Below are 455,683 nucleotides of genomic sequence, written 5' to 3'. Positions count from 1 at the left end.
CCACATCCTGATCGGTGTCTCGTCGCTGGTGATCCCGGACGGCAACCCGATCCGGCCGTACGTGCTGCTGTTCCTGATCTGCGCGTTCGTGCTGTCCATGCAGTCCTGCCTGAACATCGCCGTGTGGGTCTGGCTCGCCGAGATCTTCCCGTTGAACATGCGTGGACTCGGGACCGGCATCGCGGCGTTCGCCGGCTGGCTGATGAACGGCGTGCTGGCGCTCTACGTGCCGTCGCTCATCGAGGGCATCGGCATCACCGGGACGTTCTTCCTCTTCGCCGTCATCGGCGGCATCGCGCTCCTGTTCATCGTCACCCAGGTCCCCGAGACCCGCGGCTGGTCGCTCGAGAAGCTCGAGGAGGAGGTCACGACCGGCGCGATCTACATCGACACGATCAAGGGCAAGGCGAAGCGGGCCGGTCGCGACGATCACTGACCGTGCTGCAAGATGTGGAGCATGGCTGACGACGGGTCCACAGGAACGGCGCGGCGCGCGACCATGCGCGACGTCGCCGTCCGCGCGGCCGTGTCGAAGTCGCTGGTGTCGCTCGCGTTCAGTTCGCCGGAGTCGGTCAGTCAGGAGCGGCTCCGGCGGATCCTGGACGCGGCGGACGCGCTCGGGTTCCGCCCGAACCGGGTCGCCCGGTCGCTGAACGGGGCGCGGGACGACTTCGTCGGGATCCTCGTCGCCGATTCCCGGAACCCGGTGTTCGCCGAGGTGGTGGATGCGGCCAGGCTCTCGTTGTCGGCCGGTGGCCGCCTCGGGCTGATGACGAGCGCGGTGCTCCCCGGCGCGGGTGCCCGCCTGGACCTCGAGGCGGTCGCCATGCTCGGCGACCTGCAGCCTTCTGGGCTCATCGTCGTGGGGTCGGTGCCGAGCATGGACCGCGTGGTGGAGGCCATGGGGTCCGCCCGGATCGTCATCGCCAGTGCCAGGCCGGAGCGGCTCGCCGGCGCCGCGACCGTGCGCGGGGATGACGAGGTCGGAGTCCGGCTCGTCGTGGACCACCTCGCCGCTCTGGGCCACCGTCGGATCGGGCACGTCGGGGGCGCCGGCGGTCGGGTGGCATCAGGGCGCGCCGATGCGTTCGTCGCGGCGATGCGGGAGCGTGGCCTCGACGCCGGTCTCGTCGCGGAGAGCGACTTCTCCGAGGCGGCCGGGTTCCGCGCGGCGCAGGCGCTTCTGGACCTCGACGAGCCGCCGTCCGCGATCACGGCGGTGAACGACCTGGCCGCGATCGGGGTGACGGCCGCGCTGCGGCAGCGCGGCCTGACGGACTCGGTCGCCGTCACCGGGTACGACAACACCTACCTGGCCGCACTGGGGGCCGTCGAGCTGACCTCGGTCGACCCCGACAACGCCACGATCGGCCACCGTGCGGCCGAACTCCTGCTCTCGGAGGAGAACCCCGGCGAGGTGCTCGTCGCACCCACCCTGCGGATCCGGGCGTCGTCCGTGCCCGTGCGCGGCTGACGTCGACCAGCAGTTGACACCGCTCGATCGCCGGTCGTAGATTGAACCGGTCCAAGATTTTGGACCGGTTCAAAATCAGGAAGCAAAGGAGCCCCTGTGGCAGAGAACAGCGCGCCCCGCACCGTTGGTGTCGGACTCATCAGCGTCGGGTGGATGGGGCGACTGCACTCCCGCTCCTACGCCCTCCTCCCGCTCCTCTACCCGGAGCTCGGCATCCGCCCGCGCCTCGTCGCCGCCGCGGACGTCGCACCAGCCGGCCGGGACTACGCCGCGGACGTCCTCGGGTACGAGAAGGTCGTCTCCGACTACCGCGAGGTCCTGAACGACCCCGAGGTCGAGGTCGTCTCGATCTGCGCCCCGAACTCCCTGCACGCGGAGATCGGCATCGCCGCCGCCGAGGCCGGCAAGCCGTTCTGGATCGAGAAGCCCGTCGGCCGTGGCGCATCCGAGACCGAGGCCGTCGCCGCCGCCGCGGACGCGGCCGGGGTCGCCACCACGATCGGCTTCAACTACCGGCACGTGCCCGCCGTACAGCACGCCCGCCAGCTCGTCCTCGACGGCGCGCTCGGCCGGATCACGAACGTACGGGGACGGTTCTTCGGCGGCTTCTCCTCGAACCCCGAGGACCCGCTGACCTGGCGCTTCGTCCGTGCCACCTCGGGCAGCGGCGTCCTCGGCGACCTGATGGGGCACCTCGTCGACCTGATGCACTACGTCCTCGGCCCGATCGGATCGATCTCCGCCGCCACGGGCACCTATCTCACCGAGCGACCCGGGCTCCCCGGCACGCCCGACGCCGGCAAGCTGCTCCCCGTCGAGAACGAGGACTACGCCACGATGCTCGTCCGCTTCGACGAGTCCGCGGTCGGGGCCGGTGCGATCGGCAACCTCGAGGCGTCACGCATCGCGGTCGGTCCGCGCTCCGAGTACGCGTTCGAGGTCTTCGGCACCGAGGGGTCGGTCCGGTGGGATTTCGAGCGGCTCAACGAGCTCGAGGTGGCCCTCGCCCGGACCGGGCAGCACGTCGGCTACACCCGCGCGTTCGCCGACGGGTACTTCCCGGACTACTCCCGCTTCCAGCCGAGTTCCGGCACGAGCATGGGCTACGACGACCTCAAGGTGATCGAGGCCGCCAAGTTCCTCACCGCCGCGACCGAAGGGGAGGCCGCCGGGTCCAACATCCACGACGCCGTCGCCTCGGCCCGCGTGCTGAGCGCCGCCGAGGAGTCCGCGGAGTCCGGCCGCTGGGTCGACCTGCCCGTCGAACCCGGTGCCACCGCCAACGTCCGTGCGACCGCCGTGCACGGCGCAGAAGGGACACGCGCATGAGCCTCTGCATCGCCACCGCACCGATCTCCTGGGGAGTCAGCGAGGTGGACGGCTGGGGCTACCAGCTGCCGCCGGAGCGCGTCCTGGCCGAGATGACCTCCCTCGGGTTCGAGGCCACCGAGCTCGGCGCCCAGGGCTTCCTGCCCCCGGCACCCGAGGACAAGGCAGCCCGCCTGGCCGAGTTCGGCATGAGCGCGATCGGCAGCTTCGTGCCGGTCATCGCACACCAGCCCGGCATCGACCCGCTGCCGCGCATCGAGCAGGAGCTCGCGGACTACGCGGCTTCGGGGGCGACCGTGCTCGTGGTCTGCGCCGACAGCGAGCAGACCGGGTACGACGCCCAGCGCGAGCCGCTCACCGACGAGCAGTGGGCCACCCTGTTCGCGAACCTCGACCGCATCACCGAGGCCGCGGCGGCCGTCGGCGTCACCGCGACGCTGCACCCACACGTCGGCACGGTCGTCGAGACCAAGGAGGACGTCGACGCCGTCCTCGCCGGCTCCACGATCCCGTTCTGCTTCGACACCGGGCACCTGTTCCTCGGCGGGACGGACCCCGTCCGCTTCGCCGCCGAGCACACCGACCGCATCGCCTACATGCACCTCAAGGACGTGTCGCTCGACGGCATGCGCCGGGTCGCGGACGGCGAGATCAGCTACTTCGACGCGATCAAGGCCGACCTGCTCTACCGCCCGGTCGGCCAGGGCGACGTGGACATCCGCGCGATCCTGACGAGCATGGTCCAGGCCGGCTTCGACGGCTGGATCGTCCTGGAGCAGGACAAGGTCGTGCTCGAGGAGCCGGCCGCCGGTACGGGCCCGATCGCGGACGCCCGTGCAAGCGTCGAGTACGTCCGCGCCCTCGTCGCCGAGCTCGAGGCCGCCGAGGTCGCACGGTGAGGATCGGCGTCGCCGGGCTCGGCCGCATCGGCACGATGCATGCGCGAAACCTCGCGCGGACCGCGGGCGTCGACGAGGTCGTCCTCGTCGGCCGCGACCCCGGCAGGACCGAGGCGGTGCGGAAGCGTCTCGACGAGCAGCGCGGGGACGAGCAGGGCTGGGCGGCGCTCTCCACCACGGTCGACCCGCTCGCCGACGTGCTCCCGTCGCTCGACGGTGTGCTCGTCGCATCCGCGACCGACACGCACGCCGAGCTCGCCCGTGTCGTCGCGGACTCGCGCACCCCGCTGCTCATCGAGAAGCCCCTGGCACTCGGCGTCGACGAGCTGACCGAGCTCTCCCGCGACCTCGACGCGACGGGGACGCCGATCATGGTCGCGTTCCACCGTCGCTACGACCCGGGCTACCAGCGGCTCCGGCAGCACGTCCTCGACGGCGACGTCGGGACGCTCCGACTCGTCCAGGCGACGGAGAACGACCACTACGCCCTGCCGATCGACTACATCCCGCAGTCGCACGGCATGTGGCTCGACCTGCTCGTCCACGACTTCGACATCATCCCGTGGACGGTCGGCGACCCGATCGTCGAGGTCTCGATGATCGGGTCCGTGCTCGACGAGCCGGTCTACGGCGAGCACGAGGACACCGACACCGCGATGGTGACGCTGCGCTTCGCTTCCGGCGCGGTCGGCAGCATCGGCGCACTCCGCCGCAGCGACGCCGGCCAGGACGTCCGGCTCGAGGTCACCGGCTCGAAGGGCGCGTTCGGCGCCGGCTACGGCCCGCGCACCCCGATCACCTCGACGGAGCCGGGCGGGACCGCGCCGTCTGACCCGTACGACACGTTCGGCGACCGCTTCGTCCCCGCGTTCGAGGAAGAGATCGCCCACTTCGTCCGGATGGTCCGCGGAGCGTCGGAGAGCCTCACGCCGCCCGCAGCCGGACTCGTCGCCACCGCGCTCGCCGAGGCCGCCGCGGAGTCGTTCCACACCGGGCGTCCCGTCCGGCCCCGCACCACCGCGTAGACGCGGCACAACCCACCACCCAGGAGATTGCAATGACGCAACAGACCCGGATCGGCCTCTTCGGCACCGGTCGCATCGGACAGGTCCACGCCATGAGCGTCGCCGCCATCGACGACGCGGAGCTCGCGTGGGTCTGTGACCCGTTCGTCGAGGGCGCCGAGCGCACGGCAGCCGAGTACGGCGGCAGGGTCAGCACGGACCCGGCCGAGGTGTTCGCCTCAGGGGAGGTCGACGCCGTCATCATCGCGGCTCCGACCGCGACGCACGTCGACCTCATCGACGCTGCGATCGACGCCGGTGTCCCGGTGCTCTGCGAGAAGCCGATCGACCTCGACCTGGCCCGCGTCGACCGGCTGCGCGAGAAGGCAGCGGCGGCGACCGTGCCGATCGTGCTCGGGTTCAACCGCCGGTTCGACCGCCACTTCGCCGAACTGCACCGCCGGGTGACGGCGGGGGAGATCGGCACGCTCGAGCAGCTGCTCATCACGAGCCGGGACCCCGCCGAGCCGCCGGCGGCGTACCTCGCCGCATCGGGCGGGATCTTCCGGGACATGACCATCCACGACCTCGACATGGCGCGGTTCTTCGTGCCGGAGATCGTCGAGGTCACCGCCCGCGGTGCGAACACCTTCAGTGCGTCTGCCAGGGAGTTCGGGGACTTCGACTCGGCGGTCGTCACCCTGCGCGGGGCGAACGACGAGCTGGTCGCCATCACGAACTCGCGGCATGCCTCGTACGGGTACGACCAACGGTTCGAGGTCTTCGGCTCGGAGGGGCTGCTCCAGGTCGGCAACCAGACGGACACGCTCGTGCGGCACTGGGGAGCGGGTGCGGTCGAGTCGCTCGAGCCGTACCAGAACTTCTTCCTGCAGCGGTACGCCGAGGCGTACCGGCTCGAGGTCGTCGAATTCCTCAAGGCGGTCAGGGGCGAGCCGTCGCGCAGCCCCGGCTTCGAAGACGGTCGCGCGGCGCTCGTGCTCGCCGACGCCGCCGACCGGTCAGCGCGGACGGGTGCGTCCGTCGCGGTGGACCTGTCACGATGAGCCGGGTCAGCCAGGACCTCGTCGCGACGTGCTGGACGACGGCCGGGACCGCGGTGCCGGACGGTCCGTCGGAGCGGAGCTCGTTCTCGGCGCGCGAACGGGTCAGCGCCGCGGCCGATGCCGGGTTCGTCGGTCTCGGGTTCGTCGTCGACGACCTGGAGGTCGTCCGCGACTCGATCGGGTTCGAGGCGCTCCGCGAACACGCCGACCGGGTCGGCATCCGGCATCTCGAGGTGGAGCTGGTGAAGGACTGGTGGCGTGACCCGAACGAGCGTCCGTGGCGTGCCCGGTGGGAGCTGCTGGCCGAGGCCGCACGGGTGTTCGGCAGCCCGATGGTGAAGATCGCACCGCCGCCCGCGCCCACGGTGGACTCGCTCGAACCGTACGTCGGACCGTTCCGGCGCCTGGCCGACGAGGCTGCGGGGATCGGCACCCGTCTCGCGCTCGAGCCGCTGCCGTTCGCCGGGATCTCCTCGATGCCGCAGGGATCGGAGCTCGTCCGTGCGGTCGACCACCCGCACGCCGGGTTGGTCGTCGATTCGTGGCACGTCTTCCGGGCGGGGACGTCCCTCGACGAACTCCGTCACACGCTCGATCCGGCGACCGTGGTCGGGGTCGAGGTGAACGACGCCGACGCACTGCCGCAGCCGGGTCTGAGCCTGTTCGAGGACACCCGCGACAACCGGCGGTACCCAGGAGAGGGCGCGCAGGACGTCGTCGGGTTCCTCCGCACGATGGCCGAGGTCGGGTGGTCGGGGCCGTGGGGTGTCGAGATGCTCTCCACCGAGCATCGTGCGAAGTCGCTCGCCGATGCGCTCGACGCCGCACGGGACACGACGCTGCGGTGCCTCCGGCTCGCCGGGGCCGACCGCCAACCGGCCTGAGACGCTTTTCTCACAGCGGACGGTTCGTCCAGCAAGCGATAAAAGCGCTATGCTCGTCCTGTCCGAACGCAACGACGCAGAGAGGATCACAACATGGTCGACCCGCAGGTGCTCAAGCACGGCGCATGGGACGTCATCACCCCGGAGATCGCCGGATGGGAGTACGTCACCTTCCAGGTGAAGACGTTCGGCGACGGCGAGACCGTCGAACTGGCAGCCGACGGCAACGAGCGGGCGTTCGTGAACCTGCACGGTGACCTCGTCCTCACCGTGGGTGGGGTCGAGTACCGCATCGGCGGCCGGGACACGGTCTTCGACGGACTCGGGCACACCCTCTACGTCCCCCGTGACACCGCCGTGACGGTCACCGCGACACCGGGTGCCGAACTCGCGATCGCGAGCGCACCGGCCACCGAGCAGCACGAGGTCGTCCTCGTCACGCCGGACGACGTCGGCTCCGCGACCCGCGGCGCCGGGAACGCGACGCGGCAGGTCTCGACGCCGATGTCGCCCGACTTCCCGGCCGACCGTCTGCACGTCGTCGAGGTGTGGACTCCCGGCGGCAACTGGTCGAGCTTCCCGCCGCACAAGCACGAGCACGACGTCGACGGCGAGGCGCAGCTCGAAGAGGTCTACTACTACCGCACCCGTGACCCGGAGAACGGATGGGCACTCCAGCGGGTGTACAGCCCGGAGCGCGACTTCGACCTCGACGTCCCCGTCCGCGACGGTGACATCTGCCTGATCCCCTGGGGTTACCACACCACCGTGGCGGCGCACGACCAGGACCTCTACTACCTCAACGTCCTCGCCGGACCCGCGCCGAAGCGCACGCTGCAGGCCGCCGAGGACCCTGCCCTCGCTCCGGCCCGCGCCAAGTGGGACGACCTCGGCACCGACCCCCGCGTGCCGTTCGTCCCGGTCCGCCCCTGACCCACCACAGAAGGAAGTCCGCAATGGCGCAACATCCTCAGCCGACCCGCCGCCTCACGGTGGGCCAGGCGATCGTCGAGTTCATGCAGGCCCAGCACGTCGAGCGCGACGGCGTCACGACGCCGTTCTTCGGGGGTGCGTTCGGCATCTTCGGCCACGGCAACGTCGCGGGTCTCGGCCAGGCGCTCCTGCAGTACCAGGACGTCTTCCCCTACTACCAGGGGCGCAACGAGCAAGGCATGGTCCACATCGCGACCGGCTACGCGAAGATGCGGAACCGCCTCGGCGCGCTCGCCGTCTCCACGTCGATCGGTCCGGGCGCGACCAACATGGTCACGGGTGCCGGCACCGCGACGGTGAACCACATCCCGGTCCTGCTCTTCCCGTCCGACGCGTTCGCGACCCGGTCGACCGGCGCCGTCCTGCAGCAGCAGGAGCACCCGTACGCGATGGACGTCACCGCGAACGACTCCTTCCGCGCGGTCTCGCGCTACTTCGACCGGATCAACCGGCCGGAGCAGCTCGCGTCGGCACTCCTCGAGGCGATGCGGGTCCTGACCAGCCCCGCCGACACCGGTGCCGTGACCATCGCGGTCCCGCAGGACGTCCAGGCCGAGGCGTACGACTTCCCGGAGGCGCTGTTCTCGCACCGCGTCTGGCACGTCGCCCGCAACCGCCCGGACCGTGCGGCGATCCAGCGCGCCGCCGAGCTGATCAGGAGCGCCGACAACGCGGTGGTGATCGCCGGTGGCGGTGTCGTGTACTCCGACGCGACGGACGAGCTCGTCCGCTTCGCCGAGTCGACCGGCATCGGCGTCGGTGTCACGCAGGCGGGCAAGGCGGGCATGCCGTGGGAGCACCGCCTGGCGCTCGGCGCGCTCGGCTCGTCCGGGTCGGCGTACGCGAACGCCATCGCGAACGGTGCGGACGTCGTGATCGGCATCGGCACGCGCTACACCGACTTCACGACGGCCTCGAACACGATGTTCCAGAACCCCGACGTAGCGTTCGTCAACATCAACGTCGCCGAGGTCGACGCGTTCAAGGAGTCCGGCATCCCCCTCGTCGGCGACGCCCGTGAGACGCTCGCCGAGCTCCGCGCCGCGCTCGACGGCTTCGCGCTCGACGCCGACGTCGTCGCGTCGAACGAGCGGGCCGCGAGCGACTGGCGTGCCGAGGTCGACCGCATCATCGAGGTGCAGGACGGCCCGACGCTGTCGCAGGCCGAGATGCTCGGACTGCTCAACACCTCGGCCGAGGCCGACGACGTCGTCATCAACGCCGCCGGTTCGATGCCGGGGGACCTGCACCGGCTCTGGCGACCGGGCAGCACGAAGGGCTACGACATCGAGTACGGCAACTCGTGCATGGGCTACGAGGTCGCAGGTGGCGTCGGCGCGCAGCTCGCCGCCCCGGACCGCCGTGTCCACGTGCTCGTCGGCGACGGCTCGTACCTGATGATGTCGCAGGAGATCATGACCGCGGTGCAGGAACACCTGCGCATGACCATCGTGATCGTCGACAACTTCGGGTACGGATCGATCGCAGCACTGTCGGAGACGCTCGGCTCGCAGACGTTCGGCACCCGCTTCAACGAGCGCGGTGAGGCCCTGCGTCACGACGGCCGGCGCCTCGAGGTCGACTTCGTCGCGAACGCCGCGAGCTACGGCGCCGAGGTGTTCTCCGCCGACACCGCAGACACCTTCCGGAACGCACTCGACGACGCCCGTGCGTACGACGGCACCAGCGTCGTCTACGTCCGCGTCGACGCCCAGGGCCGCTTCGGCGGCTCCGGCGCCTGGTGGGACGTCCCCGTCGCCGAGGTCTCGACCCTCGACAGCACGAAGGACGCCCGCGCCGCCTACGACGAGCACAAGCGGGACCAGCGGCTCTACCTGACGCAGTCCGCCCCGCATGTCCGAGAACTGGAGCACTCATGACCGACGCGACCGACGTCCTGGACTCGACCACGGACTCGGCGACCATCGTGGCCGGGGTCCCCACGGGCCTCCTGATCGGTGGGGTCGAGCGAGCCGCGTCGGACGGCGCCACGTTCGACGTCCACAACCCCGTCGACGGCAGCGTGATCGCGACCGTCTCGAGCGGGACCCGGAACGACGCGCAGGCGGCGGTCGACGCCGCCGCCGACGCGGCGGCCGACTGGGCGGCGACCCCGCCCCGGAAGCGTTCCGAGATCCTGTCCCGCGCGTACGACCTGATGATCGAGCGCGCCGACTGGTTCGCCAGGCTCATCACGGCGGAGAACGGCAAGGTGTTCGTGGACGCCCGCGGCGAGGTCGTCTACGCGGCCGAGTTCCTCCGGTGGTACGCGGAGGAGGCCGTCCGGATCCCCGGTGCGCTGCAGACGGCACCAGGGGGTGCGAACAAGATCCTCGTCGAGCACCGCCCGATCGGGATCGCGATCCTCGTCACCCCGTGGAACTTCCCCGCGGCGATGGCGACCCGAAAGATCGGACCCGCACTCGCCGCAGGGTGCACGACGGTCCTGAAGCCGGCCAGCGACACCCCGTTGACCGCCCTCGCGATCGGTGCACTCTTCACCGAGGCCGGACTGCCGGCCGGGGTGCTCAACGTGCTGCCGAGCCGGTCCTCCGGCACCGTGGTCGAGCAGATGGTGCGCGACCCGCGAGCTCGGAAGCTGTCGTTCACCGGCTCCACCGAGGTCGGCGTCAAGCTCATGAAGCTCGCGGCGGAGTCCGTCGTGAACACGTCGATGGAGCTCGGTGGCAACGCGCCGTTCGTGGTCTTCGACGACGCGGACCTCGACGAGGCAGTGGCCGGCGCGATGATCGCGAAGATGCGCAACGGTGGCGAGGCCTGCACCGCCGCGAACCGCTTCTACGTGCAGGAGGGCATCGCGGCCGCGTTCTCGGAACGGCTGGCCGAGGCAATGGGGGCACTGCGCACCGGCGACGGTCTGGCCCCCGACGTCCAGCTCGGTCCGATGGTGAACGAGGGCGCCCGTGACGACATCGCCCGTCTGGTGGACGGTGCGAAGGAGGACGGCGCGACGGTGCTCACCGGCGGCGCGTCGCCCGCCGGGCCCGGCTGGTTCTACCCGGCGACGGTGCTGAGCGACGTCCCCGAGCATGCTCGCATCCTCAAGGAGGAGATCTTCGGGCCGGTCGCGCCGATCGTGACGTTCCGCACCGAGGACGATGCGGTGCGGCTCGCCAACGGCACCCCGTTCGGGCTCGTCTCGTACGTCTACACGCAGGACCTCGCGAGGGGCCTGCGCGTCAGCGGCAGGATCGAGTCCGGCATGGTCGGTCTGAACCGTGGACTGGTGTCCGACCCGGCGGCGCCGTTCGGGGGCATGAAGGAGTCCGGTATCGGCCGCGAGGGCGGTGCCGAAGGGCTCCTGGAGTACATGGAGTCGCAGTACATCGCGGTGAGCTGGTAGCCGGAAGCCGGCAGGTGCGCTACTGCAGCGGGGTCGTCAGTTCGCTGGCGACCCCGCGCTCCAGTGCTGCCACGGCCCCGAGTGCCGCGTCCACGAACTCGTCCGCACGCTCCCGGATGTCCACCGACCGACCGGCGATCGACAGGCACCCGATGAGTTCGCCGGCCGAGCCGAGCACGGGGAACGCGAGGGCACCGATCCCGATGGTCGCGTCGTCGAGTGAGAGCGTGTGGCCCTGGGCGCGGGTGCGGCGGACATCCTCGCGGAGCGCGTCGGCGTCCACCATCGTCTTGCTGGTCAGCGGACGACGATCCGGGCCGTCCGACAGGTACTCCTCGACGTCGCGGGTGTAGGCGAGGACGAGCCGGCCGGCACCCCCGGCGTACAGCGGGAGCGACCGACCAGGGGCGAGCGTCAGGACGCCGATGCCACGACCGGGTGCCCAGTCGATGCAGACCACCTCGTCGCCACGGGGCACCGTCAGGAACGCGGTCTGCTCCGTGCGCTCGGCCAGGTCGTCGAGGACCCGGCGTGCCGACGCCCACTCGATCATGGCGTCACGCGCGGCATCCGCCAGGTGCAGCCACTTCACGCTGAGCCGCGCCCGGTTCTCGTCCGTCGTCGTGGCCATGCCGACTGCCTTCAGTCCGTCGATGAACCGGTACACGCTGGGTCGCGGGAGACCGGTGGCCTCGGCGAGTTCGGCGGGGGAGAGGTCGCCGCGCTCGGCGAGTGCTTCGACGACCGCCATCGAGTTGGCGAGGACGCGCATCGGTTTCCGGTCAGCCACGTCGTCCTCCGTCGTACCCGAGATCGGCGCTGATCGCCGCGGCGGTGGACACCACGAGTGCCCCGAGTTCCGGTTCGCGGTCGATGAGACGCTCGCGGAGCCCGCTGATGGACACCGCCGCGACGAGCTCGCCGCGGTGGTTGAACACGGGGCTGCCGAACGCCGCGATCCCGATCGTGACGTCCTGGTCCGAGCGGGCGTACCCCCGTCGCCTGGTCGTCTCGAGCTCGGCCTGCAGGTCACCGCGGGACGGCACCGGGTAGGCCGGGTCCGGCGCGGCGACGAGCTCGTCGACGACGGCGTGCTGTTCGCCGGCGGCCAGGAACGCCAGGAGCGCCCGGGGTGCTCCGCCGACGTGCAGCGGGAGCGCGTCACCGACCTGCATCGCCACGGAGCGGACGTCGTGCCCCTCGAGGCGTTCGACGCAGACGGCCCGGGTCCCGCGGCGGTAGCACAGCAGCGCGGCGACGCCCGCGGTGGAGCGGAGTTCCCGCATCCTCGGCAAAGCCAGTCCGCGCACGTCGAGGGAGTCCTCGAGAACGCCGCCGATCTGCATGCACGCGAGTCCGAGCCGGTACGTCCCGCGTACCGGAGCCGGGTCGACCCAGCCCATCGCGATGAGACTCTGCAGCAGCCGGTAGGTGGAGCTCGTGGGCTCGTCGACCGCGTCCGCGAGGGCACTCACGGTCAGTGCCTCGGCGTCCGCCAACGCGTCGATGATCGCGCCGGCCTTGCTGAGGATCTCGATCCCGCCGTCGTCGGAGGCGCCGTCTGCCATGTCGTCATCTTCCCATGACCGATGCGCTCGTTGAATCTCACTCAGTAGACATGTCGTTCACGGAGTGATAGTTTTGGCGCACCACCGCAGAGCAAAGGAGTCGCCGTGACACGCAACGACGCGAGAGACGTCGAACACCTCGAGACCGTCGCCCGAGAAGGGCGATGGCGCGTCCTCGAGACGGTGGCTGCGAGCAAGGCCGGCCACGTCGGCGGGCCCATGTCGGCCATGGACCTGATGGTGGCCCTCTACTTCCACCAGCTCCGGATCGACCCCGAGCGGCCGCACGACCCCGATCGCGACCGGTTCATCCTGTCCAAGGGGCACTCCGCGATCGGCCTGTACTCGGTCCTGGCGCTCCGCGGGTACTTCCCCGTCGAGGAGCTGGCCACGTTCGACCACGGCGACTCGCGCCTGCAGGGTCACCCGGACATGAAGCTCACCCCGGGGGTGGACTCCTCCACCGGTTCGCTCGGCCAGGGACTCTCCGCCGGCTCGGGCATGGCGATCGCCGCCAAGATGCAGGGCAAGGACTTCCACACCTGGGTCGTGCTCGGCGACGGCGAGATCGAGGAGGGCATGGTCTGGGAGACCGTGATCCACGCCCCCCGGTACGGCCTCGACAACCTCACCGCGATCGTCGACCTGAACGGCCTGCAGCAGTACGGCTGGCCGGCGGGCGACCACGACCGGTACGACCGCAGCGAGCCGATGGGGCACGTCAACCTGCCAGCGGTGTTCCGCGGGTTCGGGTGGAACGTCATCGAGATCAACGGGCACGACTTCGAGGAGATCCTCGATGCCTACGCCGAGGTCGACGCCGCCCGCGGCACGACCGGCAAGCCGACCGCGATCATCGCCCACACGGTGAAGGGCAACGGCGTCTCGTTCACCCGCGCGACGTTCAAGTGGCACAACGGCGTCCCGACCGCGGAACAGCTCGACACCGCTCGCGCGGAACTGCTCATCGACCAGAAGACGGAGGCCCTCGCATGAAGGCGCAGCGCGCAGTGTGGGGCGACACCCTCACCGAACTCGCCGAGACGGACGACCGCATCGTCGTCGTCGACGGCGACCTCGCCACCTCGACCATGGCCGTCACGTTCGCGAACGCGCACCCGGAGCGGTTCATCCAAGCCGGCATCGCCGAGCAGAACATGGTCGGGATCGCCTTCGGCATGTCCACCCTCGGGTACCGCCCGTGGCTGTCGTCGTTCGGCGTCTTCCTGACGAACCGGGCCCTCGACCAGGTGCGCATGCTCGTCTCGCAGACCAAGGCCCCGGTCCGTCTGGCCGCCGCCTACACCGGGCTGCTCAACGGCGCGAGCGGCAAGACCCACCAGGACATCGAGGACCTGTCCGTGATGCGGGCGCTCCCGAACATGACGGTCCTCGCGCCCGCCGACGAGACGGAGGCGGCAGCGATCATCCGGTGGGCAGCGGAGCACGACGGCCCCGTCTACCTCCGACTCGCCCGCGACGCCGTCGCCGACGTCTTCGACAGCGGCTACGAGTTCCGGATCGGCCAGCCCGTCCTGTTGCGGGACGGCGGCGACGGTGCCGCCGCGGAGGTCACGGTGGTGTCGACAGGGGTGCAGACGTCCCGGACCGTCGAGGCGGTCTCGGCGGTCGAGACCTCCGGCCGCAGCGTGCGGCACGTGCACCTGCCGACGATCAAGCCCCTCGACGACGACGCGCTCTGGGCGCTGCTGGACGGTGCGCGCACCGTCGTCACGGTCGAGGAGCACTCGGTGGTCGGTGGCCTTGGCGACGTCGTCGCCGCCGTCCTCGCCGGACACGCCAGCGGCGCTCGACTGACGAAGGTGGGGCTCGCCGACTCATGGGCCGAGTCGGGACCGAACGACTTCCTCCTGGACAAGTACGGTCTGTCGGCCGACCGGGTCGCCGCGCGCATCCACCACGCGGTCGGCGAGCGGGTGCCGTCATGAGCGTCGTCGACGCGACGGCCGCCGGCACGACCATCGAGCCGGGTCCCGGACGGGAGGCCCTGCATCGTTGGGTGGACCAGGTCGCGTCCCTGACGGAGCCCGACCAGGTCGTCTGGTGCTCCGGCAGCGACGCCGAGAACCGCGCGTTGCTCGACGCGATGGTCACGTCCGGTTCGCTGATCGCCTTGGACCCCGGCCTCCGGCCGGACAGCTACCTCGCCAGGAGCGACCCCGCGGACGTGGCCAGGGTCGAGGACCGCACGTTCATCTGCTCCGTCGACGAGGCGGACGCCGGCCCGACGAACAACTGGCGGGATCCCGCCGCGATGCGCGCAGACCTCACCGACCGGTTCCGTGGCTCGATGCGCGGCCGGACGATGTACGTGGTGCCGTTCTCGATGGGCCCGATCGGGGGCGCCATCTCCCAGGTCGGCGTCCAGGTCACCGACTCGCCGTACGTCGTCGTCTCGACCCGCATCATGACCCGGATGGGGGACGACGCCCTCACACAGATCGACGAGGACACGGTCTGGGTGCCGGCAATGCACAGCGTCGGCATGCCCCTGGTCACGGACGACGGCGACCGGATCACCGACGTCCCGTGGCCGTCCAACGAGACGAAGACCATCGCGCACTTCCCGGAGACCCGGGAGATCTGGTCGTACGGCTCCGGGTACGGCGGCAACGCGCTGCTGGCGAAGAAGTGCTTCGCACTCCGGATCGCGTCGTCGATGGCGCGTGACGACGGGTGGCTCGCCGAACACATGCTCCTCATCCGCGTCACGACACCGGCGGGCAAGGTCCTGCACGTCGCGGCCGCTTTTCCGTCCGCGTGCGGCAAGACGAACTTCGCGATGATGACCCCGACGGTGCCCGGGTGGAAGGTCGAGACGATCGGGGACGACATCGCGTGGCTCCGGCCGGGTGCCGACGGACGACTCTGGGCGATCAACCCGGAAGCCGGCTTCTTCGGTGTCGCTCCGGGAACCGGCCCGGACACGAACCCGGCGGCCATGTCGACCGTCCGGTCCGGCACGGTCTTCACCAACGTCGCGATGACGCTCGAGGGCGACGTGTGGTGGGAGGGCGCATCCGAGACCCCGCCGCGGCACCTGATCGACTGGCGTGGCCAGCCGTGGGAGCCGGGGAGCGCGACACCGGCAGCGCATCCGAACGCGCGCTTCACGGTCGCCGCGGAACGGTGCCCGACGATCTCCGACGACTGGGACAGCCCGGACGGGGTCCCGATCGACGCCATCGTGTTCGGCGGGCGGCGCGCGACGAACGTGCCGCTCGTCGCAGAGGCCGAGGACTGGGAACACGGCGTGTTCTTCGGCTCGACGATCTCCAGCGAGCAGACCGCTGCCGCCGAGGGCCCGGTCGGCGAGCTCCGCCTCGACCCCTTCGCGATGCAGCCGTTCTGCGGCTACAACATGGCGGACCACTGGGCGCACTGGCTCAGGGTCGGCGACCGTCTCGGGACGAAGGCGCCCCGCGTCTTCCGTGTCAACTGGTTCCGCAAGTCCACCGACGGCGACTACCTCTGGCCGGGCTTCGGCGAGAACGTCCGCGTCCTCGAGTGGATCGCCGGTCGGCTCGACGGGAGCGCCGACGTCCGCTGGAGCCCCGTCGGCGGGCTCCCCGGCGTGGGCGACCTCGACCTCGACGGACTCGACCTCGACGGCTTCGCACTCGACGCCCTGTTCGCCGTCGACCCCGCAGCGTGGACCGACGAGGCCGAACAGCTCCGCGAGCACTTCGACCGGTTCGGTACCCGTGTCCCGGCGCGACTCCGTGCGCGACTCGACCAGCTCGTCCGCCGGCTCGAGGAGGCGGCGTGAGCACCGACGGCGAGCTCTGGGACGACTGGGACGCGCAGCTCGGGCTCGCCGAGCAGATGATCCCCTTGATCGGTCGCCTGCACCGACGCGACGGTGTGGTCGCCGGGGTGCACGGACGGCGCCTCGTGAACCGATCGGCGATCGACATCGTCAGGGCGCACCGGTTCGCCCGACACGTCGACGGCGCACCGCTGCCACTCGCCGAGTCGCTGCGGATCCTGCGCGCGGCCGTCGACACCGGTGCCCCCGGCCCCGCGTCGCTCGACGTCGGCGCGCTCGCCGCACGGCTCAGGGCCACGGAGGACGACGACGTGCACCACGCGACCGCGATCGCGGAGCTCCTGCGGGACGCTGCCGCCGGCGGTGCGCTCCCGACCACCGACGTCGTGCTCTACGGATTCGGGCGGATCGGTCGCCTCCTCGCTCGCATCCTCATCTCCCACCAGTCCGGCGGGTCAGGACTCCGTCTCCGCGCGATCGTCCTCCGAGCGTCGTCGGGCCCGGACGACCTCGTGAAGCGCGCCAGTCTGCTCCGCCGCGATTCCGTGCACGGCCCGTTCGACGGCACGATCACCGTCGACGAGCACGCCGAGACGATCACCGCGAACGGCACGCGCGTCCAGGTCATCCGCGCGTCGGACCCCGCCGCGGTCGACTACGCCGCCTTCGGGATCGAGGACGCGATCGTCGTCGACAACACCGGGAAGTGGCGCACCGAAGCAGAGCTCCGTCGACACCTGCTCGCCCCTGGTGCCGGGCGGGTGCTGCTCACCGCTCCGGGCAAGGGCGATGTCCCGAACGTCGTGCACGGCATCAACAGCGAGCAGGCCGAGCGCGCCGACGTGGTCGCGGCGGCGTCCTGCACGACCAACGCCGTCGCTCCGGTCCTCGCGGCGCTGCACGCGGAGTTCGGCGTCGTGCGCGGGCACGTCGAGACGGTGCACTCCTTCACGAACGACCAGAACCTCACCGACAACTTCCACAAGGCCGATCGCCGTGGTCGGGCCGCGCCGCTCAACATGGTCATCACGGAGACGGGTGCGGCGCAGGCGGTGGCGAAGGCCGTTCCAGGACTCGCTGGTCGCCTCACGGGCAACGCGATCCGGGTCCCGACCCCCGACGTGTCGCTCGCGATCCTGCACGTGACGACCGAGCGCCGAGTCACTCGGGACACGGTGAACACGTTCCTTCGCCGGACGTCCCTGGAGTCGGACCTCCGGTCGCAGGTCGACTACGTGGAATCGCCCGAGTTCGTGTCGTCCGATGTGCTCGGCTCGCGGTTCGCCGGCGTGGTCGACGGGCTTGCGACGCAGACGAACGGTGACCACGACGTCGTCGTCTACGTCTGGTACGACAACGAGTTCGGGTACTCCTACCAGGTGATCAGGGTGGTCGAGACGATGAGTCGCGCGCAGGCGGTCTCCCGGGTCGCCGTGGCGTGACCGACCGAGCGTCCGGCCGCGATCTCCTGCGTGCGCCGGGCTGCCGGGAGGGGGCCGCCGCCCCGTACGGTCCCCTCCCTTCCAGCGGTCACCTCGTGAGCACCGCCGCGACCTCCGGGATGCGGTCCACGTAGCCGCGGACCAGGTCGCGCGCCACGGAGACGCTGTCGACGAGCGGGTGCAGTGCGAACGCCTTGAGCGCCTCGTCCTTCGACCCGGTGAGCGCCGCCTGGATGGTGTGCCGTTCGACGGCCTTCACCTGCGACATCAGTCCGATCTGGTGCAGGTCGGGCTGGTCGGTCGTCATCGGGTGCACGCCGTTGGCATCCACCATCGTCGGGACCTCGACGACGGCGTCGCGCGGCAGGCCGGCGATGGTGCCGTTGTTCCGGACGTTGAGGATCATCGTCTGGCGCTCGTTCCGGCTGATCGCGGCCATCACACCCAGGGCGACGCCCGCGTAGCCCTGGTGCGACGGGTCGGTCTCGCGTTCCTTCGGGTCGAGCGGCTCGTCCTGCGTGCCGCCCTTCGCCTCGGCCATGTAGGAGGCACTCCGACGCTCGACCGTCTCCCGCCAGAGTTCCGCGACGCCGTTCCCCGCGGCGCTCGCCCGGTCGTAGAACGCGGACTGGCTCTCGGCGAGGAAGTCCCCACGGGTCTTGCCGGAGCCGACGATGGAGCGCACGGCGTCCCGGTTGAAGTAGTAGTAGAAGAGGTACTCGTTCGGGATCGCGCCGAGGGAGCGGATCCAGTCGAGGCCGAAGACGTGCCCCTCTTCCATGGAACCGAGTCGGTCGTCGTCGGCCATGAGCTCGGGCAGGACGTCGCGGCCGTCGTACATGACGCGGCGCATCCAGCCGAGGTGGTTCAGGCCGACGTAGTCCATCTGCACGCGGGTGTGGTCGAGGCCGAGCATGCCGGCGACGCGGCGGCCGAGCCCGGACGGGGTGTCGCAGATGCCGAGGACACGGTCGCCGAGGACGCTCTGCATCGCCTCGGTGATGATGCCCGCCGGGTTCGTGAAGTTCATCACGTAGGCGTTCGGGGCGAGGTCGCGGATGACCTTCGCCGCCTCGACCATCACGGGCACGGTGCGGATCGCGTAGGCCAGCCCGCCGGGACCGGTGGTCTCCTGCCCGAGGACGTTCAGGTCGAGCGCGACGTGCTCGTCGCAACGGCGCCCTTCGAGTCCGCCGACGCGGAGCGCGGCGAAGACGTAGTCGCTGCCCTCGACCGCGCGGTGCAGGTCCGTCGTGGGCTTGAGGACGGGCGCATCGGGGAAGTCGGCGGCGAGCTCGGTCAGGATCGCGACCATCGCGTGCAGCCGGACCTCGTCGACGTCGTACAGGGCGACCTCGTCGACGCGCGGTGAGCCGGTGTCGCGGAGCAGCGCCTGGTACACGTACGGCGTGCGGAACCCGCCGCCTCCGAGGATGCAGAGCTTCATGTGATGATGACCTCTCCGCCGGCGTTCCGGCTGTGTGCGAGTGTTTCGTCGGGGGCGCCGGTCGTCGTGATCAGCGTGTCGACGTCGGTGAGGGAACAGAGGCGGAGCGCCCCCGTCCCGGGGAACTTGGTCTCGGATGCGAGCAGGACGACGCGCTCGGCGGCGGCGATCATCGACTGCTTGATCGGGGCCTCGACGGCCATGTTGTCGACGACGTGGCCGTTCGCGCGGACACCGGTGCACGACAGGAAGACAACGTCTGCGCTGACGTGCTCGAGCGCGGCCTCTGCCAGCGACCCGACGAGCGTGCGGTAGTTCCGGCGGACCACGCCACCGAGGAGCACCAGACGTACGGCTTCGTCGTCGCGGAGGACGTCGAACACCGCCAGGTTCGTCGTGATGACGGTGATGTCGCGCCCGCGGAGGAGCTCGGCGATCTGTGGCGTGGTCGTGCCGATGTCGAGGATGACCACCTGGCCGTCGGTGACCATCGCGGCGGCGGCAGCGGCCATGCGGCGCTTGAGGTCGATGTCGCCGGCTTCCTCGAACGGGGTCTCGACGGGTTCGCCGTCGTCGCCGTCCTGCGCGGTCTGCCGGGGCGCGAGGACGGCGCCGCCCCACGTGCGGACGAGTTCGCCGTTGCGGTCGAGCATCTCGAGGTCACGGCGGATCGTCGCCGGACTCACGGACAGGGCGTCGGCGAGTTCCTGGACCGAGGCCGCCCCGTCGAGCCGGAGCGCCTTGATGATGCGGTTCTGCCGCTCTCGCAGGATCATGCCGTCACCCTATCCGAAATCGCGCACGATCACGCAAGATCAATCATGCAAACATCGATTCAGATCAGACTTAACAAATCTGGAGCAATCAGGTAACGTCCTCGCAACACGAACCACGCAGGCTTGAGCACCATCAGCGGATCGGAATCCCGAGTCGCGCAGACCTGCGCAGGGATGATCCGCAATGACGAGGAGAAGCCGTGCCCGAGGCGAGCCCGACCACCGATCCCGGCACCCTGCTGTTCGCCGGCGATGTGTTCTGTGACCTGGTGTTCTCCGGCGTCACGGCCCCGGAGCAGGGCGCCGAGGTGTACGCCGACGCGTTCGCCGTCACCCCGGGCGGCGTCGCGAACCGCGCGGTCGCCGCGGCCCGGGCCGGCGCGCCGACCCGTGTGCTCAGCCGCCTCGGCGACGACGTCCTCGGGCGGCACGTGCACGGGCTGCTGACCGCGGAGCCCCTGCTGGACACGAGCCTGCTCGCACTCGTGCCCGGTCACCAGAGCTCGGTCTCCGTCGCGCTGACGGGGCCGGAGGACCGGAGCTTCATCACGTACGAGGAGCAGCTCGAGCCCCTGACGATCCCCGACGACATCGGCCGGGTTGCCGCCACGCACGTCGGCATCGCCCGTCCGCTGCCGGCGTGGGTCGCGACGCTCCGCGCATCGGGGACCACGGTCGTCGGCGGCGTCGGGTGGGACCACACCGGCGAGTGGTCCGGCGAGGTGCTCGGTCGGCTCGCCGAGGTCGACGTCTTCGTGCCGAACGACGTCGAGGCGATGCGCTACACCAGGACCGACACCGCGCTGGAGGCCGCGAAGGTCCTGGCCGAGCGGGTCCCGCTCGCCGTCGTCACCCGCGGCCGGGACGGCGTCGTCGCGGTGGACTCGGCGAACGGCGTCGTCGCCACCGCCGAGACGATCCCCGTCGACGTGGTCGATCCGACCGGCGCCGGTGACGTGTTCGTGGCCTCGTTCATGGCCGGCACGCACCACGGCTGGGACCTCGACACCCGTCTCCGGTTCGCCGCTGCGAGTGCCGCCTACGCCGTCACCGGACTCGGTGGCGCCGCGAGCGCCCCGCACCCGGCCGAACTCGTCGCCTTCCTCCGCCGTACCGCCGCACGCGGTGATTGGTCGTTCCTCGACGCGTCCGTGCCCACCGGCGCCTGACCCCACCCGACCCTCCCCAGCACCATCCACCCACTCGCAGAACTGGATGACCATGAAGCACATCAGCAAGACGACGATGCTCATCGGCGTCGCCGCCGCGGTCGCGCTCGGCCTGACCGCGTGCACCCCCGGCGGATCCGCGGCACCCGCGGCGTCGCAGAGCCTCGGACCGGTGTCGAAGGACGTCGGCTCGGGGAAGACGACGCTGACCGTCTGGGACCAGAACACCGACACCGGCATCGACGACGCGCAGCAGGTCCTCAACGACGAGTTCGAGAAGGCGCACCCGAACATCACGATCAAGCGGGTCTCGCGGTCCTTCGCCGACCTGAAGACGACGCTCAAGCTCGCGCTCTCCGGGGACAACCCGCCGGACGTCGTGCAGGCGAACCAGGGGTACCCGGACATGGGTGCCTTCGTGAAGGCCGGGTTCCTCCGTCCCGTCGACGACTACGCGAAGCTCTACGGCTGGGACGACTACTACCCGTCGAGCCTGCTCAAGCTCAACTCGTTCTCCTCCGACGGGAAGACCTGGCAGGGCGACGACCTCTACGGCGTCTCGCAGACCGGCGAGCTCGTCGGGCTGTACTACAACAAGGCCGTCCTGAAGGCCGCCGGCATCGACTCGCCGCCCACGACCGTTGCCGAGCTGACCGAGGACATGCAGAAGGTCAAGGCCGCCGGCACGCTCCCGCTGAGCTACGGCGACGTCGAGAAGAGCCCTGGCATCCACCTCTACGGCCTGGTGCTCTCCGCTCTCGCCGGGCGTGACGCCGTGAACGACCTGGTCGCCGGCAAATCAGGCAGCTGGACGGGCGACGACGAGGTCACCGCAGCGAAGACCATCAGCGACTGGGTCAAGGACGGCTACGTGACCGAGGGCGCGAACGGCGTCTCGCGCGACGACGCCGTCGCGGCGTTCGGCAAGGGCGAATCAGCGTTCCTCATCACGGGCACCTGGTACCAGGCGACGCTCGAGGCCGCGGCGAAGGCGGACGACATCGGCTTCACGGCGCTGACCCCGCCCGACGCGTCGAAGCCCGTCACGATGGGCGGCGAGGGGCTGGCGTGGGCCATCACCTCGAAGACGAAGAACGCGAACGCGGCCGCCGCGTACATCGACTTCGTCACGAACGCGAAGGCCTCCGAGACCCTCGTCCAGAAGGGCAACCTGCCGACGGTGGTCCCGGACGACGACACCCCGGCATCCGGCACGATCGCGGGCGACATCACGAGCAACTACAAGTCGATCTCGTCGTCGAACAGCATCACGCCGTACCTCGACTACGCCACCCCGACGTTCTACGACACGATCACGGCCGCGATGCAGGACCTGGTCGCCGGCAAGGCCAGCCCGGAGCAGTACACGAAGACGCTCCAGGACGACTACGCCGGCTTCGTGAAGAAGTAGCGAGGACCCCCGTGACCCAGTTCACCGGAACCACGGCGGGTGCTGCCGACCGCAGCGCCCGCCGCGGGCGGACCCGCCGGACGGCCGGCGCCGTCCGGAAGCGGCGGCGGAGCCTCGTCGCGTACCTCTACATCCTCCCCGCGTTCGTCGTGTTCGCGGTGTTCCTCGGGGTGCCGTTCCTGCAGAGCATCCAGTACTCGTTCTACGACTGGGACGGGCTCTCGGCCGCGACCTGGGCAGGGTTCGCCAACTACGCGGGCGTCTTCACCGACGCCCAGCTCCGAGCGTCGTTCGGGCACGCGCTCGTGCTGATGGTGTTCTACGCGGCGGTGCCCGTCGTGGTGGCGCTGTTCCTGACCGCGCTGATCTCGCGGGCGAACGGCCTCCGTGGGATGTCGTTCTTCCGAACCGTGCTCTTCCTCCCGCAGGTCATCGCCTCGGTCGTCGTCGCGACCATCTGGGTCTCGATCTACTCGTCCGACGGCCTGTTGAACGACGGGCTCCGGCTGGTGGGCCTCGGGCAGTTCGCGCAGGTCTGGCTCGGCGGATACGACACCGCCCTGCCCGCGATCGGCTTCGTCGGCACCTGGCTCAACGTCGGTCTCTGCCTGGTGCTCTTCCTGTCCGGCGTCGGCAACATCCACCCGAGCCTGTTCGAGGCCGCGCGCATCGACGGCGCCGGGGCCGCTCGGGAGTTCTTCTCGATCACGCTGCCGTCCCTCCGCGGGCAGATCGCCGCAGCGCTCACCGTCACGGTGGTGTCCGCGCTGAAGACGTTCGACCTGGTCTACGTCACGACGAGCGGTGGGCCGGGCAACTCGACGTCCGTGCCCGCGTTCGAGGCGTACAACCGGGCGTTCCAGACCGGGCAGGTCGGGTCGGCCGCCGCGGTCGCCGTCTCGCTCACCGTCGTCATCATGATCGTCACGGCCCTGATCGGCCGTCTCCAGCCGAAGGACGTCGCATGAGGATCTCCGTCCGCGAGAAGACCGTGAACTACGTCATCCTGACGCTGTTCGCGCTCTTCGCGATCATCCCGCTCATCGGCGTGCTGCTCTCCTCGGTCACCCCGTCGGCGCAGAACTCCGGCGGCTTCAGCGTGCCGACGTCGATCGACCTCGGGAACTTCGGAGCCGCGTGGAACCAGGGACACTTCGCGAGCTACATGCTCTCCAGCGTGCTCGTCACGGTGTCGGTCGTCGTCCTCACGACCGTCCTGGCGGTGTTCGCCGGGTTCGCGTTCGCACGGCTCGACTTCTTCGGCTCGAACGTGCTCTTCTTCGTGATGCTCGCCGGCCTGATGCTCCCCGCCGAGGCGTTCATCATCCCGCTCTACTTCAACCTGCGGAGCGTCGGGCTGACCGACACCTACACGAGCCTGATCCTGCCGCAGACCGCGCAGTCGTTGGCGTTCGGGATCTTCTGGATGCGCAGCCAGTTCCGGAGCTTCCCCGGGGAGGTCATCGAGGCTGCCCGGCTCGACGGTGCCCGGGACGTGCGGCTGCTCTGGCAGGTCATCGTCCCCGCGGCCGTCGCCCCGATCATGACGATGGCGCTCCTCATCACGATGTGGACCTGGAACGAGTTCCTGCTGCCCCTGGTGCTCATCACGAGCGAGGACCACCGGACCGCACCGCTCGGCCTCGCCTTCTTCAAGGGCGCCCACCTGACCGACTACTCGCTGTTGTCCGCCGCGGGGGTGATCGTCGCGCTGCCGATCGTGGTCCTGTACTTCTTCCTGCAGAAGCGGTTCATCTCCGGGATGCTCGGCGGCTTCGCGGACCGCTGAGGAGCGCCGACGTGGAGATCGTCATCCTGCCCACGCCTGCTGAGGTCGGTCGCGTCGCTGCGGCGAAGATCGCCTCGGTCGTGGCGAAGAAGCCGTCAGCCGTCATCGGTCTCGCGACCGGGTCCAGCCCCCAGGGCATCTACACCGACCTGCAACGCCGCGTGGACGCGGGAGAGATCTCCTTCGCCGAAGCGCGCGGGTTCGCCCTGGACGAGTACGTCGGGATCCCGCTGGAGCACCCCGAGTCGTACGCGTCGGTGATCGCGCGTGACGTGGTGGCGCCGCTGGGCTTCGACGCGTCGCGGGTCCGGGTGCCGGACGGTCGTGCTGCGGACATCGAGTTCGCGGCGAAGGAGTACGACGCCGCGATCCGTGCCGCCGGTGGGATCGACGTGCAGATCCTCGGGATCGGGGCGAACGGGCACATCGGCTTCAACGAGCCGACGTCCTCGTTCGCGTCACGGACCCGCATCAAGACGTTGGCGCCGTCCACGCGGGAGGCCAACGCCCGGTTCTTCGACAGTCTGGACCAGGTGCCGACGCACTGCATGACGCAGGGGCTCGGCACGATCCTCGAAGCGCAGCAGCTGGTGCTCGTGGCGCAGGGGTCGGCGAAGGCCGACGCGGTCGCTGCCGCGGTCGAGGGGCCGCTCAGTTCCTTCGTGCCCGGCAGTGCGCTGCAGCTCCACGAGCACGCGACCGTCGTGGTCGACGAGGAAGCAGCAGCCGGACTGCAACTCGCGGACTACTACCGGTACACGTACCGCAGCAAGCCAGCCTGACGGTCCGACGACCGGCCGGCCGGCCCGTCGCGGTGCGGGGGACTCGTAGGCTTGCCGGGTGATTGCTCGCGTCCTCGGTGCTGGTCGTCCGCTCGTCGCCCTCCACGGGTTCGGTGTGGACCACCGGATCATGCTGCCTCTGGCAGGAGCGGTGCAGGACCTGCCCTGGCGACTCGTGTTCCTCGACCTCCCGTGGACCGAGGCCGCCGCGGGCACCTCGACCGCGACGAGCGCGGGCGAGGTGGCCGACGGTGTCCTCGCGGAGATCGACGAGCACCTCGGCGACGAGCCGTTCGCCGTCATCGGGAACTCCTTCGGCGGCATGATCGCCCGCCATGTCGCCCACGAACGCCGACGCCAAGTCCTCGGCGTGGCGACCCTGGCGGGTGTCGTGCAACCAGCACACGCGGACCGCGCCGTCCCCGAGCGCACCGTGCTCCAGACCGACCCGTCCGTGCTCGAGGCCGCCGGTGACGCGCGGGAAGCGTTCGAGGAGGTCAGCGTCATCCAGGACGCGGCCGCGTTCGCAGCGTTCGAGCGGTACGTGCTGCCCGGTCTCCGTGGCGCCGACCTTGCGGTGATGGACCGCATCGCCGCCGACTACGCGTTGGACGCCGTGCCGGAGGAGCGCCACCCGGAACCGTTCACCGGTCCGGCCCTGCACCTGTTCGGTCGGCAGGACGATGTCGTCGGGTACGAGGACGGGCTCGCACTCCGGGACCACTACCCACGAGGGAGCTTCGTCGTCCTCGACGCCGCCGGACACAACGTGCACCTCGAGCAACCCGAGGTCACCACCGCCCTGGTCCGCGACTGGCTCGCACGCATCGACCGGTAGCCCGTCCGTTGCCGGGGCGTCGATCAGGGTCGGAAGACGGCCCTGACGCATCCGTCGGTCTTCTCCTTGAACATGGCGTAGCCGCCGGGTCCGTCGTCGAGTGGCATGACGTGCGTGGCGAGGTGCTCTGTGACGATCTCGTCCCGCGCCATCCGCTCGAGGAGCATCGGGATGTACCGGTGTCCGTGCTGCTGAGCGGACCGGAGCGTCAGGCCCTTGTTCATCACCGCCCCGAGGGGGAACTTGTCGACGAAGCCCCCGAAGACGCCCAGCACGAAGATGCTGCCGCCCTTGCGCGCAGCGAAGACCGCCTCACGGACGGCAGTCGGTCTGTCCGTCTGCAGCCGCAGCTGCTGCTTCAGCTGGTCGAAGGCGAAGTCGGGCCCGTCGCGGTGTGCCTCCATGCCGACAGCCTCGATGCACACGTCGGGGCCGCGGCCACCCGTGCGTTCTCGGAGCTCGGCCGTCACCTCGGCCGTCTCGTAGTTCATGGTCTCCGCACCGATGACCTGCTCGACCTGCGCGAGCCGTTCCTGGAAGCGGTCGATCACGATGACGCGTTCCGCGCCGAGCAGCATCGCACTGCGCGCAGCCATCTGGCCGACACCACCAGCGCCCCAGACGGCGACGGTGTCGCCGGGCCGCACGCCCCCGAGGTCCGCTCCCATCCACCCCGTCGGGGCGGCGTCGGACGCGAAGAGCGCCCGCTCGTCGCTGACCCCGTCCGGGACGGGGAAGGCGCCCTGGTCCGCGTACGGCACCCGGATGTACTCCGCGTGACTCCCGGCCCATCCGCCCAGTGCGTGCGAGTAGCCGTAGCAGCCGCCGGGTGCCTGGCCCCAGAGCATCTCGGGGATGCCCGCGTTGGGGTTGCCGTTGTCGCAGAGCGAGAACAGTTCGTTGCGGCAGTACCAGCACTTCCCGCAGCTGATGAACGAGCACACCACGACCCGGTCACCGACCTTGTGCTCGGTGACGGCCGATCCGACGTCGACGACCTCGCCGATGAACTCGTGTCCGAGCACGTCGCCTGCCCGCATGGTGGGGACGTACCCGCCGAGCAGGTGGAGGTCGGACCCGCAGGTCGTGCTCAACGTCACCTTGACGATGGCGTCCTGGGCGTTGAGGATCTCCGGGTCATCGACGTTCTCCACCGAGAGTTCGTTCACCCCGGTCCAGCACAGGGCCTTCACAGCGCACCCCCGCCCTTCGCATCGTCTTCTGCTTCGTCGACCGCGTGGCCGAGCAGCGTGCGTGGACGGTCGCCGTGCGGTCTCGGGGTCGCGCGCAGGACCTCGCCTGTCTCGAAGACCTGCTTGGCATCGCGCAGCGCTGCCCGCAGGGCCCTGTTCGGATCGCCGTCGGTGCTGACATCGGTCCCCTCCCGGATTCGGGCGTGTACCTCGAAGCCCTTGTCCCCGGGGGCCGGATCGATCCGGATCTCCAGCGATCCAGCCAGACGCTCCAACGGCTCGGGGTACCCGCCGTCCTCGAAGTCCCGGGCCTCGCCCAGGACGGTGACGGCTTTCCACCCGTCCGGGTGCGCCCCGTCGCCGTCGGACCCCCGTTCCTTCTTGACGAGGGAGCGGGCGACGAGTCCAGCCGCGAGTCCTGCGACGCCGATCGCTGCAGCCGCCTTGCCAGCCACGGTCACGCCGCCTTCCCGGGCTTGAGGACGACCTTGGTCCACCCGTCGTCCCGGTTGTCGAAGTGCTCGTAGGCGTCGGGAGCACCATCGAGCGGCAGCTCGTGGCTGACGATGAACGACGGTGTCGCCTTGCCGGCAGCGATCAGGTCGCGGAGCGGCCGGTTGTACTTCTTGACCGGCGCCTGTCCGGTGCCCATGGTCTGGCCCTTGAACCAGTGCAGTCCGATGTCGAATGCGATCTGTCCCTGCTTCGCCAAGTCGTCGGGGCCGCCAGGGTCCTGCGGCACGAACACGCCGACGGTTCCGATCCGTCCGGTGAACCGCACCGACTGCACCAGACGGTTGAGCGTGAGGTTCGGCTGCTCGTCACCACCGGCGTCGTGCGCCTGGTAGCCGACGCATTCGCAGCCGTTGTCGGCGCCGAGCCCCATCGTCTGCTCGAGGACGGCCTGTACGGGGTCGACCTTCGAATCGTCGATGGCGATCGCGCCGATGGACTCCGCAAGTCGGAGGCGGTCCGGATGCCGGTCGACGACCATCACCTTGCTCGCTCCCCGGATGGTGGCCGACAGGGCGGCCATCAGGCCGACCGGGCCGGCGCCGTAGATGACGGTCTGGTCGCCCGGCTGCACTCCCGCCATCTCGGTGGCGTGGTAGCCGGTCGGGAAGATGTCGGCGAGCATCACGTAGTCGGTTGCCTTCTCCTCAGCGTCCTTGCCCAGTCGGAGGCAGTTGAAGTCCCCCCAGGGCACCCGCAGCAGTTCGGCTTGTCCGCCGGCCCACGGACCCATGTCCGCGAATCCGTAGGCCGCGCCCGCCCACTCGGGAACGGGCTGAGCGGTGAGGCAGTAGTTGGTCAGCCCGAGCTCGCAGTTCTTGCAGTGACCGCACGCCACGTTGAACGGCAGGACGACGTGGTCCCCGACCTTGACCTTGTCCACACCGCCGCCGACCTCGATCACCTCGCCCATGTTCTCGTGACCGAACCAGCGGCCGGTCTCGAAGCTGGTGCGTCCCTCGTACATGTGGAGGTCGGATCCGCAGATGTTGGTCGTGGTGACGCGCACCAGCACGTCGGTCGGGCGCTCGATGCGCGCATCGGGGACGTCCTGCACCGTGACCTTGCGCGGCCCCTCGTAGACAACGGCTTTCATGTTCGTCTCCTCTCGTGTGAGACGTGGTCCGGCTTGCGCCGCGGGCCGATTTGCCGCGCGACACCCTCATGGCACGCCACCCGGAGCGGGAGCACCATCGGCAGACATGCCCATCCGACTTCGCGCGGTGTGGGCACGCGTACCGCATCACCGTGCTAGACCGGCGACAGACGGTTTTCGGATAACTCCTTCGATTACCGCCGCCGATGGTCATGAGGTGGTCGAACCGTGACACGCACTGCTGCACTGCTGCTGCTCGCTGAGGTCGCGGCGCGCCCGGATCCCGTTCACGATCGAGCGCAGGCGCTGCTCGATGAACTGCACCACCACACCCCGTTCGACGGCGCGTGGACGGCGCTGGCCGAACGGGGGAGGACGGGGTGCGGCGCGGTCGCGAGCACGGACCTCGACGAGTCGAGCGTCCGCTCCCTGAGCGGTCCTGAGGTGGCACGCCACATCGAGCGGACCGGTGCCGATCGCGCACGGCCCCCCAAGCGCCTGCGCCCTACGGGATTCCACGAGGCGTTGTCCGTCGCACTGTCGACATCGGCAGCCTTCGTCAGCGGAGCCCGGTCGGGCGTGGTGCTGCTTCCCGACTCCGGGGTCACCCGCATCCCGGGCTTGTCCGATGACGTGCTCCTCGCCGCCGACTCCGCGCTCGTCGATGCGGCCAGGGACGCCATCGGCGAGGGGCAGCGCTACGCCACGTTCCTGTGGCCGCGCGGGAGCCGACAGCTGCCGGACGGTTACACGCGGGCGACGGTGCTCGCCTGCGATCGAGATCTCCAGACAGCGGCTCGAGGGGTCGTCGTGCTCTCACCCGCCGGGCACCTGCGGGGCCTGACGCCGCGCGAACTCGAGGTGCTGGGCCACGTGATCGAGGGGTGCTCGAACCTCGAGATCGCCCGAGCGCTGATGATCGCCCCCCGCACGGTCGCTGCGCACATCGAGCACATCCTGTTCAAGCTCGACGCCACGTCCCGCACGCTCGCCGCCGTGCGGGCCGAGCGCGCTGGTCTCTACGTGCCGCTCTCGCGAGCCCGGCAGGGGTGAGCGCCGCGTGGTGGCCGCTCAGATGTGTGCGCCACAGGACGAAGAACGACCGTTCAGGAAGGAACGACCATGTCCCACCTGTCGGTGAAGGCTGGCGTCGGCGCGATCGTCGGGGCAGTGGTCGCGGTGATCGCCGCACTCCTCGGTGTCCCCGATCTGTCGCCGCTGTTGGGCTGGGCGATCGCCGCAGGAGTGTTCCTCGTCTGGGCATGGTCCGCGGCCTGGCCAGCGGGCCCTGAGCGGACCCGTGACCTCGCTCGCCACGAGGACCGGTCGCGGAAGCTGGTCGACGTGCTCGTCATCGCAGCCACGTTCCTCAGCCTCGTCCTGGTGCTCTTCGCGCTCGTCCGCAGCCAGCAGAAGGACCCGGTCGGGTCCGCCGCTGCGATCCTCGCGGTCGTCGGCGTCGTGGCGGCCTGGGCGGTCGTGAACACCGTGTACGCCTTCAAGTACGCGCGCATGTACTACATCGACGACAGCCACCGTTTCGACTTCGACCAGGACGAGGACCCGTCCTACAGCGACTTCGCCTACACGGCCTTCTCGATCGGGATGGCCTACAACGCGGGCAACATCACCCAGTCGTCCACCCCGTCACGCCGGATCGCCCTGGGTCACGCGCTGCTGTCCTACTTCTTCGGCACCTTCGTGGTCGCGGTCGCCATCAACCTGATCACCGGCCTGGCCCAGGGAGGATGAGGACGAAGTCAGCAAGATGGACGAGCGGCACAGCACAACGCCCCGTCGCGGATACGACGGGGCGTTGGCTTCTCCGGTCTGTCATGCGCAGACGGAAACCTGCGCCGGGCGTGCTTACTTGATCTTGGCGGTGATGGTTGCGGTGCCGACGAGGAGGCCGCTCTTGACGGCGTCGGTCTTGAAGGTGCTGTTGAGCAGCTTCGCGGCGTCCGCGGAGACGTGGACGGTGGTGCCGGTGAGGATCGCGTTGTCACCCTCGAGCTGCAGCGGCTTGAGGGTCCCACCGTGCAGGCTGAACAGGTACGCGTTCGCTGCGGCGACCTGCCCGTTGACCAGGACGTCACCGTAGAGCTTGGACGAGCCCGGGTTCACCACGAAGTTCTCCAGCGTCACGGTCGTGTCCCCGGCCTTCAGGGTCAGACCCGAGTCGTCGTGGTTCAGCAGGCCCTGCACGTACGGACGGTACTTCCCGTCCGGGCTCCAGTAGGTGACCGAGCCGGAGGTGATCGGGAACGACACGGCACCGTCGGCGAGCTTGGCGTTGCCGGACACACCCGGGGTCAGCTTCAGCGCGGTGAGGGCGTCGGTGAAGCCGGAGTCCAGCGCGACGGAGGTGTCGCCACCGAGGACCTCGGGAACCGACGCGACCGGTGCGGGGATCTTCGACGACGACGACGCGACCGTGTGGATCGCCGGGGTCGACGCGTTCGCGGCGGAGACACCGAACGCGGCACCGCCGAGGACGAGGGCACCCGTCGTGGCGAGGGTGATGGTGGTCTTGAAGGACTTGCGCATGATGGTCATTCCTTTGCTGTGTCGCGCTCGGCGCGGCGTACTGAAAGCGCGCCGAACACACTCCGAAAAGGAGTGGAGAACCAGCTATCTGCGGCTGGTGAGCGCTCCGGGTGTTTCCCGGTCTGTGCATGGGATTCGGCACCGTCCCGGAAAGGGTTTGGACCGGTTCCCCCTCGTTACCGTTCCGTTATGCAACAGGATTCGACCGCCATGTGCCCCGGACGTGCGGTAGCGATGGTCCGATCGCTCTGCGAGGATCGGGCGACGCAAGGGGGAGCAGGTGCAGACGAGATGGGTCATCGTCGTCGCGGTCGTGGCGGCCCTGGTGGGTGGCGGGACGTGGGTCGGGGTCGCTGCGTCGGATGACGGAGGTGTCCGTCGCATCGCCGACCGGGTCGCGGTGCCGTCGGGGTGGGAGCTCGAGGACGAGCAACTGACCCGCGGGGCCGGACTCTGCCTGCAGCTGTCCGGGTTCGGGCATCCGTGTCCGTCGGTGACGAGGACGTACTCGGCTCCGCCGACGCTCGACGACGCCGCCTTCCGTGGCATCCTCGATCGCTCCGATCTGGGACTCCGACAGACCGGCTCGTGCACCCCTGCGGACGGCGCCGGTCTCGAGTTGACATGCGGCGCGGAGGGCTCCGACGAGCGCTTCACCGTGCGGGTGTCGTACACGACCCCGTACTCGGGGTCGAAAGACGGATCGCTGCGGGTCTCGGTGACCCCTTCGGCCCGGCCGCGGTGAGCAGGGTGGACAGCTCAATTGCAACGTTGTAGCGTCGAGGCGACCCCCGGTACCGACTCAAGGAAGAGCCATGACCACGACCTCCCAGACGCCCCGCCCCGAGTACCCCCGGCCGCAGTGCACCCGCGAGCGGTGGATGAACCTCAACGGCCGGTGGGGCTTCGACTTCGATCCGGGTGACTCGGGCTTCGAGCGCGGCCTGTCGTCCCCTGATGCCGAACTGTCGCGGGAGATCACGGTGCCCTTCGCGCCGGAGTCGACGCTCTCGGGCATCGGCGACGTCGACTTCCACCACGCCGTCTGGTACCGCCGACAGGTCTCGGTGCCGACGGACTGGGACGGGCGGATCCTGCTGCACTTCGGCGCGGTGGACCACGACACGACCGTCTGGGTCGACGGGCGAGAGGTCGGTCGGCACCGCGGCGGGTTCACGAGCTTCACGTTCGACCTCACCGCCCGCGCCGGGGTCCGCGCCGGCGACATGGTCACCCTGACAGTCCGCGCCCGTGACTCGAAGGACGCACCGCAGGCACGGGGGAAGCAGTCCACCGAGTACGCGAACCACGATGCCGACTACACCCGCACGACGGGCATCTGGCAGACGGTCTGGCTCGAGCCGGTCCCAGAGGTCGCGATCGGCCGTCCGCGGATCACGCCGGACCTCGAGGGCGAGCACTTCGCCGTCGAGGTCCCGCTCAGCACCGGGCTGCCGGGTGGTCGCGTCCGCGTGACCGTCTCCGACGAGCACGGCGTGGTGGGGGAGCGCGAGGTCCGTGCCGACCTCACGCTGACGCCGCGGCTCACGGTCGCGATCGCAGAAGGCCGCGTCCGGCCGTGGTCGATCGCCGACCCGTTCCTCTACGACGTCCGCGTCGAGCTGCTGGACGCAGACGGTGCCGTGGTCGACCAGATCGGCAGCTACGCCGGGCTCCGCAGCGTCGCGATCGTCGGCCGGTCGGTGCTGCTCAACGGCGAGACCGTCTTCCAGCGCCTCGTGCTCGACCAGGGCCTCTCCGCCGACGGGCTCCTCACCGCGCCGTCCGACGCGGCGCTCGTGCACGACATCGAGCTGGCCATGCAGGCCGGGTTCAACGGTGCGCGCCTGCACCAGAAGGTCTTCGAGGAGCGGTTCCTGTACCACGCCGACCGTCTGGGCTACCTCGTGTGGGGCGAGTTCGGGGACTGGGGCTGCAAGACGACCGGTCCGAGCGACGACCGGCAGCAGCCCGACGCCAGCTACGTCGCCGAGTGGCTCGAAGCGCTCGAGCGCGACTACTCGCACCCGGCGATCATCGGGTGGTGCCCGCTCAACGAGACGCGCCAGCACATCTCCGATCGGATCACCGCGCTCGACGACGTCACCCGTGCGATGTTCCTCGCCACCAAGGCGATGGACACGACCCGTCCGGTGCTCGACGCGTCGGGCTACGCGCACCGCGTGTTCGAGACCGACGTCTACGACTCGCACAACTACGACCAGGACCCGGCCACGTTCGGCGCGACGCTCGGGATGCTCGACCCCACGACGCGGACGGCGTTCATCAACACCGAGGACGACGGCGACCGACACGTGGAGGGTGCTCGCCCGTGGAGCCTGCCGTACAACGGCCAGCCCTACTTCTGCAGCGAGTTCGGCGGCATCTGGTGGAACGCCGAGGCCGCTGCCGCCGCTGATGCCCCGGAACAGTCAGGCACGACCTCGTGGGGGTACGGGGAACGGGTCCGCTCGCTCGACGACTTCTACGAGCGCTTCGAGGGGCTCGTGACCGCGCTCCTCGGCAACGAGCACATGTTCGGGTACTGCTACACGCAGCTCACCGACGTGTTCCAGGAGCAGAACGGCGTGTACGACTTCGCCCGCGGACAGAAGTTCGACATCGAACGCATCCGCGAGATCCAGACCCGGGTCGCCGCGATCGAGGCAGCTGCTCGTCCCTGAACGGCCCCGACCGGCAGGCGCGTGCAGCCACGTCTGTCACTACAACGATGTACCACTTCACGAAGGAGTGAACCCGAATGTCCCCCCTCTCCCGCCGGCAGTTGCTGGTCGGCGGCGCATCGATCCTCGGCGGCGCGGTGCTCGCCGGCGGCCTCACCGGCTGCGCGACCGGATCGACCGCCGCCTCCGGCGCCGACCGACTCCAGTTCTGGCACCTGCTGACCGGCGGTGACGGGGCGAAGATGGCCGACCTCGTCAAGCGTGCCGACGCGGCGACCGGTGTCGCCGCGCAGCAGACCGTCCTCGCATGGGGAACGCCGTACTACACGAAGCTCGCGATGGCGAGCGTCGGGGGGCGTGCACCGGACCTCGCGATCATGCACGCGAGCCGCCTCGAGGGCTACGCGCCCGGCGGCCTGCTCGACACGTGGGACGACGACCTGCTCGCCGAGTTCGGCGTCCGTGAGTCGGACTACCCGGCGGCGGTGTGGAAGAAGACCTTCGTCGACGGCAAGCACTACGCAGTGGCGCTCGATGCCCACCCGTTCGTGCAGTTCTACAACACCGACATCCTCGACAAGGCCGGTGCGCTCGGCAGCGACGGGCGCATCGTCGACATCTCGAGCCCCGACCAGCTGCTCGAGGTCGGCCGAGCGGTCAAGGGCGTCACGAAGACCCACGGCATCTCGTACGGGTACCTCAACGACGGCGCGAACCTGTGGCGGATGCTCTACACGCTCTACCGGCAGCAGGGCGCCACGATGGTGTTCACGCCGGGCAAGAAGGCCGAGGTCGAGAAGGACGCGGCGATGGCCGCGCTCGACTTCATGAAGACGATGCTCGACGGCGACATCGCGGCGAACGCCGCCGACGGCGGCACCGCCCTCGCCGAGTTCGTCACGCAGAAGTCCGGGATCATGTTCACCGGCGTCTGGGACACCCCGTCGATGAAGGACGCGAAGATCCCGTTCGACGCCCAGCCGATCCCGACGATGTACTCGGAGCCCGCTGCGTACGCCGACTCGCACACCTTCGTGCTCCCGCACCAGAACGTCGTCGACGAGCAGAAGCGCCGTGACGCGCACGAGTTCGTCGCCGCGATCGTCAAGCGGTCCCTCAGTTGGGCGCAGGCGGGACACATCCCGGCGTACAACCCGGTCACCGACAGCGCCGAGTACAAGAAGCTGCTGCCCCAGGCGCACTACGCGGGCGCCGCGGACATCGCGAACTACGACCCGCAGGCGTGGTTCACCGGCGCCGGCAGCGACTTCCAGACCGCGGTCGGGAACGCACTGCAGGGCGTGCTGCTCGGTCAGACCAAGCCCGAAGCCGGTTGGGACCAGCTGATGGGCGTCGTGAACAAGAAGCTCTCCGAGCCGAACCCGGCCGGCTGACGGACGAAGGAGTCCAGAACATCGTGGCATCAGCAACCGCAGGTCCGACACCGCACGCAGTCAGTGCCGGGGAGCGCGACGCGTCCCGCGCCAGGGGCCGGACCGTCAAGCGCAGGCGCGACAACCGCGCGGGGTGGGCGTTCGTCGCCCCCTTCGTCGTGTTCTTCGTCGCGTTCCTCGTCGTCCCCATCGTCTGGGGCCTCTACCTCAGCTTCACCGCGACCAGCCTCACCGGGGCTGGCAACCACCTCGTCGGGTTCGCGAACTACTTCGAGGCCTTCGGCGACGCCGACATGTGGCGCTCGATGGGCAACACCGTCTGGTTCACCGTCCTGTCGACGATCCCGCTCGTGGTCGTCGCCCTCGCGATGGCGCTCCTGGTGAACACCGGCCTGCCGGGACAGTGGCTCTGGCGACTGTCCTTCTTCATGCCCTACCTGCTCGCGTCGACCGTCGTCTCGCAGATCTTCCTGTGGCTGTTCAACCCGCAGCTCGGGCTGTTCAACCACCTGTTGACCTCGATCGGACTCCCGCCGAGCAACTGGCTCAACGACCAGGACATCGCGATGTACGCCGTCGTCGGCACCACGGTCTGGTGGACCGTCGGGTTCAACTTCCTGCTGTACCTGGCCGCCCTGCAGAACATCCCGGAGTCGCAGTACGAAGCGGCGTCCCTCGACGGAGCCGGCACCTGGCGGAAGCTCTGGTCGATCACGCTCCCGCAGCTCCGCGGCACGACCGGACTCATCGTCGTCCTGCAGATCCTGGCGTCCCTGAAGGTGTTCGACCAGATCTACCAGATGACGACCGGCGGACCGAACGGCTCCACCCGGCCGATCGTCGAGTACATCTTCGAGTCGGGGTTCACCGGGTACCGCTTCGGCTACTCGTCCGCGATCTCGTACATCTTCTTCGCGATGATCGTCATCATCTCGATCGCACAGTTCACCGCCGGGCGTCGTGGTGACGCCATCGCCCGTGCCGATCGGGCCGACGCGCGTCGCAGGCGCGCCGCCGTCCGTGCCGCCACGAAGGGACAGGCAGCATGAGCACCGCCACCATCGACCCGCAGTCGCTGCAGACGAGCACGCCCACCACGACCGTCCGGGTCCGGACCACGAAGCGCCACGGGCCGAAGTGGGGCCCCGCGCGCATCGGGGCGCTCGTCGTCCTGATCGTGCTGGCGGTCAGCTGGCTGCTGCCGATCCTCTGGGCGATCGACACCTCGCTGAAGTCCGAGACCGACGCCGCGGCCGCGCAGCAGTCCTGGATCCCTGCCGGCGGCTTCACGATCGATGCCTACGTCAAGGTGCTGACCCAGGGGCAGATCCCGGTCTGGATCTGGAACTCGCTGTTCACGTCCGTCGTCGTCACCCTGGTCACCGTGATCCTGTCGACGCTGGCGGCGTACGCGTTCAGCCGCCTCGACTTCTCCGGTCGGAAGTGGCTCTACGCCGCGATCATCGGCTCGATCATGGTGCCGCCGCAGGTGCTGATCATCCCGCTGTTCTACGAGATGCTGGCGATGAACCTCGTCGACACGTACCTCGGCATCATCCTGCCGCAGGTGATCGCGCCGGCCATGGTGTTCATCCTCAAGCAGTTCTTCGACCAGATCCCGGTCGAGCTCGAGGAAGCGGCGCGTGTCGACGGAGCCGGGCGCCTCCGGGTGTTCTTCACGATCGTGCTGCCCCTGTCGCGACCGATCCTGGCCGCCGTGGCGATCTTCGTGTTCATCGGGGCGTGGAACAACTTCCTCTGGCCGTTCCTCGTGACGAACCAGGCGAACCTGATGACGCTCCCAGTGGGGCTGCAGACCGTGAAGAGCGCCTTCGGCATCCAGTACGCACAGAACATGGCGACGGCGATGCTCGCGGCTGCGCCGCTCATCATCGTGTTCCTGTTCTTCCAGCGACAGATCATCAAGGGCATCGCGACCACCGGGTTCGGTGGGCAGTGACGTTCTGAACCGGGTCCGTCGCGCTCAGCGCGCCGTCAGCACGATCCGACCGAAGACGCTCCCGGCGTCCATCCGTCGATGTGCCTCGACGGCGTCGTCGAGCGGCAGGACCGCCTCGACGACCGGGGTCAGACCGCCGGCAGCGGCCGCGGCGAGGAGTGCGGCGCGGGCGTCGTTGCGCTCGGCGCGAGGGACGGTGTCGAGACTGAACGTCGCGAACGAGAGCGACCGCTGGAACAGCCGCATGAGCGTCATGCCGAAGTCGGCCGGCGGGTAGCCGCCCACCACCCCGATCGAGACCGCGCGCCCGTTCGGGGCGAGCATCTCGAGGAACGACGGCAGCTCGGGGCCGCCGGCGACGTCGACCAGGACGTCGAAGTCCGACCGAGCCGGGCCGTCGTCGAGGGGGTGACCGGAGCGATCGAGGACGTGGGTGGCACCGAGGTCCAGCAGTCGTCGGCCCCGTTCGGACGACGACGTCGTGACCGCGATGGTCGTGGCGCCGGCCTGCGCTGCGAGCTGGACGGCTGCGATCCCGAGACTGCCGGCCGCGCCACGCACGAGGACCGATCCGCCTGCCGTCAAGTGTGCGTGCCGGAGCGCGAAGTGCGCGACCGTGGCGGCGCTGCCGACCGCGACCGCGTCGACGGCGGACAGGTCGTCCGGGAGCACCGTGACGTCCTCGAGCCGGGCCACGGCCAGCTCGGCGTACGCCCCGCTGGTGCCCGTGAAGCCCCACACCCGCCGGCCGACCCATGCGCCGTCGACGCCGTCGCCGACCGCGGTGACGGTTCCCGCGACCTCGCTCCCCGGGACCATCCCGACGGGGAACGAACTCCCGAGGGTCCCGCGGCGGATCACCGCGTCGACCCCGCCGACCCCGATCGCGTCGACCTCGATCAGCACCGAGTCGGGGCCGGCGACGGGGTCAGGGCGCTCCGAGACGACGAGCCCCTCCGCTGGGCCGTACTCCTCGATCGACACTGCGCGCACGACGTCCTCCTCTGGTCCTGCCGGCACCGATCGGCCGGCGCGATCGACGGTAGTGGACGCGGGCGTCCACTTCCGTAGAGTGAGAGACGTGCCTGCCCCGATGCCTCACTTGCGCTCCGACGCGCTCGACAACCGTGACCGCCTGCTCGACGCGGCTAGGACGCTGTTCGACGAGGTCGGCCTCGGGGTGACGATGCGCGAGGTCGCACGGCGCGCCGGTGTGGGACCGGCGACGCTCTACCGGCGGTTCCCGACGAAGCAGGACCTGGTCGGCGCGGCGTTCGCGGAGGAGCTCCGGGAGTGCCGTGCGATCGTCGAACGCGGGGCGGTCGATCCGGATCCGTGGCGTGGGCTCCGGAGGGTGGTCATCGACTCGAGCGAGCTGAACGCCAGGAACCACGCGCTCGTCGAGGCCTTCACGAACGACTTCCCCGATGCCGTCGACTTCGCGCGCCACCGCGCCGAGCTGCTGCGGATCCTCGCCGGCCTCGCGCGACGGGCACAGGCAGCTGGTGCACTCCGCGCGGACTTCGTCCTCGACGATCTCGTGCTGGTGCTGCTCGCCGGACGGGGCGTCTCCCGCGCGCCCGCCGCGCAGCGGCTCGCGGCCGCGCGGCGCTTCGCGGTCATCGCCGTCGACGGCCTCCGCGCGGACCGGCGGACGGACGACCGCGCGGGCCGGCTGGCAGCGCGTCGCGCGGTGACCAGCTGACGGACGGGAGGCTCGTGACCAGCCCGCCACGAGCCTCCCGTCCGTCAGTGCGCGGTCTGGTGCCGCGGACCGCGCAGCCGGCCGATGCCGGTCACGACCGCGACCACGACCAGACCGAGCGCCAGGCCGGCCACGGCCGACAGCGCGGTGTCGACGATCCAGGTGACGACGGGGCCGGCGGTCTCGATCGCGTGCTCGACGACGTGCAGCAGGTCCAGTGGGCCGTGCCAGAACGTCTCGGCGAGGTTCGCGATCACCAGGTGACCGCCCACCCACAGCATCGCGACGGTGCCGACGATGCTGATCACGCGGAAGACGGCCGGCATCGCGGCGACGATCCTGGCGCCGAGTCGCCGGGTGCGGCGGACGGGGTTCTTCATCATCTGGAGGCCGACGTCGTCGACCTTCACGAGCAGTGCGACGGCACCGTAGACGACCCCCGTCATCGCGAGGGCGATCACCGCGAGTGCGCCGAGCGTCGCCCAGAACCCGAGGCCGGTGTCGAGGCTCGCCAGCGCGATGAGCATGATCTCGGTGCTCAGGATGAGGTCGGTCCGGATCGCGCCGAACACCAGCTTCGGTTCGGTCGTCGTCTCCGCGGCACCGCTCTCGTGGTGGAAGCCGAACCACTCCATGACCTTCTCGGCGCCCTCGAAGCACAGGTACGTGCCGCCGAGGACGAGCAGCCACGGCAGCACCCACGGGGCGAACGCCGTGAGCAGGAGTGCCAGGGGGATGATGATGACGAACTTGTTGAAGAGGCTGCCGAGGGCGATGCGCCCGACGACCGGCAGTTCGCGCGCTGGTTCGAGGCCCTGCACGTACTGCGGGGTCACCGCGGCGTCGTCGATCACGACGCCTGCGGTCTTCGCGCTGGCCTTGAGGGCGGCCGACAGGATGTCGTCGACGACGGCGAGCAGGCCGACTGACATGTGTGGTCCTCCTGGGGATCGTGGCTGTCGGGACGCTCAGACTACTGGCGTTCGTGTACTCCCAGCGACCGCACGGGATCAGCACTGTCGGAGTCCCGGTTCAACAGTGTTGAACGCGAGTGCCACCCAGCAACGACGCTCGTCGACCGGCACGGCCGGACCCGCGGTGGTGACGAAGGGAAACGCACATGTCCGCACCGCTCACCGGCTCCTCCACCGTCGGCACGTGGCTCGACGACCCCACCGGGGGAGCCCTGCTCCGCGACCTGCTCGCGCCGGCGGGCCTCGACCCGGAGGTCCTTGCGCCCGCCCGTGGCATGGCGTTGCACCAGCTCGTCGTGATGTCCGGCGGGCAGCTGCCCCAGTCGGCCGTCGATGACCTCGTCCGGGCTGCCAACGGCGGCGAGATCCCCGAATCCACCGAGGACACGGGCTGGACCGAGCAGGTCACGGCAGGCCGGTTCGCGGGCAAGACCGTCGTCGTCACCGGCGCCGCGTCCGGGATCGGGCGGGCGACCGCGTCGCGGATCGTCCGCGAAGGGGGCCGGGTCGTCGCCGTCGACGTCTCCGCCGACCGGCTCGCCGACTTCGCAGCCGGCTTCGGCGGCGGTGCGTCGGCCGCCGGCGGCGAGGTCGTCACCGTCACCGGGGACATCACGAAGCAGGAGGACATCGATGCGATCGTCGCCGCCGCCGGTGACCGCATCGACGCCCTCGCCAACGTCGCCGGCATCAACGACGACTTCTCCCCGCTCCACGAGACCTCCGACGCCACGTGGGACCGGGTCATCGGCATCAACCTCACCGGCGGGTTCAAGCTCTCGCGGGCGGTCCTGCCCGTGATGCTCGACGCCGGCAAGGGTGCGATCGTGAACGTCGCCTCCGAGGCCGGCCTCCGCGGGAACGCGTCCGGCAACGCCTACACGGTGTCGAAGCACGGCGTGATCGGGCTGACCAGGAGTGCCGCGTTCATGTACGCGCAGCAGGGCGTCCGGGTGAACGCGGTCGCCCCCGGTGGTGTCGCCACCGGCATCCCGATGCCCGCGCACGTCTCCGAGGTCGGCGCAGCCCGCCTCGGCCCGTTCCAGGCGGCGATCCCGTCCCTCGCCACCGCGGAGCAGCTGGCCGCGTCGATCACGTTCCTGCTCAGCGACGACGCCGTGAACATCAACGGCGCGGTCCTGGCCTCCGATGGCGGCTGGTCCGTGCAGTAGCCCCGTCGGAAGGCACGCGGGGTCGATCAGCTGTGGTCGATCAGCTGGGGTCGATCAGTTCCTGCAGGAGCCGGCCGTACTTGGCGACGACCTGGTCGTGGTCGGCGGCGAGCAGCGTCTCGTCGCCGACCACCCAGAGCGCGTAGAGCAGCCCGCCGACCAGACCGGCGGCGAGCGACGCGCGCAGGTCGGCGTCGGCGCCGGTCAGCCGCGCACGGAGCGGGTGGACGAAGGCGAGCTCGTGCTGTCGTCGGAGTTCCTCGTTGATGCTGTCCGAGTCCGCCGCGCGCAACATCGCGAGGAAGGTCGAGCGCACTTGCGGCTCAGCGTCGAGCACGAACCGGATGAAGCGTTCGCCGAGCGAGTCGAGTGGACCCTCCGAGATCGGGTGTTGCGGCCCGACGGACTCCAGGACGGCCAGGAACAAGCCGTCCTTCGAGCCGAAGTGGTGGATCACGAGTGCCGCGTCCGCGTCGGCCGCGCGGCCGATGTCGCGGAGCGATGTCCCCGCGTAGCCCCGGTCGACGAACAGCGTCGAGGCCGCGGCCAGGATGGCCGCCCGCTTGGTGGTCCGCGCATCCGTCACGTCGCGAGCATAGCCAGCCACGTCGCGGACGGGAGGTTCGGTGCGGGCCGGCACCGTGCCCCCCGTCCGGAGCGTGCTCACGTTCCCCGCTGCTGGTCGCGTTCCTGCTCGCGCTCCGCGATGCGTTCGGCCGCGCGCTCGAGGCGACGGGCCTCGGTCCGGCGGTCCTCGCGACGGACCCAGCGGATCGCCGCCGTCAGGAGCGGGACGAACACGGCCGCCCCGACGACGAGGACGATCGTCCACGTCCGCGCGTCGTCGACGAGCGCGTCGCGGATCCGGTCGCTGCGGACGCGGGGCTCGTCGGGGTGCGCCGGGTCGATCATCAACTGGACGCGCTGCCCGACCCGGTAGACGCCGGCCTGGTCCGCGGAGTCGTCGTCCAGCCGCGTCGACATGGTCGCGCCGCCGATGCGGGTGCGGACGGTCGGCGTGTACTCGGTCCAGTCCGGGTCGCCGACGTGCCGCGTCTCGCGGATGTCGGTGACCAGACCGGAGACGGTGCGGCCCTCGTTGCGCAGCTGCGTGTCGTGGTGCAGCGCGACGTACTTCCCGGGGGTCGCGAACAGTCCGCAGAGGACCATCAGTCCGCTCCCCATGATGAGCAGCCCGGCCAGCAGGAACCAGGCGACGAGCGCGAGGCCCCTGCGGTCGTCCCGAGGCATCGTCCTGAGCCACGTCCAGGCGTGGCGGGTGCGGTCGAAGGGGCGTCGCTTGGCGCGCGGCCCCACATGCGTCATCGGTGTTCCCCCACTCTGCGAGGATATCGGTGACCACGAGGGGGGACGGTGGCCGGACGACACGGGTACTCGAAGACGGGCCTGGAGAACCGCCGACGGGAGTGGGCGCGTCAGCACCCGCGTCGTGCGTGGGTGCGGTGGTGGCTCACGCTCCTGCTGGTCTTCGTGCCGCTGCTGTCCGTGCCGGTCTTCGTCTTCGGTCTGCCGGTCTACGACCGCACCCACCCGGTCACGCTCGACTGCGCGGTCGACGGGGTGGCCGTCGGCATCACGACCGGCCGGTACTCGCACTCGCCGTTCGTGCGGTTCTCCTCGCCGGACTGCGGTGAGCTCACCCTGTTCCGCGGGGTCACACGGGAGAACCAGGACGACATCGCGGCCGAGGTCGAGCGGGGGGACCGCTACCGGGTCACGGTGGGTGGCGGGTCGTACCAGCTGCGCTCGTTCATCCGCGTGCTGAAGCTCCGGCCGGAGATCGTGCGGTACGAGCGGATCGGCTGAGCGTCCAGCGCGCTCACGGCAGCAGCACGACCTTGCCGTGCGGGGTGCCGGACAGGCTGCGCTCGGCGGCGTCGCGCCAGTCCTCGAGCGGGAAGGTCGCCGCGACCGGCAGCCGGAACGCACCGGATGCGGTGCGGGCGGCCTCTTCGGCGAGGAAGTCCGACGACGGCAGGACCCCGGCGGCAATCAGCTCGTCGACGTTCACGCGGGCACCCTGCGCTCGGGCCTCGTCGTGGTTGCTGATGGTGACGACGCGCTCGGGGGCGCCCGCGATCTCCACGAGTGCTGCGATCGCTCCCGCGTTCGGGCGGGACGCGTCGAACACGTGGTGGACGGGTCCGGCGGCGATCGTCCTGACCCGCTCGACCATGCCGTCGCCGTACGGGGTCACCGATGCGCCGAAGGACTCGAGGTCGGCGGCGAAGGTCGGACCGGCCGTGGCGATCACCCGCGCGCCCCGCCGGCGCGCGACCTGCACCGCGGCGTACCCGACCATGCCGCCGGCGCCGTGGACGAGCAGTGTCTCGCCCGGCTGCACGTCCAGCAGGTCGAGCGTCCAGGTCGCGGTCTGCAGCACCATCGGCAGCGTGGCGGCCTGCACGGCGTCGAGCCCGGCTGGGACTGCGAACCACCGGTCCATGATCGCGACGTCGGCGGCCCCGGCGCTCGGCTGCGACGCGAAGTCCGACGTCCCGAAGACCAGGTCGCCGATCCGGACGTCGGTGACGCCCGGACCGACCGCATCGACCGTCCCGGCGACGTCGCAGCCGATGCCGCGGGGGAGGGTGCCGGGCATGAAGCCGCGGCAGAGCTCCCAGTCGGCGGGGTTGAGGCCGCTCGCCACGACGCGGACGCGGATCCTGCCTGCGTCCGGGTCGGCGACGAGGGCCTCCTCGAGCCGGAGGACGTCGAGGGGCTCGCCCACCTCGTGGAAACGGAGGACTCGGGACTGGACTGCGCTCATGGCGTGCTCCTTCGTAGTGACAGTCACTGACGCTAGCACGTTTCGACAGTGACTGTCGCTACCTGCGCTACGATGGGTGCATGCCGAGGAGTGGGAAGGAATCGCGCGAGCGCCTGGAGACCGCGGCGCTCGGGCTGTTCCTCGCGCGCGGGTTCGACGAGGTCACCACCGCGGAGATCGCCGCTGCGGCCGGGGTCACCGAGCGCACGTACTTCCGGCACTTCCCCGACAAGCGGGAGGTGCTCTTCGACGGCGAGCGTCGGCTCGCGGAGTGGGTGACCGATGCTCTCGCGGCCGTGCCGTTCGACGTGCCGGCCTGGGGCGCGATGCGGCGGGTGGCGGACGCCATCGTGCCGCCGATCGAGGCGAACCGGGCCGCTGCCGATCAGCTCGCGTCGATCGTCGCCGTCACGCCGGCGCTGCAGGAACGGGCTGCTGCGAAGGAGGTGCACCTCGTCGCGCTGATCACGCGGCAGCTGATCGATCGGGGTGCGACCGCGGAGCAGGCGTCGCTCGTCGCGCGCACCACGTGGGGCGTCCTGGCGCACGCGATCGGCGCGTGGCGTGACGAGCCCGGCTCGGCCCTGCAGGCGCACGTCGATCGGGCGTTCGCCGTGTTCGGGGACCTCGTCCGCGCCTGAGGGTCAGTCGCGGACGAGTGCCGCGACCGCCTCGACGACGACCGTGCGGCGCCGTTCAACGTCGACGTCCCGCATCAGGGCGCCGTACTCGGGGGTGCTGCCGCTCCAGAACGCGGCGGTGTGGATCACGAGGCCGAGCAGCTCCGTGGCGGTGAAGCGGGTCGGGAGCCTGCCGTCCCGCTGTGCTCCTTCGATCGCCGCGACCTTCCCGGCGTTGCTCCTGGCGACCGCCTCGATGACGCTGTCCTCGCCCCGCTCGAGCCGGTACCACGTCGCGAGACGCTGCACCCACGGGCGTCGGAGGTAGGAGTCGTGCAGCCGTCCCGCGTACTCGGGGAGGTCGTCCGCGTCGATCTGCACCTCGTCGAGCGTCGCGGCGACCATGTCGTCGAACACCGCGTCGAACAGCAGTTCCTTGCTGCCGAAGTAGTGGTAGATCTGCGCCTTGTTGCTCGATGCGACCGCGGCGATGCGGTCGACGCGGGCGCCGGCGATGCCGACCGCGGCGAACTCGTCCCGAGCGGCGAGCAGCAGCCGGGAGCGGGTCGCCTCGGCGTCGCGGGGCATGGGCGGTGTCATGTGCGCAGCGTATCAACCAGGTGGTTGACAACGCGGTGCTCACCGTGTTCGATATTGCTAACCAAACAGTTAGTCAGGAGAACATCATGTCCGTCTTCCTCATCACGGGAGCATCTCGAGGGCTCGGCCGCGCCGTCGTCATCGCCGCGCTCGCCGCAGGGCACCAGGTCGTGGCTGGCGTCCGGGACGCGGCCGCACTCGACGACCTCGCCGACCCGCGGCTCGTCCCCGTCGCACTGGACGTCACCGACCCGGCGGCAGCGGATCGTGCCGTCGCGGTCGCCGCCGAGCGGTTCGGGCGACTCGACGTCGTCGTGAACAACGCCGGGTACGCCAACATGGGCAGCATCGAGGACGTCGCCCTCGACGACTTCCGTGCCCAGGTCGAGACGAACCTGTTCGGTGTGGTGAACGTGACCCGCGCGGCCCTGCCGGTGATGCGCGAGCAGGGGAGCGGACACGTCGTCCAGGTGTCCTCGGTCGGCGGTCGACTCGCGACGCCGGGGCTCGCCGCCTACCAGTCGGCGAAGTGGGCGGTCGGCGGGTTCTCGTCGGTCCTCGCGGCCGAAGTGGCAACCCTCGGCATCCACGTCACGGTGCTGGAACCGGGTGGCATGCGCACCGACTGGGCCGGGTCGTCGATGCGGGTCGACCCCGTGCGACCGGCGTACGAACCCACCGTCGGAGCCGTCATCCGCGCGCACGGGTCCGGGCTGATCGGCGCGAGCGACCCGGCGAAGGTGGCCGACCTGGTGCTGCGCGTGGCAGCGATGGACGAGCCGCCGCTCCGGTTGCTCGTCGGGCCGGACGCCTGGCCCCTCGCGACCGCGGCCGGCAGAGCGCTGCTCGCCGAGGACGAGCGGTGGCGCGACCTCAGCCTGTCGACGGCAGCCGACGACGTGCACGAGGGCCAGCTCGACCCGCTCGCGAACGCCTGACGGTGCGGCCGCCGAGTGTCACCAGCCGAGGGTGCCCGGTTCGCCCTTGAACGGCCCGACGACCCTGGACGTGATCCAGCCGCCGTAGAAGTCGCCGGCCTGCGCCTGCACCCGCTCGCCGGCGACCTCGCAGGAGTCCATCTCGGCCGGGTAGATCGCGACGCGGTCGAGGAGCTCGCCGAAGCCCGGCTCGGGGGTCGGGTAGGTCCAGCCGGCGCGGGGCACGGTCGTGTCCCCGCCGTGTACGTCGAAGTAGGCCGCCCGGCCCTTGTACTCGCACATGCTCGAGCCGGTCGTCCGGGTCAGTGCACCGGGGGCGAAGTCCGACGCGGGCAGGTAGTAGACCGGCGGGTGGCTCGTCTCGAGCACCCGCACGGCGGACGTCGTGTCGGCGATGACCTCGCCGCCGAGTCGGACGACGACCCGGTCGGAGGTGGGCTCGACGCGGGGTGGTCGGGGGTAGTCCCAGACGGACTCCTGGCCGGGACCCGGGGTGATCGGCGCGGGGTGTCTCATGCGGCCGGTCTACTCGCCGTCCGCTGTGTTCCCGGTCCCGGCCGCGGGCCCGGCCCCGGTCCCGCTCCCGGTCGCGGTCGTGGGCCCGTCCGCCAGGAACGCGAGCAGCACCTCGTTGAAGGCGTCCGGCTGGTCGAGGTTCGTGGCGTGGCCGGCGTCCTCGATGACGACGACGTGGCCGTTCGGGTTCGTCCCGACGGCTGCCTCGGCGTGGGAGCACGGCCAGAGCTGGCTGTCCCGCCCGGCGACCATCGTGAACGGCACGTCGAGCCGCTCGATCACGTCCCGCCAGTCCTGCTGCCCGTGGTCACGGAGCAGCCGGGTGGTCTCGGGCGCGTTCGGCACCCGGAAGTCGGGCATCCCGCCGATCCGCTCGACGAGCCGCATCATGCCGGCCCTGCCCGCGTCGACCCGGGCGCCGCGGCCGGTGTCCGGGATGCCGTCGTCGAAGAAGGTCCCGCTGTTCTCCGGGGTCATCCCGTAGAACCCGTGCGGCCAGTCGTCGGTGTTGACGAGCTTCGGCGTCTGGTCGATCGTCAGGACGCCGGCGATCCGGTCCGTGCCGAACAGGTCGACCGTCGCCCAGATCGTCGACGCGCCCATCGATTGGCCGACGAGCACCGCGTCGTGCAGGTCGAGTGCGACGAGGAGTTCGTGCAGGTCGGCACCGTGCCGGGCGACCCGCTGCCCCCAGAGCGTGTCCTCGCTGGCACCGTGCGACCTGCGGTCGAACGCGATCACCCGGTGACCGGCCGCGACGAGGGCGTCCGCTTGCAACGCCCACCCGGTCGCGGGCATGGCGTACCCGGCGACGAGGACGACCGTCCGGCCGTCCGCACCGGCGCCGGAGTCCGTGTACGCCAGGGTCGCGCCGTCGGTCGTGGTGAACGTCTCGGGCATCAGAACGCCTTCCCGGGGTTGAGCGTGCCCGCAGGGTCGAGGGCGTCCTTGACCGAGCGGTGCATCGCGATGACGCGTTCGCCGAGCTCCTCGCGGAGTCCGGGGAGCTTCAGGAGTCCCACGCCGTGCTCGCCGGTGACGGTGCCGCCGAGCGCCAGGCAGTCCGCGACGATCGCGTCGAACGCGGCCTTCGCGCGGTCCTTCGCGGCGGCGTCGCCCTCGGGAGCGATGATGAGCGGGTGCAGGTTGCCATCGCCGGCGTGTGCGATGTTCGCGATGGTGACGTCGTTCGCCGCCGCGGTCGCCTGGATCCGACGGAGCATCTCGGGGACCGCGCCCCGCGGGACGCAGATGTCCTCGGTCAGCACCGGTCCGAGCCGCTCGAGTGCCGGGTACGCGAGACGTCGCGCCTGGAAGAGCCGGTCGATGTCCTCGGGGTCGGTCGCACGTTCGACGTCGGTGCCACCCGCGTCCGCGAAGACGGCGGCGACCTGGTCCGCGAGTTCGTCGCCGGCGGCACCCCGTTCGTCGACACGGGCGAGCAGCAGCGTGTCGACGTCGGACGGCAGGCCGAGCTGCATCCACTCGTCCACGGCGCGCAGGCACGTCCGGTCGACGATCTCGAGCGCCGCGGGGATGATCCCCGCTCGCGAGATCGCGGCGACGGCGTCCCCGGCTGCGGTCAGCGACGGGAAGTACCCGATGACCGCCCGTTCGTCGCGTCCGGCGAGGGGGAGGAGCTTCACGGTGACCGACGTGACGATGCCGAGCGTGCCCTCCGACCCCACCACCAGCCCCGCGAGGTCGTAGCCGGCGACGCCCTTCGCGGTCTTGCGGCCGAGCTCCACGACGGACCCGTCGGCGAGCACGACGGTGAGGCCGAGGACGTAGTCCCGCGTCACGCCGTACTTCACGCAGCAGATGCCGCCCGCGTTCGTCGCGACGTTGCCACCGATCGTCGAGATCGCGGAGCTGGCGGGGTCCGGCGGGTACCAGAGGCCGTGTGTCGCCACCGTGGCACGGAGTGCGTCGTTGATCACCCCCGGCTGGACGACGGCGTACCGCTCGTCGACGTTCACCTCGACGACGGCGTCCATCAGCTCGAGCGACAGGACGATGCAGTTCGCCACCGCGTTCGCCCCACCGGACAACCCGGTCCCGGCACCGCGCGGGACGACCCGCACGCCGGCGGAGGCCGCCCAGCGGACGGCCGCCACGACGTCGTCGGTGCTCCGGGCGAGGACGACGGCCAGCGGCGGCACGAAGTCGGCCCACTCGGCATCGTCGTGGCTGTAGCGCGCGAGCGCGGCGTCGTCCCGGAGCACCTGGTCGGCACCCAGCAGGTCGTCGAGCGCGGCGGTGTCGACTACGGAGCTGACGGTCATGGAGCAGGGTCCTTCCGGGACTCGGCGGTGAGACCCGACCGACGATACCCGTCGGGCGGACGCTGCCGGCCGCCGTTCCAGTTCTGCCTGTCCCGGCAGGTCGCAGACCGAGTCTCGCGCTCAGCGACAGATCACGGCGCGGACCGCGCGAAGACTGTCGCTCAGCGCGAAAGTCGGTCGGTGGCGCCGGCGCCGCCGACCAGGCCGCTGCGGACCCGCCCCGTGGCCGGGATGCGGCCCGTCAGCCGCCCGTCATGTGCGCGACGGTCCGCATGGCGGTGGCGAAGATCGTGAGCACCGGGTTGACGCCGCCGTTCGTCACGTGCACGGAGCCGTCCGCGACGCGCAGGTTGTCGTGTCCCCACACGCGTCCGAACTCGTCGACGACCGAGCTCGTCGGGTCGGACCCCATGCGGAGCGTGCCGGCCTGGTGCTGCCCGCCGGACGGCCCGACCGGCGTGCCGCCCACCTCGACGGTCGCCCGCGCCCCCGCCGCGCGGAGCCACGACGCGGCCAGCGCGCTCGTCGCGTCACGGGCGCGGAGGTCCTCGGCGAGCACGGAACCACTCAGCCGGGCGACCGGGATCCCGTGCCGGTCGACGAGCCGGTCGTCCACGCGGACGCGCGAGTCGGCTGACGTGACCTCCTGGATGGGGCCCATCAGCCGCATGGTCCGGCGGACCAGGTGTCGCATGCCGTCCGTCGACGCCCGGCCGGTCCGCGGCAGGAGCCCCGCGCCGACGAGGTACCGGTAGGTGTTCGACGGGGTGGCGACGAACTCGTTCGCGATCATCCCGCCGCCGACGATGCCGTCGTTACCGTGCCGCCGGTCGGTGGTCGCGATCGAGGGTCCCGGCCCGACGAGGTCCTCGACGACGTCGTCGAACACCCCCGTCGCACCGCCGTACACGTGTCCCTGCAGGTGTCGCCCGACGAGGTCGTTGCCGTTGCCGATGCCGTCCGGCTCCCGGTCGCTCCGACTGTTCAGCAGCAGGCGCGCCGATTCGATCGCGCCGGCGGCGACGACGACCTCGGCGGCGTCGACGTCCTGCTGCCAGGGCCGACCGTCGACCTCGCCGACGAGGGTGACACCGACGACACGTCCCGCCGCGTCGGTGCGGAGCCGGGCCGCCCGGGTCTCGAGGACGATCTGCGCCCGGCCGGTCGCGAACGCCCGTGGCAGCATCGTGTTCTGCGAGCCGTTCTTCGCGTCGACGGGGCAGGCGAACCCGACGCACATCCCGCAGTTCGCGCACGCCCCACGTCCGAGCCACGGGGTGCTGTTCACCAGGAGCGGGACGTGCACCGTCCCCAGACCGAGGTCCGTCGCGGCCGCTGCGAGTCGTTCGCGCGCCGGGCCGGACGGCACGGGCGGCATCGGGAGCGGCCGGGAGCGGTGGCCGGACCAGCGGCCGTCATCGGGCCCGCCGCTGACGCCGAGCTCCCACTCGGCGCGCGTGTAGAACGGCTCGAGGTCGTCGTAGCCGATCGGCCAGTCTGCCAGGGCGCTGCCGTCCGGGACGCCGTACGTCGTCGCCATCCGGAAGTCGAGCGGCGCGAACCGCCAGGCCTGTGCGCCGTAGACGCGGGTGCCGCCGCCGGCGGTGGACGCGTTGTTGTTCCACCCGGGGTCGGCTGGCCGGATCGGCAGGCGGGTGCGCCCGTCGTCCGTGACGCGGAGGTCGAGCGGGTCGATCGGGCCGGACAACGGCGCGAGACCCCAGTCGGAGCGCGGGTTCCGCAGGTGGTCGTGGGCGAGCGTCGCGGTGTCCGGCCACGCGCCCGCCTCGACCACGAGGACGCGCCGACCGGCCTCCGCCAGGCCGCATGCCGCGACGCCTCCGCCGGCGCCCGAGCCGATGACGACGGCGTCGTACCGGGGCGCCAGCTCGGACGGGTGCACCGTCACCGGCCGGTCCGTCGGGACGGGGACGGGCACGGGCCAGCCGTCGAGGGGCTCCGGCTGCCAGTCCACCGCGGGCCACGACGCCGGGTCGGCCCAGTGCCCGCCCGCGACGAGCTCGGCGAACCAGTCCCAGTCGGTGCTCTCCGACCCGCGCTCCGCGACGTCGCGGAACCGCGCTGCCCACTCGGGGCGTTCGGGGAGGAGCGATCGGAGGAAGTCGACGCCGGCGTCCGAGGAACCGGGGACCACCTCGTCCACGCGCTCCCGGAGCCGCATCGCGGTCGCGTCGTCGAGGTGGGGATCCGGCACCGGGACTCCTTCGTCGTGGCGGTGGTCGCCCTGTACGTCTACCACGGACGTGGCGCGAGGTGTACTTTTTGAACGTGTTCGAAAATGATGACGCGCCGCGCCCCAAGCGTGAGCGCACCCGTGCGACCATCCGCGCGGTCGCGATCCGGTCGCTGCGCGAGAAGGGCTACGACGCGACGACGATGCGGGGGATCGCCGAGGAGGCCGGGCTGTCGGTCGGCAACGCCTACTACCACTTCCCGACGAAGGACCACCTGGTCCAGGAGCTCTACGTGGACGTGCAGCACGAGCACCGAGAGGCCGCGCTCCCGCTGCTCGACACGACGGACGACCTGACAGCGCGCGTCGGCATCGTCCTGCGCACCGGGCTCACGAACCTCGCCGGGTACCACGCCATCGCGCCGCAGTTCCTCGCCGCGGCGGTCGCACCGAACTCGCCGATCAACCCGCTGGCGGCGGAGTCGTCCGAGGCGCGCGACCTGGTCCTCGACCTCTTCACGCGGGCCGTCGGAGGCGCCAGGCAGCAGCTGCCGGGGCGCCTCGCCGAGGACCTCCCCTCGGCGCTGTGGATGGGCTACCTCCTCCTCGCGCTGTTCTGGACGTACGACACCTCCACGGCGCAGGGCAGGACGCACCGGCTCGTGGACGCCATGCTCCGCGTGCTCCGCTTCGCGCTCCCGATGCTCCGGATCCGGCCGTTCCGCGCCACCGTGACCGAGATCGTCGGCATCGTCGCGGGACGTGCGGCATGACCGAGGCGATGAGCCCGCGGCCGTCGACGCCCACGTGGTCGGACAGCTGGTGGCTCGTGCTCCGCGCGCTCGGGTGGCTGCTCGGGGTGACCCTCCCCGCCACCGTCGTGCTCGCGATGTTCCTCCCCGGTGCGATCGAGGGGTGGGGGATGCAGCCGGAGCCGTGGTGGCTGGGGATCGTCAACGTGCTGCTGTGGATGCTCATGGTCGTCGCGCTGTCGTCGTTGCCCGCCGTGCTCGCAGCCGTCGTCGCGTGGCCGCTCACGATGCTGCTCGGACGAGCGATGCGCTCGGTGCGGTCCCGGACGCTGCACGTCGTCGCGACGTCGGCGCTCGCCGGGGTCCTCGCCGCGCTCCCGCTCGCGCTCTTGCCGGTGTACGTCCTCTTCGTCCCGATGTCGATCGCGGCCGGTGCTGCCGCCGCCCTCGCGCGGAACGGCGAGTTCCGACGCGCCGACCGCCTGGCCGCCGCAGCCGCGCACGAGACCGACGAGACCGACGAGACCGACGAGACCGACGAGACCGAGAGTGCGCCTGCTGGCTCATCCTGACCAGCGCCGTGCACCGCGGCGAGGAGCGTGAGGGCTGCACGGCGACGACGTCGTGCACGAAGGAGGACCCATGTACTTCCACGCTCAGACCTGGATCAACGAGATCCCCGCCGGAGACCCGGACCCCGCCGCCGCGAACGCACTGCAGGAGGGCCTCGGCGGCCAGTTCGGCGAGATGCGCACGATGATGCAGTACCTCTTCCAGGCGATGAACTTCCGCGGCCCGGCCGCGAAGCCGTTCCGCGACCTCATCCAGGGGGTCGGGACCGAGGAGATCAGCCACGTCGAACTCATCGGGACGACGATCTCCCGGCTGCTCGACGGCGCACCCGGCTACTCGGGCAAGCTGACCGACCCGCTGGACACCCCGGGAGCGAAGGGCGCGACGCCGCTGAACATCGCCCTCGACACCGGGAACATCCACCACTACCTCGTCGGCGCCCAGGGCGCGCTGCCGGTGGACGCCGCCGGCAACCCATGGAGCGGCAGCTACGTCTACAACTCCGGCAACCTGCCGCTCGACCTGCTCTACAACCTCATGCTCGAGTCGACGGGGCGCCTGCAGAAGTGCCGCATCTACGAGATGACGGACAACCCGACGGCCCGGGCCACGCTCGCGTACCTGATCGTCCGCGACCAGGCCCACGAGAACGCCTACGCGAAGGCGCTCGAGTCGCTCGGCGTCGCGTGGAACACCCTGCTGCCGATCCCGAAGACGAACGCCGAGCGGTTCCCGGAGGTCAAGACACTCGTCGACCTGGGCCTGCAGAGCAAGCAGTACAGCTTCGACCTCGACGGGGCGTCGGAGGCGGCGAAGATCTTCCGCGGGGCGTCGCCGTCCGGCGACGGCACCGACCTGGTGGCGGACGAGCAGGCGCCGAAGGGCGTGCCGTCCTTCATCGCCGACGAGCGGCTCGAGGAGTTCGCGCCCGGACTCGACGCCGATCTGCTGGCCCTCATCCAGCAGACGGCGGAGCTGGAACTCGACCAGGCCGAGACCAGCCTGTACGGCCCGGTGCGCTGACCGGAGACGGACGGGAGGCTCGTGGCGACCCCGCCACGGGCCTCGACTCCGTCATCCCGGTCGATACCGGAGCCGCGGACCGGGTACCGTACCAGGATGAGCTCCGAGACGACCAGCACCACCGAACCCACCGACGAGGGGCCCGTGGTGACGTTCGCCGACCTGGGGCTCAGCGACAACGTCCTCAAGGCCGTCAAGGAGATCGGGTACGAGACCCCCTCCGCGATCCAGGCCGCCACCATCCCGACGCTGCTCGAGGGGCGCGACGTCGTCGGCCTCGCGCAGACCGGTACCGGCAAGACCGCGGCCTTCGCGCTGCCCGTCCTGTCCCGCATGGAGTCCGGCTCGAAGCTGCCGCAGGCACTCGTGCTGTCCCCGACGCGCGAGCTCGCCCTGCAGGTCTGCGAGGCGTTCGAGCAGTACGCGTCGCACATGCGCGGCGTGCACGTCCTCCCCGTCTACGGCGGCCAGGCGTACGGCGTCCAGCTGTCCGCGCTCCGCCGTGGCGTCGACGTGGTCGTCGGCACGCCCGGGCGCATCATGGACCACATCGCCAAGGGCACGCTCGACCTGTCCGAGCTGAAGTACCTGGTGCTCGACGAGGCCGACGAGATGCTGAAGATGGGCTTCGCGGAGGACGTCGAGACGATCCTCGCCGAGACCCCGGACACCAAGCAGGTCGCACTGTTCTCGGCGACCATGCCCGCGCAGATCCGTCGCATCTCGAAGCAGTACCTCAACGACCCGGCCGAGATCACCGTCAAGGCGAAGACGACCACGTCCGCCAACACGACGCAGCGCTACCTCATCGTGTCGTACGCGCAGAAGGTCGACGCCCTGACCCGCATCCTCGAGGTCGAGGACTTCGAGGGCCTCATCATCTTCGTCCGCACGAAGAGCGAGACCGAGAACCTCGCCGAGAAGCTCCGTGCCCGCGGGTACGCCGCGGCCGCGATCAGCGGTGACGTCGCGCAGGCCCAGCGCGAGCGCACCGTGAACCAGCTGAAGTCCGGCAAGCTCGACATCCTGGTCGCGACCGACGTCGCCGCCCGTGGCCTCGACGTCGACCGCATCACGCACGTGGTGAACTTCGACATCCCCGTCGACACCGAGTCCTACGTGCACCGCATCGGCCGCACCGGTCGTGCCGGCCGCAGCGGTGCCGCGATCAGCTTCGTCACGCCGCGTGAGCGCCGCCTGCTCACCGCGATCGAGAAGGCCACGCGCCAGCCGCTGACCGAGATGACGCTCCCGAGCATCGAGGACGTCAACGTCACCCGCCTGACGCGCTTCGACGACGCCATCACGGCGGCGCTCGAGTCCCGCGACCGCATCGAGGCGTTCCGCGACATCATCGCCCACTACGTCGAGCACCACGACGTGCCGGAGCAGGACGTCGCTGCAGCACTCGCCGTCGTCGCGCAGGGGGACACCCCGCTGCTGCTCGACCCGGCCGAGGACGCCCTCCGCCGCCAGGTCGAGCGCGACCAGCGTCGCGACGAGCGCAAGGGCCGCGAGCGCGAGGTGGACGGCGGTGACCGTCGCCGTCGCTCGGTCCCGATGACCCCGTACCGCATCGAGGTCGGCCGTCGTCACCGCGTCGAGCCGCGCCAGATCGTCGGTGCGCTCGCGAACGAGGGCGGCCTCCGCCGCGACGACTTCGGTGCGATCCGCATCCAGCCGGACTTCTCCATCGTCGAGCTCCCGACGGACATGCCAGGCGACGTGATCGACAAGCTCAGCGACACCCGCATCAGCGGCCGGCTCATCGAGATCAAGCCGGACCGCCGTGGCGGCGGTGGCGGGTACCGCCGCGGACCGCGCGACGACCGTGACGACCGCCGCGATCGTGACGACCGTCCGGCGCGCAAGCCCCGGTACTAGACCCCACCGACGACGGACTGGAGGCACTGCGCACGACGCGCGCGGTGCCTCCAGTCCGTCTCGTGGTTGCGGGAGACCGCAGATCGCACCGCACAACGTCTTGCGGCGGTTCCGCACGGCCCCGCGCGGTGCTTCGCTGGCCGCGTGCGCGACGCAGGGAGCCGCGCGGACAGGGGATCGATCGTGTACAGAGCAGTGTTCACCGCCGCAGCAGCGGCCGTGCTCGTCGTCGCCGGGGCACTCCCGGCGCAGGCGGCACCACGTTCCAGCACCCCGGGGACGCCGACCTCGGTGTCCGTGACCGGTACGGCGACCGACGCCGACGTCACGTGGGGTCCGCCACGGTCCGGCGCGAAGGTGCTCGGGTGGGCGGTCACCGTCCGTCCGGCCGAGCACCAGCCGCGGCACGGGGTCGACCTGCTGCGCGCATCGGCGCGGTCCGACCACTTCGGCGACCTGACGGCCGGGACGACGTACTCCTTCACCGTGCGGGCGGTCGGCACCAGGGGTCCAGGCCCGGCCGCGACCGTGCGGTACCAGCCGGTCGCGCCCGCTCCGGTGGGGCAGTCGCTGTTCGCGCTCGACGCGGCGGGGAACGTCGTCCGCTACCCGACGACGGGCACCGGCACACCGACCACCATCGCGCCGAACGGTGCCGGCTACACGGCGGACGCGGAAGGCGACGTGTTCGTGCCGTCGGCCGACCGGACCGCCATCGTGATGTACCCGGAGGGCGGGGGCGCTGCGCAGACCATCGCGACGGGCCTGCACCTCACCGCTGATCTCCGGACGGACCTCACAGGCAACCTGTACTGGGTCGACAGCGTCACCGGCGGGGTGGTGAAGCTCGCCAGGGCTGGTGGGCCGGCGATGCCGTGGGTGTCCTTCGGGCCGGTGCCGAACTCCGGCACCACGACCCTCTGGGCCGTCGGACGGGACGGCACCGTGTCGACCTGGACGAGCACGACGACGACGGCCTCGGTCGTGACGAGGACCCCGGCGGGGACGACCACCACCAGGACCATCAGCTCCGGCGCGACGGGGGTGTTCGGCTACGTGCGGGCACTCCTCGCCGACGCCCACGGCGGGCTGTACATCGACTGGAGCTCGCCCGGTGGAGCTGGCTCGTACATCTGGGCCGCGCTGCCCGCCGGAGCGACCACGTGGGTCTCGGCCGAGCCCCGGCTGGCGTTCGAGTACGGCGCGACGAACTCGTCGTCGTTCCGGCTGCTGCAGTCGAAGGAGTGGTGCACCTCGCCCGCCGAGAACTCCGGGCAGTGCTCCGTCGACCGGTCGATCCCGTCGCTGCTCGTCCGGGCGCTCGACGGCACGACGTCGTCGGTCCCCGTGTCCGGGCTGACCGCCGGGTCACGCGGATCGAACGTCGGCGCCGCTGACGAGGCCGGCGACGTGTTCATCGACGTCGACCAGGCTCCGACCGCCGGGCTGTGGCGGGTCCCGGCTGCCGGGGGTGCAGCGCAGCAACTGTCCACCGCGCAGTTCTCCCGCTTGCTGGTGATCTAGCCACGCTGCCGCCGGGTTCGGTCGGGCCGGGCCGGGCCGGCTGCCGAATAGCGCGTAGGAGGTCGAATCGTGCCTAGGAGGTCCGGATTTCCGACCCCCTACGCGCGATTCCGCCTGCTACGCGCGGTTCGGCCCAAGTGCCCGCGGGCAGTGCGCCCCGCGTCAGGCGAGGCCGGCCGTCCGGCGGCAGACCTCGTCCCACGGCGTCGGCTCGATGCCGAAGTACTCGCGGGACGCCGTGTCGTCGAGGACGTACGGCGCGGTCCACTGGTAGCTCATCTCGGCGACCTCCTTCATCATCGGCGACACGAGCCCGATCGCCCGGAGCGCACCAGCGGGCAGCCGCCGCACCCGCACCGGGGGCTTCCCGGCGGCGGCCAGCACGTCGGTCAGCGCCTCGACCTGCGACCTCGGCGGGTTCGACGGGACGTGCCAGGTCTTGCCGAGCGCCTGCTCGTCGGCCGCCGCGGCGACGATCGTCCTGGCGACGTCCAGCACGTCCGTGAAGGTGTGCGGCAGGTCGGTGCGGCCGATCATCGTCACCGCCCTGCCCTGCAGCGCCGCGGGCAGCACACGGGTGACGTGCCCGTTCTCGCCGATGCCCGGGCCGACGTAGTCCGAGCCGCGGACCTCGACGGTGCGGATCCGTCCGGCCCGGTGCAGCTCGAGCGCGTCGTGCCACATCCGCGCCCGGAGCATGCCCTTGTGGTCGGTGGCGGCATCCGGCATGCCCTCGCGCATCGGGGAGTCGACCGGCCCGTACGGGTAGAGGTTGCCGGTGATCGCGTACACGGCCCCGGTCCGCTCGGCTGCCGTCAGCAGCGAGGCCGCGAGTGGGGGCCAGTTCGCCTCCCACTGCGTGTAGTTCCCCGGGTTCGCGCAGTTGTACAGGACCGCCGCACCGTCGGCGGCCCGGGTGAGCGCCTCGGGATCCGAGGCGTCCAGGGCGACGTGACCGACAGCCTCCAGGCCGGTGTCCCGACCCGAGCGGGTGGCGACCGTGACGCGCTCGCCGCGGGCCGCGAGCAGTTCCGCGACGTGCCGGCCGACGGGTCCGGCGCCGATGACCAGGTGGAGCTCCGACATGGTGTGTCCCTTCGGATCGATTGGGAGAGCAGTGCTCTCGTCCCCCCGAGCATGACATCGCTCCGTGGCAAAAGCAAGAGCAGTGCTCTCTCTTGTGTGCAGTGCTCTCCCGTGGCAGGGTTGGGGCATGGCAGACCGGGCTCCGACCGCACGTGACCTCGCTCGCGAGACGATCCGGACGCGCATCCTCGACGCGGCCCGGGCGCGACTCACCGAGGAGGGACCGGCCCAGCTGAGCCTGCGTGCGGTGGCGCGCGACGTCGGCATGGTCTCGTCCGCGACCTACCGGTACTTCCCGAGTCGCGACGACCTGCTCACCGCGCTGCTCGTACAGGACTACAACGAGCTCGGCGCGGCCGTCGAGCGCGCGGACACGGCGCACGACCGGACCGACGTCGGCGGCCGGTGGATGGCGGCATGCCGCGCGATCCGGGAGTGGTCGGTCGGGCACCCCGGTGACTTCGCGCTGCTCTACGGCAGCCCGGTCCCCGGGTACGCAGCGCCGCAGGAGACGATCGAGCCAGCCACACGGGCGACGCTCGTGCTGGTCCGGATCGCGCTCGACGCCACGGCCGGGAGGCCCGGGTCGGCTCCGGCAGGCGCGCCGGCACCCGGGGTGGCCAGGTCGGGCCCCGCTGCGGCCGGGCCGTCGGCGGGACCGGTGGTGGCCGATGCGGTGGCGTACATCCGGGCGCTCGGGTACGTGGAGGACGTCGACGACGAAGTGGTCATGCGGACGCTGATGGCGTGGACGTCGCTCTTCGGCACGGTGTCGTTCGAGCTGTTCGGCCACTACGTCGGATCGGTGTCGGACCACGCCGCGTACTTCGACCTCGTCGCGGAGCGGCTCGCGGCGGACATCGGGTTCGTCGCGGTGGCATCAGGAGCTCCCAGTCCCGCTGTGGACGGCGCGGATCATCCCCAGATCGGGGCGGCACGCTGACACGCCGGGCGCTCCTGGGGTAGACAGGTCCCGACGCCGAGACCGACCCGACGGCCGGACCAACCACCCGCAGCCGTGATCAGGAGGCATGTTGCAGCGCAGCACGACGCCCGTCGGGGCCCACCGATGACCTCGCTCGACGTCAGCAGGCAGGACCGCCGTCGACTCGGGCGGGGGACCGCTCGTCGTCGCATCGTGACGGTCCGCACCGTCGCGCTCCTCGCGTCGCTCGCCGGCATCAACTACGTGGCGTGGCGCTGGGCCGCGTCCGTGAACTGGCACTCCTGGTGGATCGCGGTGCCGCTGATCCTCGCCGAGACCTACAGCGTCATCGACTCGCTGCTCTTCGCGTTCGGCGCGTGGCGACTCCGCGAGCGTGGCGAACCGCCGACGACACCGAGCACCGACGTCACCGTCGACGTCTTCATCACGACGTACAACGAGCCGGTCGAGCTCGTCGTGCGGACCGCCACGGCCGCGAAGGCGATCACCTACCCGCACGCCACGTGGATCCTCGACGACGGCAACCGTCCCGAGATGCGCCGGGCGGCCGAGGAGCTCGGCATCGGCGTGATCACGCGCGGACAGGACTGGATCGACCGTCCTCGTCACGCCAAGGCCGGCAACCTCAACAACGCGCTGCTCGCCACCCAGGGCGAGTTCCTGCTCATCCTCGACGCCGACCAGGTCCCCGACCCGGCGATCCTCGACCGCACCCTCGGCTACTTCAAGGACCCGAAGATGGCGCTCGTGCAGACGCCGCAGTGGTTCGAGAACGTACCGGACGCCGACCTGCTCGGCAGCCAGGCGCCCCTGTTCTACGGCCCCATCCAGCAGTCGAAGGACGGCTGGAACGCGGCGTTCTTCTGCGGGTCGAACGCGATCCTCCGTCGTGAGGCGCTGATGCAGCTCGGCATCTCGCGCTACGTCACCGAGGTCGAGGCGTCCGTGCAGCGCACGATCAAGACCTCGCGCAAGCTGCTGTCCCGTGCGCGGGAGAACGAGACCGACGACCGCGTGCTCGGGGCGCTCGACGACGCCGAGGCCGTGGTGCACCGGGCCCGCGACGCGATCACCCGCGGGGAGCCTCTCGGCGACGTCACGTACGAGTTCCAGCGCGGCATCGACGCGATCGCCTTCCGGTTCGCGGCGGCCGACCTCGAATCGGTGCGGAACGACCTGCAGGAACTCGCGGCGATGTCCACCGACGCGGGCACGTTCGCCGGGCTCGACGACGCGGCGCTCGACGTGCTCGGGCAGCGCGGCGCGTCACCGGTCGCCGCCATCGAGTCGATCGCGGTGCTCGCGCGGGCCGTCGACGTCAACCGTGGCGACGAGGCACAGGCGATCATGCCGCTGGCGACGATCTCGGTGACCGAGGACATGGCGACCGCGATGCGGCTGCACGGCCTCGGCTGGAAGTCCGCGTACCACGACGAGATCCTCGCGAAGGGCCTCGCGCCGGAGGACCTGCCGACGATGCTCGTGCAGCGACTCCGGTGGGCGCAGGGCACGATGCAGGTGTTCTTCCGCGAGAACCCGCTCGTGCAGAAGGGGCTGTCGTTCGGGCAGCGCCTCATGTACTTCTCCACGATGTGGAGCTACCTGTCGGGGTTCGCGGCGATCGTCTACATCGCCGCGCCGGTGCTCTGCCTGTCGTTCGGGGTCGTGCCCGTGCAGGCCTACAGCGTGGACTTCTTCGCACGGCTCATCCCCTTCCTGGTCCTCAACCAGCTGCTCTTCTGGGTGGTGGCCGCAGGCAGACCGACCTGGCGTGGGCAGCAGTACTCGCTCGCGCTGTTCCCGGTGTGGATCGAGAGCGTCACCAGTGCGTTCGAGAACGTGTTCCGCGGCAAGCCGCTCGGGTTCCGGGTCACGCCGAAGGTGCGCGACGAGACCGAGCAGAAGCCGCGATGGGACCTGGTCCGACCGCAGCTGTTCGCGATGGGCGCGCTCGTCGCGGCGCTGATCCTGATCGGCATCCGCTACCTCAGCGGGCAGGCCTCCGGGATCGCTCCGCTCGTGAACACCGCGTGGGTGGTGTTCGACCTGTGCATCTTCAGCATCGTGATCCGTGCCGTGCTCTACCGCGGCCCGTCGACCTCGGTGCAGTCCGAGCACGAGTCGAGCACCGCGGGGGGCCCGCTGTGACCGCCGCGTTCGACGTCCCGGCGACCGTGGAGTCGCTCGACACCGTGCAGGACCGCTTCGCTGCGTGGTGGGACGACCTCGGCATCGACGACGTCCGCCTCCGCTTCGCGCTCGAGACCGCCGTGGCGGAGATCGCTGCGAACATCGTCGAGCACACCCGCCGCACCGACCAGGAGGCCGGACGGCGGTACTCGGTCGAGCTCGACGCGACCGAGCACGCCGTGACGGCGGTGCTCCGCGACAACGGTCGGCCGGCGGACGTCGACCTCAGCGCCGTCACGATGGCGGACGTCGACGCCGAGAGCGGGCGTGGCCTGGCGCTCGCGATCGCCGCACTCGACCGGCTCGAGCACCGGCACGAGGACGGCCACAACGTCTGGACCCTGGTGTGCGCACGGTGAGGGGAGCGCTCGTCCGCACGGTCGCCGTCCTGGTCGCCTCGGCGAGCCTGCTCATCGGCGGAGCACTGCCGGCACAGGCCGTCGCGGCGTCGACGCCGGCGCAGCCCGCCACCGGGAAGACCTGGTTCGGACCAGACCTCGACTGGGGCTCCGACGCACCGGACGGGTACGAGGGCCGACTCGGAGCGACCCCTTCCAGCTACGGCGTCGAGATCGACTACCCGATCGACCGGAGCGCCGAACGAGAACTGCTCCGCTCGACCCGGGCTGCTGCGACGCAGGGCGCGACCCTCGTCGTGAGCCTCGAACCGGACGTGTCGCTCCGGTCGCTCACCACGGCAGACGCCCGGCACGCCAACGAGCTGCTGCAGGAGATCCACCGGCAGTACGACACGAAGGTGCTGGTCCGGTTCGCGCCACAGATGAACGGGACGTGGGTGCGGTGGGGGCAGCAGCCGACGCAGTTCGTCGCGGCGTTCCGCACGCTGGCGGCCCAGGTGCACGCGGGGAGCTCCGACGCGGCGATGGTGTGGTCGCCGTCGTACGGTGCCGGGTACCCGTTCGGCGAGTCCGCCGGACGGCTGCAGGACCTCTCCGCGACCGACGTCTCGAAGCTCGACACGAACGGCGACGGACAGCTCACCGCCGCCGATGACCCGTACGAGCCGTACTGGCCTGGCGACGCTTCGGTCGACTGGGTCGGCCTGTCCATGTACTACTTCGGCAAGGGCAAGGCGACGGAAGCCGCTGGCCGCGACGTCCCGCTCACCACGAACGACGTGCCGGAGTCCGGAGAGGTCCAGGCGCGGTTCGACGAGACCTGGGGGTACGAGCAGTCCCAGTCGCGCGGCGATTTCTACGACCGCTTCGCCGTCGGGCACGACCGCCCGATGCTCCTCGACACCGGGGCGCTCTACGACCACTCGCTGAAGGGTGCCGCGGAGCTCGACGTCAAGCAGGGGTGGTGGCGACAGGTCTTCACGGCGCTCGAGGACCGTCCGCTCATCCGGGGTGTGACCTTCCTCGAGACCAACCGTCGGGAGCCGGAGGCCGGCAACCGCGTGGCCGACTGGCGCGACACGGCCGTGCCGGGCATCGCGGGGTCGTTCCGCACGGACCTGCAGGCCACCGACCGGTTCGTGTTCGGTCCGGTCACCGAACGGGTGACCCCGCAGGACGGCAACGCGGCGACGAACCAGCAGCTCGACACCGGCGGTGACCAGATGGCGTGGATCGTCTGGTGCGCCGTCGGACTGGCGATCGTGTTCCTGCTGAGCGGGGTGTTCGGCAGGCTGCTGCCGAGCTGGCGGTACCCCGACGACGGCGGGCCGGGGCGCGACCTGCGGCTCGACCTGTTCCGCGGGTTCATCATCCTGGCGGTCGTGATCACGCACATCGAGATCGGCGGCCCGTACTCGTACATCACCTTGCACGCCGTCGGAGCGATCACGGGCGCGGAGATGTTCGTGTTCCTGTCCGGCATGGTCCTCGGCATGACGTACCCGCTGGCGATCAAGAAGTTCGGCGAGTGGGTGGCCGCGGTCGGCGCGTGGAAGCGTGCGCGCAAGCAGTACCTCGTCACGCTGGTGGTGATCGCGGTCGTCTTCGCGCTGAGCTTCGTGCCGTTCCTGAACACCGACGCGATCACGACGTTCACGGACCGGGGGACCGGCACCGGCGGCGTCGGTGCGGAGGGGCGCGTCTACGACCTCTACCCGAACGCGATGCAGCTGCTCGCCTACCCGCCGCCCTGGTACGCGATCCGGCAGTTCCTGCTGCTCGAGATGGGCCCGTGGCCGTTCAACATCATGGGGCTGTTCGTGGTGCTGAGCCTGTTCATCCCGCCGCTGCTCTGGGTGATCCGCCGCGGCTTCTGGTGGGCGGTGCTCCTCGTCAGCTGGGCGCTGTACGTCTTCCAGGCGCTCGTTCCGGGGTTCCAGCCGCTGAACTCGCAGTTCGAGTCCGTCTTCCCGCTGCTCACCTGGCAGGTCGTGTTCACCCACGGGCTGGTGCTCGGCTACTACCGGCGGCAGATCGTCGGCGCGCTGACCGGTCGGCTCGGCAAGGTCCTCGTCGGGATCGGGATCTGCGGCTACGCCGGGTTCCTGGTCTACGTCTGGGCGGCGAACCACCTCGGGTTCACGCCCGTGCCGTTCCCCGCGTCGATGTACGACGACCTGTACAACACCGCGTACCAGCGCGTCGACCTGCAGTGGGGCCGACTGGTCGACATCGCGTTCTTCGCCATCGTCTCGTACGCGATCCTCACGGTGTTCTGGAAGCCGATCGCGGCGGCCATCGGATGGCTGTGGATCCCGATCGGGCAGGCGAGTCTCTACGTGTTCGTCTGGCAGGTGTTCTTCGCGCTGGCGATCGCGTCGATCCCCGGTGTCGACTGGGGCAACGCCTGGATCGGCTTCGCGACCCACTCGGCGCTGATCCTGCTCGCCTGGTACATGGTGCGGAAGAAGTTCCTGTTCAGCGTGATCCCACGCTGACCGCACGCCCGTGCTGACGTGGGCGGTCGAATCGCGCGTAGTGGGGCGAATCGCGCGTAGGCGGTCGGAACGTTCGACCACCTATGCGCGATTCCGCCTCCCATCGCGCCCGCCATGGGTCGGAACGCACGTGCGTGACGGACGGGAGGCACGGTGCCAGCCGGCACCGTGCCTCCCGTCCGTCGGCGCTCAGCGCTGCCGCGTGGTCTCCGTGAAGAGGTCGTCGAAGAGCCCGGGTTCGTCCGTCTGCTCCTCGCCGAACTTCCACTTGCGGCGCATGCGCCGGAACGTCGTGATGCGGACCGGCTCGATGCCCGGCTCGGTGTCGTAGCTGCTCATGGTCCTTCCGCTCCTCATCCGTTCCCCCGTCTGCATCCCCGCGGCGAGGCTACGTCCCCGCGCTGCGGGCTGACCGGATTTAGGTAGAAGAATTACCTTGTTGCGCTCCGTGGACAATCAGACGAGCCGAGGGCGCTGCTCCCTCTACTCTGCCGTTCAGGGCCTGGGGGCGCCGCCGTCGAGCGCCGTGATCACGCGCTCGATGATGCGCACGAACTTGGCCCTGTCCCGATCCGAGAAGGAGGCCATCAGCTCGTGCAGGTGCTCGTTCGTGCTGTCCATGGCGTCTGCGTAGCGTGCTCGGCTGGTGTCCGTCAGCTCGATGAGCCGACTGCGTCCGTCCTCCGGGTTCGGTCGTCGCTGCAGGTGTCCGGACCGCTCGAGCCGGTCGACCGCCGTGGTCACCGCAGGGCCCGTGATGCCGAGGTGACTCGACAGGTCCTTCACGCGGACGGGGCGCCCCGCCGACTCGGCGCGGGACACGAACTGCACCACCGTGAGGTCGACGCCGGAGACACCCATGTGGTCGCGCAGACGCAACCGCAACGACGTCATCGTCGCCTCGAGTCGCGTCAGGGCCGCGTCGAGGTCCAGGTCGGTCTCGCTGCCCGTCACCTGGGTGCCTCCTCTGCGCCGTGCGGCCACGCGTCGGGATGCGCAGGCGTCGTCGGCACAGCGTATCCAGATCGCGCGGAGCCGCGTGGATGCCGACCCGCGGCGTGGCGATCGGTCGGCTGATGGACCAGATGATCCGCATCGAGATCTGTGCCCGCGATCCCGAGACCGCGGTCCGTGAGCTCGCGGCCGTCGACGTCGGCCGGCAGTGGACTTCGCGGCGCACGGGGGACGAGTACTCGTTCCGGTACTCCGCGGTGGGCGACGACGAGGTCACGATCCGTCGCGCACGGATCCGCGGTCTGCTGCGGGGGCTCGTGCCACCGGGCGACGACCACGTCGTGCGGTGGACCACCGACGGCTCCATCGTCATCGACGCGACGGGGACGCGCTTCGAGCTGCGGCACGACGAACCCGTGCTGTCACCGTCGGACCGGGAGTACCTCTTCGTCGGCACCGACCACGACCAGCGGTTGGTGCACCTCGGACGGGCGTTCGTCGAGAGCGTCGCCGCCGAACGGTACGGCGCCGCTTCCGGTCCGCTCGTGTTCGACCGCGTCCGCGTCGTCGACGACGCGGCGCTCGGCCCCTGGCACGAAGCACTCGGTGCCCTGTCGCGCGCACTGCGTGACGGTGTGGAGTCCGACGCCTGGGCCTCGGCGAAGCACACGGCCGCCGAGGCGTTCCTCGCGATGTTCCCGCCGCGGTTGGACGCACTGCCCGCCGCGCTCTCGAGTCCACGGAACGCACGGCTCAAAGCCGTCGTCGAGTACCTCCACGCCCACGTCCGCGACTCGATCGCGGTGGCGGACCTGGCCGACGTCGCCGGGCTCAGCGTCCGGTCGGTGCAGGAGTCCTTCGCGCGGGTGCTCGGCGTCTCCCCGCTGACGTACCTCCGCGAGATCCGGCTCGACCGGGTCCGCGACGACCTGCTCGCACACGATCCCCAGTCGGTGACGGTGGGGGACGTCGCACGTCGGTGGGGGTTCGCGCACCTCGGGCGGTTCTCCGCCGCGTACGTCGACCGGTTCGGCGAGTACCCGAAGCAGACGCTGCGCCGCTGATCGTCCCGAGCGGTCAGTCGGCTGCCGGCGGCGCGGTGCTCCGTCGCACCTGCAGGGTCGTCGCAAGCCGGACGTGCTCGGGGGTCGGCTCCCCGCGGAGCATGGAGAGCAGCATCTCCACCGCACTCGCGCCGAGTTCCGCGAGCGGCTGTGCGACCGTCGTCAGGGGTGGTGTGGTCATCGACGCCTGCGGGACGTCGTCGAAGCCGATCACGGAGAGGTCCTCGGGGACGCGGAGTCCGAGGTCGGCGGCCGCGTGCAGCACACCGATGGCGGAGGAGTCGTTCGCCGCGAACACCGCGGTGGGGCGGTGCGGGCCGGAGAGGAGTTCCCGGGCGACGGCGGCCGCGTTGCCCTCCTGGTAGTCGCCTGCCCGGAGGAGCGCGTCGTCCACCTGGATGCCCGCGGCGGCGAGGGCGGCGCGGTACCCGGCCTCGCGCAACTGCGCGGACGCGAGGTCGGCGCGGCCGTGGATGTGCGCGATGCGCGTGTGCCCGAGCGCGAGGAGGTGCTCCACGGCGATGCGTGCGCCGCCCTCGTTGTCGGTGTCGACGGTGGCGTGTCCCTCCGGTCCGGTGTGCGGGTCGATGGCGACCACGGGGATCGACGAGCTCGGCAGCGCGGTCGACGGCGTCACGACGATCGCTCCGTCGATGAGGGTGCCGGAGAGCCGGGAGAGCGATCGCCGTTCCCATCCGGGTTGGCTCGCGCCGGTGACGAGTCCGGCGTAGGCGAGGAGTTCGTAGCCGGTGCCGGTCGTCGCCGAGGAGATCCCGCGCAGCAGCTCCGTGGAGAACGGCTCGAACTCGGGGACGAGGATGCCGATCACCCCGGTGCGTGAACTCCGGAGACTCCGCGCGACGAGGGACGTCTCGTACCCGAGGCGTTCCACGACCTCCTGCACGCGCAGCATGGTCGCGGGGGCGACGCCGTCGCGGTGGTTCACGACCTTGGAGACGGTCGGGATCGACACCCCTGCTGCCCGTGCGACGTCCGCGATCGTCGCCCGCCCAGGGCTGCTGTCCACGCCGGGAGCGGTCTCCATGTGCTCACCGTACCGCCGATGCCACGGGTGAACGACCGCGGTCCTCTCGTTAGAAAACGTTATCGATATCGATTGACAAAGCGTCGAGGCACCTGGCACGCTCTCCGCAACGGCAGCGATGCCGGAGCGGCTCCCGGTGCCGCAACGGCACCCGGTGCCGCAGCGGCACCCGGTGCCGCAGCGGCGACCGATGCCGCAGCTGTCAACGACGACACTTCAGGAGCTCCACGATGACGAGGAAGATCCGAGCCACGGCGGCCATCGCGCTGATCGGGGCCACAGCACTGCTGGCGACCGGCTGCTCGAGCGGTGGCAACGCCGCGGGCAGCGACGGCAAGGTCACGATGACCTTCTGGCACAACTCCACGACCGGACCCGGCAAGGCGTTCTGGGAGAAGACCGTCAAGGACTTCGAACAGGACCACCCCGACGTGACGATCAAGATCCAGGCGATCCAGAACGAGGACCTGGACGGCAAGCTCCAGACCGCGCTCAACTCGGGATCCGCCCCCGACGTGTTCCTGCAGCGCGGCGGCGGCAAGATGAACGCGATGGCCCAGGCCGGCCAGCTCATGGACATCACCAGCTCGATCGGGAAGACCGCGAAGTCCGAGGTCAGCGCCGGTGCGTTCAAGGGCTACGAGCTCGACGGCAAGACGTACGCCATGCCGGTCGACGTGAACCCCGAGGGCATCTGGTACAGCCAGGACCTCTTCAAGCAGGCGGGCATCGAGGGCACCCCGACCACGATGGACGAGCTGAACGCGGACATCGCCAAGCTCAAGGACGCCGGCATCCAGCCGGTCGCCGTCGGCGCGAAGGACGCCTGGCCCGCCGCGCACTGGTACTACAACTTCGCACTCCGCGCATGCAGCGAGAAGACGCTGAACGGCGCCGCGAAGGACCTGAAGTTCACGGACAGCTGCTGGAAGGCCGCCGGTCAGGACACGAAGGACTTCTTCGACACGAAGCCGTTCAACGACGGTTACCTCACCACCGCCGCGCAGCAGGGCGCCGGCAGCTCGGCAGGCCTCATCGCCAACCACAAGGCCGCGATGGAGCTGATGGGCGCGTGGGACCCTGGAGTGATCTCGTCGCTCACCCCGGACGGCAAGCCGCTGCCCGACCTCGGCTTCTTCCCGTTCCCCGAGGTCTCCGGCGGCAAGGGCGCACCCGGCTCGATGATGGGTGCTGTCGACGGCTACTCGTGCTCGGCGAAGGCCCCGAAGAAGCAGTGCACCGAGTTCCTCAACTACATGACCGAGAAGCCCGTGCAGGAGGCGTACTACAAGGCCTTCAACGCGATCCCGGCGAACGAGTCCGCCCAGGCGGTCGTCACCGAGCCCTACCTGAAGACGGTGCTCGAGGCGTACAACAAGGCCCCCTTCGTGTCGAACTACCTCGACACCCTCTACGGCCAGAACGTCGGCAACGCGCTCAACACCAGCGTGGTGGACCTGCTCGCCGGCAAGGGCGACGTCGACGACATCGTCAAGACGGTCAACCAGGCCGCGGCGAAGGGCTGACCCGACCCATGGCCACATCAGTCGCCCCCCGTCCGTCCGGCTCGAGCGAGCTGACGGGCGCGGGGAAGGACCTGACCGGGGCCGGCGGCACCACGCCGTCGGCCCTGGCCGGCCGGGGCCGGAAGAAGCCGGTCGCCGACGTCCGCAAGCGGGTCGAGATCGCCCTGCTGGCCGGACCCGCGACGATCATGTTCGTCGGGTTCGTGATCCTCCCCGTGGCGCTCGCCGCCTACTACGGCTTCTACAAGTGGCAGGGCTACGGGGCGCCGACGGACTTCGTCGGCCTCGACAACTACAAGATCATCTTCACCGACCCGGACTTCCGGGGCGTGCTGACCCACAACGCGTTCATCGTGATCGGCTCGCTGCTCGTGCAGGGTCCCATCGCGATCATCCTCGCGCTGCTGCTCAACCAGCGGATCCGCGGCCGTGGCCTCATCCGGGTGCTCATCTTCGTGCCGTACGTCATCTCCGAGGTGATCGTCGGCACCGGGTGGAGCCTGATGCTCTCGACGAGCGGCGCGGTCAACGACCTGCTCCAGGCGATCGGCCTCGGTGCGCTGCGGAACGACTGGCTGTCGAACCCGGACATCGCGATCTGGACCCTCCTCGCGATCATCTCGTGGAAGTACATCGGCTTCGCGGTGATCCTGTTCCTGGCCGGCCTGCAGAGCATCCCCGAGGAACTGTTCGAGGCCGCCCAGCTCGACGGCGCCGGCTACTGGCAGATCCAGCGGCGGATCACGCTGCCGCTGCTCGGACCGACCATCCGCATCTGGGCGTTCCTGTCGATCATCGGCTCGCTCCAGCTGTTCGACCTGGTCTACATCATCTGGGGGCAGTACATCGCCTCGACGGCCGGGACCTCGACCATGGCGACGTACATGGTCGCGAACGGCCGGAACTCCGGCAACTACGGGTACGGCAACGCCGTCGCCGTGGTGATCTTCCTCATCTCGCTGGCGATCGCACTCGTCTACCAGCGGTTCGTCCTGCGTCGCGACACCGCCGGCGCCCTCACGGAGAAGGCAACACGATGACCGCCACCGCATCGATCATCGCGCCCCGACGACGCCGGGACCGTGACACCGGACCGGTCCGCCGCGAGCGCAACCTCGGCACGTACTTCATCGCGCTGCTGTTCATCGCGGTCTGCATCGGCCCCGTCGCGTACATCGTCCTCGGCGGCTTCCGCACCAACGCGCAGATCACCGCGAGCCCCGCTGGGCTCCCGGCACCGTGGAACTTCGGCAACTACGCCGAGGTCCTGTCCAGCGGGGTGTTCTGGCAGCAGCTCGGCAACTCGCTCATCGCCGGCGTCACCACCACGGTCGGCGTCGTCGTGCTCGGGCTGATGGTCAGCTTCGTGCTCGCCCGCTACCGGTTCCGCGGCCGCGGCGCGCTGTACTCGCTGTTCGCCGCCGGGCTGATGTTCCCGATCACCGTCGCGATCACGCCGCTCTACCTGCTGGTGAAGGACCTCGGACTGACGAACAGCCTGGCCGGCGTCATCCTGCCGCAGATCGCGTTCGCGCTGCCGACGACGGTCATCATCCTGGTGCCGTTCCTGCGGGCGATCCCGGACGAGCTCGAGGAAGCAGCCTCCATCGACGGGGCCAGCCGCCTGGGCTTCTTCTTCCGGATGGTCGTGCCGCTGTCCCTGCCCGGCGTCGTCACGACGGGCATCCTGGCCTTCATCGGCAGCTGGAACAGCTACATCCTGCCGCTGTTCATCCTCAACGACGCGTCGGCGTACACGCTGCCGCTCGGGGTGCAGGCGTTCTCGTCGCAGTACTCCGTCGACACCGCAAGGGTGCTCGCGTTCACGTCGCTGTCGATGATCCCCGCGCTGGCGTTCTTCGCGGTGTTCCAGCGTCGCATCGTCGGCGGGCTGACCGGGGCGGTGAAGGGATGACCGCGACCGACGCGACAGCGTCGGCCACGGGCGGCCGGGAGGCTCGTCCCGCGTCGACGACGCCGGTCACCGCGACCGACGGCCGGCCCGCGGCGCGTGGCGGGGCCGACCCGAGCCTCCCGTCCGCCCCGGCTCGACCGTCGGACCGGACGGCCGCGCCGGACCGCGCAGCCGCCCTGCTGGCGGCCATGACCCTCGAGGAGAAGACGGCGCAGCTCGTCGGCTACTGGCTCGACCAGAACGGCGTGGTCGCGCCCATGCAGGGCGAGATGACCACCCGGTCGGACGGCCGCACGCTGGCGGACATCACCCGTGACGGCATCGGCCAGTTCACCCGCGTCTACGGCACCCGCCCCGTCGAGCCCGACGAGCGCGCCGCCTGGCTGTGGGACGAGCAGCGGCGCCTGAAGCGGGAGACCCGGCTGGGCATCCCGGCGCTCGTGCACGAGGAGTGCCTGACCGGCCTGGCCGCGTGGAAGGCCGCGACGTTCCCGACGCCGCTGGCCTGGGGTGCCGCCTTCGACCCGGAGCTCGTCGAACGGGTCGGTGCCGTGATCGGCGACTCGATGCGACGGCTCGGGGTCCACCAGGGCCTCGCTCCAGTGCTCGACGTCGTCCGCGACCCCCGTTGGGGCCGGGCCGACGAGTGCATCGGCGAGGACCCCTACCTGGTCGGCACCGTCGGCACCGCCTACGTCCGTGGGCTGCAGCGCGCCGGGGTCGACGCGACGCTCAAGCACTTCCTGGGGTACTCCGCGTCGCAGGCGGGCCGCAACCACGCACCCGTGCACGCCGGAGCGCGCGAGATCGCGGACGTGTTCCTGCCGCCGTTCGAGATGGCGCTGCTCGACGGTGGCGCTCGGAGCGTGATGAACTCCTACGCGGAGATCGACGGCGTGCCCGTCGCGGCGAACGCCGACCTGCTGACCGGGCTGCTGCGCGATCGCCTGGGCTTCGACGGCACCGTCGTGGCCGACTACTTCTCGGTGGCGTTCCTCGAGGTCATGCACGGCATCGCCGCCGACCGTGGCGAGGCCGCGGCGATGGCGCTCGAGGCCGGGGTCGACGTCGAGCTGCCCACCGGTGACGCGTACCTGGCGCCACTGGTCGAGCGCGTCCGTGCCGGTCTGGTCGACGAGGCGCTCGTCGACCGTGCCGTGCTGCGGGTCCTGCGCCAGAAGGAGCGGCTCGGGCTGCTCGACCCGGACGTGTTCGAGGACGAGCCGCCCACCGGCATCGACCTGGACACCCCGTCGCACCGCGACCTCGCACGGCAGCTCGCGGCGGAGTCGCTCGTCCTGCTGTCCAACGACGGCGTGCTGCCCCTGGACCCCCGGCAGGGGCGCGTCGCGGTGATCGGCCCGAACGCCCACCGTGCCGAGGCCCTGCAGGGGTGCTACTCCTTCGCGAACCACGTGCTGGCCGACCACCCCGACCTGCCGCTCGGCTTCGCGATCCCGACCGTGCTCGAGGCGCTGCGAGCGGCTCTCGGCGGCACGGTGTCGACCGCGGTCGGCTGCGCCGTCGAGGGTGACGACCGCTCCGGCATCGCCGAGGCCGTCGCGGTCGCGCGGGACGCCGAGGTCGCGGTCGTCGTGGTGGGGGACCAGGCGGGGTTGTTCGGCCGCGGCACCGTGGGCGAGGGCAACGACACGGCTTCGCTCGACCTACCCGGTGTGCAGCGCGAGCTGGTCGAGGCCGTCGTCGCGACCGGCACCCCGACGGTGGTGGTCCTGCTCACCGGACGGCCGTACGCGATCGGCTGGGCGCTCGACGGGCCGGGTCCCCGTCCGTCCGCCGTCGTCCAGGCGTTCTTCCCGGGTGAGGGCGGGGGACTGGCGATCGCCGACCTCTTGACCGGTGCCGTTGCGCCGTCGGGGCGCCTGCCGGTCTCGCTGCCCCGTGCTGCGGGTGCGCAGCCGTACACGTACCTGCACCCGCGGCTCGGCGGCCCGTCGGACGTCACGGCCGCCGACTCGACGCCGGTCCGCCCGTTCGGCTTCGGTCTGACGTACACGGCCTTCGCGTACCAGGACCTGGTCGTCGACGACGCCGTCACCACCGACGGCACGTTCACCGCGACGGTCACGGTCCGGAACGCCGGGCAGCGCGACGGCTCGGACGTCGTGCAGCTCTACGGGCACGACGTGCACGCCAGCGTCACCCGTCCGGTCGTCCAGCTGCTGGGGTACGCCCGGGTCGACGTGCCGGCGGGGGAGTCCCGCAGCGTGCGCTTCACCGTGCCGGTGCAGCGCTTCGCCTTCAGCGGTCGCGACCTGCGCAAGGTCGTCGAGCCTGGGGACGTCCAGGTGTGGGTCGCGTCCCACGCTGCGGCGTCCCGGCCGGGAGGCCCGCTCGAGTCCGGCGGGATCGTCGCGCTGTCGGACGGATCGGCCGCAGTGCCCCTGCCGGGCACCGCCACGGAGCGTGCGACCCTGCGGGTCGCCGGGCCGGTGCACGAGGTCCAGCTGACGGATCCCCGCGTCGTCCGCTGGGCGGTGGCCTGACCTCGGTGCACGCGTGCACGCGCCGCGCCGCCGCATCGAGGGAACAGAAGACGTCGGGTCCGCTCAACGGATCCGACGTTTTCTGTTCCCTCGACGGGCGGCAGGCAACAGGGTGCGGTATCCTGGTCGAGGTTAATCGATTAAGCATCGCCGCTCGACGGCGCGGTGCCCAACCCGACGGTCGACCGCATCCCCAAGCAACGACGCTCGGAAGGAACCACACATGCACATCGGGTCGATCTCCAGGCCACGGCGCATCGTCGCCGCGGCACTCGGAGCCCTCGCTCTCGTCACCGGGAGCCTCTTCGCGACGACGGTCGGTGTCGGCAGCGCTGCTGCCGCCACGAACGGTCCGTGCGACACCTACGCCGGCGCCGGCACCTCGTGTGTCGCCGCGTACAGCTCCACCCGGGCGCTGTACTCCTCGTACAACGGGCCGCTCTACCAGGTGCAGCGCGCCTCGGACGGGGCGACCACGAACGTCGGCCTGCTCGCCGCCGGCGGGTACGCCAACGCCCAGACGCAGGACACCTTCTGCTCCGGCACGACGTGCACCATCCCGAAGATCTACGACCAGTCGTCGAACCACAACGACCTGACCGTCGCGCCAGCGGGTGACGCCGGCGGGGCGAACGTCGCCGCGAACGCCACCGCCCTGCCGATCACGGTGGCCGGGCACAAGGCGTACGGCATCTACATGCCACCAGGCGTCGCCTACCGCATCGCGAGCACCCTCGCGAAGGGCACGGCGCGCGGCGCCAGCCCGGAGTCGATGTACGAGGTCGCCAGCGGCACGAACGCGAACCACGGCTGCTGCTCGGACTTCGGCAACGTCGAGACGCAGGAGAAGGACACCGGCAAGGGGCACATGGACGCCCTGAACCTGTCGATGCTCAACGGCACGGGCAGCGCCGGTCGCGGACCGTGGGTGCAGGCCGACCTGGAGAACGGCGTCTACGAGGGCAAGACCGCGATCAACACCGCGAACACCGGCAACACGTCGAAGTTCGTCACCGCGCTCCTCAAGAACGACGGCGTCGCGAACTTCGCGCTGAAGGGCGGGAACGCGCAGTCCGGGTCGCTGTCGAAGTGGTACGAGGGGGCGCTACCGACCGACAAGGACGGCGACGGCCAGGGCTACACGCCGATGAAGCTCGAGGGGTCGATCGTGCTCGGCGCCGGCGGGGACAACTCGAACCGCGGCACGCAGTCGTTCTTCGAGGGCGTCATGACCACCGGGTACTCGACCGATGCTGCCGACAACGCCGTGCAGGCGAACGTCGTCGCGCAGAACTACCAGGGTGTCTCGACCGGTGGTGGCCCCGGCGCCCCGATCACCGGACCCGGTGGCAAGTGCGTCGACGTCGCCGGCGACGACACCGGCGGGAACACCGCCGTCGTGCAGCTGTGGGACTGCCAGACGCTCGCGGCCGACCAGCACTGGCTCGGCAACGTCTACGGCGCACACACCCTCTCGACGCTCGGCCGCTGCCTCGACATCAACGGCAACGGCACCGCGAACGGCACTCACGTCGAGCTCTACGACTGCAACGGCGTCGGCGGGCAGCAGTGGATCGTGCAGCCGGACGGGTCGATCAAGAACCCGCAGTCCGGACGCTGCCTCGACGACCCGTCGGGCAACACCGCGAACGGCACGGCGCTGCAGATCTACGACTGCAACGGCAACCAGGCGCAGAAGTTCGTCGCGGCCGTCCCGATCAAGACGATCGGGTCCAAGTGCGTCGACGTCGCCGGCAACGACCTGCAGCAGAACGGTCAGCAGGTCCAGGTCTACGACTGCCAGACACTCCTGACGGACGAACAGACGACCGACCAGCAGTGGGCGTACAACCAGGCCGACCACACGATCAGGACGCTCGGGCGCTGCCTGGACATCGACGGCAACGCCACCGCGAACGGCTCGCACCTGGAGCTGTACACCTGCAACGGTGTCGGCGGCCAGCAGTGGGTGCCGCAGGCGAACGGCTCCGTGCTGAACCCACAGTCCGGTCGGTGCCTCGACGTGCCGTCGGGCAACACCGCGAACCAGACGCCGCTCCAGCTGTACGACTGCAACAACCAGGCGCCGCAGGTGTTCAGCTTCAACTGAACCGTGTGACGGACGGGAGGCCCGGTGCCAGCTGGCACCGGGCCTCCTGTCCGTCACTGGGCACGTCGTGCGCCGCGCCAGCGTCCGCGCGTCGCGCGCTGCTCACATCGGCCTCACGTCGTGAGCGCGGAAGAAGGAGCCATCCTGTCCCGACGGGTACGGCTCGACCGCGAACCGGACGCGCTGGCCGGGCTGGAGTCGCCTCGACCACCGGCGTGGCTCGGAACGGGGGGCAGGGGTGCGAAGATCGCAGCGTGACCCTCCGTTCCCTCGCGACGCTCGACGACGCGACGTTCGACGTCACCGCCGCCCGGGTGGCCGACGGGCGGCTGGTCCTGCACGGCTGGGTCGAGGACCACGACACGAACGTCGGAACGGCTCGACTGCCGGTCGTGCTGACCGTCCCGGACGCGGTCTCCGTCATGGTCGACGACACCGGAGGGACCGGTGAACTCGTGCTCGAGAGCATCGACGTCACGGCGACGACGGTGACGCTACGAGGCGTCATCCCGTGCGCGGTCGTCGTGACGACATCCGTGCGAAGCCAGGCGCTGGTCGACGTGGGCACGACGCCCATCGCGGTCCGCCGCTGGGGACGATGGCGGCGATGGGACCCAGCGGTGCCGGTGATCCTCGACTACCGCGCCGTGTCGAAGCGGCTCCGGAACACCGCATGTCCGACGTGCGCGCACCCGTGGGAGGAACACCCCGGCGAACTGGACCGAGCGCGGACGCGGTGCGGTGAATGCGAGTACGAGGTCGAGCACGGTGAGCGTTCGCCGATCGAGTCGATCTGCACGGCGCAGATCCCGCACCGCCTCGTGGAGCTCGGCCCGTCACCCCATGACCGTCGCATCACCTGACCGGGGATCCCCGCCTTCCCCACCGTGCGCCGGGCGCGTACGGTCCCACGCAACACACGACCGGCGGGCGGGGAACGCGATGCGACTGATCACCGGGACGACACTGGTCGTGGCGCTGACGGCGGCCAACCCGGAGACCCGGAACACGCACGCGGAGCGCCGGTCTGTGGTCACGAGCGGGGCGTGTATTCCACGTTGTGACGGTGAACGTACAGTGCGTTAATGTCCTGGCTGCCGGCGGCAACGCGGCCACCGGACGACGCATGACAAGGGGCCAAATGATGTCGATGTTCCACACCTCTCTGGTCGGGATCGCCGTTGGTGCCATCGTTGCCGGGAGCCTGTTCCTCGCACCAGCAGCCAACGCCGCCGAGGCAACCACGGTCGTGCCCACTGTGGTCGACATCGCTCAGACGCACCCCGAGATCACGCCGGAGATGGTCAACGACGCGGTCGCCGAAGCCCTTCACGATGGAACTGACTGAAACGAACCCGAGGGAACGCCTCTCGGTCGGGTCCGACAACTACGGTGGCGTCTACGTCGCGTTCAATGCATTCGATCAGAACCTCATCATCAGCGGCGCTGCTGCGGGCTTGACCGCAGGTATCTGTCTCCTCGGCCCCGCTGTGTGCGCGGTTGCCACAGTGGCGATCACCATCGCCACCGTGGCCGTGACGACGAGCGGCGGAGTCCAGTGCGGTACGAAGTCGCTCCGGGTCTACCCCGTCACGAACAAGAAGCCGCGCTGCGCCTAGGAAGCAAGGAGCAACTCATGTCGAAGGTCTTGCGCAGTGTCACGTTCGCCAGCATCGTCACCATGGGTCTCGTCACCGGCGGATCCGCGGTCGCCGCTGCCACGATCGGCACGCCGAGCCAGGTCGCAGGCGCGTTCGCAGTCGCCCTCGCCGCCGCTGCAGGCGGCTGCTACCTCGGGACCACGATCCGGCACCGCCGTCGCGCACGTCAGCGCTGATCCCCCACGGCGAACGCCTCGCATCGTCCCGGTGCGGGGCGTTCGGCATTGTCCCGGGCTGACTCTTTCCGCAGTCACGATCCCCCAACGCTCGATCGAAGATCGGACGTTGCGCGGTGACGATTCCTGCCGGAGGCGCATTCACCCGTGGTTGATGGTGTCGCCAGTCCAGGAGAGGTCGTCATCGGCGCTGACCTCGAACGCTTCGAACCGATGGTCAGCGACGACGTCGGCGATCAGGGTGCGGGTGCCCGCGACGATCGTGGCGTCCCAGTCGATCTCGGTGGCGAGGACCCAGGTGTGGTCTTCTGGCCACAGCATCTGCGGCGTCCGTCCCGACGCCGGGTAGGTCTCGATGCTGGTCGTCTCCATCCAGTCGGGATCCGCGAACAGATCGAGCGTGACCGACATGAGGTGGAACTCGCGACCAGGCCACTCGAACAGCGGGCCGGAGAGCGCGCTCGCGATCGCTGCACGACGGAGTCGTTCGTCGCGAGCCTGTTGCTGGAGTGCCCTGATCTCCTCGGCGGTCGGCTCGCCGACGGAGAACGACGCCGAGGCGGACCCGCCGTTGAGGTCTCCCCAGCCGTTCCAGACGGCAGCGAGGAGGTCGCTCGGTGTCGTCGTGGCCGGTCGAAGGTGTTCGGTCAGGGCAGCGAGCAGAACCGGATCGAGTCGTCCTTCCTCGGGAGGGTGAACAGTCCAGCCGTCGGCGGTCGCGAACCCGCGAGGAGGTTCGTGGCCCGACAGGCGTGTCCACTGCACGAGTGGGTGGATGCGTCGGCCGGTGCGCGCAGCGACGTCCGCCCAGCGCCAGGAGCGTTCCTCGACGATCGATGGCGGGGTCCGTCCATCCGCATCGGAGTCCTCCCGGTGCGCGTGCACCGGGTGCAGGAGCCGTGCGTACGCCTCGAACCCGGTGCCGGCAACACCGCCGGCCGTCCCCCAGGCACCCGCGCGAGGTCGCAGCCAGTCCCCGCGGTGTACTGCAGCGAGCGGCGGCATGGACGCCACAGTATCGATCTGGGACTTGCTTCATCGATTAAGCACGTGCATGATGTGTCTAGTTAATCGATAAAGCGCGTGGTTCCCGAAGGAGGCGACCCCCATGCCGAAGTCCGTCACCCTCAAGGACGTGGCCGCCAAGGTCGGTGTCACGTCCGCCGCCGCGAGCATGGCGCTCGCCGGTCACGAACGCATCAGCGAGCGCACCCGCGCCGCCGTCAAGCAGGCCGCGGACGAACTCGGCTACGTCCCGAGCTCTGCCGGTCGTGCGCTGCGCAGCCAGCGTGCGGACGCCGTCGCGCTGATCGTCCCGAACTCATCGGCCCACGTCTTCGGCCACCTCTACTTCATGCACGTGCTGACGGGGATGTCGACGGCTGCGAACGCCCACGACGCCCAGGTCATCGTGTCCACGAACGCCGACACCGGCTCCGGTGACGTCGCGTACGAGCGGGTCATGCGGTCCCGGACGGCAGACGGCGCGATCGTCACGAGTGCGGCGATCGACGACGACCACGTGCAGACCCTCGTCGCATCCGGCCTCCCAGCGGTCCTGATCGGCAACTACCCGCACCTGTCCGACGCGGTCACGGTCGGCATCGACGACGTCAGCGCGACGGAGCGCCTGGTCGACCACCTCGTCGAGGTGCACGGACGCCGCCGCCTGCTGCACGTCACCGGAACGCTCGACCACCAGACCGGGCTCGATCGACGCGCCGGATTCCTGACGGCTGCGGAGCGCCACGGCATCGACGACGTGACGGTGATCGAAGGGGACCTGTCCGAGACCTCCGGCGCGGCGGCGATGGAGCAGATGCTCGCGGGCGGGCCCCGCCCGGACGGCATCGTCTTCGCGAACGACGACATGGCGGTGGGGGGCCTGCACACCCTGCGGCGTGCAGGAGTCGACGTCCCGGGTGACGTCTCGGTCGTCGGCTTCGACGACTTCGGGCTCGCGCGGGTCACCACCCCCGGCATCACGACCGTGCGCGTCCCCGCCGAGGAGATGGCACGCATCGCGACCGAGCGGCTCTTCGACCTGGTCGACCGCCGCGCGGGGACGCCGACCCGGACAGAACTGCCCGTCGAGCTCGTCATCCGCGCGTCCTGCGGATGCGATCCGGACGCCGAGCGCGTCCGCACCTGATCAGGACGCCGAGCGTGTCCGCACCTGAACAGGACGCCGAGCGCGTCCGCACCTGACCAGCACCACCCGACACCAGCACCACTCCACCCCGCACCACCCGACACCAGCACCACTCCACCCCGCACCACCCCCACAACCCAGCACCACGCAGCAGCAACGCAAAGGAGCGTTCCCCGATGCAGCACACACGCACCACCCTCGCCATCGGCGCCCTCGCCACCGTGGCGGCCCTCACCCTCACCGGGTGCTCTGCCGGCGGCAACGCCAGCACGTCCGGCCCCGTCACCCTGAAGGTCTGGACCGGCTTCACCGGCGGCGACCGCCCCGGCTACTCCACCATCGTCAAGGACTTCGAGAAAGCCCACCCCGACGTCAAGGTCGACATGACCGTGCAGCCGTGGGACACCATCCAGCAGAAGCTCCCGTCCGCATGGCTCACCGGGCAGGGTCCCGACGTCGCGGCGGTCAGCTCCGACCCGAACGCCGTCGCGCAGTACGTCAAGACGAACTCGGTGCTGCCGATCACCGAGACCGGCAGCGGCGACGGCAAGATCAACACGTCCGAGTTCGCTCCAGGCACCGTCAAGGAGTTCACCTACGACGGCAAGCTCTACGGCGTCCCGGCCAACTTCGCCACGCTGAGTCTGTACTACAACAAGAAGCTCTTCGCGGACGCCGGCATCAGCGACCCGCCGACGACCGTGCAGGAGATGGCCACCGACGCCCAGAAGCTCACGACCGGCGGCAAGTACGGCATCGCGCTCGCCGACAACCAGACGATCCAGATGTGGCCCGTCCTGCAGTGGCTCGAGGGCGGCGACATCGTCAACGCGAAGAACTGCAGCGTGGTCCAGACGGACGCCGGGCAGCAGTCCCTGAAGACCTGGGCGGACCTGGTCGCGAACGACAAGGTGAGCCCGGTCGGGCTGACCGGCGCCGAGGCCGACTCGCTGTTCTCGGCTGGCAAGGCCGCGATGGAGATCAACGGTCCGTGGGCGGCCCCCGGCTACAAGTCGGCCGGCATCGACCTCGGCATCGTGAAGGTCCCGGTGGGCGTCGACGGCAAGTCCACCACGCTCGGCTCGATCGCCCCGCTGTCGATCTCCGCGAAGACGAAGTACCCGAAGCAGGCGCAGGAGTTCCTGGCGTACTGGACGTCGAAGACCGCACAGCAGAAGTTCTCGCTGCAGACCGGCTTCCCGCCGCTGCGCACCGACCTGTCCGACGACGCCAAGCTGAAGGCCGACCCCACGGTGAGTGTCTTCGCCAGTCAGGTGCCCGACTCGCGCCTGTACCTGCCGCACGTGCCGGACGCCACCAAGGTCGACTCCGACGGCTACGTCCCGATGATCGGCAAGATCACCAGAGGCACCTCCGTCGCCGACGCGACGAAGGAAGCCGCGCAGACGATCGACGGCCTCACCGGATGCAGCAAGTGACCAGCCAGCTCACCGGGTCCGCCCCGTCGCGCACCAGACGCGACGGGGCGGTGCCCCGCTCCGGCCAGGAGGCTCCACCCACCCGCCGTCGGCCGCGGCGGTTCCAGCCTGCTTGGCTCTTCATGGCCCCCTCCCTGGTCATCCTGGGTGCGTTCGTCGTCTTCCCGATCCTGCGGTCGCTCTGGTACTCGTTCTTCGACTGGACGGTCGGTGCGACCTCGCAGCCGTTCGTCGGGTTCGGGAACTACACGAAGCTGTTCCAGGACCCGCAGTTCTGGAACGCCCTGCGGATCACGCTCGAGTACACGATCGCCTCGGTCGTGCTGCTCGTCGTCCTCGGGTTCGTCGCCGCGCTGCTCCTGCAGGAGGACACCCTGGCGAACCGGATCGTCCGGAGCGTGTTCTTCTTCCCGACCATCGTGTCGCTCGTCACGATCGGTCTGGTCTGGAAGTTCCTGCTCGACCCGGACATCGGGCTCGTCGGTGGCATCACCGCGATGCTCGGGCTGCCGAGCGTCGCCTGGCTGCAGTCCACCTCGCTCGCCCTACCGACGATCATCTTCGTGTCGGTCTGGAAGAGCATCGGCTTCGCGATGATCCTGTTCGTGGCCGGTCTCAAGGGCGTGCCGGCGGAACGGTACGAGGCCGCCGAGCTGGACGGCGCGAACCGCTGGCAGACCGTCTGGCGGATCACCCTGCCGAGCATCCGCCCGACCATGCTCTTCACGTCGATGATCCTGACGATCCAGTCGTTCCAGGTGTTCGACCTGGTGTACGTGATGACCGGCGGTGGGCCGGTCTTCCACACCGACACGCTCGTGAACCTGCTCTACCGCGACGGGTTCGTCAACTACCAGACCGGCTACGCGTCGGCGATCTCCTGGGTCCTCTTCGTGATCATCATGCTCATCTCGCTCGTGCAGCTGCGACTCTTCCGGTACGACGATGTCGACTGAGGCCAGCGTCCGCCGGTCCCTGCGACGCACCGGCCTCGCACGCACCGGGTCCCTCGTGAAGTGGGTGTACCTCGGCATCGGACTCGTGTTCGCGCTCGTGCCGTTCATCTGGATGGTCAGCGGGTCGTTCCGCTCCGAGGCCGACCTCTTCGGCCACCCCGCCAGCCTGTTCCCGACGAGCCTCACCCTGCACGGCTACACCGGCGTCTGGCAGCAGCTGCCGTTCCTCCGGCTCCTGCTCAACTCGTTCGTCTTCACCGTCGTGACCACCGTGCTGACGCTGCTGTTCGACTCGATGTGCGCGTACGCCCTCGCCCGGATGCGGTTCGTCGGGCGGAACGTGGCGTTCGTGCTCGTCATCGCGACGCTCATGGTGCCGTTCCAGGTGACCCTGATCCCCGTGTTCGTGGAGCTGTTCCACCTCGGGTGGCTCAACACGTACCAGGGCCTCATCATCCCGCGGGCCACCAGTGCGTTCGGCATCTTCCTGTTCCGGCAGTTCTTCGTCGACATCCCGACCGAGCTCGACGAGGCCGCCCGCATCGACGGCGCCGGACACTGGCGGATCTACTGGCAGGTCGTCCTGCCGCTCGCGAAGCCCGCCATCGCGACCGTCGCCGTGCTGAACGGGATGGCACTGTGGAACGACCTGCTCTGGCCACTCGTCGTGACGACCTCGAACGACATGCTGACGCTCCCGGCCGGGCTGACGCTGTTCGGGGGAGCGCACGTGACCGACCACGCGGTGCTGCTCGCCGGCGCCGTGATCTCGCTGCTGCCCATCGCCCTCGGGTTCTTCTTCGCACAGAAGTTCTTCGTGGCGGGTGTGGCGACGACGGGGTTGAAGTGACCATCGGGGCGTTCGCGCCGGGGACCCTCACCTTCGTCGCCGGCATCGAGGACACCTGCGTGTACCCGCCCGCGCGGTTCGACATGCTGCCGCTCGACGAGCACGAGCTGACCGGGCACGACGACGCCTGGCGGAGCGACCTGGACCTCGTCGTGTCACTCGGCGCGACGGCGCTCCGCTACGGGGTCGACTGGCCGCGTGTCCACCTCGCACCCGGGGTCTTCGACTGGGCGGTGCTCGACGAGCGGTTGTCGTACGCCGCGTCCCTCGGGCTCACCGTGATCGCCGACCTGGTGCACTACGGGACGCCGACCTGGCTCGAGGACTCGTTCGCCGATCCGGCGTACCCGGCCGCGGTCGCCTCCTTCGCGGGGGCGTTCGCCGCCAGGTACGCCAGGGTCGTCGACCACATGACCCCGCTCAACGAGCCCATCACGACCGCGTCATTCGCCGGGCTGCGCGGCGTGTGGCCACCGGCGCTCACGGGGTGGGACGGATGGACGCGGGTCGTGCTCGGCATCGCGACGGGGTTCCAACAGTCGGTCGCCGCGGTCCGGTCCGCGAACCCGGACGCCGTCATCGTGCACGTCGAGGCGTCCTCGCTCTACACGACGGACTCCTCGGCGCTCGCCGACGAGGCCGATCTGCTCGAGGCGATCGGCTGGATCCCGACCGACCTCGTCACGGGACGGGTGACCCCTGACCACCCGTCCCACGACTGGCTCGTCGAGCACGGCGCATCCAGGGCAGCCCTCGCCGAGCTCGTCGACGGCGCCGTCACGATCGACCTCCTCGGCGTGAACTACTACCCGGACCTCTCGCCGCGACGACTCGTCGACGGGCCGGACGGCACCGTGCAGCAGGCGTACGACCGCTGGTCCGAGGGCCTCGTCGAGTCGCTGACCCGGTTCGGTGATCGGTACGGCCTGCCGATGGTCGTCACCGAGACCTCGATCGAGGGAGACGACGCGGTCCGCGAGGCCTGGGTCCGCGACTCGATCGCCGCGGTCCGGACGCTCGTCGCCGGTGGGGTCGACGTCCGAGGATGGACGTGGTGGCCGGTGTTCGACTTCGTGGACTGGTCGTACGCATCTGGTGGTCGGAACGTCGAGGAGTTCGCCGTCGCACCGGAGGTCGTCGCCGACCGGATCGCCGCCGGGGCGAAGACCCCGTACCTGCGGCGGATGGGGCTCGTCCGACTGGACGAGCAGCCGGACGGGTCGCTCCTCCGGGTCCCGACCGGTGCTGCCGACGTCTACCGGGAGCTCGCCGCCGTCCGCGACACCGCGCCCGTCGATGACGCTCGATGACGCCGGGCGGTCACCATCCGGGTGAGCCTGCTTATGCTCCGTGGAACGGCCGCGTCGGCCGCGCCTGAACCCGGAGGTCCCGAGATGCCAGCACCGTCCATCGCCACGCAGGTCGACACGTTCAACGAGGGGTTCACCGAGCAGATCGGTCCGGAGCTCTCAGCGGTGTTCGACGGTGAGCAGGAGGATCTCCGAGCTGCCGGGGTGCCGGAGGCGGCCATCGGCGAGGGCGATGTCTTCCCGGACGCCGAGCTCCTGACGGCGACTGGAGACGCGCAGGGCCTGCGGGACGCGCGTGGGGACGGCGTGAGCGTCCTCGTGTTCTACCGGGGCGCGTGGTGCCCCTACTGCAACCTGACGCTCCGGACCTACCAGCAGGAGCTGCTGCCGGCCCTGCGCGAGCGCGGTGTCTCCCTGATCGCGATCTCGCCGCAGACGCCGGAGGCGTCCGAGCAGGCGGTCGCGAACGGCGAGCTCGAGTTCGCCGTGCTGTCCGACGTCGGCAACGCGCTCGCCGAACGCATCGGGATCGTCACCGAGCCGAGTGCCGACGCGCGGCGGGCGCACACCGCGCTCGGGTTCGACGTCGCGGACAGCAATGCCGACGCGACCGCTCGGATCCCGTTCCCGTCCGTGTTCGTCCTCGACGCCGACGGAGTGGTGCGGTTCGCCGACGTCAAGGTCGACTACACCACGAGGACCGAGGTCGCCACGATCCTCGACGCCGTCGAGCGCGCGACGAGGTAGTCGCGACGCACCGGTCGGAGCGTGCTGGTCAGGCCTGGGCGACCGGTCCATCCGGTGCGGGTGGACCGGGCACGAGCGGGAGCGCGTCGCTGGTGGAGCGGAGGGACTCCTGTCGGAGTTCGAGCTGCGCGACCGCCAGCGCCGCGAGGTCCCGCAGGTTCGCGAGGTCGGCCTCGGTCGCGGTCCTGGCCCGCGTGTCGAGCACCGCGAGGGTCCCGATCGGGGCTCCGTCGTGCCGCAGCAACGGGACGCTGACGTAGAAGCGGATGCCGAGGGGGCCGGTGACGAGCGGGCTGTCGCGCATCTCAGGGTGGGTCGAACCGTCGGGGATCACCACCGGGACCGCGACCGGGGCGAACCCGTTCCGGAAACTGATGTGCCGGGCGGCGTCGTCGACGCCGTCCGCGATGTACGACTGCGACCACTCCCGGTCCTCGTCGAGCGCCTCGACCAGCGCGATCGGTGCGTCGAAGAGTCGTGCGGCCATGGCGGTGGTGCGGCGGAGCGCTTCCTCCGGCAGGACGTCGAGCGTCGTCGGACGGCCGCTCTCGGCGGGTCGAGGCGGCACGGGTGTCGTCGGCTCGACCACGTGGTCGGCGCTCGAGGAGTCGGCGATCACGACGTCCCGGAGCGACGCCACGAGCGCGGCCCCCGTCGGCCGCGATGCGGGATCCCGCGCGGTCATCGCGGAGAGGAGTCCGCTCCAGTGTGCCGGCAGGGGATCGGGGACCACCGGGTCACGCGACAGCCGGGCGACCGCCGACTCGACGAGCGACCCGGGGAACTCCCGCCGTCGTGTGAAGCACTGGAGCAGGACCAGTCCGAGGGAGTACACGTCGCTCGCGGGTCCGACGTCGGACCCGCTCGCCTGCTCCGGGCTGAGGTAGGCGGCCGTCCCGGTGGTCACGCCGTCGGCCGTCAGCCGTTCGACCCCCTCGGCGAGGGCGATCCCGAAGTCGGTCAGGCTGGCCCTGGCGCGGTCCGAGCCGTTGCCGTAGTCCACGAGCAGGATGTTCGACGGCTTGATGTCGCGGTGGACGACGCCGCGTGCGTGGATGTAGTCGAGCGCTTCCGCCATGTCGAAGCCGATCTCGGCGATGTGCCGGGACGCCAGTGGCCCGACGGCCAGACGCGCCTCGAGGTCCTGTCCGGTCACGAGCGCCATCACGATGAACCGGCGGTGGCGGCCCTCGTGGTCGTCGACGACGCCCGCGTCGAGCAGGCTCACGAGGTTGTGGTGCTGCAGGGACGCCAGGACGCCCTGCTCCGTCTCCTGACGCGCGATGTCGACCGTGCCGGCGTGGAACACCTTCACCGCGACGGGGCGGTGCAGGACCTCGTCCCATGCGCGGTGGACGACGGACATGCCGCCCTGACCGATGACGGACTCCAGGCGGTACCGCCCGGCGAGGAGCGTGGCCTCCTGGCCTTGATCGTCCAGCGGGGGCATCGTTCCTCGTTCTCGTTCCGGTGATCGAGATGCATCATCCCATCCCGGAGCCCGCCGGAGCCGCCGCCTGCGCACACCGGCTGACGGCGGAACCGTCGGTCGGACGGCAGAATCGGTCCCATGCAGCCCACGCCGAAAGCCGACGTCACCGCAGCGCTCATCGCCCTCACCGGGCAGGGTGAGCACCCCATCGTCGTCAGCGCCGAGGGAGACCGCATCACCGGCACCTGGTCGACGAACCTGTCCGGGCAGCCCACCGGCGACGGCGGTGTCACCCTCCTCGGCAACGCCACCTGGAACTGGCACGTCACCCTCCTCGACGAGGGCGTCTACAAGGCGTCGATGAGCTCGAGGAACTGGCCGGACGGCGGCGGGTACTTCAGCTTCAGGTCCTCGTGGGTCGCCGCCCCGATGAAGCGGGTCCTCGCCGACCACGGCTGGCAGCGTCGGAAGAACCCGTTCGTGCGTGCGTGGGCAACGCTCACCGGCAGGCGGTGACGGCCGGTCGGCGCGACCCGACGATCCCCGCAGCGGCGCCGAGTCCCACGACTGCGCCCACGACCCGCACGACGAGCAGGGTGGGCCGCGTCGTCAGAGTGCGTGCGCGCCGAGCAGTGTGCCCGCGAGCCACGTCGCCGCGAGGGCCGCAGCGCCACCGATCACGACGCGCGTGGCAGCACGACCTCGGGGCGCGCCGCCGAGCACCGCGCCCGTCGTGCCCGTCGCGGCGAGTGCCAGGAGCACGGCCACGACGATGACCGCGACGCGCACCGACTCCGGTACGAACACGGTCGCCAGGAACGGCAGCAGGCCGCCGGCGGTGAAGGTTGCCGCGGAGACCCAGGCCGCTCGCCACGGGCTGACGACCTCGTCCTGTGCGGCCCGTTCCTCGGCGGCGATCCAGTTCTCTCGGACCTCCGGGCGGCCGAGCTCGGCGGCGACCGACCGTGCCACGTCGTCGGACACCCCGATCGAGCGGTAGGCGGCGGCGATGTCCGAGGGTCCGACCGCGTCGGTCGCCCGACGGGCCGCACGGGCAGCCTGCCCGGTGCGTTGCGCGTCTCGTGCGCCGCTCACCGAGACGTACTCGCCGAGCGCCATCGAGACGGCACCGCCGACGAGGGCGGCTCCGCCGGCGGCGAGGACCGGGCCGACCGGTGCCCCGGCACCGGCGACACCGACCACGACGGCGGCGACGGAGACGATGCCGTCGTTCGCCCCGAGCAGCCCGGCACGCAGCCAGTTGAGCCGGGCCGCGTTCGTGGGATCCGCGGGCGACGCGGTCGGCAGTGCGGGAACGGTGGTGGTGGCCATGTCGGACAGCAAAGCACTCCGAATTGCCGATGGCTAGGCAGGAAAGGCTGCCCTGACCTGGGGTTTGTCAGGGCAGCCTGTCCTCACTCAGCTGCTCTGGCGATCGACGGCCGTGCGGTACCGCTCGAGCACCTCGGGATGCGGGTCCGCGGCGACGGTCGTGGTGTCGAGCGTCCAGGACGGCAGGGTGCCGCTGAGCGCCCACGCCGCCTGCTTCGCCGCGCCGGCTGCGACGTACTCGCCCGGTTCCGGCAGGTGCACGTCGCGTCCGAACACCTGCGCGGCGATCGTGCGGACGGCCTCGTTGCGGGCGGCGCCGCCGATCAGCAGCAGCCGCTCGACGGTGACACCGGTGGCCTCGACGGCCGCCAGTCCGTCGGCGAGTGCGCAGAGCATGCCCTCGACCGCGGCGCGGGCGAGGTGCTGCCGGTCGGTGGTCGCCGGGGTCATCCCGAGCAGGGACGCGGTGGCGTCCGGACGGTTCGGCGTGCGCTCGCCGACGAAGTACGGCACGAGGACGAGGCCGTCGGCACCGGCCGGGGCCGCCAGTGCCAGGTCGCCGAGCTCGCCGTGGTCGACGCCGAGCAGGCCGCCGATCACCTCGAGCACGCGGGCCGCGTTGAGCGTCGTGACGATCGGGAGGCGCGCCCCCGTCGCGTCGGCGAAGCCCGCCACGGTCCCGCTCGGGTCCGCCACCGCGGTGTCGGTGACGCCGAAGACGGTCCCGCTGGTCCCGAGGGACACCGCGACGTCGCCCGGGCCGAGGCCGAGGCCGAGCGCCGCGCCGGCGTTGTCACCGGTGCCCGCACCGACGACCAGGCCGCCGTGGGCGACCCCGCCACCGGGCAGTGGTACGTCGGTGTCGAGTGTGCCCATCGCCTGGTCGGCCTCGACGACCCGTGGGACGACCACGTCGCCGCCCGACTCGCCGGCGACCCGCATCGACCGTCCGAGGGCGAGCTCGAACAGCTCCGGGTCGTACGCCGTCCGCGCCGGGTCCCAGTACGCGGTGCCGCTGGCGTCCGATCCGTCGGTCGCGAGCGCGTCGAGGTCGGGGCCGAGCGGGCTCTCGTCGGCCGGACCGTAGCCGCGCAGCCGCCACGACAGCCAGTCGTGGGGGAGTGCGACCGCCGCGACGCGGCGTGCGTTGTTCGGCTCGGCGTCGCGGAGCCAGCGCAGCTTCGTACCGGTGAACGAGGCCACCGGGACCAGACCGGTTCTGGTGACCCATGCCTCCCGTCCGAGTTCCTCGACCATCTGCGCTGCCGCGTCGGCGCTGCGGACGTCGTTCCAGAGGAGCGCGTCGCGGATGACGACGCCGTCGGCGTCGAGCACGACCATGCCGTGCTGCTGGCCGGCGACCGCGATCGCCGCCACGTCGTCGAGCCCGCCGGCGTCCGCGATCGCGGTGCCGAGGGCGTCCCACCAGTGGCGGGGATCGACGGACGTGCCGTCCGGGTGGGACGCGCGTCCCTCCCGGACGACGTCGCCGGTGGCGGCGTCGCGGATCGTGACCTTGCAGGACTGGGTCGACGAGTCGACGCCGGCGACGAGCTCAGCCACGAGCGCCCATGAGATGCTCGACGGCCAGCTGCTGCAGGCGCACGAAGCCGAAGCCCTTGCCGCCGAAGTACGCGTCGGCGTCGAAGTCCTCGAACGCGGACCGGTCCGCGAGGAACGCGTCGTACGACTCGCCCTCGTCGAGCGTCGGCGTCGACAGCTCGTCGACCTTCGCCGCGGACAGCGCCGCCTGGACCTCGGGATCGGCGCGGAACGCCTGCGCACGCTCCTTCAGGAGCAGGTACATGCGCATGTTCGCGGCCGCGGAGTCCCAGACGCCGGAGATGTCCTCGGTGCGGCTCGGCTTGTAGTCGAAGTGGCGCGGTCCGTCGTACGCGACGCCGCCCTGGGGTGCGCCGTGCTCGAGCAGGTCGACGAGCGAGAACGCGTTCTGCAGGTCGCCGTGGCCGAAGACGAGGTCCTGGTCGTACTTGATGCCGCGCTGGCCGTTGAGGTCGATGTGGAAGAGCTTGCCTGAGTAGAGCGCCTGGGCGATGCCGGCCGTGAAGTTCAGGCCCGCCATCTGCTCGTGCCCGACCTCGGGGTTCACGCCGAACAGCTCCGGGCGCTCGAGCGTGTCGATGAACGCGATCGCGTGGCCGAGCGTCGGGAGCAGGATGTCGCCGCGGGGCTCGTTCGGCTTCGGCTCGATCGCGAAGCGGATGTCGTAGCCCTTGTCGGTGACGTACTGCGCAAGCAGGTCGACCGACTCCTTGTAGCGGGAGAGCGCGGCCTGCACGTCCTTGGCAGAGTCGTACTCGGCGCCCTCGCGACCGCCCCACATGACGAACGTCTTCGCGCCGAGCTCGGCGGCCAGATCGACGTTCCGCAGCACCTTGCGGAGTGCGAACCGGCGGACCTGGCGGTCGTTCGAGGTGAAGCCGCCGTCCTTGAACACCGGGGCGGAGAAGAGGTTCGTGGTGACCATCGGCACGACGATCCCGGTGGCCTCCAGCGCACCCTTGAGTCGATCGATCTGGGTCTGTCGTTCGGCGTCGGTCGAACCGAACGCGAACAGGTCGTCATCGTGGAAGGTCAGGCCGTAGGCGCCGAGCTCGTCGAGCTTCTCGACCGCCTCGACCACGTCGAGCTGGGGGCGGGTGGGACCGCCGAAGGGATCGGAGCCGTTGTATCCGATGGTCCAGAGGCCGAAGGAGAACTTGTCTGCACGGGTGGGCGTCGTCGCCATGGTGGTCACCGTTCGTCGTCGAAACAAAATGTTGCCGCGCCCAACATAAGCGGTAGTGTTGACTCTCGCAAGGACACGATCGCAAGGGAGCGAACGGATGGCACGCAGACCCCTCCGGGTGGCGATGATCGGTCACGGCTTCATGGGAGCCGCCCACTCTCAGGCGTGGCGGACGGCGCCCAGGTTCTTCGACCTCGACGCCGAACCCGAGATGACCGTGGTCGTCGGCCGTGATCCCGCCCGGACCGAAGCGGCCCGCGTCCAGTACGGCTGGCAGCACGCCTCGACCGACTGGCGCTCCGTGGTCGCCGACCCGGACATCGACGTCGTCGACGTCGTCTCGCCCGGGTCCTCGCACGTCGAGATCGCCATCGCCGCGCTGCAGGCCGGCAAGCACGTCCTGTGCGAGAAGCCCCTCGCCAACACCGTGGCCGAGGCCGAGGCGATGGCCGACGCCGCCCGCGCTGCGCGCGAGCACGGCATCCGCGCGATGGTCGGCTTCAGCTACCGGCGCGTCCCGGCGATCGCGTTCGCCCGGCAGCTGGTGCAGGACGGGAGGCTCGGGACGGTCCGGCAGGTCCGTGCGCTGTACCTGCAGGACTGGTTGACCGACGAGGACGGTCCGATGACGTGGCGCCTGGACAAGGCGCTCGCCGGGTCCGGTTCGCTCGGTGACATCGGCGCGCACGCCATCGACCTCGCCGAGCACGTCACCGGCTCACGGCTGTCGACCGTGTCCGGCACACTCGAGACCTTCGTGCACGAACGCCCGTTGCTGGCCGAGGGCGTGGGGCTCTCCGGCACGGCGTCGTCCGAACGCGGGCAGGTCACCGTCGACGACGCCGCGTTCTTCCTCGGACGCCTGAGCGGCGGCCGCGCGGACGGGGCGATCGGCACCTTCGAGGCCACCCGCTACGCCACCGGCCGGAAGAACGGGCTGACGCTCGAGATCTCCGGGTCGGCCGGCGCGATCCAGTTCGACCTGGAGTCGATGAACGAACTCCGACTGTACGAGTCGTCGGCCCCCGCTGGTGAGCAGGGCTTCCGACGAATCCTCGTCACCGAACCCGAGCACCCCTACATGGCGGCATGGTGGCCCACCGGGCACCTCATCGGGTACGAGCACACCTTCAGCCACCAGGTGAAGGACCTGGTCGACGCGATCACGAGCGGCATCGACCCGTCGCCGTCGTTCGAGGACGGGCTGCACGTGCAGCGCGTGCTCGACGCCGTCGAACGCAGCGCCGCCGGCGGCAGCAGCTGGACCACCATCGAGCGATCGGCAGGCGAATGAGCGACCAGGACGAGACCACAGGACGCCGCGCGCTCGTCGTCCGAGGCGGCTGGGACGGCCACATGCCGGTCGAGACCACCGACGCGATGCTGCCGTTCCTGCGGGACAACGGATTCGACGTGCACGTGTCCGACTCGACCGCCGTCTACGCGGACTCGGCCCTGATGGACGGTGTCGACCTCATCGTGCAGGTCGTCACGATGTCGACGATCGCCGACGACGAGTTCGCCGGACTGCAGCGCGCCGTGCTCGGCGGCACCGGACTGGCCGGGTGGCACGGCGGCATCGCGGACGCCTTCCGGAACACGGCCGACTACCTGCACATGATCGGCGGGCAGTTCGCGCACCACGCGGCGAAGCCGCCGGAGGAGCGCACCGGGGAGCAGTCGGACAACTACATCCCGTACACGGTGCACATCACCGACGCCGGACGCCAACACCCGATCACGCAGGGCATCGAGGACTTCGACCTCGTCACCGAGCAGTACTGGGTGCTGTCCGACGAGTACAACGACGTGCTGGCGACCACGACGCAGGAGGCCCGCGACTTCGACGCGTGGAACCGCCCGGTCACGGCGCCGGCCATCTGGACCAGGCAGTGGGGGCATGGACGCGTGTTCGTGTCCGCTCCTGGGCACCGGCTCGAGGTCGTCGAGTCGCAGCCGCTCCGCACGATCATCGAGCGGGGACTCCTGTGGGCAGCCCGGTGAGCGACCGTCCGCTCCGGGTCGGTGTCATCGGCGTCGGCAACATCAGTCGGCAGTACTTCGAGCACTTCCCGGCACTGCCCGGGCTCGAGCTCACGGCGGTCGCGGACCTCGACGTCGAGCGGGCGCGGGCCGTCGGCGACGAGCAGGGCGTGCGTGGGACGAGCGTCGACGGGCTGCTGGCAGCGGACGACGTCGACGTGGTGCTCAACCTGACGATCCCGGCCGCACATGCCGAGGTCGCCACCCGCGCACTCGAGGCGGGCAAGCACGTCTACGGCGAGAAACCGCTCGCGCTCGCGACGGCCGAGGCGGAACCCGTGCTGGCGCTCGCCGCCGAGCGGGGCCTCCGGGTCGGCAGCGCACCCGACACCGTGCTCGGGACCGGCATCCAGACCGCCCGTGCCGCGATCGACGACGGGCGCATCGGCGACCCCGTCGGCGCCGCCGTGTCGTGGAGCGCACCTGGTCACGAGCTCTGGCACCCGGCTCCGGCGTTCTACTACCAGCCGGGCGGCGGTCCGCTGCTCGACATGGGCCCGTACTACCTGACCAGCCTCGTGCAGTTCTTCGGCCCGGTCGTCCGAGTCAGCGGGAGCGCCTCGCGCTCGACCCGCGAGCGGACGGTCGCCACCGGACCAGCCGCCGGCACCGCGATCCCCGTGGACGTCGACACGCACGTCGTCGCGATCCTGGAGCACGCCTCCGGGGTCGTCTCCACCGTCACCGTGTCGTTCGAGGTCTGGGCGACCCGCAGCCCGCTCTTCGAGGTGCACGGCACATCGGGGAGCCTCGCCGTGGCCGACCCGAACCGGTTCTCCGACCCGGTGTCGATCGCGACTGCCGACGACCGCGAGTGGCGGGAGCTGCCGGTGTCGGCCGGGTACGCCGACGCGGGTCGCGGGTACGGCCTCGCGGACATGGCGCACGCGATCGCCACCGACCGTCCGCACCGCGCGAGCGGCGAGCTCGCGTTCCACGTGCTCGAGGTGATGGAGGCGATCGCCACCTCCGGCCGCGAGCACGCCGTCGTCGAGGTCCGCTCCCGCGTCGACCGTCCGGCGGCGGTGCGCAACGGCACGGAACCGGACACCTGGTGAACCGGCCGCAGGAGGATGGAAGCAGCATGACGGATCCGACACGGCCCACTCGGCCGGTCACGCTCTTCACCGGACAGTGGGCCGACCTGCCCTTCACGGAGGTGGCCAGGCTCGCCGGCGAGTGGGGCTACGACGGACTCGAGATCGCCTGCTGGGGCGACCACCTCGACGTCCGTCGCGCAGCGACGGACGCGGCGTACGTCGCCGAGCTGCGCGCGGTGCTCGACGCGAACGGCCTCGGGGTCTGGGCGATCGCGAACCACCTGGTCGGCCAGGCGGTCTGCGACGACCCGATCGACCAGCGGCACGAGGACATCCTGCCGCCGCACGTCTGGGGGGACGGTGACCCGGAGGGCGTCCGGCAGCGGGCTGCCGAGGAGCTCCGCTGGACAGCCCGCGCGGCCGCGGCACTCGGCGTGGACACCGTCACGGGGTTCTCCGGGTCGTCGATCTGGAAGACCGTCGCCGGGTTCCCGCCGGTACCGCCCGGCATGATCGACGCCGGCTACCAGGACTTCCACGACCGGTGGGCGCCGATCCTCGACGTGTTCGAGGAGGTCGGGGTCCGGTTCGCCCTCGAGGTGCATCCGTCCGAGATCGCCTACGACTACTGGACCGCTGCGCGGGCCCTGGAGGTGTTCGCGGACCGGCCGACCTTCGGCTTCAACTTCGACCCGTCGCACTTCGTCTGGCAGGACCTCGACCCCGCTGCGTTCCTGCTCGACTTCGCCGACCGGATCTACCACGTGCACTGCAAGGAGTCCGTCAAGCAACTCGACGGGCGGAACGGCCGACTCGGCTCCCACCTGCCGTGGGGCGACCCCCGGCGTGGGTGGGACTTCGTCACCGCGGGACACGGCGACGTCCCGTGGGAGCGGGTGTTCCGCGTGCTCAACCACATCGGGTACGAGGGGCCGACGAGCGTCGAGTGGGAGGACGCCGGCATGGACCGCCTGGTCGGCGGCCGCGAGGCGCTCGCATTCGTCCGGCGCCTCGGCACCATCGCACCGCCGGACGCCTCCTTCGACGCCGCCTTCTCGCAGCGGCGCTGATGTCGCCCGACGTCCCGCGTCGCGACGCGCTCGTCGTCCGCGGCGGCTGGGACGGGCGCCAGCCGGTCGAGACCACGACCTGACGCCTGATGGCCTCGCGATCGTGAGAACGCATTTGTTGCCGAGAACCACAAAAGGCTTGCGGTCGGCACCGCCGCCCTGTTAGCGTCGCCGTCGCAGGTTGTCGAAGCGCTTCGCTTCGACCCGAGAACGACCGGGTCCGGGAACGAACCGGCCGACCGCAGACGACGAGCACGAGGAGGTGCACGATGGTGACGATCAACGAGGTGGCGAAGGCCGCCGGCGTCTCGATCTCGACCGTCTCGTACGCCCTCTCCGGCAAGCGGACGATCTCCGCCACCACCCGCGCCCGCATCGACCGCGCGGTCGCGGAGCTCGACTACCGTCCGAACGCCGGAGCCCGCATGCTCGCCGGCGCACGCACCGACATCCTCGCGCTCTCCGCGCCGATCCGACCGGACGCGCACCTGCCGACCCACATGCGGTTCGTCACCGCGGTCGTCGAGGCCGCTCGGGCGCACGACGACGACGTCCTGCTGCTGGCACGCGACGACGAGGTGACCGGCATCCAGCGGGTCGCGCACTCGTCCCTCGTCGACGGCGTCGTCGTCCTCGGGGTCTCCACCGACGACGAACGCGCCGACGTCGTCCGCGCATCGGGCGTCCCCGCTGCCTTCGTCGGCGTGCCGGGTGACACCACCGGCCTGACCTGCATCGACCTGGACTTCGCCGAGGCCGGCCGGGCATCCGTCCGGCGGCTCGTCGCCGACGGACACCGCAGCATCGGCGTGATCGGGCACCCGGCGACCTACGTCGAGCGGCACACCGGCTTCATCCGTCGCTTCGCGGACGCGTTCGACGACGAGTGCCGTGCGTCCGGGGTCGCCACCGTCGCGCACTACCCCTCCCTCGACCGCGCCGACCAGCGCGCCGCCGCGGATCGACTCCTCGCGGAACTGCCCGACATGACCGCGCTCGTGTTCCACTGCAACGAGCCGGTCGTCGACACGGTCCTCGCCCACCTGGCGTCCCGTGGCATCCGTGTCCCTGACGACCTGTCGGTGCTCGCCGCCTGCGCGAGCTACGACACCACGGTGATGGACACCCCGCTGTCCACCATCCCGCTCCCGCTCGAGGAGATGTGCCGCGGCGCCGTCGAGCGCACCGTCCGCCAGGTCGACGGCGCGCACGAGCCCGGCGTGACCCTCATCCCGCCACGGTTCACCGACCTCGGCAGCATCCGCCGGATCGGTTGACCCCACCCCACCGAACGCGTTCCTCGACGTGCATCGTCGAAGCGCTTCGACAACCACCGAGAACCACCGACCCCTACAAGGAAGTAGCGACATGAAGAAGTCCCGTGTGCTCGGCGCCCTCGCCGGGCTGGCCGCGGCCGCAGTCGTCCTCAGCGGTTGCTCCGCCGGCGGCGGCGACAGCGCCGCCCAAGACGGCAAGACCCTCAAGCTCTGGCACTACGAGTCCGAGGACTCCGCCATGGGCAAGGCCTGGAAGGAGTCCATCAAGGTCTTCGAGCAGGAGACCGGCGCGAAGGTCGAGTTCCAGGAGAAGAGCTTCGAGCAGATCCGCAAGACGGCCAGCCAGTCGCTCAACTCCGACCAGGCCCCTGACCTCATCGAGTACAACAAGGGCAACGCCACGGCCGGGCTCCTCGCCAGCCAGGGCCTCCTCAGCCCGCTCGACGACGCGGTCAAGCAGTACGGCTGGGACGACAAGCTCGCCAAGTCGCTGCAGACCACCGCGCGCTACGACGACAAGGGCGTGATGGGCTCAGGCTCCTGGTACGGCGTGCCCGACTACGGCGAGTACGTCGAGTTCTACTACAACAAGGAGCTCTTCCAGAAGTACGGCGTCGAGGTCCCGAAGACCATGGACGACCTCGAGGCGGCCATGGCGACGTTCCAGGCAGCCGGCGTCACGCCGCTCGCCGAGTCGGCGGCGGAGTACCCGCTCGGCCAGCTCTGGTACCAGCTGGCGCTGCAGAAGGCCGACCGCGACTGGGTCGACGACTACCAGCTGTACAAGAACCCGGTCGACTTCTCCGGCAAGGAGATCAGCACCGCGACGAAGACCGTCCAGGACTGGACCGACAAGGGCTACATCTCGTCCGACTCCACCGGGATGAAGGCCGAGGACGCCGGGACCGCATTCATCAGCGGCAAGTACCCGATGTTCTTCTCCGGCTCGTGGTGGTACGGCCGCTTCACCACCGAGATGCAGCAGGACTGGGGCACGTTCCTGTTCCCGGGTGCCGAGATGTCGCCAGGCTCCTCCGGCAACCTCTGGGTGGTCCCGACCAAGGCGAAGAACAAGAAGCTCGCCGAGCAGTTCATCGACATCACCCTGCGTCCCGAGATCCAGGCGATCATCGGCAACAACGGCGGGGTCCCCGTCGCGGCGGACGAGTCCGACATCACGGACCCGAAGAGCAAGGAACTCATCGCCAACTTCAACACGCTGACCGAGCGTGACGGCCTGGCGTACTACCCGGACTGGCCCACGTCGACGTTCTACGACCAGCTGAACGCGGGGCTCCAGAGCGTGGTCAACGGCAGCAGCTCCCCGTCGAAGGTCGACGACGAGCTCGGCCAGCAGTACGCGGACGGCGTCAAGGCCGTCACGGGCTGACCCGGCCTGGAGGCACGGTGCGGGTCCGCCCCGCACCGTGCCCCCGCCACCCCCACCACCAGAACACCCATCACTTCCGGAAGGGAAGCCCACCATGGCATCCAGTCCTCCCGTCACCGCGCCCCGGCGGCGCGGCCGCCGGCTCGCCGACGTCGGCGCCATCATGCCCTCGAGCGGTCGTGGCAGCTACTGGTTCTACCTGCTGCCCGGGTTCGTCCTGCTCGCAGCGATCATCCTCGTGCCGCTCGGCTGGAACGTGTACCTGTCGTTCACGAACTACCGGGGCATCCTCCCGCCGCAGTGGACGGGCCTCGACAACTGGCGACGGCTGATGGCCGACGGGCAGTTCTGGATCTCGTTCCGGAACAGCATCGCGATGATCCTCGCGATGGTGATCGTGCCGACGAGCCTCGGTCTCGTCCTCGCCGCCGCGCTGTTCGACGTGATCGGCAAGAAGTTCGGCGGGCGGCTCGCGAGCTTCCTCCGCGCGACCTACTACCTGCCGCAGATCCTGCCGGCCGTCATCGCGGCGATCGTCATCGGCTGGATCCTCCGGCCGGAGAACGGCGCCCTCAACGTCATCCTCGACGCGGTCGGGCTCGGCGGCCTCCAGCACAACTGGCTCGGCAGCCCGGACACGGCGCTGCTCTCCGTCGCGGTCGTGCTCGTCTGGGTGCAGATCGGGTACCCGGTCGTGGTGTTCATGGCCGCCCTCCAGCGCGTCGACCCGGAGCTCTACGAGGCGGCAGAACTCGACGGCGCCGGCTGGTTCCAGCGCTTCCGTGCGATCACCGTGCACATCATCCGGCCCGAGATCTTCGTGGTCGTCCTCACCTGCACCATCGCTGCGCTGAAGGTCTTCGGACCGGTGTACGCGCTGACCGGTGGCGGCCCGGGGAACGCGACCATCGTGCCGAGCTACTACTCGTACAGCCAGTTCTTCCAGGCGCAGCAGGTCGGGTACGGCGCGACGATCGCCACCGCGCTCACCGTCGTGATCGTCATCGTCGCCATCGCGTTCATCGCGGCCCAGAACCGGGCCGAGCGGAAGGAAGAAGCCCGATGACCGGGATCGTGTCAGCACCGACGACCGAGGCGGCCTCCGTGACGGACGCGCGCCGAGCCTCCAGGCCGACCGCCGGAGGCCCCACGCGCCGGAAGAGCGCCGGTGAGGGCGGGCGCAAGCGCCCGGCCGACTGGATCGTCCTGGCGGGCGGCATCGTCATCGCCGTCCTGATCGCCGCGCCGTTCCTGCTCATCCTGCTCAACTCGTTCAAGACGCCGGCGGACTACGCGGCCGGTGGGCCGCTCGCGTGGCCGGCGCACATCTCGTTCGACGGCATCACCACGTTCTGGAACCGCGTCGACTTCCCGCTGAAGCTCTGGAACAGCGTCTTCATCAGCGGCTCGGTCGCGATCCTCGCGGTGCTCATCTCGATCCTCAACGCCTTCGCGATCGGGATCGGCCGGGTGCGGTACCGCACCTGGATCGTGGTGCTGTTCATGCTGGCGAACATGCTCCCGCAGGAGGTCCTGCTCTACCCGCTCTACATGATGTTCAAGGGCATCGGGCTGTACGACAACGTGTGGAGCGTGATCATCGTCTTCACCGTGATCCAGTCCGCGTTCGGGACGTACCTGCTCTCGAGCGTGTACGGCACCTTCCCGAAGGAGATCCTCGAAGCGGCCGCGCTCGACGGTGCCGGACGCTGGCGGGTGCTGTGGCGCGTGATCGTGCCGATCAGCCGTCCGACGCTGTCCGTCCTGCTCATCTTCTTCTTCATCTGGACGTGGAACGAGTTCCTCATCCCGCTGACGTTCCTCGTCAGCAACGACAACCAGACGGTCCCCGTCGCGATCTCCCTGCTGCAGGGCGACCGGCTGATGGACGTCACCACCACGAGTGCCTCGGCGCTCCTCGGGCTCATCCCGACACTCGTGTTCTTCCTCATCTTCCAGCGCACCCTCGCGCGCGGCATCACGGCAGGAGCGGTCAAGTAATGAAGTTCACCGACGGGTTCTGGCAGCTCCGACCCGGCGTCCAGCCCCTGTACGCGCAAGAGGCCCACGACATCGACGCGGTGCACGCCCCTTCGGGCGACCGCCTGGTCGTCACCGCGCCGACGAAGGTCATCGAGTCCCGGGGGGACACGCTCAACCGGCCGACGCTCACCGTCACGCTGTCGAGCCCCATGGAGGGCGTCGTCACCGTCCGCGTCGAGCACTTCCGGGCGCCGCGGCCGGAGCTGTCGTTCGACCTGGTCGGGAAGGAGCCGGGGCACGGGACGGCCACGCTGACCGACGGTGTCGGGACGCTGACGTCCGGGGACCTCTCGGCCGTGGTCACCCCGGGGGCGCCGTGGGACCTCCGGTTCCGTTCCGGCGACCGGGAGCTGACCGGCAGCGGCCACAAGTCGCTCGGCCACGTCACCCTGGCGCCCGGGGCCGAGGTCTCCCGCGGGGTCGTCGGCAACGCACGGGTGCAGGGCGCGGACGCGCCGACGTCCTCGACGTTCGTGCACGCTCAGCTCGACCTCGGGGTCGGGGAGCTGGTCTACGGGCTCGGCGAACGGTTCGGTCCGCTCGTCAAGAACGGTCAGACCGTGGACATCTGGAACGCCGACGGTGGCACGTCGAGCGAGCAGGCCTACAAGAACGTGCCGTTCTACCTGACCAACCGCGGGTACGGCGTGCTCGTCGACCACCCGGGACACGTGTCGTTCGAGGTCGGCTCCGAGGCGGTCGAGCGCGTGCAGTTCTCGGTCCCGGGAGAGTCGCTCGTGTTCCACGTCATCGGCGGCGGCACCCCGGCCGGGGTCATCGAGCGCTACACCGCGCTCACCGGCCGGCCGGCGCACGTGCCGGCGTGGTCGTACGGCCTCTGGCTGTCGACCTCGTTCACCACGGACTACGACGAGGCGACCGTCACGTCCTTCGTCGACGAGATGGCCGCGCGCGAGCTGCCGGTGAGCGTGTTCCACTTCGACTGCTTCTGGATGCGCGAGTTCAACTGGTGCGACTTCGAGTGGGACCCCAGGGTCTTCCCGGACCCGACCGGGATGCTCGGCCGGCTGCACGACAAGGACCTGCGCGTCTGCGTGTGGATCAACCCGTACATCGGGCAGCGCTCCCCGCTCTTCGACGAGGCGGCGGCGGCCGGGTACCTCGTGCGGAACCCGGACGGCACCGTCTGGCAGTGGGATCTCTGGCAGGCCGGCATGGGACTCGTCGACTTCACGAACCCGGACGCGAAGGCCTGGTACCAGGGCAAGCTCCGCGCGCTCGTCGACCAGGGCGTCGACTGCTTCAAGACGGACTTCGGCGAGCGGATCCCGCTCGGCGTGACGTGGGCGGACGGCAGCGATCCGGAACGCATGCACAACTGGTACACGCAGCTGTACAACGAGGCCGTGTTCGAGGTCCTGGAAGACGCCCGCGGTGCCGGTGACGCCGTGCTCTTCGCGCGCTCGGCCACCGCAGGCGGTCAGCAGATGCCGGTGCACTGGGGCGGCGACAACACCTCGTCGTTCCCGTCGATGGCGGAGACGCTCCGCGGCGGCCTCTCGCTCGCGCTGTCCGGCTTCGGGTTCTGGTCGCACGACATCGGCGGGTTCGAGGGACGCCCCGACCCCGCGGTCTTCAAGCGCTGGGTCCAGTTCGGGCTGCTCTCCTCGCACAGCCGCTTCCACGGCAGCAGCTCCTACCGCGTCCCGTGGGCGTTCGACGAGGAGGCGGTCGAGGTGACCAGGGCGTTCACCCGCCTGAAGCTCCGCCTGATGCCGTACCTCTACGGGCTCGGGCTGCAGGCGTCGGAACGCGGGCTCCCCGTCATGCGACCGATGCTGCTCGAGTTCCCGGACGACCCGACGGCTGCGTACTGCGACCGGCAGTACATGCTGGGGTCCGACCTGCTCGTCGCGCCCGTGTTCAGCGAGTCCGGCGACGTGCAGTACTACCTGCCGGCCGGTTCGTGGACGAACTGGTTCACCGGTGAGGTCGTCACCGGCGGGGTGTGGCGCACCGAGCGGCACGGGTTCGACACCCTGCCGCTGTGGGTCCGCGGGGGAGCGGTACTGCCGCTCTCGACCCGCACGGACCGGCCGGACCACGACTACCTGGCGGCGCTCGAGCTCCGGGCGTTCCCCGCTGGGACGACCGGCAGCGTGGACGTCCGGGTGACCGCACCCGACGGGCGGTCGGAGGTCTGGACGGTGTCGACCGTGTCGGGGGACGAGTCGTCGGTGTCGGCCACCGGTCCGGTGCCGGACGGGTGGCGGCTGTCGGTCTCCGACGGCCCGACGACCGAGGCGGAGGGTGGTGTGGCGCGGGTTCGGTCCTGATTTGTTGTGCGGCACCACAAAACGCTGGCGGGAACGCCGGCGCCGCGCCATGATGAGGGCAGGGACCTGGAGCAACCGCGGACCGTCGACCGGAAGGGCACCATGCAGCGCGACACACCGGCCGGCGGCAACCGGAACACCGCGCGCGTGCTCCGACTCGTCCACCAAGAGGGGCCGCTCACCCGCGCGGACCTGACGCGCGCGACCGGCCTGAACCGCTCCACGACCCTTGCGCTCGTCGGGGAACTCGTCGAACTCGGCCTGGCCTTCGAGACCGAGGACGGCGCGGCCACCGGGGTCGGGCGACCGAGTCCGGTGGTCCGTGCGTCGGCCGACGTCGTGGCGGCCGCCGTCACGGTGGAGATCGACGCCGTGACGGTGGCCATGGTCGGCCTCGACGGCAGCATCCGGTCCCGGATCACCGAGCACACCGACGACCGACCGACCGCCGACGAGGCCGTGCAGATCGTCGCGAGGCTCCTGGACGACCGCCCCGCGCGCCTGGTGGGGGTCGGCGTCTCGATCCCCGGCACTGTCCGCGTCGAGGACGGTCTCGTGCGGGACGCGCCGCACCTCGGCTGGCGCGACGAGCCGTTCGCCATGCCACTCGCCGGCGCGACCGGCCTGCCCGTACGCGTCGCGAACGACGCGAATCTCGGTGCGTGGGCGGAGCGCCTGTACGGATCCGGCCGCGGGGTGTCCGACCTCGTCTACCTGAACGGTGGCGCGAGCGGCATCGGCGGCGGGGTCATCAGCGCCGGGCAGCCGCTGAGCGGCGCGGACGGGTACGCGGGGGAGCTCGGCCACACCTTCGTCGCGGACAACGGGATCCGCTGCCACTGCGGCGCCATCGGCTGCCTCGAGACCGAGGCGTCGCGTGCGGCGCTCGTCGCCGTGACGGGCGTGCCGGCGGACGACCTGCCGGCGCTCGCCGAGGCCCTCGCGGCCGGCGGCCGGGAGGTCGACCGCGTCGTCGACCGGCAGGTGGCCGCGTTGGCGACCGGCCTCCGCAACGCCATCCACACCGTCAACCCCGAGGTGGTCGTGCTCGGCGGGTTCCTCGGGGTGCTGCTCGGTCACGTCGGGGACCGCGTGCTCGAGGCCGTCCGGGCACAGTCGATGGCCGCGATGGTGGACCGGGTCCGCATCGTGCCGGCCGAACTCGGATCGGACGTGCTGCTCCGCGGCGCCGCCGAGATCGGGTTCCGTGAGCTGCTCGACGACCCGGCGCGCATCCACGCCCTGACGGAGCGGCCGACAGCACGTCCATCCGAACGACAGAAAGCGGGTACCCCGTGACCACGGACCAGCAGACCCAGCGCGTCAGCGTCCTCCTCGGGCAGGACGACCTCACGATCGAGGACCGCCCCGTTCCTGCCGTCGACCCGGGCGACGTCCTCGTCGAGGTCGCCGCCGTCGGCGTCTGCGGCTCAGACGTGCACTACTTCCGACACGGGCGCATCGGGGACTTCGTCGTCTCGTCGCCGCTCGTCCTCGGCCACGAGCTCTCCGGCACGATCGTCGCGGTCGGCGACGGCGTCGACCCCGGCCGCGTGGGGGAGCGCGTCGCCGTCGAACCGCAGCGTCCGTGCCACCGGTGCGCGCAGTGCCTCGCCGGGCGGTACAACCTCTGCCCGGACATGCGCTTCTACGCCACACCCCCGGTCGACGGCGCCTTCGCGGGCTTCGTCACCATCGAGGCCGAGTTCGCGCACACCCTGCCCGACTCGGTGTCGTTCGAGGCCGGTGCCCTGCTCGAGCCGCTCTCGGTCGGGATCGCCGCCGTGCGGAAGGCCGGGATCGTGCCGGGTTCGTCCGTGCTGATCGCCGGTGCCGGCCCGATCGGGATCATCTGCGCGCAGGCGGCCAAGGCCTTCGGCGCGACCCGGATCGTCATCAGCGACCTCGTCCCCGAACGCCGTGAGCGCGCGCTGTCCTACGGCGCCACCGAGGTCGTCGACCCCACCGTGGTCTCCGTCGCCTCGGACATCGCGCCCGTCGACGCCTTCATCGACGCCAGCGGTGCGCCCCGTGCGGTGTCGGACGGCATCAAGGCGGTCGGTCCCGCCGGTGCCGCGGTGCTCGTCGGACTCGGGAACTCCGAGATGACGCTGCCCGTCGAGCACATCCAGAACCTCGAGGTCACCGTCACCGGGATCTTCCGGTACACGGGCACGTGGCCGGTCGCGATCGGGCTCGTCGCATCGGGGCAGGTCGACCTCGACTCGCTCGTCACCGGACGGTTCGGGCTCGACCAGGTCCGCGAGGCGCTGGAGAGCGACACCGACCCGGACTCCCTGAAGTCGGTCGTCTACCCGAACGGCATCCCCGCGGCGTGACGCGCAGCACCCACCCATCGGACGGGAGGCTCGGTGCGAGCCCGCCCCGAGCCTCCCATCCGGAGCGTGACCGGTCACGACACACCGTGTGCGTGCCGCCGTGCGGTCGGTGAGCGTCGCTGGGCGACGCCCTGGCCGACGGTCCTCGACCGGTCGGCGGACCTGAGCGGGGTGTCTCGACCGCTCGCGACCGGTCGTCCGGCGTGACCAGGAACGGGGGCACCGGCGGGACACCAGGACGCGCTACGGTTCGCCCATGACCGTCGTGCCCCCGCCGCAGCGCACCGATCGTCGCGCCCTCGTCTCCTGGGCGCTCTGGGACTGGGGCTCAGCGGCGTTCAACGCCGTCGTCACCACGTTCGTGTTCAGCACGTACCTGGCGAGCCGCGCGTTCGTCGACCCGGCGCTCGTCGCGGCCGCGGACTCCTCGGCCACCGCGGCACGTGCCGTGGAACGCGAGCTCGCCCACAACGCCGCCGTGGTGTCGACGGCCCTCACGATCGCCGGCATCGTCGTCGCGCTGGTCGCACCCGCCGTCGGCCGGCTCGCGGACTCGTCCGGACACCGCCGGCGGTCGGTGCTCATCGCCACGATCGGCGTCGCGCTGTCGATCGGTGCCATGGTGTTCGTCGCACCGAGCCAGCCGTACCTGGTGCTCGGTGCAGCGCTCATCGGCATCGGGACCGTCGCGTACGAGATCGCCTGCGTCGGCTACAACGCCATGCTCGGCCAGGTCGCACCGGGTCCCCGGACCGGCCGGGCGTCGGCGATCGGCTGGGCGGCTGGCTACTTCGGCGGCATCGTCCTGCTCGTGCTGCTGCTCGTGCTCTGCATCCAGGACTTCGGCGGCGGTGACACGGCCGGGCTCCTGAACCTGCCGGCGACCGTCGCGTCCGGGCAGTGGGACGTCCGCGTGGCGATCGGCATCGCCGCGGTGTGGCTCGCGGTGAGCTCGATCCCGCTGTTCCTCGTCGTCCCCGAGGCGGAGCGCGCGCCCGACCAGCGCGGGAGCCTGTTCTCCGCCTACCGCGACCTCGGCCGGGACATCGCGCGGCTCTGGCGCGAGCGCCGGAACGTGCTCGCGTTCCTCATCGCCAGCGCGGTGTTCCGCGACGGCGTCGGCGCGGTCTTCACCTTCGGCGGCATCATCGCCGCGCAGGTGTTCGGGTTCAGCGCGTCCGGGGTCATCATGTTCGCGATCGTCGCCAACGTCGTCGCGGGCATCTCCACGGCACTGTCCGGCCGGCTGGACGACCGCTTCGGCTCCCGGGCGATCATCATGGTGTCGCTCGTCGGGCTGACTGTCTGCGGCCTCGCGGTGCTGTTCGTCGGCACGGCGCAGAGCGGCTTCTGGGTGCTCGGCCTGGCCCTGTGCATGTTCGTCGGGCCCGTGCAGTCGTCGTCGCGGGCGTACCTGGCGCGGCTCGCGACCCCCGGCCGCGAGGGCGAGCTCTTCGGCCTCTACGCCACGACCGGGCGTGCCGCCGCGTTCATCGCCCCGGCGATGTTCGGCATCGCGGTGACGATCGGCGGGTCGACGCGCTTCGGCATCATCGGCATCGTCGTGGTCCTGGTCGCCGGCCTGGTGCTGATGGCCTTCGTCAAGCGCGAGGACCCCGTCGCGCCCGCCGCGTAGGCGGTCGATTCGCGCGTAGGTGGTCCGCTTTTCCGACCCCCCCACGCGCGATTCCGCGCTCCATCGCGCGTGACAGGGGTGCGAACGCGCGCACGGACGGGAGGCACGGTGCGGGTCGGACCCGCACCGCGCCTCCAGGCCTGGTCGCGTGCCGTCCTGTTGTTGCCTTGGTGCGTCGTGGCCGGGTGGGCCAGGATGGGGTGATGACCGACCAGCGGATCGCCGTCGTCGTCCTCGCCGCCGGGCAGGGCACGCGCATGAAGTCCTCGACCCCGAAGGTGCTGCACCGGCTCGCCGGACTGCCCCTCATCGCGCACGTCCTGCGGACGGCGGAGTCCCTCGAGCCGGAGCACATCGCGGTCGTCGTGCGGCACGAGCGCGACCTGGTCGCGGCCGAGGTCGCCGAGCGCATGCCGGACGCCCTCGTGGTGGACCAGGACGAGGTCCCCGGGACCGGACGCGCCGTCGAGGTCGCGGTCGCCGCGCTCCCAGCCGACTTCGACGGCGCCGTGGTCGTGCTCTCCGGCGACGTCCCGCTGCTCGACGCGGTGTCGCTCCGGCAGCTCGCCGACGTGCACGGGCGCGCCGGCAACGCGGTCACGTTCGTCAGCGCCATCGCACCGGACCCCACCGGGCTCGGGCGGATCGTCCGCGACGACGCCGGTGCCTTCGTGGGCGTCGTCGAGCACAAGGACGCCACGGACGCGCAGCGGGAGATCACCGAGACCAACGCCGGTATCTACGCGTTCGACGCCGTGCACCTGCGTGCCGTGCTGCCGTCGCTGACCACGGCGAACGCGCAGGGCGAGAAGTACATCACCGACGCCCCGGCACTCATCGCCGCACGCGGCGGGCACATCGACGTCGTGACGCTCACCGACCCGTGGCTGGTCGCCGGGATCAACGACCGCGCGCAGCTGTCGGACGCCGGACGCGAACTGAACGCCCGCATCGTCCGCGCGCACCAGCGTGCGGGGGTCACCATCCAGGACCCGGCATCGACGTGGATCGACCTCGACGTGTCGATCGAGCCGGACGCCGAGATCCTGCCGGACACGCAGCTCATCGGTGCCACGGCGATCGCCGCCGGTGCAGTCGTCGGACCGGGGACCACGCTCCGCGACACCGAGGTGGGTGCTGGGGCCACGGTGAACCGGGTCGACGCCACCCTCGCGGTGATCGGCGACGGCGCGTCGGTCGGTCCGTTCGCCTACCTCCGGCCGGGCACCATCCTCGGCGACCAGGGCAAGATCGGCACCTTCGTGGAGACCAAGAACGCCAAGATCGGCCGCGGCAGCAAGGTCCCGCACCTGTCCTACATCGGGGACGCCGAGATCGGCGAGGACTCGAACATCGGGGCGAACACGATCACCGCGAACTACGACGGCGTGCACAAGCACCGGACCGAGGTCGGGTCGAACGTCCGCACCGGCTCGCACAACGTGTTCGTCGCCCCGGTTAGGATTGGTGACGGGGCGTACACCGGTGCAGGTACGACGGTCCGCAAGGACGTGCCGGCCGGGTCGCTCGCGATCAGCTACGCCCCACAGCGCAACACCGACGGATGGGTCGACGAACACCGACCCGGTACGCCGGCGGCCGAGGCGGCTCGGCGCGCGCGAGGCGAATGAACCACCGCGACGGCCATCGGTCGTCGGACCCTCGACACACACGGCCCTGCTGGGTCAGGGAGTGAGCACGGCACTTGTCCGGAATCAAGGCAACCGGCCAGAAACGACTCGTCCTCGTCTCGGGACGAGCACACCCGGAGCTCTCGGCGGAGATCGCGGAAGAACTCGGCGTCGACCTGGTCCCCACCGATGCCCGCACCTTCGCGAACGGTGAGCTGTACGTCCGGTTCGACGAGTCCGTCCGCGGCTGCGACGCGTTCGTCATCCAGTCGCACACCGCGCCCATCAACGAGTGGCTCATGGAGCAGCTCATCATCGTCGACGCACTGAAGCGTGCCTCGGCGAAGCGCATCACGGTCGTCGCGCCGTTCTACCCGTACGCCCGCCAGGACAAGAAGGGCCGTGGCCGCGAGCCGATCTCGGCCCGACTCGTCGCCGACCTGTTCAAGGCCGCTGGCGCGCACCGCATCATGAGCGTCGACCTGCACGCCGCGCAGATCCAGGGCTTCTTCGACGGACCCGTCGACCACCTGTTCGCGATGCCGGTGCTGCTCGAGCGCTTCAAGGAGATCCTCGACCCGTCGACGCTGACGGTCGTCTCGCCGGACATGGGCCGCGTCCGCGTCGCCGACATCTGGTCCGAGAAGCTCGGCGCCCCGCTCGCCATCATCCACAAGCGCCGCGACCCGCTCGTCCCGAACCAGGTCACCGTGCACGAGATCGTCGGTGACGTCTCCGGCCGCTGGTGTCTGCTCGTCGACGACCTCATCGACACCGGTCGGACGATCGCGAAGGCCGCAGAGGCGCTCAAGGCCGCTGGGGCGATCGGCGTCGTCGTCGCCGCGACCCACGCCGTGTTCTCGGACCCGGCGACCGAACTCCTGCAGAGCGAGTTCATCGACCGCGTCGTCGTCACGGACACGCTGCCCGTCCCGGTGGAGAAGCGCTGGGACCGCCTCGAGATCCTGCCGATCGCCCCGCTCCTCGCCCGCGCCATCCACGAGGTCTTCGACGACGGGTCGGTCACCTCGATGTTCGACGGAGCCGCCTGATCCACCCCGCGCGGGACGCCCTCGCCGCTCGGCTCCGGGCGGCGGGGAGCGTCTTCGCCGAGGACGAAGCCGACCTGCTGCTCGACGCCGGAGACGGTGACGCCGCCCGACTCCGCACGCTCGTGCAGCGTCGGCTCGCCGGAGAACCGCTCGAGTACGTCCTCGGCTGGGCTGCCTTCGACGGGCACCGGATCCGGGTGACCCCCGGTGTGTTCGTGCCCCGCGCCCGGACGACCGTCGTGGTGTCGCAGGCCGCTGCGCTGCTGCACCGCTACGACCGCGTGGTCGACCTGTGCTGCGGCGCCGGAGCCATCGGCGTCGCGCTGCTCGAACGGGTCGGTGCGCTCGACCTCGTCGCGTCCGACATCGACCCGGACGCGGTCGACGTCGCGGCGGAGAACATCGGCGACCGCGGCATCGTCGTCGCCGGGGACCTGTTCGACGCCCTGCCCGGCCGGTTCCGCGGGGCGGTCGACGTGATCGCGGTGAACGCGCCGTACGTCCCGACCGACGTCATCGCGACCATGCCGTCCGAGGCCCGTGAGCACGAGCACCGCGTGGCGCTCGACGGCGGTCCGGACGGCCTGGACCTGCACCGCCGGATCGCTGCGGGGGCGGGGGAGTGGCTGCGTCCCGGCGGCACCGTTGTCATCGAGGTGTCCGAGCTGCAGTCCGCCGCGTCAGCGGCGGCCTTCGCCGACGCCGGGTTCGCGACGCGCATCGAGCGGGACGACGCGGTGGACGGGACCTGCGTGGTGGCGAGCCGACCCCGCCTGACGTGCACCGAGCCTCCCGGCTGATGCGGTCCGGACCGCGCCGTGTCCGGTCAGCGTGCCGTCAGCGTGATCGAGTCCCAGCCGGTCGCCCCGTTCGGGGCCGGCGGCCGCTGGACGCTCGTCTGCACCTCGCCGTCCGCGCTGACGGCGCGGATCTGCACCCGGTGGTCCCCGGCGGTCGCGGTCCAGCGGTAGACCCACTGCCGCCACGTGTCGGCGGACACCGAGTCGGCGAGCTCGGCGTCCTGCCAGTCGCCGTCGCCGATCTGCACCTGCACGGCCTTGACCCCGGTGTGCGGCTGCCACGCGACGCCGGCGATCGCGACCCGGTCGCCGACCGTGACGGTGCTGCCGTTCGCGGGGGTGTCGATCCGGGACTCGAGTTTGACCGGTCCGCGCTCCGACCACCCACGGGGCGTCCAGTAGCCCTGCGCGTCGGCGAACCGGGTCACCTCCATCTCGACGACCCACTTCGTCGCGGACACGTACCCGAAGAGGCCCGGGACGACCATCCGGACCGGGAACCCGTGCTCGGCGGGCAGCGGCTCGCCGTTCATCCCGACCGCGAGCAGTGCGTCCGTGCCGTCGTCCTGCAGGACGTCGAGCGGGGTGCCGGCGGTGAACCCGTCGATGCTCCGGGAGAGCACCATGTCCGCGTCACCGGTCGGCTTCGCACGCGCGAGCAGCTCGCGGATCGGGTACCCGAGCCACAGGGCGTTGCCGATGAGGTCGCCGCCGACCTCGTTCGAGACACAGCTCATCGTCGCCATGTGCTCCTCGAGCGGCAGTGCGAGCAGTTCGTCCCACGTCAGGGTCACCTCTTCCTCGACGGCGCCGTGGATGCGGAGGCTCCAGCCGGCGGGGTCGATCGAGGGCACGCGGAGCGCGGTGTCGATCCGGTAGAAGTCGGCGTTGGGCGTGACGTAGGGCGTGATCCCCGCGACGTCGAGCGAGGCGCCAGACGGCACCGTCGGCGACGTGTTCACCGGAGCGGGCAGGTGCACCGCACGCCGGATCGCTGCGGCCCGCTGCATCGTTGCGGAACCGATCCGTGCACCGGTCCCGACGACGAGGGCGAGGGCCCCGGCCGTGACCGACCAGACGATGAACGCCCGGCGCTCTGGGAGGGGCGCCTCGGAGCGGGTGGGTGTCGCCGCGGCGAACTCCCACCGCCGGAGCCGGGCCATCACGAGCCGGAGGACGATCACCGCGGCGGCAACACCGAGCACGGTCGGCGCACCGTCCCACATGCCGGAGCCCGACCGGGTCGTCACCGCCAGCAGCGACAGGGCGCCGCCGGCCGCGAACACGAGTGCTCCGAACGGCGGACGCGCGCGTTCGAGGACGCCCGCCGCAGCCGAGATCGCGACCATCAGCACGCCCATCAGCGCGAAGAGCGCGACCTTGTCGCCGGTGCCGAACAGGCTGACCATGAGGTCCTTCGCACCGGCCGGCGCGAGGTCGATGACCGCGGAGCCCACCGCCACGAGCGGACTGCCGGCTCCGCCGAGCACGAGGGCGCCGAGTTCGGCGGCACCGAGGAAGGCGAGCGCGGCGACGACGCCGACGGCCGCGGCCAGCAATCGCGGCCGCATCGGGGATCGGCTGGTGGGCACGACCCGATGCTAGGTCTGCCGGGCTGTGAACGGGCAGGACCGACGAGGTTGCCGTGCGTTCAGCGTCCTCCGGTGGGGTTCCCCGCGCTGCCGTGCGAGGATCGACACGTGCTGAGCCGACCCGACCGCGTCCCGCGGAACGGACGTGCCCGCCGGCCCATGACACCCGGCCGTCGCCTCGCGGCCGTCCGCTGGGTCATCGTCGCCGTCTGGGCCGCGTTGCTCATTGCGCGGATCATCGTCGTCGCACGGAGTCCGGAAGCCGACCTCACCGCGTTCGGCATCGCCGAGATCGCCGTCATCGTCTTCGGGGTCGGGGTGATCCTGGCGGGAGTGCTCAGGATGCAGGGCCTCCGGCGGCGGCGCGAGGACGAGTCGCTCGCACTCGCGATCCGTCGCATCGACCCCACCGTGTGGCTCGTGCCGGCGGCTCCCACCGCTGAACTCCGTGCGATGGTCGAGGGCGATCGGTCCGAGATCACCCTCGGGTCACGCGTGACGTGGGCCTTCGGTGCGACCGAGGCGTCGCTGTGGGAGCTCGACGAGCGACGTGCGACCCGGCTGCTCGTGATCCGCTGGAGCCGGGTGATGCACGTCGGGCTCGAGGACGTGCCGGCGCCGGGCGACCGCGGCGCCTGCGCCGTCGCAATGCACTACGTCCGACCGGACGACACGATCGCGGTCGCGACGTTCCACGTCCGGACGGCACCCGGGTCGCGGCGGTTGCTCGGACGCGGGCCGAAGCTCGAGCGGCTGCTCGCGGAGCTGGCGCGGGAGCGCATCGTCGCCTGAGCGGGCGGGCGGTCGGGCCGCGCCTTGTGCTGCGGCTGCTGGCGGTCCGTGCGCGGCTGCCGGCGGCTCGTTCCGCGAAAGCGACAGCCTGCTGCGGCTGCTGGCCGTTTGTTCTGCGAAAGCGACACCCTGCCGCGGAACGTTCGGCGCAGACTGTCGCTTTCGCGCCCCGCGCCCCGCGACCCGCGCACCGCGACGCCGCGCCCCGCGCACCGCGCACCGCGCCCGCGTCCGGCCCATGCACGCACGAACGGGCCCCGCCGTGTGGCGGGGCCCGTTCGGTGTTCGGTGCCGATCAGTGCGTGGACGGTTCCTGTTCGACCTCGCGGCGGTCGTCGTCGGACCACAGCGTGTGGAAGGTGCCGTCCTTGTCGATGCGCTGGTAGGTGTGCGCCCCGAAGAAGTCGCGCTGTCCCTGGATGAGCGCGGCGGGCAGCCGGTCGGACGCGAGCGAGTCGAAGTACGACAGCGCGGACGAGAACCCCGGCGCCGGGATCCCCGACGCGGCAGCGATCCCGACGATGCGGCGCCAGGCGGCTTCGCCCTCGGCCACGGCGTTCGCGAAGTACGGGTCGACGAGCAGCGACTCGAGCGAGGGGTTCTTGTCGTACGCCTCGACGATGCGGTTGAGGAACTGGGCGCGGATGATGCATCCCCCGCGCCAGATCTTCGCGACGTTGCCGAGGTCGATGTCCCAGCCGTACTCCTTGGCACCGGCGATGATGAGGTCGAAGCCCTGCGCGTACGCGACGACCTTCGACGCGTACAGCGCTGCGCGCACGTCGTCGGCGAACGTGTCAGGCACCTCGGTGATGTCCGGCCGGGACGTCACGGAGGCCTGGACCGCCGCACGCTGCGCCGGCTTCGACGACACCGCGCGGGCGAACACCGCTTCGCCGATGCCGGAGACGGGGATCCCGAGCCCGACGGCGTTCTGCACGGTCCAGACGCCGGTGCCCTTCGAGCCCGCCTCGTCACGGATGACGTCGACGAGCGGCTTGCCGGTGTCGGCGTCGCGCTGCTTGAGGATCTCACCGGTGATCTCGATCAGGTACGACTCGAGGTCGCCCTTGTTCCACTCGTCGAACACCTGCACGAGGTCCTCGACCGAGAGCCCACCGGCGCGGCGGAGCAGGTCGTAGGACTCGGCGATCAGCTGCATGTCGGCGTACTCGATGCCGTTGTGCACCATCTTCACGAAGTGCCCGGCGCCGTCCGTGCCGATGTGCGTCACGCAGGGCTCGCCCTCGGCGACGGCGGCGATCGACTTCAGGATCGGGCCGAGCGTCTCCCAGGCCTCCTTCGAGCCGCCGGGCATGATCGACGGTCCCTTCAGCGCGCCCTCTTCACCGCCCGAGATGCCCGTGCCGACGAAGTTGAGGTCCTTCTCGCGGAGGTCGTGCTCGCGACGGATGGTGTCGTGGAAGTTCGCGTTGCCGCCGTCGACGATGATGTCACCGGGCTCGAAGCGCTCGGCGAGCTGTTCGATGACGGCGTCGGTGCCCTTGCCGGCCTGCACCATGATGATCGCGGTGCGGGGCTTCGAGAGCGACGCGACGAAGCCGTCGATGTCCTCGGACGCGATGAAGCCGGCGTCGCCGTGCTCCTTCAGGAGCTCTTCGGTGCGGGCGTAGGTGCGGTTGTAGACCGCGACGGTGTTCCCTTCGCGCGAAGCGAGGTTGCGCGCGAGGTTCGATCCCATGACCGCGAGGCCGATGACACCGATGTTGGCCTGTGCGTTGCTGTCTGCCACGTGAGTCTCCTTTGTCCTGACGTTCCGGCCCCAACTTACGGACCGGGACCTGGGACCGCACGGGTGTTACGGCAACCTGTGGACAGTGTTCACCGGCACCCGTGCGGTGGAGGAACTCGCTACTTCCGGCTCAGCTCGGAGCGGCGTGCGCGGTACTCCTCAGCGCCGATCTCGCCGCGGGCGAACCGGTCGGCGAGCACCGACCGCGCGTCCGAGAGTGCTCGCCAGCTCCCGCGCCGGAACACCCCGAACACCAGGAAGACGACGAGGAACGCGAGGAAGAAGAACGCGGGGAAGACGAAGAACGGGAATCCGCCGCCGTGCCAGTACGGTGCGGCCGTCGCGAGGGTGGTGAGCATGGGGACCTCCTGGGTCGATTGCGGTGCCGCGGTTGCGACCCTCCAAGGCTCCGGTCGGGAGGCTCGTCACGCGTCCATCCAGCAGCCCCACTTCCGCCTGCTCCCGCAGTCGTAGTGCACCCCCTCCTCACCAGCCGACTACTCCCGGGGGAGTAGTCCACAGGTCCCGCTCCCGCGGGATGCCCGGCTCGGCGACCGACCATAGGCTCGACCACATGACCTCCGAACTCCGCGGCGCCGACACCCGCTGGCCGGGTCGACGACGCTTCGCGCGGGTCGGCCGGGTGATCCCGGTCGCCGTCGTGCAGATCGTGGGCACCCTCGTGGCCTCCCGGTGGTCGGGCGGTCCCGCGGACGGGACCGGCCCGCCATGGGCCCGGCACAGCGCAGGGGGCGCGGCGTTCGACCCGATCGTCCTCGGGCCGCTCGCGGTGGCGCTGCTCGTCGCCGGCGTCGTGGCGCTGCCGTTCCGGTACCGCTGGCCGCTGTCGGTCCTGGCGGTCACCCTCGCCACCACGATCGGGTACGCCCTCGTCGTGAGCCCGAGGGGCCCGTTCGTCGCGGCGCTGACGATGGCGATCGCGAACGCGTGGTTCCGCGGCAACCGGGTCCCGGTCTACCTCGCGGCCGGCATCGCGCAGGTCGTGCTGCCCACTGCCGACACGCTCACCGGTCGTGCGTCGTTCCCGACCGTGACGACGATGACGCTGTGCCTCGCATGGCTCACCGCGACGATCGCGATCACCGAACTCGTGCGCGTCCGTGTCGCCCGCGTGGCAGAGGCCCGCCGTGCCCGAGCAGCCGCGGACCGGGCCCGGGCGGACGACGAACGCGTGCGGATCGCCCGGGAGCTCCACGACTCCGTGGCGCACAGCATGTCGCTCATCAACCTCCAGGCCGGTGTGGCGCTGCACCTCGGGAACGCGCTCCCGGAACAGACCAGGGACTCGCTGACGAACATCCGCGACTCCAGCAGGCAGGCCCTCGTCGAGCTGAGGACGATCCTCGGCGTGCTGCGGTCCGTCGACGGCGAGCCTGGGAGCTCCGAACGGAACCCGACGCCGGGGCTCGATCGCGTCCCCGACCTCGTCGAGCGCGCTCGTGCGGCCGGGATCGACGTCGGCCTCGAGGTCCGCGGTGATCTCGGCAGCGTCGGTGGGATCGTCGACCGCAACGCGTTCCGGATCGTGCAGGAGTCGGTGACCAACGTCATGAAGCACGTCCCGGAGCACACCGCGCGCGTGCTCGTCGAGGTCGGCGCCGAGCTCGTGGAGGTCACCGTGTCCGACGTTCCCGGCGCTCCCGACGCCCACCTCGGCGCGCGGGCGACGAACGGCGGCGTCGGGCACTCCGGCAACGGCATCATCGGGATGCGGGAGCGAGCGACCGCTGTCGGCGGCACCCTCCGTGCCGGGCCGACCCCCGAGGGCGGGTGGACGGTGCTCGCGCGGTTGCCGGTCGGCGATCGGCCGTCCGACATCGACCAGGCAGGAGAGACACCGTGACCGATGCGATCCGGGTGGTGCTCGTCGATGACCAGGTCCTGGTGCGGGCGGGGCTCCGCGCGCTCGTGGACGCTGAGCCGGGCATGACCGTCGTCGGGGAAGCGGGCGACGGCGACAGCGCAGTCGAGGTCGTCGCACACGAGCGGCCCGACGTCGTCCTCATGGACATCCGGATGCCGGGCAGCGACGGGCTCGACGCCACCAGACGCATCTGCGCCGATGCTGCGCTCGCCGACGTGCACGTCGTGATCCTCACAACCTTCGAAGAGGACGACTACGTGTTCGACGCGATCCGTGGCGGCGCGGCCGGGTTCCTCGTCAAGGACACCGAACCCGCCGAGCTCCTGCGCGCGATCCGTACCGTCGTGGCGGGGGAGTCGTTGCTCTCGCCGCGAGCCACACGCTCCCTGGTCGAGGCGTTCGCGACCCATGCGAAGCCCAGCTCCCTGTCACCGGAACTCGACGTCCTGACCGACCGTGAACGCGAGGTGATGCGCCTCGTCGCCACGGGGTGCACGAACACCGAGATCGCCGAGCGGCTGTTCGTGAGCTCCGCCACCGCGAAGACCCACGTCTCCCGGGCGATGATCAAGCTCGGTGCCCGCGACCGTGCGCAGCTCGTCGTCTTCGCCTACGAGACCGGCCTCGCGACCCCGGGCTGGCAGGCCTGATGCTCCTCACCCGCGCTGACGGCAACGGATGGCAACTCCCGGCACCGCGCCGTTCCGGGAGCACGATGGACGCATGGCCTTCAGTGGGATCGGCATCGTCGCCGGCGAACACCTGACCGACGCGGTACGGCGAGCGGGCGCGGATCACGTCGAGCCCTCGATCAGCGGCAACCTCGTCGTGCAGGGCGACGACGGGTGGTACCGCAACGAGGCGTACGCCGGGGAGCGCTTCGGGTCGTTCGCGCTCTTCGTGCCACCGGACCTGCCGCTCCTCACGGGTGAACCCGCGGTCGTCGACGGGTACTTCCAGGCGGTGCTGCCGATCATCGCCTCGGTCGCCGAACCCGGCGCGAAGATCGTGTTCGGCTCGGGCACGGCTCGGACCGCGCCGGAGGGGATGTCGGACGCCGACGCGCGCGCCCGGTTCGCACGCGTCGTCCGGGTCGCACGGGACACCGCACGCGAGCACGATCTGCGCATCGTCCTGGAACCCCTGAACCGGTCCGAGACGAACCTGATCCACACCATCGACCAGGCGGTCCGGTTCCTCGACGAGTTCGCCCTCGACGGGGTCGGCGTGGTGGCAGACCTGTTCCACGTGCAGGCGGAGTCCGAGTCGTTCGACGTCGTCCGCGCGCACGGCGACCGCATCGGGCACGTGCACCTCTCCGACCGCGACCGCGAGGCACCGGGTACCGGGGACTGGCCGTGGCGGGAGTTCCTCCGAGCAGTGCAGGACGGCGGCTACCGCGGCTCGGTGTCGCTCGAGTGCCACTGGCCCGCCGACGCCGAGCCCGCGATGACGACTGCGCTCGCCGAGGTCCGGGCGGCCGTCGTCGCGGGCTGAGGCTGCTCAGAGCTTGAACGTGGCCTTCGGGATGTCGGACACGATCCGGCGGGCGGTGTGGACGGCGTCCTCCTCCGAGATCTGGTGCGTGACGACGAGCGACGCCAGGTAGGCGGCGTCGGCACGACGGGCCATGTCGTGCCGCGCGGGGATGGAGCAGTACGCCCGGGTGTCGTCGATGAACCCGGAGGTCTTCGTGAACGACGCCGAATCGGTGATCGCGGAGCGGTACCGACCGATCGCGGCCGGGGTGTCGATGAACCACCACGGCGCGCCGGCGTAGACCGCGGGGTAGAAGCCGGCGAGCGGCCCGATCTCACGGGAGAACACGGTCTCGTCGACGGTGAACAGCACGAGGTGGAACCCCGCTGCGGTGCCGAACGACTCGAGCAGGGGCCGGAGGGGTTCGGTGAACGAGCCGACCGCGGGCAGGTCGTGCCCGGTGTCCGGTCCGAACCGCTCGAGCGTCGGCGTGTGGTGGTTCCGGATCACGCCGGGGTGGAGCTGCATGACGAGCCCGTCCTCGACGCTCATCTCGGCCCAGCGGTAGAGCATGTCGTGCCGGTACGCGATCGCATCCGCGGCGGACACGTCCCCGCGGAGCGCCGCGGCGTGGATGCGCTCGCGTTCCGGGGCGGACAGCGGCGTCGATCCGGCGTCCAGCACCCCGGTGTCGGTGGCCGTCGCGCCGTGGTCGATGAAGTACTGGCGACGCGCGCGCAATGCTGCCAGAAGCCCGTCGTGGGTTCCCGTGTCGATCCCGGCGGCCTCGCCGATCGACGCGACCACGAGCCTCCAGTCCGACCGGGACGGGTCGAAGACGGCGTCGGCACGGAACGTCGGGACCACCCGGCCGTGGAAGGTCGGGTCGGCGGCGAGCCGCGCGTGCGCGGCGAGGTCGTCGGCCGGGCCGTCGGTGGTGGCGAGCACCTCGATGCCGAACGAGTCGAACAGGGCGCGGGGGCGGAAGCCCGGCTCGAGCAAGGCCGACGCGATGTGGTCGTACTGTGCGTCGGCGTTCGCGGTCGACGGCGCCTCGGTCAGCCCGAAGACGTCGTGCAGCTCGGTCTCGAACCAGTAGCGGACCGGGGTGCCGAGGAAGTCGTCCCAGTGCGTCGCCAACTGGCGCCAGATGTCCCGACCGGCCGGTGTGTGCCCGGGGTCCCGCCCGAGCGCGGACAGGTCGACCCCGTTCGCGTGCAGCAGCCGGAGCACGTAGTGGTCCGGCGTGATGAGGAGCGCTGCCGGATCCGGGAACGGCTCGTCGGCGGCGATCATGGACGCGTCGACGTGGCCGTGCGGCGAGATGATCGGCGCGTCCTTGACGGCGTCGTAGACGGTGCGTGCCACCGAGGTGGCTGCCGGGTCGGCCGGGAACAGCCGGTCGGGGTGCGGCGCGAGCGTGGGCACGGCGGCAGTGGTCATCATCGACTCCTTCGCGAGGACAGCGTGGACAGCGCGGACCGCGCGGACTGCGCGGACTGCGGGGGCGGTGTGGTCGGCGCGGGTCCGGTGGACTCGCGGACGGTCAGGTGGGTGGGCAGCGCGACGGCACCGCGCATGCGCTCGCCGGGGAGCTCCTCGGACGGGATCGCGCCGAGGCGCCCGAGCAGCATCGTGATCGCGACGCGGCCGGCACGTTCGATGGGCGAGGTCATCGTGGTGAGCGGCGGGTTGCAGAAGTCGGCACCGAAGATGTCGTCGCACCCGACGATGCTCATGTCCTCGGGGACGCGGACGCCGCGTTCCCGGAGTCGACCGAGCATGCCGATGGCGATGAGGTCGTTGAAGGCGATGCACGCGGTGGCACCGGCGTTCACCGCGGCGTCGGCTGCGGCTGCGCCGGAGTCCACGAACGGCGCGTGCGGACCGATGCGGGCGACGCGGACGTCGAGCCGCTTCGCGACGCGGACGAGCGCCTTCCAACGACGTTCGTTCGACCACGAACTGTCCGGACCTGCGACGTAGAGGACGTCGCGGTGTCCGAGCGATGCGAGGTGCTGCACGGCCTGCTCGACGCCGCCCGGGGTGTCGATGAGCACGGAGGGGACGCCGTTCGGACGGCGGTTGACGACGACGAGCGGGAAGCGTTCGGCGTAGCGGGCGATCTGCGTGTCGGACAGTCGCGACGCGGTGAGGACCACACCGTCCGCCTTGGCGGAGATGGCGCTCAGCGCGGCCATCTCGGCGTCGGCCGACTCCTCGGTGTCGACGAGCAACTGCGTCCACCCTGCTGCGGCGAGCTGGTGCTGCGTGCCACGGATGACGTCGAAGTAGAAGGGGTTCGTGATGTCGGACACCAGGACGGCGACCGCGCGGGTCCGGCCGGACGTCAGCGCCCTGGCCTGCGAGTTCGGGACGTAGCCGAGCTCCCGCGCGGCCTGCTGGATGCGTTGCTGCGTCGCGCGGTTGACGCGGTCGGGCAGGGACAGTGCGCGGGAGACGGTGGACGGGGCGACCCCGGTGGCATCCGCCACGTCACGGATCGTGACCCGGCGGGACGTGTCGATCTCGGTCACGCAACCTCCAACGGTGAACCCGGTGCGACGGTGCATCGGTGACACGAAGTTATTCGGGTCTGGCAACAAGTGGCAACCGGTTGCCGGATGTTGCCACCAGCGAGACAGTGGTGGACGTCCCGAGCAGCGCCGCTCGGGAGGAGGTCTCGAGGAGGAAACCCCCATGAAGCGACGGACCCTGATCGGTTCCGCGGTCGTGGTCGCCCTCGCCGCACTGTCCCTGCAGGGGTGTGCGGTCGTGAACGGCAGCGGCGACGACCCGAACACCCTCCGCGTGATGATGGGCGCGGACACCACCTACCCCAAGGAACGCAAGCAGTGGCAGCAGGACACCGCCGCTGCGTTCAAGCGGACGACGGGCGCGGACATCCAGTGGGAGACGTACTCGTCTGCACAGGAAGAGCTCACCGCTATCCAGACGAGCGTCATCTCCGGCCAGGGCCCCGACGTGTACGCCATCGGCACGACGTTCACCCCCACCGCGTACGCCACCGGGGCGTTCGTCGAGATGGGCAAGAAGCAGTGGGACGCCGTCGGCGGCAAGGACCGGTTCGACCCGGCGTCGCTCGGCATCTCCGGACCGAGCGCCTCGAAGCAGATCGGCATCCCGCTCGCCAGCCGCCCGTTCGTGATGGCCGTCAACAAGGACCTCCTCGCGCAGGCCGGCATCACGGAGATGCCGACCACCTGGGACCAGCTCACCGAGGACGCCAAGGCCACGACCGGTGACGGGCACTACGGCATGGCGGTCGCGTACGCGGACGGCTTCGACCCGTGGAAGTTCGTGTGGGGGATGGCCCAGAACGCCGGCAACACGATCGTCGACGGGCAGAAGGCCGAGATCGACACCAAGGCCGTGCAGGACGCGTACCGCACCTACTTCGACTGGGTGACGAAGGACGGCGTCGTCGACAAGGCGGGGATCGGATGGAACAACGCCCAGGCCCTCGCGCAGTTCGCCGACGGCAAGGCCGCGTTCTTCCCGATGACCACGACGACCGCCATCAACTCGTTCAAGAACACGAAGGTCGACGGCAAGTACGAGTTCGCGCTGCTGCCGACCGTGCCACCGGGAGCGACCGAGCGTCCCGCAGACGGGATCGACGCCGCGAGCATCCTGTCCGGCGACAACTTCGTCGTCGCCGACTACGGCAAGAAGCAGGACCTGTCGTTCCAGTTCGTCAAGCAGACGACCTCGAAGCAGGCCCAGCTCGAGTACTACCGGCTGTTCGGCCAGCTGCCGACGAACGCCGCCGCCGCGGCCGAGCTCGCCGCGCAGGAACCCACCCTGAAACCGATCATCGACGCCGGGAAGCTCTCGAAGCCCACCGCCTTCACCGGCGCGTGGTCGGACATCCAGCTGTCGCTCGTCGACGTCGTCGTGCAGTCCATCCCGTCGCTGAAGAGCGGCGAGGTCACCGACGACCAGCTCCGGAAGCGCCTGCAGGACGCGCAGAAGGACGCCCAGTCCACGTTGAACCGTCAGAAGAACGGAGGTCTGTGATGACCGCCACACAGACCAAGCCGCCCGCGACGACGGACCGACCGGTCCGCCCGCACGGCAAGACGCCGCTGTACAAGCGGGAACGTCCGCTCTGGATGCTCCTCCCAGGCGGCGTCCTCATGCTCGCCGTCATCGTGGTACCGCTCCTGGTGGGCGTCTTCATCGCGATGCTCGACCTCGACCAGTACACGCTCCGCCAGTGGTTCAGCGCCCCGTTCGTCGGGTTCGCGAACTTCGCCGAGGCGATCACCGACTCGCCGCTCCTGCACTCGATCTGGATCTCGGCGTCCCTGGCGGTGCTCGTGACCGCCGTGACCGTGCCGATCGGGGTCGCTGCGGCGATCTCCACGCAGAACCGGTTCCCCGGCCGCGGCCTCGTCCGCTCGATCTACCTGATCCCGTACGTGCTGCCCGCGTTCGTCGTCGGCACGTTCTTCCGGACGATGCTGCAGCCACAGGGCGTCGTGAACGCGATCTTCCACACCGACGTCCTCTGGCTCAACGGATCGGCGTCCTACTGGGCGCTCGCCGCGGTCATGGTCTGGACGTCGTGGCCGTTCGTGTACCTGCTCAGCCTGGCGGGCCTCCAGGCGGTGGACCTCGAGGTCCACGAAGCCGCGTCGCTCGACGGGGCGACCTGGTGGATCAAGCTGCGCTACGTGATCTTCCCGTACCTGCGCGGGCCGCTCAGCCTCGCGGTGATCATCGCGATCCTGCACAACATCAACAACTTCACGTTGCCGTTCGTCCTGTTCGGCATCCCGCTGCCCTCGAGCGTCGAGGTCATGCCGGTCCTGACGTACATCGCGAGCTTCCAGTCGTTCCGCTTCGGGCTCTCCGCGGCGATGGCGATCTGCTCGCTGGTGATCGTCGCCATCCCGTTGTTCGTCTACCTGCGGGCGGTCCAGCTCGACACCGGTGACGACGCCCGTCCCAGCCGCGGGCAGCGCAGGCTGCAGCGCCAGCAGACAGGAGCAGCAGCATGAGCGCGTTCACGTCCAGCCGGACCCGCCCGACCGCGACGCTCACCGAGAGCATCACCTCACAGGGCGGCGCGAGGCGCCACAAGCGCCCGTACGACACCGACGTCACGCGGCTGCTCCCTCGGTGGCTGCTGATCACCGTGATCGCCGTCATCATCGCGTTCATCGCCGTCCCGGTGCTCTACATCCTCTTCGGATCGGTGAACTCGGACGTCGCGGTCGCTCGCGGCGAGTACGTCCCGACCGAGTTCACCCTGGCGAACTACGTCAACATCTGGTCCACCGTCGCCCTCGGCACCGGACTGCTCAACAGCATCCTCACCGCAGGGGCCGTCGCCGTCGCGAGTGCCGCGCTCGCCGTGTCCACCGCCTACGTGCTCGTCCGGTTCCGGTTCCTCGGACGCCTGACGTTCCTCCGCGGTCTGCTCGCGCTGCAGTCGATCCCGGGCACGCTCCTGCTCCTGCCGGTGTTCGTGGTCTTCTCGAACATCGCGAGCGCCACGGGTGTGCAGATCATCGGCACACGGTGGGGCCTGTTCGTCACGTACCTGACGTTCGCGCTGCCGTTCTCGACGTGGGTGATGGTGACGTACCTCCGCGGGCTGCCGAAGGAACTCGAGGAAGCCGCCCGCATCGACGGTGCCTCGTCGACGAAGATCCTCACGAAGATCGTGCTGCCGCTGTCGTGGCCCGGCATCGTCGTGTCCGCGATCTTCGCCTTCCTGCTCGGCTGGAACGACGTCCTGTTCTCCACGATCATGACGACCCCGAACACCCGCACCGTCGCCGTCGTGCTGCAGGTGCTCGGCACCGCGCAAGAGGGCGGGGCCGTCCCGATCTACGGCCAGATGATGGCCGCCTCGATCGTGTGCGCCGCACCCGTGGTCGCGCTCTACCTGATCTTCCAGCGCTACCTGGTCGGCGGTCTGACCGCCGGCTCGGTGAAGTAGCGCGCGTTGTCCACAGATCTGACTGGAGGCCCGGCGAGCGTCCGCCCCGTCGGTCACCCTGGTCCCCATGAAGGGAACGAAATGACCCAGCCCACGTCCGCACAGCCCAGTTGGGAGCTCAGCGGCTTCGGCGACGAGATCGACGCCGACCCCGCGATCCAGGTCGCCGTCCTCCAGGCGCTCGGTGCGAGCGCGATCGAGGTCCGCAGTGCATGGGGGGTGAACGTCGTCGACCTCGACGAAGACCAGCTCGCCGGGCTGCACCGCCTGTTCGAGGAGCGTGGGCAGACGGTCTCCGCGATCGCCTCGCCGATCGGCAAGGTGTCCGTCGACGAGCCCGTCGAGCACGAGGTCGAGCGGCTCGGCCGCGCGATCCGCGCTGCCCACGCGCTCGGCACGAAGTACATCCGGATCTTCTCGTTCTACTACGAAGGCCGCACCGCGGAGAGCGTCCGTGACGCCGTCCTGACCCGGATGCGGGCGCTCGCCGACCTCGCGTCTCGCGAAGGGGTCGTGCTCCTCCACGAGAACGAGAAGGACATCTACGGCGACATCCCCTCGCGCGTGCTCGACATCGTCGAGAGCGTCGGATCGCCGGCGCTCCGACTGGCCTGGGACAACGCGAACTACGTGCAGTGCGGGGTCAAGCCCTTCACCGACGGCTGGGCGCAGCTCGCGCCGTACGTCGACTACCTGCAGGTCAAGGACGCCGTCGCCGCCGACTCGTCGGTGGTGCCGGCCGGCGAAGGCGACGGGGAACTCCTCGAGACCCTGACGGCCCTGCGCGACGCCGGGTACACCGGGTACGCGTCCCTCGAACCGCACCTCAGCGACTTCACCTCCCTCGGCGGGTTCTCCGGGCCCGCCGCGTTCGGCCGCGCCGGACGAGCCCTCCGGAAGCTCACCGACCAGATCGGAGTCACCCTGCGATGACCACCCCACTGAAGCTGGCAGTCGTCGGCGCCGGCGTGATCGGACGCCACCACGCCCGTGTCGCCCTTGCGAACCCGGACCTCGACGTCGTCGCCCTCGTCGACGCCTTCCCGGCAGCGGCGACGAGCGCCGCCGACGAGATCGAGGCATCTGGCGCGCCCCGGCCGCTCACCACCGAGACCATCGAGGAAGCGATCGCCCAGACCGACATCGACGTCGTCGCGATCTGCTCTCCGTCCGGCATGCACGTCGCGCTCGCCGAAGCAGCGCTGTCGAAGGGCAAGCACGTCGTCATCGAGAAGCCCCTCGACACGACCATGCCCCGCGCCCGCGAGATCGCGCGCCTGGCCGCTGATGCGAAGGGCCGCGGGCTCGTCGTCAGCGTCATCAGCCAGCACCGGTTCGACCCCGCATCGCAGGCCGTCGCGACCGCGGCGCACGGCGGCGGGTTCGGTCGCGTGACCTCCGGTGTGGCGAGCGTCGCCTGGTACCGGTCGCAGGGCTACTACGACTCCGGTGACTGGCGCGGCACCTGGGAGCTCGACGGCGGCGGCGCGGTGATGAACCAGGGCGTGCACACCGTCGACCTCCTCGTGTGGACGCTCGGCCGCCCGGTGGAGATCTCCGCCCAGGTCGGCCTGCTCGCACACGACCGGATCGAGGTGGAGGACACCGCGGTCGCCACCGTGCGCTTCGACAACGGTGCCCTCGGTGTCATCCACTGCACCACGGCGGCCTACCCTGGACTCTCCGCCCGCTACGCGATCTACGGCACGCACGGGTCGGCCATCGTCGACGACGACCGGCTGGCGTACTTCCACGTCGCGCCGGACGCCGCGACGCTGGAGTCGGCGTCCACCACGGCGAACGCCACCGCAGTCGCCGATGCGGTCGACCAGAAGTCCGAGATCGTCGCACCCGAGCACGTGGTCGGCGGCCCGCAAGAGCCCGAGCACTTCCTCGCCGGCCACGGTCGGCAGTACGCGGACATCGTCGCGGCCATCCGTGACGGCCGGGAGCCCGGCGTGACGGTCGACGCCGCCCTGGTGTCGCTCGCCACCGTCCGCGGGCTGTACGTCAGCGCGACGCTCGGGCAGCCCGTGCGGATCGACGACGTGATCGACGGCAAGTACGACCACGTCGTCCCGGTCGTCGCAGCAACCGAAGGAGCCACCCGATGAAGTTCTCCGTGTTCACCGCATCGACACCGGACTGGACGCCCGAGCAGGCGGCGACCACGCTCGCCGAGCAGGGCTGGGACGGCATCGAGTGGCGCATCGTCGACGACCGTCCCGCCGAGGGCACCACGGTGCCGGACGGCCGCTCGTTCTGGGTCGGCAACAAGTCCACGTGGCAGTTCACCGGCATCCGGGACCAGGTCGGCGAGATCGCCCGCATCACCGACCAGGCCGGGCTCGAGTACTCCGGGATCGGCGGTTACCAGCAGGCGTCGAACCGCGACGGCGTCGAGACGATGCTCCGCGTCACGAGCGAACTCGGCGCGCGCCAGGTCCGCGTCAGCATGCCGATGTACCGGCAGGAGAAGGAACGGACGGGGGAGACCTACACGCAGGTCTTCGACCGGACCCGCGCCGATCTGGAGTGGGCCGTGTCCCGCGCGACCGAGCTCGGCGTGAAGGCGCTCGTCGAACTGCACCACATGACGATCACCCCGTCGGCGTCGGCAGCGCTCCGGCTCGTCGACGGCCTCGACCCCGAGCACGTCGGGGTCATCCACGACCTCGGCAACCTCGTCATCGAGGGCCACGAAGACCACCTCGCGGCGTTCGAGCTCCTCGGTCCCTACCTCGCACACGTGCACGTCAAGAACGCCCGCTGGGTCGACACCGGGGACACCCGCGCCGACGGCAGCTCGATCTGGCAGAACGAGTGGGCTCCGCTGCGCACCGGCCAGGCCTCCGTCTCCGAGTACTTCGCCGCCCTCGCCACCCACGGCTACGACGGCTGGGTCACCATCGAGGACTTCTCGACCGACCTGCCCCTCGAGACCCGCACCGCGGACAACCTGGCGTACCTCCGCTCGCTGGCCCCGGTGTCGGCATGACCGACCGCCGCACGGGCGCTGTGCACGCTGGGATCGTGCACGTCGGGGTGGGGGCGTTCGCGCGCGCCCACCTCGCCTGGTACACCCAGCGGGCGGACGGCGCGGCGTGGGGGATCACGGCGTTCACCGGTCGATCGCCGGACGTCGCCGACGCGCTGACCGCGCAGGACTGCCGGTACACGCTCGTCACCCGTGCGGCGGACGGTGACACCGCGTCGGTGGTCGACTCGATCGTCGCCGCACACCCGGGCAGCGACGACGCGGCGTTCCGCGCTGCGATCGCCGCACCGGAGACGACGCTCGTCACCCTGACGGTCACGGAGAACGGCTACCGGGCGGGGTCCGACGTCCCGACCCGTCTCGTCGCCGGACTCGACGCCCGCCGGGCAGCCGATGCCGGCCGCATCGCGCTGATGAGCCTCGACAACCTGACGCACAACGGTTCGGTGCTCCGGGACGCGGTCCTCGGCGCCGTGGACGACGATGCCCTCCGCGACTGGATCGGCGAGCACGTGACGTTCCCGAGCTCGATGGTGGACCGGATCACCCCGGCCACGACCGACGCCGACGTCGAGGAGCTCGGCGGGCTCGACGGAGCACTGCCGGGTGACCGCGTTCCCGTCATCACCGAGCCGTTCGCCGAGTGGGTGATCGAGGACCGCTTCGACGGGATCGAGCGTCCCGCGTGGGAGACCGCAGGCGCGCGCGTCGTGGACGACGTCACCCCCTACGAGCAGCGGAAGCTCTGGCTGCTCAACGGCTCGCACTCCCTGCTCGCCTACCTCGGCCTGCAGCTCGGGCACGAGACCGTCGCCGACGCGATGGACGATCCGACCTGCCGTGCCGCCGTGGAGCAGCTCTGGGACGAGGCCGCCGTGGAGCTCCCGCTGCCGGCCGACGAGATCGACGAGGCACGCGCCGCCCTCGTCGACCGGTTCGCCAACCCCCGCATCCGGCACACGCTGTCGCAGATCGCCTCCGGTGGCTCCGAGAAACTCCCGGTCCGCGTGGTCGACGTGCTCCGGCGCCGCCTCGCCCGCGACCCGTCGGCCGGCACCGGGCCCGGCGCCGCGACGCTGATCGCCGCCTGGTGGTTGCACGTCACCACACAGCCGGAGCTCGTGAACGACCCGGGCGCTCCCGGTGCAGGCTCGGACGTGCACGACGTCCTCGCCGTGATCGCCCCCGACCTCGACACCACCCCCGTCGTCGCCGCGGTGACCGCCGCTGCCGACCGCATCCGCGCGGCCAGTGCCCGCGCTTCCGAAGGAGTACCAGCATGACCACCACCGACCCCGCGACGCCCGTCCCCGGTGCGACGGACGACCGAACCGCCGGTGCCACCGCAGGGCGCCCCGACACCTGGGCATCGGCCGACCGTGGCCAGCTGATCGAGAAGGCGGAGGTCATCGTCACGAGCCCGGACCGGAACTTCGTGACGCTGAAGATCACGACCGCGGACGGTGTGACCGGTCTCGGCGACGCGACCTTGAACGGTCGTGAGCTGGCCGTGTCCGCGTACCTGTCCGAACACGTCGTGCCGCTGCTGATCGGCCGGGATGCCAGCCGCATCGAGGACGCCTGGCAGTTCCTCTACCGGTCCTCGTACTGGCGTCGGGGCCCCGTCACGATGGCCGCGATCGCGTCGGTCGACATGGCGCTGTGGGACATCAAGGCCAAGGTCGCCGGGATGCCGCTCTACCAGCTGCTGGGCGGTGCCTCCCGGACCGGGCTGATGGCGTACGGGCACGCCTCCGGCAAGGAACTCCCGGAGCTGTTCGACTCGATCCGGGAACACCAGGAAGAGGGCTACCGCTCGATCCGCGTGCAGACCGGCGTGCCCGGGCTGGAGTCGATCTACGGCATCGCGTCGAACAAGACCACCGAGGGCAACGCGGGCGTCCGCTACGACTTCGAACCCGCTCAGCGCGGAGCGTTCCCCGCGATGGAGGACTGGGACACCCGCGCCTACCTCCGGCACGTGCCGACCGTGTTCGAAGCCGTCCGGAACGAGTTCGGTCCGGAACTGCCGCTGCTGCACGACGGGCACCACCGGATGACGCCGCTGCAGGCCGCGAAGCTCGGCAAGTCGCTGGAACCGTACGACCTGTTCTGGCTCGAGGACTGCACGCCGGCGGAGAACCAGGAAGCGCTGAAGCTGGTCCGGCAGCACACCACCACGCCGCTGGCGATCGGTGAGGTGTTCAACACGATCTGGGACTTCAAGGACATCATCCGCGACCAGCTCATCGACTACGTCCGCGGTGCCGTGACGCACATGGGCGGGGTGACGCCGTTGAAGAAGACGATGGACTACGCGGCGATGTACCAGATCAAGTCCGGGTTCCACGGGCCGACCGACATCTCCCCGGTGGGCCTCGCGGCGCAGATGCACCTCGGGATGGCGATCCACAACTTCGGCATCCAGGAGTACATGCAGCACGGACCGAAGACGAACCAGGTCTTCGAGCAGACCTTCACCTTCACCGACGGGTACCTCCACCCCGGCGACGAACCCGGCCTCGGGGTCTCGCTCGACGTCGACGAAGCGGGCAAGTACCCATACGAGCAGGCCTACCTGCCGTTCAACCGCCTCGCCGACGGCACCGTCCACGACTGGTGACCGGGCACTGAGCGGGGGAGTGCACGGGTAGCCTCCCGGGCGTGGACATCGACACGCTCGCGGAGGCTGCCCGTGACCTCCTGCGGCGCGCGCCCGCGGACTTCGTCGCCGAGCGCACCGCACGGCAGCGGAGCATCCGGAAGGACGACCGGGACCTCGCCGCAGCGATCGGGAAGCTCCGGAAGCCCGCGCCGGCCGCGTGGGTGATCGACCTCCTGGCGCAGGACGGCTCCCTCGACGAGGCGGTCGACCTCGGACCGGCCATCCGCGACGCGCAGGCTGGTGCTGACCCGAAGGAGATCGCCGCGCTCCGCCGCCGACGTTCGGGTGTCGTCGGAGCCCTCGCACAGGCCGGTGCCGCACTCGCCGAGGACGCCGGGCACCCGGTCACCGCTGCCGTGCTCGACCAGGTCCGCGCGACGATCGAGGCAGCCATGGCCGATCCGCACGCAGGGGCAGCGGTGCGGTCGGGACTCCTCGTGCAGCCGCTCGAGAGCGCCGGGTTCGACGACGTCGACCTCGACGGCGCCCTCGCCGTCCCGGACGCGGTGCCGGATGCCTGGTCCGGCAGCGATGGCCCGCCCATCCCCATCGATGACGCGAGACGCGCACGGAAGGTGCGCCGAGCCTCCAGACCGGAGCCGGAACCGGAACCGGACCCTGAACCGGAGCGCGACCCAGCCGCCGACCGCCGAGCGGCCCGCCAGGCCGAGACGACCGCGCGGACGGAGTCCCGCGACGCCGACGCCGCACTCGACGGCGCCGAGCGTGAGCTCGCAGCCGCCGAGGAGCGCCGGGCCGAGCTCCAGCGCGACCTCGACCGGGCGACCGCGGAGATCGAGCGCCTCGAGCACGCCCGCGACGATGCCGAGGCGGCGAGCGACCAGGCGCGGGAGCTCCTGGCGGCCGCGCAGCAGCACCGTCGCGACCTCGGCCGCTGACCTGGTCGCAGCTGGAGACAGCGGCGTCCGCGCGGGCTCATCACCTCGGATGAAAAGCACCGCGGCGGCTCGCTGACCGCCGGTGCGCCCCCATACGCTCGGCGTCATGACCTCCACCATCCGTCGGTTCCGACACCTCGTGGCACCCGCTGCCGGTGCCGTGTACCTCGTGCTCTGGATCGTCGCCGAGGCCGGACGGTCGGGACTCGCCGACCACGTGATCGTCGTGTCGGCGTTCGCCGTGGCGATCGGCCTCGCGAACTGGATGCCCGCGACCGCCCTCGGGATGATCGTCGTCGTGCCGGTCCTGCAGGCGCTCCACCTGCTGCACCGGCCGACCGACACCACCTGGCCGGAGTACCTCGCGATCGCGATCGTCGTCGGGATCGTCGGAGCCGGACGGTCGGACCTGCTCCGCTACGTCGCGCTGCCGGTGATCGCCGTGGGGTCCGCCGCTGCCGCGTGGGCGATGGCCGTGCCGACGGAGGCGGATCCGGACGTGTGGGCGCAGTGGGTCGGGACGGCGGGCGGGACACGGTCGGACCTCGTCACGATCACGCTCGCGATCATCGGGGTGTGCGGTGTGGGGTGGGCCGTCGGCGTCGCGATCGGGGCCACCTGGCGCATCGGTCTGGCCCGGGTGCGGGTCGTCGAGGCGCAGCGGCAGACCGCGGTCACGACGACCGAGCTCCGGGCGGAGCAGGAGCGTGCACGGATCGCTCGTGACGTGCACGACTCGCTGGCGCACTCGCTGGCGGTCGTGGTGTCGCAGGCGCAGGGAGCAGCCGCCATCTCGGTACGGGACGAGCACGCCGCACGGGCGCTGCGGGACATCGCCGAGGTGAGTCGGTCGGCGCTCGGGGACGTCCGCGCGCTCGTCGAGCGCATCCAGGGTGCTGGTGAGGACGCGCGTCACGGTCTCGAGGACGTACCCGGGCTGGTCGCCGACATGCGAGAGCTCGGCATGGACGCCGTGTTCGAGCAACACGGTGATCCGCGCGCGGTGCTCCCGGACGTCGGGGGAGCAGTACACCGGATCGTGCAGGAGAGCCTGACCAACGTGCTCAAGCACCAGGGGCGGACCGCATCCGCTCGGGTCGACCTCGACTGGCGCGGACCGGGTCTCGGCGTCGTCGTGACGTCGACCGGTGCGGCGCCGCTCGTCGAGCTGGACGGATCCGGCTCTGGTGTCGAGGGCATGCGCGAACGTGCTCGTCTCGCCGACGGGTGGCTGCGTGCCGGGAGCGGCGACGCCGACCACGAGTGGGTCGTGACGGGGTGGCTGCCGACGGTCACCGCCGCGGCACCTGCTGCGGACTTCGAGGCGACACGATGACCGCCATCCGGGTCGCCGTCGTCGACGACCAGCGGCTCTTCGCCTCCGGCATGCAGATGCTCGTCGACGCGCAGGACGACATGACCTGCGTCGGGACGGCCGCCGACGGGGCCGAGGCGCTCGAACTCTGCGCCGCCGAACGCCCGGACGTCCTGCTGCTCGACCTCCGCATGCCCGTGATGAACGGCATCGAGACGCTCGCGCGCCTGGCGGCGAGCCACGCCGCGGCGAGCGACGCCGCGGCGAGGGACCGGCCGCGCGTGATCGCCCTCACGACCATCCGCCGCGACGACGCCGTCCTCGCCGCACTCCGCGCCGGTGCCGCCGCGTTCCTGACGAAGGACGCGCTCCCCGACGTGGTGACCGCCACCATCCGGGACGTCCACGAGGGCCGACCGGCACCGACCGAGGCCGAGGCGCTCGACCTGCTCCGCGCGCAGGGGATCACCGTCGAGGCGAACCGCCGCGACGAGGTCCTCGACGCCCTGACCGCCCGCGAGCGCGAGGTCTTCCTCCTCGTCGCGAAGGGTCTGAGCAACGCGGAGATCGCCGCGAGCGTGTTCCTCAGCGAGGCCACCGTGAAGACCCACGTCCGTTCCGTGCTGATGAAGCTCGGCCTCCGGAACCGCATCCAGGTCGTCATCACCGCACACGAACGCGGCCTCGTCCGCGCCTAGGGGGAACCATGCAGATCACGACCCGCGTCGCCAAGACCGGAACGCTCGCACTCGTCGTCGCGGGACTCGCCACCGCCGTCGTGCACGGTCTGCCCGAGCCGGCGGACGTCGCAGTCGCTCCCACGGTCGAGCGTGACAGCGCCGACTGGACGATGCCCCTCGACGCGTACGCGATGCCCGCGGGCAGCAAGAGCGACTACGCCGAGAACCTGCTCGCCGACCCGTGCCTCCGGAAGGCCGGCATCGACGACCCGCCGCCGTGGGCGACGGTCTCCGGCCTCCAGGCCGACAGCGACGCGTCCGACACCGATGCCCGCGGGAACCCGTCACCGGCCCTCGCGACCACCCGGCCGCTGACGGCGGCACTCGCCGGCACGAGGGGGTACCACGGGCCGTCGACCGCCGGAGCGAACCGCCAGGGCATGACGGCGTGGGGGTTCGACGCGGACCGGAACGCCGCGTTCGCCGCACTGCCGGACGGTGTCGCCGCACGGTGCTGGAACGCCGCACGGAAGACGCTCGGGAACACCGCGACCGGGCACGTGCAGGAGGCGTCGGCGGTGGCGAAACGCCTCACGCGCCTCGCCGCCCTCGACGCACGGCGGGACGAGGCAGTCGTCGCGGCCGCGGAGCGCTGGCGGAGCTGCATGGAGCCGTCCGGGGTCCGTGACCTGCCGGCCGCTCCTGACGGGATGCCGACACCGTCGATGGGTGTCGGGCCGACGGACGTGCCGGTGGAGACGGGCATCGGGTCCGTCGAGATCGCGGTCGCGAAGCGGGACGTCGCCTGCCAGACCTCGTCGGGCTACCGGAAGACCCTGTACGACGCCGAGTGGAACCGGCTGCTGCACGTCACCGCCTCCGACGCCGCCGTCCTCGCCGCTGCGGAGCCGGACCAGCTCGCCGTCGACGCGCGCCTCGACCGGACGATCGAGCGGCTCGCGCCGAAGGCGCCGGCAGGCGTCGACTGAGGAGCCGACGCAACGGGCGCGGGGCGCTGCCATGGGGGGAGCGCCCCCCGCCCGGCGCGTGGACCACGGACTGGAGGCTCGGTGCGGCCCCGCCCCGCGCCTCCCGTCCGCCGTCCACGCGCGTTCCCGCCCATCACACTCGACCTGGGATGACGAATCGCGCGTAGGTGGTCGGGGAAACGGACCCACCACGCGCGAATCGGCCTCCTACGCGCGGAACGACCTCCTACGCGCGGAACGGCCCCCGCGCACACCCCGCGCCCCACATCGTTACCCAACAGTTGTCGTCTTTGACGAACCTTGTTGGAGCGGTCTAATGTCGGACACCATGCTTCGGGCCGGCGATGGTCCGCCGGGGCCGAGCCCCGGGTACAGGACTCGCATCATCGCCGACGAACCCGCAGCCCGCAGCCACAGCGCAGGCGTGGGGGATCGGCGCGCGGCGCACCCCGGAGACATGCCGCGATGCCGGGTCGAGCACTCCGGGGCCCCTCCAGGAGAGACGACGCATGTCGGACGTCAACCGTGACCGCAGCACCACGCTCACACCACCCGGTGGAGTGACCGCACCACCGACCGCACCATCGACCGCAGCACCGAACGCAGCACCAACGCCCCCAGGACCAGCCCGCGAGGGCCTCGTCGCCCGCCTCGGCATCCCGCACCAGCTCCGCTGGGGCTTCCTCGGCGTGCTCGTCTTCATGACGGGTGACGGCATCGAGTCGAACTTCATCTCCCCGCACATCGCCACGGCGCTCGGCTCCGGCGGGACCGACAGTGCCGCGATGGTCATCGGGATCTACGGCGTCGCGGTCCTCGTCGCGTCGTACTTCGCCGGCGTCCTCTCCGAACTCTGGGGGCCGCGCCGGGTGATGACGATCGGCGCCGCGATGTGGGTGGTCTTCCAGATCACGTTCCTCGCCGCGCTCCCCACCGGGTCGGTCGGACTCATCGCGCTGACGTACTTCCTCCGCGGACTCGGCTTCCCGCTGTTCGCGTTCTCGTTCCTCTGCTGGGTGAACCACACCGTCGCCCGCGAGCGGAACGCCACCGCCGTCGGCTGGTTCTACGTCGTGTTCACCGGCGGCCTGCCGACGCTCGGGTCGCTCATCGCGATCGGCACCATCCCCGCGTTCGGCGGCGGACAGCTCGGCGAGACCTGGTCGATGGCACTGTCGCTGGTCTTCGTCGCGGTGGGCTGGGCGATCGTCCGGTTCGGCGTCCACGAGCGCACCGGCCTCGGTCGCATCGCCCCGCGCGAGCACTCCGCCGCCCGGGTCATCGCCAGCGGCATCGAGGTCTGCGTCAAGCGTCCGAAGGTCCTCCTCGCGGTCCTCATCCGCCTCGTGAACACCGCGCCGGAGTTCGGCATGTTCGTGATCATGCCGGCGATCATCGGCACCGAGCTCGGCTGGGGTCAGTCGAAGTGGCTGACCATGACCGTGATCGTCTACGCGGGCAACATCCTGTTCAACGCGTTCTTCGGCGCGCTCGGCGACCGCATCGGGTGGATCAGGACCGTGAAGTGGTTCGGCATCGGCGCCTCGGCGATCGGCCTGCTCGCGTGGTGGTACGTCCCGCACCTGGTGCCGGCCGGCTCCGAGTGGGGCTTCTGGCTCGCGACCGCAGCCGGCACGGTGTTCGGCATCATGCTCGCCGGCTTCACGCCGATGGGTGCGATCGTGCCGGCCTTCGCGGGCGAGGAGCGACGCGGCGCAGCGATGGCGATGTACGCCACCGCCGCGGGAGGCGCCACCTTCCTCGGCAACGCCGTCGTCAGCGTGGTGCTGCCGTGGGGCGGCGCCGGAGGCGTCGTCTGGACCTTCGTGGGGCTCTACGTGGCCGCGTTCGTGGTCCTCAGCTTCCTGAAGGTGCCGTCCGAGGCGGAGGCCGCCGGGCACTAGACCGGGCACCAGGCGGACGGGAGGCTCGCGGCGACCCCGCCACGAGCCTCCTGTCCGCCTGTCCGTGCGTCCACCGCCGTGGCGACACGCCCGGGTCGGTGCTGGTAGAGTTGCTGACGACTTCGGCGAGGGCCGCGCGTGCGCGGCCGTGATCGACGCGGTGGGAGACCCGGCCAAGCTCTGGGAGCGTTCCTCACGCGTGCACGCGTTCGAGTTGCAACACCACAGACCCCACGATGCCGGCACCCCGGCGTCGTCCCCGAGACCAGGAGGCACCATGGCCGACTACACCAAGCTCGCAGCGGAAGTCCGCACCAAGTTCGGCAAGGGCGCTGCGCGCAAGATCCGTGCCAACGACCAGATCCCCGCGGTCGTCTACGGCCACGGCACCGAGCCGCAGCACATCACCCTCCCGGGCCACGAGACCATGCTGCTCGTCCGTCACGCCAACGCGATCGTCGACCTCGACATCGAGGGTGCTGCGCAGCTCGCCCTCGTGAAGGACGTCCAGCGCGACCCGGTGCGCCAGGTCATCGAGCACATCGACCTCGTGGTCGTCCGCCGCGGCGAGAAGGTCACGGTCTCCGTGCCCGTCGTCGTCGAGGGCGAGTCCTTCTCCGGCACGATCCACGTCCAGGACGAGTCGACCCTGTCGCTCCTCGTCGAGGCGACCAACATCCCGGAGCACGTCGTCGTCAACGTCGAGGGCCTCGAGGACGGCGCGCAGATCCGTGCGACCGACATCGAGCTCCCCGAGGGCGCCGAGCTCGAGACCGAGGGTGACACCCTCGTCGTCTCGATCGTCACCCCGCGTGGCACCGCCGACGACGACGCCGCGGACGAGGCAGCCGCCGAGGCCGGCGCCGAAGCCGGTGCCGAGGGCGGCTCCGAGCCCGTCGAGTCCGAGTAACACCCTCCGCGGACACCTGGTCGACGTCGTGACGGATCGCATCCTCGTCGTGGTCGGGCTCGGGAACCCCGGGCCCGGCTACGCGGGGAACCGTCACAACGTCGGCCAGATGGTCCTCGACGAACTCGCTGCCCGCATGGGCGCGACGTTCAAGAAGCACAAGACCCCGAACCAGGTCGCCGAGGGGCGCCTGGTGCCGGGTGGCCCCCGCCTGGTACTCGCCAAGCCGGGGTCGTTCATGAACACCTCCGGCGGCCCCGTCTCGAGCGTGCTCGGGTTCTACAGCGCCACCCCCGCCGACCTCGTCGTCGTGCACGACGAGCTCGACCTGCCGTTCGACACCGTCCGGCTCAAGGGCAACGGCGGGCACGGCGGACACAACGGTCTCCGCGACATCATCAAGGCCACCGGCACGAACGAGTTCTCCCGGGTGCGCGTCGGCATCGGCCGCCCACCAGGTCGACAGGACCCCGCCGACTACGTGCTGCGCGACTTCTCGCCGACCGAGAAGAAGACGCTGCCGAACCTGCTCGCCGACGCCGCGGACGCGGTCGAGGCGATCGCGGACCTCGGCCTCCTCGCCGCCCAGCAGCGGGTGCACGCGCCGTCCTGAGCTCGTCAGTGCGAGGTGCCGCTGTTCGCGCGCCGCTGTTCGCGGGCCGCGCACGTCGCGGTCCTTGTCGGACGTCGCCGGTACCATGTCCTGAGTGACGATCTCGGGCATCATCCCTGCGCTCTCGCGCGCCTCCGCGTTCGATCGCGTCCTCCGCGCCGCACCTCGTGACGCCGACTTCTCCGTCGTCGACGGCCTGCGTGTGCCGCTCCTCGCCGCGCTCATGGCCGAGCGCGGGGAGCCGCAGTGCGTCCTCGTGATCACCGCCACCGGACGCGAAGCCGAGGCGGTCCGCGGTGCCCTGACGAGCTACCTGCCGGATGCGCGGGTCCTCGAGTTCCCGGCGTGGGAGACCCTGCCGCACGAGCGCCTGTCGCCGAGCGCCCAGACCGTCGGCACCCGCATCGCCACGCTCCGTGCGCTGCAGCAGTGGCAGGACGCACCGCCGGTCGAGCGCCAGCCGACCGTGGTGGTCGCGAGTGTCCGCGCGGCGCTCCAGCCGATCGCGAGCAACCTGACCTCGCTCGAACCCGTCGTGCTCCGGACCGACTCGCGCGGCAACGACCTCGGGTCGATCTCCGCACAACTCGTGGACCTCGCCTACGCCCGGGTCGACCTCGTCACCCGTCGCGGTGAGTTCGCCGTCCGCGGTGGGATCCTCGACGTCTTCCCGCCGACCGCCGACCACCCCGTGCGCGTCGACTTCTTCGGCGACGAGATCGAGGCGATCAAGGCCTTCTCCGTCGCCGACCAGCGCACCACCGAGGACGACCTCGGCTCCGTCGAGCTCACCGCGTCGCGCGAACTCCTGCTCAGCGAGGACGTCCGGCAGCGCGCCCGCGAGATGCTGCACGAGTTCCCGAACCTGTCGCAGATGCTCGCCAAGGTGGCAGAGGGCATCCCGGTGGAGGGCATGGAGTCCCTCGCCCCGGCGCTCGTGGAGCGACTCGTCCCGATGACGGACTACCTGCCCGCCGACGCCACCATCGCGGTCTTCTCGCCCGAGCGGGTCAGCGGGCGCGCGCACAGCCTCGCCGAGACCAACCAGGAGTTCCTGCAGGCCGCGTGGAGTGCCGCCGTCGCCGGTGCCCAGGCGCCGATCGACCTCGACGCGGGCAACTTCCTGACGGTCCCGCAGCTCAAGCAGACCCGCGGGCAGCGCACCTGGTGGACGATCTCGCCGTTCGACAGCGGTGCAGACGAGCCCCTGAGCGATGCGGATGCCGCGGCAGAGGCCGGGGAGTACGTCCGCGTCCGCGCCGACGCCGTCCCGAGCTTCGCCGGCAGCGCCGACGGGGCGGTCGCACACGTCAAGGAACTCACCGACGACGGCTGGGCCGTGGTCGTGACCGCGCAGGGGCAGGGTCTCGTCGAGCGCGCCGTGCAGGTCCTCGCCGACGCCGGGGTCGCCGCTCGTGCCGAAGCCGTCACCGCGCCGCCGCAGCCCGGTGTCGCGATCGTCACGACCGCCGCCGTCGAGCACGGCTTCGCCATCCCGGATCCCCGGATCGCGGTGCTGTCGGAAGCCGAGTTCTACGGCCGCAGCGCGCAGCAGGGTGCCCGCACGGTCCGGAAGCTCGCGAGCCGCCGCAAGAACGTCGTCGACCCGCTGCAGCTCAAGCCGGGCGACGTCGTCGTGCACGCCACGCACGGCATCGGCAAGTTCGTCGAACTCGTCTCGCGCGAGGTCAGCTCCGGCGGCCGCAACGCCGTGAAGACCCAGCGCGAGTACCTCGTGCTCGAGTACGCGCCGTCGAAGCGCGGGTTCCCTGGCGACAAGCTGTTCGTCCCGACCGACCAGCTCGACCAGCTGTCGCGCTACGTCGGCGGCGAGTCCCCGACCCTGTCGAAGATGGGCGGCTCGGACTGGGCGTCGGCGAAGTCGAAGGCGCGCAAGGCCGTCCGCGACATCGCCGTCGACCTCGTGAAGCTCTACTCGGCGCGCATGGCGTCGAAGGGGCACGCGTTCGGCCCGGACACCCCGTGGCAGCGCGAGCTGGAGGAAGCGTTCCCGTTCGCCGAGACCGCCGACCAGCTCACCACCATCGACGAGATCAAGCGCGACATGGAGCGCCCGATCCCGATGGACCGTCTGCTGTCGGGTGACGTCGGCTACGGCAAGACCGAGGTGGCGATCCGTGCGGCGTTCAAGGCCGTGCAGGACGGCAAGCAGGTCGCGATGCTCGTCCCGACGACGCTGCTCGTCCGCCAGCACATGGAGACCTTCCAGGAGCGCTTCGCCGGCTTCCCGGTGCACCTCCGCGCGCTCAGCCGGTTCCAGACCGAGAAGGAGTCGAAGGAGACGCTGGCGGGGCTCGCCGACGGCACCGTCGACATCGTCATCGGCACGCACCGCATCCTGTCGCAGGGCGTGCAGTTCAAGGACGTCGGCCTGGTCATCATCGACGAGGAACAGCGCTTCGGTGTGGAGCACAAGGACCAGCTGAAGAAGCTCAAGACCAACGTGGACGTCCTGGCGATGTCCGCGACGCCGATCCCGCGCTCGCTCGAGATGGCGGTCACGGGCATCCGTGAGATGTCGACGCTCGCCACCCCACCAGAGGACCGGCACCCGATCCTGACCTTCGTCGGCCCGCAGTCGGACCTGCAGGTCGCCGCGGCGATCCGGCGCGAGCTCCTCCGCGAGGGGCAGGTGTTCTACGTGCACAACCGCGTCAAGGACATCCAGTCGGTGGCATCGCACCTCGCCGAGATCGTCCCGGACGCCCGCATCGCCGTCGCACACGGGCAGATGTCCGAGCAGACCCTCGAGCAGGTGATGGTCGACTTCTGGGAGCGCCGCTTCGACGTGCTCGTCTCGACGACCATCATCGAGACCGGTCTCGACATCGCGAACGCGAACACGCTCATCATCGACCGGGCCGACAAGTACGGCCTGTCGCAGCTGCACCAGCTCCGCGGGCGTGTCGGTCGTGGTCGGGAACGCGGCTACGCGTACTTCCTCTACGACGCCGACAAGCCGCTCTCCGAGACCGCGCAGGACCGCCTCGAGACGATCGCCGCGAACAACGAGCTCGGCGCGGGCATGCAGGTCGCCATGAAGGACCTCGAGATCCGCGGTGCGGGCAACCTGCTCGGCGGGGAGCAGTCCGGCCACATCGCGGGCGTCGGCTTCGACCTGTACCTCCGCATGATCGGCGAAGCGGTGTCGCAGTTCCGCGGGGACGTCGCAGAGGGGCAGACCGAGCTCCGACTCGAGATCCCCGTCGACGCGCACATCCCCGAGGACTACGTCGAGTCCGAGCGGCTCCGACTCGAGGCGTACCAGAAGCTCTCCGCCGCCTCGGCGCCGACGTCGCAGCACGACGCGATCGACATGGTGCTCGACGAGCTCACCGACCGCTACGGTCAGCCCCCGCAGGCCGTGCAGACCCTGGTCGAGGTGTCCCGGCTCCGCCGCATGGCCCAGCAGGTCGGGCTGTCCGACGTGGTCGTCATGGGATCGAACCTGCGCGTCGCGGGCAAGGAACTCGCGGACTCGTCGCAGGTGCGGCTCAAGCGCATGTTCCCCGGGGCGAAGTGGTTCCCTCAGCAGAACGCGTCGAGCATCCCGATGCCGCGTCCGCACGGCGAGGCCCTCCCCGACGACGCGCTGATCCAGTGGGTCGAGAGCATCCTGACCGCCGTCTACGGCGCGACGGCGGCCGCCGAGGCGCCCGCCGCGTAGCGGGTCGCACGGTGCGTGGCCGGCCCGGCCACGTGCCCTGCGCCGTGCGCATCGTCGGACGGGAGGCTCGGTGCGGGCTGGCACCGCGCCTCCCGTCCGGCGACCGGTCGCGCTACTCGGTGGACTCGGCCTCGGAGAGCTCACGGCGGGCCCGGTGGTGGCGCGCCTTGAGGCTCACGACGATCGCGGAGGCGACCATCGCGATGCCCGAGCCGATCAGCACCGCGAGCGTGCCCTCGTCGACGATCTCCTCGTTGTTCGCGAACGCCAGCTCGTTCATGAGCAGCGACACCGTGAAGCCGATCCCGCCCAGCACACCGACGGTCACGATCGACCAGAACGACAGCGACGGACGACCCGGCCCGCGGAAGACCCTTGTCGCGACGGCACCGAACAGCGTGATGCCGACGACCTTGCCGACCGGCAGCGCGAGGACGACGCCCCAGAACGTCGGGGAGAGCTCACCGATGCCGACCGCGGGGATGACGACCGCCGCCGACGCGAACGCGAAGATCGGCAGGACGACGGCGTTCGACCACGGCTCCACCCGGTCGTACACGGTGTGCCCGGGGCGCCGCGGCAGCACGAGCCCGAGCGCGACGCCGGCGATCGTGGCGTGCACGCCCGAGTGGTAGACGAGCCACCACGTCAGCGCGCCGAGGACGATCATCGCGGCGATGATCCAGCCCTGCCCAGCGCGACCAGGGCGCAGCATCCGGCCCAGCAACCAGAAGAGGACGAGCACGACCGCGGCGCCACCGAGCGCGAGGAAGTCCGTGTCGCTGGCGAAGACGACCGCGATGATGACGATCGCGATGAGGTCGTCGAGGACCGCGAGCGCCAGGAGGAACACGCGGAGTGTCGACGGCAGCCCGCGGCCGAACATCGCGAGGACGCCCAGCGCGAAGGCGATGTCGGTCGCGGTCGGGATCGGCCAGCCGTGGGTGTACTGCGTGCCGGCCGTCACCGCGAGGTAGATCGCGGCGGGCACCAGCACGCCGCCGACCGCCGCGATCGCGGGCACGATCGCGGTCTTCGGGTTCGACAGCTCGCCCGCGACGAGCTCCTGCTTCAACTCGATCGCGACGAGCAGGAAGAACACGGCGAGGAGCCCGTCGCTGATCCAGTGCGCGACGGACAGGTCGAGACCGATCGCGCCCCACGGGGAGTGCAGGTGCAGCACGTGCTCGAGCCCGGGGCCAGCCGGCGTGTTCGCGACGACGAGGCCGAGCACCGCAGCGGTGAGCAGGGCGATGGCGCTGAAACGGGGGGAGCGGACGACAGCAAGCATGGAACTCCGTCAGGGATCGGGAAACGGTCCGTCGACCAGACTTCCCGACACGCCTCGACCATGGTACCGGACGGCCCCCGTGCGAGCATGGCCGTCATGAGTGCCATGGAGGACCTCGCAGCCGTCGTCGACCGCTTGCTCGCCCCGGAGGACGGGTGCGTGTGGAACCGCGTGCAGACGCATGCGTCGCTGTCGCGCTACGCGGTGGAGGAGTCGTACGAGCTCGTCGACGCGATCGAGGACGGCGACGCCGACGACCTCCGCGAAGAGCTCGGCGACGTGCTGTACCAGGTGGTGCTGCACGCGGGGATCGCCGCCAGGGACGGCTCGTTCGACCTGCAGGACGTCGCCGCGACCGCCCGCGACAAGATGGTCCGCCGACACCCGCACGTGTTCGGCGACGAGCACGCCGACACGGTCGAGGACGTCGTCCGGGTCTGGCGCGCTGCGAAGGCTGCCGAGAAGTCGAGCCGGACCAGTGCGTTCGACGGCGTCCCGCGGGCGATGCCGCCGCTGGAGCGTGCGGTGAAGCTGCTGGAACGGCTGGAGGAACGTGGCGACGCCGACGCGGTGGTCGCCGCGGTCGTCGGGTCGGACGGGGACGGGGACGCGGACGGGGTCGGCGACGGCAGGACGGACGACCGTGCGGACGGCGTCGATCCCGGATGGGGCGTCCGCATGCTGGCGGCGGTCGCCGAGGCGCAGCGCGCGGGGATCGACCCGGTCGCGAGTCTGCGGGCGGCGGTCGGTCGGCTCGACGCAGCGGGACGCGCGACCGACGACGCCGGGTGAGTGCGGCTGAGTGCGGGTGACCGCCTTCTGGCGGGAGAAGTGCGGGCGTCCTCCTAACCCGAAAAAGGAGGACGCCCGCTGAGCGGGCACACGGCACCCCAGGGGTGGTGGTGCCGACAGGGAAGCCCGCTCGAACCGCGGGGCACACTGCAGCACGTTGCCCACGCGATCGGACCGATGGGTGGATCAGGCACCCGTCGGTCCGAGGTTCTGGATAGAGAATATCAGTAGGTCGGAGTGCTCGCAACCCACGTGGCGCGATCTGACAGGATTGACTCATGGCGACGACCGTGACGGCACCCCGTGGCATGCGTGACTTCCTCCCCGCGGACAAGGCGCGTCGCGAGCACGTCCTCGGCGTGATCCGGGGGGTGTACTCCCGCCACGGGTTCGACGAGATCGAGACCCCGGTGGTCGAGGACGCAGCACGCCTGCACTCCGGCCTGGGCGGCGACAACGAGAAGCTGGCGTTCGGTGTGATGCGTCGCGGGCTCTCGGTGGAGGACCTCCGCAGTGCCGAGGCTCCACTCGACCTCGCCGACCTCGGGCTCCGCTTCGACCTCACGGTGCCGCTCGCCCGCTTCTACGCCTCGCACCGCGCCGAGCTCCCGACGGTGTTCCGCGCCGTGCAGATCGCACCCGTCTGGCGCGCCGAGCGTCCACAGAAGGGGCGGTACCGGCAGTTCGTGCAGTGCGACATCGACATCCTCGGCGAACCGGGACAGCTCGCCGAGATCGAACTCATCCGGGCGACGACCGCCGCGCTCGACGCACTCGGCGTGACGGGGACCTCGATCCGGATCAACGACCGCCGCATCCTCGTGGCACTGCTGGCGTCGTGGGGCATCACCGACCCGGCCGCCGCCGACCGTGCCCTGATCACGATCGACAAGCTCGACAAGATCGGCGCGGACGGTGTGGCGCGAGAGCTCGGCGAGGTCCTCGGCGTCGACCTGCCCGACCTCGCGGCGACGATCGGCGCGCTCGAGACGGCCGACTGGGAGAGCATCAGCGGTGCCGCGTGGCTCGACGACGACGCCTTCGCCGACCTGCTCCGGCTCCGCGAGGCGCTGCCCGGCGTCGACCTGCGCTTCGACCCGACACTCGTACGTGGCATGGGCTACTACACGGGGACCATCTTCGAGGTCGCCCACCCGGACTTCGGGTACAGCCTCGGCGGCGGCGGGCGGTACGACGGCATGATCGGACGGTTCCTCGGGCAGGACGTCCCCGCCGTCGGGTTCTCGCTCGGCTTCGAGCGGCTCGTCGACCTCGTGACCCTGCCGGAAGCGGCCACCTCCGACGCCGTCGTGCTCGTGTACGACAAGGACGTGGACCCGGTCAGGCTCGCCGCGCTCAAGGGCGAGGCGCTCGAGCAGCACCACCGCGTCCGGCTCGAGAAGCGGACCAAGAACACGAAGAACCTGCTCGCCGGTCTGGCAGCGCAGGGCTTCGGGTCGTTCGCCACCGTCGGCGCGGACACGACGTCGCTCGAGGGTGTCGAGTTCCGCCCGCTCGCCTGACTCGTCCACAGTCGTCACCGAGCGCAGCGAAACCGTTCACCGCGCCTCGGTAGGATCGACACCGCAAGCACCACAACCGCAACGTGTAGGGAGTACCCCGTGGCCGTGATCGATGCCGTAGGAGCACGCGAAGTCCTCGATTCCCGAGGCAACCCGACGGTCGAGGTCGAGGTCCTCCTCGACGACGGCGTCGTCTCGCGCGCGCTCGTCCCGTCCGGCGCCTCCACCGGCGCCTTCGAAGCGTACGAGCTGCGCGACGGCGACAAGGCCCGCTACGGCGGCAAAGGCGTCCTCAAGGCCGTCGAAGCCGTCCTCGACGAGATCGGCCCGGCGCTCGAGGGCTTCGACGCCACCGACCAGCGCCTCGTCGACGCCGCGCTCATCGAGCTCGACGGCACCGAGAACAAGTCCCGTCTCGGCGCGAACGCGATCCTCGGCGCCTCGCTCGCCGTCGCCCGCGCCGCCGCCGACTCGGCCGACCTCCCGCTGTTCCGCTACCTCGGCGGCCCGAACGCGCACACGCTGCCCGTTCCGCTGATGAACGTCGTCAACGGCGGTGCGCACGCCGACACCAACGTCGACATCCAGGAGTTCTTCCTGGTGCCCTACGGCGCCGAGAGCTTCTCCGAGGCCCTCCGCTGGGGTGTCGAGACGTACCACGCCCTCAAGGGCGAGCTGAAGAAGCAGGGTCTGGCGACCGGCCTCGGCGACGAGGGCGGCTTCGCGCCGGAGCTCGCGTCGAACCGTGCGGCGCTCGACTTCCTCGTCGCGGCGATCGAGAAGGCCGGCTTCACCCCCGGCAAGGACATCGCACTCGGCCTCGACGTCGCGTCGACCGAGTTCTTCGCCGACGGCAAGTACAACTTCGAGGGCAAGCAGCTCTCCTCGCAGGAGTTCACGAGCTACTTCTCGGACCTCGTCGCGAACTACCCGCTCGTCACCATCGAGGACCCCCTCGCCGAGGACGACTGGGAAGGCTGGACCCACCTGACCGCCGAGCTCGGCGGCAAGGTGCAGATCGTCGGCGACGACCTCTACGTCACGAACCCGAAGCGTCTGCAGCGGGGCATCGACGAGCAGGCCGGCAACTCGATCCTCGTCAAGGTGAACCAGATCGGCACGCTGACCGAGACCCTCGACGCCGTCTCGCTCGCGCAGCGCCACGGCATGACGGCGATCCTGTCGCACCGTTCCGGCGAGACCGAGGACACCACCATCGCGGACATCTCCGTGGCGGTCGACGGCGGCCAGATCAAGACCGGCGCCCCGGCGCGCTCGGACCGCGTCGCGAAGTACAATCAGCTCCTCCGCATCGAGGAAGAGCTCGGCGACGCCGCGGTCTACGCGGGCCGCACCGCGTTCCCGCGCGCCGCAGCACTGTAGCCAGCGCTCCCCTCGAGACGCCGTCCTCCTGCCGGAGGGCGGCGTCTCGTCGTCGTGGGCCGGCAGGACGGGGTGAGCCGAGCCTCCAGGCTGGGAGGGCACCGGATGGCCGCGTGCCGGACGGACGGACCAGCCACGTCGGGTTATCGTCGTGACGTGCCCAGCGAGAAGCCCCGCGTCCGCCGCGTCCCCGTGGCGATGCCCGACGATGCGCGAGCCGAGCAGCCCTGGTACCGCTCGATCCGGTTCTCCGGCTTCAGCCTGCTGATGCTCGCGATCATCGTGCTCTTCGTCGTGGTGCTCGCGCCGTCGCTCCGCACGCTCATCCAGCAGCAGGAGCAGATCTCGCAGAAGCAGCACGAGGTCGCCGCGCAGAAGTCCGACGTCGCACAGAAGAAGAAGGACGTCGCCCGCTGGGACGACCCCGCCTACATCGAGGCGCAGGCCCGTGACCGCCTGCTCTACGTCTACCCCGGTGAGCAGAGCTTCCTGGTGATGGGGGAGGGCACGACCTCCGCCGACGGCAAGCCGACGACCGACTCCGGCACGCCGGTGAGCTCGACCGTGCAGACCCCGAAGGTGGACTGGGTGCAGGCGATGCTGTCCTCGGTGCTGAAGTCCGGACTGTCCGACGAGACCACGCAGGAACTCGTCGCCCCCGACGTGTCCGGCAGCGGCAACTCCGGCAACTGACGTCACGTCGGTGCGAGGCCGTCCGGAACTCCGGTAGCCTCTTGTACCCGTGACGACCCCTCCGTTCGACCCGCCGTCCGAGCACGACGTCCAGGTGGTCTCGGCCCAGCTCGGCCGGCCCGCCCGTGACGTCGTCGGCATCGCGGCGCGCTGCGTCTGCGGCAACCCGACGGTGGTCGCCACGAAGCCGCGCCTGTCGAACGGCACCCCGTTCCCCACGCTCTACTACCTGTGCCACCCGGCGGCCACCGCTGCCGTCAGCACACTCGAGGCGAACGGCATGATGCCGGAACTCGCCTCGCTCCTCGAGGACCCGGAGACGGCCGAGCGCTACCGCGCTGCCCACGAGGCCTACCTCGCTGACCGCGAATCCATCGAGCACGTCGACGAGATCGACGGCATCAGCGCCGGCGGGATGCCCGTCCGCGTGAAGTGCCTGCACGCCCTCGTCGGTCACACACTCGCTGCCGGCCCCGGCGTGAACCCCATCGGCGACCTCGCGCTCGAGCGCGCGAGCTGGTCGCCCGACCGGTGCGAATGCCGGGCGTATGATGAGGGTGCAGACGCCGGAGTCGGGGCGGGTGGTGGCGAATTCTGACCAGCCGCCCGGCAACCACCCCCACTCCAAGGAGATCATCCCCCGTGCCCAAGATCCTCGTCGTCGGCGGCGGTTACGCCGGCTTCTACACCGCATGGAAGCTCGAGAAGCACCTTCGCCAGGGCGAAGCCGAGGTCGTCATGGTGGACCCGCTGCCGTACATGACGTACCAGCCGTTCCTCCCGGAGGTCGCCGCCGGCTCCATCGAGCCGCGTCACGCCGTCGTCTCGCACCGTCGTCACCTCAAGAAGACCCGTGTCGTCACGGCCAAGGTCACCAAGGTGGACCACGCCTCGAAGACCGCGACGATCACGCCGGCGATCGGCGAGCCGTGGGAGGAGTCCTACGACCAGATCGTCATGACCGCCGGTGCCGTCTCCCGCACCTTCCCGATCCCGGGCGTCGCTGACGAGGCCATCGGCCTGAAGACCATCGAGGAGGCCGCGGCCATCCGCGACAAGATCCTCACGAACTTCGCCAAGGCGTCGAACCTGCCGGCCGGTCCGGAGCGCGACCGCCTGCTCACGGTCGTCGTCGTCGGCGGTGGCTTCGCCGGCATCGAGGTGTTCGCCGAGCTCCGCTCGTTCGTCACCGACCTGCTGAAGAGCTACCCGCAGCTGTCCTTCGACGACACGCACTTCCACCTGGTGGAGGCGATGGGGCGCATCATGCCCGAGGTGTCCCTCGAGACCTCGCACTGGGTGCTCAAGAACCTCGCGGAGCGCGGCGCGAACGTGCACCTCGAGACGCAGCTCGCGTCGGCCGTCGGTGGCGTCTGCCAGCTCAAGGCCAAGGACGAGTCGATCGAGACCATCGAGTCCGACCTCATCATCTGGACCGCCGGCGTCATGGCGAACCCGATGGTCAAGGGCACCGACTTCCCGCTCGAGCCCCGCGGCCGCATCACCGTGCAGCCCGACCTCCGCGTCGTGAACGAGGACGAGGTCATCGCCGACGCGTGGGCCTGTGGCGACGTCGCAGCCGTCCCGGACCTCACGGGTGCCGGCGTCGGCGGCATGTGCGTCCCGAACGCGCAGCACGCCGTCCGTCAGGCCAAGCAGCTCGCGAAGAACCTGGTCGCGGTGCTCCGCGGTGAGGCGACCGTGGACTACAAGCACGACAACCTCGGCGCCGTCGCGGGCCTCGGTCTCGGCATCGGTGTCTTCCAGTCGGGCAAGTTCGCGATGAAGGGCTTCCTCGCATGGGGCGCGCACCGTGGCTACCACGGCATGGCGATGCCGTCGTGGGAGCGCAAGTGGCGCGTCATCGGCGACTGGGTGGGCGGCTTCTTCCTGGGCCGTGACATCGCGTCGCTCGACGACCGCGAGACCCCGCGCGCCGCGTTCGAGGCGTGGGCGTCGCGCCCGAAGCCTGCCGCTGCCGAGGAGCCGAAGGCGGTCGCTCCGTCGCCGGCAGCGGGCACGCCCGCCGGTGCCGCCGGCCCCGCGTACGGCAAGCCCGCCGAGGACGTCTCGAACGAGGCAGCCCCGGTCGACGGCGAGAAGGCCGACGCCGCGAAGGCCGCTGCCGCGAAGGCCGACGCCAAGTAGCGACCACCCGCTCACGCCGAAGGGCGGTCACCCCACACGGGGTGACCGCCCTTCGTCGGTAGGCTGGATCGCCGCGCCCCCGTGGCCCAACTGGCAGAGGCATGCGACTTAAAATCGCCGAGTTGTGGGTTCGAGTCCCACCGGGGGTACGTCAGTGCAGGCGGTACGCCGTCACCATCGGGCAGGTGAACGGGTCGCGTGCGGCGAGCCCGACGCGGTTGAGGTAGGCGACGACGATCGCGTACGACTTCCCGAGGCTGGCCTCGGTGTACGGGATGTCGTGCTTGGCGCAGTGTGCCTTCACCATCGGCTTGGCCTTGCGCAGGTTCGGGCGCGCCATGCTCGGGAAGAGGTGGTGCTCCGCCTGGTGGTTGAGCCCGCCGAAGAGGTGGTCGGCCCAGATCCCGCCGGTGATGTTGCGCGAGGTGCGCACCTGGCGGGACAGGAAGTCGATGCGTGCGCCCTCGGCGATGATCGGCATCCCCTTGTGGTTCGGGGCGAACGAGCCGCCCATCATCACGCCGAAGACGGCGAGCTGCACGCCGAGGAAGGCGGCGGCGACGGGGAACGGCATGAGCGCGAACACGGCCCAGAGGTAGATGCCGAAGCGGGCGACGAGGAGCGATCCCTCGATGACGCGGTCACGGCCGGTGCCCTTGATGTGCTGGCCGGTGACGAGTGCCTTGACGCCGAGGAAGTGCAGGTTCGCGCCCTCCATCGTCAGGAGCGGGAAGAACGCCCAGCCCTGCACGCGGGTGAGTGCACGGAGGAGGCCCTTGCGCTCGGCTGCGTCCTCCTCGATGAAGGACACGGTGTCCTGCGCGATGTCGGGGTCCTTGCCGATGGTGTTCGGGTTGCCGTGGTGGCGGTTGTGCTTGTTCATCCACCACGTGTAGGACAGCCCGACGACGAACGTGCCGACCCAGCGCCCGGCGTGGTCGTTCCACTTGCGTGACGCGAACACCTGACGGTGCGCGGCTTCGTGGGCGAGGAACGCGAACTGGGTGAACAGCGCGCCGAGGACCCCGGCGGGGATGAGGACGAACCACGAACCACCGAGCAGCGCAACGGCGGTGAAGCACGCGGCGACCAGGGCGACGAGCACGCCGAACACGGCCCAGTAGAAGCCGACACGGCGTTCCAGGAGTCCGGCGGCACGGACCTCTTCGAGGAGGTCCTTGTAGGTCGACGTCGCGGTTGCTGCTCCGGCGACGCGAGGAGTGGTGGGGCGGTACAGGGTCGATGAAGCGGGCATCAGGGGGCTGCTTCCATCAGGGACAGCCCTTCGGCCGAACTCAGAGTTCCCGCGAATGCGGTTGCATCGAAATCTAAGGGCTGAACCTGGGCGCGCACCGTGGAGTGCGCGTAGCGTCCGGCCGAGGTCGTCCCCCGTTCTGTGGCGATTCCGGGCACGGAGGTCCCCGACCGTGAAGCACATCATCTACGGCTTGGCGACGGTCCTCACGACGGACGACGCCGCGTACGCGGTGCTCGAGTACGCGGCTGCCCTCGCGCAGGCGGGTCTGGCCGACACGGTGCACGTCCCGACCGTCGACCGCTGGGGGGTGGCCACCACGTCGAGCATCCTGCTGGCGCCCGCGATCGGGCTGCTCGTGCAGTCGGCGCCGGCCGACGAGCTGCAACCCGAGACCGAGGGGTTCACGAAGGAGATCCGGTGGCGGACGCGGGCGGTGCAGACCGCGCACTGACCCCGGTGACCGTTAGCATGCTCCGGTGGTGGGATTCGGCAGCGCGCTCGCGAACCTCCGTGGTGTCCTCCGGCAGCCGGAATCGCACGTCGAGGTCGTCGACGGCGAGACCGTCCCGGTCGGCATGCTCCTCGGCACGCTCGGCACCCTGCTGCTCGACGCCGGCAGCTCCGTCACCGACGTCCGTTCCGCGCTCGAGAAGGCCCGGGACTCCGCCGGCATCGGCCCGGAGCTCGCGGTCGGGGTGCTCCCGGCACTCGTGATCGTCAGCGAGACCGCGACGGGATCGGCGACGATCGTGAACGCCGAGGGCGTCGAGCTGTCGTCCCGGCAGGCGGCGCGTGCGAACCGGCTGGTCCTCGGCCTCGAGAGCGGCTCGATCGCCCTCGCGGAGATCCCGGCGCGGGTCAGGGCGATCCGTGCCGGCACCCGTCCGCCGGCACCGCTGCCGTGGATCGCGGGCAACGCCCTGACCGCCGCGGGACTGGCGGTCGTGTTCCGCTGTCCGTGGTGGGCGATCCTGGTCACGCTCGGCGTCGGTGCACTGGTCGGGGTCATCGGCCTGCTGCTCCGTCGGTTCCGCGAGGCCGTCGCCATCATCCCGTTCCTCGCGGCGTTCATGTCGACGGCGGTGGTCGGGATCGTCGTCGCCCAGACCGGCTTCGGGCACGTCCCGCTCTTCGCCGTGTGCGCCCCCGTCGCGGTGTTCGTCCCCGGGGCGCTCATCACCAACGCGCTGCTCGAACTCACCGCGGCGGACATCGTCACCGGGGCCTCGCGGCTCGTGCAGGGCGTCATCATGCTCGGCTTCATGGCCGCCGGGATCGCCGCCGGGAGTGCCCTCACCGGGCTGCACGTCGACCCCTCGTCCGCGGCCCTCGTCGGCGAGGTCGCCGGGGTCGGGACCGACCGCGGCGGCTGGGAAGCGGTGCCGTCCTACTGGGTGTCGTGGGTCGCGGTGGTCGTCCTGGCGCTCGGTCTCGGCCTGGTCTTCGGCTCCGGCTGGCGTCTCACGCTCGTGTCCGTCGCGGTCATGGTGACCGCGTACGCCGTGCTGAGCGGTACGAGCCCGCTGTGGGGCAGCGTCGTCGCGACCGGTGTGACCGCCGCCCTGCTGTTCGTCGCCACGCGCCTGCTCGAACGGCTCGTCCCGGTGATCCCGGCGACGGTGTCGTTCTTCCCCGCGTTCCTGTTGCTCGTCCCGGGCACGGTCGGGCTCGTCGCGGTGTCGACCCTCGACCCGGTGGCGCTCGCCACCCCGCTCGCGACGTTCGCGAGCCTGTGCATCGGCACGAAGATCGGCGGGCTGCTCCCCGGCTTGTTCGCCCGCACCGCCCCGGCGCACTGAGCGCGACCAGGGCCGGACGGGAGGCTCGTGGCGGACCCGCCACGTGCCTCCTGTCCGCTACGGGGCCAGCAGCAGCCCTGCTGCGTCGTCCTCGGCGGCCGTCGCCTTGGCGAGGTAGTGCACCTTCTTGCCCGTCGCGTTGTACGGCAGCTCGGTGACGAACCGGTACTTCCGCGGGCGCTTGTACCGAGCGAGGCCCGGGTGCGACCCCGTCCACTGCTCGAGCTCGGCGGCCGCGTCGGCGTCACCCGACGGCAGCCCGCGCTCGGCACGGATGACGTACGCCGTCACGACCTCGCCCCAGCGCTCGTCGGGCACCCCGGTCACGATCGAGTCCGCGACGCCTGGGTGCTCCTGCAGGACCGCCTCCACCTGCACGGGGTGCACGTTCTCGCCGCCGGAGATGATCATGTCGTCCTTGCGCCCGACGATCGTCACCCGCTCGTGCTCGTCCCACGTCGCGAGGTCGCCCGGGTAGAACCAGCCGTTCGCGAACTTCTCCGCCTCGAGGCCGGGGTTCCGGTACGAGTACCCGGACTTCACGGTGCGGACCGCGAACTCGCCGATCTCGGTGCCGTCCTTCGCCACGGTGTCGCTCGGCGCCGCGAGCTCGTCGGCGTACACCCGGACGACCGCGACGTCGTCGTCGGTGGATGCCCTGCCCGTGGAGCCGGCACCGTCGGGGAAGTCCTCGGGGCGCAGGAACGTGTTCCAGAACGTCTCCGTCGTGCCGTAGCCGTTGAAGATCCGCGGGGAGAGCAGCTCCTGGTACCGCAGGGCAGCGGCCCGGTCGAGCGGCGCCCCCATCGTCACGATGCCGTGCAGGGAGGACAGGTCGCGCGGTCGCTTCTCCTGCGCGTTCGCGAGCTGGACGAGGTTCGGCGGGGCCCCGATGAGGAACGTCAGCCGTTCCGACTCGACGAGGTCGAGCACGCGGTCGGCGTCGAAGTGCCGGAGCGTGGTGAGCTCGGCCCCGACGTAGAACACCGGGTTCGGACCGCCGGAGTACAGCCCGCCGCGGTGGAACAGCGGCGACATGTTCAGCGTCTTGTCGAAGGGGCTCAGCGGGAAGTGCATGACCACATCGTGCGCGCTGAGCACCTCGACGAGGCTCGGCAGCGGGACGGGCTTCGGCCGGCCCGTCGTCCCGGAGGTGTACAGCCGCGTCGTCTCGTCGTAGGTGCTCCGCGGCTCGGTCGGCGTGAGTTCGTCCGCCGTCACCGGGTCGGCCGCGAGCAGGTCGGCGAAGGGGACGTCCTGCCGGAGCGCATCGCCGACGACCACGACGTGCGCCGGGTCGTGCGAGGCGCTCGCCAGCGCGGCCGTGATGTCCGTGGTCCGGTCGGCGTCGTACACGAGCACGACCGGGGCCGAGTCGTCGACGATGAACGCGACCTCGTCGGCCGCGAGCCGGAAGTTCGTCGGTGAGAACACCGCGCCGATGCGGTGGCACGCCAGGTAGAGCATCGCGAACTCGGGGGAGTTGAAGAGCTCCACCATGACGACCGAGCCCTTGCCGGCGCCGTGCCGGAGGAGCCATCCGCCGATCCGGTCGACCGCGTCGCCGAGTTCCGCGTACGTCCACGACCGGTCCGTGTCCGGGTCTCGGAGCGCTGGCCGTCCGGCGAAGCGGTGCGTGTTCCGCGCGAAGCCGTTGGCGTAGGTGTAGCTGCCCTCGAAGACCTCGCGGAACCGGGTCGGGTCGTAGTCGGATCGGGTCTTCGTCATCGTCGCTCCCATGCGCTCGTCGGTGCTCCGACGCACCGTTCGCCAGCGTAATCCGCGCGCGCAGTGCCGGGCGCGCGGCGCGCGAGACGGTCGAGTGCGCAGTGTCGGCGGGTCGGCCGCGGTCTCCGGCGCCGGACTGGAGGCTCGGTGCGGGTCAGCCGCGGACGTCCGGTTCCAGGACCCGGACCCACAACAAGGTGGCGGCCGCCACCGCGGCGCACCCGCAGGCGACGACACCCATGGCGACGGGGGAGACGTGGGTCCCGGCGGAGCCGGAGTAGACGGCGGCGGCGAGCGCGACGCCGACCGCGGCGATCGACGCGTACCGGCCCCTGGAGTGCGCCCACAGGGCGCTCCCGGCGGAGCCGGCGACCGGCAGCAGCGTCACGACGAGCGACCCGAGACCGCCCACGCAGAGGGTGATCGCGAACTCGGACACGAGCGACGTCCAGAAGCCGGTTCCCGGGGTGAGGCTGTGCAGCAGCCACCCGGCCGCGGCGAGGACGAGCAGCGCGATCGAACGCCACGTCGCGCTCCTGGCGCAGGCCGCGATCCCGGTGCCGAGGCGCATCGCGGCGGTGTCGACGTCGAGGCGTCCGGCCGGGACCAGGAGGACGCCGATGACGATCGCCGGGGAGAGGTCCGCGACACGGGTGATGCCGCACGCCACGAGGGCGGCGAGCACGAGCCACGGCGAGATGCGGTACCCGACCGTGTGCCGGTCGGCGCCGGCGGCCCAGCGGGTCGCCAGCACCACCGCGGCCGCGAGGACGGCCGCACCGAGCAGGACCGCGATCGCGAGGCGGACGTACCGCGCCTCGAGCTCGACACCGACCCCGAGCAGGGTCAGCACGGCGGCGAGCGGGACCGCCACGGCGACGGACGCCCAGGTCGGGAGCGCCTCGTCACCACGGGTGCGCTCCGCGCGGGGCCGGTTGCGCCCGGTGAACGAAGCGAGCCGGACGGGCATGCGACCGCGGAGCGTGCGGGCGACGAGTCGCGCGGGCCCGGCGACGAGGAGCAGGAACCCGGCTGCGACCGATGCGGCGACGAGGAGCGTTCGCCACGAGAAGGACGACTGGATGGTGGGGACGGTCTGGTCGAACGTCGTCGCGATCGACCAGTCGCCGGCGGGGCCGGACCAGTCGTGCCCACCGGTGCCAGGTCCCGCGCTGCCGCCGCCGGTCCCGGCTCCTCCGGTCCCCGTCCCGCCGCCGGCGCCGCTGCCCGGGGTGTGCCCGGAGGTCCCGCCCGAGCCGTCGGCCGAGCCCGGTCCTGCCGTCCCGGTCGGCGTGCCACCGGCTCCGGTGGACCCGCTCGGGGCGCTGCTGGCCGGTGCACTCGAACCGGGTGTGCTGGTGGAGCCCGCCCGGACCGTGACGTCCACGGCCGACGACGACCGCGAGTGGTTCCCCGCGGCGTCGTGCTGCAGCGCGGTGACCTGGTGGCGGCCCGCCGTGAGGGTCGTGCCCTCGGCCGAGCACGCCCAGGAACCGTCCGAGCCGACCGTGGCGCCGCACACCGCGACGCGGTCGACGTAGGCGGTCAGGGTGGCGCCGGGCTCACCCGTGCCGCGGATCGTCAGCGGCTGGGTGCCGATCCGTGCTCCGGTCCGCGGGTCCGTGACACGCGGGGCGTCCGGCGGGGTGCGGTCGATCGTGACCGACACCGGCTGCGACGCGGCGCTGCGGAGGTCGGACCGGAAGCCGTTCGCGGTGCTCGCCGTCTGGGTGGCCGTCATGGTGACGGTGCCGTTCGGGCGCGGCGATGCACCCGTCGCCCAGGAGACGATCCAGCGGCCGTCCGGTCCGACGACCGCGGTGCGGACGGCGGTGCCTCCGTTCGTCGTGGTGGCGGAGAGTGACACCGTGACGGTCATGCCCGCGTCCCCGGTGCCGGAGACGGAGCCCGCGGTCGGTGCCCGCGTGGTGATGGTCGGCGGGACGACGACGTCGGACGCAGGAGCGTCGGCGGTGTGGCGGGAGGGGTCGGTGGTGTCCTGCACGGTGAACACCTGCTGCGGACCGGTCTGGACGGTGCCGTAGCAGGACCACGCGCCACGGGGGTCTGCCGTCGCGGTGCACACCGAACGGGTGGAGACGGCGGGGTCCATCACACGGACGGCGTGTCCGGGCGTCGCCGTGCCGTGGAACCGGCCGGTCGCGCTCGTGACGTCGCCGGGGTCGGCGATCGTGGGGTCGACCGGGGGACGGTCGGTCGGGGGAGCGGTCGGGGACGGGGAACCCGTCGGGGCGGACGACGGCGGGGCCGGCCGGGTGTCGGACTGCGTGGGGGCGGCCGGTGCCGTCGGTGCCGCGGTGCTCGTCGCTGCCGCAGGCGCGATGGTGGTCGCTGCCGGCCGCGACGTGGTGGTCGCTGCTGCTGCCACCGGGGCGGCCGCGAGGGCGAGCAGGCCTGCGGCGAGCGTCGCGGTCAGGGCTGCCAGCACCGTGCCACGGGCGGACTTCCGGGGTCGACGAGCAGGGCCGTCGCCCCCGACTGCCCTGGTGTCCACGTGGTCCCCGCGCGTGTTCATGCCCCTCCATCCCACGTCATGGCGACGCATCGGTCAATACACCTCGCGGATGATGTCCCCGATCCGGGGCGGTCCCGAACGTGGGGTGTGCGTGCCTGGGGAATCAACCGTGAACCCCGGGGCGCGCTCGGAACCGTCACTGAGCGTCGTTAGAATCATCGATGGTCGTCCGGTGTGCACCATCGGCGGCCGCACGCGAGCATCCCGACGCGACAAGGAGCACTCCCGCATGGACACCGGACTCATCACGACACTGATCGTCATCGGCGTGGTGGTCGTGGTCCTCGTGGTCGTCGGGATCTACCTCTGGGTCACGTACAACTCGCTCGTCACGCTGAAGGTCCGCGTCGACGAGGCGTGGAGCGACATCTCCGTGCAGCTGAAGCGCCGTGCGGACCTCATCCCGACCATCGTCGACACGGTGAAGGGGTACGCCACGCACGAGAAGTCCGTCTTCGACGACGTGACGAAGGCCCGCTCCGAGACGTTGAGCGCCGGCGACGCGACAGCGGCATCCGCAGCCGAGGGGCACATGCAGAAGGCCCTGAAGAGCGTGTTCGCCGTCGCCGAGGGGTACCCCCAGCTCCAGTCGAGCCAGAACTTCCTGCAGCTGCAGACCGAACTCGTCGACACCGAGGACAAGATCCAGGCGGCCAGGCGGTTCTACAACGGCGGCGTCCGCGAGCTGAACACCAAGATCAAGGTGTTCCCGAACTCGTCCTTCGCGAAGAGCCGCGGCTTCGACGAGGCATCGTTCTTCGAGACGGCCGAGCCGGCGGCCATCGCCGAGCCGCCGCGGGTCCAGTTCTGACGAACCGGCACGGCCCCCGCGGATGTACAGCGCCATCGCGCGCAACAAGCGCAACACCGTCGTCATCGTCTTCGTCTTCCTGCTGATCATCGGCGCCCTCGGGTTCCTCGGCGGGTACCTCGCGGGCAACGTCTCGATCGGTGTGATCGTGCTCGTCGTCGCCGTCGGGTACGCCGTGCTGCAGTACTTCACCGCCTCGCGCCAGGCGACCGCCATCGCCGGCGGCATCGAGATCGACCGGAACACCGAACCCCGGCTCTGGCGCACGGTCGAGAACCTCGCGATCGCCACCGGGATGCCGATGCCCCGGGTGTACGTCATCCGCGACCCGTCCCCGAACGCCTTCGCCACGGGCCGTGACCCGGAGCACGCCGTCGTCGCCGCCACCACCGGGCTGCTCGAGATCATGGACGACCAGGAGCTGCAGGGCGTGATGGCGCACGAGCTCGGACACGTCAGGAACTACGACATCCGGGTGTCGACGATGGTCTTCGGGCTGGTCGTCGCGGTCGGCCTCATCGCGGACGTCCTGCTGCGCATCTCGATCTTCAGCGGGCTGGCCGGCGGGCGGAACCGGAACAACGACAACGGCGGCGGTGCGAACCCGATCCTGATGATCGCCGGGCTCGTCGCCGTGCTCGTCGCCCCGATCGCGGCGATGGGCGTGCAGGCGGCGGTCTCCCGGCAGCGCGAGTACCTCGCCGACGCGACCGGTGCGCTCACCACCCGGCACCCGGAGGGCCTCGCGCGGGCGCTCGAGAAGCTCGGGGCCCACGGTCGCCCGATGCAGACGCAGAACTCCTCCATGGCGCACCTGTGGATCGCGGACCCGATGCGGCCCGGACTCATGGACCGGTTGTTCTCGACGCACCCGCCGCTGCCGGATCGGATCGCGCGGCTCCGCGCGAACCAGGACCGCTTCTAGACGGTCGCGTCGGCCGCGGCGGGCTCGGGGGCGTCCGCGTCGTCGGCCGCCACGTGCGGGACGAGCGGCACGCCGAGCGCCCCCGCCAGTGCGCGGGCGGCCGTCCCGCGATCGGTGACCTCGATGCCGTCGAGCCCCTGCCACGCCGCTGCCCGGCGCAGGGTGTCTGCCAGGCGATCCGCATCGAGCACGGCGTCGTCTTCCTGCCAGGCCGTCCGCACGCGGAGGACCCCGCGCTGCCGGTCGCTCTTCAGGTCGACCCGGCCGACGAGCGTGTCGTCCTGCAGCATCGGGAGCACGTAGTACCCGAACACCCGCTTCGGCGCCGGCGTGTAGATCTCGATCCGGTAGTGGAACCCGTACATCCGCTCGGCACGTCGCCGGAACCACACCACGGGGTCGAACGGGCTCAGCACCGCACTGGTCGTCATCGTGCGCGGGACCCGGGCGTCGGCGTGCATCCACGCCTGCTCCCGCCAGCCCTCGACCCGCACGGGCAGCAGTTCCCCGGCGTCCTGCAGCTCGGCGATGGCCGCCGCGGTGTCGTCCGACCGCAACCGGTAGTAGTCGGCGATGTCCGCACGCGTGCCGACACCGAGCGCGCGTGATGCCCGGCCGACGAGTTCGCGGATCGCGTCCGCGCGAGCAGGCGCCGTCTCGAGGAACCCGGCCGGCAGCACCTGCGACGGCAGCGCGTACACCCGCTCGAAGCCCGATCGCCCCGCGCTCACCACGTCGCCCCAGCGGAACATCAGCTCGAGCCCGAGCTTGACGTCGCTCCACCCCCACCACGGCCCACGGCGCACGTTCGACTCGTGCTCGACGGCACTCGCGGGCATCGGCCCCTCGGCACGGAGCATCGCGTGCAGCTCGCGACGCACGGACTCGGTCCTGGTGACGTGTTCGACGCGGACCGGGGCGGCGTCCCGCTCGCGCATCGCGTCCATCTTCCAGCGGAACAGCCGGAGGTCGTCCCGGGGGATGAACGCGGCTTCGTGCGCCCAGTACTCCAGGTACGGGCCGCGCTTCGCGAACGTCAGTCGATCGAGCGCGGTGCGGTCGTAGGGGCCGAGCCGGGCGAACAGCGGCAGGTAGTGGCTCCGCTCGAAGACGTTGACCGAGTCGATCTGCAGCAGGCCGAGGCGGTTGATCCCCGCGCTCAGCGACCTGGTGACGACGGTGTCCGCCGGCGGCCGCCCGAAGCCCTGCGCAGCGAGTACGACGCGCCGGGACTCGGCAGCGGAGAGCGTGGTCCTGACCATGTCCTCGACCCTAGTGAGCGCCACCGACGCCCACCCGTCGACGTATATGCCGCATCTGGAACCTGTCAGGCGACACACGGATACACTCGCGGCATGGCATGGGCACGCAAGCAGACTCATCCCGACCCCGTGGTCGAGGATTCGGTACCGGTGGGCATGCGCATCGCCGGGGCGTGGTCCTGGCGGGTGCTCGTCGTGGTCGGGGTGATCGCGCTCTTCATCTGGCTGATGACGATCTTCAGCGAGATCCTCATCCCGTTCCTCATCGGCATTGTGATCTCCGCGCTGCTGGTCCCGTTCTCGAACTGGTTGCAGCGCCACCACGTCCCGAAGTGGATCGCCGTCATCGTCAGCCTGCTGGCGGGCATCGCCGCGCTCGGTGGCCTGATCTGGCTCGTCGTGGACCAGGTGATCGCGTCCTACCCGTCGCTCCGGGACCGGACGCTCTCGCAGTACGCGAACATCCGCGACTTCGTGCTCAACTCCGGCCTCGGCATCACCCAGAAGGACGTCAACGGCTGGCTCGACGACGCCACGAAGTGGTTGCAGGACAACTCCGGATCGATCCTCTCCGGCGTCGCGAGCGCCGGGTCGAGTGCGACCCACGTGTTCGAGGCCCTGTTCATCATCCTGTTCACGACGATCTTCCTGCTCATCGACGGTAAGAACGTCTGGCGCTGGACCGTGCGTCTCTTCCCGAAGAAGGCGCGCGCAGCGGTCGACGGTGCCGGGGTGGCCGGCTGGATCACCCTGACGAGCTTCATCCGCGTGCAGATCTTCGTCGCGTTCGTCGACGCCGTCGGCATCGGCCTCGGTGCCTGGATCGTCGGGCTGTTCTTCGGGGGCATGCCCCTCGTCATCCCGATCGCCGCGTTCGTGTTCCTCGGGGCGTTCATCCCCGTTGTCGGTGCGATCGTCACCGGGTTCCTGGCGGTCTTCGTCGCGCTGATCTTCAACGGACCGATCGCCGCGGTCCTCGTGCTCGCGGTCGTCCTGCTCGTGCAGCAGATCGAGGGGCACATCCTCCAGCCGTTGGTGATGGGCAACGCGGTGAAGGTGCACCCCCTGGCGGTCGTCCTCGGCGTCACCGCGGCCTCCGGTCTCGCTGGTATCGCCGGCGCGTTCTTCGCGGTCCCCCTGATCGCGACCGTGAACGCGATGGTCACCACCATCGCGAGCGGCCGGTGGCGTCGACTCGACTCGGACCACGTGCTCGAGGCCACGCCCAAGCGTGGGCAGCACGGCAAGATCCAGCTCCTCCGCCGTCGCCGGCACACCACGCTGGACGACGTCCCGGCGCCCGGCAGCGACAAGGAGCCCACGGCCGCTGACGGCACCGCCAGCACCAACTGACGTCATCGGTTCGCGGGCGGGGCCCCGCACCGGCGATGATGGGGGAGTGACCGACACCAGCGCTCCTCCACAGGCCCCCACGCTCGCCGACATCGAGGCTGCGCGGGAGACCATCGCGGGCGTGGCGCGCGTGACCCCGATGGAGACGTCGCAGTTCCTCGCGGAGCTCCTCGGGTCGCCCGTGCACCTGAAGTGCGAGAACCTGCAGCGCACCGGTGCGTACAAGGTGCGCGGGGCGTACAACCGCCTCTCAGCGCTGACACCAGAGCAGCGCGCGAAGGGCGTCGTCGCCGCCAGCGCCGGCAACCACGCCCAGGGCGTCGCCCTCGCCGCCCGTGAGCTCGGGATCCCGGCGACGATCTTCACGCCGGTCGGCGTCGCCCTGCCGAAGCTGCAGGCGACCCGGCACTACGGGGCCGAGGTCGTCCTCCGCGGCCACTCCGTGGAAGAAGCACTGTCGGCCGCCAAGGACTTCGGCGCCCGCACGGGTGCCGTGTTCATCCCGCCGTTCGACCACCCCGACGTCATCGCCGGACAGGGCACCCTCGGGCTCGAGATCCTCGACCAGGTCCCAGACGTCGACACGGTCGTGGTCCCGATCGGCGGCGGCGGCGTCATCGCCGGCATCGCCATCGCGGTGAAGGGACTCGCCGAGCGTCTCGGCCGCACGATCCGCGTGATCGGCGTGCAGGCGGCCAACGCCGCGTCCTACCCCGACTCGCTCGACGCCGGGGAGCCGGTGACCATCCAGACCACGCCGACGATCGCGGACGGCATCGCCGTCGCCCGACCCGGCGAGCTCAACTTCCCGATCATCCGCGACCTCGTCGACGAGATCGTCACGGTCTCCGACGACGACGTCGCCCGGGCGCTGCTCGTGCTCCTCGAGCGCGCGAAGCTGGTCGTCGAGGCCGCAGGCGCGGTCGGCGTGGCAGCGATCATGGCCGGCGCCGTCAAGGACACCGGTCGGACCGTCGTGCTCCTGAGCGGCGGGAACATCGACCCGCTCATGATGGAACGCGTGATCACCCGTGGTCTCGTCGCCGCATCGCGCTACATCGGCATCCGGATCATGCTGCCGGACCGCCCGGGGCAGCTCGCACGGGTCTCCCAGGTCATCTCCGACGCCGGCGCGAACGTCGTCGAGGTCCTGCACACCCGGCACGGGCAGGGGCTCGTCATCAACGAGGTCGCCCTCGACCTGTCGATCGAGGCCCGCGGCCCCGAGCACGCCGAAGAGGTCATCCAGCGGCTCCACGAGGCGGGCTTCCGCCCGGAGCAGCTGCTGCACTGAGCCTCCCGTCCGGCCAGCGGCGCGGATCGCGCCCCGCAACGAACAACGCGCCCCGTCAGGACGGGGCGCGTCGTTCGTGAGGGGGCGCGAGCCTACGGCTCGTAGCGCTCGACCTTCGTCACCTCGACGGCGATGTCCTTGCCGTTCGGCGCGGTGTACGTCGTGGCGTCGCCGGCGCGGAGGCCGACGATCGCGGCGCCGACCGGGCTGACCGGGCTGTAGACCGTCAGGTCGGAGCCCTCTGCCACGATCTCGCGGCTGCCGACGAGGAACGTCGAGGAGTCGCCCGCGATGGTCGCCGTCACGACGGTGCCCGGCTCGACGGTGCCGTCGAACTCGGCTTCGCGGACGGTCGCCGTCTTCAGCAGGTTCGTGAGCACGCGGATGCGGGCCTCGATCTTGCCCTGCTCGTCCTTCGCCGCGTGGTAGCCGCCGTTCTCCTTGAGGTCGCCCTCTTCGCGCGCGGCCTCGATGCGGCGGGCGATCTCGGCACGGCCTTCGCCGCTCAGCTCCTCGAGCTCCGCCTGGAGGCGGTCGAACGCCTCCTGCGTCAGCCAGGTGGCCTGCGTGTCGTTGCTCATGAAAGTCAATCCCTTCGGCCATGAAAGAACGAGACCGACCGGAGCGGTCGATCTCGTCAGGCGAATCAGGGCAGTCTAGGGAACCCAGCAGGTGTGGATCAAGCCGGTCACGCCGCGTGTCGTGGTGTTCACCTCGGTCGAGATCGTCCGTGTGCGCTCGGTGGCGGCGGGCAGCGAGACCGTCTTCCAGCCGACGATCGTGTACGACTTGTCGAGCACCTGGACGGCGCACTCGGCCTTCGTGCCCGGATCGACCGACACCTGCGAGTGCACGACGGCCTTGTGTGCCGAGAGGATCTCGTAGCCGACGTCCTCGGTGTCGAGGCCGTGCGAGGTCTGTCCTGGACCCGCCCAGATGACCCAGGCGCCGAACACGACGACGATCGCGGCCGCCGCGGCGACGGCGATCGTGCGGGTGCGACGGGTGCGCCCGGGGGTGCGGCCGTAGCGGTCGTCGAGGGTGGCCGTGGTGGTCGGGCCAGACGCGGTCGGGCCAGACGGGGTCGGGCTAGTCGAGGTCGGGCCCGACGGGGTCGGGTTCAGCTGTTCGGACAGTTCGGGGCTCCCGGGGTGATTATCCTGATCCCAGGGTAGTTCACGCTCTCCGTGCGCCACCCGCACCCCCGATGCGCGCGACGTGCATCCCGATCGCCAGCAGTGAGGAACGTCCGGTGCCCTACCGCCTGATGGCCGTGCACGCCCATCCCGACGACGAGTCGAGCAAGGGAGCGGCCACCTCGGCGAAGTACGTGGCCGACGGCGACCAGGTCCTCGTGGTCTCCTGCACCGGCGGCGAGGCCGGCGACATCCTCAACGACCACCTCGGCGAACCCGCCACGAGCCACGCGCACCGTGACATGGCCGGCTACCGCCGCGGCGAGATGGCGGCTGCGCAGGCGGCACTCGGCATCGACCACGTCTGGCTCGGCTACCACGACTCGGGACTGCCCGACGCCGAGCAGGGCGAGACCGTGCGACCCGGCACGTTCTCCACCGTCCCGCTCGAGTACAGCACCGAGGCCCTCGTCCGCGTGATCCGTCGGTTCCGCCCGCACGTGCTCGTCACGTACGACGAGAACGGCGGGTACCCGCACCCCGACCACATCCGCACGCACGAGGTGTCCGTGGCCGCCTGGCGCGATGCCGCCGACCCGTCGAAGTACCCGGAGGCCGGGGAACCCTGGTCGATCTCGAAGCTCTACTACGAGCGCACCATGAACCCGCGCCGCTTCACCGCGTTCTACGAGGCCCTCAGGGAACGCGAGCCGGAGAGCCCGCTCCTCGAGCAGCTCGGCGAGTGGGTGGAGCGGTTCGCCGACCGACCCGACCTCGCGACGACGCACGTGGACGTGCACGAGTACTTCGACGCCCGCGACGCCGCACTCCGTGCGCACGCCAGCCAGGTGCCGCCGGACAGCCCCTTCTTCTACTGGCCGAACGACCTCCTCGCGACGGTGTGGCCGACCGAGGACTACCAGCTGGTCGAGGCACGCGTGCCCACCGACCTGCCGGAGTCCGACCTCTTCGCGGGGATCCCACCGGAACAGGACGTCAACGCGTGAGCACCATCGCGGCAGTACTCGCCGCCACCCCGAGCCCCAGCCCGACCTCGGCCGTCCCGGACGTGGACGTCACGCCGGGGGTCGCCGGGTTCATCGCGATCGCGGTCATCGCGGTCCTGACGATCCTGCTCGTGGTGGACATGACCCGCCGCATCCGGCGGACCCGCTACCGCGCGGAGATCCGGGAGCGCCTCGAGGCCGAGGCCCGTGGCGAGGACGTCGTCGGCGCCGACGAGCCGGGCCGCACCGACGTCGCGGACGACACCGAACGCGGCTAGCAGGACCGGTCACCGGCCTGGAGGCTCCTGCCGGACCCCGCCACGAGCCTCCCGTCCGCCGTTCCGCGCCTGGTGGGCCGGATCGCGCGCGGTGCCGAGCTCGTCGTGCGCGGTCAGCGGACCGGGTGCAGGGCCACCAGCAGGATGCCCACCCACTGCGCCGCGAACGCGGCGACCGTCAGCGCGTGGAAGACCTCGTGGAACCCGAAGACCGTCGGGGACGGGTTCGGCCGCTTGAACCCGTAGACCAGCGCGCCGACGACGTACGCGAGCCCGCCGGACAGCACGAGCACCGTCATCGGGACGCTCGCCGCGAAGAGCTGCGGCAGGATCCCGAGCGCCGCCATGCCGAGCGCCAGGTAGAGCGGCACGTAGAGCCAACGCGGTGCGCCGATCCAGAACACCCGGAACGCGATGCCGAGGAGCGCGCCGCCCCACATCACCCAGAGCACGACGAGCATGAGCGTGTGCGGCAGGGCGCACACCGCGACGGGCGTGTACGTGCCGGCGATGAGCAGGAAGATGTTCGTGTGGTCGATCCGCTTCAGGACCTTCTTGACCACCGGTCCCCACGGGAAGCGGTGGTAGGTCGCGGAGACGCCGAACATGATCAGCGACGTGGCCATGAACACGGCGGACCCGGCCTTCGCTGCCGGACTCGCGGCGAGTGAGACGAGCACGATGCCCATCGCGATGGCGAACGGGAACGTGCCGAGGTGGATCCAGCCGCGCCAGGCCGGACGCGGCTCGACGGCCGACGCGGCTGCCTGCGACGCTCCCTCCGCGGCCTCGTCCGCCCCTTCCTCCGTGAACGGGACGTGGGGGAGGGTGTCGCTGTCCCGGTCGTGCTGCATCCTCCGACGATATGTCCGGCCGGCACCCGGACGGCTGGGAGTCCGCACCGAGGAGCCGTGCACTACAGTCGTTGCGTGACCGGCAGGCTGGGACGGGAAGGACGCGGGATCCTCTACCGCGCCTACCAGCAGCGCATCCGGAAGCAGATCGACGGTGCGCCGACGCCGAAGCACGTCGCGATGATCGTGGACGGGAACCGCCGGTGGGCGAAGCAGCTCGGCCTCGAGACCGCCGCGCACGGACACCGGGCTGGTGCGGCGAAGATCCCCGAGTTCCTGACCTGGTGCGAAGACCTCGACGTGCAGGTCGTCACGCTCTACCTGCTGTCGGCGGACAACCTCAAGGGCCGCGGCGGCGACGAGCTCCAGGAACTCATCGGCATCATCGCGGCGCTGGCCGATCGCCTGTCGCGGCAGGGCACGTGGCGTGTGCAGCACGTCGGGTCGAACGACGGGCTTCCGGACGAACTCGTCGCGGCGCTGTCGGAAGCGGAAGCCAGGAGCGCCGGCAACACCGGGCTGCACATCAACCTGGCGGTCGGGTACGGCGGCCGGCGGGAGATCGCCGACGCCATGCGCAGCATCGTCCGCGCGCACGGAGAAGGCGGTGGGACGCTCGACACCCTCGCCGAGGTACTGACCCCCGAGCTCATCGGCGACCACCTGTACACGCAGGGGCAGCCGGACCCTGACCTGATGATCCGCACCTCGGGGGAGCAGCGCCTGTCGGACTTCATGCTGTGGCAGAGCGCGCACAGCGAGTTCTACTTCGTCGAGGCGTTCTACCCGGACCTGCGCGAGGTCGACTTCCTCCGGGCCGTGCGTGACTTCGGGCGTCGGTCGCGGCGCTTCGGCGGCTGAGGCGTCAGCGCGCGATCCGGCGTCGATTCGGGTGCTGACCCGGGTCCCAGTACACTCACAGGGTTCTGTTCCTGTGAAAGGTGTCCGCTGTGACCACGATCGACGAGTACGCCGCCGGCTTCGCCGAGGATCCCGGGTACCTCGACCACGCCGCCTTCGGGCCCGTGCAGACCGCCGTGCTCGAGGAGCAGCGCGTCCTCGGGACCATCCAGGAGCACATGCGGTTCGGCGCGATGGAGACGCTCGACGAGCAGGACGCCCGCGTCCGGGCCGTCGCTGCACGGCTGGTCGGCGTCCGCGAGGAGCAGGTCGTGTCGCAGACCGCGACGACGCCCGGGCTGCTCCACACCGCGTTCGGGCTGACCGGCGGCGTGCTCGTCGCCGCGGACGAGTACCCGTCGATGCCGCTGGCGCTGGCGAGTGCCGCCTCGGCCACCGGAGGTCGCGTGCGCCCGGTCGTCATCGAGTCCGGCGCGGGGTGGGTGACGCCGTCGCTCGTCGCGTCCCGACTCGCCGCGGCCGCCGACTCCGGCGCCGATGACATCACCGCCGTCGCCGTGTCGCTCGTGGACTGGCGCACCGGGTACCTCGCCGACCTCGCCGGCATCCGCGAGGTCATCGGCGACCGTCTGCTCATCGTCGACGCGATCCAGGGCTTCGGCGTCGTCGACGCCCCGTACGAGGCCGCCGACGTCGTGGCGACCGGTGGACAGAAGTGGCTGCACGCCGGGTGGGGCACGGGGTTCGTGTCGTTCAGCGACCGCGCGCTCGGCCGCCTGCAGCCGGCGCTGTCCGGTCCGCACGGCACGACCGGGTGGCCGGTCGAGGTGCCGTCGGTGCGTCCTGGTGCCGCCGGCTTCACGATGACGCGGATCGACCCCGTCGCTCAGGCACGGCTCGCGGTCTCCCTCGAGCGGCTCACCGCGGTCGGGGTGTCCGCCGTGCAGGAGCGCGTCGCGGACCGCGTGGAGCGGGTGTTCCAGATCGCGGACGAGTTCGGGCTCGAGGTCGAGTCGAGCCGCGACCCCGCCGAGCGTGCGGGCATCGTCGTGCTCCGGCCCGCCGAGGGACGACTCACCGCGCTGTCGGCGGCGCTGCACAACCACGGCGTCACGGCGAGCACCCGACTCGGCACGGTCCGGGTGTCGGTGTTCGCGTCGACGACGGACGAGACCCTCGACATGTTCCGGGACGCCTGCATCTCCTACGCCACCTCGTTCTGACGCGTGCGCGTGCGCGTGCGCGTCCGCGCCGTCCGTCCGTGCTGCCAGAGCGACACCCGTTCGCCGGGGGGAGCCGTCCGTCCCGCGAAAGCGACAGTTCCCCGCACGCGTGTGGCGGGAAACTGTCGCTTTCGCGGGACCGGCCGGATCGATCGGCCCAGCCTGGGGATCGCATCGCGTCGCTCAGGTCCCGTTCACATGAACGTAACCGAGCAATCCGCGTGTCGCTGGCGCGCTGTCAGAGGCTCGTCGTAGCTTTGCCGCATCGGGCACCGCGCCCGATCGAAGCGGCCACAGATGGTGCTTCGGGACCCGCTCCGTGGCCGTGTCGAGGACAAGGACCGGGTCGCGTGCGGCCCGGGGATGGAGTGGTCGTGACCTCTCAGAACGTCTCCCACGGAACCTCGTCAGCAGCGTCGACCTCGGCTTCCGCCGCGGCGTCGACCGGCACGGACCAGCGCACCTACGTGCTGGACACCTCGGTGCTGCTGAGTGATCCGCGGGCCCTGTTCCGCTTCGACGAGCACGCCGTCGTGCTGCCCGTCGTGGTCGTCAGCGAACTGGAGTCCAAGCGCAACGACCCGGAGATCGGGTACTTCGCCCGGCAGGCCCTCCGGATCCTCGACGAACTCCGCATCGAGCACGAACGCCTGGACTTCCCGGTGGCCGTCGGCGAAGGCGGGTCGCTCCGCGTCGAGCTGAACCACTCGAACCAGTCCGTCCTGCCCTCCGGCCTCCAGCTCGGCGACAACGACTCCCGGATCCTCGCGGTCGCGTCGAACCTCGCGAACGACGGACTCGATGTCGTCGTCGTCTCGAAGGACCTCCCGCTGCGCGTCAAGGCCGCCTCGATCGGCCTCGCGGCAGAGGAGTACCGCGCCGAACTCGCCGTCGACTCCGGGTACACGGGCATCGCCGAGCTGCAGATCTCCGGCGAGCAGATGTCCGACCTGTACGAGAAGGAGGAGATCCGGTCGTCGCAGCTCGACGGTGTCCCGGTCAACACCGGCGTCGTCATCCACTCCGAACGGGGATCCGGCCTCGGCCGCGTGCACACCGCCGGTTCGGTCGCCCTCGTCCGCGGCGACCGGGAGGTCTTCGGGCTCCGCGGCCGCTCCGCCGAGCAGCGGCTCGCGATCGACGCGCTCCTCGACCCGGAGATCGGCATCGTCTCGCTCGGCGGCAGCGCCGGCACCGGGAAGTCGGCGCTCGCGCTCTGCGCCGGACTCGAAGCCGTGCTCGAACGGCAGCAGCACAAGAAGATCATGGTGTTCCGGCCGCTCTACGCGGTCGGCGGGCAGGAGCTCGGCTTCCTCCCCGGCGACGCGAGCGAGAAGATGAACCCGTGGGCGCAGGCCGTCTACGACACGCTCGGCGCGCTGGTGTCCGACAACGTCCTCGACGAGGTCGTGGAACGCGGCATGCTCGAGGTGCTCCCGCTGACCCACATCCGCGGGCGCTCTCTGCACGACGCGTTCGTCATCGTCGACGAGGCCCAGTCGCTCGAACGGAACGTCCTGCTGACGATGCTCTCCCGCATCGGGCAGAACTCCCGCGTCGTGCTCACCCACGACGTCGCGCAGCGCGACAACCTGCGGGTCGGTCGGCACGACGGGGTCGCGTCGGTGATCGAGCGGCTGAAGGGACACCCGCTGTTCGCGCACGTCACGCTGACGCGTTCCGAGCGCTCCGCGATCGCCGCGCTGGTGACGGAGATGCTGGACTCGCCCGACCTGGTGTAGTCGAGTCCTTCGCGAAAGCGACAGATCCCGCGATCGACGCGCCGAGTCCTTCGCCAAAGCGACAGATCACCGCAGGTTGTCTGCGGTGATCTGTCGCTTTCGCGGGTCGAGGACCGGAGGCGCGGCGCACGAACCGATCCGAGCCGAGAAAGACGGGTCGAGGACGCGCGGATCAGTTCGGGTGCGTCATCGACAGGACGTCGAGCGCCTCGTCCAGCTGCGCCTCGGTGACCTCACCGCGCTCGACGAAGCCGAGCGCGACCACGGCTTCCCGCACGGTGATGCCCTCGGCGACGGCGTGCTTGGCGACCTTCGCCGCGGCTTCGTACCCGATGACGCGGTTGAGCGGGGTCACGATCGACGGTGAGGACTCGGCGAAGGCGCGGGCACGCTCGAGGTTCGCCTGCAGCCCGTCGACGGTCTTGTCGGCGAGGACCCGGGAGCTGTTCGCCAGCAGACGGATCGACTCCAGCAGCGCGGTGCCCATCACCGGGATCGCGACGTTGAGCTCGAACGCGCCGGACGCGCCGGCCCATGCGACGGTGGCGTCGTTGCCGATGACCCGTGCCGCGACCATGAGCGTCGCCTCGGGGACGACCGGGTTGACCTTGCCGGGCATGATCGACGACCCCGGCTGCAGGTCCGGGATGTGCAGCTCGCCGAGGCCGGTGTTCGGCCCGGAGCCCATCCAGCGCAGGTCGTTGTTGATCTTCGTCAGGCTGACCGCGAGCACCTTGAGCGCTCCGGATGCCTCGACGAGGGCATCACGGGCGCCCTGGGCCTCGAAGTGGTCGAGGGCCTCGGTGATCGGGAGTCCGGTGTCCTCCGCGAGCTGGGCGATGACCTGCTGCGGGAAGCCCTTCGGCGTGTTGATGCCGGTGCCCACCGCGGTGCCGCCGAGGGGGACCTCGGCGACGCGGGGAAGCGTGGCGTTCACACGCTCGATGCCGAGGCGGATCTGCCGCGCGTACCCGCCGAACTCCTGCCCGAGGGTGACCGGGGTGGCGTCCATCAGGTGGGTGCGGCCCGACTTCACGGCGTCGGCCCACAGCGTGGCCTTCGCTTCGAGGGACTCGGCGAGGTGCTCGAGGGACGGGACGAGCGACCGGATGAGGGCGTCCGTGACGGCGACGTGCACCGAGGTCGGGAAGACGTCGTTCGACGACTGCGAGGCGTTGACGTGGTCGTTCGGGTGCACGGCCGTGCCGCTCCGGGACGCCAGGGTCGCCAGGACCTCGTTCATGTTCATGTTCGACGAGGTGCCGCTGCCGGTCTGGTAGACGTCGACCGGGAACTGGTCGTGGTGCTCGCCCGCGATGATGACGTCCGCGGCACCGACGATGGCGTCGGCCACGGCCCCGTCGACGATGCCGAGCTGCCCGTTGACGATCGCCGCGGCACGCTTGATGCGCGCGAGGGCGACGATCTGCGCCGACTCCAGACCGGTGCCCGAGATCGGGAAGTTCTCCACCGCGCGCTGCGTCTGGGCGCGGTAGAGCGCCGAGACGGGCACACGGACCTCGCCCATGGTGTCGTGCTCGATCCGGAAACCGTCGTCGGTGGTCGGTTCGGTGCCGGTGGAGGCGGTGGGTGTCGTCGCGGTGGTGTCGGTCACGTCGTCGTGGTCCTTCCTGGTGGTGCTGCCGGTCGCGGTCGCGCCCGGGTGTCGTTCGGGCCGCGGTGGATCGCCGCGGCTCGTGTGCCGTGCCGGTGCCCGTCGGACCGGCGGCGGCCCGTCGTCAGGCCTGGCCGACGACGGTGTCGATGCTGACCTCGCCCGTGGTCAGGTCGTAGGTCGCGCCGACGACGGCCAATCTACCCTCGGCGATGGCGTCGGACACGGCGCCGGAGCGCTCGAGGATCGCACCGAGTGTGGACTCGAGGTGTGCGGCGCCGATGGCTTCCTGCGGCAGATCGGCGTCGGTCGCCCTGACCCGCTCGACACTCGGCGAGATCGCGTCCACGAGCGCCTGCAGGTGCGGCGCCGGGACGGGTTCGCCTGAGCGTGCCGCCGCGACCGCACCGCACTTGGTGTGGCGCAGGACGACGACCAGCGGGGTGCCGAGCGCCACGACGGCGAACTCGATCGAGCCGAGCACGACGTCGTCGACGATCTGCCCGGCGTTGCGGATCGCGAACACGTCGCCGATGCCCGCGTCGAAGACGTGCTCGAACGGCACGCGGGAGTCCGAGCACCCGAGGACGGTCGCGAACGGCGCCTGCGAGCCGGCGAGCTCGTTGCGGCGGTCGGGGTCGATGCGGCCGGTACGGCGCTTGTCGGCCGCGAACCGGGCGTTGCCCTCGACGAGGAGTCGGAGGGCGTCGGCTGGGGTGGACGCTGCGCGGTCGGTCATGGGTTCGGCTCCTCGGTGCTGCTTCGGGTGACGGGTTCGGCCTGGATCAGTCGCTCAGCTGCTTCGCGACGCCGGCGGCGATCTTCCGGAACGAGGCGTCGTCGGCGGTGCCGGCCAGGACGACGGTGTTCGGGCCGAAGGTCGCGACGAGGGAGTACGCCTGGTTGCCGGCGTCCTTGCCCTCTGCCCGGCGGTCGTACACGGTCCACTTCGTCCCGCCGATGGACCGTGAACCCGTCGCCGCGTGCTGGTCGAGCTGGTTCGCCACCCAGGTCGGGTTGGCGTCGATGCCCTGCTGCAGGCCGATGTACTGCTTGTCCGGGGTCAGGAAGCCCACGGTCCAGACGTCCACGCCGTCGGCGGCCTTGTCCTTGTAGTCGGCGCGGTTCGCGCTGTACGAGTCGGGGAGCTCCGGCGCAGCGAGCGTGACCCCCGGGACGTCCGCCTGGGCGGCGACCTGCTGGTAGTCGACGCTGCGGTCCACGGCGCCGTCCGGGCGTGCCACGACCGCGACCAGGAACACCACGATGCCGAGCGACGCGATGAGCGCAAGCACGAGGTTGAAGGCCGTCTGGTGCTGCCGGCGTGCACGGCGCGCCGAGTCCTTGCGTGCCCAGGTCTCCTCGGCCGTCTCGGGGCGGCCGAGCTCGGCGACGACCGGGCGGCCGGTCTCCGGATCGGTCACCGGGACGCCTCGGCGGCGTCACCGTCGCTGGCCGCGCGGGCTGCGTCGAGGCGCGCACGGGCGCCGACGAGCCACTCTTCGCAGCGTGCCGCGAGGGCTTCGCCGCGCTCCCAGAGGGACAGCGAGCGCTCGAGCGTCGCGGAGCCCTGTTCGAGCTCGTTGACGACGCGGACGAGTTCGTCGCGCGCGGCCTCGTAGCTCAGGGACCGGACGTCTGTCTGCCCGCTCGGGGCAGTCTCGGGCTGTTCCTCGGATGACACCCCTCGATCCTACCGAGGGTCCACCGACGCGTTCGTCGGGAGGCTGCGCCGGTGGAGAACGCCGTGGATGTCGGCATCCTCGTGTGTGGAGAACGCTCAGCCCTCGCCGTCGGGCCCCGGCCCCTCGGGTTCGAGCGTGCCCGTCGCCGTGCCGGCACCGAGCGTCACGCGGACGCCGGTGCTGCCGTCGAGGTCCGCGGCGGCCCGGACGACGCCACCGTCGGCCGTCTGGACGATCGCGTACCCGCGCCGGAGCGTGTCCCGCGGCGAGAGCGCACGGAGCCGTCCGGTCAGGTGCCCGACGTCCGCGTGCGAGCGCTCGATGCGACGGTCGAGGAGCTCGCGCGCCCGGGAGAGGTCTCGTGCCACCTCCTCGGCACGGGTGTCGACGAGCCACGCCGTGGAGGCGAGTGCCGGACGGGAGCGCAGCGCGGCGATGCGGTCCGCCTCGACGGACAGGGTGTGCGAGAGCCGGAGCCCCAGCCGGGCCCGGGCCTGCCGCACGTTCGCCAGCTCCTCGGCGACGTCGGGCACGACCCGCTTCGCGGCGTCCGTCGGGGTCGAGGCGCGCAGGTCGGCGACCTCGTCCAGGATCGGGCGGTCGGCTTCGTGGCCGATCGCCGAGACGATCGGGGTCGTCGCGGCCGCCGCTGCCCGGACCAGTCCCTCGTCGCTGAAGCCGAGCAGGTTCTGGAAGTCGCCGCCACCGCGGGCGACGATGATGACGTCGACCTCGGGGTCGGCATCGAGTTCCTGGATGGCGGCCGTCACCTCGGTCACGGCACGCTCGCCCTGGACTGCTGCGTGGATCGTGCGGAACTCGACCTGCGGCCACCGGAGCTGCGCGTTCCGCTTGACGTCCTTCTCGGCGTCGGAGTCCTTGCCGGTGACGAGCCCGATGCGGTGCGGCAGGAAGGGGAGCCGCTTCTTGCGGGAGACGTCGAAGAGGCCTTCCTCGGCGAGGGTCCGCCGCAGCCGTTCGAGCCGTTCGAGCAGGTCCCCGAGGCCGACGTGCTTCATCTCGACGACCTGCATCGTCAGCGAGCCACCCTTGACCCAGTAGTTCGGCTTGACCGCGGCGACCACCCGGGCGCCCTGCTTGAGGTCGGCCGGCACCCGGGAGCGCACGCTCGACCAGATGGAGAACGACACGGTGGCGTCGACCTCGACGTCCTTGAGCTTGCCGTACACGTTGCCGCCCGCGACGTTCCACTGCGTGATCTCGCCTTCGACCCACGCGGTGCCGAGCCGGTCGATCCAGTCCCGCATCTTCGCGCCGAGCAGCGCGACGGGCCACGGGTTGTCGGCCGTCGGTGGTCCCTGTTCGATCGCCATGCGCTCCTCCTCGTTGTGCCGTCCCATGGTGGCGGACACCGGTGACACCCGCGCCCAGGCGCCGCCGGACACCGGTGACACCCGCGCCCAGGCCCCGTCGGTCCCGCTCACCTATCATCGGGGACGTGACGATCACCAACGGCCACTCGGTCCCACTCGCCCCGCCGCGCATGCCCGCGCCGCGCGGACGGCTGCGGAACGACCCGGTGACCGGCACCAAGAAGGTCCTGCTCGCCGCCCCGCGCGGGTACTGCGCCGGCGTGGACCGCGCAGTCGTCGCGGTCGAGAAGGCGCTCGAGCAGTACGGCGAACCCGTCTACGTGCGCAAGCAGATCGTCCACAACGTCCACGTCGTGTCGACGCTCGAGCAGCGCGGCGCCGTCTTCGTGGACGACGTCGACGAGGTCCCCCGCGGATCCCACGTCGTCTTCAGCGCGCACGGGGTGTCCCCGGCGGTCGTGGCCGGCGCCGCGGACCGGGACCTGCACGCCATCGACGCCACGTGCCCGCTCGTCACGAAGGTCCACCGCGAAGCCACCCGGTTCGCCAAGGCCGAGCGCACCATCATCCTGATCGGGCACGCCGGCCACGAAGAGGTCGAGGGCACGATGGGGCACGCCCCGGAGCGCACGATCCTGGTCAACGGGCCGGAGGACGTCGCCGCCCTCACCGTGGACGACCCGGACAACCTGGTGTGGCTCTCGCAGACCACGTTGAGCGTCGACGAGACGATGGAGACCGTCCGCCGGCTGCGCGAGAAGTACCCGACGATCCAGGACCCGCCCTCCGACGACATCTGCTACGCCACCCAGAACCGGCAGGTCGCGATCAAGAAGGTCGCCCCGCAGGCGGACCTGGTGATCGTGGTCGGTTCGGCGAACTCCTCGAACAGCGTGCGCCTGGTCGAGGTCGCGCTCGAGCACGGTGCCCGGGCAGCGCACCGGGTCGACTACGCCGAGGAGATCCGGCAGGAGTGGCTCGACGGCGTCCGCACGGTCGGCGTCACGAGCGGAGCGTCCGTCCCCGAAGAGCTCGTCCACGAGGTCCTCGAGCAGCTCGCCGACGCCGGCTTCGGCTCCGTCGAGGAGGTCGTCACCGCGCACGAGGACCTGATGTTCTCGCTGCCGAAGGAACTCCGCACGGACGCGTCGGGCAAGCCGACGCGCGCCCTCGGCGGTCGTACCCGATGAGCGCGGGGGACTGGTCGTCCGTCCCGTCGCGTGGGCACGGCGACGGACAGGAGGCCCGGCTCGATCCGCCCACGTCGGCAGCCGGTACCGCGGACGGTCGCGTCCACGGCCGTCCGGCACCGCAGTACGGCGAGTACGCCCCGGACGGCTGGGTCAACCCGGTGTTCGTCGAACAGGAACGTGCCGAGCGCGAGCGCCAGGCGCACGAGGCCGCCGTCGCCGCGCGCGAGTCGGCTGCGGCCGGCCCCGGCCCCGGAGCGCAGCCGTCGCGCACCTCGTCGGGCGCAGCCGTGCCGACGTCGCGGTTCGGGAAGTCACCAGGCGACTTCCTGCTCACCGTCATGCTGCTGGCGTTCGGGCTCGTGTCCGTCGTCCAGTCGCTGTCCGTCGGCACCGTCGCCTCCGGTGTCCGGCGGGAACTGGAACTCCGCTACACCACGTTGGAGGACCCCGGCGCACTGACCACAGCGGCACTCGTGAGCGCGATCGTCACGGTCGTGCTGTTCGTCCTCGTCGCCTGGTGGTCGATCGTGCGCCTGCGTCGCCGGAAGCGCACGGTGTGGGTGCCGCTCCTCGGTGGTGCCGTCGCGTCCCTGGTCACCTTGGGCGCCTTCGCGACGGTGCTCGCCAACGACGGGCACTTCGTGGCCTGGATGATGCAGAACGCCGGCGGCTGAGTCCGCTCCGGGCGCCCCGGCTCAGCCGGCCAGGAACGCCGCGACGGCGCCGTGCAGTGCCGCCAGGTCGTCGACGTGCACGAGTTCACGGACCGAGTGCATCGAGAGCAGCCCGACACCGATGTCGACGGTGGGGATGCCGAGCCGGGTCGCCGCGATCGGGCCGATCGTCGAGCCGCCGGGGATCGTGTTGTTGTTCACGAACGGCTGGAACGACACCCCGGCCGATGCGCATGCGGCAGCGAAGACGGCCTCGCCCTTCGCCTCGGTCATGTAGCGCTGGTTCGCGCTGATCTTCAGGAGCGGGCCACCACCCGGACGCGGACGGTTCGTCGGGTCGTGCTTCTCGGAGTGGTTCGGGTGCACCAGGTGTCCGGCATCGCTCGACAGCAGCCACGAGGCGCGGAATGCCCGAGCCGCCTCGGAACGGGTGGCGCCGATGCCCTCCTGCACGCGGCCGAGGACGTCCTCGAGGAACGGCCCACCGGCACCGGACGGCGTCGCCGACCCGACCTCTTCGTGGTCGAACGCCGCGAACACCGCGATGTGGTCCGTGTCTCCGGGGGCATCCACGATGCCGCGGAGCCCGGCGTGCACGCTCGTCAGGTTGTCCATCCGCCCGGAGGCCAGGAACGACCCGTCGATCCCGACCCGGGCGGGCGCCTGGGTGTCGGCGAGGAACAGGTCCCACGAGACCGCCGTGTCACCGACCCGTCCGCGGAGCCACTCGAGGGCGTCGACGCCGCCGGACTCGGTGCCGTCCGTGCCGACGACCGGCAGGGTGTGGCGCTGCCGGTCGATCTCGGTGCCGGTGTTCACGCCGCGGTCGAGGTGGATCGCGAGGTTCGGGATCCGTGCGACCGCGCCGGTGTCCAGGAGCGTGATCGATCCGTCGGCGTGCACGACGCGACCGGCGATGCGGAGGTCGCGGTCGAACCAGGTCGAGAGGATCGGGCCGCCGTAGACCTCGACGTTGAGCTGCTCCCAGCCCCCGACGCGCACGGTCGGGTTCGGCTTGATCCGGAAGCCGGGGGAGTCGGTGTGTGCGCCGAGGATCCGGAAGGGCGTCGTCGCGTTCGCACCGGTCGGCGTCCGCCAAGCGATCACCGCGCCGTCGCGGACGACCACGTAGGCACCGGGCTCGGTCGGCCACGCATCGAGCTCCGAGAGCTCCGTGAACCCGGCCGCCACCAGGCGGTCCCGGGTCTCGGCGGCGGCGTGGAACGCCGTCGGCGATGCGGTGACGAACTGGGCGAACTCGGAGGCGATGGCGTCGACGGTCACCCGACCATCGTGGCACGGGACGCGTCCGACGGACGCGCCCCGAGCCTCCAGGCCGATGTCAGCTCTTGCTGTTGCCCGCCGAGCCGAGGACCTTCGCGGCCTCGCCGACGCGGGCGGCCATCGCCGTCTCGGCGACCTTGCCCCATGCGCGCGGGTCGTACTGCTTCTTGTTGCCGACCTCGCCGTCGATCTTCAGGACGCCCTCGTAGTTGGTGAACATCGAGCCGGCGATCGACCGCGTGAACGCGTACTGCGTGTCCGTGTCGATGTTCATCTTGATGACGCCGTTGCGGACGGCCTCGTGGATCTCGTCGTCGGTCGAGCCGGAGCCGCCGTGGAACACGAGGTCGAGGGGGTTCTCGCCGGTGCCGTGCTTGGCGGCGACCGCGGCCTGGATCTCGCCGAGGAGTTCCGGACGGAGCTTCACGTTGCCGGGCTTGTAGACGCCGTGCACGTTGCCGAAGGTCAGGGCGGCGATCCAGCGGCCCTTGTCACCGAGGCCGAGTGCGTCGACGACCCGCTCGACGTCGTTCGGGGTCGTGTAGAGCGCGTCGTTCGTGCCCTCGTGCTGGACGCCGTCCTCTTCGCCGCCGACGACGCCGATCTCGACCTCGAGGATGGCGTTGATGTTGCGGGTCTTCTCGATCATCGTGCGGGCGATCTCGATGTTCTCGTCGAGCGGCACGGCCGAGCCGTCCCACATGTGCGACTGGAAGATCGGGTTGCGGCCGTGGCGCACCTCTTCCTCACTCGCTGCGATGAGCGGCAGGACGAAGCCGTCGAGGGCGTCCTTCGGGCAGTGGTCGGTGTGGAGCGCGACCGTGATCGGGTAGTTCTTGGCGACCTCGTGCGCGAACTTCGCCATCGCGAGCGCACCTGCGGCGCGGTTCTTCACGGTGTGGCCGGCGAAGTAGTCTGCACCGCCCGTGGTCACCTGGAGGATGCCGTCCGACCCTGCCTCGGTCAGGCCCTGGAGGACCGCGTTGATGGTCTGGGACGAGGAGACGTTCACGGCGGGGTACGCGAACTTGCCCGCCTTCGCTCGGTCGATCATCTCGGCGTACTGTTCCGGCGTTGCGATGGGCACTGGGATCTCCTTCGACTTCGGTGGTGGCCGGTCCGATCGTAGTCAGCCGCAGCAGAGTGTGACCTGGTCTGCACATCCGTTCGTCCCGCGGGGTGGGTGTGGTCCCGGTCGGTAGGCTGGCAGTCGTGACTCCCACGACTGAAACTGGATCCCTCTTCCTGCAGCCCGACCGCAACCTCGCGCTGGAACTCGTGCGTGCGACCGAGGCCGCGGCGATCCGTGCGCAGCCGTGGGTCGGTCGTGGTGAGAAGAACCTCGCGGACGGTGCTGCCGTCGACGCGATGCGGAAGTTCCTCGGCACGGTCAACTTCGACGGCGTGGTCGTCATCGGCGAGGGCGAGAAGGACAACGCCCCGATGCTCTACAACGGCGAGCACGTCGGGAACGGGCACGGCCCCGCGTGCGACATCGCGGTCGACCCGATCGACGGCACCTCCCTGACGGCTGCCGGTCGCCAGAACGCCATCTCCGTGATGGCCGTGTCGGACCGCGGCTCGATGTACGACCCGTCCGCCGTGTTCTACATGGACAAGATCGCCGCCGGGCCCGACGGCCGTGGCGTCCTGGACCTCGAGAAGCCGATCGGCGAGAACATCCGCGCGCTCGCGAAGGCGAAGCACAAGGACCTCGAGGACATGCAGATCGCCGTCCTCGACCGTCCCCGCCACGACGAGCTCATCCGCGCGATCCGTGCGACCGGTGCCGGCACGCGACTGCTGCTCGACGGTGACGTCGCCGGTGGGATCGCGGCGGCGCTGCCCGGTTCGCCGATCGACATGTGCGTCGGCGTCGGTGGGACCCCGGAGGGCATCATCACGGCGTGCGCGATCAAGGCGCTCGGTGGTGTGATCCTCGGCAAGCTCCAGCCCAAGGACGACGAGGAGCGTGAGAAGGCGATCGCCGCCGGGCACGACCTCGACAAGGTCCTCGACCAGGACGACCTCGTCACGGGCGACAACACGTTCTTCGTCGCGACGGGTGTCACGGACGGCGTGCTGGTCGACGGTGTCCGTCGCTCGCGCGGCGTCATCCACACGGACTCGCTCGTGCTGCGGTCGCGCTCGAACACGATCCGCCGCATCCAGGCGGACCACCGCGCCGAGAAGTGGTTCTGATCCGTCCCGTCTGCGGGGTCAGTCGCGGTCGGGGGAGCCGACGAGCTCCGGCGCGGTGAGCAGCCGCGGCTCGTCGTCGATCGTGGCGGGTTCGGCGATGACCTTGGACTCGTCGAGGAGTGACAGCCGACGAGCGCTCGGCAGCACCTGGCGTTCGAGCGACCCGACGAAGCGGTTGTAGTCGACGACGGTGCCCCGGATCGACCGGCCGAGCTTGTCGACGTGTGCCGCCATCGTCGAGAGCCGGCCGTGCAGCTCCCGCGAGATCGTGAAGAGCTCGCGGGCTTCCTGCGTGACGACGTCCTGCTGCCAGGAGAACGCCACCGTCTTGAGCACCGACCAGAGCGTCACGGGCGAGGCCAGTGCGACCCGCTTGCGGAAGGCGTGGTCGAGCAGCCCGGGGTCGGCGGCGAGGGCGCTGGCGATGAGCGACTCGGACGGGATGAACGCCACCGTGAGTTCCGGCGAGGCGTCGTACCCGGACCAGTACTCCCGGGCGGCGAGAGCATCCACGTGCGCCCGCAGCGCCTTGACGTGCTGCGCCATCAGCTGCGTGCGGCGTGCACCCTCGGCGCCGGTGGCCGACGCCGGGATCTCCATCGCCTGCAGGTAGGCGCTGAACGGCACCTTCGCGTCGACCGCGATGCTCTTGCCACCGGGCAGGTGCACGATCATGTCGGGTCGGGCCGCTCCGGCTGCGGTCGTCACGGAGGACTGCACGTCGAAGTCGACCCGTTCGAGGAGCCCCGCCGCTTCGACCACGTTGCGCAGCTGCGTCTCGCCCCAGACACCACGCGTGCTGTTGGCCGACAGGGCGCTCGCGAGGGTCTCGGCCGTGGCGCGCAGGCGTTCCTCGGACTCGGCGGCGGAGCGGAGCTGGGTGGAGATCGCACCGTACTGCTCGCTGCGGGAGCGTTCGAGCTCGGCGATCTTGGCGCGCATCACGTCGAGGGTCTCGGCGACGGGGCTGAGCGCCGTGAGCACCTTCGATTCGTCCTGTGCCCGGGCGGTCTCGGCACCGTGCATGCGCTGCACGAGGTGCTCGAGCTCGGCCGCCCGGCGTTCCAGCGAGTCGACCTGCCGCCGGTACTGGGCGTCCTGTGCATCGAGCCGTTCCTCGGCATCACGGCGCACTTCGTCCAGGCGCGCACGGAGCGCGGTGGCGGTGGCCTCGGCCGCGCCGGACCGGGTGCGCGCGACCGACCACGCGATCGCGGCGCCGGCGACGGCGCCGACCAGGAGGCCGATGAGCAGGGCGGTGAAGTCCATGCCCAGACCTTCCCAGGACCCACCGACACCGGTGGTCCCAGGGTGATCCGAGCCTCCAGTCCGACCGCTGGAAGCGGTGTGCAGCCATGTCATGACATTAAGCCAAGGAGGGTGTACAGTCGTGATCGTCCGCCGATGAAGCCGCACGGAAGGTCCCGCACGTCGCATGACGAACGAAGCTCCCCACGCCTACGACGTGATCACCATGGGTCGCGTGAGCGTCGACATCTACCCGCAGCAGACGGGTCCGCTCGAGGACGTCGAGACCTTCTCGAAGTCGGTCGGCGGCAGCGCCACGAACGTCGCCATCGCCGCCGCCCGGCACGGTGCCGACGCCGCGGTCATCACCCGAACCGGCAACGACCCGTTCGGCAGGTACATCGCCAGGACGCTCCCGGAGTTCGGCGTCGCCAACGCCTTCGTCGACACGGTCGACGGGCTGAACACCCCGGTCGCCTTCTGCGAGATCTTCCCGCCGGACGACTTCCCGCTCTACTTCTACCGGGCGCCGAAGGCCCCCGACCTGATGATCACCGCCAAGTCGCTGCCGCTCCACGAGATCGAGCGGGCGAAGGTGTTCTGGACCACCGTGACCGGCCTCAGCGAGGAGCCGAGCCGACAGGCGCACCACACGGCGTTCGCTGCCCGCTCCGCGTCGGAGCACAGCACGAAGGTGCACACCGTGCTGGACCTGGACTACCGGTCGATGTTCTGGTCCTCCCCGGAGTCCGCGACGCGCGAGGTCGCCGTCGCACTCGAGCACGCCACCGTCGCGGTGGGGAACCGCGAGGAGTGCGAGGTCGCGGTGGGGGAGACCGATCCGGTGCGGGCTGCCGACGCGCTGCTCGAACGCGGCGTCGAGATCGCCATCGTGAAGCAGGGCCCCAAGGGCGTGCTCGCGAAGACCCGCGACGAGTTCGTCGAGCTCCGCCCGCACCACATCGACGTCGTGAACGGTCTCGGCTCCGGCGACGGCTTCGGCGGCGCGCTCACCCACGGCCTGCTGCAGGGCTGGGGCCTCGAACGCATCCTCGCGTTCGCCAACGCGGCCGGTGCGATCGTCGCGACGCGGTTCGAGTGCTCCACCGCGATGCCGACGAGCGACGAGATCGAGACGTTCCTGCAGGAGAACCCGACGGAAGAAGCGGTCAATGCCTGAGATCAGCAGTGTCGACTTCCAGCGGCTGCGCGACGTCCGCGCCGGATCGCCGGAGACGATCGCGAGCACGCTCGCAGCACGGACCAAGCGGCCGCTCCTGGCCGACGACGGCAAGCTCTTCATCGTCGCAGCGGACCACCCGGCCCGTGGCGCCCTGGCGGTGCGCGACGACGAGTCCGCGATGGCCGACCGCTACGACCTGCTCGAGCGGCTGGTCACGGCCCTCGGCCGCCCCGGTGTCGACGGCGTGCTCGGCACGCCGGACATCCTCGAGGACCTGGCGCTGCTCGGCGCCCTCGACGGCAAGGTCGTCGTCGGCTCGATGAACCGCGGCGGGCTGCGCGGTGCGACCTTCGAGATGGACGACCGGTACACGGCGTACTCGGCCAGGTCGATCGCGGACGCCGGCCTCGACTTCGCCAAGCTGCTCGTCCGCATCAACCTGTCGGACGCCGGCACCGCACCGACACTCGAGGCGACCGCCCGGGCCGTCACCGAGGCCGCCCAGCACCGCCTGCCGATCATGCTCGAGCCCTTCATGTCGACGTGGCGGGACGACAAGGTCGTGAACGACCTGACCGCGGACGCCGTCATCACCTCGATGGCGATCGCCGCGGGGCTCGGCGAGTCCAGTGCCTACAGCTGGCTGAAGATCCCCGTGGTCGAGGACATGGAGCGCGTGATGGCCGCGACGACGCTGCCCACGCTGCTGCTCGGCGGCGACCCGTCGGCGCGTCCCCTCGAGACCTACGCCAAGTGGGCTGACGCGCTCGCACTGCCCGGTGTCCGCGGGCTCGTCGTCGGACGGACCCTGCTCTACCCGCCGGACGGGGACGTCGCGACGGCCGTGGACGTCGCAGCGGGTCTCGTCCACACCCTGGGCCCCGACGGCCGGTACCGGGCCGACGCGCCAGCGGCGGACCGGCCGAGCCCGTTGGGAGAGGCTCGGGCCGGGTTCTCCACAGATGCTCACGACCCAGCCGCGCGGCTCGCGGGCCCCACCACCATGGACTCGTCCATCTCGGAAGGAACCAACGCATGACCATCTCGGACACCGTCACCACGACGATCGGCCACTGGATCGACGGGGCGCGCGTCGCCTCGACGTCAGGGAACACTGCTCCGGTCTACGACCCGGCGCTCGGCGTCGCGACGAAGCAGGTCGCGCTGGCGAACGAGGACGAGATCCAGGCGGCGATCGCCAGTGCGAAGGCCGCGTTCCCGAAGTGGGGCAACCTCTCGCTGGCCAAGCGTCAGCAGATCCTCTTCGCCTTCCGCGAGATCCTGAACCGTGACAAGGCAGAGCTCGCCGAGATCATCACGAGCGAGCACGGCAAGGTCCTCGACGACGCGCTCGGTGAGATCGCTCGCGGGCAGGAAGTGGTCGAGCTCGCGACGAGCATCCCGCAGCTGCTCAAGGGCGAGTTCAGCGACCAGGTCTCGACGGGCATCGACGTCTACTCGATCCGGCAGCCGCTCGGCGTCGTCGGCATCATCAGCCCGTTCAACTTCCCTGCGATGGTGCCGCTGTGGTTCCTGCCGATCGCCATCGCCGCCGGCAACACCGTCGTGCTCAAGCCGAGTGAGAAGGACCCGAGCGCCGCGATCTGGCTGGCCGAGAAGTTCAAGGAGGCCGGCCTGCCGGACGGCGTCTTCAACGTGCTCAACGGCGACAAGCTGTCCGTCGACGGACTCCTGACGAGCCCCGACGTCGAGTCGATCTCGTTCGTCGGTTCGACGCCGATCGCGCAGTACGTCTACGAGACCGGCACGAAGCACGGCAAGCGCGTGCAGGCCCTCGGCGGCGCGAAGAACCACATGCTCGTGCTGCCGGACGCCGACCTCGACCTCGTCGCGGACAACGCCATCAACGCGGGCTTCGGCTCCGCCGGCGAGCGCTGCATGGCGATCTCGGTCGTCGTCGCGGTCGAGCCCGTCGCGGACGAGCTCATCGAGAAGATCAAGGAACGTGCCGCCACACTGCGCATCGGTGACGGGCGTCGCGGCTGCGACATGGGTCCCCTCGTCACGAAGCAGCACCGTGACAAGGTCGCCTCGTACATCGAGGTCGCTGAGCAGGACGGCGCGGTGGTCGTGGTGGACGGCCGCACCGTCCGACCCGACGGCGACGAGAACGGGTTCTGGCTCGGCCCGACCCTGATCGACAAGGTCCCGACGACGAGCCGCGTCTACACCGAGGAGATCTTCGGGCCGGTGCTGTCGGTCGTGCGCGTCGCCACCTACGAAGAAGGCCTCGAGCTGATCAACTCCGGTGCGTTCGGCAACGGCACCGCCATCTTCACGAACGACGGCGGCGCAGCCCGACGCTTCCAGCGCGACGTGCAGGTCGGCATGATCGGCATCAACGTCCCGATCCCCGTGCCGGTCGCGTACTACTCGTTCGGCGGCTGGAAGAACTCGCTGTTCGGCGACCACAAGGCGTACGGCGCCGACGGCGTCAGCTTCTTCACCCGGCAGAAGGCGATCACGAGCCGGTGGCTGGACCCGTCGCACGGCGGCATCAACCTCGGCTTCCCCTCGAACAACTGACGCGACCGATGGCTGAACAGAACTGGTTCAACCCGCGCGGGAGCCGACCGGAGGCCGGCTGGACCGACGTCGTCGACGGGCGCATCGCGGGGTGGGAGCACACCGGCCTGCGGACCGGCACGGTGTCCGACGGGGCCGAGTTGCGCCTCCCGGCCGCTGCCGTCGAGCGCATGGTCGTGCCGCTCTCGGGGAGCTTCCACGTCGCGTGGTCCGGCGCCGAATCCGGCGAGCAGGGGCTGGAGGGACGTGGCGGGGTCTTCGAGGGGCCCACCGACGTCCTGTACCTCGGGTCCGGGCTGGAGGCTCGGATCACCGGATCGGGACGGGTCGCGGTCGCCGAGGCACCCACCGACGTCGTCAAGCCGGTCGGGTACATCGCGAAGGCCGACGTGCCCGTGGAGCTCCGCGGTGCGGGACAGTCGTCGCGGCAGGTGCACAACTTCGGGACCCCTGCCGGGCTCGACGCGGTGAAGCTCCTGGTGTGCGAGGTCATCACGCCGGCCGGCAACTGGTCGTCGTACCCGCCGCACAAGCACGACACGAACGTCCCGGGCGCCGAGTCGAACCTCGAGGAGATCTACTACTACGAGTCGGCGGTGGCTCGTGGCGTGGATGCCCCTGCAACGGCCGATCCGTTCGCGTTGCACCGGACGTACGCCTCGGACGACCGCGCGATCGACGAGTTCCGTGAAGTCCGGACGGGCGACATCGCGCTCGTGCCCTACGGCTGGCACGGACCGGCCGTCGCGGCTCCCGGCTACGACATGTACTACCTCAACGTGATGGCCGGGCCCGACCCGGAGCGCGTGTGGAACATCACCGACGACCCCGCCCACGGGTGGGTCCGCCAGGTGTGGGAGACCGAGACCATCGACCCGCGCCTGCCCTACGCATCGAAGAAGGAGGACGTGTGACCACCCCCACACGCCGCATGACCGTCGGTCAGGCCCTCGTCGAGTTCCTGGCCAACCAGTGGACCGTCGACGGCGACCACCGCGAACGCACCATCCCGGGGATCTTCGGCATCTTCGGGCACGGCAACGTCGCCGGCGTCGGTCAGGCCATCAAGCAGCTCCACGTCGAGCAGCCCGGCCTGCTGCCCTACCACCAGGCCCGCAACGAGCAGGCCATGGTGCACGAGGCAGTCGGCTTCGCCCGCATGCACCGCCGTCGCGCCACCTTCGCCGCGACCGCATCGGTCGGCCCCGGGGCGGCGAACATGCTGACCGCCGCCGCGCTCGCCACGACGAACCGCCTGCCTGCCCTGCTGCTGCCGTCGGACACCTTCGCGACGCGGACCACCGACCCGGTGCTCCAGCAGATCGAGATGCCGCACGACACCTCGCTGCAGGTCACGGACGCGTTCCGCCCGCTCTCCCGGTTCTTCGACCGGGTCGAGCGTCCCGAGCAGTTGTTCTCGATCGCGCTCGCCGCGATGCGCGTGCTCACCGACCCGGCCGAGACCGGTGCGGTGACGATCGCGCTGCCTGAAGACGTGCAGGCCGAGGAGTTCGACGTCCCGGTCGCGTTCCTGCAGCCGCGCGAGTGGCACATCCGTCGTCCACTGCCCGAGCACGGGCCGCTCGCCCGTGCAGTCGCTGCGATCCGGGCCGCGGAACGCCCGGTGATCGTCGCCGGCGGAGGCGTCCTGTACTCCGCGGCGTCCGAACAGCTGCGGGCCTTCGTGGAAGCCACCGGCATCCCCGTCGGCACGTCGCAAGCCGGAGGCGGCGCGCTCGCGTGGGACCACCCGCAGTACCTCGGCGGCATCGGCGCGACCGGCACCGCCGCCGCGAACGCGATCGCGGCAGGAGCCGACCTCGTCATCGGCATCGGGACCCGCTACAGCGACTTCACGACCGCGTCGCGGACGGCGTTCCAGAACCCGGACGTCACGTTCGTGAACGTCAACGTCGCCGCGTTCGACGCCTACAAGCACGGCACCCAGCTGCCGTTGATCGCGGACGCCCGGGAGGCCCTGGTCGCCCTGACCGAGTCGCTCGCGTCGTTCTCGGTGTCGGACCGGTACGCGTCCGAGATCGCCGAGCAGAAGCGCGCCTGGGACGCGCTGGTCGACGCCGCGTTCGCGCCGTCGGGCAACGCGCTGCCCGGCCAGCCCGAGATCATCGGTGCGGTCCAGTCCGTGTCGGACCCCCGCGACGTCGTGATCCAGGCCGCCGGTTCGCTGCCGGGCGACCTGCACAAGCTCTGGCGCGTGCGTGACGAACTCGGCTACCACGTCGAGTACGCCTTCTCGTGCATGGGCTACGAGATCGCCGGCGGCCTCGGTGTCCGTCGGGGTGCTCCCGACCGCGACGCGATCGTCATGGTCGGCGACGGCTCGTACCTGATGCTGCACACCGAGCTCGTCACCGCGGTGGCAGAGGGCATCAAGATCATCGTCGTGCTCATCCAGAACCACGGGTACGCGTCGATCGGGCACCTCTCCGAGACCGTCGGTTCCGAGCGGTACGGCACCAAGTACCGCTACCTGGACGACACCCAGTCCTTCGAGGACGGCGAGCCCCTGCCCGTCGACCTCGCGGCGAACGCCCGGTCGTACGGTGTCGACGTCATCGAGGTCGAGCCGGGCCCGAACGCGATCGAGGACCTGAAGGCTGCGGTGCGCCAGGCCAAGGCGAACGACCACACGACCCTCGTGCACATCAACTCGGACCCGCTCGTCTACGCCCCGGACGGCGACGGCTGGTGGGACGTCCCGGTCGCGCAGACCTCGACCCTGTCCACCACGCAGGCCGCACGCGCCGACTACGAGCAGCAGGTCGCGGCACAGCGCCCGCTCCTCGGCTGACCCCACCACCACCTCGTGCAGAAAGAAGACGACGACGTCATGACCGACACCGCCACCCCGACCGGCGCCCCGTCCACGGACGCCACCACCGCGTCGATCCGCATCGGCACCGCTCCCGACTCGTGGGGCGTCTGGTTCCCGGACGACCCGAAGCAGGTCCCGTGGCAGCGCTTCCTGGACGAAGCGGCCGCCGCCGGGTACGAGTGGATCGAGCTCGGCCCGTACGGGTACCTGCCGACCGACCCTGCGCAGCTGTCCGACGAGCTCGAGTCGCGCGGGCTGAAGCTGTCCGCGGGGACCGTCTTCACCGGGTTCCACAAGGGCGACGACCAGTTCCAGCGGGCGTGGGACCAGGCCGTCGCGGTGGCCGGACTCGCGGCGAAGCTCGGCGCGGAGCACCTCGTGACGATCCCGGACCTCTGGCGCTCGGACGCCACCGAAGAGGTCCTGGAGCCCCGGACGCTCACGGACGAGCAATGGGAGCGGCTCGGCAAGGGCCACGACCAGCTCGGCAAGGCACTGCTCGAGGAGTTCGGCGTCCACCAGCAGTTCCACACGCACGCCGACAGCCACGTGGGGACCTACAAGGAGACCGTGCGCTTCCTCGAGGTCACGGACCCGCAGTACACGAACCTCTGCCTCGACACCGGGCACTTCGCCTACTACGGCGGCGACAACCTCAAGCTCATCGCGGCGCACCCCGAGCGCATCGGCTACCTCCACCTCAAGCAGGTCGACACCGACCTGCTGTTCGACGTGCTGAAGAACGACGTGCCGTTCGCGACCGCCGTCTCCCAGGGCATCATGACCGAGCCGCCGCACGGCACCCCCGAGCTCGCGCCGATCATCGAGGCAGTGGCCGCGATCAACCCGGACGTCTTCGGCATCGTCGAGCAGGACATGTACGGCTGCTCGGTCGACGCTCCTGGCCCGATCGCGGAGCGCACGTTCCAGCACATCTTCGGTTCGACGTCCGCCGCCCGCGCGTCCTGACGCCGACACCGTCCACGCAGCGCCACCACCTCCAGGAGACATCCAATGAGCACCACTGACAACCTCCGCGTCGCCGTCGTCGGCGCCGGGGCCATGGGCAGCGACCACATCCGCCGCATCACGTCGACCATCGCCGGTGCCGACGTCGTCGCGATCGTGGACCCCGACACCGCGCGGGCCACCGCCGCGGCCGCGAAGGCCCCCGGCGCGATCACCGCCGCGTCGTTCGAGGACGCCCTCGACGCCGCCCCCATCGACGCCGTCATCGTCGCGACCCCGGGCTTCCTGCACGAGCCGGTCCTGGTGCCGGCGATCGAACGCGGACTCGCGGTGCTCTGCGAGAAGCCCCTCACGACGAGTGCGGACGACTCGCTGCGGATCGTCGAGCTCGAGCAGGCGAAGTCGGACCGCCCGAAGATCCAGGTCGGCTTCATGCGTCGCTTCGACAAGGGCTACCAGGAACTCCGGGCGCTCCGCGAGTCGGGGTCGAACGGCGCACTGCTCGCCCTGCACCACGCGCACCGCAACCCGACCACCCCGCCGAACTTCGGCGAGTCGATGCTCATCCACGACTCGGTGATCCACGAGATCGACATCATCCCGTTCATCACGGGCGAGGCGATCACGAGCGTCGAGGTCAAGAAGCCGCGCAAGAACTCGCTGGCGCCGGCCGACCTGCCCGAGCCGCAGTTCGTGCTGTTCACGACCGAGTCGGGGACGATGGCGATCGTCGAGATCAACGTGAACGCGCAGTTCGGGTACCAGGTCACGACCGATGCCGTGTTCGAGTCCGGGGTCGCCTACATCGGGCGTGAGACCTCGCTGAACCTCGTGTCGCAGGGTGTCTCCGGCCAGGGCGTCACGCCGTCGTTCGTGGAGCGCTTCGGTGCCGCCTACGACGAGGAGGTCCAGCGTTGGGTCGACGCCGCCAAGCAGGGCGGGATCGACGGCCCGAGCGCGTGGGACGGCTACACGGCGTCCGTCGTCGCCGAGGTGGCCGTCCGTGCGCAGCAGTCCGGTGCCCTCGAGGCCGTGACGTACGCCACGGCGAAGCCCGCGTTCTACGACGCCGCTCCGAACGAACTCGCGGACGTCTGATGCCGAAGATCGCGCTCGACCCCACCCCGTTCCACCACGACCTGTCGCTGCTGGAGTTCCCGCGCAAGGTCGCTGATCTCGGCTACGAGTACCTGCAGCTCACCCCGCACAAGGACTTCATCCCGTTCTTCCGACACCCGAAGGCGGACGACGACCTCGTCGACGCGTTCGCTGCAGCCTGCGCGGACGCCGGCGTCCAGGTCGCGTCGGTGCTGCCGGTGCTCCGGTGGTCCGGGCCCGACCGGGAGACCCGCGAGACCGCCGTCAAGCAGTGGAAGCGCGTCATCGAGATCACGAAGCGCCTCGGCGTCGACACGATCAACACGGAGTTCTCGGGCCGTCCGGAGCGCGCCGAGGAATCAGAGGCGCAGTTCTACTGGGCGATGGAGGAGCTCCTGCCGATCATCGAGGACGCCGACCTGCGCGTGCTCATCGACCCGCACCCGGACGACTTCGTCGAGGACGGCCTCGAAGCCCTGCGGGTGATCCGTGGGCTCAACTCGAAGAACATCGGTTTCGTCTACGTGGCGTGTCACACCTTCCACTACGGCGGGGACATGGACGCGATCATCGACGCCGCAGGTGACTCGCTCCAGCTGATCCACGTCGCGGACGCCTACGACCACCACCGGTCGCACGGTCTCCGCTACATCACCAACCCGCCCGGCAACGCCGTCCGCGTCCACCAGCACCTGCCGGTCGGGCAGGGCGACGTCGACTTCGACGCGTTCTGGGCCGCGCTCGACCGCGTGGGCTTCTCGGCGAGGCCGGACACCGTCGCGGTGTCGAGCGTCTTCGCCGAGGACGAGAACGCCGACGAGGTCTCACGCTTCCAGCTCGACACGATCACGAAGGGACTGCACCGATGACCGACACCCTGGCGACCCCGGCCTCCTCCGACGTCGACACCCGCCCCGTCACCCTCCAGGCGGCGGAGCAGACGATCACCGCACTCTGGAACGACTCTGCCGATCCGCGCGAGCTCTCGACCGCGATCCACGAGTACGGCGCCGTCGGGGCGACCTGCAACCCGGTGATCGCCTACACGTGCATCAAGCAGGACCCGGACACCTGGGTACCGCGCATCCGCGAGATCGCCGCAGAGCACCCGACCGCGGGGGAGTCCTGGATCGGCTGGAAGGCCGTCGAGGAACTCTCCGTCGCCGCCGCTGCACAGCTCCTCCCGGCGTTCGAGGCGTCGGGCGGCCGCAACGGGCGACTGAGCATGCAGACGGACCCGCGTCTCCACCGGGACCGGGACGCCCTCGTCGAGCAGGCCGTCCGGTTCTCGGCGCTCGCACCGAACATCATCGTGAAGATCCCCGCGACGAAGGTCGGCATCGCCGCGATCGAAGAGGCCGCCTACCGCGGCGTGTCGATCAACGCGACGGTGTCCTTCACGGTGCCGCAGGTCGTCGCCGTCGGAGAGGCGATCGAGCGTGCACTCGACCGTCGCGCCGCCGACGGGCTGCCGGACCAGGAGTTCGGCCACGTCGTCACCCTCATGGCCGGGCGACTCGACGACTGGCTGAAGGCCGTGGTGCAGCGCGACCACGTGATGGTCGACCCGGGCATCCTCGAGTGGGCGGGTGTCGCCGCCGTGAAGAACGCCTACCGGGTGTTCCAAGAGCGCGGCTTCCGCTCCCGCGTGCTCGTCGCGGCGTTCCGCAACGCGCTGCAGTGGTCCGAGTTCCAGGGCGGCGACCTCGTCGTCTCGCCGCCGTTCCAGTGGTCCAAGGACATCAACGCCAACGCGTTCCCGTTCCGGCCGGATGCCATCGACGACGAGGTCCCCGCGCACGTCATCGACGCGCTGCGTGCTGCCACGCCGGAGTTCGCCCGCGCCTACGACGTCGACGGCATGACGATCGACGAGTTCGACCGGTTCGGCGCCACGGTGAAGACCCTGCGGCAGTTCCTCGACGCGGACGCACAGCTGGACGCCCTGGTCCGCGACATCATCGTCCCCGCCGAGTAGCTCACTCCACTACGACCACGAACACGCACCACGCACCACCGCGAACAGAGGAACTCAATGGACACGATCGGCGTCGGCCTCATCTCGGTCGGGTGGATGGGGCGGCTGCACTCCCGTGCCTACCGTGCCCTGCCCGACCACTTCCCGGAACTCGGCATCGCGCCGCGCCTCGTGGTCGCCGCGGACCCGGTCCCGGCCGCCCGTGACCAGGCGATCGAACGACTCGGGTACGAGCGCGCCGTCGCCGACTACCACGAGGTGCTCGCCGATCCCGAGGTCGACGTCGTGTCGATCTGCTCCCCGAACTTCCTGCACCGCGAGATGGCCGTCGCCGCTGCCGCCGCGGGCAAGCCGTTCTGGATCGAGAAGCCGATGGGTCGCTACGCCAGCGACTCCCGCGAGATCCACGAGGCCGTCCAGCGGGCCGGCGTGATCACGAGCGTCGGCTTCAACTACCGCCACGCCCCGGCGATCGAACGCGCCCGCGAGCTGGTTCGGAGCGGACGTCTCGGCCGGATCACGAACGTCCGCGGATCACTCCTCGCGGACTACTCCTCCGATCCGGCAGCGCCGCTGACCTGGCGGTTCGAGCGGGAGCGCGCCGGTTCCGGGGTCCTCGGTGATCTGTTGTCGCACGGCCTCGACCTGGCGCAGTACGTGGTCGGGCGCATCGCGAGCGTGACGGCGTTGGCGGAGACGTTCATCACCGAACGTCCGTTACCCGGTGCCGGGATCGTCGACCGGTCCGCGGCTGCGACCGGCGAACGGAAGCCGGTCGAGAACGAGGACTACGCCGCGCTGCTGTTCCGCTTCGAGGACGGCGCGGTCGGCACGATGGATTCGAGTCGCGTCATGCACGGCCCGCACGCCGAGTACACGATCGAGGTCTACGGCACGAAGGGATCCGTCCGCTGGGACTTCCAGCGCCTCAACGAGCTCGAGGTGTCCCTCGACGGGCAAGAGGTCGACGGGTACGCGACGCACTACGTCGCCGGCGGGGACGGCGAGTTCGCGCGCTTCCAGCCCGGCGCGGGCACGGCCATGGGCTACGACGACCTGAAGACCATCGAGGCCGCGCAGTTCGTCGCGAGCGTCCGTCGCGGGGAGCAGCTCGCGCCGTCGGTCGCCGACGGCCTGGCGGCCGCGTCGATCGTGGAAGCGGCGGAGGCCTCGCTCGCCGACGGAGCCTGGCACGACGTGGCGCGCGTCGACGGACCGCTCACCTACGCAGCGGCGACCCCCGTGATCTAGACCCAACCGGAGACGGACGGGGAGGCTCGGTGCCAGCTGGCACCGAGCCTCCCGTCCGTCTGGTGCTCGGGAGCAAGCCATGTTAGTTTGTTAGGACAAAGTCCCGAACTGCAGGAGGCGCCATGCCGCTCGTCCGTATCGACCTCGCCACCGGGCGCAGCCCGGAAGCCGTCCGCGCCATCGCCGACGCGATCCACACGGCCATCGTCGACGTGTACGGGATCCCGCCGCGCGACCGCTTCCAGATCGTCACGGAACACCCGGCCGGCCAGATCATCGCCGAGGACGCAGGGCTCGGCTTCGAGCGCACCGGCGGCGTCGTGATGATCCAGGTCTTCACGCAGCGCGGTCGAACGGACGAGGCGAAGACGACGCTCTACGCGGCGATCCACGACGCACTCACCGGCGTCGGTGTCGCTTCCGAGGACGTCTTCATCGGCTACGTCGAGAACGGCCCGCAGGACTGGTCGTTCGGGTTCGGTCGGGCGCAGTACGTGACCGGGGAGCTCGGCGTCCCGTCCGCGGCGTGAGGCCTACTTGTCGACGAGCGTGACCTCGAACGAGTAGCGGTCGGGGCGGTAGCAGTGCACGCCGTACTCGACCGCGCGGCCCGAGGCGTCGTACGCGGTCCGGCTCATCGTGAGCACGGGGTCGCCGTCCTCGATCTCGAGGAGGTTCGCCTCTTCGTCGGTCACCGCGCGGGCGCCGATCCGCTGCTTCGCGACACGCATCGTCACGCCTCGGCCGCGGAGCAGCTGGTACAGGCCGTGCTGCTGCAGGTCGGTGTCGGTGATCTCGAGGAACTCCGGCGGCAGGTAGTTCTCGAGGATGGCCATCGGCACGTCCTCGGCGAACCGGACCCGGCGGATGTGGGCGACGGTCGTTCCCGGGGCGACACCGAGGGCCTCGGCGACGACGTCGGACGCGGGGACGTCGTTCCGCTCGAGGAGCTTCGTCGCGGGGGCCTGTGAACCCTGCGCGAGGTCGTCGTACAGACTCGTCAGCTCGACCTTGCGCGTGACCGGGCCGTGCACGACCTGCGTCCCGATGCCACGACGGCGGACCAGGAGGCCCTTGTCGACGAGGTCCTGGATCGCCCGGCGGATCGTCGGACGCGACAACCCGAGCCGTTCACCCAGCGCGATCTCGTTCTCGAGCCGGGCACCCGGTGGCATCGCACCGGAGCGGATCGACTCCTCGATGCGGGATGCCACCTGGAAGTAGAGGGGCATCGGACCCGACCGGTCCAGGTCCATGAACAGGTCGGACGGCAGCTGGCCTTCGTTGGTCATCGCGGTCCTTCGGGGGAGTACGGGTCCGGCGACTGTGCCGGGTGAATGTCGTGACAATACCACCGGGCTCGCGGCCCACCGGGCGACGGGGTCAGTCGGCGAAGATCATCGGGCGGTGGGACAGCCGCGGCTGGTTCGCCGCCTTCGGCTTCTCCGCGCGGATCCGCACCGGGTTGATCGACACCCGGGTCGCGGCACCGAGCGCCTCGACCGTGTCGACGTCGTGCCGGCCGGCGGCGTGGACGACGATCGCCGCACAGGCCTCGGCGTCGGCGGCGGCGTCGTGGTGCTGGAAGCCCTCGAAGCCGGCGGCCATCGCGGCGACGGGCAGGCGGTACGAGTCGAGCGTGTAGGTCTTGCGGGCCACCTGCAGGGAGCACATCGAGTGGTGCTCAGACAGCGCGATGCCCGTTGCGGAGCAGCCGCCGGCGATGACACCCATGTCGAAACGGGCGTTGTGCGCGACGAGGACGTCACCCTCGGCGAAGGCGACGAGGTCCGGGTACTGCTGCTCCCACGTCTTGGCGCGGACGACGTCCTCGGCGACGATGCCGTGGATGCGGGTGTTCCACTCAAGGAAGTCGTCGTGCCCCATCGGCGGGCGGATGAACCACGACGCGCGGTCCACGACCCGGCCGGACCGGACCTTGACGAGTCCGACGGAACACGCGCTGGCGGGCGAGCTGTTCGCAGTCTCGAAGTCGATCGCGGTGAAGTTCAACGGCACGCGTCCGATCGTCGCACGGAGCGCCGACATCCCCGGAAGCCGGGTCGGCGTTGCGCGGGCGCGGTCGGGTCAGCGGCGTTGGGTCAACGTTGCCGTGTCAGCGCCGTCGAGTTCGGCGGGAGCCCCGGCGGCGACGCGCGGTCGTTCGCCACGTCGCGGCCTGTCGCGCACGCTCCGCCGCCCAGTACGGGTCGAGGAGCGTGCCGACCAGCTCGAACGCCACCGCGACGGCATCGAGTCGCCAGCGCGGCGGGAGGCTCTCGACGTGGGTGGTGAAGGCATCGGCGAAGCCCGAAGTCGTCGACGGGAACGCGAACTCGACCGGGAGCGTCGCCAGCCGGAAGCCGTCCTCCTCGTCGTGGTCGATCGTCGCGGCCTCCGGGTCGTAGTCGACGAGGACGTCGGCCTCGAGTTCGGCGAGCGTGTCGTGCAAGGTCTCGAGGTCGCGTGGTGGCGTCGCGGCGAGCGCGTCGATCGTCTCCGGGGTGAAGTACCGCCGTTGCCCTCGGGCGTCGTACCCCATCGAGTGCACACCGAGCTGATCGCGTTCGAACCACATGCAGGCCAGGCTGCCACGTACGGTGAGGTCATGGTGACAGTGCTGATCCTCGCCGGTGCCGGGTACGGGCAACAGGCGCCGCTGCTCTGGTGGTCCCGGCAGATCGCGCTCGAGGCCGGGTGCGATGTGATCGCGCCGAACTGGGTCGTCGACGACGCGGCGGGGGAGACGCCCGTCGCGTTCGTGGAGACCGAGATCGCGACGGCCCTCGGGGGCCGGCTGCCCGACCTCGTCGTCGCGAAGTCCTTCGGCTGCTTCGCACTGCCGTGGGCGGTCCGGAACGGGGTCCGCGGCGTGTGGCTGACGCCGGTGCTCACACACGACGACGTCGCGGCGGCGCTCGCCGCCGCTGCCGATGGGAACGTCGCGATCGGCGGGTCGGACGACTCCATGTGGCGGCCCGAGCGTGTCCCTGGGACGGCTGCGAGCCTCCAGACCGTTGCCGGCGCCGACCACTCGCTCCACGTGACGGGTGACTGGCGGCGATCGCAGCGGCTGCAGGCCGACGTCTTCGAGACCGTCGCGGCGGCCGTCCAGGCGCTCGGCCGTTAGGCTCTACTCCCGTGGCTCTCACCATCGGAATCGTCGGTCTCCCGAACGTCGGCAAGTCGACGCTCTTCAACGCGCTGACCAAGAACCAGGTCCTGGCCGCGAACTACCCCTTCGCGACCATCGAACCGAACGTCGGCGTGGTGAACCTGCCCGACTCGCGGCTCGACGAGCTCGCCGGGCTGTTCCACTCGGAGAAGACCGTGCCCGCGCCGGTGTCGTTCGTCGACATCGCCGGCATCGTCAAGGGCGCGAGCGAAGGCGAGGGGCTCGGCAACAAGTTCCTCGCGAACATCCGCGAAGCCGACGCCATCGCGCAGGTCGTCCGCGGGTTCACCGACGACGACGTCGTGCACGTCGCGAACAAGGTCTCCCCGAAGGACGACCTCGAAGTGATCAACACCGAGCTGATCCTCGCGGACATGGAGACCATCGACAAGGCGCTCCCGCGGTACGAGAAGATGCTCAAGCTGAAGCAGGCCGAGCCGATCGTGCTCGAGACGGCGAAGGAGGCACGGGCGGCGCTCGAGCAGGGCACGCTCCTCTCCGCCACGTCGATCGACCTCGCACCGATCGCCGAACTCGGGCTGCTCAGCGCGAAGCCGTTCATCTTCGTCTTCAACGTCGACGAGGCGATCCTCACCGACGACGCCCGCAAGGCCGAGCTCGCCGCACTCGTCGCTCCCGCGCAGGCAGTGTTCCTGGACGCGCAGGTCGAGTCCGAGCTGATCGAGCTCGACCCCGCTGACGCCCGCGAGCTCCTCGAGTCCACCGGGCAGACGGAATCAGGGCTCGACCAGCTCGCACGCATCGGGTTCGACACCCTCGGGCTGCAGACCTACCTGACGGCCGGGCCGAAGGAAGCGCGTGCGTGGACGATCGGCAAGGGGTGGAAGGCTCCCCAGGCCGCCGGGGTCATCCACACCGACTTCGAGAAGGGCTTCATCAAGGCGGAGGTCATCTCGTTCGCCGACCTGATGGAGGCGGGCTCGATCGCGGAGGCTCGTGCGCACGGCAAGGCCCGGATCGAGGGCAAGGACTACGTGATGCAGGACGGCGACGTGGTGGAGTTCCGCTTTTCGAACTAGCCGCGTGGATCGTGGGGACGAGTAGCGTCACCGTCATGGGCACCGGATTCCAGCTCGTCGTCGGAGCGATCTTCCTTCTATGGGGTGCTTTCGTGGTCACCTTCCCGGGGGTCATCATCAAGATCGCGATGTCGGCAGAGAAGGCCGGTTTGGCCTGGAACCCGCAGGCGAGGTGGGGCACCGCTTGGATCCGGATGCTCGGAACCGTGCTCGGCGTCATCGGTCTCATCATGGTTGTGACCGCGCTCCTCGGAATCCCCTGGCGCTGAGGTCCAACGGTGACGACACCCGGTGGAGTTCCGCTTCAACAACTGGCCCGTGCTAGCGCGTCGGGGTGATCCGGCACGAGCACTTTGGCGTCTCCGGCGAGTGGATGCAGAACGGATGGACTCGGTTCGGCCGTGCCACTGACCCCGGCTGCGCAACGGGCGTGGGCGATGCTCGGCTGACCCGTCAGCGGTACGGTTCCTGCATGACGTACACGGTCGACTTCGTCGATGTCTCCACCACCGGGCTCGAGTCGTCCCCGGTCGCAGAAGCACTCGCCGGGCTGCGCGCGAACGAAGCCCGGTACTACAAGAACAAGTACGACCACGTGTTCGTCACGAGCACGCCGGACGAAGCCCCCGAGGTGCTGGACCTCGTCACGCGCGTGCTGCACGACGAGCGGGGCATCGTGATCGCTTCGCCTCCGCTCGAGGTCAGCGGGTTCGAGGTCGGCGGACTCCGGATGGCGTACGTGTTCTACGAGTCCGGGCTGGCGATCAACGTGATGTACGCGATCGAGGACGGCGGGAAGCGGGCGGTCGGGTTCAAGCTGTCGATGGGCATGGACGTCCCAGCCGAGCTCGATGCATTCAAGTTCGCCCGCCAGCGGTCGAAGCTCGCGGGGGAGATCCGTGGCTCCTACTTCGTCATCAAGGGCACGTACTGATCACCCCCGCAGCGTGAGGACCTCTGCCCCGTCCTCGGTGATCGCGATGGTGTGCTCGCTGTGGGCGGTCCGCGCGCCGGTCGCACTGCGGAGCGTCCAGCCGTCCGGGTCGGTGACCAGCACGTCGGTGTCCGCCATCACCCATGGCTCGAGCGCCAGCAGGAGCCCCGGCCGGAGCACGTAGCCGCGGCCCGGCCGTCCGTCGTTCGAGATGTGCGGGTCCTGGTGCATCGTCGACCCGACGCCGTGCCCGCCGAACTCCATGTTGATCGGGTAGCCGGCCTCGTGCAGGACCGTGCCGATCGCGTGGGACAGATCACCGACGCGTGCTCCTGGGGCGGCAGCGGCGATGCCGGCCGCGAGGGCGCGCTCGGTCGCATCGATCATCGCGAGGTCCTCGGGCCGTGCCGCCGATCCGACGGCGAAGCTCACGGCGGAGTCCGCGACGACGCCGTCGAGCGAGACGGCGAGGTCGAGCGTCAGGAGGTCACCGTCGCGGAGCGCGTAGTCATGGGGGAGCCCGTGCAGCACGGCGTCGTTGACGGCGGTGCAGATGTAGTGCCCGAACGGGCCGCGGCCGAACGACGGCGCGTAGTCGACGTAGCTCGAGACGGCGCCGGCCTCGAGGATCATCGCCTTCGCCCACCGGTCGATGTCCAGGAGGTTCGTACCCACCGTCGCCCGCCCCTGCAGGGTGTGCAGGATCCGTCCGACGAGCGCACCGACGGCCCGTGCGCGGGGGAGTTCGGTCGGGGTGAGGAGCTCGATCATGCAATAACTATACCGGTACTAGTATGGGTGTCATGGTCAGGCTTCCCCTCACCCCCGCAGACGTCGAACGCGGTCAGCGCCTCGGTGCGCTGCTCCGCGAGGCGCGCGGCGACCGGTCGATGCTCCAGACGGCGCTCGATGCCGGGGTGTCCCCGGAGACGTTGCGGAAGATCGAGACCGGGCGGGTGGCGACACCGGCGTTCCCGACGATCGCCGCCATCGCGGACGTCCTCGGGCTGTCGCTCGATGAGGTCTGGGCGGAGATCACCGCCGCCGATTCGTCCCCGAATCGACTGGCGTCCTGACCCGTCCGTTCATCCACCGAACGCACCCACTGGGCTGTCGTGGACCCACGAGTGCCTACCGTGCACTGCGGAGGTGGAACGTGAAGTACATCAACTACGACGGCAGCATCGTCTTGACGGGTGATCGCATCGCCGAAGCGCTCGCCGACTACGCGGCGATCCTCGGTGCCAACGGGCGTACGGACTCGGTCCACGTCCCGACCGTCGCCGAGGATGGTTCGATCGAGACCACGACGCTCCTGGTGGGGCCGGCGAGCGAGCTGGTGCTGACGGCGGCGCCGGACGACGAACTCGAGTACGAGGACCCCGGCTTCATCCGTCGCCTCCGCGATGCGGCGACGCACGCGGGCCCGGACAGCCCGCTGAACGCCGACGGCCGCACACCCTTCGCGGGAGCCGACGACCCGGAACCGCTTTCGGACGCCTGAGGCGCCCCGGGAACGACGAAACGCCGCCGGAATCGGCGGCGTTTCGTGTGTTCGGACCCGTCAGGACGAGCAAGCAAGCAAGCAAGGCGTCCGGACGGGAGGCTCGGCTCAGGCTGCGAGCGCGAGCTCCGACCGGCGGACGGTCGCCGCCTGGAGGATGGTGCGGCTCGACTCGCCGAGCCAGGAGCGCCCGGGGACGGTCCAGCCGGCTTCGCCGTCGACCTCGACACGGGTGCCGGGGGTGACGAACAGGTCGAGCACGTCGACGGGCACGCGCACGACGTACTCGCGCTGGGTGCCGTTGTCGCGCACGGGGAACTCCGCGATGCGGTCGGGGGAGACGACGGGAGCCGCGGTCGCGGTCCCGATGATGGTGATTCGTTCGTTGCTGGTCATGGTGCTGTCTTTCTCGTCTTCTGGCGAGCCCACGCTGCGGTCCGACGGACGACTGAGTCGCATCGGTCGCGTGTGGTGGGCACGCGCACGTCGGCATTCGACGTGCTGTTCGGCCTGGCCTCGATCGGAAGGATCCGGATCGGACGTTCGGGCGAACGGTGGTCTCGGGGGAATGCGACTCGGGTGAGTCGGCTTCGAGACGGTTTGGTGTGCGCGAGTCAGATGGGTTCGCTGCAGTGCACCAGAGAAGAACACTACACGACCGCGCCCCGAATGTCCACCGATCAAGCGCGTAACGCGGTGGAAACCGATCGGGTCCGTCCGCGAAACACCACGTCGTTACCGTTCGAGAGCTGAGCCCCTGCTCAGCAACCACCCGGACGAAGGACCTGCACGGATGCAGCACCGAACACGCCAGCGCCCCCGCGCGGCGATCGCCACCGCGACGGCGGTCATGACGGGAGCCCTCGGGCTCGTCGTCCTGACGGCCGGCCCGGCACAGGCGGCCCCGACAGCGACCACAGCGACCATCGACGCCCCGGCGTCCGTCACGGTCGGCGACGACTTCGACGTCTCCGTCACGATCCCCGCAACCGCCGACGTCTTCGCGTACGAGATCACGCTCGACGCCGACGAGGCGGCCGTCGCCTACCAGGACGGCAGTGTGACCGGTCCGGACGGCGGCTTCGACAGCGTCACCCAGGACGGCGACGAGCTCACCATCGTGCACACCCGACTCGGCACGTCGCCCGCGATCGGGGGCGACCTCGCGAGTTCGATCGGCATGACGGCGACGGGCGCCGGCACGGTGGACCTCGCGGTCACGAGCATCACGCTCCTCGACGAGGACGGTGCAGCGACCACGCTCGACGCCCCCGCGGCGACGGCCATCACGATCGAAGCGGCGGCGACCACCGCGCCGACCGATCCGGCAACGCCGGGCACCCCGGGAGGCGACCCGACGAACGGGGCCGGAGCGGGCGGTGGAACCGGCACCGGCGGCACCGCGACCGACGCGGACGCCGTGAGCGGTGCCTCCCGTCCGGCCGCAGGCCAGCTCGCCTGGACCGGTGCGCAGGTCGCACCGTGGATCGCTGCAAGTCTCGCCCTGCTGCTGGCCGGTGGCGGCGTCCTCGTCGCCCGGGCCCGCGCCCGCGCCCGCCGGAACGGAGCCACCCGATGACCACCCAGCGCACCACCCAGCGCACCACCCAGCGCGCCACCCAGCGCGCCACCCAGCGCACCACGCACCCCCCCAAGCGAGCTGCCGCCGGCGCTGCCCTCATCGCCCTCGTCGGCACCGCCCTCGCCGCGACACCGGCGCTGACGGCACAGGCGGCCGACCCCACCGTCGACGCGAGCCCTGCCGCGATGCTCGCGCCGTACTACACGTCCCTCGACCTGACCGGCGACGACCAGGTCACGACCGAGGACCTGACCGTCCTGACGAAGTCCCTCGGGACGACGAGCACCGACACGAGCTGGTCCGCCGTCGCGAAGGCGGACACCGACGGCGACGGCACCATCACGGTCGCCGACGTCGCCGCGCTGTCCCACCGCATGATCTACGACGACGGCCCGTTCCAGCTCGTCGAGGCCTCGACCCTCGACATGCAGGCCGCGATGAACGCGGGCGTGACGACCTCGGTCGCGATCACCCAGGACTACCTCGACCGCATCGCCGCCTACGACCGCACGACCGTGCAGGCCGGCGGACGTCCGCTGAACTCGATCATCACCACGAACAAGGAAGCACTCGCGGCCGCGAAGACCGCCGACACCGAGCGGGCCGAGCACGGGATGACGAGCATGCTCCTCGGCGTGCCGATCGCTCTGAAGGACAACTACGACACGAAGGACATGCCGACCACCGGTGGCTGCGGCTGCTGGGACGACAACCAGACCGACACCGACGCCGCGATGGTCACCGGCCTCCGCAGCGCCGGTGCCGTGATCCTGGCGAAGGCGAGCCTCGACGAGTTCGCGTACGGCTTCGTGTCGGAGTTCTCCTCGAACCAGCCGGCGGGGTCCTCGCTCCTCGTCGCGAGCCCCTACGTCACGACACAGACAGCAGGCGGGTCCAGCGGTGGAACCGGTGCTGCGATCGCCGCGAACCTGGCGGGCATCGGCTTCGGCACCGACACCGGTGGGTCGATCCGCATCCCGTCCTCGTACAACCAGCTCGTCGGCATCCGCCCGACGGTGGGACTGACGAGCCGAGACGGCATCATCCCGCTCGCGCTGTCGCAGGACACCGGCGGGCCCATCGCCCGCTCGGTGACCGACGCCGCGGTGGCGCTCGATGCCGTCACCGGGGTCGATGCAGCCGATCCGGTGACGAGCGGCCAGACGGGCAAGGTCCCGACGTCCTACACCGCCGCGCTCGACCCGGAGGCGCTCCAGGGCGCGCGGATCGGCTACGTCACGTCGATGGTCGGCACGAACGCCACCACGCTCCGGCTGTTCAACGAGTCCGTCGCGAAGCTCACCGCCGCCGGGGCGACGGTCGTGCCGATCAGCAGCACCGCGGACTTCGCGAAGGTGCTGAACGAGGGCAGCGGATCGACGAACGAGTTCAAGCACGACCTCGACGAGTACGTCCAGAAGCACCTCGACCCCGACGTCACCGCCCGGAGCATCTCGGGCATCCTCGCATCGGGTGAGTACGTGCCGAGCCGGAAGTCCACGTACGAGGCACGCGACAAGATCACGGACGCCCAGTACCAGGCATGGGCCGGTCCGACCGGGACGCACACGACGCAGCTCGCCACCGGCAAGCAGGTCGTCACGTCGATGATGGACGCACAGGACCTCGACGCGCTCGTCTACCCGTCGGGCACGCCGTACGGCACGCAGTCGACGAACATGCGCCTCAGCCCGAACACCGGCATGCCGGCCGTGACGGTCCCGATGGGACAGGCCACCGCGGCCGACAACACGGTCACCGGCGGCGGCGTGAACCTGGAGTTCCTGGGTCGCTCGTACGACGAGAGCACCGTGATCGGGCTCGGCTACGCCTTCGAGCAGGCGACGCACGCGCGCACCACGCCGGCCGCGTACGGCCCGCTCGGGTAGTCCCGCCCAGATCGGACAGGAGGCTCGGTGCCAGCTGGCACCGAGCCTCCGGTTTGTCAGGTGGTCGCGCTGCGGCCGGCGGGCGGACGGCTGCTCGCCTGCGGCTGCCGGCCGGAGTGCGCGCCGAGACGACGAGTGCGCATGCGGGCGCATGCGCACTCGTCGTCAGGGTGATCAGTTCAGGGCGGGGGTGTCCTCCGGCACGACGCCACCGCCGTACAGGTCGGTCGCCAGGTCGCGGAGCGCCCGGAGGGCGACGCGCTGCGTCAGCGGACCGTAGGAGATCCGGGCGACGCCGAGGGCCTCGTACTCCGCCGCGGGCAGCGCACCGGGGAGCCCGATGACGCTGAGCTTCCCACGGCCGAGCCCCTCGACGAGCCGCTCCACGACGTCGCGCTGGATCGCACCCGGGACGAACACGAGCGGTGCGCCGGCGTCGAGGAACGCCTTGCCGCGGGCGATGGCGTCGGCGATGCTCTCGTCGAGCGGGCGGTCGCCGCCGCGGGCGATCGCATCGGTCCGCGCGTTGAGCTGGAACGCCACCCCCTCGGCCTCCGCGGCCTTCGTGATCGCGGCGACGCGGGCGACGGCCTCGTCGAAGGGACGGAGGCGGTCCTCGACGTTCGCGCCGACGACGCCGAAGCCGATCGCGCGACGGATGGTCTCGGCGGGGTCCTCGTACCCGTCGTCGAGGTCGGCCGTCACGGGCAGGTCGACGGCCTCGGCGACGATCTGGGCGCCCTGGAGCGCGAGGTCGAGGGGCATCCCACCGTCGTCGTAGCCGTACGACGCGGCGATCGAGTGCCCGGCGGTCGCGATCGCGTGGGTGTCCGGCAGTGCCGCGACGGTCTTCGCGCTGATCGCGTCCCACACGTTCACGACGCGGAGGATCTCGGGGGCTTCGTGGAGGGTCTTGAGGGTCGACGCCTTGTCGACGGTGCTGCTCGCTGTGCTGCTGGTCATGGCACCGACAGTAGGCCGACGCGTCGGACACCGGCCCGAGGTGACCCGGAGACGACGCGAGATGACGGACGGACTCGCGCCGAGCCTCCAGTCCGGTGCACCATGAGGGGATGGCGAGTGACGAGGAGGACCCGGTCGGCACGATCCGCGGGGTCCGCACGAGCATCAAGTGGACGCGGTACGCGCCAGACGTGCTGCCCCTGTTCGTCGCCGAGATGGACCACGAGGTCGCGCCGGAGATCCGGCAAGCGCTCATCGAACGGGTGCAGCAGTCCGACCTCGGCTACCTCGACGGACCCGGGCCGCTGGCGCCGGCGTTCGCGTCCTTCGCCCGCGAGCGCTGGGGGTGGGAGGTCGACCCGGCCCGCGTGTACCTCGCCACCGACGTCAGCGTCGGGATCGTCGAGACGCTGCGCCTCGCGCTGCCGGACGGCGGTCGCGTCGCGATCACCCCGCCGGTGTACCCGCCGTTCTTCGAACTCGTCGAAGAGGCCCGATGTCAGGTGGAAGAAGTCCCGCTCGCCGAGCAGTGGGGTGTCTACCGACTCGACCTCGACGGGCTCGAGCGTGCCTTCGCATCCGGGGTCCGGGTGTTCCTGCTCTGCAACCCGCACAACCCCATCGGGCTCGTGCACGACCGTGCCGACCTGCTCGCGCTGGCGGAGCTGGCCGCACGGTACGACGTCCTCGTGATCTCGGACGAGATCCACGCGCCGCTGACCCACCCGGGCGTGCAGTTCACGCCGTTCGCCTCGATCGCGTCGTCCGTCGGAGCGCGCAGCGTCTGTGTCACGAGCGCGAGCAAGGGATGGAACCTCGCCGGGGTGAAGTGCTCCGTCATCGTCGCCGGGGACGACCGGACCGCGGCGCTCCTCGACACCCTGTGGGAAGAGGTGGCGTGCCGGACGAGCATCCTCGGGCTGCACGCGAACCTCGCGGCGTTCTCGCTCGCGGTGGGGTGGCTCGACGACGTCATCGACCGGATCGTCGCGAACGACCGCCTGCTCGCGAAGCTCCTCGCCGAGCACCTGCCGGGCGTCGTGTACTCCCGGCCGCGCGCCGGCTACCTGGCGTGGCTCGACTTCCGGGGGATCGGCCTCGGGGACGACCCGGCCGTGCAGCTCCGCGAGCACGCCTTCGTGGCGCTGAACTCCGGCGTGCCCTTCGGGTCCGAGGGACGCGGGTTCGCCCGGATCAACCTGGCGTGTTCGCCGGACACCCTGCGCGAGGCGGTGCTCCGGATCGCGGCGGCGTACCCGTCGAGCGCGCAGGAGGGCGTGGTCTGGCACGTCGCGTGAGCGCGCCTGCGGGCCACAGCGCGACGGGCTACGCGGGCTTGCGTGCCTCGATCAGGTAGCGTGACGAGTACGCGACGAAGGGGCCGTCGGTGGCGATCTGCTCGTGCAGGTCGCGCAGCCGCTCCCGGTACCGCTCGACGGTGAAGTCCGGCACCCACCAGATCACCTTGCGCAGCAGGTAGACCACCGCGGCGACGTCGTGGATCTCGATGCGGGTGCGCGCCGTGCGGAGGTCGACGACCTCGAGTCCGGCGGCACGCGCGGCATCGGCCTCGTCGTCGTGGTGCCGTCCGCGGCGCTCGACGGGCTTCGGTCCGAGGAAGAACTCTATGAGCTCGAAGACGCTGGCAGGACCCACGTGCTGCGCGAGGTAGCTGCCGCCGGGGGCGAGCACGCGGGCGATCTCGTCCCAGTGGATCGTCGCCGGGTGTCGGCTGGTGACGAGGTCGAACGCGCCGTCGGCGAACGGGAGCGGGGGCTCGTCCGGGTCGGCGACGACGACCACGCCGCGCGGGTGGAGGAGCTTCGTGGCGGCGGCGACGTTCGGGGGCCAGGACTCGGTCGCGACGGCCGTTCCCGGGAACGCCGACGCCTCGGCGAGGACCTCCCCGCCGCCGGTCTGGACGTCGAGCGACGCAGTGCCGTCCACCTCGGCGAGTGATGTGAGGCGCTCGCCGAGGAGCCGTGCGTAGCCCCACGGCGGGCGTTCCTCGGTCGCACGGCCGTCGAGCCAGGAGAAGTCCCACCCGGTGACGTCGGCGGCCTCGCCGATCGCGACGAGCTGATCGAACGAGCTGGTGCTCACGCGTCGATGTACTGGTTCCGGCCGACGACGCGGATCGCCAGGTCGACCTCGCTGGAGGGGACCTCCTCGGTCATGGCGACCCATTCCCGAGCGACGAACCCGACCGAGCCCCAGCGGGAGACCTCGGTGACGAGGAACCCGTCGATGAACACCTGCCACATGCCCTTGTCCCGGACCGCCTGGACCTCGTGCGTCGCCATGCCGCGAGCGTAGCAAGCGTGCCCGGCGGCGCTCAGCCGACGCGCTCGCGCTGTTCAGCCGACGCGCTTGGCGTAGTAGCGGAGCATCGGCGTCTCGCCGGAGGGCTTCGACCAGTCGGCTGGCCCGGTGCCGGTGAGGTGCCATCCGCGTCGCTCGTACAGTCGCCATGCCCCTGGTGTCTCCTCGGTGACGTCGAGTCGCACGTGGGTGCCGGGTGTGCCGTGTTCCGCCGCAGCGAGCAGGTCGTCCGCGAGTCCTCGGCAGCGGTGCGCCGGGTCGACGAAGAGCCGCGTGACCGACGGCATGCGAGCTGGCGCGGCGACGGCGATGCCGACGTGCCCGACGACCCGTCCCTCGTCGACGGCGACCCAGGCGGCGAGGAGTCCCTCCGGGGAGAGCCAGGCGCGTGGGTCGTCCGGCCAGGTCGCGGGGTACCCGTCGGCGTGCACGCGCCAGAGCACCTCGACCAACGTGTCGAGGTGGGCGTCGGTGCGTTCGTGGATCCGCATGGCGTCAGGCACTGTCGGCAGCGCCCCGCGATCCGTCAGGAGCACGACGTGATCCGTCACGCGCGTCCCGTGATCCGTCGGGTCGTTCGTCGCGGTCGTCGAAGAACCCCCTGGCCCCGAACGGGGTCTGGAACACGCGACCGCCGAGCCCCGCCACGAAGTGCGGCATGCCGTTGGTCAGCGCGAACCCTGCGATCGCGAACAGCACCACCCCGATGATCCCCATGCGCACACCCTAGGACGTGCGGCGCGTCGGGGTCAGGTCGGGTCTCAGTCCAGGTCGAGCGCCATGTGGACGTTCGCGCGCGTGTAGGGGCTCGGTTCGTGTTCGTCCGCGCCGAGGTGCCGGAACCCGGTGGTCTCGTAGAGGTGCACGGCGCTGGCGAGGTCGGCGTTGCTCTCGAGCACCACGCGTGTCGCGCCGAGCGACCGGGCGCGGTCGATGGCCGTCTCGATGAGTCGTCGACCGGTGCCGTGCCCCTGGTGGTCCGGAGCGACCGCCATCTTGACGAGTTCGAACACCCCGGGGCCCACCGGCGCGATCCCGATGCAGCCGACGACGGTGCCGTCCGCCAGGCGTGCGACGAGCACGGCGCCGCCGGGTTCGACGATGCGTCCCACGGGGTCGCCGAGGTACTTGCGGTCCTCGTCCTCGAGCGCGAAGAAGCGGGTGATCCACGCCTCGTTGAGCACGCGGAACGCCTCGGCGTCCGCGGGGGTGGCGAGGTCGGCGATGGTGATGTCGGCGATGTCGGGCATGGCTCCATCCTCGGGCCGACCCCGAGAAGAGTCCAATACTCGTTCGCGTCGATCGATACGCTGGATGCATGGATCACGATGTCGACCTCCGGCAGCTCAGAGCGTTCCTGGCGGTCGCCGACGAACTGCACTTCGGCCGCGCCGCCGAGACCCTCCACATCGCCCAGCCCGCGCTCTCCCAGCAGATCCGACGGACCGAACGCGCGCTCGGCGTGGACCTCTTCGCCCGGACGTCGCGGAGCGTCGCGCTCACACCGGCCGGTCGGGCCCTGCAGGGGCGTGCGCGGTCGCTCCTCGCCCAGGCAGCGCGGGACCTCGACGAGACGGTCCGCGTCGGACGAGGTGAAGCCGGGCGCCTCGACGTGGGGTTCGTGGTCTCGGCGCTGCCGCTCGGTCCGATCGAACGCGTGCAGCGGTTCCGCGAGCGCTACCCCCTGGTCCGCGTCGAACTCACGGAGGGCTACACGTCGCAGCTGCTCGCGCGCATCGTCCGGGGCGAGCTCGACCTGGCGATCGTGCGCGACCCGGACCCGACGGACGGCGTCCGGACCACGCCGTTCCGGAGTGAGCGGTTCGTCGCGGCCGTCCCACGGGACCACCGGTTCGCCGAGCGTGCGGAGATCGACGGCACCGAGCTCGTCGACGACCCGTTCGTGTTCTTCCCCGCCGAGGCGGGCACCGTCGCCACCGAGCGGAACCTCGCCCCGGTGGTGCGGGGTGCGAAGCGTCCGACGGTCGTGCAGGAGGCGACCACCTGGGCCACGGTGCTGCACCTCGTCGGTGCCGGGCTCGGCGTCACGATCGCGCCGGCGAGTGCGACGCTCGCGGCACCGGACACCGTCGTCCTGCTGCCGCTGACGAGCGACCACCGCAGCGAGTTGCGCTGGGCGGTCCGCGCCGACGACGACCGCGAGATCCTCAGGAACTTCGTCGCAGCGGCCGACTGACCGAGCCGCCTACCCCAGCGGCAGCACCGGTGCCCGCTGGTCGCCGAGCTCGTCCTGTCGCCACGGTCGCGAGCCGCGCAGCCCGAGGCCGAGCTGCACGAGCACGAACGACACGTGCGGCTCGACGTCGGGGTCCCACGGACCCTCGACGCCGAGGCCGAAGGCGCCGAGCTCGTCATCGGCTTCGTCGCGGACCGTCAGCCGCCAGCGTCCGTCGCCGTGTTCCTCGACGACGACCCACCGCGCAGTGGGGAACCGGCTCACGCCGTCTTCATGATGTCGGCCGTGAAGTTCTGCACGCGCTGCAGGAGTGCTTCGCCCCGCATGGCGATGGTCGCCGGCGGGTTCAGGTGCGGGGGAGCGGTCCGGATGAGCATCGAGCACCCGAGGTCCTCGCAGATGTAGGACCCGATGGTGTTGCCGTTGCGACCGGACTCACCGGCGCGCGCCGCCGAGAACAGGCGGACCTGCGTGGCGGGCTGCGGCGAGTGACAGAACGAGCACATCGCGGCGATGCCCGGGCGGAGCGACCCGCCGGCCGAACGCACCACGATCCCGACGGCGACACCGTCGATCCAGGACACGATGTACCCGCGCCGGGCCGCCTGGGGGTCGCGCCAGCCGAGGAACTCGCGCTCGTCCCAGAGCATCTCGTGCAGCCCCGGGATCGGGAGCTGGGCGAGCTCGTCCGGGGTGGCGTTGACGAACGACGATCGGATGTCTGCTTCGGTCAGTGGTTTCACGGTGCGAACACCCTATGCCTCGCCTCCGACAGATGGTCCGTCAGCCCAGCCTGGAGGCCCGGATCACCGCGAGCGCGCTCGTCTCGTCCGCCACCAGGACGGCTCGACGCACCGCGTCGCGTCCGGTACGGCGCGCGGCCGCGTCGTCCGCGGCGAACTCGACGAGGACGCGTGTCGAGCGCGCCATCGCGCGCGCACCGGGGATCCACGGGACCGCACGCTCGATCGATTCGGCGACCGCGACGACGGCCGCGTGGCGCTGCTGCAGGTGGGCGCGTTCGTGGGCGACCACTGCCTCCAGTTCGTCGGTCCGCAACCGGTCTGCGAGACCGGTGCTGACCAGCACCCCGCCGCTCCGGCCGGGGACGGCGCACGCGAGCGCGTGCTCCGCCTCGACGACCGCGACCAGGGTGCCGTCGATCTCGCGGTGCGGGGCGACGCCGGAGCGCATCGCCTCGCGGACGGCCTGGTGCTCGGGGCCCGGCCGGACGCGCACGGCGACGACGAAGGCGAGCACGGCCAGCACGGCGACCCCGATGTTGAGGCCGTGCGTCGGAGAAGCACCGAACGTGATCGGGCGGTTCGCGAGCACGACGAGGGTGATGCCGGCGACGAAGCCGAGCGCGCCGAGGAGGACGGCGACCGACCAGCTCAGGAGCGCGGTGCGGGGGCGGTCGATCGTCCAGGCGGAGCGGGTCAGGATGCGGGGCGCGACGACCACGACGGCCAACGCCAGCACGATGAGCACGATGCCGGTGATCACCACGTCGCTGTCGCCATGCTCGTCGTGTGCTGGCTCGTCGTCAGGATCGGGCGCGGGCGTCGAGCGCCCGGCGGATGACGTCGAGGTCGTCGGAGGCGAGCGAGCCGGTGAACTGCAGCAGCGCCGCTTCGCGGTCGGACGCCGCTGCGAGCGCGGTCGACATGAGCGACGCGGTCTGCTCTTCTCGGCTGTGGGTGGCGCGGAAGGTCAGGGGTGCCTCGGCGTGCTGCTGCCGCTCGACCGTGCCCTTGCGGCCGAGCCGGTCGAGCACGGTGAGGACGGTCGTCAACGCCGGTCGGGGCTCCGGGAAGGCGTCGAGCACCTGTCGTGCGGTGAGGCCCGAGTCGTCGGCGGACCAGAGCGCGTCGAGCACCGCCTGCTCGAGCTGCCCGCGGGGGCGCTGTCTCTGTCCTGCCACCAGGCCACTCTACGAGATGTCGAAGCGGTCGTGGCACGTGTCACATGCCCGTAACGCGATCTCGGTAAGCTTCCCGCGGACAACAGAACATCGAGGCCGACCACCCGCCGCGGGAGACGTCGTGCCGGCCACCGCTCGTCGGTGGTCGTGCGACACCGAAGGAGCATCCTCCCCGCCAATCTCTCAGGTCCAACACCGCAGCGGACAGGCCACTCTGAAAAGCAGGCGCTCCTCCACCCTCCGGGTGCGGAACGACTCGCCCACGGTGAAAGCCGCCGGACCTCACGGGCCGCGGTGAAACTCTCAGGCCCATGACAGAGGGGGAGTTCGCGCCCGGCGATCGTCGTCGGGGGCTGCCCGACCTCGGGAGAACTCCGCATGTCAGATCCTTCTTCGTCGCCGTCGTCGTCGCCGTCGTTGCGCTCGTCGCCGCTGGAGGCCGCGCACGAAGCGGCCGGCGCGACCTTCACCGACTTCGCCGGGTACCGCATGCCCGTGCGCTACTCGTCCGACCTCGCCGAGCACCACGCCGTGCGCCAGGCCGCCGGCGTCTTCGACCTCTCGCACATGGCGGAGATCGGTGTCTCGGGTCCCGACGCCGTGGCGTTCCTCGACCACGCGCTCGCCGGCGCGTTCGGTGCGATGACCGTCGGCCGGGCGAAGTACTCGCTCCTGCTCGAGGACGCCGGCGGCATCCTCGACGACCTCGTCGTGTACCGGACCGACGACGACACCTACCTGGTCGTCGCGAACGCCGCGAACCGCGAGGTCGCCGTGTCCGCGCTGCGATCGCGGGTCGACGGGTTCGACGTCGTCGTCTCAGATGACTCCGACACCACAGCGCTCGTCGCGATCCAGGGGCCGGCCGCCGCGGGGACCCTCGACGCGCTGGTCGTCGAGGACCGGCTGCAGCCCGAGTCCCCGCTCGACGAGCTCCGCTACTACCGGGCACTGCACGCGACCTTCGACGGGTCGTCGGTCCTCGTGGCCCGCACCGGCTACACCGGCGAGGACGGCTTCGAGATCTACAGCGACCCCGAGGTCGCCCCGGCGATCTGGGACGCACTGCTCGACGCGGGGTCCTCGCGCGGTGTCGTCCCCGCCGGACTCGCGGCTCGGGACACCCTGCGGCTCGAGGCCGGCATGCCGCTCTACGGCCACGAGCTCACCGTGTCGACCCGTCCGGCGCAGGCCGGGCTCGGTCGGGTCGTCGCCCCTTCGGGAGACTTCGTCGGTGCTGCCGGCGTCGCGCCAGCCGAGGACGCGCCCGTGCTCGTCGGCCTCGTGATGGAGGGCCGCCGAGCCGCTCGTGCCGGCTACCCGGTGCTGCACGACGGGGACGTCGTCGGCACGGTGACCTCCGGCGCGCTCTCCCCGACGCTCGGCCACCCGGTCGCGATGGCCTTCGTCGCCCCGTCGGCCGCCGCCGAGGGACAAGTCCTCCACATCGACGTCCGCGGCACCGCCATCCCCGCGACCGTCACCCCGTTCCCCTTCTACCGCCGCCCCGCGAAAGGCTGACCGTCATGACCGACCAGAGCGCACTGCAGTACACCAAGGACCACGAGTGGCTGCTCGTCGAGGGTGACGTCGTCACCGTCGGCATCACCGACCACGCCGCCGAGCAGCTCGGCGACGTCGTCTACGTCGAGCTGCCGGCCGTCGGCACCGCCACCACCGCCGGCGAGCAGCTCGGCGAGATCGAGTCGACCAAGAGCGTCGGCGAGCTCTTCGCGCCGATCGAGGGCGAGGTCGTCGAGGTCAACGACGCCGTCGTCGACGCGCCCGACACCGTCAACCAGGACCCGTTCGGTGCCGGCTGGCTCGTGAAGATCAAGGTCGAGGGCACGGACTTCCCAGAGGACCTCATGGACCACGACGCGTACCGGGCGTCCATCGCATGACGGACACCGACCTGAACCTGCAGACGTCGTTCGCCGACCGGCACATCGGGACCACCCCGGCCGACCAGCGGACCATGCTCGACGTCGTCGGGCAGCCGTCCCTCGACGCCCTCGTCCGCGCGGCGATCCCGGAGTCGATCCACGCCGAACCGGTGTCGTCGTCGTCGATCCCGACCGCGGTCGGTGAGACCGAGGCACTCGCCGAACTCCGCGGGATGGCGGCGAAGAACACCGTCCGTCGGGCGATGATCGGCCTCGGCTACTACGGCACCCACACGCCGGCGGTCATCCAGCGCAACGTGCTCGAGAACCCGAGCTGGTACACGGCCTACACGCCGTACCAGCCGGAGATCTCGCAGGGGCGCCTCGAAGCGCTCATCAACTTCCAGACGATGGTCGCCGACCTCACCGGCATGGCCACGGCCGGCGCCTCGATGCTCGACGAGGGCACCGCCGTGGTGGAGGGCATGCTCCTCGCCCGCCGCGCGTCGAAGGTCAAGGGCGACGCGTTCCTCGTCGACGCAGACCTGCTGCCGCAGACGCGGGCGCTGCTCGACCACCGTGCCGACGCCGTCGGGATCACCCTGCGCGCGTTCGACGCCGTGTCCGGGCCCACGGACGAGCAGCTCGACGGCGCGTTCGGTGTGGTGCTGCAGTACCCGGGTGCCTCCGGGCACGTCGTCGACCCGTCGTCGACGATCGAGCGTGTGCACGCGGGCGGCGGGATCGCCGTCGTCGCGGCCGACCTGCTCGCGATGACGCTCCTCGCGTCCCCCGGGGACCTCGGCGCGGACGTCGCCGTCGGCACCTCGCAGCGCTTCGGCGTGCCGCTCGGCTTCGGTGGCCCGCACGCCGGGTACCTCGCCGTCCGCGCCGGGCTCGAACGACAGCTGCCCGGCCGGCTGGTCGGGGTGTCCTTCGACGCAGCAGGGGGCATGGCCTACCGCCTCAGCCTGCAGACCCGCGAGCAGCACATCCGTCGCGAGAAGGCGACGTCGAACATCTGCACCGCGCAGGTGCTCCTCGCCGTCATGGCGTCGATGTACGCGGTCTACCACGGGCCAGAAGGGCTCCGGTTCATCGCGAACCGCGTCGCACGCACGACGTCGGCGCTCGCCGATGCCGCACGGGCCGCCGACGTGGAGGTCGTCCACGACTCGTTCTTCGACACGCTGACACTCCGGGCGCCCGGACGCGCCCGCGAGCTCGTGGACGCCGCGCACGCTGCCGGGTACCTCCTGCACCTCGTCGACGCGGACACGCTCCTGGTCTCCGTCGACGAGACGACCACGCCCGACGACGTCCGCGTGCTGTCCGGGCTGCTGGCCGGGGGCAGTGCACCGGACCAGCACGCGGTCGAGACGGCCGTGGCGGACGCGACCCCGGGCCTCCCGTCCGGCCTGCTGCGGCAGAGCGAGTACCTGACGCACCCCGTGTTCAGCGCGCACCGGAGCGAGACCCGCATGATGCGGTACCTCAAGCACCTCGCCGACAAGGACTACGCGCTCGACCGCGGCATGATCCCGCTCGGCAGCTGCACGATGAAGCTCAACGCGGCGACCGAGATGGCCGCGGTGACGTGGCCGGAGTTCGCGGACATCCACCCGTTCGCGCCGCGCTCCGACGTCGAGGGCTACCTCGGGATGATCAGCGACCTCGAGACCTGGCTCGCCGAGGTCACCGGGTACGACACCGTCTCCGTCCAGCCCAACGCCGGCAGCCAGGGCGAGCTCGCCGGGCTCCTCGCGATCCGCGGGTACCACCGGTCCCGCGGGGACGACGCGCGCACCGTGTGCCTCATCCCGTCGAGCGCGCACGGCACGAACGCCGCGTCCGCCGTGCTCGCCGGCATGAAGGTCGTGGTCGTGGCGTGCGACGAGAACGGGAACGTCGATCTCGACGACCTCCGTGCTCGTGTCGCCGACCACGCCGACACGCTCGCGGCGCTGATGATCACGTACCCCTCCACCCACGGCGTGTACGAGCACGACATCCGTGACATCTGCGACGCCGTGCACGACGCCGGCGGCCAGGTCTACGTGGACGGCGCGAACCTCAACGCGCTCCTCGGGCACGCACGCTTCGGGGACTTCGGCGGGGACGTCTCGCACCTCAACCTGCACAAGACGTTCTGCATCCCGCACGGTGGTGGCGGCCCCGGCGTCGGGCCCGTCGCGGCGAAGGCGCACCTCGCGCCGTTCCTGCCGGGGCACCCGTTCGCGCAGGACGACGACCGTCGACCCGGGTCGACGTCGTCTCCGGACCAGCGGCTCGCGCATGCCGGTGGTCCGGTCTCGGCCGCGCCGTACGGCAGCCCGAGCATCCTGCCGATCACGTGGTCGTACGTCCGCATGATGGGGCTCGAGGGGCTCACCCGTGCGACGGAGACCGCCGTGCTCGGTGCGAACTACATCGCGGCGCGCCTCCGTGACGCGTTCCCGGTGCTCTACACCGGCGAGTCGGGGCTCGTCGCGCACGAGTGCATCCTCGACCTCCGTCCGCTCCGGGACGCCACCGGGATCACCGTGGACGACGTCGCCAAGCGCCTCGTGGACTACGGCTTCCACGCGCCGACCATGTCGTTCCCGGTGGCGGGCACGCTCATGGTGGAGCCGACCGAGAGCGAGGACCTCGCGGAACTCGACCGCTTCGTCGACGCGATGCTCGCCATCCGCGCCGAGGCCGGGGCGGTCGAGCGTGGGGAGTGGCCGGCGGACGACAACCCGCTCGTCGGGGCGCCGCACACGGCTGCGTCAGCGATCTCGGGGGAGTGGACGCACGCCTACACGCGGGAGCAGGCGGTGTACCCGCTGCCCGGCATCGCCGAGCGGAAGTACTGGCCGCCGGTGCGTCGTATCGACCAGGCATACGGCGACCGCAACCTCGTGTGCGCGTGCCCGCCGGTGGAGGCGTTCGCGTAGACCCTGTCCCCACATCGACGGCCCCGGAGCATCTCGCTCCGGGGCCGTCGGCGTGTGCGGGGGTGTCCGTCGGGTTGCGGGGTGCGGGGGTGTCCGTCGCGTTTCCGAGCCGGAACGACACTTTCGCTGTCGTACGACAGCGATCCTGTCGTTCGTTGCGGGCGCTGCCTGTTGTGCGAGCGCAGTAGCGACACCCTCGTCGTCGTACGACAGCGGTGTTGTCGTTCTGAGTCCGCGCCACCACCCCCACCCCGCTGCCCTCGAACCTCCTACCACGCCCCCGACACACGGTGGAGCGGTCCGATTCGTCCAAGCGGTGGATCATTGCGTCCAGACGCCGCACAGCCCACACATGGGGTCGGGCATGTCATGCCCGCCGAAACGCGGACACGAGCTTCCGTGACATGACCCCCGAAGAGGTGGCACACTGCGAAGAACTGTTCCGATGCGCAACGAAGATGATGCAGATGCAACAATCCAGCATGTTGTGCCGTGAAACGCGCATATCTTGCAGCATCTCGCAAGGATCATGCAAGTTGGTTACCAGCGTGTAACCGTTCGTTCCAGGGTTTGGCGGGTTCTCAGCGCACTGCCTACAGTGCAAAGGTCAAACGCGCCTGGCGACACCTCTGTGCCGGGCGCGTCCCATGCACCAGGAGGAACTCTTGATCAAGAAGCGCGCTGGGCTCGCAGCCCTCGCCGTGCTCGGGGCCACAGCAATCGCCCTGGCCGGCTGCTCCAGCAACAGTGGTAGCGGAAGCAACTCGGGCTCCGGCTCGACGAACGCGAACGGCATCGTCACCACCAACGGCAGCGAGCCCCAGAACCCGCTCATCCCCTCGAACACCACCGAGACCGGTGGTGGCAAGATCATCAACTCGATCTTCGAGGGACTCCGCTCCTACGACGCCGACGGCAAGCCGGTGAACGAGGTCGCGAAGAGCATCACCACCGACGACTCCAAGACGTTCGACATCAAGCTCAACACGGGCTGGAAGTTCACGAACGGCGAGAAGATCACCGCGGAGTCCTTCACGAAGGCGTGGAACTGGGCGGCGCAGAAGTCGAACGCCCAGGGCGCGAGCTACTACTTCGAGAACATCGAGGGCTACAGCGCCGACGCTGACTCCGAGCTCACGGGCCTCAAGGTCAAGAGCGACGACGAGTTCACCGTCACCCTGAAGTCCCCGCAGTCGGACTTCCCGCTGTCGCTCGGTTACTCGGCGTTCGTGCCGCTGCCGTCGTCGTTCTACGACGACCCCAAGGCGTTCGGTGAGAACCCGATCGGCAACGGCCCGTACAAGCTGGCCAGCAAGAGCGCGTGGACGCACAACACGGACATCAAGCTCGTCACCAACAAGGACTACGAGGGCAAGCGCAAGCCGAAGAACGGTGGTCTGACGATCACGTTCTACACCTCGCAGGACACCGCGTACTCCGACGCGCAGGGTGGCAACCTCGACATCCTCGACGCCGTGCCGGACAGCGCGTTCGCGAACTACAAGTCGGACTTCCCCGACTCGAACGTGAACCAGCCGGCCGCGATCTTCCAGGGCATCTACCTGCCCTACTACCTCGACCACTGGAAGGGCGAGGAGGGCAAGCTCCGTCGCGAGGCGGTGTCGATGTCCATCAACCGCAAGCAGATCACCTCGAAGATCTTCGACGGCACCCGTACGCCGGCCAGCGACTTCACCTCGCCGGTCATCGACGGCTGGTCGAAGGACCTCAAGGGCTCGGACGTCCTGGACTACAACAAGTCCGAGGCGAAGAAGCTCTGGGCCGAGGCCGACAAGATCTCGCCGTACAACGACACCCTCACCATCTCGTACAACGCCGACGGCGGACACGAGGCGTGGGTGACCGCGGTCGCGAACAGCATCTCCAACACCCTGGGCATCAAGGCCGAGGGTAAGGCGTACCCGACCTTCCAGGAGGCGCTGGACGTCCAGACGAACGACAAGCTGACCGGCGCGAGCCGTACCGGCTGGCAGGCCGACTACCCGTCGCTGTACAACTTCCTCGGCCCGACCATGGGTGAGGGCTCGTCGAACAACTACTCGCGCTACGACTCGGCAGAGTTCAACGACCTGCTCAAGCAGGGTCAGTCGGCCGACAGCGTCGAGGCAGGCAACAAGATCTTCGACCAGGCCCAGGAGCTCCTGCTCAAGGACCTGCCGGAGATCCCCCTCTGGTACTCGAACGTGACCGGTGTGTGGTCCGCTGACAACGTGTCGAACGTCAAGTTCGGCTGGGACTCGGTGCCGCTCTACTACGACGTCGAGGTCAAGAAGTAACGAACTGATCGCAGGTATCCTGCATCAGCAGCAACACCACCGGACGGGGGTTCGGGGACGATCAGTCCTCGGGCCCCCGTACCGCGGCGGCAACACCTCCCCCCCACGACCCAAGCGGGCGCCGCCTCCCGCGCCGGGCAGCCGTGTCAACTCACGCGACGTCCACCCACGACGAAATGACTGTGATCCACATGCTCGCTCCGAACCAGGCGGAGATCTGATGCTCTGGTACCTCGGGAAGCGCCTCCTGCAGCTGATCCCCGTGTTCTTCGGTGCCACGTTCCTCATCTACCTGATGGTGTTCCTCCTCCCCGGAGACCCCATCGCCGCGCTCTTCGGCGACCACCAGCCGTCGCCGCAGGTCATCGAACAGATCCGCGCGCAGTACAACCTCGACAAGCCCTTCATCGTCCAGTACCTGCTGTGGATCGGCGGCGTGTTCCGCGGCGACCTCGGCATGACGTACTCGGGGATCCCGGTCACCGAGCAGCTCGCGCAGGCGTTCCCGATCACGGCACGCCTCGCGATCCTCGCGCTGGTGTTCGAGTCGGTCGCCGGCATCGTCGTCGGTGTCATCGCCGGCCTCCGGAAGGGCAAGCTCTTCGACGCCACCGCGCTCGTCGTCAGCCTGTTCCTCATCTCGATCCCGGTGTTCGTCATCGGCTTCGTCCTGCAGTACGGACTCGGGATCCAGCTCGGACTGTTCCGTGCGACGGTCTCCGGTCAGGCGCCGTGGTCGGAGCTCGTGCTCCCCGCGATCGTCCTCGCGACCGGGTCGTTCGCCTACATCGTGCGACTCACACGGGCCAGCGTCGCCGAGAACATGAGCGCCGACTTCGTGCGCACCGCCACGGCGAAGGGCCTCCCGCGTCGCCGCGTCATCGGTGTGCACATCTTCCGGAACTCGCTGATCCCGGTGGTCACCTACCTCGGCATCGACATCGGCAACCTGATGGTCGGCGCGATCGTGACCGAGGGCATCTTCAACATCCACGGCGTCGGCGGCACGGTCTACCAGGCCGTCAAGCTCGGCCAGGGTCCGACCGTCGTGTCGTTCGTCGCCGTGATGGTCATCATCTTCATGCTCGCCAATCTCCTGGTCGACCTGCTGTACGCCGTCCTGGACCCGAGGATCCGTTATGCCAAGTAACACCGAATCGCGCTCGGCGACGCACTACGTCGCGCCGCTCGAGGAGACGCCGCTCCAGGCGATCGACAACGTCAACGAAGACGAGAAGACCCGGTCGCTCTGGACCGACGCGTGGGACTCCATGCGCGTCCGTCCGATCTTCTGGGTGTCGAGCGTCCTGATCGTCCTGATCATCGCCGTCGCGCTGGTGCCGGGTGTGTTCGCACACGCCGACCCGCGTGCATGCGACCTGTCGAACTCCGGGAAGGGCGGCAGTGCCGGCCACATCCTCGGGTACACCCGTCAGGGCTGCGACGTCTACTCCCGTGTCATCTACGGCACGCAGAACTCGCTGCTCGTCGGCCTCGTCGCGACGATCCTCGTGGTCATCGTCGGCGTGATCGTCGGCTCGCTCGCCGGTTTCTACGGCGGATGGCTCGACTCCGTGGTGTCCCGCATCGGTGACATCTTCTTCTCGATCCCGACCGTCCTCGGCGCGATCGTGATCATGTCGAGCATCCCGCAGCGCAGCCCGTGGACGGTCGCACTCGTCCTCGCGGCGTTCGCGTGGCCACAGATCGCCCGCATCATGCGCGGTGCGGTGCTGTCCGCGAAGAACGCGGACTACGTCACCGCATCGGCGGCACTCGGTGTGAGCCGGTTCAAGACGCTGATCCGCCACGTCATCCCGAACTCGATCGCCCCGGTGATCGTCGTCGCGACCGTCTCGCTCGGCACGTTCATCGTCGCCGAGTCGACCCTGTCGTTCCTCGGGATCGGTCTGCCGCCGTCGTCGCTCAGCTGGGGCTACGACATCAACGCCGCGCAGCCGTCGCTCCGCACCAACCCGTCGACGATCTTCTGGCCGTCGCTCGCCCTGTCCATCACCGTGCTCGCGTTCCTCCTCCTCGGTGACGTGGTCCGCGACGCACTCGACCCGAAGGCGAGGGCCCGCCGATGAGCGAGACGCTGACCGAGCCGACCGCGCGTCGCGCCAACGCGAACGGCGCGCCGCTCCTCGAGATCTCCGGTCTCGAGATCGGCTTCAAGACCCAGAGCGGGTTCGTCCAGGCGGTCCGCGGTGTCGACTTCACCCTCGAGCAGGGTGAGCGACTCGCGATCGTCGGCGAGTCCGGTTCCGGCAAGTCCACGAGCGCCCAGGCGATCATCAAGCTGCTGCCCGGCGCCGGCCAGGTGACCGGCGGCTCGATCAAGTTCAACGGTCGCGAACTCGTCGGCCTCTCCGACAAGGAGATGTCCGAGATCCGCGGCAAGGAGATCGGCTACGTCCCGCAGGACCCGATGTCGAACCTCAACCCGCTGTGGACCATCGGGTTCCAGGTGGAAGAGGCGATCCGTGCGAACGGCATGGCCACCGGCAAGAAGGCCGTGCGCGAGCGTGCGATCGAGGTCCTGAAGGAAGCGGGTCTCGGCGACGCCGCGAACCGTCTCAAGCAGTACCCGCACGAGTTCTCCGGCGGCATGCGGCAGCGCGTGCTCATCGGCATCGGTCTGTCGAGCCACCCGCAGCTGCTCATCGCCGACGAGCCGACGAGCGCGCTCGACGTGACCGTGCAGCGAGTCATCCTCGACCACCTCGAGACCCTGACCCGCGATTACGGCACGAGCGTCCTCTTCATCACGCACGACCTCGGCCTCGCTGCCGAGCGTGCCGAGAAGCTCGTCGTGATGTACAAGGGGCAGGTCGTCGAGGCGGGTCCGTCGCAGGAGATCCTCGGCAACCCGCAGCACCCGTACACGCAGCGACTCGTCGCCGCGGCGCCGTCCCTCGCCAGCCGCCGCATCCAGTCGAAGGTGCAGCACGAGAGCATCGCGATCTCGGACAGCGGCAGCGACGACGCCGAACTGATCGCACGCGCCCAGGAGCGCGAGCACCAGCCGGCCGAGGACCTCATCGTCGTCAAGAACCTGCAGAAGATCTACAAGCTGCGCGGCAAGAACCTCGCGTCGCGTGAGCTGAAGGCCGTCGACGACGTGTCGTTCTCGATCCCGAAGGGCACCACCACGGCGCTCGTCGGTGAGTCCGGCTCGGGCAAGTCGACCGTCGCCAAGCTCGTGCTGCAGCTCGAGGGCATCACGAGCGGCACCGTCCAGTTCGACGGCACCGACATCGGTGCGTTGAAGGGCAAGGAGCTCTTCGACTTCCGCCGCCGTGTGCAGCCGGTGTTCCAGGACCCGTACGGTTCCCTCGACCCGATGTACAACGTCGGGAACACGATCGCGGAGCCGCTCGTCACGCACGGCGTCGGCGACAAGGCATCGCGTCGCGCTCGCGTGCGCGAGCTCCTCGACCAGGTGGCGTTGCCGTCCTCGATGGTGAACCGGTACCCGAACGAGCTCTCGGGCGGTCAGCGGCAGCGCATCGCCGTCGCGCGTGCACTCGCGTTGAAGCCCGAGGTCATCGTGCTCGACGAGGCGGTCTCCGCGCTCGACGTGCTCGTGCAGGGTCAGATCCTCGAGCTCCTCACCGAGCTCCAGTCGGAACTCGGCCTCACGTACCTGTTCATCACGCACGACCTCGCCGTCGTCCGCCTCGTCGCGGACAACGTGTGTGTCATGCGCAAGGGACAAATCGTGGAGAAGGCGACGACCGACGAGGTCTTCGCCAACCCGCGCGAGCAGTACACCCGCGACCTCCTGGCCGCGATCCCGGGCGCCTCGTTCGAGTTCGGACGCTGAGCCCCCGTTCACCGCACACGGAACGCGTCGCCCCGATGGGGCGGCGCGTTCCGCGTTTCCGCCCCACCCGCCCCGTCGAGCGGGCGAAATACCGTGGTCGCCCCGAGCGCCCACCCGGGTGTTCCGCCCGCTCGACGTGCGGGCGTGTTCCCGCGGGCCGCGCCTCCGTCGAGGGGGCGAAATACCGTGGTCGCCCCGAGCGCGCACCCGGGTATTCCGCCCGCTCGACCGTGGACACGGACTGGAGGACCGCCCCTCGTCCGCGCGACTGTCACGCCCGCCTCGTACCCGGATCGACGCCGGGTGAGATCGCAGTCCGTGTCGCCTCGGGTCCACCGAGCCGCCACGGACGGCGACTTCACCGTGGGACGCGCGCCGCGTGCGGCCGAGCGGGCGAAATGCCCGGGTTCGTGTTGGGACCGACACGGGTATTCCGCCCGCTCGAGTCAGGGTCCGCCGCGCACGCACCCACGCCCGTCCGCACGCACGCACGCAGGCAGGCAGGAGCGAGCGCACGCACGAGCACCCGCGCACGCACGCTCGCACGCCCTGATGGCGCCCAGCCCGCGCGTCGGCGGGTGCGGTCAGAGGCGTGCAGCGGCCATCGACGCGGCGATGGCGAGGATCGTGATCGCGAGGATCGTCCATCCGTGGACACGGTGCACGATCGGGTGCGGGGTGACGGTCGCCGGAGGCGGGCCGTCCTGCGGAGCCGCCGCGGGGACGAACGCGAGCACCTCGGCGGCCGCAGCGTCCACGGTCACTGGCACCGAGCCTCCCGGCCGGTCCACGCGCAAACGTGCCGTCGGCCGCGGCGCGATCCAGGTGCGACGGTCGGGTTCGTTCGACTGGATCTCGAGGCCGTACTTCGTCCGCACGCCGGTGACACGGCGCCAGGCGTACGTCGAGGTGCGTCGGACGTCGACGACCACGAGCGCGTCGGGGGTGAGCAGCAGCCGAGGACGCCAGAGCGCAGCCCACGCCACGAACGCGATGAAGATGCTCGGGATCGGCACGAGGAGGACCGACGTGTCACCACGGCTGATGAAGCCGAGGACGAGCAGGACGACGGCGACTGCCCAGAGCACGATGGCCAACGTCCGCATGCCGGGAGCGACGATGCGCGCGGGTTCGGGGCCGGGGGAGTCGCTCACGGCTCCATCGTAGGAGAGGTGCGAGAGTGCCTCCCCGGAACCGTCTGTTGAGCGGGCGTGAAACGCCGTGCGCGTACCAACTGACGACCCGATGTTCCGGGGAGGCAAATCCATGACGGATCTCTCGTACCGTCGATGGTCCCCGACCCCAGTTCGGGTGTCAATACCCCCGACCGAAAGGATCAGGAAACCGACACGCCGATCGAGCGCAAAGTCGATGCGGACGTACCTACCGGACGAGCTGTTCGATCTCCCCGCGGATCACGGAGGCCTTCGGGAACCGAAGCCCGACGAGTCCGATGTGCCGCCAGCGGACGACGCCGTCCGGGCCGACGACGAACACGGACCGTCGGAGTCCGAGCCCCGGCGCGCGGACCCCGTAGTCGCGGATGACGGTGCCCGCGGTGTCGCTGAGGAGCGGGAAGGTGAGCGAGGAGTCGCGGGCGAAGGCCTCGTGCGAGTCGAGCGCCTGCGGGCTGATGCCCCAGACGACGGCACCGAGGTCGTCGAAGTCGTCGAGCTCCTCTTGGTAGCTGCAGAGCTGTGCGGTGCAGACCGGGGTGGCATCGCCCGGGTAGAAGGCGAGGACGATCGTGCGACCGATCTCGGACGACAGGTCGTACTCGTCGTCGGTGCGCACCCCGTCGCGGACGATCATGCCCGGCAGGGTGAAGGTCGGGGCGGGTTCGCCGACCGCGGGGATGCTCATGTGCACAACGTACGGCGCGCGGGGGCAGGGGAGCCCTCGGCGCGCTGCGCGAGGGCTGTGAGTCCTGATGGTTGCTGTCGAAACGGCCAGCGGGGTCGGACGGGTGCTGTCGAAACGGCCAGCGGGGCCGAGCGCTGCTGCGCTCGGCCCCGCTGTGTCGTGTCCGTCGGTGGCTACTTGGTGAAGCCGACCTTCGTCCAGTCGATGTTCTGTGCACCCGCGAACGCGCCGTAGTTGGCGAGCTTCGGGTTCTGTGCGACGAGCGCCGGCTTGGCCGTGATGGGCATCGAGTGCCCGATCGCCCAGACCTGCTTGTCGATCTTGTTCCAGATGACGTTGGCCTTGTCCGAGTCCGGCTCGGAGAGGGCCTGCTTCGTCAGCTTGTCGATCGTGTCGGAGCTGACCCGGCCGTAGTTCTGGCCGACGCTGCCCGACGTGTAGATCGTCGCGCTGCTGGAGTGGAAGCCGGTGCCGCCCCAGACGAAGATCGTCATGTCGTAGTTGCCCGGCGTGACGTACTGCTCGAAGAAGTCGTCCGTCGCGACCGACTTCAGCGTGAGCTTCACACCGACCTCCTTGAGCTGCTGCTGCATGACCTGGGCCAGCTGCTGCGACGTCGGAGCGCCGGAGGGGATGGTGATCGCGATGGAGAGCGTCTTGCCGCCCTTCGATCGGTACGTGCCATCCGTCTTCCAGCCGTCGTCGTCGAGGATCTTCTTCGCCTTCTCGACGTCGAACGTGGCGTTCGGCTTGATGTTCGACTTGTAGCCCTTGTCGGTCGACAGGAACAGGTGGTTGTCGAGGGTGCCGAGCTTGTAGGGCAGCGTGCCACCGATGACCTGCGCCAGCGCGTCGCGGTTCACCGCGTGCTGGATCGCCAGTCGGAGCTGCTTGTCCTTGAGCAGGCCGTTCGTCGAGAAGTCGACGTGCGTGTACTGGGCGGACGTGGACGCGAGGATCTTCGTGTTCTTCGCGTTCTTCACCCGGTCGAAGCGCTCCGACGTCGTCGTGAGGACGGAGTCGATCTCCTTGTTCAGGTAGGCGTCCACGTCGGCGTTGCCGTCGAGCGAGCGGAAGATCACCTGATCGAGCTTCGGCTTGTCACCCCACCAGTTCTCGTCGGGCTTCATCGTGACCGTGCCGGCGGTCTCGTTGAGGTCGGTGATCTTGTACGGGCCGGAGGAGACCGGGACCTTGCCCTTGTAGTTGTTGTTGAACTGGTCCGGCGTGCTCGTCTGGCTGGCCGGGTAGAGCGGGCTGAACAGCGACTTCCAGTCGGAGAACGGTGTGGCGAACTTGACCACGACGTCGCGCTCGGTCGCGCCCTGGGTGACGGAGTCGATGTCCTCGTATCCGGTGGACCCGGCGATCAGGTAGTCCTTGTCCGTGCCGTTGGTGGTCTTCCACTCGTTCTCGAAGTCACGCCAGGTGATCGGCGAGCCGTCGTTCCACTTGGCCTGGTCGTTGATCGTGTACGAGATGGTGAGCGGGTCGTCGCTGGTGACCTCGGCCTTGGACACGTAGTCCGTGTTCAGGGTCGGCGCGCCCTTGTCGTCGATCGTGTAGATGAACGGCATCGTCGCCTGTTCGATCGTCGACGCGTCGACGAGCGGACCGTCGACCTGGTTGTAGTTCCACTGCGACACCCACTGCGAGATCGGCAGACGGAGTGTCCCGCCGTTCTCCAGGTCGGAGACCGGCTGTGCGTTGATCTGTGCCGACGTCGGCAGGGTCTTCTTGCCGGAGTCGCTGGAGCTGTCGTTGCCGGAGCTGCCGGAACCGCCCGAGCAGCCGGTGACGGCGAGTGCGATCCCGGCGAGGGCCGCCGTGACCGCAAGGAATTTCCCGTGCTTCATTCTGTTCCCCTCGTGAAGTTGGGATTCACCTTATGGCCCTCGCGCGGGGGTGGGAGAACATTTCGTGTTCGAACCATCAATCGTTACCCGGCTGGACGGTCCATGTGATCTGCCGGAAACAATCGGGGCCGTAAGGTGGCGGAATGATCCGCTTCCTGGCGCGTCGATTCGTGTACTACGTCGTGCTCGTCTTCATCGCGACCTCGCTGACCTACTTCCTGGCATCGGCGACGTTCAGCCCCCGCTCCGTCTACGCGCAGCGCAACCCGGCGCCGTCGGCGCAGGTCATCGACGCCAAGCTCGACGACATCGGCGTCAACGACAAGACGCCCATCGTCATCCGGTACACGCACTGGCTCGGAGACGTCGTGCACGGCGACCTCGGACAGACGATCCAGGACCGCTCGGTGAACGAGCAGTTCTTCCCGCGGCTGGGCGTCAGCCTCCGTCTGCTGCTGGTCGGGTCGGTCGCCGGCATCGTGCTGGGGGTGCTCGTCGGTGTCTGGAACGCGATCCGGCAGTACCGGTTGTCGGACCGGGTGAGCGCAGCGATATCGATCGTCCTGTTCTCGACGCCCGTGTTCCTGACCGCCGTCTTCCTGAAGATCGGGGCGACGAAGCTGAACCAGGACGCGGGACGCCAGATCATCAACTTCACGGGGGAGGCCACCCCCGGGTTGGACGGGTCCACCTGGACGCTCCTGCTCGACCGCGGTGCGCACCTGCTGCTGCCGACGATCTCGATCGCCGTGGGGCTCATCGCGATCTACAGCCGGTACCAGCGCGCGACGATGCTCGATGTGTTGGGCTCGGACTTCCTCCGCACGGCGCGGGCGAAGGGCCTGACCCGCGGTCGCGCGACGTTCAAGCACGGCCTGCGGACGGCACTGATCCCGATGACGACGTTGTTCGCGTACGGGTTCCTCGGGATCCTGACCGGCGCGACCCTGACCGAGAAGATCTTCGCGTGGAACGGGCTGGGGTCGTGGTTCATCGACGCGGTGAACAACAACGACGTCAACGTGGTGACCGCGTACACCCTGTTCGCGGCGGTGGTCGTCCTGGTCGCAGGGTTCCTGGCCGACGTCGCGACCGCAGCACTCGACCCGCGCGTGCGGAGGAGCTGAGATGACCGACACCCGCATCGAGCCCGTCGACCCGACCCTCGTCGCCCGCAGCGACACCCCGGCACGGGCGACCCGGCAGAACAACCGCCTCGCGCAGACCGTCCGCCGCCTGTTCATGAACCGCGGCGCGGCGATCGGCACCGTCGTGGTGCTGCTGCTCTTCGCCTTCGCGTTCATCGGGCCGCTGGTCAGCCCGTGGCAGTACTCGCAGATCGACTACACCGCGTTCACCCGACCGCCGAGCGCAGCGCACTGGTTCGGCACGAACGGGATCGGTCAGGACGTGTTCGCCCAGACCGCCAGGGGCATGCAGAAGAGCCTGCTCATCGGACTGCTCGTCGCGGTGTTCTCAACGGCCATCGCGGCCATCACCGGGGCCGCCGCCGGGTACTTCGGCGGCTGGGTCGACCGGCTGGTGATGTTCTTCGTGGACATGCTGCTCGTGCTGCCGTCGTTCCTGATCATCGCGATCATCAGCCCGCGCATCCAGAACGCCGGCTGGATCGTCCTGGTGGTCCTCATCACCGTCTTCGGCTGGATGATCACCGCCCGCGTCGTCCGCTCGATGACGCTGTCCGTCAAGGAACGCGAATTCGTCCGCGCCGCCCGCTACATGGGCATCGGACCGTTCCGGATCATCTTCCGGCACGTGCTGCCCAACGTGGCATCGTTCCTGATCATCGACGGCACGATCCAGGTCGCGACCGCGGTGCTCGGGGAGACGACGCTGAGCTACTTCGGCTTCGGTGTGCAGGCGCCCGACGTCTCGCTCGGCACCCTGATCGCCCAGAACCAGGACAACGCGCTGACGAGCCCGTGGCTGTTCTACTTCGCAGCCGGTGCCCTCGTGGTCTTCGCGATCGCCGCGAACCTCATCGGTGACGGGCTGCGGGACGCCCTCGACCCGACGTCGACCACCGGCAAGCGGCAGAAGCGGAACCGTCGTCGCGACCAGAACCAGGCGGCCGTGGACGTCGCCGCGTTGAACACCCAGGCCGGAGCGGGCGCATGAGCACCACCACGACGAACACCGACGAGATCCTCCGCGTCCGCGACCTGCACGTCCGCTTCCCGACCCCTCGGGGCGAGGTGCACGCCGTCCGCGGGGTGGACCTCGAGCTCCGCCGTGGCGAGGTCCTCGGCATCGTCGGCGAGTCCGGCTCGGGCAAGTCGGTCACGAGCATGGCGATCCTCGGCCTGCTCCCGGAGACCACCGTCGTCACCGGCTCGATCGACCTCGACGGGCAGGAGCTCGTCGGTCGCAGCGACCGGCAGATGAGCAAGCTCCGCGGGTCGAAGGTGGCGATGGTCTTCCAGGACCCGCTGTCCGCGTTCACGCCGGTGTACACGATCGGCGAGCAGATCGCCGAGACCGTCCGGATCCACCGCGACGTCACGAAGCAGCAGGCCCGTGAGCGTGCGATCGAGCTCCTGAAGCTCGTGGGCATCCCGCAGGCGGAGAGCCGCGTCGACGCGTTCCCGCACGAGTTCTCCGGCGGCATGCGGCAGCGCGCGATGATCGCGATGGCGATGGCGAACGACCCCGAGGTGATCCTCGCCGACGAGCCCACCACGGCGCTCGACGTGACGATCCAGGCGCAGATCATCGACGTGCTCCGGACCGCGCAGCGGGAGACCGGCGCAGCACTGGTGTTCGTCAGCCACGACCTCGGCGTCATCGCCGGGATCGCCGACCGGATCGCGGTCATGTACGCGGGACGGATCGTGGAGACCGCCAGCGCCGACGAGCTGTTCGCGCGGCCCCGGATGCCGTACACGATCGGCCTCATCGGCGCGCTGCCCAGGCTCGACGAGTCCAGCGGCGGTCCGCTCGTGCCGATCCCCGGATCGCCGCCGTCACTCATCGGGCTGGCCGACGCGTGCCCGTTCGCCGACCGCTGCCCGCTCGCCGCCGAGGCATGTCGGACGTCCGAGCCGGCGCTCGAGGTCCTCGACGTCGCGGCCGGCGTCCCCGGTGAGGCGCCGGTGGACACGAGCGTCCCGCACGCCGCCGCCTGCCACCGCACCGACGAGGTCGCGAAGGCCCACGCCGACGCGGGTGCGATCTTCACGCTGCCGTCGATCGACACCGCCCCGGCCGCGCACGTGCAGCGCGCCGACCGCGACCCCGTCGTCCAGGTCGAGGGGCTCACGAAGACGTTCCCGCTCGTCAAGGGCTCGGTCTTCCGCCGCAAGGTCGGCGAGGTCTACGCCGTCGACGGGGTCGACCTCGACATCCGCCAGGGCGAGACGCTCGGGCTGGTGGGGGAGTCCGGCTCCGGCAAGTCCACGACGCTGCACCAGCTGATGGACCTGGAGCGTCCCGAGGTCGGCACCGTGGAGCTCTTCGGCGCCCCGGTCGACACGAGCAAGTCCGGCACGAAGACCCTCCGCAACCGGATCTCGATGGTGTTCCAGGACCCGGCGGCGAGCCTCGACCCGCGCATGACCGTGTACGACGTCGTGGCAGAACCGCTGCGAGCAGTCGGAGCGAGTGCCGACCGCATCGCCGACCGCGTGCCGGAGCTCATCGAACTCGTCGGACTCCGTTCAGCCGAGGCCGACCGCTACCCGCACGAGTTCTCCGGCGGCCAGCGGCAGCGCATCTCGATCGCCAGGGCGCTCGCCACCGAGCCGGAGCTGATCGTCCTCGACGAGCCGGTCTCCGCACTCGACGTCTCGATCCAGGCCGGCGTGCTGAACCTGCTCGCCGAGCTCAAGGCGCGCCTCGGCCTGTCGTACCTGTTCGTCTCGCACGACCTGTCGGTGATCCGGCACGTCGCGGACCGCGTCAGCGTCATGTACCTCGGCCGAACGGTGGAAGAGGGCGCGGTGGACGAGGTCTTCGAACGCCCGATGCACCCCTACACGGCGGCGCTGATGTCGGCGGTGCCGGTGCCCGACCCGGTGATCGAGCGCAGCCGGACGACGATCCTGCTCCCCGGTGACCCGCCGAGTCCCACCGAGCGTCGGACCGGCTGCCGGTTCCGGTCGCGCTGCCCGCTGTACGCGATGCTCCCGGACGCGCAGAAGTCGCGCTGCGAGGACGAGGTCCCCGAGAAGACGTCGCACCGCGGTGCGTCGGTCGACCACCGCGCGGCGTGCCACTACCCGGACCAGGTGGCGACGCTGACCGCGTAGCCGCCGACACTCGATCGAGTGCGCAGAAGACGGGCTCACGGACGCGCCCGGGTCCCGCCTTCTGCGCACTCGTCCGTCGGCCGCTCCTGACCAGGTGCCGGACGGGAGGCTCGGTGCCGGACGCGCACCGAGCCTCCCGTCCGCCGCGTGGTCGCCGGCGGCGACTACCGGAACAGCGCCGGGAACGCGTGCGCCACCCAGGGGTACCCGACGAAGACGGCTGCGTCGAGGATGCAGTGCGTCACGATGAGGGGCATGAGCCGGCCCCACTTCGTGTAGATCCACCCGAACGCGATGCCCATCACGGCGTTCCCCACGAACGCACCGAAGCCCTGGTACAGGTGGTAGCTGCCGCGCAGCAGTGCGGTGGACAGGATGATCTGCCAGCGCCCCCACCCGATCTCGCCGAGGCGCGCGTACAGGTACCCGATGACGATGACCTCCTCCTGCAGCCCCGAGCGGATCGCGGAGAGGAGCAGGACGGGGATCGTCCACCAGTACGAGTCGAGTGCAGCGGGGTTCACGTTCACCGTGAACCCGAGCGCACGGCCCGTGAAGTACAGCGCGAGCCCCGGGATCCCGATGCCGAGCGCGATGAGGACGGGGACGCCGATGTCGGAGCCGGCCCGGAACCGGTCGATGCCCAGGCGCGACAGGTGTGGTCGGGTGGTGCTCCAGAGCAGGTAGCAGACCAGCGCGACCGGGGCCAGGTCCACCGCGATGCCGACGAGCTGCCTCGCGAGGTCGACGTACTGCACCGTGGTCGTCGACGTGTTGAGCGCCGTGGACTGCTGCCCGAGCGGAGTGGTCTGCGACAGGTCGTCGATGATCTGCAGCACCGAGTAGAGCGCGCTGCCGCCCAACGAGAGCATCAGGACGATCGTGATCTCGACCCACGTTCGCCGTCGGCTCATGTGCTGTACTCCTGCCACTTGCGAACTACCGGTAGACTGGTGTGTCGGGCGTTCTGCCCGCGGGTGCGGTGTCGTGACGACGTCGGCCCGACACTCTCCCAGAAATTGAAGGATGTCCTGTATGGCGCTCGCCACCCGGTCCGACCTGCGCAACGTCGCCATCGTGGCACACGTCGACCACGGCAAGACCACGCTCGTCGACGCGATGCTCACGCAGACCAACTCGTTCGACGCCCACTTCGAGGGCGAAGACCGGATGATGGACTCGAACGACCTCGAGCGCGAGAAGGGCATCACCATCCTCGCGAAGAACACCTCGGTGCTCTACAACGGGAAGCACGCGACCGAGTTCGGCTCCGACGGCCCCATCACCATCAACGTGATCGACACCCCCGGCCACGCCGACTTCGGTGGCGAGGTCGAGCGCGGCCTGTCCATGGTCGACGGTGTCGTGCTGCTCGTCGACGCGTCGGAGGGCCCGCTGCCCCAGACCCGCTTCGTGCTCCGCAAGGCGCTCGCCGCGAAGCTCCCGGTGATCCTGCTCGTCAACAAGACGGACCGCCCCGACTCCCGCATCGACGAGGTCGTCTCCGAGTCGCAGGACCTGCTCCTCGGTCTCGCGTCCGACCTCTCGGACGAGGTCGACGACCTCGACCTCGACGCGATCCTCGACGTCCCCGTGGTCTACGCCTCGGGTCGTGCCGGCGCCGCCAGCCGCAACAAGCCGGCCGACGGCTCGCTGCCCGACAACGACGACCTCGAGCCGCTCTTCGAAGCGATCCTCCAGCACGTCCCGGCCCCGAAGTACGACGACGAGCACCCGCTGCAGGCGCACGTCACGAACCTCGACGCGTCGCCGTTCCTCGGCCGCCTCGCGCTGCTGCGCATCTTCCACGGCACGATGAAGAAGGGCCAGACGGTCGCGTGGGTCAAGCACGACGGCACCGTCCAGAACGCCCGCATCACCGAGCTCCTCATCACCAAGGCGCTCGACCGCTACCCGGCCGAGTCCGCCGGTCCCGGTGACATCGTCGCCGTCGCCGGCTTCGACACGATCACCATCGGTGAGACCCTGACCGACCCCGAGGACGTCCGCCCACTGCCGACCATCACGGTCGACGACCCGGCGATCTCGATGACCATCGGGACCAACACGAGCCCGCTCGTCGGCAAGGTCAAGGGCCACAAGCTCACCGCGCGCATGGTCAAGAACCGGCTCGACAGCGAACTCGTCGGCAACGTCTCGCTCAAGGTGCTCGACATCGGCCGCCCCGACGCGTGGGAGGTCCAGGGTCGCGGCGAGCTCGCACTGGCCATCCTCGTCGAGCAGATGCGTCGAGAGGGCTTCGAGCTCACGGTCGGCAAGCCGCAGGTCGTCACCAAGCGTGACGAGAACGGCAAGCTCCAGGAGCCGTACGAGCACATGACGATCGACACGCCGGAGGAGCACCTCGGCGCGATCACGCAGCTCATGGCCGCGCGCAAGGGTCGCATGGAGAACATGACGAACCACGGCACCGGCTGGATCCGCATGGAGTTCATCGTGCCGTCGCGTGGCCTCATCGGCTTCCGCACGTCGTTCCTCACCGAGACCCGCGGCACCGGCATCGCCAACGCGATCTCGCACGGCTACGCCGAGTGGGCCGGCCCGATCCAGACCCGCATCAACGGCTCGATCGTGTCCGACCGCTCCGGTGTCGTCACGCCGTTCGCCATCACGAACCTCCAGGAGCGGATGACGTTCTTCGTCAACCCCACCGAAGAGGTCTACGAGGGCATGGTCATCGGCGAGAACTCGCGAGCCGACGACATGGACGTGAACATCACGAAGGAGAAGAAGCTGACGAACATGCGTTCGGCGAACGCCGACTCCTTCGAGTCGATGACGCCGTCGCGCCAGCTCTCCCTCGAGGAGTGCCTGGAGTTCGCCCGCGAGGACGAGTGCGTCGAGGTCACCCCCGACGCCGTGCGCATCCGCAAGGTCGAGCTCGACGCACAGGCCCGGCAGCGCGCGTACGCCCGCCTGAAGCGTCAGGACGCCTAAGCACCCGCGCACAGTGCACGAGGAGGTCGAGGGATACGGTTGATGCCGTGACTCTCGACCTCCTCTCGCTGTACCAGGACCTCCACGCCCACCCGGAACTCGGCTTCCAGGAGCACCGCACCGCCGGTGTCGTCTCCGCGAAACTGCACGAGCTGGGCGGTGTCGACGTGACCGAGGGCGTCGGCGGCACCGGCGTCGTCGGGGTCCTGTCGAACGGCGACGGTCCGGTCATCTGGCTCCGTGCCGACATGGACGGCCTGCCGGTGGAGGAGCGCACGGGCCTGCCGTACGCGAGCACCCACCGCGGCACCGACGAGACCGGCGCCGACGTCCCGACGATGCACGCCTGCGGTCACGACATCCACGTCACGTGGCTCCTCGGCACGCTCGAGCGCCTCACCGCGACGAAGGCCGACTGGTCCGGCACCGTCGTCGCCGTGTTCCAGCCCGCCGAAGAGGTCATCTCCGGTGCCCGGGCGATGGTCGACGACGGCCTCGTCGAGCGATTCCCGAAGCCCTCGATCGTGCTCGGCCAGCACTCGGCACCCGCCCCGGTCGGCATGGTCGCCGTCGGTGCCGGCGCGGTGATGGCGTCGAGCGACCGGTTCGCCGTCACCTTCAACGGCCGCGGGGCCCACGGCTCGGCTCCGCAGTCCTCGCTCGACCCCGTCGTCACGGCGGCGTCGGCGGTCGTGCGGCTGCAGACGATCGTCTCCCGCGAGACCTCCCCGAGCGACGCGGGTGTCGTGACCGTCGGGAGCTTCCACGCCGGCAGCCGGGCGAACATCATCCCCGACAAGGCGGTCATCGAGATCTCGACGCGGGCGCGCAACGAGGAGACCCGCGGCCGCATCATCGACTCGATCGAGCGCATCGTCCGTGCCGAGAGCCAGGCCGGTGGCCTGCCCGAGCCGACGATCGAGCGGTTCTCGGGTGCCGACGTCCTCGTGAACGACCCGGAGCAAGCCGCGAAGGTCCTCGATGCCCTCCGTCCGGCGGTCCCGAACGCCGTCGACCTGGACTCCGGCCTCGCGATGGCGTCGGAAGACGTCGGGCAGCTCGCCACGGCTGCTGGCGTGCCGATCGTGTACTGGTTCACGGGCATCACCGACCCGGAGCTGTTCCGTCGCGGCGAGGACATCCCGAGCAACCACTCGCCGTTCTACGCGCCGCAGGCGGAGACCGCGATCCCGGTGGGCGTCGACGCGCTCGTCGCGGCCGCGCGCGCCTACCTGCGCTGACGCGCGTTCCTTCCCACATTGCCCGCATTGGGAAGCGGTTTCGCGCGTAGGGAGTCGAAAGAACTGACCCCCTACGCGCGTTCCGACCTCCTGCGCGTGTTCCGACCCAGCAGCGGACCGGACGGGAGGCTCGGGTCGCGCCCGGCAGGGAGGTGAGACTCCCAGGGAACTCGCGCCGGGCCTCCTGCCTGGTTCGTTACTGTCGCCGCATGCGCAACGCCATCCGCACCCCGCTCGTGGCCGCCGTGGCGGCCGGCATCGCCCTGGCCGGGCTCACCGGCTGCTCCTCGGACACCTTGAAGCAGGCGACGGACCTCGGGTCCTCGGTGGCCTCGGACGTCAGCGAGCACGTGCAGGGCATCGACGGCTCCGCGATCGAGCAGGGCATGTCGAACATCGCCGGCGGCATCGACGGCGCGCTCGACACCGCGCTGAAGGGCGCGAACGTGACCTCGGACGGCAAGGTCCCCGAGGGGTTCCCGACCGCAGCGGTGCCGCTCGTGGACGGGACGGTACTCGGCGGTGGGACCGGTCCGAACGGGTCCGGCTGGGTGGTGCAGGTGCAGGCCGCAGGGGTCGACGACTTCGCCGCGGCCGCGCAGCAGCTCACCGACGCCGGGTTCACCGAGTCGGCGAAGCGGTCGGACACGTCGAGTGCGTTCGGGATCTTCCGGAGCGACGACCACCGGATCGTCCTGACCTTCTCGAAGTCGGACGCCGGGGCGACCGCGACGTACATCGTCACCCCGCGCTAGGCAGGCCTCGTCCGGCCACGGTCCCGTACGCTTGGACCCGATGTCGAAGGCCACCGCGACGCGCCCCGAGCGTGTCCTCATCGTGCACGCCCACCCCGACGACGAGACCCTGTCGTCCGGTGGCACCATCGCGACGCTCCTCGAGCTCGGGTCCGAGGTCACCGTGCTCACGGCGACCAGGGGCGAGCGCGGCGAGATGCTCACGCCGGAGTTGGCGCCGCTCTTCGGTGACGCGCCGCGCGTCGCCGCCCACCGTGAGACCGAGATCGCGGCGGCACTCGCCGCCCTCGGGGGACCTGCACACCTCTGGCTCGGCGGACCCGGTGCCCGACCGACCGACCTGCCCGAGCGCCGCTACACGGACTCCGGCATGCAGTGGGGAGCGGACGGGCGAGCGGTCGCCGCGGACGACGCCCCCGCTGATTCCCTGACGATGGCCGACCTCGGCGAGGTCGTCGACGACGTCCGCGCCGCGATCCGCTCCACGGCGGCGGACGCGGTCATCAGCTACGCCGACGACGGCGGGTACGGACATCCGGACCACGTGCGGGTGCACCACGCGGCGAAGTACGCGGCGAAGGCCGAGGACGTCCCGTTCTCGATGATCGTCGACCCGGGATCCGGTGAAGCGGACCTGACCGTGGACGTGCTCCCGGTCCGGGCGAAGGTCCGTGCGGCGGTCGAGCAGTACCGCTCCCAGGTCACCGTCGACCCCGTCGATCCCGCCGACCCGCTCGCGCTGTCGTGGGTGATGCCGCACGGTGCGCGTCACCAGGCTCCGGCGACCGAGGCCTTCCGGCACGACGCACCTCCGTCGGCGCCCGCCCCCGAGACGTACGCCGAGATGACCCCTGCCGGGAAGGCGACCGCGGTCGTCGTGTCGCTCGTGGTCGGGCTCCTCGCCGGCGGACTCGGCACGATCACCCACCAGCAGACCCTCGCTGCCTTCCCGATCGGCATCGTCCTGACGACGTTGATCGTCGTCGGGCTGACGGTCGGCGTGCGGCTGTTGTACCGGTCGCGGGCGATGGTCGCGGCGATCGGCATCGGGGTCATCGTCGCGACGCAGGTGCTGGTCTCGGTCGGCGGGCAGAGTTCCCCGCTCGTGCTCGCGAACACCGCCGGGTACGTGTGGACGTTCGGGCCGGCGATCGTCGCCATGCTGGCGCTCGCGTGGCCCGACCTGTCCGGTGCGCGCGCCGCCGCCGACGCCCGTGTCGACGCCGACGGCCCGCGGTCAGGGACGCCGGCCGCCCGCGAGTAGACTCGAAGCGCTCAGTTCGAAGGGAGCAACCCGACCGTGACCTACGTGATCGCCCAGCCCTGTGTCGACGTCAAGGACCGCGCGTGCATCGACGAATGCCCCGTCGACTGCATCTACGAGGGCGATCGCTCGCTGTACATCCACCCGGATGAATGCGTGGACTGCGGCGCCTGCGAACCCGTCTGCCCGGTCGAGGCGATCTACTACGAGGACGACCTCCCGGACGAGTGGGCCGACTACTACAAGGCCAACGTCGAGTTCTTCGACGAGGTGGGCTCCCCGGGCGGTGCCGCCAAGGTCGGGGTGATCCACAAGGACCACCCGGTCGTCATGGCCGAACCGCCGCGCGGCTGAACGACACGCACGTGGCACTCGACCTCCCCGACTTCCCCTGGGACCAGCTCGTCCCGTTCAAGCAGCGCGCGGCCGAGTACGAGGGCGGCATCGTCGACCTCAGCGTCGGTTCCCCCGTCGACCCGACCCCCGCGGTCATCCGGAGGGCGCTGTCCGACGCAACGGACGCGCACGCCTACCCGCAGGTGGCCGGGACGCCTGCGCTCCGCCAGGCGATCGCCGACTGGTACGGCCGCCGCCACGGCGTGCAGCTGACCGAGGACCAGACGCTGCCGACGATCGGTTCGAAGGAGTTCATCGCCGGACTCGCGCTCTGGCTCGGCATCGGGCCAGGTGACACCGTCGTGTTCCCCGCCGCCGCGTACCCGACGTACGAGCTCGGCGCGGCGCTCGTCGGTGCCACGGCCCTGGCGTCGGACGACCCCGCCGCGTGGCCGGAGGGCACGAAGCTCGTCTGGTTGAACTCCCCGGGCAACCCAGACGGGCGGGTGCTCTCGATCGAGGAGCTCCGCGTCGCCGTCGCCCGCGCCCGTGCCCTCGGCGCCGTGATCGTCGGGGACGAGTGCTACGCCGAACTCGGCTGGGAAGCCCCCTTCGACCAGCAGCCGACCCCGACGATCCTCGACCCGCGCGTCGTCGGCGACTCCGTCGACGGCGTGCTCAGCGTGTACTCCCTGTCGAAGCAGTCCAACCTGGCCGGCTACCGGGCCGCCTTCGTCGCCGGCGACGCCGCGGTGCTGGCCGAGGTCCTGGCCGTCCGGAAGCACACCGGCATGATGCCGCCACTGCCCGTGCAGCAGGCGATGATCGTCGCGCTCGAGGACCAGACGCACGTGCAGCAGCAGAAGGCGCTGTACCGTGCCCGTCGCGGCATGCTCCGACGTGCGCTCGAGGGCGCCGGCTTCCGCGTCGACCACAGCGAGGCGGGCCTGTACCTCTGGGCGACCAGGGGCGAACCGGCACTCGACACGGTGGCGTGGCTGGCGGAGCGGGGCATCCTCGTCGCCCCGGGGACCTTCTACGGCGCGGCCGGCGGCGAGCACGTCCGTGTCGCCCTCACCGCGACGGACGAGCGGATCGCAGCGGCGGCCCAGCGGCTGACGAGCGGCCGACGCGTGGCTTCGGCGTAGGCGACCGGGGCGGCGACCCGGCCGCAATTCGTGAGTCCCACCAAGTTCCGAGGCTCTGGGTGTGCGCGAGCGACAGACGGCGCGATTAGGCTGTTCTCGTGACTGACACTGCCAATGACGCTCAGAAGACGGCCACACCGCCAACGACGCCCGTCCCCGTGAGTCCCGCCGCCGAGCAGGCGACGGAGACCGCGACGCTGTCGTACCCGGGTGGGACGGCGGAGTTCCCGATCCTGCCGAGCGTCGACGGCGCGTCCACGGTGGACATCTCGACCTTCAAGAAGCAGACCGGGATGAACACGCTCGACTACGGGTTCGTGAACACCGGGTCGACCAAGAGCGCGATCACGTACATCGACGGCGACCAGGGCATCCTGCGGTACCGCGGGTACCCGATCGACCAGGTCGCCTCGAACTGCACGTTCCTCGAGGTCGCCTGGCTGCTCATCTACGGTGAGCTGCCGACCGAGTCCGAGCTCGAGGACTTCGACGCGCGCATCCGCCGGCACACGCTCCTGCACGAGGACCTCCGTCGCCTGTTCGACGCCCTGCCGCACTCGGCGCACCCGATGTCCGTGCTCTCCAGCGCGGTCAGTGCGCTGTCCACGTACTACGAGGACGACATGGACGTCGACGACCCGGAGAAGGTCGAGCTCCAGACCGTCCGGCTCCTCGCGAAGCTCCCGGTCATCGCCGCCTACGCGCACAAGAAGTCCATCGGGCAGGCGTTCCTGTACCCGGACAACTCGCTGTCGTTCGTCGACAACTTCCTGCGCCTGAACTTCGGCACCATGGCCGAGACCTACTCGCCGAACCCGGTGCTGACGAAGGCGCTCGACCGGCTGCTCATCCTGCACGAGGACCACGAGCAGAACGCCTCCACCGCGACGGTCCGCCTGGTCGGCTCGACGAAGGCGAACATGTTCGCGTCGATCTCCGCCGGCATCAACGCCCTGTACGGTCCGCTGCACGGTGGCGCGAACGAGGCCGTCCTCGAGATGCTCCAGCAGATCAAGGACTCCGGGGAGCCGGTGCAGCGATTCGTCGAGCGCGTGAAGAACAAGGAGCGCGGCGTGAAGCTCATGGGCTTCGGACACCGCGTCTACAAGAACTACGATCCCCGCGCGAAGCTCGTGAAGGAGTCGGCGGACGAGGTACTCGAGTCCCTGGGCGTGCAGGACGACCTGCTCGACATCGCCCGCGAGCTCGAGGAGATCGCGCTCAGCGACCAGTACTTCATCGATCGCAAGCTGTACCCGAACGTGGACTTCTACACCGGCATCATCTACAAGGCGATGGGCTTCCCGCCGCGGATGTTCACGGTGCTGTTCGCGATCGGGCGCCTGCCCGGCTGGATCGCCCAGTGGCGCGAGCTCAACAACGACCCCCTCAACAAGATCGGTCGCCCGCAGCAGCTCTACGTGGGTTCCCCGAAGCGGGACCTGCCCGCTCGCTGACGCGGCGCACCCGCACATCGCGCCCCGTACCGACGGGGCGCGATGTGCGTCCGGGGGTGCGGAGCGCGTTCTGTGTGCCGACCGCGACCGCGTCCGCATCCGCGGGGGAGATCGAAGTCGCACGACGCGCCGCTCACGTCCGCCCACTGGTCATGAACGGTCGGCCAAGCGGGCGCGGAGCGACGGTAAGTGACCCCTCGGCAAACCCGAGTGGCGTGTTGTGACCACTCGGTGGGCGGACGACGCGCGGAACGCGCGGAGCGGGCGAAGCGAGCGGAACGCGCGGAGCGAGCGGGACGCGCGGAGCGGGCGAAGCGCGCGGACGGGAGGCGCGGTGCCAGCCGACACCGCGCCTCCCGTCCGTAGGTGGCGCGGCGGGCGCGAGGGCGCGCAACGTGCCGCCCACTCCCGCTGGAGGGTCACGAACGGTCGGCCGAGTGGGCGCGAAGCGACAGTTCGTGACACCTCGGCGAACCCGAGCGGCGTGTCCTGCGACCCGGCGCGACCCAGCGCGACCGCGACCCGCCTGCGAACTCGCTACGCGTGGAGCGCGGTGTTGAGCTGGATGCCCTCGCCCTGGCGCTGCAGCGCCTCCACGGCGCCGGAGACGCTGTTGCGGCGGAACAGGATGTTCGGCGCGCCGGACAGCTCGGCTGCCTTCACGGTCTTCGGGGTGCCGTCGGGGTTCGGCGCCGATCCGACCAGCACGACCTTGGTGCCGGCGGTGACGTAGAGGCCTGCCTCGATGACGGAGTCGTCGCCGAGGGAGATGCCGAGCCCGGCGTTCGCCCCGAGGAGTGCGCGCTCGCCGAGCGAGACGCGGTGCGTGCCGCCGCCGGAGAGCGTGCCCATGATGGACGCTCCGCCGCCGATGTCGGTGCCGTTGCCGACGACGACGCCCTGGGACACGCGGCCCTCGATCATGGCGTCGCCGAGGGTGCCGGCGTTGAAGTTCACGAAGCCCTCGTGCATGACGGTGGTGCCCGGTGCGAGGTGTGCGCCCAGTCGGACACGGTTGGCGTCGCCGATGCGGACCCGGTCCGGCACGACGTAGTCGACCAGGCGGGGGAACTTGTCGATCGCGTGCACGGCGATGCCCGCGCGCTGCAGGGACGGGCGGAGGCGCGTCAGGTCGGCGGGGAGCACGGGCCCGGCGTTCGTCCACGCGACGATCGGCAGGTGGCCGAAGACGCCGTCGAGGTTGATCGTGTTCGGGCGCACGTGCAGGTGGCTGAGGAGGTGCAGGCGCAGGTAGGCGTCCGGGGTGCTGGCCGGGGCCGCGTCGATCTCGATCTCGACCGTGACGGCCTCGATGCGGACCCCACGGCGGTCGTCCTCGCCGATGTGCTCCTGCAGCTCGAGGGGGAACTCGGCGTCCGCGGGGAGCGCGCCGAGGTGCGTCTCGGGGAACCAGGTGTCGAGCTCGGTGCCGTCGGAGGCGACGGTCGCGAGGCCGTGGCCCCAGGCGGAGGTCGGGCGGGCGGTGGTGTCGGTCACGGCTCCAGGGTAGTGGTGCCCGGTAGGGTGACCGCATGCCGGAGCAGCTCGACCTCACCGCCTCGTCCATCGACATCACCCGTGCCATCTGCGACATCGAGTCGGTGTCCGGCAACGAGCGGTCCCTCGCCGACGCGATCGAGGCGGTGCTCGCGCCGCTGCCCCACCTCGAGGTGATCCGCGACGGTGACGCGATCGTCGCGCGCACGGACCTCGGCCGTGACCGCCGCGTGGTGATCGCCGGCCACATCGACACCGTGCCGCTGAACGACAACCTGCCGACGGAGTTCCGGACGGCGGAGGACGGCACCGAGATCCTCTGGGGGCGTGGGACCGTCGACATGAAGGCGGGTTGCGCGGTGCAGTTGAAGCTCGCGTACGACCTGGCGGCACCGTCGGTGGACGTCACGTGGGTCTGGTACGACCACGAGGAGGTGTCCGATGCGCTGAACGGCCTGGGACGCCTCGCCCGCACGCGCCCGGAGCTCTTGGCCGGCGACTTCGCCATCCTGGGTGAGCCGTCCGGCGCCCAGATCGAGGGCGGCTGCAACGGCAACCTCCGCGCCGAGATCCGCGCGTACGGCAAGCGCTCGCACAGCGCCCGCAGCTGGATCGGTGACAACGCCGTCCACAAGGCGGCACCGATCCTGGCGACCCTGGCCGCGTACGAGCCGCGCACGGTCGAGGTCGACGGGCTCGAGTACCGCGAGGGCCTCAACGCCGTGGGGATCACCGGCGGCATCGCCGGCAACGTCATCCCGGACGAGGTGATGGTCCACGTGAACTACCGGTTCGCGCCGTCCCGTTCGGCTGACGAGGCCGTCGCGCACATCCGCGAGCTCTTCGACGGCTACCAGGTGGACATCGTCGACCTCGCCGCAGGTGCCCGCCCGGGTCTCGACGCGCCGCTCGCACAGGACTTCGTCGCCGCGGTCGGCGGCCCCGAGCCCCGCCCGAAGTACGGCTGGACCGACGTCGCCCGTTTCTCGGCCCTCGGCGTCCCCGCCGTGAACTACGGCCCGGGCGAGCCGGTGTTCGCACACCACGACGACGAACAGGTCCCCGTCGCGCAGATCACCGCGGTCGAGGACGGTCTGCGTCGGTGGCTGACGGCGTGACCACCGCGTCGCCGTCCGGCTCCGTGCCGGTCCGGCGTCCACGGCCAGGGGTCGCGCGCTGGCGTGCGCGCTACCGGGTCGTGCCCTGGTGGGCGCGGATCACCGTCGTCTACGTGCTCGCCCGGATCGTCACCGGCGCGATGCTCATGGGGTTCTCGAGCATCCAGACCGCGAACTCGTTCACGTTGTCGCACCCGCCGTACCTCTCGTTCGCGTCGATCTGGGACGGTGCCTGGTACCGGGTGATCGCCTCGTCCGGGTACCCCTCGACGCTGCCGCTCGACACCGCAGGGCACGTCACCGAGAACGCGTGGGCGTTCATGCCGGCGTACCCGTTCCTGGTCCGCGGGCTGATGCTGCTCACGGGGGCGTCCTTCGAGCTCGTCGCGGTCTCGGTGTCGCTCGTCGCCGGCTGGGGTGCTGCGCTGGTCTTCCGCCGGCTGATGGGGCGGTTCCTCGACCCGGCGCGGGCGACGTTCGCGACGGTGCTGTTCTGCGTCGCGCCGGTCTCGGTCATGTTCCAGGTCGCCTACGCCGAGGCGATGGGGCTGTTCCTGCTGGTCGTCGCGCTGCTCCTCCTCGTGCAGCGCCGGTTCTGGACCATGCTGCCCGTCGTGCTGCTGCTCGGCATGACCCGCCCCACCGGGCTGGCGTTCGCGCTGCTGATGGTGCTCTTCATCGGCGTGTGGTGGCTCCGGCCCGCGTGGGTGCGGATGCCGTCGCGCCCGTCGTTCCGGTCGCTCGTCCCGCCGGCGGTCGTGGCGGTCGTCTCCGGTCTGGTCGGGCTCGCGTGGCCGGCGATCGCGTGGGCGGTCACCGGCGTCCCGAAGGCGTACACGGACACGGAGCTCGCCTGGCGGTCGTCCTACATCGGGTGGAAGGAGCTCGTGCCGTTCGCCCCGTGGGTGCAGGGCTTCGGGTGGTGGTTCCGGCAGCCGGCCGGCGGGCTGCTGCTCGCCCTGGTGCTCGTCGGGTTCGCGGCGTTCCTGTTCATGCCGCCCGCTCGGCGGATCGGGCTCGAGCTGCGGCTCTGGGCGGCCGCCTACCTGGTGTACTTGCTCGCGGTGTTCTTCCCGCAGTCCAGCACGTGGCGCATCCTGCTGCCGATCGCACCGCTGCTCGGGATCGTGGCGCTGCCGCGGTCGCGGGTGTACCGCGTGCTGGTCGTCGTGCTGTGCCTCGTGCTGCAGTGGGTGTGGATGTACTACTGCTGGTGGGTCGACGGTTACGACTGGACCCCGCCGTGATCGGTGGGGGCTGCGTCCGCGCTCGCGTCGAGCGCCTCGGCCGCTGATCCGTCCTCTGGCCTCCACGCGGCGGCGGCCGTCACCATCGCGTTGACCGTCGCGATGAACGGCACCGCGAAGAAGGCGCCGACCACCCCGGCGATCGTCGTCCCGGCGGTGACGCCGAGCACGACGCCGAGCGGGTGCACCTTGACGGCGCTGCCCGTGAGGAACGGGTGCAGCACGTGGCTCTCGAGCTGCTGCACGAGCACGACGATGCCGAGCATGATGAGCGCCGGCACCCAGCCGTTGAACACGAGCGCGACGAGCACGGCGACGACGCCGGCGACGATCGCGCCGACGACGGGGACGAAGGCGCCCATGAACACGATCACGCCGATCGGGATCGCGAGCGGCACCTGGAGGATGAGCGCGCCGATCACCACGCCGAGGGCATCGGTGACCGCCACGACGAGCTGCACGCGGATGAAGCTCGTGAGGGTCTTCCACCCGGCGGCACCGGCGACGTCGATGCGCGGCCGTGCCCGTCGCGGGAAGATCCGGACGACCCATGCCCAGATCCGCGGCCCGTCGATGAGCACGAAGATCGTCGTGAAGACGATGATGAACAGACCCTCGAGCGCGTGGACCGCCCCGGTGCCGGCCTCCTGGAAGCCCGAGAGGATCGACGAGGCGTGCGACTGTAGGTACGCGGTGCCCTTCGACACCCATTCGTTGACCTGCTTGACCGTGATGCCGAACGGCTCGCTGTCGAGGAGGGACTGCAGCGAGCGGATCTGCACGTGCAGCCGGTGTTCGAGCGACGGCAGGTCGTACCGGATCTGTGCCGTGACGACGAGGGCCAGGACACCGATCACCACGACGACGAGGATCAGGCTCGACAGCACCGACGCCCACTTCGGCCAGTGGTGACGCTGCAGGAACGACGACATCGGAGCGAGCAGCGCGCACAGGAGCAGCGCGATGAGGAACGGGACGACGATCTCGCTGAGCAGGACGACCAGCGCGATCACGACGGCCAGGAGCGCGCCGACCACGAGCAGTCGCCACGAGAACGCGCCGGCGATGCGCATGCCTGCGGGCACGGCGTCGTCGGCTCCGGGAGCGGGGTCCGGACGGCGCATGGAGGAAATGATCGGCACGCACACAGGGTAGGGAGAAAGGTCGCGAGAACGACGTGATCGATGGCCCCCAACCTGGGCGGTTTCGCAGTTGGCCCCTCCGTACGGGATAATGGGACGGCATGTACTGCACGAAAGGGGACATCTGATGGCAGCCATGAAGCCGAGGACCGGTGACGGGCCGATGGAGGCTGTTAAGGAGGGTCGACTCATCATCGTGCGGGTTCCGCTCGAAGGTGGAGGCCGCCTGGTCGTCTCGGTCAACGACGCCGAGGCCAAGGAACTCCACGACGCACTCGCCGAGGTCGTCTCGGCATAGTTCGTCGACGCTCCACAGCAGAGGGCCCGGAACGCGTACGTTCCGGGCCCTCTGTGGTCCGTGCGCGGTTGTCGTCGGTCGCCGCCATGATGGTCGCGTGCCACGTTCCCGCCGATCCGTCCGCCGTGTCGAGGAGTACGCCGCCGATCCGATGCCGCGCGGCGCGTGGCCCGCGACGCTCGCTCCCGTCCGGCAGGTGCTCGACGACGGGCTCGACCTCGACACCGTCACGGTCTTCGTCGGGGAGAACGGCGCGGGCAAGTCGACCCTGGTGGAGGCGATCGCCCTCGCCTTCGGCATGAGTCCGGAAGGCGGGTCGACGAACTCCGGCCACAGCACGCGCCCGAGCGAATCCGATCTGTGGGAACACATCGCGCTGCACCGGGAGCCGGGGGCACCGAAGGGCGGGTTCTTCCTCCGTGCGGAGACCATGCACGGTTTCTTCACGTACCTCGAAGAACACCCGGGGTCCCGGCCGGAGCCGGTGTTCCACGAGCGGAGCCACGGTGAGTCGTTCCTCGACTTCGTGATCGACCGGTCGCAGTGGCCGGGGTTGTGGATCCTCGACGAACCCGAGTCGGCGCTGTCGTTCCAGGGGTGTCTGGCGCTCATCGGGCTGTTGCAGGCGATCGTCGACGACGGCCTCGGGCAGGTGGTCCTCTCGACGCACTCGCCCGTGCTGGCGGCGTTCCCCGGTGCGACCATCCACGAGGTCGGGGAGTGGGGCCTCCGGCGCAGTGCCTGGGCGGACCTCGACCTGGTGCGGAACCAGCGGGCGTTCCTCGAGTCGCCGGAGCGGTACCTGCGACACCTCGAGTGAGCTAGGCGGTGACCTTCGTCATCTGCAGCAGGCCGTCACCGGCGGGGGACAGCGAGCTGATCACGGCGCCGGAGGTCGACACCTCGGTGAGCAGCAGCCGGAAGTCGGTCGTCGCACGGTCCCGCTTCACCGGGTCGGCGACCCGACCGCGCCACAGTGCGTGCGGCACCAGGACGGTCCCACCGAGTCGCGCGAGCCGCAGTCCGTGCTCGACGTACTCGATGACGTGCTCGGGGTCGGCGTCGACCAGGACGACGTCGTAGGACGCCTCGTTCATGCGGGGGAGCACCTGGTTGGCGCGACCCGGGATCAGCCGGACGCGCGACGGCGCGGTCCCGGCGGCGATGTAGGCGTCGCGCGCGTACTGCTGGTGGTCGACCTCGATGTCGATGGTGGTGAGGGTGGCCTTCGGGGCGCCGCCGAGGAGGTACAGCCCGGAGACCCCGAGGCCGGTGCCGATCTCGATGATGCCGGTCGCTCGGGATGCTGCCGCGATGACGCTCATCTGCGCGCCGATCGACGGGGCGACTGCTTCGACACCGAGCTCGAGCGAGTGCTCGCGGGCACGGGCGATCACCTCGGACTCGGAGACGATGTCCTCCGCGAACTTCCAGTTCGACTCTTTCTCTGACACGCACACTCCTCGAACGACAACTCTAGGGTGCAGTTCGGCCGGTTCGGGTTAGGCTCGCTCGTGTGAACATCCCGCTCGACAAGATCCTGATCATCGGGATCATTGCCGTGCTCTTGCTCGGGCCGCAGCGTCTGCCGATGTACGCGCAGAAGCTCGCCGAGTTCGTCAAGGCGGTCCGACGGTTCGCGGACACCGCCAAGGACCGCATGCGCGAGGAGATGGGGCCGGACTTCGACGACGTCGACTGGCAGAAGCTCGACCCGCGCCAGTACGACCCGCGCCGCATCATCCGCGACGCGCTCCTCGACTCCGGCACCGGCGCTGCTGCTGCCGCCGCGCCGCAGGTGACCGCCACGAAGGTGCGTGCGCCGGCACCGATCGTGCCGCTCGCCGCCGGTGAGAAGGCGCCGTACGACGGCGAAGCGACCTGACGCCCGCTTTCTCGCCAGACACCGTCATCCGGGCCGTGGTGCATTCCGACCCATCCCGCCCGCAATGGAAAGCCGAATCGCGCGTAGGTGGCCCGGATGACCGGCCTCCTACGCGCGATTCGGCTTCCTCCGCGCGGTTCGACCCGCTACTTCAGGTCGGCCAGGAAGCGGTCGGTCCAGGCGAGGGCCGCCGACCCCGTCACGGAGTTGCACGTCGCGGACGCGGTGCTCGTCGGCGTCGCGCAAGGGGTGTCGCGGTCGAGGGACCAGGTGTGCACCCCTGCGAGCCCGTGCGACTTCGCGTACGACGACACCGTGTCGACGTCGGCGAGCGTGAAGACCTCGTCCGAGACGTCGTTCACCCCGAGCATCGGCGTGACCTCGATCTTCGACGATGCGATCCCGTACGTGTGCTGCAGGTTCGTCACGGCCTGGATGGTGGACTGCCCCATCTCGCAGGTCGATCCGACGATGACGCAGTTCGCCGTGGTGGCCCGGCCGAAGTCCATCGTCATGAGGTTGACCGTGTAGTTCGTCAGGCTGGACGCCTTGATCGCCTTCACGGTGGCGTCACCCGTGCTGTTGAGTCCGCCGTACGATCCGTCGGATGCGGCCAGGGTCGCGAGGGTGAACGAGAAGCGCAGGCCCGGGTACTTCGCCTGCGCGAGCGCCGCGGCGTTCACGAGGTTCTGCACGTCGGCTGCTGACTGCCCGCTCTCGATGTCGAAGTCGACGCCGATCATGTGCGGGGACGCGTACCGGGCGATGAAGCTCTGGAGCGCAGTGCCTGAACACTTGAACGACCCGGCCGCTCCACCGGTGCTGACGATGTAGTTCACGCCGGCGGCGTCGAGCTTCGGGATGTTGGCGCTCGCGAACGCGTCGGCGGCGACCCCGCCCCAGTTCTCGCTGCCGCAGGTGCCGGTCGCGAACGCGAGGGTGATCGCCTTGAGGCCGGGCTCCCTGGTCGAGACCAGGCTGTTCGAGCTCCCGACGACCGGGATGCGCGTCCCCGTGACCGCGGTGTTCATCACGTTCGTGTTCCAGTCGAGGTTCACGGTGACGTCCTTGTACGGGCTGAAGACCAGTCCGCTGGCGGTGCCGGTGCTGCCGTTCCCGGGGTTCGTCGTGCCGCCGCCGCCCGTGCCGCCGCCGGGCGTGGTGGTCCCGCCCGTGCAGGCCCCCGTCGAGGTCCACGGCTGCCCGCTGCCCGTCGCGCCCGAGTGGGTCGCGGGGTCGTCGCCCTGCGTCCACCAGTTCGCGGTGTAGTTCGTGCCGTTCTCGCTGACCGTCTGCCCGCCGCTGTAGGCGGTGCCCGACGCCCACGCGGTCGCGCAGGTCGTCGCGGCGGTGGCGGCCGTCGCCGGTACGGCTGCGAGCGTTCCCCCTGCGAGCGCTGCTGCCACGGCGCCGATGACGCCGATCCGGATCCTGGTGGTCCTGTTCACCTGGGTTCTCCAATGCTTCGGCCGACGTCGTCGTCAGCACGGTGGAGCTCCTGCACCCTGAATACGCAGGAGCATTGTGGAATACCCCTGCATATTGCTCTCGGCAACAGGTGTGCGTCCATGAGGAGACGTACAGGAAGCGTGAATCGGAGTGTGGCGCCGGTCAGGAGAGGGACAGCCCGAGCTTCCGGCCGGACAGTCCACGGCCCATCGTGGCGACCCGGTCCGCGATCGCGGTCAAGGCGACCGCGGCGACGTCCTCCGGTGCGCCGAGGACCACCGGGACGCCGGCGTCGCCGCCCTCGCGGAGCGGGACGGAGAGTGGCACGCTGCCGAGCACCGGCACGGCGGAGTCCTGCCCGCGGGACAGGCGGGCGGCGGTCTCGGCGCCACCGCCCTCGCCGAACAGGTGCAGCACGGAGCCGTCGGGCTGGACGAGGCCCGACATGTTCTCGACGACGCCGACCACCCGCTGGCCGGTCTGTCGCGCGACGACGCCGCTGCGTTCGGCGACGTCCGCCGCCGCTGCCTGGGGTGTGGTGACGACGAGGACCTCGGCGTGGGGGAGCAGCTGGCCGACCGAGATCGCGACGTCCCCGGTGCCTGGCGGCATGTCGAGCAGGAGCACGTCGAGGTCACCGAACCACACGTCGGACAGGAACTGGTTCACCGTGCGGTGCAGCATCGGGCCACGCCAGGACACCGCGGTGGAGGGATCGTCGACGAACATGCCGATGGAGATCACCTTCACGTCGTGCGCGACCGGCGGCAGGATCATGCTGTCGACCCGGGTCGGACGGGGTGCGACGCCGCGCTCGTCCGTGAGGCCCATCAGCCCCGGGACGCTGAACCCGTGCACGTCGACGTCGACGATGCCCACCCGGAGGCCGCGACGGGCGAGCGCGACCGCCAGGTTCACCGTGACGGTGGACTTCCCGACGCCGCCCTTGCCGCTCGTCACGGCGATCACCCGCGTCAGCGAGTCCGCGGTGAACTGCACGCCCTGTGGACGTCCCTCGCGGAGGCGGTCGGTGAGTGCCTTCCGGACCGCTGGGTCCATCACCGAGACGTCCACGTCGACGTGCTGCACGCCGTCCACGGAACCGGCGGCCGACCGGACGTCGCGCTCGATCGTGTCGGCGGCCGGGCACCCGACGATCGTGAGCTGCAGGTCGACGCGCACCGAGCCTCCTGGCTGGACGTCGACACCACGGATCATGTCGAGCTCCGTGACGGGCCGTCGGATCTCGGGGTCGATGACGCGGCCGAGCGCAGCGAGGACCGCGGCGCCGAGCTGTTCGTCGGTGGCCTCAGCCACGGGTGGTGCTGCCGGGCTCGTCGGCGAAGCCGGCGTCGTCCGCGTCACGCCGGTCGAGCTCCTCGAGCAGCGATCGGAGCTCGGCGCGGATGAAGTCCTTCGACGCCATGTCCCGCATCGCCAGGCGGAGTGCGACGACCTCGCGGGCGAGGTACTCGGTGTCGGCGAGGTTCCGCTCCGCGCGCTGCCGGTCCTGTTCGAACTGGACGCGGTCGCGGTCGTCCTGCCGGTTCTGCGCGAGCAGGATCAGGGGTGCCGCGTAGGACGCCTGCAGGGAGAGCACCAGGGTCAGCGCGGTGAACCCGATCGCCGCGGAGTCGAACTGCCACGGCTTCGGCGTGAGGGTGTTCCACCCCATCCACACGACGCAGAAGAGCGTCAGGCCGACGAGGAACCAGGGGGTGCCCATCGCTCGTGCGATGCCCTCGGTCGCACGGCCGAACGCGTCTCCGCGGCCGGAGCGGCGCCGGGTCGGCAGGACACTCGTCCGCATGCCCTTCGGGGAGTCGAGTCGGCCGTCCGGACGCTGCTCGCGCCGGTTCTCATCCGTTCGTGCCACGTGCGGTCCTCCTTCCGGTGCTCACGGGGGGCCTGCGGGTCTTCGTCCGGGGGCGGGCGGGTTCGCCGTCCCCCTGACTCCGCCAGTCGTCCGGCAGGACGTGGTCGAGCACGTCGTCGATCGTCACCACCCCGACCAGGCGGTGGGCGTCGTCGACCACGGGGACGGACACGAGGTTGTACGTCGCCATCACGCGCGTCACCTCGGCGGCGCTGGCGTCGACCCGGACCGGCTCGGTCTGCTGGTCGATCAGCGTGCCGAGTCGCTCGTTCGGCGGGTAGCGCAGCATCCGCTGGAAGTGCACGAGCCCGAGGAACCGGCCGGTCGGCGGCTCGTACGGCGGCAGGGTCACGCAGACGCTCGCGCCGAGGGCCGGCGCGAGCTCGTGCCGGCGGATGAGTGCGAGTCCCTCGGCCACGGTGGCGTCGGCTGAGACGATCACGGGCTCGGTGGTCATCAGGCCACCAGCGGTGTCCGGCTCGTACTCGAGGAGCATGCGGACGTCCTGCGCCTCCTCCGGCTCCATGAGCTGCAGGAGTGCCTCGCTCCGCTCGTCGGAGAGCTCGGCGAGGAGGTCGGCCGCGTCGTCCGGCTGCATCTGGTCGAGGACGTCGGCGGCGCGCGCGTCCTGGAGCGAGGACAGGATCTCGACCCGTTCCTGGTCGGGCATCTCCTCGAGCACGTCGGCGAGACGGTCGTCGGGGAGCTCCTCGGCGACCTCGAGGCGCCGCTCGACGGGCAGGTCGAGGAGCGTCGAGGCGAGGTCCGCCGGCACCAGGTCGGAGTACGCGGCGATGACGTGCTCGGCGGACTGCGACTCACCGGGGAGCTCGTCCTCGGTGACCTCGTTCCACGTGGCGAACGTCGTCGGCCCCTTGCCGAACGGGGACGGCGTGGTCTTCGGCTTGCGGAGGAAGAGCTGCGACACCTCCCAGTCGCCCTGACCCCGGTCCTCGATCGCGATGTCCTCGATCGTGGCGCGGATGCGGTCCTTCGTGATGAGGACCTTGCGCCCGAGCATCTCGGCGATCACCCGGACCTCACCGCCGCGCTGTTCGAAGCGGCGCATGTTCACGAGGCCCGTCGTGATGACCTGCCCGGCACCGATCGACGTGATCCGGCCGACCGAGACGAAGATGCGGCGCTTGCCGGGGACCTCGACGATCAACCCGACGACGTGCGGGGGATCGGCCCGGCGGTAGACCACCAGGACGTCCCGGACCTTGCCGACGCGATCGCCGGCGGGGTCGAAGACGGAGCACCCGGCGAGGCGGGCGACGAATACCTTCGAGGCGCTCACCCCGCCAGCGTAGCCGGTCACCCGTCCGTTCCCTGGCCGTCCGTCCTGGTCGTTCCCTGGTGGTTCTCGTGCGATTGCAAGGACGACGGTGGAAGATGACTGTGTGAGCACTCAGAGCCCCTTCCGCGGTCGCACGGCGCAGGCGTTCCCCACGCTGCCCCGCGGGGACGTCCTCGGCACCTTCGACAGCTACCCGGACGCGCAGGCGGTGGTCGCGAAGCTCGCCGAGTCGGAGTTCCCGGTGAACAAGCTCTCGATCGTCGGCAACGACCTCAAGACCGTCGAGCGGGTCACCGGCAAGATGACCTACGGGCGCGCGGCGCTCGCGGGTGCGTTGTCCGGCCTGTGGCTCGGCTTCTTCTTCGGCATCGTGCTGACGCTGTTCTCGCCGACCGCCGGCGGCCTCATCTTCGCCGCCGCGATCATCGGCGCCGCGTTCGGCATGCTCTACGGCATCGTCTCGTTCGCCATCACGAAGCGGCAGCGGGACTTCACGAGCGTGCACCAGGTGCTCGCCACGAACTACCAGATCATCGTCGACCCGCAGCTCGTCGGGCAGGCGCAGCGCATCCTCGGGCAGTTCGGCGCAACGCCGCACGCCGCGTGGAACCCCGGGCAGCCGGGCAGTGGTGCCGGTGCGCCGTTCCAGGGGCAGCCCGGACAGCCTCCTCGCCAGGAGCCGTGGCGTCCCGGTCCGCCGACGGGGTCGCCGTACGGCGGGCAGTCGACGCCGCACAACCAGTCGGGCCAGCCGGGCTCGTCGGGCCAGTCCGGTTCGTCAGGGCAGCCCGGTTCGTCGGGCCAGCCCGGGCAGCCGTTCGGTCAGCCTGGAGGCCCGCGGCAGCCCGGCGCGTCGGCACCGGTCCCCGGTGCGCAGCCGCGCTACGGCACGAACGACGGTCCGCGGTACGGCGAGACCCCGGAGACGGCTCCGCAGCACCCGGCCGCGCCGACCGCCGCTCCGGCACCTCGTGCGGATGAGCCGCCGCGGTACGGGGAGCGCGTCCCCGGTGCGACGCCGCCCGCGCGCGCTGACTCTGCTCCCGAGGAACCGGACGCTCCTGCACCGTCCGGCTCGGCTCCGTCGGCTGACGACGACCGGAGCTGACTCCCGGGCCCCTCACGTCCCGCACCGCACGAGCTCACCCGGATCGCCGGCCGCTGACGCCCGACTGGTCGCAACGCTCCGTTCGAGTTCGTCGACCGGTCACGACCTGTCGTCCGAACGCCTCCGAATCGGCCGATCGTGACCGGTGGGCGTCGTGCCGACGGGGTGTTGTGACCGCTCGCGACCGCGGTGCATCTCCCTGCCCGAACGCCGGCGCGCGTGCGGCCAAGCGCGGATGCGCCGCGCGTGGGCGTGGTCGTGTGCGGTTACAGGACCTTGGAGTAGCAGGCGGAGAGTGGGGCGCCGACGTACGGGCCGAAGTTCGCTATGCGGCTGAAGCCCTCGCGCTCGTAGAACCGGATCGCACGCTTCTGCTCCGTGCCCGTCTCGAGCACGAGTGCGGGGGAGCCGAGGTCGAGCGCTGCCTCTTCGAGGCGTCGGAGGATCCCCGTCGCGGCCCCGGTTCCGCGGGACTCGCGACGGACGTACATGCGCTTGATCTCGGTCACCCCGTCGGCCACGAGCCGGAGCCCGCCGCACCCGATCGGGGTGCCATCGCCGTCGCGCGCCACGAAGAACACCGCGATCGAGTCGGCGGTCGGCTTGTCACCTGGCTCGGTGTCACCGCCGTACGTGCTGTCGATCTCGATGCGTTGGGCAGCACGCAGCCGCTGGGCGTCGGGCGAGTCGAAGTGCTCGACGTCGATCGTGATGCTCTGCGAGGAAGCTTCGGGTGTCGTCACCCGCTCAGGCTAGCGCCCGGTGCGGGCGATCCACCCCTCCACTTCCGAGGGGGTCCTCGGGATGCCGATCGACAGGTTCTCGGCGCCGTCGGCGGTCACGAGGATGTCGTCCTCGATGCGGACACCGATGCCGCGGAACTCCTCCGGCACCGTCAGGTCGTCCTGCTGGAAGTACAGGCCGGGCTCGATCGTGAAGACCATGCCGGGCTCGACGATGCCGTCGATGTACATCTCGCGACGGGCCTTCGCACAGTCGTGCACGTCGAGCCCGAGGTGGTGGCTGGTGCCGTGCACCATGTACCGGCGGTGGAACTGGTTGTCCGGCTGCAGCGATTCCTCGGCCGAGACGGGCAGGAAGCCCCACTCGGCGGTCTTGCGCGCGATGACCTCCATCGCCGTCGCGTGCACCTGACGGAACGTGATGCCTGGCTTCACGATGGCGAACGCAGCGTCAGCGGCCTCGAGCACGGCTTCGTAGACCAGACGCTGCACGGCCGTGAACGTGCCGCTGACCGGCAGCGTGCGCGTGATGTCCGCGGTGTAGAACGAGTCCACCTCGACGCCGGCGTCGATGAGGATGAGGTCACCGGGCTGTACGGCGCCGTCGTTGCGGGTCCAGTGCAGGATGCAGGCGTGGTGGCCGGACGCCGCGATGGTGTCGTACCCGACCGTGTTGCCGTCGGCGCGGGCACGGCGGTTGAACGTGCCCTCGACGATGCGCTCGCCCCTGGGGTGTGCGAGGACCGCGTCGAAGTCGGCGATCACGTCGGCGAACCCGCGCTGGGTGGCGTCGACGGCCTTGCGGAGCTCGTTGACCTCGTACGGGTCCTTGACGAGGCGGAGTTCGGAGAGGTCTCGGGCGAGCACGTCCTCCGTCGCCGCGACGTCGTCGGTCGCGGCAGCGCCACCGACCGCGGAGCCGAGGCGCTCGTCGAGGGAGCGCGTGAACTCGGTGTCGGCGTCGCGGACGACGAGCACCGAGGCGTCGAGGGAGTCCTGCACCCCGGAGAACTCGCCGAGGTCGGCGGTGGCGATGCCCAGGTCGGCGGCGACCTCGTCCAGCGAGGGGCGCGGACCGACCCAGAACTCCCCGATCTCCGGGTTCGCGTAGAACTCCTCGGAGTCGCGTCCAGCGGTCGAGCGGAAGTAGAGCGTGGCGTCGTGCCCGGAGCCGTTCGGCGTCATCACGAGCACCGAGCCGACGACGGTGTCGGTGCCCCAGCCGGTCAGGTGTGCGAACGCAGAGTGCGGGCGGAACGGGTAGTCGCAGTCGTTCGAGCGGACCTTCGCGGTGCCGGCGGGGACCACGATCGTCCGACCGGGGTGGAGCTCGGAGATGCGGGCCCGACGGGCGGCGGCGAAGGCAGCCTGCTCACGTGCTGCTGGCACCGGGCGGTCGCGCTCGGCCCACTGGGACCCGATGAAGTCCTTGAAGGTCGAGGAGCCGGGGGTGGTGGAGCGGTTGCTCGTTGCGCGGGGAGTCGTGTCGGCCATGCCCCCATCATCGCACCGCGCTCGACGCCCGGTCTGTGTGCCTGCTCACCTGTGGATACGATTGGCGCGTGCCCGACCCGTTCATCGACCTGCACGCGCACTCGAGTGTCTCCGACGGCACCGAGCCGCCCGCCGACCTCGTCCGGGCAGCGGCGGCCGCCGGACTGGACGCCGTCGCGCTGACCGACCACGACACCACCGCGGGGTGGGCGGACGCCGCTGAGGCCGCACGGGAGCTCCCGCTGACGCTGGTCCCGGGCCTCGAGCTCAGCACGCGCGTCGGCTACCGGAGCGTGCACGTCCTCGGCTACCTCGTCGACCCCGACGACGCAGCCCTGTCAGCCGAGACGGACCGCATCCGAGACGGCCGGTTGTCCCGAGCGCACCGCATGGTCGACCGCATCGGCGAGGACCACCCGATCACCTGGCGGGACGTCCTCGCACAGGCGAGCCCCGGTGCGACGATCGGCCGGCCGCACATCGCCGACGCCCTCGTCGCGCGCGGGCTCGAACCCGACCGCAGCGCGGCGTTCCGCGGGATCCTGCACCCGGCCTCCGGGTACTACGAACCGCACGACGCCCCGACACCGCTCCGTGGCGTCGAACTCATCCGTGCCGCTGGCGGCGTCCCCGTGATCGCGCACCCGGCAGCGACCTCGCGCGGGATCGTCATCGACGAGGCGGGCCTCCGCGAGCTCGTCGACGCCGGCCTCGGCGGGCTCGAGGTCGACCACCGCGAGAACCTCGCCCACGGCAAGCGCACCCTGCTCGAGTGGGCGGACCGCTACGGCCTGTTCGTCACCGGCTCGAGCGACTACCACGGCACCGGGAAGCCGAACCGTCTCGGCGAGCACCGCACGTCACGCCGCGCCTTCGACGAGATCCTCTCGCAGGCGACGGGTTCGGCCCCGGTGGTCGGCCCGGGTTCGCGCCTGCCCTGACCCGCGAAGGCGACACATCCCGCCTCGGGCGTGCTGTCCCCTCCGCGAAAGCGACTGATCGCCGCGAACGGCTGGACGCACGCTGTCGCTTTCGCGAGGAGGGCCCGGCCGAACAGCGCCCGGACGCCGAAGGGCCCGTCGCGTCAGCGACGGGCCCTTCGGACTGGAGGCGCTACTCGCCGTCCGACGCCGGCTGCGGTGCCGAGGCGGTCGCCTCGCCACCCGTGCCGGCCCCGCGACGACGGCGACGCCGACGGCGCTTCGGTGCCGAACCGTCGCCTTCGGCGGCGTCCGGACCCGTGCTCTCGGCCGCGGGGGCGGACTCCGCAGCCGATGCTGCCGGGCGATCCGAGCCTCCTGTCCGGGTGCGGCGACGCGGACGCGACTCGCTCGAGTCGGAGGAGTCACCGGAACGACGCGGTGGCCGTGACCCGGTGCGCTCCGCGCTGCCCGCTGTGGCGGCGTGGGACGACGAGCCGGGGAGCCGGCCCTTCGTGCCCTGCGGGATGTCGAGGTCCTCGAACAGGTGCGGCGAGGACGAGTAGGTCTCGACGGGCTCGGGGATGCCGAACTCGAGGGCCTTGTCGATGAGCGTCCACTTGTGCAGGTCGTCCCAGTCGACGAACGTGACCGCGATGCCGGTCTTGCCCGCGCGACCGGTGCGGCCGGCGCGGTGCAGGTACGTGTCCGGGTCGTCCGGGATCGTGTGGTTGATCACGTGCGTGACGTCGTCGACGTCGATGCCGCGGGCCGCGACGTCGGTGGCGATGAGCACGTCGCGCTTGCCGGCCTTGAAGGCGGCCATCGCACGCTCGCGCTGCTCCTGGTTGAGGTCGCCGTGCACCGCTGCGGCGTTGAACCCGCGGTCCTTGAGTTCCTCGACCAGCTTCGCCGCCGCACGCTTGGTCCGGGTGAAGATGACGGTCTTGCCGCGGCCGTTCGCCTGCAGGATGCGGGCGATGACCTCGTCCTTGTCGAGCGAGTGCGCGCGGTAGATGACGTGTTTGATGTTGGCCTGCATGAGGCCCTCGTCCGGGTCCGTCGCGCGGATGTGCACCGGACGCGTCATGAACCGACGGGCCAGGGCCACGATCGGCGCCGGCATCGTGGCCGAGAACAGCATCGTGTGGCGCACGGCGGGCACGGCCTGGAAGATCCGCTCGATGTCCGAGAGGAACCCGAGGTCGAGCATGCGGTCGGCTTCGTCGAGCACGACCTCCTGCACGTGGGAGAGGTCGAGCAGGCGCTGCCGGTGCAGGTCGATGAGGCGCCCAGGGGTGCCGACGACGATCTGCGCGCCGGCCTTGAGCTGCTCGACCTGGCCCTCGTACGCCTTGCCGCCGTAGATCGAGACGATCGTGGTCGGGCGGTTCGACGACGCGAGTTCGAGGTCCTCGGTCACCTGCACCGCGAGTTCGCGGGTCGGGACCACGACGAGCGCCTTGACCCCGTGCGCGGGGTCTGCGCCGAGGCGCTGGATGAGCGGCAGGCCGAAGCCGAGGGTCTTGCCGGTACCCGTCTTCGCCTGGCCGATGATGTCCTGGCCGGTGAGGCCGAGGGGGATGGTCTGTTCCTGGATCGGGAAGGGCTCGATGATGCCCTTGCCGGCCAGCGCATCGACGATGTCCTGGTCGATGTTGAGGTCTGAGAAAGTCAAGAAGGTCACCCTGTCCTATCGGGGAGTCCGAGCCAGTCTACCGGGGTGCGAGGTGCGCGCCGTCGCGGCCCCTATGCTGGTCGCGTGGTGTCGTGGTGGAACCGGAAGCGCGCGGCGCAGCTCGCAGCACAGTGGCTCGCGTCGCGGAACCCGAAGAACGCCGCCCAGACGGAACGGCTGCAGCTCGACGACGTCAGTCCCGAGCTCGACGTGTACCTCGGGCAGGCGGCCTACCTCCAGCTCTCGCTGTACGAGACGATGGGTCGTGCCGGGGCCGGCGCTCCCACGCTGTCCGGTCGCCTGGTGACCGGTGTGCTGGCGACGACCGCGCTCGAGCGGCACCGGTCGATCGTGGCCGAGATCGAACGCCTCGGCGAGGACCCCGCCGAGCTGATGGCACCGCACCGCGCCGCGATCGACGTGTTCCTGGAGCGGACGAGCGGCGCCGACTGGTACGAGTCGATGCTCACCGGCTACGTCACCGCCGGCATCCTCAACGACCTGTTCGCGAACCTGCTGCGCTCGCTCCCGAACGACGTCCGGCAGCGGCTCGGCTCGGTGTTCGACGCGCGGGAAGAGCCCGCCGTGGTCGAGGAGCTCAGCGCGCGGATCGACGAGGAGCCGCAGGTGGCCTCGCGGCTCGCGATGTGGGGCCGGCGGCTCGTGGGCGACACGCTCCTGGTCGCGCGGTCAGCGCTCGCATCGCACGCCAGGCAGGACCAGTCCCGGCTCGAGCCGGTGTGGACCGAGCTGATCGCGGCGCACACCAGGCGGATGGACGCGCTCGGCCTGACGGCCTGACGACGGACAGGAGGCTCGTGGCGACGTCGCCACGAGCCTCCTGTCCGATGGTCGGTCGCCTCAGGCGCCGCGCGCCTTGACCTGCTCGTAGAAGGCGGTGTCCTTGGCCGTCCGGTTGCGGCCGAGCAGCCACTCCACGACGAGGGCGACGACACCGGCACCGACGAGGGCGACGACCCAGATCCAGGTGGCGTCGTACTGCCAGCCGGCCCAGGTGAGCGCTTCCCACAGGACGGCGGCCGTGATGCCGCCGATAGCGGGGCCGAGCAGCTGTCCGCGCGTCGAGTGCCAGGGCAGGATCACGTGCGCGATCGCGCCGCAGATGATGCCGCCGAGGACGGCGAAGAGGAGCTCCACGCGTCAGCTCAGGCGACGAAGCCGATGCGTCGGGCCTCTTCGGCACCGAACTCGACGTAGGCGAGGGCGACCGAGGGGACGATGAACTTGCGGCCCTTGTCGTCCTGCAGCGTCAGGTGCGTCGCGTCGGAGGACAGTGCGTCCGCGACGGCCTGCTCGATCTCCTCAGCGGTCTGCTTCGTCTCGAAGGCGATCTCGCGCGGGCTGTTGATGATGCCGATCTTGATGTCCACGTGCTCACCATATCCGAGGGGTCCGCGCCGGTCCGGTGCGTTCGCCGCGGGCGCACGGGGTGGGGACGGGGCGATGTCGGTCGCGGTCGGTACCGTACGAGCGTGCCGCAGACCACGCTGACACCAGCACCCGCTCCCGAGCAGGTGTCGCGCGCGCTCGTGGCGGACCCGGCACAGGCGGCGGTCCTCGCCCTGCCGGACGACGTGCACGCCGCGGTGATCGGCGCACCGGGTACCGGCAAGACCTCGACCCTCGCGCGGCTCGTCGCAGCCCGGCTGCGGCGTCCGGACGCGATCAGCGCCGATGGTCACGCCACCGTGCTCGCCCTGACGTCCTCGCGCACCGCGGCGACCGCGCTCCGCGACCACCTCGCCGTCACCGTCGAACGCGTCACCCCCGGCGCCCTCGCACGGACCGTGAACTCCCTCGCCTTCCAGATCGTCGCGCACGCCGCAGCCGTCCAGGGGCAGCCGGCGCCGACGCTGCTGACCGGTGGGGAGCAGGACCGCATCCTCGGCGACCTCCTCGCCGGGCACGAGTCCGACGGCACCGGGCCGGCGTGGCCGGAGCCCATCACGGCGGTCGTCCGGGAGCGCGCGGGGTTCCGCACGGCGCTCCGTGACGTGATGATGCGCGCCGTCGCCGCCGGAGTCGAACCCGACGACATGCGCGAGCTCGGTGACGACCACGGCCGTCCCGAGTGGCGTGCGGTGGGCGAACTGGTCGACGAGTACCGCGCGGCGGTCACCGCGTTCCGTGCGACGAGTCTCGACGCGGCCGAACTCGTCGCGTTCGCCACCGCTGCGGTGCTCCGCGGGGAGCTCCCACCCGCCGTCGCGGCGCTCCGGCTCCTGGTGGTCGACGACACCCAGGAGCTCGTCGAGGGCGAGATCGCCCTGCTCGGGGCCCTGGCGCGCTCCGGTGTGCAGGTCGTCGCGTTCGGCGATCCCGACATCGCGGCATCGGCGTTCCGCGGCGCCGAGCCCGACGTCCTCGGCCGGCTCGCACCGCGGCTCGGCGTCGACCGCGTCCAGGAGATCGTCCTCGGTACGGTGCACCGTCACCCCGCGCCCATCCGTGCGCTCGTCTCTGCCATCACCGGGCGTGTCGGTGCCGCCGCCGCGGGGCGTCAGCGCACGGCCGTCGCCGCGGACACGGACGCGCGCGCCGACTCCGTGCTGCACCTCGAAGCCGGCAGTCGATCGGCGCTCGTCGTGGCGCTCGCCAGGCGGTTGCGTGAACACCACCTGCTCGACGGCGTCCCGTGGCACCGCATGGTCGTGGTCACGCGGAGCGGCGCGGCGATCCCCGAGCTCGTCCGCGCCCTCTCCGTCGCAGAGGTCCCGGCGACCGCCGGCGCTGCCCCGACGCGCCCGCGGGACGACACCGCCGCGCGGTCCCTCATCGACGCCGCCGGTGTGTCGCTCGGTGTGCTGTCCCTCGACGCCACCCTCGCCACCGCGTTCGCGACCGGGCCGCTCGGTGGGCTCGACACGCTCGCGATGCGTCGGCTCCGGCTCGCGCTGCGCCGTGAAGAGCTCGCTGGTGGCGGCTCCCGGACCGCCGACGAGCTGCTCGTGGACGCGCTGGGGGCTCCTGAGCGCCTCGCAACCGTGGACGCTGCCTTCGCCCGACGCGCGACCCGACTCGCGCGCAGCCTCGTGCAGGCCAGAGCGGACGCCGACGCCGGTGCCAGCATCGAGGAGATCCTCTGGGGGCTCTGGGAGCGCAGCGGTCTCGCCGGGATCTGGGGCGGGCAGTCCCTCGCCGGCGGCGTCGGAGCGGCCGAGGCGGATCGGCACCTGGACGCCGTGGTCGGCCTGTTCACGGCCGCCAAGCGGTTCGTCGAGCGGACGCCGGACGCACCCGCCCGGGTGTTCGTCGACGACGTGCTCGGCGCCGACCTGGCCGAGGACAGCATCGGCCCGGATCGCACGGCCGGCCGGGTGCGCGTGCTGACACCGTCGGCGACGATCGGCCTCGAGACCGACGTCGTCGTGGTCCTCGGACTGCAGGACGGCGTGTGGCCGAACACCCGGGTGCGCGGCAGCCTGCTCGACCCGGACGGCCTGGTCCGCTCCGCCGCCGGGATCGACCACGCCCCCGTCGACGACCGTGCGGCCGTGATCGGGGACGAGCTGCGGCTGTTCGCGCGGGCGGTGTCCCGCGCGACCACCCAGGTCGTCATCGGGACGATCGCCAACGACGACGAAGCGCCGTCGCCGTTCGTCCGGCTCGTCCCCGTGCCGCCCGATCGGCAACCCACCGTGCACCCGCTGTCCCTCCGCGGCCTCGCCGGGTCGCTCCGGCGTCGGGTGGTCTCCACCGGGGACCACGAGGCAGCCTCCGCGTTGGCGCGCCTGGCGGCGGAAGACGTCCCCGGCGCGTCACCGGACGACTGGTACGGCACGGCGGAGGTCACCACCGACGACCCGCTCGTGGACCTCGACGCCGACCCGCAACCGGACCCCGTCAGCGGCGAACCCACCCCGCCGACGGTCAGCGTGTCCCCGTCCAGGATCGGCACCTTCGAGGAGTGCCCCGTGCACTGGTTCGTGCAGACGTTCGGGGGCGGTGCACCGAGCCCGGCGATGGGCATCGGCACCATCGTCCACGAAGCGATGGAGCACGCCACGGAGATCGACGTGGAGTCCCTCTGGCAGCGGGTGGACGCTCGCTGGGGTGAGCTCACCTTCGAGTCGCCGTGGATCGCCGACCGCGAGCGTGCCAGGACCCGCCGCATGATCGAGGGGCTGAGCGACTACCTGCGCACCTTCGCCGCCGCCGGTCGACAGCTGCTCGGTGCGGAGACCTCGTTCGCGCTCGTCACCGGGCCGGCTCGGGTCCGCGGCAGCATCGACCGGATCGAGATCGACCCGGACGGCACCGTGAGCGTCGTCGACCTGAAGACCGGGCGGAGCATGCCGAGCGAGAAGAACGACATGCCGGAGCACCCGCAGCTCGGGGCCTACCAGCTCGCGGTGGAGGACGGCGCGGTCGACGGTGTGCCCGCCGGGTCGCCGATGGCCGATGCCCGACTCGTCTTCGTGCAGAACCCGAAGGGCGGGCACGCCTACTCGGAGCGCACGCAGCACGCCTTCGACGCCGATGACCGTGCCGCGTACCGGGAACGCCTGCACGCGGTGGCCCGCGGCATGGCCGGCCGGACCTTCGTCGCGAACGTGGACGACCACTGCGAGAAGGCGCGCACCGGCGTCGAGTGCCGGATCCACGTGGTGGGAGAGGTGACCTGGTGAGCACGACCGGCACGACCGGCACGCCTGCCGCGACCGGCACGACCGGCACGCCTGCCGCGACCGGCACGACCGGCGCGCCTGCTGCGGCCGGCACGACGGTCCGCCACGGTGCCGACGCCATCGCCGACGCGCTCGGGCGACCACGTCCGACCGAACAACAGCGCGCCGTCATCGAATCGCCGCTCGCCCCCGCCCTCGTCGTCGCGGGAGCAGGCAGCGGCAAGACCGAGACAATGGCGTCGCGCGTCGTCTGGCTGCTGGCGAACGGACACGTGCGGCCGGACGAGGTCCTCGGGTTGACGTTCACGCGCAAGGCCGCCGGCGAGCTGTCGATCCGCATCAACGACCGGATCGCCGCGCTGGAGTCCGCGGGGCTGATCACCCCGGGTGACGCCTTCGAAGCGCCGACCGTGTCCACCTACAACGCCTTCGCGAACAGCGTCTTCCGCGAGAACGCGCTGCTGGTCGGCCGCGACGGCGAGTCCCAGGTCCTCACCGAGCCGTCCGCGTGGCAGCTCGCGCGACGGGTCGTCGTCGCCGCGCGGGACGACCGACTCGCCGGGCTGGACCGGAACGTCGACACGATCACCGCCGCCGTGGTGGCGCTCGCCGGCGCCGCGTCCGAGCACCTCGTCGAACCCGAGCAGCTGCGCCGGTTCGCGATCGAGTTCTCGGAGCTCCTCGAGCTCCCCGGGAACCGCGGCAAGCCGTACGCAGCGATCACCGCCGCGGTCGCGTCGATCGGCGCACTCGAGCCGCTCGCCGACCTGGTCGAGGAGTTCCGTCGGCAGAAGGTCGACCGCGGGTTCGTCGAGTTCTCGGACCAGATCGCGTTGGCGCTCGCCGCAGCCGAGGCCGCACCGCGCGTCGTCACGGACCTCCGGCAGCGGTTCCGCGTCGTGCTGCTCGACGAGTACCAGGACACCTCCGTCGTGCAGACGCGGTTCCTCGCCAGGCTGTTCCGGGAGCACGCCGTCATGGCCGTCGGGGACCCGCACCAGTCGATCTACGGGTTCCGCGGCGCGAGTGCGGCGAACCTCGCCAGGTTCCCTCGTGACTTCGGCGGCGCCGGTGACCTCGCACCGCGGACGTTCGCGCTGTCGACGAGCTGGCGGAACCCGGTGGACGTGCTCGCCGGGGCGAACGCCGTGGTCTCCCCGCTGTCCGAGGCGTCCGACGTCGACGTCGAGCGGCTCTCCCCGCGTCCCGGCGCGGACTCCGGCGACGTCCGTGCCGTCTTCACCGAGACCCTGCCGGAAGAGGCCGACGCCGTCGCCGCCTGGTTCGAGGACCACCGGCGTCGCAACCCCACCGGGTCGATGGCGCTGCTGCTCCGTGCCCGTAAGGACCTCGCCGCCTTCACCGCGGCGCTCGGGCACCGGGGTGTGCCGTACCACGTGCTCGGCACCGGGGGCCTGTTGCAGCGTCCGGAGATCGTCGACCTCGTCGCGTGCCTGCGCGTGCTGCACGACCCGGCTGCCGGCAACGACCTGATCCGGCTGCTCGCCGGTGCCCGGTGGCGGGTGGGTGCTGCGGACATCGCGGCGCTGCACGGGCTGGCGCAGTGGCTGTTCAAGCGGGACCACACCCAGCAGCGCCTCGACGACGACGTCACCGCGGCGTTCCGGGCGTCCGTCGCGGTCGGCGAGCACGGCTCGGTCGTCGACGCACTCGACTTCGTCGCCGTCGCGCCGGACGACCACGGCGCGCTCGAGGGCATCACCGAGGCCGGGCGTGCACGCATGCGTCGGCTCGGACAGCAGCTCGCGATGCTCCGGTCCCGCGCAGGTGGGGACCTCGTCGACTTCGTCACACTCGTCGTGCAGGAGATGCACCTGGACATCGAGGTCGCCGCGCACGAGCAGGGGAGCGGCGCCTTCCTCGACGCCTTCGTGGACGAGCTGTCCGGGTTCGTCGCCACCGACGACCGTGCCGATCTCGGGGCGTTCCTCGGTTGGATCGACGCGGCTGCCCGTCGTGACGACATGGGACCGCGGTCCGAGGAACCCGAGTCCGGCACCGTGCAGATCCTGACGATCCACGGTTCGAAGGGGCTCGAGTGGGACGCCGTCGCGGTGCCCAGGTTGGTCGAGGGCGCACTGCCGGCCCGCCCGCAGGAGGGCTCGTCCGGTTGGATCGGCTTCGGGCGGCTGCCGTACGAGTTCCGGGGCGACGCCGACGAGCTGCCGCGTCTGGCGTGGCGGGGGCACGACTCCCAGAAGGACGTCACGGTCGCGATCGACGCGTTCAAGGACGAGGTGAAGTCGCGCAACGAGGACGAAGAGCGTCGCCTGACCTACGTGGCGCTGACCCGGTCGCGGCACGAACTCCTGGTGTCCGGCTCGTTCTGGGCCGGCGGCGTGAAGCCGATGCAACCCAGCCGGTACCTCGGGGACCTCGTCGAGGCGGGTGTGGTCGACGACGGCGCGATCCCCGAGACGACCGTGCACGACGAGAACCCCCTCGGCGACGCCGGCGCGACCCAGTCCTGGCCACACGTGCCGTTCGGCGCCCGCGCCGTCCGGGTCCAGGCGGCGGCGGACCGCGTCCGGAACGCGAACCCCGGTGCCGCCGGGCGGTTCGCCGCCGACATCGACCTGCTCCTCGCGGAACGTCGCGCGAGCCGCTCCGGCAAGCACCGCGTGGTGGTGCCGCACCGGGTGCCGGCGTCGGGGTTCAAGGACTACCTCACCGAGCCGGACGCGGTGGCCGAGCGGCTGCGCCGACCGATGCCGGAGCGGCCGTACCGTGCGACCCGTCTCGGCACGCTCTTCCACCAGTGGGTCGAACAGCGTGGGCATGCCGGCGGTGCGCTCGAGACGCTCGACGCGTGGGACGACGAACTCGACATCGACCTCGACGAGTCCGCACCGGCAGACGCCGCGGTCAGCGACGACGACGCCCGACGGCTGGGGGAGTTCCAGGAGACGTTCGCCCGCTCACGGTGGGCCGGGCTCACCCCCGTCGAGGTGGAGCGCGAGATCCACATCCCGTTCCTCGGGCACAGCGTCGTCTGCAAGCTCGACGCCGTCTACGAGATCGACGGCCGGATCGAGGTCGTCGACTGGAAGACCGGGAAGGCGCCGGCGGGCGGGACCGACCTCGAACGACGGCAGTTGCAGCTCGCGCTGTACCGCGTGGCGTACGCGGAGTTCACCGGGCGACCGGTGGACGAGATCGACGCGGTGTTCTACTTCGTGGCCGACGACCTCGAGGTCCGGCCGACCGAGCTCCTCGACCGCGCCGGGCTCGAGCGCGCCTGGACCGCGGCCGTCGGCTGACGCGACGGTCGGGGCGGAGCCGCCCCGAGCCTCCCGGCCGCCCACTCGCGCCGACCACTCCCGCCGACCGGTCGGGAATCGTCGTTGGGAGGCGCACCGGACGACGGAACGAGACCGCTCGGCGAACGTGAGCGGTGTGTTGTGACCGGTCAGAGCCTCCCGACCGGAGCCTCCCGGTCGGAGCCTCCCGGTCGGAGCCTCCCGGTGAGCGCCGCGGCCCGACCGGCGTCAGCCGTGCCGACGCTCGGTCGACGACAGCAGCTGCTCGACCTCGCCGATCTCCATCGTCTCCGGGGAGACCGACTGCAGCGGTGTGGACGTCGGCGCGTGCACCGCGTCGACCAGCCGGTGCATCATCGCGACCGCGTCGTCGACCACTTCGGTGCTCTTCGCCTGGACACCGTGCAGCAACCACTGCGCGGTCTCGAGCTCGTGGTACACCCTGGCGCGCTGGGCGAGCTGCCGGTCGCGGCCGCCGCCGTTCGCCTCGTACGCGCTGAGGACCGTGTCGAACGCCTCGCGCCGTCCGGCCAGCACCCACGCCAGGTCCTTCGCCGGGTCGCCGAGCCGGAGCTCGCCCCAGCCGAGGACACCGGAGACGGAGTCGCCCTCGACGAGGATCGCGTCGACCCCGAAGGCGCCGTGCACGACGGTGGGCGTGAACTGCCAGAGCTGCTGGTCGCGGGCAGCGCCCTCCCACCGCTCCTGCAGTGCGGCCGGGACCAGCTTGGTCGCCACCGCACGGTCCATCACGGACACCGCGGAACGGAGGATCTCGAACGGGGTGAGGGACGGCAGACCGGCGTCCGTCACGAAGCTCGTCGGCAGCACGTGCACGGCGGCGATGGACCGGCCGACGCTGGTCGCCAGCTCCGGCCGCTCCGCGAGTGCGCGGAGCGCGGGGTGCGCCCCCGGGACGTAGGTGGTCACGATGGCACGCGTGGACCCGATCGGCGCCTGACCCCGGTACTCGGGGACGGCGAACGGGAGGCGCGACCTGATCCCGGCGCTCAGCGCCCGGATCGCGAGGAGATCGGCCGACTGCCGTGCCTCCGCACGCTGGTTGCGGGGTCGCCGGATGGCCGACTCGGCCCCGTCGGCGTCCCGGAGGACCGCCGACTCGTAGTCCCCGGACGCGATGGAACCGAGGGTGCGCGTGCCCGTGACCACGAGTCCGGGAACGGCCGTCGTCGCCAACGCCGCTAGAGTGAACTGGGATCCCGCCATGCCCCTCAGGGTAGGTCCGCATGCGCCGCGAACGACGTTCGCCACGCTGACCCGGTCCCGACACGACACCGATCTGAGGAGTCCCACGTGACCGTGGAGTTCGCCGCCCGGCTTCCGCTCTCCCGCAACGAACTCGACCGCGACGCGGAGTTCCGGACCACCGACGACCTCGAGCGGTCCCTGCGGGACGATCCGGAGACCCGCTTCCTCCCGGTCCACGGCGGTGCGATGCTGCGGCTGCCGTCCGGCTCGCTGCGCTTCGTGGGCGCGGCCGACGTGCCCGACGACGCGCCGGTGATCTACCTGGGGCGCTCGGTGCGGGACGCTGACGACGCCCCGTCCGGCACGCGCTTCGCGGCCGCGCTGGTCGATGACGACGCCGCCCGACGGATCGAGCCGGACGCCGACGCGTGGGAGAGCCTGCGGATGTTCGGCACCGAGCTCTCGCCGCGCGACCAGGGCCTCGCGGTCGAGGCCGTCGCGATGGCGAACTGGCACGCGGTCCACGGGTTCTCGCCCCGGACCGGTTCGGCGACCGAGGTGGTGACCGGCGGCTGGGTGCGCCGCGACCCCGAGGGACACGAGCACTTCCCGCGCACCGACGCCGCGATCATCGTCGGCGTCACCGACGGCGACGACCGCATCCTGCTCGGCTCCAACGCCGCGTGGGACCAGGACCGCTACTCGCTGCTCGCCGGGTTCGTCGAGCCGGGGGAGTCGCTCGAGGACGCCGTCCGGCGCGAGGTCTGGGAGGAGTCCGGCGTGCGGGTCGACGAGCCGGAGTACCTCGGGTCGCAGCCGTGGCCGTTCCCCGCGTCGTTGATGGTCGGGTTCCGGGCGAAGGCGGTCGACGGCGACCCCTCCACCGCACGTCCGGACGGTGTCGAGATCCTCGACGTCCGGTGGTTCTCGCGCGACGAGATCCGGGAGCGTGCCGGGGACACCCTCCTACTCCCGGGCAGGACGTCGATCGCCCGGGCGATCATCGAGGAGTGGTACGGCGGCCCGCTGGACCTGCCGTGAACCCTGCCTCGTCTCCGGAGGCGCTGCTCGCCGCGCTCGATGCGGAACAGCGCACCGTCGCGACGACGCTCCTCGGCCCCGTCGCCGTCCTCGCCGGCGCGGGCACCGGCAAGACCCGCGCGATCACGCACCGCATCGCGTACGGGGTCGCGACCGGCACCTACTCGCCCGCGCACGTCCTCGCGCTGACCTTCACCACCCGGGCGGCGGGCGAGCTCCGTTCCCGGCTGCGTGCGCTCGGCGCCGGCGCCGTGCAGGCCCGCACGTTCCACGCAGCGGCGATGTCGCAGCTCAGCTACTTCTGGCCGGACACCGTCGGCGGTCACGCGCCGCGGATCGTGGAGTCGAAGGCGCGGATGATCGCGCACGCCGCGGACACGGTCGGGATGAGCGTCGACAAGCCGGTGCTCCGCGACCTCGCCGCCGAGGTCGAGTGGCGGAAGGTGCAGCGGCTCACCCTCGAGGAGTACGAGGCAGCCGCCGCCGAACGGGTCATGCCCCGCGAGACGAGCCCCGCACGGGTGATCGACCTGATGCGCGCGTACGAGCGGCTGAAGGACGACCGTCGGCAGCTCGACTTCGAGGACGTCCTGCTGGCGACGCTCGGCATGGTCGAGACCGAGCCCCGGGTGGCGAGCTACGTCCGGCAGCAGTACCGGTTCTTCGTGGTCGACGAGTACCAGGACGTCTCGCCCGTGCAGCACGACCTGCTCAAGGCCTGGCTCGGCGACCGCCAGGACCTGTGCGTCGTCGGCGACGCCAGCCAGACCATCTACTCGTTCGCCGGGGCGTCGAGTCGCTACCTGCTCGGGTTCGGATCGGAGTTCCCCCGGGGATCGGTGCTGCGGCTCGAGCGGAACTACCGGTCCACGCGCGAGGTCGTGCACGCCGCGAACGCGCTGATGCGCGGCCAGCCGGGTGCCCTCGACCTGGTCGCGCAGACCACGGAACCCGGCCCGGACCCGGTGGTCGTGCCGTGCGTGCACGACGGCGACGAGGCGCAGACCATCGCCAGACGGATCACCGACCTGGTCGCCGGGGGCGCGACGTACGGGGACTGCGCCGTGCTGTTCCGCGTCGGCGCACAGTCGGCCGCGCTCGAGGCGGCGCTCGGCCGCGCGGGGATCCCGTACCGGGTGCAGGGCGGGACGCGCTTCTTCGACCGTCCCGAGGTCAAGCTCGCGGTGCACCACATGCGCGGCGAGGCCATCCGTCAGACCGACGACGAGCTCACCCGCCGGGTCGGGCTCGTGCTGCAGGTCAGCGGGTGGACACCGACCGCACCGGAGGGCACCGGAGCGGTCCGCGAGCAATGGGAGGCGCTGCAGGCGATCATGGGCCTCGCCGAGGACGCCCCGGCCGGCACGACCATGCAGCAGTTCACCCAGGACCTGGTCGACCGCGCGGCGACCCACCACGAGCCAGAGCTCGACGCCGTCACGCTCGCGACCTTGCACTCCTCGAAGGGCCTCGAGTGGCCGAACGTGGTGATCGCCGGCGTCGCCGAGGGGCTGCTGCCGATCTCGCACGCGACGACCGACGACGAGGTGGACGAGGAACGCCGGCTCTTCTACGTCGGACTCACCCGTGCCCGCCGCACCGTGACCGTCACGTGGTCACGACAGGGGTCCACCCGAGGCGGGGCGCGGGCGCCGAGCCGGTTCCTGGCAGCGCTCGACACGCGCAGCGGGGATGCGGCCGCACCTGCCGCCGACTGACCGACAGGTCGTCGCGCTCGAAGACGAGTTGCTCGTCGTCGGGACGCACCGTTGTCCCCGGCAGGTGCTCGAGGACCATGCGGGTGACCGCTGCCGCGACCGCACCGGCACGGTAGGGCGAGAGCGGTGCTGCCGGTCGGCCCCAGACCTGCGGGGCGATCGCCGGCCACGCGGGGTCGTCGTCGACGTGTGCGTACTCGATGCACTGCAGGCACGGTCCGGTACCAGGGACCACGAGCGGTCCGATCCGGATGCGGCCGTCACCGACCACGACGGGGACGTGCGGCGTCCCACGGCGGGTCCACGCCGACCGCAGCGCGGGGTCGACCACGTGCTCGGCGACGACGACGGCCATCGACGGTTCGGGATCCGGCAGCACGACCGGACCGCCGCGCGGGGCGACGGTCCGGACCACGGTCACACCGTCACCCGTGAGGAAGTCGTCGACGATCCCGGCGAGGTCGGCGGCGCCGTGCACCTCGACCCGGGCGAGCGGTTCGGGGAGCATGTCGAGCACGGCGGGTGACGCCGCGCCGAGCACCCGCGCAGCGACCTCCGGTCGGCACCCGACGCTCGCGGCGACGCCGGACAGGGCGTCCCGCCCGGTCTCGCGGCGGAGGGTGCACAGGAACCGTTCTTCCGCCGTGGTGGGGACGGCGACCACGGCGCGTGGCGGATCGACGCCGAGCTGGACGGTCGTCGGGTCGCGCCAGACGAACTCGAGGGTCGGATCGATGCGGATGCCCATGGCCCCACCGTGCCGGACGTGCCGGGACCGGTGGGGGCCGTCGTCAGATCTGTGGAGAACCCGACGAACCCTTCGGCCCGTCGTCACCAGCCTCGTCGTCGTCCTCGATCCCGCCTGACTCGTCCTCGTGCGGGCGGTCGCCGGTCGTGTCGTTGAGCAGGTCCTCGAGCGCCCGGTCGAACTCGTCGTCCGCGGCGCTCTGCCCGGGGTTGCGGAGCCGGGCGACGAGTGCGTCGGGGAAGTCGATGTCGTCGGACACGGGGACCAGGTCGAACGCCGCCCAGAGCGCGTCCCGCTGCTCGGCGCCGAGCTCGTCCGTGACCCGCTGCCACATGGCGGCTGCTTCCCGGAGACGACGGGGACGGAGCTCGAGGCCGACCAGCGTGGCGAACGCGGACTCGGCCGGACCACCGGCTGCGCGGCGACGGCGGACCGTCTCCGCGATCGCGCCGGAACGCGGGAGGCGTGCCGTGGCGGCCGCGGTGACCGTGTCGACCCAGCCCTCGACGAGCGCGAGCATCGTCTCCAGGCGGGCAAGCGCCGCGTCCTGCTCCGGGGTGCGCGGCGGGATCAGCGCACCGGACGCCAGGGCGTCGCGGAGCTGCTCCTGGTCGGTCGGGTCGATGTCCGCTGCGAGTTCCTCGACGCGGTCGAACGGGATGTGGATGCCGCGGGCGTACTCCGTGATCGAGGAGATGATGTGCAGGCGGAGCCACCGCGCGGAGCGGAAGAGCCTGGCGTGTGCGAGCTCGCGGACGGCGAGGTAGATGCGGACCTCGTCCTCCTGCACGTCGAGGCCCTCGGCGAACTCGGCCACGTTCTGGGGGAGGAGGGCCGCGACCTGCTCGTCCAGCAGGGGCACGCCGACGTCGCCGCCGGACACGACCTCCTTCGAGAGCTGCCCGACGACCTGACCGAGCTGGATCGCGAACAGTGCGCCCCCGACGCCGCGCATCGCCTTCGACACGTCGCCGAGCATGGCCTTGAGCTCTTCCGGGGCGCGCTGGTCGATGGCCTCGGTCAGCGCGGTCGCGATGCTGTCCGCGACGGGCTCGGCGATCTGCGTCCACACGGGTGCGGTCGCCTTCGCCCATTGCTCACGGGTGTAGAGACTCGGGGTCGCGGTCAGCTCGGCCACGGTCGTCACCTCGTCGAGCCAGAGCGCGGCGACTTGGAACGCCTGGTCGCTCGCCTGCGACGTTGCCGGGTCGACCCCGTGCTGGCCGTCCTTCGCGATCGCGGTGGCGCGTTCGGCCGTGACCGAGAAGTCGATGCCGTCCCCGCCGTCCTGTGCCGCACGCTGGAGCTGGCTCATCAGGTTGGCGACGAAGGCCGGGTCGTTCGGCAGACCGGCCGCGCCGGCGAGCTGCGACGGGTCGATCTGGCCTTCCCCGGACAGGAGCTTGCGGAGCATCTCCTGGAAGTCGTCGTCCGGCCCCGGCTGCGGTTCATCAGGCATGCCGACTACGCTAATCGCTGCTCGTGGGGCCGGACCTGGGACGGACCCGTGGGATCGCTCCGCGGGCTGCGCCCAGGGCGAACAGCCGAGCAAGAACCACGGCGAACCTCACTCCGGAAGGACCCCGTTGACCCTCTTCGCGCCCGCTCCCCGCCGCCGCTCCCGCACCAGGACCGTCGGGTGGGCGTTCGTCGTCGGGGCCGTCGTGCTGGCGATCATCGCGAGCGTGCTCCCGAGCCCGTACGTCATCGAGCTGCCCGGCCCGGTCTTCAACACGATCGGCACCCAGCGGCAGGGGACCGGCAAGGACGCGAAGGACGTCAAGCTCATCCAGGTCGACGGGCACCAGACGTACCCGACCGCTGGCGCGCTCGACATGCTCACGGTGAGCGTCGAGGGCACGGCCACGCAGCGCCCCGCCTGGACGAGCGTCATCCGGGCCCTGTTCACGAAGTCCCAGGCCGTCGTCCCCGCGTCGGCGATCTACCCCCCTGGGACCACGACCGAGCAGGTGAACAAGCAGGACGCCGCCGACATGTCGAACTCGCAGCAGTCCGCCGTCGCGGCCGCACTCATCCAGCAGGGCTTCGCGATCCCGACGACGCTCGAGGTCGGCACCGTGCAGGACGGCTCCGCCGCCGACGGCACGATCCGGAAGGGCGACGTCATCACCGCGTTCGACGGCACGTCGCTCACGACGAACGCCGACGCGACCACCCTCCGGGAAGCCGTGGCGAAGCACGGGACGTCCAGCCCCGCGACGGTCACGATCACCCGCGACGGCGCGTCGAAGGACGTGACGGTCACCCCGCGCGACGAGAGCGGCACCGCGCTGCTCGGTGTCGGTGTGGTCGAGCACTACGACTTCCCGTTCGACGTGTCGATCAAGCTCCAGGACGTCGGCGGGCCGTCGGCGGGCATGATGTTCGCCCTCGGGATCATCGACGAGATCACGCCGGGCAAGCTCAACGGCGGCAAGCACGTCGCCGGCACCGGCACGATCACCGCCGACGGCGAGGTCGGTCCGATCGGCGGCATCCGCCAGAAGCTCTACGGCGCGAAGGACGCGGGCGCGACCGTCTTCCTCGCCCCGGCGGACAACTGCGACGAGGTCGTCGGACACGTCCCCGACGGACTCGACGTCTACTCCGTGAAGACGCTGGACCAGGCGGTCACCGACCTCGACACCATCGCGAGCGGGAAGAGCACTGCCGGTCTGGCGACCTGCGGGTCCTGACCGCGGCCCTGGGCCCGGCCACGTCCACCACGCGCGCCGCGTGGCGGGGGCTGCCGTGCCTCCAGGCCGGGCCGGGAGGCTCGTGGCGCCTTCCTGAGATCGGGTTTCCTGAGATCGGGTACAGGTTCGCTGTCGGTCCCGTCCCATAGGATCGGTGCACTGACGGCCCGGTGCGCCGGGCCTGCCGGTCCGACACGTCTGGAGCACAATCACGTGACGACAACCTCGTCCAACTCGTCCACCGCGGGACGGCGTTCGCCGCGTGTCCCGATCGTGGTCACGATCATCGTGCTCGCAGCACTGGTGATCGCCTTCTTCATCTTCGCGAGCCTGTACACGGACTACGCATGGTTCGCCCAGCTGGGCTTCCAGAACGTGCTGACCACCAGGTGGCTCGCCGGCGGGCTGATGTTCGTCGCCGGCTTCCTCGGCATGGCCGTGCCGGTGTACGTCAGCATCCTGCTCGCGTTCCGGTTCCGGCCGGTCTACGCGAAGCTCGGCTCGCAGCTCGACCGCTACCAGCAGGTCATCGAACCGCTCCGCCGTGTCGTGATGATCGGCATCCCGGTGGTCCTCGGCGTCTTCGCCGGGCTCGCCACCGCGCCGCGCTGGAGCATGGTCCTCGAGTACTTCAACCGGACGCCGTTCGGCAAGACTGACCCGCAGTTCGGGCTGGACATCGCCTTCTACGTCTTCGAGCTGCCGTTCTGGCGCTCCGTCGTGGCGTACTCGTCCGCCGTCGTGCTCATCGCCGGCCTGGCCGCGCTCGCCGCCAGCTACCTGTACGGCGCGATGCGTTTCGGCGGGCGAGAGGTCCGCATCTCCCGCGCCGCCCGCGTGCAGCTCGCGATCACCGCAGCGGTCTACATCGCGCTGCAGGCCCTCAGCCTGTGGTTCGACCAGTACGCGGCGCTGACCAAGGACAACTCGCTCATCACCGGTGCGCAGTACACCGAGGTGAACGCCACGATCCCGGGTCGCGAGATCATGGCGGGCATCGCGGCGATCGTCGCGATCCTGTTCATCGTCACGGCGATCATCGGCCGCTGGCGGATCTCGATCGTCGGCACCGGGCTGCTGCTCGTGTCGGCGATCGTCATCGGCGGCATCTACCCGTGGATCGTGCAGCGCCTGCAGGTCGCACCGAGCGAGCGCTCGTTCGAGTCGGCGTACATCCAGCGGAACATCGACGCCACCCGTGACGCGTACGGCGTCTCCGGGGTCAAGGAGTCGAACTACGACGCCACGACCGAGACGGCCACCGGTGCCCTCGCCGAGGACGCGCAGACGACCACGAACATCCGGCTCATCGACCCGAAGATCGTCTCGGACACGTTCAGCCAGCTCCAGCAGTCCCGGCAGTACTACCAGTTCCCGGACGAGCTCGACGTCGACCGCTACAACATCAAGGGCCAGACCGAGGACACCGTCATCGCGGTCCGCGACATCGACCTCGACGGACTGAGCAGCGCGGCGAACACGCAGTACAACCGCACGTTCGTGTACACCCACGGGTTCGGTGTGACCGCGGCGTACGGCAACCAGCGCGCGAGCGACGGCAAGCCGGTGTTCCTCGAGTCGGGCATCCCGTCCACCGGGGCACTGGGGGACTACCAGCAGCGCGTGTACTTCGGTGAGACCTCGCCGCCGTACTCCATCGTCGGGGCTCCGAAGGGCTCGAAGAACGTCGAGCTCGACTACCCGTCCGGCTCGGACAGTGCGGACGACAACGGCGGCAACGCGACCACCACGTACCAGGGCAACGGCGGGCCGAGCATCGGCAACTTCTTCAACCGGCTCGTCTACGCGGCGAAGTTCCAGTCGGAGCAGATCCTGCTGTCGAACGCGGTCAACAAGGACTCGCAGATCCTCTACGACCGTGACCCGATCAAGCGCGTCCAGAAGGTCGCGCCGTACCTGACGACCGACACCGACGCCTACCCCGCGATCGTCGACCACCGCCTGCAGTGGATCGTCGACGGCTACACCACCTCGGACGCGTACCCGTACTCGCAGAGCCAGAGCCTCTCCGACAGCATCGCCGGCACCGAGTCGTCGACCTTCCGGACCGATCAGGTCAACTACATCCGGAACTCGGTGAAGGCCACGGTCGACGCGTACACGGGCAAGGTCACGCTGTACGCGTGGGACACCAAGGACCCGGTGTTGAAGACCTGGCAGAAGATCTTCCCGACGTCGATGAAGCCGGTGTCGAGCATGAGCGCCGAGCTCCTCGACCACGTGCGGTACCCGACCGACCTGTTCAAGGTGCAGCGCTCGATCCTCGGGACCTACCACGTCACCAACGCGAACTCGTTCTACTCGGGTGACGACGCCTGGACGACCCCGTCCGACCCGACGACCGGGTCGAGCGACAGCGACACCAGCAGTGACACGAGCACGACGACCACGACGACCGGCCTCGGGACGCAGACGACGGCGACCAGGGCGGATCTGCAGGACCCGTACTACCTCACGATGAAGGTGCCCGGGCAGGGGACCGCCTACTCGCTGTACACGACGTACATCCCGCAGCAGACCGGCTCCAACGCCCGGAACGTGCTGACCGGCTACCTCGCCGTCGACTCCGACGCGGGCGGTGCCGGCAAGGGCAAACGGGCCTCGGGCTACGGCAAGCTGACGCTGTTGACGATCCCCAAGACCGACAACATCCCGGGGCCGCTGCAGGTGCAGAACCTGTTCAACTCGGACACCACGGTGTCGCAGGAGCTGAACATCCTGAAGCGCGGGAACAGCACCGTGAAGCAGGGCAACCTGCTGACGCTCCCGGTGGGCGGCGGATTCCTCTACGTCCAGCCGGTGTACGTGCAGTCGACGTCGAGCGGTTCCTACCCGCTGTTGCAGAAGGTCCTCGTGGCCTTCGGTGACAAGATCGCGTTCGAGGACACCCTCGACGAGGCGCTCAACCAGCTCTTCGGCGGTGACTCCGGCGCTGCCGCGGGTGACCAGGGCGCCGCGAGCGGCTCCGGTTCGTCGAGCGGGTCGGACAACGGCTCGGACAACGGGTCCTCGGACTCGGGGTCGAGCTCGGGATCCGGGTCGACGGGCGGCAGCGGATCGACGTCGACGAACCCGGCCGTGCAGCAGGCCCTCGACGACGCGAACGCCGCACTGCAGGACCGCCAGCAGGCCTACGCGGACAACGACCTCGTTGCCGCTGCGGAGGCGGACAAGCGCCTGCAGGAGGCGATCCAGGCAGCCATCGACGCCGAGGCGAGCAGCAGCTCCGGCAACTGACGACACGGGCGGGGCACTCGATTTGGTGCCCCGCCCGTTGCCGTGTAGGCTGTTCAACGTGCCGCGGGGTGGAGCAGTTCGGTAGCTCGCTGGGCTCATAACCCAGAGGTCGTAGGTTCAAATCCTGCCCCCGCAACCAACGCGACACAAGAAGCCCCGGTCCTTTCGGACCGGGGCTTCTTCGTGTGCCCTGTGGCGGCCGTGGGGTCGCGCCGCGACGGACGGGCGGCTCGGTGCGGACGTGCACCGCGCCTCCCGTCCGTCAGTGGTCGCGGATCAGCCCGCGCGCTTGCCGCGCACCCCGTGACCGAGCGCGTCGATGCGGGCGAGCTCGTCCTCCGTGAAGGTGATCTCGGCGGCTGCGACGTTCTCCGCGACCCGTCCGGGGTTCCGCGATCCCGGGATCGGCACGATGTCCTCCCGCTGCGCGAGGATCCACGCGAGGGCCAGCTGCGACAGTGAGATCCCCTTCGCATCGGCCAGTTCGGTCAGGCCCGCGACGACGGCGGTGTTCGCCTCGTAGTGGCCGGGAGCCCACCAGTCGAGGAACTGCCGGATGTCGTCCTGGGCGTAGCTGCTCCGTGGTCCGACCGAGCCGCTGAGGAACCCGCGGGCGAGGGGGGAGTACGCGACGAGGCCGATCCCGAGTTCGTCGACGACGGGGAAGAGGTCCTCCGACTCCCGCGAGAAGATCGAGTACTCCGTCTGCAACACCGAGATCGGGTGGACGGCGTTCGCACGGCGGATGCTCTCCGCGTCGGTGTTCGAGAGGCCGAGGTACCGCACCTTGCCGGCCTGGACGTACTCCTGCATGACGCCGACGACGTCCTCGATCGGCACGGCGGGGTCGTGGACGTGCTGGTAGAGCAGGTCGATCGAGTCCGTGCCGAGGTTCACGAGGCTGGCGTCCACCACCTCGCGGATGTGGTCGAGCTGCGAGTTCGGCGCGAAGGTCTCCGGCGTGAAGCCGAACTTCGTCGCGATGGTGACCTCGTCGCGGATCGGGGCGAGTGCCGTGCCGAGCAGTCGCTCACCGGTGCCCCACCCGTAGAGCTCCGCGGTGTCGAAGTGGGTGACGCCGAGCTCGTGCGCGCGCCGGATCGCGGCGATCGACTCCGTGTCGTCGCCGGGACCGTAGGCGAACGTCGTGCCCATGGCCCCGTAGCCGACGGCGCCGACGACGAGACCCTGCTGACCGAGGGTGCGGTGTTCCATGTGCTGTCCTTCCGGGACGTGGTGAGTGGTGCTGCACGGCACTGTACGCCATATTTGGCAGAGTCTGCCAAGCGCGGCGGAATCTGCCGACTTGCTAGGATCGACGGATGAGCGACACGAGCACCGACCGGCGCCCGGGCCTGCGGGACATCACCCGCGACGCCGTCCGGGCGCGCATCGCCGCCGTCGCCATCGCCCGGTTCGACGCCGACGGGTTCGACCGCGTGACCGTCGAGCAGGTCGCCGCGGAGGCCGGGATCTCCACACGGAGCTTCCACCGGTACTTCCCCGCGAAGGAGGACGCGGTGATCGGCGAGCCCGCGCGGCACCGCGAGGCGCTGGCTGCTGCGTTCGGTTCCCGTCCGGCCGACGAACCGGTGTGGACCGCCCTGCGGGAGGCGTTCGTCGAGATGGTCGGACGCGGTGGGGACGATCGTGAGACCGACCGTCGCTCCATCCGTGTCATGACGAGTGCCCCGTCGCTCCGCGCCCGCAACCTCGAGAAGCACCAGGCGTGGGCAGAGGTGCTGGTGCCGCTCGTCGTGGACCGTCTCGGCGGGCACGACGTGGACCTCCGTGCGCGGACGATCGTGCAGGCGGCGCTGGGGTGCTTCGACGTCGCGATCACCGCATGGGCGACCGGGCCCGAGCGGGACGTGAGCGGCCTCCTGCGTCGGTCGTTCGACGTGCTCGACGTCCGCTGACCGGAGCCGGTTAGCCTGGCATCGTGACCACTCTGACGATCGCAGCAGCACAGTTCGCCCCGGTCGACGACCCGACGGCGAACCTCGAGACGGTCCGTGCGGCGGCGGTCGACGCCGCGGCCCGCGGAGCCGACCTGCTCGTCACGCCCGAGTACACCTCGTACTTCACCGCCGAGATCGACGACCGGTTCGTCGCCGCAGCGCAGCCGCTCGACGGACCGTTCGTACAGGGCCTGCAGCAGGTCGCCCGCGAGACCGGCGTGGCCGTCGTCGTCGGGGTCGCGGAGCGCTCGGACCGGGTGGACCGGTTCCGGAACACGCTCGTCGCGATCGGCGCGGACGGCGCGGTGCTGCAGGCCTACCGGAAGGTCCACCTCTACGACGCGTTCGGCTCCCGGGAGTCCGACCGCATCGAGCCCGGCGACCCCGCGCAGTTGCCGGTGTTCGAGGTCGCCGGCGTCCGCATCGGTCTGGAGACCTGCTACGACCTGCGGTTCCCCGAGGTGACGCGGCGGCTCGCGGTGGCCCCGGTCGACGTCGTCCTGCTGCCGGCGGAGTGGGTCCGCGGTCCCGGCAAGGAACACCACTGGCGCACGCTGCTGACCGCCCGAGCGATCGAGAACACGGTCTGGGTCGTCGGCGTCGGACAGGCTCCGCCGGTCGGGATCGGTGGCTCGGTCGTGCTCGATCCCGCCGGTGTCGCCACGGCGGCGCTCGGTGCCACACCCGGCCTGCTCGTGGCGACGGTCGACACCGACGTCACGGACGAGGTCCGGCGGGTCAACCCCTCGCTGGCGTTGCGCCGGTACGACGTGACGGCTCGCTGAGGCCCGCGAGCCGTTCGGCCGCGTCCTCGAGCACGCTGCGTCGCTTGCAGAACGCGAACCGCACGAGCGACCGGTAGCCGGCCGAGCGATCGGGCCGCACGAACGCGGACACCGGGACGCCCACGACCCCGGCGAGTGCCGGGAGCTCCATGCAGAACGCGCGCGCGTCGTCGTACCCGAGCGGTGCGGTGTCCGCGATGACGAAGTACCCGCCGTCCGGGCGCATCACGTCGAAGCCGGCGGCCGTGAGCCCGGATGCGAGCACGCCGTGCTTCGCCGAGAGGTCAGCGGCGATCCCGGCGAAGACCGCGTCCGGCAGCCGGAGTCCGGCGGCGACCGCGGGTTGGAACGGGGCGCCGTTGACGAACGTCAGGAACTGCTTGACCGACGTGATCGCGTCGACGAGTGCCGGGGGAGCCGTGAGCCAGCCGATCTTCCAGCCCGTGGTGCTGAAGGTCTTCCCAGCGCTGGAGATCGTCACGGTGCGGTCCCGGGCGCCGGGGAGCGTCGCGATCGGGACGTGCGGGACGTCGAACGTCAGGTGCTCGTAGACCTCGTCCGTGACGATGACGGCGTCGTACCGCTCGGCGAGTTCGACGATGGTCTGCAGCACCTCGGTCGGGAGCACCCGTCCGGTCGGGTTGTGCGGCGTGTTCACCAGGACGGCCCTGGTCCGGTCGGAGAACGCGGCACGGAGCGTGCCCTCGTCCGGCAGGAAGTCCGGTGTGGTCAGGGGGACCGTGACGTGCGTGCCCCCGGCGAGCCCGATGAGCGCCCCGTACGCGTCGTAGAACGGCTCGAAGGTGATCACCTCGTCCCCGGGCTCGACCAGGGCGAGGAGCGTCGCGGCCAGTGCCTCCGTCGCCCCGGCGGTGACCAGGACCGCTCGGTCGGGGTCCACGTCGAGTCCGTACCAGCGCTGCTGGTGCTCGGCGATCGCCTGCCGGAGGTCCGGCGTCCCGCGGCCCGGCGGGTACTGGTTGACGCCGTCGCGGATCGCTCGGACCGCGGCGTCGAGCACCTCGGCCGGACCGTCCTCGTCCGGGAACCCCTGCCCGAGGTTGATCGCTCCGGTGCTGGCGGCGAGGGCGCTCATCTCGGCGAAGACCGTCGGCGCCGGTGTGCCGTCCGAGCCGAGGAGCATGGCGCCCTCCGCTGCTCGCAACCATGGTCCTGAGTGCCGCATGGGGTTCCCTTCGACGCGCGGTGCCGCTGAACGGACCCCAACCTAGTGCCTCCCCGAGGACCGCCCCGGGATCCTGTCCACAGCTGACGCATAAGATCGCCATAGGGCACTCGCAGCCCTGTCAGGATGACCGCCCAGGTGCGTGCGACAGACTGCACGAGCTTGAAAGGAGCACGTCCAGCATGACCGACACCACGCCCAACGGGCACGGCGACGACGACCGTCAGGACGACACGACCCCAGGGGTCGGCGCCGACGACGTCGCGCAGCAGGCGGGCGACGCTGGAGCGTCGACGCCGAGCGAAGCAGAGACCAGCGCGCACCGCGACGCGGACCACACCGACGTGATCGAACCGGCGTCGACGGTGAGCGAGACGGAGCAGTTCCCCGCCTCGGAGCACCCGACGAGCCAGTACACCGCGCCGTACCCGACGGCCCAGGACACCCAGCAGACGTCGGGCGGTTACGGGCAGGACCACTCGGCGTACGCGGCGCCCGCGTCCCGGCAGTCGGACGGTGAGACCGGCCAGCAGCCGACGGCAGCGTACGGCCAGCAGGCTCCGTACGGCCAGGAGGCGCAGTACGGCCAGCAGGCGCAGTACGGCCAGGAGGCGCAGTACGGCCAGGCAGGTCAGTACGGCCAGACGAGCCAGTACGGTCAGGAGGCGCAGTACGGCCAGGCAGGTCAGTACGGCCAGACGAGCCAGTACGGCCAGGCAGGTCAGTACGGCCAGTACGGCCAGCAGCCGCGGTACGGCGAGTACGCGCAGCAGGGCTCCGCCCAGGCGCCGACCTCCGCCTACGGCCAGCCGGCGGCGAACACCTCGGCTCCCGCGCCGACCTCGAGCTCCTTCGGCGACACCGACGGCGCGGAGCAGCGCACGAACGGCTACTACTTCGGCGGCGCTGCCGGCGGTGCAGCAGCGGCCGGTACCGACTCCACCACGAAGCGGAAGTCGGGCCGTTCCAAGCTCGTCCTGCCGGTCGTCGGCGGCCTCATCGTCGGCGCGCTCGTCGGCGGTGCAGCCGGTGGCGGCTGGGTCGCAGCGACGTCGAACGGCGGCAGCACCACCTCCAGCTCGTCGAGCTCGAGCGGCGGCGGCAACCTCACCGTCAACGACTACAACTCCGCGACGGTCGTCACCGCCGTGGCCGCGCAGGCGACGCCCTCCGTCGTGACGATCAACGTGTCGTCCTCCAGCGAGGCCGGCACCGGCTCCGGCGTCGTCCTCAGCAAGGACGGCTACATCGTCACGAACACCCACGTGGTGACCCTCGACGGCGACAGCTCCAGCGGGACCATCCAGGTAACGACGTCGGACGGCAAGATCTACCCCGGCAAGCTCATCGGCACCGACCCGACGGTCGACCTCGCGGTGATCAAGATCGACGCGAGCGACCTCAAGCCGATGTCGTTCGCGGACTCGTCGAAGCTCAACGTGGGCGACACCGCGGTCGCGATCGGTGCGCCGCTCGGCCTGTCGAACACCGTCACGGACGGCATCGTCTCGACGCTGAACCGCAGCATCCAGGTGACCTCGAGCGACCCGAACGCCGGCGGCGACTCCAACGAGGGCCAGGGCAACAACGGCAGCGGCCCGTTCGACTTCTGGGGCAACGGCGACAACGGATCGAGCTCCGGGGCGAGCACCACGGTGTCCCTCCCGGTCATCCAGACCGACGCGTCGATCAACCCCGGGAACTCCGGCGGTGCGCTGCTCGACTCGAAGGGCAAGCTCATCGGGATCAACGTCGCGATCGCCAGCGCGGGCAGCACGGACTCGTCGAGCTCGCAGTCCGGCAGCATCGGCGTCGGGTTCTCGATCCCGTCGAACCTCGTGAAGCGCGTCGCGAACGAGATCATCGACAACGGATCGGCGACCCACGGGCTCCTCGGCGCGACCGTCGGCGACGCGAACGAGGACGCCAAGGCGACCCAGATGGGCGGACTCATCAAGTCCGTCACGTCCGGTGGCGCCGCAGCAGCCGCCGGCCTGCAGAAGGGCGACGTCGTCACGAAGATCGGCGACGCGACCATCTCGGACGCGACCGACCTGACCGCGCAGGTCCGCTACTTCGCGGGTGGCGCGAAGACGACGATCACCTACGTCCGCAACGGGGAGACCCGCACGGCGGACGTGACGCTCGGGACCTACGACAGCAAGAGCTGACGCAGGGACGGACGGACGGGAGGCGCGGTGCCAGCTGGCACCGCGCCTCCCGTCCGTCCGTGGTCCCGCCACCGCTCGGCGCGCGTCGCGGGGGCGCGGAACGTCCGCATCCGGTCGAGCGGGCGAAATACCGGGGTGGGGCGTTCGGCGGGCCCGGGTATTTCGCCCGCTCGGTGTGTGCGCGGTCCGCGTCCGGTCGAGCGGGCGGAATACCGGGGTGGGGCGTTCGGCGGGCCCGGGTATTTCGCCCGCTCGGCGGCGGGGTGGTCCGCAGGTGCGCTGGTTGGGCAGTTGATAGGCTTCAGGTCGCTCACCGCCAGGACCCCGAGGAACGCATGCAGACAGACGGACAGCCCCTGCCGGGCGTCTCGTACGTGATGCCCGTCCTCAACGAGGTCACCGAGGTCCGTGCAGCCGTCGCGAGCCTCCTCGATCAGGACTACGAGGGGCCGTTCGAGGTCGTCCTGGCCCTCGGCCCGTCGATCGACGGCACGAACGAGCTGGTCGCCGAGATGAGCGCAGCCGACCCCCGGATCCGCGCGGTCGAGAACGCCGTCGGGTCCACCCCGGCCGGCCTGAACGTCGCCATCCGCGCCTCGGAGCACCCGATCGTCGTCCGCGTCGACGCGCACTCCGTCCTGCCCCGCGACTACACGCGGATCGCCGTGCGCACGCTGCAGGAGTCCGGCGCGGACAACGTCGGCGGCATCATGCGCGCCGAGGGACGGACACCGTTCGAGAAGGCGGTCGCACTCGCCTACGGCAGCCGCGTCGGTCTCGGCGGGACCCCGCACCACGTCGGCGGCCAGGCGGGTCCGGCCGAGACCGCCTACCTCGGTGTCTTCAAGCGCGACCGGCTGTTCGCGGTGGGGCTCTTCGACGAGGGCATCAAGCGCGGACAGGACTGGGAGCTCAACCGACGGTTGCGCACCACCGGGGGGACCGTCTGGTTCACGCCGGAGCTCGTCGTGACCTACCGTCCGCGGCCGAGCCTCAAGCGCCTGATCCGCCAGTTCGTCGCGACCGGGCTCTGGCGAGGCGAACTCGCACGCCGATTCCCGGCGGGCAACGGCATCCGCTACTTCGTGCCGCCGGCCATGGTCGCCGGCCTCGGGCTCGGCATCGTCGCCGGGATCGTCGGCATCATCGGCGCTGCGGTGCACAGCGGCGCCGCATGGGCACTGCTCGGGTTCGTCGTCCCCGCGGTCTACCTGCTGTTCGTCGTCGTGGGTGCCCTCGTGGTCGCACGACGCTCCGACGCGGCCACCCGGGCATGGCTGCTCGTCGTGCTGCCGTGCATCCACATCGGCTGGGGGGTCGGGTTCATCGTCGGGTTCCTGACGCGGACCTCCGAGCTGACGACCCACACCGGACGGTGACCCCATGACCGACCACCAGCCCGCCGAGCACGGCTACGCGCACCCGACCTCGATCGCGGAACTGCGCGCGGTCGCCCAGCCGGACGAGGTCCGGTCGCGTGCGAACGCCGAGCACTGGACCGCCTCGCTGTACCTGCGCGACGTCTCGCCGTACCTGACCTGGGTGCTCCTCAAGACCCGGATCAGCGCGAACCAGGTCACCGGCCTGATGATCCTGGTCGGGTGGTCGGTCGCGGCCGCCCTGCTCATCCCCGGGATCTGGGGCGCAGCACTCGCGCTCGTGCTCGGTCAGCTGCAGATGCTCGTCGACTGCTCGGACGGCGAGGTCGCACGGTGGCGCGGGACACGCTCGCCCGCCGGGGTGTTCCTCGACAAGGTCGGGCACTACACGACCGAGGGACTCATCCCGATCGCGCTCGGCGTCCGCGCTGCCACGTGGCCGATCCACGGCGCCGACTGGATGTGGACGACGATCGGCTGCGCGCTCGGGCTGGTCATCGTGCTCAACAAGGCGCTCAACGACATGGTGCACGTGGCCCGTGCGAACTCCGGGCTCGAGAAGCTCGTCGACCGCCGGGACGCCTCGACCGCTCCGTCCGGGCGTCGTCTCGCGTCGCTCCGCCGGGTCGCACGGTTCCTGCCGTTCCACCGGCTGTACCACTCGGTCGAGCTGTCCATGCTGGCGTTCGTGTTCGCGCTCATCGGTCTGGCCGTCGGGCACCCGTTCGTCGACCGGATCCTCGTCGGTGCGCTCCTGCCGCTCGCCGTCATCGCGACGTTCGGGCACTTCGTCGCGATCATCTCGTCGAAGCGGGTGCGCGCGTGACGCCCGGCACACTCCGACGCCACGCGGTGGCGCACCGCGAACGGCCGCGGGTCGCAGTGGTCAGTCTGTCGCAGGGCACCCGGCCGGACGATCTGCGCCGTGGGCTGGAGAGCGTGCTCGCCCAGCAGGGGGTGGAGCTCGACGTCGTCTGCGTCGGCAACGGTTGGGAGCCGAACGGTCTCCCGGAGGGCGTCCGCGCGCTGGCGCTCCCGGAGAACGTCGGCATCCCGGCCGGACGCAACGCCGGTGCCGAGGTCGTCGACGGCGACTACGTGTTCTTCCTCGACGACGATGCGTCCATCCCCTCCGAGACCTTCCTGCGCGACGCGATCGGCCTGTTCGAAGGCGACCCGTCGCTCGGCCTCGTGCAACCGCGTGTGGTCGACCCGACCGGGACGGCGAACCCGCGGCGCTGGGTGCCCCGGATCCGGAAGGGCGACCCCGCCGATTCGTCGCCGGTGTTCTCGGTGTGGGAGGGCGCGGTCATCCTGCCGATGGACGTGTACCGCGTCGTCGGCGGATGGGGAGCGCCGTACTTCTACGCGCACGAGGGCATCGAGCTCGCGTGGCGGGTGTGGGACGCCGGCCGACGGACCTGGTACGCCGGGGACCTGATCGCGAACCACCCCGCGATCGACCCGGCGCGGCACACCGAGTACTACCGCCTGAACGCCAGGAACCGCGTCTGGCTGGCCCGCCGCAACCTGCCCGCACCGCTCCGCCCCCTGTACGTCGGGTCGTGGGCGGCGATCCAGGTGGCACGCTGGTGGCGACACCCCGCACGGCTCCGGGTGTGGTTCGGCGGCGTCCGCGAGGGCTGGGCGACCGACTGCGGTCCCGCGCGCCCGATGGGATGGCTGACGATCGGCCGGATGACGCTCGCCGGCCGCCCGCCCGTCGTCTGACCCCGCCCGGTCGACGCGAAGCCCGAGCACCGACGAGACACGACAACCGACTCGACGAGAGAGGCAGCATGCCGATCATCAACGACGCCCGCACGGCCGTCCGACTCGCACGTCGGCTCCTGCGCGCCCGCGGGCACCGGCGGACGCTCGCCCGACGTCTGGCCGCAGCGCCGCCGCTGGCGCCGGGGACCATCGAGATCGCGGTGTACTTCGCCGACGGGCCCGTGAACATGTACCAGGTCCGTCAGTGGTACGCCCCGCTCGAGGAGCTGTCGAAGACGCACCCGGTGGCGATCATCTCCAGGAACCCCGGGACGATGCTCACGTTGCTCGACGAGGCGCCGGTGACCGCTGTCTACGCCCGACAGGTCGTGGACCTGGAACGCTTCGTCGACGAGCAGGCGCCGAAGGTGGTGCTGTACGTCAACCAGAACGCCCGCAACTTCCAGATGATGCGGTACGGGCGGATGTGGCACGTCTTCGTCAACCACGGCGAGAGCGACAAGATGTACATGACGACGAACCAGTTCAAGGCGTACGACTACGCCCTGATCGCCGGGGACGCTGCCCGTGACCGCCTCGCCGAGGCCCTGTGGGACTACGACCTGGACAGCAGGACGATCGCGATCGGCCGTCCTCAGGCCGACCACTTCGCGGGGAAGCCGCCGTACCCGGCCGACGACCGGACCGTCGTGCTCTACGCCCCGACCTGGGAAGGCGATCGTCCGGCAGCCGCGTACGGGTCGATCGCGAGCCACGGCACGACCATCGCCGATCGTGTGCTCGCATCGCCCCGCCACCGTCTGGTCTACCGACCGCACCCGCGGAGCGGCGTCCTGGACGACGACTACCGGGCGGCGCACGAGCGGATCATCGCGGCCATCGCCGCCGCGAACACCGCTGACCCGGGCGCGCACCACGTGTACGACGACGGACCGGAGCTGGGCTGGCAGCTCGCGGACGCCGACGTCGCGATCACCGACATCAGCGCGATGATCTTCGACCGGCTCGCCGTCGGCAAGCCCCTGATCGTCACGCGGCCCCGTTCCGCGGAAGCCGACGTCGACGAGCGCGGGTACCTGGCAGCGGCGAACTGGCTGACCGCGACCGACGCGGAGGACATCGTGGCACGCGTGGACGCCGCGGCACACGACGAATCGGAGCTCGCGGCCCTGCGGCACTGGGTCGCCCGGTACTTCGGCGACACCTCGCCCGGGACCGCGACCGCTCGGTTCCACGACGCGATCGAACGGCTCATCGCTCGTTGGCACCGCGTCGCCGAGGAGCACGGCGAGCGCTGACCCGGTCCGGTTCACGGTGCGAGGCCGGGACCGACCAGCGACATCCGCCACAGGTACTCGCTGTGGTCCGGACGACGCCACCGGACGATCACGACGCCGGTCTCTTCTGGGCCGGCGCCGAACACCGCGATCGCGATGCTGCGACCGGGTTCGAGGCGGCGCACGACGAGCGGCGGGCAGTAGCCGGTGCCGAGGTGGGTGAGGCTCAGTCCGTCGACCGGCTCGTCGGACATGTTCGTGAGGTCGTACCGTCGGGGCGCATGCGTGCGGTCGACGACGAACGGGACAGCGTAGGCGGTTGGTGCGGGGTGCATGGGGGCGAGGTTAGGGGAGGGTCCGACGCTGGGGGCGCCGGAGTGCCCTGTGGGCCCTTGGGTTGTGGAGCGGGGGTGGATCGGCCTGGTTGTTGGGGAGAGGGGGCCGTCGACCGGGCTCAGACGCCGTAGTCGGCGGAGTACTTCGCGAGCGCGTCCTCGATCGGGCCGTCGAGCTGCAGACGACCCTTGTCGAGGTACAGCCCCCGCTTGCAGAAGCGCCGGAGGTCCTTGTCGCTGTGGGACACGAAGAAGAGGGTCCGACCGCCGGCCAGGAGTTCCTCGATCCGCTTGTAGCACTTCTCGCGGAACGCCTTGTCGCCGACCGCCAGGACCTCGTCGACGAGGATCACGGGCTCGTCCAGGCGGGAGATCACCGCGAACGCGATGCGGACCTTCATGCCGCTCGACAGGTGCTTGTACGGGGTGTCGACGAAGTCGCCGATCTCCGCGAAGTCGATGATCTCGTCGAAGCCGTCGCGGATCTCGGCCCGGGACATCCCGTGCAGGCCCGCCGTGAGGTAGACGTTGTCCCGCACGGTCAGGTCACCGACGAACCCGCCGGTGATCTCGATGAGCGGGGCGACCCCGGCGCCGACGTGCACGCGGCCCTCGTCGGGGAGCATCACCTGTGCCACGAGCTTCAGGAGCGTGGACTTGCCCTGGCCGTTCCGCCCGACGACACCGATCGCCTCACCGGGACGGACGTCGAACGAGACGTGGCGCAGCGCCCAGAACTCGTCACCGCGCTTGCGTCGGGTGCTGCCGGCGAAGAGGTCCTTGAAGCTGCGGCTCGCCCGACGGTTCCGCTTGAAACGGATGCCGGCGTCACGGACGGAGATGACCGGCTTCCCGGTCGTGGTCTGGGTCGTGGACTCGGTCGCGGTCATCAGAGCTCCTTGAGGACGCGGTGTTCGCTGCGCCGGAACACGACGAGTCCGACGATGACCACGATCGCGGTGGTCACGACAGACGACAGGACCTCGAACCAGTCGAGCTGCTTCGGGAAGAACGCCGACCGGTAGATGCCGAAGATGCCCGTCAGCGGGTTGATCGCCGCGAGGGGGCGCAGGGCGTCCGGCAGGGCGTTCGTGCCGTAGATGATCGGTGAGGCGTAGAAGGCGAAGCGGAGGACGAGCTTGACGGCACGCTCGAGGTCGCGGAAGAACACCACGAGCGGCGCGACGATGAGCCCCAGGCCGTAGACGAGCGCGCACTGCAGCACGATCGCGAACGGGTAGAGCACGAGCTGCCAGTGCACGTGGGCACCGGTCGCGATGACGAAGATCGCGAGCACCGGGATGCTCAGCAGGAACTCGATGCCCTTCGAGGCATCGATCCGCGCGACCCAGATGCTCCGCGGGATGGTCGTCGACCGGATGAGCTTGGCTTCCTTGATGAACGCCCGGGTGGAGTCGGAGACCGCTCCGGTGAACCACATCCACGGCAACAGGGCGGTGAGCAGGAAGACGATGTACGGCTCTTCACCGACGGAACCGCGGTGGAAGACCTGCGTGAAGACGAACCAGTAGATGCCCGACATCACGAGCGGGTCGAGGATCGACCAGACGTACCCGAGCGCGGACGTCGAGTACCGCACGCGGAGGTCGCGCTTGGTGAGCAACCAGAGCGCCTGACGATAGCGCCGACCGGCACTCCGCGACGCTGCGGTGGCAGCTGTCACGGGCACGGTCGGCGCGCTCGCTGACGTCATGGGGTCCTTCCGGCCGGGATCGCCGAGAGGAGACTACGGCTCAGGCGAACAGGTTGTTCGCGCGCTCGAGGTCCTCGGCGAAGTCGATCTCGACCGCGTAGAGGTCGGAGATGTCGATGGGCGTCCAGCGTAGCCCGTCCTCGCCGATGGCTGCCTCGATGCCGCCCTCGAAGTACTCCTGGTCGTCGACGCGACCGAGGTGGTGGATGAGCGCCTGCTTGTCGGCCGCGGAGACGTAGTTGATGCCGACCGCCTCGCCGAGACCCCCGACGACCTGCTTCGAGAGCTTGTGGATGAAGCCCTCGGCGTCGACGGTGTACTTGACCTCTTCGTCGGACACCTTCTCGGTGTTGACGCTGACGAACGAGCGGTCCTGGTCCATCATGTCCGCGGCACGCACGAGGGCGCGCGGGTCGAAGACGACGTCGCCGTTCATCCACAGGACGCCGCTCTTGCCGGTGGCCTTGAGCGCACGGAGGAGGCTCTTGGAGGTGTTCGTGGAGTCGTACGACTCGTTGTAGACGAAGTTCGCCTCGGGGAACGCCTCGACGATGTACTCCGACTTGTAGCCGACGACGACCGTGATCCTGGCGCTCGAACCGAAGGCCGCACGGATGTTCTCGAACTGCTGCTGCATGATGGTGCGGCCGTCGCTGAGCTCGGTGAGCGGCTTCGGCAGGCTGCGCCCGAGGCGGCTGCCCATCCCTGCGGCGAGGATGACGATCTGCGTGGTCATGGTGGTCCCTTCCGGTGTCCGCCCGCGCGCCCTGGGGCACGGGCGGGCCTCGTCGAGTCTGCTCGCAGTGCATCCGAGAACGCCGAGAGTCGCCGGCGACCGCATCCTTCGATGTGGCCGGGTGACCCGTCAGGTGTTCGGTCCGAGCAGGTTTCCAAGTGGTGAACACTCCGTCGTGCCCTGGTGAATGATACGGAACGTCCCTCCGTCGGGGTACGTGCTGTGCGTGTTCGTAGTCATTTCGTGACACTGCAGGACGCGGCCCGCCGATGTCCGGACCGCATTGGTACGGTGGGGCCGTGACGCCAGCAGCAGGGGACGACGAGGACGTGTACGCGACGTCCGACGCTGCGTGGCTGACCGAGACGACCGCGCTCGACGAGGACGCCGACAGGGCCGACGAGGACGCGGAAGACGACGACGAGACGGCCGGGGACGACGCGGCCGAGGACGACACGGGGGACAGCGATGCGCACCACCGCCCTGGACAGGACGGTATGAGCGACCACACGACGACGTCGGAGGGGGAGACGGCGGCGGACGAGCGCGTCGAGGAGACAGGCGTGCTGCCGGCCGCCGCCCCGACGAGCACGACGAGCACGCCGAAGAAGCCGCGGACGAAGCGCGCTGGCCGCGCGACACGCCCCCAGGGCGCCGCGGCGACGAACGCGGCCGCGAAGACGAATGCGGCCGCGAAGACGGACGCGGCCGCGCCGACGAACGCGGCCGGGGCGCCGCACGCGGCCGGGACGTCTAACGCGGCCGCCGCGCCGCAGGCGGACGCTGCCACTGCCTCCGAACCGACCACGGACGCTCTGCAGGCCGACGACCGGACCGAGGACGAGCCTCCCGTCCGGACCAAGCCAGCACCGAAGAAGCGGACACCCGCTGCCAAGCGGGGAGCGGCCGCGACCGCCCAGCAGCCGGTCGTGCTCCGGGCCAGCGGCCTCGTGAAGCGGTACGGGCAGACGCTCGCCGTGGACGAGGTCGACCTCGAGATCCGCCAGGGCTCCCTGTTCGGCGTCGTCGGCCCGAACGGTGCCGGCAAGACCACCACCCTGTCGATGCTCACCGGACTCCTGCGTCCGGACGCCGGCACGGCGACCGTGCTGGACCACGACGTCTGGGCCGACCCGGCTGCGGCCAAACGCAGCATGGGGGTCCTGCCCGACCGACTGCGCCTGTTCGACCGGCTCACCGGCGCGCAGCTGCTCTTCTACTCGGCGACGCTCCGCGGACTCGACGGCAAGACCGCCCGGTCGAGGAGTGCCGACCTCGCAGAGGCGTTCGGCCTCGGCGACGCGCTCGGCCGGCCCGTCGCGGACTACTCGGTCGGCATGGCGAAGAAGATCGCGCTGGCCGCGACCCTGATCCACTCCCCGCGCGTGCTCGTGCTCGACGAACCGTTCGAGTCCGTCGACCCGGTGAGCGCGACCACCATCACGGAGATCCTCCGGCGCTACACGCAGGGCGGCGGCACCGTCGTGCTGTCGAGCCACTCGATGGAGCTCGTGCAGCGCACGTGCGACTCGGTGGCCATCATCGTCGGCGGAAAGGTGCTCGCATCGGGCACCATGGCGCAGGTCCGTGGGCGCAAGAGCCTCGAGGACAAGTTCGTCGAACTCGCGGGCGGCCGCGTCGTCGCGGAGAGCATGGAATGGTTGCACAGCTTCTCCGGCTGAGGGCCGACCTGCTCGCGGGGGAGATCCGCGGGGGAGCCCGACGCTCCGTGCTCGTCGTCCTCGGGAGCCTCGCCGGCCTCGTCGCTGCCGTCCTCGTCGCCATGGCGATCACCGCGCTGCGCTCCGCCGATGCCGAGGCGGCGCGCGCCGTCATCGTGCCGGTGGGGACCCTCATCACCGTGGGCTTCACGATCATCCCGCTCGCGGTCGGCGGCGCGGACCAGTTCGACCCGCGGCGGTTCGCGGTGTTCGGCGTGACCAGGAAGGACCTGGCGATCGGCCTCGGCGTCGCCGGGCTCGTCGGGGTCCCGGTGGTCGGCGTCGCGATCGTCGCCGTCTCCCAGTCGGTCGCGTGGATGCGGGGCGCCGGCACCGGCGTGCTCGGTGTCCTCACCGCGCTCGTCGTCGTCGCCACGTGCGGGTTGCTCGTCCGCGTCGGCTGCACCGTGGGCTCGTGGCTGCTCGGATCGCACCGCCCGACCCGGGACGCCGGCTGGCTCGTGGCCCTGGTGGTCGTCGTGCTGCTCATCCCGACGGTGTCGCTCCTGGTGGGCGCCGACTGGCTCGACCCGGAGAGCGCCGAGCTGCGGCGCATCGCCGACATCTCGGGGTGGACGCCGTGGGGCGCGGCGTGGGCGGTGCCGGCAGACGTCGCGACCGGCCACGTCGGCGCAGGCATCGCGAAGCTGGTGCTCGCGCTGGTGGTCCTCGGGCTCCTCGCATGGGCCTGGTGGGGACTCGTCGGCCGCATGCTCGTGACCGTCGACGACCGGACGACGGTGCGTCGCTACCGCACGCTCGGCTGGTTCGACCGGCTCGGCGCGACGCCCGCCGGCGCGGTGGCCGCCCGCGCGCTGACGTACTGGGGCCGCGACCCGCGCTACCGGACCTCGTACCTGATCCTCCTGTTCGTGCCGATCGTCGTCGTGCCGCTCGGCGTCGCCGGTGTCCCGTGGCACTGGACCGCGCTGATCCCGCTGCCGCTCATGGCGGTGATCGCCGGGTTCCTGCCGCACAACGACGTCTCGTACGACAACACCGCGGTGTGGTTGCACGTCGCGTCGGGGGCTCCTGGGTGGAGCGACCGACTCGGCCGACTCACCCCGGTGCTGGCGGTCGGCGTGCCGGTGATCGTCGCCGGTTCGGCGGTGTCGGCGTGGTTGTTCGGTGACTGGACGGCGTTCCCGGTGCTCGTCGGGGTCTGCGTGTCCGCGTTGTTCGCGGGACTCGGGATCTCCAGCGTGGTCTCCGTGCTGCTGCCGTACCCGACCGTGCGACCCGGGGACCGTCCGTTCCAGCAGCCCCAGGCCGCCGGCGTCGTGTCGACGGTGTCGCAGTCGTCGACGATCATCGGCATCGTGCTGTGCTCGGTCCCGGCCGGATGGCTCGCGGTGTTCGCGCTGACGGACGGCGCGGAGCCGTGGGCGATGCTGACGCTCGTCGTCGGCGCGGCGGTCGGTGTCGTGGTGCTCGGGGTCGGGGTGCTCCTCGGCGGGCGGTTGTTCGACCGGCACGGTCCGGACCTGCTGGCGGCGGCGCAGCGCAACTAGCGGCCGACGCGACGATGGTCGCCCGGGCGACCATCGTCGCCCGCGCGACCACACGACGGCCTGGAGGCTCGTGGCGGCCCGGCAACGAGCCTCCGGGCCGCCGCGGCGTGAGCCGAACCCGCGGAGTGCGCGGGAGACGTCTCGTGCCGACACGACGTACCCTTGTCCCATGAGCATGACGGAACCGGGCGGCGGCGGACTCGACGTGATGGACCGCGAGCTCGAGAAGCTCCTCGAAGAAGAGGCGATCGAGCCGGGCGACCACGAGCGGTTCTCGCACTACGTCAAGAAGGACAAGATCCTGCAGTCCGCACTGAGCGGCAAGCCGGTCAAGGCGCTCTGCGGCAAGAAGTGGATCCCCGGTCGCGACCCGGAGAAGTTCCCGGTCTGCCCGGACTGCAAGGCCATCTACGAGAAGATGAAGGACGAGTAGTCCTCACACGATCAGCGTCGGGATCGCCGCGTCACCGCGACCGATCCTGGCCGCGTCGGCCGGCAACTCCGCCTTGGCACCTCGGTGGTGCGCTCGCGCCGCCTCGACCCCGCGGACCCCGAGGAAGGCCGGGTCGACCTCGCCGTTGGTGACGACCGGCACCATGAGCGCACGTTCGTCGGCACCGACGGCACCGGAGGTGTGCACGACCTCGGCGGTCGCGATGCCGTTGCGGAGTCGTCGACCGGCTTCCTTCCGGCCGCCGACGGACGCCTTGTCCGCTGACTTCTTCGCGACGGGCACCCATTCCTCGCCGCCGGTGCGGTGTGCGACGAGCTTGAACACCATGCTCGCCGCCGGGTGTCCCGACCCGGAGACGACCGACGTGCCGACGCCGTAGGAGTCGACGGGTGCGGCCCGGAGCGCGGCGATCGTGTACTCGTCGAGGTCGTTCGTCACGGTGATCTTGGTGCTGGTCGCCCCGAGACGGTCGAGCTGTGCGCGGACGCTCGCCACGACCGAGGGCAGGTCGCCGCTGTCGATCCGGACGGCACCGAGGCGACCGTTCGTCAGGCGGACCGCCGTGTCGACCGCGGCCTCGATGTCGTACGTGTCGACGAGCAGCGTGGTGCCGTCGCCGAGCGCGTCGAGCTGCGAGCGGAACGCGGCCTCTTCGGAGTCGTGCAACAGCGTGAACGCGTGCGCCGCGGTGCCCATGGTCGGGATGCCCCAGGTGCGCCCCGCCTCGAGGTTGCTCGTCGCGCCGAACCCGGCGATGTAGGCGGCGCGAGCGGCTGCGACCGCGTTCCACTCGCCGGTCCGGCGGGAGCCCATCTCGGCGAGGGGCCGGTGGTCGGCCGCCGACACCATGCGGGCGGCCGCTGAGGCGATCGCGGAGTCGGCGTTGAACGTCGACAGGGCGAGGGTCTCCAGGACGACCGCCTCGGCGAAGGTGCCCTCGATCTGGAGCACGGGGGAGTTGGGGAAGAAGATCTCGCCCTCGCGGTACGCCCGGATGTCGCCCGTGAACCGGTAGTCGGCGAGCCAGCTCGCGGTGTCGCCGTCGATCACGCCGCGGTCCCGCAGGAACCCGATCTCCTCGTCGCCGAACCGGAAGTCGGCCAGCGCCGTGAGGAACCGCCCGAGCCCCGCCGCGACGCCGTACCGGCGCCCGTCCGGCAGCCGCCTGGTGAAGACCTCGAAGACGCAGCGTCGGTCGGCGGTGCCGTCCTTCAGGGCCGCGTCGACCATGGTGAGTTCGTACTGGTCCGTCAGGAGCGCGCTGGTCACCTCAACGACACTAGTCACCCTGTCGGCCGTGCCGGTCAGGAGGCTCGGATTGCGTCGAGCCGTCGGCTCGCGTCGGTACGCTGGTCCCGTGACGGATGCACCGATCGGAGTCTTCGACAGCGGCGTCGGTGGGCTGACGGTCGCCCGCGCGATCATCGACCAGCTGCCGCGCGAGAGCATCCGCTACGTCGGCGACACCGTGCACTCGCCGTACGGGCCGAAGCCGATCGCTGACGTCCGCCGGTACGCGCTCGAGGTGATGGACGACCTCGTCGAGCAGGGTGTGAAGGCCCTGGTCATCGCGTGCAACACCGCGTCCTCTGCGGTGCTCCGCGACGCCCGCGAGCGGTACGAGCAGGCGTACGGCATCCCCGTCGTCGAGGTGATCCAGCCCGCCGCCCGCGCCGCCGTCAAGCAGACCAGGACCGGTCGCATCGGCGTGATCGGGACGGTCGGCACCATCGCCTCCCGCTCGTACGAGGACGCCTTCGCCGTCGCGTCCGACATCACGCTCACCCTCGCCGCCTGCCCGCGCTTCGTCGAGTTCGTCGAGGCCGGCGACACCTCGTCCCCGGAGCTCCGCGACGTCGCTGCCGGGTACCTCGCGCCGATCCGCGCCGCCGACGTCGACACCCTCGTCCTCGGCTGCACGCACTACCCGCTGATGTCCGCGGCGATCCAGTACGTGATGGGGCCGGAGGTCACCCTGGTGTCGAGCGCCGAGGAGACCGCGAACGACGTCTACCGTCGACTCGTCGAGCACGGACTCGAACGCACCACGACCGCACCGCCGACGTACTCGTTCGAGGCGACGGGCGACGACCAGGCCGGGTTCATCCGGCTCGCACGCCGGTTCCTCGGACCCGAGGTGTCCCGCGTCGGCCACCTCCAGACCGCCAGCATCCCACTGCCGGGCAGCATCACGCTGCCCCGCACCGAAAGGACACCATGACCACCCGCATCGACGGTCGCGCGACGACCGAACACCGCCCCGTCACGATCGAACGCGGCTGGAGCGCCCAGGCCGAGGGCAGCGCGCTCATCTCCTTCGGCAACACGAAGGTGCTGTGCACCGCGTCGTTCACGAACGGCGTCCCGCGGTGGATGGCCGGCAAGGGCACCGGCTGGGTCACCGCCGAGTACTCGATGCTGCCGCGCTCCACGAACGAGCGCATGCAGCGCGAGTCCATCAAGGGCAAGGTCGGCGGTCGCACGCACGAGATCTCCCGGCTCATCGGCCGGTCGCTCCGTGCCGTCGTGGACATGAAGGGCCTCGGCGAGAACACGCTCGTCCTGGACTGCGACGTGCTCCAGGCCGACGGCGGCACGCGCACCGCGTCGATCACGGGCGCCTACGTCGCGATGGCCGACGCGATCGAGTGGGGCCGTGACAAGGGCTTCATCGCGAAGAAGGCCACGCCCCTGACCGACAGCGTGCAGGCCATCTCCGTGGGGATCGTCAAGGGCGAGCCGATGCTCGACCTCGCCTACACCGAGGACTCGAACGCGGACACCGACATGAACATCGTCACGACCGGGTCCGGCAAGTTCATCGAGGTGCAGGGCACCGCCGAGCACGCGCCCTTCGACCGCGACGAGCTGAACGTCCTGCTCGACCTCGGTCTCGCGGGCAACGCGTCGCTCGCGGGCATCCAGCGGTCCGCCCTGGGGCTCGCATGACGGGCACCGTCGTCCTCGCGACCCACAACCAGGGCAAGGTCGTCGAGCTGCGTGAGATCCTCGGCGCGGCCCTCGGCGGCGTCGAGCTCGTCGGGTACGACGGGCCGGAGCCGGTCGAGGACGGCGACACGTACGCCGCGAACGCGCTGATCAAGGCGCGGGCGGCCGTCGCGCACACCGGGCTGCCGGCGCTCGCCGACGACTCGGGCATCGCTGTCGACGTGCTCGACGGCGCCCCCGGCATCCACTCGGCGCGGTACGCCGGAACCCGGGTGGACGCCGACAACATCGCGTTGCTGCTGACGAACCTCGAGGGCGTCGTGGAGCGGACCGCCGCGTTCGTCTGCGCCGCCGCGTTCGTGACGCCCGACGGCCAGGAGCACGTCGTCGAGGCGGTCTGGAACGGGGAGGTGCTGACGTCGCCTCAGGGCTCCGGCGGCCACGGGTACGACCCGATCTTCAAGCCGGACGACGCGGATCGGTCGTCTGCACAGCTCACGCGCGAGGAGAAGAACGCGCTGAGCCACCGGTCGAAGGCGTTCCGCGGGATCGCCCCGATCGTGCGCGAGTACTTCGGCGCGTAGCCCGGGCGGCGGTGCCGTTCGCCCCCGCACAACGAGGAGCACCTCGCACCGCGGAAGTCCGTGGTGCGAGGTGCTTTCGGTTGTGCGAACGGGCAGCGGGCAGCGCCGCAGCGGGCGGCGGGCAGCGCGCGGGGCTACTCCGCGGTCGGCTGCTCCTGCTCGGCCTTCTTCGCCTTGCGGGCGTTGCGGATGTAGGTCAGCGCCATCGGCACCACGGTGACGAGCACCGCCGCGATGAGGATCAGGTCGATGTAGTTCCGCACGAGGTCGGCGACGAACGGGATGTACCCGAGGAAGTACCCGAGGAACGTCACCCCGACGCCCCAGATGACGGCACCGATCGCGTTGTACAGCGAGTACTTCTTGTAGTTCATGCGCCCGACGCCCGCGGCGATCGGCAGGAAGGTCCGGACGACCGGCACGAAGCGCGCCAGGATGACCGCGAGTGGGCCGAAGCGGTGGAAGAACGCGTTGGTGCGGTCGACGTTCTCCTTCGAGAACAGACCGCTCTCCTTGCGCTCGAAGATCGGTGGCCCGGCCTTCTTGCCGATGTAGTAGCCGAGCTCGCCACCGAGGAACGCCGCCGCGCCGATCATCAGCGCCGCCACCCAGATCGGGATGCCGCCGATGGCGCCGCCGCGGTCGAAGGCGAAGAGCCCGGTGATGACGAGCAGGCTGTCGCCGGGGAAGATGAACCCGATCAGCAGGCCGGTCTCGGCGAAGATGATGGCGCACACGACGAGCACGGCGACGGCCCCGAAGTGGTCGAGGATGTACTGCGGATCCAGCCAGGGGATCAGGGCGAGTGCGACGGAGTGCATGCTTCTTCCGGTCGTGCGTGTGCGAGGACGGGAAGGTCACCCGCACGACGAGGGTACCGTGCGGGTGTGACCTGGCCGTCCTCCTGCAGAGGGAGATGCGCGAGCACGCATCCGACGGTGCGGAAGGAGGGACTCGAACCCTCACGCCTGGGGCACAGGAACCTAAATCCTGCGTGTCTACCGATTCCACCACTCCCGCGAGCAACCGACAGCGTACCCGGCCGCGTGCCCACCGGCCCCGTGCGCACCGGCCCCGCTCAGCGCAGACGGCGGGGCAGGTACCGCGGGACGTACCGGAGCAGGATGCCGGCGCCGACGAGTCCGAGCACACCCATCACGCCGCTGGCGATCGCGATCGACGCCGCCGCGGTGATGCCCGAGATGAGGAGCGGTGCCGCCGCCTGCCCGAAGTCGCCGGTGAAGCGCCACGCGCCGAGGAACGGCGCCGGGTGGTCCCGGGGCGCCAGGTCCGCGCCGAGCGTCATCAGGATCCCGGAGCCGACCCCGTTCGCCAGGGACATCGCCATCGCGACCGCGACGAACCAGCCGACCCTCGTGTCGAGATGGTCGCTCCACGCGAGCAGGAAGTAGCAGATGCTCAGGCCGAGCATGCACGGCAGCGCACTCGCGAGCCGACCCCAGCGGTCCATGATCTGACCGCTCGTGTAGAAGAGCGCGAAGTCGACGGCGCCCGCGATGCCGATGACGAGCGCGGCGGTGGAGTCGTCCAACCCGACGCTGACCGCCCAGAGCGGCAGGATGACCTGGCGTCCGGCGCGCATCGCCCCGATCAGCCCGGCGCCACTGCCGAGCCGCAGCAGGACCCGATGGTGCTCGCGGATGGTCCGGAACAGTCCGTGGGATTCCTCCTTGACGAACTCCTCGCCTTCGAGTGTGGCCGGTTCGGCCGGACCGTCGACCGGACTGGAGGCTCGGCTCGGCCCGCGCAGGCCACGCACGCCCGTCGCGGGGTCGCGGAGGACGAGCAGGGTCACCGCCGCCGCGAGGCAGCAGACGATGTGGATCCAGAACGCGCTCTGCGTCGTACCGGTGAGGTGGACGACGCCGGCGGCGATGAACGGCCCGACGAAGTAGCCGAAGCGGAAGACCCCGCCGAGGCTGGACAGCGCTCGTGCCCGGATCGCCAGAGGGATCGCCGTGGTCATGTAGGCGTGCCTGGCCAGGGCGAACACGGCAGTCGAGACCCCGACGAGGAAGACGCCGACGGCCAGCACGACGGGATTCGGCGCGACGACGCACACGGTCAGCCCGAGCATCGAGACGACCGCGGCGCCGATCATCGCGTTCCGCTCACCGATGCGCGCGACGACCACGCCGGACGGCACGTCGCCGATGAGCTCACCGACGAGGATGAGGGACGCGACGAACCCGGCGATCGCCAGGCTCGCACCGAGGGAGTTCGCGGCGATCGGGATGATCGGGATGATCGCGCCCTCACCGATCGCGAAGAGCGCAGCGGGGAGGAACCCGGACAGCAGCACGGCCCGGAAGTCGAAGGGCGGGGGCTCTGGGGTGGTCGTCATCGCGACTCCAACGCTACGCCCGGGGCGGAGTTACCCTTGACGCATGCGTGTTCTGGCGGCGATGAGTGGTGGAGTCGACTCGGCGGTGGCCGCTGCCAGGGCGGTCGACGCCGGGCACGACGTCGTCGGGGTCCACCTGGCGCTGAGCCGGATGCCGGGGACCCTGCGGACCGGGAGTCGCGGCTGCTGCACCATCGAGGACTCGATGGACGCCCAGCGTGCCGCGTCCGCACTCGGGATCCCGTACTACGTGTGGGACTTCTCGGCGCGGTTCAAGGAGGACGTGGTCGACGACTTCGTGGCCGAGTACCAGGCAGGCCGCACGCCGAACCCCTGTATGCGGTGCAACGAGCGGATCAAGTTCGCAGCGCTCCTCGAGAAGGCGCTCGCACTCGGGTTCGACGCCGTCTGCACCGGCCACTACGCGTCGATCGTGACGGGTGCCGACGGCGCGCGTGAGCTGCACCGTTCGGCCGCGTGGGCGAAGGACCAGTCGTACGTGCTCGGCGTCCTCACCGCCGAGCAGCTCCAGCACGCGATGTTCCCGCTCGGGGCGACCCCGTCGAAGGACGAGGTCCGGGCCGAGGCCGCTGCACGCGGACTCACGGTCGCGCAGAAGCCGGACTCGTACGACATCTGCTTCATCCCGGACGGCGACACGCGCGGCTGGCTCGCCGACCGCGTGGGGACCACCCCCGGCGACGTCGTCGAGCGGGACGGCACGGTCGTCGGTGCCCACGACGGAGCGGCCGGGTTCACCGTCGGGCAGCGGCGCGGGCTCGCGCTCGGGCGTCCGGCGCCGGACGGCAAGCCGCGGTTCGTGCTGGAGATCCGTCCGAAGGACAACACCGTCGTGGTCGGGCCGAAGGAGGCGCTCGACGTCACCTCGATGTCGGGCTCCCGCTTCACGTGGGCAGGGACGGCTCCCGCCGACCCGTCCGTGCCGTTCGCGTGCGACGTGCAGATCCGCGCGCACGCCGACCCGGTGCCCGCGACCGCACGGGTCTCCGACGGCGTGCTGGTCATCGACGTCGACGAGCCGCTCTCGGGTGTGGCACCCGGGCAGACCGCTGTGGTCTACGTCGGGACCCGGGTGCTCGGCCAGTGCACGATCGACGAGACGGTCAGTGCCGTCCCCGTCGACGCCTGACGCCTGACTCCGGGGGTCGGTGGTCCACGGTAGAACTGTGGGTATGAGCGAGACCGACGCCACGTTCGAGACCATCGACCCTGCCGCGCTCGACGCCGCCCAGGCGGGGCGAGAGGTGGACCGGCTGCGCTCGACGATCAACGAGCTCCGCCACGGCTACTACGAGGAGAACGGTTCCACCGCCTCGGACGCCGAGTACGACGCACTGGTGCACCGGCTGGACGCGATCGAGCAGCGCTTCCCCGAACTCCTCACCGAGGACAGCCCGACGCAGACCGTCGGCGGCCAGGCGGAGACGACGCAGTTCGCGCCGGTCGAGCACGCCGAGCGGATGCTGAGCCTCGACAACGTCTTCAGCCCGGAAGAACTCACCGACTGGGCGATCAAGGTCCAGCGTGACGCCGGGTCCGAGCGTGTGCGGTTCCTGACCGAGCTGAAGATCGACGGCCTCGCGATCAACCTCCGCTACGAGAACGGGCGGCTCGTGACCGCTGCGACGCGTGGCGACGGCGTCGTCGGGGAAGACGTCACGGGCAACGTCCGCACGATGGGCACCATCCCGGATCGGTTGACGGGGACCGGTCACCCGCCCCTGGTGGAGGTCCGCGGCGAGATCTTCTTCCCCGTGGAGCAGTTCGACGAGCTGAACGCCAAGCAGCGCGATGCGGGCGAGCGCGTCTTCGCCAACCCGCGCAACGCCGCTGCCGGTTCCCTCCGCCAGAAGGAAGAGGGCAAGTCGCCGGCGAAGCGCGAGCTCATGGTGGACCGGCTCCGACGGCTCAGGATGCTCGTGCACGGCATCGGCGCGTGGCCCGTGGGTGAGCTCGAGCGCGACACCGACGTCCGTTCCCAGTCCGAGGTCTACGAGCTGCTGCACTCGTGGGGGCTGCCGACGGGGACGCACCACCGGGTGTTCGACTCCATCGACGAGGTCCTGGGGTTCGTCAAGGACTACGGCGAGCGTCGGGCGTCGGTGGAACACCAGATCGACGGCATCGTCATCAAGGTCGACGACCTCGGCCTGCACGAGGAACTCGGGTCGACGTCCCGCGCGCCGCGGTGGGCCATCGCGTACAAGTACCCGCCCGAAGAAGTGCACACGAAGCTCCTCGACGTGGTCGTCAGCGTCGGACGCACCGGCCGCGCCACGCCCTTCGCGGTGATGGCCCCGGCCGAGGTCGCCGGATCCGTCGTCCGGCAGGCCACGCTGCACAACCAGCAGGTGGTCAAGGCGAAGGGCGTCCTGATCGGCGACACCGTCGTCCTGCGCAAGGCCGGTGACGTCATCCCCGAGGTGCTCGGCCCGGTCGTGGAACTCCGCGACGGCTCCGAGCGCGAGTTCGTGATGCCGACGGCCTGCCCGGAGTGCGGCACCACCCTCGCCCCGGCGAAGGAAGGCGACATCGACCTCAGGTGCCCGAACGCCGAGAGCTGCCCAGCGCAGGTCCGGGGGCGGGTCGAGCACATCGCGTCCCGTGGCTCGCTCGACATCGAGGGCCTCGGCGAGGTCGCGGCGGCAGCCCTGACGCAGCCGCTGGTCCCGGAGACGCCGCCCCTCGTGACCGAGGCCGGTCTGTTCGACCTGACGATGGAGGACATCGTCCCGATCGAGGTGATCGTCCGCGACGCCGAGACCGGCATGGAGAAGACGGACGAAGAAGGCACGCCGAAGCGTGTGACGCCGTTCAGCCGTGCCCGCAAGAAGACCGACCCGCCGTTCGACCCGGATGCCCGCGGCGCGGACTACACGGGCGAGCCCAGTCGGTACCCGTCAAAGAACGCGTTCGAGATGCTCGCGAACATCGACGCCGCCAAGACCAAGCCGCTCTGGCGGATCCTGGTCGGCCTGAGCATCCGGCACGTCGGTCCGGTCGCCGCCCGGGCACTGGCGAACCACTTCGGTTCGCTCGACGCCATCCGGAACGCCTCCCGCGAGGAACTTGCCGCGGTGGACGGCGTCGGCGGCATCATCGCCGACGCGCTGCTCGCCTGGTTCGAGGTCGACTGGCACCGTGAGGTCATCGACCGGTGGACCGCCGCCGGCGTGCAGTTCACGACGCCGGGGCACCCGGGACCGGGTGCCGCCGACACCGAGGGCTGGGTGCTGAGCGGGCTGACCGTGGTCGCGACCGGATCGCTGGAGGGGTACAGCCGGGAAGGTGCGCAGGAAGCGATCATCGCCGCCGGGGGCAAGGCCGCGTCGAGCGTGAGCAAGAAGACGGACTTCGTCGCAGCTGGTCCCGGTGCCGGGTCGAAGCTGACGAAGGCCGAGCAGCTCGGCGTGCGGATCATCGACGCCGAGCAGTTCAAGGTCCTCGTGACCGAGGGGCCCGCGGCGCTCCCGGCACCGCAGGAGGCAGCAGCCGAGGACTGACCCGTGGCACGAGAGCACGTGTGCGGTCCGCGCGCACGGCACGCCGCGCCGTCGGTCTGAACCCAGTTCTGGGGGCAAGTTGCAACGGACACGACCGGTCCCCGGTCGTTTTCCTTACACTCGACAGAGCATCACCTGTCGTCTGCAGGGGGACGATGGGATGGCCTTCCCGGGGGAGACCGGTATTGCTGCTCCTCGCCGCCGCACTGCTCACCGCCTCGATGCACTCCCTCGGAGTGGTCGAGTCGCCCGTCGCGCCCGCGGCCTCGAGTGCCGTCGCCGTCTCGACCGCCGCAGTCGTCCACGACACGGGGCAGACCGCTGCACCGGTCATGACCGGGGGACAGATCGGGATCGGCGACCTGCGCTCGGACCGTGGTCGCGCCTTCCTCGACGACCTCGCCATGGCGTCTCCGGCCGTGCTCGCGACGGCCGATCGTGACGACCGGGTCGTGGCGACCGCGATGGACGCCCCGCCGACGGCCGCTGAGGTCCACACCTGGTGGTCCGGCCTCGACACCGCCGAGCAGGTGCGGCTGCTGCACGGTGCGCCCGTCGTCGTCGGCAACCTCGACGGAGTGCCCTACGCCGTGCGCGACCGGGCGAACCGGGCGGTGCTCGCCGCGGAGAGCGCGGACCGCGGGACCCCGTCAGGCGAAGCGGCGATGCTCGGGCAGGTCCGCGAGTCGCTGGCCCGCGACGCCGACGGACCCCGCAAGTCGCTCATCACGCTCGACACGCGGGGTACCGGACGTGCGGCCATCGCGCTCGGCGACCTCGACACCGCGGCGGACGTCACGGTGGTGGTCCCCGGGATGTTCTTCACCGTCACCGGCCAGCTGGTGGACTTCACCGAGACCGCCGGCGACCTGTACGACGAGCAGGCGACGCTGTCGCCGGTCGCGGCACCGGCGCCGGGGACCGGGATCGCGGTCGTCGCGTGGATGGGCTACCGGACGCCCGACCTGTCGAACATCCTGTCCCTGGACCTCGCCAAGACCGGCGCAGCGCGACTCGAACGGACCGTCGACGGCATCCGTCGGATCCGGGACGGCGCCGAGCCCCGCCTCGGCATCGTCGCCCACTCCTACGGCTCGACGACCGCACTGATCGCACTGTCCTCCGGGCGGATGCACGCCGACAGCCTGACGGTGCTCGGGTCCCCGGGGAGCGGCGTCACGAACGCCTCGGAGCTGGCGGTGGCCGCCGGCGAGGTGTTCGTCGGGGGAGCACACTGGGACCCCATCGCGGGATCCGGGTACTTCGGCACCGACCCGGGCGCTCGGGGCTTCGGTTCGACCGTGCTCGACCTCGCCGGCGGGGTCGACCCGGCCGACGCCGGCGACGTGTTCCGGCGACCGGTCGGGCACAACGACTACCTGAAGCCCGGAACGGCGTCGTTGCACGACGTCGCGCTCATCGCCGTCGGACGCGGTGACCTGGTGCGTGACCAGGTGCAGCGTGGCAACGGCCGCGGGGAGGGCGCCGTGCAGGCGTCGCCTGACCTGTTCCTCGTCCGCCCGCAGGACCTCCAACCCCGCGACTGACGCGAGCGGTCGGTGAAGCGGCCCACGGTGGTGGACGTGACCCGATCGTGACCGGACGTGCGGGGCGGACCCGATCCGAGCCTCTCCCCACCGGCACGGCCGGTCCGCCGCTGGCGCGTCGCACCGGAACCGGCGGTGTGGGCCCAGGCCGGTCCGGGCCGCACCTGCTGGACAACCTGAGCAGCGGTGCAGGTTCTGCGGGGGTCGGAGCAGTCTCGCCCCAGGGCGGGTCCCTACGGTGCAGTGCATGCGTGTGATGCGGTGGCCGGGAGCCCTCCTGATGTTCGTCGTGATGTCGGCACTCGCGGGCATGCTCGTGGCGGTCGCCGTCACCCCGGCCGTCGCCGTGGCGGGGGAAGGCGCTTCCGGCGCCGCCGCGTTCTTCGAGGACCTGCCGAGCTACCTCGACGTGCAGACACCGCAGCAGGTGTCGTCCGTCTACGCGAAGCAGGGTGGCCAGGACGTCAAGATCGCGTCGTTCTACGCCGAGAACCGCACGATCGTGCAGTCCGATGCGATCGCGAAGACCCTCAAGCAGGCCGCGATCGACACCGAAGACCCGCGGTTCTACGACGAAGGCGGCATCGACGTGCTCGGGACCGTCCGCGGTGTCGCCGCGACCGTCGTCGGGGGAGACGTGCAGGGCGGCTCGAGCATCACGCAGCAGTACGTCAAGAACGTGCTCGTGCAGCAGTGCGAGCAGCTGACCGGCAAGGACGCCGCGGACACGAAGCAGAAGATCGACGCGTGCTACGAGGACGCGGCCGGTGTCACCCCGCAGCGCAAGCTGCAGGAGATGCGGTACGCGATCGCCGTGAACAAGAAGTACTCCAAGGACGACATCCTCACCGGGTACCTCAACATCGTGGGGCTCGGCGGCCGCGTGTACGGCGCCGAGGCCGGAGCGCAGTACTACTTCGGCGTCTCCGCGAAGGACCTCTCCCTGGTGCAGTCCGCCACCCTCGTCGCGATCCTGAACAACCCGTCGAACCTGCGCATCGACCAGCCCGACTCGACGGCGAACGGGTCGGCGAACGGGTACAAGGCAACCAAGGCGCGCCGCGACTACGTGCTCCAGCGGATGTACGCGCACCACTCGATCTCGAAGGCCGACGAGCAGGCGGCGATCGCCACGCCCGTCCAGCCGAAGATCACCGCGACCGCGAACGGCTGCTCGTCCGCAGCGACGAACTACGACGCCGGCTACTTCTGCGACTACGTGCGCGACCAGATCCTGCAGGACCCCGCGTTCGGCAAGACCGCCTCAGAGCGCATCGAGACCCTCGACACCAAGGGTCTGCAGATCCACACGTCGCTCGACCTCGACCTGCAGGCACAGTCCCAGAACGCGCTCTCGACCTTCGTCCCCGCGACCATGACGGGTTTCGACGTCGGTGGGTCGAACGTCACGGTCGAGCCAGGGACCGGCCGCATCATGTCGATGGTGCAGAACACCGCGTACACGCAGTCGGACTCGGCAGCGCCGGGGCAGACCGCCGTCAACTACAGCGCCGACCAGGCGTACGGCAACTCCGGCGGGTTCCAGACCGGCTCCACGTTCAAGGTGTTCACGCTCGCGGAGTGGCTCGCGCAGGGGCACACCCTGAACGAGAGCGTCAACACCACGGAGCACACGTACAACGCGTCCGAGTTCACGAACTCGTGCGAGGGCATCGGCGGGACGTGGAACGTCGCCAACGCCGAGAACGTGCCGGCGTCGATGAGCGTGCTCAATGCCACCGCGGAATCGATCAACACCGCATTCGCCGCGATGGGCAAGCAGCTCGACCTCTGCAAGATCGCGAACCTGGCGGAGTCGATGGGCATCCACACGGCCGACGGCGGCAAGCTCAGCTCGGTGCCGTCGATGATCCTCGGCACGAACAACCTGTCGCCGATCGATCTCGCCGAGGCGTACGCGGGCTTCGCGAACGGCGGCGTCGTCTGCACGCCCACCGCGATCGACTCCGTGACCGAGTCGGACGGCACGAAGATCACGCCGACCCCGTCGTCCTGCACGCAGGGCGTCTCCGCCGATGTCGCGGGGACCGTCGACTACGCACTGCAGTCGGTGCTCACCGGAGCCGGGACCGCTGCGAGCGCGAACCCGGGTGACGCGACCCCGAAGTTCGCCAAGACCGGCACGACCGACGGCGATGTGCAGAACTGGCTCGTCGCATCGAGCACGAAGTACACGAACGCGACCTGGGTCGGCAACGTCCAGGGGAACGTACCGCTCGCGAACCGGTCGTTCCTGCAGGGAACGACCGGGTACAGCGCGAAGTTCGGCATCGGGAAGTCGATGATGCAGTACCTCGACGCGCACTACGGCGGGGACGCACTGCCCGCGCCGAGCCAGGCGATGATCGGCGCGGCGAAGGCCCCGGCGAAGTCGGCGCAGTCCTCGCAGTCCTCGCAGTCCTCGCAGTCAGGGGCGCAGTCCTCCCCAGGGGCGTCGAACGGGCAGCCGTCCACCGACGGGACGCCCGATCAGCAGTCGGGCGGGCAGTAGACCAATAGACTGGTTCGCATTCCACGAACCGATCGACGGAGCACCATGCCTGACATCACGAGCGAGCAGGTCGCCCACCTGGCGAACCTCGCACGTATCGCACTCACGCCCGACGAGATCGAGAAGCTGACCGGGGAGCTGTCGCACATCGTCGACAGCGTCGCGAAGGTGACCGAGGTCGCCACGCCGGACGTCCCCGCGACGAGCCACCCGGTCACGCTGCCGAACGTCCTCCGGCCCGACGTGGTCGGCGAGACGCTCACCCAGCAGCAGGCGCTCTCCGGAGCCCCCGACACCGACGGCGAACGGTTCCGCGTGACGGCGATCCTCGGCGAAGAACAGTAGGCGGTAGAACAGTGACCGACGACATCACGAAGCTCAGCGCCGCGGCGCTCGCCGACGCCCTCGTGGCGCGCGACGTCTCCAGCGTCGAGGCGACCCAGGCACACCTCGACCGCATCGCCGCGGTCGACGGGGACGTGCACGCGTTCCTGCACGTCAACGAGAACGCCCTCGGCGTCGCGAAGTCCATCGACTCGCGCCGTGCCGCCGGCGACGACCTCGGTGCCCTCGCGGGTGTGCCGGTGGCCATCAAGGACGTGCTCTGCACCCTCGACATGCCGTCCACCTCCGGGTCGAAGATCCTCGAAGGCTGGGTGCCGCCCTACGACGCCACCCCGGTCGCGAAGCTCCGTCGCGCCGGCCTGGTGCCCCTCGGCAAGACCAACATGGACGAGTTCGCGATGGGCTCGACGACCGAGTTCTCGGCGTACGGCCCGACGCACAACCCGTGGGACCTCGACCGCATCCCCGGCGGCTCCGGCGGCGGTTCGGCCGCTGCGGTCGCCGCCCACGAAGCGCCCCTCGCGCTCGGCTCGGACACCGGTGGGTCGATCCGCCAGCCGGGCGCCGTCACCGGCACCGTCGGCGTGAAGCCCACCTACGGTGGCGTCAGCCGGTACGGCTCGATCGCCCTGGCGTCGAGCCTCGACCAGGTCGGTCCCGTCGCCCGCACCGTCCTCGACGCCGCGCTCCTGCACGACGTCATCGGTGGGCACGACCCGCGCGACTCCACGTCGATCCGTGACGAGTGGCCGTCGTTCGCGGCCGCCGCCCGTGACGGGCTGCAGGCGGACACGCTCAAGGGCCTCCGCGTCGGCGTCGTGAAGGAGCTCGCCGGGGGCGAGGGCTTCCAGGCCGGGGTCACGCAGCGCTTCCAGGAGACCGTCGCGATCCTCGAGGCCGCCGGTGCGGTCGTCGTCGAGATCGACGCACCGAGCTTCGCGTACGCCATCAGCGCCTACTACCTGATCCTGCCGGCGGAAGCGTCGTCGAACCTCGCGAAGTTCGACTCGGTGCGGTTCGGCCTGCGGGTCACGCCGGAGGGCGGCGCAACGGTCGAGGACGTGATGGCGGCCACGCGTGAAGCCGGCTTCGGGCCAGAGGTCAAGCGTCGCATCATCCTCGGGACCTACGCGCTCAGCGCCGGGTACTACGACGCCTACTACGGCAGCGCGCAGAAGGTCCGCACCCTCGTGCAGCGCGACTTCGACAAGGCGTTCGAGCAGGTCGACCTGCTCGTCAGCCCGTCGGCGCCGACGACCGCGTTCCCGCTGGGCGAGCGCCTCGACGACCCGCTGTCGATGTACCTCAACGACCTCACCACGATCCCGGCGAACCTGGCGGGCGTCCCCGGCATGAGCATCCCGAACGGTCTGGCGCCGGAAGACGGCCTGCCGACCGGCGTGCAGCTGATGGCCCCGCAGCGTGAGGACGCCCGGCTGTACCGCTACGGCGCGGCGCTCGAGCGGCTGCTCGAGCAGCAGTGGGGTGCGCCGCTCATCGACCGGATCCCCGACCTCGACTTCAGTCAGCAGTCGGCAGCAGAGGAAGGCGTGGTCTGATGGCCGCCAAGGACGCACTCATGGACTTCGACGAGGCGATCGAGCGCTTCGAGCCGGTGCTGGGCTTCGAGGTGCACGTCGAGCTCGCCACGAAGACCAAGATGTTCTCCGACGCCCCGAACTTCTTCGGCGGCGAACCGAACACCAACGTGACGCCGGTGGACCTCGGGCTCCCCGGCTCGCTCCCCGTCGTGAACGAGCAGGCCGTCCGGTTCTCGATCAACCTCGGGCTCGCGCTCGGGTGTTCGATCGCCGAGTCGTCGCGGTTCTCCCGGAAGAACTACTTCTACCCGGACAACCCGAAGAACTACCAGATCTCGCAGTACGACGAGCCGATCGCCTTCGAGGGCGAGGTCGAGGTCGAACTCGCCGACGGCACGCTCTTCCAGGTGCCGATCGAACGCGCCCACATGGAAGAGGACGCGGGCAAGCTGACGCACGTCGGTGGCGCGACCGGCCGCATCCAGGGCGCCGAGTACTCGCTCGTCGACTACAACCGTGCCGGTGTGCCGCTCGTCGAGATCGTCACGAAGCCGATCTTCGGCGCCGCCCACCGGGCCCCGGAGCTCGGCGCCGCGTACGTGCAGGTCATCCGTGACCTCGTCCGCGCGCTCGGCGTCTCCGAGGCCCGCATGGAGCGCGGAAACCTGCGCTGCGATGCCAACATCTCACTGCGTCCGTGGGGCCAGGAGAAGCTCGGCACCCGGACCGAGACGAAGAACGTCAACTCGTTCCGTGCCGTCGAGCGTGCCATCCGCTACGAGATCCAGCGGCAGGCTGCGATCCTCGCGGACGGCGGCACGATCACGCAGGAGACCCGGCACTGGCACGAGGACACCGGACGCACCTCCGCGGGGCGCCCCAAGTCCGACGCGGACGACTACCGCTACTTCCCGGAGCCCGACCTGCTCCCCGTCGTCCCCGACCCGGCGATGATCGAGGAACTCCGAGCATCCCTGCCGGAGGCACCCGTCGCCCGCCGACGTCGCCTCAAGGGGGAGTGGGGCTTCGCCGACCTCGAGTTCCAGGACGTGGTGAACGGCGGCCTCCTCGACGAGGTCGAAGCCACGGTCGCCGCCGGTGCACCAGCCCAGGCCGCCCGCAAGTGGTGGACCGGTGAGATCAGCCGCGTCGCGAACACGCAGGACGCCGCCCCCGGGGACCTCGTGTCGCCCGCGCACGTCGCCGAGCTCATCACGCTCGTCGAGTCCGGGGACCTGACCGATCGTCTGGCACGCCAGGTGCTCGAGGGCGTCATCGCCGGCGAGGGCTCGCCGTCCGCGGTCGTCGAGTCGCGCGGGCTCAAGGTCGTCTCCGACGACTCGGCGCTCACCGCCGCCGTCGACGAGGCGCTCGCCGCGCAGCCGGACGTCCTCGCCAAGATCAAGGACGGCAAGGTCCAGGCCGCCGGCGCGATCATCGGTGCCGTCATGAAGTCGATGCAGGGCCAGGCCGACGCGGCCCGCGTCCGCGAGCTCGTGCTGGAGCGCGCGCAGGCCTGACGCCGCCGCACCGATCTGCAGAACGGACACAGCACCGCGCATCGGCGTGGTGCTGTGTCCGTTCCGCGGTTCCGGGCCGTCGTGGTCGTACCTGGGGACACGTCCACGACCCGGTGACATGATGAGGAGTGTCCGCAACGATCCGCGCCATCGGTACCGCCGTTCCCGAGACGACACTCGACCAGGTGGCGGTGCGCGAGCTCTTCGCCGCGCAGCCAGGGCTCGGTCGCCTCGGTCGTCGTCTGGTCCCCGCCGCGTTCGACGCATCAGCCGTCGCGCACCGGCACACCGTTCTGCGGGAGCTCGACCTCGCCGGCCGGCCCGGACGCTTCCGAGATGCCGACGGGACGCTGCAGTCGCCGTCGACGGGCACGAGGAACGACCGGTACCGGGAGCTCGCTCCCGCCCTGTTCGTCGCGTCCGCGCGGGACGCCCTGCACCGGTCCGGCATCGGCCCGGCGGACGTCACGCACCTCGTCACGGTGTCGTGCACGGGGTTCACCCAGCCAGGGCCCGACCTGGCGATCGTCGAGGGACTGGGGCTCCGCCGCACGGTCTTCCGGCAGCACATCGGGTTCATGGGGTGCTGCGCGGCGTTCCCGGCGCTCCGGATCGCCGACGCGTTCGTCGCCGCTGATCCGTCCGCCGTCGTGCTCGTCGTGTGCGCCGAGCTCTGCACGCTGCACGTCCGGACATCGGACGACCCGGACCAGATCGTCGCGAACAGCGTCTTCGGGGACGGTGCCGCCGCTGCCGTCGTGACGGCCGACGGTCCCGGGCTGCGGCTCGACGCGTTCGCCACCACGGTCGTACCGGAGGGTGCGTCGGAGATGGCGTGGAACATCGGTGACGAGGGCTTCGAGATGGTCCTCAGCACGGCGGTGCCGAAGCTCGTCGGGGCGACCGTCGCCGAGGCGGTCGCGCCCCTGCTGGACGGACCAGCGGCGGACGTCCCCGTGTGGGCGGTGCACCCCGGCGGCCGGGCGATCCTCGACCGGACGCAGGATGCCCTCGGGTTGTCCGACAATGCCATGGCGAGCAGCAGGGCGGTGCTGCGCGAGCACGGGAACATGTCGAGCGCGACGGTGCTGTTCGTGCTGCGGGACGCGTTCGATGCCGGGATCACGGACGGTGCGTCCGTCATCGCGCTGGCGTTCGGCCCGGGCCTGACCGTCGAGAGTGCACGCCTCACCGCAGTCGGGACCGGCGTGACGGACACGACCCGGACGACGGACGCGGTCGATGCGGTGGCACTCGCCACGGGGCGGGCGTGAGCAGGCGGACCGGAGGTGAGCGGGGCCTCCCGGCAGTGGACCTGCGCCTGCGCGACCTGGAGCTCCGCGAACTCATGGACGACCCGGACTGCGACCCGCGGGCACTGGCGCGGACGTTCCGGCGGTTCGCCGTCGTGAACTCGCTGGTCAGCGGGTGGCGCGCCGCGTGGCGGACCCACGTCGTGCCGGCGTTGCCGGCGAGCGGCCGCGGACGGGTGCTCGATCTCGGGTGCGGCGGCGGCGACCTCGCCAGGGCGCTCGTGCGCTGGGCGGCGAGTGACGGGTTCGACATCGAGGTCGTCGGGGTGGACCCGGATCCACGGGCGATCGCCGCGGCGACGCGCTCCGTCCCCCGTGGCGTGTCCTTCCGCGAACAGTCGAGCGGTGACCTCGTGGCAGCGGGGGAGCGGTTCGACGTCGTGGTGTCGAACCACGTCCTGCACCACCTCGGGGACGAGGAGCGTGCCGGCTTCCTCGGCGACTCGGAGCGGCTCGCGGCGACCAGGAGCCTGCACTCGGACATCCGGCGGTCGGCGTCGGCGTACCGGGCGTACGCGCTCGGCTCGGTGCTCGTCGCTGCCGGGACGTTCGTGCGCGTGGACGGGCTGCGCTCCATCCGTCGGAGCTTCACGCTGCCGGAACTCCGGTCGGCGCTGCCGACGGGCTGGCGGGCGGAGTCGGCGGCTCCGCACCGGGTGCTCGCGATCCACGACGCCTGACGCTCCGCTAGCGTCGCAGCATGGTGCCCGCACGACTCCACCGTGTCGCGGTCCTGGTGCTCGACGGTGCCAAGCCGCTCGATGTCGGGATCCCCGCGCAGGTCTTCTCGAACCGTCCGAGCATGCCGTACGAGGTGCGGGTCTGCGGTCCCCGGGTCGGGCGGATCACCGGCGGTGACGGCCTGGCGTACGCGGTCGACCACGGCCTCGACACGCTCGACTGGGCCGAGACCGTGTTCGTGCCCGGCTACCGGTTCCCCGCCGACACCCCGCCGCCGGCCGACGTCGTGGCGGCTCTCGCCCGAGCGCACGAACGGGGTGTCCGCATCGCCGCGATCTCGACGGGGGCGTTCGCGCTCGGGGCCGCCGGGCTGCTGGACGGGCGACGGGCGACGACGCACTGGCACTACACGCGGGTCCTCCGGGAGCGCTACCCGGCGGTCGAGGTGGACGAGGACGTGCTGTTCGTCGACGCCGGCTCGGTGCTGACGAGTGCCGGCGCGGCGAGCGGGATCGACCTGTGCCTGCACATCGTGCGACAGGACCACGGCGTCGGGTTGTCGAACCACGTCGCCAGGCGGCTCGTCAGCGCGCCGTACCGGAGCGGCGGCCAGGCGCAGTACGTCCCGCGGAGCATGCCGGAGCCGCTCGGGGACGTGTTCGCCGCGACGCGTGAGTGGGCACTCCGACACCTCGCCGAGCCCCTGACACTCGAGGTGCTCGCACGGAACGCCGCCGTGTCGCCGAGGACGTTCTCGCGGCGCTTCGTGGAGGACACCGGGTACACGCCGATGCAGTGGGTGCTCCGGGCGCGGGTCGACCTGGCTCGGGAACTGCTCGAGCGCTCCGACCTCGGCGTCGACCAGGTCGCCGAGCGGGCCGGGCTCGGATCGGACGCGAACCTGCGGACCCACTTCCGCCGGATCCTCGGGACCTCGCCGACCGCGTACCGACGGACGTTCCAGGACTGAGCAGGACGCACGCCGGCGGATCGTCCGGACCGGATCAGCCTTGGCGTGATCCTTTCGGACCGTGGCTTCCCTGCCACTGTTGCCCTGCCTCCAGGCCGGTGAGCATGGTCTGCGGAACGAAAGGAACCCCCATGACCCGCATCGCCATCAACGGCTTCGGCCGCATCGGCCGCAACACCCTCCGCGCCCTCCTGGCCAGGGGCGGTGACGACCTCGAGATCGTCGCCGTGAACGACCTCACCGCACCGGAGACACTCGCGCACCTGTTCCGGTACGACTCCGCGCTCGGCCCGTTCGCCGGAACCGTCGAGGTGGACGGAGACGCCCTCGTGGTCGACGGCGCGCGAATCCGCGTCCTCGCCGAGCGCGAGCCGGTCGACCTGCCGTGGGCGGAGCTCGGCGTCGAGGTGGTCCTCGAGTCCACCGGACGGTTCACGGCACGGGACGCGGCAGCCGCACACCTCACCGCCGGTGCGCGCCGGGTCCTCATCAGCGCTCCGGCGACCGGTGCCGACGCCACGATCGCCTTCGGTGTGAACTCCGACGTGTTCGACCCCATCGCGCACACGGTCGTGTCGAACGCGTCCTGCACGACGAACGCGCTGGCGCCGCTGGCGTCGGTCCTCGACGACCTCGCCGGCATCGAGCACGGGTTCATGACGACCGTGCACGCCTACACGCAGGAGCAGAACCTGCAGGACGGTCCGCACCGGGACCTCCGACGGGCACGGGCAGCCGGGGTGAACATCGTGCCGACGTCCACCGGGGCGGCGAAGGCGATCGGGCTCGTGCTGCCGCGGCTCGAGGGCAAGTTGTCGGGTGACGCCATCCGGGTGCCGGTGCCCGTCGGGTCGATCGTCGAGCTGAACACCGTGGTGTCCCGCGACGTGACCGTGGACGAGGTCAACGCGGCGTACCGTGCGGCCGCTGCCGGGCCCCTCGCGGGGGTGCTGGCGTTCACGGCGGACCCGATCGTGTCGACGGACATCACGGGGCGCCCGGAGTCGGCCGTGTTCGACTCGCTGCTGACCCGCGTCGACGGTGGTCGTCACGTGAAGGTCGTCGCCTGGTACGACAACGAGTGGGGCTTCTCGAACCGGGTGGTCGACACGCTGGGGATGCTCGCGCGGGCGTGACGGTGCGCCGCGCCGGGTGCGCGAAAGCGACAGTCTGCCGCTGGGCTCCGGCGGCAGACTGTCGCTTTCGCGGCAGGGACCCGAGTTGCTCGGGTGGGGTTGTCGCTTTCGCGGAACAGGCCGCAGCCCGCGCCCGCCGCCCCCCGCCGCCCCCGCCGCCGGCCGCCCCCCGCAGGCCGCGGCCGCCGCTAGGCCAGCGGCAGCGCCGCCGTGCTCGCGAACGAACGGGACAGCACCGCGGCCCGGTACCGCTCGAGCGCAGGAGCCCCCGCCCCGACGGACTCGAGCGCCGCGAACCCGGCACCGAGCACCGGGGGAGCGGTGACCCACGTCGGCACGGCACCCGGCACCCGCGCCGCGAGCCCGGACACCACCGCGTCGACGAGGAGCGGGTGCCGGGCAGCGAGCACCCCGCCACCGAGCACGACGGGCACCGGCGACGATGCCGATCCGCCGAGGCCGAGCCGCCCGAGCGCCACCGACGCCAGCAGCACGATCTCCTCCGCCTGCCGCGCGACGACCCCGGCAGCGACGACGTCCCCGGCACCGGCGACCTCGAACAGCACGGGGCAGAGCCGGTTGAACACGCGTTCGTCGAGCCGGCCGAAGTGGATCGCCTCGGTGACCTCGCGGACGGACCCGAGCCCGAGTGCAGCAGGCACCGCGTCCACGAGCGCCGTGGCCGGTCCACGCCCGTCGTCCGCACGGGCCGCGTGCCAGAGCGCGCGGTTGCCGAGGTACGCCCCGCCGCCCCAGTCGCCGGACACGTCGCCGATCGCCGGGAAGCGCGAGGTCTCCCCGTCGGCACGGACCGCGAGCGCGTTGATGCCGGTGCCGCACACCACGGCGGCTGCGTCCGGCGACAGCGTGCCGGCCCGCAGCAGCGCGAACAGGTCGTTGTCGAGGACGTCGGGCGCGCCGCCGTCCTCGTCCCAGTGCGCGAGCGCCGCGGTCGCCGCGACGAGTTCGTCGTGCAGGTCGAGTCCGGCGAGGTACACGTGCGTCGTCCGGATCCGCCGGTCACCGAGCTCCCGGAGCACCCGTGCGCGGACCCCGTCGATGATCGGGCCTGCGAGGTCCCACCCGCGGGTCTGCGGGTTCGAGCCGGGCCCACGCGCGTGCGCGACGAGCGAACCGTCGAGCCCGATCGCGACGACGTCGGTCTTGCTGCCGCCGCCGTCGACCGCGAGCACCACGTCCGTCACGCGGCCCGCGTCCGGCAGACCGATCACCGGACTGGAGGACCGACCCGGCTCCGCCTCGCCGGTCCGGCTCAGCCCGCCCACGTCACCTGCTCCGATCGCGTCCACGGCAGGTGTTCCGCGTTCGCGGCCAGGAGCAGGTCCGTGAGCTGCTCGGCCTTGTCGACCTGCCCCACGAGGGGGTGCGCCCACATCGCCCGGAGCACCCGGTCGCGACCGCCGCGCACCGCGGCGTCGAGCGCCAGGCGTTCGTACCCGGCGACGTGCGAGACCAGCCCCACCATGTCCGCGTCGAGCGGTGCGACCGGCAGCGGGGTGATCGCCTGACGGGTGACGCGCGCAGGGACCTCGATGACGTGGTCGTCGGGGAGGAACGGGAACGTGCCGTCGTTCCGCACGTTGAGCACCTGCACGTCGCCGCGGTCCCCGAGGATCGAGGACAGCACGTCGATCGCCGCCTCGGAGTAGTACGCGCCGCCGCGCTGCTCGAGCTCGACGGGCTTCGTGACCACGGAGGGATCGGCGTACTTCGCGAGGAGGGCCTGCTCGGTCGCCATCACGGCCTCGGCTCGGGTGGGCTCGTGGAGCTGTTCCTCGAGCACGATGTCGTGGCTGTAGAAGTAGCGCAGGTAGTACGACGGCACGGCGTGCTGCAGCCGGATGAGGTCCTCGTGCATGTGCACGCTCTCGGCCATCCGGGTCAGTGCGTCGCCCGGCGCGAGCAGCTCGTCGAGGACGTCGCGCGTGGTGCCGTCGGCGCCGGTGACGTGCACGCCACGCTCCCACGTCAGGTGGTTCAGCCCGACGTGGTCCAGGCGGACCGACGTCGGGGCGACCTGGAACTCCCGGGCGAAGCGGCGCTGGAAGCCGATCGCCACGTTGCACAGGCCCACGGCGCGGTGCCCGGCCTCGAGCAGCGCACGGGTGACGATGCCGACCGGGTTCGTGAAGTCCACGATCCAGGCGTCCGGCTTCGCGTGCTTCCGGACGAGCTCGGCGTACTCGAGCACGACCGGCACGGTGCGGAGCGCCTTCGCGAAGCCGCCGGGGCCGGTCGTCTCCTGCCCGATGCAGCACGCCTCGTGCGGCCAGGTCTCGTCCTGCTGCCTGGCGGCCTGGCCGCCGATGCGGAGCTGGAACATGACCGCGTCGGCGTCGGACACCCCGGCGACGACGTCGTCGGTGACGTGCACGGTGCCCGGGTGCCCGGCGTGCGCGAACATCCGCTTCGCGACACCGCCGACGAGTTCCCGGCGTTCGGGATCGGGGTCGACGAGCCAGAGCTCGTCGATGGGGAGCTGGTCTCGGAGCCGGGCGAAGCCGTCCACGAGTTCGGGGGTGTAGGTGGAACCGCCACCGATGACTGCGAGTTTCACTGTGGTGCTATCCCTTCACGCCGGTGAGCGCGATGCCCTCGACGAATGCCTTCTGTGCGAAGAAGAAGATGACGACGACGGGGACCATGACGACGACGGTCATCGCCATCGTCATGGACCAGTCGGTGCCGTGTTGGCCGCGGAACGTGGCGAGTCCGTACGCGACCGGCCAGGCTGCCTGGTTCTCGGACGCGTAGAGGAGCGGGCCGTAGTAGTCGTTCCACGAGTTGAAGAACATGAAGATCGCCGCCGACGCGATGCCGGGCCTGGCCATCGGGACGACGACCCGCATCAGGACACCCCACTCGCTGCAGCCGTCCATGCGCGCGGCGTCCCCGTACTCCTTCGGGATCGTCATGAAGAACTGCCGGAGCAGGAAGATGCTGAACGCGTCGCCGAGCAGGTTCGGCAGGATCAGCGGCCAGAGCGTGCCGGTCAGGTGCAGGTGCGACCACATCACGTAGACCGGGACCGCGGTGACCTGCGGGGGGCAGGAGCATCGCCACGATGATCACCGTGAAGATGAGGTTCGCGCCCTTGAACTTGATCTGCGCGAGCGCGTACGCGGCGGGCACCGAGCTCAGGAGCATGAACGCGGTGGCGAGCACGGCGTAGAGCGCGGAGTTCCCGAACCACTGGGCGAGCGGCAGTTCGCTGAAGACCCTGGCGTAGTTCGAGAAGTCGAACGGCTTCGGGATGATCGACGCCGTCAGCGCCTGGTTGCTCGACATCAGCGAGGTCAGGACGACGAAGACGATCGGGGCGAGGGTCAGGACACCGAGCGCGACGAGTGCGGCGTGCTCGGCGATCCAGAGCAGCAGGCTCCGACGGGGCCCGCCCGTGCGGGGTGCCGCGCCACGGGCTGCCCGGGCGAGCGGGGATTGGGAGACGGCGGTCATCAGGACTCCTCCGGCCGGGCAGTGTTCATTGGTCGGCCTCCGGCCTGAACACGGAAATTCGTCGCATGGTGAACACGAGCACGATCGCGGTGACCACGAACAGCACGACGGCCATCGCGGACGCGTACCCGAACTGGAAGTTCGCGAACCCGTGCTGGTAGAGCAGCTCGGTGTAGGTCAGCAGCGAGGTGCCCGGGTACCCGAGCTGCGCCGCCGTACCACCGCCGATCGTCGCCTTGCCCGACGCGACCCCTGACGCGACCGCGGCCTCGGTGAAGTACTGCAGGGCCGCGATCACCCCCGTCACGGCGGCGAACCCGATCACCGGGGCGATCGTCGGCAGCGTGATGTGCCGCACCTGCTGGACGCTGTTCGCCCCGTCGAGCGACGCGGCCTCGTACAGGTCGCGCGGTACGTCGAGGAGCGACGCCAGGAAGATGATCATGATGTCGCCCATCACCCAGACGCCCATGATCACGAGCGACGGCTTCGACCACGCCGGGTCGTTGAACCACAGCGGCCCGTCGATCCCGAAGAACTTCAGGATCTGGTTGACGGGGCCGGTGCCGGGGTTGAAGAGGAACACGAAGGCCACGACGCTCGCGACCGGCGGGACCAGGGCGGGCAGGTAGAACAGCGTCCGCCAGAACCCGGTCGCGGTCTTCGCCCGACTGAGGAGTCCGGCGACGAGCAGCCCGCAGACGATCCGGACCGGCACCAGGATGACGACGAACCACGCGGTGTTGACGACGGCCGGCCAGATCTGCGGATCCTGCGTGAACAGGAACTTGTAGTTCAGCAGCCCGACGAACTGGGGCTCCTGCAGCTGGTTGTAGCGCGTGAACGAGTAGAAGACGCTCGCGACGAGCGGGTAGGCGAAGAAGACCACGAGGCCCGCCAGGGCCGGGGCGAGCATGGTCAGCGCGACGAGTCGACGGCGCGACTCGGCGGAGCGGCGCCGGCGTGGCCGGCTTCCAGGGGCCGTCGAACCGGGCCCTGCTGGGGCCGGCGGCCGGGAGGCGCGGGTGGGCCGCGCCTCCAGGCTGCCGGTTTCCGGGGTGGTGAGGTCCGTCATGGTCACGGACCAGCCAGCTGGTTGGCGTTGTCGATGTCGGAGTCGAGCTTTTTGAGCTTGGCGTCGAGGTCGCCGCCGTTCTCCTGGTACGCCTGCCAGAACTTCGTGAAGGTGCCGATGTAGGCGGCGCCGTCCGCGGTCCCGGGCGAGGTCATCGTGTCCTTGTTGCCCGCGACGTCGACGAAGGTCTTGTAGTTCTCGTCGACCTCGAGCTTCGGCGACTGCAGTGCCGAGGTGAGCGTCGGGATGTTCTTCAGGCCGTTGCCCATCGTGACCTGCGCGTCGGTGTTCGTCGACAGGTACTTCAGCAGCGCCCAGGCGAGCTCCGGGTTCTTCGAGCCCTTCGCGATGCCGGCGACGTTGCCCGCGATGTACGTCGAGCCGTAGTTGCCGACGCCGTCCATCACCGGGGTCGGCGCAGTGCCGTAGTCGAGGTCCGGCTTCTGGTCCTTGATGAACGCCGTGCGGTACTCGCCGTCGATCTGCATCGCGACCTGGCCGGTCTGGAACGCATTGTCGGCGGCGAACTCCTGGCCGAGGCCCGACGTGAAGGCCTTGAGCTTGTCGTAGCCGATCTCGTCGACGAAGTCCTTCTGCCACTGGATGAGCTTCTTCCAGTTCGCGGAGGTGCCGATCTCGCTGTTGCCCTTGCTGTCGAGCCACGTGCCGTCGATCATCGGCGCCCAGTGCTCCGGGGAGTTCTCGTAGAAGTCGATGAGCGGGTTGAAGCCGAGCTGCTTGATCGAGCCGTCGGCGTTGTACGTCGTCATCTTGAGCGCGTCGGCCTTGAGCTCGTCGAGCGTCTTCGGCGGGGTGGTGATGCCGGCTGCGGCCATCGCGGGCCTGTTGTACATCAGCGCGCTGACGTCGGCCAGGGCGGGCAGCGTGCACCGCGTGCCCTTGTACTCGGTGTACGAGCGCACGGCCTTCGGGATGTCGGACAGGTCCACCTTGTCGCGCTTGATGTACGGCGACAGGTCGCGGAAGGCGCCGGACGAGCAGAAGCTGCCGACGATCGCCGTCGAGTACGACAAGCCCACGTCGATGTTCTGGCCGGACGAGATCGCCTTCTGGAGCTTCTCGTCGTCCTGACCGGCGTGGATGTCGACCGTGACGCCAGGGTTGGCCTTCTCGAAGCCGGCGACGGCGCTCTTCACGACACCGGCTTCGCGGCCCGTGAAGAAGTGCCACAGGGACACGGTGCCCTTGAGCTCCTTCGGGGCGGTCTTGTCGATCGAGGACGCGCTGCTGCCGGAGCTGCAGCCGGCGACGACGAGTGCGCCGGTGGTCGCGACCGCGGTCGCGGTGAGGATGCGGCGGATGACCCGCCGGTTCGGTGAGTGGGACACTGCGGAACTCGCTCTCTGCTCTCGCTCCGGCGGTCCGGTCGGCGTCACACGGTTGTGTGGTGCCGGATCCGGGCGCGCCGAAGAGCCCTCGGACAGGGCTGGGGATGTGGTGCCTCGAGTGGTGCGGGTGGGTGGTGCGGTTCAGGCGTGCTCGGCGGTGGCCGCCTCGGCCGCATCGTCGCTGATGCGTTCGAGTCGGTCGCCGAGCGCGGTGCGCACGACGTCGATGAGGACGTGTCGTGCGCCGTGCAGGACGGGGGTGTCGGGGACGCCCGGTGCCACCACGGCGGTGGACCAGCGGGTGCGGGTCCTGAGCCAGGCGGTCACGGCGGCGGCCAGTGCGGGACCGCCTGCGATCCCGGTCGGGCCGTGCAGGACGACCGTCTCGGGATCGGCGACGGCGAGGGCGGGGAGCACGTTGTGCCCCACGCGCTCGCCGAGGGCGATCGTGAACGGGTGCTGCTCGGGGAGCCCCGGCAGCTGCGGAAGCACCTGGCGCCAGTCGGCAGCACTGCCGTCCGGAGCCGTGATCCCGTGTTCGGCGGCGAGGGCGATGATCGCGGACTCGGAGATGAGGTCCGCGACGATCGTCGCCGTCGGGTCGAGGGGGAGCGCGTCGGCGGGCACGCTCAGGTAGCCGAGCTCGCCGGCGGCTCCGGAGGCGCCGGTGTGCAGGCGACCGTCGAGGTCGAGCGCCATGCCGAGGCCCTCCGCCATCCAGAACAGCGCGAAGCTCTCCGGGGTGCGGCCGGCACCCATGTTCCGCTCGGCGATGGCGGCGAGGTTCGCGTCGTTCTCGACGAGGACCTGTACGCCGAGCTGCTTCGACAGCGTCTCGGAGACCTGCTCGCGGGGCCAGCCGGGCAGGCCGTCGGTGAAGATGAGGGTGTCGGTGGCGTGGTCGACGGAGGCCTGCACGCCCACCGCGACGGCGGTGACGAGGTCGGGGTCCACGCCCGCGGCTGCTGCGGCACGACCGACGGCTGCGGCGACGATGTCCTCGCCGGGGTCCTGCATCTCGGTCTCCGACATCCGGTGCTCGGCGACGGGGTAGGTGCGGCCGGTGGCGTCGACCACGGTGGATCGGACGTCGACGAGCTGGACGTCCACGGCGACGGCGAGGTCCCGGTCGGTGATCGCCTGGTAGACGACGGCGCTCGGGCCACGACGGCCGGCCTGCGACTCGGTGCCGGCTTCGCGGATGAGTCCGGCTGCCTCGAGCCGGCGGATGATCTCGGCCGCGGTGGGCTTGCTGAGCCCGGTGCGCTGGGCGATCTCGTTCCTGGTCATCGGGCCGTCGTCGAGGAGCAGCGCGAGGGCGGCGCGGTCGTTCAGCACGCGCAGCAGTGCCGGCTGCCCTGGAGTGCGTCCGCGTGTGCTCATGTCGAGGACAGTAACGGACAACCTTCTTTACTGAAAGGTTTGTTTACCGATTCGAAACACGCGTTCTGCTCTCGGAAACACCGGCGGGGGTGCGGGCCGAAACGCGCGTCGAGGGCCGAATCGCGCGTAGGAGGCCGGATGTTCGGGCCTCCTACGCGCGAATCCGCTTCCCACCGCGGGTGTCATGGGTGGGACCGTGTCTGCCTACGGGCGCAGCAGCACCTTGATCGCGCGACGCTCGTCCATCGCTGCGTACGCCTCGGCTGCCTCGTCGAGGGGGAGCTCCAGGTCGAAGACGCGACCCGGGTCGATCGCACCGGACAGCACGTCGGGCAGGAGCTCGGGGATGTAGGTGCGTGCGGGGGCCATGCCGCCGCCCACCGTGATGTTCGTGTCGAACAGGTAGCGCATCCCGATCGTCGGCACCCCGTGCGGCACCCCGACGAAGCCGAGGTTGCCGCCGGCCCGCACGACGTGCAGCGCCTGGTCCATGCTCTCCTCGGTACCGACGGCCTCGACCGCGCAGTCGGCGAGGTCCCCGCCGAGCAGGTCCCGCACGGCCTGCACGCCCTCGTCGCCGCGGGTCTCGACGATGTCCGTCGCACCGAACTCCCGCGCGAGCGCCTGACGGTCGGCGTGCCGGCTCATCGCGATGATGCGCGCCGCTCCGAGGCGCTTCGCCGCGAGCACGGCGCAGAGCCCGACCGCGCCGTCACCGACCACGACGACGGTCTTGCCGGGGCCGACCGCTGCCGAGACCGCCGCGTGGTGCCCGGTCGAGAAGACGTCCGACAGGGTGAGCAGCGACGGGTACAGCGCCGGGTCGACCGGACCAGGGACCACCACGAGCGTCGCCGACGCGTCGGGGACACGCACGTACTGCGCCTGTGCGCCACCGACCGGGTCGCCGTACGCGTCCTTGCCGCCGAAGCCGGAGAGGTGCTCGCAGCCCGTCGTCATGCCGTTGCGGCACGCCTGGCAGGTGCCGTCGTTCATGGTGAAGGGGGAGATCACGAAGTCACCGACCGCGAGCCCGGTCACCTCGCTGCCGACCGCGGTGACCTCACCGATCATCTCGTGGCCGATGGGGCGCGCGTGCTTCGTCTCGGTCACGCCCCGGTACGGCCAGAGGTCCGACCCGCACACGCACGCGGCCGCGACCTTGACGACCGCGTCCCGCTGGCTGATGAGCGATGGCTGGTCGCGGTCCTCGACCCGGATGTCGCGAGGGGCGTGGATGACTGCTGCGCGCAAGAAGCTGTCCTTTCAAGGAGACGAGGCACCCGCTGAGCAATGGCGCTCCGGTCTCTCGGCGACGGTATATGACTCCGACTCTACGCACCTCGGGCGGAGCCACGGTGCGAACTCGCACGGGCACGCCGGTGCCCGGAGGCTTCAGTACCCACGAACTCATCGACCTCATCTGTCGACTGGTGTCACGGCGCCGCATCCTGGGTGTCGACATCGTCGAACTCATCGGTGAGGGTGAAGGTGCTCACCGGTCGGCGCTCGCCGCTGCGGAAGTCCTGGCTCGGACGCTCGATGCCGCGTTCATGCCGTCAGCGGATCGTCCGTCAGGAATGGAGTCGTCGTCCCGTTGAGGTGGTCCTCGCGCAGGATCCCGTAGGCGACGGAGTCCCGCGGCGCACCGCCGTCGACCGGCCACGTGCGGCGGTAGTGCGCTTCCTGCACCCAGCTGTTGCGCGCAAGGGCCTTCCGCATGGCGACGTTGTCGTCGCGAGTCTGCGCCTCGATCCTCGTGATGTCGGGGAACGCGGCGAAGACATGATCGGCCAGTGCGCCGACGAGCACGGTCCCGATGCCGTTCCCCCGCGAAGGTTCAGCAAGGCGGATGTCGATCATCGGCGCATCGTCGTCGAGGTCATCGAGGACGACGATGCCGGTGAGCGCACCGTCGACGTCGACCCGGAACACCGCGTGCTCTGGGGAGGCGAAGGCGCCGTCGTCGATCCGTTTCTCAATGGCCCCTCGTGTCGGCGACGCGGAGACGTGGAACGGAAATCGATTCGTGGTCAGGAACTCGACGAAAAGGGTTCGGTCCGTGGGCTCAGCGAGGTCCATCGAGTGGAGTTTCAGATCCATGACACGAACGTACACGCCAGAGTCGGAAGGATGGGCGCTACCCTCGTGCGGGTGGACGACGACCGGTACGGCAGCGATGTGCTCTCGGGCGACTGGCGCTCGAAGGGCGTCAAGAAGGTGCGGCAGGTGCCGCTCGAACGCGACATGGTGCTCGAGGACCCCGCCTCCGGGTGGGCCGGCGCCGTGGTCGGCCTCGAAGCCGGCACCGTCGCGCTCGAGGACTGGAAGGGCCGCACCCGCTCGTTCCCCTTCACCGGCCAGTTCCTGCTCGAGGGCGAGCTCGTCACCCTGGGTCGCCCGCAGGCGCCGGTCGGGCGCTCTGCCGCAGCGGCACCCCCGGCTCGCGCCGGATCGGACGGGAGGCCCGGTGCCGGTCCGGCGGTCCGCCACGCGTCGGACGGTGGTCGCCTCCGCACCGCCTCCGGATCGTTCGCCGTCGAGGCGCAGCGAGCGCGCGTGGCGCTGCCCTCCCGGATCATGGTCGAGGGCAAGCACGATGCCGAACTCGTGGAGAAGGTCTGGGGCGCCGACCTCCGCGTGGAGGGCGTCGTCGTCGAGGAACTCTCCGGCGTGGACAACCTGGCCGACGTGCTCGAGGAGTTCCGCCCGTCGCGGGACCGCCGAGTGGGTGTGCTCGTCGACCACCTGGTTCCCGGGTCGAAGGAGTCCCGCTTCGCCGACGCCGTGATGCGGGGCAAGTGGGGTGCACACGTGCTCGTCGTCGGGCACCCGTTCGTCGACGTCTGGCAGTCGGTGAAGCCCGGGCGGGTGGGTCTCGAGCAGTGGCCGACCATCCCGCGGTCGATCGAGTGGAAGAAGGGCATCTGCCAGGCACTCGGGTGGCCGCACGCCGAGCAGGCCGACATCGCCAGGGCGTGGCAGCGGATCCTCGGGCGGGTGCGGACGTTCGCCGATCTCGAGCCGCAGCTGCTCGGCCGTGTCGAGGAGCTCATCGACTTCGTCACCGAACCCGTCTCCTAGCCGCGGATCCCCGGGGTGGCGCATACCCTGGGAACATGGACGGCATCGACGGGCGCGTGCGGAACGCCGTCGACGTCTGGCTGCGCTGGCTCCCGCGCTGGCAGATCGGGACCGCCCGTCCCCGCACCCGCATCTGCCGGAAGTGCACCGGGTCGCCGATCGCCAGCGCCGCGGGCTTCGGGCCCGACGTGCCGCATCCCGTCCAGCACGCGCTGATCGGTCGGATCTCGACGATCATCGAGGACTCCGTCGACGACTACACGGCGAAGAACCTGCCGCTGCTGCAGCGAGAGCTCGAACGCGCCGCCGCCCGCAAGCGTGACGCCGGGTACCAGCCGGCCGAGGGACTCTCGCCCGAGTTCCAGGGGCTCGACGTCGACCCGCAGCCGCAGGAGGGCGCACCGTTCCTCTTCACGCTCGGCGAGCTCGCCGGCACCGGGGCAACGTCGGACGCCGCACCGCGCGAGCCCCTGTCCGACGAGGCGAAGGCGGCACTCCGGCACGAGATCGACCTCTCCGACGAGTGCGCCCGCTCGACGGGGACGGCGGTGTGCCTCGCGCTCATCGACCACCGGCCGCGGATCGCCGAGGCCGTCGAACGTCTGGTCGAGCCGCAGATCGAGGCGCTCGTGTCCGACATGTTCCGCGGGCTCGACGGTGACGGGTCACGCGGCGGCTTGTTCTGACGTCCCCGCTTCGCCCACCGGACCGCTCCGCGAAGGGAGCTAGCCTGGCGGGATGACTGCAACGACGCATGTCCATGGCCAGACGACTGCCATCCCCGGGCTCGTGGTGTTCACCGTCAGCAAGGTGGGTGACGACCGTGGCTGGTTCCAGGAGAAGTTCCACCGCGCGAAGCTGATCGAGGCGGGCCTCCCTCGGGACTTCTCGGTGGTGCAGACGAGTGTCGCGTTCAACAAGGAGCGATCGACGCGCGGCTTCCACGCAGAGCCGTGGAACAAGTACGTCTCGCTCGTCGACGGGCGCGCGTTCGGTGCCTACCTCGACCTGCGCGAAGGATCGACGTTCGGGACGTCGGTCACGGTCGAGCTCGACGACGAGACCGCGGTGTTCGTCCCCGCCGGTGTGGCGAACTCGTACCAGTGCCTGACCGACCTGCACTACCTCTACAGCGTCGACCAGCACTGGTCGCCAGACGCCTACGAATCCGCATCGTTCGTGAACCTCGCCGATCCGACGGCTGCCGTGCGGTAGCCGATCCCTCTCAGCGAAGCGCTGCTCTCAGAACGCGACCGCCACCACCCGAACCTCTCGGAGTTGCGAGAACCGGCGTGAACCCGCTCGCTGAACTCGGTGGTGCCGCCGAATCGCGCTGATCTGACCACGCCCGGACGGCGCGGTGCGGACGCGGGTCTCAGGCGAACAGGTCGACGTGGTCCTCGACCCACTGCCGGAACGTCCGCGACGGCTTGCCGGTGATGCGCGTGTACTCGTCGGAGATCGCGGGTGCTGCACCGTCTGCGTGCCGCCAGTCCGCGATGATCTGCCGGACCCAGACATCCGGGAGGTGACGGGACAGCATCGCGGCGCTCTCGTGTTCGGTCTGCACCGGAACGGCGACAGGCGTGCCGACGACGTCGGCGATGATGTCCACCTGCTCCCGCAGTGTGAGGCGCTCGGGGACTTCGCCATCGAGGTGATCATCGCCGGACTCGCCTCCGCCCGTGCGTGAGCACGGCGACGGCAGCGGGTCGCCCGCTCAGGTGCCCGGCGTCACACCGGCCGAGGGCTCCGTCGACGGGGCGTCGTTCGCCGGGTCGTCCTCGACCGCCGGGGCCGACCGCCGCTGCCGTCGCGCGACCGCCCGGAGGACACCCCGCGCGATCGCCCGCCACCCGAGCAGGAACACGCCGAGCACGATCGTCGCGACGATGACGAACGAGATCGGCAGCGGGTTGCCGTCGACCACACCCTGCCCGGTCGCGACGCGGATGGCCATGCCGACGAACACCGTGAGGATCCACGCGACGACACCGGTCGGCCAGAAACGCAGCGGGCGGGCCCACGCACCACTCGTGACGTAGGCGATCGCCCATCCCGCGAGGAACGGGTACGCGGTGGTCCACAGTCCGACCAACGAGGACGCCTCGCCGTGAGACGACCGACCGATCAGTGCGAACACGATGATCAGGACGACGTCGATGACGGCTGCGAGCCAGCCCCAGGTGCGATCGGTCACCGCCTCATTGTCGCAGGCACGACGCGGCAACGAGTTCACCTGCCGGTGGTGCACCCGGCAACCTGGTGTTCAACCGGGTCCGCGACGATGCGAGACCGAACCGTGACGACGCGGGACGGAAGTCTCCACGGAGGGCAGAGCCATGACGACGACGGACGCGACCCGGAGTCGTCCGGCCGAACCGAGCCTCCCGTCCGTCCGGATGCCGCGCCTGGTGGCGCACCGTGGTGCACCACGGGTCCGCCGCGAGAACACCCTGCCGGCCGTCGCGGTGGCCGAGGCGCTCGGCGCCGATGTGATCGAGGTGGACGTCCGGCGGACGGCGGACGGTGTCGCCGTCCTGCTGCACGACGAGACGCTCGGCCGGATGTGGGGCGACGCGCGTCGGGTGGCGGACGTGCCGTGGTGCGACGTCGCCCGGCTCGGGAACGGCCTCGACCGCATCCCGCGGCTCGACGCGGTGCTGGAACGGCTGGACGGCTGCGGGTCGTCGCTGCTGATCGACCTCACCGACGCCGAGGACGCCCGCGTCGCCGCACGCACGGCGGCGTCGTCGAGCGCCGCCGTCGCCGTCGCGTGGTGCGGAGCGCAGGAGGCGATGGCTGCGGTGCGCGAGGTGCTCCCGGACGCGGACGTCTGGCTGGCGTGGGCATCGCTCGACCCGCCGACGCCCGACGACCTGGTGGCGCTCGGGCCGTCGACGCTGAACCTCGACGTCGCCTTCCTGACCCCGAGGACCATCGAGGCCGCCCACGACCTCGGGCTGCAGGTCGCGGTGTGGACCGTGGACGCACCGGAGCCGGCGATCTGGGCGGCTCGGCTCGGCGCGGACTCGATCACCACGAACGACCTCGCCGCCGTCCGTGCAGCGCTCGCCGCGGCCGAACGGGACGGGTGGCCGGAGCCGGACCACGAGGCGACCGAGGCCGAGGTGGCCTCGCGGGCACAGGCGCTCGCGCACCGGATCGCGCACGAGGTGATCGCGTACACGCGGGAGCACCCGGTCGGCTCGGTGACGACGAAGGCGCACGAGGCCGATCTCGTCACGGACGTCGACCGGCTCGTCGAGCAGCACGTCAGGGGTCGCGTCCGTGCGGCGTTCCCCACGCACGGCTTCTCCGGCGAGGAGTACGGCCATGCGCCAGGCGACAAGCACCGCTGGTACCTCGACCCGGTGGACGGGACGACGAACCTCGCGAACGGCGTCCCGTGGACGAGCACGTCGCTCTGTCTCACCCGGAGCGGGCGTCCGCTCGTCGGCGTCGTCGCGGATCCGTGGCGTGGCGAGGTGTTCGAGGCGCGTCGGGGACGCGGCGCCGTGATCCGCGACCGGCAGCTCCGGCTCGACGACACCCCGAGGTCGTTGGCGGGCGCGGTCGTCGGGACCGAGCTCGACGGACACCTGCCGTGGCCGGGGTTCGGCGCGTTCCTCGACGCCCTCGCCGCGCGGTCCTGCACGCTCCGCGTCCAGGGTTCCGGCACGCTGACGATCGCGCAGGTCGCGGCGGGGCGGGGGATCGGCGGGTGCGTGTCGGCGTTCGACCCGATCGACCACGGTGCGGCCGTGCTGCTCGTGCACGAGGCCGGTGGCATCGTCATGACCGTCGACGGGCCGGTCGAGGGGTTCCCGCCGGTGGGTGCGCCGTTCCTGGTGGCGCACCCGGGTGCGGCCGACGAACTGCACGCGGTCTGGGTGGGTGCGGTGCGTCCCTGACGTGTGGAGGACGGCCGGGAGGCTCGTGGCGGGGCCGCCACGAGCCTCCCGTCCGCCTTCGGTCCGGTTCCGGACCTGCTCAGGCCTGGGCGATCCGGACCATGTTGCCAGCAGGGTCGCGGACGGCCGCGTCGCGGACGGAGAAGCCGATCGTGTCGCGGGAGAAGGCGACGGCGGCGTCGATGTCGTCGGCGAGCACGTGCACGCCGCTGATCTGGATGGTCATGCGACCGACGCTAGGCGGGCGTCCGCGCCCCGCGCTTCTCTCGAAACTGCTCGCGGAGCAGCGCCTGCGCACGTTCGATCCGCCGGGTCATCAGGTAGGCGTACGGGGTCTCGCCGTAGGCGTCGCAGAAGCGCCGGCTGAAGTGCGCGGTGGACGTGTACGCCGACGCGGCCAGGCGGGGACGTCGAGGGGCTCGGCGTACTCGCGGTCCATCCGGCTCCGCGCACGGCGGAGTCGGCGGAGCTCGTCGAGGTCGGTCATGGTGCCATCCTCCTCGTTCACCGAACTCTGTGCGTGCACACAGTCACCGGTCGTCCGGCGTCTCTACTGTTGCACTCCACGGGCACCGTGCCCGGATCACGTTGGGAGCATCGACATGGGATTCCTCGACCGACTGCTCGGCCGCGAAGACCGATCGCAGCAGCAGGGGTGGAACGGACAGCAGCAGGGCTACCGGTACGGGCAGCAGTCGTACGACACGGCCCAGCCCGCCAGCGGCGCTCCCGGCGGCTACGGTCCTGGTGCTGGCTCCGGTCCTGGTGCTGGTGCTGGTGCTGGTGCTGGGTACGGTCCTGGTGCTCGGACCGAGGACCAGCAGGCCGTCGAGCGCTACCGTTACCTGCTCCGCACCGCGCCGCCGGAGCGGATCGAGGAGGTGCACGCCGAGGCCTTCGAGCGGCTCACGCCCGAGCAGCGCCAGATGGTCTACGACGAGTTCACCCGGACGGCTCCGGCCGGCGACGCACCCCGTGGCAACGACCCGCGATCGCTCGCGCAGTCGGCCACGCGGTCCGAGATCCGACAGCCCGGGTTCATGGAGCGGTCGCTCGGCGGGATGGGCGGCGGTGCCGGCGGTGCATTCGGCCAGCGTCAGGGGCCGTCGTTCGGCAGCATGCTCGGTGCGTCGATCCTCGGGACCGTCGCCGGGTACGTCATCGGTTCGACGCTGATGAGCGCGTTCCTGCCCGATCCGTCGGGCTTCGACGGCGGCACCGACGCATCGGGGGATGCGGGTGACGGTGGTTCGGGGGACACTGGGGGCGACTCCGGTGACGGCGGCGCATCCGACGGCGGCGGGTTCGACAACGCGTCGTGGGACAGCGGCTCCGACTTCGGTGGTGGCGGTGGGTTCGACGACTTCGGTGGCGACTTCGGCGGGTTCGACGTCTGACCTTCCCGCTCGATCCGGCACCGACCCACTGGACGGTTCCGTGTTCGACGAGGGAGCGGCATGGCCATCATCGAAGCCTCCGGGCTGACCAAGACCTACCGATCAAAGTCCGGGCCGGTGCACGCGTTGGCCGGACTCGACCTGTCCGTTCCGCAGGGCACCGTCACGGCGCTGCTCGGGCCGAACGGTGCCGGCAAGACCACGACGGTCAAGGTGCTCACGACGCTCATCAAGCCGGACAGCGGCACGGCGTCGATCGCCGGGGTCGACGTCGTGCGGGACCCCCAGGCCACGCGTCGGTCGATCGGGGTGTCCGGGCAGTACGCCGCGGTCGACGAGAACCTCACGGGGTTCGAGAACCTCGAGATGATCGGCCGGCTGTATCACCTCGGTGGCAAGGCGTCCCGTGCCCGAGCCCGCGAGCTCATCGACGTGTTCGACCTGTCCGAGGCGGGGGACCGCCCCGTGAAGGGCTTCTCCGGGGGCATGCGTCGGCGCATCGACCTCGCCGGTGCCCTCGTGATGAACCCGAGCGTGCTGTTCCTCGACGAGCCGACGACCGGGCTCGACCCCCGCAGCCGACTGTCGCTCTGGGGCATCATCGAGCGACTCGTCGCCGACGGCGCGACCGTGCTCCTGACGACGCAGTACCTCGAAGAAGCCGACCGGCTCGCCGACGACATCGCGGTGATCGACGACGGCAGGGTCATCGCCGAGGGCACGGCCGACCAGCTCAAGGCACAGGTCGGCGGACACCGGGTCGTCGTGACGCTGGTCGACGAGACCGACGGTGACGCCGCGGTCACCGTGCTCCGGCGCTACGGCGTCGGTGAGGTGGAGGCATCCGGCGACGGACGCACCCACGCGATCGCGGTGGAAGCCGGGCCGACGGCGCTGCAACGCGTGCTCGCCGACCTGGGCGAGGCCGGCATCGAACTCCATGACGCCGGCATGCGCCGCCCCACCCTCGACGACGTGTTCCTCCGGCTCACCGGGCACGCCGCGACCGGGGACGATGCCGACGACGCGCCGGCCGCCAAGCAGAAGGAGGCGGCACGATGACCGCCGTCGTCACCACGCCGGGCCGGCAGCTGCCGGTCGTCGTCACCTCACCCGTCGCGGTGTGGTTCGAGGACGGCTGGACCGTCACCAAGCGCAACCTCATCAAGATCAAGCGCTCGCCCGACATGCTCGTCTTCGCCGTGCTCCAGCCGATCATGTTCGTGCTGCTGTTCAGCCAGGTCTACGGCGGGGCCATCGCCGTGCAGGGCACCGACTACACGCAGTTCCTGATGGCGGGGATCTTCGCCCAGACCGTCGTGTTCGGCGCGACCTTCTCCGGGTCCGCGATGGCGCAGGACCTCAAGGAGGGGCTGATCGACCGGTTCCGGACGCTGCCGATGTCGTCGTCCGCGGTGCTCGTCGGCCGCACGAACAGCGACCTCGTCCTCAACACGATCTCGATGGTGATCATGATGCTCACCGGCCTGCTCGTGGGGTGGCGGGTGAACTCCTCACCGCTGGAGTTCCTCGCCGGCGTCGCGCTGCTGCTGCTGCTCTTCAGCTACTCGTTCAGCTGGGTGATGGCGCTGCTCGGCATGAGCGTGAAGACGCCGGAGGTGATCAACAACGCGTCGTTCATGATCCTGTTCCCGCTGACGTTCATCTCGAACGCCTTCGTCCCGAGCGACACGCTGCCGCTCGTGCTCCGGGTGTTCGCGGAGTGGAACCCCGTGTCCTCCCTCGTGCAGGCGGCCCGTGAGCTCTTCGGGAACGTCGGGTCGGCACCGGTGCCCGACATCTGGACGATGCAGCACCCGATCACCACGGTGCTCATCGGCATCGCCGTGATGCTCGTCGTGTTCGTGCCGTGGGCGGTGAACAAGTACACGCGGATCAGTTCGAAGTAGCCGCGGCGGCTTACGATCGTGTCGAACCGTCGACGCGAGAGGGCCCATGACCGCGACAGATGCCGAGCGTGCCGGCGAACAGGCTGCTGCCCGCGATGCCACCGAGCCCGGTCCGGACCGCAGCACGCGGGTCCGGCGGTGGATGCTGCAGGGCTCCGACCAGGGGGCGTCCCACCAGGGTCCGCACCAGGTCGAGGTCGAGAAGACCCACTCGTGGTGGCGGGTCATGTGCCTCACGGGTGTCGACTACTTCTCGACGCTCGGCTACCAGCCGGCGATCGCCGCGCTCGCCGCCGGGCTGCTCTCGCCGATCGCGACCATCGTGCTCGTGCTCGTCACGCTCTTCGGCGCGCTGCCGGTCTACCGTCGCGTCGCCCAGGACAGCTTCCGCGGCGCCGGGTCGATCATGATGCTCGAGAAGCTCCTGCCCTGGTGGGCCGGCAAGCTGTTCGTGCTGGTCCTGCTCGGGTTCGCCGTGACGGACTTCATGATCACGATGACCCTGTCCGCAGCGGACGCCACGGCCCACATCGCCGAGAACCCGTTCACGCCGCACTGGTTCACCGAGATCCCGGTGCCGCTGACCCTGGCGCTGCTGCTCCTGCTCGGCGTGGTGTTCCTGCGCGGGTTCAAGGAAGCGATCGGCATCGCGGTCGGACTGGTCGCCGTGTACCTGGCGCTCAACGCGATCGTCGTCGCCGTCTCGATCTGGCACGTGTTCGAGCGCCCGACCGTGGCGAGCGACTGGTGGAGCGGACTGACCGCGCAGCACAGCAACCCCCTCGTGATGATCGGGATCGCGCTGATCGTGTTCCCGAAGCTCGCGCTCGGCCTGTCCGGGTTCGAGACCGGGGTCGCGGTGATGCCGCAGGTCCGCGGTGACGCCGCCGACGGCACGGGCCCCCGCCCCGAGGGCCGCATCCGCGGGACCAAGCGGCTGCTGACCGTCGCCGCGGTGATCATGAGCACGTTCCTCATCACCTCGTCGATCGTCACGACCTTCCTGATCCCGCAGCACGAGTTCCAGCCGGGCGGCGGAGCGAACGGACGCGCGCTGGCGTACCTGGCGCACGAGTACCTGGGCGGCGTGTTCGGGTCGGTGTACGACTTCTCGACGGTCGCGATCCTGTGGTTCGCCGGCGCGAGTGCGATGGCCGGACTGCTCAACCTGGTGCCGCGGTTCCTGCCCCGCTACGGGATGGCACCGCAGTGGGCCAGGGCGACCAGGCCCCTGGTCATCATCTTCACGCTTATCGCCTTCGTGATCACGATCATCTTCCAGGCCAACGTCGATGCGCAGGGCGGTGCGTACGCCACGGGCGTGCTCGTCCTGATCACGAGCGCTGCGGTCGCGGTGACCCTGTCGGCCCGGCGCAAGCAGCAGAAGAAGCGCACCATCGGCTTCGGCATCATCGCGGTGGTGTTCGTCTACACGACCATCGCGAACGTCATCGAACGCCCGGACGGCGTGCGGATCGCCGCGGTCTTCATCATCGCGATCGTGGTCGTGTCGCTGGTGTCCCGGGTGCGACGGTCGTTCGAGCTCCGGGCGTCGTCGATCGAGCTCGACGCGACCGCCAGGCAGTTCGTCGAGGCCGATGCCGACCAGTTCAGCTCGGTGTGCATCATCGCCAACGAACCGGGCGCGGGCACGGCGGCCGCCTATCGGTCGAAGGGGCGCGAGGAACGCCGCGACTCCGGCATCCCGGCCCGCGTCCCGACGATGTTCCTCGAAGTGCTCCCGGCCGACTCGTCCGACTTCGAGGAGGACCTCGTCGTCGAGGGGCACGTGGTGCACGGGTTCCGGGTGCTCCGGGTCCGATCCGGCAACGTGCCCAACACCATCGCGTCGACGTTGCTCGCGATCCGGGACATCGCCGGCGTGGTCCCGAGCATCTACTTCGAGTGGAACGAGGGCAGCCCGATCCGGAACGCCATCCGCTTCGTCTTCACCGGCGTCGGCGACGTCGCTCCGGTGACGCGTGAGGTCCTGCGCGAAGCCGAACCCGAGGTCAACCGCCGGCCGAGCGTGCACGTGTCGTGACGGGCGCGGTCGACGCGGGCCGAGCCTCCCATCCGGTCGGCGGCATCGCGGCGGTCGTCGTCGCCGCGACGGTGTGGGGGACCACCGGGACGGCGACGCACTTCGCTCCCGGCGTGCCCGCGTTCGTGTTCGGTGCCGTGACCTTCGGGCTCGGTGGCCTCGTGCTCGCCGGCCTGGCCGGTCGGGCCACGCTCCGTGCCGTGGTCGCTCCGGGGACGCGGGGCTGGGTCTGGCTCGGGGCGGCGGCGCTCGCCGTGTACGCGGTGGCGTTCTACGCGGCGCTCGCCGACGCGGGTGTGGCGCTGGGGACCACCATCGCGATCGGGTCGTCGCCCGTGTTCGCCGGCCTCGTCGAGTGGGTCGTGGAACGTCGTCCGGTGGCGCGGCGGTGGGTTCTCGCGACGGCCGTGAGCGTGCTCGGGATGGTCATCGTGACGCTCTCCCGCTCGTCGTCGAGCTCGTCCGGGTCACTTGCGATCGGTCTCGGAGCCGCGCTGCTCGCCGGACTGACCTATGCGCTGTACTCGTGGGCGATCGCCCGCGGGATGGGCACGTTCCGGGCACCGGTGCCCGGTGGGCCGACGGCCGAGATCGTCTCGCGTGTCGGGCCGAACGGACGGGGACTCGTCGGCGCGGTGTTCGGGCTCGCCGCGGTGCCGCTCGTGGTGCTCGTCGTGGTGTCCGGTCACGAGTACCTCGTCGTGCCGTCGGACTGGCCGGTGTTCCTCTACCTGGCGCTCGTCCCGACGGTGATCGGGCACTCGCTGTACGCGGTCGGGCTCAGGACGGTGACGGCGTCGGCCGCGACGCTGCTGTCGCTGTTCGAGCCCGTCGTGGCAGCGGTGCTCGCGGTGCTGGTCGTGGGGGAGCACCTCGGGGTCGTCGGGTGGGGCGGCATCGTGCTCGTCGTGCTCGGCCTGGCGGTGCTCGCGGTGCCCGGGCGGGCGTCGCGGCGCTGAGTGTTCGCGCGTTCCGACTCGGCGCGTCCATGTGCTTTCGAGTCGGTGCGTCCATGTGCTTCCGACCCGCCGCGTGCATGCGCTTCCGACTCGGAACGACAGCGCCGCTGTCGTACGACGACGACGCTGTCGTTCGTTGCGCGCGCAGGATGTTGCGGAGGCGTGGGAGCGACACGCTCGCTGTCGTACGACAGCGAGTCTGTCGTTCCGAGTCGGCCCCCGCGCCCGCGCGCCGCCACGCTCCCGGCCCCGCGCGCGCCCTACTCGCCCAGGATCTGGTCGCGCACCTTGCGCCGCAGGACCTTGCCGATCATCGAGCGGGGCAGGTCCTCCACGACGACGATCCGCCGCGGCACCTTGTACGCCGCCATGTGCTCGCGGGCGTAGGCGCGGAGTGCCTCGGCGTCGAACGAGGACGGATCGCGCGGCACCACCGCGGCGACGACCTGCTCGTTGCCCGCCTGGGTGATGCCGACGACGGCGACCTCGCGGACGCTCGGGTGCTTCACCAGGGCGTCCTCGACCTCGGTCGGGGAGACGTTGAAGCCGCCCGTGATGATGAGCTCCTTGAGCCGGTCGACGATCCGCACGTACCCGTCGGCGTCGATCGCGACGATGTCCCCGGTGCGGAACCAGCCGTCCGCGGTGAAGACCTCATCGGTGGCCTCCGCCTTGCCCCAGTAGCCGCTGAACACCTGCGGCCCGCGGACCTGCAGCTCACCCGGCTCGTCCGTGCCGAGCACCCGGGTGGGCTCGTCCGGGTCGGCGACACGGGCCTCGGTCGAGGGGAACGGCAGGCCGATGGTGCCGAGCCGCCTGGCGTCGGACACCGGGTTCGCCATGATGACGGGGGAGCACTCGGACAGGCCGTATCCCTCCACCAGGTACCCGCCGGTGCGCGCCTCCCACGGCTCGACGACGTCCTTCGACAGCGCCATCGCCCCGGAGATCCCGATCTCGATGCCCTTGAGCGACACCTTCTTGGAGTCGGCGGCATGCTGCAGCCTGGCGTAGATCGGCGGCACGGCGGGCAGGAACGTCGGCGGGTGCTGCTTCATCGCGGTGAGCACGAGATCCGGTTCGAACGCGGGGAAGAGCACCAACCGCGAGGCCATGCTCATCGCGAACGTGAGGCACAGCGTCAGTCCGTAGGCGTGGAACATCGGCAGGATCGCGTAGACGACGCTGCCGTCGCCCGGCTGGATCTGCGGGACCCATGCACGGGACTGCGCCGCGTTCGCGATGAGGTTGCGGTGCGTCAGGACGGCACCCTTCGGGGTCCCGGTGGTGCCGGACGTGTACTGGATGAGCGCGGTGTCGTCCGTCGACGGCCGGACGTGCCTGCGGGACAGCCGACGGGAGGACACCAGGTCGTCCCACTTCGTCGTGCCGCGGACCTTCGTCGTCAGCTTCGCGCGGGACTCCCGGGCCTTCGCCACGGGAAGCGTCAGCGCGAGCCGGGTGCTCCGAGGCATCGCCTTCGTCAGGTCGACGGACACGATGGCGTCCAGGCGGACGTCTGCGGGGAACTCCTGCAACGTCGCGACGGACTTGTCCCACGCGATCGCCACCTTCGCGCCGTGGTCCTCGAACTGGTGCCGGAGCTCGCGCGGCGTGTACAGCGGGTTGTGCTCGACGACGATCGCCCCGAGCCGCAGCACCGCGTAGAACGCCACGACGTGCTGCGGGCAGTTCGGCAGCACCAGCGCCACCCGGTCACCAGCGGTCACGCCGAGCTTACGGAGGCCGTTCGCCGCACGGACGATCTGGTCCTCGAGCGCTGCGTACGTCGTCGTGCGCTTGAAGAACTCGAGGGCGACCTTCTTCGGGAACCGCTTCGCGGACTGCTCCACGAGGTCGAAGAGCGACCCGGTGGGCTCCTCGATGTCGTGCGGCACTCCTGGTGCGTAGGCGGCAAGCCAGGGACGGGGCGTGTCGATGCTCACGCGCCCAACCTAGCGGGGTGCCCGACCGTGGGCTGGGAACACACCCCGCCGGACGGCGCACGATGAGGACATGTCCTTCGTCACCGGTGCACTCCGCTCCCGCCTCCAGGCCACGTTCACCGGCAGCACGACCGGTCGACCCGAGTGGGTGGACGAGCTCGAGCAGGGCACCGACGCCGGCTTCTTCGGACCGGGGTCGGCGACGTGGTCCGTGCACGGCGGCAACCACACGATCGTGGCCGGTGTCCGTGCGCTCCTCGTCCAGGCCCTGCACCCGGGGGCGCTCGCCGGTGTGGCCGACCACTCCCGCTACCGCGAGGACCCGTTCGGCCGCCTCGCCGGCACCATCCGCTGGATCTACACGGTGTCGCACGGGGACACCGCGACGGCCAGGGGAGCGAGCCAGTGGGTGCTCCGGCTGCACGAGAAGGTCCGCGGCCAGTACGTCGACGGGCACGGGGTGACGCGGGACTACACCGCGAACGACCCCGACCTGGCGCGGTGGGTGCACCTCGCCTTCACCGACGCGTTCCTCAGGAGCGCCCAGCGGTGGGGCGACCCGATCCCGGGAGGCGCCGACGCCTACGTCCGGGAGTGGGCGACCGCCGGCGAACTCATGCGTGTGGAGGACCCGCCGCGCAGCGAGGCCGAGCTCCGCGCGCAGATGGGCGGCTACCTCGACCGCGGCGAGCTGGCCGTCACACCGCGCACCCGCGAGGTCGTCCGCTTCATCCGCAACCCGCCCCTCGCCCGCATGCTGCGGCCCGGCTACCAGGCGCTGTTCCAGGGTGCCGTGTCGACCCTCGACCCCCGGCACCGCTCGATGCTCGGGTTGCGTCAGGCGGCGATCGGCCCGGTGGAGCTGCCCGTCGGACGCGCGACCGGCATGGTCCTGGACGGTATCGGCGGCGTGCTCGGCAACCAGTCGGGGACGGAGCGCGCGGCGCTCCGGCGTATCGCACGGCTGGAGCGCGAGGCCGCGGAACCAGCGGCCTGAGACCGGGCCACAGAACGGACGGGCGCGCCCCGCTCAGCGGTGACGCGCCAGCGTCACGCGGGGCGCGCCGACCGAGCCTGCGAGGGAGGGGTGCCAGCCCGCACCGTGCCTCCCGTCCGTCTGGTGGGTGCGTCAGAAACCGGACGGCACCCGGGGCGTGTACGCGGACTCGAGTCGCGTCACCTCGTCGTCCGTGAGGACGATCGACGCTCCGGCGACCGCGTCGTCGATGTGGTGCTCCTTCGTCGCGCCGACGATCGGGGCCGTGACCGCGTCCCTGCCGGCGACCCACGCCAGGGCGATCTGCGCCATGCTGACGCCGCGGTCGCTCGCGATCGACTCGACGGCGTCGACGATCGCGTGGTTCGCGTCCTCGTCCTGGCGGTACAGCGTCTTGCCGAACTCGTCGGTGTCGGCGCGCGTGCCGGAGCCCTGCGCGTTCCACGGGCGGGTGACCTTGCCGCGGGCGAGCGGGCTCCACGGGATCACCGCGACACCCGTGGCGGCGCAGAACGGGTGCATCTCGCGCTCTTCCTCGCGCTCGAGGAGGTTGTACTGGTCTTGCATGCTGACGAACTTCGTCCAGCCGTGCAGCTCGGCGGTGTGCTGCATCTGCGCGAACTGCCACGCCCACATGCTGCTCGCGCCGATGTAGCGCGCCTTGCCGGCCTTGACGACGTCGTGCAGCGCCTCCATCGTCTCCTCGATCGGGGTCTGCGGATCGAAGCGGTGGATCTGGTAGAGGTCGACGTAGTCCGTGCCGAGGCGGGTCAGTGAGGCGTCGATCTCGTGCATGATCGCCATGCGGGAGAGCCCGGCGCCGTTGGGCCCAGGGCGCATCCGGTTGAAGACCTTCGTGAAGACCTGGACGTCCTCTCGCGGGGCGAGTTCCTTCAGGAGTGTGCCGGTGATCTCCTCGCTGGAGCCGTCGGAGTACACGTTGGCGGTGTCGAAGGTGGTGATGCCCTTGTCGAACGCGTGCCGGACGAAGGGGCGTGCCTCGTCGATGCCGACGCTCCACGCGTGCGAGCCCTTCGTCGGGTCGCCGTAGGACATCATCCCGAGGATGACGTTGCTGATCTCGAGGCCGGTGGCGCCGAGTCGTGTGGTGCTTGCGCTGGCGTTCGTGTCGGTGCTGTCCGTCGGGTGGGTCGGGGTCATGCGTTCACCCTGGCATCGCGGCCTGTGACCGCGAGGAGGCGGACCTGGAGCGGTGCGTCCTCGCCGACCTCGACGGGTGCTGCGTACAGGCCGGTCTCGGCGAGTGACTCGATCTGCGGCTCGAAGTGGTGCCACACCGCCGCGACGAGTTCGTCCGGCAGCTGCTCGTCCGTGCCGGTCGCCCGCGCGAGGTCCCACGTGTGGATCGTGATGTCGCTCGTCTGCTCGGCGAGGTACTCGGCGGCGCTGACCACGTCGGTCGCGAGGTGGACCGGGGTGTCCTGCGGGGCGCGGTGCCACGCCTCGGTGGCAGCGCCCGCGAAGCGCTGCCACTCGGCCACGAGGTCGTCTCCGACGGGTTCGAGATCGGCCTCGGCCTGGGCGTAGTCGCATCCGGTGAGGAGGAGCGGGATCCACCGCTGCTCGTCGACGACGTGCGCGACGAGGTCCCTGGTGGTCCACTCGGAGTCGGGGGTCGGGGCGTCCCAGTCGGAGACGGCGGCGACGCGGCGGCCGAACTCGGCTGCGGCGACGGCTTGCAGCGCGATCCAGTCGGTGGCCATGGTGGTGCTCCTGTTCGTCACGGTTCGGCGATGTGTGGCGTGCAACCTCGGGGAGCCCTCGCGGATTCCCGGGGGCCGTGGGTGCGCTTTGTGCCCGTGGGTGGGTGGGTGCGCTTGGTGCGTGCGTGCGTGCGTGCGCTTGGTGCGTGGATGCGTGGATGCGTGGGTGCGTGGATGCGTGGGTGCGTGCATGCCCAACGTACGCCGGCGCGGGTGCGTCCCGGTCGAGCGGGTGAAATACCCGGGCATCCTCGCACGGGAACCCCACCCTTCCGCCCGCTCGCGTTCGTCCGACGAAGACTGCAGGCCGCCCGCCGGTCGAGCGGGCGAAATACCCGGGAGCACCGCGCGGGAACCACTCGAATCCGCCCGCTCGTGAGGAGCGAGCGAGGAGGGTGCGGTCGTGGTCGTCGAGCGGGCGAAATGCCAGGGATCGTCCCGTGAGAACGCGGGTATTTCGCCCGCTCGGGTGGACCCGCGGGAGCGCGGGAGCGCGGGAGCGCGGGAGCGCGGGAGCGCGGGAGCGTGGGAGTCCGTGCTTCTGGACGCGTCGAGGCCGGGCGCGACGAAGCCCCGGCGCCATGGGGCGGCGCCGGGGCTTCGTCTCGGGTGCTGCAGTGTGGTGCGGTTCGGTTCCCCTGGTCAGGGAGCGAGGGTCCGGGACGGACTCACGCAGCCTGGAGGACGAACTGGACGTCGAGGTTGATCGTGACCTCGTTGCCCAGGGTGAAGCCACCGGCCTCGACGGCTGCGTTCCAGTTCACGCCGAACTCGGTGCGGTCGATCTTGGTCGTCGCCTCGGCGCCGAACTTGACCTGGCCGTAGCCGTCCGTCGTGAAGCCACCGAGCTCGGCCTTCAGGACGACCGGCTTGGTGACGCCGCGGAGGGTGAGCTCGCCGGCGATGTGCAGGTCGTCGCCCTTGGCCTCGATGCCGGTGGAGTGGAAGGTGAGCTGCGGGTGCTCTTCGGTGAGGAAGAAGTCGCTCGTCTTGAGGTGCTGGTCGCGCTGCTCCTGGCCTGTGTTCACCGAAGCCACGTCGATCGACGCCTCGACGGTGGACTCGAGCGGGTTCTCGGCGGTGACGACGGTCGCGTCGAAGGTCTCGAACTTGCCCTTGACCTTGCTGATCGCGAGGTGGCGGACCGAGAAGGTGACCTCGGAGTGGGTCGGGTCGATCTTCCAGGTGCCGGTGCGGTAGCCGGGAACGGTTTCTGCGGTGAGCGACATTGTGGTGTCCTTCCAGGACGAGTGAGTCGTGGTGACGCGAGCGACCGGATCCCCGGTCCATGCGCCCGCATCGAAGTTGATGCTACGCCATTGTGCACCCATTTGGTTGAAGCGTCAACCAATGTTCACCCGAGTGTCGCCGTACGTGTGTCGTGCCGACCGCCAGTGCCGACCGACAGCAACCGTCTGACACGTGCGACGAACTGCTCGATGAGCGCTCCGACATCGTCTGCTGTGACCCGGACGAGCCACCAGTCGACGTCCTTCAGGTGCTCGCCACGCGTGAGGTCCTTCTTGAACGACCTGGCATCCGTTCGGTGGAGATCGCTCTCGTACTCGATCGCGACGCGTGCCTCCGGGTACGCGAGGTCGACGCAGGCGATCCACTGCCCGTCGACGATGACGTCGTGGTTGAGCGCAGGCTCGGGCAAGCCTCGGCGGACGAGGGCGAGCCGGGTCCGCGTCTCGCCGGGGGACCTGGAACCCGGTCGGATCTCGGCGAGGGCTGCGCGGAGCTTTCGGATGCCCCGGATGCGACGTCGTCTGCGGACCGCTGCGACCAGTTCTTGGAGCGTGAGCCAACCCAGCCACCCGACGAGGGCATCGCCGGCGATCACGAGCTCGTCGACCGTCAGCATCGTCCCCAGGGCGACGAAGGTGTCTGCAGGGTCGCTGATCGGGACGCCTCGTGAGATCGTCCGTCGCACCGTGCCGGCCCTGGCCCGATGTCCCACCGAACCACGTACCCGGATCGCCTGATCGACGCCGATGGTCGTCACGTGGAGTCGTCGGTCGCGCTCGAAGCGCCGGGGGAGCGGGACGCCGATGATCGCTGCGGCGGTCACGTGGCTGAACACCTGGTCCGGCCGGAGTCGTGGAGCGAGGGCGCGGGCTCGTTCGTCCACCAGCACCGGGATTGTGGGGGACCGGACCCCGTGGAACGGCCTGACAAGGTCCTTGGCGTCGAGGCGTCCACGGGGCACCCCTCGGTACAGCGCGTCACGAACGCGGAACGATGCGTCTCGGAGCGCTCCGGGGAGTCGGCGTCTGGCGGTCATCCCCACATGCTCGTGGCGAGTCGGCGTCGTCGGGGTGAGCCGAGCCTCCCGTGTGGATGGTCGCGGGCGTCGCCCGCGTGTGGAGGCCTGCCCGTCTCGGCGAACGGGCGAGATGCCAGGGATCGGAACACTGTCAACGCGGGTATTCCGCCCGCTCGCGAACACCGCGGCCCACGCGGCCACCACCCCCACCCCCACCCCCACCCCGGGAGGCACCCACGGGGCCACCCGGGGTCGAGCGCGCTCCAGTAGCGTCGGGAGCATGGAATTCAGGTACCTCGGCAACTCGGGACTCAAGGTCTCCGAGATCACCTACGGCAACTGGCTGACGCACGGCTCGCAGGTCGAGAACGACGTCGCCACCCAGTGCGTCCGGGCAGCGCTCGACGCCGGCATCACCACGTTCGACACCGCGGACACGTACGCGAACACCAAGGCGGAATCAGTACTCGGCGACGCGCTCAAGGGCGAGCGTCGCCAGTCGCTGGAGATCGCGACGAAGGTGTACTGGCCGACCGGTCCGAAGGGGCACAACGACGTCGGACTCAGCCGGAAGCACATCCTCGAGTCGATCAACGGGTCGCTGACGCGGCTCCAGACGGACTACGTCGACCTCTACCAGGCACACCGGTACGACTACGAGACCCCGCTCGAGGAGACGATGCAGGCCTTCGCCGACGTCGTCCGACAGGGCAAGGCGCTCTACATCGGCGTCTCCGAGTGGACCGCCGACCAGATCCGCGACGGCGCGGCACTGGCGAAGGAGCTCGGCTTCCAGCTGATCTCGAACCAGCCGCAGTACTCGATGCTCTGGCGGGTCATCGAGGGCGAGGTCGTCCCCACCTCCAAGCAGCTCGGACTGTCGCAGATCGTGTTCTCCCCGATCGCGCAGGGCGTCCTCACGGGCAAGTACAAGGCCGGCCAGCCGCTCCCCGAGGGCTCGCGCGCCACCGACGAGAAGGGCGGCGCGGACATGATCAAGCGGTACATGCGCGACGACGTCCTCGAGGCCGTCCAGCGCCTCCAGCCCGTCGCGGACCAGGCGGGGCTCACCCTGGCGCAGCTCGCGATCGCGTGGACGCTCCAGAACGACAACGTCGCGAGTGCGATCGTCGGCGCCTCGCGCCCGCAGCAGGTCACCGACAACGTCAAGGCGGTCGGCGTCAAGCTCGACGCGGACGCGCTCAAGGCCATCGACGACGCCCTGGGAGACATCCCGGAACGCGACTCCTCGAAGAGCGTGAGCCCGGCGTCGCGCCCCGCGTAGACGCGACCCAGAACCGGACGGGAGGCACGGTGCCAGCTGGCACCGTGCCTCCCGTCCGTCGTTGCGGACCGCAACGCCCGTACCCCACATGAACAACGGATGTCGCGTTTCTGGCAGAGCCCTGGGGATGTTCGTACCCCACCCAAACGGGGGGCAGCAGCCCACCGAATCGGCTGCATGACCTCGACTGACACCCTCGTTGTGGTGCCACCCGCACGGGTGACGTCAACGCGGCTGAGCCGACTCCTGGCGACGGCCCGGCAGCTCGTGTCCTTCGGCGCCATCGGCGCGTTCTGCTTCGTCGTCGACCTCGGCGTCTACAACCTGCTGCGCGCGACCGTCCTCGACGACAAGCCCATCGGCGCGAAGGTCGCCTCGGCGGTCGTCTCGACCGCGGTCGCCTACGTCCTCAACCGCTTCATCACCTTCCGCGCCGAGCGCACCACCGGACGTCGCGAGACGATCCGCGAGGGCCTGCTCTTCGCGCTCACCAACCTCATCGGGCTCGGCATCGCCGCCGCCTGCCTCTACGTCTCGCACTACCTCCTCGGATTCACCTCCACCCTCGCCGACAACGTCGCCGGCAACGGGGTCGGCCTGGTCCTCGGCACCGCGTTCCGGTTCGCCGCGTACAAGGCCCTCGTCTTCCGTTCCCACGACGCACGTCGCACGAAGGAGATCGTCGAATGACCGTCATCACGACGCTGGTCACGGCCGCTGGGCCGCTGCTCCAGCCGAAGGACCAGTCCGGGACGTCGGGGAACGTCCCGAACCGGGGCACCACGGACGTCCCGACAGGAGGCTCGGGGCAAGCCGCGCATGCCGCCTGGACGCTGGGCGAATGGGTCGGCTACTCCGCCCTCATCGCCATCTCGATCCTGCTCACGCTGGTCGCGCTGTCCACGCTCTGGTGGATGCTGCACGCGTGGCGGTCGCGTGACGCGCTGAAGCAGACGAGCTTCAGCGACACACCGCGTCCAGCGGCCCACCGCTTCACGCTCCTGGTGCCCGGGCGGCACGAGGAGGACGTGATGGGGCAGACGCTCGACATGCTCGCCACGCAGGACCACCCCGACTTCGAGATCATCGCGATCGTCGGCGAGGACGACCCCGGCACCGACCGGGTCGTCCGCGAGGCCGCCGCGCGGCACCCCGGCCTCATCAAGGTCGTGGTCGACGACACGCTGCCGAAGAACAAGCCGAAGGCGATGAACCTCGCGCTGCAGTACGCCACCGGCGACATCGTGGGCGTGTTCGACGCCGAGGACGAGGTGTACCCGAAGCTCCTCAGCCTGGTCGACTCGCGCTTCCAGGAGACCGGCGCCGACGTCGTCCAGGGCGGCGTGCAGCTGATGAACTTCAAGTCCAGCTGGTGGTCGCTCCGCAACGTGCTCGAGTACTACTTCTGGTTCCGCTCGCGACTGCACTTCCACGCGGAGTCGAAGTTCATCCCGCTCGGTGGCAACACCGTCTTCGTGACGAAGGAGCGCCTGGACTGGTCGAACGGGTGGGACGCGCACTGCCTCGCCGAGGACTGCGAGCTCGGCGTCCGGCTCTCCGCCGACGGCGCCAAGGTCGTCGTCGCGTACAGCCCGGAGGCGGTCACCCGCGAGGAGACCCCGCCGACGTTCGCCTCCCTGCTCAAGCAGCGGACGCGCTGGAACCAGGGCTTCCTGCAGGTCCTCGAAAAGGGGGAGTGGAAGCAGCTCCCGTCCCTGAAGCAGCGGTTCTTCGCGCGGTACCTGCTGACGATGCCGTTCATCCAGGCAGCCACCGGCCTGCTGATCCCGCTCAGCGTGATCATGATCGCGTTCGTGAAGGTGCCGACGGCGATCGCGCTCATCTCGTTCATCCCGCTCGCGCCGACGCTGATGCTGCTCGCGGTCGAGATCGCCGGCCTCGGGGAGTTCGGGCGTCTCTACAAGGAGAAGGTCCGGATCCGCGACTACGTGAAGCTCGTGCTCGGCCTCGTGCCCTACCAGGTGTTCCTCGCCGCAGCAGCCGTCCGCGCGGTGATCCGGCACGCCAGGAAGCAGAACGGATGGGAGAAGACCGAGCACACCGGGCAGCACCGCACCGCGGCGCAGCAGCCCGAGGTCGTCGGCTTCCCGTCCGCCGTCACCAACCCCGAACCCGTCTTCGCTTCGACCTCTGGGGGGACCCGATGACCGCCAGCATGACGAACACGACCGGCATCCCGATCCGTGGGGTCCGTCCGTCCTCCGGTGTGCGGACCTGGTTCCACGTGCACGCCCGCAGCCTGGCGTGGGTCCTCCCCGTCGTCGCCATCGCCGCCCTGGTGCAGGCCTGGAACATGGGCGGCATCCCGCAGCGCATCGACGACGAGGGCACCTACACGGCCCAGGCCTGGGCGATCACCCACCTCGGCGAACTCACCCACTACACGTACTGGTACGACCACCCGCCGCTCGGGTGGATCCAGATCGCCGGCTACACCTCGCTGACCGGAGCGTTCGCGCGCTACCCGTTCGCCGTCGAGGCCGCCCGCGAGGCCATGGTGTTCTTCGCCGCGGTCTCCGCCGTGCTGGTGTTCGTCCTCGGCCGTCGCCTCGGGATGTCCCGACCGGCGAGTGCCGTGGCCGTGCTGGTGTTCGGTCTGTCGCCGCTCGCGCTGCAGTACCACCGCACCGTGTACATCGACAACGTCGCGACGCCGTGGCTGCTCGCCGCGTTCGTCCTCGTCCTCAGCCGTCGGCAGCAGCTCGCCGGGTTCGTCGGCGCAGCCGCCTGCCTGGGGATCGCGGTGCTCAGCAAGGAGACCTACCTGCTGGCGCTGCCGTTCCTCATCTGGATGGCCGTGCGTCGAGCCGACAAGAGCACGCGTCGCTACACGTTGAGCGTCGCCGGAGCCGTCCTCGCCGTGATCGGTGGCGGGTACGTCCTGCTGGCCGCGGTCAAGGGCGAGCTCCTGCCGAGTGCCGGCAAGGTCAGCCTGCTCGAGGGCATCACCTACCAGCTCGGCAGCCGCGAGGCGAGCGGTTCGATCTTCACCGGCGGCAGCCTGGCGAACGAGGCCGCATCCCAGTGGTGGGCGCTCGACCCGGTGTTCATCGTGCTCGGCTCGGCCGCGGCCGTCGTGGGGCTGTTCCTGCGTCGCGTCCGTCCGATCGCCGCGATGCTCGTCTTCCTGCTGCTCTTCATGTTCCGGCCGAACGGGTACCTGCCCGTGCCGTACGTCATCATGCTCGTGCCGTTCGGGGCCGTCCTCGTGGCGTTCGTCGCCGAGCGGGCCGTGCTCGCCGTCAGCGGCAAGACCGCCTTCCTCGCGAGGAACCGGGTTCGCGGAGCATCGCGTCGGGTCCTCGGCGGGGCATGGGCGCTCGCCACCGCCGCTGCGCTCGTCGTCGCCGTGCCGCTCTGGGGATCGCAGCTCCGCGGCTTCCTCGTGACCGACCTCGACAAGCCGATGGCGCAGGCGGAGAACTGGATCGGCGACAACGTCGACAAGCGCTCCCGGATGCTCGTCGACGACGCGATGTGGGTGGACCTCGTGAACGACGGCTTCGCCAGGAACAACGTGGTCTGGTACTACAAGCTCGACACCGACGGAGCCGTCGAACGCCAGTCGCCGAACGGCTGGAAGGACTCCGACTACGTCGTGACGACGGACTCGATGCGCACCGGCGGGAACTCCTCGACGGACGTGCGCCAGGCGATCCAGAACTCCACGAGCGTCGCGTCCTTCGGCACCGGCAACCAGAAGGTCGACGTCCGGCAGATCAACTCCGAGGGTCAGGCAGCCGCCGACAAGGCGATCACGAAGGCCGCGGACCAGCGGAAGACGCTCGGCACGCAGCTCGCGGACAACCCGGCGCTCGAGGCGGATGCCGGTACTCGGTCGCAGTTCCGGGCCGGCCAGGTCGACTCCCGCGCCATGATCGCCCTCGGCCAGGTCCTCGCCGACGACTCCGTCCGTGTCGACCGGTTCACGCCGCTCACCGGCGAGGACGGCCAGACGTTCCGCCGCGTGGTCGTGCACACGTCGGACGCCGCCGCGGCGAAGCGCACCGAGGCCACCCTCGACGCGATGGGCAGTGCGTTCCGCCCGACCTCGGTCGAGCGTGACGGCACCACCCTGACGGTCGTGTTCCCGACGACCGACCCCACCACGACCGCGGTCAGCACCTCGTGACCCGCGCGTCCGCCGCGCGTCCCCGCCGCCCCCGCGACCCCGCTCGCGGCCGGGGCCGCCCGCGAGGACACACCCTGACCCGGAACGACCAGCACGATCCGACCCGAAGGAGCACCACCATGCACACCTCAGCACACCTCCAGCGCCGCCGCGTGGCCGTCGTGGGCGCCCTCGCCGCGACCCTCGTCGCCGCGACCGTCGGCCTCGCAGCTCCCCAGTCCGCCAGCGCCGCCACCGACACCGGCTGGCTGCGCGTCGGGCACCTCTCCCCGGACACGAAGGGCGTCGACGTCGAACTGTCGAGCCTCTCCGGCGGCAAGAAGGTGTTCGAGCTCGACGACGTCACCTACGGCCAGGTCAGCAAGTACCAGACGCTCGCGGCCGGCACCTACGTGCTCTCGATGCGTGCATCGGACGCGCCGGACTCCACGCCGGTCATCTCCACCGACGTGACGGTCCAGGGCGGCAACGCGAGCACCGTCGTCGCCTACGGCAAGAACAAGAGCCTGAAGACGGCCGCGTTCACCGACGACCTGCAGCAGCCCGGTGACGGCAAGTCGAAGCTCCGGCTCGTCCAGGCCGCGACGACCGCCAAGAAGGTCGACGTCACCACCTCGACCGGCACGAAGATCGCCACCGACGCGGCGTTCGGCTCGGCCTCGCAGTACGCGACCGTCGACTCGGGCAAGTGGGACCTCGACCTGTCCGGCGGCGGGCAGACGGGCTCGGCGGACATCGACCTCGCGGGCAACACCGTCTCGACGCTCTTCGTGCTCGACGACAGCAAGGGCGACCTGACGGTCGTCCCCGTCACGGACGCCGCGGCCACCGCCGCGACGCCGACCGGCGGCGTGCAGACCGGTGGCGGCGGCACCGCCGTCGACCGCCCCGCAACGGACGCGGTCCACGCGGCCGTCGCGGCGATCCGCGCACTGTTCCACTGATCCGCACGGGAGGCCCTGATCACCGCCGCCGATCGGCGAACGTGATCCGGGCCTCCAGTCAGACCGTCTCCCCACCAGCAGAAAGCAGGCCGGCATGACCCGCAGGAACTGGATCCCCATCACCGCCGTCGGCGTGGCCGCGGTGCTCGTCGCCGGCGGCATCGCCGTCGCCGCCGTGCACCCGTGGTCGGCCTCCGAGCCCGACGCCGGTGGCGCGTCGACCCCGACCTCGACGACCCCGCCGGACGGGAACCGCTCGGCTGCGCAGCTCCGCACCGACTTCCTGGACCGGTACGTGCACGACGGCCGCGTCGTGCGGCTCGACCAGGGGAACGACACCGTCAGCGAGGGGCAGGCCTACGGGCTGCTCATCGCGTACGCAGCCGGGGACGAGCAGCGCTTCGGCGAGATCTGGTCGTGGACGAAGCGGCACATGCTGACGGACGACTCCTTGCTCGCATGGCGCTGGACGAAGGAGGACGGCGTCGCGGACGAGCAGTCCGCGAGCGACGCCGACCTCGACGCCGCGCGTGCCCTCGTCCTCGCGGGTGCGAAGTGGCAGGACGAGACGTACACGAAGGCCGGCAAGACGATGGCCCGCGCGGTGCTCGACCACGAGACGGCGACGACCGACCTCGGGCGGATCCTGCTCCCGGGGCCGTGGGCGGACTCGGAGCCGTACCGGTACGACGCCTCGTACGCGTCGCCCGCTGCCTACCGGGTGCTCGCGAAGGCAACAGGCGACGCGCGGTGGACGGAGCTCGAGCAGGGCTCCAGCGCCGTGACGGCAGCGGTGCTCGAGAAGACCGACCTGCCGAGCGACTGGTCGCAGGTGCACGCCGACGGCAGCGTCGACCCGATGCCCGCCACCGGCAGTGACGCCCGCGTGCTGTACGGCTACGACGCGATGCGCATGCCGCTGCGGTACGCCGAGGCGTGCACGGTGTCGGACCGCAGCCTCGCGGCGTCGATCGCACCGACGCTCCGGCGGACCACGCAGCTCGCGGCGCAGCTCGACCTCGGCGGCACCGCCGTCACGGGGGACCGCAGCGCGCTGGCGTACTCCGCTCGTGCGGCTGCGGAGCAGGCAGCGGGCGCGACGGGTGCGGCAACGGCTGATCTGCGGCGCGCCGATCGGACCGCCGCCACGACGCCGACGTACTACGGCGACGCGTGGGCGGCGCTCGGTGCGACCATGCTGACGTCCGACGTGCTCGGTGGGTGCGGTACCGCCGGCGGGAGCTCCTCGTGAGCGGCGGGCGGCGTCGTGCCGAGCGAGGGACGTCGCTGAGCGCGCGCCTCGGCCGTCGGTGGGTGGCCGTCGCGGCGGGTGCGGCGGTCGTCGTGGCCGCCGGGGCCGTCGTGACCGGGGTCGCCGTGGCCGCCGGGAACGACGCCGCGCCGTCTGCGAGGTCCTCGGCCGCTGCTCCGGGGGCATCACCGTCCGCGGGCGACCGGGACATCGCGGGGTTCCAGGACCCGGCAGCCCCCGCGGCGCGGTCCGACGCGACACCGACCCGGGTGGCGATCCCCGCGATCGGCGTGGACGCCGCACTCGAGGACCTGCACCGCGGAGCCGCCGGCGAGCTCGACCCGCCGAAGGGCTGGGACAACGCCGGGTGGTTCAGCGACGGCATCGTCCCCGGGGAGGTCGGCCCAGCGGTCATCGCCGGGCACGTCGACAGCCCGACGAGCGCCGCGGTGTTCTTCCGACTCGACGAGCTCGTGGCTGGTGACGAGATCCACGTCACGATGTCCGACGGCAGCACCCGCACCTTCACCGTCGACCGCACCGAACGCGCCGCCAAGTCGGCGTTCCCCACGAGCGACGTCTACGGGTCGTCGCCCACTCCTGACCTCCGGCTCATCACCTGCGACGGCACGTTCGACACCGCCACAGGGCACTACACAGACAACCTGATCGTGTTCGCATCACTGTCGGGGCAGTGACTCAGCAGCCGAACCATATGTTGGACACCAGTCATCGAGGAGCAACATGAGCGAGACCCTGGTCATCATCCCGACCTACGACGAAGCCGAGAACGTGCGCCCGATCGTGGCACGTACCCTCGCGGCCACGGACGACACCGTGCACGTGCTCGTCGTCGACGACAACTCCCCGGACGGCACCGGTGACATCGCCGATGCCATCGCGACCGAGACCGATCGGGTCCACGTGCTCCACCGCACCGTCAAGGACGGCCTCGGTGGCGCGTACCTCTCGGGCTTCGCCTGGGGGCTCGAGCACGGGTACGACAAGCTCGTCGAGATGGACGCCGACGGCTCCCACCACCCCGAGTACCTGCCGTGGCTCATCGAGCTCGCGGACACCAACGACCTGGTCCTCGGCTCCCGCTGGATCCGGGGCGGCGAGGTCGAGAACTGGCCGTGGTACCGGGAGCTCCTCTCCCGCGGCGGGAACCTCTACACGCGGCTCGCGCTCGGGATCGCGGTGCGGGACGCCACCGGCGGCTTCCGGGTGTTCACCCGATCGGCACTGCAGCGCATCGACCTCGACGGCATCGCGTCGAAGGGGTACTGCTTCCAGGTGGACCTCTGCTGGCGGGCGCTCGAGGCGGGCCTGCGGATCGTGGAGACCCCGATCACCTTCACCGAGCGCGAGTTCGGCGTCTCGAAGATGAGCGGGAACATCGTCCGCGAGAGCCTGACCCTCGTCACGAAGTGGGGCATCGACCGGCGCCTCCGCGAGGTGCGTGCGCTCGCCAAGGAGCACAAGCCGCTGCCCTCGGTCCGGCGCAACGCCCACGCGGTCGCGAACCCCATCCGCTGACGGGGCTCCCCGCCTGACCTCCACGCGACAGCGACAGTCTCCCGCCGGACTCCGGCGGGAGACTGTCGCTTTCGCGGGACAACGGCGCGGGGCGCGGTCAGCGCAGGACGACGACCCCGCGGCCGGTGAACCGGACGCAGTCCGTCGCGACCGAGGCCGCACCGAACTGGTACAGCACCTCGCCGGTCGCGCCGGGCACGGGCACCTCGGCCGCGTCGTCGAGGAAGTTCACCACGACGTGCACCGGCGCCACGGTCGGCCCGAGCAACCCGCGGGTGAGCACGAGCCACCGTCGGTCCTCGCTGAAGCGGACGGCGTTCGCCTCGTAGCGGTCGTCGACGAAGGCCTCGTCGGTCCGCCGCAGTGCGACGAGCACCCGGTAGGCCCGGAGGATCGCAGCGCCCCGCGGCGACGACACGTCGTCCCACGACAGCTTCGAGTCCTGGAACGTCTGCGGGTCCTGCGGATCCGGCACGGCGGACTCGTCCCACCCGTGCTCCGCGAACTCCTTGATCCGCCCGTCGGCGGTGGCCTTGCCGAGTTCCGGCTCCGGGTGCGACGTGAAGAACTGCCACGGCGTCGTCGCGGCGAACTCCTCGCCCATGAAGAGCATCGGCGTGAACGGCCCGAGCAGGGTCAGCGCCGCCGCGATGACCAGTCCCTCGTCGGTGAGCGTCGCCGCGAGCCGATCGCCCGCTGCCCGGTTGCCGATCTGGTCGTGGTTCTGGTTCGCCACCACGAGCGCCGTCGCGGGGGAGGTCCCGCGGTCGATCGGCCGGCCGTGCCGCTTGCCACGGAACGACGACCACGTGCCGTCGTGGAAGAACCCGTGGTCGAGGACCTTCGCCAGCGCCGACAGCGGGGCGAAGTCGGCGTAGTACCCGTTCGTCTCCCCGGTGAGGGCGACGTGCACGGCGTGGTGGAAGTCGTCGGACCACTGCCCGGCGAGCCCGTAGCCGCCGGCCTCCTGTGCCCGGAACATGACCGGGTCGTTGAGGTCCGACTCGGCGATGAGCGACAGCGGCTTGCCGACGAAGGCACCGAACGCCGAGGTCTCCGACGCCATGGCCTGCAGCACGTGCGGGCGGGTGGTGTCGCGGATCGCGTGCACCGCGTCGAGCCGGAGCCCGTCGACGTGGTGGTCGCGGAACCACATCCGCACGTTGTCGAGGACGTACCGTCGGACCTCGGGGTGCTCGACGTTGACCGAGTCACCCCAGGTGTTCGCGAGTCCTTCGACCAGGTACGGCCCGTAGAGCGGCAGGTAGTTGCCGCTCGGTCCGAGGTGGTTGTACACGACGTCCTGGATCACGCCGAGCCCGAGCGCGTGTGCCCGGTCGACGAACCGGTCGTAGGCGTCCGGCCCACCGTACGGTGCGTGCACGGCGTACCAGGCGACCCCGTCGTACCCCCAGTTCCACTCGCCGCTGACCCCGTTGACGGGCAGCAGCTCGACGAACTCCACGCCGAGCTCGACGAGGTGGTCGAGCTTCGCGGCGGCGGCGTCGAGCGTGCCCTCCGGCGTGTAGGTCCCGACGTGCATCTCGTAGATCACGGCGCCGCGGGCCGGACGTCCGGTCCACGCGTCGTCCGTCCACGAGAACCGTGCGGGGTCGACGACCTCCGACGGACCGTGCACACCCTCCGGCTGGTACCGGCTGCGCGGATCGGGGCGGACCGCGTCGTCGTCGTCGATCCGGAAGCCGTAGCGGGCGCCGACGTGGGGGAGCACCTCGTCGGTGCTCCACCAGTCGTCGGCGCCGCGGCGCAGCGGGTACTCGGTGCCGTCGACGACGAGCCGCACCCGCTCCGGGGTGGGCGCCCAGACGGCGTAGCGGTCGGGTGCGGTCATGCGTGGCCCTCCAGGATGTCGATGTCGGCCTGCGCGTCGGTCTCGTCCGGCGCGGTGCGCGTCACGACCGGACTGGAGGCCCGGCTCGTCTCCGCCACGTCGGTCGCGTCGGCGACCCGACCGGTCTCGTCGACGTCGGCCGCCGGGACGAGCAGGGCAACGGGGTAGGTGGTGAGCAGCTCGGACAGCGCGATGCCCCTGGTGGCCGGGACGAGCCTCCCGGTCAGCAGGTCCACGCGGTCGACGGGAGCCGGGTGGATCAGGGTGTCGCCCCACCCGCCGACCCGTTCCAGGCCGATCGGCAGGCGTGTGGCGACGGTGACGGCGCCGCCGCGGTCGAAGGCGACCACGTGGTCCGCTGCGCTGCCGGTGGCCTCGATCGGCAGGTAGCGCGTGAAGAGCTCCGGCCGGTCACGGCGGAGGCGCAGCGCGCGGGTCGTGACGAGCAGCTTCGCAGCACCGTCGATGCCGATGGCCGGCAGCGTCTCGGGTCCGTCGTCGTCGGGTCCGTCGAGTTCCGCGAGGACGTGCCGGCGTTCGGTGTAGTCGACCGCGCGACGGTTGTCCGGGTCGACGAGGGAGCGGTCCCAGAACTCCGTGCCCTGGTAGACGTCGGGGACGCCGGGGGCGGTGAGCTGCACGAGCTTCGTGCCGAGGCCGTTCGACCAGCCGGCCGCGTCGATGCGCTCGTCGAGCGCGTCGAGCAGCGCGACGACGGACGGGTCGTCGAAGGCGGCGTCGACGAGGGCGTGCATCCGTCCCTCGAACGCCTCGTCCGGCTCGGTCCACGTCGTGCTGTTGCCGGCCTCGCGGGAGGCCTTCTCGGCGTACGCGTGCAGACGCTCCCTGCTGACCGGACGGGCGCCGACGATCGCCTGCCAGAGCAGGTTCGCGAACACCTCGTCCTCGAGCGGTGCCAGAGCGTGCAGCTTCCGGAACGTCTCGGTCCACTCGTCGCCGAGTTCTGCGAGCACGGCGATGCGGGCGCGGGTGTCCTCGCTGCGCTTCGTGTCGTGCGTCGTGAGGGTCGTCATCGTGTGCGGCCAGCTCGCCAGGCGCTCCCGCTGTGCGGCGTGGAACTCCTCGGTGCTGACCGCGAAGACGCTCGGATCGCCGCCGACCTCGCTCAGGGAGCTCAGCTTCGCGGTCCGGTAGAACGCGGTGTCCTCGACGCCCTTCGCCATCACCATGCCGCTGGTCTGCTGCAGGCGGACCGCGGCGGGGTGGGTCGGGTCGACGAGTGCGGGGGCGATGCGGTCGATGACCTCGGCGAGGTCGGGGCGGGTATCCGCCGCGAGCTCGAGGGCGTCGATGAGGTGGTGGGCGCCCTCCGGGAGGTACGTGCGGTACACGTCGAAGGACGCGATGACCTCGGCGAGCGCGTCGACGACCCGCTCGGTCTCTGCTGCTCCGGTTTCCTCGAGCAGGCGGGCGAGACGCTGCACCTCGCTGTTCAGGATGCCGTCGGCGATCCCGCGGCGGGTGTCGTGCGTCAGACCCTGCCAGTCACCCGGCTCGTCGGCGACGGTCGCCCAGAGGGGTTCTTCGCCGCGGGGGTCGACGAACAGTCGGTCGAGGACGCCGAGCGCGTCGTACCCGGTGGTGCCGTCGACCGGCCAGCTCGCGGGGAGCTCTTCGCCCGGCTCGAGGATCTTCTCCACGAGGGTGTACGCGCCACCGGTGAGGTCGTGCAGGTCCTGCAGGTACCCGGCCGGGTCGTACAGCCCGTCCGGGTGGTCGATCCGGAGCCCGTCGACCAGGCCGTCCCGGAACCACGCACCGACGACCGTGTGGGACGCGGCGAACACCTCGGGCTCTTCGACCCGGATCGCCGCGAGGGTGTTCACCGCGAAGAACCGGCGGTAGTTCAACTCGTGGTCTGCGCGCTTCCAGTGCACGAACTCGTAGTGCTGGCGGGCGTGCACGGTCGCCACGTCGTCGCCGTCGTGCACGGTGCCCGGAGCGGTCGGGTAGGCGGTGGTGCCGACCAGGAGCACGGGGCCGGCGGTACCACTGGTGCTCCCGCTCGTGTCCAGCGTGACCCCGTCGAGCAGGCGGTCGTCGAGGACCGGGATGCGGATCCGTCCGTCTCCGGCTGCCCAGTCCACGTCGAACGCCGTGGCGACGGGGGAGTCCTGCCCGAGCTCGAGCAGCGACCACCACCACGGGTTCACCGCGGGCGTCGCGACGCCGACGTGGTTCGGCACGATGTCCACCAGGACGCCGAGACCAGCGGCGTGTGCCGCTTCGGCGAGCGCCCGGAACGCCGCGTCTCCGCCACGCTGCTCGTCGACGTGGGTGTGGTCGACCACGTCGTACCCGTGTGCGGAGCCCGGCTCGGACTGCAGCACCGGGGACAGGTAGAGCCAGTCCGCGCCGAGGTCGCGGACGTAGTCGACGAGGGCCGTGGCCGACGCGAGGTCGAAGTCGGGCGAGACCTGCAGACGGTAGGTCGAGACGGGGACGCGGCGAGTGGGCTCGGTCGTCACTTGGCACCCCCCTGGGTGTCGCTCGGCGCGGAGGACCCTGCGGGGTTCGCGGGGGTCACCGCGTCCTGCGGCGCCGGCGTGACCGGGTGGGCTTCGGCGTCGACGGGGGTGGTCGTCACCTCGTGGTCGGGCTCGGCGCGGAGCACGATCATCGATCGGGCCGGGACGTCGAGCGGGGTGGCGGCGTCGATGACCTCGTCGCGGGCGCCCGGTTCGGCGGTGTCGATGCGGACCGTCCACCCCGGTGCGTACTCCTCGGGCGGCAGCGTGAACGTCACCGTGTCGTCGTGCGCGTTGAAGTACGTGATGAAGGCCACGTCCGTGACGCGCTCGCCGCGGGCGTCGCGACCGCGGATGCCCTCGCCGTTCAGGTACATGCCGACGCTCTTGCCGAAGCCGGAGTCCCAGTCCTCCGGCGCCATCGCGTCGCCTTCCGGGGTGAGCCACACGACGTCGGGCAGGGGCTCGCCCTCGCCGCGACGCACGGGGCGACCGTTGAAGTACCGCGTCCGTCGGAACGTGGGGTGGTCGTGCCGGAGCTTCGTGACGTCGGCGGTGAACTGGATGAGTTCGTCGTCGGCGGTGTCCCAGTCGATCCAGCTCAGCTCGGAGTCCTGCGCGTACACGTTGTTGTTGCCGGACTGCGAGCGGCCGAGCTCGTCGCCGTGCGCGATCATCGGCACGCCCTGGCTGAGGAGCAGCGTCGCGAGGAAGTTCCGTCGACGCTGCAGCCGCAGGGCGTTCACGGACTCGTCGTCCGTCGGACCCTCGACGCCGGAGTTCCAGGACCGGTTGTGGCTCTCGCCGTCGTTGTTGTCCTCGCCGTTCGCGTCGTTGTGCTTCTCGTTGTAGGCGACGAGGTCGTACAGCGTGAAGCCGTCGTGCGCGGTGATGAAGTTGATGCTGGCCTTCGGCGTGCGGCCGTCGTGCTCGTAGAGGTCCGCAGAACCGGAGATGCGCGACGCGAACTCGCCGAGGGTGGACGACTCGCCACGCCAGAAGTCCCGCACGGTGTCGCGGTACTTGCCGTTCCACTCCGACCACTGCGGCGGGAAGTTGCCCACCTGGTAGCCGCCGGGGCCGACGTCCCACGGCTCGGCGATGAGCTTCACCTGCGACACGATCGGGTCCTGCTGGACGAGTTCGAAGAAGGCCGACAGCCGGTCGACCTCGTAGAACTCACGCGCCAGCGCCGACGCGAGGTCGAAGCGGAAGCCGTCCACGTGCATCTCGGTCACCCAGTACCGCAGCGAGTCCATGATGAGCTGCAGCGAGTGCGGGTGCCCGACGTTCAGCGAGTTCCCGGTGCCCGTGTAGTCCATGTAGTAGCGCTTGTCGTCGTCCATCAAGCGGTAGTAGGCGGCGTTGTCGATCCCGCGGAACGACAGCGTCGGGCCGAGGTGGTTCCCCTCAGCGGTGTGGTTGTAGACGACGTCGAGGACGACCTCGATGCCCGCACGGTGCAGCTCGCGCACCATGGTCTTGAACTCCTGCACCTGCTGGCCCTCGTCGCCGGACGACGAGTAGTGCGAGTGGGGGGCGAAGAACCCGATGGTGTTGTACCCCCAGTAGTTCGACAGCCCCTTGTCCTGCAGCGTCGAGTCGTTCACGAACTGGTGCACGGGCATGAGCTCGAGCGTCGTGATGCCGAGGCGCTTGAGGTGCTCGATGACCGCCGGGTGCGAGACACCGGCGTACGTGCCCCGCTGCTCTTCGGGGACGTCCGGGTGGGTCTCGGTGAGGCCCTTCACGTGCGCCTCGTAGATGACCGTCTCGCCGTACGGGGTCCGTGGTGCGCGGTCGCCCTGCCAGTCGAAGAAGGGGTTGATCACCACGCCCTTGACCATGTGCGCGGCGGAGTCCTCGTCGTTCGTGGAGTCCGGGTCGCCGAACGTGTACGAGAACAACGACTGGTCCCAGTCGATGTCCCCGCTCGTGGCCTTGGCGTACGGGTCGAGCAGCAGCTTCGCCGGGTTGCACCGCGCGCCGTTCTCGGGGTCGTACGGGCCGTGCACCCGGAAGCCGTACAGCTGCCCGGGGCCGACGTTGGGCAGGTACGCGTGCCAGACGTAGGCGTCCACCTCGACGAGGGGGACGCAGGTCTCGGTGCCGTCCTCGTCGAACAGACAGAGCTCCACGCGCTCGGCGACCTCGCTGAAGAGGGCGAAGTTCGTGCCGCTCCCGTCGTAGGTCGCGCCGAGCGGGTAGGGGTTGCCGGGCCAGGTGTGCAAGGGTCCTCCAGTGGTGGGTCTCGCCAAACGTATCCACGCCTCCCTGTGCTGTCCGCTCGACGAGCACTCCTGTGGACGAACGGCGCCCGTCCACAGCGGAGTAGCCTCACCGACATGGCCAACATCGTCACGCAGATCGCAGACAAGGTGCGCCCGATCGGCGTCTCCACGAACTACGGAGACCCGGTGGAGGTCGGCGACCAGACCCTCATCCCGGTGTCGCTCGGGTGGTTCGGCTTCGGGGGCGGCGGGGACGGCGACGACAACGGCGGCGGAGGCGGTGGCGGCGCGGCCGTGCCGATCGGCGCGTACGTCCGTCGACCGGGCAAGGACCTGGAGTTCGAGCCGAACCTGATCGCGCTCGTCGCCGTGAGCATCCCGCTGGTGTGGGCGACGGGCACCGTGCTCCGCAAGCTGATCCGCGTCCTCAAGAAGTAACGCGCGCCGCGCAGCGGTACACTGCTGGGACACACACGGGAGTCCGGGATCGCCGGGCTGAGAGGGAGCGAGTGGCGCTCCGACCGTCGAACCTGATCCGGGTCATGCCGGCGCAGGGAGGAGTACCAGCTGATGCCTTCGCGCACGCCGTCCACCGTCCGTACCGCTGCCACCGTGGCGGCTCCGTCGACGCCGACCCCGCGGCGCTCGCTGCGCTGGCGGGTCGTCGACATCGTCGTCGCGAGCGTCCTCGCCGTGGCCGTCGGTGTCGTGTTCAAGCTCTGGGAGTTCGGCTACGAGCCGCTCTCCGCCGCTGTCGCACTCCTGCTGCCCGGAACGCAGGCGCTCTTCGGTGGCGTGTGGCTGCTCGCCGGCCCGATCGTCGCGATCATCGTGCGGAAGCCGGGTGCTGCGCTCTTCGCCGAGATCGTCGCCGCCAGCGTCGAGGCGCTGTTCGGCACGCAGTGGGGATGGAGCACGCTCGAGGCCGGACTCGTGCAGGGCCTCGGCGCGGAGCTCGTGCTCGCGCTGTTCCTGTACCGCGTCTACCGGCTGCCGGTGGTCGTCCTCGCCGGTGCCGCCGCCGGACTGGCGATGGGGATCAACGACACGATCCTCTGGTACCCGGGCCTCGACGCCGCGTTCAAGACCGTCTACATCGTGTGCGGGACGATCTCCGGCGCGGTCATCGCGGGCGCCGGTTCGTGGCTGATCGTCCGCGCGCTTGCCCGCACCGGCGTGCTGTCGTCGTTCGCCGCCGGCCGCGAGCACACGAAGCGGCGCTCCCGCCCGACCACGGCTGCGTGACCGTGCCGGGCGCGCAGGCGGCCCGGATCGAGTTCCGCGACTGGGGCTGGCGGTACGCCGAGCGGGACGACTGGGCGGTCCGCGGGGTCGACCTCGTCGTCGAGCCCGGAGAACGGGTCGCGGTCGTCGGTGCCTCCGGGGCGGGCAAGTCGACGCTCCTGCGTGCCGTCGCGGCCGTGCTGCCCGACGAGCCGGACCCGGACGACGACTCCGCGGCGGCCACGGAGGGCAGCGTGTTGGTCGACGGTGTGACACCGGGGGCCGTCCGCGGACGCGTCGGGCTCGTCATGCAGGATCCGGAGGCGCACACCGTGATGTCCCGCGTCGGCGATGACGTGGCGTTCGGGTGCGAGAACACCGGCGTCCCTCGGGGCGAGACCTGGGAGCGGGTCCGGTCGGCGCTCGACGTCGTCGGGCTCGACCTGGCGCTCGACCGGTCGACGACGATGCTCTCGGGTGGGCAGCGGCAGCGGTTGGCGCTCGCCGGGGTGCTCGCGATGCGCCCGGGAGCACTCGTGCTCGACGAACCCTGCGCGAACCTCGACCCGTCCGGTGTCCGACAGGTGCACGACGCCGTCCGGGCACTGCTCGACGAGACCGGCGCGACGATGCTCGTCGTGGAGCACCGGATCGGCACGTGGCTCGACCTGGTCGACCGGCTCGTGCTGCTCGAGCCGGGGGGTGGCGTGATCGCCGACGGCACGCCCGCTGACGTCCTGCGGTCCCACGGCGATGCGCTGACCGCCGCCGGCGTGTGGGTCCCCGGTGCCGAGCCCGAGCGCGGCTCCGCCCGCACGTCCCGCCGCACGCCCCCACGAGCGGGCGAAATACCCGGGTCCGTCTCGGGGAGCACCCCGGTATTCCGCCCGCTCGACGAAGCGGGAACTCGCGCACTCCCACGAGCGGGCGAAATACCCGGGTCGAGCGCGGAACCCACCCGGGTATTCCGCCCGCTCGACGAGGGCGCGGGCGCGGCCACGGCGGCGCGCGCGGCGGAGCATGCTGCGGAGCAGAGCCTCCTCGTGGCGGAGGGGCTCGGGACCGCACGAGGCAGGCGCCAGCGCGTGGGGAGCGGCATCGACCTCGACGTCCGCGCGGGCCGGGTCATCGCGATCACTGGTCCGAACGGCATCGGCAAGTCGACGCTCGGGCTCACCCTCGCAGGACTCCTCCGCCCTGCCGACGGCACGCTGCGGGCCACGACGACGCTCGCAGGCGACGTCGGCGCCGCCCCGCACGCATGGTCCAGCCGCGAGCTCGCCGTCCGGATCGGCACGGTCTTCCAGGACCCGGAGCACCAGTTCGTGGCCCGCACGGTCCGCGAGGAGATCGCCGCCGGCCCGCGGGCCCTCGGCATCTCGGACACCGTGGAGCGTGTGGGTGAGCTGCTCGACGCCTTCGGCCTGGCGCACCTCGCGGACGCCAACCCGTTCACGCTCTCCGGCGGCGAACAGCGGCGTCTCGCGATCGCCACCGTCGTGGCCACGCGGCCTCCGGTCGTCGTGCTCGACGAACCGACCTCGGGGCAGGACCGTGCGACGTGGCAGGCCGTGGTCGACCGGCTCGGAGCGCTCGCGGACGCCGGGACCGCGGTGGTCGCCGTGACGCACGACCGGGACCTGGTTCGCGCACTCGACGCCGACGAGGTGGTGCTCAGCGCGACGGGCGCGACACCCGCAGCCGAGACGCGCGCACCCGCAGCCGAGACGCGCGCAGCCGCGCCCACGAGCGCGACGAACGCGCCCACGAGCGCGACGAACGCGCCCACGGAGGTCACGACGTGACCACCTCGACGACGCAACCCGCACCGTCGTGGCGATCCGAGCCTCCCGTCCGGTCGGAACGCGGCATCCGCGCGGTCCAGCCGGTGGCCGCGCTCCTCGGTGTCATCGGACTCGGGATCTGTCTCGTGCTGAGCCTCGACGTCGTGTCGGCGGCGGTCGCCCTCGGACTGGAGCTCGCCCTCCTCCCGCTCCTGCGGATCCCGGTCAGGACCCTGCTGCTCCGGACCTCGCCCGTGCTGGTCGCCGTGCCGCTGACGGGCGTGAGCATCGCGTTGTACGGGAGGGCCTCCGGACGGGAGTGGTTCGACCTCGGCTTCGCCCACGTCACCGACGGGTCGCTCGTGCTCGCCGTGGCGACGATGCTGCGCGTGCTCGCGGTCGGTCTGCCGAGCATCGTGTTGTTCATCGGGATCGACCCCACGGACCTGGCGGACGGGCTCGCGCAGATCCTGCGGCTGCCCGCGAGGTTCGTGCTCGGAGCGCTCGCGGCCATCCGGATGATGACCATGCTCGGCGACGACTGGCGGCAACTGGCGATGGCCAGACGTGCCCGCGGGCTCGCTGACACCGGACGGATCCGGCGCGGCGCGTCGATGGCGTTCGCGCTGCTCGTGCTCGCGCTCCGTCGGGCGACGACGCTCGCGGTGGCGATGGAGTCGCGCGGCTTCGGAGCGCCAGGGAGGCGCACCTGGGCCCGGCCAGCCCGCTTCAGGGCGCGGGAGTGGGCGATGGTCGCCGTGCCGGTCGGGATCGGGCTGGTCTCGATCGCGGTGTCGGTGGCCGTGGGGACGTGGCGTGTCTGAGGGGGCGCGTGGTGCTTCTGTTCCCGGTGCGTCCGTTTCCGGTGCTTCCGTCCCCGGCCTGGAGGCTCGGCTCGCCGCCGTCGCGTCCCTCGCCGACCGCGCACGGTCGGCTCCGCAGACGTCCGGCCGGCGGTCCGTCGTCCTGGTCGACGGGCGCTCCGGGACCGGGAAGACCACGCTGGGGAACGCACTCGGGGAGTCGCTCGGGTGGCGGGTGGTCCACCTCGACGACGTCTACCCGGGGTGGGACGGACTCCGTGCCGCGTCGTCAGCCGTCGTGACGGAGGTCCTCGGCGAGGCATCCGGCTACCGGCGGTGGGACTGGGCCCGCTCGGCACCGGCCGGCTGGGTGTCGCTCGACCCCAGGGCGCCGCTCGTCATCGAGGGCTGTGGTTCGCTGTCCCGAGCTTCGGCGCCACTCGCGACGTTGCGGGTCTGGATGGACGCGGATGACGACGTCCGGAAGCGGCGGGCACTCGACCGGGACGGGGACGTGTTCGCGGCGGAGTGGGAGCGGTGGGCGCGGCAGGAGGACGCGTTCATCGCGTCGGAGGACCCGGTGGCACTGGCGGACGTCGTCCTGCGGTCCTGAGGGTTGGCGACTCGCGGCTGGCGACTCGTGGCTGGTGGCTCGCGGCAGGTGGCTAGCCGCTGGCGACTCGCGGCAGGTGGCTCGCTACGCCCAGCCGAGTTCGTGGAGGCGCTCGTCGTCGATGCCGTACCAGTGGCCGATCTCGTGGACGAGTGTGGTGTGGACCTCGTCCCGGAGTTCCTCGATCGTGTCGCACTCGGCGAGGTGCTGCTTCCGGAACACCACGATGCGGTCGGGGAGTTCACCGAAGCCGTACTGCCCGCGTTCGGTCTGTGCGACGCCGTCGTAGATGCCGAAGAGCTCTGAGCCGTCCTCGGGTTCGTCCTCCACGACGAAGACGACGTTGTCGAGGCCGTCGACCATCTCGTCGGGCAGCAGGTCGAGTTCGTCGGTCACGAGTGCCTCGAAGGCCTCGGCGGACATCTCCATCACGGGCCCGATCGTGGCACAGCCACCTGGACGCAGGCGGGAACGACGAAGGCCCCGCTGACAGCGGGGCCTTCGATTTGTTCGGGGTGAGTAACGGGGCTCGAACCCGCGACCTCCTGGACCACAACCAAGCGCTCTACCAGCTGAGCTATACCCACCATGTGCACCGGTCAGGCCGGGCAACCACTCAATAGTAGTACATGCGAGCGGCCCCGCGGGACACTACTCGGCGGGCTGTGGGGCGAGCCGGGGCTCCCATGCGGCGACGACCTCCGCCGCGACGGCCCGGACGTCGTCCGTGCTCGGGCCGGGCTCGGCGACGAAGCCCGCGCGACGGTAGTACTCGAGCTCGCGGATCGACTCGAGGATGTCCGCGAGGGCCCGGTGCCCACCGTGCTTCTCCGGTGCGTTGAAGTACACGCGCGGGAACCAGCGGCGGCAGAGTTCCTTGATGCTCGACACGTCGACGCTCCGGTAGTGCAGGTGCCCGTCCACGCGGGGCATGTACTTCGACAGGAACGAGCGGTCGGTGCCGATGGTGTTGCCGGCCAGGGGAGCGGTGCCCTCGGCGGGGACGTGGGCGAGGATGTACTCGAGCACCTGGTACTCGGCGTCCGCCAGGGAGACGCCGTTCGGGATCTCCTCGATCAGGCCGGACGTGGTGTGCATGTTCGTCACGAACTCGTTCATGTTGTCGAGCGCGGACTGGTCCGGCTTGATGACGATGTCGAATCCGGGGTGCACGGGGTTCAGGTCGAAGTCGGTGATGACCACGGCCACCTCGACGAGTTCGTCGACCTCGAGATCGAGGCCCGTCATCTCGCAGTCGATCCAGACGAGGCGGTCATTCGCGGTTGCCATGCCCTCGATCCTATTCCCGGCACCGCGGTGCCCTGGACGGGACGGTCTGGAGGCCCGGTGCCGGTCCTCCGGGCGTCCGCCGCGCCTCCAGGCGGTCGCGTCCACTGCCCCCCACCCTCCCCCCCCCCACGCCGCCCCGCCCGGAGTGGGCGCCCCGGAACGCCGAGCGGGCGAAATACCCGGGCGACCGCCGGGGCGGACCCGGGTATTTCGCCCGTTCGACGGAGCGGGCGCACCTGGCTCGGCCGGCGCCTGCGCGAGCGGGCGAAATACCCGGGCGACCGCCGGGGCGGATCCGGGTATTTCGCCCGTTCGACGGAGCGGGCGCACCTGGAGTGGCCCCGCCGCAGCGTCCGACCCCGACGCGCGGCCAGGTCCCGCCCGGCCCGCGCCCTACGCCATCTCGCCCGCGGCGATGGCCTCGGCCTCGACGGGCTGCGGCTCGGCACCGTCGTCGACCCGCCGCAGCACCCGAGCGGTGACCAGGGTGATCACGAACGCGACGGCCACCGACGCTCCCGCGAAGACGTACGCGGCGGACGGCGAGTACGCGTCGGCGAGCAGCGTCGCGACGGGCGGGGCGATCGCACCACCGATGAAGCGCACCGCGGAGTACGCACTCGAGGCGACCGAGCGGGGGAGATCGGTGGCCTCCATCACGCACTCGGTGAGGACGGTGTTGAGCACGCCCAGCACGAGCCCGCCGATGACGACGCAGATGATGAGCCCGACCTGCGACCGCACGACGATCGCGGCAGCGAAGAGGTCGAGCGCGAGCAGCGGCAGGGCGATCCGCAGCACCGTCGTCCGACGGAGGCGGGCGGTGAGCATCGGGGCGACCCACACCGAGGTGATCGCCAGGCCGACGCCCCAGCCGAAGAACGTGAACCCGATGCCGAGCGCCCCGAACCCGAGCGGGAACGGCGTGTACGCGAGCAGGACGAAGAAGCCGATGTTGTAGAACAGCGCGGTCGCGGCGAGTGCGGCCAGCGCCGGACGACCCAGGGCACGGAAGGGCGCCGAGAGCTTCGTCGGGACGGGCTTCTCGAGCCCGGAGGACTTCAGCATGACGGCCACGGCGATGAAGGCGATCGCCATCAGCGTGGTGACGCCGAAGAACGGGCCGCGCCAGCTCACCGAGCCGAGGAGCCCACCGACGAGCGGGCCGATCGCGATGCCGAGGCCGAGCGCGGCTTCGTACAGGATGATCGCGGACGCCGTGCCACCCGATGCCGCCCCGACGATGGTCGCGAGCGCGGTCGAGATGAACAGCGCGTTGCCGAGCCCCCATCCAGCACGGAAGTCGATGATCGTCCACACGTTGTTCGACACGGCTGCGAGCACCGAGAACACCACGATGAGGGCGAGCCCGATCATCAGGGTGCGCTTGGCGCCGATCCGGCTGGAGACCCAGCTGGTGAAGAACATCGCGACGCCGGTGACCGCGAGGTAGCTCGTGAAGAGCAGCTCGGTCTGCGCGGGGGTCGCCTTGAGCGACGATGCGATGGCGGGGAGGATCGGGTCCACCAGGCCGATGCCCATGAAGGCGACGACACAGGCGAAGGCAATCGCCCAGACCGCCTTGGACTGTTTGAGGATGCTGCCGGACGACGCCGGTGCGTGCGCGTTCACGCGGTGATCTCCGTTCTGGTCCCCGTGGCGAGGGCCGATGCGATGAGGGCCGATGCCTCGTGCAGGATGTCCCACTGGTCGTCGTCGAGATCGGCGAACACCGGCCCGACCGTCCGGGTGAGCGTCGTGCGCCAGTCGGCGAGACGGACGCGACCCATGGGCGTGATCTCGATGAGCTGCCCGCGGGAGTCGTCGGGGTCGACGGTCCGCGAGATCAGGCCGTCGGCGAGCATGCCGGCGACGAGTCGGGTCATCGTGGGTTGGGAGACGCGGGACAGCTTCGCGAGTTCGCCGAGCCGGAGCGGCTGGTCGGACTCGAGGATGCCCAGCGTGCGCCAGACGGCCGACGACGTGGTGCTGCCGGCGGCCTGGGCGGCGACGCGGATCAGGCGGTTGACCGAGACGAGGAGCGTCTCGATCGTCTGCTCACGCGTTGTTTCCATAGCTGAACTATATAGCGTTGCTATGCATCTTGCAACAGGGGCGCCCTGGTAGAAGTGACGGATGAGCGACATCACCATCGACGAAGGCAGCGAGTACACCGCGATCTTCCACCAGGGCCCCTTCGACGGGACCACGGACACCCGCACCGCGACGAGCGGCTCGGTGGACGACGAAGTGACGGTCTACGCGGACGTCGAGGGCCTCCAGACGGCCTTCACCTACCGGGCGACCGGCTCCCGCCACGTCCTCGACCAGATCTCCGTCGACTACACCTGGGAGCCGGGCGAGTCCGACCCCGTTGACGACCTCGCCGACCGCGGCGACCGCAGCGGCGAGTTCGACCGGGAGTAGTCCGACCCGCTGCGACGTTGCACGATCACATGCAGCTCGACCTCTGGACCTCTGCCTTCTGCGCACCGTGCGCCGCCGCCCGCCGGGTGGCCGCCGACGCGGCACGGCTCGTCCCCGGGCTGTCGGTGACCGAGCGCGACGTGGCTGCACACCCCGACGACGCTGAGGACCTCGGCATCCGTTCGACCCCGACGATCATCGTGCGGGGCGCGGACGGAGCCGAGGTCTTCCGTTCACCCGGGGTCCCCTCCAGGGACCAGCTGCTGGTCGCGGTCGCCAAGGCGGTCGCCTGACACCCGGACTGGAGGCTCGGCTCGGCTCGCAGACGTCGCCGGGCTCTCGGACGGGGTCACCTCGGACATCCGTGGTCGGGTCGCCTCGTCGGCCTGCGTCCGCTGGGAGCGGGGTGCGCCGAGGACCGTCGGCTCCGGCGGACGGACCACACGCAGCACGCGACGCACGGCGCGTTTGGCGCTCCTGATCGGCACGCCGACGACGAGCGCCGCCGTGCCGATCGCCGACCGGTCCGCGCTGCCGAGGGCGTTCTTCCGCTCCCAGGCACGGCGGAGCGCCCCACCACGACTGCGTCGGGCACTCGGCCGGTCCGGCAGGGTGCCGGCGTCCCGGCGCTGCATCAACGCCTCGGCCCGGATCGCCCAGTCGTCGTCCGTCGCCGGGTGGAAGTAGTTGTCCGTCATCCACGCCGGACGGACCGTGCCGAACCGGCCGTCGACGAGGTCGCCCGCGTCACCCTCGAGGCCGCTGTCGACGAACACCTCGTTGATCAACGGGCGGGAGACGCCGAAGTCGGTCAGGGTCAGCGCCGGGATGCCCCGTGCTGCCGCCTCGAGCACGGCCGTGGAGCTGATCGTCACGAGCGCCACCGCCCGGTCGAGGTGCGCGGCCATCGGACCGGTCTCGACCACCAGGTTCGTCGGGGCGTCCGGTGGCAGCAGGTCCGCGTACGGGAAGGCCTCGCGGTGCGTCTGCTGTTCGCCGGCGACCGCTCGGGTCTTCACCACGACGCGCCACTCCGGGTGCCGGCGGGCGGTCTCCGCGAGCCACTGGACGACCTGCTCCCGTTCCTCACGGGTGGCGGGGACGCTCGGCTGTGCGGCGAACACGACGGAGTCCGGTGCCACGGTCCGACGTGCCACGACTCCGGGGCGGGCGAAGGGCAGGGTGGCCAGGGCGAAGTGCGGCTCGACGCCGTTCTCCGTCGCGAGCGCGTCGTACTCGCGGACCTCGCGGTGGCTGTGCAGCACGAACAGGTCGGCGCGGGCTCGGGAGAACACGCCCTTCCACTTCGCGGGGAAGGAGATGCCCGGGAGCCCGGTCAGCAGGACGGGGCGCCGGGGGACCGTGCGGTGGATCTCGTCGACGAGGAGTTCCGCGACCGGGCCGATCACCGAGACCAGGACGGCGTCGGGCTCCGTCAGCCGGACGTGGTCGACGACGGCGTCGACCTCGAGCGGTGCCGGGGGAGCCGATGCCAGGTGGGCCAACCGACCGTCCAGTCCACGGAACGCCGAACGGAGCTGTGCGGGGCTCGCGGTCCGCGGGGTGTCCACCACGAGGAGCTCGAGCGACCAGTTCTCGGGAGCCGCCGCGAGCAGGTGACTGCCCCACTTCGCGAACGAGTCGGTGTCCACGATCCCGACCACGTGCCTCCCGGCCGTGTCTCCTGACCCGCGCACGATGCTCGACGCTGGGGTCACGCGTCCACGCGGCGGAGCTTCGCGAGCGGGGCGAGCTCGCCGGGCATGACCCGCTTGACGCCGTCGCCCAGGGCGGTCTCGACGATACGGACGTCGCGCGCGAGGGTCTGCAGGCCGTGCGGCTCGAGCGACGCGGCGTGGTCGGAGCCCCACATGGTGCGGTCGAGCGTGATGTGGCGCTCGACGGCGGTGGCGCCCAGGGCAACGGCCGCGATCGAGATCTGCAGGCCGGGCTCGTGTCCCGAGTACCCCACCGGGACACCGATGTAGCGCTGTGCGAGGGTGTCGATCATGCGGAGGTTCGCCTCCTCGGCGGGCAGCGGGTACGTCGAGGTCGCGTGCATGAGCACGAGCCGTTCGGTGCCGAGCGCCTCGACCGCGCGGTCGATCTGCTCCAGCGTCGACATCCCGGTCGACAGGATCACGGGCTTGCCGGTCGCTGCCACCGCGGCGAGCAGGCCGAGGTCGGTGACCGACGCGGAGGCGATCTTGTACGCCACGACGCCCAGGTCCTCGAGGAAGTCCACGCTCGGCTCGTCCCACGGCGACGCGAACCAGTCGAGGCCGCGCATCGTCGCGTGGTCCCCGATCTCGATGTACTGGTCGCGGTCGAACTCGACGCGGTAGCGGTACTCGAGGTAGGTCATCTCGCCCCACGGCGTGCTCCGCGGGGTGTGCTTCATGTGCTCGGGCGTGGAGATCTCCGGGGTCCGCTTCTGGAACTTCACGGCCTGCAGCCCCGCGTCGGCGGCGACGTCGACGAGCCGCTTCGCGATGTCCACGTCGCCGTTGTGGTTCAGGCCGATCTCGCCGATCAGGTAGGCGGGGTGGCCGGCGCCGATGGTCGAGGTGCCGATGCTGACGGTCATGGTGCTCCGTTCGTGGTGGTGGCCCCGTGTTCTTCGCGGGCGGTGCTGGCGTTGCGTGCGGTGCGGTCGAGCCGGGGAGCGAGGGCGTCGGCGAGCGCGAGGTCCGTCTCGTCGTCGATGTCGATCGCGCCTGCCGGGTCGACCGGCACGATCTCGACCCGCCCGAAGAACCGGTGCCGGTGCTGCCGGAACCCCTCGACGCGCATCGCGTAGAGGGCGCCGGTCTCGCGGTACTCGGGTGCCCGGTCCTGGCGGCGCGGGCGCGTTGCGGCATCGTGGTTCACCGCGACCGCACGCCCGTCGGGATCGGTGCGCCACAGGAACGCGTGCGACGGCGTCGCTGCGAACACCGAGTCCGCGTGGTCGTCCAGGATCCGTTCGACGGCGGCGTCGAGGTCGGCCGGGTCGATGAACGGTGACGTCGCCTGGACGAAGAGCAGGACCTCCGGGGTGTCGCCGACGGCAGCGAGCTCGTCGAGCGCGTGCAGCAGCGCGGACTCGGAGCTGGCGCCGTCGTCGGCGAGGGCGGCGGGGCGTCGGACGATGCGTGCACCGGCCGCCACGGCCTCGGCAGCGATCGCGTCCCCGTCCGTGGAGACCACCACGGCGTCCACCCGGTGTGCTCGCAACGCGGACTCGACGGCGCGACGGACGAGGGAGCGGCCGGCGACCGGGCGGAGGTTCTTCCCCGGGATGCCCTTGGAACCTGCACGTGCGGGGATGACCGCGACGACGCGCACGCTGCTGACGCGCACGCTGCTGACGCGCTCGGTGCTGGCGCGCGTGCCGCCTGCGCGCTCGGTGCTGGCGCGCGTGCCGCCTGCGCGCTCGGTGCTCATGTCGGCACGCTAGGGAGGCGGTGTTGCCGGGAGACGAACGGCGGGGGAGCGTCCGGGGAACGGCGGATTGCTAGGGTCGACGGGTGCTCGGAGCCGATGACGTCCTCGATCCGCCGCCACGTCGAGTCCTCGTCGCCGGGGTGACCGGCGTCGGCAAGACGACCACAGCCGGTCGGATCAGCCGCCGGCTCGGAGTTCCGCACACCGAGATCGACGCCCTGTTCCACGGACCCGGCTGGGTGCCGCGTCCGACCTTCGAAGCGGACGTCGAGGCGTTCACCGCCGAACCCGCCTGGGTCACCGAGTGGCAGTACCACCAGGTGCGACCCCTCCTCGCCGAGCGGGCCGACACCCTGGTCTGGCTCGACCTGCCCGTCCTCGTCGCGCTCTGGCGGCTCGTGCGTCGGACGGTCCGTCGACGGGCCCGGCGGATCGAGCTCTGGAACGGCAACGTCGAGCCGCCGCTGTGGACCGTCCTGGTGAACCGGGACCACATCATCCGGTGGGGGCTCCGGACCCGCAGGAAGATGCAGGCCCAGGTCCCACCACTCGAGGACACGGCACCCCATCTGCGCATCGTCCGACTCCGGTCGCAGGCCGAGGTCGACGCGTGGGTCCACCGGCTGCCCCGACCCTCGGAATAGAATCGGAGTCGTCCGCCTCCGTAGCTCAGTGGATAGAGCAGGTGGTTTCTACCCACCGTGCCGCGGGTTCGATTCCTGCCGGGGGCACCGACGACGAAGGCGGCAATCCGTGCGGATGGCGGCCTTCGTGCGGTTGAGGGCGGTGACGGCTACTCGTCGTCCTCGGCGCGGCGACGCAGCTCGTTGGCGCTGATCGGCTGCGTGTAGGGCGCCTCCGACGTCTCGTCGGCGTCCGCGGGTTCCACCGGGGCGTCGGCGATCCGGGTGGGGATCGACGTCGTGTTCGTGGGGCCGGCGGCATCGACGGGGCCGTCGGTGAGGGTGCCGGTGTCCCGCTGCGTGTCCGTCTCACGGGGCGAGGACTGCGGCCGGGGCGACGACACCGGGTGCTCGTCGACGACATCGGCGTTGTCCGCGTCGACAACGCTCGAACCGCGCGACGGGGACCCGGACGTGCCGTGCGTACCGGGAGCCCCGGGTGTGACGGGAGCCCTGGGCGTGACGGGGGCCGCGGGCGTGCCGGGGGTCCCGAGGGCGGGACGGATCGGCGTCGGCGCCGGCTGGTCGTCACCGTACGGGCGGGTGAGTCCGTCGCCGAACGAGCGGGTCGCGCCGTCCGTGATCGGCGTCGTGGCGTTCGGGTCGGTGCCGCGCGTCGCGGTGTACCCGGCGGCGGCTCCCGCGGTCGCGGCGGTGCCCGGCGTCCCGGCGGCTGCGGTGCCTGTGCCGGTCCCCGCGGCGGTGGGGCCGGCGCCGGTTCCCGCAGCGGTGGCTGACGCGGGCTGCGCGGCGGGCGTGGTCGGGCCTCCCGCCCGCTGCGGCGCAGGCCGCAGGGAGGTGGTCGTCGGCGTCGGGGCCGGCGTCGGTTCCGGCGCGCGCTTGCCACTCGCCTGGTCGGCGCTCCAGTCCTGCTGACGCTTGATCAGGTCGGCGTCGGGATCGGGCGACTCGAACTTCCAGCGCTCGAGGTCGTACTTGAAGAGCTTGCGTGCCTTGCCGGGCCGGGACTGCCACTCGAGCAGCCGGTCGCGGAACTCGGCGAGGGACTGCTCCGCCTGGAAGCTGAACGTCGAGGAGTTCTTCTTGATGTCGGCGATCTCGTGCTGCGCCCAGTTCGCCGCGAGCGGCGCACCGTTGGTCGGCAGCAGGCGGAGACGGATGTCGGCGTCCTCGGCGAGGTGGTCCGCGTACCCGCGCTCCTTGTGACCGAGCGAGCCCCACGACGCGGCCTTGCGTGCCGCCGAGATGATGGCCGCGACGGCGGCGTTCTTGGCTTCCCGCTCCTGCAGGCTCACCACGCGCTTGGTCGCACCGCGTCCGATGAGGGCCGCGACGACACCGGCGACGACGATCGCCACGAAGGGGATCAGCGCTCCGGAGATCACGCGCCACCCCGTGTCCGACGAGGTCCAGTCGAGAAGGTCGTTCCACCAGTCCATGCGCGCACCATACCCACGAGTCGGTCGGTTCCAGGGGAGATCAGGCGGCGTTCCGCGCATCCGGTCCGACGTGATTCCAATGTGGAACATCATCGGATCGAACCGCTCCACGCATCGACGTCACCAGCGCAGGCAGTCCACCGCGTCGTCGACGGACCAGACGTTCGGCAGTTCGACGAACCGGCGCTCGGCGGCGATGTACCGCCGCGCTCGGTACGCGGTGTCGCCTGACACATCGACCCGATCGACGTAGCCGACGATCTCGCCGTTGGAACGGGTCACGCGGGACAGGTCGTCACGGACGTCGAGGACGCGGAGGTCACCGCGGGAGCGTGCCACGGGGTGCGCGGTCCGGATGCGCAGCTGGGGCTCGGTGGTGGTCTGCATCGAGGTGCCTCCTGTTCCTGGTCGGTGTGCTGCTGACGCTACGGCGCACCTCCGACACGCCGGGGCGTGGCGGTGCGCCCGGGGGACAGTGCGGGCCGGCTGCGCGTTGTGGAGGACGCACCAGGGGCTCGGAGCTCCTCGGAGGCCGGGGAGGTACGTTGTGCCCATGACCACGTTCGTGCTCGCAGGTGGATGTTTCTGGTGTCTCGACGCCGTGTACCGCACGCTCCAGGGTGTGCAGGACGTGGTGTCGGGCTACATCGGTGGGACCACGGAGAACCCGTCGTACGAGGCGGTGTGCACCGGTGCCACCGGTCACGCCGAGGCCGTCGCCGTCACCTTCGACGAGACGGTGATCCCGGCCGACGTCATCCTCGACGTGTTCTTCACGCTGCACGACCCGCGGCAGCGCAACCGCCAGGGCGCCGACGTCGGCACGCAGTACCGCTCGGCGATGTTCCCCGCCGACGACGAGCAGCGTGCGCTGTTCGAGCAGGCGATCGAGCGTGCCTCGGACATCTGGGACGGCGGGATCGTCACCACGATCGAGCCGCTCACGACGTTCTTCCCCGCCGAGGAGTACCACCAGGACTTCTTCGCGAAGAACCCCGGTCAGGGCTACTGCCTCGCAGTCGCGCTGCCGAAGGTGAACAAGGTCCGCAAGGCCTACAGTCAGTACATCCTGGCGTCCTGAACAACAGGACCGGACGTCGGGGCCACGAGGAGGTGGTCGAACGATGACACAGAACGACGGAACATGGGTCGCAGTCGGTCCGGCAGGAGCGGTGGGCAGCATCCACCGTGCGCCGGACGGCTTCCGGGTCGAGCTCTACGGACACCGGGAAGGCGGTGGCGGGGTCTACCCGTCGCTCCAGTCCGCGAAGGGTGCGGTCCACGCCGCGCTCGGTCCGCTCGCGACACGACCGGAGTTCCACGCGCACTGATCCGAAGTGGTCGCACCCGGCCAGGAGGTTCGGGGGACTCGTCCTCCACAGTCGCCTGATCGGGTCGACACCACACACATCGAGCCCCGGCCCACCACGGCGGTCCGGGGCTCGATGACGATCGGTGGCATGAACGACACCATCACCGTCTGCGGCATCGTCGCGACCGAGCCCCGCCACCTCGTCACCGAGACCGGCATCGCCATCACGAGCATGCGCTTGGCATCACCGTCCCGTCGCTGGGACCGCCAGAACTCCACCTGGACCAACGGCCCCACCAACTGGTTCACCGTGACGGCCTTCCGGTCGCTCGCGGCGAACGTGCACAAGTCCGTCAAGAAGGGCGACCGCATCCTCGTCACCGGACGGGTGCGGATCAGGACCTGGGAGCGGGACGGCCGCGGCGGCACGTCCGTGGAGATCGACGCGGAAGCCCTGGGGCAGGACCTCGCCTGGGGCATCGGCAACTGGATCAAGGTCCCGCGCCACGCATCGGAAGCGACCGCGGTGCCCGGCCCCGGACCGAGCGTGAACCCCGACACGGGGGAGGTCCACGGTGCGGAGGACAGCCCGGGTGACGACGCCGACGAGACGACTCCTGTCCCGGCAGAAGGGGTGGACGAGGAGCTCCCGGAACCGAGCGCCGCCGCCCGAGCCGCCGACGAAGTCCACCGCGAAGCGGCCTGACGTGCTCGAACCGTCACGCGGGGCCGGACGGATCACTACACTTGACCGCGATATGGCTGAGTACATCTACCAGATGGTCCGTGCCCGCAAGGCAGTCGGCGACAAGCTGATCCTCGACGACGTCACGATGTCGTTCCTCCCCGGTGCGAAGATCGGCGTCGTGGGCCCGAACGGCGCCGGCAAGTCGACGATCCTGAAGATCATGGCCGGCCTCGACCAGCCCTCCAACGGCGAAGCGAAGCTCACGCCGGGCTTCAGCGTCGGCATCCTCATGCAGGAGCCCGAGCTCGACGAGTCGAAGACCGTGCTCGAGAACGTGCAGGAAGGCGTCGGCGAGATCCACGGCAAGATCTCCCGCTTCAACGAGATCTCCGCGCTGATGGCCGAGCCGGACGCCGACTTCGACGCGCTCCTGGCGGAGATGGGCACCCTGCAGGAAGAGATCGACGCGGCCGACGCGTGGGACCTCGACTCGCAGCTCGAGCAGGCGATGGCCGCGCTCCAGTGCCCCCCGGGGGACGAGCTCGTCACGCACCTGTCCGGTGGTGAGAAGCGTCGCGTCGCGCTCTGCAAGCTCCTGCTGCAGAAGCCGGATCTGCTCCTCCTCGACGAGCCCACCAACCACCTCGACGCCGAGAGCGTGCTCTGGCTCGAGCAGCACCTGCAGCAGTACCACGGCGCCGTCCTCGCCGTGACCCACGACCGGTACTTCCTCGACCACGTCGCCCAGTGGATCGCCGAGGTCGACCGCGGTCGTCTCTACCCGTACGAGGGCAACTACTCGACGTACCTCGAGAAGAAGCGCGCTCGCCTCGAGGTCCAGGGCAAGAAGGACGCCAAGCTCGCGAAGCGTCTGTCGTCCGAGCTCGACTGGGTGCGCAGCAACACCAAGGGCCGCCAGGCGAAGTCCAAGGCCCGTCTCGCTCGCTACGAGGAGATGGTGACGGAGGCCGAGCGCACCAGGAAGCTCGACTTCGAGGAGATCGTGATCCCCGTGGGGCCGCGTCTCGGCTCGCAGGTCATCGACGCCGAGAAGCTGCACAAGCAGTTCGGTGAGCGCGTCATCATCGACGACCTCTCCTTCACGCTCCCGCGCAACGGCATCGTCGGCGTCATCGGCCCGAACGGCGTCGGCAAGACGACCTTGTTCAAGACGATCGTCGGGCTCGAGCCCCTCGACGGCGGCACGCTGAAGATCGGTGAGACGGTCGACATCTCGTACGTCGACCAGAGCCGTGGCGGCATCGACCCGAACAAGAACCTGTGGGAGGTCGTGTCCGACGGACTCGACTACATCCAGGTCGGCAAGACCGAGATCCCGTCCCGCGCCTACGTCTCGCAGTTCGGGTTCAAGGGCCCTGACCAGCAGAAGCGTGCAGGCATCCTCTCGGGTGGTGAGCGCAACCGTCTGAACCTCGCGCTGACGCTCAAGCAGGGCGGCAACCTCCTGCTCCTCGACGAACCGACCAACGACCTCGACGTCGAGACCCTCGGTTCGCTCGAGAACGCACTGCTCGAGTACCCCGGTTGCGCCGTGGTCATCACCCACGACCGGTGGTTCCTCGACCGCATCGCGACGCACATCCTCGCGTGGGAAGGCCTGAACGAGGACGGCACGCCGAACTGGTACTGGTTCGAGGGCAACTTCGAGGCGTACGAGGAGAACAAGATCGAGCGCCTCGGTGCCGACGCGGCCAAGCCCGGTCGCGCGACGTACCGCAAGCTCACGCGGGACTGACCCGCACGTGGCCAGGCTGCACACGCCGGTCCGCATCCGCTGGAGCGACATCGACGCCTACGGGCACGTGAACAACTCCGCGATGCTCCGGCTGCTCGAAGAAGCCCGTGTGCTCGCGTTCTGGGCGCCGGATCCCGACGAGGTCGACGAGTCGGGATCCGCGCCTGAGCCGATCATCGACGGTCGGCCGGGGTCCGGCACGATGACGGTCATCGCGGCCCAGCGGCTCGAGTACCTCGCATCGACGCCGTACTTCCGACGGCCGCTCGACATCCAGCTCTGGATCGGGCACGTCGGCGGTGCGAGCCTCGACATCTCGTACGAGGTCTGGTCGCCGGCCGGCCACGAGCCCGCCGAGCTGTACACGCGGGCAACGACGACGCTGGTGATGGTCGACGCGGCCACGAACCGTCCGCGTCGCCTCACGGCCGTCGAGCGTGCGGCGTGCGAGCCGTACGTCGAACCGCCCGTCGTGTTCTCGAGGCCGTAGCCGATCCTGCCCGCCCCCGCCCGCCGTGTGTCAGCGGCGCGGGATCCGCATCATGCCCTCCTGCGCCACGCTCGCCAGCAGGCGTCCGTCGCGGGAGAACATCCGGCCGAACGCGAGACCCCGGCCGCCCTGCGCGCTCGGCGACTCCTGCGTGTACAGGATCCACTCGTCCGCGCGACCGTCCCGGTGCCACCACATCGCGTGGTCGAGGCTCGCGCTCTTCACGCCTGGGGTGCCCCAGGCGACCCCGTGCCGCCGCATGATCGGCTCCAGGATCGACAGGTCGCTCGCGTAGGCCAGCACGGCGCGGTGGAGAGCGGGATCGTCGGGCAGGTCGCCCTGCACGCGGAACCACACCGCCTGGTGGGGGACGTGCTCGCCCTGCACGTCGATGAACACCGGGCCCTCGACGTGTCGGAGGTCGATCGACCGTTCGGCCCACGCCCGTGCGACGGGGTGGTCGATCTCCGACAGGATCGACGCCGCCGAGGGGAGCGACTCCGGCTCCGGCATGCTGACGGGTAAGGGGTCCTGGTGCTCGACGCCGTCGTCCGCCGTCTGGAACGACGCGATCATCGAGAAGATCGGCGTGCCGTTCTGGTACGCCTGCGCCCGACGTGTGGCGAAGGACCGGCCGTCGTGGATGCGTTCGACGCCGAAGGTGATCGGCACGTCGATGTCGCCCGGTCGCAAGAAGTACCCGTGGATCGAGTGGATGTCGCGGCCGTCGATGGTGGCCTGCGCCGCCACGATGCACTGCGCGAGGACCTGGCCGCCGAAGACCCGGCCGCCGGGGGACCAGTGGTTCGCCCCGGTGAGGATCGTCTCGCGCGTACTCGCGCCGGTGTCCTCGAGTCGCAGGGTCCGCAGGAAGTCCGGTTCGTCGTTGACCACCCCCGCAGTCTACGAAGAGGAGCGCCCCGGTAGGATCGGACACGACATGAGCACCTCGTTCACGCTGCCCGACGCCGCCTCCCTGGGGGACCTCCGCACGTACCTCGGACGTGCCGCCCGCGTCGAGGACGGCTCCGTCCGCCTCATCGCCGACTCCGGGGTGCTCGCCGTGTACACGGCGATCCTGTACCCGCTGGGGCTGCTCGACGAGCTCCCGACGGTGCTCGGGCTCCGCACGTTCTCGCTGACCCAGCCGGCGTCGATCGACGTCGTCGTTCCCCTGGCCTCGTTCCAGGAACGCCTGCGGGTGCTCGCCGACGCGCAGGACGCCGAACACGCCGAGGGCGCGGACCCCACCCGCGCCACCCCGATCGAGGTCGAGCTGCCGCACGAGGTCCACACCGTCACCTGGGCTGCGATCTCCCCGCCGCGCGGTGGGTGGATCCCCCTGCCCGACGTCTCCGCCGAGCTCCTCCGCCGCGCAGCGAAGGCCGGCATCGACGAGGTCGCCGACGCGGTGCCGACGAACGCCGGCGACGCCGTGGTCCGCAAGATCCGGTCCGAGGTCTGGGGACGACCGATCCCGGGCGTCGAGCACGTCCCGGCCGGAGCGGGGTTCGCCGGGGAGAGCCTCGGGTTCCTCGGGCACGACCCGGTGCGGCTGTTCGAGACCGGCCCCTGGAGCCGCCTCACGACCTCGCGTGGACACGTCCTGGTGAAGCGACGCGCCTGGACCCTGGCGTCCTAGCCCCCGCAGCGCGGAGCGCCCGGCCAGCCCCCGGTGCCAGGCTGGCCGCATGCATGTGTTCCTGACCGGCGCGTCCGGCTACATCGGTTCATCCGTCCTCCGTGCACTCGTCGCCCACGGGCACGACGTCACCGCGATCGTCCGTTCCGACGAGAAGGCCAAGGCGGTCCGCGACGCGGGCGGTCGCGCGTTCGTCGAGGACGTCACCGACACCGAGGTCGTCGAGCGCCTCGCCCACGAGGCCGACGCCGTCGTGCACACCGCGTCCGCGAAGGACGTCGACGAGGCGTTCGTCCGGACGGTCCTCGAAGCGCTCACCGGGACCCCGAAGCCGTTCGTCCACACCGGCGGCATCTTCACGTTCGGCAACTCGACCGACATCTCCGAGCAGTCCCCGATCGACCCTCCGGCGATGACGTCGTGGCGCGGTGCGAACGAGGCAGTGGTCCGTGCCAGTGACGTGCGCACCACGATCGTGGCACCCGGCATCGTCTACGGGCGCGGAGCCGGTATCCCGGCGATGTTCGTCGGCGACGGCGAGCACGAGGTCCGGCTCGTCGGCGACGGGTCGCAGCGCTGGGCGACGGTCCACGTCGACGACCTCGGCGAGCTCTACGTCCTGGCGCTCGAGCGGGCGGAGCAGGACGGGTACGTGCTGGTCGCGACGGGCGACAACCCGACCGTGCGGGAGATCGCCGAAGCCGGGGCACACGGGTCGCCGATCGTCGCCGAGAGCGTGGACGCGTCCCGCGAGCGACTCGGTACCGCGTACGCGGACGCCCTGCTCATGCACCAGGAGTGCTCGGGCGCGCACGCGCGCAGCGCGTACGGCTGGAAGCCGACCCGCCCGTCACTGCTGGAGGACCTGGCGGACGGCTCGTACGTCCGCTGACGTGACCGACTGGCGGACTGGAGGCTCGTGGCGACGCCGCCACGAGCCTCCAGTCCGGTGATGGTCAGGACAGGGCGTCCAGGACCGGCCGCACCGCGTTCGCGAACGCGTAGCCGTTCGAGGCGTCCCAGTTGATCGACCAGGTCATCGCACCGCGGAGCCCGGAGTACTTCGCAGCCGGGACGAACGAGCCGCAACCGGTCCCCTTCGCGAGGCAGGTCATCGCGTTGTTCACGACACTCGGTGCGACGAAGCCGCTCCCGGCGCCGCTCGGCGAGGCGGGGAACCCGAGCCCGACCTGGTCCGCGCGCAGACCGCCCTGGAGGGACGTGCAGGCGAGCGCCGTCGCGAAGTCCACGGTGCCCTGCGCGTAGACGCCGCCGTCGCACCCGTTCATCGACCCGGAGTTGTAGTACTGCGTCTGCACGATGGTCAGGATGTCCTTGATGTTCAGCGCGAGGGCGAAGTAGTCCGATGACGTGCTGAGCATGTCGATCGTCTGCGGCGCCATCGTGATGATCATGCCGGGGTGCTTCGCCGCGACGGTGTGGAGCGCCTGCGCCATGTACGTGGGGTTCACGCCGTTCTCGAGGTCGATGTCGACCCCGTCGAACCCGAACGAGTTCATCAGGGAGTCGACGCTCGCGGCGAAGTTCGCTGCAGACGTGCTGTCGGCGACGGAGATCGTGCCGTTCTGGCCGCCGACCGAGACGATGACCTTCTGCCCGCGGGCATGGAGCGTCTGCACGTCGGACCGGAACTGCGCATCCGTGTACCCGCCGAGCTTCGTGGACAGGCCCGAGTCGACGGCGTACGTCACCGCCCCGGGCTTCGAAGCGTCGGCGTTGGCGAACGCGACGGCGACGAGGTCGTACGACTTCGGCACGTCGGCGAGGCGCAGTGCCTTCGCGCCGTTGTCGAAGTCCTGCCAGTAGCCGGTGAGCGTGTGCTTCGGCAGCTGCGCGGCCGGACCGGTGCCCGGGGTCGGTGTCGGTGTCGGAGTCGGCGTCGATGTCGGGGTCGGCGTCGGTGTCGGCGTCGGGGCGGGTGTCGACGTCGGTGTCGACGTCGGGGTGGCGCCTGCGCCGCCGGGGCCGCTCAGCACGATGTCATCGGCGAGGTAGGTGCCCTGTCCGTACCAGCCGTGCACGTACACCGTCGCGGTCGTCTGCGAGGCTCCGGTGGTGAACGTGGTGGTCAACTGCTGGTAGCCCGCTGCGGAGGTCCACGTGCTCGCGCCGGATCCGCTCTCGCCGAGGTACACGTAGCTCCCGGAAACCCATCCGGACAGGGTGTACGCCGTACTCGGCTGCACGGCGATCGTCTGCGAGCACTGTGCGGTGTCCGACGACGTCGGCGCGCCGGAGAGGGCCTTCGTGCCGGAGTGGACCGGCGTGCTGACCACGGAGGCGCCGGAGCAGACCCACCCGCTGGTGGTCCCGGTCTCGAAACCGGGGTTCGACACGAGGTTGCCGCCAGCCGCGTCGGCGATGTTCGGCAGCATGACCGCCGCGGCGATCAGGGCGGCCCCTGCGCCGACGGCTGCGAGTTTCGGAACGACCTGCATGGTTCTCCTCATGAGGCGTCGCGGCCCTCGGGAGTGGGCGCCGTGCCCGAGCCACACCATTCCGCAAGGTCATTGCGGAATGGTGTGGAGAGGTTATGACCAGTTCGGCCGGAGCGTCAAGGGGTCAGTCGAAGGTGTTCGTCATCGCGTGGGCAGCACGGTCGAGGTACGCCCACAACTCGGCTTCGTCGAGGGGCGCGAGCCCGAGTGACTCGACTGCTTCCCGCATGTGGTACAGCCAACGCTCACGGGCCGCTGACGTGATGCGGAAGGGCATGTGCCGCATCCGCAGTCGTGGGTGCCCGCGCTGCTCGCTGTAGGTGCCCGGTCCGCCCCAGTACTGCTGCAGGAAGAGCGAGAGCCGGGAGATCGCGCCCTCGAGATCGTCCTGCGGGTACATCGGCCAGATCACGTCGTCCTGCTGCACGCCGTCGTAGAAGCGCCGCACGAGGCGGTCGAACGTCGGTGCGCCGCCGATCCGGTCGAACAGGGACCCGGTCGCGGACGTCCCGCCGAGGCCGACCCGCAACGTGATCGGCTGCGCAGGCACACCGCCGGACGCACCGGAGGCGCCTGGTGTGGGGAGGTCGGTCATCGGTCGTTGTCCCTTCCGGAGTCGGGGCCGTCGGTCTCGATCGGCTGCCCGTACTGGTTGGTCTTGCGGCCGCGCCGCGGCTTCGTCGGGGCGGGCGTCGGCTGGGTCCGGACGGTGCGGAGCCCGTTGATCGAGGTCGCGTTCTCCCAGCCCTCCGGCATGATCATCGCCATCGCCGGCAGCGTCACGCCGAGCTCGTCGACGGCGTGCTTCAGCCGGATGCGGAGTTCACGCCCGACGACGTCGAGCTCGGAGGCCCGGGTCTTCACGACGAGGCGGAAGACCATGCCCGTGTCGGTGATCGACTGCAGCCCCCAGATCTCGGGCTTCTCGACGATGCGCTGCCGCCACCGGGGCTCCTGCGACATCCGCACGGCGGCAGCGAGCAGGGCGTCCTGCACGGCGTCGATGTCGGTCTCGTAGGGGACGGTGATGTCGACGAGGACCCGCGACCAGCCCTGCGAGAGGTTGCCGACGCGGAGGATCTGCCCGTTCGGGACGAACCAGAGGATCCCGTTGACGTCACGGATCTGCATGACGCGCAGTCCGACGTTCTCGACCACGCCCGTCGCGGGCCCCGTGTCCACGACGTCGCCGACCCCGGCCTGGTCCTCGAGGATCATGAAGATCCCGGAGAGGAGGTCGCGGACGATCGACTGCGCACCGACGGCGAGCCCGGCCGCGACGAGCGATGCGCCGCCCACGATGCCGGTGGCGGCACCGGGCAGGACCTGCGGGATGATCACCACGAGCGCGATGATCACGACGGCGACCGTCGCCAGGTTCTCGAGCACGCTGCCGAGCGTCCTGGTTCGCTGCACGACGCGCGCGGTCTGGATCGGCGAGGCCACGAGCGCCTGGGTGTCGGTGGATCCGTTCCGCTTCTTCACGCCGTTCACGACCCGGTCGACGACGCCCTTGATCGAGTGCCGGAGGATGATCCGGACGACGATCGCCGCGAGGACGGTGATGACGATCACGATCGGGACGTGCCAGGTCTCCACGAACTGGGTGAAGGCGTTGGAGATGAGCTTCGAGGTGTCGTCTGCAGCCAGGTTCATATCCGCTCGATGCTAGAGGGGCGGGGTGTGGCGTCCCTGGAGGAACGCCACACCCCGCCTGGCAACCGGACTCAGGCGTCGGCGGCCTGGACCCGCAGCGCACGCTCGGTGCCCGCGAGGTTCTCGGTCACGATGCGACGCAGCGCCGGGGTCTCCGGGTGTGCCTCGAGCCACGCGGTCGCGGCGTCACGGAGCTCCACCGAGGCGAGCGGCGCCGGGTAGAGCCCGGTGACGATCGTGTCGGCGATGTGGTAGCTCCGCTCGGCCCAGATGCGCGTGAGCACGTCGAAGTACTTCGGCACGAGGCCTTCGAGCACGACCGGGGAGTTGGCGTGCTGGAACCCGATGGTGGTCTGGCGCACGATGGCGTTCGGCAGCGCGTCGGAGTCGACGAGCGACGAGAACGCCGCCAGCTTTCCCTCGGCGGTGGGGATCGTCGCACGGGCCCGGGCGGCTGCCTGCTCGCCGGACGCGGTCTTGTCGGCGGCGAGCTCGGCGTCGACCTCGGCATCCGCGGCGGCACCCGCGAGCACGAGGCCCTCGAGCAGCTCCCAGCGGAGGTCGGTGTCGATCTCGAGCCCGTTCAGCGTGACCGAGCCGTCGCGCAGCCCCGTCAGCGTCGCGACGTGCTCCGGCGTCGAGGCGATCTGCGCGAAGAACTTCGCGAACTGGAACTGGGCGTCCGATCCGGCCTCTGCCGAGGACGCCAGGTTCCACAGCGTGTCGCCGACGGTGCGGACCGTGGCGTCGACCTTGGCCGGCGCGACGTAGTTCCGCGCCGTCAGGAGCAGCTGCGACAGCGTCGTGCGGATCGTCGTCGACTCGGTCTCCGTCGCGATGTTGCCCAGCACGAGTCGGACGTAGTCGCTGGCGGGCGACTCGGCATCGCGCGTGGCGTCCCACATCGCGCCCCAGACGATGGAGCGGGCGAGGGGGTTCGCGATCGCGGCGAGGTGCTCGATCGCGGTGCGTCGGGACTGCTCGTCGAGACGGATCTTGGCGTACGCCAGGTCGTCGTCGTTGAGCAGCACGAGGTCGCCGCGGTGCTGGCCGACGAGCTCGGGGACGTCCGTGCGGGCACCGTCCACGTCGATCTCGACCCGGTGCGTGCGCTCGAGCTTGCCGCCGGAGGACGCGGTGTCCGCGCCGAAGGGTGCTGCGCCGTCGGTTCCGAACGCGTACAGGCCGATGGCCAGACGGTGCGGGCGGAGCGTCGGGTGATCCGCCGGGGCTTCCTGCAGCACCGCGAAGGACGTGATCACACCGTCGGCGTCGACCTCGATCTCCGGGCGCAGCGTGTTGACGCCTGCGGTCTCGAGCCAGAGCTTCGACCACTCGCCGAGTTCGCGGCCGCTCGTGGCCTCGAGCTCGACGAGCAGGTCCTTCAGCTCCGTGTTGGAGTGGTGGTGCTTCTTGAAGTACGCGGAGACACCGGCGAAGAACGCGTCGATGCCGACCCACGCGACGAGCTGCTTGAGGACCGAGCCGCCCTTGGCGTACGTGATGCCGTCGAAGTTGACCTGGACGTCTTCGAGGTCGTTGATGGTCGCGACGATCGGGTGCGTCGAGGGGAGCTGGTCCTGGCGGTAGGCCCAGGACTTCTCCATCGCCTGGAACGTCGTCCATGCCTCGGTCCACTCGGTGGCCTCTGCGGTGGCGATCGTCGAGGCCCACTCGGCGAACGACTCGTTCAGCCAGAGGTCGTTCCACCACTTCATGGTCACGAGGTCGCCGAACCACATGTGTGCGAGCTCGTGCAGGATCGTGACGACCCGGCGCTCCTTGATGGCGTCGGTGACCTTCGAGCGGAAGACGTAGGTCTCGGTGAAGGTGACGGCGCCGGCGTTCTCCATCGCGCCCGCGTTGAACTCGGGGACGAAGAGCTGGTCGTACTTCTCGAAGGGGTACGGGACGTCGAACTTCTCTTCGTAGTACGTGAAGCCCTTGCGGGTCGTCTCGAAGACGTAGTCGGCGTCGAGGTACTCGGCGAGGGACTTGCGGGCGAAGACGCCGAGCGGGATGGTGCGTCCGTCGCTCGAGGTCAGCTCGCTGCGGACGACCTCGTACGGGCCGGCGATGAGCGCCGTGATGTAGCTCGAGATCCGGGTGGTCGCCGGGAACGCCCACGTGGCGATGTCGCCGTCGACGCGCGGTTCCGGCGTGGGGGAGTTCGAGACGACCTGCCAGCGGGACGGCGCCGTCACGGTGAAGGTGAACTCGGCCTTGAGGTCGGGCTGCTCGAACACCGCGAACATCCGGCGGGAGTCGGGCACCTCGAACTGGGAGTACAGGTAGACCTCGTCGTCGACGGGGTCGACGAACCGGTGCAGGCCTTCGCCGGTGTTCGTGTACAGCGCGTCGGCGACGACGACGAGCTCGTTCTGCTCCTGCAGGTCGGCGAGCTGGATGCGCACGCCGTCGTTCACGGCCGCGACGTCGAGCGCGGTGCCGTTCAGGGTGACCGAGTGCACGGTCTTGGTGATCGCGTCGATGAAGGTCGACGCGCCGGGCGTCGCGGTGAAGCGCACGCGGGTGGTGCTGCCGAAGCTCTCGGCGCCGCGCGTCAGGTCCAGCTCGACGTCGTACGACTGGACGTCGACGATCGCCGCACGTTCCTGGGCTTCGATTCTGGTGAGGTTCTCTCCGGGCACGGACGCTCCAACTTCGCTGCGGCGCGGACGATCGATGTCCGCGCATCGGTGGCCCCGCCCGGCGTCGTGCACCGGCGGAACATGTCGGAGCCAGCCTAGCGAGCACGCGTACGCTCGCACCCGTGACCGACACGACTGTGGACAACACCCCGACGACGCCGACCGCTGTGGACTTCTGGTTCGACCCGAACTGTCCGTGGGCGTGGATGACCAGCCGCTGGGTGGGCGAGGTCGAGGGGCAGCGTCCGCTCGACGTGTCGTGGCACGTGATGAGCCTGTACGTCCTCAACGAGCACCAGGACGTGCCCGAGGACTACAAGGAGCGGCTCGCACGGGGGCAGGTGTACCCGCGACTGGTGACCGCCGCGCGGCTCCGGCTCGGCGACGACATCGTGAAGCCGCTCTACGACGCGCTCGGCGAGCACATCCACCACCGTCAGGAGGACGACCCCACAGTGGTCGTCCCCGCGGTCCTCGAGGAGCTCGGCCTCGACGCCGACCTCGCCGAGTACGCCTGGAGCGACGAGGTCGACGCCGCGACGCGCGAGAGCCACCGTGACGGCATCGAGCGCGTCGGGCAGGACGTCGGCACGCCGGTCATCGCCGTCGAGGGCACCGCGTTCTTCGGCCCCGTCATCTCCCCGGCGCCGAAGGGGCAGCAGGCGCTCGACCTCTGGGACGGGGTCGTCGCGGCCGCCCGGTACCCGGGCTTCTTCGAGCTGAAGCGTTCCCGCACCGTCGGTCCGATCTTCGACACGGCCGGCTGAGCACCCGGTCGTCAGGACAGCGGGAGTCGCATCAGCGTCAGGTCGAGCCACCGGTCGAACTTGCGTCCGACCTCCGGCAGCACCGCCACGACCTCGAACCCGAGGCGCTCGTGCAGGGCGATCGACCCGGTGTTGGCACTGCAGATGCCGGCCATCATCACGTGCAGGTCCCGCTGCCGCGCATGGGCCACGAGTGCGCGCATGAGCACGGACGCGATGCCACGTCCCCGGAACGCCGGCAGCACGTAGACGCTGTGCTCGACCGTGTGCCGGTACCCGTCGTGCGGGCGGAACGGCCCGTACGTCACGTAGCCGGCGACCTCTCCGTCCACCTCGGCCACGAACACCGGCAACCCGGCGGCGCGGCGGTCCGACAGCCACGTGTCGAACCACGACCGCGGGTTCGGTGCGTCCTGCCAGATCGCCGTCGTGTGCAGCACGGCGTCGACGTGCAGCGCGTGGACGACGTCCAGATCGCGGGGCTCGCAGTCGCGGACGAGCACGTCCGACGCCGAGGACCCACCATTCGTCGCATATGCTGTCGCCATGTCTCAGATGGTAGACGACGATCGAGTGCTCGGTGAACGTCTCCGCGCACTCCGCGACGAGCGCCGCTGGAGCCTGACGGAGCTGGCCGAGGAGTCCGGCGTCTCGCGCGCGATGATCAACCGTGTCGAGCGCGGGGTGTCGAGTCCGACCGCGACGATCCTCGGCCGCCTGTCCGGGGCGTTCGGCCTGACGATCTCGCAGTTGCTCGACGAGCGTGGAGCCGACGGCGGACGACCGGGCGAGGTGCCGGAGTCCGGCAGCCCCGAGGACGCGACCGGCGTCCAACGCGGCGCGACCGCCGACCACTGGACCGACCCCGAGACCGGGTACCGCCGCCGTCCCGTGTCGAGCGCGGAGTTCCCCGTTGACGTCACCGAGGTGCGCCTCCCGGCCGGTGCGTCCGTGACCTACCCGGCGTCGGCGTACGCGTTCCTGCGGCACTGCATCTGGGTCGTCGACGGCGAGCTCGGGCTCGTCGTCGGCGGTGAGCCGACGGTCCTCGCGGCGGGGGACCGGATCGAGCTGGGCGACCCGGCCGAGGTGACCTACCGGAACGACACCGAGGACGAGTGCCGGTACCTCGTGGTGGTGGCGAGGGGCGCTCGCAGCCGGGAATAGGATCGGATCATGCGCATCCACCTCGGAACGGACCACGCCGGCCTCGAGTTCTCGAAGACCCTCGCCGACCACCTCGCCGAGGCGGGTCACGAGGTCGTGGACCACGGCCCGACCGAGTACGACGCGCTCGACGACTACCCCTCGTTCTGCATCAACGCCGCGCACGCGGTCGTGCAGGACCAGATGGCCGGCGTGCAGGCGCTCGGCGTCGTGTTCGGCGGTTCCGGCAACGGCGAGCAGATCGCCGCGAACAAGGTCGCGGGCGTCCGGGCGGCGCTGGTGTGGAACGAGTCCACCGCGCTCCTCGCCCGCCAGCACAACGACGCGAACGTCATCTCGATCGGTGCCCGTCAGCACACCGAGGCCGAGGTCATCGACTTCGTCGACCTGTTCATCGCGGAGCCGTTCTCGGGCGAAGAGCGCCACGCCCGCCGCATCGCGCAGCTCGCCGAGTACGAGCAGACGGGGCACATCGCCGGTAAGCAGATCGACGGCGCGGCCGAGTAGACAGGGACCATGCCCGAGGGTCACTCCGTCCACCGCATCGCCAACCAGTTCACCCGGCACTTCGTCGGCAAGCGTTGCGAGGTGTCGAGTCCGCAGGGGCGGTTCGCCGCCGGTGCCGCGAAGATCGACGGCAAGCGCATGGTCGCTGCCCGGGCCGTCGGCAAGCAGATGTTCCTCGAGTTCGAGGACGACCTGTTCCTCCGCGTCCACCTCGGCCTGTACGGGGCGTGGGACTTCGCGGGCATGGTCTCCTCCGCCGAGCAGCTGTCCGAGGACGGCGACGGCGAGGAGTCGCTGACGTCGATCGGCGCGCCGCGACTCGCCCGCTACCGGATGGCCGAGCAGGAGAAGGTCGAGGACCCGATCGAGTCCTTCCCGCCGGACCCCGTCGGGCAGGTCCGCGTGCGGCTCCTCACCGAGGACACCGTCGCCGACCTCCGCGGACCCACCGCCTGCGTCGTGGAGACCCCTGCCGAGGTCCAGAAGGCGCTCGACAAGCTCGGCCCCGACCCGATCAACGACGACGGCCCCGAGGCGGAGAAGACCTTCGTCGAGAACGTCCGGAAGCGGAACGTCGCGATCGGGCAACTCCTCATGGACCAGGCCGTGGTGAGCGGCATCGGCAACATCTACCGTGCCGAGCTGCTGTTCCGGCAGCGGATCGACCCGTACAAGCCCGGCAAGCAGATCACCGTCAAGCAGGCGAAGGCGCTCTGGGCGGACTGGTCGACGCTGTTGCACGACGGCGTCCGTGACGGCCTGATGATGACGATGGACGGCCTGTCCGAGGCGGAGCTCACGAAGGCCCGCCGCTCCCGGAAGGACCGGCACTGGGTGTACCACCGCCAGGGCGAGCCGTGCCGGGTGTGCGGCACCGAGATCCGGATGGCCGACATGGCCGGCCGGAAGCTCTACTGGTGCCCGAAGGACCAGAAGTAGCGCTCGGTCACAGGTCGCGGTGGGTCCACCGTCCAGCGATGGCAGTGGCGAGCACGGGCATCTCCCGCAGCTGGGCAGAGGACGCCGCGAGCGGGTCGGCCGCGACGAGGACGAGGTCGGCGACGTCCCCGACCGACACCCCGACACGACCGTCGGTCGAGCCGGTCCAGGCGGCCAGAGCCGACATGCGCTCCGACGGGTGCCATGGCTCCCGGCCGTCCCGGTCCCGCCCCACGGCGGCGGCGAGCGACACCCACGGGTCGAGGGGCGCCACCGGGGCGTCCGACCCGAGCAGCACCCGGGCGCCGGCCCTGGCGAGTGACGCGAACGCGAACGCCCGATCGGTCGAGCCCGCCCAGTAGCGGTCGGCGATGTCGCGGTCGTCCATGGCGTGCTCCGGCTGCACGGACGCGGCGACCCCGAGCCGAGCGAACCGGTCGACGTCCGTGTCCGCGAGCAGCTGGGCGTGCTCGATCGTCCCGCGGGCGCCGACCGCCTCGAACACGTCGAGCGCGAGGGTGTTCGCCCGGTCGCCGATCGCGTGGATCGCGGGCACGAGTCCGGCGGACACGGCTCGCCGGGTGATCGCCACGAGCTCCTCGAACTCCCATGCGAGCACCCCCTCGCCGGTCGCCATCGCCGCGGTCCTGGTGCCGAGCGACCCGTCCGTCACGACCTTGAACGGCCCCATCGTGAGCAGGCCCCTGGTGCCAGGAGCGACGTCGCCGGTGCGCAGCCCCCGGGCGATCACGTCGTCGAGTTCGACGGGGTAGACGCCGGACGACACCCGCAGCGCGTCGGTACCGCCGCGGATCCGGCGGACCCAGCGGTCGAACCCGAAGCGCATCTCGAGGTCGACGATGCTCGTCAGCCCTCGTGCCGCGCCGGCCTCCACCGCGTCGGCGACGTACCCGTCGAGCACGGCGTCCGGCACCTGCGACAACGCACCCGTCACGTCGAACGCGTCCTGTTCGCGGAGGACCCCGTCCTCGTCGGCCGCGAGCGGCCGACCGAGGGCCTCGGCGAAGTGGGCGAGAGCGAGCGCGTTGCACCAGACCGCGTGCAGGTCACCGCTGATGACGACCGCCGGGAGGCCCGGTGCGGCCTGGTCGAGCAGCTCGCGTCGGGCAGGGCGGGGCCACATCCCGTCGCGGTAGCCGTGGCCGATGAGGACCGGGTCCGAGACACCGGTGCGCGCGACCTCGGCCAGCAGGTCTGCCGTGGCCTCGGCGCTGTCGCACGCCGAGACGTCGACGCGCCGACGGACGAGCGCCCACTGGTCGAAGTGCGTGTGGTGGTCGCGGAGCCCTGGTCCGAGCCAGGCGCCGCCGGCTTCGACGACGTCGGTGTCCGGGCCGGACGGGTCGACGGTGCCGGCAGGTGCGATCGCGACGACGACGCCGTCGCGGACCAGCACGTCAGCCGGTGCCCCCGCCGTGCCGATGCGGCGGACGGTGCGGAGCAGGACCTCGGTCACGCGTGGCCACCGCCCCGGACGCGCTCCATCTCGTCGGCGAGCGCCGGCGAGGCGTAGGGGCCGTCGCCGCGGAGCCCGGCGATGACGTCGTCGACGACCTCTGGTGCCTTGTTCTGGGACAGCTTCGCGCGGGCGTCGAACCGGGTGACCCGGATGCGGATGCCCACGGTGCCCTTCGCGATGCGCCTGGCGGTCTCCTCGTCGACGTCGAGCGACACCGGCTCCGGCATCTCGCGCTCGAAGTGGTCGACCAGTTCGCCGAGGACGCGGAAGTTCTCCTCGTCGGACAGGATCTCCGGCGTGCCCCAGAGGTGCGCCGTGACGTGGTTCCAGGTCGGCACGAACTGCTCGGCGGGGTACCAGGCGGGGGAGACGTAGCCGTGCGGCCCCTGCACGACGACGAGGACCTCGTGCTCGCCGAGTTCGTGGGCCTGCTCGTCGGGGCGGCCCACGTGCGACACGAGGACGATCTCGTCGTCCGACGCCTCCTCGAGCAGGAACGGGTAGTGCGACGCGACGAGCCCCGCTGCGGTGTGGGACACGATCGTCGCCCACGGGTTCCCGCGGACGAGCCGCTTGACGTCGTCGACGTCGGTCATCAGGAAGTGGGGCGTGTGTCGCATGCTCGCCAGCGTTGCACAGGAGCCCCCGTCAGCGCGACAGGTGTCGTTTCCCGAGTGTTTCAGAACGGTAAAAGTTTCAGAGTTCATTGAAAGAAGCATTGCCTCGTGGTCACGAGCGGGCCTAGCTTCACTCATCAACGACGACCCGAGGAGAACTTCATGCGACGCAGGACGATCGCCGCGCTGGCCGCGGCGGCCACGGTGGCACTGGTGGCGACCGGCTGTTCGGCAAGCGGCACCGCCGACTCGGGCTCCGGCTCTGGCGGCTCCCTGGTGTACGCGACGGGCGAGCCCGACCACCTGACCCCCGGGCGACAGACCGTCGCCTTCGACCAGGTGATGAGCTTGTTCGCCCCGCTGACGCAGACCGACGCGAAGGGCGAGCTCCACGACGTCGCCGCGAAGAGCGTCGAGAGCGACGACGCCACCACGTGGACGATCACCCTCCGCGACGGCTGGAAGTTCCAGAACGGCGAGACGGTCACGCCCGAGAGCTACGTCAAGGCGTGGAACCACGTCGCCTACGGCCCGAACGCATGGGAGAACAGCGGGCAGCTCGCCTCGATCGTCGGCTACACCGACCTGAACCCGGCCTCCGGGACGCCGAAGACCAAGGAGATGTCGGGCCTGAAGATCACGGGCGACGACACCTTCACGGTGACCCTGACCCACGCGGACAGCCAGTTCCCGCTGCAGCTCAGCCAGGCGCAGACGGCGTTCTACCCGATGCCCGACGCCGCATACGACGACATGAAGGCGTACGACAAGAAGCCGATCGGCAACGGTCCCTACGAGATGACGAAGGCGTGGAAGGCGGACCAGGAGTTCACCGTCTCCGCATGGAAGGGCTACGAGGGCACGAAGCCCACCACCCCGAACGTCACCTTCCGCAGCTACTCGGACATGAACACCGCCTACACCGACGTGCTCGCCGGGAACGCGGACGTGCTGTTCCTGCCGACCGACAAGATGACGAGCGCGAAGGCCGACTTCGGCGACAAGCTGCACTCGTTCGACGCACCCGGCATCGACTACCTCGGCTTCCCGCTCTGGGACGAGCGGTACTCGAACCCGGACGTCCGCCGCGCGATCTCGATGTCGATCAACCGCGAGCAGGTCAACAAGGCGATCTACGGTGGCCTGTACGACCCCGCCACGGCGCTCACCCCGCCGTCGATGTCCGGCACCGAGGAGGGCATCTGCGGTGACGCCTGCGAGTTCGACCCGGCGGCTGCCAAGAAGCTCCTGGCCTCGGCCGGCGGCTTCGACGGCACGATCACGCTCGTCTACCCGGGCGGCAACGGCCTCGACTCGCTGTACCAGGCGTACGCGAACCAGATCCGCCAGAACCTCGGCGTCGACACCGAGGCGAAGGCCACCACCGACTGGGCGTCGTACTACTCGGAGCTCACCGACAAGAAGATCGAGGGCCCGCACTTCGGACACTGGGGTGCGCTCTACATCAGCCAGCAGAACACCCTCCGGGCGCTCTTCACGACCGCAGGCGGCTGCTCGCCCTGCACCGGGTACTACCAGAGCGACGAGGTCGACTCACTGCTCGCGAAGGCGGACTCCGCCGGGTCGCAGGCCGAGGCGAACGAGTACTACACGCAGACGCAACAGGCGGTCCTGCAGGACTTCCCGATCGTGCCGACCTTCTTCGACAAGTACTCGTACGTCACCAGCGACAAGATCGCGAAGCTCCCCGCGGTGGCCGGCAGCCCGGTCATCGCGCAGATCGCCGTGAAGTAGGGCACCACATGGACCGCGACACCATCCTCCGCCTCGTGACCGAGGTCCCCGACCACGACGGCTTCCCGCTCGTCGACGACCTGCACGCCCGGTTCGACGCGCTCGCCGCGGCCCACCCGGACCAGGTCACGGTCACCCGCATCGGGACGAGCCGGCTCGGTGAGCCGCTCCACAGCTACCGCATCGGTTCCGGGTCGCACGCCGCCGTCATCGTCGGCGGCGTGCACCCGAACGAACCGATCGGCTCGTGGACCGCGCTGCACCTGGCGTCGACGATGCTCGAGGACCCGGTGGCAGCGGCCGCGCTCGACGTCACCTGGCACATCGTCCCGACGATCGACCCGGACGGGATGCGACTCAACGAGGCGTGGTTCCACGACCCGCACGACCGGGTGTTCTACTCGCGGCACTTCTACCGGCCGGCTCCGGACAGCCAGGTGGAGTGGACGTTCCCGAACAGCTACAAGTCGGTGTACTTCGACCAGGTGCTGCCCGAGACGCTCGCGTTCATGCGCCTCATCGACGACACCGAGCCCGACCTGCTCGTGTCACTGCACAACGGCGAGATGGGCGGCGTCTACTACTACCTCTCCGAGGACCTCCCCGACGTGATCGACGTGCTGCACGCCGTCCCGGAGTCGCTCGGGCTGCCGCTCGACACCGGGGAGCCCGAGTCGCCGTTCCTCCGCGAACTCGCCCCGGCGGTGTTCGCGATGGACGGCATCGAGACGGCGTACGACTACCTCGAAGGGCTCGGCGTCGACCCGGGCGAGCACATCCACGGGGCGTCGAGCGCGTCGTGGGCGATGCGGCACGGCGCCCTGTGCATGGTCGCGGAACTGCCGTACTGGAGCCACCCCGACGCGGACGACCAGACGCCGACGGACGAGTCGTACGCCGACCTGCTCCGACGCTGTGCTGACGAGCTCGGCGCGTCGGGGACGGAGCTGCAGGAGATCCTCGACCTGGCGTCGCCGATGACCACGATCGAGACGCCGTTCCTCGAGGGGTCGCGGGCGTTCGTCCCGATGCTCCTCTCCGGCCCGGAGACCGACCGCGCCCGGGCTGATCGTGAGCCGGCCGACCGGATGGCCACCGTCGCCGAGCGCTTCGGCTGCGAGGACCTGGTCCGCTGCTTCCGCCTCCGCTACGGGGGCATGCTGCTGCGGGCGCTCGAGGCGGAGACGACCGCAGGCACGGCATCGGCGCCGCTCCGGCGGCTCCGGGACCGGCTCGCCGAGCGCTACGCGCTCTGGCAGGCGGACGCGGTGACCGGCGCGGAACCGATCCCGGTGGGCAAGCTGGTGGGCGTGCAGTACGGGGCGATCCTCGCCTGCGCCGCGCACGTGGCGGACCCGACCCGAGCCTCCCGTCCGGTGTCCGCGTCCATCTCGGGAGGCTCGTGATGCGTCCGACGCTCACCGTCGGCCGCCGCCTCGGCGGCCTGGTGATCGTGTTCCTCGGGGTGACGTTCCTCATCTACGCGATGACCTTCGCCCTGCCGGGTGACCCGATCCGAGCGCTCGGTGGGGACCGACCGCTCAGCGACTCGGTCGTCCGGGCGCTGCGCGCCGAGTACCACCTCGACCAACCGCTCTGGCTGCAGTACCTGCAGTACCTCGGCGGGCTGTTCCGCGGGGACTTCGGCACCGACTTCAACGGCCAGTCGGTCGGGGAGCAGATGGCCTCCCGCTGGCCGGTCACGATCACGCTGGCGCTCACCGCGTGGGCGCTCGAGATCGTCCTCGGCATCGGGCTCGGTGTGCTGTCGGCGCTCAAGCGCGGGACGGCGCTCGACAAGACGGTCCTCGTCGGCACGATCGTCGTCGGCGCGATCCCGGTGTTCGTCCTCGGCGTCGCGCTGCAGCTCGTGTTCTCGGTGCGGCTGCACTGGTTCCCGGTCGCCGGAGCCACCGCCGGCTGGCCGACCGCGTACGTCCTGCCGGCGTTCGTCATCGCGCTGTTCGGGCTCGCGGCGGTGTCCCGGCTCACCAGGACGTCGATGATCGAGACGCTCGACGCCGACTACGTCCGGACGGCCCGCGCGAAGGGACTCACGCCGGGGCGGATCGTCGGGGTGCACGTGATGCGGAACTCCCTCATCCCGACGGCCACCTACCTGGCGACGGACCTCGGGTACCTGATGGGCGGCACCGTGATCATCGAGGGCATCTTCAACCTCCCAGGCGTCGGCAACCTGCTGTTCCAGGGGATCCGGTCGCACGAGGGCGCGGTGGTCGTCGGGATCTCGACGGCGCTCATCCTCGTCTTCCTGGTCACGAGCGTGCTCGTCGACCTGCTGCACGCCGCCCTCGACCCGCGCGTCCGGACGGGAGCCGCCGCATGACCACATCAGCCATCGGTGCGACCGTCGAACCGGTCGTCGCCGCGCGACGCCGGCCCCTCGTCGCCGCAGTCCGGACCCCGGGGTTCTGGGTGCCGGCAGCGGTGCTCGCGATCGTCCTGCTCATCGCGGCCTTCCCGCAGCTGTTCGCCGGGCTCTTCGGCCACGGGGACCCCCGCGTCTGCCAACTCGGGCGGAGCGGTGCGTCCCCGACGGCCGGGCACCCGTTCGGGTTCGACCTGCAGGGGTGCGACGTGTACGCGAACGTGGTCTACGGCACCCGGTCGTCGATCGCCGTCGCCGTGCTGACCACCGTGCTCGCCGGCATGGTCGCGGTCGTCGTCGGCACCGTCGCGGGCATGGTCGGCGGATGGGTGGACGCGGTCCTCGCGCGTCTGACGGACGTGTTCCTCGGCTTCCCGTTCCTGCTCGGTGCCGTCGTCGTGCTGAACAGCGTCGGCGAGCGCTCGGTCCTGACCGTGTCGCTCGTGCTCGCGCTCTTCGGCTGGCCGACCATGGCCCGACTCGTCCGGTCGAGCGTCCGCGGCGTCCGGAACGCCGAGTTCGTGCTCGCCGCCCGCACGATGGGACTCTCCACGTGGCGCATCACGACCAGGTACGTGCTGCCGTCGTCGATCTCGCCGCTGCTCGTCCTCGCGACGATCACGATCGGTGGGGTAGTCGTGTCCGAGTCGACGCTGACCTACCTCGGCATCGGCCTCGAGAGCCCGGCGATCTCCTGGGGGCTGCAGCTCTCCGCTGCCACGAGCCAGTTCCTCCGTGCCCCGCACATGCTCATCGCTCCCGCCACGTTCCTCGCGGTCACCGTGCTCGCCGTGATCGCGCTCGGCGACACGCTGCGCGCGGCGCTCGACCCCCGACGGCGCTGAACAGGCCAGTCTTGACCCAAGTGACCAGACCTCGAGAGGACACCATGACCGACACCGCCGTCACGCTGGACGCGTACCGGAAGACCCTGCCCTACATCCGCGAGTGGGTGGCGTACAAGGTCTGGCAGCTCCGTGTGCCCGGCGTGCAGGTCGCGATCGGGTTCCGGGGCGAGGAGCTCTTGTCCGATGCCTGGGGGTACGCGGACGTCGAGGCCGGCCGCCGCCTGACCACGGACGACATCTTCCGGATCGCGTCGCACTCGAAGACCTTCACCGCGACCGCGCTCCTGCTGCTCGCGGAGCGCGGGTCCCTCCGACTCGACGACACCGTCGGCACGTACGTCCCGGCGCTGGTCGACGGTGGGTCGCCCATCGCGGACGCCACGATCCGGGAGCTCATGGAGATGGGCGCGGGCGTCATCCGCGACGGGCACGACGGCGACTACTGGTCGCTGAAGCGGCCGTTCCCGGACGAGTCGGAGCTCCTGGCGCTCGTGCTCGACCGTGGACAGAAGGTCCCGGCCGGGTCGTCGTTCAACTACTCCAACCTCGGGTACTCGTTGCTCGGGCTGGTCATCGCCGCGGTGTCGGGGAAGTCCTACAACGACTTCGTCCGAGAGGCCGTCGTCGAACCCCTGGGCCTGCGGAACACCGGCCCCGACCACGACCCCGCCCGCGAGGACGAGTTCGTCGTCGGCTACTCCGGCTTCCACGTCGCGCGCACCCGGCAGCGCATCGCCCACGTCGATACCCGGGCGATGGCCGCGGCGACCGGCTTCCACGGCACCGCCTCGGACCTGGTCCGCTACTTCTCCGCCCACGTCCTCGGCCAGGGCGACCTGCTGAGCGACCACTCGAAGCGTCTGGCGCAGCGGAAGTCGTGGAGCGCATCGGACGACGACCCGAGCGCCCGCGGCTACGGTGCCGGGTTCATCGTCGACCGCATCGGAGGTCGCGAGATCCGCGGCCACTCCGGTGGCTTCCCGGGGCACATCACGCAGTCGCTGTTCGACCCCGCGTCATCGCTCGTCGTCTCGGTGATGACCAGCGCCGCGGCCGGCCCCGCGACGCTCCTCGCGACCGGGATCGTGCACCTGCTCGACGCCGCCGCCGACACCGGCGCACCGGGAGCCGCGGTCACCGACGACGCCGTCGCCGCGAGCTACACCGGCCGGTACGCGAACCCGTGGGGCGTCACCGACGTCGCCCGGGTCGGGGACCGTCTGCTCGCGATCGACCCGTCCGGCCCGGACCCCCTCGAGTCGCCGACGCGCCTGGAGGTCGTCGACGCCGACACCCTCCGGATGACCCACGGCAACCGCTTCGGCTCCGTCGACGAGGACATCGTGTTCACCCGCGACTCCGACGGCGCGGTGACCGGCATCCGCGGGAGCGGCGGCATGAGCGAAGAGCCGTGGTCCGTCCCCGAGGAGACCCCGACGGTCGCGGCGGGCCTGGCGTGAGCAACGGCACCGAGGGGGACCGGGCCGACCACCTGCACCTCGAACCCGAGCGCCAGGCGTTCGTCGAGGAGTTCGCGATCATGCTCGCGGACGGCGCCGGCATGCCGCTCACCGATGCGAGGGTGCTCGGCTACCTCATCATGACGCGAGCCCCGTACTCGTCCTCCGCGGACCTGCAGGCAGCACTCGGCGCCAGCTCGGGATCTGTTTCGATGGCCACGAGACGGCTCGCCGACTCGGGGTTCGTGAAGCGCCACACGGTGCCGGGGGAGCGGAGCCACTTCTTCCGCGCCGAGACCGACGTGTGGGGCAGCTGGCTCGCCGGGGAGCGGAAGTACCTCGACCGGCAGCGCGACATCATCGCCCGCGGGCTCGCCGTGGTCGAGCAGGACGGACACACCGCGGCGGGGGACGTCGACGCTCCCGTGCGCGAGCGACTCCGCAACGGCCGCGACTACATGCAGTGGCTGAACGGCCACCACCACAAGATGCTCGAGGACTGGGAGGCCTTCAAGGCCGCGCGGGACACGGGCGACGACGCACCAGGAACGGGATCGCCATGACCGACCACGTGCTCGAGATCGACCACCTCACCGTCACGTTCGACGTCGACGGCGAGCGGGTCGTCGCCGTCGACGACGCGTCCTTCTCGGTCGCGCGCGGCGAGGTGGTCGCGGTCGTCGGCGAGTCCGGATCCGGGAAGAGCATGACCGCGATGACGGCGATGGGCATCGCGCCGGACGGGGCACGAGCGTCCGGTTCGGTCGTCCTCGGTGGTGTCGAGGTCCTGACCGCGAGCGAGCAACACCTCCGCGAGGTCCGCGGCCGCCGCGTGTCGATGATCTTCCAGGACCCGTCGGCCGCGCTCAACCCGGTGTTCACCATCGGGTTCCAGATCGCGGAGGCGGTCCGCCGCGCCGATCCGTCGCTCGACCGGGCCGGCGCACGCGAGCGGTCCCTCGAGCTGCTGCGCGTGGTCGAGGTCCCGGAACCCGAGCGCCGGCTGCGGCAGTACCCGCACGAACTGTCGGGAGGACAGTGCCAACGCGTGATGATCGCGATGGCGCTCGCCGCCGACCCGGAACTCCTCATCGCGGACGAGCCGACGACCGCGCTCGACGTCACCGTCCAGGCCGAGGTCCTCGACGTGCTCCGCCGGCTCCGGGATCGCACCGGCACCGCGATCCTCCTCATCACGCACGACATGGGCGTCGTCGCCGACATCGCCGACCGCGTGGTCGTGATGCGTCGTGGCCAGGTCGTCGAGACCGGGACGGCGAGCGCCGTCTTCGCGGCCCCCGCCGCCGACTACACCCGTGACCTGTTGGCCGCTGTCCCACGCATGGCCCTGCACGCACTGGAGGACCGGGTCGACCCCGCCACGTCGGTCCCGACGACCGTCCTGGACGTCCATGGCCTCGTCGTCGAGTACGGCGGTGGGTTGCGGCGGCGCTTCCGCGCCGTCGACGACGTGTCCTTCACCGTCGGACGCGGGGAGATCGTCGGCCTGGTCGGCGAGTCCGGCAGCGGCAAGACGACCATCGGGCGGGCTGCGGTCGGTCTCGCGCCGATCACCGGCGGCACGATCTCGGTGGACGGCACGGACGTCGCCGGAGCGAGCCGTGCTGCGCGTCGCACGATGCGGCAGCGTGTCGGTGTCGTCTTCCAGAACCCGCTCCGGTCGCTCAACCCCCGCTACTCGGTCGGCCAGACCGTGGCGGAGCCGCTGCGGCAGATCCTCCGGCTGTCCGCGCGGGAGACCGAGGAACGCGTCGAGCGGCTCCTGTCCGACGTCGGGCTCGACGGCGGGTTCCGCGAGCGGTTCCCGCACGAGCTCTCGGGAGGACAACGGCAACGCGTCGCCATCGCCCGCGCCGTGGCACTCGATCCGGCGCTGCTCATCGCCGACGAGCCGACGAGTGCGCTCGACGTTTCGGTCCAGGCGCGCGTGCTGGACGTGTTCCGCGAGCTCCAGGAGCGCCTCGGGTTCGCATGCCTGTTCGTGACCCACGACCTCGCAGTCGTCGACACCCTGTGCGACCGCGTCGTCGTGCTGCACCAGGGCCGTGTCGCCGAGCAGGGCACGCGCGACGACATCCTCCGCGACCCGCAGGACCCCTACACCCGCCGACTCATCCAGGCAGCCCCGGTCCCCGACCCCGAGGAACAGGCCGCCCGCCGCGCGACCCGTCTGGCCACCGCGTCCTCCTGACCCGCGCCTGCTCGCCCACCCGCGCTTGCTCGCCCACCCGCGCCTGCTCGCCTACCCGCCCCCGCTCGCCTACCCGCGCGCGCCCGCTCGCCTCAGCGCACCCCGACGCAGCCCGCCGGTTCCTGCGCGCAGGTCCTCCCTTTTCCCGATGACGGATCCGGTTCCCGAACCCCGGGCATCGGGAACCGGATCCGTCATCACCGAATCCAACGTCCCGGTCCGGCCCGGACGATGCGGTCCGCGCTGGCTTCGACCCGTGCGAGTGTCCGGCGGAGCGCCTTCACGGACCGGAACCCGAACCGTCGTGCGGCGTCGGCGGGCTCGGTGCCGAGGCGCAGCGCCGTCCTGACCTCGAGCGTCCGGAGCCACCTGGAGAACTCGTCTGGTGTCAGGCCGGTCTCCGCACGAAAGCGACGGAGGAGCGTGGACGGTGAGATGTTGGCGAGCGCGGCGAGTTCCGGCACCGTCGGCGGCGGCCCGGGTTCCGCCATGGCGTTGATGCAGCGCGTGAGGCTGTTGTCGCGGAGGACCGGTGGGCGCCACGCTGCGACGAGCGTGACGACCAGCATCCGCGCGAGGGCGTCCTGCTGTGCACCCGGCCACCGATGCGCTGCCTGTTCCGACATGTGCTGCAACGTCAGCGCGACGTCCACGTCCGCAACCGGGTGCTCGATGGTGGACACGAAGTCGGGGAGGGGGAGCGCCTCGGACGCCAGCGGTCCGAACCGCGCGCTCCCGTGGTGGACGCCCGACTTGTGGAACGGGAGGCCGAAGGAGGCGTCCGTGTCGCATACCCGTGGCGGTGGGTCATCGGCGGAACTCGTCCCGATCCATGCCGGCGCTCCCGGGGCGATGAGCGCGGCGTTTCCGCGCTGGAGCAGCTCGGTCTCGTCGCCACGCCCCACCCAGATGCTGCCGGACTGCGTGGCGATCCACAGGTGCCCGGACCGCGCCGTCGGGAAGTGGTGGGTCCAGGCGGAGTCGGGGTCTGCCTCCAGTTCGGCGCAGTACGCGACGTCGAGTCCGACCGCATCCACCAGCGCGCGGAGCGCGTCGGCCATGTGTCAGCGCACGTCTGCCGTGGTCCAGAGGTACCGCGCTCCGGAACGGACCGGACGGAGGAGCGGGCCGACGAAGAGCGCGGCGGCGGCGAGGAACGCGACGATCTGGGCGACCGCCGGGATCGCGAAGAGGACGCTGAGCATGGTCTGTGTCACCTGTGGAAGGGCCGCGAACCAGAGTCCGAGTCCACCGAGCAGCCACACCGCGGCGGCGACGGCGATCACCCAGCCGGCGATCCGCGTCGCGCCGGTGCTGCGCCGGAGCACCACGACGCCGAACGCGATCAGCAGGGCTTCCGACGCGATCGACAGGATCGTCGAGACCGGGAACGACAGCGCACCCAGTGGGACCCAGCTCAGCGCGGAGCAGAGCGCCGCCAGTGCGAACCCGAGCGTCGTGCGGTCGCTCTGACGCCACGCGACCCACCCCACGACGACCGCCGCGAGCCCGCCGAGGACGGCGCCGACGCGCAGGGCGACCGTCCCCGGGTCCCACTGCGTCAGGGTCACCAGGCCCGCGAAACCGCTCAGCGCGGGGACGAGGGCGGCGACGACCGCGGCGAGGGCGATCCATCGGTCTCGAACAGCTGCGTCCATGGATGCAACATACTGTGCGCGGTCCGAGCGGGGTGGGGTTATCCCCACCCCGGATCCGGGAGGGGGCAGGATGGGGTGGGAAGCCCGTGTTCGCGAGGCTTGAGCCATGACCGACACCGACCGTCTCGACCAGGCAATCACCGTGCCGCTGGACGACGCCATCCCCGCACCGCCAGGAGCCACACCGCCCATGCCCCCGCAGCCCACCGCAGGCTCGTTCTACCGCGAGGCATGGAAGCGGCTCCCGCGCGACTTCGGCTACATGGCGCTGACGGCGGTGCTGCTCTGCACGCTCTACTTCGTCTTCCCCGCTGCGGTCCTCGGCGGCGGGTTCCGCGACCTCTTCAACCCGTTCGTCCTGCTGATGTTCTTCATCGCGCTGTTCGTGGCGCGGTGGCTCGGGCAGTTCGAGCGGCTCCGCATCTCGTGGGCCGACCCGCGGCCGATCCGCCCCGTGGACTGGACGCCGCGCTGGCAGCAGAACTGGTGGACGCGGACGGGCTCGGCGGTCGCGAACCCGCACTACTGGCTGTACCTGCTGCACGCTGCGGTCGTCTACCCGCTCACCGCGCTCGTCACGGTGGGCGCCGGTGCGGTGCTCGTCGTCGGGTTCTTCGGGCCGTTCGTCGCCGGGTTCACCGCGCTGCGCTACGGCTGGGACATCAACGTCTTCCTGATGCAGAACAGCTTCGACCAGAGCTGGGCGTGGATCCTCGGGGCGCTGGCCTGCGCCGTGAGCGTCTCGGCCTCGGTCGTGCTGTTCCCGCTCTGGGCACGCGGTTCCGTACTCGCGCACTACTGGGTCGACTTCGGGCTGCTCGGCGGATTCCGTGCCGAGGTGCTCGAGCGTCGGGTCGCCGGGCTCCAGGCCTCCCGCGCTGGTGCGGTGACCGCAGAGGGACAGGCGCTCCGACAGATCGAGCGTGACCTGCACGACGGCCCGCAGCAGCGCCTCGTGCGGCTGCGGATGGACCTCTCGGCCGCCGAGCGCGCGTTCGACAAGGACCCGGACAAGGCGAAGCAGCTCATCGGCGAGGCGTCGGAGCACGCGAAGGACGCCCTCGACGAGCTCCGCGCACTCTCCCGCGGGTTCGCGCCGCCGATCCTGCTCGACCGCGGGCTGGTCGCAGCGCTCGAGGCCCTCGTCGCACGCACCCCCATCCCCGTCGGCCTCGACGTCCGCCTGCCGGACGGGCTCGAGCTCGCGACGGAGATCCAGCGGAACGTGTACTTCACGGTGTCCGAGCTCCTGACGAACACCACGAAGCACGCCGGAGCGTCGACGGCCGGGGTGTACCTGGGGCTCGTGGTGGACGCCTCCTCGGTCTGGTACCTCACGGTCAGCGTCACGGACGACGGCGTCGGGGGAGCGAGCGTGCAGGAGGGCCACGGCATCGAGGGGCTCATGGGGCGCATGCGAGCCCTCGACGGCGAGCTGACGGTGTCGAGCCCCGAGGGTGGTCCGACCGAGGCCACCGCGCGCATCCCGCTCGGCGCACTGAACGGAGTGCCGACCGCCCGCTAGGGTCCCCGTCTCCCGCTAGGGTTGGGGCATGACCGACGGCCCGGATGCAGCACGCATCCGGGCCGTCGTCGTCGACGACGCGGTGCTGCTCCGCGAGGGACTGTCCCGCGTCCTCGACGAAGCGGGCATCGAGGTCGTCGGGCAGTACGCCGACGCCGTCTCGTTCCTCGCGACGCTGCCCGACGGCGCCCCCGACGTCGTGATCATGGACGTCCGGATGCCGCCGACCTTCACCGACGAAGGCGTCCGCGCCGCCGTCGAGACCCGCCGACTCGCACCGGCCACGGGTGTGCTGCTCCTCTCGCAGTACGTCGAGGCCACCTACGCCGAGGACGTCCTGGCGTCGGGCTCGTCGGGCATCGGCTACCTGCTCAAGGACCGCGTCACGAGGCTCGAGGAGATCGACGACGCCGTGCGACGGATCGCCTCCGGCGGCACCGTCCTCGACCCCGAGGTCGTCACGCAGCTGATGAGCCGCCGCCGCGATCCGCTCGAGGCGCTCACGCCGCGCGAGCGCGAGGTCCTGGGGCTGATGGCAGAGGGCCGGACCAACGCCGCCATCGCCCGAGCACTCGTCATCGGCACCGGCGCCGTCGAGAAGCACGTGTCGAGCATCTTCGCCAAGCTCGCGCTCGAGGACACCGGCGAGGACCACCGTCGCGTCCTCGCCGTGCTCGCCTACCTGGGATGAAGCGGGAGCCCGCTCGGATGACCCGCGTGCCCGCGCCGCTGCTGGCGCTCGCCGCGATCGTCTCCGTGCAGCTCGGCGCCGCCATCGCGAAGACCCGCTTCGACGAGGTCGGCTCCGTCGGTGCCGCTACGCTCCGGCTCGTGATCGGTGCGGTCGTGCTCGCACTCGTCATCCGTCCCCGTGTCCGGCACTGGAACCGGGCGCAGTGGCTCGGCGCGATCGGCCTCGGCCTGGCGCTCGGCGGCATGAACGTGTTCATCTACCTGGCCTTCGCGAGCATCCCCATCGGGGTCGCCGTGACGATCGAGTTCCTCGGCCCACTCACGCTGTCGCTCGTGCACACCCGACGGTGGCGCGACGTGCTCTGGGCGGTCCTGGCGCTCGCCGGTGTCGTCCTGCTCGGTGTCGGCCCGTCCGCGGTCACGCAGCTCGGGGGCATCGCGTTCGCCGTGGCCGCCGCGGTGTGCTGGGCCGGCTACATCGTGATGAACCGGCACGTCGGATCGATCATCCCCGGCGTCGACGGACTCGCGGTGTCGATGGTCGTCGCGATGCTGGTGTCCCTGCCGTTCGGACTCCGCACCGCGGTGACGGGCATCGTCGCCGACCCGACGCTGCTCATCGTCTTCGGTGCCGTCGCGGTGCTGTCGAGCGTGCTGCCCTACGCGTTGGAGATGCTCGCGCTCCGGCGGATGCCGACGCGCGTGTTCGGCATCCTGCAGAGCCTCGGCCCCGCGGTCGCCGCGCTCGCCGGACTCCTCGTGCTCCACGAGGCGTTGTCGCTCGTCGAAGTCCTGGCGCTCGCGTGCGTCACCGCGGCGAGCGTCGGCGTGACCGTCTACTCCTCGCGGAGGAAGTCGGCGTAGGTCGGTTCGTGCTGCTCACCCGACAGGAGCGCCGGATCGTTCACGCGGCGGTCGACGTAGGCGGCGATGACCTCGGGCGGCGTGAGCACGTGTGCGACCCAGGACGGCACCTCACTGCGCTTCATCGTGCCTCCTTCCGGTCGTGCGTTCCGAGCCAGAAATCTCGATGATCGAGATTCTTTGCGTCCCCGCACTCCGTAAACGATCTCGCTCGTGGTGTGTTGTGTCAATCGAGTGCGTCATACGGACTCTCAGCGCCCGTTGCGCCCCTGATCGGCCCTGAGTGTCCGGTGTTTGACGGCTGATCGCCAGACCCACGCCTCGGCCTGTTGCCCGAACTGCGCCCATTCGACGAGCACGGCATCGCGGGTCCAGCTCTTCGCGAACGCCTTGACGCGCACGTGGAAGGTCGGGAACTGGATCCACGCCCACACCGGCACGGGCGTCACGGCGTGGCACGCATCCGGTCCGCGGGCGTCGTCGGACAGGGAGTAGGCGCGCGGGCGTTCGACCTCCGGGTGCTCCGGGGGCTGCCACCGGTTCTCGCGACGCCGTCCCACGACGGTATTCGAACGTGTGTTCGAACGGCCGTCAAGTCGTGCGCGCCGAGCGGCCCGCGCGCGAACGCGCTGTGGGCGTGTCGTCAGGCCGGTGCCGGCCCCGTCGACTCGCGCACGCTGAGGGTCAGGAGCGGCCCCGGCTCGGACGGCAGCACGGTCTCGAGGTCGATCTGCCGACGCAGCAGGGTCGCCGCGCGCTGCCCGAGCTCGACGGTGTCACGGGTCAGGGATGTGATCGCGGGTCGGACGAGCTGGATCATCGCCGAGTCGTCGAACGACACGATGGACACGGCACCCGGCACCGACCGGCGCATCTCGCTCGCGACGCCGAGGCCGGCGACGGCGAGCACGTCGTTGTCGTACACGATCGCCGTCGGTGGTGCCGCGCGGGAGAGGAGGTCCCTGGTCGCGGCGGCACCGCTCTCGGCCGAGTAGTCGGTGGGGATCGAGACGGTCTCGGTGAGCCCGTGCGTCGACGAGAACGAGCGGAGTCGGTCGATCCGCATCGCGGTGTGCTCGAACTCCGGACGCCCGGCCACGTGAGCGATCCGCCGGTGCCCGAGTGCGTGCAGGTAGCGGAACACGGTGTCCGCCGCCTCCGAGTCGTCGATCCACACGCTCGGCGCTGCGCCGGTGCTGGACGGGTGCGATCCGACGACGACGGTCGGCATGCCGAGGTCGGCGAGCAGTCGGAGTCGCGGATCGTCGCGCCGCGGGTCGATGAGCACGACACCGTCCACCCGGTGCCCGCTCCACCAGTCGCGGTAGGTCTGGAGCTCTTCCTCGGCATCGCGGGCGACGAGCAGGTTCATCCCGACGTGTGATCCCGCGAGACCGAGTTGGATGCCGGAGATCAGGTCGCCGAAGAAGGACTCCGTGCCGAGTGTGCGAGCGGGCCGGTTCAGCACGAACCCGATCGACCCGGCCCGAGCGCCCCCGAGCGCCCGCGCCGCGGTGTGCGGCTGCCAGTCGAGTTCGCGCGCGACCGCGCGCACCCTGGCGCGGGTCGCGTCGGACACCCCGGGGCGGTCGTTCAGCGCGAACGACACGGCGCTGATCGACACGCCGGCCTTCGCGGCGATGTCCGCGATCGTCGTTCGTCGCTTGCTGGCCATGGGCTTGACTATAGCGTTTTAGTTCTTCATAGTCATGCACATCCACCGGTTCGGCGACCAGGACTGAACCGGTTCAGTCGCCACGAACAAGGGAGTCCGACGCGATGAGAACGACCACACACACCACCGGGCGCGCCATCGCCCTCCTCGCCGGGGCCGCTGCCACGGCGCTCGTCCTCGCCGGCTGCTCCACCGGCGGCGGCGCGTCGAACGGCGACGGCTCGGTCTCCGGCACGATCACGCTCCAGACGTGGGCGCTCACGCCGACGTACACCGGCTACCTCAACGGCGTGATCGCGGACTTCGAGAAGGAGCACCCCGACGCGAAGGTCAAGCTCCAGGACCAGCCCGGCGACGGCTACGCGGACAAGGTCCTCAGCCAGGCATCGAGCAACTCGCTCCCCGACGTCATCAACCTGCCGCCGGACATCGCGCTGCCGCTGGCCAAGCGCGGATTCCTGCAGGACGTGTCGAAGGACGACAGCAAGCTGTCCAGCACCTACGTCGCCGGGGCGCTCGATGCGTACCAGTACAAGGGGCTCGACGGCACGTACGGCTACCCGTGGTACCTCAACACCGACGTCGACTACTGGAACTCCGACATGTTCGCCAAGTGCGGGCTCGACGCGGACAACCCGCCGAAGACCGTCGACGACCTCTTCACGCAGGCCGAGACGATGCACAAGGCCTGCCCCGACGACTACCTGATGAGCCGCAAGCCGGGCCTCAGCGACTTCTCGCTCGCCGGCGTGAAGATCATCAACGCCGACGGCACGAAGTTCACCTTCGCGGACTCGACCAAGGCGGCCGACCTCATCGACCGGTACGCCAAGGCCTACCAGGACGGCCTCATGCCCTCCACGGTCCTGAACAGCGACTACCTCGGCAACTCCACCCTGTTCACGCAGGGCAAGGTCGCGTGGACGACCGGTGGCGCCACCGCGCTCAGCGACATCGAGAAGAACAACCCGTCGCTGCAGGGCAAGGTCACGGTCTCCCCGGCGCTCGACACCCCACCGCTGTACGTGCAGGGCCTGTCGGTGTCGAGCAAGTCGAAGCACCTCGCCACGGCCGAGGCCTTCGCGCAGTTCATGACGAACGCCGACAACCAAGAGGCCTTCGCCCACAAGGTCAACATCTTCCCGTCGACGAAGTCCTCGCAGTCCGACCCGTTCTTCTCGAAGGACGACGGCACCGTGAACGGCAAGGCCCGCGTGCTCGCGAACGAGGCCCTGAAGACCGCGAAGAACCTCAACCCGGTCCAGGCGAACTCCGCGATGACGGACTTCCTCGACCAGCAGATCGCGCTCGCGATGAAGGGCCAGGTGACCGCGAAGCAGGCGCTCGAGACGGCGCAGACGAAGATGAACACCCTGCTCGCCAACGGCTGATCCGGCCCCGAAGAAGAGAGAGAGGGAGGATCGCCATGCGCGCGAATCGTTGGTTCACCCCCTGGCTGCTCGTCCTGCCGGCACTCGTCTGGCTCGTCGCGTTCAGCCTCTGGCCGTCGATCAACACCGTCCGACTGTCGTTCACGAACGCCAGCCCGCTCGGTGGGGTCAGCCGCTGGGTCGGTCTGCAGAACTTCCAGACGCTGCTCGCCGACCCGCAGGTGTGGGAGGCGCTGCTCAACAGCGTCGTCTACATGGCGATCTGCCTGCCGCTCCTGACGGTCCTCCCGCTCCTCATGGCCGTGCTCGTCCAGCAGAAGCTGCCCGGCATCGCCTTCTTCCGCACGGCGTACTACACGCCGGTGATCGCCAGCGCCGTGGTCGTCGGGCTGATCTGGAACTGGATCCTCGACGACCGCGGTGTCATCAACGAGATGGCGCAGTCGCTCGGGATCGTGCACGGGAGCATCCCGTTCCTCACCGACCGGTGGCTCCTGCTGTTCAGCGCGATCAGCCTGACCGTCTGGAAGGGCCTCGGGTACTACATGATCATCTTCCTCGCGGCCCTCGGGAACGTCGGCAAGGAGTTGCACGAGGCCGCAGCGCTCGACGGCGCCGGTGCGGTCCGTCGGTTCTGGTCGGTCACGATGCCCGGCGTCCGCGGCACGATGACCCTCGTCGGGATCCTGGTGTGCGTGAGTGCGCTCCGGGTGTTCAGCGAGCTCTACATCCTGACGAACGGGACGGGCGGCCCCGGCGGCCAGGACAACTCGATCGTCATGCTCATCCAGCAGTACGCGCGGGGCTTCACCGGCAACCTCGGGTACGCGTCGGCACTGAGCCTGTTGCTCTTCGTCGTGACGCTCATCCCGATGCTCGCCCTCGCGCGGATCAACAGCAGGGCGGACCGATGACCAACACGACCACCACCAGCGAACCCGCCCTCGGCGGGGCACAGGGCGCGGCCAGCCCGACGCCGGACGTGGCCGGCGCGACGGGCGGAGGACGAGCCTCCCGTCCTCCCCGCCGCCGCCGGGCCGCCTGGGGCGTCGTGTCCACCCGCGAGAAGGCGATCCGCTACGTCCTCCTCGTCGTGGTGCTCTTCATCACCATCGGGCCGTTCCTCTGGCAGCTCTCGACGTCGCTGAAGGGCGCCGGCGAGGACATCTACACGGCGAACCCGTCGTTCATCCCGACACAACCGACGATCGGCAACTACCTGCGGGTCGGCGACGCGATCCCGGTGTTCGGGTACATCGGCAACTCGCTCGTCGTCGCGGCGATCGACGTCCTCGGGAACATCGTGTTCGCGACCTTCGCCGGCTTCGCCCTCGCCCGGCTCCAGTGGCGCTTCCGCAAGGCCGTCCTCGGACTGTTCCTCGCGACGCTCGTCCTGCCGGGAGAGGCGACGATCATCTCCCAGTTCGTCACCGTGAAGGACCTCGGCCTCGCCGACAACCTGGTCGGCGTCGCCCTGCCGGGCATGATCGCCGCCCTCAACGTGCTGCTCATGTTCAACGCGTTCCGGCAGATCCCGGACGAGATCGACCAGGCCGCGGTGATGGACGGTGCGAACGCCTGGCAGCGGTTGCGGTACATCTCGCTCCCGGCCGTCCAGGGCACGATCGCCGTCATCGCGATCTTCTCGTTCATCGGCGCGTGGGACGACTTCCTCTGGCCGCTCATCGTCCTGCAGTCCCCGGAGAAGCTGACGCTGACCGTCGGGCTCGAGTACCTGCGCGGCACGTTCGGCACCGACCAGCGGCTGATCGCGGCCGGCACCATGATCGCGTTCATCCCGATCGCCGTGATCTTCGCCGTCCTGCAGCGCTTCTTCTTCAAGGGTGTGGAAGAGGGCGGTGTGAAGGGCTGATGCGCTTCGGGGTCAACTACACGCCATCGGTGGGGTGGTTCCACTCGTGGCTCGACTTCTCGTGCTCCGAGACGGCGCGCGACCTCGAGGCGATCGCGTCCCTCGGCGCCGACCACGTGCGGATCTTCCCGCTCTGGCCCGTGGTGCAGCCGAACCGGACGCTGATCAGGGCCTCGGCGCTCGAGGACGTCGCCCGCGTCGTCGACATCGCGGCGTCGTTCGGGCTCGACGTCAACGTCGACGCGCTGCAGGGACACCTGTCGAGCTTCGACTTCCTGCCGTCGTGGCTCGACTCGTGGCACCGTCGGAACATGTTCACCGACCCGGACGTCGTCGACTCGACGGCCGCGTACGTGCACGCCCTCGCCGCGGCGGTGGGTGACCGGCCGAACCTGCTCGGCATCACGATCGGCAACGAGGTCAACCAGTTCGCGCACGCGCCGCACCCGTCCCCGCACGACATCACGGCGGCCGAGGGACACGCGTGGGCGGCACGGATGGTCGCCGCGGCGCGGTCCGGCCTGTCGTCCGGCGCGTCCGGCGCGTCCGGCCCGTCCGGCCTGGAGGCTCGGCACCAGTCCGACGCGTCGCGCGCCTCCGGCAGCGGGTCGGCCCCGGCGCCGCTGGTCACCGTCGCCCAGTACGACGCGGCCTGGTACGACGACGCGCAGCCGTTCGGGCCCGAGCACGCTGCCGACCACGGCGACGCCACCGTCACGCACTCGTGGGTGTTCAACGGCTCGGCCGCGGTGCACGGCGCCCTCGGAGCCGGTTCGGTCCGGCACGGGGAGTACCTGCTGCAGCTCGCGGCGGCGTGGAACCGCGACGCGGCCCGACCGAACTGGCTGCAGGAGGTCGGCGCGCCGACGAACGTCGTGGACGTCGCCGACGCCGGGTCATTCACCGAGCAGACCATCCGGCACGCCCTCGACGTGCAGCACCTGCTCGGGGTGACGTGGTGGTGCTCGCACGACGTGTCCCGCTCACTCGCGGACTTCCCGGAGCTCGAGTACGACCTCGGCCTGCTCACAAACGACGGCCGGGTGAAGCCGACGGGGGAGCGCTTCCGCGAGGTGGCCACCGCCTCCGGCGACACCCGACGTCCCGCGTCCACCGGCTCGGAGCTCGGACTGGTGCTCGACGACGTCGACGCCGCCGGCGCGCCGCTCCCGATGACCAGGGCCGACAGCGCGCCGGGCGGCCGGTTCGCCGCCGCGTGGCTGGCGCTCGCCGAGGAGCACGGCCGCGGCCCGCAGGTGGTCCTGCGCTCGCGCCTCGGCGACACACCGCTCCTCGCCGCACGCGGCATCACCACCTGCGTCGACGTCCCGTCCGACGCCAGCACCTCCACCCCGCTCGCGGTCGCGCACCCCGCGACGATGCCCTGACCCACCCCGTCTCCGGAAGGCACCATGCACGACGACATCCCCCTCACCACCGGCCGAGCCCGACGCGTCCTCGACGAGCGGATCCGACCTGCGGTGCACGCCACGGCGACGCCACTCGAGACCGCGTGGCACGAGCTGCCCGGCGAGCCGATCCCGCCCGCGGAGGGGCTCGCGCTGACGTTCGAGCCGTACGAGGTCGGGACGACCTGGGGTGCGGCGTGGGGGACGACGTGGTTCCGGCTGTCCGGGACGGTGCCGGTCGAGTGGGCCGGTCGGCGGGTGGAGGCCGTGATCGACCTCGGCTTCGACATCAACATGCCGGGGTTCCAGTGCGAGGGGCTCGTGTACCTCGCCGACGGCACCCCGGTGAAGTCGATCAACCCCAGGAACCAGTGGGTGCTCGTCGCGGAGGAGGCCGTCGGCGGAGCGCCCGTCGAGTTCTTCGTCGAGGCGGCGTCGAACCCGGTGCTGCTCGACTACCACCCCTTCCTCGTCACGCACGAGGGCGACATCCAGACCTCGTCGTCGAAGCGGCTGTACACGAGCCGCCGGATGGACCTCGCCGTCTTCGAGTCCGAGGTACACGAGCTCGCACTCGACATCGACGTGCTCCTCGAACTCCAGGCGGAGCTGCCGGAGGGCCCGCGGCGCATGCGCATCCTGCAGGCCCTCGACGACGCGCTCGACGCCCTCGACCTGCAGCACATCGCGGCAACGGCGCCCGATGCCCGCGCGGCGCTCGCCGATGTGCTCGCCTCGCCAGCAGAGGCATCTGCACACCGGATCTCCGCCGTCGGGCACGCACACATCGACTCCGCATGGCTCTGGCCGGTGCGGGAGACCATCCGGAAGGTCGCGCGGACGTCGTCCACGATGACGGAGCTCATCGACCAGACCGACGACTTCCTCTACGGCATGTCCAGCGCGCAGCAGTACGCCTGGATCAAGGAACACCGGCCTGAGGTCTACGCCAGGGTCAAGGACGCCGTCGCCGCCGGACGCTTCCTGCCGCTCGGCGGGATGTGGGTCGAATCCGACACGGTGATGCCGACCGGCGAGAGCATCGTGCGCCAGTTCACGCAGGGACAGCGGTTCTTCGAGCGTGAGTTCGGCATCCGCCCGAAGGGCGTGTGGCTGCCGGACAGCTTCGGGTACTCGCCGGCTCTGCCGCAGCTGATGCGCCGCGCGGGCTTCGAGTGGTTCTTCACGCAGAAGATCTCGTGGAACCAGGTGAACAAGTTCCCGCACCACACGTTCCTGTGGGAGGGCATCGACGGATCGCGGGTGTTCTCGCACTTCCCGTCGATGGACACGTACAACTCGCGGCTGTCCGGGTCCGAGGTCGCCAAGGCATCGCGGCAGTTCCGGGAGAACCGGCTGGCGTCGGGGTCGATCGCCCCGGTGGGCTGGGGCGACGGCGGCGGTGGGACCACGCGTGAGATGACCGGTACCGCTGCGCGGCTGGCCGACCTCGAGGGGAGCGCCCGCGTGACGTGGGAGCATCCCGACGTGTTCTTCGACCGGGCGAAGGCCGAACTGCCCGATCCGCCGGTGTGGGTGGGGGAGCTCTACCTCGAGCTGCACCGTGCCACGCTGACCAGCCAACACCAGACCAAGCAGGGCAACCGTCGGAGCGAGCACCTGCTCGAGGAGGCTGAGCTGTGGGCCGCGACCGCCGCCGCCCGGACCGACTTCGTCTACCCGTACGACGAACTCGACGCGCTCTGGCAGCAGGTGCTCCTCCAGCAGTTCCACGACATCCTCCCCGGCACGTCGATCGCGTGGGTCCACCGCGAGGCGGTGGCGAAGTACGCGGAGGTCGCGGACCGCCTGGAGGCCCTCATCGCCGCCGCCCTGTCGGCGCTCGTCGGCGCCGGGGACCGGACCGTCGTGGCCAACCCGGCCCCGAGCCTCCAGTCCGGCGCCTCCGCGCTCGGCGCGACGCTCGCCGCGGACGTCACCGTCGCGGCCCCGGTCGCCCTCGACGCGGTCGACGGCGGGTTCGTGCTCACGAACGACCTGGTGCGCGTCGTCGTCGACGCCAGGGGGCTCGTCACCAGCGCGGCCGACCGCAGCACCGGACGAGAGGCGATCGCGCCGGGACAGGCGGCGAACCTGCTCCAGCTCCACCAGGACTTCCCGAACATGTGGGACGCGTGGGACGTCGACCGGTACTACCGGAACCGGGTCGAGGACCTCGACGAGGTGACCGCGCTCACCGGCTCGGTCGACGCGGACGGCACCGCCCGGGTCGTGGTGGAGCGGGCGTTCAGCGCGTCGACGCTGACGCAGGAGATCACCCTCGCGCCGGGATCGCGCACCCTGGAGATCGACCAGACGACCGACTGGCACGAGACCGAGAAGTTCCTCAAGGTCGCCTTCCCGCTCGACGTCCGCGCCGAGCACACCATCGCCGAGACCCAGTTCGGCGCGCAGAAGCGTGCGACGCACACGAACACCTCGTGGGAGGCCGCGAAGTTCGAGACCTCGATGCACCGCTACGTGCTCGTCGAGGAGCCCGGGTTCGGGGTCGCCCTGGTCAACGACTCCATCCACGGGTTCGACACCACCCGCGACGCCGTCGACGGGCACGTCACCACGACGGTCCGGCTCTCGCTCCTCCGCGCGCCGCGGTTCCCCGACCCGGAGACCGACCAGGGTGTGCAGACGCACCGGTTCGGGCTCGTCATCGGGACCGACATCGCAGGGGCCACGACCGCCGGGACGCTCATGAACACGGCGTCGCGCACCGTCACGGGCGACCATGGCTTCGCGCCCCTCGTGCAGGTGTCCGGCGACGTCGTGGTGTCGAGCGTGAAGCTCGCCGACGACCGCTCCGGCGACCTCGTCGTGCGGGTGTACGAGCCTGCGGGCCGCCGGGGGACCGGTTCGATCGCCGTCGACGGGCCCTTCGGCGACCCCGTCGAGGTCTCGCTGCTCGAGGAGCCTCTGCCCGAGGGCTCCGCACACACGTCCTCGATCGACGCGGCGTTCGCCGTGGACGCGTTCGAGGTGCGCACGTTCCGCTTCGCGCGGAGCTGAACAACGTCGGCGGCGACCGCCGTCGCGACACTCGAAGAGGAGTGACATGAAGAAGTCGATGAAGTTCGGGATCGTGGCGGCGCTCGCCGCGATGGTGGCGGCACCGCTCGTGCCGACGGCAGCAACGGCGGCGCCTGCGGGGGGTGCCACTCCGGCTGCTGCTGCGACCAAGAGCGGGCCGACGAGCATCGCCTACGTCGAGGTCAACAACGACCAGCTGTCGAACGTCGGGCGGTACACGCTGTCCAACGGGGCGAACGCGTTCGACGTGGCGATCATCTTCGCCGCGAACATCAACTGGAACGGCTCGAAGGCCGTGCTGTACAACAACGACAAGGTCCAGGCGACGCTCGACGCCGCGGCGACGCAGATCAAGCCGCTGCAGGCGAAGGGGATCAAGGTCTCGCTGTCGATCCTCGGCAACCACCAGGGAGCCGGGATCGCGAACTTCCCCTCGCAGGCAGCAGCGCAGGACTTCGCGTCCCAGGTCGCCGCCACGGTCACGAAGTACGGGCTCGACGGGGTCGACCTCGACGACGAGTACTCCGACTACGGCACGAACGGCACCCCGCAGCCGAACGACCAGTCCATCGGGTGGCTCATCACCGCGTTGCGCGCGGACATGCCCGGCAAGCTGATCTCGTTCTACGACATCGGCCCGGCGTCGTCGTCGCTGTCGAAGGCGAGCAGCACCATCGGGTCGAAGCTGAACTACGCGTGGAACCCCTACTACGGCACGTACTCGGCGCCCTCGATCCCCGGCCTCGGCAAGAGCTCGCTGTCGGCCGCCGCGGTCGACATCCAGAACACACCGCAGTCCACCGCGGTGTCGCTCGCACAGCGCACGAAGTCGGACGGCTACGGCGTCTTCATGACGTACAATCTGCCTGGAGGGGACAAGAGCGGGTACGTGTCGTCGTTCACGAACGTGCTCTACGGGCAGGCGGCGGTCTACAAGTAGGGGCGAGTCCCGCGACTCGTTCCGCGGCTCGTTCCGCGAAAGCGACAGTGTGCGGCAGAACTCCCGTCGGACACTGTCGCTCTCCCGTAGCGTTCTGGCATGGAATCCAGCACTGACGCGGTCGGCTGGGCGCGCGCGACCCTCGCGGAGCAGGGCGCCGACGTGCTCGGCGTCGAGGAGGTGCACCGGCGCGCGTGGAGCACCGTCTGGCGCGTGACCACCGGCGACGGCGACCTGTTCCTGAAGTCCGCGCCGGAGGGCGTCTCACCCGAGCCGGCGCTCCTCGACGTGCTTGCGCTGCACGGGGTCCCGCACGTGCAGCGTCCCGTCGCCGTCGAGGGGACCTTCGTCCTGCTGCCGGACGGCGGACCGATCGTCCGCGATGCCGAGGACCGCGAGACCGTGTGGCGTGCGGTGATGCGGCACTACGCCGAGCTGCAGTGGGCGACCGAGCCCGCGGCAGCCGAGGACCTGGTGCGCGCCGGCGTGCCAGACCTCCGGCTCCCGGTGCTCCCTGACGTCACAGCCGAGGTCGTCGCACGGTGGACACCGGAACACCCGGCCGTGCTCGCGCGACTCCGGGACGCCGCGGCCGAGCTCGACGAGCTGCTGCCGATGGCCACGATCGAGCACAGCGACCTGCACGACGGCAACGCGTTCGTGCGGGACGCCGTGCCGTTCGACTGGGGCGACGCCTGCGTGTCGCACCCGTTCCTCAGCCTGCTGGTCGCTGGGCAGGAGGACGTGCCAGGAGCCGTCGACGCGTACCTCGAGACGTTCTTCGGCGAGCCTGGAGTCGCCGAGGATCCCGACGTGCAGCACATCGTGGCGCTGGCGAAGACGGTCGGCGTCGTGCCGCGGGCACTGAGCTGGCAGCGGGCGATCGACGCCGCCGGCGACGCGATGCCCGACGAGTACCGCGATGCCCCGCGGCAGTGGCTCCTGACCCTCGTCGACGGAGCACGCTGAGCGGTTCTCCACAGATCGTCACGCCCCTCGAGTTCGCGCTACCTCGCCAACCGCGAGCACCGAACGACCCGCCGAGACTGCTGGTGACTGGAGGCCATGATGACGAGCTCCTTCCTGCGTCTCGAGTGCGAAACACTCGGCGCTGACGCCGAGCAGGTCCGGGCCGACTTCGAAGCATCCGCCGAAGCGCTGTACGAGATGGACGGCGTCTTCGACCAGGACGTCGAAGCGGATCTGTCGCGGAAGACCCTGACCTTCTCGCTCGGCGTCACGTCATCGAGTGAAGTTCGCGCGCTCGAGACCGCGATCACTGCTGTTCGAACGGCGTTGCACGCTGCGGGCGGCGGGACACCGGGCTGGGAAGACCACTCCCGGATGCTGCGCCAGGAGATCGAGTCGGACTCCCTGGGGCACATCCCCGCTGAGCGTCGGCGCAGTGCCGGTTCCTTTTGTGGAGGGGATGGCCGGTCCGCCTTGTGGAGGGGATGACGGGAATCGAACCCGCGTAGCCAGTTTGGAAGACTGGGGCTCTACCATTGAGCTACATCCCCGCGCCTGCGCACGAAGCGCAGCCCCACCACTGTAGCGGACGAACACACCCCTCATGGTCCTCTTGCCACCAGACGAGTCGTCCCAGCGCACGATCAAGCGTTCCCGCGTGCTCTCCTACGTCCTGGTGGCGCTCGCCGCGGTGGTCCTGTCGCTCCGCCCCGACCTGTTCGGCGACCCGCAGGCCCAGCCGGCGCACGCGCTCCTGCACGTCTGGCGGATCGTCCTCGGCATCGTCCTGGCGGTCGCCGCACTCGGGGTACAGGTCCTCGTCGGCGTGCGCTGGAGACGGAGTCTGCGCACAGACTCCCGAGCTCCCGGGAACCGCGGACCACATCCCCGCTAGACTCATCGGCGTCGCGTGCGCCCCTTCGGCGTGCGCGAGCACCCTGGCTCAGACAAACGGGGCGTAGCTCAGCTTGGTAGAGCGCCCGCTTTGGGAGCGGGAGGTCGCAGGTTCGAATCCTGTCGCCCCGACCAGGACACATCACCGCCAACCATCAGGAGAACCCCCCTTGGCCAACAGCACCGTCGACAAGGTGAGCGAGACCCGCGTCAAGCTCACGGTGAACGTGACGCCGGAAGAGCTCAAGCCGAGCATCGACCACGCGTACAAGCACATCGCCGAGCAGATCAACATCCCCGGCTTCCGCAAGGGCAAGGTCCCGCCGGCGATCGTCGACCAGCGTGTCGGCCGCGGCGAGGTCCTGAACCACGCCGTCGGCGACGCGATCGACACCTTCTACCGCCAGGCGGTCGAAGAGCAGGAGCTCCGCATCCTCGGCCGTGCCGAGGCGGACGTCGCCGAGCTCCCGAACGTCAAGGACTTCACCGGCGACCTCGTCCTCACCTTCGAGGTGGACGTGCGTCCGGAGTTCGACCTCCCCGACTACAGCTCCTACGAGCTGACGGTCGACGCGGTCGAGGTCTCCGACGAGGAGATCGAAGAGGAGCTGCAGAACCTGCGCACCCGCTTCGGCACGCTCGTCACGGTGGACCGTCCGGCGACCAAGGGTGACTTCGCCCAGATCGACCTGACCGCGACCATCGGCGACGACGAGGTCGACTCGGCCACGGGCGTGTCCTACGAGCTCGGCTCCGGCGACCTGCTCGAGGGCATCGACGAGGCGCTCGAGTCGCTCACCGCCGGTGAGTCCACCACGTTCGAGTCCACGCTCGTCGGTGGCGACCGCGAGGGCGAGACCGCACAGATCGCCGTGACCGTCACCGCTGTCAAGGAGCGCGAGCTCCCCGAGGCCGACGACGAGTTCGCGCAGATCGCGTCGCAGTTCGACACCATCGAGGAGCTCAAGGCCGACCTCAAGGAGCAGATCGCGAAGTCCAAGACCTTCGGTCAGGGCGCAGCGGCTCGCGACAAGCTCGTCGAGAAGCTCCTCGAGGACGTCGAGATCCCGATCTCGGAGAAGCTCATCGAGGACGAGGTCCACCGTCACCTCGAGCAGGAGAACCGCCTCGAGGACGACGAGCACCGCAAGGAGGTCGCCGAGTCCAGCGAGACCGCCTTCCGCTCGCAGATCCTCCTCGACTCCATCGCCGAGAAGGAGTCGATCCAGGTCTCGCAGGAAGAACTCACGCAGTACCTGATCCAGGCCGCCGCGCAGTACGGCATGGAGCCGGGCGAGTTCATCAAGGTCATCGACCAGAACGGGCAGATCCCCGGCATGGTCGGCGAGGTCGCTCGCTCGAAGGCCGTCGCGACGGTCCTCTCCAAGGTGACCGTCAAGGACACCGAGGGCAACGACGTCGACCTCTCCGCGTTCACCGCGGGTGTCGCGCAGGAGCCGGCCACGGCCGACGCCGAGTAGTCACCACCCACCGGACGGGAGGCACGGTGCCAGCTGGCACCGTGCCTCCCGTCCGCATTTCCGGCCACCCGCATTGCCGACAGCGAACAGGCGCGAACTGATGCGTTGCAACCGATAAGTTCGACATCAAGCGACAACTGAACGGGAGCTTTTCCATGGCCGAAGCGACACTGAACCCCAGTGTTTTTGACCGCCTTCTGAGAGACCGGATCGTGTGGCTCGGCTCCGAGGTCCGCGACGACAACTCGAACGAGATCGCAGCCAAGCTGCTGCTGCTCGCCGCCGAGGACCCTGAGAAGGACATCTACCTCTACATCAACTCGCCCGGTGGTTCGATCACCGCCGGCATGGCGATCTACGACACGATGCAGTTCGTGCCGAACGACATCGTCACGGTGGGCATCGGCCTCGCCGCCTCGATGGGGCAGTTCCTGCTCTCGTCGGGCACGCCGGGCAAGCGCTACATCACCCCGAACGCGCGCGTGCTGCTGCACCAGCCGTCCGGTGGCTTCGGCGGTACCGCCGCGGACATCCAGACGCAGGCGAAGGTCATCCTCGACATGAAGCAGCGGATGGCCGAACTGACCGCCGAGCAGACCGGCAAGACGGTCGAACAGGTCCTCAAGGACAACGACCGCGACAACTGGTTCACGGCGCAGGAAGCGCTCGACTACGGCTTCGTCGACCACCTCCGCGCGTCCAGCGCCGAGGTCATCGGCGGCGGCGGGACCGTCAGCGACGGCGAGACCCCCACCGCGGCAGCCGACCCCGACGCCCAGTCCTGATCCCCACCGAAGAAAAGGAAACGAGAATGCATCTCCCCATGCTCGGTGGCGCGCAGAACGTCCCGGCTCCCACTGATCGGTACATCCTCCCGAGCTTCGAAGAGCGCACGGCCTACGGCTACAAGCGGCAGGACCCGTACGCGAAGCTGTTCGAGGACCGCATCGTGTTCCTCGGCGTCCAGGTCGACGACGCGTCGGCCGACGACGTCATGGCCCAGCTGCTCGTGCTCGAGTCGATGGACCCGGACCGCGACATCGTGATGTACATCAACTCGCCCGGTGGCTCGTTCACCGCGATGACGGCGATCTACGACACGATGCAGTACATCCGTCCGCAGATCCAGACGGTCTGCCTCGGTCAGGCCGCGTCGGCGGCGTCGGTGCTCCTCGCTGCCGGTACCCCCGGCAAGCGTCTGGCCCTGCCGAACGCCCGCGTCCTCATCCACCAGCCCGCGACCCAGCAGGGTGGCGGCCAGGCGTCGGACATCGAGATCCAGGCGGCGGAGATCCTCCGCATGCGCACCTGGCTCGAGGAGACGCTGTCGAAGCACTCCAACAAGACGCCGGAGCAGGTCAACAGCGACATCGAGCGCGACAAGATCATGTCTGCGGCCGAGGCCGTCGAGTACGGCCTGATCGACCAGGTCCTGACGAGCCGGAAGAACCTCCCCGCACTCGTCAAGTAGCGAACGAAGAGGGCCCCCGCACCGACTGGTGCGGGGGCCCTCTTGCGTGCGCGGGGTGTGCCGGGGCCCGGTGCTCCCGAGACCCGCCGAACGGCCACGACACGCCGCTGGTTGGCCGCCGAGTGGTCGGGAAATGTCGCCCGGCGGGCTGTCGAGCGACGGGCTTCGACCGGTCGGCGGAGCTGAGCGGGGTGTTGTGACCAGTGGGGCCGGGCAGCGTCGCGTCAGGCGTCAGGCGTCAGGCGTCAGGCGTCAGGCGTCAGGGGTCAGGGGTCAGGCGTCAGGGGTCGGGCGTCAGGGGTCGGGCGTCGGGCGCGGGCGTCAGGCGTCGGGCGCCAGGGGTCAGTCCTCGTCGTCGGTGGGGGCTGGGCGGCGACGGAGGAGGAGCAGGACGGCGACGACTGCGGCGACGAGTACCAGGCCGCCGGCGCCGATCCAGATCGCGTCGGACATCGGGGAGTCCGTCGTGCCGGATGCGGTGCCCGTGGTGTCCGACGAGCTCGACGACCCGGCGGTCGCGCAGGTCGGCGGCTTCGCGGAGCCCTTCGCCGGCGTGAACCCCGAGGGTGCCTTCCACGTGAACGCGTACTCGTCGGAGACGGTGTGGCCGTCGGCGGAGACGATCTGCCACTCGACCTCGTACTTGCCGGAGGCACCGAGCGCGGCCTTCGTGGTCATCGACGGGCCGTCGACGGCGACGCAGCCGTCCTCGTAGTAGCGCTTGTCCGGCCCGACGATCCGGAAGGCGAAGCCGGACCCGGTGCCACCGATGTCGAGCAGCTTGTCGTTCGTGGTGATCTCGAACGCGTCCGGCAGGGACGTCAGCGTGCCGTCGACCTTCGGTGTCGACGCGATCATGTAGTTGTGCGCGCTCGCCGGACCGGCGAGCCCGAGGACCGCGCCGCCCGCGATCGCGACGGACGCGGCGGTGCCGGCCACGAGCCTCCAGGCCCGGGACCGGCCACCTGCCGGACGGACGGTCGTCACTTGGCGCTGCGGCGTCGGGTCGCGGCGACGGCGATCACGAGGCCGGCCGCGCCGACGACGAGTCCGCCGAGGCCGAGGAACCGTCCGACGAGGTCGGGCTGGGACGTCGTCGAGGTGCTCGCTGTGGTGGCGTCGTCGGTGGCTGCGGCAGCGTGGTGGTCGTCGTCACCGGTCGAGGCGGCGGTCAGCGTGATCGAGGGCGCGGGGTGCTCCGGCTCGGCCTCGCCCGCCTTCTGCTCCTGGTCCCACTCGGTCGACCCCTGCTCGCAGGTCTGGGTGACGGGGATCGCGACGACGTCGCCCGGCTTGCCGTCCGGCAGCGAGAACGACAGCGAGAAGGTGTCGCGCTCGTCCGCGGGGAGCGGGGTCTTCGCGGTGTAGGTGATGCTCGTGACGCGCTCACCGGCGTCGGCGGCGGTCTCGTCGTCGGCGGAGGCGGAGGGGCTCGTGTAGGGCTCGGTCGCCTTCGTGATGTCCCAGTTCGGGTTGACGGTCGGCGTGACCTCGATCACCGAGGACGGCACGTGGAACTGCAGCTTCGTCGTGGGGGAGCCGTCGCAGCCGTGCGGGACGGAGAAGGTCGCGGTCGTGTACGAACCCGCGGCGGACGACGTGCTCGTCGCCTCGACGTGGGCGCTGGCGGACGCCGCGGTGCCGAGGACGATCGCGGCGGCGACGCCGAGGGTCACTGCGCCACCGGCGGCGAGACGCTTCTGCATGGGGTTCCTTCCGGATGGTGTTCTACAACTTGTAGAGAAGACTGCATCACCGTAGCAGCACTGCACGCCCTGGGCGAACGCGCGCCCGGAAACGCGCACGGCGTCGCCGTCAGTGTCACCGGATGCGGTTAGGCTCGACAACACGACGACCTCGTGCACGCGAGCAGTGGTGCTCGTCGACTGCAGTGCACGTCGACTGCAGCGCACGTCAACCAGGGAAGGCCGGAGCATGGCACGCATCGGAGAGAGCGGGGACCTCCTCAAGTGCTCCTTCTGTGGCAAGAGCCAGAAGCAGGTGCAGCAGTTGATCGCCGGTCCCGGCGTCTACATCTGCGACGAATGCGTCGAGCTCTGCAACGAGATCATCGAAGAGCGTCTCGCTGAAGCGAGCGACGAGACCGGCAGCGGCGAGTTCGAGCTCCCGAAGCCGCGCGAGATCTTCGATTTCCTGCAGGAGTACGTCATCGGGCAGGACCCGGCGAAGCGCGCCCTGGCGGTCGCCGTCTACAACCACTACAAGCGCATCCGTGCGCAGGGGCAGATCACCGCCGCCGAAGACCGCGACGACGTCGAGATCGCCAAGTCCAACATCCTGCTGATCGGCCCAACGGGCTGCGGTAAGACGTACCTGGCGCAGACGCTGGCCAAGCGGCTCAACGTGCCGTTCGCCGTCGCGGACGCCACCGCACTGACCGAGGCGGGCTACGTCGGCGAAGACGTCGAGAACATCCTGCTCAAGCTCATCCAGGCCGCCGACTACGACGTCAAGCGCGCCGAGACCGGGATCATCTACATCGACGAGGTCGACAAGATCGCCCGCAAGGCCGAGAACCCGTCGATCACGCGCGATGTGTCCGGCGAAGGCGTGCAGCAGGCGCTGCTCAAGATCCTCGAGGGGACGGTTGCCTCCGTCCCGCCGCAGGGTGGTCGGAAGCACCCGCACCAGGAGTTCATCCAGATCGACACGACGAACGTGCTGTTCATCGTCGCCGGTGCGTTCGCGGGTCTCGAAGAGATCGTGTCGTCCCGGGTCGGCAAGCGGGGGATCGGCTTCGGCGCTCCGCTGCACAGCCCGCTCGACCAGCAGGACCTCTTCGCCGACGTCCTGCCGGAAGACCTGCACAAGTTCGGGCTCATCCCGGAGTTCATCGGGCGTCTGCCCGTCGTCACCACGGTGTCGCAGCTGGACCAGTCGGCGCTCATGCAGATCCTGACGGAGCCGAAGAACGCGCTCGTCCGGCAGTACCAGCGGATGTTCCAGATCGACGGGGTCGAGCTCGAGTTCGACCAGGGTGCGCTGGAGGCCATCGCGGACCTCGCGGTGCTCCGCCAGACCGGTGCGCGTGGGCTCCGAGCGATCATGGAAGAGGTGCTCGGGCCGATCATGTTCGACGTGCCCTCCGACGACGACGTCGCACGCGTCGTCGTCACGCGGGAGTCGGTGCTCGAGAACGCGGCGCCGACGATCGTCCCGCGGCCGAGGACCAAGCGCGTCGAGAAGTCCGCGTAGGGGAATCCGCTTCGCAACAGGGCCCGCACCGTCTCGGTGCGGGCCCTGTTGGCGTGCGGCGTGTCCCTGCGCGCGGGTGTTCCCGTGGGGGCGCGCGGTGTTCCCCTACGCGCGTTCCTTCCCATCACGCTCGGAGTGGGAAGTCGATTCGCGCGTAGGGGGTCGGAACGACATGCCTCCTACGCGCGAAACGACTCCCTACGCGCGAAACGGCCGACCGGACCGTCCCCGGGGCGCCGCGCGCTACTCCAGGCCGCGGCGGCGCAGCAGGGGGCCGACCTCGGCGTCGCGGCCGCGGAACTCGCGGAAGGCCTCGATCGGGTCCTTCGACCCACCGACGCCGAGCAGCAGCGTGGCGAAGCGGCGCCCGGCAGCGCGGTCGAGCCCGCCGTGGTCGCGGAACCACTCCACGGTGTCGGCGTCGAGCACCTCGCTCCAGATGTAGCCGTAGTAGCCGGCGTCGTACCCGCCAGAGAACGTGTGCGCGAAGTACGTCGAGGAGTACCGCGGCGGAACGGCGGCGACGTCGACCCCGGCGTCCGCCAGGGCCTGGCGTTCGAAGGCCTCGACGTCCGTGACGGCGTCGGCCTTGGCCTTCGACAGGCGGTGCCACGCCTGGTCCAGGAGTGCGGCGGCGAGGTACTCGGTCGTCCCGAATCCCTCGTTGAAGCCGGCGGAGTCGCTCAGCCCGAGGACGAGCTCCGGCGGCATCGGCTCGCCGGTCTCGTGGTGCTTCGCGTAGTTCGCGAGGACCTCGGGCCAGGACACCCACATCTCGTTCACCTGGCTCGGGAACTCCACGAAGTCCCGCTCGACGTTCGTGCCGGAGAACCGCGGGTACGTCGTCCGCGCGATCAACCCGTGCAGCGCGTGCCCGAACTCGTGGAACAGCGTCTCGACCTCGTCCTGGATGAGGAGCGTCGGGGACCCGGCGGCGGGCTTCGCGACGTTGAGGTTGTTCACGACGACGGGCAGGGTGCCCATCAGTGCCGACTGCTCGACGACGGGGTTCATCCACGCGCCACCCCGCTTGCCGTCGCGCGTGTAGAGGTCGAGCAGGTACAGGCCCACGGGAGCGTCCTGCTCGTCGGTGACCTCGAACACGCGGACGTCGTCGTTGTAGCCGTGCAGGTCGGGGCGCTCGGCGAACTTCAGGCCGTACAGCGCGTTGGCGGCGAAGAACACGCCGTCGTGCAGCACCCGGTCGGCCTCGAGGTACGGGCGCATCGCGGAGCTGTCCGCGGCGAACTGCTCGCCGCGGAGGATCTCGGTCGCGTACGCCCAGTCCCAGGACTCGACGTCGAACCCGACGGTGCGGGACCGGACCGCGCGCTCGTCCTCGGCGTTGCGCGCGGCCGCCGGTGTGAGCGAGGACAGCAGCCCGGCGACGGCGGCGGGATCACCGGCGGTCTCGTCTGCCGTGACGACCGACGCGTGGTCGGGGAAGCCGAGGAGTTCGGCGCGTTCGGCCCGGAGCCGGACGATGCGGAGCAGGACCTCGCGGTTGTCGTGCTCGTTCCCGCGACGACCTCTGGCGAGGGATGCACGCATGATGCGCTCGCGCAGCCCACGGTCGGTGAGCGACGCGAGCCACGGGTGCCCGGTGTAGAGCGGCAGGGTGATGAGCCAGCCGTCGAGCCCGCGGTCGGCTGCTGCACCGGCGGCAGCGGACTTCGCGCCGTCGTCGAGTCCCGCGAGCTCGTCCTCGGCGGTGACGTGGACCGCGGAGTCGTTGGTGTCCTCGAGCAGGTTCCGCTCGAACGTCGTGGTGAGTGTCGAGAGCTCCTGGTTGATCGCGGTCAGGCGTTCCTTGCCCGCGTCGTCGAGCCCGGCGCCGGCGAGGGTCATCTCGGTGTGGGTGCGCTCCACGAGCCGGAGGTCCTCGCCGGTGAGGCCCTCGGCAGCGGCGGTGTCCCGGACAGCCCGCACCCGCTCGTACAGCCGCGAGTCGAGGGTGATGGCGTCATGGTGCGCGGCGAGCAACGGGGAGACCTCGGCCTCGATGTCGTGCAGCTCCGGGGTGGAGTCGGCGGACGACAGCGTGAAGAACACCATGCTGACACGGGACAGCAGCTGACCGGTACGCTCGAGTGCCACCAGGGTGTTGTCGAACGTCGCAGGCTCCGGGTTCGCAGCGATCGCCTCGACCTCCGCGCGCTGCTCGGCCATGCCGGCGTCGAACGCCGGGCGGTGGTGCTCCAGCCGGACGTCGTCGAACGGGGGGAGTGCGTACGGCAGGGGACTCGGTTCGTCGAACGGCGTCGTCATCACCCCACCCTAGCGACGGGTCGCGGCGTCGATCAGGGTGGCGGCGGCGCGACGGGCGTGCCGCGCGGGTGCGGTGTCGCCGGCGATCGCCGCGGTGGTCTGGGCGCCTTCCGCGAGCAACGCCAGCTGGGCGGCGAGCTCGTCGGCGGCAGCCGGGTCGGCGACGGCACGAGTGGTGAGTGCCGCGACGAAGGCTTGGAAGGACTCCTTGTGCCGGCGAGCGATCGAGGCGACGGCTGGGGAGGTCGCACCGAGCTCGCCGAACGCGTTGATGAACCCGCAGCCGCGGAAGGTGTCGTCCCCGAACCACGACTCGAGGAAGTCGTACATCGCCAGGAGCTTGTCGCGGGGCGAGACCGCGGCGTCCACCGCCTGCTCGATGCCGTGCTCCCAGATCTCGTGGCGTCCCGCGAGGACGGCGGCGATGAGCTGGTCCTTGCCGGGGAACGCCGCGTAGAGCTTCTTCAGGGAGACGCCGGCGCCCGTGCGGATCTCGTCCATGCCGACGGACTGGATGCCGCGGGCGTAGAAGAGTGCATCGGCGACGTCGACGATGTGGGCCTTCGTGTCGGCCTCGATCGTGTTCGCGCTCATGTCGTACCCCGTTCGCTGTGCGTTCACCGTCTCCGAGTTGCATGGGGAACGGTCGTTCTCTACTGTAGGGCACATCGACGGAGAACGACCGTTCTCCGCTCGGAGCGAAGTCCGTCACGGAAGGAACGACCATGGGTGAGATCACCGTCGGGACCGAGAACAGCGCCGACATCCGGCTGCACTACGAGGACAAGGGGACCGGGCAGCCGATCGTGCTGATCCACGGCTTCCCGCTCGACGGCAACTCCTGGGAAGGGCAGATCCCGCCGCTCCTCGACGCCGGGTACCGGGTCGTGACGTACGACCGTCGCGGCTTCGGCCAGTCGTCGCAGCCGAGCACCGGGTACGACTACGACACCTTCGCGGACGACCTGCACACCGTGCTCGAGACGCTCGACCTGCGCGACGTCATCCTCGTCGGCTTCTCGATGGGCACCGGCGAGATCGCCCGGTACATCGGCCGTCACGGTGAAGAGCGGATCGCGAAGGTCGCGTTCCTCGCCTCGCTCGAGCCGTTCCTCGCGATCACCGACGACAACCCAGACGGCGCCGGCCCGATGTCGTTCTTCGAGGGCATCGCTGCCGACGTGAAGCAGGACCGGTACGCGTACTTCACGAACTTCTACCAGGACTTCTTCAACCTGTCGGAGAACCTCGGCTCGCGCATCTCCGAAGAGGCCGTCCGCAACGCCTGGAACGTCGCCGCCGGATCCGGTTCGATCGCCAGCGCCGCTGCTCCGCTGACCTGGCCGACCGACTTCCGTCAGGACATCCCGAAGGTCACCGTCCCGGCACTCATCGTGCACGGCACGGCGGACAACATCCTGCCGATCGACGCGACCGGCCGTCGCTTCACGAAGGCGCTCCCGCACGCGGAGTACGTCGAGATCGAGGGCGCCCCGCACGGCCTGCTCACCACGCACACCTCCGAGGTGAACCAGGTCCTGCTCGGCTGGCTCGCCAAGGCCTGACCCGAACGGCCCCCCGCCCAACCGAAAGCACCCCGAACCGCGGAAAACCGTGGTGCGGGGTGCTTTCGGTTGTGCGAACGCGGGCGAACGCGGGCGAACACGCGCGGGCGGCCGCGGCTCGCGGGCGGGCGCTCAGTCCTCCTCGGGAGCGTCGTCCGGGTTCGTCACCTGGGCGTGCCCGAGCGCGTCGAGGTGGATCGACGTGCCGTCGTCGAGCTCGACGCGCGGCTTGCCCTCCAGGAAGGTCAGCGTCCACCCCCAGCCCGTGGTGTCGACCGCCTCCGCGGCCAGCTCGTCCTCGACGGTCCGGACCGCCACGACCAGCGCTTCCACGAGCCGTGCCGGTGGTTCCCCACCCACGTTCCAGCGCGTACCCAACTGCATCAGGGCCTCCTGTCCGTCTCCGACGCGACCCTACGCGGGCTGCTCGGCCAGCTCGATCTCGGTGACCGCGAGTTCCGGACCGTCGACGAACGACAGGTCCTGGATGCGGCCGACGGCCGCCAGGTCGACCGCTGCGCGCTCGACGAGCTCCCGCGTCTCGGCCGGGGCCGCGACCACCGCGCGCGTCACCGGCGTCTTCTGGGACGCCTTGGCAGCCGTCTTCGCACCGCGGATCCCGATGAGCGCCTGCCCGACGGCGGCGAGGAGACCGGTCTCGGCCGCGTCGACCGGCAGGTCGGCGGCGGTCGGCCAGGAGGCTCGGTGCACGCTGGTGTCGTGGGTCCAGGCCCACACTTCCTCCGTCGCGAACGGCAGGAACGGTGCGAGCAGACGGAGCTGCACGTCGATGGCGGCGCGGAGCGCCAGGACGGCGCTCGCCTGGGTCTCGTGCGTCGCGTCCGGCGCGGTGCCGTACGCGCGCTCCTTGACGAGCTCGAGGTAGTCGTCGCAGAACGTCCAGAAGAAGCGCTCGGTGACCTCGAGAGCGCGGGCGTGGTCGAAGCCGTCGAACGCCGTGGTCGCCTGCTCGAGCGTGGTGCGCAGGGCGGCGAGCATGTCGATGTCGAGCGCCTCGGTCACCTGGTGCGCGCCGGTCGGCAGCTCGAAGCCGTAGACGAACTTCGCCGCGTTGAGCACCTTGATCGCCAGACGCCGACCGACCTTGATCTGCTTCGGGTTCTGCGCGTCGAACGCCGCGTCCGTGCCGAGCTTCGACGAGGCCGCCCAGTAGCGGACCGCGTCGGCGCCGTGCTGCTCGAGGATCGAGAGCGGGGTGACCACGTTGCCCTTGGACTTCGACATCTTCTTGCGGTCGGGGTCCACGATGAAGCCGGAGATCGACGCGTTCTTCCACGGCACGACATCGGCTTCGAGCTGGCTGCGGAGCACCGTCGTGAACAGCCACGTGCGGATGATGTCCTGCGCCTGCGGGCGGACGTCGTACGGGTAGACGAGGTCGTAGAGCGCCGGGTCGGTCTCCCACTTGCCCGCGAGCTGCGGGGTCAGCGACGAGGTCGCCCAGGTGTCCATGACGTCGAGCTCACCCTGGAACCCGCCGGCGACGCCGCGCTGGTCCTCGGTGTAGCCGGGAGCCGGTTCGGACGCCGGGTCGACGGGCAGCTGCGCCTCAGTCGGGACGATCGGCTGGTCGAACACCGGGTTGCCGTCGGCGTCGAGCGGGTACCAGACGGGCAGCGGCACACCGAAGAAGCGCTGGCGCGAGATGAGCCAGTCGCCCGAGAGGCCGCCGACCCAGTTGTCGTAACGGACGCGCATGAAGTCCGGGTGGAAGGCGATCTCCTCGCCGCGCTTCCGGAGCGTGGCCTTGAGGTCCTCGTCGCGAGCGCCGTTCACGATGTACCACTGGCGCGTGGAGACGATCTCGAGGGGCTTGTCGCCCTTCTCGAAGAACTTCACCGGGTGCTGGATGGTCTTGATGTCCCCGACCAGGTCGCCGGACTCGGTCAGGGCGTCCACGACGACCTTCTTCGCCGAGAACACGGTCTTGCCGGCCATCTCGGCGTAGAGGGCCTTGCCGCCCTCCGACTCGATCCAGGCCGGCTCGTCGGAGCGCACGCGGCCGTCGAACCCGATGATCGCGCGGTTCGGCAGCTGCAGCTCGCGCCACCACACGACGTCCGTGGTGTCACCGAACGTGCAGACCATGGCGATGCCGGCGCCCTTGTCCTTCTGCGCGAGGTGGTGCGCGAGGACCGGGACCTCGACGTCGAACAGGGGGGAGCGGACCGTCGTGCCGAAGAGGTCCTGGAACCGCTCGTCGTCCGGGTGCGCGACGAGGGCGACGCACGCCGGCAGGAGCTCCGGGCGGGTGGTCTGGATGACGATGTCGCCCTGACCGTCCGTGCGGTGGAAGGCGATGCCGTGGTACGCGCCGGGCATCTCCTTGTCCTCGAGTTCGGCCTGCGCGACCGCGGTGCGGAAGGTGACGTCCCAGAGCGTCGGGGCGTCGGCCTGGTAGGCCTCGCCGCGCTCGAGGTTCCGGAGGAACGCACGCTGCGCGCTGGCGCGGGAGGTGTCGTCGATCGTGCGGTACGACTGCGTCCAGTCCACGGACAGGCCGAGCGTGCGGAAGAGGTGCTCGAACTGCTGCTCGTCCTGCACGGTGAGGCGCTCGCACAGCTCGATGAAGTTGCGGCGCGACACCGGGATCTGGTCGGCGGCCTTCGACGACTTGTTGTCGCCGCCTTCGAACGGCGGGACGAACATCGGGTCGTAGGGGAGCTGCGGGTCGCAGCGGACGCCGTAGTAGTTCTGCACGCGACGCTCGGTGGGGAGACCGTTGTCGTCCCAGCCCATCGGGTAGAAGACCTGCTTGCCGCGCATGCGCTCGAACCGGGCCTTGAGGTCGGTGTGCGTGTACGAGAACACGTGGCCGATGTGCAGCGAGCCGGAGGCGGTCGGCGGCGGGGTGTCGATCGAGTAGACGTTGCTGCGGTCTCCGGCGGCGTCGCGGTCGAACCGGTACGTGCCCTGGTCGTCCCAGACCGGTCCCCAGACCTGCTCGAGTCCGTCCACCGTGGGCTTGTCGGGCATGGGCTTGGTCATGGCTGCGCCTTTCGATCGATATGTGCGGCACCGAGTCCGTGATGAGGTGCCTGAGTGTCCACGCGTGACACGTGGTTCGTTCGATCGTACCGGGACCGGCGAGCGGGCGGCACGCTTACCACGCGGCCCCCTCGCGGACAAGTCCCGAAGCTGTTAGTCTGTCGGGGTTTGTCCGGCGAGCGCGAGCTCGTAGGAGCTGCAACGTCGCCGTCCCGTCGGACCCCCGAAGGACGCTCAGCACACCGGAGGAACACACTTGACACCGAACAACGCACCCCAGTCGCACGGCGATCGGCCGCTGCGCACGAAGGGCGCTGCGAAGCGCGCTCGCCGGAAGCTGACCACGGACGACGTCACCGTCGTCGAGGAGTCGCTCCTCAAGCGCGCCGTCGCCGCAGCCGCACTCGGCAACGCGATGGAGTGGTTCGACTTCGGCATCTTCGCCTACCTCACCGTCACCATCTCGAAGGTCTTCCTGCCGCAGGGTGACCCCGCCGCGAACATCGTCGCCACCTTCGGGTTCTTCGCCGCCGCGTTCATCGTCCGCCCGATCGGTGGTGCCGTCTTCGGCCCGATCGGCGACAAGATCGGCCGGCAGAAGGTCCTCGCCCTGACGATGATCCTGATGGCCGCCGGCACGCTCATGATCGGCCTGATCCCGTCGTACGACACGATCGGCTTCTGGGCACCCGTGCTGCTCCTCGTCGCCCGCTTCGTGCAGGGCTTCTCGACCGGTGGCGAGTACGGCGGCGCCGCGACGTTCATCGCCGAGTACTCCCCGGACAAGCGCCGAGGGTTCATGGGTTCGTGGCTCGAGTTCGGCACCCTGGCCGGGTACGTGCTCGGCGCGTCGATCGTCACCGGCCTGCAGTTCGGCCTGTCCGAGGACGCCCTGCTCAGCTGGGGCTGGCGCATCCCGTTCATCGTCGCCGGCCCGCTCGGCCTGATCGGGCTGTACCTGCGCCTGAAGCTCGAGGAGACCCCGGCCTTCCAGAAGCAGCAGGAGCAGGCCGCCGAGCGCGAGTCGCAGAAGACGCCGTTCCTCAAGCTCTTCGCCACCAACTGGCGCGCGCTCATCGTCTGCATCGGCCTGGTGCTGGTCTTCAACGTGTCCGACTACATGCTCCTGTCGTACATGCCGACCTACCTCGAGCAGAACCTCGGCCAGAACGCCACCTTCGGTCTGATCCTCATCGTCATCGTGATGATCCTGATGATGGTCGTCATCACGTTCGGTGGTCGCCTGTCCGACCGGTTCGGCCGTCGTCCCGTGCTCGCCGCGGGCTGCATCGGGTTCTTCCTGTTCTCGTGGCCGGCGCTGCAGCTCGTGCAGTCCGGTACCGGCGTCGGCGTGTTCTTCGGGCTGCTCATCCTCGGAGTGGTGCTCGTCACCTTCACCTCGACGATGCCCTCGACGCTCCCCGCGCTCTTCCCGACGATCATCCGCTACGGCGCGCTGGCGATCGCGTTCAACGTGTCCGTCTCGCTCTTCGGTGGCACCACCCCGCTCGCGACCGCCGCGCTCATCAACAGCGCGAAGGACGCCGGCTTCGGCTGGGCCGAGGACATCCCGGCGTTCTACCTGATGGCAGCAGCCGTGATCGGCCTCGTGGCGGTGTACTTCACGAAGGAGACCGCGTCGACGCCGCTCATGGGCTCCGGCCCGACGGTGGCCTCGGAGGAAGAGGTCGCGCAGGTCATCGACGAGTACAACGACCCGTCGTCCGACTTCGCGCAGTCCGACTGGGCGAAGGAGTTCTCGACCAGCGAGATCCCGATCATCTCGGCCGACACGGACAAGGCGCCGTCCGGCTCCTGATCCGCGTGGGCGGCTCTCCGCCCCTGCGCCAAAGCGACAGTGTCCCGGCCGTTTTCGCCGGGACACTGTCGCTTTCGCGGTAGTGGCTGTGGCGCGATCCGGGACACTGTCGCTTTCGCGGGACCGACCGACGTGCGCGGCCCGACCGACGCGCGAGGACCGGCCGACGTGCGAGCTACGCGGCGGCGGACCTCGGGCCGGCCGACAGCCGCTCGGCGGCACGGACGAGCCCCGCGGTCACGGCGTGCGTCGGGCGTGCGAACACCTCGGCGGCCGGGCCGTGTTCCACCGCGGCACCGCCGTGCATCACCAGGACGTCGTCCGCGATGCGCCGGACCGCACGGAGGTCGTGCGACACGAACACCATCGCGACACGGGTCTCGTCGCGGAGCCGTTCCAGGAGGCCCATCACGGCGTCCTGCACCGTGGCGTCGAGCGCCGTGACGGGTTCGTCGAGCACGAGCACGTCCGGCCCCGTCGCCAGCGCACGGGCGATGGCCAGGCGCTGCCGTTGCCCGCCGGACAGCGTCAGCGGCGACCGGCCGCGGATCGCGGGGTCGAGGTCGACCTGTCCCAGGGCCTCGTCGACGCGGGCGTCGAGCGACCCGGTCGCCCGCCGTGCGTCGCCGCCGGACATCGCGTCCGCCAGCACCCGCTCGACGTTCCACCGCTCGTCGAAGGTCGCGCCGGGGTCCTGCACGACGGCGGACACCCGGCGGCGGCGTGCCCGTCGCTCACGCTCGGGGAGGGGTGCCCAGGGAGCGCCGTCGAGCGTGACCGTGCCGGTGTCCGGCGCCTCGAGCCCGAGCAGCATGCGCACGAGCGTCGTCTTGCCGGACCCGGACGCCCCGACGACACCGAGTGTCCGCCCACGCCGGAGTCCGAACGACACCCCCGTGACGGCGTCGACCCGGTCGTACGACTTCCGGAGGTCCGTCGTCTCGAGCACGGCGGCAGCAGCGCCGACGACCGGCCGCGGCGCCGCGGTGCGCCCGGCGGCCGAAGCGGCGACGAGTGCCCGGGTGACCGGGTGGGTGGGGGATCGGAGGACCTGCGTCACCGGCCCCTGCTCGACGATCCGCCCGCCGTCCATCACCACGACACGGTCGGCCCACCCGGCGACGAGCCCCAGGTCGTGCGTCACGACGAGCAGCCCCGCGCCCTGCTGTTGCGCTGTCCGGAGCTGCTCCATCACGCGGACAGCAACACCCGCGTCGAGCGCCGTGGTCGGTTCGTCCGCCACGACGAGCACCGGCGAGCCGATGGTCGCGGCGGCGATGAGCGCGCGCTGCCGCATCCCGCCGGACAGGGTCCCCGCGAGCCGACCGTCCGCCGCGATCGCCGGGTCGAGCCCGACCGCGTCGAGCGCGGAGCGCACGGCGTCCACCCGCTCGCGAGCGCTCATCTCCGTGTGCAGCCGCAGGGCGTCGCCGACCTCGCGCCCGACGGCACGCAGCGGGTCCAACGCACCAAGTGCCTCCTGGCCGACGTAGCCGACCCGTGACCCTCGGACCGCTCGCCACCGTCGTTCCGAGAACGCGCGGGTGTCGAACCCGGCGACCTCGAGTCGGTCCGCGCGGACGGCGGAGCCTGGCGCGGACAGGCCGAGCAGAGCCCTGACGGTGACGGTCTTGCCAGAGCCGGACGCGCCGACCAGCGCGACGCACTCGCCGGGGTCCACGTGCAGCGCGACGTCGCGGACGACCGGCGCGCCGCCGATCGAGACGGACAGCCCCTCGACACCCAACACGCTCATCGCACCACTCCCGTTCGTCGGATGGCCCGGCCGAGCACCGTCACCGCGGTCGCGAGCACGACGATCGCGAGGCCGGGGAAGGTGCTCATCCATGGCGCTGTCTGCAGGTAGGTCCGCCCGTCGGCGAGCATCGCGCCCCACTCCGGAGCGGGCGGTGGCGTGCCGACGCCGAGGTAGCTGAGCGCAGAAGCCCACACGATCGCCTGCCCGATGCCGAGCGTCCCGACCGCGACGACCGGCCAGAGCGCCGCCGGCAGCACGTGCCGCACGACGATGCGTGCGGGGGAGCGCCCGAGCAGCACGGCGGTCTCGACGACCTGGGAGGACCGAGCCGATCGGACCAGGCCACGGACGATGCGCGCGTACCCGGGTGCCGTGGCGAACCCGACGGCGAGCATCGCGGGCACCGGGCCGGGGCCGGTCACGGCGATGACGACCAGTGCGACGAGGAGCAGCGGGAGCGCGAACGCGACCTCGGTGATCCGCCCGATGACGGCGTCGACGACACGGCCGCCGAGGCCGGCCGCGACGCCGAGCACAACCCCGAGGCCACCGCCGACCAGCGTGGCGACGACCCCGACCACGAGGCTCGCCCTCGTCCCGGCGACGACCCGCGCCAGGACGTCCCGCCCGGACTCGTCGGTGCCGAACAGACTCGACCAACTCGGGGCCTGCAGCGCCTGCGCCGGGTGCACGGCGAGCGGGTCGCCGCCGCCGAGCAGCGCCGGCCACACCGCAGCGACGACGGCGAGCGCCACCACGGCCGCCGCCAGGATCCCGGCCGGCCCGAGCGTCCCCCCACGGACTCGCTCGGACCGTCGGGTCCCGTCTCCCGGGTGCGCGCCGGCCTGGAGGCTCGGTTCGGCGATCCCGCTCATCGCGCCCCCGCCTCGTGGCGCGTCCGCACGCGTGGCGGCCCCGACTGTCGGCCGCGGGGATCGACGATGCGCTCGAGGACGTCGGCGACGGCGAGCACGACGACGTACGCGAGCGCCGACACCATCGCGATGCCCACGACGAGGGGCATGTCGCGCTGCGTGACCGCGGTGACCAGGGCCCGCCCGATGCCGGGCAGCGCGAACACCGACTCGACGACGACGGCCCCGGACACGAGCGACCCGAACGCCCAGGCGGACAGGGCGATCCCCGGAAGTGCGGCGTGCCGGAGCAGGTGCCGACCGAACACACCCGCGCGGGTCTCGCCGCGCCCGCGTGCGGCGAGCGCGAAGGCCGACCGCTGGGCGTCGACGACCCCGTCTCGGATGGTCTCGGCGAGGTACCCGGCGACGGGGACGGCCACCGTGACGACGGGCAGGACCCACCCGCGCACGGTGCCGTCGCTCACCGCCGGGAACCACCCGAGGCTGCTCGCGAAGACGACGATGAGCACGCTGCCGAGCCAGAAGTGCGGGGTCACGCTGGCGGTGACGCTCAGCGCCGAGGTCAGCCCCGCGGCGAACCGGCCGCGCTGGGTCGACCACCACGCGGCGACGATCGCGAGCGCCCATGCGACGACGAGCCCGGCGACCGCCAGGGTGAGCGTCACGGGGAGCTGCTGTCCGAGCAGCGTGGCCACCGGCGTGCGGAACGCGTACGAGTCGCCGAGCTGCCCGGTCGCCAGGCGTCCGAGGAACACCGCGTACTGGACGACGACGGGTCGGTCGAAGCCGTAGTCGTGGCGGACCTGGTCGACCGCGGCGGCCGATGCCTGCGACCCGGGGCCGCCGAGGATCGCGAGCGCGGGGTCGCCCGGGATGAGCCGGATCGCGACGAAGACGATCGTCGCGACCGCCCAGAGCACGCCGATGCCGCCCAGCGCACGGCGGAGCACCCAGCGCGACCACTGCGCCGGAGCCGAGCCGCCGCCGGGCCGGTTCAGGCCTGCGCGACGCATGCCGTGCCTCCTGTCCGGATCAGTCCGCGATCCAGGCCGAGCCGAACCACGGGGTCGACACCGGGGTGGTGCGGATGCCGTGGACGCTCGAGCGGTACAGGAAGTGGTTCTGCTGGTCGTAGAGGGGCAGCACCGTCCGGCTCTCGAGGATGCGCTTCTGGGCCTGTTCGTACAGGTCCGCGCGGGTGCTCTGGTCCGAGGTCTCGGCGGCCCGCTGGAGCAGCGAGTCGAGCTCGGGCTCGTCGAGCTGCGCGAGGTTCGCGAAGTACCCCGACGGCGCGGGCGTGATGCTCGCGGAGTCGTAGAGGATCCGCAGGACGTCCGGCCCGACCTTCGTGTACGGGGCGCTGACCACGTCGTACTGGTTCTTCGCGAGCGCCGCGTACCAGCTCGACAGGTCGAGTTCCTGCAGCTGGACCTTGATGCCGACCTTCGCTTCGGATGCCTGGATCTGCTGGAACAGGCTGCGCTCGGCTGGGACCGACTGGTTCGTCGACACCGGGAACGTCACGGTCAGCTGCTTGCCGTCCTTCTCGCGGATGCCGTCCGAGCCGACCTTCCAGCCGGCGTCGTCGAGGAGCCGCTTCGCCGTCGCCGGCTGGTACCGGAACAGGCTCTTGTCGGAGTACGCGAACGGTTCGACGCTCGACAGCACCGAGTACGAGCGCTTCGCGGTGCCGAGGAACAGGCTCTGGATGCCCGGGTCGATCTCGGCACCGGCGATGAACGCCTTGCGCACGGCTTCGTCCTGGAAGACGCCGTGGCCGGAGTTGAGCTCGAGTCGGTTCGACGCACCGGGTCGGGGCGCGTCGAGGTCGCGGATGGCGCCCTTCGAGGACGCGGCCTTGAGCTGGTCGGGCTGCGCGTTGTCGATGACGTCGACCTGGCCGGACTGCAGCGCCGCGTAGCGCGAGGTGGAGTCCGGGATGAAGCGCCAGGAGACGCCGTCGAGGCGCGGCTTCGTCTTCCCCCAGTAGTCCTTGTTCTGGACCAGCGTCACGCGGTCGCCGTGCTTCCAGTTCGTGATCTCGAACGGGCCGGTGCCGACGGGGGACTCGCAGTTCTCCTTCTGGGAGCGGTCGAGTGCCTTCGGGGACTCCATCCCGACCCACGCCTGCGAGAACGACTCGAGCAGTGCGCTGTCCGGACGGCTGAGCGACAGCGTCACGGTGTGGTCGTCGGTGGCCGTTGCCTTCTGGATGGACTGCAGGGCGAGGTAGCCCGTGCTCGACGCCGTCGTCGGGTCCTGCACGTGCTCGATGTTCCGCACCACGGCGGCCGCGTCGAACGGGGTGCCGTCGGTGAACGACACACCCTGACGCAGCGTGAACGTCAGGGTCTTGCCGTCGTCGCTCGTGGTCCACTTCGTCGCGAGGGCCGGCGTGGGCTTGCCGTCGTCGAGCCCGACGAGCTCCTCGATGTACTGGCTCGCCAGCAGCGCCTGCGGGTAGTTGCCGCCGACGTGCGGGTCGAGGCAGGTGGGCTCCGCGTCGCCGGAGGCGTAGGTCAGCGTGCCGCCGTTCTCCGGCGTGGCGTCGGCGGAGCTCGTGCCGGACCCCGTGCAGGCGGTCAGCGTGAGGAGGACGGCGACGGCACCGGCGAGGGCACCGATCCTTCGGGTTTTCTGTACTGGGTCCAAGATCATGGCTCGACGAGTCTAGTTGTTTACTGGACCCCATGGACGAACCGATCCGCCGTGGGGGACGGCCGCGACGCTCGAGCGCCGAGGTGCTCGCGGACGCCGCCGCCGAGCTGTTCCTGGAGCAGGGCTACGGCCGGACCACGGTCGACCAGATCGCCGCACGCGCCGGGGTGAGCCGCGCGACGTTCTTCAACTACTTCCCGGCGAAGTCCGACGTGATGTGGCTCGAGCTCGACGCCGCGGTCGGAGCGCTGCCCGCGTTGCTGGCGGCGTCGGACGACCCGTCCGCGGTGCGAGCGGTGGAGAGCGCGTTGCTCGCCGCCGCCCGGGCGCACGACCCCGAGCGGGTCCCGTGGGCGATCGCGCAGGCCGAGGTGATGGGGATCGGGCCGGAGCTCGTGGGCAGCGTCGCGGCCCGGGTGATGGCGCAGCACGGGGCCGTCGCGGCGTTCGTCGCCCGGCGGACGGGGGAGTACGCGGGGTCGCTCTGGCCGCAGACCGTCGCCGGCGCGATGCTCGGCGCCGCTGCCGCTGCCTTCGGGGTGTGGGTCGCGGACGGAGTGGCTCGGCGCCCGCTCGTGGAGTACGTCGGTGCGGCGTTGACGCCGGTCGCCGCCGGCCTCGACGCGCGCTGACGCCGCGGCGCCGTCCGTCGGTGCGGCGCCGTCAGTCGGTGCGGAGCGTGCCCGCCCCGCCCGATGCGACGTCCTCCGCGGTGCCGTCGCGCACGACGTCGGGGACCTCGGCGTCGGTCGGCACCAGGGACTCGTCGCCGGGCAGGCTCAGGGTGAGGACTGCTTCCTCGATGTACTGGCTCTCCTCGAGTGACTTCTCGACGTCGCGCAGCCGGACGGCCACGTGCGACTCGTCCTCGTTGCCGGTCAGGTCGATCGCGGCGACGAGGTAGACCCGCGACGGCCCGACGAACTCCAGGTGCAGGTACGTCACGCGTTCGATCTGCTCGCGGGAGAGCAGCTCGACCAGCACCGCGTTCTCCAGCTCCGGCGAGGTGCTCTCCCCGAGCAGGAACCGGCGGTTGCGGTCGATGAGGACGATCGCGACGACGCCGAGCAGGATGCCGACCGCGATCGAGCCGATCGCGTCGAAGACCGCCAGCCCGGTGACCTGGTGCAGGAACACCCCGAGGAAGGCGATGACGAGGCCGACGAGCGCGGCCGCGTCCTCGGCGAACACCGCGCGGAGCGTCGGGTTCGAGGACTGCAGCACGTGCCGCAGCACCGGCACCCGACGCTTCGTCGCGGCACCGTGCGCCTGCCGGTACGCCTGCAGGAAGCTCGTGCCCTCGAGGCAGAACGACACGGCCAGCACGATGTAGTTCAGGGTGACGTCCTCGGCCGGACCGGTCTCGCCCAGCTCGGAGATGCCGTGGGAGATGGACACGATCGCGCCAGCGGTGAACAGCCCGAACGCGGCGAACATCGACCAGATGTAGGTCTCGCGGCCGTAGCCGAGCGGGTGCGCCACGTCACGCTGCTTCGCGCCCCGGCGCTCGGCGATGAGCAGGAAGATCTCGTTCCCGGTGTCGGCCCACGAGTGCGCCGCCTCGGCCACCATCGACGCGGATCCGGACAGGAGTGCGGCGATCGACTTGGCGATGGCGACGAGCAGGTTCGCACCGAACGCGACGACGACGGTGAGCAGGGATTCGGGACGATCCTGCTGCTGATCAGACGAGGGCATCCCTCAAGCATGCTCCCGTCCGGTAAACTCCCGTACCAAGAGCACTGATCCGGCCATCACCGGGGAGCTCCCGGAAGAACGCGGGACGCACACGAAGCGGTCCGTCAGTAGAGCCGGGCGGGTTCGGGACCGTCACCATCCCCGACGACGAGCGGCCGTTCCGGTGTCCCGGACGGCAAGCGAGGTGGTACCGCGGAGTGCATGCTCCGTCCTCGTGGTCCTGAACCGGCAACCCACAGGAGCCCCGCGGTGCGCTACCCCCTCAATCGTGCTGAAACGACTGGCCGTGCTGACGCGACCGACGCCGCTGCCGGCGTCACCCCGTCCCCGAGCTTCCCCGCCGTCGAGCAGGGCATCCTCGCCTTCTGGAAGGGCGACGACACCTTCCAGGCCTCGATCGACCAGCGCGACGGCTGCGACGAGTGGGTCTTCTACGACGGCCCGCCGTTCGCCAACGGCCTGCCGCACTACGGCCACCTGCTGACCGGCTACGCCAAGGACGTCTTCCCGCGCTACCAGACGATGCGCGGCAAGCAGGTGCACCGCCGCTTCGGCTGGGACACCCACGGGCTCCCCGCCGAGCTCGAGGCGATGCGCCAGCTCGGCATCACCGAGAAGCACGAGATCGACGAGATGGGCGTCGACGTCTTCAACGCCGCCGCGAAGAAGTCCGTGCTGCAGTACACCGACGAGTGGCAGGAGTACGTCACCCGTCAGGCGCGCTGGGTCGACTTCGAGAACGACTACAAGACGCTCGACGTCACGTACATGGAGAGCGTCCTCTGGGCGTGGAAGCAGCTCTGGGACAAGGGGCTGGCGTACGAGGGCTTCCGGGTCCTGCCGTACTGCTGGAACGACCAGACGCCGCTGTCGAACCACGAGCTGCGCATGGACGACGACGTCTACCAGATGCGCCAGGACCAGTCGGTCACGGTGTCGTTCCCGTTGCAGGGCGCCCGCGCCTCGGAACTCGGACTCGACGGCGTCCGTGCCCTCGCCTGGACGACGACCCCGTGGACGCTGCCGACGAACGCCGCGCTGGCAGTCGGACCGGCGGTCACGTACGTGGTGCTGCCGGCAGGGCCGGGAGGCTCGGCTGACGGCAGCGACGCCGGTTCCGTCCAGTACATGCTGGCGTCGGACACCGTGGCCGCCTATGCGAAGGACCTCGGGTACGAGTCGCCGGAGGCCGCTGTCGCGGCCGTCACGCGCGAGCTGCAGGGCGCCGAACTCGACGGCGTCCGGTACGAGCGCCTCTTCGACGACCTCGCCGAAACCGAGGGCATGGAGCACGCCTGGCAGGTCCTCGTCGCCGACTACGTCGAGACCGGCGAGGGCACCGGCATCGTGCACCAGGCTCCGGCGTACGGCGCCGACGACCAGGTGGTCTGCGCCGCCGCCGGCATCCCCGTCGTGCTGTCCCTCGACGAGGGCGGCGTCTTCACGTCCCAGTTCCCGCTCGTCGCCGGCCAGCTCTGGTCGGACGCGAACAAGCCGCTGACGAAGGCCGTGCGCGATGCCGGACGGCTGCTGCGCCAGGCGTCCTACGAGCACAGCTACCCGCACTGCTGGCGCTGCCGCAAGCCCCTCATCTACAAGGCCGTCTCGTCGTGGTTCGTCCGCGTCACCGAGTTCCGCGACCGGATGGGCGAGCTGAACCAGGACATCACCTGGGTCCCGGAGAACATCAAGGACGGCCAGTTCGGCAAGTGGGTCGGCAACGCCATCGACTGGTCGGTGTCCCGCAACCGCTACTTCGGCACGCCGATCCCGGTGTGGGTCTCCGACGACCCGGCGTACCCGCGGCAGGACGTCTACGGCTCGCTCGAGGAGATCGAGCGCGACTTCGGCCGGCTGCCGCTGAACGGCGACGGCGAGGTCGACCTGCACCGCCCGTTCATCGACGACCTCACCCGGCCGAACCCGGACGACCCCACGGGTGCGTCCACGATGCGCCGCATCACCGACGTGTTCGACGTGTGGTTCGACTCCGGGTCGATGCCGTACGCCCAGGTGCACTACCCGTTCGAGAACCGCGAGTGGTTCGACACCCACAACCCGGCGGACTTCATCGTCGAGTACATCGGGCAGACCCGCGGCTGGTTCTACGTCATGCACGCGCTGTCGACGGCACTGTTCGACCGTCCGGCGTTCCGCAACGTGGTCAGCCACGGCATCGTGCTCGGCTCCGACGGGCAGAAGATGTCGAAGTCGCTCCGGAACTACCCGGACGTCTCCGAGGTGTTCGACCGCGACGGCGCCGACGCGATGCGCTGGTTCCTGATGTCGTCGTCGGTGATCCGCGGCGGCAACCTCGTCGTCACCGAGGAGGGCATCCGCCAGGGCGTCCGCGAGTTCCTGCTGCCGTTCTGGTCGACGTACTACTTCTTCACGCTGTACGCGAACGCGTCGGGCGACGACGGCGCAGCGACATCCGAGGGGTACGGGGCCTCGCGCAGCACCACGAGCACCGACGTGCTCGACCGGTACCTCCTCGCGAAGACCCGCGTGCTCGTCGAGGACGTCACGAAGCACCTCGACGCGCTCGACACCCCGCTCGCCGCGCAGGCCATCCGCGACTTCGCCGACGTGCTGACGAACTGGTACGTCCGCCGCTCGCGGGACAAGTTCTGGCTCGGCGCCGGATCGTCGGAGTCCGCGAAGGCCGCGTTCGACACGCTGTACACCGTGCTCGAGACGCTCGCCCGGGTCGCCGCCCCGCTCGCACCCCTCGTCACCGAGGAGGTCTGGAAGGGCCTGACCGGTGGTCGCAGCGTGCACCTGGAGGACTTCCCGGACGCGTCCGAGTTCCCCGCGGACGACGCCCTCGTCGCCGCGATGGACCGCGTCCGCGACGTCGCCTCGAAGGGGCTCGCGCTCCGCAAGGCCACCGGCAAGCGCGTCCGGCTGCCGCTCGCGACGCTGACGCTCGTGGTGCCGGACACCGCCGCCGTCGAGCCGTTCGTGGACATCCTCCGCGACGAGCTCAACGTCAAGCGGGTCGTCCTCGAGCCCCAGGCGGAGGAGTCCCTCGCGCAGTACGGCATCGAGCGGAAGCTCACCGTCAACGCCCGCGCCGCCGGCCCCCGCATCGGCAAGCAGGTGCAGCAGGTCATCCCGGCCGCCAAGAAGGGCGACTGGGTCGCGACCGAGTCCGGCGTCACCGTCGGCGGGATCGACCTGGTCGAGGGCGAGTACACGCTCGACCTCACCGTGGCCGACGAGTCGACCGTGGTGGCGTTCCTCGACGAGGGCGGCTTCGTGGTGCTCGACACCGTGACCACCCCGGAGCTCGAGGCCGAGGGCCTGGCCCGCGACGTCGTCCGTGCCGTGCAGCAGGCCCGGCGCGAGGCCGACCTCGACGTCAGCGACCGCATCGTCCTGACGCTCCGTGCGGACGAGACGGCCGAGGCAGCGGTGCAGGCGCACCAGGAGCTGATCGCGAACGAGACCCTGACGACGACGCTGCAGCTGGTGGCCGCCGTGTTCGCGGAGGACGACCCGGCCACCGAGGTCGGTGACGGGGCGAAGGTGACCGTGGAGGTGGAGCGCGCATGAGCGACGACGACGAGAACGGCTTCGAGGACCAGACACCGGACGGCATCGAGATCCCGGTGGGTCCGGCCGGCGACGCCGACCCCACCGAGGTGGTCCCGTACGGGGGTGACGACGACGAGGTCAAGCGCGTCGAGGCCGCCCTGTACGCCCGGATCGGCGAGCAGTCGCCCGAGCACCGCCTCACCGCGACCCGTCGTGCCGTCGAGCTCCTCGGCGACCCGCACCTCGCGTACCCGGTCATCCACATCACGGGCACGAACGGCAAGACGTCGACCGCTCGGATGACGGAGAGCATCGTCCGCGCGCACGGGCTCCGCACCGGACTCATGACGAGCCCGCACCTGGTGTCGATCCGCGAGCGCATCGTCATCGACGGCGCCCCCATCGCCGCGGACCGGTTCGTGGAGAACTGGGACGACATCGTGCCGATCCTCGAGATGACCGACAAGGAGCTCACCGACAAGGGCGAGCTCCCGCTGACGTTCTTCGAGGCGCTGACCGTGCTCGCGCTGGCGTGCTTCGCCGAGGCGCCGGTCGACGTCGCCGTGATCGAGGTCGGCATGGGCGGCGAGTGGGACTCCACGAACGTCGTGCAGAGCCAGGTCGCGGTGTTCACCCCGATCGCGATCGACCACGCCAAGCAGCTCGGCAACACCGTCGCCGAGATCGCCCGCACCAAGTCGGGGATCGTCAAGCCCTCCTCCGCCGTCGTGTCGAGCGCGCAGGTGCCGGAGGCGCTCGCCGAACTCGAGCGCGCCGCCGAGCTCACCGAGTCCACGCTCGCCGTCGAGGGTGCAGGGTTCAGTGTCGTCGAAGTGACCCCCGCGGTCGGCGGCCAGCTCATCACGGTGCAGGGCATCGCCGGGCGCTACGACGACCTGTTCGTGCCGCTCTTCGGCGGGTACCAGGCGCACAACGCCGCAGTGGCGATCGCCGCGGTCGAGTCCTTCATCGGCCGCGGCACCCAGGCCCTCGACGAGGACGTCCTCAGCGAGGGGCTCGCCGGCGCCACGAGCCCTGGCCGGCTCCAGCCGATCGCCCAGGAGCCGACCGTGGTCGTCGACGCCGCGCACAACCCGCACGGCGCCAGGGCCCTGGCCGAGGCACTGCCCGTCGCGTTCCCGTCCGGCCACGTCGTCGGCGTCGTCGGCATCCTCGCCGACAAGGACGCCCGCGGCTTCGTCCGGGCGCTCAAGGACACGATCCAGACCTTCGTCGTCACGCAGCCGCCGGGGGAGCGGGCGCTCGACGCCGACGAGTTCGCCCGGGTCGTCGTGGACGAGGTCGGCATCGACCGTGTGGTCGTCGAGCCGGCCCTCGCCCAGGCCCTGCAGGAAGCGCGCGACCTGGCGGACGAGGCGGAGGCCGAGGACGCCATGGTGCTCGTCGCCGGCTCCATCGTGATGGTGGGCGCCGTCATGGACCTGGTGCACCAGGAAAGCGGGGCGAAGTGACGGACGCACCACGAGCCTCCCGGCCGGCCAGGCGACCGCGTCACGAACGCGGCGCGCAGGAGAGCCTCACCTCGATCGCGCTGGTCCTCGAGGCGATCATGTTCTTCTTCCCGATGCTCGTGGTCTTCGGCAAGCACACGCTGCCCGCCGGATGGGCCTTCGGCGGCGGCATCGGCGCGATGATCGTCCTGGCGCTCGCGTCGCGGATGACGGGCACCCGTGCCGGTGTATGGTTCGGGTGGCTGCTCCAGGCGGCCATCCTCGCCACCGGCTTCATCGAACCGTTCATGTTCGTCGTGGGCCTGGTGTTCCTGGTCCTGTGGGTGTTCTGCTTCGTCAAGGGCGGACAGCTCGACCGGATGAACGCCGCCCGGCGCGCCGCTGCCGAGGACTGACCACATCCACCCCCGAACCCCAGGGAGTACTGCGTGTCCGACTTCGAAGAGACCCTCGTCCTCGTCAAGCCCGACGGCGTCGCCCGCCAGCTCACCGGTGAGATCCTCCGCCGGATCGAGGCCAAGGGCTACGAGATCGTCGACCTGAAGATGCTGACGGCGCCGCGTGACCTGCTCGACGCGCACTACGAGGAGCACCAGGGCAAGCCGTTCTTCGAGCCGCTCGTCGAGTTCATGCAGTCCGGACCCGTCGTCGCCGTGCGCGTCGCGGGCAACGGTGCGATCGCGGGCTTCCGCTCGCTCGCCGGCACCACCGACCCGACGAGTGCCGCACCCGGGACGATCCGTGGTGACCTCGGTCGTGACTGGGGTCTCAAGGTGCAGCAGAACCTGGTGCACGGCTCGGACAGCACCGAGTCCGCCGCGCGCGAGCTCGGCCTCTGGTTCGCCTGAGCCCGGCGCAGTTCGCACAACGAAAAGCACACCGCACCACGGAGACCCGTGGTGCGGTGTGCTTTTCGTTGTGCGGGGGAGCGGAGCGCATCCGCGCCGAGCCGCAGACCGTCTAGTTCTTGACGGCGCCGCCGTTCTGCTCGACGAACGCGGCGAACGCGTCGGCGTCGGTCCAGGCGTTCGTACCGGTCGCGTTGTACTGCTTGCCGTTGACGATCACCGTCGGGGTGCCGGTGAGCTTGTCGAGGCTCGAGTTCGCGAGCGGCTCGGTCAGGACGCGGTTCGTGGCGTCCGCGACCCACCCGGCGAACTTCTGGTCGGTGATGCACGAGGCGACGTTCTTGTTCGTGGCTCCGGCGTCCTTGGCGATCGAAGCCAGCTTGGCGTTCGTGAGGCCGCGGGTGCCCTCTGACGGCTGGTTCTCGTAGAACGCGGTGTTCACGTCGAGGAAGGCGTCGGGGTCGTAGTTCGCGACGCAGGCGGCCGCTGCTGCCGAGCGCGTGGAGTACTTGGAGCCGAGCGAGGACCGGTCGAGCAGGTTGAACGGGTGTACCTCGAGCGTGGCGGAACCGCTCTTCACCCACTGCTTGATCTGGCTCATGTTGCCGGTCTCGAACTGGTTGCAGATCGGGCACATGTAGTCCTCGTACACGGTGATGTTCGCGACCGAGTCGTCCTGCTTGGTGGCCGTCGGCTTGCCGCCCTCGGGGATGCCCTTGGTCTCCACCGGCACGATCTTGCCGTTCTGCCCCTGCAGCACGATGCCGTCGCTGGCCATGTTCTTGGGCCCGGGGCCAGCCGGCTGGATCGAGTTCGCGATGACCAGCACGACGACGGCGACGACGGCGAGGGAGCCGACGATGATGCCGCTGATCGTCAGCGTCTTGTTGCGGCGCTTGCGGGCCTTCTCCTTCGCGCGCTGGGCGGCGGCGCGCTCCCGGGCCGCGTTCCTGCGAGCCTTCTTGCTCTCGTTGTCGCTCATCGAGAACGAGCGTAACGGCTGCCGACGCGCCCGAGGGCCGCCCTGGCTGAGAAGAGTCCAGGAATCAGGTGACGTGTCACCGAGTGCTATGGGATCAGAAGATCGACAGCACCGTCGGGAACTTGATGATGATCACGACGACGATGAGCAGGTAGTTCGCCAGTGGGAACGCCCAGCAGAACGGCAGCAGCGCCTTGCCGACGCGGCGTGCTCCGGGACCGAACGTGCCGCGGGACATGTTCCAGATCGTGAAGACCCAGAACATCGGGATGGTCATCGACCACACGAGCATGCACCACGGGCAGAGCGCGCCGATGAACCACACGGTCTGCGTGAAGAGCCAGGTGACGAAGACCCAGGCCAGGAAGACCCCGGCGTTGAACGCGACCCAGAACCACCGCGAGCCGCGGAACCCGGCGAGCATCACCACAGCCACCGCGATCGGTGCGACGAAGCCCATCAGCCCGAGCAGGGGATTCGGGAACCCGAGGAGGTGCCCCTGCCAGCTCGCCATCACGTCCGAGCAGCTGATGAACGGGTTCACGTCACACGACAGGACCGTGTCCGGGTTCGCGTACTTCTTGAACTCGTCGATCGTGAGCGCGAAGGCCCCGTACAGACCCACCGCCCCCGTGACGAGCAGCAGGATCGCGATCGCGACCGGACGACGGGTGGTGGGTGCAGTCGTACTCACGCCGACATCATGACATGGCGGTCTGCGCCTTCCCGGGCCTCGCGTGCGATGATGGGGAGGTCACGCGGCCGATCCGTGTGACGACGAGAGCTTTCCGGGCGCATGCCCGGACGATCAGGCGCGGTGAGAGCGCGCCGTGACCGGACGACGCGTCACTCCGACGCCGAGCCGAGTGGAGCCGGGTGCTCCGCACGGATCGCGCGCGGACCGCATGAAGATGTCGACGCCGGACGGTCACGAACCCAGCGAGTGCGGGCGGCGTGGCCGCCCCCCGCCACAACAACAGAGTTCCCGCCGCCCCTCGGGGTGAGGGCGGGGTCGAGGAGTGCACCAGCACATGGTGGAGCAGAACGAGAACAACACGAACAACGACGAGAACGCACCGAAGCGACGGGGCCGCCTGTTCGGCGGCCGCCGCGCACGGTCGGCCGGCAGCCTGGAGGCCCGTGGTGGCGCCCAGCCGTCGACCGACGCGGTCGAGACGGTCGCCGTCTCGGGCACCGAACCGGTCGCGCAGACCGGCACCGGTTCCGGGACGGACGCCGCGGCGGACGCGACGCCCGTGACGGACGCGAGCACCGCCTCCCGTCCGGAGGTGACCGAAGTTGCGACGGACGCGACCAGCGAGGTGTCGGTCGAGGTCTCGGTCGTCACCGGCACGACGGACGCGCACGACGTCAGCACGCTCACCGGCGACCTGCCGGTGGTCGCGGCGGAGGCCGAGGCGACCGCGGTCGCGGAGTCCGGCGCCGACGACACGGACGCGTCCGCGGTCGTCGCCGAGCAGCCGGAGGAACCGGTGGCCGAGCCGGCCGCGGAGCCCGTCGTGCCGAAGGCGACGTCGACGCTCAGCCTGATCTTCCACGCCCCGGTCCTGCCGGAGCTCCCGCAGCGTGCGGCGCGCCCCGAGCGGGACGACCGCTGGGACGACGAGGACGACCGCGACGAGCAGGGCGGTGGCAGCCGCCGCCGTACCCGTCGTCGTGGCTCGAGTGCCGACCGCGAGCCGCGTGAGCCGCGCGACCACCAGGAGCCCCGCCGCCGCGAGGTCGAGTACATCACCGAACCGCAGAAGGTGAAGGGCTCCACCCGTCTCGAGGCGAAGAAGCAGCGCCGCCGCGACGGCCGTGACGCCGGACGTCGTCGTCAGGTCGTGACCGAGGACGAGTTCCTCGCCCGTCGCGAGAGCGTCGACCGCCAGATGATCGTGCGCTCCTCCGCGCAGAAGATCGAGATCGGCGTCATCGAGGACAACGTCCTCGCCGAGCACTACGTCACCAAGTCGCACAACGTGTCGCTCATCGGCAACGTGTACCTCGGCAAGGTCCAGAACGTGCTGCCCTCGATGGAGGCCGCGTTCGTCGACATCGGCCGCGGGCGCAACGCCGTGCTCTACGCAGGCGAGGTCGACTGGAACTCCGTCGAGACCGGCAACCACGGCCGACGCATCGAGGCCGCCCTGAAGCCGGGCGACAAGGTCCTCGTGCAGGTCACGAAGGACCCCGTCGGCCACAAGGGCGCCCGTCTGACGAGCCAGGTCTCGCTGCCCGGCCGGTACCTCGTGTACGTGCCGAACGGCTCGATGAACGGCATCTCGCGGAAACTCCCGGACACCGAGCGTGCCCGCCTGAAGAAGATCCTCAAGGAGGTGCTGCCGGAGCACGCGGGCGTCATCGTCCGCACCGCTGCCGAGGGCGCCACCGAGGAGCAGCTCACCCGCGACGTGCAGCGCCTCACCGCGCAGTGGGAGGCCATCCAGAAGAAGGTGGCGAACGGGCACGCCCCGGTCATGCTGCACTCGGAGCCGGACCTGCTCGTCAAGATCGTGCGTGACGTCTTCAACGAGGACTTCACGAAGCTGATCATCGACGGCGACGCCGCCCGCGGCACGATCGAGGAGTACCTCGACGCGGTCGCGCCGGACCTCAAGGACCGCGTCGAGATCTACGACGGCCCGGACTCCTTCGAGGAGTACCGCCTCAACGAGCAGATCGAGAAGGCGCTCGACCGCAAGGTCTGGCTGCCCTCGGGTGGTTCGCTCGTCATCGACCGTACCGAGGCCATGACGGTCGTCGACGTCAACACGGGCAAGTTCGTCGGCTCGGGGGGCAACCTCGAGGAGACCGTCACGAAGAACAACCTCGAGGCAGCCGAGGAGATCGTCCGCCAGCTCCGCCTGCGCGACATCGGCGGCATCATCGTCGTCGACTTCATCGACATGGTGCTCGAGTCGAACCGCGACCTCGTGCTGCGCCGACTCATCGAGTGCCTCAGCCGCGACCGCACGAAGCACCAGGTCGCGGAGGTCACCTCGCTCGGCCTCGTGCAGATGACCCGCAAGAAGATCGGCGTCGGGCTCCGCGAGTCCCTCGCGGAGGTCAACGCGCAGGTGAACGACAACAACGCGGACCCCGGTCCCTCCAAGGGCCGTCGCAAGGGTCGTGGCGGTTCGGGTGGCACGTCGGGCAACGGCGGGTCGAACGGCAGCAACGGCGGGTCGGGCAACGGGTCGAACGGCAACGGGTCGCACGACCAGAAGTCGTCGCAGGCGCACCAGATCACCGACGACGTCAAGAACGCGCTGTCACGGATCGCCGCGTCGACCATCCCGCACGACGAGCCCGCCGACACCGGCGTGGCCTCGCCCGTGTCGGCCGCCTCGGCTCCTTCCGAGTCACCGGTGTCGCCCGTCGTCGCTCCGGCAGCCGAGTCGACCGAGGGCGAGTCCTCGGGTGGCGCGAAGCGTCGTCGCCGTCGTGGTGGCCGCGCGAGCTCCGAGCAGACCGCCCCGGCGTCCACCGACGGCGTGCTGACGATCCCGGCCGCCGCCTCGGCTGCTTCGACTGATTCGTCCGCATCGGCCGGTTCGTCCGCTTCGGCCGATTCGTCCGATTCCGTCGCGGATGCGCCGGTCGCTCCCGCGGCGCCCGTCGTCGAGGCCCCGAAGGAGAGCGCGCCGATCCGTCGACGGGTGTCGTCCTCGACGCCCGTGACGCCGGCGGACACCACCGTCGCGATCCTCGACATCCCCGTCGCGGTCACCAAGCGCGAGCCGCGCAAGGCCCCGGACGCCGACTCCCTGCTCGACTCGGTGCTGCAGGCGCTGCCCGAGCCGAAGCAGCCGGGTCAGGGACGCGCTCGCTCGCGTCGGGTGTCGTCCGGCAGCATCAGCGCGCCGGCCAGCGCCGACGAGGGCACGACCGACGACGGCACCGTGATCCTGGGGAACTGACGGTGACGAACCCCGAGCAGCGTCCGCAGCACGACCGCGGGTACTACGGCGCCGGGTGGCAGCAGCAGCACCAGCCGCCGCTGCCACCCCAGCAGCCCGCCGGTGCCCAGGCTCTCGGTACCGGGCCCTCCGCACCGCCGCGTCCGCCGCGGCGTGCGGGGGACCCGACCAGGGCCTTCGCACCCGGTGCCTCGGCGGCCACCGTCGCCGGTGCGGCCATCGCGGTGGTCGGGCTCATCGCCATCCAGGCGGTCTCGGGACTCATCGGCCTGCTCGGCACGAGCATCACCGTCAGCCCGTTCCAGTCGTACGGCGGGCAGAGCGTCATCCTGAGCTTCGCGACGGGGGTGTTCCTCAGTCCGTTCCCGTTCTACGCGGGGGCGTTCCTCGGGCTCGCGTTCCTCACGCCGATCACCCGTCGGAGCCCGTTGCCGGTGGTGCTCCTCCGTGCCGTGCTCGGCGGGGCGGCCGGCACGGTGGCGCTCGCGCTCGTCGGCGTCTTCACGGGCGCGTACGGGACGATCGCCGCCGGTCCCGGACGCCTGGTCATCGACGTCGTCACGGCGCCGTTGCAGCGCGGTGTGCCGCTCACGGCGATGCTCCTCGCGACGGCGACGGTGGCGTGGCTCTGGCTCGGGCGTCCACGCGGCGCGCGGCCCGGGCCGCACGCGGGCATGCCCGGCACGGTGCGCCCCGCCGACGCGGTCCCGCCCGCGACGGTGCAGCCCCCGCAGCCGTCGTCGTTCGCCCCGCAGCCCCCGCAGCAGGCGGCCCAGCAGCACGGCCAGCAGCAGGGCCAGCCGTACCCGCAGCAGCAGCCGTACGGCCAGCAGCCCCCGTCGAACCCGTGGGGCCCACCGCCCGCACGCTGACGGGCTGCCGGCGCGACCACGGGACGGACGCGACCGACCGGGCGGACGCGCACCGAGCCTCCAGGCCGGCGCGCCAGCGCGGTCTAGAAGACGCGCTTGTCCCGCTGGGCGACCCGCAGCCCGCTCGCGATGAGCCGCAGCACCAGCTCGCGGCCGGTGACCGGCGTCGCACCGAGCGCCACGAGCTCGTCGTACCGCGCGAGCGGCACGTCGTAGTGGTCGTGGTCGAACGCACGCCGGGGAACACCGGCCCGTGCAGCGAACTCGTGGAGTTCCGCGTACGATAGGTCACTGACGAGGTGCGACCACACGGTTTCGTGTGCGGGCCACGTCGGTGGGTCGATCAACACGGTCACTCCGACAGACTACGTGTGTCGCCGTTTGACCGGACCCATGGGCATCGAGTATTCTCGATCCCTGGTGTCAACGGGCGGTTCTGCCTGTGTCGTCGATCCCCAGTCAGACTGGGCAGATCGCGCCTGGGCACCCGAGACTTCCCTCAAGCAGAGTTACGTAAGGATTTCCACGTGGTTTACGCAGTAGTGCGCGCCGGCGGCCGTCAGGAGAAGGTCGAGGTCGGCACGATCCTCACCATCGATCGCGCCAAGGCCGATGACAAGGGCAACATCGAGCTCGCGCCCGTGCTCCTCGTGGACGGTGACAACATCACCTCCGCCGCGACCGACCTGGCCAAGGTGACCGTGACCGCCGAGGTGCTCGAGGACCTCCGCGGCAAGAAGGTCGTCATCCAGAAGTTCAAGAACAAGACCGGGTACAAGAAGCGCCAGGGTTTCCGCGCTGAGCTGACCCGCGTCAAGATCACCAAGATCGCGTAAGGGAGTCTCCTCATGGCACACAAGAAGGGTGCGAGTTCCACTCGCAACGGTCGCGACTCGAACGCACAGCGCCTCGGCGTGAAGCGCTTCGGTGGCGAGGTCGTCAACGCCGGTGAGATCATCGTCCGCCAGCGTGGCACGCACTTCCACCCGGGCGCCAACGTCGGCCGCGGTGGCGACGACACGCTGTTCGCCCTGGCCGCCGGCTCGGTCGAGTTCGGCACCAAGGGCGGCCGCAAGGTCATCAACATCGTCAACGCGTAGTACCCACCACAAGCGCTGCTGACGACATCGCCGCCGCGTGAGCGGACAGCGACGCAAGTCTCAGGAGGAGGGGCAGGCCGAGTGCCTGCCCCTCCTTCCCATTTCTACGAAAGTGTGAACAACCGATGGCGACGTTCGTCGACGACGTGATCCTGCACCTCAGCGCGGGGAACGGCGGCAACGGCTGCGTGTCCGTTCGTCGCGAGAAGTTCAAGCCACTGGCCGGCCCGGACGGCGGGAACGGTGGAGACGGTGGCGACATCGTCCTCGTGGCCGACCCGCAGGTGACGACGCTGCTCGGGTACCACCGCTCACCGCACCGCTCCAGCCGCAACGGCCAGCCGGGCATGGGCGACATGCGCAGCGGCATCTCCGGCGAGGTCCTCGAGCTGCCCGTCCCCGTCGGCACCGTGGTCTTCGAGGAGAACGGCGACCTGCTCGCCGACATGACCGAGCCCGGGATGCGCGTCGTCGTGGCCCAGGGCGGTCAGGGTGGCCTCGGCAACGCCGCGCTCGCGACGACGAAGCGCAAGGCGCCGGGGTTCGCACTCCTCGGGACCGAGGGGGAGTCCGGCGACGTCCGGCTCGAGCTCAAGACCATCGCCGACGTCGCACTCGTCGGGTACCCGAGCGCCGGCAAGTCCTCGCTCATCGCCGCGGTGTCCGCCGCGAAGCCGAAGATCGCGGACTACCCGTTCACGACCCTCACCCCGAACCTCGGGGTCGTCGAGTCCGGTGAGGTCCGCTTCACCGTCGCCGACGTCCCGGGCCTGATCGAGGGCGCATCGGAGGGCAAGGGCCTCGGCCTCGAGTTCCTCCGGCATGTGGAGCGCTGCGAGGTGCTCCTGCACGTCATCGACTGCGCCACGCTCGACCCCGGTCGCGACCCGATCAGCGACCTCGACGTGCTCCTCGGCGAGCTCGAGCGCTACCCGGTGCCCGAGGGACAGGTCCCGCTCGCCGAGCGCCCCCAGCTCATCGCGCTCAACAAGGTCGACGTGCCCGATGCCGCGGAACTCGCTGCCTTCGTCACGCCCGAACTCGAAGCGCGCGGCTACCGCGTCTTCTCGATCTCGACCGCGTCGCACCAGGGCCTCCGCGAGCTGACGTTCGCCCTCGCCGACATCGTCGAGCAGGCCAGGGCCACCGCCTCGGCCGAGCCGGTCCAGGAGCGCATCGTCATCCGTCCGAAGGCCGTCGACGCCAAGAGCGGGTTCACCGTTCGTGCCGAGGGCGGCGAGGAGCACCGCTTCTACCGCGTGCGCGGCACGAAGCCGGAGCGCTGGATCCAGCAGACCGACTTCACCAACGAGGAGGCGATCGGCTACCTGGCCGACCGGCTCGCGAAGCTCGGTGTCGAGGACGGGCTCTTCAAGGCCGGAGCCGTCGCCGGGTCGACCGTCGTCATCGGCGGCGAGGGCGGCATGGTCTTCGACTGGGAGCCGACGCTCACGTCGACCGCCGAACTCATCACGAGCGCCCGCGGCACGGACGCCCGTGTCGACATGAACATGCGTCCGACCCGCAACCAGCGGCGCGAGGAGTACTTCGAGCGCATGGACGCCAAGGCCGCCGCGCGCGCCGAACTCGAGTCGGAGCGCAAGTCCGGGCTGTGGGCGGACGAGGACCCCGCGGAAGAGGACTGACCAGCACATGACCGACACGACCGACCAGACCGCCCTCGGCCCCGTCACGTCGCGCGAGGACATCCCGCGCGCTCGACGGATCGTGGTCAAGGTCGGGTCGTCGTCGGTCAGCGGTCCGAACACCGGGCAGATCGGTGCGCTCGTCGACGCCCTCGCCGCGGCGTACGGACGGGGCACCGAGGTCGTCCTGGTGTCGTCGGGTGCGATCGCGACGGGGTTCCCGTTCCTCGGGCTCGAGGGGCGTCCCGACGACCTCGCCACCCAGCAGGCGGCGGCGGCGACCGGGCAGAACGTGCTCATGTTCCGGTACCAGCAGCAGCTCGACCGGCACGGTGTCGTCGCGGCGCAGATCCTCCTCACCGCCGGTGACCTGCAGAACCCGACCCACCGTGTGAACGCGCAGCGGGCCATCGACCGGTTGCTGGCGCTCCGGGTGCTGCCCATCGTGAACGAGAACGACACCGTGGCCACCCACGAGATCCGCTTCGGCGACAACGACCGGCTCGCGGCCCTCGTCGCACGACTGCTCGGCGCAGACGCCCTCGTGCTGCTCTCCGACATCGAGGCGCTGTACACGCGGCCCCCTGAGCAGCCCGGTGCCGAGCGGATCGACGCGGTACCGTTCGGCGACGAGCTCGCCGGGGTCACGTTCGGGTCCGTCGGCGCAGCGGGCGTCGGCACCGGGGGAGCGGGGACGAAGGTCGCTGCCGCCCGGCTCGCAGCGGAGGCCGGGACGTCCGTCCTGGTCACCGACACCGCGCTGGTCGCGCAGGCGCTGGCCGGCGAGCACGTGGGCACCTGGTTCCACGCGGCGCCGCGTTCCTGAGCCGGTCCGGACACGCGGACTGGAGGCTCTGGTCGACCGGTCCCGTCGGCTCGCGTCCGCCGTCATCCGGACCCGGGCAGACCTACAATCGAGCCATGTCGCTGACCGCTCCCGCACCGACCCTCTCGGACAAGCTCGTCGCGTCCCGCGCGGCGGCGGCGTCTCTGGCGACCGCCACCACTGCGGCGAAGGACGCGGCGCTCCGCGCGATCGCCGTGGCGGTCCGTGCCGCGACCGACGAGATCGTCGCGGCGAACCACGGCGACCTGGTCGCCGGTGAGGAATCCGGCCTGACCGGCGGGCTGCTCGACCGGCTGCGACTCGACCCGGCCCGCATCGAGGCCCTCGCGGCGGCGGTCGAACACGTCGTCGGACTCACCGACCCGGTCGGGCAGTCGGTCCGCGGCTCGGTCCTGCCGAACGGACTGCAGCTGTCCCAGGTCCGCGTGCCGTTCGGCGTCGTCGGCGCGATCTACGAAGCACGTCCCAACGTCACCGTGGACATCGCGAGCCTGGCGCTGAAGAGCGGCAACGCCGTCGTCCTGCGGGGTGGGTCAGCGGCGCAGCGCACCAACTCCGTGCTCGTCGCGCGGATCCAGGACGCCGTCGAGTCGGTCGGGTTGCCACGCGACCTCGTGCAGACCATCGACGAGTTCGGGCGGCAGGGCGCCACGGAGCTGATGCGCGCCCGTGGGCTCGTCGACGTCCTCATCCCGCGGGGGAGCGCCTCGCTCATCCAGACGGTCGTGACCGAGTCGCAGGTGCCGGTGATCGAGACGGGTGCCGGCGTCGTGCACGTGTACCTGGACGAGTCCGCCCCGCTCGAACGGTCGGTGGACATCGTCCTCAACAGCAAGGTGCAGCGCCCGAGCGTGTGCAACGCGCTCGAGACCCTGCTCGTGCACCGCGGTGCGGCGGAACGCCTCCTGCCGACCCTCGCGGGACGGCTGCGCGCGGCGGGGGTCACCCTGCGCGGCGACGAGGAGACCCGTGCGATCGTGCCGGGTGTGCTCCGTGCGACGGATGTCGACTGGGCGACCGAGTCGATGGACCTCGACCTCTCGATCCGGGTCGTGCCCGACGTCGACGGCGCGATGGCGCACATCGCGAAGTGGTCGACGCACCACACCGAGTCGATCGTGACGAACGACGTCGACACCGCCGAGCGGTTCATCGCGGCCGTCGACTCCGCCGTGGTGATGGTGAACGCGTCGACGCGGTTCACCGACGGCGGGGAGTTCGGCTTCGGCGCCGAGGTGGGCATCTCGACCCAGAAGCTGCACGCACGCGGGCCGATGGGGCTGCCGGAACTGACCAGCACGAAGTGGGTCGTGCGCGGACAGGGTCAGATCCGCGGCTAGACTGGTCCGCAGTCTTCCTCGACCGATCGGAGCACCGCAGCATGACCCTCCTCGCAGAAGCCGCCGAGCACGCCTCGGGGGTCCCCGCGTTCATCTTCCCGGTCGTGGCCGCAGCGTTCTTCACGCTCCTCGGGTTCGTCACGTGGTCCTTCCGTGACGTCGCGTACCGTCACTCGAACAAGTTCGAGGCCACCCGCACGCACGAGACCGGTGTGGACGAGTTCGGCCACACGAAGATCTGACGCGCTGCTCGATGCTCGAGAGCTCGGGGCGGCCCCGCATCGGTGTGATGGGTGGCACGTTCGACCCCATCCACCACGGCCACCTCGTGGCCGCGTCCGAGGTCGCCAAGTCGTTCGACCTCGACGAGGTCGTCTTCGTCCCCACCGGACAGCCCTACATGAAGTCGGGCGTCACCGACGCCGAACACCGGTACCTGATGACGGTCATCGCGACCGCGTCCAACCCGATGTTCACGGTGAGCCGCGTGGACATCGACCGGCCGGGCCCGACCTACACGGTCGACACGCTCCGCGACCTGCACGACCAGCGGCCCGATGCGCAGCTCGTCTTCATCTCCGGCGCAGACGCCGTCCAGCAGATTGTCGACTGGAAAGACCATGATGGCCTCTGGGACCTCGCGCACTTCGTCGCGGTGACCCGCCCGGGTCACAACCTCAGCATCACCGGACTACCCGAACGCGACGTAAGCTTGCTCGAAGTCCCCGCGCTGGCCATATCGTCGACCGACTGCCGCGACCGGGTGAGACGCGGAAACCCCGTGTGGTACTTGGTCCCCGACGGTGTCGTCCAGTACATCACCAAGCACCATCTGTATCGGAGCGTTGCATGAGTCCGTCCGACGCGCAGCCGCCACTGTCGCGGCGCCAGGCGCGCGAGCGTGAGCGCGCGGCGAACGCCGGCGCGCAGCCCGTGACCCCGCCGCCGACCGTGGCTTCGGAGCCCGTGTCCTCGGGGACCGCCTTCTCGGACACGCCGACGTCGGCCGACGCCGGGCGTCGTCGCCCGGGGTCGCACGTCGCGCCCGCGGCCGCCGCACCCGTCCAGGCGCCCTCCTCTTCCGCGGTCCCGCCGCAGGCGTCGGCCGGGGTCCCGTCGCCGCCACCGGCGTCCGCGACCGAGATCGTGCCGGGTACCGGCGGACTGACCCGTCGGCAGATCCGCCAGATGCGTGCGGCCGAGGGGCAGGGCGTCCGTCCCGTCCCGCTGCAGAACCCCACGCCACAGTCCTCCGACCGCACCGTGCAGGACGTCATCGGGACCGTCGGTTCCCTGTCGCCCGACGAGCGAGCGGCAGCGCCGACCGCTCCGTCCGGGTTCGCCGGGTCGAACGCGCCGGTCACATCCGCCACGGACGACGAGCCCGGAGCCGTCCCGGAGTCGTCCGGTCCGACCCAGCTCGACCCGGCCGCCGTCGAGCAGGCCACCTCCGCCGACGGCTCGCCGGACGACCTCGAACCCCTGGACGAAGCCGCGGCGCACGCCGAGGAGCCGCGCCGCCACCGCTCGACGTGGGCACCGCAGGCGGACGCCGACGACCTCCCCGAGGCGCAGCCGGTCGATGACATCGTCGCTCCGGCGGACGAGCAGCCAGCTGCCTCGGCCCCCGGCGTCTTCCCGCTCTCGCTCGACGCAGACGACGACGACACGAACGAGGTCCCGATCCAGTCGCCCGAGGCGCAGGACGGATCGATCTCGCAAGACGAGCCCACGCCGGCGCCCGCCGGCTCCGCCTTCCGTCGCCCGGTCGAGCCGAAGCCCGTCACCACCGCGTTCGAGGCGCCGACGGGGCACTGGTCCACCCAGGCACACGACTCGCACGACGCCGAGGTGCACGACGAGGAGACCGGCACCCGCCGTGTCGCCGAGACGCGCACCAACGCGCTGATCCTGCCGAACTCCGCCCTCGCGGACCCGACCGGTGCGCTGAACGCCACCGGCGAGGTCATCCTCACCGGCTCGATCGACCTGCCGGCATCGCTGTCCTCGACCGGGTCGCACCGGCCGATCGACGGCGCCGAGGTCGACCGCCTGCTCGACCAGCACGACGAGCAGCCCGAGACCGATGCCAGCCCCGTCCGGGCGAGCCGTGCGGTGTCGAGCCACACCTCGACCCGCCAGGTGGTGCTCGCCGCCGCGAAGCCGAAGGAGTCGCGCACGCCGCTCATCCTCGGCATCACCGTGAGCGCTGTCGGCGTGGCTGCGGCGGCCGTGATCATCGTGGCCCTCGTGACGACGAACTTCTTCGGGTCCTGACGTCCACCGTCGGGTACCCATCCCTCGCCGCCGTCGGTGGTGTGACCTATGATCGTGTCCCATCCGGCAGAAGTGTCGGATGACAACCGGAAGGACTCCGTGACCGCCTCTCCTCGCGCACTGGAACTCGTACAGATCGCCGCCGGCGCCGCTGACGCCAAGCAGGCAGACGACCTCGTCGCGCTCGACGTGACCGGGCCCCTGCAGCTCACCGACGTGTTCCTCCTGGCCACCGGGCGCAACGAGCGCAACGTGATGGCCATTGCGGACGAGGTCGAGGACCGGATGCTCCAGGCCGGCGCGAAGACCCTGCGTCGGGAAGGCCGGAGCGAGGGCCGCTGGGTCCTCATCGACTTCGGCGACGTCGTCGTGCACGTCTTCCACGAAGAAGACCGTCAGTACTACTCGCTCGAGCGCCTCTGGTCGGACTGCCCGACCATCCCGCTCGAGATCCCGGCCGAGCACACCGCGTAGTCCCGTCTCCGACGCGCCCGGGGTCCCGCCTCGATTTCGCTCCCCGGGTCGCGCATGGTGTACGCTGCACTGGTGCCTCCGGGAAGTCGGAGAAACGAAATGGGTCTGTGGCGCAGCTGGTAGCGCACCTGCATGGCATGCAGGGGGTCAGGGGTTCGAGTCCCCTCAGATCCACCACCGAAGCCCCGCTCTCCACAGGAGAGCGGGGCTTCTTCGTTGTGTTCTGCGCTCCCACTACGCTGATCGCATGAGCAACGACGCCCCGCTGTCCGGTTCGCAGCTGACCATCTCGGCCGCCGGCTACACCGCCGAGATCGCGACGGTGGGGGCGACCCTCCGCTCGCTCCAGCACCGCGGCCGCGACCTGGTCGTGCCGTTCGCCGCCGACGAGGTCCGTCCGGTGTTCCGTGGCGCAGTCCTCGCGCCGTGGCCGAACCGGGTCGTCGACGGCCGCTACACCTTCGACGGACAGGAGCACGAGCTGGCCCTGTCCGAACCCGCACGCGGGCACGCGCTGCACGGCCTCGTCGGGTGGACCGACTTCGCCGTCGCGCTCCACGAGCCGGACCGCGTCGTCCTGATGACGACGATCGCGCCGCAGGCCGGGTACCCGTTCCGCGTCGTGGTCCACGTCGAGTACCGGCTCGACGCCGGGGGACTGCACACGACGATCACGGGGAAGAACACCGGGGACGATCGTGCACCGTGGGGGGCCGGTCCGCACCCGTACCTGAGCGCGGGCGAGGGGACCGTGGACGACTGGACGCTGACGCTGCCGGCGGCCGAGGTCCTCGAGGTCTCCGCGGACCGGCTGATCCCGACGGCACTCGTCCCCGTGCACGACGAGTTCGACCTCAGGACCCCGACCGCGATCGGCCCGCGGTTCATCGACCACGCCTTCACCGGCTTCGACCGCGACGCCGACGGCACCGCGACGATCGCGCTGACCGCCCGCGACGGACACGGCGTCCGGGTGACGTTCGGGCCGGAGTGCCCGTGGGTCCAGGTGCACACCGCCGACCACGTCGTCCCCGAGTACCACCGCGCCGGTCTCGCCGTCGAGCCGATGACGGGTGCGCCCGACGCCTTCAACGCGGGCACCGAGCGCGGGCTCGTCGTGCTCGACCCCGGCGCCGCACACTCCGCCGCATGGACGATCGCCGCGATCTGACCTCGGGAGCCGGTTCCCCGCGCATCGAGATCCGGCAGCTCGACGGCGTCGACCCGGTGTCGTTCGCCGGCACGCTCCGGGGCGACGTCGTCTGGCTGGACTCCTCGGTGCCCGCCGGGGCGCCGGACAGCGCGCGCGACCGGGCACGCTGGTCGGTCCTCGCGCCGTGTGACGGCGCGTTCACCGCCCGGTTCCGGCACGAGGACCGGCGTGCGCACCTCGACGTGTCCATGCCGCTCCTGGCATGGTTCGGCGCGTCCCGCTCCGAGGACCGTCCGGCCTTCGACGTCCTCGCGGACCTGCTCGCGCTGACGCCCCGACTCGCCGAGCCGTTCCCGGGGCTGGGGTTCGCGCTCGGGTGGGTCGGGTTCCTCGGCTACGAGCTCGGTCGTGAGTCCGGCGGTCCCGACCGCACCGCGGACGGACACGCGGACGCGGACCTGCGGTTCGTCGACCGCGCCGTCGTCGTCCGCGCCGACGGCGCGGCATGGGCGCTCGCGCTCGTCGACGACGCGGAACCGGACGCGTCGGCGGCGAACCGGGCATGGCTCGAGACGGTGGCGGACGGCGGACCGGCGGCCGACGTTCGGGACGTGCCCCCGAGCCTCCCGTCCGGTCCGGCGAGCGGCCGCGTGTCGCGCGCCGCCTACGAGACCGCGGTCGACGCGTGCCGCGCCGAGATCCGCGACGGCAACGCGTTCCAGGTCTGCCTCACCACCGCCTTCTCGGTGCCTGGCAGCGGACGGGAGGCCCTGGCTGGTCCCGGTACGGACCCGCACCTGGTCGAGTACCTGCGGATGCGCGCGGCGGACCCCGTCCCGTTCGGTGCGTACCTGCGGCTCGGCCCGCTGCGCGTGGCCAGCAGGTCGCCGGAGCGGTTCCTGCGGATCGGCGCGGACGGCAGGGTGCTCGCCGAGCCGATCAAGGGGACCAGGCGGCGGCTCACGGACCCCGAGGCGGACCCCGCGGCAGATCTCGCGGTGCGGGACGAGCTCGCGGCGAGCGTCAAGGACCGCGCGGAGAACGTGATGATCGTCGACCTGCTGCGGAACGACCTGCTCCGCACGGCGGTGCCCGGTTCGGTGCACGTCGACCGGCTGTGCGCGGTCGAGACGTACGCGAGCGTCCACCAGATGGTCTCGACGATCGGTGCCGTGTTGCCGGAGGGCGTGTCGCGGGCGGACGTGGTCCGTGCGGCCTTCCCGCCTGGTTCGATGACCGGTGCGCCGAAGACCAGCGCGATGGCGATCGCATCGCGGCTCGAAGGCGGCCCACGCGGGGTGTACTCCGGGGCGATCGGGTACTTCTCGACGAGCGGGGCGGTGGATCTGTCGGTGGTGATCCGCACACTGGTGACGGTGCTCGACGACGGTGGTGCTGCCGGGTTGCGGACTGCGGTCCGGTCGCGGACGCTCGGTGCCGGGGGAGCGGTGACGTGGTCCTCGGTCGCCGGTGACGAGGCGGACGAGGCCCTGACGAAGACCCGGTCGGTGCTCGGCAGCATGGGGGTCGTCGCCGACTGGTAGCCGCCCGAGTCGTGTTCGAAGACGTGTTCGAATCGTTGTCCACAGAATGTCGGTCCCGATTGACATCATCGAACACGTGTTCGAACATGATGTGATGCAGACGGCGGCGGCACTCCGGTCGCCCGGGGCTCGCGCACCGCGCCCCGGGCTGGACGGTGCTGTGCGGGACGGTGCTGCGCGGGGCGGTGCTGCGCGTGGGGCTGACCACATCGCTGATGCGCGGGCGGCGCTCGACCGGATCACGTCCCTGCGGTCGCGGGTCGCCGACATGGAAGCCACGCGTGTCGACACCGCTGGACTCCCCACCGCCCCGGCGCTCGAGCCGCTGCTGCCAGGCGGGGCGATCCGTGTGGGCGGGACCTACGCCGTGCCGGAGTCCGTCCTGCTCGCGATGACCATGCTGCAGGCGGCCTCGGCGGCGGGGGCGTGGTGCGCCGTCGTGGGCGTGCCGTCCTTCGGCGTCGAGGCAGCAGCTGCCGCCGGCATCGACCTCGAACGACTCGTGCTCGTGCCGGATCCCGGCGACCAGTGGCTCGCGGTGACCTCCGCGATGGCCGACGTCGCGCAGATCGTGCTCACCCGCCCGCTCGGGCGGGTGGTGCCAGGTGACGTCGCACGGCTCTCCGCGCGGCTGCGGCATCGCGGTGCGGCACTGGTCGCGCTCGGTTCCTGGCCGGGCGCCGACGTCACGCTGCGGGTGACGTCGTCGTCGTGGAGCGGTATCGGGCAGGGACACGGGCACCTGACGGAGCGACGTGCCACCGTGACCGCGACCGGTCGAGCCGGTGCGGTGCGTCCGGTCAGCGCCGAGCTGCTGCTCCCGGCGGCGGACGGCGTCGTGCGCGCAGCGGTCCAGGCGCCGGTGGCGCTCCCCGGCGACACGCGTGGCTTCCGCCCCGTGGCGGTGGCGTCGTGATCGGGCGCGGGCGGGTCCGTGCCGACGCACTCGTCCGGGGCGCCGCGATGCCGGAGCCCCCACCCACCAGGACGATCGTGCTCTGGTGCCCCGACTGGCCGGTCATCGCGGCGGCCCGTGCAGCAGGGGTGCCGCCGGAACAGCCCTTCGCCGTGGTGTCGAAGGGGCAGGTCTTCGCGAGTTCGGCCTCGTCCAGGCAGTCAGGCGTCGTGCGCGGACTCCGCGTGCGCGAAGCTCAGGCGCGCTGCCCGGAGCTCGTCGTGCAGCCCTACGACGAGGGCCTCGACCACCGTGCGTTCGAACCGGTCATCCGCGCGGTCGAAGCGGCGGTCCCCGGGGTCGAGGTCCTGCGACCGGGCACCGTCGCGCTGCGCTCCCGTGGCCCGGCGCGCTACTACGGCGGCGAGCGGGCAGCGGCGGCGACCCTCGCGGGCATCGCGGCGGACCACGGTGCCCCCGCGGTGCGTGCCGGGGTGGCGGACACACCGTTCGCGGCGGACCAGGCGGCACGTGCCCGGCCGGTCCGCCCGGGGGAGCGCGTCCGGATCGTGCCCGTCGACGGCTCGGCGGAGTTCCTCGCCGACCTGCCGCTCGCCGTCCTCGGCGACGCCGACCTCGCGATGGTGC

418 protein-coding genes, 8 tRNA genes, 1 pseudogene and 2 riboswitches (2 of these 429 running past the window's edge) are annotated in these 455,683 nt (G+C 70.6%); of the genes and pseudogenes, 277 read left to right on the top strand and 150 right to left on the bottom strand.

Annotated features, from left to right (window positions below):
- The 10 genes from ACEN9V_RS07210 to ACEN9V_RS07165 form a co-directional block, all read left to right on the top strand.
- A protein-coding gene (locus ACEN9V_RS07210; protein ID WP_413602725.1) for a sugar porter family MFS transporter crosses the window boundary here: on the top strand, positions 1–436 show its end. The gene continues 1,043 nt to the left of window position 1, outside the view; only the last 436 of its 1,479 coding nucleotides appear in the window; its start codon lies off the left edge, out of view; it ends in the stop codon at positions 434–436.
- A gap of 21 nt (positions 437–457) precedes the next feature.
- Complete coding sequence (locus ACEN9V_RS07205) at positions 458–1,474, top strand: LacI family DNA-binding transcriptional regulator (RefSeq protein ID WP_413602724.1); 1,017 nt, start codon at positions 458–460, stop codon at positions 1,472–1,474.
- A 96-nt stretch (positions 1,475–1,570) separates the two neighbouring features.
- The gene (locus ACEN9V_RS07200) at positions 1,571–2,803 is read left to right on the top strand and encodes a Gfo/Idh/MocA family protein (RefSeq protein ID WP_413602723.1); all 1,233 of its coding nucleotides are present in this window, start codon (positions 1,571–1,573) and stop codon (positions 2,801–2,803) included.
- Positions 2,800–3,702, top strand: a complete 903-nt coding sequence (locus ACEN9V_RS07195; RefSeq protein WP_413602722.1) for a sugar phosphate isomerase/epimerase family protein — start codon at positions 2,800–2,802, stop codon at positions 3,700–3,702. The genes ACEN9V_RS07200 and ACEN9V_RS07195 overlap by 4 nt, the downstream gene beginning before the upstream one ends.
- Positions 3,699–4,727, top strand: a complete 1,029-nt coding sequence (locus tag ACEN9V_RS07190; protein ID WP_402728200.1) for a Gfo/Idh/MocA family oxidoreductase — start codon at positions 3,699–3,701, stop codon at positions 4,725–4,727. Before ACEN9V_RS07195 ends, ACEN9V_RS07190 begins: the two co-directional genes overlap by 4 nt.
- A gap of 32 nt (positions 4,728–4,759) precedes the next feature.
- Positions 4,760–5,770 carry an inositol 2-dehydrogenase gene (gene iolG / locus ACEN9V_RS07185; protein ID WP_413602721.1) on the top strand — a complete coding sequence of 337 codons (1,011 nt, stop codon included), beginning with the start codon at positions 4,760–4,762 and terminating at the stop codon, positions 5,768–5,770.
- Positions 5,767–6,654 (top strand): sugar phosphate isomerase/epimerase family protein, encoded by an 888-nt coding sequence (locus ACEN9V_RS07180; protein ID WP_413602720.1) that lies wholly within the window; start codon positions 5,767–5,769, stop codon positions 6,652–6,654. The genes iolG and ACEN9V_RS07180 overlap by 4 nt, the downstream gene beginning before the upstream one ends.
- A 93-nt stretch (positions 6,655–6,747) precedes the next feature.
- Positions 6,748–7,587, top strand: coding sequence for a 5-deoxy-glucuronate isomerase (gene iolB, locus ACEN9V_RS07175; protein WP_281266993.1), 840 nt, complete (start codon positions 6,748–6,750; stop codon positions 7,585–7,587).
- Between the two features lie 23 nt (positions 7,588–7,610).
- The gene (iolD, locus tag ACEN9V_RS07170) at positions 7,611–9,527 is read left to right on the top strand and encodes a 3D-(3,5/4)-trihydroxycyclohexane-1,2-dione acylhydrolase (decyclizing) (protein WP_413602719.1); all 1,917 of its coding nucleotides are present in this window, start codon (positions 7,611–7,613) and stop codon (positions 9,525–9,527) included.
- Complete coding sequence (locus ACEN9V_RS07165) at positions 9,524–11,011, top strand: NAD-dependent succinate-semialdehyde dehydrogenase (protein WP_413602718.1); 1,488 nt, start codon at positions 9,524–9,526, stop codon at positions 11,009–11,011. Before iolD (ACEN9V_RS07170) ends, ACEN9V_RS07165 begins: the two co-directional genes overlap by 4 nt.
- Before the next feature lie 19 nt (positions 11,012–11,030).
- Here the strand turns inward: ACEN9V_RS07165 and ACEN9V_RS07160 are convergent, their stop codons facing one another.
- Both ACEN9V_RS07160 and ACEN9V_RS07155 read right to left on the bottom strand, forming a co-directional pair.
- The gene (locus ACEN9V_RS07160) at positions 11,031–11,801 is read right to left on the bottom strand and encodes an IclR family transcriptional regulator (protein ID WP_413602717.1); all 771 of its coding nucleotides are present in this window, start codon (positions 11,799–11,801) and stop codon (positions 11,031–11,033) included.
- Positions 11,794–12,579 carry an IclR family transcriptional regulator gene (locus tag ACEN9V_RS07155; protein WP_413602716.1) on the bottom strand — a complete coding sequence of 262 codons (786 nt, stop codon included), beginning with the start codon at positions 12,577–12,579 and terminating at the stop codon, positions 11,794–11,796. Before ACEN9V_RS07155 ends, ACEN9V_RS07160 begins: the two co-directional genes overlap by 8 nt.
- A gap of 105 nt (positions 12,580–12,684) precedes the next feature.
- Between ACEN9V_RS07155 and ACEN9V_RS07150 the strand changes: the two genes are divergently transcribed.
- The 4 genes from ACEN9V_RS07150 to ACEN9V_RS07135 are packed head-to-tail and all read left to right on the top strand — an operon-like array spanning position 12,685 to position 17,811.
- Positions 12,685–13,575: a transketolase gene (locus ACEN9V_RS07150; RefSeq protein WP_281266998.1), complete on the top strand. Its 891-nt coding sequence runs from the start codon at positions 12,685–12,687 to the stop codon at positions 13,573–13,575.
- Positions 13,572–14,528, top strand: coding sequence for a transketolase family protein (locus ACEN9V_RS07145; RefSeq protein WP_413602715.1), 957 nt, complete (start codon positions 13,572–13,574; stop codon positions 14,526–14,528). Before ACEN9V_RS07150 ends, ACEN9V_RS07145 begins: the two co-directional genes overlap by 4 nt.
- A complete protein-coding gene (locus ACEN9V_RS07140) occupies positions 14,525–16,369 on the top strand; it encodes a phosphoenolpyruvate carboxykinase (GTP) (RefSeq protein WP_413602714.1) in 1,845 nt (614 codons plus the stop codon). Before ACEN9V_RS07145 ends, ACEN9V_RS07140 begins: the two co-directional genes overlap by 4 nt.
- The gene (locus ACEN9V_RS07135; protein WP_413602713.1) at positions 16,366–17,811 is read left to right on the top strand and encodes a glyceraldehyde-3-phosphate dehydrogenase; all 1,446 of its coding nucleotides are present in this window, start codon (positions 16,366–16,368) and stop codon (positions 17,809–17,811) included. The genes ACEN9V_RS07140 and ACEN9V_RS07135 overlap by 4 nt, the downstream gene beginning before the upstream one ends.
- Positions 17,812–17,899: 88 nt before the next feature.
- Here the strand turns inward: ACEN9V_RS07135 and ACEN9V_RS07130 are convergent, their stop codons facing one another.
- Complete coding sequence (locus ACEN9V_RS07130) at positions 17,900–19,258, bottom strand: 6-phospho-beta-glucosidase (RefSeq protein ID WP_413602712.1); 1,359 nt, start codon at positions 19,256–19,258, stop codon at positions 17,900–17,902.
- Entirely contained in the window at positions 19,255–20,034 is a 780-nt protein-coding gene (locus tag ACEN9V_RS07125) for a DeoR/GlpR family DNA-binding transcription regulator (protein ID WP_281267003.1), read from the bottom strand. The genes ACEN9V_RS07130 and ACEN9V_RS07125 overlap by 4 nt, the downstream gene beginning before the upstream one ends.
- A gap of 200 nt (positions 20,035–20,234) precedes the next feature.
- Between ACEN9V_RS07125 and ACEN9V_RS07120 the strand changes: the two genes are divergently transcribed.
- From ACEN9V_RS07120 to ACEN9V_RS07095, 6 genes are read left to right on the top strand one after another with little or no spacing between them, the layout of a single operon-like run.
- Complete coding sequence (locus tag ACEN9V_RS07120; RefSeq protein ID WP_413602711.1) at positions 20,235–21,203, top strand: carbohydrate kinase family protein; 969 nt, start codon at positions 20,235–20,237, stop codon at positions 21,201–21,203.
- A gap of 46 nt (positions 21,204–21,249) precedes the next feature.
- Entirely contained in the window at positions 21,250–22,614 is a 1,365-nt protein-coding gene (locus ACEN9V_RS07115; RefSeq protein WP_413602710.1) for an extracellular solute-binding protein, read from the top strand.
- Positions 22,615–22,625: 11 nt separating this feature from the next.
- The gene (locus ACEN9V_RS07110; RefSeq protein WP_413602709.1) at positions 22,626–23,582 is read left to right on the top strand and encodes a carbohydrate ABC transporter permease; all 957 of its coding nucleotides are present in this window, start codon (positions 22,626–22,628) and stop codon (positions 23,580–23,582) included.
- Positions 23,579–24,403 (top strand): carbohydrate ABC transporter permease, encoded by an 825-nt coding sequence (locus tag ACEN9V_RS07105; RefSeq protein WP_413602708.1) that lies wholly within the window; start codon positions 23,579–23,581, stop codon positions 24,401–24,403. The genes ACEN9V_RS07110 and ACEN9V_RS07105 overlap by 4 nt, the downstream gene beginning before the upstream one ends.
- Positions 24,404–24,414: 11 nt before the next feature.
- The gene (gene nagB, locus ACEN9V_RS07100) at positions 24,415–25,185 is read left to right on the top strand and encodes a glucosamine-6-phosphate deaminase (RefSeq protein WP_413602707.1); all 771 of its coding nucleotides are present in this window, start codon (positions 24,415–24,417) and stop codon (positions 25,183–25,185) included.
- A gap of 58 nt (positions 25,186–25,243) precedes the next feature.
- The gene (locus ACEN9V_RS07095) at positions 25,244–26,023 is read left to right on the top strand and encodes an alpha/beta fold hydrolase (RefSeq protein ID WP_413602706.1); all 780 of its coding nucleotides are present in this window, start codon (positions 25,244–25,246) and stop codon (positions 26,021–26,023) included.
- Between the two features lie 23 nt (positions 26,024–26,046).
- Here the strand turns inward: ACEN9V_RS07095 and ACEN9V_RS07090 are convergent, their stop codons facing one another.
- Genes ACEN9V_RS07090 through ACEN9V_RS07080 form a run of 3 tightly spaced genes read right to left on the bottom strand, consistent with a single transcriptional unit; the run spans position 26,047 to position 28,825 of the window.
- Positions 26,047–27,177, bottom strand: a complete 1,131-nt coding sequence (locus ACEN9V_RS07090) for a zinc-dependent alcohol dehydrogenase (RefSeq protein ID WP_413602705.1) — start codon at positions 27,175–27,177, stop codon at positions 26,047–26,049.
- Between the two features lie 35 nt (positions 27,178–27,212).
- Entirely contained in the window at positions 27,213–27,677 is a 465-nt protein-coding gene (locus tag ACEN9V_RS07085) for a hypothetical protein (protein ID WP_413602704.1), read from the bottom strand.
- On the bottom strand, positions 27,674–28,825 hold the full coding sequence (locus ACEN9V_RS07080) for a glutathione-independent formaldehyde dehydrogenase (protein ID WP_413602703.1): 1,152 nt from the start codon (positions 28,823–28,825) through the stop codon (positions 27,674–27,676). The genes ACEN9V_RS07085 and ACEN9V_RS07080 overlap by 4 nt, the downstream gene beginning before the upstream one ends.
- A 228-nt stretch (positions 28,826–29,053) precedes the next feature.
- Between ACEN9V_RS07080 and ACEN9V_RS07075 the strand changes: the two genes are divergently transcribed.
- The gene (locus tag ACEN9V_RS07075; RefSeq protein ID WP_413602702.1) at positions 29,054–29,878 is read left to right on the top strand and encodes a response regulator transcription factor; all 825 of its coding nucleotides are present in this window, start codon (positions 29,054–29,056) and stop codon (positions 29,876–29,878) included.
- Between the two features lie 69 nt (positions 29,879–29,947).
- Positions 29,948–30,577: a DUF1345 domain-containing protein gene (locus tag ACEN9V_RS07070; RefSeq protein WP_413602701.1), complete on the top strand. Its 630-nt coding sequence runs from the start codon at positions 29,948–29,950 to the stop codon at positions 30,575–30,577.
- A gap of 114 nt (positions 30,578–30,691) precedes the next feature.
- Here the strand turns inward: ACEN9V_RS07070 and ACEN9V_RS07065 are convergent, their stop codons facing one another.
- Positions 30,692–31,372, bottom strand: a complete 681-nt coding sequence (locus tag ACEN9V_RS07065; protein WP_413602700.1) for a hypothetical protein — start codon at positions 31,370–31,372, stop codon at positions 30,692–30,694.
- A 280-nt stretch (positions 31,373–31,652) separates the two neighbouring features.
- Here ACEN9V_RS07065 and ACEN9V_RS07060 point away from each other — a divergent pair, with 280 nt between their 5' ends.
- The 5 genes from ACEN9V_RS07060 to ACEN9V_RS07040 all read left to right on the top strand — a co-directional run bounded on the left by ACEN9V_RS07060 (position 31,653) and on the right by ACEN9V_RS07040 (position 37,410).
- Positions 31,653–32,117: a hypothetical protein gene (locus ACEN9V_RS07060; protein ID WP_413602699.1), complete on the top strand. Its 465-nt coding sequence runs from the start codon at positions 31,653–31,655 to the stop codon at positions 32,115–32,117.
- 70 nt (positions 32,118–32,187) lie between these two features.
- A complete protein-coding gene (locus ACEN9V_RS07055; RefSeq protein WP_413602698.1) occupies positions 32,188–34,056 on the top strand; it encodes a glycoside hydrolase family 2 protein in 1,869 nt (622 codons plus the stop codon).
- A 77-nt stretch (positions 34,057–34,133) separates the two neighbouring features.
- The gene (locus tag ACEN9V_RS07050) at positions 34,134–35,450 is read left to right on the top strand and encodes an extracellular solute-binding protein (protein WP_413602697.1); all 1,317 of its coding nucleotides are present in this window, start codon (positions 34,134–34,136) and stop codon (positions 35,448–35,450) included.
- Between the two features lie 23 nt (positions 35,451–35,473).
- On the top strand, positions 35,474–36,499 hold the full coding sequence (locus ACEN9V_RS07045) for a carbohydrate ABC transporter permease (protein WP_281267018.1): 1,026 nt from the start codon (positions 35,474–35,476) through the stop codon (positions 36,497–36,499).
- Positions 36,496–37,410, top strand: a complete 915-nt coding sequence (locus tag ACEN9V_RS07040; RefSeq protein ID WP_413602696.1) for a carbohydrate ABC transporter permease — start codon at positions 36,496–36,498, stop codon at positions 37,408–37,410. The genes ACEN9V_RS07045 and ACEN9V_RS07040 overlap by 4 nt, the downstream gene beginning before the upstream one ends.
- A gap of 24 nt (positions 37,411–37,434) precedes the next feature.
- On the opposite strand, the gene ACEN9V_RS07035 is transcribed toward ACEN9V_RS07040, so the two are convergent.
- The gene (locus ACEN9V_RS07035; protein ID WP_413602695.1) at positions 37,435–38,403 is read right to left on the bottom strand and encodes a zinc-dependent alcohol dehydrogenase family protein; all 969 of its coding nucleotides are present in this window, start codon (positions 38,401–38,403) and stop codon (positions 37,435–37,437) included.
- A 100-nt stretch (positions 38,404–38,503) separates the two neighbouring features.
- Between ACEN9V_RS07035 and ACEN9V_RS07030 the strand changes: the two genes are divergently transcribed.
- Positions 38,504–39,115: a TetR/AcrR family transcriptional regulator gene (locus ACEN9V_RS07030; RefSeq protein ID WP_413602694.1), complete on the top strand. Its 612-nt coding sequence runs from the start codon at positions 38,504–38,506 to the stop codon at positions 39,113–39,115.
- A gap of 44 nt (positions 39,116–39,159) precedes the next feature.
- On the opposite strand, the gene ACEN9V_RS07025 is transcribed toward ACEN9V_RS07030, so the two are convergent.
- Positions 39,160–40,047: a DUF808 domain-containing protein gene (locus ACEN9V_RS07025; protein WP_413602693.1), complete on the bottom strand. Its 888-nt coding sequence runs from the start codon at positions 40,045–40,047 to the stop codon at positions 39,160–39,162.
- A gap of 188 nt (positions 40,048–40,235) precedes the next feature.
- Here ACEN9V_RS07025 and ACEN9V_RS07020 point away from each other — a divergent pair, with 188 nt between their 5' ends.
- Positions 40,236–41,261, top strand: a complete 1,026-nt coding sequence (locus ACEN9V_RS07020; protein ID WP_413602692.1) for an SDR family NAD(P)-dependent oxidoreductase — start codon at positions 40,236–40,238, stop codon at positions 41,259–41,261.
- 40 nt (positions 41,262–41,301) lie between these two features.
- On the opposite strand, the gene ACEN9V_RS07015 is transcribed toward ACEN9V_RS07020, so the two are convergent.
- Both ACEN9V_RS07015 and ACEN9V_RS07010 read right to left on the bottom strand, forming a co-directional pair.
- Complete coding sequence (locus ACEN9V_RS07015; protein ID WP_413602691.1) at positions 41,302–41,847, bottom strand: TetR family transcriptional regulator; 546 nt, start codon at positions 41,845–41,847, stop codon at positions 41,302–41,304.
- Between the two features lie 77 nt (positions 41,848–41,924).
- Positions 41,925–42,512 carry a DUF3592 domain-containing protein gene (locus tag ACEN9V_RS07010; protein ID WP_413602690.1) on the bottom strand — a complete coding sequence of 196 codons (588 nt, stop codon included), beginning with the start codon at positions 42,510–42,512 and terminating at the stop codon, positions 41,925–41,927.
- A 123-nt stretch (positions 42,513–42,635) separates the two neighbouring features.
- Between ACEN9V_RS07010 and ACEN9V_RS07005 the strand changes: the two genes are divergently transcribed.
- Positions 42,636–43,088, top strand: a complete 453-nt coding sequence (locus tag ACEN9V_RS07005) for a hypothetical protein (protein WP_413602689.1) — start codon at positions 42,636–42,638, stop codon at positions 43,086–43,088.
- 13 nt (positions 43,089–43,101) lie between these two features.
- Here the strand turns inward: ACEN9V_RS07005 and ACEN9V_RS07000 are convergent, their stop codons facing one another.
- Positions 43,102–44,052 (bottom strand): NADP-dependent oxidoreductase, encoded by a 951-nt coding sequence (locus ACEN9V_RS07000; RefSeq protein ID WP_413602688.1) that lies wholly within the window; start codon positions 44,050–44,052, stop codon positions 43,102–43,104.
- An 80-nt stretch (positions 44,053–44,132) separates the two neighbouring features.
- On the opposite strand from ACEN9V_RS07000, the gene ACEN9V_RS06995 reads away from it, so the two are divergent.
- A complete protein-coding gene (locus ACEN9V_RS06995) occupies positions 44,133–44,693 on the top strand; it encodes a TetR/AcrR family transcriptional regulator (RefSeq protein ID WP_413602687.1) in 561 nt (186 codons plus the stop codon).
- Between the two features lie 3 nt (positions 44,694–44,696).
- Here ACEN9V_RS06995 and ACEN9V_RS06990 read toward each other — a convergent pair whose 3' ends face one another.
- Positions 44,697–45,272, bottom strand: coding sequence for a TetR family transcriptional regulator (locus ACEN9V_RS06990; RefSeq protein ID WP_413602686.1), 576 nt, complete (start codon positions 45,270–45,272; stop codon positions 44,697–44,699).
- Positions 45,273–45,358: 86 nt separating this feature from the next.
- Here ACEN9V_RS06990 and ACEN9V_RS06985 point away from each other — a divergent pair, with 86 nt between their 5' ends.
- On the top strand, positions 45,359–46,210 hold the full coding sequence (locus ACEN9V_RS06985) for an SDR family NAD(P)-dependent oxidoreductase (RefSeq protein ID WP_413602685.1): 852 nt from the start codon (positions 45,359–45,361) through the stop codon (positions 46,208–46,210).
- Positions 46,211–46,228: 18 nt separating this feature from the next.
- Here ACEN9V_RS06985 and ACEN9V_RS06980 read toward each other — a convergent pair whose 3' ends face one another.
- From ACEN9V_RS06980 to ACEN9V_RS06965, 4 genes are all read right to left on the bottom strand, one after another.
- Positions 46,229–46,726 (bottom strand): DUF427 domain-containing protein, encoded by a 498-nt coding sequence (locus ACEN9V_RS06980; RefSeq protein WP_413602684.1) that lies wholly within the window; start codon positions 46,724–46,726, stop codon positions 46,229–46,231.
- 9 nt (positions 46,727–46,735) lie between these two features.
- Entirely contained in the window at positions 46,736–47,626 is an 891-nt protein-coding gene (locus ACEN9V_RS06975) for an alpha/beta fold hydrolase (RefSeq protein WP_413602683.1), read from the bottom strand.
- Positions 47,626–49,011: an FAD-binding oxidoreductase gene (locus ACEN9V_RS06970; RefSeq protein WP_413602682.1), complete on the bottom strand. Its 1,386-nt coding sequence runs from the start codon at positions 49,009–49,011 to the stop codon at positions 47,626–47,628. The genes ACEN9V_RS06975 and ACEN9V_RS06970 overlap by 1 nt, the downstream gene beginning before the upstream one ends.
- Positions 49,012–49,252: 241 nt before the next feature.
- The gene (locus ACEN9V_RS06965) at positions 49,253–51,226 is read right to left on the bottom strand and encodes a GMC oxidoreductase (RefSeq protein WP_413602681.1); all 1,974 of its coding nucleotides are present in this window, start codon (positions 51,224–51,226) and stop codon (positions 49,253–49,255) included.
- A gap of 74 nt (positions 51,227–51,300) precedes the next feature.
- Between ACEN9V_RS06965 and ACEN9V_RS06960 the strand changes: the two genes are divergently transcribed.
- The 5 genes from ACEN9V_RS06960 (at position 51,301) to ACEN9V_RS06940 (ending at position 56,961) form a co-directional block, all read left to right on the top strand.
- Positions 51,301–51,978: a TetR/AcrR family transcriptional regulator gene (locus tag ACEN9V_RS06960; RefSeq protein ID WP_413602680.1), complete on the top strand. Its 678-nt coding sequence runs from the start codon at positions 51,301–51,303 to the stop codon at positions 51,976–51,978.
- Positions 51,975–52,529 (top strand): hypothetical protein, encoded by a 555-nt coding sequence (locus ACEN9V_RS06955; RefSeq protein WP_413602679.1) that lies wholly within the window; start codon positions 51,975–51,977, stop codon positions 52,527–52,529. The genes ACEN9V_RS06960 and ACEN9V_RS06955 overlap by 4 nt, the downstream gene beginning before the upstream one ends.
- 70 nt (positions 52,530–52,599) lie before the next feature.
- The gene (locus ACEN9V_RS06950) at positions 52,600–53,553 is read left to right on the top strand and encodes a manganese catalase family protein (RefSeq protein ID WP_413602678.1); all 954 of its coding nucleotides are present in this window, start codon (positions 52,600–52,602) and stop codon (positions 53,551–53,553) included.
- Positions 53,554–53,649: 96 nt separating this feature from the next.
- Positions 53,650–55,437: a DEAD/DEAH box helicase gene (locus ACEN9V_RS06945; RefSeq protein ID WP_281267044.1), complete on the top strand. Its 1,788-nt coding sequence runs from the start codon at positions 53,650–53,652 to the stop codon at positions 55,435–55,437.
- Between the two features lie 183 nt (positions 55,438–55,620).
- Complete coding sequence (locus tag ACEN9V_RS06940; RefSeq protein ID WP_413602677.1) at positions 55,621–56,961, top strand: fibronectin type III domain-containing protein; 1,341 nt, start codon at positions 55,621–55,623, stop codon at positions 56,959–56,961.
- Between the two features lie 162 nt (positions 56,962–57,123).
- Here ACEN9V_RS06940 and ACEN9V_RS06935 read toward each other — a convergent pair whose 3' ends face one another.
- Entirely contained in the window at positions 57,124–58,047 is a 924-nt protein-coding gene (locus tag ACEN9V_RS06935; RefSeq protein WP_413602676.1) for an NAD-dependent epimerase/dehydratase family protein, read from the bottom strand.
- A 127-nt stretch (positions 58,048–58,174) separates the two neighbouring features.
- Here ACEN9V_RS06935 and ACEN9V_RS06930 point away from each other — a divergent pair, with 127 nt between their 5' ends.
- The 4 genes from ACEN9V_RS06930 to opgC all read left to right on the top strand — a co-directional run bounded on the left by ACEN9V_RS06930 (position 58,175) and on the right by opgC (position 64,040).
- Positions 58,175–58,990 (top strand): TetR/AcrR family transcriptional regulator, encoded by an 816-nt coding sequence (locus ACEN9V_RS06930; protein ID WP_413602675.1) that lies wholly within the window; start codon positions 58,175–58,177, stop codon positions 58,988–58,990.
- A 126-nt stretch (positions 58,991–59,116) separates the two neighbouring features.
- Positions 59,117–61,141, top strand: a complete 2,025-nt coding sequence (locus ACEN9V_RS06925; protein WP_413602674.1) for a glycosyltransferase — start codon at positions 59,117–59,119, stop codon at positions 61,139–61,141.
- The gene (locus tag ACEN9V_RS06920) at positions 61,138–61,542 is read left to right on the top strand and encodes an ATP-binding protein (protein ID WP_402728254.1); all 405 of its coding nucleotides are present in this window, start codon (positions 61,138–61,140) and stop codon (positions 61,540–61,542) included. The genes ACEN9V_RS06925 and ACEN9V_RS06920 overlap by 4 nt, the downstream gene beginning before the upstream one ends.
- Positions 61,539–64,040, top strand: coding sequence for an OpgC domain-containing protein (gene opgC / locus ACEN9V_RS06915; RefSeq protein WP_413602673.1), 2,502 nt, complete (start codon positions 61,539–61,541; stop codon positions 64,038–64,040). The genes ACEN9V_RS06920 and opgC overlap by 4 nt, the downstream gene beginning before the upstream one ends.
- A 189-nt stretch (positions 64,041–64,229) precedes the next feature.
- Here the strand turns inward: opgC and ACEN9V_RS06910 are convergent, their stop codons facing one another.
- Complete coding sequence (locus tag ACEN9V_RS06910) at positions 64,230–64,379, bottom strand: hypothetical protein (RefSeq protein ID WP_281267051.1); 150 nt, start codon at positions 64,377–64,379, stop codon at positions 64,230–64,232.
- 156 nt (positions 64,380–64,535) lie between these two features.
- Positions 64,536–64,994 (bottom strand): MarR family winged helix-turn-helix transcriptional regulator, encoded by a 459-nt coding sequence (locus tag ACEN9V_RS06905; RefSeq protein ID WP_413602672.1) that lies wholly within the window; start codon positions 64,992–64,994, stop codon positions 64,536–64,538.
- Between the two features lie 89 nt (positions 64,995–65,083).
- Here ACEN9V_RS06905 and ACEN9V_RS06900 point away from each other — a divergent pair, with 89 nt between their 5' ends.
- Positions 65,084–66,058, top strand: coding sequence for a helix-turn-helix domain-containing protein (locus tag ACEN9V_RS06900; RefSeq protein WP_413602671.1), 975 nt, complete (start codon positions 65,084–65,086; stop codon positions 66,056–66,058).
- Positions 66,059–66,071: 13 nt separating this feature from the next.
- Here ACEN9V_RS06900 and ACEN9V_RS06895 read toward each other — a convergent pair whose 3' ends face one another.
- On the bottom strand, positions 66,072–67,103 hold the full coding sequence (locus ACEN9V_RS06895) for a LacI family DNA-binding transcriptional regulator (protein WP_402728258.1): 1,032 nt from the start codon (positions 67,101–67,103) through the stop codon (positions 66,072–66,074).
- 230 nt (positions 67,104–67,333) lie between these two features.
- On the opposite strand from ACEN9V_RS06895, the gene ACEN9V_RS06890 reads away from it, so the two are divergent.
- The 9 genes from ACEN9V_RS06890 (at position 67,334) to ACEN9V_RS06850 (ending at position 76,998) form a co-directional block, all read left to right on the top strand.
- The gene (locus ACEN9V_RS06890; RefSeq protein WP_413602670.1) at positions 67,334–68,629 is read left to right on the top strand and encodes an ABC transporter substrate-binding protein; all 1,296 of its coding nucleotides are present in this window, start codon (positions 67,334–67,336) and stop codon (positions 68,627–68,629) included.
- Between the two features lie 8 nt (positions 68,630–68,637).
- Positions 68,638–69,669, top strand: a complete 1,032-nt coding sequence (locus ACEN9V_RS06885; protein WP_413602669.1) for a carbohydrate ABC transporter permease — start codon at positions 68,638–68,640, stop codon at positions 69,667–69,669.
- Complete coding sequence (locus ACEN9V_RS06880) at positions 69,666–70,544, top strand: carbohydrate ABC transporter permease (protein WP_413602668.1); 879 nt, start codon at positions 69,666–69,668, stop codon at positions 70,542–70,544. The genes ACEN9V_RS06885 and ACEN9V_RS06880 overlap by 4 nt, the downstream gene beginning before the upstream one ends.
- On the top strand, positions 70,541–73,051 hold the full coding sequence (locus ACEN9V_RS06875; RefSeq protein ID WP_413602667.1) for a glycoside hydrolase family 3 N-terminal domain-containing protein: 2,511 nt from the start codon (positions 70,541–70,543) through the stop codon (positions 73,049–73,051). The genes ACEN9V_RS06880 and ACEN9V_RS06875 overlap by 4 nt, the downstream gene beginning before the upstream one ends.
- Positions 73,052–73,274: 223 nt before the next feature.
- On the top strand, positions 73,275–75,161 hold the full coding sequence (locus ACEN9V_RS06870) for an arabinofuranosidase catalytic domain-containing protein (RefSeq protein WP_413602666.1): 1,887 nt from the start codon (positions 73,275–73,277) through the stop codon (positions 75,159–75,161).
- Between the two features lie 254 nt (positions 75,162–75,415).
- Positions 75,416–76,024: a hypothetical protein gene (locus tag ACEN9V_RS06865; protein WP_413602665.1), complete on the top strand. Its 609-nt coding sequence runs from the start codon at positions 75,416–75,418 to the stop codon at positions 76,022–76,024.
- A gap of 278 nt (positions 76,025–76,302) precedes the next feature.
- Entirely contained in the window at positions 76,303–76,509 is a 207-nt protein-coding gene (locus ACEN9V_RS06860; RefSeq protein ID WP_413602664.1) for a hypothetical protein, read from the top strand.
- Positions 76,496–76,780, top strand: a complete 285-nt coding sequence (locus ACEN9V_RS06855) for a hypothetical protein (protein WP_413602663.1) — start codon at positions 76,496–76,498, stop codon at positions 76,778–76,780. Before ACEN9V_RS06860 ends, ACEN9V_RS06855 begins: the two co-directional genes overlap by 14 nt.
- Positions 76,781–76,797: 17 nt before the next feature.
- Entirely contained in the window at positions 76,798–76,998 is a 201-nt protein-coding gene (locus ACEN9V_RS06850) for a hypothetical protein (RefSeq protein ID WP_413602662.1), read from the top strand.
- A gap of 141 nt (positions 76,999–77,139) precedes the next feature.
- Here the strand turns inward: ACEN9V_RS06850 and ACEN9V_RS06845 are convergent, their stop codons facing one another.
- Positions 77,140–78,003: a hypothetical protein gene (locus ACEN9V_RS06845; RefSeq protein ID WP_413602661.1), complete on the bottom strand. Its 864-nt coding sequence runs from the start codon at positions 78,001–78,003 to the stop codon at positions 77,140–77,142.
- Positions 78,004–78,106: 103 nt separating this feature from the next.
- Here ACEN9V_RS06845 and ACEN9V_RS06840 point away from each other — a divergent pair, with 103 nt between their 5' ends.
- The 6 genes from ACEN9V_RS06840 to ACEN9V_RS06815 all read left to right on the top strand — a co-directional run bounded on the left by ACEN9V_RS06840 (position 78,107) and on the right by ACEN9V_RS06815 (position 84,452).
- A complete protein-coding gene (locus ACEN9V_RS06840) occupies positions 78,107–79,150 on the top strand; it encodes a LacI family DNA-binding transcriptional regulator (RefSeq protein WP_413602660.1) in 1,044 nt (347 codons plus the stop codon).
- A gap of 176 nt (positions 79,151–79,326) precedes the next feature.
- The gene (locus tag ACEN9V_RS06835; protein ID WP_413602659.1) at positions 79,327–80,589 is read left to right on the top strand and encodes an extracellular solute-binding protein; all 1,263 of its coding nucleotides are present in this window, start codon (positions 79,327–79,329) and stop codon (positions 80,587–80,589) included.
- A 122-nt stretch (positions 80,590–80,711) separates the two neighbouring features.
- Positions 80,712–81,545 (top strand): carbohydrate ABC transporter permease, encoded by an 834-nt coding sequence (locus ACEN9V_RS06830; protein ID WP_413602658.1) that lies wholly within the window; start codon positions 80,712–80,714, stop codon positions 81,543–81,545.
- Positions 81,535–82,395: a carbohydrate ABC transporter permease gene (locus tag ACEN9V_RS06825; RefSeq protein WP_413602657.1), complete on the top strand. Its 861-nt coding sequence runs from the start codon at positions 81,535–81,537 to the stop codon at positions 82,393–82,395. The genes ACEN9V_RS06830 and ACEN9V_RS06825 overlap by 11 nt, the downstream gene beginning before the upstream one ends.
- A complete protein-coding gene (locus ACEN9V_RS06820; RefSeq protein ID WP_413602656.1) occupies positions 82,392–83,705 on the top strand; it encodes a family 1 glycosylhydrolase in 1,314 nt (437 codons plus the stop codon). The genes ACEN9V_RS06825 and ACEN9V_RS06820 overlap by 4 nt, the downstream gene beginning before the upstream one ends.
- A gap of 84 nt (positions 83,706–83,789) precedes the next feature.
- Complete coding sequence (locus tag ACEN9V_RS06815) at positions 83,790–84,452, top strand: peroxiredoxin-like family protein (RefSeq protein WP_413602655.1); 663 nt, start codon at positions 83,790–83,792, stop codon at positions 84,450–84,452.
- Between the two features lie 28 nt (positions 84,453–84,480).
- Here ACEN9V_RS06815 and ACEN9V_RS06810 read toward each other — a convergent pair whose 3' ends face one another.
- On the bottom strand, positions 84,481–85,902 hold the full coding sequence (locus ACEN9V_RS06810; RefSeq protein WP_413602654.1) for a protein kinase domain-containing protein: 1,422 nt from the start codon (positions 85,900–85,902) through the stop codon (positions 84,481–84,483).
- A gap of 120 nt (positions 85,903–86,022) precedes the next feature.
- Between ACEN9V_RS06810 and ACEN9V_RS06805 the strand changes: the two genes are divergently transcribed.
- The gene (locus ACEN9V_RS06805; RefSeq protein WP_281267068.1) at positions 86,023–86,400 is read left to right on the top strand and encodes a hypothetical protein; all 378 of its coding nucleotides are present in this window, start codon (positions 86,023–86,025) and stop codon (positions 86,398–86,400) included.
- A 93-nt stretch (positions 86,401–86,493) separates the two neighbouring features.
- Here ACEN9V_RS06805 and ACEN9V_RS06800 read toward each other — a convergent pair whose 3' ends face one another.
- The 3 genes from ACEN9V_RS06800 to xylA form a co-directional block, all read right to left on the bottom strand.
- Complete coding sequence (locus ACEN9V_RS06800) at positions 86,494–87,216, bottom strand: VIT1/CCC1 transporter family protein (RefSeq protein ID WP_413602653.1); 723 nt, start codon at positions 87,214–87,216, stop codon at positions 86,494–86,496.
- 87 nt (positions 87,217–87,303) lie between these two features.
- Positions 87,304–88,779, bottom strand: coding sequence for a xylulokinase (gene xylB, locus ACEN9V_RS06795; protein ID WP_413602652.1), 1,476 nt, complete (start codon positions 88,777–88,779; stop codon positions 87,304–87,306).
- Positions 88,772–89,965, bottom strand: a complete 1,194-nt coding sequence (xylA, locus tag ACEN9V_RS06790; protein WP_413602651.1) for a xylose isomerase — start codon at positions 89,963–89,965, stop codon at positions 88,772–88,774. The genes xylB and xylA overlap by 8 nt, the downstream gene beginning before the upstream one ends.
- Before the next feature lie 97 nt (positions 89,966–90,062).
- Here xylA and ACEN9V_RS06785 point away from each other — a divergent pair, with 97 nt between their 5' ends.
- From ACEN9V_RS06785 to ACEN9V_RS06715, 15 genes are all read left to right on the top strand, one after another.
- Positions 90,063–91,259: a Gfo/Idh/MocA family protein gene (locus ACEN9V_RS06785; RefSeq protein WP_413602650.1), complete on the top strand. Its 1,197-nt coding sequence runs from the start codon at positions 90,063–90,065 to the stop codon at positions 91,257–91,259.
- The gene (locus ACEN9V_RS06780) at positions 91,256–91,969 is read left to right on the top strand and encodes a ThuA domain-containing protein (protein ID WP_413602649.1); all 714 of its coding nucleotides are present in this window, start codon (positions 91,256–91,258) and stop codon (positions 91,967–91,969) included. The genes ACEN9V_RS06785 and ACEN9V_RS06780 overlap by 4 nt, the downstream gene beginning before the upstream one ends.
- On the top strand, positions 91,966–93,066 hold the full coding sequence (locus tag ACEN9V_RS06775; protein ID WP_413602648.1) for a Gfo/Idh/MocA family protein: 1,101 nt from the start codon (positions 91,966–91,968) through the stop codon (positions 93,064–93,066). Before ACEN9V_RS06780 ends, ACEN9V_RS06775 begins: the two co-directional genes overlap by 4 nt.
- 26 nt (positions 93,067–93,092) lie before the next feature.
- Positions 93,093–94,118 carry a sugar phosphate isomerase/epimerase family protein gene (locus tag ACEN9V_RS06770; protein WP_413602647.1) on the top strand — a complete coding sequence of 342 codons (1,026 nt, stop codon included), beginning with the start codon at positions 93,093–93,095 and terminating at the stop codon, positions 94,116–94,118.
- Positions 94,119–94,387: 269 nt separating this feature from the next.
- Complete coding sequence (locus ACEN9V_RS06765; RefSeq protein ID WP_413602646.1) at positions 94,388–95,395, top strand: LacI family DNA-binding transcriptional regulator; 1,008 nt, start codon at positions 94,388–94,390, stop codon at positions 95,393–95,395.
- Between the two features lie 91 nt (positions 95,396–95,486).
- Positions 95,487–96,785, top strand: a complete 1,299-nt coding sequence (locus ACEN9V_RS06760; RefSeq protein ID WP_413602645.1) for an ABC transporter substrate-binding protein — start codon at positions 95,487–95,489, stop codon at positions 96,783–96,785.
- Between the two features lie 94 nt (positions 96,786–96,879).
- Positions 96,880–97,851, top strand: coding sequence for a carbohydrate ABC transporter permease (locus ACEN9V_RS06755; RefSeq protein ID WP_413602644.1), 972 nt, complete (start codon positions 96,880–96,882; stop codon positions 97,849–97,851).
- Positions 97,848–98,786, top strand: a complete 939-nt coding sequence (locus tag ACEN9V_RS06750; protein ID WP_281267081.1) for a carbohydrate ABC transporter permease — start codon at positions 97,848–97,850, stop codon at positions 98,784–98,786. Before ACEN9V_RS06755 ends, ACEN9V_RS06750 begins: the two co-directional genes overlap by 4 nt.
- Positions 98,786–101,125, top strand: a complete 2,340-nt coding sequence (gene yicI / locus ACEN9V_RS06745; protein ID WP_413602643.1) for an alpha-xylosidase — start codon at positions 98,786–98,788, stop codon at positions 101,123–101,125. Before ACEN9V_RS06750 ends, yicI begins: the two co-directional genes overlap by 1 nt.
- A gap of 102 nt (positions 101,126–101,227) precedes the next feature.
- On the top strand, positions 101,228–102,424 hold the full coding sequence (locus tag ACEN9V_RS06740; protein WP_413602642.1) for an ROK family transcriptional regulator: 1,197 nt from the start codon (positions 101,228–101,230) through the stop codon (positions 102,422–102,424).
- A complete protein-coding gene (locus ACEN9V_RS06735; protein WP_413602641.1) occupies positions 102,421–103,464 on the top strand; it encodes an NAD(P)-dependent alcohol dehydrogenase in 1,044 nt (347 codons plus the stop codon). The genes ACEN9V_RS06740 and ACEN9V_RS06735 overlap by 4 nt, the downstream gene beginning before the upstream one ends.
- Before the next feature lie 256 nt (positions 103,465–103,720).
- On the top strand, positions 103,721–105,100 hold the full coding sequence (locus ACEN9V_RS06730) for an MFS transporter (protein WP_413602640.1): 1,380 nt from the start codon (positions 103,721–103,723) through the stop codon (positions 105,098–105,100).
- Between the two features lie 203 nt (positions 105,101–105,303).
- Complete coding sequence (glmU, locus tag ACEN9V_RS06725) at positions 105,304–106,731, top strand: bifunctional UDP-N-acetylglucosamine diphosphorylase/glucosamine-1-phosphate N-acetyltransferase GlmU (protein ID WP_413602639.1); 1,428 nt, start codon at positions 105,304–105,306, stop codon at positions 106,729–106,731.
- 74 nt (positions 106,732–106,805) lie between these two features.
- The gene (locus ACEN9V_RS06720) at positions 106,806–107,783 is read left to right on the top strand and encodes a ribose-phosphate diphosphokinase (protein ID WP_281267087.1); all 978 of its coding nucleotides are present in this window, start codon (positions 106,806–106,808) and stop codon (positions 107,781–107,783) included.
- Positions 107,783–108,583, top strand: coding sequence for a putative protein N(5)-glutamine methyltransferase (locus ACEN9V_RS06715; protein ID WP_413603039.1), 801 nt, complete (start codon positions 107,783–107,785; stop codon positions 108,581–108,583). Before ACEN9V_RS06720 ends, ACEN9V_RS06715 begins: the two co-directional genes overlap by 1 nt.
- 26 nt (positions 108,584–108,609) lie before the next feature.
- On the opposite strand, the gene ACEN9V_RS06710 is transcribed toward ACEN9V_RS06715, so the two are convergent.
- Entirely contained in the window at positions 108,610–110,175 is a 1,566-nt protein-coding gene (locus ACEN9V_RS06710) for a molybdopterin-dependent oxidoreductase (RefSeq protein WP_413602638.1), read from the bottom strand.
- A gap of 108 nt (positions 110,176–110,283) precedes the next feature.
- On the opposite strand from ACEN9V_RS06710, the gene ACEN9V_RS06705 reads away from it, so the two are divergent.
- Positions 110,284–110,967, top strand: coding sequence for a hypothetical protein (locus ACEN9V_RS06705; protein ID WP_413602637.1), 684 nt, complete (start codon positions 110,284–110,286; stop codon positions 110,965–110,967).
- Between the two features lie 295 nt (positions 110,968–111,262).
- Here ACEN9V_RS06705 and gndA read toward each other — a convergent pair whose 3' ends face one another.
- Positions 111,263–112,720, bottom strand: a complete 1,458-nt coding sequence (gene gndA, locus ACEN9V_RS06700; protein WP_413602636.1) for an NADP-dependent phosphogluconate dehydrogenase — start codon at positions 112,718–112,720, stop codon at positions 111,263–111,265.
- A gap of 119 nt (positions 112,721–112,839) precedes the next feature.
- On the bottom strand, positions 112,840–113,079 hold the full coding sequence (locus ACEN9V_RS06695) for an SHOCT domain-containing protein (RefSeq protein WP_413602635.1): 240 nt from the start codon (positions 113,077–113,079) through the stop codon (positions 112,840–112,842).
- Between the two features lie 215 nt (positions 113,080–113,294).
- On the opposite strand from ACEN9V_RS06695, the gene ACEN9V_RS06690 reads away from it, so the two are divergent.
- From ACEN9V_RS06690 to ACEN9V_RS06680, 3 genes are all read left to right on the top strand, one after another.
- Positions 113,295–114,584, top strand: a complete 1,290-nt coding sequence (locus tag ACEN9V_RS06690; protein WP_413602634.1) for a sensor histidine kinase — start codon at positions 113,295–113,297, stop codon at positions 114,582–114,584.
- Complete coding sequence (locus ACEN9V_RS06685; RefSeq protein ID WP_402728999.1) at positions 114,581–115,255, top strand: response regulator; 675 nt, start codon at positions 114,581–114,583, stop codon at positions 115,253–115,255. The genes ACEN9V_RS06690 and ACEN9V_RS06685 overlap by 4 nt, the downstream gene beginning before the upstream one ends.
- Positions 115,256–115,328: 73 nt before the next feature.
- Positions 115,329–116,102, top strand: coding sequence for a sugar phosphate isomerase/epimerase family protein (locus ACEN9V_RS06680; RefSeq protein ID WP_413602633.1), 774 nt, complete (start codon positions 115,329–115,331; stop codon positions 116,100–116,102).
- Between the two features lie 6 nt (positions 116,103–116,108).
- Here the strand turns inward: ACEN9V_RS06680 and uxaC are convergent, their stop codons facing one another.
- On the bottom strand, positions 116,109–117,527 hold the full coding sequence (gene uxaC / locus ACEN9V_RS06675) for a glucuronate isomerase (protein ID WP_413602632.1): 1,419 nt from the start codon (positions 117,525–117,527) through the stop codon (positions 116,109–116,111).
- Positions 117,527–118,657 (bottom strand): LacI family DNA-binding transcriptional regulator, encoded by a 1,131-nt coding sequence (locus ACEN9V_RS06670; protein ID WP_413602631.1) that lies wholly within the window; start codon positions 118,655–118,657, stop codon positions 117,527–117,529. Before ACEN9V_RS06670 ends, uxaC begins: the two co-directional genes overlap by 1 nt.
- 127 nt (positions 118,658–118,784) lie before the next feature.
- Between ACEN9V_RS06670 and ACEN9V_RS06665 the strand changes: the two genes are divergently transcribed.
- The 16 genes from ACEN9V_RS06665 to mfd all read left to right on the top strand — a co-directional run bounded on the left by ACEN9V_RS06665 (position 118,785) and on the right by mfd (position 138,719).
- Positions 118,785–120,125, top strand: coding sequence for an ABC transporter substrate-binding protein (locus ACEN9V_RS06665; protein ID WP_413602630.1), 1,341 nt, complete (start codon positions 118,785–118,787; stop codon positions 120,123–120,125).
- The gene (locus ACEN9V_RS06660; RefSeq protein ID WP_413602629.1) at positions 120,125–121,111 is read left to right on the top strand and encodes a carbohydrate ABC transporter permease; all 987 of its coding nucleotides are present in this window, start codon (positions 120,125–120,127) and stop codon (positions 121,109–121,111) included. Before ACEN9V_RS06665 ends, ACEN9V_RS06660 begins: the two co-directional genes overlap by 1 nt.
- Positions 121,108–122,058 (top strand): carbohydrate ABC transporter permease, encoded by a 951-nt coding sequence (locus ACEN9V_RS06655; protein ID WP_413602628.1) that lies wholly within the window; start codon positions 121,108–121,110, stop codon positions 122,056–122,058. Before ACEN9V_RS06660 ends, ACEN9V_RS06655 begins: the two co-directional genes overlap by 4 nt.
- 81 nt (positions 122,059–122,139) lie before the next feature.
- Entirely contained in the window at positions 122,140–122,991 is an 852-nt protein-coding gene (locus ACEN9V_RS06650) for a sugar phosphate isomerase/epimerase family protein (RefSeq protein WP_413602627.1), read from the top strand.
- Positions 122,988–124,172 (top strand): Gfo/Idh/MocA family protein, encoded by a 1,185-nt coding sequence (locus ACEN9V_RS06645; protein WP_413602626.1) that lies wholly within the window; start codon positions 122,988–122,990, stop codon positions 124,170–124,172. The genes ACEN9V_RS06650 and ACEN9V_RS06645 overlap by 4 nt, the downstream gene beginning before the upstream one ends.
- A complete protein-coding gene (locus tag ACEN9V_RS06640; protein ID WP_413602625.1) occupies positions 124,169–125,056 on the top strand; it encodes a sugar phosphate isomerase/epimerase family protein in 888 nt (295 codons plus the stop codon). Before ACEN9V_RS06645 ends, ACEN9V_RS06640 begins: the two co-directional genes overlap by 4 nt.
- Positions 125,053–126,339, top strand: a complete 1,287-nt coding sequence (locus ACEN9V_RS06635) for a mannitol dehydrogenase family protein (protein ID WP_413602624.1) — start codon at positions 125,053–125,055, stop codon at positions 126,337–126,339. The genes ACEN9V_RS06640 and ACEN9V_RS06635 overlap by 4 nt, the downstream gene beginning before the upstream one ends.
- Positions 126,336–127,679 carry a D-mannonate dehydratase ManD gene (manD, locus tag ACEN9V_RS06630; RefSeq protein ID WP_413602623.1) on the top strand — a complete coding sequence of 448 codons (1,344 nt, stop codon included), beginning with the start codon at positions 126,336–126,338 and terminating at the stop codon, positions 127,677–127,679. Before ACEN9V_RS06635 ends, manD begins: the two co-directional genes overlap by 4 nt.
- 41 nt (positions 127,680–127,720) lie before the next feature.
- Positions 127,721–128,620 carry a hypothetical protein gene (locus tag ACEN9V_RS06625; RefSeq protein ID WP_413602622.1) on the top strand — a complete coding sequence of 300 codons (900 nt, stop codon included), beginning with the start codon at positions 127,721–127,723 and terminating at the stop codon, positions 128,618–128,620.
- 106 nt (positions 128,621–128,726) lie between these two features.
- Positions 128,727–129,956 (top strand): sensor histidine kinase, encoded by a 1,230-nt coding sequence (locus ACEN9V_RS06620; RefSeq protein ID WP_413602621.1) that lies wholly within the window; start codon positions 128,727–128,729, stop codon positions 129,954–129,956.
- On the top strand, positions 129,953–130,633 hold the full coding sequence (locus ACEN9V_RS06615) for a response regulator (RefSeq protein ID WP_413602620.1): 681 nt from the start codon (positions 129,953–129,955) through the stop codon (positions 130,631–130,633). The genes ACEN9V_RS06620 and ACEN9V_RS06615 overlap by 4 nt, the downstream gene beginning before the upstream one ends.
- A gap of 8 nt (positions 130,634–130,641) precedes the next feature.
- Positions 130,642–131,604: a hypothetical protein gene (locus tag ACEN9V_RS06610; protein ID WP_413602619.1), complete on the top strand. Its 963-nt coding sequence runs from the start codon at positions 130,642–130,644 to the stop codon at positions 131,602–131,604.
- 509 nt (positions 131,605–132,113) lie between these two features.
- A complete protein-coding gene (locus tag ACEN9V_RS06605; RefSeq protein ID WP_413602618.1) occupies positions 132,114–133,508 on the top strand; it encodes an RbtT/DalT/CsbX family MFS transporter in 1,395 nt (464 codons plus the stop codon).
- Positions 133,509–133,785: 277 nt separating this feature from the next.
- Positions 133,786–134,418 carry a 50S ribosomal protein L25/general stress protein Ctc gene (locus ACEN9V_RS06600; RefSeq protein WP_413602617.1) on the top strand — a complete coding sequence of 211 codons (633 nt, stop codon included), beginning with the start codon at positions 133,786–133,788 and terminating at the stop codon, positions 134,416–134,418.
- Positions 134,419–134,446: 28 nt separating this feature from the next.
- Positions 134,447–135,031, top strand: a complete 585-nt coding sequence (pth, locus tag ACEN9V_RS06595) for an aminoacyl-tRNA hydrolase (RefSeq protein WP_281267111.1) — start codon at positions 134,447–134,449, stop codon at positions 135,029–135,031.
- A gap of 94 nt (positions 135,032–135,125) precedes the next feature.
- On the top strand, positions 135,126–138,719 hold the full coding sequence (mfd, locus tag ACEN9V_RS06590; protein ID WP_413602616.1) for a transcription-repair coupling factor: 3,594 nt from the start codon (positions 135,126–135,128) through the stop codon (positions 138,717–138,719).
- Between the two features lie 112 nt (positions 138,720–138,831).
- Here mfd and nhaA read toward each other — a convergent pair whose 3' ends face one another.
- Positions 138,832–140,010: a Na+/H+ antiporter NhaA gene (nhaA, locus tag ACEN9V_RS06585; protein ID WP_413602615.1), complete on the bottom strand. Its 1,179-nt coding sequence runs from the start codon at positions 140,008–140,010 to the stop codon at positions 138,832–138,834.
- A 96-nt stretch (positions 140,011–140,106) separates the two neighbouring features.
- Here nhaA and ACEN9V_RS06580 point away from each other — a divergent pair, with 96 nt between their 5' ends.
- The 7 genes from ACEN9V_RS06580 to ACEN9V_RS06550 all read left to right on the top strand — a co-directional run bounded on the left by ACEN9V_RS06580 (position 140,107) and on the right by ACEN9V_RS06550 (position 146,698).
- Positions 140,107–140,802 (top strand): MazG family protein, encoded by a 696-nt coding sequence (locus ACEN9V_RS06580; RefSeq protein ID WP_413602614.1) that lies wholly within the window; start codon positions 140,107–140,109, stop codon positions 140,800–140,802.
- Between the two features lie 278 nt (positions 140,803–141,080).
- A complete protein-coding gene (gene hisS, locus ACEN9V_RS06575) occupies positions 141,081–142,325 on the top strand; it encodes a histidine--tRNA ligase (protein ID WP_413602613.1) in 1,245 nt (414 codons plus the stop codon).
- A gap of 99 nt (positions 142,326–142,424) precedes the next feature.
- Positions 142,425–143,708 carry a phosphopyruvate hydratase gene (gene eno / locus ACEN9V_RS06570; protein WP_402729022.1) on the top strand — a complete coding sequence of 428 codons (1,284 nt, stop codon included), beginning with the start codon at positions 142,425–142,427 and terminating at the stop codon, positions 143,706–143,708.
- A 156-nt stretch (positions 143,709–143,864) separates the two neighbouring features.
- Positions 143,865–144,401, top strand: coding sequence for an FtsB family cell division protein (locus tag ACEN9V_RS06565; RefSeq protein WP_413602612.1), 537 nt, complete (start codon positions 143,865–143,867; stop codon positions 144,399–144,401).
- A 49-nt stretch (positions 144,402–144,450) separates the two neighbouring features.
- On the top strand, positions 144,451–144,999 hold the full coding sequence (locus ACEN9V_RS06560) for a DUF501 domain-containing protein (protein WP_413602611.1): 549 nt from the start codon (positions 144,451–144,453) through the stop codon (positions 144,997–144,999).
- 44 nt (positions 145,000–145,043) lie between these two features.
- Positions 145,044–146,549 carry an NAD(P)/FAD-dependent oxidoreductase gene (locus tag ACEN9V_RS06555; RefSeq protein ID WP_413602610.1) on the top strand — a complete coding sequence of 502 codons (1,506 nt, stop codon included), beginning with the start codon at positions 145,044–145,046 and terminating at the stop codon, positions 146,547–146,549.
- A 75-nt stretch (positions 146,550–146,624) separates the two neighbouring features.
- Positions 146,625–146,698 (top strand) — tRNA-Leu (locus ACEN9V_RS06550).
- Positions 146,699–146,700: 2 nt separating this feature from the next.
- On the opposite strand, the gene ACEN9V_RS06545 is transcribed toward ACEN9V_RS06550, so the two are convergent.
- Positions 146,701–147,804, bottom strand: coding sequence for a fatty acid desaturase family protein (locus ACEN9V_RS06545; protein ID WP_413602609.1), 1,104 nt, complete (start codon positions 147,802–147,804; stop codon positions 146,701–146,703).
- Between the two features lie 172 nt (positions 147,805–147,976).
- On the opposite strand from ACEN9V_RS06545, the gene ACEN9V_RS06540 reads away from it, so the two are divergent.
- Entirely contained in the window at positions 147,977–148,258 is a 282-nt protein-coding gene (locus ACEN9V_RS06540; protein ID WP_413602608.1) for a hypothetical protein, read from the top strand.
- A 25-nt stretch (positions 148,259–148,283) separates the two neighbouring features.
- Complete coding sequence (locus ACEN9V_RS06535) at positions 148,284–149,606, top strand: threonine/serine exporter family protein (RefSeq protein ID WP_413602607.1); 1,323 nt, start codon at positions 148,284–148,286, stop codon at positions 149,604–149,606.
- Positions 149,607–149,663: 57 nt separating this feature from the next.
- Here ACEN9V_RS06535 and ACEN9V_RS06530 read toward each other — a convergent pair whose 3' ends face one another.
- Positions 149,664–151,370 (bottom strand): class I adenylate-forming enzyme family protein, encoded by a 1,707-nt coding sequence (locus ACEN9V_RS06530; protein ID WP_413602606.1) that lies wholly within the window; start codon positions 151,368–151,370, stop codon positions 149,664–149,666.
- Positions 151,371–151,488: 118 nt separating this feature from the next.
- On the bottom strand, positions 151,489–153,870 hold the full coding sequence (locus ACEN9V_RS06525) for an Ig-like domain-containing protein (RefSeq protein WP_413602605.1): 2,382 nt from the start codon (positions 153,868–153,870) through the stop codon (positions 151,489–151,491).
- 229 nt (positions 153,871–154,099) lie between these two features.
- On the opposite strand from ACEN9V_RS06525, the gene ACEN9V_RS06520 reads away from it, so the two are divergent.
- On the top strand, positions 154,100–154,681 hold the full coding sequence (locus tag ACEN9V_RS06520; RefSeq protein WP_413602604.1) for a LemA family protein: 582 nt from the start codon (positions 154,100–154,102) through the stop codon (positions 154,679–154,681).
- Between the two features lie 22 nt (positions 154,682–154,703).
- Positions 154,704–155,606 (top strand): M48 family metalloprotease, encoded by a 903-nt coding sequence (locus ACEN9V_RS06515; RefSeq protein WP_413602603.1) that lies wholly within the window; start codon positions 154,704–154,706, stop codon positions 155,604–155,606.
- On the opposite strand, the gene ACEN9V_RS06510 is transcribed toward ACEN9V_RS06515, so the two are convergent.
- On the bottom strand, positions 155,603–156,868 hold the full coding sequence (locus tag ACEN9V_RS06510; RefSeq protein ID WP_413602602.1) for a winged helix-turn-helix domain-containing protein: 1,266 nt from the start codon (positions 156,866–156,868) through the stop codon (positions 155,603–155,605). The two genes, ACEN9V_RS06515 and ACEN9V_RS06510, sit on opposite strands and share 4 nt — an antisense overlap.
- 93 nt (positions 156,869–156,961) lie before the next feature.
- Here ACEN9V_RS06510 and ACEN9V_RS06505 point away from each other — a divergent pair, with 93 nt between their 5' ends.
- Entirely contained in the window at positions 156,962–158,221 is a 1,260-nt protein-coding gene (locus tag ACEN9V_RS06505) for an AI-2E family transporter (protein WP_413602601.1), read from the top strand.
- Between the two features lie 46 nt (positions 158,222–158,267).
- Complete coding sequence (ilvA, locus tag ACEN9V_RS06500) at positions 158,268–159,515, top strand: threonine ammonia-lyase (RefSeq protein ID WP_413602600.1); 1,248 nt, start codon at positions 158,268–158,270, stop codon at positions 159,513–159,515.
- A gap of 92 nt (positions 159,516–159,607) precedes the next feature.
- On the opposite strand, the gene greA is transcribed toward ilvA, so the two are convergent.
- Entirely contained in the window at positions 159,608–160,096 is a 489-nt protein-coding gene (greA, locus tag ACEN9V_RS06495; protein ID WP_281267130.1) for a transcription elongation factor GreA, read from the bottom strand.
- Between the two features lie 75 nt (positions 160,097–160,171).
- Positions 160,172–160,711: a DUF4307 domain-containing protein gene (locus ACEN9V_RS06490; RefSeq protein WP_413602599.1), complete on the bottom strand. Its 540-nt coding sequence runs from the start codon at positions 160,709–160,711 to the stop codon at positions 160,172–160,174.
- Positions 160,712–160,767: 56 nt separating this feature from the next.
- Between ACEN9V_RS06490 and mca the strand changes: the two genes are divergently transcribed.
- Together mca and ACEN9V_RS06480 are read left to right on the top strand one after the other, a co-directional pair.
- Positions 160,768–161,658 (top strand): mycothiol conjugate amidase Mca, encoded by an 891-nt coding sequence (gene mca, locus ACEN9V_RS06485; protein WP_413602598.1) that lies wholly within the window; start codon positions 160,768–160,770, stop codon positions 161,656–161,658.
- On the top strand, positions 161,655–161,936 hold the full coding sequence (locus tag ACEN9V_RS06480) for a hypothetical protein (protein ID WP_413602597.1): 282 nt from the start codon (positions 161,655–161,657) through the stop codon (positions 161,934–161,936). Before mca ends, ACEN9V_RS06480 begins: the two co-directional genes overlap by 4 nt.
- A gap of 113 nt (positions 161,937–162,049) precedes the next feature.
- Here ACEN9V_RS06480 and trhA read toward each other — a convergent pair whose 3' ends face one another.
- Positions 162,050–162,790, bottom strand: a complete 741-nt coding sequence (trhA, locus tag ACEN9V_RS06475; protein ID WP_413602596.1) for a PAQR family membrane homeostasis protein TrhA — start codon at positions 162,788–162,790, stop codon at positions 162,050–162,052.
- Between the two features lie 75 nt (positions 162,791–162,865).
- Here trhA and ACEN9V_RS06470 point away from each other — a divergent pair, with 75 nt between their 5' ends.
- From ACEN9V_RS06470 to ACEN9V_RS06460, 3 genes are all read left to right on the top strand, one after another.
- Positions 162,866–163,651, top strand: a complete 786-nt coding sequence (locus tag ACEN9V_RS06470) for an isoprenyl transferase (protein WP_281267135.1) — start codon at positions 162,866–162,868, stop codon at positions 163,649–163,651.
- An 89-nt stretch (positions 163,652–163,740) separates the two neighbouring features.
- Entirely contained in the window at positions 163,741–164,874 is a 1,134-nt protein-coding gene (locus ACEN9V_RS06465) for an aminotransferase class V-fold PLP-dependent enzyme (RefSeq protein ID WP_402729037.1), read from the top strand.
- A 368-nt stretch (positions 164,875–165,242) separates the two neighbouring features.
- Complete coding sequence (locus tag ACEN9V_RS06460) at positions 165,243–166,616, top strand: PhoH family protein (protein ID WP_413602595.1); 1,374 nt, start codon at positions 165,243–165,245, stop codon at positions 166,614–166,616.
- A gap of 172 nt (positions 166,617–166,788) precedes the next feature.
- Here the strand turns inward: ACEN9V_RS06460 and ACEN9V_RS06455 are convergent, their stop codons facing one another.
- The 5 genes from ACEN9V_RS06455 to xseA all read right to left on the bottom strand — a co-directional run bounded on the left by ACEN9V_RS06455 (position 166,789) and on the right by xseA (position 171,250).
- Complete coding sequence (locus ACEN9V_RS06455; protein WP_413602594.1) at positions 166,789–168,231, bottom strand: class II fumarate hydratase; 1,443 nt, start codon at positions 168,229–168,231, stop codon at positions 166,789–166,791.
- A gap of 124 nt (positions 168,232–168,355) precedes the next feature.
- Positions 168,356–168,970: a carbonic anhydrase gene (locus ACEN9V_RS06450; protein WP_281267137.1), complete on the bottom strand. Its 615-nt coding sequence runs from the start codon at positions 168,968–168,970 to the stop codon at positions 168,356–168,358.
- A 46-nt stretch (positions 168,971–169,016) separates the two neighbouring features.
- A complete protein-coding gene (locus ACEN9V_RS06445) occupies positions 169,017–169,655 on the bottom strand; it encodes a DUF4245 domain-containing protein (RefSeq protein ID WP_413602593.1) in 639 nt (212 codons plus the stop codon).
- Complete coding sequence (locus tag ACEN9V_RS06440) at positions 169,652–169,915, bottom strand: exodeoxyribonuclease VII small subunit (protein WP_402729041.1); 264 nt, start codon at positions 169,913–169,915, stop codon at positions 169,652–169,654. The genes ACEN9V_RS06445 and ACEN9V_RS06440 overlap by 4 nt, the downstream gene beginning before the upstream one ends.
- Positions 169,916–170,011: 96 nt before the next feature.
- Positions 170,012–171,250 carry an exodeoxyribonuclease VII large subunit gene (gene xseA / locus ACEN9V_RS06435; RefSeq protein WP_281267140.1) on the bottom strand — a complete coding sequence of 413 codons (1,239 nt, stop codon included), beginning with the start codon at positions 171,248–171,250 and terminating at the stop codon, positions 170,012–170,014.
- Positions 171,251–171,420: 170 nt separating this feature from the next.
- On the opposite strand from xseA, the gene ACEN9V_RS06430 reads away from it, so the two are divergent.
- Together ACEN9V_RS06430 and ACEN9V_RS06425 are read left to right on the top strand one after the other, a co-directional pair.
- Positions 171,421–172,440, top strand: coding sequence for a 4-hydroxy-3-methylbut-2-enyl diphosphate reductase (locus tag ACEN9V_RS06430; protein ID WP_402729346.1), 1,020 nt, complete (start codon positions 171,421–171,423; stop codon positions 172,438–172,440).
- The gene (locus tag ACEN9V_RS06425; RefSeq protein ID WP_413602592.1) at positions 172,437–173,117 is read left to right on the top strand and encodes a DUF6264 family protein; all 681 of its coding nucleotides are present in this window, start codon (positions 172,437–172,439) and stop codon (positions 173,115–173,117) included. Before ACEN9V_RS06430 ends, ACEN9V_RS06425 begins: the two co-directional genes overlap by 4 nt.
- Positions 173,118–173,138: 21 nt before the next feature.
- Here the strand turns inward: ACEN9V_RS06425 and ACEN9V_RS06420 are convergent, their stop codons facing one another.
- Together ACEN9V_RS06420 and fbaA are read right to left on the bottom strand one after the other, a co-directional pair.
- The gene (locus tag ACEN9V_RS06420; protein WP_413602591.1) at positions 173,139–174,401 is read right to left on the bottom strand and encodes a M18 family aminopeptidase; all 1,263 of its coding nucleotides are present in this window, start codon (positions 174,399–174,401) and stop codon (positions 173,139–173,141) included.
- Positions 174,402–174,459: 58 nt separating this feature from the next.
- Positions 174,460–175,488 carry a class II fructose-bisphosphate aldolase gene (gene fbaA / locus ACEN9V_RS06415; RefSeq protein ID WP_402729044.1) on the bottom strand — a complete coding sequence of 343 codons (1,029 nt, stop codon included), beginning with the start codon at positions 175,486–175,488 and terminating at the stop codon, positions 174,460–174,462.
- 125 nt (positions 175,489–175,613) lie between these two features.
- Between fbaA and glpX the strand changes: the two genes are divergently transcribed.
- Complete coding sequence (gene glpX, locus ACEN9V_RS06410; RefSeq protein WP_281267144.1) at positions 175,614–176,603, top strand: class II fructose-bisphosphatase; 990 nt, start codon at positions 175,614–175,616, stop codon at positions 176,601–176,603.
- A gap of 18 nt (positions 176,604–176,621) precedes the next feature.
- On the opposite strand, the gene rmuC is transcribed toward glpX, so the two are convergent.
- The gene (rmuC, locus tag ACEN9V_RS06405) at positions 176,622–177,872 is read right to left on the bottom strand and encodes a DNA recombination protein RmuC (protein ID WP_413602590.1); all 1,251 of its coding nucleotides are present in this window, start codon (positions 177,870–177,872) and stop codon (positions 176,622–176,624) included.
- Positions 177,873–178,038: 166 nt separating this feature from the next.
- On the opposite strand from rmuC, the gene iolC reads away from it, so the two are divergent.
- The 11 genes from iolC (at position 178,039) to ACEN9V_RS06350 (ending at position 190,243) form a co-directional block, all read left to right on the top strand.
- Complete coding sequence (iolC, locus tag ACEN9V_RS06400) at positions 178,039–179,031, top strand: 5-dehydro-2-deoxygluconokinase (protein ID WP_281267146.1); 993 nt, start codon at positions 178,039–178,041, stop codon at positions 179,029–179,031.
- Positions 179,024–180,073 (top strand): class I fructose-bisphosphate aldolase, encoded by a 1,050-nt coding sequence (locus ACEN9V_RS06395; RefSeq protein WP_413602589.1) that lies wholly within the window; start codon positions 179,024–179,026, stop codon positions 180,071–180,073. Before iolC ends, ACEN9V_RS06395 begins: the two co-directional genes overlap by 8 nt.
- The gene (locus ACEN9V_RS06390) at positions 180,070–181,581 is read left to right on the top strand and encodes a CoA-acylating methylmalonate-semialdehyde dehydrogenase (protein WP_413602588.1); all 1,512 of its coding nucleotides are present in this window, start codon (positions 180,070–180,072) and stop codon (positions 181,579–181,581) included. The genes ACEN9V_RS06395 and ACEN9V_RS06390 overlap by 4 nt, the downstream gene beginning before the upstream one ends.
- 8 nt (positions 181,582–181,589) lie before the next feature.
- Positions 181,590–182,495 (top strand): 5-deoxy-glucuronate isomerase, encoded by a 906-nt coding sequence (gene iolB, locus ACEN9V_RS06385; protein ID WP_413602587.1) that lies wholly within the window; start codon positions 181,590–181,592, stop codon positions 182,493–182,495.
- Positions 182,496–182,512: 17 nt separating this feature from the next.
- Positions 182,513–184,393 carry a 3D-(3,5/4)-trihydroxycyclohexane-1,2-dione acylhydrolase (decyclizing) gene (gene iolD / locus ACEN9V_RS06380; protein WP_413603038.1) on the top strand — a complete coding sequence of 627 codons (1,881 nt, stop codon included), beginning with the start codon at positions 182,513–182,515 and terminating at the stop codon, positions 184,391–184,393.
- Positions 184,394–184,432: 39 nt separating this feature from the next.
- A complete protein-coding gene (locus ACEN9V_RS06375) occupies positions 184,433–185,386 on the top strand; it encodes a sugar phosphate isomerase/epimerase family protein (protein WP_413602586.1) in 954 nt (317 codons plus the stop codon).
- Positions 185,387–185,431: 45 nt separating this feature from the next.
- Positions 185,432–186,484, top strand: a complete 1,053-nt coding sequence (locus ACEN9V_RS06370; protein ID WP_413602585.1) for a Gfo/Idh/MocA family protein — start codon at positions 185,432–185,434, stop codon at positions 186,482–186,484.
- Positions 186,484–187,353, top strand: coding sequence for a sugar phosphate isomerase/epimerase family protein (locus ACEN9V_RS06365; RefSeq protein ID WP_402729051.1), 870 nt, complete (start codon positions 186,484–186,486; stop codon positions 187,351–187,353). Before ACEN9V_RS06370 ends, ACEN9V_RS06365 begins: the two co-directional genes overlap by 1 nt.
- Positions 187,350–188,462 carry a transaldolase family protein gene (locus ACEN9V_RS06360; RefSeq protein WP_413602584.1) on the top strand — a complete coding sequence of 371 codons (1,113 nt, stop codon included), beginning with the start codon at positions 187,350–187,352 and terminating at the stop codon, positions 188,460–188,462. Before ACEN9V_RS06365 ends, ACEN9V_RS06360 begins: the two co-directional genes overlap by 4 nt.
- Positions 188,463–188,519: 57 nt before the next feature.
- A complete protein-coding gene (locus ACEN9V_RS06355) occupies positions 188,520–189,713 on the top strand; it encodes a Gfo/Idh/MocA family protein (RefSeq protein ID WP_281267154.1) in 1,194 nt (397 codons plus the stop codon).
- Between the two features lie 122 nt (positions 189,714–189,835).
- The gene (locus ACEN9V_RS06350; RefSeq protein ID WP_413602583.1) at positions 189,836–190,243 is read left to right on the top strand and encodes a tautomerase family protein; all 408 of its coding nucleotides are present in this window, start codon (positions 189,836–189,838) and stop codon (positions 190,241–190,243) included.
- Between the two features lie 3 nt (positions 190,244–190,246).
- On the opposite strand, the gene ACEN9V_RS06345 is transcribed toward ACEN9V_RS06350, so the two are convergent.
- The 3 genes from ACEN9V_RS06345 to ACEN9V_RS06335 form a co-directional block, all read right to left on the bottom strand.
- Positions 190,247–191,005 carry a GntR family transcriptional regulator gene (locus ACEN9V_RS06345; RefSeq protein ID WP_413602582.1) on the bottom strand — a complete coding sequence of 253 codons (759 nt, stop codon included), beginning with the start codon at positions 191,003–191,005 and terminating at the stop codon, positions 190,247–190,249.
- Between the two features lie 91 nt (positions 191,006–191,096).
- A complete protein-coding gene (locus tag ACEN9V_RS06340) occupies positions 191,097–191,732 on the bottom strand; it encodes an exonuclease domain-containing protein (protein ID WP_413602581.1) in 636 nt (211 codons plus the stop codon).
- 97 nt (positions 191,733–191,829) lie between these two features.
- Entirely contained in the window at positions 191,830–192,291 is a 462-nt protein-coding gene (locus ACEN9V_RS06335) for a hypothetical protein (RefSeq protein ID WP_281267158.1), read from the bottom strand.
- A 30-nt stretch (positions 192,292–192,321) separates the two neighbouring features.
- On the opposite strand from ACEN9V_RS06335, the gene ACEN9V_RS06330 reads away from it, so the two are divergent.
- From ACEN9V_RS06330 to ACEN9V_RS06315, 4 genes are all read left to right on the top strand, one after another.
- Positions 192,322–192,843, top strand: a complete 522-nt coding sequence (locus ACEN9V_RS06330) for a hypothetical protein (protein WP_413602580.1) — start codon at positions 192,322–192,324, stop codon at positions 192,841–192,843.
- Between the two features lie 11 nt (positions 192,844–192,854).
- Positions 192,855–193,928, top strand: coding sequence for a redox-regulated ATPase YchF (gene ychF / locus ACEN9V_RS06325; RefSeq protein ID WP_413602579.1), 1,074 nt, complete (start codon positions 192,855–192,857; stop codon positions 193,926–193,928).
- A gap of 35 nt (positions 193,929–193,963) precedes the next feature.
- Complete coding sequence (locus ACEN9V_RS06320) at positions 193,964–194,197, top strand: hypothetical protein (protein WP_413602578.1); 234 nt, start codon at positions 193,964–193,966, stop codon at positions 194,195–194,197.
- 203 nt (positions 194,198–194,400) lie between these two features.
- Positions 194,401–194,862, top strand: coding sequence for a phage tail protein (locus ACEN9V_RS06315; protein ID WP_413602577.1), 462 nt, complete (start codon positions 194,401–194,403; stop codon positions 194,860–194,862).
- Here the strand turns inward: ACEN9V_RS06315 and map are convergent, their stop codons facing one another.
- Complete coding sequence (gene map / locus ACEN9V_RS06310; protein WP_413602576.1) at positions 194,863–195,633, bottom strand: type I methionyl aminopeptidase; 771 nt, start codon at positions 195,631–195,633, stop codon at positions 194,863–194,865. It lies immediately after the preceding gene.
- Between the two features lie 32 nt (positions 195,634–195,665).
- Between map and ACEN9V_RS06305 the strand changes: the two genes are divergently transcribed.
- Both ACEN9V_RS06305 and ACEN9V_RS06300 read left to right on the top strand, forming a co-directional pair.
- Positions 195,666–195,938, top strand: a complete 273-nt coding sequence (locus ACEN9V_RS06305) for a helix-turn-helix transcriptional regulator (protein ID WP_413602575.1) — start codon at positions 195,666–195,668, stop codon at positions 195,936–195,938.
- Positions 195,939–196,018: 80 nt separating this feature from the next.
- The gene (locus tag ACEN9V_RS06300; protein WP_413602574.1) at positions 196,019–196,366 is read left to right on the top strand and encodes a hypothetical protein; all 348 of its coding nucleotides are present in this window, start codon (positions 196,019–196,021) and stop codon (positions 196,364–196,366) included.
- 108 nt (positions 196,367–196,474) lie between these two features.
- On the opposite strand, the gene ACEN9V_RS06295 is transcribed toward ACEN9V_RS06300, so the two are convergent.
- Positions 196,475–196,762, bottom strand: a complete 288-nt coding sequence (locus ACEN9V_RS06295; protein WP_281267169.1) for a hypothetical protein — start codon at positions 196,760–196,762, stop codon at positions 196,475–196,477.
- Between the two features lie 397 nt (positions 196,763–197,159).
- On the opposite strand from ACEN9V_RS06295, the gene ACEN9V_RS06290 reads away from it, so the two are divergent.
- Together ACEN9V_RS06290 and ACEN9V_RS06285 are read left to right on the top strand one after the other, a co-directional pair.
- A complete protein-coding gene (locus tag ACEN9V_RS06290; RefSeq protein WP_413602573.1) occupies positions 197,160–197,945 on the top strand; it encodes a hypothetical protein in 786 nt (261 codons plus the stop codon).
- Entirely contained in the window at positions 197,942–199,837 is a 1,896-nt protein-coding gene (locus ACEN9V_RS06285; RefSeq protein WP_413602572.1) for an amidase family protein, read from the top strand. Before ACEN9V_RS06290 ends, ACEN9V_RS06285 begins: the two co-directional genes overlap by 4 nt.
- Before the next feature lie 174 nt (positions 199,838–200,011).
- On the opposite strand, the gene ACEN9V_RS06280 is transcribed toward ACEN9V_RS06285, so the two are convergent.
- The gene (locus ACEN9V_RS06280; RefSeq protein ID WP_413602571.1) at positions 200,012–200,800 is read right to left on the bottom strand and encodes an isocitrate lyase/PEP mutase family protein; all 789 of its coding nucleotides are present in this window, start codon (positions 200,798–200,800) and stop codon (positions 200,012–200,014) included.
- A gap of 110 nt (positions 200,801–200,910) precedes the next feature.
- Here ACEN9V_RS06280 and ACEN9V_RS06275 point away from each other — a divergent pair, with 110 nt between their 5' ends.
- Complete coding sequence (locus ACEN9V_RS06275; protein WP_413602570.1) at positions 200,911–202,098, top strand: MalY/PatB family protein; 1,188 nt, start codon at positions 200,911–200,913, stop codon at positions 202,096–202,098.
- Positions 202,099–202,126: 28 nt separating this feature from the next.
- Here the strand turns inward: ACEN9V_RS06275 and ACEN9V_RS06270 are convergent, their stop codons facing one another.
- From ACEN9V_RS06270 to ACEN9V_RS06250, 5 genes are read right to left on the bottom strand one after another with little or no spacing between them, the layout of a single operon-like run.
- Positions 202,127–202,903 carry a class I SAM-dependent methyltransferase gene (locus tag ACEN9V_RS06270; RefSeq protein ID WP_413602569.1) on the bottom strand — a complete coding sequence of 259 codons (777 nt, stop codon included), beginning with the start codon at positions 202,901–202,903 and terminating at the stop codon, positions 202,127–202,129.
- On the bottom strand, positions 202,900–203,103 hold the full coding sequence (locus ACEN9V_RS06265) for a hypothetical protein (protein ID WP_413602568.1): 204 nt from the start codon (positions 203,101–203,103) through the stop codon (positions 202,900–202,902). Before ACEN9V_RS06265 ends, ACEN9V_RS06270 begins: the two co-directional genes overlap by 4 nt.
- Positions 203,104–203,157: 54 nt before the next feature.
- On the bottom strand, positions 203,158–203,613 hold the full coding sequence (locus ACEN9V_RS06260; RefSeq protein ID WP_413602567.1) for a GNAT family N-acetyltransferase: 456 nt from the start codon (positions 203,611–203,613) through the stop codon (positions 203,158–203,160).
- A 4-nt stretch (positions 203,614–203,617) separates the two neighbouring features.
- Positions 203,618–203,839, bottom strand: a complete 222-nt coding sequence (locus ACEN9V_RS06255; RefSeq protein WP_413602566.1) for a hypothetical protein — start codon at positions 203,837–203,839, stop codon at positions 203,618–203,620.
- A gap of 44 nt (positions 203,840–203,883) precedes the next feature.
- Entirely contained in the window at positions 203,884–204,372 is a 489-nt protein-coding gene (locus ACEN9V_RS06250; RefSeq protein ID WP_413602565.1) for a GNAT family N-acetyltransferase, read from the bottom strand.
- A gap of 68 nt (positions 204,373–204,440) precedes the next feature.
- Here ACEN9V_RS06250 and ACEN9V_RS06245 point away from each other — a divergent pair, with 68 nt between their 5' ends.
- Positions 204,441–205,319, top strand: coding sequence for a LysR substrate-binding domain-containing protein (locus tag ACEN9V_RS06245; protein WP_413602564.1), 879 nt, complete (start codon positions 204,441–204,443; stop codon positions 205,317–205,319).
- A gap of 9 nt (positions 205,320–205,328) precedes the next feature.
- On the opposite strand, the gene ACEN9V_RS06240 is transcribed toward ACEN9V_RS06245, so the two are convergent.
- The 4 genes from ACEN9V_RS06240 to ACEN9V_RS06225 are packed head-to-tail and all read right to left on the bottom strand — an operon-like array spanning position 205,329 to position 207,243.
- Entirely contained in the window at positions 205,329–205,583 is a 255-nt protein-coding gene (locus tag ACEN9V_RS06240; protein WP_413602563.1) for a hypothetical protein, read from the bottom strand.
- Positions 205,580–206,062: an FBP domain-containing protein gene (locus ACEN9V_RS06235; RefSeq protein ID WP_281267180.1), complete on the bottom strand. Its 483-nt coding sequence runs from the start codon at positions 206,060–206,062 to the stop codon at positions 205,580–205,582. Before ACEN9V_RS06235 ends, ACEN9V_RS06240 begins: the two co-directional genes overlap by 4 nt.
- A gap of 40 nt (positions 206,063–206,102) precedes the next feature.
- Positions 206,103–206,828 (bottom strand): M56 family metallopeptidase, encoded by a 726-nt coding sequence (locus tag ACEN9V_RS06230; protein WP_281267181.1) that lies wholly within the window; start codon positions 206,826–206,828, stop codon positions 206,103–206,105.
- Between the two features lie 37 nt (positions 206,829–206,865).
- On the bottom strand, positions 206,866–207,243 hold the full coding sequence (locus tag ACEN9V_RS06225) for a BlaI/MecI/CopY family transcriptional regulator (RefSeq protein WP_413602562.1): 378 nt from the start codon (positions 207,241–207,243) through the stop codon (positions 206,866–206,868).
- A 100-nt stretch (positions 207,244–207,343) separates the two neighbouring features.
- Positions 207,344–207,451: riboswitch (glycine riboswitch) on the top strand.
- A gap of 170 nt (positions 207,452–207,621) precedes the next feature.
- Here ACEN9V_RS06225 and gcvT point away from each other — a divergent pair.
- From gcvT to ACEN9V_RS06190, 7 genes are all read left to right on the top strand, one after another.
- Complete coding sequence (gcvT, locus tag ACEN9V_RS06220; RefSeq protein ID WP_413602561.1) at positions 207,622–208,764, top strand: glycine cleavage system aminomethyltransferase GcvT; 1,143 nt, start codon at positions 207,622–207,624, stop codon at positions 208,762–208,764.
- 5 nt (positions 208,765–208,769) lie between these two features.
- Positions 208,770–209,147, top strand: a complete 378-nt coding sequence (gene gcvH / locus ACEN9V_RS06215) for a glycine cleavage system protein GcvH (protein WP_413602560.1) — start codon at positions 208,770–208,772, stop codon at positions 209,145–209,147.
- Positions 209,144–212,068, top strand: a complete 2,925-nt coding sequence (gcvP, locus tag ACEN9V_RS06210; RefSeq protein WP_413602559.1) for an aminomethyl-transferring glycine dehydrogenase — start codon at positions 209,144–209,146, stop codon at positions 212,066–212,068. The genes gcvH and gcvP overlap by 4 nt, the downstream gene beginning before the upstream one ends.
- Positions 212,069–212,733: 665 nt before the next feature.
- Complete coding sequence (locus ACEN9V_RS06205; RefSeq protein ID WP_413602558.1) at positions 212,734–214,365, top strand: peptide ABC transporter substrate-binding protein; 1,632 nt, start codon at positions 212,734–212,736, stop codon at positions 214,363–214,365.
- Between the two features lie 220 nt (positions 214,366–214,585).
- Positions 214,586–215,515, top strand: coding sequence for an ABC transporter permease (locus ACEN9V_RS06200; RefSeq protein WP_402729081.1), 930 nt, complete (start codon positions 214,586–214,588; stop codon positions 215,513–215,515).
- Positions 215,505–216,455, top strand: a complete 951-nt coding sequence (locus tag ACEN9V_RS06195) for an ABC transporter permease (protein WP_281267188.1) — start codon at positions 215,505–215,507, stop codon at positions 216,453–216,455. The genes ACEN9V_RS06200 and ACEN9V_RS06195 overlap by 11 nt, the downstream gene beginning before the upstream one ends.
- On the top strand, positions 216,452–218,194 hold the full coding sequence (locus tag ACEN9V_RS06190; RefSeq protein WP_281267189.1) for a dipeptide ABC transporter ATP-binding protein: 1,743 nt from the start codon (positions 216,452–216,454) through the stop codon (positions 218,192–218,194). The genes ACEN9V_RS06195 and ACEN9V_RS06190 overlap by 4 nt, the downstream gene beginning before the upstream one ends.
- Before the next feature lie 584 nt (positions 218,195–218,778).
- Here the strand turns inward: ACEN9V_RS06190 and ACEN9V_RS06185 are convergent.
- The 3 genes from ACEN9V_RS06185 to ACEN9V_RS06175 all read right to left on the bottom strand — a co-directional run bounded on the left by ACEN9V_RS06185 (position 218,779) and on the right by ACEN9V_RS06175 (position 221,913).
- Entirely contained in the window at positions 218,779–219,348 is a 570-nt protein-coding gene (locus ACEN9V_RS06185) for a PH domain-containing protein (RefSeq protein ID WP_413602557.1), read from the bottom strand.
- A 229-nt stretch (positions 219,349–219,577) separates the two neighbouring features.
- Positions 219,578–220,057, bottom strand: coding sequence for a peroxiredoxin (locus tag ACEN9V_RS06180; protein ID WP_413602556.1), 480 nt, complete (start codon positions 220,055–220,057; stop codon positions 219,578–219,580).
- 173 nt (positions 220,058–220,230) lie between these two features.
- Positions 220,231–221,913, bottom strand: a complete 1,683-nt coding sequence (locus tag ACEN9V_RS06175) for an ABC transporter family substrate-binding protein (protein ID WP_413602555.1) — start codon at positions 221,911–221,913, stop codon at positions 220,231–220,233.
- 143 nt (positions 221,914–222,056) lie between these two features.
- On the opposite strand from ACEN9V_RS06175, the gene ACEN9V_RS06170 reads away from it, so the two are divergent.
- From ACEN9V_RS06170 to ACEN9V_RS06160, 3 genes are read left to right on the top strand one after another with little or no spacing between them, the layout of a single operon-like run.
- Complete coding sequence (locus ACEN9V_RS06170) at positions 222,057–223,040, top strand: ABC transporter permease (RefSeq protein ID WP_402729085.1); 984 nt, start codon at positions 222,057–222,059, stop codon at positions 223,038–223,040.
- Position 223,041: 1 nt separating this feature from the next.
- Entirely contained in the window at positions 223,042–224,052 is a 1,011-nt protein-coding gene (locus tag ACEN9V_RS06165) for an ABC transporter permease (RefSeq protein ID WP_413602554.1), read from the top strand.
- Complete coding sequence (locus ACEN9V_RS06160) at positions 224,049–226,181, top strand: dipeptide ABC transporter ATP-binding protein (RefSeq protein ID WP_413602553.1); 2,133 nt, start codon at positions 224,049–224,051, stop codon at positions 226,179–226,181. The genes ACEN9V_RS06165 and ACEN9V_RS06160 overlap by 4 nt, the downstream gene beginning before the upstream one ends.
- Before the next feature lie 164 nt (positions 226,182–226,345).
- Here ACEN9V_RS06160 and ACEN9V_RS06155 read toward each other — a convergent pair whose 3' ends face one another.
- On the bottom strand, positions 226,346–227,095 hold the full coding sequence (locus ACEN9V_RS06155) for a CPBP family intramembrane glutamic endopeptidase (protein WP_413602552.1): 750 nt from the start codon (positions 227,093–227,095) through the stop codon (positions 226,346–226,348).
- Between the two features lie 121 nt (positions 227,096–227,216).
- Between ACEN9V_RS06155 and typA the strand changes: the two genes are divergently transcribed.
- The 7 genes from typA (at position 227,217) to ACEN9V_RS06120 (ending at position 235,340) form a co-directional block, all read left to right on the top strand.
- Positions 227,217–229,139, top strand: a complete 1,923-nt coding sequence (typA, locus tag ACEN9V_RS06150) for a translational GTPase TypA (protein ID WP_281267197.1) — start codon at positions 227,217–227,219, stop codon at positions 229,137–229,139.
- 47 nt (positions 229,140–229,186) lie between these two features.
- Positions 229,187–230,380 carry an amidohydrolase gene (locus tag ACEN9V_RS06145; protein WP_413602551.1) on the top strand — a complete coding sequence of 398 codons (1,194 nt, stop codon included), beginning with the start codon at positions 229,187–229,189 and terminating at the stop codon, positions 230,378–230,380.
- Between the two features lie 209 nt (positions 230,381–230,589).
- On the top strand, positions 230,590–231,135 hold the full coding sequence (locus ACEN9V_RS06140) for a hypothetical protein (protein WP_413602550.1): 546 nt from the start codon (positions 230,590–230,592) through the stop codon (positions 231,133–231,135).
- 40 nt (positions 231,136–231,175) lie between these two features.
- Positions 231,176–232,399 carry a PIG-L family deacetylase gene (locus tag ACEN9V_RS06135; RefSeq protein WP_413602549.1) on the top strand — a complete coding sequence of 408 codons (1,224 nt, stop codon included), beginning with the start codon at positions 231,176–231,178 and terminating at the stop codon, positions 232,397–232,399.
- A gap of 36 nt (positions 232,400–232,435) precedes the next feature.
- Positions 232,436–232,753, top strand: coding sequence for a ferredoxin (fdxA, locus tag ACEN9V_RS06130; protein WP_281267201.1), 318 nt, complete (start codon positions 232,436–232,438; stop codon positions 232,751–232,753).
- A gap of 11 nt (positions 232,754–232,764) precedes the next feature.
- Entirely contained in the window at positions 232,765–233,883 is a 1,119-nt protein-coding gene (dapC, locus tag ACEN9V_RS06125) for a succinyldiaminopimelate transaminase (protein WP_413602548.1), read from the top strand.
- A 158-nt stretch (positions 233,884–234,041) separates the two neighbouring features.
- Positions 234,042–235,340, top strand: coding sequence for a citrate synthase (locus ACEN9V_RS06120; RefSeq protein ID WP_413603037.1), 1,299 nt, complete (start codon positions 234,042–234,044; stop codon positions 235,338–235,340).
- Between the two features lie 537 nt (positions 235,341–235,877).
- Here ACEN9V_RS06120 and dapD read toward each other — a convergent pair.
- Entirely contained in the window at positions 235,878–236,837 is a 960-nt protein-coding gene (gene dapD, locus ACEN9V_RS06115) for a 2,3,4,5-tetrahydropyridine-2,6-dicarboxylate N-succinyltransferase (RefSeq protein WP_281267203.1), read from the bottom strand.
- Between the two features lie 35 nt (positions 236,838–236,872).
- On the opposite strand from dapD, the gene dapE reads away from it, so the two are divergent.
- Together dapE and ACEN9V_RS06105 are read left to right on the top strand one after the other, a co-directional pair.
- On the top strand, positions 236,873–237,955 hold the full coding sequence (gene dapE / locus ACEN9V_RS06110) for a succinyl-diaminopimelate desuccinylase (protein ID WP_413602547.1): 1,083 nt from the start codon (positions 236,873–236,875) through the stop codon (positions 237,953–237,955).
- Positions 237,940–239,202, top strand: a complete 1,263-nt coding sequence (locus tag ACEN9V_RS06105; protein ID WP_413602546.1) for a mannosyltransferase family protein — start codon at positions 237,940–237,942, stop codon at positions 239,200–239,202. The genes dapE and ACEN9V_RS06105 overlap by 16 nt, the downstream gene beginning before the upstream one ends.
- On the opposite strand, the gene ACEN9V_RS06100 is transcribed toward ACEN9V_RS06105, so the two are convergent.
- Positions 239,181–240,344, bottom strand: coding sequence for an AI-2E family transporter (locus ACEN9V_RS06100; RefSeq protein WP_413602545.1), 1,164 nt, complete (start codon positions 240,342–240,344; stop codon positions 239,181–239,183). The two genes, ACEN9V_RS06105 and ACEN9V_RS06100, sit on opposite strands and share 22 nt — an antisense overlap.
- A 127-nt stretch (positions 240,345–240,471) precedes the next feature.
- Here ACEN9V_RS06100 and ACEN9V_RS06095 point away from each other — a divergent pair, with 127 nt between their 5' ends.
- Together ACEN9V_RS06095 and ACEN9V_RS06090 are read left to right on the top strand one after the other, a co-directional pair.
- The gene (locus tag ACEN9V_RS06095) at positions 240,472–240,642 is read left to right on the top strand and encodes a DUF3117 domain-containing protein (protein ID WP_017887054.1); all 171 of its coding nucleotides are present in this window, start codon (positions 240,472–240,474) and stop codon (positions 240,640–240,642) included.
- A gap of 151 nt (positions 240,643–240,793) precedes the next feature.
- Positions 240,794–241,462: an AAA family ATPase gene (locus ACEN9V_RS06090; protein WP_413603036.1), complete on the top strand. Its 669-nt coding sequence runs from the start codon at positions 240,794–240,796 to the stop codon at positions 241,460–241,462.
- Between the two features lies 1 nt (position 241,463).
- On the opposite strand, the gene ACEN9V_RS06085 is transcribed toward ACEN9V_RS06090, so the two are convergent.
- Positions 241,464–242,096 (bottom strand): O-methyltransferase, encoded by a 633-nt coding sequence (locus tag ACEN9V_RS06085; RefSeq protein ID WP_281267208.1) that lies wholly within the window; start codon positions 242,094–242,096, stop codon positions 241,464–241,466.
- 62 nt (positions 242,097–242,158) lie between these two features.
- On the opposite strand from ACEN9V_RS06085, the gene ACEN9V_RS06080 reads away from it, so the two are divergent.
- Complete coding sequence (locus tag ACEN9V_RS06080) at positions 242,159–242,527, top strand: Sec-independent protein translocase TatB (RefSeq protein WP_413602544.1); 369 nt, start codon at positions 242,159–242,161, stop codon at positions 242,525–242,527.
- Between the two features lie 146 nt (positions 242,528–242,673).
- Here ACEN9V_RS06080 and ACEN9V_RS06075 read toward each other — a convergent pair whose 3' ends face one another.
- The 4 genes from ACEN9V_RS06075 to ACEN9V_RS06060 form a co-directional block, all read right to left on the bottom strand.
- Positions 242,674–243,975, bottom strand: coding sequence for a carbohydrate-binding protein (locus tag ACEN9V_RS06075; protein WP_413602543.1), 1,302 nt, complete (start codon positions 243,973–243,975; stop codon positions 242,674–242,676).
- Positions 243,976–244,138: 163 nt separating this feature from the next.
- Positions 244,139–245,293, bottom strand: a complete 1,155-nt coding sequence (locus tag ACEN9V_RS06070; protein WP_413602542.1) for an Mrp/NBP35 family ATP-binding protein — start codon at positions 245,291–245,293, stop codon at positions 244,139–244,141.
- Complete coding sequence (locus tag ACEN9V_RS06065; RefSeq protein WP_402729348.1) at positions 245,286–245,786, bottom strand: DUF1003 domain-containing protein; 501 nt, start codon at positions 245,784–245,786, stop codon at positions 245,286–245,288. Before ACEN9V_RS06065 ends, ACEN9V_RS06070 begins: the two co-directional genes overlap by 8 nt.
- 49 nt (positions 245,787–245,835) lie before the next feature.
- Positions 245,836–247,152: a magnesium transporter MgtE N-terminal domain-containing protein gene (locus ACEN9V_RS06060; RefSeq protein ID WP_402729100.1), complete on the bottom strand. Its 1,317-nt coding sequence runs from the start codon at positions 247,150–247,152 to the stop codon at positions 245,836–245,838.
- 103 nt (positions 247,153–247,255) lie between these two features.
- On the opposite strand from ACEN9V_RS06060, the gene ACEN9V_RS06055 reads away from it, so the two are divergent.
- On the top strand, positions 247,256–248,260 hold the full coding sequence (locus ACEN9V_RS06055; protein ID WP_413602541.1) for a general stress protein: 1,005 nt from the start codon (positions 247,256–247,258) through the stop codon (positions 248,258–248,260).
- A 266-nt stretch (positions 248,261–248,526) separates the two neighbouring features.
- On the opposite strand, the gene ACEN9V_RS06050 is transcribed toward ACEN9V_RS06055, so the two are convergent.
- Positions 248,527–249,003, bottom strand: coding sequence for a GNAT family N-acetyltransferase (locus ACEN9V_RS06050; RefSeq protein WP_413602540.1), 477 nt, complete (start codon positions 249,001–249,003; stop codon positions 248,527–248,529).
- A 9-nt stretch (positions 249,004–249,012) separates the two neighbouring features.
- A complete protein-coding gene (locus ACEN9V_RS06045) occupies positions 249,013–250,497 on the bottom strand; it encodes an aminopeptidase P family protein (protein WP_413602539.1) in 1,485 nt (494 codons plus the stop codon).
- Between the two features lie 68 nt (positions 250,498–250,565).
- Between ACEN9V_RS06045 and ACEN9V_RS06040 the strand changes: the two genes are divergently transcribed.
- Entirely contained in the window at positions 250,566–251,438 is an 873-nt protein-coding gene (locus tag ACEN9V_RS06040; protein WP_413602538.1) for a PHP domain-containing protein, read from the top strand.
- A 172-nt stretch (positions 251,439–251,610) separates the two neighbouring features.
- Here ACEN9V_RS06040 and ACEN9V_RS06035 read toward each other — a convergent pair whose 3' ends face one another.
- Positions 251,611–253,095, bottom strand: coding sequence for a DEAD/DEAH box helicase (locus tag ACEN9V_RS06035; protein ID WP_413602537.1), 1,485 nt, complete (start codon positions 253,093–253,095; stop codon positions 251,611–251,613).
- Between the two features lie 84 nt (positions 253,096–253,179).
- On the opposite strand from ACEN9V_RS06035, the gene ACEN9V_RS06030 reads away from it, so the two are divergent.
- Positions 253,180–253,896: a ferritin-like fold-containing protein gene (locus tag ACEN9V_RS06030; protein ID WP_413602536.1), complete on the top strand. Its 717-nt coding sequence runs from the start codon at positions 253,180–253,182 to the stop codon at positions 253,894–253,896.
- 60 nt (positions 253,897–253,956) lie between these two features.
- Here ACEN9V_RS06030 and ACEN9V_RS06025 read toward each other — a convergent pair whose 3' ends face one another.
- The gene (locus ACEN9V_RS06025; RefSeq protein WP_413602535.1) at positions 253,957–254,253 is read right to left on the bottom strand and encodes a hypothetical protein; all 297 of its coding nucleotides are present in this window, start codon (positions 254,251–254,253) and stop codon (positions 253,957–253,959) included.
- Positions 254,254–254,261: 8 nt separating this feature from the next.
- Positions 254,262–254,486 (bottom strand): DUF3107 domain-containing protein, encoded by a 225-nt coding sequence (locus ACEN9V_RS06020; RefSeq protein ID WP_413602534.1) that lies wholly within the window; start codon positions 254,484–254,486, stop codon positions 254,262–254,264.
- 102 nt (positions 254,487–254,588) lie between these two features.
- Here ACEN9V_RS06020 and ACEN9V_RS06015 point away from each other — a divergent pair, with 102 nt between their 5' ends.
- On the top strand, positions 254,589–257,744 hold the full coding sequence (locus tag ACEN9V_RS06015) for a PD-(D/E)XK nuclease family protein (RefSeq protein WP_413602533.1): 3,156 nt from the start codon (positions 254,589–254,591) through the stop codon (positions 257,742–257,744).
- Entirely contained in the window at positions 257,741–261,025 is a 3,285-nt protein-coding gene (locus tag ACEN9V_RS06010; RefSeq protein ID WP_413602532.1) for an ATP-dependent DNA helicase, read from the top strand. Before ACEN9V_RS06015 ends, ACEN9V_RS06010 begins: the two co-directional genes overlap by 4 nt.
- Positions 261,026–261,253: 228 nt before the next feature.
- On the opposite strand, the gene ACEN9V_RS06005 is transcribed toward ACEN9V_RS06010, so the two are convergent.
- Complete coding sequence (locus ACEN9V_RS06005) at positions 261,254–262,252, bottom strand: phosphotransferase (protein WP_413602531.1); 999 nt, start codon at positions 262,250–262,252, stop codon at positions 261,254–261,256.
- 87 nt (positions 262,253–262,339) lie between these two features.
- Between ACEN9V_RS06005 and nudC the strand changes: the two genes are divergently transcribed.
- Together nudC and ACEN9V_RS05995 are read left to right on the top strand one after the other, a co-directional pair.
- Positions 262,340–263,275 carry an NAD(+) diphosphatase gene (gene nudC, locus ACEN9V_RS06000; protein ID WP_402729108.1) on the top strand — a complete coding sequence of 312 codons (936 nt, stop codon included), beginning with the start codon at positions 262,340–262,342 and terminating at the stop codon, positions 263,273–263,275.
- Positions 263,272–264,993, top strand: a complete 1,722-nt coding sequence (locus ACEN9V_RS05995; protein WP_413602530.1) for an ATP-dependent helicase — start codon at positions 263,272–263,274, stop codon at positions 264,991–264,993. Before nudC ends, ACEN9V_RS05995 begins: the two co-directional genes overlap by 4 nt.
- Here ACEN9V_RS05995 and ACEN9V_RS05990 read toward each other — a convergent pair.
- Together ACEN9V_RS05990 and ACEN9V_RS05985 are read right to left on the bottom strand one after the other, a co-directional pair.
- The gene (locus tag ACEN9V_RS05990; RefSeq protein ID WP_413602529.1) at positions 264,884–265,741 is read right to left on the bottom strand and encodes a TOMM precursor leader peptide-binding protein; all 858 of its coding nucleotides are present in this window, start codon (positions 265,739–265,741) and stop codon (positions 264,884–264,886) included. The genes ACEN9V_RS05995 and ACEN9V_RS05990 overlap by 110 nt on opposite strands.
- 43 nt (positions 265,742–265,784) lie before the next feature.
- Positions 265,785–267,200, bottom strand: coding sequence for a zinc-dependent metalloprotease (locus ACEN9V_RS05985; protein ID WP_413602528.1), 1,416 nt, complete (start codon positions 267,198–267,200; stop codon positions 265,785–265,787).
- Between the two features lie 127 nt (positions 267,201–267,327).
- On the opposite strand from ACEN9V_RS05985, the gene ACEN9V_RS05980 reads away from it, so the two are divergent.
- The 3 genes from ACEN9V_RS05980 (at position 267,328) to ACEN9V_RS05970 (ending at position 271,834) form a co-directional block, all read left to right on the top strand.
- Entirely contained in the window at positions 267,328–268,437 is a 1,110-nt protein-coding gene (locus ACEN9V_RS05980; protein WP_281267228.1) for a PDZ domain-containing protein, read from the top strand.
- A 213-nt stretch (positions 268,438–268,650) separates the two neighbouring features.
- Positions 268,651–271,695, top strand: coding sequence for a UPF0182 family protein (locus ACEN9V_RS05975; protein WP_402729112.1), 3,045 nt, complete (start codon positions 268,651–268,653; stop codon positions 271,693–271,695).
- Positions 271,696–271,757: 62 nt separating this feature from the next.
- Positions 271,758–271,834: transfer RNA gene (locus ACEN9V_RS05970), tRNA-Met, on the top strand.
- A 137-nt stretch (positions 271,835–271,971) separates the two neighbouring features.
- On the opposite strand, the gene ACEN9V_RS05965 is transcribed toward ACEN9V_RS05970, so the two are convergent.
- Positions 271,972–272,910, bottom strand: coding sequence for an aldo/keto reductase (locus ACEN9V_RS05965; protein WP_413602527.1), 939 nt, complete (start codon positions 272,908–272,910; stop codon positions 271,972–271,974).
- Positions 272,911–273,017: 107 nt separating this feature from the next.
- On the opposite strand from ACEN9V_RS05965, the gene ACEN9V_RS05960 reads away from it, so the two are divergent.
- Positions 273,018–273,614: a TetR family transcriptional regulator gene (locus ACEN9V_RS05960; RefSeq protein ID WP_402729114.1), complete on the top strand. Its 597-nt coding sequence runs from the start codon at positions 273,018–273,020 to the stop codon at positions 273,612–273,614.
- A 23-nt stretch (positions 273,615–273,637) separates the two neighbouring features.
- Positions 273,638–274,441 carry a carbon-nitrogen hydrolase family protein gene (locus ACEN9V_RS05955; protein ID WP_413602526.1) on the top strand — a complete coding sequence of 268 codons (804 nt, stop codon included), beginning with the start codon at positions 273,638–273,640 and terminating at the stop codon, positions 274,439–274,441.
- Here ACEN9V_RS05955 and ACEN9V_RS05950 read toward each other — a convergent pair.
- Positions 274,395–275,627: an aminotransferase class I/II-fold pyridoxal phosphate-dependent enzyme gene (locus ACEN9V_RS05950; RefSeq protein ID WP_413602525.1), complete on the bottom strand. Its 1,233-nt coding sequence runs from the start codon at positions 275,625–275,627 to the stop codon at positions 274,395–274,397. The genes ACEN9V_RS05955 and ACEN9V_RS05950 overlap by 47 nt on opposite strands.
- A gap of 182 nt (positions 275,628–275,809) precedes the next feature.
- On the opposite strand from ACEN9V_RS05950, the gene ACEN9V_RS05945 reads away from it, so the two are divergent.
- From ACEN9V_RS05945 to ACEN9V_RS05925, 5 genes are all read left to right on the top strand, one after another.
- Positions 275,810–277,798, top strand: coding sequence for a trypsin-like peptidase domain-containing protein (locus ACEN9V_RS05945; RefSeq protein ID WP_413602524.1), 1,989 nt, complete (start codon positions 275,810–275,812; stop codon positions 277,796–277,798).
- A 335-nt stretch (positions 277,799–278,133) separates the two neighbouring features.
- Complete coding sequence (locus ACEN9V_RS05940; RefSeq protein WP_402729118.1) at positions 278,134–279,177, top strand: glycosyltransferase family 2 protein; 1,044 nt, start codon at positions 278,134–278,136, stop codon at positions 279,175–279,177.
- 4 nt (positions 279,178–279,181) lie between these two features.
- On the top strand, positions 279,182–280,003 hold the full coding sequence (locus tag ACEN9V_RS05935) for a CDP-alcohol phosphatidyltransferase family protein (RefSeq protein WP_413602523.1): 822 nt from the start codon (positions 279,182–279,184) through the stop codon (positions 280,001–280,003).
- A complete protein-coding gene (locus ACEN9V_RS05930) occupies positions 280,000–280,908 on the top strand; it encodes a glycosyltransferase family 2 protein (RefSeq protein WP_413602522.1) in 909 nt (302 codons plus the stop codon). The genes ACEN9V_RS05935 and ACEN9V_RS05930 overlap by 4 nt, the downstream gene beginning before the upstream one ends.
- A 68-nt stretch (positions 280,909–280,976) precedes the next feature.
- A complete protein-coding gene (locus ACEN9V_RS05925; protein ID WP_413602521.1) occupies positions 280,977–282,209 on the top strand; it encodes a CDP-glycerol glycerophosphotransferase family protein in 1,233 nt (410 codons plus the stop codon).
- Between the two features lie 11 nt (positions 282,210–282,220).
- On the opposite strand, the gene ACEN9V_RS05920 is transcribed toward ACEN9V_RS05925, so the two are convergent.
- From ACEN9V_RS05920 to ACEN9V_RS05905, 4 genes are all read right to left on the bottom strand, one after another.
- Positions 282,221–282,523 (bottom strand): hypothetical protein, encoded by a 303-nt coding sequence (locus ACEN9V_RS05920; RefSeq protein WP_413602520.1) that lies wholly within the window; start codon positions 282,521–282,523, stop codon positions 282,221–282,223.
- Positions 282,524–282,642: 119 nt separating this feature from the next.
- A complete protein-coding gene (locus tag ACEN9V_RS05915) occupies positions 282,643–283,413 on the bottom strand; it encodes an ABC transporter ATP-binding protein (protein WP_413602519.1) in 771 nt (256 codons plus the stop codon).
- The gene (locus ACEN9V_RS05910; RefSeq protein WP_413602518.1) at positions 283,413–284,237 is read right to left on the bottom strand and encodes an ABC transporter permease; all 825 of its coding nucleotides are present in this window, start codon (positions 284,235–284,237) and stop codon (positions 283,413–283,415) included. Before ACEN9V_RS05910 ends, ACEN9V_RS05915 begins: the two co-directional genes overlap by 1 nt.
- A 40-nt stretch (positions 284,238–284,277) precedes the next feature.
- Positions 284,278–284,973 carry a phosphocholine cytidylyltransferase family protein gene (locus tag ACEN9V_RS05905; RefSeq protein WP_281267241.1) on the bottom strand — a complete coding sequence of 232 codons (696 nt, stop codon included), beginning with the start codon at positions 284,971–284,973 and terminating at the stop codon, positions 284,278–284,280.
- Between the two features lie 299 nt (positions 284,974–285,272).
- Here ACEN9V_RS05905 and ACEN9V_RS05900 point away from each other — a divergent pair, with 299 nt between their 5' ends.
- From ACEN9V_RS05900 to ACEN9V_RS05890, 3 genes are all read left to right on the top strand, one after another.
- Positions 285,273–286,655 (top strand): ABC transporter ATP-binding protein, encoded by a 1,383-nt coding sequence (locus ACEN9V_RS05900; RefSeq protein ID WP_413602517.1) that lies wholly within the window; start codon positions 285,273–285,275, stop codon positions 286,653–286,655.
- Positions 286,631–288,205, top strand: coding sequence for an ABC transporter permease (locus ACEN9V_RS05895; protein ID WP_413602516.1), 1,575 nt, complete (start codon positions 286,631–286,633; stop codon positions 288,203–288,205). Before ACEN9V_RS05900 ends, ACEN9V_RS05895 begins: the two co-directional genes overlap by 25 nt.
- A gap of 169 nt (positions 288,206–288,374) precedes the next feature.
- Entirely contained in the window at positions 288,375–288,638 is a 264-nt protein-coding gene (locus tag ACEN9V_RS05890; protein ID WP_281267244.1) for a DUF3039 domain-containing protein, read from the top strand.
- Between the two features lie 3 nt (positions 288,639–288,641).
- Here ACEN9V_RS05890 and ACEN9V_RS05885 read toward each other — a convergent pair whose 3' ends face one another.
- Positions 288,642–289,928, bottom strand: coding sequence for a nicotinate phosphoribosyltransferase (locus tag ACEN9V_RS05885; protein ID WP_413602515.1), 1,287 nt, complete (start codon positions 289,926–289,928; stop codon positions 288,642–288,644).
- Between the two features lie 88 nt (positions 289,929–290,016).
- On the opposite strand from ACEN9V_RS05885, the gene murI reads away from it, so the two are divergent.
- From murI to rdgB, 3 genes are read left to right on the top strand one after another with little or no spacing between them, the layout of a single operon-like run.
- Positions 290,017–290,880 (top strand): glutamate racemase, encoded by an 864-nt coding sequence (gene murI, locus ACEN9V_RS05880; protein ID WP_413602514.1) that lies wholly within the window; start codon positions 290,017–290,019, stop codon positions 290,878–290,880.
- Entirely contained in the window at positions 290,877–291,608 is a 732-nt protein-coding gene (rph, locus tag ACEN9V_RS05875; RefSeq protein WP_281267247.1) for a ribonuclease PH, read from the top strand. Before murI ends, rph begins: the two co-directional genes overlap by 4 nt.
- On the top strand, positions 291,605–292,192 hold the full coding sequence (gene rdgB, locus ACEN9V_RS05870) for an RdgB/HAM1 family non-canonical purine NTP pyrophosphatase (RefSeq protein WP_402729128.1): 588 nt from the start codon (positions 291,605–291,607) through the stop codon (positions 292,190–292,192). The genes rph and rdgB overlap by 4 nt, the downstream gene beginning before the upstream one ends.
- Positions 292,193–292,326: 134 nt before the next feature.
- On the opposite strand, the gene ACEN9V_RS05865 is transcribed toward rdgB, so the two are convergent.
- From ACEN9V_RS05865 to ACEN9V_RS05855, 3 genes are all read right to left on the bottom strand, one after another.
- A complete protein-coding gene (locus tag ACEN9V_RS05865) occupies positions 292,327–293,013 on the bottom strand; it encodes a DedA family protein (protein WP_281267249.1) in 687 nt (228 codons plus the stop codon).
- A gap of 118 nt (positions 293,014–293,131) precedes the next feature.
- Positions 293,132–293,212: transfer RNA gene (locus ACEN9V_RS05860), tRNA-Leu, on the bottom strand.
- Positions 293,213–293,270: 58 nt separating this feature from the next.
- Positions 293,271–294,557 carry an MFS transporter gene (locus ACEN9V_RS05855; protein ID WP_413602513.1) on the bottom strand — a complete coding sequence of 429 codons (1,287 nt, stop codon included), beginning with the start codon at positions 294,555–294,557 and terminating at the stop codon, positions 293,271–293,273.
- A gap of 43 nt (positions 294,558–294,600) precedes the next feature.
- Between ACEN9V_RS05855 and mnmA the strand changes: the two genes are divergently transcribed.
- The 11 genes from mnmA to gap all read left to right on the top strand — a co-directional run bounded on the left by mnmA (position 294,601) and on the right by gap (position 309,646).
- Positions 294,601–295,707, top strand: coding sequence for a tRNA 2-thiouridine(34) synthase MnmA (gene mnmA / locus ACEN9V_RS05850; RefSeq protein ID WP_413602512.1), 1,107 nt, complete (start codon positions 294,601–294,603; stop codon positions 295,705–295,707).
- Between the two features lie 43 nt (positions 295,708–295,750).
- Positions 295,751–298,081: an NAD-dependent DNA ligase LigA gene (gene ligA / locus ACEN9V_RS05845; RefSeq protein WP_413602511.1), complete on the top strand. Its 2,331-nt coding sequence runs from the start codon at positions 295,751–295,753 to the stop codon at positions 298,079–298,081.
- A 185-nt stretch (positions 298,082–298,266) separates the two neighbouring features.
- The gene (locus tag ACEN9V_RS05840; protein WP_413602510.1) at positions 298,267–299,628 is read left to right on the top strand and encodes an alpha/beta hydrolase; all 1,362 of its coding nucleotides are present in this window, start codon (positions 298,267–298,269) and stop codon (positions 299,626–299,628) included.
- A gap of 247 nt (positions 299,629–299,875) precedes the next feature.
- Positions 299,876–302,140, top strand: a complete 2,265-nt coding sequence (locus ACEN9V_RS05835; protein WP_413602509.1) for a transglycosylase domain-containing protein — start codon at positions 299,876–299,878, stop codon at positions 302,138–302,140.
- 45 nt (positions 302,141–302,185) lie between these two features.
- Positions 302,186–302,485: an Asp-tRNA(Asn)/Glu-tRNA(Gln) amidotransferase subunit GatC gene (gatC, locus tag ACEN9V_RS05830; protein ID WP_281267255.1), complete on the top strand. Its 300-nt coding sequence runs from the start codon at positions 302,186–302,188 to the stop codon at positions 302,483–302,485.
- Positions 302,486–302,496: 11 nt separating this feature from the next.
- Positions 302,497–304,044, top strand: coding sequence for an Asp-tRNA(Asn)/Glu-tRNA(Gln) amidotransferase subunit GatA (gene gatA, locus ACEN9V_RS05825; protein ID WP_413602508.1), 1,548 nt, complete (start codon positions 302,497–302,499; stop codon positions 304,042–304,044).
- On the top strand, positions 304,044–305,546 hold the full coding sequence (gatB, locus tag ACEN9V_RS05820; RefSeq protein WP_413602507.1) for an Asp-tRNA(Asn)/Glu-tRNA(Gln) amidotransferase subunit GatB: 1,503 nt from the start codon (positions 304,044–304,046) through the stop codon (positions 305,544–305,546). The genes gatA and gatB overlap by 1 nt, the downstream gene beginning before the upstream one ends.
- A gap of 128 nt (positions 305,547–305,674) precedes the next feature.
- Positions 305,675–306,820, top strand: coding sequence for a type III polyketide synthase (locus tag ACEN9V_RS05815; RefSeq protein WP_413602506.1), 1,146 nt, complete (start codon positions 305,675–305,677; stop codon positions 306,818–306,820).
- A complete protein-coding gene (locus tag ACEN9V_RS05810) occupies positions 306,817–307,539 on the top strand; it encodes a methyltransferase domain-containing protein (protein WP_413602505.1) in 723 nt (240 codons plus the stop codon). Before ACEN9V_RS05815 ends, ACEN9V_RS05810 begins: the two co-directional genes overlap by 4 nt.
- A 20-nt stretch (positions 307,540–307,559) precedes the next feature.
- Positions 307,560–308,510: a GlxA family transcriptional regulator gene (locus ACEN9V_RS05805; RefSeq protein ID WP_413602504.1), complete on the top strand. Its 951-nt coding sequence runs from the start codon at positions 307,560–307,562 to the stop codon at positions 308,508–308,510.
- Between the two features lie 131 nt (positions 308,511–308,641).
- Positions 308,642–309,646, top strand: coding sequence for a type I glyceraldehyde-3-phosphate dehydrogenase (gene gap / locus ACEN9V_RS05800; RefSeq protein ID WP_413602503.1), 1,005 nt, complete (start codon positions 308,642–308,644; stop codon positions 309,644–309,646).
- 188 nt (positions 309,647–309,834) lie between these two features.
- Here gap and ACEN9V_RS05795 read toward each other — a convergent pair whose 3' ends face one another.
- The 7 genes from ACEN9V_RS05795 to ACEN9V_RS05765 form a co-directional block, all read right to left on the bottom strand.
- Positions 309,835–310,932 (bottom strand): N-acetylglucosamine kinase, encoded by a 1,098-nt coding sequence (locus ACEN9V_RS05795; protein ID WP_413602502.1) that lies wholly within the window; start codon positions 310,930–310,932, stop codon positions 309,835–309,837.
- Positions 310,920–312,224 carry a 6-phospho-beta-glucosidase gene (locus ACEN9V_RS05790; protein ID WP_413602501.1) on the bottom strand — a complete coding sequence of 435 codons (1,305 nt, stop codon included), beginning with the start codon at positions 312,222–312,224 and terminating at the stop codon, positions 310,920–310,922. The genes ACEN9V_RS05795 and ACEN9V_RS05790 overlap by 13 nt, the downstream gene beginning before the upstream one ends.
- A 7-nt stretch (positions 312,225–312,231) precedes the next feature.
- Entirely contained in the window at positions 312,232–312,681 is a 450-nt protein-coding gene (locus ACEN9V_RS05785) for a carbohydrate ABC transporter permease (RefSeq protein WP_413602500.1), read from the bottom strand.
- 467 nt (positions 312,682–313,148) lie between these two features.
- A complete protein-coding gene (locus tag ACEN9V_RS05780; protein ID WP_413602499.1) occupies positions 313,149–314,039 on the bottom strand; it encodes a carbohydrate ABC transporter permease in 891 nt (296 codons plus the stop codon).
- A 161-nt stretch (positions 314,040–314,200) separates the two neighbouring features.
- Entirely contained in the window at positions 314,201–315,547 is a 1,347-nt protein-coding gene (locus ACEN9V_RS05775; protein ID WP_413602498.1) for an extracellular solute-binding protein, read from the bottom strand.
- Positions 315,548–315,688: 141 nt separating this feature from the next.
- Positions 315,689–316,930: an ROK family protein gene (locus tag ACEN9V_RS05770; protein ID WP_413602497.1), complete on the bottom strand. Its 1,242-nt coding sequence runs from the start codon at positions 316,928–316,930 to the stop codon at positions 315,689–315,691.
- Positions 316,931–317,134: 204 nt separating this feature from the next.
- Complete coding sequence (locus ACEN9V_RS05765; RefSeq protein WP_413602496.1) at positions 317,135–318,184, bottom strand: zinc-binding dehydrogenase; 1,050 nt, start codon at positions 318,182–318,184, stop codon at positions 317,135–317,137.
- A gap of 68 nt (positions 318,185–318,252) precedes the next feature.
- Between ACEN9V_RS05765 and ACEN9V_RS05760 the strand changes: the two genes are divergently transcribed.
- Positions 318,253–318,531, top strand: a complete 279-nt coding sequence (locus tag ACEN9V_RS05760) for an arginase family protein (RefSeq protein WP_413602495.1) — start codon at positions 318,253–318,255, stop codon at positions 318,529–318,531.
- Here the strand turns inward: ACEN9V_RS05760 and ACEN9V_RS05755 are convergent.
- Entirely contained in the window at positions 318,482–319,033 is a 552-nt protein-coding gene (locus ACEN9V_RS05755; protein ID WP_413602494.1) for a GNAT family N-acetyltransferase, read from the bottom strand. The genes ACEN9V_RS05760 and ACEN9V_RS05755 overlap by 50 nt on opposite strands.
- 51 nt (positions 319,034–319,084) lie before the next feature.
- Between ACEN9V_RS05755 and ACEN9V_RS05750 the strand changes: the two genes are divergently transcribed.
- The 3 genes from ACEN9V_RS05750 to ACEN9V_RS05740 are packed head-to-tail and all read left to right on the top strand — an operon-like array spanning position 319,085 to position 321,229.
- Entirely contained in the window at positions 319,085–320,014 is a 930-nt protein-coding gene (locus tag ACEN9V_RS05750) for a DUF3097 domain-containing protein (protein WP_413602493.1), read from the top strand.
- Between the two features lie 35 nt (positions 320,015–320,049).
- Positions 320,050–320,700, top strand: coding sequence for a spermidine/putrescine ABC transporter substrate-binding protein (locus tag ACEN9V_RS05745; protein ID WP_413602492.1), 651 nt, complete (start codon positions 320,050–320,052; stop codon positions 320,698–320,700).
- 52 nt (positions 320,701–320,752) lie between these two features.
- The gene (locus ACEN9V_RS05740) at positions 320,753–321,229 is read left to right on the top strand and encodes a dTDP-4-dehydrorhamnose 3,5-epimerase family protein (protein ID WP_413602491.1); all 477 of its coding nucleotides are present in this window, start codon (positions 320,753–320,755) and stop codon (positions 321,227–321,229) included.
- A 160-nt stretch (positions 321,230–321,389) separates the two neighbouring features.
- Here the strand turns inward: ACEN9V_RS05740 and ACEN9V_RS05735 are convergent, their stop codons facing one another.
- Positions 321,390–321,629, bottom strand: a complete 240-nt coding sequence (locus tag ACEN9V_RS05735) for a hypothetical protein (protein WP_413602490.1) — start codon at positions 321,627–321,629, stop codon at positions 321,390–321,392.
- 105 nt (positions 321,630–321,734) lie between these two features.
- Positions 321,735–322,214, bottom strand: coding sequence for a DUF3054 domain-containing protein (locus ACEN9V_RS05730; RefSeq protein WP_413602489.1), 480 nt, complete (start codon positions 322,212–322,214; stop codon positions 321,735–321,737).
- A 142-nt stretch (positions 322,215–322,356) separates the two neighbouring features.
- On the opposite strand from ACEN9V_RS05730, the gene ACEN9V_RS05725 reads away from it, so the two are divergent.
- The gene (locus ACEN9V_RS05725; RefSeq protein ID WP_413602488.1) at positions 322,357–323,928 is read left to right on the top strand and encodes an inositol monophosphatase family protein; all 1,572 of its coding nucleotides are present in this window, start codon (positions 322,357–322,359) and stop codon (positions 323,926–323,928) included.
- A gap of 79 nt (positions 323,929–324,007) precedes the next feature.
- Here ACEN9V_RS05725 and ACEN9V_RS05720 read toward each other — a convergent pair whose 3' ends face one another.
- Together ACEN9V_RS05720 and ACEN9V_RS05715 are read right to left on the bottom strand one after the other, a co-directional pair.
- Positions 324,008–324,154, bottom strand: a complete 147-nt coding sequence (locus tag ACEN9V_RS05720) for a hypothetical protein (protein ID WP_413602487.1) — start codon at positions 324,152–324,154, stop codon at positions 324,008–324,010.
- Between the two features lie 52 nt (positions 324,155–324,206).
- A pseudogene (locus tag ACEN9V_RS05715) lies at positions 324,207–324,415 on the bottom strand (AraC family transcriptional regulator); the annotation flags it as partial.
- A 115-nt stretch (positions 324,416–324,530) separates the two neighbouring features.
- Between ACEN9V_RS05715 and ACEN9V_RS05710 the strand changes: the two are divergent.
- The 5 genes from ACEN9V_RS05710 to ACEN9V_RS05690 are packed head-to-tail and all read left to right on the top strand — an operon-like array spanning position 324,531 to position 330,238.
- Positions 324,531–325,325: a hypothetical protein gene (locus ACEN9V_RS05710; protein ID WP_413602486.1), complete on the top strand. Its 795-nt coding sequence runs from the start codon at positions 324,531–324,533 to the stop codon at positions 325,323–325,325.
- 60 nt (positions 325,326–325,385) lie between these two features.
- Positions 325,386–326,387, top strand: coding sequence for an ATP-binding cassette domain-containing protein (locus tag ACEN9V_RS05705; protein ID WP_413602485.1), 1,002 nt, complete (start codon positions 325,386–325,388; stop codon positions 326,385–326,387).
- Complete coding sequence (locus tag ACEN9V_RS05700; RefSeq protein WP_413602484.1) at positions 326,384–327,235, top strand: ABC transporter permease; 852 nt, start codon at positions 326,384–326,386, stop codon at positions 327,233–327,235. Before ACEN9V_RS05705 ends, ACEN9V_RS05700 begins: the two co-directional genes overlap by 4 nt.
- Before the next feature lie 46 nt (positions 327,236–327,281).
- Positions 327,282–329,279 carry an amino acid transporter gene (locus tag ACEN9V_RS05695; protein WP_413602483.1) on the top strand — a complete coding sequence of 666 codons (1,998 nt, stop codon included), beginning with the start codon at positions 327,282–327,284 and terminating at the stop codon, positions 329,277–329,279.
- Complete coding sequence (locus ACEN9V_RS05690; protein WP_413602482.1) at positions 329,276–330,238, top strand: EamA family transporter; 963 nt, start codon at positions 329,276–329,278, stop codon at positions 330,236–330,238. Before ACEN9V_RS05695 ends, ACEN9V_RS05690 begins: the two co-directional genes overlap by 4 nt.
- A gap of 260 nt (positions 330,239–330,498) precedes the next feature.
- Here the strand turns inward: ACEN9V_RS05690 and ACEN9V_RS05685 are convergent, their stop codons facing one another.
- On the bottom strand, positions 330,499–332,184 hold the full coding sequence (locus ACEN9V_RS05685; protein ID WP_413602481.1) for a long-chain-fatty-acid--CoA ligase: 1,686 nt from the start codon (positions 332,182–332,184) through the stop codon (positions 330,499–330,501).
- A 70-nt stretch (positions 332,185–332,254) separates the two neighbouring features.
- On the opposite strand from ACEN9V_RS05685, the gene ACEN9V_RS05680 reads away from it, so the two are divergent.
- Positions 332,255–333,181 carry an oxygenase MpaB family protein gene (locus ACEN9V_RS05680; RefSeq protein ID WP_413602480.1) on the top strand — a complete coding sequence of 309 codons (927 nt, stop codon included), beginning with the start codon at positions 332,255–332,257 and terminating at the stop codon, positions 333,179–333,181.
- Between the two features lie 132 nt (positions 333,182–333,313).
- Here ACEN9V_RS05680 and ACEN9V_RS05675 read toward each other — a convergent pair whose 3' ends face one another.
- The 4 genes from ACEN9V_RS05675 to ACEN9V_RS05660 all read right to left on the bottom strand — a co-directional run bounded on the left by ACEN9V_RS05675 (position 333,314) and on the right by ACEN9V_RS05660 (position 337,192).
- Positions 333,314–334,342 carry an aldo/keto reductase gene (locus ACEN9V_RS05675; RefSeq protein ID WP_413602479.1) on the bottom strand — a complete coding sequence of 343 codons (1,029 nt, stop codon included), beginning with the start codon at positions 334,340–334,342 and terminating at the stop codon, positions 333,314–333,316.
- Positions 334,339–334,905: a TIGR03086 family metal-binding protein gene (locus ACEN9V_RS05670; protein WP_281267287.1), complete on the bottom strand. Its 567-nt coding sequence runs from the start codon at positions 334,903–334,905 to the stop codon at positions 334,339–334,341. The genes ACEN9V_RS05675 and ACEN9V_RS05670 overlap by 4 nt, the downstream gene beginning before the upstream one ends.
- 668 nt (positions 334,906–335,573) lie before the next feature.
- Positions 335,574–336,134, bottom strand: a complete 561-nt coding sequence (locus ACEN9V_RS05665) for a YceI family protein (protein ID WP_413602478.1) — start codon at positions 336,132–336,134, stop codon at positions 335,574–335,576.
- 125 nt (positions 336,135–336,259) lie between these two features.
- Entirely contained in the window at positions 336,260–337,192 is a 933-nt protein-coding gene (locus ACEN9V_RS05660) for a hypothetical protein (protein WP_413602477.1), read from the bottom strand.
- Between the two features lie 262 nt (positions 337,193–337,454).
- On the opposite strand from ACEN9V_RS05660, the gene ACEN9V_RS05655 reads away from it, so the two are divergent.
- The 8 genes from ACEN9V_RS05655 to ACEN9V_RS05620 all read left to right on the top strand — a co-directional run bounded on the left by ACEN9V_RS05655 (position 337,455) and on the right by ACEN9V_RS05620 (position 346,347).
- Complete coding sequence (locus ACEN9V_RS05655) at positions 337,455–338,459, top strand: aldo/keto reductase family protein (protein WP_413602476.1); 1,005 nt, start codon at positions 337,455–337,457, stop codon at positions 338,457–338,459.
- A 204-nt stretch (positions 338,460–338,663) separates the two neighbouring features.
- Positions 338,664–339,149 (top strand): GtrA family protein, encoded by a 486-nt coding sequence (locus ACEN9V_RS05650; RefSeq protein ID WP_413602475.1) that lies wholly within the window; start codon positions 338,664–338,666, stop codon positions 339,147–339,149.
- On the top strand, positions 339,146–340,627 hold the full coding sequence (locus ACEN9V_RS05645) for a glycosyltransferase (RefSeq protein WP_413602474.1): 1,482 nt from the start codon (positions 339,146–339,148) through the stop codon (positions 340,625–340,627). Before ACEN9V_RS05650 ends, ACEN9V_RS05645 begins: the two co-directional genes overlap by 4 nt.
- A gap of 8 nt (positions 340,628–340,635) precedes the next feature.
- A complete protein-coding gene (locus ACEN9V_RS05640; protein ID WP_413602473.1) occupies positions 340,636–342,612 on the top strand; it encodes an ArnT family glycosyltransferase in 1,977 nt (658 codons plus the stop codon).
- 119 nt (positions 342,613–342,731) lie between these two features.
- Positions 342,732–343,556, top strand: a complete 825-nt coding sequence (locus ACEN9V_RS05635; RefSeq protein ID WP_413602472.1) for a DUF4397 domain-containing protein — start codon at positions 342,732–342,734, stop codon at positions 343,554–343,556.
- 94 nt (positions 343,557–343,650) lie between these two features.
- Positions 343,651–344,808 carry a glycosyl hydrolase family 8 gene (locus tag ACEN9V_RS05630; RefSeq protein WP_413602471.1) on the top strand — a complete coding sequence of 386 codons (1,158 nt, stop codon included), beginning with the start codon at positions 343,651–343,653 and terminating at the stop codon, positions 344,806–344,808.
- Positions 344,805–345,506 carry a class F sortase gene (locus tag ACEN9V_RS05625; protein WP_413602470.1) on the top strand — a complete coding sequence of 234 codons (702 nt, stop codon included), beginning with the start codon at positions 344,805–344,807 and terminating at the stop codon, positions 345,504–345,506. Before ACEN9V_RS05630 ends, ACEN9V_RS05625 begins: the two co-directional genes overlap by 4 nt.
- Positions 345,507–345,552: 46 nt before the next feature.
- A complete protein-coding gene (locus ACEN9V_RS05620) occupies positions 345,553–346,347 on the top strand; it encodes a polyprenol monophosphomannose synthase (RefSeq protein ID WP_281267297.1) in 795 nt (264 codons plus the stop codon).
- A gap of 97 nt (positions 346,348–346,444) precedes the next feature.
- On the opposite strand, the gene treZ is transcribed toward ACEN9V_RS05620, so the two are convergent.
- Genes treZ through glgX form a run of 3 tightly spaced genes read right to left on the bottom strand, consistent with a single transcriptional unit; the run spans position 346,445 to position 352,919 of the window.
- Positions 346,445–348,199, bottom strand: coding sequence for a malto-oligosyltrehalose trehalohydrolase (gene treZ / locus ACEN9V_RS05615; RefSeq protein ID WP_413602469.1), 1,755 nt, complete (start codon positions 348,197–348,199; stop codon positions 346,445–346,447).
- Positions 348,196–350,688: a malto-oligosyltrehalose synthase gene (treY, locus tag ACEN9V_RS05610; RefSeq protein WP_413602468.1), complete on the bottom strand. Its 2,493-nt coding sequence runs from the start codon at positions 350,686–350,688 to the stop codon at positions 348,196–348,198. Before treY ends, treZ begins: the two co-directional genes overlap by 4 nt.
- Positions 350,685–352,919 carry a glycogen debranching protein GlgX gene (gene glgX / locus ACEN9V_RS05605; protein WP_413602467.1) on the bottom strand — a complete coding sequence of 745 codons (2,235 nt, stop codon included), beginning with the start codon at positions 352,917–352,919 and terminating at the stop codon, positions 350,685–350,687. Before glgX ends, treY begins: the two co-directional genes overlap by 4 nt.
- A 114-nt stretch (positions 352,920–353,033) precedes the next feature.
- On the opposite strand from glgX, the gene ACEN9V_RS05600 reads away from it, so the two are divergent.
- The 5 genes from ACEN9V_RS05600 to ACEN9V_RS05580 all read left to right on the top strand — a co-directional run bounded on the left by ACEN9V_RS05600 (position 353,034) and on the right by ACEN9V_RS05580 (position 357,343).
- The gene (locus ACEN9V_RS05600) at positions 353,034–353,357 is read left to right on the top strand and encodes a hypothetical protein (RefSeq protein WP_413602466.1); all 324 of its coding nucleotides are present in this window, start codon (positions 353,034–353,036) and stop codon (positions 353,355–353,357) included.
- 25 nt (positions 353,358–353,382) lie between these two features.
- Positions 353,383–353,494: riboswitch (TPP riboswitch) on the top strand.
- The gene (locus ACEN9V_RS05595; protein ID WP_413602465.1) at positions 353,490–354,164 is read left to right on the top strand and encodes an ECF transporter S component; all 675 of its coding nucleotides are present in this window, start codon (positions 353,490–353,492) and stop codon (positions 354,162–354,164) included. Its footprint overlaps the riboswitch before it by 5 nt.
- Positions 354,161–355,948, top strand: a complete 1,788-nt coding sequence (locus tag ACEN9V_RS05590) for an ABC transporter ATP-binding protein (protein WP_413602464.1) — start codon at positions 354,161–354,163, stop codon at positions 355,946–355,948. The genes ACEN9V_RS05595 and ACEN9V_RS05590 overlap by 4 nt, the downstream gene beginning before the upstream one ends.
- Entirely contained in the window at positions 355,945–356,751 is an 807-nt protein-coding gene (locus tag ACEN9V_RS05585; RefSeq protein ID WP_413602463.1) for an energy-coupling factor transporter transmembrane component T family protein, read from the top strand. The genes ACEN9V_RS05590 and ACEN9V_RS05585 overlap by 4 nt, the downstream gene beginning before the upstream one ends.
- Positions 356,744–357,343, top strand: a complete 600-nt coding sequence (locus tag ACEN9V_RS05580; protein WP_413602462.1) for an ATP-binding protein — start codon at positions 356,744–356,746, stop codon at positions 357,341–357,343. Before ACEN9V_RS05585 ends, ACEN9V_RS05580 begins: the two co-directional genes overlap by 8 nt.
- Positions 357,344–357,427: 84 nt before the next feature.
- Here the strand turns inward: ACEN9V_RS05580 and ACEN9V_RS05575 are convergent, their stop codons facing one another.
- The 5 genes from ACEN9V_RS05575 to ACEN9V_RS05555 form a co-directional block, all read right to left on the bottom strand.
- Positions 357,428–357,772, bottom strand: coding sequence for a metallopeptidase family protein (locus ACEN9V_RS05575; RefSeq protein ID WP_402729350.1), 345 nt, complete (start codon positions 357,770–357,772; stop codon positions 357,428–357,430).
- Positions 357,773–357,857: 85 nt separating this feature from the next.
- Positions 357,858–357,930, bottom strand: a tRNA-His gene (locus tag ACEN9V_RS05570).
- 64 nt (positions 357,931–357,994) lie between these two features.
- Complete coding sequence (gene orn / locus ACEN9V_RS05565) at positions 357,995–358,633, bottom strand: oligoribonuclease (protein WP_402729177.1); 639 nt, start codon at positions 358,631–358,633, stop codon at positions 357,995–357,997.
- Between the two features lie 393 nt (positions 358,634–359,026).
- A complete protein-coding gene (locus ACEN9V_RS05560; RefSeq protein WP_413602461.1) occupies positions 359,027–360,265 on the bottom strand; it encodes an MFS transporter in 1,239 nt (412 codons plus the stop codon).
- The gene (locus tag ACEN9V_RS05555) at positions 360,262–360,708 is read right to left on the bottom strand and encodes a MarR family winged helix-turn-helix transcriptional regulator (protein WP_413602460.1); all 447 of its coding nucleotides are present in this window, start codon (positions 360,706–360,708) and stop codon (positions 360,262–360,264) included. The genes ACEN9V_RS05560 and ACEN9V_RS05555 overlap by 4 nt, the downstream gene beginning before the upstream one ends.
- Before the next feature lie 61 nt (positions 360,709–360,769).
- Between ACEN9V_RS05555 and ACEN9V_RS05550 the strand changes: the two genes are divergently transcribed.
- On the top strand, positions 360,770–361,060 hold the full coding sequence (locus tag ACEN9V_RS05550; RefSeq protein ID WP_413602459.1) for an oligoribonuclease: 291 nt from the start codon (positions 360,770–360,772) through the stop codon (positions 361,058–361,060).
- Between the two features lie 29 nt (positions 361,061–361,089).
- Positions 361,090–361,353 (top strand): thioredoxin, encoded by a 264-nt coding sequence (locus ACEN9V_RS05545; protein ID WP_413602458.1) that lies wholly within the window; start codon positions 361,090–361,092, stop codon positions 361,351–361,353.
- Here the strand turns inward: ACEN9V_RS05545 and ACEN9V_RS05540 are convergent.
- The 3 genes from ACEN9V_RS05540 to ACEN9V_RS05530 are packed head-to-tail and all read right to left on the bottom strand — an operon-like array spanning position 361,294 to position 364,486.
- The gene (locus ACEN9V_RS05540) at positions 361,294–362,757 is read right to left on the bottom strand and encodes a DUF6716 putative glycosyltransferase (RefSeq protein ID WP_413602457.1); all 1,464 of its coding nucleotides are present in this window, start codon (positions 362,755–362,757) and stop codon (positions 361,294–361,296) included. The two genes, ACEN9V_RS05545 and ACEN9V_RS05540, sit on opposite strands and share 60 nt — an antisense overlap.
- Before the next feature lie 17 nt (positions 362,758–362,774).
- A complete protein-coding gene (locus ACEN9V_RS05535) occupies positions 362,775–363,647 on the bottom strand; it encodes an N-acetylneuraminate synthase family protein (protein WP_413602456.1) in 873 nt (290 codons plus the stop codon).
- On the bottom strand, positions 363,644–364,486 hold the full coding sequence (locus tag ACEN9V_RS05530; protein WP_413602455.1) for a cytidylyltransferase domain-containing protein: 843 nt from the start codon (positions 364,484–364,486) through the stop codon (positions 363,644–363,646). Before ACEN9V_RS05530 ends, ACEN9V_RS05535 begins: the two co-directional genes overlap by 4 nt.
- An 83-nt stretch (positions 364,487–364,569) precedes the next feature.
- Between ACEN9V_RS05530 and ACEN9V_RS05525 the strand changes: the two genes are divergently transcribed.
- Together ACEN9V_RS05525 and ACEN9V_RS05520 are read left to right on the top strand one after the other, a co-directional pair.
- Complete coding sequence (locus tag ACEN9V_RS05525) at positions 364,570–365,130, top strand: AAA family ATPase (protein ID WP_413602454.1); 561 nt, start codon at positions 364,570–364,572, stop codon at positions 365,128–365,130.
- Between the two features lie 14 nt (positions 365,131–365,144).
- Positions 365,145–365,217, top strand: a tRNA-Arg gene (locus ACEN9V_RS05520).
- 62 nt (positions 365,218–365,279) lie between these two features.
- Here the strand turns inward: ACEN9V_RS05520 and ACEN9V_RS05515 are convergent.
- Positions 365,280–366,569, bottom strand: coding sequence for a hypothetical protein (locus tag ACEN9V_RS05515; protein ID WP_413602453.1), 1,290 nt, complete (start codon positions 366,567–366,569; stop codon positions 365,280–365,282).
- A 120-nt stretch (positions 366,570–366,689) separates the two neighbouring features.
- A complete protein-coding gene (locus ACEN9V_RS05510; RefSeq protein ID WP_413602452.1) occupies positions 366,690–366,956 on the bottom strand; it encodes a hypothetical protein in 267 nt (88 codons plus the stop codon).
- A gap of 166 nt (positions 366,957–367,122) precedes the next feature.
- Between ACEN9V_RS05510 and msrA the strand changes: the two genes are divergently transcribed.
- From msrA to ACEN9V_RS05485, 5 genes are all read left to right on the top strand, one after another.
- Entirely contained in the window at positions 367,123–367,650 is a 528-nt protein-coding gene (gene msrA / locus ACEN9V_RS05505) for a peptide-methionine (S)-S-oxide reductase MsrA (protein ID WP_413602451.1), read from the top strand.
- Positions 367,651–367,741: 91 nt separating this feature from the next.
- Entirely contained in the window at positions 367,742–367,900 is a 159-nt protein-coding gene (locus tag ACEN9V_RS05500) for a methyltransferase (RefSeq protein WP_281267318.1), read from the top strand.
- Positions 367,901–368,029: 129 nt separating this feature from the next.
- Complete coding sequence (locus tag ACEN9V_RS05495) at positions 368,030–368,587, top strand: single-stranded DNA-binding protein (RefSeq protein WP_413602450.1); 558 nt, start codon at positions 368,030–368,032, stop codon at positions 368,585–368,587.
- A 52-nt stretch (positions 368,588–368,639) separates the two neighbouring features.
- Positions 368,640–370,325 carry an energy-dependent translational throttle protein EttA gene (gene ettA, locus ACEN9V_RS05490; RefSeq protein ID WP_281267320.1) on the top strand — a complete coding sequence of 562 codons (1,686 nt, stop codon included), beginning with the start codon at positions 368,640–368,642 and terminating at the stop codon, positions 370,323–370,325.
- Between the two features lie 7 nt (positions 370,326–370,332).
- The gene (locus ACEN9V_RS05485; protein WP_413602449.1) at positions 370,333–370,815 is read left to right on the top strand and encodes an acyl-CoA thioesterase; all 483 of its coding nucleotides are present in this window, start codon (positions 370,333–370,335) and stop codon (positions 370,813–370,815) included.
- 30 nt (positions 370,816–370,845) lie between these two features.
- On the opposite strand, the gene ACEN9V_RS05480 is transcribed toward ACEN9V_RS05485, so the two are convergent.
- Positions 370,846–371,709 carry an acyl-CoA thioesterase gene (locus ACEN9V_RS05480; RefSeq protein ID WP_413602448.1) on the bottom strand — a complete coding sequence of 288 codons (864 nt, stop codon included), beginning with the start codon at positions 371,707–371,709 and terminating at the stop codon, positions 370,846–370,848.
- Between the two features lie 46 nt (positions 371,710–371,755).
- Here ACEN9V_RS05480 and ACEN9V_RS05475 point away from each other — a divergent pair, with 46 nt between their 5' ends.
- Both ACEN9V_RS05475 and ACEN9V_RS05470 read left to right on the top strand, forming a co-directional pair.
- Positions 371,756–372,457, top strand: a complete 702-nt coding sequence (locus ACEN9V_RS05475) for a hypothetical protein (protein ID WP_413602447.1) — start codon at positions 371,756–371,758, stop codon at positions 372,455–372,457.
- A gap of 49 nt (positions 372,458–372,506) precedes the next feature.
- A complete protein-coding gene (locus ACEN9V_RS05470; RefSeq protein ID WP_413602446.1) occupies positions 372,507–373,349 on the top strand; it encodes an NAD-dependent epimerase/dehydratase family protein in 843 nt (280 codons plus the stop codon).
- Between the two features lie 64 nt (positions 373,350–373,413).
- Here ACEN9V_RS05470 and ACEN9V_RS05465 read toward each other — a convergent pair whose 3' ends face one another.
- From ACEN9V_RS05465 to pepN, 4 genes are all read right to left on the bottom strand, one after another.
- Positions 373,414–374,916, bottom strand: a complete 1,503-nt coding sequence (locus ACEN9V_RS05465; RefSeq protein WP_413602445.1) for a chitinase — start codon at positions 374,914–374,916, stop codon at positions 373,414–373,416.
- Between the two features lie 124 nt (positions 374,917–375,040).
- On the bottom strand, positions 375,041–375,511 hold the full coding sequence (locus ACEN9V_RS05460; RefSeq protein WP_413602444.1) for a globin: 471 nt from the start codon (positions 375,509–375,511) through the stop codon (positions 375,041–375,043).
- A complete protein-coding gene (locus ACEN9V_RS05455; RefSeq protein WP_413602443.1) occupies positions 375,508–376,572 on the bottom strand; it encodes a mechanosensitive ion channel family protein in 1,065 nt (354 codons plus the stop codon). Before ACEN9V_RS05455 ends, ACEN9V_RS05460 begins: the two co-directional genes overlap by 4 nt.
- A 71-nt stretch (positions 376,573–376,643) precedes the next feature.
- Positions 376,644–379,223, bottom strand: coding sequence for an aminopeptidase N (gene pepN, locus ACEN9V_RS05450; RefSeq protein ID WP_413602442.1), 2,580 nt, complete (start codon positions 379,221–379,223; stop codon positions 376,644–376,646).
- 122 nt (positions 379,224–379,345) lie between these two features.
- Between pepN and ACEN9V_RS05445 the strand changes: the two genes are divergently transcribed.
- Positions 379,346–379,990, top strand: a complete 645-nt coding sequence (locus tag ACEN9V_RS05445; protein ID WP_413602441.1) for a DsbA family protein — start codon at positions 379,346–379,348, stop codon at positions 379,988–379,990.
- A gap of 11 nt (positions 379,991–380,001) precedes the next feature.
- On the opposite strand, the gene ACEN9V_RS05440 is transcribed toward ACEN9V_RS05445, so the two are convergent.
- A complete protein-coding gene (locus tag ACEN9V_RS05440; protein WP_413602440.1) occupies positions 380,002–380,538 on the bottom strand; it encodes an N-acetyltransferase family protein in 537 nt (178 codons plus the stop codon).
- Here ACEN9V_RS05440 and ACEN9V_RS05435 point away from each other — a divergent pair.
- The 3 genes from ACEN9V_RS05435 to ACEN9V_RS05425 are packed head-to-tail and all read left to right on the top strand — an operon-like array spanning position 380,537 to position 382,603.
- Positions 380,537–381,157 carry a helix-turn-helix domain-containing protein gene (locus tag ACEN9V_RS05435; RefSeq protein WP_413602439.1) on the top strand — a complete coding sequence of 207 codons (621 nt, stop codon included), beginning with the start codon at positions 380,537–380,539 and terminating at the stop codon, positions 381,155–381,157. The genes ACEN9V_RS05440 and ACEN9V_RS05435 overlap by 2 nt on opposite strands.
- A 9-nt stretch (positions 381,158–381,166) precedes the next feature.
- Complete coding sequence (locus ACEN9V_RS05430; RefSeq protein WP_281267331.1) at positions 381,167–381,664, top strand: ribose-5-phosphate isomerase; 498 nt, start codon at positions 381,167–381,169, stop codon at positions 381,662–381,664.
- A 9-nt stretch (positions 381,665–381,673) separates the two neighbouring features.
- A complete protein-coding gene (locus tag ACEN9V_RS05425; protein WP_413602438.1) occupies positions 381,674–382,603 on the top strand; it encodes an Fpg/Nei family DNA glycosylase in 930 nt (309 codons plus the stop codon).
- Positions 382,604–382,610: 7 nt separating this feature from the next.
- On the opposite strand, the gene ACEN9V_RS05420 is transcribed toward ACEN9V_RS05425, so the two are convergent.
- Entirely contained in the window at positions 382,611–384,080 is a 1,470-nt protein-coding gene (locus tag ACEN9V_RS05420; RefSeq protein ID WP_413602437.1) for an amidohydrolase, read from the bottom strand.
- Positions 384,077–384,703 carry an FMN-binding negative transcriptional regulator gene (locus ACEN9V_RS05415; protein WP_413602436.1) on the bottom strand — a complete coding sequence of 209 codons (627 nt, stop codon included), beginning with the start codon at positions 384,701–384,703 and terminating at the stop codon, positions 384,077–384,079. Before ACEN9V_RS05415 ends, ACEN9V_RS05420 begins: the two co-directional genes overlap by 4 nt.
- Before the next feature lie 159 nt (positions 384,704–384,862).
- On the opposite strand from ACEN9V_RS05415, the gene ACEN9V_RS05410 reads away from it, so the two are divergent.
- Genes ACEN9V_RS05410 through ACEN9V_RS05380 form a run of 7 tightly spaced genes read left to right on the top strand, consistent with a single transcriptional unit; the run spans position 384,863 to position 393,364 of the window.
- Positions 384,863–386,455 carry a peptide ABC transporter substrate-binding protein gene (locus tag ACEN9V_RS05410; protein WP_413602435.1) on the top strand — a complete coding sequence of 531 codons (1,593 nt, stop codon included), beginning with the start codon at positions 384,863–384,865 and terminating at the stop codon, positions 386,453–386,455.
- A gap of 8 nt (positions 386,456–386,463) precedes the next feature.
- Positions 386,464–387,861 carry a M14 family zinc carboxypeptidase gene (locus tag ACEN9V_RS05405; protein WP_413602434.1) on the top strand — a complete coding sequence of 466 codons (1,398 nt, stop codon included), beginning with the start codon at positions 386,464–386,466 and terminating at the stop codon, positions 387,859–387,861.
- Positions 387,861–388,802 carry an ABC transporter permease gene (locus ACEN9V_RS05400; RefSeq protein WP_402729203.1) on the top strand — a complete coding sequence of 314 codons (942 nt, stop codon included), beginning with the start codon at positions 387,861–387,863 and terminating at the stop codon, positions 388,800–388,802. Before ACEN9V_RS05405 ends, ACEN9V_RS05400 begins: the two co-directional genes overlap by 1 nt.
- On the top strand, positions 388,799–389,689 hold the full coding sequence (locus ACEN9V_RS05395) for an ABC transporter permease (RefSeq protein WP_413602433.1): 891 nt from the start codon (positions 388,799–388,801) through the stop codon (positions 389,687–389,689). Before ACEN9V_RS05400 ends, ACEN9V_RS05395 begins: the two co-directional genes overlap by 4 nt.
- Before the next feature lie 44 nt (positions 389,690–389,733).
- Entirely contained in the window at positions 389,734–391,152 is a 1,419-nt protein-coding gene (locus ACEN9V_RS05390; RefSeq protein WP_413602432.1) for a serine hydrolase, read from the top strand.
- On the top strand, positions 391,149–391,715 hold the full coding sequence (locus tag ACEN9V_RS05385; RefSeq protein WP_413602431.1) for a GbsR/MarR family transcriptional regulator: 567 nt from the start codon (positions 391,149–391,151) through the stop codon (positions 391,713–391,715). The genes ACEN9V_RS05390 and ACEN9V_RS05385 overlap by 4 nt, the downstream gene beginning before the upstream one ends.
- Positions 391,712–393,364 carry a dipeptide ABC transporter ATP-binding protein gene (locus tag ACEN9V_RS05380; protein ID WP_413602430.1) on the top strand — a complete coding sequence of 551 codons (1,653 nt, stop codon included), beginning with the start codon at positions 391,712–391,714 and terminating at the stop codon, positions 393,362–393,364. The genes ACEN9V_RS05385 and ACEN9V_RS05380 overlap by 4 nt, the downstream gene beginning before the upstream one ends.
- Before the next feature lie 197 nt (positions 393,365–393,561).
- On the opposite strand, the gene ACEN9V_RS05375 is transcribed toward ACEN9V_RS05380, so the two are convergent.
- Together ACEN9V_RS05375 and ACEN9V_RS05370 are read right to left on the bottom strand one after the other, a co-directional pair.
- Complete coding sequence (locus tag ACEN9V_RS05375; RefSeq protein WP_413602429.1) at positions 393,562–394,425, bottom strand: helix-turn-helix domain-containing protein; 864 nt, start codon at positions 394,423–394,425, stop codon at positions 393,562–393,564.
- Positions 394,426–394,428: 3 nt separating this feature from the next.
- On the bottom strand, positions 394,429–395,022 hold the full coding sequence (locus ACEN9V_RS05370; protein ID WP_413602428.1) for a hypothetical protein: 594 nt from the start codon (positions 395,020–395,022) through the stop codon (positions 394,429–394,431).
- Positions 395,023–395,128: 106 nt separating this feature from the next.
- On the opposite strand from ACEN9V_RS05370, the gene ACEN9V_RS05365 reads away from it, so the two are divergent.
- Genes ACEN9V_RS05365 through ACEN9V_RS05355 form a run of 3 tightly spaced genes read left to right on the top strand, consistent with a single transcriptional unit; the run spans position 395,129 to position 398,104 of the window.
- Positions 395,129–396,547: a histidine kinase gene (locus ACEN9V_RS05365; protein ID WP_413602427.1), complete on the top strand. Its 1,419-nt coding sequence runs from the start codon at positions 395,129–395,131 to the stop codon at positions 396,545–396,547.
- 28 nt (positions 396,548–396,575) lie between these two features.
- Positions 396,576–397,238, top strand: coding sequence for a response regulator (locus ACEN9V_RS05360; RefSeq protein WP_402729211.1), 663 nt, complete (start codon positions 396,576–396,578; stop codon positions 397,236–397,238).
- A complete protein-coding gene (locus ACEN9V_RS05355) occupies positions 397,235–398,104 on the top strand; it encodes an EamA family transporter (protein WP_413602426.1) in 870 nt (289 codons plus the stop codon). Before ACEN9V_RS05360 ends, ACEN9V_RS05355 begins: the two co-directional genes overlap by 4 nt.
- On the opposite strand, the gene ACEN9V_RS05350 is transcribed toward ACEN9V_RS05355, so the two are convergent.
- The 3 genes from ACEN9V_RS05350 to ACEN9V_RS05340 form a co-directional block, all read right to left on the bottom strand.
- Complete coding sequence (locus ACEN9V_RS05350) at positions 398,077–398,229, bottom strand: hypothetical protein (RefSeq protein ID WP_281267341.1); 153 nt, start codon at positions 398,227–398,229, stop codon at positions 398,077–398,079. The two genes, ACEN9V_RS05355 and ACEN9V_RS05350, sit on opposite strands and share 28 nt — an antisense overlap.
- 126 nt (positions 398,230–398,355) lie before the next feature.
- On the bottom strand, positions 398,356–398,664 hold the full coding sequence (locus ACEN9V_RS05345) for a hypothetical protein (RefSeq protein ID WP_413602425.1): 309 nt from the start codon (positions 398,662–398,664) through the stop codon (positions 398,356–398,358).
- Between the two features lie 83 nt (positions 398,665–398,747).
- Positions 398,748–399,779: a LacI family DNA-binding transcriptional regulator gene (locus ACEN9V_RS05340; RefSeq protein ID WP_413602424.1), complete on the bottom strand. Its 1,032-nt coding sequence runs from the start codon at positions 399,777–399,779 to the stop codon at positions 398,748–398,750.
- 104 nt (positions 399,780–399,883) lie between these two features.
- On the opposite strand from ACEN9V_RS05340, the gene ACEN9V_RS05335 reads away from it, so the two are divergent.
- From ACEN9V_RS05335 to ACEN9V_RS05300, 8 genes are all read left to right on the top strand, one after another.
- Positions 399,884–401,170: an ABC transporter substrate-binding protein gene (locus tag ACEN9V_RS05335; protein WP_402729215.1), complete on the top strand. Its 1,287-nt coding sequence runs from the start codon at positions 399,884–399,886 to the stop codon at positions 401,168–401,170.
- A 35-nt stretch (positions 401,171–401,205) separates the two neighbouring features.
- Positions 401,206–402,084, top strand: coding sequence for a carbohydrate ABC transporter permease (locus tag ACEN9V_RS05330; RefSeq protein WP_281267345.1), 879 nt, complete (start codon positions 401,206–401,208; stop codon positions 402,082–402,084).
- Complete coding sequence (locus ACEN9V_RS05325; RefSeq protein ID WP_413602423.1) at positions 402,081–403,043, top strand: carbohydrate ABC transporter permease; 963 nt, start codon at positions 402,081–402,083, stop codon at positions 403,041–403,043. The genes ACEN9V_RS05330 and ACEN9V_RS05325 overlap by 4 nt, the downstream gene beginning before the upstream one ends.
- Positions 403,043–404,431 carry a glycoside hydrolase 5 family protein gene (locus ACEN9V_RS05320; protein ID WP_413602422.1) on the top strand — a complete coding sequence of 463 codons (1,389 nt, stop codon included), beginning with the start codon at positions 403,043–403,045 and terminating at the stop codon, positions 404,429–404,431. The genes ACEN9V_RS05325 and ACEN9V_RS05320 overlap by 1 nt, the downstream gene beginning before the upstream one ends.
- A gap of 24 nt (positions 404,432–404,455) precedes the next feature.
- Complete coding sequence (locus ACEN9V_RS05315; protein WP_413602421.1) at positions 404,456–407,473, top strand: alpha-mannosidase; 3,018 nt, start codon at positions 404,456–404,458, stop codon at positions 407,471–407,473.
- Positions 407,474–407,519: 46 nt separating this feature from the next.
- The gene (locus ACEN9V_RS05310; protein ID WP_402729219.1) at positions 407,520–408,434 is read left to right on the top strand and encodes an endo-beta-N-acetylglucosaminidase H; all 915 of its coding nucleotides are present in this window, start codon (positions 407,520–407,522) and stop codon (positions 408,432–408,434) included.
- Positions 408,435–408,533: 99 nt separating this feature from the next.
- Positions 408,534–409,403, top strand: a complete 870-nt coding sequence (locus ACEN9V_RS05305; protein WP_413602420.1) for an aminoglycoside phosphotransferase family protein — start codon at positions 408,534–408,536, stop codon at positions 409,401–409,403.
- A 99-nt stretch (positions 409,404–409,502) separates the two neighbouring features.
- Positions 409,503–409,892, top strand: coding sequence for a hypothetical protein (locus ACEN9V_RS05300; RefSeq protein WP_413602419.1), 390 nt, complete (start codon positions 409,503–409,505; stop codon positions 409,890–409,892).
- Here ACEN9V_RS05300 and ACEN9V_RS05295 read toward each other — a convergent pair.
- Positions 409,881–409,954, bottom strand: a tRNA-Gly gene (locus ACEN9V_RS05295). The two genes, ACEN9V_RS05300 and ACEN9V_RS05295, sit on opposite strands and share 12 nt — an antisense overlap.
- 53 nt (positions 409,955–410,007) lie before the next feature.
- Here ACEN9V_RS05295 and ACEN9V_RS05290 point away from each other — a divergent pair.
- The 5 genes from ACEN9V_RS05290 to ACEN9V_RS05270 all read left to right on the top strand — a co-directional run bounded on the left by ACEN9V_RS05290 (position 410,008) and on the right by ACEN9V_RS05270 (position 413,249).
- On the top strand, positions 410,008–410,298 hold the full coding sequence (locus ACEN9V_RS05290; RefSeq protein WP_413602418.1) for a hypothetical protein: 291 nt from the start codon (positions 410,008–410,010) through the stop codon (positions 410,296–410,298).
- A gap of 57 nt (positions 410,299–410,355) precedes the next feature.
- Positions 410,356–410,432 (top strand) — tRNA-Pro (locus ACEN9V_RS05285).
- A gap of 35 nt (positions 410,433–410,467) precedes the next feature.
- A complete protein-coding gene (gene tig / locus ACEN9V_RS05280) occupies positions 410,468–411,778 on the top strand; it encodes a trigger factor (RefSeq protein ID WP_413602417.1) in 1,311 nt (436 codons plus the stop codon).
- A gap of 155 nt (positions 411,779–411,933) precedes the next feature.
- Positions 411,934–412,563: an ATP-dependent Clp protease proteolytic subunit gene (locus ACEN9V_RS05275; protein WP_281267357.1), complete on the top strand. Its 630-nt coding sequence runs from the start codon at positions 411,934–411,936 to the stop codon at positions 412,561–412,563.
- A gap of 26 nt (positions 412,564–412,589) precedes the next feature.
- Positions 412,590–413,249, top strand: coding sequence for an ATP-dependent Clp protease proteolytic subunit (locus ACEN9V_RS05270; protein ID WP_281267358.1), 660 nt, complete (start codon positions 412,590–412,592; stop codon positions 413,247–413,249).
- Positions 413,250–413,591: 342 nt separating this feature from the next.
- Here ACEN9V_RS05270 and ACEN9V_RS05265 read toward each other — a convergent pair whose 3' ends face one another.
- The gene (locus ACEN9V_RS05265; RefSeq protein ID WP_413602416.1) at positions 413,592–414,236 is read right to left on the bottom strand and encodes a copper resistance protein CopC; all 645 of its coding nucleotides are present in this window, start codon (positions 414,234–414,236) and stop codon (positions 413,592–413,594) included.
- Positions 414,233–414,955, bottom strand: coding sequence for a YcnI family protein (locus ACEN9V_RS05260; protein WP_413602415.1), 723 nt, complete (start codon positions 414,953–414,955; stop codon positions 414,233–414,235). The genes ACEN9V_RS05265 and ACEN9V_RS05260 overlap by 4 nt, the downstream gene beginning before the upstream one ends.
- A 229-nt stretch (positions 414,956–415,184) precedes the next feature.
- On the opposite strand from ACEN9V_RS05260, the gene clpX reads away from it, so the two are divergent.
- Positions 415,185–416,465 (top strand): ATP-dependent Clp protease ATP-binding subunit ClpX, encoded by a 1,281-nt coding sequence (clpX, locus tag ACEN9V_RS05255; protein WP_281267361.1) that lies wholly within the window; start codon positions 415,185–415,187, stop codon positions 416,463–416,465.
- 243 nt (positions 416,466–416,708) lie between these two features.
- Here clpX and ACEN9V_RS05250 read toward each other — a convergent pair whose 3' ends face one another.
- Together ACEN9V_RS05250 and ACEN9V_RS05245 are read right to left on the bottom strand one after the other, a co-directional pair.
- The gene (locus ACEN9V_RS05250) at positions 416,709–418,733 is read right to left on the bottom strand and encodes a M3 family metallopeptidase (protein WP_413602414.1); all 2,025 of its coding nucleotides are present in this window, start codon (positions 418,731–418,733) and stop codon (positions 416,709–416,711) included.
- A gap of 9 nt (positions 418,734–418,742) precedes the next feature.
- Positions 418,743–419,327, bottom strand: coding sequence for a TetR/AcrR family transcriptional regulator (locus ACEN9V_RS05245; protein WP_413602413.1), 585 nt, complete (start codon positions 419,325–419,327; stop codon positions 418,743–418,745).
- 131 nt (positions 419,328–419,458) lie between these two features.
- Between ACEN9V_RS05245 and ACEN9V_RS05240 the strand changes: the two genes are divergently transcribed.
- Positions 419,459–420,298 carry an alpha/beta fold hydrolase gene (locus ACEN9V_RS05240; protein WP_413602412.1) on the top strand — a complete coding sequence of 280 codons (840 nt, stop codon included), beginning with the start codon at positions 419,459–419,461 and terminating at the stop codon, positions 420,296–420,298.
- Between the two features lie 132 nt (positions 420,299–420,430).
- Here the strand turns inward: ACEN9V_RS05240 and ACEN9V_RS05235 are convergent, their stop codons facing one another.
- On the bottom strand, positions 420,431–420,682 hold the full coding sequence (locus ACEN9V_RS05235) for a hypothetical protein (protein WP_413602411.1): 252 nt from the start codon (positions 420,680–420,682) through the stop codon (positions 420,431–420,433).
- 30 nt (positions 420,683–420,712) lie between these two features.
- Positions 420,713–423,307 carry a valine--tRNA ligase gene (gene valS / locus ACEN9V_RS05230; RefSeq protein WP_413602410.1) on the bottom strand — a complete coding sequence of 865 codons (2,595 nt, stop codon included), beginning with the start codon at positions 423,305–423,307 and terminating at the stop codon, positions 420,713–420,715.
- Positions 423,308–423,563: 256 nt separating this feature from the next.
- Between valS and proP the strand changes: the two genes are divergently transcribed.
- Positions 423,564–425,126: a glycine betaine/L-proline transporter ProP gene (gene proP, locus ACEN9V_RS05225; protein ID WP_413602409.1), complete on the top strand. Its 1,563-nt coding sequence runs from the start codon at positions 423,564–423,566 to the stop codon at positions 425,124–425,126.
- A gap of 175 nt (positions 425,127–425,301) precedes the next feature.
- Here the strand turns inward: proP and ACEN9V_RS05220 are convergent, their stop codons facing one another.
- The 4 genes from ACEN9V_RS05220 to ACEN9V_RS05205 are packed head-to-tail and all read right to left on the bottom strand — an operon-like array spanning position 425,302 to position 430,421.
- Positions 425,302–426,882, bottom strand: a complete 1,581-nt coding sequence (locus ACEN9V_RS05220; protein ID WP_413602408.1) for an ATP-binding cassette domain-containing protein — start codon at positions 426,880–426,882, stop codon at positions 425,302–425,304.
- Positions 426,879–427,760, bottom strand: a complete 882-nt coding sequence (locus ACEN9V_RS05215; protein ID WP_413602407.1) for an ABC transporter permease — start codon at positions 427,758–427,760, stop codon at positions 426,879–426,881. The genes ACEN9V_RS05220 and ACEN9V_RS05215 overlap by 4 nt, the downstream gene beginning before the upstream one ends.
- Positions 427,757–428,776 (bottom strand): ABC transporter permease, encoded by a 1,020-nt coding sequence (locus ACEN9V_RS05210; RefSeq protein ID WP_413602406.1) that lies wholly within the window; start codon positions 428,774–428,776, stop codon positions 427,757–427,759. The genes ACEN9V_RS05215 and ACEN9V_RS05210 overlap by 4 nt, the downstream gene beginning before the upstream one ends.
- A 19-nt stretch (positions 428,777–428,795) precedes the next feature.
- On the bottom strand, positions 428,796–430,421 hold the full coding sequence (locus tag ACEN9V_RS05205) for an ABC transporter substrate-binding protein (protein ID WP_413602405.1): 1,626 nt from the start codon (positions 430,419–430,421) through the stop codon (positions 428,796–428,798).
- A 32-nt stretch (positions 430,422–430,453) separates the two neighbouring features.
- Here ACEN9V_RS05205 and ACEN9V_RS05200 point away from each other — a divergent pair, with 32 nt between their 5' ends.
- The gene (locus ACEN9V_RS05200) at positions 430,454–431,053 is read left to right on the top strand and encodes a TetR family transcriptional regulator (protein WP_281267372.1); all 600 of its coding nucleotides are present in this window, start codon (positions 430,454–430,456) and stop codon (positions 431,051–431,053) included.
- Positions 431,054–431,084: 31 nt separating this feature from the next.
- Here ACEN9V_RS05200 and ACEN9V_RS05195 read toward each other — a convergent pair whose 3' ends face one another.
- Complete coding sequence (locus ACEN9V_RS05195; RefSeq protein ID WP_413602404.1) at positions 431,085–432,119, bottom strand: cation diffusion facilitator family transporter; 1,035 nt, start codon at positions 432,117–432,119, stop codon at positions 431,085–431,087.
- A gap of 249 nt (positions 432,120–432,368) precedes the next feature.
- Here ACEN9V_RS05195 and ileS point away from each other — a divergent pair, with 249 nt between their 5' ends.
- Genes ileS through ndk form a run of 4 tightly spaced genes read left to right on the top strand, consistent with a single transcriptional unit; the run spans position 432,369 to position 437,979 of the window.
- Complete coding sequence (gene ileS, locus ACEN9V_RS05190) at positions 432,369–435,677, top strand: isoleucine--tRNA ligase (RefSeq protein WP_413602403.1); 3,309 nt, start codon at positions 432,369–432,371, stop codon at positions 435,675–435,677.
- Complete coding sequence (locus ACEN9V_RS05185; RefSeq protein WP_413602402.1) at positions 435,674–437,131, top strand: bifunctional folylpolyglutamate synthase/dihydrofolate synthase; 1,458 nt, start codon at positions 435,674–435,676, stop codon at positions 437,129–437,131. Before ileS ends, ACEN9V_RS05185 begins: the two co-directional genes overlap by 4 nt.
- On the top strand, positions 437,128–437,526 hold the full coding sequence (locus ACEN9V_RS05180) for a DUF4233 domain-containing protein (RefSeq protein WP_413602401.1): 399 nt from the start codon (positions 437,128–437,130) through the stop codon (positions 437,524–437,526). The genes ACEN9V_RS05185 and ACEN9V_RS05180 overlap by 4 nt, the downstream gene beginning before the upstream one ends.
- A gap of 33 nt (positions 437,527–437,559) precedes the next feature.
- Positions 437,560–437,979: a nucleoside-diphosphate kinase gene (ndk, locus tag ACEN9V_RS05175; protein WP_281267377.1), complete on the top strand. Its 420-nt coding sequence runs from the start codon at positions 437,560–437,562 to the stop codon at positions 437,977–437,979.
- A 112-nt stretch (positions 437,980–438,091) separates the two neighbouring features.
- Here ndk and ACEN9V_RS05170 read toward each other — a convergent pair whose 3' ends face one another.
- Both ACEN9V_RS05170 and ACEN9V_RS05165 read right to left on the bottom strand, forming a co-directional pair.
- The gene (locus ACEN9V_RS05170; RefSeq protein WP_413602400.1) at positions 438,092–438,961 is read right to left on the bottom strand and encodes a DsbA family protein; all 870 of its coding nucleotides are present in this window, start codon (positions 438,959–438,961) and stop codon (positions 438,092–438,094) included.
- A gap of 94 nt (positions 438,962–439,055) precedes the next feature.
- A complete protein-coding gene (locus tag ACEN9V_RS05165) occupies positions 439,056–439,655 on the bottom strand; it encodes a vitamin K epoxide reductase family protein (RefSeq protein ID WP_413602399.1) in 600 nt (199 codons plus the stop codon).
- Positions 439,656–439,992: 337 nt separating this feature from the next.
- Between ACEN9V_RS05165 and ACEN9V_RS05160 the strand changes: the two genes are divergently transcribed.
- Positions 439,993–442,887, top strand: a complete 2,895-nt coding sequence (locus ACEN9V_RS05160) for an Rne/Rng family ribonuclease (protein ID WP_413602398.1) — start codon at positions 439,993–439,995, stop codon at positions 442,885–442,887.
- Between the two features lie 2 nt (positions 442,888–442,889).
- Entirely contained in the window at positions 442,890–443,759 is an 870-nt protein-coding gene (locus ACEN9V_RS05155) for a hypothetical protein (RefSeq protein ID WP_413602397.1), read from the top strand.
- Between the two features lie 83 nt (positions 443,760–443,842).
- Here ACEN9V_RS05155 and ACEN9V_RS05150 read toward each other — a convergent pair whose 3' ends face one another.
- Complete coding sequence (locus ACEN9V_RS05150; RefSeq protein WP_281267382.1) at positions 443,843–444,115, bottom strand: DUF4031 domain-containing protein; 273 nt, start codon at positions 444,113–444,115, stop codon at positions 443,843–443,845.
- 171 nt (positions 444,116–444,286) lie between these two features.
- Here ACEN9V_RS05150 and rplU point away from each other — a divergent pair, with 171 nt between their 5' ends.
- From rplU to ACEN9V_RS05080, 14 genes are all read left to right on the top strand, one after another.
- Positions 444,287–444,595, top strand: a complete 309-nt coding sequence (gene rplU, locus ACEN9V_RS05145) for a 50S ribosomal protein L21 (protein WP_281267383.1) — start codon at positions 444,287–444,289, stop codon at positions 444,593–444,595.
- Positions 444,596–444,607: 12 nt separating this feature from the next.
- Positions 444,608–444,859 carry a 50S ribosomal protein L27 gene (gene rpmA / locus ACEN9V_RS05140; protein ID WP_071298800.1) on the top strand — a complete coding sequence of 84 codons (252 nt, stop codon included), beginning with the start codon at positions 444,608–444,610 and terminating at the stop codon, positions 444,857–444,859.
- A gap of 125 nt (positions 444,860–444,984) precedes the next feature.
- Positions 444,985–446,505: a GTPase ObgE gene (gene obgE, locus ACEN9V_RS05135; RefSeq protein WP_413602396.1), complete on the top strand. Its 1,521-nt coding sequence runs from the start codon at positions 444,985–444,987 to the stop codon at positions 446,503–446,505.
- A 7-nt stretch (positions 446,506–446,512) separates the two neighbouring features.
- Positions 446,513–447,331 carry a glutamate 5-kinase gene (gene proB, locus ACEN9V_RS05130; protein WP_413602395.1) on the top strand — a complete coding sequence of 273 codons (819 nt, stop codon included), beginning with the start codon at positions 446,513–446,515 and terminating at the stop codon, positions 447,329–447,331.
- Between the two features lie 95 nt (positions 447,332–447,426).
- Positions 447,427–448,692 carry a glutamate-5-semialdehyde dehydrogenase gene (locus ACEN9V_RS05125; RefSeq protein WP_413602394.1) on the top strand — a complete coding sequence of 422 codons (1,266 nt, stop codon included), beginning with the start codon at positions 447,427–447,429 and terminating at the stop codon, positions 448,690–448,692.
- A gap of 41 nt (positions 448,693–448,733) precedes the next feature.
- A complete protein-coding gene (locus ACEN9V_RS05120; RefSeq protein ID WP_281267387.1) occupies positions 448,734–448,934 on the top strand; it encodes a hypothetical protein in 201 nt (66 codons plus the stop codon).
- Positions 448,935–448,945: 11 nt separating this feature from the next.
- On the top strand, positions 448,946–449,545 hold the full coding sequence (nadD, locus tag ACEN9V_RS05115) for a nicotinate-nucleotide adenylyltransferase (RefSeq protein ID WP_281267388.1): 600 nt from the start codon (positions 448,946–448,948) through the stop codon (positions 449,543–449,545).
- Entirely contained in the window at positions 449,542–450,969 is a 1,428-nt protein-coding gene (locus ACEN9V_RS05110; RefSeq protein WP_413602393.1) for a hypothetical protein, read from the top strand. Before nadD ends, ACEN9V_RS05110 begins: the two co-directional genes overlap by 4 nt.
- 99 nt (positions 450,970–451,068) lie before the next feature.
- Positions 451,069–451,443 carry a ribosome silencing factor gene (gene rsfS, locus ACEN9V_RS05105; protein WP_281267390.1) on the top strand — a complete coding sequence of 125 codons (375 nt, stop codon included), beginning with the start codon at positions 451,069–451,071 and terminating at the stop codon, positions 451,441–451,443.
- A gap of 101 nt (positions 451,444–451,544) precedes the next feature.
- Positions 451,545–451,620, top strand: a tRNA-Ala gene (locus ACEN9V_RS05100).
- 70 nt (positions 451,621–451,690) lie between these two features.
- Complete coding sequence (locus ACEN9V_RS05095; RefSeq protein WP_413602392.1) at positions 451,691–452,614, top strand: aldose 1-epimerase family protein; 924 nt, start codon at positions 451,691–451,693, stop codon at positions 452,612–452,614.
- On the top strand, positions 452,593–454,140 hold the full coding sequence (locus ACEN9V_RS05090) for an anthranilate synthase component I family protein (RefSeq protein ID WP_413602391.1): 1,548 nt from the start codon (positions 452,593–452,595) through the stop codon (positions 454,138–454,140). Before ACEN9V_RS05095 ends, ACEN9V_RS05090 begins: the two co-directional genes overlap by 22 nt.
- A 76-nt stretch (positions 454,141–454,216) precedes the next feature.
- Entirely contained in the window at positions 454,217–455,056 is an 840-nt protein-coding gene (locus tag ACEN9V_RS05085) for a hypothetical protein (RefSeq protein ID WP_413602390.1), read from the top strand.
- Positions 455,053–455,683, top strand: partial view of a DNA polymerase Y family protein gene (locus tag ACEN9V_RS05080; protein WP_413602389.1) — the start only. 989 nt of this gene lie beyond the right edge of the window; the window shows 631 of its 1,620 coding nt (coding positions 1–631); it begins with the start codon at positions 455,053–455,055; its stop codon lies off the right edge, out of view. Before ACEN9V_RS05085 ends, ACEN9V_RS05080 begins: the two co-directional genes overlap by 4 nt.

This window comes from Curtobacterium sp. Curtsp57 (assembly GCF_047324335.1).
GTDB lineage: Bacteria > Actinomycetota > Actinomycetes > Actinomycetales > Microbacteriaceae > Curtobacterium.
This window is presented reverse-complemented; position numbering and strand designations above follow the sequence as displayed.

What these genes read in the sequence shown, in the direction of transcription:
- ACEN9V_RS07205 (WP_413602724.1), top strand. Translation starts at nt 458, where the DNA reads ATGGCTGACGACGGGTCCACAGGAACGGCGCGGCGCGCGACCATGCGC.
- ACEN9V_RS07195 (WP_413602722.1), top strand. Translation starts at nt 2,800, where the DNA reads ATGAGCCTCTGCATCGCCACCGCACCGATCTCCTGGGGAGTCAGCGAG.
- iolG (WP_413602721.1), top strand. Translation starts at nt 4,760, where the DNA reads ATGACGCAACAGACCCGGATCGGCCTCTTCGGCACCGGTCGCATCGGA.
- ACEN9V_RS07180 (WP_413602720.1), top strand. Translation starts at nt 5,767, where the DNA reads ATGAGCCGGGTCAGCCAGGACCTCGTCGCGACGTGCTGGACGACGGCC.
- iolB (WP_281266993.1), top strand. Translation starts at nt 6,748, where the DNA reads ATGGTCGACCCGCAGGTGCTCAAGCACGGCGCATGGGACGTCATCACC.
- iolD (WP_413602719.1), top strand. Translation starts at nt 7,611, where the DNA reads ATGGCGCAACATCCTCAGCCGACCCGCCGCCTCACGGTGGGCCAGGCG.
- ACEN9V_RS07165 (WP_413602718.1), top strand. Translation starts at nt 9,524, where the DNA reads ATGACCGACGCGACCGACGTCCTGGACTCGACCACGGACTCGGCGACC.
- ACEN9V_RS07155 (WP_413602716.1), bottom strand. Translation starts at nt 12,579, where the DNA reads ATGGCAGACGGCGCCTCCGACGACGGCGGGATCGAGATCCTCAGCAAG.
- ACEN9V_RS07145 (WP_413602715.1), top strand. Translation starts at nt 13,572, where the DNA reads ATGAAGGCGCAGCGCGCAGTGTGGGGCGACACCCTCACCGAACTCGCC.
- ACEN9V_RS07140 (WP_413602714.1), top strand. Translation starts at nt 14,525, where the DNA reads ATGAGCGTCGTCGACGCGACGGCCGCCGGCACGACCATCGAGCCGGGT.
- ACEN9V_RS07130 (WP_413602712.1), bottom strand. Translation starts at nt 19,258, where the DNA reads ATGAAGCTCTGCATCCTCGGAGGCGGCGGGTTCCGCACGCCGTACGTG.
- ACEN9V_RS07125 (WP_281267003.1), bottom strand. Translation starts at nt 20,034, where the DNA reads ATGATCCTGCGAGAGCGGCAGAACCGCATCATCAAGGCGCTCCGGCTC.
- ACEN9V_RS07115 (WP_413602710.1), top strand. Translation starts at nt 21,250, where the DNA reads ATGACCATGAAGCACATCAGCAAGACGACGATGCTCATCGGCGTCGCC.
- ACEN9V_RS07105 (WP_413602708.1), top strand. Translation starts at nt 23,579, where the DNA reads ATGAGGATCTCCGTCCGCGAGAAGACCGTGAACTACGTCATCCTGACG.
- ACEN9V_RS07080 (WP_413602703.1), bottom strand. Translation starts at nt 28,825, where the DNA reads ATGAAAGCCGTTGTCTACGAGGGGCCGCGCAAGGTCACGGTGCAGGAC.
- ACEN9V_RS07070 (WP_413602701.1), top strand. Translation starts at nt 29,948, where the DNA reads ATGTCCCACCTGTCGGTGAAGGCTGGCGTCGGCGCGATCGTCGGGGCA.
- ACEN9V_RS07065 (WP_413602700.1), bottom strand. Translation starts at nt 31,372, where the DNA reads ATGCGCAAGTCCTTCAAGACCACCATCACCCTCGCCACGACGGGTGCC.
- ACEN9V_RS07055 (WP_413602698.1), top strand. Translation starts at nt 32,188, where the DNA reads ATGACCACGACCTCCCAGACGCCCCGCCCCGAGTACCCCCGGCCGCAG.
- ACEN9V_RS07050 (WP_413602697.1), top strand. Translation starts at nt 34,134, where the DNA reads ATGTCCCCCCTCTCCCGCCGGCAGTTGCTGGTCGGCGGCGCATCGATC.
- ACEN9V_RS07040 (WP_413602696.1), top strand. Translation starts at nt 36,496, where the DNA reads ATGAGCACCGCCACCATCGACCCGCAGTCGCTGCAGACGAGCACGCCC.
- ACEN9V_RS07030 (WP_413602694.1), top strand. Translation starts at nt 38,504, where the DNA reads ATGCCTCACTTGCGCTCCGACGCGCTCGACAACCGTGACCGCCTGCTC.
- ACEN9V_RS07025 (WP_413602693.1), bottom strand. Translation starts at nt 40,047, where the DNA reads ATGTCAGTCGGCCTGCTCGCCGTCGTCGACGACATCCTGTCGGCCGCC.
- ACEN9V_RS07020 (WP_413602692.1), top strand. Translation starts at nt 40,236, where the DNA reads ATGTCCGCACCGCTCACCGGCTCCTCCACCGTCGGCACGTGGCTCGAC.
- ACEN9V_RS07010 (WP_413602690.1), bottom strand. Translation starts at nt 42,512, where the DNA reads ATGCCTCGGGACGACCGCAGGGGCCTCGCGCTCGTCGCCTGGTTCCTG.
- ACEN9V_RS07000 (WP_413602688.1), bottom strand. Translation starts at nt 44,052, where the DNA reads ATGAGCGCAGTCCAGTCCCGAGTCCTCCGTTTCCACGAGGTGGGCGAG.
- ACEN9V_RS06995 (WP_413602687.1), top strand. Translation starts at nt 44,133, where the DNA reads ATGCCGAGGAGTGGGAAGGAATCGCGCGAGCGCCTGGAGACCGCGGCG.
- ACEN9V_RS06990 (WP_413602686.1), bottom strand. Translation starts at nt 45,272, where the DNA reads ATGACACCGCCCATGCCCCGCGACGCCGAGGCGACCCGCTCCCGGCTG.
- ACEN9V_RS06985 (WP_413602685.1), top strand. Translation starts at nt 45,359, where the DNA reads ATGTCCGTCTTCCTCATCACGGGAGCATCTCGAGGGCTCGGCCGCGCC.
- ACEN9V_RS06980 (WP_413602684.1), bottom strand. Translation starts at nt 46,726, where the DNA reads ATGAGACACCCCGCGCCGATCACCCCGGGTCCCGGCCAGGAGTCCGTC.
- ACEN9V_RS06975 (WP_413602683.1), bottom strand. Translation starts at nt 47,626, where the DNA reads ATGCCCGAGACGTTCACCACGACCGACGGCGCGACCCTGGCGTACACG.
- ACEN9V_RS06970 (WP_413602682.1), bottom strand. Translation starts at nt 49,011, where the DNA reads ATGACCGTCAGCTCCGTAGTCGACACCGCCGCGCTCGACGACCTGCTG.
- ACEN9V_RS06955 (WP_413602679.1), top strand. Translation starts at nt 51,975, where the DNA reads ATGACCGAGGCGATGAGCCCGCGGCCGTCGACGCCCACGTGGTCGGAC.
- ACEN9V_RS06950 (WP_413602678.1), top strand. Translation starts at nt 52,600, where the DNA reads ATGTACTTCCACGCTCAGACCTGGATCAACGAGATCCCCGCCGGAGAC.
- ACEN9V_RS06945 (WP_281267044.1), top strand. Translation starts at nt 53,650, where the DNA reads ATGAGCTCCGAGACGACCAGCACCACCGAACCCACCGACGAGGGGCCC.
- ACEN9V_RS06935 (WP_413602676.1), bottom strand. Translation starts at nt 58,047, where the DNA reads ATGTCGGAGCTCCACCTGGTCATCGGCGCCGGACCCGTCGGCCGGCAC.
- ACEN9V_RS06930 (WP_413602675.1), top strand. Translation starts at nt 58,175, where the DNA reads ATGGCAGACCGGGCTCCGACCGCACGTGACCTCGCTCGCGAGACGATC.
- ACEN9V_RS06925 (WP_413602674.1), top strand. Translation starts at nt 59,117, where the DNA reads ATGACCTCGCTCGACGTCAGCAGGCAGGACCGCCGTCGACTCGGGCGG.
- ACEN9V_RS06910 (WP_281267051.1), bottom strand. Translation starts at nt 64,379, where the DNA reads ATGAGCAGCTACGACACCGAGCCGGGCATCGAGCCGGTCCGCATCACG.
- ACEN9V_RS06900 (WP_413602671.1), top strand. Translation starts at nt 65,084, where the DNA reads ATGCCGACCCGCGGCGTGGCGATCGGTCGGCTGATGGACCAGATGATC.
- ACEN9V_RS06895 (WP_402728258.1), bottom strand. Translation starts at nt 67,103, where the DNA reads ATGGAGACCGCTCCCGGCGTGGACAGCAGCCCTGGGCGGGCGACGATC.
- ACEN9V_RS06890 (WP_413602670.1), top strand. Translation starts at nt 67,334, where the DNA reads ATGACGAGGAAGATCCGAGCCACGGCGGCCATCGCGCTGATCGGGGCC.
- ACEN9V_RS06885 (WP_413602669.1), top strand. Translation starts at nt 68,638, where the DNA reads ATGGCCACATCAGTCGCCCCCCGTCCGTCCGGCTCGAGCGAGCTGACG.
- ACEN9V_RS06880 (WP_413602668.1), top strand. Translation starts at nt 69,666, where the DNA reads ATGACCGCCACCGCATCGATCATCGCGCCCCGACGACGCCGGGACCGT.
- ACEN9V_RS06875 (WP_413602667.1), top strand. Translation starts at nt 70,541, where the DNA reads ATGACCGCGACCGACGCGACAGCGTCGGCCACGGGCGGCCGGGAGGCT.
- ACEN9V_RS06870 (WP_413602666.1), top strand. Translation starts at nt 73,275, where the DNA reads ATGCACATCGGGTCGATCTCCAGGCCACGGCGCATCGTCGCCGCGGCA.
- ACEN9V_RS06860 (WP_413602664.1), top strand. Translation starts at nt 76,303, where the DNA reads ATGATGTCGATGTTCCACACCTCTCTGGTCGGGATCGCCGTTGGTGCC.
- ACEN9V_RS06855 (WP_413602663.1), top strand. Translation starts at nt 76,496, where the DNA reads ATGGAACTGACTGAAACGAACCCGAGGGAACGCCTCTCGGTCGGGTCC.
- ACEN9V_RS06850 (WP_413602662.1), top strand. Translation starts at nt 76,798, where the DNA reads ATGTCGAAGGTCTTGCGCAGTGTCACGTTCGCCAGCATCGTCACCATG.
- ACEN9V_RS06845 (WP_413602661.1), bottom strand. Translation starts at nt 78,003, where the DNA reads ATGCCGCCGCTCGCTGCAGTACACCGCGGGGACTGGCTGCGACCTCGC.
- ACEN9V_RS06840 (WP_413602660.1), top strand. Translation starts at nt 78,107, where the DNA reads ATGCCGAAGTCCGTCACCCTCAAGGACGTGGCCGCCAAGGTCGGTGTC.
- ACEN9V_RS06835 (WP_413602659.1), top strand. Translation starts at nt 79,327, where the DNA reads ATGCAGCACACACGCACCACCCTCGCCATCGGCGCCCTCGCCACCGTG.
- ACEN9V_RS06830 (WP_413602658.1), top strand. Translation starts at nt 80,712, where the DNA reads ATGGCCCCCTCCCTGGTCATCCTGGGTGCGTTCGTCGTCTTCCCGATC.
- ACEN9V_RS06825 (WP_413602657.1), top strand. Translation starts at nt 81,535, where the DNA reads ATGTCGACTGAGGCCAGCGTCCGCCGGTCCCTGCGACGCACCGGCCTC.
- ACEN9V_RS06815 (WP_413602655.1), top strand. Translation starts at nt 83,790, where the DNA reads ATGCCAGCACCGTCCATCGCCACGCAGGTCGACACGTTCAACGAGGGG.
- ACEN9V_RS06810 (WP_413602654.1), bottom strand. Translation starts at nt 85,902, where the DNA reads ATGCCCCCGCTGGACGATCAAGGCCAGGAGGCCACGCTCCTCGCCGGG.
- ACEN9V_RS06805 (WP_281267068.1), top strand. Translation starts at nt 86,023, where the DNA reads ATGCAGCCCACGCCGAAAGCCGACGTCACCGCAGCGCTCATCGCCCTC.
- ACEN9V_RS06800 (WP_413602653.1), bottom strand. Translation starts at nt 87,216, where the DNA reads ATGGCCACCACCACCGTTCCCGCACTGCCGACCGCGTCGCCCGCGGAT.
- xylA (WP_413602651.1), bottom strand. Translation starts at nt 89,965, where the DNA reads ATGGCGACGACGCCCACCCGTGCAGACAAGTTCTCCTTCGGCCTCTGG.
- ACEN9V_RS06785 (WP_413602650.1), top strand. Translation starts at nt 90,063, where the DNA reads ATGGCACGCAGACCCCTCCGGGTGGCGATGATCGGTCACGGCTTCATG.
- ACEN9V_RS06780 (WP_413602649.1), top strand. Translation starts at nt 91,256, where the DNA reads ATGAGCGACCAGGACGAGACCACAGGACGCCGCGCGCTCGTCGTCCGA.
- ACEN9V_RS06770 (WP_413602647.1), top strand. Translation starts at nt 93,093, where the DNA reads ATGACGGATCCGACACGGCCCACTCGGCCGGTCACGCTCTTCACCGGA.
- ACEN9V_RS06765 (WP_413602646.1), top strand. Translation starts at nt 94,388, where the DNA reads ATGGTGACGATCAACGAGGTGGCGAAGGCCGCCGGCGTCTCGATCTCG.
- ACEN9V_RS06760 (WP_413602645.1), top strand. Translation starts at nt 95,487, where the DNA reads ATGAAGAAGTCCCGTGTGCTCGGCGCCCTCGCCGGGCTGGCCGCGGCC.
- ACEN9V_RS06755 (WP_413602644.1), top strand. Translation starts at nt 96,880, where the DNA reads ATGGCATCCAGTCCTCCCGTCACCGCGCCCCGGCGGCGCGGCCGCCGG.
- ACEN9V_RS06750 (WP_281267081.1), top strand. Translation starts at nt 97,848, where the DNA reads ATGACCGGGATCGTGTCAGCACCGACGACCGAGGCGGCCTCCGTGACG.
- yicI (WP_413602643.1), top strand. Translation starts at nt 98,786, where the DNA reads ATGAAGTTCACCGACGGGTTCTGGCAGCTCCGACCCGGCGTCCAGCCC.
- ACEN9V_RS06740 (WP_413602642.1), top strand. Translation starts at nt 101,228, where the DNA reads ATGCAGCGCGACACACCGGCCGGCGGCAACCGGAACACCGCGCGCGTG.
- ACEN9V_RS06730 (WP_413602640.1), top strand. Translation starts at nt 103,721, where the DNA reads ATGACCGTCGTGCCCCCGCCGCAGCGCACCGATCGTCGCGCCCTCGTC.
- glmU (WP_413602639.1), top strand. Translation starts at nt 105,304, where the DNA reads ATGACCGACCAGCGGATCGCCGTCGTCGTCCTCGCCGCCGGGCAGGGC.
- ACEN9V_RS06695 (WP_413602635.1), bottom strand. Translation starts at nt 113,079, where the DNA reads ATGCTCACCACCCTCGCGACGGCCGCACCGTACTGGCACGGCGGCGGA.
- ACEN9V_RS06690 (WP_413602634.1), top strand. Translation starts at nt 113,295, where the DNA reads ATGACCTCCGAACTCCGCGGCGCCGACACCCGCTGGCCGGGTCGACGA.
- ACEN9V_RS06680 (WP_413602633.1), top strand. Translation starts at nt 115,329, where the DNA reads ATGGCCTTCAGTGGGATCGGCATCGTCGCCGGCGAACACCTGACCGAC.
- uxaC (WP_413602632.1), bottom strand. Translation starts at nt 117,527, where the DNA reads ATGACCACTGCCGCCGTGCCCACGCTCGCGCCGCACCCCGACCGGCTG.
- ACEN9V_RS06670 (WP_413602631.1), bottom strand. Translation starts at nt 118,657, where the DNA reads ATGCACCGTCGCACCGGGTTCACCGTTGGAGGTTGCGTGACCGAGATC.
- ACEN9V_RS06665 (WP_413602630.1), top strand. Translation starts at nt 118,785, where the DNA reads ATGAAGCGACGGACCCTGATCGGTTCCGCGGTCGTGGTCGCCCTCGCC.
- ACEN9V_RS06660 (WP_413602629.1), top strand. Translation starts at nt 120,125, where the DNA reads ATGACCGCCACACAGACCAAGCCGCCCGCGACGACGGACCGACCGGTC.
- ACEN9V_RS06655 (WP_413602628.1), top strand. Translation starts at nt 121,108, where the DNA reads ATGAGCGCGTTCACGTCCAGCCGGACCCGCCCGACCGCGACGCTCACC.
- ACEN9V_RS06650 (WP_413602627.1), top strand. Translation starts at nt 122,140, where the DNA reads ATGACCCAGCCCACGTCCGCACAGCCCAGTTGGGAGCTCAGCGGCTTC.
- ACEN9V_RS06645 (WP_413602626.1), top strand. Translation starts at nt 122,988, where the DNA reads ATGACCACCCCACTGAAGCTGGCAGTCGTCGGCGCCGGCGTGATCGGA.
- ACEN9V_RS06640 (WP_413602625.1), top strand. Translation starts at nt 124,169, where the DNA reads ATGAAGTTCTCCGTGTTCACCGCATCGACACCGGACTGGACGCCCGAG.
- ACEN9V_RS06635 (WP_413602624.1), top strand. Translation starts at nt 125,053, where the DNA reads ATGACCGACCGCCGCACGGGCGCTGTGCACGCTGGGATCGTGCACGTC.
- manD (WP_413602623.1), top strand. Translation starts at nt 126,336, where the DNA reads ATGACCACCACCGACCCCGCGACGCCCGTCCCCGGTGCGACGGACGAC.
- ACEN9V_RS06620 (WP_413602621.1), top strand. Translation starts at nt 128,727, where the DNA reads ATGACCTCCACCATCCGTCGGTTCCGACACCTCGTGGCACCCGCTGCC.
- ACEN9V_RS06615 (WP_413602620.1), top strand. Translation starts at nt 129,953, where the DNA reads ATGACCGCCATCCGGGTCGCCGTCGTCGACGACCAGCGGCTCTTCGCC.
- ACEN9V_RS06610 (WP_413602619.1), top strand. Translation starts at nt 130,642, where the DNA reads ATGCAGATCACGACCCGCGTCGCCAAGACCGGAACGCTCGCACTCGTC.
- ACEN9V_RS06605 (WP_413602618.1), top strand. Translation starts at nt 132,114, where the DNA reads ATGTCGGACGTCAACCGTGACCGCAGCACCACGCTCACACCACCCGGT.
- ACEN9V_RS06600 (WP_413602617.1), top strand. Translation starts at nt 133,786, where the DNA reads ATGGCCGACTACACCAAGCTCGCAGCGGAAGTCCGCACCAAGTTCGGC.
- nhaA (WP_413602615.1), bottom strand. Translation starts at nt 140,010, where the DNA reads ATGCTTGCTGTCGTCCGCTCCCCCCGTTTCAGCGCCATCGCCCTGCTC.
- ACEN9V_RS06580 (WP_413602614.1), top strand. Translation starts at nt 140,107, where the DNA reads ATGAGTGCCATGGAGGACCTCGCAGCCGTCGTCGACCGCTTGCTCGCC.
- hisS (WP_413602613.1), top strand. Translation starts at nt 141,081, where the DNA reads ATGGCGACGACCGTGACGGCACCCCGTGGCATGCGTGACTTCCTCCCC.
- ACEN9V_RS06545 (WP_413602609.1), bottom strand. Translation starts at nt 147,804, where the DNA reads ATGCCCGCTTCATCGACCCTGTACCGCCCCACCACTCCTCGCGTCGCC.
- ACEN9V_RS06525 (WP_413602605.1), bottom strand. Translation starts at nt 153,870, where the DNA reads ATGAACACGCGCGGGGACCACGTGGACACCAGGGCAGTCGGGGGCGAC.
- ACEN9V_RS06520 (WP_413602604.1), top strand. Translation starts at nt 154,100, where the DNA reads ATGGACACCGGACTCATCACGACACTGATCGTCATCGGCGTGGTGGTC.
- ACEN9V_RS06515 (WP_413602603.1), top strand. Translation starts at nt 154,704, where the DNA reads ATGTACAGCGCCATCGCGCGCAACAAGCGCAACACCGTCGTCATCGTC.
- ACEN9V_RS06510 (WP_413602602.1), bottom strand. Translation starts at nt 156,868, where the DNA reads ATGGTCAGGACCACGCTCTCCGCTGCCGAGTCCCGGCGCGTCGTACTC.
- ACEN9V_RS06505 (WP_413602601.1), top strand. Translation starts at nt 156,962, where the DNA reads ATGGCATGGGCACGCAAGCAGACTCATCCCGACCCCGTGGTCGAGGAT.
- greA (WP_281267130.1), bottom strand. Translation starts at nt 160,096, where the DNA reads ATGAGCAACGACACGCAGGCCACCTGGCTGACGCAGGAGGCGTTCGAC.
- trhA (WP_413602596.1), bottom strand. Translation starts at nt 162,790, where the DNA reads ATGCAGCACGACCGGGACAGCGACACCCTCCCCCACGTCCCGTTCACG.
- ACEN9V_RS06450 (WP_281267137.1), bottom strand. Translation starts at nt 168,970, where the DNA reads ATGACCGACCGCGCAGCGTCCACCCCAGCCGACGCCCTCCGACTCCTC.
- xseA (WP_281267140.1), bottom strand. Translation starts at nt 171,250, where the DNA reads ATGGCGATCGAACAGGGACCACCGACGGCCGACAACCCGTGGCCCGTC.
- ACEN9V_RS06430 (WP_402729346.1), top strand. Translation starts at nt 171,421, where the DNA reads ATGCCCGCGCCGCGCGGACGGCTGCGGAACGACCCGGTGACCGGCACC.
- ACEN9V_RS06425 (WP_413602592.1), top strand. Translation starts at nt 172,437, where the DNA reads ATGAGCGCGGGGGACTGGTCGTCCGTCCCGTCGCGTGGGCACGGCGAC.
- rmuC (WP_413602590.1), bottom strand. Translation starts at nt 177,872, where the DNA reads ATGGACTTCACCGCCCTGCTCATCGGCCTCCTGGTCGGCGCCGTCGCC.
- iolC (WP_281267146.1), top strand. Translation starts at nt 178,039, where the DNA reads ATGACGAACGAAGCTCCCCACGCCTACGACGTGATCACCATGGGTCGC.
- ACEN9V_RS06395 (WP_413602589.1), top strand. Translation starts at nt 179,024, where the DNA reads ATGCCTGAGATCAGCAGTGTCGACTTCCAGCGGCTGCGCGACGTCCGC.
- ACEN9V_RS06390 (WP_413602588.1), top strand. Translation starts at nt 180,070, where the DNA reads ATGACCATCTCGGACACCGTCACCACGACGATCGGCCACTGGATCGAC.
- iolB (WP_413602587.1), top strand. Translation starts at nt 181,590, where the DNA reads ATGGCTGAACAGAACTGGTTCAACCCGCGCGGGAGCCGACCGGAGGCC.
- iolD (WP_413603038.1), top strand. Translation starts at nt 182,513, where the DNA reads ATGACCGTCGGTCAGGCCCTCGTCGAGTTCCTGGCCAACCAGTGGACC.
- ACEN9V_RS06375 (WP_413602586.1), top strand. Translation starts at nt 184,433, where the DNA reads ATGACCGACACCGCCACCCCGACCGGCGCCCCGTCCACGGACGCCACC.
- ACEN9V_RS06370 (WP_413602585.1), top strand. Translation starts at nt 185,432, where the DNA reads ATGAGCACCACTGACAACCTCCGCGTCGCCGTCGTCGGCGCCGGGGCC.
- ACEN9V_RS06365 (WP_402729051.1), top strand. Translation starts at nt 186,484, where the DNA reads ATGCCGAAGATCGCGCTCGACCCCACCCCGTTCCACCACGACCTGTCG.
- ACEN9V_RS06360 (WP_413602584.1), top strand. Translation starts at nt 187,350, where the DNA reads ATGACCGACACCCTGGCGACCCCGGCCTCCTCCGACGTCGACACCCGC.
- ACEN9V_RS06355 (WP_281267154.1), top strand. Translation starts at nt 188,520, where the DNA reads ATGGACACGATCGGCGTCGGCCTCATCTCGGTCGGGTGGATGGGGCGG.
- ACEN9V_RS06350 (WP_413602583.1), top strand. Translation starts at nt 189,836, where the DNA reads ATGCCGCTCGTCCGTATCGACCTCGCCACCGGGCGCAGCCCGGAAGCC.
- ACEN9V_RS06345 (WP_413602582.1), bottom strand. Translation starts at nt 191,005, where the DNA reads ATGACCAACGAAGGCCAGCTGCCGTCCGACCTGTTCATGGACCTGGAC.
- ACEN9V_RS06335 (WP_281267158.1), bottom strand. Translation starts at nt 192,291, where the DNA reads ATGTGGTTCGAACGCGATCAGCTCGGTGTGCACTCGATGGGGTACGAC.
- ACEN9V_RS06330 (WP_413602580.1), top strand. Translation starts at nt 192,322, where the DNA reads ATGGTGACAGTGCTGATCCTCGCCGGTGCCGGGTACGGGCAACAGGCG.
- ACEN9V_RS06320 (WP_413602578.1), top strand. Translation starts at nt 193,964, where the DNA reads ATGGGCACCGGATTCCAGCTCGTCGTCGGAGCGATCTTCCTTCTATGG.
- ACEN9V_RS06315 (WP_413602577.1), top strand. Translation starts at nt 194,401, where the DNA reads ATGACGTACACGGTCGACTTCGTCGATGTCTCCACCACCGGGCTCGAG.
- map (WP_413602576.1), bottom strand. Translation starts at nt 195,633, where the DNA reads ATGATCGAGCTCCTCACCCCGACCGAACTCCCCCGCGCACGGGCCGTC.
- ACEN9V_RS06305 (WP_413602575.1), top strand. Translation starts at nt 195,666, where the DNA reads ATGGTCAGGCTTCCCCTCACCCCCGCAGACGTCGAACGCGGTCAGCGC.
- ACEN9V_RS06295 (WP_281267169.1), bottom strand. Translation starts at nt 196,762, where the DNA reads ATGACCAGCAACGAACGAATCACCATCATCGGGACCGCGACCGCGGCT.
- ACEN9V_RS06290 (WP_413602573.1), top strand. Translation starts at nt 197,160, where the DNA reads ATGCAGCACCGAACACGCCAGCGCCCCCGCGCGGCGATCGCCACCGCG.
- ACEN9V_RS06285 (WP_413602572.1), top strand. Translation starts at nt 197,942, where the DNA reads ATGACCACCCAGCGCACCACCCAGCGCACCACCCAGCGCGCCACCCAG.
- ACEN9V_RS06280 (WP_413602571.1), bottom strand. Translation starts at nt 200,800, where the DNA reads ATGACCAGCAGCACAGCGAGCAGCACCGTCGACAAGGCGTCGACCCTC.
- ACEN9V_RS06275 (WP_413602570.1), top strand. Translation starts at nt 200,911, where the DNA reads ATGGCGAGTGACGAGGAGGACCCGGTCGGCACGATCCGCGGGGTCCGC.
- ACEN9V_RS06265 (WP_413602568.1), bottom strand. Translation starts at nt 203,103, where the DNA reads ATGGCGACGCACGAGGTCCAGGCGGTCCGGGACAAGGGCATGTGGCAG.
- ACEN9V_RS06260 (WP_413602567.1), bottom strand. Translation starts at nt 203,613, where the DNA reads ATGCGGATCCACGAACGCACCGACGCCCACCTCGACACGTTGGTCGAG.
- ACEN9V_RS06255 (WP_413602566.1), bottom strand. Translation starts at nt 203,839, where the DNA reads ATGGGGATCATCGGGGTGGTGCTGTTCGCGATCGCAGGGTTCGCGCTG.
- ACEN9V_RS06250 (WP_413602565.1), bottom strand. Translation starts at nt 204,372, where the DNA reads ATGCCCGACATCGCCGACATCACCATCGCCGACCTCGCCACCCCCGCG.
- ACEN9V_RS06245 (WP_413602564.1), top strand. Translation starts at nt 204,441, where the DNA reads ATGGATCACGATGTCGACCTCCGGCAGCTCAGAGCGTTCCTGGCGGTC.
- gcvT (WP_413602561.1), top strand. Translation starts at nt 207,622, where the DNA reads ATGTCAGATCCTTCTTCGTCGCCGTCGTCGTCGCCGTCGTTGCGCTCG.
- gcvH (WP_413602560.1), top strand. Translation starts at nt 208,770, where the DNA reads ATGACCGACCAGAGCGCACTGCAGTACACCAAGGACCACGAGTGGCTG.
- gcvP (WP_413602559.1), top strand. Translation starts at nt 209,144, where the DNA reads ATGACGGACACCGACCTGAACCTGCAGACGTCGTTCGCCGACCGGCAC.
- ACEN9V_RS06200 (WP_402729081.1), top strand. Translation starts at nt 214,586, where the DNA reads ATGCTCTGGTACCTCGGGAAGCGCCTCCTGCAGCTGATCCCCGTGTTC.
- ACEN9V_RS06195 (WP_281267188.1), top strand. Translation starts at nt 215,505, where the DNA reads ATGCCAAGTAACACCGAATCGCGCTCGGCGACGCACTACGTCGCGCCG.
- ACEN9V_RS06190 (WP_281267189.1), top strand. Translation starts at nt 216,452, where the DNA reads ATGAGCGAGACGCTGACCGAGCCGACCGCGCGTCGCGCCAACGCGAAC.
- ACEN9V_RS06180 (WP_413602556.1), bottom strand. Translation starts at nt 220,057, where the DNA reads ATGAGCATCCCCGCGGTCGGCGAACCCGCCCCGACCTTCACCCTGCCG.
- ACEN9V_RS06175 (WP_413602555.1), bottom strand. Translation starts at nt 221,913, where the DNA reads ATGAAGCACGGGAAATTCCTTGCGGTCACGGCGGCCCTCGCCGGGATC.
- ACEN9V_RS06170 (WP_402729085.1), top strand. Translation starts at nt 222,057, where the DNA reads ATGATCCGCTTCCTGGCGCGTCGATTCGTGTACTACGTCGTGCTCGTC.
- ACEN9V_RS06165 (WP_413602554.1), top strand. Translation starts at nt 223,042, where the DNA reads ATGACCGACACCCGCATCGAGCCCGTCGACCCGACCCTCGTCGCCCGC.
- ACEN9V_RS06160 (WP_413602553.1), top strand. Translation starts at nt 224,049, where the DNA reads ATGAGCACCACCACGACGAACACCGACGAGATCCTCCGCGTCCGCGAC.
- ACEN9V_RS06155 (WP_413602552.1), bottom strand. Translation starts at nt 227,095, where the DNA reads ATGAGCCGACGGCGAACGTGGGTCGAGATCACGATCGTCCTGATGCTC.
- typA (WP_281267197.1), top strand. Translation starts at nt 227,217, where the DNA reads ATGGCGCTCGCCACCCGGTCCGACCTGCGCAACGTCGCCATCGTGGCA.
- ACEN9V_RS06140 (WP_413602550.1), top strand. Translation starts at nt 230,590, where the DNA reads ATGCGCAACGCCATCCGCACCCCGCTCGTGGCCGCCGTGGCGGCCGGC.
- ACEN9V_RS06135 (WP_413602549.1), top strand. Translation starts at nt 231,176, where the DNA reads ATGTCGAAGGCCACCGCGACGCGCCCCGAGCGTGTCCTCATCGTGCAC.
- dapE (WP_413602547.1), top strand. Translation starts at nt 236,873, where the DNA reads ATGCCGGAGCAGCTCGACCTCACCGCCTCGTCCATCGACATCACCCGT.
- ACEN9V_RS06095 (WP_017887054.1), top strand. Translation starts at nt 240,472, where the DNA reads ATGGCAGCCATGAAGCCGAGGACCGGTGACGGGCCGATGGAGGCTGTT.
- ACEN9V_RS06090 (WP_413603036.1), top strand. Translation starts at nt 240,794, where the DNA reads ATGCCGCGCGGCGCGTGGCCCGCGACGCTCGCTCCCGTCCGGCAGGTG.
- ACEN9V_RS06065 (WP_402729348.1), bottom strand. Translation starts at nt 245,786, where the DNA reads ATGCGGACGAGTGTCCTGCCGACCCGGCGCCGCTCCGGCCGCGGAGAC.
- ACEN9V_RS06045 (WP_413602539.1), bottom strand. Translation starts at nt 250,497, where the DNA reads ATGGCCGACACGACTCCCCGCGCAACGAGCAACCGCTCCACCACCCCC.
- ACEN9V_RS06005 (WP_413602531.1), bottom strand. Translation starts at nt 262,252, where the DNA reads ATGGCGGGATCCCAGTTCACTCTAGCGGCGTTGGCGACGACGGCCGTT.
- ACEN9V_RS05990 (WP_413602529.1), bottom strand. Translation starts at nt 265,741, where the DNA reads ATGGGCATCCGCATCGATCCGACCCTCGAGTTCGTCTGGCGCGACCCG.
- ACEN9V_RS05985 (WP_413602528.1), bottom strand. Translation starts at nt 267,200, where the DNA reads ATGCCTGATGAACCGCAGCCGGGGCCGGACGACGACTTCCAGGAGATG.
- ACEN9V_RS05965 (WP_413602527.1), bottom strand. Translation starts at nt 272,910, where the DNA reads ATGGAACACCGCACCCTCGGTCAGCAGGGTCTCGTCGTCGGCGCCGTC.
- ACEN9V_RS05960 (WP_402729114.1), top strand. Translation starts at nt 273,018, where the DNA reads ATGAGCGACACGAGCACCGACCGGCGCCCGGGCCTGCGGGACATCACC.
- ACEN9V_RS05950 (WP_413602525.1), bottom strand. Translation starts at nt 275,627, where the DNA reads ATGCGGCACTCAGGACCATGGTTGCGAGCAGCGGAGGGCGCCATGCTC.
- ACEN9V_RS05945 (WP_413602524.1), top strand. Translation starts at nt 275,810, where the DNA reads ATGACCGACACCACGCCCAACGGGCACGGCGACGACGACCGTCAGGAC.
- ACEN9V_RS05940 (WP_402729118.1), top strand. Translation starts at nt 278,134, where the DNA reads ATGCAGACAGACGGACAGCCCCTGCCGGGCGTCTCGTACGTGATGCCC.
- ACEN9V_RS05935 (WP_413602523.1), top strand. Translation starts at nt 279,182, where the DNA reads ATGACCGACCACCAGCCCGCCGAGCACGGCTACGCGCACCCGACCTCG.
- ACEN9V_RS05925 (WP_413602521.1), top strand. Translation starts at nt 280,977, where the DNA reads ATGCCGATCATCAACGACGCCCGCACGGCCGTCCGACTCGCACGTCGG.
- ACEN9V_RS05920 (WP_413602520.1), bottom strand. Translation starts at nt 282,523, where the DNA reads ATGCACCCCGCACCAACCGCCTACGCTGTCCCGTTCGTCGTCGACCGC.
- ACEN9V_RS05915 (WP_413602519.1), bottom strand. Translation starts at nt 283,413, where the DNA reads ATGACCGCGACCGAGTCCACGACCCAGACCACGACCGGGAAGCCGGTC.
- ACEN9V_RS05910 (WP_413602518.1), bottom strand. Translation starts at nt 284,237, where the DNA reads ATGACGTCAGCGAGCGCGCCGACCGTGCCCGTGACAGCTGCCACCGCA.
- ACEN9V_RS05905 (WP_281267241.1), bottom strand. Translation starts at nt 284,973, where the DNA reads ATGACCACGCAGATCGTCATCCTCGCCGCAGGGATGGGCAGCCGCCTC.
- ACEN9V_RS05895 (WP_413602516.1), top strand. Translation starts at nt 286,631, where the DNA reads ATGGTTGCACAGCTTCTCCGGCTGAGGGCCGACCTGCTCGCGGGGGAG.
- ACEN9V_RS05890 (WP_281267244.1), top strand. Translation starts at nt 288,375, where the DNA reads ATGAGCATGACGGAACCGGGCGGCGGCGGACTCGACGTGATGGACCGC.
- rph (WP_281267247.1), top strand. Translation starts at nt 290,877, where the DNA reads ATGACCACCCGCATCGACGGTCGCGCGACGACCGAACACCGCCCCGTC.
- rdgB (WP_402729128.1), top strand. Translation starts at nt 291,605, where the DNA reads ATGACGGGCACCGTCGTCCTCGCGACCCACAACCAGGGCAAGGTCGTC.
- ACEN9V_RS05865 (WP_281267249.1), bottom strand. Translation starts at nt 293,013, where the DNA reads ATGCACTCCGTCGCACTCGCCCTGATCCCCTGGCTGGATCCGCAGTAC.
- ACEN9V_RS05855 (WP_413602513.1), bottom strand. Translation starts at nt 294,557, where the DNA reads ATGACGACCACCCCAGAGCCCCCGCCCTTCGACTTCCGGGCCGTGCTG.
- mnmA (WP_413602512.1), top strand. Translation starts at nt 294,601, where the DNA reads ATGCGTGTTCTGGCGGCGATGAGTGGTGGAGTCGACTCGGCGGTGGCC.
- ligA (WP_413602511.1), top strand. Translation starts at nt 295,751, where the DNA reads ATGAGCGAGACCGACGCCACGTTCGAGACCATCGACCCTGCCGCGCTC.
- ACEN9V_RS05835 (WP_413602509.1), top strand. Translation starts at nt 299,876, where the DNA reads ATGCGTGTGATGCGGTGGCCGGGAGCCCTCCTGATGTTCGTCGTGATG.
- gatC (WP_281267255.1), top strand. Translation starts at nt 302,186, where the DNA reads ATGCCTGACATCACGAGCGAGCAGGTCGCCCACCTGGCGAACCTCGCA.
- gatB (WP_413602507.1), top strand. Translation starts at nt 304,044, where the DNA reads ATGGCCGCCAAGGACGCACTCATGGACTTCGACGAGGCGATCGAGCGC.
- ACEN9V_RS05805 (WP_413602504.1), top strand. Translation starts at nt 307,560, where the DNA reads ATGGTGCCCGCACGACTCCACCGTGTCGCGGTCCTGGTGCTCGACGGT.
- gap (WP_413602503.1), top strand. Translation starts at nt 308,642, where the DNA reads ATGACCCGCATCGCCATCAACGGCTTCGGCCGCATCGGCCGCAACACC.
- ACEN9V_RS05785 (WP_413602500.1), bottom strand. Translation starts at nt 312,681, where the DNA reads ATGTGGTCGCACCTGCACCTGACCGGCACGCTCTGGCCGCTGATCCTG.
- ACEN9V_RS05780 (WP_413602499.1), bottom strand. Translation starts at nt 314,039, where the DNA reads ATGCTCGCCCCGGCCCTGGCGGGCCTCGTGGTCTTCTTCGCCTACCCG.
- ACEN9V_RS05770 (WP_413602497.1), bottom strand. Translation starts at nt 316,930, where the DNA reads ATGAGCACACGCGGACGCACTCCAGGGCAGCCGGCACTGCTGCGCGTG.
- ACEN9V_RS05760 (WP_413602495.1), top strand. Translation starts at nt 318,253, where the DNA reads ATGACTCCGACTCTACGCACCTCGGGCGGAGCCACGGTGCGAACTCGC.
- ACEN9V_RS05755 (WP_413602494.1), bottom strand. Translation starts at nt 319,033, where the DNA reads ATGGATCTGAAACTCCACTCGATGGACCTCGCTGAGCCCACGGACCGA.
- ACEN9V_RS05745 (WP_413602492.1), top strand. Translation starts at nt 320,050, where the DNA reads ATGGACGGCATCGACGGGCGCGTGCGGAACGCCGTCGACGTCTGGCTG.
- ACEN9V_RS05740 (WP_413602491.1), top strand. Translation starts at nt 320,753, where the DNA reads ATGACTGCAACGACGCATGTCCATGGCCAGACGACTGCCATCCCCGGG.
- ACEN9V_RS05725 (WP_413602488.1), top strand. Translation starts at nt 322,357, where the DNA reads ATGACGACGACGGACGCGACCCGGAGTCGTCCGGCCGAACCGAGCCTC.
- ACEN9V_RS05720 (WP_413602487.1), bottom strand. Translation starts at nt 324,154, where the DNA reads ATGACCATCCAGATCAGCGGCGTGCACGTGCTCGCCGACGACATCGAC.
- ACEN9V_RS05710 (WP_413602486.1), top strand. Translation starts at nt 324,531, where the DNA reads ATGGGATTCCTCGACCGACTGCTCGGCCGCGAAGACCGATCGCAGCAG.
- ACEN9V_RS05705 (WP_413602485.1), top strand. Translation starts at nt 325,386, where the DNA reads ATGGCCATCATCGAAGCCTCCGGGCTGACCAAGACCTACCGATCAAAG.
- ACEN9V_RS05700 (WP_413602484.1), top strand. Translation starts at nt 326,384, where the DNA reads ATGACCGCCGTCGTCACCACGCCGGGCCGGCAGCTGCCGGTCGTCGTC.
- ACEN9V_RS05695 (WP_413602483.1), top strand. Translation starts at nt 327,282, where the DNA reads ATGACCGCGACAGATGCCGAGCGTGCCGGCGAACAGGCTGCTGCCCGC.
- ACEN9V_RS05680 (WP_413602480.1), top strand. Translation starts at nt 332,255, where the DNA reads ATGTCCTTCGTCACCGGTGCACTCCGCTCCCGCCTCCAGGCCACGTTC.
- ACEN9V_RS05675 (WP_413602479.1), bottom strand. Translation starts at nt 334,342, where the DNA reads ATGACCCCGACCCACCCGACGGACAGCACCGACACGAACGCCAGCGCA.
- ACEN9V_RS05670 (WP_281267287.1), bottom strand. Translation starts at nt 334,905, where the DNA reads ATGGCCACCGACTGGATCGCGCTGCAAGCCGTCGCCGCAGCCGAGTTC.
- ACEN9V_RS05665 (WP_413602478.1), bottom strand. Translation starts at nt 336,134, where the DNA reads ATGTCGCTCACCGCAGAAACCGTTCCCGGCTACCGCACCGGCACCTGG.
- ACEN9V_RS05660 (WP_413602477.1), bottom strand. Translation starts at nt 337,192, where the DNA reads ATGACCGCCAGACGCCGACTCCCCGGAGCGCTCCGAGACGCATCGTTC.
- ACEN9V_RS05655 (WP_413602476.1), top strand. Translation starts at nt 337,455, where the DNA reads ATGGAATTCAGGTACCTCGGCAACTCGGGACTCAAGGTCTCCGAGATC.
- ACEN9V_RS05645 (WP_413602474.1), top strand. Translation starts at nt 339,146, where the DNA reads ATGACCGTCATCACGACGCTGGTCACGGCCGCTGGGCCGCTGCTCCAG.
- ACEN9V_RS05640 (WP_413602473.1), top strand. Translation starts at nt 340,636, where the DNA reads ATGACGAACACGACCGGCATCCCGATCCGTGGGGTCCGTCCGTCCTCC.
- ACEN9V_RS05635 (WP_413602472.1), top strand. Translation starts at nt 342,732, where the DNA reads ATGCACACCTCAGCACACCTCCAGCGCCGCCGCGTGGCCGTCGTGGGC.
- ACEN9V_RS05630 (WP_413602471.1), top strand. Translation starts at nt 343,651, where the DNA reads ATGACCCGCAGGAACTGGATCCCCATCACCGCCGTCGGCGTGGCCGCG.
- ACEN9V_RS05620 (WP_281267297.1), top strand. Translation starts at nt 345,553, where the DNA reads ATGAGCGAGACCCTGGTCATCATCCCGACCTACGACGAAGCCGAGAAC.
- treZ (WP_413602469.1), bottom strand. Translation starts at nt 348,199, where the DNA reads ATGACCGCACCCGACCGCTACGCCGTCTGGGCGCCCACCCCGGAGCGG.
- ACEN9V_RS05600 (WP_413602466.1), top strand. Translation starts at nt 353,034, where the DNA reads ATGGCCAACATCGTCACGCAGATCGCAGACAAGGTGCGCCCGATCGGC.
- ACEN9V_RS05595 (WP_413602465.1), top strand. Translation starts at nt 353,490, where the DNA reads ATGCCTTCGCGCACGCCGTCCACCGTCCGTACCGCTGCCACCGTGGCG.
- ACEN9V_RS05575 (WP_402729350.1), bottom strand. Translation starts at nt 357,772, where the DNA reads ATGGAGATGTCCGCCGAGGCCTTCGAGGCACTCGTGACCGACGAACTC.
- orn (WP_402729177.1), bottom strand. Translation starts at nt 358,633, where the DNA reads ATGGCAACCGCGAATGACCGCCTCGTCTGGATCGACTGCGAGATGACG.
- ACEN9V_RS05555 (WP_413602460.1), bottom strand. Translation starts at nt 360,708, where the DNA reads ATGGAAACAACGCGTGAGCAGACGATCGAGACGCTCCTCGTCTCGGTC.
- ACEN9V_RS05550 (WP_413602459.1), top strand. Translation starts at nt 360,770, where the DNA reads ATGAGCGACATCACCATCGACGAAGGCAGCGAGTACACCGCGATCTTC.
- ACEN9V_RS05545 (WP_413602458.1), top strand. Translation starts at nt 361,090, where the DNA reads ATGCAGCTCGACCTCTGGACCTCTGCCTTCTGCGCACCGTGCGCCGCC.
- ACEN9V_RS05535 (WP_413602456.1), bottom strand. Translation starts at nt 363,647, where the DNA reads ATGACCGTCAGCATCGGCACCTCGACCATCGGCGCCGGCCACCCCGCC.
- ACEN9V_RS05530 (WP_413602455.1), bottom strand. Translation starts at nt 364,486, where the DNA reads ATGAGCACCGAGCGCGCAGGCGGCACGCGCGCCAGCACCGAGCGCGCA.
- ACEN9V_RS05515 (WP_413602453.1), bottom strand. Translation starts at nt 366,569, where the DNA reads ATGGACTGGTGGAACGACCTTCTCGACTGGACCTCGTCGGACACGGGG.
- ACEN9V_RS05510 (WP_413602452.1), bottom strand. Translation starts at nt 366,956, where the DNA reads ATGCAGACCACCACCGAGCCCCAGCTGCGCATCCGGACCGCGCACCCC.
- msrA (WP_413602451.1), top strand. Translation starts at nt 367,123, where the DNA reads ATGACCACGTTCGTGCTCGCAGGTGGATGTTTCTGGTGTCTCGACGCC.
- ACEN9V_RS05495 (WP_413602450.1), top strand. Translation starts at nt 368,030, where the DNA reads ATGAACGACACCATCACCGTCTGCGGCATCGTCGCGACCGAGCCCCGC.
- ettA (WP_281267320.1), top strand. Translation starts at nt 368,640, where the DNA reads ATGGCTGAGTACATCTACCAGATGGTCCGTGCCCGCAAGGCAGTCGGC.
- ACEN9V_RS05475 (WP_413602447.1), top strand. Translation starts at nt 371,756, where the DNA reads ATGAGCACCTCGTTCACGCTGCCCGACGCCGCCTCCCTGGGGGACCTC.
- ACEN9V_RS05470 (WP_413602446.1), top strand. Translation starts at nt 372,507, where the DNA reads ATGCATGTGTTCCTGACCGGCGCGTCCGGCTACATCGGTTCATCCGTC.
- ACEN9V_RS05465 (WP_413602445.1), bottom strand. Translation starts at nt 374,916, where the DNA reads ATGCAGGTCGTTCCGAAACTCGCAGCCGTCGGCGCAGGGGCCGCCCTG.
- ACEN9V_RS05460 (WP_413602444.1), bottom strand. Translation starts at nt 375,511, where the DNA reads ATGACCGACCTCCCCACACCAGGCGCCTCCGGTGCGTCCGGCGGTGTG.
- ACEN9V_RS05455 (WP_413602443.1), bottom strand. Translation starts at nt 376,572, where the DNA reads ATGAACCTGGCTGCAGACGACACCTCGAAGCTCATCTCCAACGCCTTC.
- ACEN9V_RS05435 (WP_413602439.1), top strand. Translation starts at nt 380,537, where the DNA reads ATGTCTCAGATGGTAGACGACGATCGAGTGCTCGGTGAACGTCTCCGC.
- ACEN9V_RS05440 (WP_413602440.1), bottom strand. Translation starts at nt 380,538, where the DNA reads ATGGCGACAGCATATGCGACGAATGGTGGGTCCTCGGCGTCGGACGTG.
- ACEN9V_RS05430 (WP_281267331.1), top strand. Translation starts at nt 381,167, where the DNA reads ATGCGCATCCACCTCGGAACGGACCACGCCGGCCTCGAGTTCTCGAAG.
- ACEN9V_RS05425 (WP_413602438.1), top strand. Translation starts at nt 381,674, where the DNA reads ATGCCCGAGGGTCACTCCGTCCACCGCATCGCCAACCAGTTCACCCGG.
- ACEN9V_RS05415 (WP_413602436.1), bottom strand. Translation starts at nt 384,703, where the DNA reads ATGCGACACACGCCCCACTTCCTGATGACCGACGTCGACGACGTCAAG.
- ACEN9V_RS05410 (WP_413602435.1), top strand. Translation starts at nt 384,863, where the DNA reads ATGCGACGCAGGACGATCGCCGCGCTGGCCGCGGCGGCCACGGTGGCA.
- ACEN9V_RS05405 (WP_413602434.1), top strand. Translation starts at nt 386,464, where the DNA reads ATGGACCGCGACACCATCCTCCGCCTCGTGACCGAGGTCCCCGACCAC.
- ACEN9V_RS05400 (WP_402729203.1), top strand. Translation starts at nt 387,861, where the DNA reads ATGCGTCCGACGCTCACCGTCGGCCGCCGCCTCGGCGGCCTGGTGATC.
- ACEN9V_RS05395 (WP_413602433.1), top strand. Translation starts at nt 388,799, where the DNA reads ATGACCACATCAGCCATCGGTGCGACCGTCGAACCGGTCGTCGCCGCG.
- ACEN9V_RS05390 (WP_413602432.1), top strand. Translation starts at nt 389,734, where the DNA reads ATGACCGACACCGCCGTCACGCTGGACGCGTACCGGAAGACCCTGCCC.
- ACEN9V_RS05380 (WP_413602430.1), top strand. Translation starts at nt 391,712, where the DNA reads ATGACCGACCACGTGCTCGAGATCGACCACCTCACCGTCACGTTCGAC.
- ACEN9V_RS05375 (WP_413602429.1), bottom strand. Translation starts at nt 394,425, where the DNA reads ATGGCCGACGCGCTCCGCGCGCTGGTGGATGCGGTCGGACTCGACGTC.
- ACEN9V_RS05370 (WP_413602428.1), bottom strand. Translation starts at nt 395,022, where the DNA reads ATGGACGCAGCTGTTCGAGACCGATGGATCGCCCTCGCCGCGGTCGTC.
- ACEN9V_RS05365 (WP_413602427.1), top strand. Translation starts at nt 395,129, where the DNA reads ATGACCGACACCGACCGTCTCGACCAGGCAATCACCGTGCCGCTGGAC.
- ACEN9V_RS05360 (WP_402729211.1), top strand. Translation starts at nt 396,576, where the DNA reads ATGACCGACGGCCCGGATGCAGCACGCATCCGGGCCGTCGTCGTCGAC.
- ACEN9V_RS05355 (WP_413602426.1), top strand. Translation starts at nt 397,235, where the DNA reads ATGAAGCGGGAGCCCGCTCGGATGACCCGCGTGCCCGCGCCGCTGCTG.
- ACEN9V_RS05350 (WP_281267341.1), bottom strand. Translation starts at nt 398,229, where the DNA reads ATGAAGCGCAGTGAGGTGCCGTCCTGGGTCGCACACGTGCTCACGCCG.
- ACEN9V_RS05340 (WP_413602424.1), bottom strand. Translation starts at nt 399,779, where the DNA reads ATGGCCAGCAAGCGACGAACGACGATCGCGGACATCGCCGCGAAGGCC.
- ACEN9V_RS05335 (WP_402729215.1), top strand. Translation starts at nt 399,884, where the DNA reads ATGAGAACGACCACACACACCACCGGGCGCGCCATCGCCCTCCTCGCC.
- ACEN9V_RS05330 (WP_281267345.1), top strand. Translation starts at nt 401,206, where the DNA reads ATGCGCGCGAATCGTTGGTTCACCCCCTGGCTGCTCGTCCTGCCGGCA.
- ACEN9V_RS05325 (WP_413602423.1), top strand. Translation starts at nt 402,081, where the DNA reads ATGACCAACACGACCACCACCAGCGAACCCGCCCTCGGCGGGGCACAG.
- ACEN9V_RS05320 (WP_413602422.1), top strand. Translation starts at nt 403,043, where the DNA reads ATGCGCTTCGGGGTCAACTACACGCCATCGGTGGGGTGGTTCCACTCG.
- ACEN9V_RS05315 (WP_413602421.1), top strand. Translation starts at nt 404,456, where the DNA reads ATGCACGACGACATCCCCCTCACCACCGGCCGAGCCCGACGCGTCCTC.
- ACEN9V_RS05310 (WP_402729219.1), top strand. Translation starts at nt 407,520, where the DNA reads ATGAAGAAGTCGATGAAGTTCGGGATCGTGGCGGCGCTCGCCGCGATG.
- ACEN9V_RS05305 (WP_413602420.1), top strand. Translation starts at nt 408,534, where the DNA reads ATGGAATCCAGCACTGACGCGGTCGGCTGGGCGCGCGCGACCCTCGCG.
- ACEN9V_RS05300 (WP_413602419.1), top strand. Translation starts at nt 409,503, where the DNA reads ATGACGAGCTCCTTCCTGCGTCTCGAGTGCGAAACACTCGGCGCTGAC.
- ACEN9V_RS05290 (WP_413602418.1), top strand. Translation starts at nt 410,008, where the DNA reads ATGGTCCTCTTGCCACCAGACGAGTCGTCCCAGCGCACGATCAAGCGT.
- ACEN9V_RS05275 (WP_281267357.1), top strand. Translation starts at nt 411,934, where the DNA reads ATGGCCGAAGCGACACTGAACCCCAGTGTTTTTGACCGCCTTCTGAGA.
- ACEN9V_RS05270 (WP_281267358.1), top strand. Translation starts at nt 412,590, where the DNA reads ATGCATCTCCCCATGCTCGGTGGCGCGCAGAACGTCCCGGCTCCCACT.
- ACEN9V_RS05260 (WP_413602415.1), bottom strand. Translation starts at nt 414,955, where the DNA reads ATGCAGAAGCGTCTCGCCGCCGGTGGCGCAGTGACCCTCGGCGTCGCC.
- clpX (WP_281267361.1), top strand. Translation starts at nt 415,185, where the DNA reads ATGGCACGCATCGGAGAGAGCGGGGACCTCCTCAAGTGCTCCTTCTGT.
- ACEN9V_RS05250 (WP_413602414.1), bottom strand. Translation starts at nt 418,733, where the DNA reads ATGACGACGCCGTTCGACGAACCGAGTCCCCTGCCGTACGCACTCCCC.
- ACEN9V_RS05245 (WP_413602413.1), bottom strand. Translation starts at nt 419,327, where the DNA reads ATGAGCGCGAACACGATCGAGGCCGACACGAAGGCCCACATCGTCGAC.
- ACEN9V_RS05240 (WP_413602412.1), top strand. Translation starts at nt 419,459, where the DNA reads ATGGGTGAGATCACCGTCGGGACCGAGAACAGCGCCGACATCCGGCTG.
- ACEN9V_RS05235 (WP_413602411.1), bottom strand. Translation starts at nt 420,682, where the DNA reads ATGCAGTTGGGTACGCGCTGGAACGTGGGTGGGGAACCACCGGCACGG.
- valS (WP_413602410.1), bottom strand. Translation starts at nt 423,307, where the DNA reads ATGACCAAGCCCATGCCCGACAAGCCCACGGTGGACGGACTCGAGCAG.
- ACEN9V_RS05220 (WP_413602408.1), bottom strand. Translation starts at nt 426,882, where the DNA reads ATGAGCGTGTTGGGTGTCGAGGGGCTGTCCGTCTCGATCGGCGGCGCG.
- ACEN9V_RS05215 (WP_413602407.1), bottom strand. Translation starts at nt 427,760, where the DNA reads ATGAGCGGGATCGCCGAACCGAGCCTCCAGGCCGGCGCGCACCCGGGA.
- ACEN9V_RS05210 (WP_413602406.1), bottom strand. Translation starts at nt 428,776, where the DNA reads ATGCGTCGCGCAGGCCTGAACCGGCCCGGCGGCGGCTCGGCTCCGGCG.
- ACEN9V_RS05205 (WP_413602405.1), bottom strand. Translation starts at nt 430,421, where the DNA reads ATGATCTTGGACCCAGTACAGAAAACCCGAAGGATCGGTGCCCTCGCC.
- ACEN9V_RS05200 (WP_281267372.1), top strand. Translation starts at nt 430,454, where the DNA reads ATGGACGAACCGATCCGCCGTGGGGGACGGCCGCGACGCTCGAGCGCC.
- ACEN9V_RS05195 (WP_413602404.1), bottom strand. Translation starts at nt 432,119, where the DNA reads ATGCCCTCGTCTGATCAGCAGCAGGATCGTCCCGAATCCCTGCTCACC.
- ACEN9V_RS05185 (WP_413602402.1), top strand. Translation starts at nt 435,674, where the DNA reads ATGAGCGACGACGACGAGAACGGCTTCGAGGACCAGACACCGGACGGC.
- ACEN9V_RS05170 (WP_413602400.1), bottom strand. Translation starts at nt 438,961, where the DNA reads ATGAGCGACAACGAGAGCAAGAAGGCTCGCAGGAACGCGGCCCGGGAG.
- ACEN9V_RS05160 (WP_413602398.1), top strand. Translation starts at nt 439,993, where the DNA reads ATGGTGGAGCAGAACGAGAACAACACGAACAACGACGAGAACGCACCG.
- rpmA (WP_071298800.1), top strand. Translation starts at nt 444,608, where the DNA reads ATGGCACACAAGAAGGGTGCGAGTTCCACTCGCAACGGTCGCGACTCG.
- obgE (WP_413602396.1), top strand. Translation starts at nt 444,985, where the DNA reads ATGGCGACGTTCGTCGACGACGTGATCCTGCACCTCAGCGCGGGGAAC.
- proB (WP_413602395.1), top strand. Translation starts at nt 446,513, where the DNA reads ATGACCGACACGACCGACCAGACCGCCCTCGGCCCCGTCACGTCGCGC.
- ACEN9V_RS05125 (WP_413602394.1), top strand. Translation starts at nt 447,427, where the DNA reads ATGTCGCTGACCGCTCCCGCACCGACCCTCTCGGACAAGCTCGTCGCG.
- ACEN9V_RS05120 (WP_281267387.1), top strand. Translation starts at nt 448,734, where the DNA reads ATGACCCTCCTCGCAGAAGCCGCCGAGCACGCCTCGGGGGTCCCCGCG.
- nadD (WP_281267388.1), top strand. Translation starts at nt 448,946, where the DNA reads ATGCTCGAGAGCTCGGGGCGGCCCCGCATCGGTGTGATGGGTGGCACG.
- ACEN9V_RS05110 (WP_413602393.1), top strand. Translation starts at nt 449,542, where the DNA reads ATGAGTCCGTCCGACGCGCAGCCGCCACTGTCGCGGCGCCAGGCGCGC.
- ACEN9V_RS05095 (WP_413602392.1), top strand. Translation starts at nt 451,691, where the DNA reads ATGAGCAACGACGCCCCGCTGTCCGGTTCGCAGCTGACCATCTCGGCC.
- ACEN9V_RS05090 (WP_413602391.1), top strand. Translation starts at nt 452,593, where the DNA reads ATGGACGATCGCCGCGATCTGACCTCGGGAGCCGGTTCCCCGCGCATC.